Below are 461,373 nucleotides of genomic sequence, written 5' to 3'. Positions count from 1 at the left end.
AGGCAAAGAAGTTGAAGTAATCTCATTATTATTATGCAATCTTTCATCATTAGTGCCAAACACCGGATCTGCCAAAATTGCTAAGTATCTTTCTGCTGGTTTCCGGCCAAAAAGTTCATTTCTCAGAACCGCTAAAGCGGAAGCTGATGGGAGAGTTACGACTTCTCTGGTAATAATTAATGGTCGATATTCTTCATCACTGGATTGATAAGCGAGGGCGACAAAAGGGACAAAGTTTAAGACTCCATCAGGTACTATTAAAACCCTACTTTTATTAGTATAATTAGATAAGGGCGCGAGGAGGATTTGACCCAAATTTTTTCCAGCAGTTTCTGCTAAAGTTCGTCTAATTCTGAGATTCCCAAAAATAAAACTATCCCGAAACCTCTTGGTTTCGGCTTCTAAAACTTCTCGACCTGGCAGTTCATAACTACTAATAGAGTTATAAGTAACCGCCCAGAGAAAACTCCGTTTTTCACCAATAGAATAAGTCAACAATACACTTTCTTGGTCGATAACGCTTTCTTGAATTTCTGCTAAATTTAAGGGTTCGGGTTGAGTTAGGGCGGCATAGCGGGGACTGGTAGCGCGAATTTGACCTAAAATACTGCGGTATTTAATTAGTAGCTGTTCTAATTCATGATCAATAGCGGTTTTTTGAGAGTCTGTATGTTGTTGACTGAGTAGTTGAATGCGACGTTCTTCTGCAGCGGCTAATTGTTGCTGAATTTGTTGTTTTTCAGCTAGTATTTGCGGGTCAATACCTCCTTGAACTTCTCCGGAAATTTCGGCTAGTAAATCTAAAAGTGATCGCGCTTTTGCTCGTTCACTAACTGCTAAGGCTAAACCATCATATCCTTGTCCCGGATTTTGTTGATGGAAGTCCATTAACAAGTCAATATAAAACTCATAATATTCTTGTTTGGATGCAAAAAATGAGGTTCTTAAATCTTGGCTAACTACATTAGTCCGCAAGTCTTCTATAATCTCAATAGCGGCTTGAATAGCCATTAAAGAATCATCTTGATTACCATTACCCCTATGGGCGATCGCTATTCGATATAAAGATAGGGCTTCCCGAGAGCGATCGCCAATTTCTTGGCGTATAACTAAAGCCTGCTGATAAAATTCTAAAGCCCGGTCAAACTCTCCCAGTGCAGCAGAAACCACACCCATATTATTTAAAGTGCTTCCCAGTCCGCTACGGTTGCCAATTTCCTCCCATAAAGGTAAGGCTTGCTGATAAGACTGTTGTGCAGCATTCCAGTTTTCCAACCTAGTATAGGTAAAGCCAATATTATTAAGAGTAGTAGCCTCTCCGCGAAGATCGCCAATTTCCTGATATCGTGCTAAAGCCTGTTGAAAACTTTGTAAAGCCGGCTCGAAATCATCCTGAGACTCATGATATAACCCTATATTATTGAGGGTACTAGCTTCCCCATGGGCATGATTTAACTCTTGCCACAAACTAAGCGATCGCTTATAATAATCTAAACTAAGTTCAAAATTCCCCAAAGTATCATAAAGCAAACCCAAATTATTCAGACTACTAGCCAATCCTACCCTATTATTAGCCCGCTCGTGTAATTCTAAGGCTTGGGTGTAAACTTCCAGGGCTTCTTGAAACTTCCCTAAAGGTTCATATACCGCCCCCAAATTATTTAAAGCGTAGGCTTTCCCCCGGAGATCTCCCCTTGAGTATAAAAAATAATCGCCTGTTGATAGACTTCAACTGCTTTTTGATAATCCCCTAACTCATAATGAATTTTGCCAATTTGGTTGAGGCTATAGGCAGCATCCAAAATGCGATCGCTACTCTGATAATAACTCAAAGCCTCCTGATAAGCCTCTAAACTAGATCGCAAATCCCCCAAACTCTTATAAACTAATCCCAAACCCAGGAAAGTCTCAGCCGCCTGAGACCCTAAACCCAGTTGTTGATACAATATTAGGGCTTGGTTAAGCTCAACCAGGGCTTGTTGTAGAGATTCTGGAGATCCCTCTTGTACTAATTTTACCCCCGCAGCAAAAGCGGTATCAGCCTCTGTCAGACGTGGATCTGGGGTAGTAACCTCCTCACCTATGGCAACTAAAATCGGAGTAAATCCGACTAAAGCTAAGGAGACCACAGCAACTAAGGGGATAACCCGGCGGGTAAATTGCGTAAACTGAAGCGACAGCATAGATTTAATTAGGAAAATGGTAACAACAGGGACGAGTTGGCTAAAGCCCAACGGTGACAACTTTTTCAAGTATGCCTTCTTTCTGATACCGGGAATGACGGCGATCGCCATTACCATGATGGAATTAGGTATCTTCGGGGCTATTAAACCGGCGATCGCTAATACCTCCCCATTATCCCAGGTTGACCGGACCGCCACCCGCAGTTTGATGGTAGAGGAACTCCAGGGGAGAGTTACCATTAATGGTAGACCAGCCCAATTTGGCGATCGCTTAGGGGTGGGAGACGTGATCACAACCGGAAGACGTGCGATCGCTATTTTACGAGTAGATAGCAATATCGGTGTTTTGGAATTAGCAGAAAACACCACCCTGGAAATTAGAAGCCTATCAGGACAACCAGGACTCGACCCTAACCAAGAAACCGTTGTTTTTATTTCCGAAGGTCGGGTTAGGTCTTCCATCGCCCGTTTTGTTAGCGCCCCATTCCGTAATTCTACCGCTTCTCACCCCCCCCAGGAAATCGCCGCCCTAAACTGGGAAGGAATATTTAGCCAAGACTCCCAAAACTCTCAAGAGTCTGTGGAAGCCTCCCCTTTTCGAGTAGAAACCCCTGTAACTGTCGCTGGAGTTAGGGGAACTTCCTTTGGGGTCGATGTTGGACCAGATGGTAAAACGGGTATTAGCACCGTTGAAGGTATTGTCGGAACTTCCGCACAGGGACAAGAAACCCAAGTTAACAGACACAAATTTTCCGTAGTTAACCCTAACCTACCCCCCACTGTTGCTGATCTAACTCCACCTTTGTCTGATTTACAAGTGTTTCAGGTAACGCGACTTAGCCCTAGGAGAGCTAGAATTGTAGGACAAGTTGATCCGATGGATATAGTCTATATTGATAATCGGGCGATCGTCACGGATTCTGAAGGTAAATTCGATTTAATCGCCAACCTCCCCCCGTCTCGTCGCTTCCGCATTGTGGTCAGAGGTCCCTCCGTCCGAGAAAGAGAATATTCTGTGCCTGTTCCCTAAAATCTCCGTTAACATTTAACCCAGATAGACTATAGAGACAGGGTGAGCCCTTATGTGATAAATACCGCCAGTAAAGCCTAATTAACTTACCCTGTCGCCGAAAAGCGATCGCCGTTTCCGTCAGCTTTTTGCCAACTTTAACTGTCCGGGTTAAACAAATTTCTCCAGAAATTGTGAACTAAATTCAAACAACCCACGTCAATAGAGACAAATCAATTAATTTACACCCGAGGATAATGTAAACTATGTTCCACCAAAAACTCTACCGTTCTGCTACATCTATCTTCCTCACCCTCGGTTTAACTACTGGACTAGCAGCCCCTCTATTGCTGCATCAAACCGTAGCGCGCGCCCAACAATTACCGGGTTCTCTACAACGGGAAAGAATTTCCGCCGGAACAACTATCCCCGTGGAATACCCAGAAGCTGATAGAATCGTTCTCACCCCCACAGAAACGACAGCTCTGACTATGGTAGTCGCCCAAGATATCCGTACTAACCAAGGACGGGTTTGGATACCCGCAGGGGCGGAAATTGTTGGGGAATTGCGACCCGCTTCTGGTGGTTCTCAGTTTGTGGCTAATGAGGTGATTATCAGCAACAATCGCCGATATCGTCTTGATGCTAATTCTAACGTTGTCACCCGCACGGAAACCGTCCGTCGTGGTCCTTCTGCTGGTAATATCCTTAAAGGTGCTGCTGTGGGTGCGGCGGCGGCGGCGGCTTTGGCGGGGGTACTCGGAGATAAAGCGATCGCCACTGAGGAAGTTCTCGGCGGCGCGGGACTAGGGGCTCTGGCGGGAGTCTTCATTGGTCGCGGTCAGGTGGATGTCGTTGTGATTAACCCAGAACAAGATCTGACCCTGACAATGCGTTCAGATGTACTCTTCCGCTAAAGTAACCCACGAATAGTCAAAAAAACCCGGTTTCTCAACCTCAACCACCTACAACCTCAGAAACCGGGTTTCTAGTAGAATCTCTGCATCCTCATCTAAATCTTGCCAAGAAATCTGGTTTCTATTGTCATGTACCCCGCTCTAAAGAGACGGGGCTTGAATAAGCTCAAGCCATAGAGCAAGTTCAGGTTAAACACGAGGACTAGACTACGCCACAAGGCAAACTGAACGACTTAGCGCGTGGCAGCGCAACCAACACTAGAGACGCTTCTCTAATCCCTAGTCCCTTGAGTCGTCAGCGTCGAAGAGATGTACATTAACGGCTTACCGCCATGCAATCTGTACCAGTTGTCGATATAAATCAGCGTCCACTAATGCCCACGACCTTGAACCGAGCAATTCGGTGGAACAAGTCAGGCAAAGCAACCTTGTTCTGCAAGAAAGGCGTACTGTGTGCCCGTCTGAATGTAGAGCCATCATCACGATTCACTCAGCCTGTTGCAGTTGGGATTGATCCGGGTTCAAAGCGTGAAGGCTTTACGGTGAAGTCAAGAACGAGAACCTATCTCAATATCCAGGCTCATGCAGTGGATTGGGTCAAGAATGCCGTCGAAGCGAAGCGCAATGCTCGGAGAGCGCGAAGATACCGTAATACTCCTTGCCGGAAGAATTGCCAAAATCGTAAGCGAGGCGGAATCCCACCTAGCACGAAAGCGCGATGGCAATGGAAATTACGAATCTGTCACTGGCTCACCAAGTTATTCCCGGTTACTGCCTTTGTTGTCGAAGACATCAAAGCGCGGACGTTCAAGAACTGTGGCCAGTGGAATGTGTTATTCAGTCCGATTGAAGTGGGTAAGAAGTGGTTCTACTCAGAGCTAGAGCGAATTGCAATTCTTCACACTCTGAAGGGACACGAAACCGCAGAACTTCGGAATCAGTTAGGACTCAAGAAATCAAAGCAGAAGCTTTCAGATAAGTTTTCTGCTCACTGTGTTGATAGTTGGGTCTTAGCAAACTGGTACACCGAAGGGCACGAGCAACCCGATAACAACGAACTGATTGTAGTGATTCCGCTCCGATTTCACCGTAGACAGTTGCATCGATTTCAACCCAGTAAGGGCGGAACTCGTTCACCTTATGGTGGGACGATTTCAGAAGGGTTTAAGCGAGGTGGAATCGCCAAGCATCCCAAATATGGCATTGTCTACATCGGCGGTGCGTCGAAAGGGCGAGTGAGTCTACATTCTCTGGAAACAGGTAAGCGATTGTGCCCAAACGCGAAGCCTTCAGATATCAAGTTCTTGTCATTCAATTCATGGAGATTTCAATATGCTGCAAGCTAGTAGGCGGCTAAAGCCGCACGAGTCACTTTTCCTCCCAGGTCTGAAGACACTGGGTTTCCAAGCTCCTGGAGGTTTCTGATGAATGGCTCAGGGGTAGTGGGAGACCCAGCCATCGTATTAGGCTAAATTTGCTTGTAAATATTGGACGATCGCCCCTATTCGCCTCATTCAGTAGACTCTCTAAACGTTTCGATTCTTGAATTCCAATCTGTACCAGTTGGGTCAAGGTTTGGGGGTCTGGTTGACAATTTAGGCAGTTCATCGCTGGGCTTCCCACGGATTAACCTGCTCAATTCCACAATCCAAAAAGTCGCGGATATTGCGGGTCGCTAATGTTGCCCGATTGACTCGACAAATGGCTGCGATTTGTGCATCAAATTGTGAGATGGGGCGGCCGATTTGTTTGCGGTTCGCTGCTATTTGGGCATAAAGTTCAGCGGCTTTTTGTCGAAGGCTAAAATTCGCTCTGTTAAGTAATGTTCAAAGACGATCAATACTCCGTCGGGCAATTTCTGTCGTCGCTGTCCTTCGGGGAGAATTTGAATACCATACAAAATTTCGGCTTGGGTCATACTGGTTGTGTACAGTGATGCACCGTTTTGGCGGGTTAACCATTCGCGGATGACACCAGAACCCATGGGCTGAATGAGTTCTGAAATGATGTTAGTATCAAGAATGATTTTCATGGTTCGCCCAACAGGGTTTCGTCAACTCGGATCGCCTCCCGTGGTGCGATCGCCATTTCACCCGGTGCGATCGCCCTGAAGTGTCGATCAAAGACCGCAACCAGCCAATAGCCCTCGTTGGGAAAGTTAGCGGGTTGGAGTTCTGGGTCTGGTGGTGGGGGGGTTGAGTTGATGAATCCCTGACCACCAGAGTTCGTTGAGTGTCATATCTAGCTCCTGGGGTGCTGTATCTACTCTTTTACCTTCTGGAAACGCCAGAGGGCGATCGCCGATCATCAGGTTAAGGCTTTGAGCAAATCATCCCAGCCACCCTCTACCTCAGCCAAGCATGACCCAATGCCATAACCTTTGCCTCTTCACCCCAATTGGGTATCGAAGTTTACCATAATTAGTGGTTCTTGAACCCCTTAGCATTCTACAATTTGGTAAAATTTGCCCAGAACCTCGGTTTCTTAACTTTACAATGGAGTAGTTCATCATGGCGACTAAAGCCCTGTCACGGTATGTTAATCGCAACCCTGAGATTTGAGGCGGAGAACCTATTATCACAGGCACTCGGACATCAGTTCGCGCCATTGTGGGGCTATGGCGAATGGGCATTATGCCCGAAGAAATTCTCAGTCATTTGCCTCATTTGACTTGAGCACAAGTGTTTGATGCCTTGAGTTTTTATCTCGATAATCAAGGGGAAATTAATGATTACATCGAAAAAAACCGAGTACCTGATGAATTAGTCCATCCCTCTGTTAAGTCGGTGTTAAGTACATTATGACCTCTACGGCAACACTTTACACCGATGAGGATATGTCGGCTTTAGTTGCCACCCTTCTCAAAGCCCGGGGTTTGGATATCACTACGGTTCCCGAACAGGGGGCGATCGGCAGGACGGATAGCGAGCAACTGGAATTTGCCAGTGTGGGGGTCGGTGTATCCTGACTCATAATCCGGTTGATTTTGAGCAATTACATCTTCAGTATATGGCAGAGGGCAAGGAACATGGGGGCATTATTATAGTTCCTCAGAAAAATGCTTATGAAGTGGCACGGCGAGTTGGCATTTTAGTTTATACACTGACTGCAAGTGAGATTAAAAATCAATTGCTATACGCCTAAATCTTCACTGACCCCTCACCCAGATCCCAGCAACCCTCACAAACCGGGTTTCTAACAAAATCTCTGCTTCCTCACCGAAATCTAGCGCAGAAACCCGGTTTCTTGCTGCGATCGAGGTTTATTGCAAGTCGTCCTCTGTCATCCCAGCATCTTTAAGAATGCCTCTTAAGGTTCCAGTCGGTAAATCTCGATTGCTATGGACTGGAATTGAGAGAATAGCCGTAACCCCCTCTTTTGCATAAATATGATGGCTACCCGTGATTCTTTTTAGCTGCTAACCCTGCTGTTCAACAATTTTGCAGAGTGCTTTCCCAGAAATGGATTTCATAAAGACAGCTCAATGACTTGTTTTTCCGGGGTGACTTCTTGTTGTTCACTCGCCACTTCCAGCCAAAGAAAGAACCGCATCTGCAAGCATTTCTAACAACTCTTCATAACTCGATGCCCAGGTGTGACAACCGGGAAAGGCGGGGACTGAACCGCACCACAGATCATCTTCTTGCCAAATCATTGCTTTAATTTTCATCGTTTTTCTCTAATGGCTATTTGAACAAACAAAAACTCGCTTTCTCAACTTTCAGTTATTAAGAGGGTCAGGGCGCGTTCTATGGCTGACTCTTCTGTGCTACAAATTCCCTTGGCTAGGATGCGATCGCGCAAATTACGGATATCTGGTTGGGATAAAATCTGATAGGCTTTGCGTTCAGCATGGTTGGTTCTAAAACCGTTGTTAGGGTCATCACATCTTGATGAATATCATCAACGGATAGTAACTCGGCATTGGGTTCGGGAACTTGTTGAGTCATAGTTTACCTTCCGGTTTCAGATATGAATTTGCAGGCCCTACCGTTTACAGAGACTTAGGTTTAACCTCAAATTCCATCCGGGAACGGTAAAAACACACATCAAATTCCATAAAAAAGTTTGTCTGTCCTAGAATCAGAGATGTATCGAGGTTTTTTGTCCAAGCAAACACCAACTGAATCGGTGGAATATCGCCAATTTGAACCATTGCCGAAAAAGGTATCGCGGGTTGTTTTCCTAAATTACCAGTCAGTTGAATGATTGCCTTGTTGTCTTCCCAGACAGCCCCTAATTGTTCTCCCATATCATAAGGCATGACGTTTACCGTTGCACCACTATCAACTAATCCAAGGGCTTCAACGGTATAACCCTCTCGCCGAATAATTATGGGGATTCGCGGCAGGCTATCAAATTCGTTTTGGGATGACTCAGTGGTAGAGTAACGAAATCGCATGGTCATTAAGCCTCATCACTGGACTCTATGACCTGCATCAGAATCGCCCCCGCCCCAAAACTATTGTATGGGGTGGGTAAATTATAGGCTTTACCGGGTTCTAAAGGGGCAATTTTTTCTCGTGATTCCATTTCTTCAGCCAACAAGCGAATCAGTTTAATTTTGTCAAGGGGTGAAAGTTGCTTAATGGCTGGGAGTAGTTCTGTAAGTGTCATCATAAATTGAAAAAGGAGTGATTTTGACAGGGGGTTAGGTGGGACAGTTATGATTTTATCGCACGTTTCGGTCAGAACCAATCCTTCCCACCCATATCCCAGAAATCCGGTTTCTGCCATAACCTTTGCCTCCTCACCCCAATCGGGTTAAGCAACCCAGTTTCTCAACCTCTCAACCCCTCCAACCGCAGAAAATACACCCGCCCGGACTCATCCCCCGCCACCACCGTCACCCCATCCGGTGTAACGGCACAGGAAAGCATATGAGCATCCCCGATAAAGGTGGCTAATTGTTTACCTGTCGCTAAGTTCCACAGTTCCAGCATCTGATCGTTAGAAGCAACCTATAATGAATTTAATCCTAGTATTGAGCGAGATATTCTATGACGGCAAAACCGCTAGAAATCGAGGGGACTTGGGAAGAAATTGTCAGTTATTTCGATGCTTTAGCTGGAGGTCAGGTTCGGGTTGGGGAAGGGGCTATAATGGGCTGTGCGCTCTCTGGTGTTTTTATGAGTCAGCAACCCACCGACCCCCACAACCTGCATCTGCTTTCTACGCTGCGGAGGGAGTGGGTGTGGGAGGAGATTGAGGGGATTGATGAGCCGAGGCGGACGAAGGTGGATCTGATTGGTATTGACCCCACCTTTGATGTGGGGGCGAATTTTTCGATGAATGTGGCGATCGCCAAATCGGTTTATGAATGATGATTCCTCATCGAATCCTGAAATCCTCTTTGAAATCGTCCCCCCTCTTGGCTTCTGTGTTCGCACAACTGCCGAGTATTGGCAGTTTATTGTCACCGTTAAACATCCAATCATGAGCAACCGCTTGACCGACGTATAAAATACATTAAGCGACCCAGACGAAGTTCGTCTTAGTAACACTGATGCTCAGGTTTACCTATTCTACCGTAATGATGGTACAAAACGTTGGGTTTGTGCGGTGACTAGACGCTTAAATGGAGAAGGATTTTTAATTACAGCCTATCGAACCAGTGCTATTAAGGAAGGAGAGCAATTATGGCAGAAGTAAAAGTATTCTATGACCGCACCGGCAATACACTTGTTGTCTGGTTTGGTAATCCTCAAGATGAGGTGGAAGCGGAAGAAACGGGGGATGAGGTGATTTTAATGAAGGACCAACAGGGGCAAGTGATTGGGTTTGAAAAGCTCAACTTTTTACCGCATTCTGATAATCCCATACGCATTGCCTTTGAAACAGTAGCGCTCTAAGTTTGTGGTCATCGCTTTGGCAATGCTTACCCGATAGTGATTTGGACAGGGGGTGAGGTGGGACAGTTATGATTTTATCCCAGGTTTCCGTCAGAACCAACGCTTCCCACCCACATCCCAGAAATCCGGTGGCTGCCCTAACCTTTGCCTTCTCACCCAAACCTGATTAACAAAGCGATCGCATCTGGGGTTAGAATGGCTGCAGCTATTTTCATCCTTCCTCGCCATCAATCGCTCAACCATTCTTCTCGGTCTTGTCTGCCATGTAAAACTCGCCAGATTTCGACAATTTCTCCTCTGACCGGAGCCAAAATCCTGTAGCCATCTCAAGGGAAACCCCGCCAGTCTACCCATACATAATGGTAACTTTTTCCCAGATTGGGTATCAACTGCAATCATGCCATGGCTCCAGAATGCCTGGGCTAATAGCCGCTTCCATATCCTCTCAGGTTTTGGGTGAACCGTTATACTTCCAACACCGGGCTACTTCATTTAAAGTAGTAGGAGGAAAAGGCGGTTTGGGCTGAATTAAAATTCCTTTGCCTGTATCAGTCAAGATGATTTCTGTCCCCACGTCCAATCTATAGATTTTCCGCATTTCTGGTGGAATGATAATCTGTCCTGTTTCCGAGACTTTGGCAATTTCCATGAGTGAATCAGTTGATATATTTCGGTAATTCTAACAAAATTAGATAGTCCACAGTGATATTAACCCCTCAACCCCTCCAACCGCAGAAAATACATCCGACCCCCACTATCCCCCGCCACCACCGTCACCCCATCTGGTGCGATCGCACAGGACTTCATCGCACCACTTTCCCCGATAAAGGTGGCTAACACTTCCCCCGTCTCCAAATCCAAGAGTTTCAGGGTGTTATCCCAGGATGCCGAGACCGCTAGGAACCCGTCGGGGGCGATCGCTACTGCTTCTACCCCGTTATTCTGTCCTCCCATCGCTTCCCGTAGTGCGATCGCCATTTCACCCGGTGCGATCGCCCTTGATGCAGAGTTGCTAGAGTTGAGAAGCTACCATCAACCCTCAAATCTCTCAATTATCCCTAACCATAATGACCTTCCAACAATTTACGCGGCCAGAACTTGGCTCTGAAGAAGAGAGTTGACTGAGGCGGTTTGCTTGATTCTGTTTTGAGTGCCGGGTTCACCTTTGATGAAGTCACTAATAACACAAGTATCGAGGAGGTATTGCATTAGAGAATTTCGGGTTCTTCGCTGGCAACTTCGAGCCAACCTTGGACGGCATCTGCGAGCATGACTAACAATTCTTCATGACTGGATGCCCAGGTGTGGCAACCGGGAAGGGCGGGGACTGAACCACACCAAACATCTTTTTCTTGCCAAATGATTGCTTTGATTTTCATGGTGTTTGGGTTTTTGGGTCATTTGAACAAAATCAGATTTTGCTTTTTCATCTAGAACGGCATCAGGGTAACAGGTTAAAGGCTTGACAATGCTGAGGGCGAAAAATGCTGAAATCTCGACGATCTAAGGTAAGAACGGTTTGTAAGTTCAAGCGTTCAGCGATCGCCATGACACAAGCATCAACAAAATCAATCTGACTATCTTGATACATTTCCAAAATTTGGGCAACTCGTTGAGTATCGGGCCAAGTTAGGGAAATGACTTGAAAGCGGCTTTTGTCCAGCGATCGCAAAAATTGAACTACGGTAGGAATTCCCGCATCTCGCCCCAATAAATAAGCAATTTCGGTTAGTGCAGGTTGGGGAAGGGCAATGGTTGGGTGCTGTTGATAAATTGTGGCAACAGCAACGTGCTGGCGATCTTTGCGATTGAGCAAGGCAACTACAAATCCAGTATCAGCGATCGCCCCTATTTTTTCCATGATAAGCCCGAAGCAGATTGAATTTCTGCGGTGAGGATGGCTTCTGCTTCGGTAGAAAGTTCGGCACTACCGTCATAGAGACCTGTGAGAAAGGGGTCGGGGGGAGTGGGGGATGGGGAAAGGGGGTTAGGGGTTAAATTTGCTTGTAGATACTGAGCGATCGCCTCATCGAGCAGAGTTTCTAAACTTTTCTGTTCTTGGATGGCGACCTGTACCAGTTGGGTCAAGGTTTGGGGGTCTGGTTTCCAATTTAGGGTTATGTCTAGCATAGTTTGATGTTTTGAATAGCATTTTACCGAAAAAACTGGGTCTAAAGCCCCGCCCTTTAGGGCGGCTTTATCCTGCAATATGTTAGGATAATACCATGCTAATCAGAGAAGCCAAGCTATCAGGGAGTATTGAGCAGTTTGCCCGATTGGATGAGGCAATCCGCACTGCCCAATGTGTCCGCAACCGCTGTCTCCGTCATTGGATGGAACGGCGTGGTGTCTGCAAAAATGACCTGCAAAAGCTGTGCGCTGTTTTGGCAAAGGATCCTGAGCAACCTTGGATGGGATTGCTTAATTCCCAAGCTCGACAAGCCGCTGCTGAACGCGCTTGGCAATCTATCAACACCTTCTACCGCCGCTGCCGTCAAGGAGCCGCCAAGAAAGGCTATCCCAAGTTCAAGAAGCATTCCCGCTCAGTGGAATACAAAACCTCCGGCTGGAAACTTTCTCAAGACGGAATGATCATCACCTTCACCGACGGATTCAAAGCTGGCTCCTTTGGGCTGTGGATGAATGGTGAGGCTCGTTCTTTGGTGCTTAATTCCAAAATCAATCGGGTGAGAGTCATTCGTCGGGCTGATGGCTACTATGCCCAGTTTGCTTTGGAAGTGGAACGGCGAGAGGAGGGGGAGTATACCGGCTCTGTGGTGGGTCTGGATTTGGGGCTGAAATACTTCATCAAAGGCTCGGATGGGCAAGAGGTGGAATGTCCCAAGTTTTTGAGAAAGGGTGAGAAACGCCTTAAACGGGCACAACGTCGCCTGTCCAAACGATTCAGAAAGGGGGTTAAGCGGCAAAGCAAGAACTACCATAAACAACGTCAAAAGCTGGGTAAAGTACACCTCAAAATCCAACGCCAGCGTAAAGACTGGGCGATTAAGCAAGCCCGGTGCGTGGTCAAGTCTCACGACTTGGTGGCATATGAGGATTTGCAGGTGAGAAACTTGGTCAGGAATCATCATCTGGCTAAGTCAATTAGCGATGCTGGATGGAGTCAGTTCACAGATTGGCTAGACTACTATGGCAAAATCTGGAGCAAGGTTGTAGTGGCAGTAGAGCCGCGATTCACGAGCCAAGACTGTTCTCGTTGTGGGCATCGTAGCCCTAAATCTTTGTCCACTAGAACCCATGATTGTCCTCGCTGCGGATTGGAGATGTGTCGGGATGAGAATGCGGCGCTGAATATCCTCAAGCGAGGATTAGAGATGGTGGGAGCAGATTGGAACCGTACCCTAGGGCATAGGGGAACGGAGCTAGAAATAGTTGAAACGTCTGGGGACATGAACACCTCTGGATTGATGGGGCAACCTGTTGATTTAAGTGTTGTGGATGAGCCAGAAAGAACAGACCGTGAGGCTGTTTAGAATCCCCGTCCTTTAGGGCGGGGAGTATGTCAAAATATTGGGTTCAACTGCAATCATGCCATTGCTCCTGAATGCCTTGGCGAATAGCCGCTTCCATATCCTCTAAGGTTTTGGGTGAACCGTTATACTTCAAACACCCGGCTACTTCATTTAAAGTAGTAGGATGAAAAGGCGGTTTGGGCTGAATTAAAATCCCTTTGCCTGTATCAGTCAAGATGATTTCTGTCCCCACGTCCAAGCTATAGATTTTCGGCATTTCCGGTGGAATGATAATCTGTCCTGTTTCGGAGACTTTGGCAATTTCCATGAGTGAATCAGTTGATATATTTCGGTAATTCTAACAAAATTAGATAGTCCACAGTGATTTTAACCCCTCAACCCCTCTAACCGCAGAAAATGCACCCGCCCCACATTATCCCCCGCCACCACCGTCACGCCATCCGGTGCAACCGCACAGGAAAGCATCGCACCATCCCCGGTAAAGGTGGCTAACACATCCCCCGTCTCCAAATCCCACACTTCCAGTGTGTTATCCTTTGATGCTGAGACCGCTCGTTTGCCGTCGGGGGTAATGGCTACTGCTTTTACATGGTTACTATGCCCCGTGAAGGTAGCCAGTTCCGTCCCCCTCTCCAAATCCCACAGTTTCAGGGTGTTATCCCCCGATGCCGAGACGGCTCGTTTCCCGTCGGGGGTAATGGCTACTGAATTTACCGAGCTACTATGCCCGCTGAGGGTAGCCAGTTCCGTCCCCGTCTCCAAATCCCACAATTTCAGGGTGTTATCCCACGATGCCGAGACGGCTCGTTTCCCGTCGGGGGCGATCGCTACTGCATTTACATCGTTACTATGCCCTCTGAGGGTGGCCAGTTCCGTCCCCCTCTCCAAATCCCACAGTTTCAGGGTGTTATCCCTGGATGCAGAGACGGCTCGTTTCCCGTCGGGGGCGATCGCTACTGAATTTACCCAGAAACTATGCCCTCTGAGGGTAGCCAGTTCCGTCCCCGTCTCCAAATCCCACAATTTCAGGGTGTTATCCCCCGATGCCGAGACGGCTCGTTTCCCGTCGGGGGCGATCGCTACTGCCATTACCCCGCTACTATGCCCGGTGAGGGTAGCCAGTTCCGTCCCGGTCTCCAAATCCCACAGTTTCAGGGTGTTATCCAACGATGCCGAGACGGCTCGTTTCCCGTCGGGGGCGATCGCTACTGCATTTACATCGCTACTATGCCCGGTGAGGGTTGCCAGTTCCGTCCCCGTCTCCAAATCCCACAGTTTCAGGGTTTTATCCAAAGATGCCGAGACGGCTCGTTTCCCGTCGGGGGTAATGGCTACTGAATTTACCCAGAAACTATGCCCTCTGAGGGTAGCCAGTTCCGTCCCCGTCTCCAAATCCCACAGTTTCAGGGTTTCATCCGAGGATGCCGAGACGGCTCGTTTCCCGTCGGGGGCGATCGCTACTGCATTTACCCAGCTACTATGCCCGGTGAGGGTAGCCAGTTCCGTCCCCGTCTCCAAATCCCACAGTTTCAGGGTTTCATCCGAGGATGCCGAGACGGCTCGTTTCCCGTCGGGGGCGATCGCTACTGCATTTACCCCGCTACTATGCCCGGTGAGGGTAGCCAGTTCCGTCCCCGTCTCCAAATCCCACAGTTTCAGGGTGTTATCATGGGATGCCGAGACGGCTCGTTTCCCGTCGGGGGCGATCGCTACTGCATTTACCCAGCTACTATGCCCGGTGAGGGTAGCCAGTTCCGTCCCCGTCTCCAAATCCCACAGTTTCAGGGTGTTATAGGATGCCGAGACGGCTCGTTTCCCGTCGGGGGTAATGGCTACTGCTCTTACCCAGCTACTATGCCCGGTGAGGGTAGCCAGTTCCGTCCCCGTCTCCAAATCCCACAGTTTCAGGGTTTTATCATCCGATGCCGAGACGGCTCGTTTCCCGTCGGGGGTAATGGCTACTGCATTTACCCCGCTACTATGCCCGGTGAGGGTAGCCAGTTCCGTCCCCGTCTCCAAATCCCACAGTTTCAGGGTTTTATCCAAAGATGCCGAGACGGCTCGTTTCCCGTCGGGGGCGATCGCTACTGCATATACCGGGCTATTATGCCCGCTGAAGGTGCGAATCAGTGGCCCGCCGGGAGGGGTGAGGTTGGCAATGAGAGGACGAAACCAGGGCTTGTCCTGCCATTGCTCGGCTTGGGTGAGCAGTTGGGCGATGCGGGAAGATTCCGCCGTAGCCAGGGGGGAACGATTGACTTTTTGCCCTTGACGAGGGGCATATTTCGGCAAGTATAGCCCTACAATGGGGATTCTTTCCCAGAAATAACGATAGGGTTGGGGAGAACTTAGATCCTCCTGATTCCCAGTGGGTTGGGGAGAGTCAACAAATGACAACAACCGCCCCCATAACTGGCTAACCAACTGACTGCTATCCTGCTCCAACACATGAGCCGACAACCGCAACGCCCCTTCCACCCGCTTCAGCAGACTGTCCCGACTCTCCCCAACCGTCACCGCCTCAAAATCTGCCAACAACGCCCGACTATCCGTCGCCTCTAACTTCCCTTGTAACCAATCAAAATCCCATAACAACCGCCGAAACGCCTCCATTTCCCCCGCCTCTCGGAAATGATAAAGCCCCTGCTGATACAGATAAACCTCTGCCGCCACCTCCGCCCCCGTCCAGGGAAACTTGCCACCGCCATAACTCTGCAACCAGTCTCGATGCAACGTCGCCGGATTCTGCACCTGTTCCCGTAAATACTTCTGCGGCACGTCATGCAGCGACATCCACCGCGAGGGCGACTCCCCAGACACAAACACTAACCCCCGTTGCGCCAACTCCGTCAACCACTGCCGCAACCGATAGTCCGACATATCCCCCCGCCGTCCCCACAACTTGACTAACGCCGCCTCCGACACTTGCACATCCGCTGCCACAATCCCTAAGTCTAAATACGCCTGTCGCAAGGGTGCGGCTAACTGCTCCACACTGGTTTTGAGGACTTTATAGATACTGCCCTCGGAAGAGTCGAGATAGTGCAAATCCGCCGCATCCAACGCCGTCACCAAATCCGCCCAACTGTTGCCCATGCCCACTTGCGCCCCCGCCAACTTCAAGGCTAAGGGCAAATTCCGGCAATGTTTCCGCACCGCCTCGGCTTCCGGCGGTAACATCTCGACATGGACTCTCGCCCAATTCGCTAATAATTGTCGCGCTTGGGTATCATCCAGCATCCCCAACTCATAGCCATTCGCCCCCAAACCCGCAATTAACCGAGCATCCCGCGTCGTCAGCAACAGGCGACAGTCCGGCCCCAACACCTCCACAAATCGCTCGGCTTCGGGTTGTGTCCACACATCATCCAGCACCAATAAACAACGCTTCTCTCGCAACAGATTGGAGAGATAGGCATTCCACTGCGGTTCCCCTTCCTGATAGGCACTGGTTTCCCCCAAGGTGGTGGCAATGCGTTGATACAGGGCGATACAGTCCGGCTTAATCCCCACTGTCAGCCAGATAATCCCATCGGGAAACTGTCGCCGCACGTCGTTATCCCGCCCTAAGGCTGCCGCTAACACCGTTTTCCCTAAGCCGCCCATCCCCTGTAACCCGACTTTTTGCGCCTGTCCAGTCATCACCAGGGTTTGATGGTTGGGGGTCAAGAGTCGTTCTTTTAATGCCGCAATATCTTCAGGACGGGGGAGAAAATGAGGGGGGAGTTTAGGAACCGTATCCACAGCCCCTAAACCGTGCCAAGGGGTGGCGGGTGCGGCTTGGCTGGGGCGTTGTAATTGGGCAATGGCAGCCAATACCCGGCGCATATCCTCACGGGTCGCCAGTTGCGGTAAATAGTCCCGAATCTCGTCAATTTTCGCCAACGTCGCCCCATGCAGGTCAAATAACATCCCCACAAAGGCTTTCCCCCCGTTATTGGCATCATCTTTGAGGACTTGGCGCAAGTGTTTGTTAAAGTTGGTGGCTAATTCCGCCGCCAAGTCGGTGATGACATCTTGATAACTCTCCGGGGTATCCCCCAAAACCCCCTTCTCGCATCCCTGTTGGAATAACCAGGTGACGACCTCCCGCCATTCCGGTTCCGGTAGAACCTGATACTCGGTAAACTGCTCCGGTGGTTGGCAGAAAATCTGATATAATTGCTGTTCTTGGAGGGTTTCAAACAGGTTCAGGGTTTGGGCTTGTTCGGCCCATTCCACCCAATAACCCTCGATATTGTCGCCCAATTTATCTAAGGACTTCCGAATATCGGGATACTTGGGGCTGATTTTTTCCGTCAAGGCTTTGGCTACGGTGCGTCCGGCGGCTTTGGCGATATCTTCATTCCGCAGCACATCGCTACTCTGGCTGCGTAATCGGTCTATTAATGTGCCTAGGTTGTTAGCAATTAAGCCATAGGTAACATTAGTCCCCAGGGCTAAAACAGGTCCGCTTAATGCTCCGGTGACAATAGCACCCAACCCCAACAAAGCGGTTCCCCCCAATAGCGGACTATTCAAAAGAATCAACCTATTTAAATCCATGGTTATCCTGCCACGAATGCACTGACTACAACTGCCTTGATTGTCTACTTAAACCTGGGGGGTGGGCGGGGATTTTTCCGGTCTTGGTAACTGGGAATATCACCCCATTAAAATGACTGTATCAATGACATGAATCACCCCATTGTCTGCTTCAATATCCGGGTTGATAACTGTGGCATTTTTCACCTCAAATCCCTCGGTAAAATTCAGAGAAATAGGCGCACCTTCCACCGAAGTTAAATAATCCAGTTTTTCTAGGTCTGCCTTCAGGAACTTGCCAGCAGCCACATGATATGTTAAAATCCGCGCTAACTGGGGTGGGTTCTGCACTAAGGTCTGAACAGTTCCGGGGGGGAGTTTCGCAAAAGCATCATCATGGGGCGCAAAAACCGTAAAAGGACCGGGAGTTTTCAGGGTTTCCACTAATCCCGCTGCCTGTACGGCTGCCACCAAGGTGGTGAAACACCCGGCACTCACTGCTATATCTACAATATCCGCCATTTATCCTAATTTACCCAACTCGAAAATAACAATTTCCACTTAATCCTAGACTAAATTGGAGCTAAAATTCAGCTTGGCAACCACCAACGGGGGACGGGCGGATGCGGAAATGATAGGAAGTTTGATATAATGATATCATCGGACTACGGCTACTAGCCACCAGGTATACAATTTGCTACTGCAACCATAGTCAGTTCCTTGAATCCTACTAAAACCCGTTCTAGCCTTGGTATTTGGACTCAACGCTTTATCGCCTCGCTGTTTTTGGGGGGACAGGTTCTGCTGCACATCCTACAGGGGAAAATTCACCGCCGCAATACCCTAGAACAAATGGCGATCGTTGGTCCAGAATCGTTATTTATCGCCCTGCTGACGGCTAGTTTCGTGGGTATGGTGTTCACTATTCAAGTGGCACAGGAATTTATTACCCTGGGCGCAGGTCACTTGGTGGGAGGAGTTCTGGCTTTGTCTCTCAGCCGTGAACTTACCCCGGTTCTCACTTCTGTGATTATTGCGGGAAGGGTCTGTTCGGCTTTTGCTGCTGAATTGGGAACTATGCGAGTTACAGAACAAATTGATGCGCTTTATATGATGAAAACTGACCCGGTGGACTATCTGGTGATTCCCCGTGTCCTGGCTTGTTCTCTCATGCTTCCCCTACTGACCATCATTTGTCTGATTACGGGGTTAGCAGGTGGGTTACTCATAGCTACGAGTTTTTACAATATACCATCGGTGCTGTTCCTCGATTCGATTCGAGATTTAATGGGATTGTGGGATTTGATTAGCGCGGAAATTAAGTCCTTGGTCTTTGGGTGGGCGATCGCTGTGATTGGAACCAGTTGGGGTCTGACGACGACGGGAGGCGCTAAAGGAGTCGGACAATCAACTACAACTGCTGTAGTTACATCCCTGCTGGCTATCTTTATTCTCGATTTCTTTTTATCCTGGTTACTATTCAAAGTCACATTTTCCGCCATCTGAATACCCATGACCTTAGCCAGACCCGATCAACTAGATCAGAAATTTATGGAAAATGTCCGACAGAATACTCCATCCTTCTCACCAGGTGGGGATGAATACCCGACCAATCTATTAACGTCTGATCGGACAACAAAACCAAACTTAACTTTTTTTATCAAAATAGATAATCTATGCTATAATAAGTTCAAGGAATCAGGTATCAGGCATGGGTAATAAGGCATACCGTTTTCGGCTCTATCCGAACCCAGAACAAAAAGCATTTTTAGCTAAATGTTTTGGTTGTTCTAGATTTGTCTATAACCATTTTTTGCGCTTAACTACCGATGTCTATGCTGAGTGTAAAAAGAGTTTGAGATATAAAGAATGGTCTAAACTTCTAACTCATCTCAAAAAAGAATATGAATGGTTACAAGAAGTTAATTCCCAATCCTTACAGCAAACTTTGAAAGATTTAGAAACTGCTTATGTGAGATTTTTTAAAGGATTGTCGAAATTCCCTAAATTTAAGAAAAGGTCAAATAAGCAGTCTTTTCGAGTCCCTCAATATTTCTCAATCACTGAAGACGGCGAGCTGAAATTGCCGAAAATGACCCAGATTAAAATGGTGATTCATCGAGAAATTGAAGGGGAAATCAAAAGCGTCACAATTACTCAAACAGCATCAGGTCAATACTATGCTTGTATTGTTGCTGAATTAGAAATCCCTAAAGCTCCTTTAAATGGGGAAAAAATTGGCATGGACTTAGGGTTAAAAGATTTTGCCATTACGTCAAAAGCCGAAAAATTTGCTAATCCCCGTTATTTTGAGCGTTCATTAAGACGCTTGAAAATTAGACAAAGGAAGCTAAGTCGAAAAGTCAAAGGCTCTAATAATCGCAAAAAAGAGAGGATTAGGGTAGCGAAAATCAACGAAAAAGTAGCGAATCAACGATTAGATTACCAACATAAAATTAGTCTGAAACTAACGTGCGATAACCAAGCCATTAGTTGCGAAGACTTGAAAATCAAAGTCCTGGTAAAAAATCGCCAATTAGCCCAACAGATTAGTGATGTAGACTGGGGACAATTTTTAACGCTTTTGGAATATAAAGGGGAATTATACGGCTGTGAAATTTACCGGGTAGATAGATCATTTCCGATTTCTAAAAGATGTTATAATTGTGGATATATCAAGGAGGATTTGACCCCAAAAGATAGAGAATGGAATTGTCCTGAATGTCATACATTCCATGACAGTGATGTTAATGCTTGTCTAAACCTTTTGCAGTTTGCTGAGTTTCAAATAGGGCAGGAAGTGTCCGAATCTACGCCTAACCAGACAGTTGAAACACTGTGTATCAAGAGTTAAGTTCTTGAGGGTAGGAAGCCCCACCCTGCTACGTTGAGGGTGGGGTACTTCACAGCCATCATCACGTGCCTTCAGTTAAATTAGTAAAGAGGGTCTATATACGGTCTATTCTGGGTAGGGTTCAGGCGAAAAATTGCCTAACCGGAATTTCAACCCCTTGGTTGGATAACAGGATTCCTTGGGGTCAAGGGATGAATTGACCTACTATGGGGACTCTTTGGGGTGCAAAGCATGACTCAAGGGGTCGCGACGGCCAGGAAGACCAGCCAGAATAGATGGCAGTAACAATAGGCGGGTATCTACTTCCCCTCAGCCTAGGGACTGATAGGGTATCGGCTGATTGATATATGTTGGCCAGCTATGGGTATTCGGTTCCTTCAACCCTACTGGGTCTAAAAATCCCCTAAAATTAAGAAACTTATTTGCGTCTACTTTGGGTCCACCTCATTAAAAAGGAGTATTATACAAATGACCTCAACTTCTCCGGTTACCAACGAAATTAAGACAGAATCTCTGCTGAAACGCTATAATCCCAAGGCTCATAACCATTATAGATTTCAAGATTTTTTTAGCCTGGAATCGTCCACGGGTTCGATCACGGATTGGAATAACTCCCGCAATGTCCTAACTAGCGAAGATTTTATTATTGGTCTGGTAGAAGGATTGGAAGAAGAAGTTGGTCCGGCTTCATCAGTGATTATGTACACGATTGGACATCAGTGGGGACTAGAAGATGCGGAATTTTTCCAAAAATGGTTTGAGGAAGAATTTGGCCGTAGTATCCGCAAGTCTAACCTCATGTTCCTGTTGGAAACCTGGTGGTGGCCATTTACGGCCCAAGGTTGGGGACGATGGGAGGTGGATATGAGCGATCGCCAACATGGCTGCATTTTTATTAATCTATTTGACTCGGCTGTGGCTCGTAGTCTGGGAGATGTGGGAAAACCTGTCTGTCACATCTACGCTGGGCTATTTTCGGGATTTTTTAGCACGCTGGTTAAAAAACCCCTCAGTTGCATTGAACTGCAATGCTACTCCATGGGGGAAACTTACTGTAAATTTCTACTGGGCAACCCCGATCGCATTGATGCAGCAGCATTCTGGCTGAATGAAGGAGCAACAGCACGGGATATTCAACGGAAATTACAAGATGGAAACCGAAGATAATGACTGACCAACACAACCACTGGCTATCTATTTCTGTTCAAGAATTCTTTAATAATCTTAATTGGCAAGGAACTACCCAAAGTTCCCCCAGCCCCAATAGCACCCAGGGTGAAGACTTAGAAACCTTGAGCATTTCTGTGGCGGAATTTTTTAGTCGGTTTGTATGGGAAGGCAAACCAGAAGTCGGAGTATTCGCCAATAACTCATCGGTTTCTTCGGCCGACAATTCGCCAGAAACAGAAGATGATGTCACCATCGACGATCTGGTAAATTTGTTCTAAAACTATAAGTTAATTATCAGGGAAAATCTGACCACATAATCCAACTCCCACATCCATAATTCCAAGGTAAACCTTATGTCCTCAGATATTAATAGCTTGTTGACTCAAGCTGAAAATCGCTATCTTAAACCTGAAGAACTTCAGGAATTTAAGCGCCATACCTCAACTTTGGCTCAAAGACTCAAGGTCTATGAATTTTTACGCGATCGCGAAGGGGCCATTTTTGAACCGATTGTCGAACAATTACAAACGGCTTTCCCTGATGCACAACAGCCCCTTGTGGAAAAATCTCTACAACATTGGATTCTGATTATGCGTCATTGTGCAATGGCTATCTTGCTTGATGATAACGACTACCTAAAAAATAATGTATTAGACTGGCTCAGAGGCTTTGTCAAGACTCGCCAAAGTCAAACCATTGAAACCAAAATTCATGAACTTTTACTAGCCCGCCTTCAAGAAATGCTCTCTCCTAAAGCCATGATTTACCTGGAAGATAACCTCAATCTCGCTAAAGACACCTTACTGACTGACTCAGATTAGCTGATTTATGCCGATGATTGTCTATTGCTTAAACAAGGAGACCAACCATGATAGAAATTGATGATCTACTTAAACAAAATCAACTACCAGGCAACTACTTCGCATTTAATAGTTACGTTAGGGGGGATTTAGAACTCGGTTTATTGGAAAATCGGCGCGGCGATCGCATTTTAGCCCTACCGGATACCCTAGTCAGAGCCATTTATAAGGGCCTAGAACAAGAAACAGGTCAAGCAGCCCGTCTGGTACTATTTAACTGTGGTCGTTGGTGGGGTAAACACTTTTACGTCAGATTTTGCGAAGAAATCGCCGAATATTACCATCAGCCCCTCGGCAGTATGGAAATGATACAATTTACTCAGTGCTTACAACAATGTTGGAAAACTCACGGTTGGGGAACTTTAGATATAGATGGGTCTTATTATCAACAAGGATTTCTGTTGATTAAGACCACTAACTCCCCCTTTAGCAATGATGCTCCCGAATGGAAACGGCCGGTTTGCTACCTAGAGGCAGGGTTATTGAGCATCTTTTTTAGCCAGTTAACTGGCCGTGATTTGCATTGTATCCAAACGAGTTGTCAATCCCAGGGGGCAGATTATAACTGCTTTATTCTGGGATTGAGCGATCGCCTCAAGGGTGCAGAAGCAATGGTTGATGAAAATCAAGACCATGACACCATTATCCGGCAACTTTGCCAACAAAAGTCTGGATAACCTATGGGAGGTTAAACCAGATTGATTTTTGCCCTAACCTATGGATGCCACAGAACTTATCAGTCGATATGCAGAAGGAGAGAGAAACTTTAAAGGAATTAGCCTGCGTGGCATTATCCTCACCACCAGCAACCATCCCGAAAGTAGTAGTATCTCTACCATCGGCGTAGGAGCCTCACAGATCAATAACAGAGCACAACTGATTGGGGCTGATTTTAGTGAAGCCGATCTCAGCGGCGCTCATCTCAGTTTAGCAAATCTAAGTAAAGTCAACCTCAGTGGAGCTAACTTAACTGGGGCTAACCTCAGCGGGTCTAGTCTCAATGGAGCCAATCTACAAGGTGCAACTTTAAGTGGTGTCAACCTAGAATCGGCTCATCTAAATTGGGCTGATTTAACCGAGGCCATTTTTATCAAAACCAATTTGCACAAAGCTGATCTCAGTTCCGCTAATTTAACCAAAAGCAATTTACAAGCAGCTAACTTAGTTCGTGCCTATTTAATTAAAGCTAATTTATCTGAGGCGGACTTATCCCAAGCTGATCTAAGTTCAGCTAACCTCAAGGATGTTAACCTTAGCGCGGCTAATCTGACTGAGTGCAAAATGACTCGTGCTAACTTGATGGGTGCTAACTTGACGGAAGCTGATTTAACTAGAGCTAATCTTGGTCGTGCTAATTTGCGCGGTGCTAACCTGACAGATGCCTATCTCAACTCAGCATCCCTGGTAGAAGCTGATTTGCATCAAGCTAACCTAACTAGAGCCAACCTCAGTAGAGCCAATCTCAGCAAAACCTATTTGCGAGATATCTGTCTTAACGGCGCTCACCTGACTAAGGTTAACCTCAGTGGTGCTGATTTGGGGGGGGTGGACTTGAGCCAAAAATTATTAACTGGGATTAATCTAGCCGGAGCCTATTTGAGTGAAGCTACTTTGGTGGGTGCATTGTTAATGGAAGCTAATCTTAGTGCTGCTAACCTGAGTGGCGCTAACCTGCAAAGTGCTTGCTTGATTCATGCTGACTTACGCGGCGCTTATCTCGATCGCGTCGATTTGAGTGATGCGAACCTTACGGGAGCTAATTTAACTAAGGCTGACCTCCGAGAAGCTAATCTTCGCGCCGCTATTTTGGCGGGGGTTGAACTCAAAGGCGCTCAATTAGCCGGAGCTACCCTCCCTAATGGCAAAGTTTACAAACCATCCAAGAAATGAGGAACCCCTTTCTGGCTCCCTCTCCCCCAGGGAAATATAGCGGCGGGTTCCCCTGAAAATTACACCTGACCACCAGAAGATTAATAAACCCGCCCTCTGGGGTGAGGGGGGTCTCAAGTATCAGATTCTTTTAAGTGTCAACTTATTTAGCATCTGTAGTACGAGACATATATTCACCGACCTGGAATTGAGTTTCTTTGAGTTGATTAATAATGGAGCGGGTAATCAGTTTACCAGTTTCCACCACGACATCCCCCGTAATAGGATGCAGGAGTTCCTGTTCAGCGCGTCTGCCAATCAAAGACTCCACATCCTCAATAGCGTTAATATACATCCCGGAAGGTAGTTCAATTACAATACCTTCTCCGAGAACCTGCGCTTGACAAGCGAGGCGGGATGTTTTTTGAGCGGTAGTAATTACTTCTAGGGTTCTTTGTTCTCGTCGGTTAACTGGCGACAAACTCTCCATGCCATCTTTAATATAAACATGACAGGTGGCGCACATTCCACGACCGCCACATTCTTTCAAGACATGAAGCTCTTTAGACAGCAAAGCAGATAAAAGGTTAGAATTAGTTTTAACCTCCATCTCCTCAGCGATAGGTTCGAGGCGGATCACTTTAGCCATAATGATGTGGTTCAGTCCTTGATTGTAATTGGGTTAAAGTATAGCGCCCAGCGCTACTGTGTTAACAGTTGGCTGAGGGTTTAGGCGAGAGAGTATCGGGTGTCAGGTTTGAGGAAATTCTCTCCCTGTTGTCACCTAAACCCTGTTGGTTACTTTTGAGATAGGGACGCTTCGGGTTCTTGGACCCAAATTACATAGGCTTTGGGTACTTTAGTAATTACAGTATTTTCCCCCATGTTGCTCAATTTGGCTATAATCTCAAAGGTCTTGTCAGCGGTGGGTACAGCCCGAAAAAAACTATAATATTCCTGACCGAGAGAAATAGCAGGAACAGGTCGTTCCAGATCAGGGACATTAATATGGCAGGGTTGATATTGGCTCCTAGATTGTATGATTCTAGTAGGAGCGGGATAATTTAATTGGGAATTGGGTTGAGACTCAATTTTAGATGACATAGTAATCCTGTGAGCGAATGTGGTATATGAACAAATCCAAAAAGTGGGAGCTTACTGTATTAGCTTGGGCATTAAATACAAATTTGTCATATATCTATTTTAATTGGATTTGGGGGGACACTGGCTAAAGCTATGCAGCGTTCTAAATACAGAATTTTGGGATTGGTAGGACAAGGACAGTACGGGAAGGTTTATTGCGCGAGCGATCGCCAAAAAGGTAAATTGGTGGCACTCAAGGAATTGAGCCATGAGCGATCGCCAACCAATCAGTTCCTACAAGAACTTTGGTATATCATTAGTTTACAGCATCCTAACATTGCTGCCTGTCTGGGTTTGGAACATATCCAAAACGGGCGCTATCTAGTGATGGACTACTGTGAGGCGGGAACTTTGCGGGGTTTAATTGAAGGCGATCAAACTCTAGGACTCCTCGAAGGTCTACAGATTATAGTAGAGATACTCGAAGGCTTAGACTATGCTCATCAGCGGGGCATAATTCACTGTGATATTAAACCAGAGAATATACTCCTGACGATAGTTGCTGGTAAATGGCAGCCGAAACTATCTGATTTTGGCATTGCTCGTCGTCTACCCAGTCACCATGATATAGGTTCTTCGAGTCAAGCGCCAGGGGGTTCTCCGGCTTATATGGCCCCAGAAAGGTTTTATGGTATGTACTCGGCCCAATCTGATGTATATGCTATGGGGGTGGTATTGTATGAATTATTAGTAGGCGATCGCCCCTTTCATGGTTTATTTAGTGAACTCATGTGGGCACACATGAACCATCGAGTTGAACGGCCCACTTTTTTGCCGGAGTGCCTACAAAATATATTACAAAAATCCCTGGAAAAACTGCCAGCCCGCCGTTTTCCCAGCGCCGGCGCTATGGCGGAAAGTTTAAAGGCGGCTATGGCTGATCCATCTGTGCAAGAAATAGGCGATCGCTTAATTCCCTGGTATTTGCCATCACAGATGACCAGAACAGGGGAAGCGGCGGACTCCCTAGACCAGGACAGTAATGCGATCGACTCCCTGGAATTTTATGATCTCCCCTACAAATTAAACAACCCTCCCCCCTCTGATAGCCAACCCCTTCTGGCATCAAATCCGACCCATCTCTACAGTGCTACCGGTAGCAATGTGATCACCTGGTCTTACACAGAACAACACTCTCAATCCTTCACCCTATCAGAATCTGTAGTTAGTTTATATCCCATGTCCCACGGGTGTTATATTTTGACCAATAATTATCTCCATTGGTGGCATAATTCCAGTCCTCAGCCAGACTCTCAATCCCTCGGGTTTCTCCAAAAAATCTTTAAAGAAACAGACACAACCCTTAAATCAACTACCCTCGCTATATCCCAGGATTTAGTTAAATCTCGTTTGAATTCTTCCTTAGTAGGTCAAGCAGATCTACTTCCAGAATGCCAACGGGACTATTTAACCATCGCTGTACCTGGTCAACTGCGATTCTACTCCCTCACCAAAGGATTAACTAACCCCGACCATAGCACCGAAAATCAGGGTCACTCATCCATAAAACTCCTAAAAGTGATTTCCGTTTCCACACAAATACTGCCTCAATTAACCTTTATTGATGGGCGACATTTACTGGCTACTTGGTCAAACACTAAACCCTCATCACCGAAAACTATTTTTCAGATGTACAGTCGCCGAGGTGCGCGCATGGGAACTATAAAATTACCCATCAATGTTAACCAAGTATTCGCCACCCCTCATCCTTATACGATCCTGGCTTTATGTCAGCATCAACCATTAACCCTACTGCAAATCAATCTTAAACCTCTCAGTGTCATTCGTGTGGCTGTAGCATCTCCCCCGACAGCTTTATTTATGGCAGACTGGGGTTATGGTTGGACGATCGAACCTGGAAAAATGCAAATTTTTAATTGGTCAGGTCATCGTTTAGTTGAGTATAACTGTCCTGTCGCTACAGCCTTAGCACCTTGGAAACAAACTGGTTTAGCCTTAGTTACCTCAACAGGGGACTCTATTAAGGTAGTCGATAGTCTAGGTCTACCTGTGCAAGAATTATCGGAGGACATTTGATGTCTGATCTAATTATTTATGGTGGCGATAGTACCACGGCGAAAAATATGTCGATCGCCCAACAGTTAACTTTACTGAAAGTTGATGTTTCCCGTCTCAGAGATTTGGGTAAATGTCTGGGAACAGGCGCTTTAATTAACAGTCTGGAAAAGTTGGTAGAACTGATATTTAGTCTGCGATCGCTAGTTAATGATTCATCATCTGATGCTCTCCTACAGACTAATGCTGAGATTAACTCTGATTCCCTCTCTATCGCCAGTGAGCCACCTTTTTACCCCGAAGAACGTCTGATTCCCTACGTTACCGAGGAACTGGGGGATATTTGGAATCATTTTTTAGAAGGGCAAAAAACCACAGAAAAAAGTTACCCTAAGTCCGGCAATTTATCGGATCAGACTCCATCGGAAATTGTAACTCTCGGTGATTTACAAAGTCTATTATTGTGGCGCTTAGGCTGTAGTGCTGAAAATATTATGGCGCTGCTAACTGGAATTGAAGTGATGGTGACTTCCCCTCAAGGTCAAAGAAAACCGGGGGTTTTGCGACTGGTAGCTAGTTTAATCCTGAAAACTTCCCAGGGTGAATATGATTTAGACCTGGCTACGGGTGATAGTCCGAAATTTAATTTACATCATAATGCGATCGTGCAGTCTTTTGACTGTGAGTTATGTACTGTTCCTCGTTCAGCCAAGTCTCTGCTTGAGCAGGTTCAAAATATGATTAATCAGGAATTTGAGGCGCTGGATTTATGGAAATCACAATCAATTGCAGTTCTCGAACCTGGATATAATTGGGAACCCGGTCAACTCTTATTAGATTTCGGATTTGAGTTTTTAGTTAATTATCCCTCGATGCAGTGGAGTAACCATCAGGTTAATGAGGTGAATTATTATCCCGTTGAAGGTAGTTACGATTCGGGAGAACTGACCCCAGCCCTTTTGTTGGTAAGTCAACTTAAACTCACTGATATGATGATTTTGAGTCGTTATTTTCAAGACATAATTACTGAAAAAATAGCGGCTCCCCTGGTTAAATTCTGTTTAATGAATGAGAATTTTGCGGGGAGTGATGAACCCAGAAAATCATCGGTTTCTGAGAGTAAAAATCGCCCGGTTTCTTCCCCAAAACCTAAACTATCCCCAGATATATTTAATCGTTTTCTGATTCGCAAAGCCTGGGATTTGGTGGAAGCGATCGCCTCAGAATCTCAAGATAATCGCCAATCATCTCCTTATGGCTATGTGATGATTCCTCAAGTTAGCCTCAGTCAGTTGATCCAATCTCTGATGTGGCATACTGTCAGAGGTTCGGCGGCGATCGCTAGACTTATTGGTGGCATTACCGTCCGCGTTCTCGAACCGGGTAAACTATGGTATAAAGGAACCCTTAGATTAGTGGCGATTTTAAGTGCTGATTTCCCAGGGTATCATTGGGAAATTGATATCGCTACCCGTGAACCTCCCCGGTTGATAGGTACTATATTAGATGAAAGTGCCGTGATTGATTGGCAACCTGACGAGACTGGGGTTGACAATGGCGGCGCTCTAGTATCGGCGATCAATACTCCCAGTCCCCTACAATGCTTAGGTGGTCAAAGGTTTCAGCAAGTGGGTATCTGTAGCGACGCAATTATTACTCAACTGCGAGATGTGTCGCCGGAATTGGGGATATGGATCGATGGGGTAGAAATTGATTGGGAAGAACCCATGCTGACTGAATCAATTTGGCGATCGGGACTCGCACAATTGGTATTAGTTTGGGAGTGGGTTAAGTAGGCGCGGGTTCACGATGGGTATATCATAGTTACCCCGCCCACCACCATACACAAAAAATGCCTCCTAGGGGCTGTATTAGAGCCTATATCCTAGGATAAATCTGATTTTTGATAAAAAAGCTGTCGATGGGTAGGAGTGTCTCTAAATGTATGTATATGCCTTTATTAAGAGTCAATCAATTAGTTGGAAATCCCTTCAGGGAATCTATGAACCAGTAGTTTTGCTGGAGGCTGGGGCTTTGTCGGCGCTGGTGGAACCGAACCTACAGGCGGAAAATCTCTCGACTGACAATGAGGAAGAGTTGATGCGGGCGGTTTTGATTCATGATCGGATTGTGTGTCAGATATTTGAGGAAACTACAGTTTTACCTGTGCGATTTGGGACTTGTTTCGATTCCGAGGCGAGATTGTGCGAACATCTGACCACAGAGGGCGATCGCTATTTTCGGCAATTAGAAAAATTAACAGGTCGGGCTGAGTACCTACTGGAGGCTATCCCCCAACCATTCAACCAGGAGAAGCCATCTTCTGATACCACCGCGCCGCCAACTAAGGGACGGGACTATTTTTTGCAGAAAAAACGCCTACACCAGCAGCGCCTCAATTTTGAACAGCAACAGGAACAACAGTGGCAAGAATTTATAAATGCGATCGCCAGTAAATATCCCATAGTTCAGGGTAAAGCTACCGAGGACGCCGAACGCATTTATTTGCTGATTCCCCGCACTCAAGAACTAGCCCTAGTTGAGTGGGTCGCCCAACAGCAACAAAAAATAGACCTATGGGAGTTCAGTCTTGGAAATGCAGTTCCTGCGTACCATTTTCTTTAAAAAATGTACCCTCTACCCAGAACCCATTTGAGCGCGATAAATTATGAAACTGCCGAAAACTGCCCCTGATTTGCTACAATCTTCAAGGTTGTCTTGGTAAATATATAAGAGTATCCTTGAGTCAGTCCATCAATTTGCCCAGAGTAGATGAATTTTTAGAAGAACTTGCAGCCATTCAGCAAACCGGCTCCAAGCGCATTGCCTTACTCGGTTCCCGCCATATTCCCTTAACCCATCAGAATTTGATTGAGATGATGAGTTATGCCCTAGTATTGGGGGGAAACCATCTGATTACCTCCGGTGCAACCGGGACTAACTCAGCCGCCATTAGAGGGGCAATGCGGGCTGATCCTAATCTGTTAACGGTGATTCTGCCTCAGAGTCTCGAACGTCAGCCTCGCGAGTCGCGGTTACAGCTAGAACAGGTAATCCATTTGGTCGAAAATCCCTCTGGAGATACCTTATCTCTGGCCGAAGCTAGTTCATCCTGTAATCAGGAAATTATTTCCCGGTGTCAGCAGTTGATATGTTTTGCTTTTCATGACAGTGATACTTTGCTGAAGACCTGTGAAGAAGCCGAAAATCAGCGGAAGGTGATAACTTTGTTCTATTTGGATTGAAGCCAGAGGTTGCCAGTGGCACTTAGTTGGTGTAGATCTATTGGGGCAAGTTCTCAGAGATATAAACTATCTCATCCCTATATGCCTGATTTGATCTTAAATGCAAAAATCACACTGCTGTTACCGAAAAATTGGGTACAAAGACCCGTCCTTTAGCCTAGCTGGGGACGGCTTTTTATCAAAATTGTTGCATATTTGGATGTTTGGGGTTAGAATCCTTGTCCTAAGAAATCAGTAGAACATTACATAACAACGAAGACTTATGACTTCAACATCTTCTTTCGATATTGTCAGCGATTTCGACCGTCAAGAATTGGTCAATGCACTAGACCAAGCCAAACGAGAAATTATTAGTCGCTACGATTTGAAAGATACTAATACTACCCTAGAACTTGGTGATGAGATAATTGTTGTCAATACCGACAGCGAGTTTACTCTTGATGCGGTCCATACGATTATGCAAACTAAGGCGGCTAAACGTAATCTATCCCTCAAAATTTTTGATTATGGAAAGGTTGAGTCAGCTAGTGGAAACCGAGTCCGCCAAGAAATTACCCTGAAAAAAGGGATTAGCAAGGATGTGGCTAAACAGATTACCAAGATTATTAAAGATAATTTCAAAAAATCTCAGGCTTCTATCCAAGGTGATGCGGTGCGGGTTTCTAGTAAATCTAAAGATGATTTACAGGATATCATTAGATATCTCAAGCAAGAAGATTTCCCCGTAGCACTACAATTTACCAATTACAGATAGTTAATATCCTACCCGGCGATCGCACCCGATCGCCTACGGTAGGGTGCGTCAGAACCCGGCTATATAAATCCCCAGGAATAATGCTCGGCGCTACGCACCATGGAGGCTATATGAATCCCACAGAATAATTCTGATGCTATCAGTTCAATTATCGGTTATGGTGCCTCAGAAATTAATTATCCCGTGTTGATTTCAATTCTCGGAGTCTGACGCACCCTACTGATAGACCTTTCAATCAATTATCCGGTCTTGATTTCAATGGTGGTGCGATCGCCTACGGTAGGGTGCGTCAGAACCCGGCTATATAAATCCCCAGGAATAATGCTCGGCGCTACGCACCATGGAGGCTATATGAATCCCACAGAATAATTCTGATGCTATCAGTTCAATTATCGGTTATGGTGGCTCAGAAATTAATTATCCCGTGTTGATTTCAATTCTCCGAGTCTGACACACCCTACTGATGGTTACTTTATGGTTAAGTATTCAGCTATAGTAATTCGTTTGGGTATGACTGGCTATATACACTCGATAACTTTATGGCAATTGATGACAGGAACTTCACTGATTCCTGATATTATTTCTGAGAGAACTTGCACAATTGCTCCCCTTGTGTAAGAATGACTCATACTATATTGGTTATCAAGGTAAAACAGTATAATCAGTCAATCAGGATTGGTTATTGAGATAATTGTTGTATCATCTGAACCAAATATGCCAAAAGTAATTTCAATTCACTCCTACCGAGGCGGAACAGGTAAATCCAACTTTACCGCGAACCTGGCGACAACTGTAGCTTCCAAAGGCTACCGTGTGGGTGTAGTAGATACAGATGTTCCCTCACCGGGAATTCATAATTTATTTAGCCTAGAAACAGAACAAATTGATCAAACCCTGAATAACTACTTATGGGGTGAAAGTCAGATTGAAGATGCTGCTTATGATGTCAGTGAACATCTAGGATTAAGTGGAAATGGCAAACTATATCTAGTCCCTTCCAGTGTGAAAGCTGATGATATTGCTAGAATTTTAAAGAATGGCTATGATGTCAAACTGATGAATGACGGATTTCGTCGTTTAGTCAAATTGTTAGAATTGGATTATTTGTTTATCGACACTCACCCAGGTTTATCAAAGGAAACCTTTTTGTCGATCGCCATTTCCCATGTACTAATTCTAATTTTGCGTCCCGATAAGCAAGATTATCAGGGAACAGCAGTTACCATAGATGTGGCTAGACAGTTAAATGTTAGGAAAATGCTGCTGGCTATCAACAAAGCCCATAGTAAACTGAATTTAGACGCACTGAAACAAAAGGTAGAACAAACATACGGCGAAACTGTCGCGGGTGTGTTTCCCCTCTCGGAAGATTTACTACAATTGGCAAGTGAAGGGGTGTTTTGTGTGAAATATCCTGAACATCCCGTCAGCCAAGAATTTGCTAAAGTTGCCAATCAAATTATTGAGGGATAAAAATTATGTCTGATTTTGGAGATTTAAAATCTCTGGCTAGTTCCATTGCATCCGTGGTCTCACCTTTTCGTAACTATTTAAATGATTTGTACGAAAAATATCAGCCACTAAATGAGGGAAAAATCGCTGACTATATTCCTGAGTTAGCATTGGCAAAACCGGAATGGTTCGGGATTTGCGTAGTGACTCCAGAGGGTCAGATTTTTGAGGTCGGAAATTGTGATCAGTTGTTCACAATTCAATCTATTTCTAAACCGTTTGTATTTGGTTTGGCTTTGTCAGATTGTGGCCGGGAATATGTCAATAGTAAAGTGAGTGTAGAACCGAGTGGGGAAGCCTTTAACGCTATTGTTTTGGATGAGGTTACTAACCGACCCTATAATCCTATGGTAAATGCTGGGGCGATCGCCACCGCAGATTTAATCAAAGGTCAAAACAGCACCGATCGCCTGAAACGATTGCTAGAAATGTTCAAAGGCTACACGGGACGAGATCATGATATTAACGTCCCTGTTTTTCTCTCTGAGAAAGCCACGGGAAACCGAAATCGGGCTATGGCTTATTTGATGCTGAACTTTGGTATGGTCAGCGACAAAATTGATGAAACCTTAGACCTGTACTTTCAGCAATGTTCAATTCTCGTTAATGCTAAAGATTTAGCTATGATGGCTTGTACCTTGTCTAATGGGGGTATTAATCCAATCACTAAGCAACGGGCTGTTGATGAACATTATGTGCAGGATATAATTAGTGTGATGCTCACCTGTGGGATGTATGACGCATCAGGAGAATGGGCTTATCGGGTGGGAATACCTGCGAAAAGTGGCGTAGGCGGCGGTATTTTAGCCGTGGTACCAGGAAAGTTGGGGATTGGTATATTTTCGCCGCCTTTGGATCCTAAAGGTAATAGCATTCGAGGCGTTAAGGTGTGTGAAGACCTATCACAGGATTTTGGTTTACACCTGTTTAATGTAGCTAAAAGCGATCGCAATTTAGAAGAGTGGATTGCTGGTGGTGATGGTCTACATGACTTCTAACAAGTCTCCACTATCCACAGTGGCAGATGTTAGCCTAACATCCAGGTTAACCTAAGTCTTTTGTCTAAAATTTCTGGCACCCCAAACTATTTGGTTAACATCTTATATCCCCGCCCGCACTTTAGTCGGGGCTTTAATACTGTAGAAAAAAAAATTTTTTGACCCCCAGAAACTATCTGATTTAAACTGGCTATGAACCTCGCTAAAAACTCACCTGTTCGTCGATTTCGTCTCAGAACAACCCTACTGATTCCCTTTCTTTTGCAAATTGTGGGAGGGGTTGGTTTGGTAGGATGGATTGGTTATCGCAGTGGACAACAAGCTGTGAATAATGTAGCTACCCAATTACGCAGTGAACTGACCAATCGGATTACCGAAAAGTTATCCTCCTATACGGAGATTCCCAAAACTATTAATCGTTTCAATGCTAATGATTTTGCCCATGGTGATCTAAATGTCAGTAACACCTTTGGGGAACACAAATTCTGGCAGCAGATGCAGATTTATCCTAGCTTGAGCTATGTCTATTGTGGTGACGAAGATGGTAGTTTTTTTGGGGTAGGTAGACTTGACCAACAAGACCGTTCCAATGTAATTATGGTGTATAGCAATTTCTCGACTGACTTTATGCGCCAGGATTTTGCTTTTGATGAACAAGGAAATCGGACTGAACAAATTGGCACTCTTGAACAACCTTATGATCCACGCCAAAGACCTTGGTATAAAGCCGCTCAGGCTGAACGTAAGGCTGTGTGGAGTGAGATTTATCTTTCTTTCTCCACCCTATTACCTACCATAACAGCAAGTCTCCCGGTTTATAGTCTGACCAATGGTTCTCTGATCGGGGTTTGTGCAACTGACTTTTTTTTACCCCAAGAAGTGAGTGGGTTTTTGCGAAATTTGGAGATTGGTAAAACTGGGACGGCTTTTATTATGGAGCGTTCTGGTAAATTGGTGGCTACTTCTACGGGAGAACCTACTGTTGGAGATGATCGTGAACGATTGTTGGCGATCGCCAGTGAAAATGACGCAGTGCGCGCTACCGCTAATTATCTGAGCGATCGCTTTAATGATCTCAGCAATATTCAAACTGTTGAAAAATTAGATTTTCAGTTGCAGGGTGAGCGACAATATGTTCAAGTTGTGCCATTTCGAGATGTAAATTTGGATTGGTTAGTAGTTGTAACCATTCCCGAATCGGATTTTATGAGCGAAATTAATGCCAGTCGTCAAAAGTCGATTGGGTTAAGTTTCGGGGCGTTAATAATAGCGATCGCTGTCGGAATTTTCACCTCTCGCTGGGTGACTCGACCGATTTTGCGCGTTTCCCATGCGGCTGATGAATTAGCGCAAGGTGAACTAGATCAACAGGTAAAACCTAGCCCAATTATTGAAATCGATCGCTTGGCGAAGTCTTTTAATAGTATGGCACAACAACTGAAACAATCATTTTCTGCCCTCCGCCAAAGTGAAGCGACTAATCGCGCCATTGTTAATACTATTCCAGATTTAATGATTCGCGCTAAGGGGGATGGTAGTTATCTTGATGTGGTCGGTAGCGATCGGCTGGAGGGAGTAGATAGTAATGGCGAGCAATTTTTAACCTCTAATCGATTGCCAAAGGGAATCACTATCCAGGAGTATTTACCCGATAATAATGAACAATTAATGCAGAATATTCAACAAGCATTAAAAAGCGGAGAGTTACAAGTTTATGAACATCAAATAATCCGGGATGATAAGTCTGTGGATGAAGAGGTGCGAATTATGGTTTTGGCAGAAGATGAAGTTTTGATTATCGTGCGAGATATCACCGACCGCAAACAAGCAGAAGAAGCCTTGCGTATTGCTGAGGAAAACTACCGCAGCATTTTTGAAAATGCTTTAGAAGGGATTTTTCAATCGTCCCCTCAAGGAAAATTTATTAATGCTAATCCGGCTTTAGCCAAAATTTATGGCTATGATTCTCCTGAAGAAATGATGGCAAGTATTACCAACATTAGTGAGCAGCTTTATGTAGACCAGGAAAAAAGAACCGAGTTTAGATATTTGTTATCTAAACAAAATTCAGTCAAAGATTTTGAATATCGTTGTTACTGCAAGGATGGTAGTATTATCTGGATTCAAATTGATGCGCGTGTCGTGAATGATAACAATGGCAATGTGTTGTATTACGAAGGCATTGTTCAAGATATTACTGAACGGAAGCGCAAGGAGGAGCAACTAAAACGACAATTGGAAGAGTTGCAAATTGAAATTGATCATAAAAAACGTCAAAAAGAAGTGGCTAGTTTAACTGAGAGTAGTTATTTCCAGGAAGTTCAGCAGGAAATATCTAACGTTAACCTTGATGAATTCTGGAGTTGACAAAAAATTGATAATTATTAACTGTAGGGGCGGGTTCTGCTGTCAACTCTCAATTCCCAAGGACGATATTAATCAACCCGCCCCACCCCACCCGGTCATTAATTATTAATTATTAATTATTAATTGTAGGGGCGGGTTCTGCTGTCAATTCTCAATTCCCGACGGGGATATTACAGCTTGTTCACCAGTCGCTTAATACATTGCCCTCACCCTAAATCTGGATCCCAGAGAGGGAGAGGGACTTTGAGAGGTGATCAGATGATTTCTGAACAGGCTTTAATAAACCCGCCCTCCGGGTTCTGCTGTCAATTCTCAATTCCCGAGGACGATATTAATCAACCCGCCCGACCCCACCCGGTCATTAATTATTAATTATTAACTGTAGGGGCGGGTTCTGCTATTACCTCACCTACCCAGGACGATATTAATCAACCCGCCCGACCCCACCCGGTCATTAATTATTAATTATTAATTATTAATTTTCGGAGCGGGTTCTGCTAGTACCTCGCCATTAATAAACCCGCCCTCTGGGGAGGGGGGGGGAGAGGGGTCAAGATTTGGCTTGTATGTAAGCGATCGCCTCTCGCCAGATCAAAATCGGTTCCCCCTGTGGGGGTTGTAAACAGATACAGTTAGGATCTTGCCAGATGATTTTGCCCTCTAGCACAACTTTGGTGAGTAATTGAATCTCAACAGTGGGTTTATCCTTGATGTAGGTTTGTAACTTGCGGATGCTTGGTAAATCGGTATTAAACTCAGGCATAATCGATTAGTTATTACTAAAGCAGGAGATTGAGATATCAGTGATGGCAATTGAGTTTACAAAGTATCACGGTTTGGGCAATGATTTTATTCTGATTGATAACCGTCATCAGTCGGAGCCGATTTGTACACAGAGACAAGCTGTGCAAATGTGCGATCGCCATTTTGGTATTGGTGCTGATGGGGTAATCTTTGCGCTTCCCGGTGACGGGGCTAGTGACTACACCATGAGAATATTTAACTCTGATGGGTCAGAACCGGAAATGTGCGGGAATGGAATTCGCTGTCTGGCTAAGTTTATCACTGAGTTGGAAGGAAAAACTGGGACGGCGATCGCTTATAAAATTAATACCGCCGCCGGGGTCATCTGTCCCGAACTTTTAACCGATGGTCAGGTTAAAGTAGATATGGGATTACCACGGCTACTGGCTGCGGAAATTCCCACTACCCTATCTGAAAATAACCTCAAGGTGATCGATGTTCCCCTAGAGGTAGCAGGACAGTCTTGGTCTGTTACCTGCGTCAGTATGGGAAACCCCCACTGCATCACCTTTGTAGATGATGTAGCTAGTGTTCCATTAACCGAGATTGGACCCTTGTTTGAACATCATCCCGCTTTTCCTGAACGAACCAATACAGAATTTATTGAAGTAGTGCGACCAGATTATGTCAAAATGCGGGTTTGGGAAAGGGGCGCTGGTATAACTTTAGCCTGTGGAACCGGGGCTTGTGCTTCTGTGGTGGCGGGAGTGTTGACCCAAAGATGCGATCGCCAAGTAACTGTAGAACTTCCAGGGGGTTGTCTACAGATTGAATGGTCAGCTACAGACCAACGGTTATACATGACTGGACTAGCGCAAGCAGTTTTTCAAGGTCAGTTAACCTTTCCAATCAACAATAATCAATAATTAGGTAAACCAAGGACATTGCTATGGGTGGAGGCATTTATCTCATTCAGGATGATGATCAGCTTGTGGAAATGATGGAACAAGACTATGATTCTGAAGACCAACTTCAGGATCTCCTCGAATCTTATCCGAATTTACTGGCTGGGGATGAGATCGATCGCGCCACCCCTAGACGGTGGCTATTGATTTCCAGGGATGCTATAGTTCCCCCGGAGGAAGAAAGCGGCGGTCGCTGGTCTTTGGATCATTTGTTTATCGATCAGGATGCTATCCCTACTTTGGTCGATATTCGCCGTATCCGTAATACGGAAATGCGCCAAAAGGCGATCGGGCTTATGTTGGATTATGCGGCCCATGTTAGTTTTTACTGGCCCATTGAATCGACTATTGCTCAATTTGAGGCTAACTGTCGCGAACAAGGTCGCGATCCAGAACAGGTTTTTGAGGAGTTTCTTGGACCTGATGCTAAAGAAGAGCGTTTTTGGCAAAAAGTGAAAACTAATCTACAGGCTGGTAAAATTCGCCTGGTTTTTGTGGCTGATGAAATCTCCCCCTCTTTGCGTCGGGTGGTGGAGTTTCTCAATAAGCAAACTGATCCGGGGGAAGTCTGGGCGGTGGAAATTAAGCAATATGTCAGTCAGGACGGTTTAAGGACTTTAGTACCTCGCGTAATTGGTCAAACGGCGGAAGCACAACAGAAAAAATCTAGCGCTACTGGGGAACGCAGACGCTGGGATGAGGTGTCTTTTTTTGAGGAATTAAATATCCGCCGGGGAAATGATGAAGCACAACTAGCCCAGAAAATTCACGCTTGGGCGAAACAACAACAGCCGAAAATTGATATTCAATGGGGAACCGGGGATATCTATGGCGGGTTTACGGCTTGGTTTCACCAAAAGGGTAAAAAACCCCATAAGTTATTTAGTGTGGATATTTCGGGGCGTTTGGAAATTTCCTCTAATAAATATGCCTCTCAACCTCCTTTTGATTGTCAGGAAAAATGGGGGGAACTTCGCAATAAGTTTAGTTCTATTGGTTTATCTCTCCCGGTAGAACCGACTGAGTATCGATCGCTAACTTTGCGTCTGTCTACTCTCCAGGATGAAACGGCGCTACAACAGGTTATGGAAACTTTTGATTGGGTCATTAAGGAAATTAAGAAAGCCTGATATCTTTTTCGGATAATCACTAAAGAAGCCCGTTAGGTAACAACCAACGGGCAATTAGCGGGCAATTACAGGGCAACCACAGGCTGATATACCTTGTAAAAGATATTTCATGCCTTGGGGCGGAAATGATGCCCTTGGCGGGGCAATTAGGGGGCAATCACAGGGAAAAAGTACCCACTACTATGGTCTACATATCCAATTGTGGATATCTTCTGTTCTCCCGGTTTTTATTTCTTCGAGTTTCTGGAAAACTTGATTGGCTACTTTGCGATCGCTTACCGGAGGTAAAATCATGTCTTCCCCCTGATATCCAATGGTGGAAATATGGGCGATAGTTGCTGCTGTTCCCATACCAAAGGCTTCCGTGAGAGTTCCTTGATGGTAGGCTTGGACTATCTCATCAATGGCGATCGCCCTTTCTTCTACCGGAATACCCCAATCACGACATAAGGTTAACACACTATCGCGGGTAATTCCAGCTAAAATAGTTCCGGTTAATTTCGGGGTGACAACTACTCCATCAATCACAAATGCTAGGTTCATCGTGCCACATTCTTCGATATATCGGCGATGAATACCATCGAGCCAAATTACATTATCATAGCCTTTCTCTTTAGCTTCTCGGTCTGCTAGAAGGCTGGCGGCGTAGTTTCCGGCTACCTTAGCCGCACCGGTTCCCCCTTCAAAGGCTCTCACATATTTTTCCGTGACAATCAATTTAACTGGATGGGAATAATAAGCACCTACCGGACAGGAGATAATGATAAATTTATAGGAATCTGAGGGTTTTAATCCGACCGATTCATCAACAGCAAAGTAAATGGGTCTAATATATAAAACGCTGCCATTTTTATTAGGAATCCAATCAGCATCTAACTTGATTAACTCTTTCAATCCATCAATAAAAATCGATTCGGGAATAGCTGGCATACATAACCTTTCGGCGGATTGATTAATCCGTTTATAGTTGGCATCTGGTCGGAATAAGAGTGGCTCACCATTGGGGTTTTTATAGGCTTTCATACCTTCAAAAATCGCCTGTCCGTAGTGGAGAGCAGACGTGGCGGGTGATAGGTCTATCGGACCATAAGGGATAATTTGAACATCCTGCCAATTCCCCTGGCTATAGTTAGCCACTAACATATGATCACTGAAGATTTTTCCGAAAGGTATCGGTTCGGTTTCCAGTTCTTTAATACGGGATTTTTTGGTAGTCTCAATTCGTAAGTGCAGATGCGGATTGTTCATGATAATTTTCCGTAGGTGGCAAAGGATTAAAATGATGGATTTTATGGGGGGGAGGGAACAGTAGATAGCCGCTAGTTAGGAATTATCTGATTAACTAGGCTGTTTAACTGTTCCCAGTTCCCGAAAATCTGGTAATTTATCGCCTCAATTAAAAATTCTCTAGGCTAATTTAACTTGCCTTTGCCAAAGAATTTAGGCGGTTCCGAAAGTGTGTAGACCTCAGTTTCGGCGGCGATCGCCTCTCGTAGATGTCGGGGAAGTTGAAATACTCCTAACAGAGTAGTACCATCAAACATCCGCATACCGCCTACAGTATGCTGTTGGAGGATTTCATCTGTTTTCTCCGGTTGAGGATAGGGATCAATGGGGTGTTGCGAGGCGATCGCAAATCCCCAAGGAGCCCCATAGGTGGGGATAAAGCTAGTATAGGATTGAACATGGGGAAACACAGCGTTAACTGTATTGACAATGCGAACGTGAAGATTCAAATTTCCGGGAGCCACCGGGCCCGCTTGAATCACAAATATCCCATCATCAGCTAGGACGCGCTGGATCTTCTCAAAATACTCCTTCGTAAACAGTTTAAATGAGGGTCCTTCCTCAATGGGGTCTGATAGATCAGAAATAATCACATCCCATTTTTGGTCGGTGGTATCGAGAAACTCCAACGCATCCCCAACCACTAATTCCGTCCGGGGGTCTTCAAAAGCATTCTGGTGCATTTCTGGCAGATATTCGCGGCACGCCTCCACTACATCCCCATCAATATCAACCATTACCACCCGATCAACAGTTTTCCAGCGCAACACTTCCCGGATAGTCGCTCCCTCGCCGCCACCTAAGACTAAAACCTTCTCTGGTTTACCTTGAATGACCATCCCCGGATGGACTAGGGGTTCATGATACAGAAACTCATCCCCGGTGCAAGACTGCCATTTACCGTCCAGGACTAGGGCTTTGCCATAAGCCCCAGTTTCAACTATGTACATTTCCTGATAGGGGGTTTTTTTATGGGCCAGAACATCGATCACCCCGTGAGCATAAATATCCCAAGGTGTGATGTACTCTGTCATCCAAAAATCAGCCTGAACTTCACTGCCAGCCATAAAATATCCTCCCGGGTGTGATTTGACCAAAAGGGATTATATCCCAAATCCGCATAGCGATCGCTTTGATGTCATCCCCCTAATCAACCACTAAGAAAACACAAGACAGATATATATTTATGTTTTCCGTGGCAATATTCCTGCTCGACTCTGGCCTGAGTTAACTTATGATTGACTATCAGGAAAGTCTGGGATTACCCATTGAGGTGGTGCTGTGCGTTTTTTGCGGACGGCTTCTTCTGCGATATCTAGCATTTGATCTAAAGATGTATTTTCAATAAAACTCGATACAGAACTCACATATTCCCGGTGGGGGCATTGATCACCCAGAATACAACCATTTTTACAGGCTTCTGCACAATTGATGGTAGTTTCCACAATAGTTTCCTGATACATTTACGCGACATTTATCCGGCTATTGCCTCACAATGCGACGATAGCACTATTACCCGTTAAGGTAACAGAGGCGGTATCCCGCAAAGCTTTTAGAAAGATTCCCAAAGCACCGTTCCAGTCCCTGGGTAGAGTGAACCCACACTCCGGACATCGGAACACTTTTGAGCCACCTAGCTGGGAATGCACATGACCACAGTGAGTACAGGTTTTGCTGGTGTATTCTTCCGTCACATCTACAACTATGGTTCCAGTTATTTCCCCTTGATGTCTCAGGGTTAGTTTAAATCGATAATGCGCCCATGTCAGCATGGCGCGGGCAGTCTTGGATTTGATTTTCCGCTTGGCTTTGGCAACCATGTTGGAAGTCTCGAAGGTGGGCAGAAAAATTATACTGTAGTTGTGAGTCAAGTAGTGAGCAATTTGTTTGTGGGCTTCATCAACTAGATTGCGGATTTTGGTTCTCATTCGTTGAGCCGCTTGCCTCATCCGTCGCCTTCTTGAACGACAGGGTTCCTTGGCGATTCGGCTCATCAAATCATCCAAATGTTGACATAGCCTAGTAATGCGTCCTATATCCCCGGAGCCAAATTCCAGAAATCGAGAGCCATCAAACCCAGTTATGAAAGTTCGCACACCCGGGTCTAATGCAATTACGCCATTCGCTTCAGTTGGGGTAACGGCAACTGGTTCAGGGAAAATCGCCAACCATCGACCTTTGGTAAACACCAACTGAGTCCCTTGCCCGCAAGTTTTAGGGATAGCTTCGGAAACCATGAAAGTTAATCCTTTCGTTAGTCTTGGATACCAACTCCCTGAAGAGAAATTAGTATTATTGAACTTAATCCCTTGAGAGCTGTCACGACAACTTCTAAACCTTGCATCAGGACTGGCGGTCAAAGCCTGATAGGCATCAAAGATGGCATTTTGCCGAATGTGGCAGGGTGTTTCTTTGACCCATTCGGGTAAGTCACTCTGCATCACTTTATTGCGTAACTTTAACTTGCTTAGTCGTTTACCACTCCGGGATAATGCAATTGCTTGGTTGTAGCAATACCGACAAGCGGCCAACCATTTGCGCCAGACTTTATTTAGCTCGGGGCTGGGGTAAATCCGGATCTTCTTTGACCTGAGTTTGGTATTTTCGCAACCCATAGAGTCGGGAACTGAAGCAGTGGAGGATGGCGAGGATGTCCTCAACCATTTCTCGTTCTGGGCTGAGACTTGTCTGATTGAGAACCACGAGTTCACACCCGTTTTGTTCGCAGAGCCATCGAAACAAGTCAAATCCAAACCTTGCCAGTCGGTCTTTATGGGCAACGACAACCATGCGGACATCTCCTGACAAGACTTGTCCCAGCAAGGCCAGCATTTTCTTTCGCTTGAAGTTGAGCCCGCCTCCGATTTCTGAGACGACTTCTGCTTCGGGGTAGAGGTTGGACAGTGCGGCCACCTGTCGGTTGAGGTCGGACTGCTGGGCGCGGCTACTAACTCTGGCATAGATAACGACTTTGCGTTTGTCACTGCCTGATTTGGCAGTATATGACTCAACGTTGTATCGTCGTTGCCCAGCGGGGGTTCTGATGGTCTCGATTGAGCCATTTTCGTCCCATCTGCGGAGTGTTCTTTCATGGACTCCAAGGATTTGGGCCGCTTCCTTGGGTTTGACATATCTGGCAATAGGTTTATCCTCAACTATTCTCGCTTATTATACCGTATTGCCCTAAAATGTTAACCTAATTTGAGATTAAATCATGCTCTCTCAGGCGATCGCCTTCTTGTATTCCCCACCCTTGGGCATAATTATGTTTATCCTGTCGGCGATCGGTATCGGCGCTTTGGCTGTTTATCTCTTGGAACTTTGGGACCAAGATATGATCCTTAATTCCGGCAGTCTCTGGGCTTTGCTTGCCTGTCTACTCCTGAGTTTATGGATTAAATCCTTACTTCCCATACCTGGCATCGTGATCACTTTATCACGATTTTCCTTTATTGGCGTTCTCGTCGGCGTTTTCTGGAAAGGAAGACCTTATTTTCGTTAACCCCCACCCATTGACGTTTAGCATTTAATATTTTACTATCTAGTTAAGTATTCACATAATATCTAAATGCAACGGCTAAAGGAGAATCAATGCTATTTCGTCAGCTATTCGACCCGGAAACCAGCACTTATACCTATCTAATTGCTGATACTGTCACCAAGGAAGCAGCCTTAGTTGATCCGGTTCTTGAACAAGTCGATCGCGATCTGAAATTGCTGGAAGAATTGGAATTAAAGTTACGCTATTGTTTAGAAACCCATATTCACGCTGACCATATTACCGGGACGGGGAAACTACGCCAGCTTACCGAATGTCTGGGAATTGTACCTCAAAAGGCTAATGCAGCCTGTGCCGATCGCTACATTGGTGATGGAGAAGTCTTAGAATTAGGGGAGATTAAAATTGAGGCGATCGCTACTCCCGGACACACTGACAGCCATATCACTTATTTGGTAAATGGCGATCGTATTTTAACCGGAGATTCCCTATTAATCCGAGGTTGTGGACGTACTGATTTCCAAAGTGGCGACCCTGGACAACTTTATGATTGCATTGTTCAAAAACTCTTTACACTTCCCGAAAATACTCTAGTTTATCCTGGTCATGACTATCGAGGTCATACAGTTTCCACTATTCAAGAAGAAAAACTTTACAACCCCCGTTTAGCCGGAAAAAGCCGCCATAGTTTTATTGAATTAATGAATAGTCTCAATCTTCCCGACCCTAAAAAAATTATGGCCGCGGTTCCTGCTAATGAACGCTGCGGAAAAGTTCCCAGTCTTTCCTAAGTCTTTAAGCAAAATCAGAAACGGCGGGTTTATCCATCTTTCTGGGTTTCTAGTGATACACCAAAGCCGACTGGTTAGGAAGGGCGGGTTTATCTATCTTTCTAGTGATACACCAAAGCCGACTGGTTAGGAAGGGCGGGTTTATCTATCTTTCTGGTGATACACCAAAGCTGACTGGTTAGGAAGGGCGGGTTTATCTATCTTTCTGGTGATACACCAAAGCTGACTGGTTAGGAAGGGCGGGTTTATCTATCTTTCTGGTGATACACCAAAGCTGACTGGTTAGGAAGGGCGGGTTTATCTATCTTTCTGGTGATACACCAAAGCTGACTGGTTAGGAAGGGCGGGTTTATCTATCTTTCTGGTGATACACCAAAGCTGACTGGTTAGGAAGGGCGGGTTTATCTATCTTTCTGGTGATACATTAAAGCTGACTGTAGAACCCGCCCCTACAGAACCCGCGCCGATAATTAATAATTAATAATTAATAATTAATAATTAATAATTATTAATTGCGTAACCCACCCCAAATTTTTTTTTGATATTCCCTATTTCCTCATAGATTAATGATTATTTTGATTGTCGGACATCTCCTCGCTATTTGTATTGGTTTGAGTCTGGGTTTAATTGGGGGCGGAGGGTCAATTCTAGCCGTTCCGGTTCTCGTTTATATTATGGGAATAGGGACTAAAGAAGCGATCGCCATGAGTCTAGCCATTGTCGGTTCAGTCAGTTTGCTGGGGATGTTACCCCACTGGCGGCGTGGAAACGTGAATTTTAAGACTTTTGCTGTTTTTACCCCAACAGCCATGGTAGGGGCTTATTTTGGCGCTCGTTTAGCATCTTTTCCTGGGATTACCGATACCATTCAAATGGTCACTTTTGGGGCGATCGCCTTACTGGCTAGTATATTGATGATTTCCCGCAGTAATCATGTCCCCAAGGCGGTCAGTCCGTCTGTGGGTAAAGACAATTCTCGCTGGTGGTTGATTCCCCTGGGGGGATTAGGCGTAGGTGTAATTACCGGATTTGTCGGGGTTGGGGGTGGATTTGCGATCGTACCAGTATTGGTATTACTGGGGGGAATTCCGATTAAAGAGGCGATCGGTACCTCCTTATTAATTATCACATTTAACTCTATTGCTGGCATTATCGGCTATTTAGAACAGGTTCCCATCAATTGGTCTCTCACCTTTTCCATGACCATAGCTGCTAGTTTAGGGACTCTCGGCGGCGCTTATTTGAATCAGTTTATTGACGGTAAACGATTACAAAAATTCTTTGGTTTCTTTGTCTTAGGAATTGCGACCGTCGTTTTACTGCAACATTAAGCCATAAAATTGTACCCCTACCAGAGGGATTCTACCATCCCTGGTTAAGCATCTGGTAGGCGCTGGTGATGACCCTCTCCTACAGAGAGAGGGAGATTTTTGTCAAAGAGGAATTATCATTCCCTGAAAATACCTAGCTTTGATTGGGGATAGTAATATCAATCGAGGTAACTTTGACATCATCATTCAAGCTATTAAGGGGGGGGTCAATACTATTTTGATTACCCACCACTAAAATCACCAGCTTTTCCGGTTGGAGATACTCAGCCGCCACCCTCTGAACATCCTCAATGGTGGTTTCCTCAACTTGACGACGGTAGTTGAAGATAAAATCGGCGGGATAACCGAAGTATTCATAACGCATCAAACGAGAAAGGGTTTGGTCGCCGGAAGCGAAATTAAACACAAAAGAATTAAGGGTTGATTCCTTGGCGTAGTTCAATTCCTCCGTGGTAATGGGTTGGGTGCGTATGCGCTTAATTTCCGATTTCATAGCCTGAATTAATGGAACAGTCGTATCTGAACGAGTTTGACCCCCAGAAATAAATAAGCCGGGATAATCAAAATTAGGACTCCATACCCCATACACAGAATAGGCTAAACCTTGACGCGATCGCACTTCATTAAATAGCCTACCACCAAAGCCATTCATCACACCATTAAGAACCATTAGCGCCGGGTAATCAGGATTATTAGCCTTACCGCCTAAATGTCCCATCTGCACATAACTTTGAGTGAGTTGGGGTTGGTCAATCATAAATACCCCACCGAGATTAACCTGATTCACATCAGGAAGGGGAGGATTGATAGCCTGACCGCCAGATTTCCAATCTCCGAACTTTTCAGCAATTAGCGATCGCATTTCCGCTGAATCAAAATCTCCCACAATCCCCAATATCATATTTTGGGGGTGAAAATACTGTTGATGAAACTTGACTAAATCTGACCTAGAAATCTGTGCTAAATGTTCATATTCCACACTGCGAGCGTAGGGACTTGTCTCCCCATAAATTAGCTTTTGAAATTCCCGACTAGCTATGCGTTGAGGGTCATCATTTCGACGAGCGATCGCCCCTCGCATTTGATTTTTAGCCAACTCTAATTGTTGAGGGTCAAAAGCTGGTTCTCTAATCACTTCTGCAAATAAACTAAATACCGCATCCAAGTCCTCACTTAGGGTACTAAAACCCGCATTTCCCATAGTGTCACTAATTCCAGTTTCTACCGATGCGGCTTTGTGTTCCAGGATTTCATTTAACACTTGGGGGGGATGTTTTTGGGTTCCCCCAGCACGCATTAAACTCCCCGTTAAACTAGCTAATCCTACCTGATTATTGGGTTCAAAACGGCTGCCAGTTTTAAAGATAGCACTTCCCCTCACCAAAGGAAGTTCCCGGTCTTCCATTAAGTAAATAACCATGCCATTTTCTAGTTCATAGCGACTGTATTCGGGAAGTTCCAAAGTGCGGAGGGGAGGGAATTCTAGTTCCCGATAATGTTTGGGAACTCCGGCGACGGCGGGGGAATGCCAAACCACTGTCATGACCAGGGTTAGACAGGCGATCGCCATTAGTAATAACCTGGATTTTTTCAATTTCATAGAGGTTGTCAATTGCATATTATTAGGAAGTGGTACATTAATTTTGCGATAAAAGACGACCCACCGTGCGATTTTCCGGGCGGAAAGTAGCCTGGGCGACCCTTTGAATATCTTGGGGAGTGATAGCAGAAATGGCATCCAAAGTTTCAAATAAATGCCGCCAAGATCCCGTTTTCACCTCATAGTTAACTAAAGCAAAAGCCATCCCCATATTAGAATCAAGCGATCGCAATAAACTCGCCCGCGCCTGAGTTTTTACCCTTTCTAATTCCCGGGGAGAAACCAGTTCATTTTTGAGGCGGTCTATTTCCACTTGTAAAGCAGCCGCCACATCATCCACCGTATGATTAGGGGAAGTTAACGCATAAAACAACATCAAATTCTCATGTTTATTTCCCGGATAACTGCTAATTCCTTGGGCGGCGAGGGCTACCTGTTTTTGTTCTACCAAAGATTGATATAACCGGGAAGTGCGACCACTGCTAAGAATACTGGCGATCGCATCTATAACCACATGGTCTTGGTCACTGATAGCCGGGCGATGATACCCTTCTAAATACCAAGGTTGAGAACGTAGATATTTAGTGATTTCGCGAGTTTCAAGTTGTGGCGGTTCCTTCACATCAAGTTGTGGGGGATGAGGTCGAGATGGATAGCGACCAAAGTAGATTTCCGCCAGTTTTTTAACCTGTAATGGCTCTACATCTCCCACCACCGCTACAGTCAAATTACTCGGTACATAATAGGTATCAAAGAAATCCTGAACATTTGGGCGGGTCATCCTTTGCAAATCCTCTAAATAACCAATCACCGGACGACGATAGGGGTGTACTTGAAACGCCGTTTCAGCGAAAGCCTCCACCATTTGACCCACCGGAGAATTATCAGTCCGCAGTCTTCTTTCTTCAAGAATCACCTCTTTTTCCTTAAAGAATTCTCGGAATACAGGTTCTAAAAATCTCTCCGATTCCAGAGACATCCACAATTCTAACTTATTCGATGGTAGACTGTAGAAATATCTCGTTTCATCAGCAGAAGTAGTAGCATTCATTCCCACTCCCCCCGACTGTTCAACAATCCGCCCAAATTCATTTTGGTTAACATACTCAGACGCTTGTTTTTCCACCTTCACAAATTCCGCCGTCAGTTTAGCTAATTCCTCTGTATTACCCTGATTTTGGGCGACCAGGATACGGTCAAATAGTTGATCTAGTTTATCTAAAAGCGGTTTTTCCGCCCCATAATTACTCGTCCCAATCCGTTTAGTTCCCTTAAAAGCCAGATGTTCTAAATAATGGGCTACCCCCGTTTGTCCTTCCGGTTCATCAACACCCCCAACATCTGCATGAATTAAAAAAGAAACCACTGGCGCTTGATTTCTTTGTAAGACTATAAATTTCATTCCATTATCCAGGCGAAATTCACTCACTTTATCGATAACTCGATCTAAGTAAGGTTGGATAGATGGCGAATTGCTGGGAAGTTCATCAGCTTGGGTTGGCTGTCCAAAAGTAGTCACCCCCAGGACAATTGCTAACAGCAACAGCAGAAATTGTTTTAGCCAAGGGGGTAATCGTTTTTGATGGTGGTTATGTGAAGTCACGAACCAACTTAGATTCATAAAGATTTTTGAGTTTCTGGTTTAGATCATAGTTTCTATATTGACATACTCCCCCGTCAACTGCTATCCATGAAAAATACTATTCGTGAACTACAATGTCTCATCCACTCTTGACTCTGGCGAATTGCCTATCATACCATCAACTCAGGGTTTTGATAATTATCTCCCCCACAGCTTCAATTTATTTATGAACATCTTTAATCAATCTCCACCCCGAGAAGTTGACATACCTACTCGTATCCTGAAAGCGGCGACTAAACTTTTTGCGCGACGTGGCTATGAAGCAACTACTATCAAGGACTTGGCTGCTAAGGTGGGAGTGGCGGAGGGGACTATATTTCGCTACTTTCCTAATAAAAAGGCGATTTTGGTCGAGGTCGTGACTCAGGGATGGGTGGAGATTTTGACGGATTTACTCACAGAATTGAGTGAAGTCGCTAATTATCAAGGGATTTCACAAATTATGCGACATCGGATGATGGGTCTGCATAGTAACGCCGATTTACTGCGGGTTTGTTTCCTAGAAGCGCAGTTTCACCCGGAATTGAGCGATCGCATTCAGTCAGAAATTATTGCTAAAATGACAGACGTGGCTGAGGCTTTCTTTCAAACCGCTATCGAGAAGGGGGTTTATCGTCCCATGAATCCCCGTATCGTCGCCCAGGTATTTTTGGGGATGTTTGCTGTAGCTGGCTTCAGTTATCGCACTATTATTGACCCAGCCGCCTCCCCCAACGATATGCAGGAAATGGCCGAAGGACTCACTGATATTTTTCTCAATGGGATTATTAACCGAGAATCAACGGGCCATTAAAATCTCTGGGAAGGTCGAGCAAATTTTTTGGCGACAAGACTAGACTTATTTTTGAGAATCAGTTATAGTAGAATGATGTCACTGGGAGAGGTGGCTGAGTGGTCGAAAGCGGCAGATTGCTAATCTGTTGAGGGGTGTTCATCCTCTCCGAGGGTTCGAATCCCTCCCTCTCCGTTCACAATTAACCTTGTGGGGAAAAACCAACAAGGCGATGAGTCTGATACATTTACGCGACATTTATCCGGCTATTGCCTGACAATGCGACGATAGCACTATTACCCGTTAAGGTAACAGAGGCGGTATCCCGCAAAGCTTTTAGAAAGATTCCCAAAGCACCGTTCCAGTCCCTGGGTAGAGTGAACCCACACTCCGGACATCGGAACACTTTTGAGCCACCTAGCTGGGAATGCATGTGACCACAGTGAGTACAGGTTTTGCTGGTGTATTCTTCCGTCACATCTACAACTGTGGTTCCAGTTATTTCCCCTTGATGTCTCAGGGTTAGTTTGAATCGATAATGCGCCCATGTCAGCATGGCGCGGGCAGTCTTAGACCTGATTAGACGCTTCACCTTGGCAACCATATCGGAAGCCTCGAAGGTGGGCAGAAAAATTATGCTGTAGTCATTAGTCAAGTAATGAGCAATTTGCTTGTGGGCCTCATCCACTAAATTCCGGATTTTAGTTCTCATTCGTTGAGCCGCTTGCCTCATCCGTCGCCTCCTTGAACGACAGGGTTCCTTGGCGATTCGGCTCATCAAATCATCCAAATGTTGACATAACCGAGTAATGCGTCCTATATCCCCGGAGCCCAATTCCAGAAATCGTGAACCATCAAACCCAGTTATGAAAGTTCGCACACCCGGGTCTAATGCAATCACGCCAGTAGCGTCAGTTGGGGTAACGGCAACTGGTTCAGGGAAAATCGCCAACCATCGACCTTTGGTAAACACCAACTGAGTCCCTTGCCCGCAAGTTTTAGGGATGGGTTCGGAAACCATGAAAGTTAATCCTTTCGTGAGTCTTGGATACCAACTCCCTGAAGAGAAATTAGCATTGTTAAACTTGATGGCTTGAGAACTATCCCGACAGCTCCTAAACCTGGCGCCAGGACTGGCTGAAAAGGCGAGATAGGCATCAAAGATAGCATTCTGCCGAATATGGCAGGGTGTTTCTTTGACCCATTCGGGTAAGTCACTCTGCATCACTTTATTGCGTAACTTTAACTTGCTTAGTCGTTTACCACTCCGGGATAATGCAATTGCTTGGTTGTAGCAATACCGACAAGCGGCCAACCATTTGCGCCAGACTTTATTTAGCTCGGGGCTGGGGTAAATCCGGATCTTCTTTGACCTGAGTTTGGTATTTTCGCAACCCATAGAGTCGGGAACTGAAGCAGTGGAGGATGGCGAGGATGTCCTCAACCATTTCTGGTTCTGGACTGAGACTTGTCTGGTTGAGAACCATGAGTGAGCACCTGTTTTGCTCACAGAGCCATCGAAACAAGTCAAATCCCCATATTGCCAATCGGTCTGGGTGGGCAACGACAACCATGCGGACATCTCCTGACAAGACTTGTCCCAGTAAGGCCAGCATTTTCTTTCCCTTGAAGTTGAGCCCGCCTCGGATTTCTGAGACGACTTCTGCTTCGGGGTAGAGGTTGGACAGTGCGGCCACCTGTCGGTTGAGGTCGGACTGCTGGGCGTGGCTACTAACTCTGGCATAGATAACGACTTTGCGTTTGTCACTGCCTGATTTGGCAGCAGTATATCACTCAACGTTGTATCGTCGTTGCCCAGCGGGGGTTCTGATGGTCTCGATTGAGCCATTGTCGTCCCATCTGCGGAGTGTTCTTTCATGGACTCCAAGGATTTGGGCGGCTTCCTTGGGTTTGACATATCTGGCAATAGGTTTATCCTCAACCCTTCTCGCTTATTATACCCTATTGCCCTAAAATATTAACCGAATTTGAGATTAAATCATGCTCTCATTATGGGGCTATCTTCTTTAGTATAGCTGTTTTGATTCGGTTTATGGGGTGGTGAGTCTGCTTTCTGGTACGTTTAAGGATATGGTAGCTGTAGCCACCTGTATAGAGCAGGTTAACCAATAGGATTAGGGTTTGACCTAGGGGCGATCGCACTTGGAAAAATACTGTATAGCTTGCCCATAATACTAACAGCAATTCCATTAGGGACACTAGGGAGCCATAATGTCGGGGGTCCCAGTAGGAAATTGGGCTGATAAAACGGTAGTTACTGAGCGGGAAAAAATGGCGATGGGCATCATCGTTATGAACAGGCAAATCTAATAAGTTATGCCAAATTATACTTAGGCACAAAACTTGAGCTATCAACCATCCAAACTTAAAGGCGATCGCCCAGGCTAAAATCGCCAAGGGGATAGAATGAAAAATAGCCACAATCCTTTGTATATGCTGGGAGTTATAAGCCTCTGACCAGATTTGAGATTCTGGCATTTTGGCGATAAATTTTGCCCAACCGTAGAATACAAAGATGGGAATATCTGGTAAAATACCTCCTAAAACAATGAATAAATTAGCATCGGGTTGGCTGGGATTTGCCAATAAAGCCAGATTAATAATTGCGTGACTGGGGGTATTCATAACCAAAATTAATTTTAGGGAATCAGAGTCAGGCGACCATTTTGCACATAATCAAAAATGCGATTAATTTGATGGCGTTCTAAATCATTAATCTGAGTGTCTGACAAGATAATTGAGATTAATCCCAGATATTGGAGATAGGTCAGTTTCCCGGAAGTTAAGATTTGATTAATTAGTTGAGTAGGCGTTGTGGTTGAGTTTTGCTTATTATTCCAAGGCATAGTTTGGGCTTATTTACGGTTGAGTTAGGGATGGATAATTAATTTAGTCTGCCATTATCAATACTACCGGATTTTCCTGTCAATCATCAATTCCCACGATGCTTGTGGGTAAGGTTGGGGAGAGCCAATAAGTATAATTAACTATTGCTCATGGCTATGAAAGCGGCAAGTGAGAATGAAGTTGGAGTTTTGTAAAGTTATGTTAAGGTGTGTTGCAATACGTCACAAGTCTGAACAGAAACCTCCCCCTAGGCTGCAAGTTCGTGTTAGGATTTTGGCTTAGTAACTGACGAGATAAATTTTTGGGAGAAGACCTTTGACTCTACGGGTTGCTGTTGTCGGATCTGGTCCTGCGGGTTCATCCGCAGCCGAAACGCTAGTAAAAGCTGGAATTGAAACCTATTTATTCGAGCGCAAACTGGATAACGCCAAACCCTGTGGTGGTGCTATTCCTCTGTGTATGGTAAGTGAATTCGACCTGCCACCCGAAATCATTGATCGGCGGGTCAGAAAAATGAAAATGATTTCCCCCTCTAACCGTGAGGTGGATATCAATTTAGAAAATGAAAACGAATATATCGGAATGTGTCGTCGGGAGGTCCTCGACGGTTTCATGCGTGACCGTGCTGCTTCGTTGGGTGCTAACCTAATCAACGGTACTGTTCACAAATTAGAAATCCCCGCCAGCAGTGGCGAACCTTACACGATCCACTACAATGATCATTCTAGTGGTGATGCGGTAGGAACTGCCAAAACCCTGAAAGTAGATCTCGTCATTGGTGCTGATGGAGCTAACTCCCGTGTAGCCAAGGCTATTGACGCTGGGGATTATAATTATGCGATCGCCTTCCAAGAGCGGATTCGCATCCCGGCTGATAAAATGGCTTATTACGAAGATCGGGCGGAAATGTATGTAGGGAATGATGTTTCCCCGGACTTTTACGCTTGGGTGTTCCCGAAATATGATCACGTGGCGGTAGGAACCGGAACCATGAAGGTTAACCAAGCCATGATCAAAAAGCTGCAAGCTGGAATCCGTGCCCGCGCAGCCCATCGGATTGAAGGTGGTAAAATCATTAAAGTGGAAGCTCACCCAATTCCAGAACATCCCCGTCCTCGTCGGGTTGTGGGAAGGGTAGCCCTGGTGGGAGATGCAGCCGGAACCGTAACTAAGTCTTCTGGTGAAGGTATCTATTTTGCGGCTAAGTCTGGTCGTATGTGTGCTGAAACCATTGTGGAAACTTCCAACGCCGGTCAGCGTATCCCCACTGAAGATGATTTGAAACTGTATCTGAAACGCTGGGATAAACAGTATGGCATGACCTACCTAGTGTTGGATGTCCTGCAACGGGTATTCTACCGTTCTGATGCAAGTCGGGAAGCATTTGTAGAAATGTGTTCTGATCTCGATGTACAACGGATGACGTTTGACAGCTATCTGTATAAGACAGTTGTTCCGGCTAACCCGTTAGTACAAATGAAGATCACAGCCAAAACTCTGGGTAGTCTGCTACGCGGTCACGCCCTAGCGCCCTAACCTAGTTTAACCGAAAGTTACCGCCCCGCTCTCATCTCAAGAGACGGGGCTATCTTTTAGTTAAATATCTGACCAGCTATGGGCGGGTAAGGGGGGGTTATAAAGAATCTGTAATATAAAGGCGATCGCAGAACCCGCGGCTATTAGGTTATTGGTGAAAAATCAATGAAATCTAACAGGTGATGAGCTAATTGTAACTTAGTGCATCCGCTGATGTTCTGTTTTCTGCCATGGCGCGCGAGTAAGATAGCTTGGTTGGTGTCGCTACCAAAACCCGCCCCAGGTTGGTCAATGGGGTTAGCAACGATCGCATCTAAGTTTTTGCGCTGCAATTTTTCCCAAGCGGGGGCTAAAATATCTCCAGTTTGCGCCGCAAAGCCAACTAACTGCTGGTCGGGGCGTTTTTTTTGTGCCAATTGAGCGACAATATCGGGTACTGTTTCCAAGTCTAGTTGTTGAGGAAGCGATCGCTTAGGTAACTTTTCCGGGTGATAAGCCGTAGGTCGGACATCAGCGACCGCCGCCGCCATAATAGTCAGGTTGGCTGCGGGAAATAATGATAACATTGCCTCGGACATTTGCTGGGCGGTAGTCACACTAACTAAGGTAACCTCTGATAGAGTCTCCACCATCTCCAGATTATTCATGGGACCATGTACCATTGTCACCCGTGCGCCTCGGTGGACTGCCGCTTGAGCGATCGCTATTCCCATTTTACCAGTAGCGGGATTACCAATAAACCGCACGGGGTCTAAATGTTCGCGAGTTCCCCCGGCGGAAATCAGGACTTGTTTATTAGCGAGATCTCGATTTCCTTGGGTATGGAGTAGGGAATAAATATGGGCTAATATTTGTTGAGGTTCTGCCATACGTCCGGCTGCTGACACCTCAACTGATTGGCTGTCGGTATTATTAGGGGTATCGCAGGCGAGAATACCAGGAATGGGAGTAATGCTGTGAAAGCGACTATCTGTTAAAAGTAGTTGCCAATTTCGCGCCACCGCTGGCTGTTTCCACATTTCCCGGTTCATAGCTGGAACCAATAAAATCGGACAGGTGGAAGCCAAAACCGTATTAGTGAGCAAGTTATCCGCCATTCCCGTGGCTAGTTTACTGAGGGTATTGGCGGTTAGGGGTGCAATGACGAAAATATCAGCCCATTGTGCCAACTGAATATGAAGGGGGCGACCGTGGGTAGGCTGCCAAAAGTCGCGATCGCTATAACTGCGATCGCGCGATAAAGTAGCTAAAGTTAGGGGGGTAATAAATTGTTGAGCCGAGTCGGTGACGATGGTACGAACTTCCGCCCCCGTTTTTGCCAAAGTGGAAACCACCTCACAAATTTTGTAGGCGGCTATTCCACCAGTTACCCCAATTAAAATACGTCGCCGGTCGGACATAAAAGCTAATAGCTGTATTAGTGATATTTGGTAGGCGCAGAAACCGGGTTTCTCACTAACGAATTTTCCTAGAAACCCGGTTTCTATATACTCCCACCCTGGGGAAATTGTGGTTTTGGCGTATCCTAGAATTCTTTAGGCTTCGTCATAGGCTTCTAAATCCAATAAGTGAATATAAGGTTCAACCAATTCTGGACGCTGGAAAGCGATCGCTCTGAGTAAATGCCAATCCTGCAATCCCTCAAATGCGTTGCTGTAATTATCCACTTCCAAGCGGGAAGCTAACTGAGCCACATCATCTGCTGTCAATGCGGAAATCTTGGGCGAAGATTGAGTCAACATTTCCATCTCGCAATACCTGATACATTTACGCGACATTTTTCCGGTTGTTCCCGGACAATGCGACGATAGCACTATTACCCGTTAAGATAACAGAGGCGGTATCCCGCAAAGCTTTTAGAAAGATTCCAAAAGCACCGTTTCAGTCCCGTGGTAGAGTGAACCCGCACTCAGGACATCGGAACACTTTTGAGCCATCTAGCTGGGAATGGACATGACCACAGTGAGTACAGGTTTTGCTGGTGTATTCTTCGGTCACATCTACAACTGTGGTTCCAGTTATTTCCGCTTGATGTCTCAGGGTTAGTTTGAATTGATAATGCGCCCATGTCAGCATGGCGCGGGCAGTCTTAGACCTGATTAGACGCTTCACCTTGGCAACCATATTGGAAGTCTCGAAGGTGGGCCAAAAAATCCGGCTGTGTTATGGGATGGCCAGGGATGCGATCCAATCAACCAAGGGGTTGAAGTCCTCACCGGGTAGTTATTTCGCCCATTTCAGCTCTATTTCATACCCGAAGGTCTCGCACCATACTTGGTATTATACCGTATTGCCGTAAAATGTTAACCTAATTTGAGATTAAATCATGCTCTCTTTTATATTAAAGGGTTAATGGTTGTTAGGCAGGGTTTTGATCACAAAACTTTGTATTAACCCCAAAATATCGGGACAAATCTCGTGACCCATGTTGTACTCATGATATTCCACCGTTGCCCCTAATTTCAGGAAACTGTCCCGCGCCTGGTGAGCCGCTCCGAGGGGGACGACCATATCTTGTTTACCGTGAGCCATTAAAATCGGCGGTAGGGGGGTCTGTTGGGGTTCTGGTTTAAAGTGTAAGTAGCCACTGAGTACAATCAGACCAGCGAAACCCATTGTCCGTCCGACATCAAAAGTCATGGCTCCCCCCTGGGAAAAACCGCCTAAAATCGTGCGCTGTGGTGGTATTCCAGTAGTTTGGGCGATCGCGTTTAACCAATCAATTAGTTTTTCCCGGCTTTCCTCAATTCCCTCATATTCCTGAGTTTCTAAGGCGTACCAAGCGCGACCCCCCGGAACTTGTGGGTGAGGAAAGGGAGCTTCTGGGAACTCAAACCAATAATTCGGTAATCTCAACATGGGAGCCAAAAAGGTCAGATCCTCACAATTCGCACCCCAACCATGCAGGAATATGATTAAACCTTCGGGATTTTCCGGGTTTTCTGGTTTGACTGTATATGAGTGTAACGACATATTTAATTCTGACCTGTTGGTTTACTTATCGCTATCCTACATGACTTATAAAAAACACTCAAGCCATGGGGATATTTATCACTTAAATAATATCTGATATAGCCAGATATTTCCAGGCATAGCCGGGCGAGCTATATAGTCTACATCCATTGACAATTTAAAAAGTATGTGGTAAATTTCCAGGCAGTCCTAAATTACTGATAAAGATAGTGGCAGTTTAACCCCGAAGTGCCAAAATCTGGCATTGGTTGCTAATCATTGATTATCTCTACCATGATGATACACCTATTTTAATTGTCAATATGTCGAATACAGAAGTTATTACTACCGCCAAAGTCGAGTCAGCCGAAAATCAGATTAGGGAAAACCAAAAGCGGATTGACTACAATACCCTTGAATATCCCATTGAGGTATTAGTGGATAAATATTTAACTGGAATTGATGAGGACACCAACGAAATATTTATACCTGACTACCAAAGAGAAATGGCTTGGGATGAGCAGCATCAGTCCAAATTTATTGAATCGATTTTTCTGGGTCCTCCAATTCCCTATATTTTCGTCGCTGATGTTTCCAAAGAAGAAGATGATCAAGATTACTCACGGTTAGAAATTATAGATGGAACCCAGAGAATACGAACCTTAGCTAGATTTATCCATAATCAACTTAAACTTTGTGAACTCCAAAAGTTAACCGCATTAAACGGGTTTCATTTTCGATATTTGTCTCCATCTCGTCAGCGACGATTTCTTAGAAATACTATTCGATTAATTAAATTAACTGAAGATGCTGATGAAGAAGTCCGCCGAGATTTGTTTGAACGGATTAACTCAGGAAGCATTGAACTTAACCAAATGGAAAAACGAAGAGGGAGCCAGCCAGGATTATTTTTAAACTTGATAGAAGAGTTATCAAAGGAGCCAAAATTTATCAGCTTATGTGCTTTTTCGGAAGCATCTATCAAGAAACGTGATCCTCAAGAGTATGTTTTGAGATTCTTTGCTTTTTTAGAAAAATATGAAGATTTTTCGGGAAAGATTCATGATTTTTTAGACGACTACTTAAAGGAGAAAAATGAACAATTAAAGCAATCTCAAAATCCCACAGCAGAATTAGAGCGTATGCGCTATGAATTTATGTCAATGCTATCGGTAATAGAAACATACTTTCCTGAGAGTTTGCGAACAGGTAAACATAAAATTAGACCTATAACTCGCATCAAGTTTGAGTCTCTATGTGTAGGTTTGGCTTTGGCTTTGCGTGAACAAAAAGATTTAGTTCCCAAGTCTACAGACTTCTTGAAATCACAAGATTTTAATGAGTATACTAAAAGTGATGCTAGTAGTTCTGGTAATAAAGTTAGCCGTCGAATTGAGTATGTTCGTGACCAGGTTTTGGGTTAATCTATGGATAGTACATTATGGGCATATTTTAATAAATAGTCTGTAGAAGTTAGTCAATACTTTATGTTTCTTAAACGAATGTAGCAAAAAACCACGATGATAGACAATTATAAACTTTATCTTGGTGATATCAATGCCAGCATAATGATTCATAAATATGAACAAATTTATTTTAATACTGATATCGAAAAAACTCTCAAAGCCAATGGTTTTTTATTGCTATATAATTTGGTGGAGGGAACTATGAGGAGAGCCATTGAATATATATTTGATTACCTCGATACTCATCAAGTGAATTTTGATGTTTTGAGACGAGAGATGAAGATAGTGATATTAAAGAATATCCAAAAGCGATCGCCTGCAAAAATTATAGATAAAATTGATAAAATCTCTCTGGATATTATCATTGAAACTTGGAATAATGATGATGTTTTTTCGGGAAATATAGACGCTAAAAAAATAAAAGATGTAGCCCAAACTTATGGTTTTTCTAGTAAAGTATCCCCTCGAAGAACCCAAAATGGTGAGGATTTATTGTCTATAAAGAATCATAGAAATAATTTAGCACATGGTTTAAAATCCTTTAATGATATAGGCAGAGATACCACGGCTAAAGAACTTTTTATCATTAAGAATAGAGTGATAATTTATCTACGACAAATTATCATCAATATCGAAAATTATGTAGAAAATCAAGAGTATTTAAAAAACCCCGTAAATTAAGCCCAGGGTAAAATATCCTGCTATACTGTGTAAGATTTGACATCAGAGGAAGGGAATATGCTTTCTGATATTATTACCTAAAATCGCTTAAATATGGGTCTGGGGACTTTTGGTAAAGATGTGACCATTATCTGGGAACTACCACCATTACAGCTTACTGGTTTTAGCGCTTCTCCCCTGACGGAGGCGATCGCTCTTTTGGAGGGTGATGATTATATCATCAATGATGACCCAGAAGGGCGCATTTTGTTAGGAAACCAGGGTAATGATACTCTCATCGGTCATTCGGGTAATGATACCATCTATGGCGGTCAGGGTAATGATTTGATTATTGGTGGTTCTGGGAATAACATTTTATCAGGCGATCGCGGTTTAGACACCCTCACTGGTGGAGATGGAATTAATGAATTTATACTATCCCAGTCAAGTGCGGATCAGGATCTAATTACCGACTTTAAACCAGGTATTGATAAATTGCGCTTGTTTAGGGGAGCCACCTTTTCAGATTTAGACATTCAACAATCGGATTCATCCACTGTAATTGAGTTCAATGGTGAAACCTTAGTCACCCTCAATAATGTCTCGGCTAATTCTTTAACCATTGATGACTTTATCGAGGCTATGCACTTCGAGGAAATCTATATATTTGGTGATAGTTTATCCGATACCGGAAACGCTTTTATCGCCTCGGAAGGACAAGTTTTAGCAGGATTACCCTACTTTCAAGGTCGCGCCTCTAATGGGTTATTATGGGTAGATTATTTGGGGGATAAACTGAGTTTAAATCCCGTCAATTTTAGCGAACAATCTCCCTCAAATGAGGGGATTAATTTTGCCTTTTTTGGGGCTAATACTAGCGGTTTAAATACCACAGAACCGGGATTATTCCCGGGTTTGGAAAATCAATTACAGGCTTTTATTGCTCCTTTGTTAGCATCGGGTCAAACAGCTAATCCTAATGCCTTATATACCCTCTGGGTTGGCGCTAATGATTACTTAGCGGGACGACAGACTGATGGGACTATTCCGGTTAATAATTTAACTGAAGCTGTAACTTCTCTCTATCAGTTTGGGGCGCGGGATTTCCTGATGTTAAACTTACCACCATTAGGAGAATTACCAGTAGCGAGATTTAACCCCCTAGATCCCGTCGATCCAGTTAATTCTTTTGATGCGGAGGAACTGAACCGCCTCAGTGCAGAACATAATCAAGGTTTACGGGAAGCTGTAGACCAATTAAATCAAAACCTACCTGGTGCTAATGTGAGTTTATTTGATGTGGGTGGTTTATTTGAGGATGCGATCGCCAATCCTGAACAATTTGGATTAACCAACGTCACCGACAGTAGTATATCATTTATATTAGGAACCATTGCTGATAATCCAGAGCAGTATTTATTCTGGGATATCCTACACCCCACCACCACCACTCATCAAATTATCGCCAGTGATGTCTATGAGCAACTGCTGATAGATTATCAGTAACTTTCCGATTTCCGCCTCACCCTAACCTCTTGGTGATTTAGCGCCAGTATCCCTACCCCCTATATCTTGTTCAATTGCTTGACACTCCCCGGCGTGAACGCACGGGGATTCTTTGTTCTACGACACGACTTGCTGATGCAGGATTTCTCCAACAACAGTAGAGGACTTGTCTCCCAAAGCGTTGCTCGGCACACCGAAAGTTCCGGTATGCCCTACCGTACTCAATCCTCGACTCCGAATATTTCTAGCTGCGTTTTCATCTCTATCCATTGAGCAACCACACTTACAAACGTGCGCGGATTGTGGATAGTGTTTTCTTCACAATTGCACCGCAGTTAGAGCATTCTTGGCTAGTGTATTGCGGATTTACCGCAACCGTTACGTCTTTCAAACGCTTTAGCAAAGTATTCAAGCCCGACACGGAACTGATACCAAGAAGCGTCGTTGATAGACTTAGCTAAACAATGATTCTGCACCATATTTTTAATTCTCAAATCTTCGTAGGCTATCAAGTCGTTTGACTGAACTACGCACCTTGCCAACTTCACAGCATGGTCTTTACGTTGCCTACTTATTTGGAGATAGTGTTTACCTAGAATCTGTCTAGCTTTGCCTCTGTTTTTTGAACCTTTAACCTTCTTCGATACGCGACGGTGACTACGTTTTAAGGTACGTTCGCATTTTTTCAGGAATTTAGGATTTTCAACGGTGACTCCGTTTGAATCGGTGTAATACTCTTTCAGTCCAACGTCTAAGCCAATGGTATTGCCTGTCGGCGCTGTGTTTTCTTTCCTGTCAACGTTAATACAGAATTGAACGTACACACCATCAGCACGTTTCACCAGTCTTACCCGTTTGAGCTGGCTGACTTGGTAAAAGTGTAAATCGCGTGTACCCTTGATTTTGAGTTTACCAATTCCTTTTTTATCTGTGAAAGTTATTGATTTTCTGTCGTCTGCAAGTTTCCACCCGGTTGATTTATATTCAACTGAGCGACAATCTTTCTGAAACTTCGGATACTCCTTTTTACCTGGAATCTTCTTCTTGCAGTTTTCATAAAATCGAGAGATAGCTGACCAAGCTCTTTCAGCGCTGGCTTGTCTCGCTTGAGAATTGAGTTCGTCGGTAAATGGAAAAGTCGCTGCCAGCACCGCACAGTATTTGTTCAAATCGTACTTATTCTTTTGAGGATTATCCATCCAATAGCGCCAACAGCTATTGCGGACCAACTGTGCTGTACGAATTGCCTCAGCTACTGCAATGAACTGACTTGGTTTTCCGTAGGTTTTGAACTCAAAAACTAGCATGGGTTTACTTCCTATCTTATACTAACGCCATCAGCACAAAATATTCGATATTGCCACACAAATTTACAATTAAAGCCGTCCTAGAAGGACGGGGTTTTAGACCCAGTTTCTTGATAACAGACACCCCGTCAAACATAGGCGGGATAATTTGGGACTTTTTTGGGAAATGTGGAGAGTAAGTGCTGAAGTGGGGCCGAAATGTGAAACAATCAAATCAAGGCGATCGCAGTCCTTAGCAACCACGATCGCCCATGAAGTTGACATATCTAAACTGGAATACTCATGACTGTTGCTCAAGCCGTCTTCCCCATTGACTTGGGAGCCTACCAATACCTGAAACTTGACCCAGCCAATAGCACCCTAACCGACGAACAACGAAAGGCCCTGAAAGCTAATATTGAACTGGTCAGAGATGCGATCGTTTTCTTCACCGCCACTGGCGCAGCGCGCGGAGTTGGCGGACACACAGGGGGACCCTACGACACCGCCCCAGAAGTAATGATCCTTGATGCCTTATTTCGCGGTTCCCCCGATAAATTCGTCCCTATCTTCTTTGACGAAGCCGGACACCGGGTGGCTACCCAATATTTAATGTCCGTACTCGAAGGCTCTATGCCCGCCGAACAGCTCCTGAGCTATCGCGCCGCACATTCCAAACTACCCGGACACCCCGAATTAGGACTCACCCCCGGCGTAAAATTTAGCTCCGGTCGTCTCGGTCATATGTGGCCTTACGTCAACGGCGTAGCCATGGCTAACCCCAATAAAACCCTTTTCTGTCTGGGTTCCGATGGTTCTCAACAGGAAGGAAATGATGCTGAAGCCGCTCGTCTGGCTGTCTCCCAACAGCTTAACGTTAAACTGATTATTGATGATAACGATGTCACCATCGCCGGACACCCTTCTGATTATATTCCTGGCTACACAGTCGCCCAAACCCTTATCGGTCACGGTCTGAAAGTCCTAGAGGGAGATGGAGAAGATATTGATAGCCTCTATGGTCTGATCTGCCAAGCTATTAATACAGATGGTCCGGTCGCCGTGATTAACCGTCGGAAAATGTGTGTCGGAATTGAAGGTCTCGAAGGTTCCCCCCACGGTCATGATGTCATTTCAGTCAAGGGGGCGATCGCTTATTTGGAAGCCAAAGGTCGCACCGAAGCGGTTAAATATCTCCAAGGTATCCAAGCACCTAAACAAAACTACACCTTCATCGGTTCTAGTGAGGATCTCGGTTCCAACCGTAACGTCTTTGGGGATGCCGTCGTTTCCGTTCTCGCTACCATGACAGATAGCGATCGTCAAGAAAAAGTCCTTTGTGTCGATAGCGATTTAGAAGGCTCCTGTGGTCTACAAAAAATCCGCACCGCCTACCCAGAAATCTTTATCAAAGGCGGTATTATGGAGCGCGGTAACTTCTCCGCCGCCGCCGGGTTTGGTATGGAAAAAGGCAAACAGGGGATTTTCGGCACCTTTAGCGCCTTCTTAGAAATGTGCATTTCCGAAATCACTATGGCGCGCCTGAATTACTCCAACGTCCTCTGTCACTTCTCCCATAGCGGCATTGACGACATGGCTGATAATACCTGCCATTTCGGAATTAATAATATGTTCGCCGACAATGGCTTAGATGACGGTTACGAAACTCGTTTGTATTTCCCCGCCGACGCTAACCAGATGAAAGCCTGTGTCGAAGCCGTATTTTTTGACCCCGGACTCCGCTTTATCTTCTCTACCCGTTCCAAAGTTCCCTATATTCTCAACAGTGACGGAAATCATTTCTTTGGCCACGGCTACAAGTTCATCCCTGGTAAAGATGAGGTCATTCGCGAGGGTACTGCTGGTTATATTGTCAGCTTTGGCGATAGTTTGTACCGTTCCTTAGATGCTGTCGAGCGCCTCAAACAAGAAGGTATTGATGTCGGGTTAATTAATAAATCTACCCTCAATGTCGTTGATGAAGATATGTTAGCCAAAATCGGAAAGGCTCCCTTTGTCATGGTCGTCGAAGCCTTTAACCGTCGCACTGGACTCGGTAGCCGTTTTGGTTCCTGGTTGCTAGAAGGTGGCTATACTCCTAAATACGCCTATCTTGCTACTCACAAGGAAGGTTGTGGCGGTCTCTGGGAACAGTTCCCTCATCAGGGTATTGACCCCAACGGTATTATGACCAAGGTTAAGGAATTAGTCCGTTAGTCACCAAACAACCTTTTTTCTGGTTAAAAAATATAGGGCGGGTTGATCAAGTTGATCAACCCGCCTTCCTGTAGAGTCTATGCAGTAGAGAATCTGAACCTAACCGTTACTGCAATTCTACGCTTTATTTGCTTTCTTGCGAAGGTTGGAAGCAACCAAACCAGCACCAATACCGCCTAGACCGAAAATCATACCTGGTTCTGGTACAGCAGCACCAACCACTTTCCAGTCTGGTCCGTTATAAAATGAAGTACCCTCAGCACTTAAACGAATACCATGAATAGACGAAGAAAGTCCTAAATCAGCCAAGGAGACTCCCCGAGAACCGACTTGTTGAACAGAATTTCTGGTATTGGCAATTTCTAGTGTAGTAATTTCAAACTCGGCATCATACCAGTCCCCCCGTCCAATAGTAAAGGCATTACCCAACAACCTGTTGCCTTGTTGGTTGATCGCTTGAATTGTTAAAGCACTGTTCATGCCACGTTCCCAGAAAAACAGGTTATCAACCTTACTATCAAACCAAACATCGATCACGAAACTGCCGCGGTCCTCTCCATCGATAATGCTGGTAAGGCTATAATTTCCCAAAGATGTCACAATGTCTTCATTGGTGGGGTCTTCGACGGATATTCCTATGTTTGCTCGTGGTCCCATATCAGAACTAGCAGCACCTGTGTTACCACCTGTATACTCGTCGTTATGAATGATATTAGCGCGGTTGACAAGGGCAAAATCACTGAAAATATTGCCATCAACCTTAACATAATCCAGCAAGACATCCCCACCCGGATCGTAGGAATCCTGGTTTAATAAGTGGGTCTCGAAGTAAAATGCTTGAGCAGAACCTGCGAATCCTAGACCACCGGCTAGTACACCTAAAAATACTGATAGACTTAGTTTAGTGTTCATAATTTTTACCTCTGGTGTGATAATTTGACTAACTTAGATAACAACTTGGCTGGACTTCGTACTTTCGTACTATTAATGTTGTAGCATCATTTCCCTGGTGTGTCTAATGTAAAACACCTTTTTTACCAAAGATTTATAAATGTATGGCTTTTGTAAAGGTAGCTTTTTAGTTTTGTGACTATGGTCTTGAACGTATGTGTCACAAATCACAGCCTGTTGTGATCTGACACCTAGGGAAAGGTATAACCTGAAAATGGAGTTAACCGACTGCTAATTGCGGTGGTGAATGTTAAGGTCTAGTGATTTCAACTTGAATTTGTCCGCTAAAGTCAGGAATGGGGGGAGCGAGTTTAATTAACTGGATCTGAACCCGCTCAACCTGGGACTGTTCCAGGATAGCTTGAGCGATCGCCTCTGCTAGTCTTTCCACCAGAGCAAATTTAGCCGTTTTGACAATATGCTCAACTGTAGCAATGGTTCCCCGATAGTCCACCGTATCTGCGATCGTATCACTATGTCCGGCGATACGCAAATCAAACCACAAGCGCACATTAACTTCAAACCACTGACCTAATACCCTTTCCTCCTGGAGATATCCCGTATAACCATAACTGCGGATACCTTTAATTTCAATTGAGTCCATATTTTTAGCTAACCTTTTTGTCATTGTGATCTTAATTTTCACCCAAAGCGCCACCTATGGTAGAAATATAGGCCCATGACCCAGGAAATTAGCGTTGAGGTTCCTGGTATTTGGCGATCGGACCCCCTCCCGGCTACAGGGGATTGATTGCTAAGAGATGAAATTGTAGTTGGGTTGATCAATATTTGCGGAATATATGTTATAGTGGATTTCGTGTTAGGGCATGTAGCTCAGTGGATAGAGCATCAGATTCCGGTTCTGAGGGTCGGGGGTTCAAATCCCTCCATGCTCGTTTAAATTAAACCCTTATCCTAAGGGCGATTGCGGGAATTCACTTAACCCGATAGTCGTACCGTTACACTCTTAATACACTCTATCTAGTCTTAACATACGGGACAATTAGTGCATATCCCTTAGCAACAAAACTTAATTATTGACGGGTTAATCAATAAGCACAATTCAATTAATCTGTCAAACAGCCACATCACCCCCCTAACCAGACACGCGATAGGTTAACTCCCTTGTGATACCCGTCAATGGCAAGCCTATCGGTTCCTAACGTCACCATTGACTGCTATCACATCGGTCGTTTCCCCAAAGAATGTCTGTTCCGGTTAGGGGGGAGGATTGTTTCTCAAAATCAACCACCACAGCACTAAAGGATAATTCCCCAATCTATCAATGTACAAAGATAGTCGAGCTATTTTTCGTGGACTAGACCTATAGATAAACCTATGAGCGATCGCTGTAGTGATTGTCTATGGGGTCAAACCATGATTATTACTGGGGGGATTCTTGGGAGTGCGATCGCGAAACCTAAATCATCTCCTACCGGATCTAACCCGATACCCCTAAACAAATCTCTAATTGATGGCGATTGCTGAGATGTGAACCGATACCAACATAATCACCTTGCCTAAAAATCTTAGCCGTCTATTGGGGGTAATTTAGTTATGGGTATTATGTGGACATGATATGGTAGGCATTCATATTTTCTCACTCTCATTATGAGCTATCATTATGATACGGGATAGGCTAAATGATTTTTTTAACTTTTTTTTGACTTCTATCATAGTGAGCTATCATTATGAGTTCCCAAAAATATGCAGACACCCCCTACAGTCAGAAACCATAGGGGGTCATTTTAGAGTATTGGGTTATGGGTTAGGCGCTAGGGCTTACGCCAATCATCAGCATTAGGGGTATCTTTGCGGTTAGGATTCTGATGATTGTTGCTTGATTTACAGATGATTTTATCAAAAGAGCCTTTAATAAAATCAAGTAAAATTCGTAACACTTCGCTGTTATAGTCAAGCTTTGCCTCGATAATCTTATCTTCCCTAAGTATCGCATAAGTCGAAAATATAATTATAGTTATCAAAAAAGCTAGTTCGGCAATTATTATATTCATTGTGTTAATCTCCACAAATAAAGTGTGAACCATTTTATTCGTTCTAGGGGGTCAAATACCGCATAAAAGCTACTATATGGGGGTGATTCGATTATTTGATATTCATTGAGCCAAATAGTCTCACGTTTAACCATCATATTTTGTTTAACATCATTATATGCGTAAAATTTTAACCATCCCGCCATTTTCCAATAATTGGAAACCTGGTCGGCATCAAATAATATTCTAACAAATTTACTGCCCGATATATCTGGCAATCGCTTACTCCCGTGTGGGGTATCATCTTCTTTTATAAAATATTGGTTGTAAGTCAAAAACCATTTATTCTCTGATATATCGTAGTTATTAGGCATATTATTAAGTTATCCAGTCAGTAGGTTTAATAGTTTGAAGACTAGATTCTGTTATACGGGTTAATCCACTAACGTCTATTGATAGCGGACTCCAGGGAAAATAAATATTGATATCATCTTCACACGATAATAAATCCCAACTTACACCGTTATAACCACTATCTGTAAAGTGAGTTACTAGATATATTTCGTTATTAGGTTGGGACACATAACATCTTAATCCTGCTACAGACGGGCTAAATGTGTGGGCTTGATGATGTGTGGAAAACTGAATCGATATGGTGCCAACGGTTGATGTTCTATAAAACAATAAAATCGGAATAATACCTAAATAACCAAGATTAGCGACAACTATATCACCTTTTATCCAACCATAGGTATCGCTAGAATTAACTGTTATTTTGCAAACTTGGTTCCAGTCTGGTATGGTTGCAGAAGTATCAAAAAAACCACCAACATATTTCTTGATTTTAAAATTGCCAACCGGACTACTACTTCTGTCATTAAAAATAATATTTCTTGTGGTGATATCTCCATTAACGTCTAACTCTGTTTGTGGCGTTGTGTTTGCAATTCCTAGGCGAGAATCTCCAGTTAATACCATCATCGTTGTTCCGCCAGGTCCCGGATTAAACGTGTTGCTATGGTGAGTTCCACGCTTAAACCAAGCAAAATGCTGCCCCGCCCTACAGTAATATGTACTATTTTGTATACCTATCCCGTACAGGGGACTACTATCGCTAGTTGTATTCCATAGGGTTATCATTTGCCTCGTACTGCCAAGCATAAAACTAATATTATCTAAAAATACTTTATCACCGTGTATTGTTTGCTCTCCAGTCAAGTTAACTGTTCCCGGTAAGGTAGTGGGTTTGTCTGTAATATTATCCCATGATAAATCAGTTAATTTAATTAAATCAGTATTTGAGTCAATAACCGCTTGTATCCTTTCATTAGTTAAATAAAGATTAACCTCGCCCTCTGGTAAGTTATCGGTTGATTGCCCAAATTTACTAGAATAAATATTAAAGTTAGTCATAAATTAAGTCCTATTTAATAGGGGGAAATCCCCCCCATATCATTTAATCAACAGTTACAAACTCAACTACAGTTACCGAAATATCCGCGACAGATTCACTGATTGCCTGTAGTTCACTAGCGCCAATAGTGAGCATAACAGTATCGCCCGGCTTAACGGAAAATGCTGCATCAGCGATAGCGGTTCCTGTTGGGTCTAAAATTAGGTGAACGGGTACAGTAGACCGATTTTTGATAAATACATTACGTCCGTTTGTTGTGGCATTTACTGCTACTAATTCGGCAATTGTATTAGCCGTTAAACTAATGGAAGTTGTAGTAGGTGTGCCCGGTATTTTAGCCGTAATATTGAGAGTATCTAAATTTAGGACACTACTGTAAACTGAAAAGCTCATAATTGATTACCCGGTAAATAATTCCATTGTAGCTCGTTAGTAAGTGATTGTCTGTTCTAATCCAACAATCTGCGAAACGCTGCCTTCTGTTACCCCATAAATACTAGCGGTAGATTTTAACTCATCATCCCAAGCGGTATTGGGTGGTAGCCACAAGCATTGACTTGGTACGCAATTACTGATATGTCCGTGACTAAACCAGACCCCAACGTTACCTGCGTTCTGTAGGTGTAAGCGATATCTGTAAGTATTGGCGGCACGGATTAGGGTGGGTGTATTGCCTACTGAAATTCCAAAATTTTCGGGTTGAGTTAGTGATGGTGTTTTCGGCAATGTGTCTAGTTGATATTCTGCCATCCCAAAAATATTAATCGAATCATTGTTGTGTAATTGAGTCAGACATCTAGCTTTTAATACAGAGTGTGAGTCTATAGCTAATCCTTCTGTTTGATTGGTAATCAATTCAATCAATAGGTTTTCTGTGTGAATCCCCCCATAATAAGGAAGTTTTACGATACCCAGATTTCACCCGTTTTCTGTTGCTAAATTCCAGTAAAATATCTGTAAATCTACAGAACCTTGTAACACATCTTTTTTCTTCTCCCATCTTTGGTAATAACTATCTTCTGGGTAAATCTTAGGTACTTGTGACTGATTGATACTAGGGATATAACACCTAGCGTTCAAACTAGAGACATAAGCGTAAGCAGTAATATCATAACGAAATCTATCAGTTATCAAACCTTCTAAAATTGCGCCATTAAATAACTCTACAGCGTTATTCCAGTTACTAGCGTTAATTTCCGTGGCAATATTTTTAATTCCCCTCATGAATAGTCCTCAATTATCTTGTAATATTATATAATATTTCTAAGTTATTAATTAGTCTCATGTAGTTACTCGGTATGGTCAAAGACAGTATTAGGTCGGGTACGTCTCGAAATATTGGTAGGTCTGGTGGCGTAAGTTCAGGACCTGCTGGCAGTATAGGCGGTGAGTCATATATAAGATTAAATCCTGCTGAAGGAATGCCATATACAAGAGACGTACTTAGGGGGGGTGTTCTTGGATTGGCAGACCTGTGGGATCCAATTACTAGGGTACCGCCCGGAATTAAACCAGAAGACCGTAGCAGGTGGAAACGAGAAGATGACGAACAGCGAATAGATGAGGAATATCGGCGGCGTGATGTCAAAAAAGAGGCAACCGTTAAGGAACCGCCAAATAGAGATGAACCAAAGGGAGGCAAAAAACCTAAGGGAGGTAGTAGTGGAGGAGGCGGTAGTGGTCGCAGTTTTGGGGGTCCTAATTCAGGTGATAAAATAGATGATGATAAAGGAGGTGAGCCGCGCCGACCTAAGCCAGGTGATGATACTACCGTTCCAGACCCGCGTAATTACCCTGTTGACGATGATTGCGGTTGGCAAGTGATGCTATTTTGGAGGAAATTATCTAAATATCACCGTATCTGCAAATTCATTGATACAGGTGAAGTTTACAACGATAGAACTGAATTTTCTTCTTTCAGTATGAATAAAGTAAATGGCGATAATCCTGCTGATAGTTTTGTGATTGAAATGGATGGTGAGGTAAGTCAAATTATCATTGGGAGAGACGGCGAAACATCTAGCGGGAGTTATACAATGAGCAAAAAAGTCTCGCAATCACCTTTTTACTGGGAGCCTAATAATCGGTGGTATCTTGACTTTTTTACGCCCGAAAGGTGCTTTATAGTGAATGATGGTAATGGAAATACACACACATATTATCATAAAAAGTCATTATGGGGTTACGAACAGCAACTAATAGATATAATCTGGACAAAACGCCCATCAGAATTTTTAAAGGTAATAAACCTGTGGAAATCACCCTCTAGTGACAGACCTAAGAAAGATTATCTTGTGGCGTATTATTATCCATTATCTCGCAGAAATGGTGACTTTAGTTCCGTGAATGAAGATGGTTGGTTTCCTTTGACCCCAATGACGAGACCGCCAGCCACCTACTATCCAAGCCACAATAGGGAATGTACAATCACATATAACGACACATACGAATTATATACATATTCTGATTGTGGCGATTATCACACTCCATTATCAAACTTCGATACTATTGGGATGCCAGATATGAATGACGAATGTTGCGGAATGATTAGAAGGATTTATGAGTTTTTGGACCCTGAATCCTTTCCGGCTGAAATGCCAGAAAAAATAACAGTTAATGCAGATAATCCAGAAAACAGAATTAAGCGAATAAATACATTGCCAGAGTGGCTGATGTACAGGTTTGACATTGATGATGAGAGATGGGGTGAGTTTGAGGTTAAGGTGGAAATTGATGATGTAAACTTAATGACAAAAGAAGAAGAAAAAGCCGAAATCAAGTTACCTAATCTAGCCGAGTCAATTGCTGAGATATTTGGGATAGTAATGGAAATTGCTATCAGTCATCAGGTTACACAAAACGCTGTTTTAACAGCATTACACGAAGCAGGCTTAGCCCACGCGGCGGCATTTAAAGCAGGTAGGGAAGTGTCGGAGATAATTGACTATTTAGGCTTTGCTACTGAAGAAAAATATGAGACGCTTAAAACAGCATTTACTCCCGAGGCAGAATCCTTCGAGGAACTGTTAGAACCCAATTTGAGCAAAGTTAAGATTACAAATCAAAAGGATGCCAAGGAAACATTACAAACAACATTAAATCATATTAAAGAAATATTCGCTATTGTACGTGCTCAAGGTACTTTACAAGTTAACAGTAATGACCCAGCAAAGGATATATTGGCTGACTTAACGCGGTTATATGATTCAATGAAAAAACAAGACGATATTAGGGAACAGGAAACAAATAAAGTACAGGAATTACTAAAAAAAGACTTTCCTGATATCAAGATAGAAACTGAATTGATTGACGGCGATAATCCATTAAGAGGGGCTTTATAATGGTAGCTAGAAGTGCGAGAATGTTGAGAAGTACCCGTAGTTTGTCTAGTCGCCAAACCCGTAGCGGTATAGGTAGAAATGGCGTTAGACAGGTCAATCTATCCCGCAGAACATCTACTCAGGAAATGGGATGGTTTGGTAAATTATGGGCGAAAGTTACCGGTAAGGTCGCCGAATGGGGCAAAAGTTTTGGGGGTTGGTTATGGGAGGGGATTACTAAGTTTTTGTCCGCATTTAGTTTTGAGAATGTAGCACAATTTATTACTTCCAATTGGGATTCTTTCTGGAACTTTAACTTTAATATTTCTGATTCAGATATCGATAAAAATATCCTTAACATCAAAAGACAATTTATAAGCACTACTGCAGGTTTTTTAGGCAATATGGCTGGCAAGTTAGTCTGTGGAGTGTTACCGGTAGCGGGTCTCGCTTTTATTAATAAAGCGGCAGCTATGCACGTTGCCTTGAGCAAAGGTCCTGAGATGTTAATAGAAGTATCTACAGCATTTGGCTCATACTTAAAACAATCGTTTAATATGGCTATGAAAGCGATAGCATGGTCACTATTTAAACACGGTAGGCGGTTTGTTAAAATGTTGTGAACAGCAAGTCCAACAACACTAGCAAAGACTGTCACTGGAATGATTCCCGGCGGTAAATCAACAATTGAAAAATGGGGTAATGAAAAAGGTGAAGAATGGAGTTTTGGGAAACAAAGAAGGGAAGCTAGAGAGAAATTACCAGAAGAATACGATGGTAATATAAACACTATTTGGAATCAAGATAGTTCCGAAGAATTCTGGGATGAATTTAGCGATAGTTGCAAAGAATCTATCATCTTAGTTGCTCAAGGTTTAGATGAGTATATTGCACTGCAAAGAATAGAGGAAAATAGACAGCAACAATTAGTTAACGCTGTGGTAGAAAATGGTGGTGAGAGATTCAGAATCGTGTCATCCTTAAGGAATTTACAGGAAAATATCGCAACCACATTAGCCCAAACTGAAATACTAGGAAATAGAGATATAGGTCAATTTATGGGGTCGGGCGATTTCCAGGAAGTTAGCACATCAGCTAATCTTAAAATACAATTAACCTTTGTTTTATACAACTACGAAAAACCGCCATATTGGACTAAAGATAGGCGGTCAAAACTACAAAAAACTCAAATAGAGTTACCATCAGTTGACAGGAGTAAAATTACTTGGGATAGACTGCAAAAGATATTTACCCAACCTAGTAAATCAGCATTTACTAAAGGCAATATTAAAGTTACCTGTACTATGAGCAATGGTAGAAAATTCTCGTTTTTTGTTAACCAATCAAGTAAAAATGAAGCTGAAGCTTTGTGTAAAGAATTGGTTGATTTAACTAACGCTAAGATAGTTTATCCTATTACATTTGAGGAAAGGAAAGGCTTTGGTGGTAGGGAAAATGCGAAAAGAATCAAAGAAAGTAGAATGTATATCAGTGAGGTGAAAATACTTAACTGGGAGTTAATCGATAAATTTGAACAAGCGAAAATTGATTTAGGTGAAGGCAGCGTATTGGCAATGTATCAGGACCCCAGAAAAACAAAAGCCAAAATACCCCTACACTTTGAGAAAAAACCGACTTGGGTTGACGATGCTATCAGGAAAGCTACCAGAACGTCATTAGAACTGAAAACAGGAAACAAACCCCCAACATCAACCTAATTATCAGATTTTCGCTGTAATGTTGGTACTGGTAACGTGCTGTTGTGTTTGATGTATAAGAGGCTACATATATGTAGCGTTTCGCTCATTAAACACAAGCCACCCAATCAGCGAATATACTGCTATAGTCTAAGTATCGAATTGAGTAAAAATAAAACTATGGCTGCACCTAAAACGCTAAATGCTACCACAATGGAAAATCAACTACTTGAACTTATCGAGCAAACTCAACGTATGCAATCTATCGCAGCAAATAATCCCAATGGTGCAACCGTTATCACAAGCTACACGCGTAACATGGCTACAGGTCTTATCAGTGTCTCCATGTCAATCCCTAGTGATGATGTTTTAGACCCTACAGACGGTTCTATTGACGTGTCAGCGACCGAGTTATTTGTTGATTAATAGATATTGGGTAGGTGTTAATATCATCACTCTACCTACCCTAGTTTAGATAATTTAGAAAAAAGGAAACTAATATTATGCCTTTAGATGCTGCATACGCCGCCGCAGTCAAAGGATGGAAAGACGGTCTCGCCGCCGCGAAGACACCCCACCTAGGACCTAAGCTGGTAGTTGAAGTACCAGTTGATAAAACGTCAAAAATAGGTGTTGCATTCCCTTTGTTGTTGCTGTATGTGTTAGGTGGTAGTCAAGACAAATTAAAAGATGAACCTGCGAACGTTAAAAGCTTAACCATCTGGAAACCGCCAGGAACCGCTACAACACCGGTTGCCAATAGGCGTACACCCCTAAAAAGCGCTAGGGTAGTAGCCTATCGTCGCAGTGAATATAATCACTATTTCATTAAAGCCCCGTTAGACCCAGGTCATTGGTTAAAATATACGCCCAAAACCAAACCCAAAACGTTGCGTTATATCAGTGTTAAAGCTCCCCCTATAGTAGGGATAAACTCAATGCTGTATGTCTTAGCTCACTATTTCACTAAACAGCCAGCAGCACTTAAAACCCACAATAGTATGTTTGTCATACCAGACAAAGAAACATTCACTTTAGATAACCTAGGTGAATTAACCGCTGGCAAGAGTGAAGCTGCAAGTCAAGAAACAGGCGAAATTCCGGCAAGCGCGCCAGCGGGCAATCCCGGGGCTAAACAGAGCACGAAAAGCTAAATCGCCAAAAAGTAAACAGAGTGAACTAACCACTATTTTTTTAGATAGTGGCTTTTTATTTGAGTTGTCTGTGGCGATAATTTAAATATTGCACAATTATCGTATAAAGTCAATAATTGTTTTATCGTTTTTGATTATATATTTATTACTTATTCATAAGTATTGATTAATTCTAAAGCAATAATCATAAATAACAAAAAACATAAATAACAGTGATTTCAAACTCAACAACCCAATCGTATTTTTAAAAATTGATTTTGTCAATGAGTTTGAAATCACTGGCAAGATGCCTAAAAACAAAGATACATCACTAGACCAAAATACTGCCATTTATCAAGTTGATGCAAAAAATCAACTCTCACCTACTGAATACCTAATAATACTAAAAAGGTTCAGTAAATTTATCGGGTTTTTTGAGCAGGTAATACCATTTTTGCCATATCCCAAAACATCGCCTATCTGCACACTAAAAGAAAAGTTGCTGCTAGCTAAAACTACAGAAACAGCAAAACCTGAACTAGAGTTAACCTACTCAGAAATTGTTGTACTAAAAAATAGCATAAAAGCTATTTTGACCTTACTCAAGACTTGTGGTGTCAAAACACCGCGTAAGGCATCCGGTGCTATTGCTGATGACATCGTAGCCCTAGAAAATCATTTCTTCTACTTGTCTGATGGTGATAATGAGACGGTTATCAGTGAACCTGATGCTGTTGACCCGTTCTCAGATTGGCTTCACACTAACGCCTAATCAACTAACAAAAAAGGCTACCCGCGATAGGTAGCCTATACGCCAAACATTGAGGACTGTTACCATGATATCAAAGCACTGGAAAGAAGTGCAGCTAAATCTTAGGAATATCAAGATTGACCCGTTGATGTATATAGGGACATCCTTTGTTTCAAAGATTCCTAGTCGCACAGACAATAAAGGATTTTCCTATTCACTGACTCGCAGTCACGTTTGATAAAGAATTTCTGGCTTATTACATGGGGGAAATAATCAAAAAATTAATCCCATTACACCCAGACAAAATTGAGGAAATTCTCACTGAAGCACTCGAATATTATCGAGCGGAATGGAATATTTATCAAGCCGAATCTGGCGGCGACAGAGAGCCCGACAATGAAACTTATTTCGGAGATGTGAATGATGATGAATAAGTATCACGCTAAGGGTCAATACTACGACGGATATTACTTTGGATCAACACTAGAAGCCAAAGTGTATCATTTGCTTAAAAAATATGACGATAGGCTGTTAGTTCACCCGCAATTAACTTTAGTTAATGGCGAAAAACCTTGGCGACCAATTACTTGGAAACCTGACTTTTATAGTCCAGTGTTCAATCAATACGTCGAAGTAAAGGGAGCGCTAACAACCGAGTTCAAGTTCAAGATGCAGTTACTTAATTATCTCAATCCCGGAATGATTGATGATATCTGGTTTGTTACATGCAATCGGTCTTATCGCTGGCAAGGTATCTACTTAATGAACATTGATGAATTCCAGCGATATTTAAAAGCACAAGAGTTTGAGTTAACGGGAGAGTGTCAACCATGAGAAATCTACACTATAAAGGCATATTTAGCCTTGATGGTGAGTTGATACAAACTCACTACAACCCACACGAATTCGATAAAACCACAATCATTGTAGCTTATCAAATTCTCACACATATTGAGGAACATCGTCTCCCCGAGGTTAAGAATATTGCCTATCAGGTTATGGGTAGTTACAGACCCCGTGGTGACCGCCAAGGTTACGCAAAAATCAAACTTGTCAAACGAGCCCAAATAAATGAGGTAAATAAACAATCAAAATTAAAAGTTGAATTGTCTGGCAACCCGTTGTTTTGGTATGGGTGTCGTGAAATTGCCGCAAAAGTTGAGTTCAACGCTAGGGCTAAATTATCTAACTCTAGCGCGGCAAAACCAGAGACAACCCAAATGGATTTCGTAGACTTTGTAAACCAACAATTAATTGAGGAAGAATAGTCATGAGTATCGGTTATTACGGCAAAAAAGATGGTGACAAATTCGCATTCTGTAGCGCAGTTAAACCGGGAGAATCCGGTACATATTTGGAGGTTACGAGCGCCATGTTTGTTGTCAAACCTCCTCACCTATGGCTTATCGGTTATGGGCTGTCTGGTGAGTTTCAAAACTTCAATGATAGGGCTTGGAAGTTTGAGGAACAGTTGATAGCAGTACGCTTCTGTATTGCCGAATACTCTAGCGAGTATCAAGATAAAAAACGGGAATACAAGCCCACCCCAGTGGAATTAGCGTTACTTCACCTAGTCGAGAATGACGCTATGTTAACTGACGGTAAAATGATGTTTACAGGAACTGTAAATCTGGGGCAATCAGCTATCCGTCCGGCAGAACGATTACTTGAGGTAAAGGACGAGAAATCTACAGACCTTGGGTCAGCCAAAAATCATTATGATTTAGCGCGATTTATCCTCGAATACAGCACAGGGCTAGATACCTTTGAACCTACTGTTGCGGGTTACACTGTACAGGAAGCTATTGATTTTGTTGATTCAAAAGCTAACAAAAAAAATGGTAGCTTTACCACCAAAGCTAAGTACAAAACCTGGGAAGAACGAGTTGAGGGGACAGCAAAAATCCTTGACTGTGAGCCCGACTTTGACAGCCTCTACAGCAAGGTTAAAAAATTAGACCCTAACGTTTTAATGGCGTTACTTGAGCTCATGAAACTCAGTTAATCACAACAAAAATCCCCCCAATATTGGGGGGATGACTACCATACAGCAAGTCAACATATTGGGAGGTTATCATCATGTCTGACGACAATTATTTAGATTATAGACTAATACGTGATTCATTGGCAGATGAATTAGAAGAAATAATCGTTGATGGTGTATTGGGTGAGCAAATAGAGTCAATATGTAGGGCCTGTGCTATTCTACCCTACCCGGATATTCAGTTCCCAATTATTACTAGCTTTATTTGCTCACCCGTAACGCTAATGTCAACCGCAGGCTGTTTATTCCTTTGGGGTTCTAGTGGCACGGGGAAAAGCCAGATAGCTACTATTGCAGCCTCACTATATAACACCGATACAGTGTTGGCTAACAGTACATTTGCGTCACTGAGAAACAAAATCCAACAGGAAAGATATTATGACCCGTTACGGAGTGAGTTTGAACGTAATTTCTTATTAGTCTGGGAAGATATCACACCCAACTTATTGATTGAGAATGAGAAAATGTTATCTCTATTTAAAGTCTTAAATAGGAAAAGTAGTCGAATAACAATTAGTAGTCAAATACCCGGTCAAAACATGATTTTTAATGCATTTGCATTAAAGGTTATAAATTCAATACATCCAATCTGGACATTTTGGGAATTAAACGAATTAAAACGCCGTATGTTTCCTATATGGTTTAAAAAACGGCAATCAATGACAAGTGAGGAATATAAAGGAAACGGTTTTGAGTTAGCGGAACTCTCTGATATTGAAGACATAAGCCTTAGTAAAATATCATCTCGCTTAGAAATGTTCTGGAGAGATATAAATAATTGTACTAATTACGCCAAAACTAAACGGACGATGCAAAAAAGGAAACAAGACATAATTAATTACAGATTATCTATTGATGTAATCGCTACACATTCAATGATATATAAATCATCGATAAGTGATTCGATTAAAGCATTTAATCGATATTGGGAGTTAGCGGAAGATAAAATATTTACAGTATCTAGCGGTACAGAACAATTCTTAGATAGCTTTATTACTCAAAGTATTGAGAATAAAACTAAACAAAATGAGCAAGCGATAAAAGCAGGCTGTCCCGAATTAATCGAACCGGTAACAGATATTGACCCCAAGACACTAAAAATAGCCATAGAAACCGCTAAAAATGATGGTTACTTAGACTCACGGGTTACTGTAAATGAATTAACAAATCTAATGAAAAATAGAGGCTATAACATGATTAATGTTAACGACAAAAATGTATGGAAACAAATCACTTGATTTCCAGTTGGTTTATTAAACTAGGAGCATAAAAATGATGAAAGATATCACAAATCAGATGTTTGTAAAGTTTAAAACTATGGTAGATAGTTTAGTTTACAACAGCAACAAAGAGGAAGGTTTGGCAACATTAAAATCAATTTTAGACGATTGTGAAACAGAATTAGCTGTCACAGAACTCAAAAGACAATTACTGATTAAGCAGTTAAATTACACACAACATCTGATAAATAAAGTTCAGTAAATACCCGTCCGCAATGACGGTAAACTAAGGTAAAAAACGGCAACCAACTTTAGGAGTACAATCAATGAATATTGAGCCAAAAATGACTGACTCAAGGTTACTGCTATTTTTGACCACACTGATTGCTAACCATAAATCACAATTGGAATTAACCCTTAACTCTATTAACGGGTTGATGGTAGCGTTTGATGCTGGTCTAATTTCTGAGGACAAGCTGAACAGTTCATTGAAAGAAATCAACAAAACTACCTTGACTCAATCCAAAGCATTTTGTAGCGTACTGCGAGAATCACTGTATTGATGTTAAAACCTTAAACAATCCAAACGAGCGTATCAACGATTAACAGGAGTTTTAATCATGAATGAAGAACAGGCAAAAATGATGGTTATTGCGGAATTAGCGCGCGATATTTATATCCAGTTAATGTCACGGGATATTCCCTACAGCAACCAAGATACCAGAATCAAGTTAGCTGAAGTTGCACATAACGCTGCTGTTGATTTTATGACGGTACACCAACAATGGGTAGAGGCTAAGGAGGCAATTATTCAACCGGTGCCATTTATGCCCGACTTTACCGGTAATGGATACAGTAGTGATATTTTTATGGGAGGCGAATTCAATGCCTAGATTATTACCCGCAATTACCCTACATACTGGAAATTTCAGTAACTATCTACAGGGTCCTAATGGAATTTGCATTGAATTAGAAACTGTAGAATGGTTTGATTACCTGAGAAAAAACAAATCATTTTCGGTTGATTTGAATGGCAAACGATTTACAGCCTGCAAAAAAATATCAATCAATGGTTTTGCATACTGGAACCTGAAAGGTTGGGACGGTACGGTTAACCATCACATCTATATCGGAAAATCTGACCAAATGACAACCGAAAAAGTCCAACAGGCTGCAATGGCTATGTTTTATCGGTGTAATCCCGATAGCAAGCGTAAACCGCGATAGCCCACCTAACCCATAACCCAATACTCTAAAATGGCCCCCTATGGTTTCTGACTGTAGGGGTGTCTATGTATTTTACCGTATCACGCCTGATGTATCACGCCTGATAGAAGTTTACATGGATGCTCACCCTATCATGTCCACATAATACCCATAACTAAGCTACCCCTAGCAGGTGGTTTTATCTACAACCTACGGCTAAGGTTTTTGGGTAAGGTGATTATGTTGGTATCGGTTCACATCTCAGCAATCGCCATCAATTAGAAAATGGTTTAGGGGTATCGGGTTAGTTCCGGTAGACGATAGTTCAGATTTAGCGATCGCACTCCCAAGAATCCCCCCAGTAGTAATCATGGTTTGACCCCATAGACAATCACTACAGCGATCGCTCATAGGTTTATCTATAGGTCTAGTCCACGAAAAATAGCTCGACTATCTTTGTACATTGATAGATTGGGGAATTATCCTTTAGTGCTGTGGTGGTTGATTTTGAGAAACAATCCTCCCCCCTAACCGGAACAGACATTCTTTGGGGAAACGACCGATGTGATAGCAGTCAATGGTGACGTTAGGAACCGATAGGCTTGCCATTGACGGGTATCACAAGGGAGTTAACCTATCGCGTGTCCGGTTGGGGGGAGTGATGTGGCTATTTGACAGATTAATTAAGTTGTGCTTATTGATTAACCCGTCAATAATTAAGTTTTGTTGCTAGGGGATATGCGCTAATCGTCCCGTATGTTAAGACTAGATAGAGTGTATTAAGAGTGTAACGGTACGACTATCGGGTTAAGTGAATTCCCGCAATCGCCCTTAGGATAAGGGTTTAATTTAAACGAGCATGGAGGGATTTGAACCTGGTTTAAAGGCTATAACCCCTATTCTACCGTCACTCTAATGCACTCAATACCGATCGCACACTTAGGAGTTGGTGCAAAATGAAACCCCCTAGATATTTAACCTAGAGGGTATTGTATTGTGGGTTTATTAGGGAATTAATCGTCTAGCTGGTAAAGAGCTCTGATAATTGCTTTAACCTCTGGTAGGTCTGGATTGATGCCGATATTAGTTAAGACTTGTTTTCCCATCTCTAGCGGTAATGGCTGCTTTTGATGTTGTGTCAGGATACCTAACTCTGTGGCAAGGTTCCGGCGTTTTTTGTACTTGCTATCATTGATTGCCACACTGTGACCAAATGAACGGGCCCTGATTTCTTGTGGAATTCCATTCATCTCTCCCAGTTGGTTAGCTAGATGTCGGAAAGCATAGGCTTGAGTAAATCCCCAATTGTGACGTTTAAGCCATAGTCTGTGATTGTTGTTAAAACTGTTAGGGTGATTAGATGTTGTGATAGGTAAGCAGACGTTATGAATCCCTAGGCGGTTAATCAAAGCCTTGTCTTTTGACATTGGGACAGCCAACCTTTGGCCTGTTTTGGTGCTACTCCCAAAGTAAGTAAACTCACCAATCACTAACACTAACTCAATGTTGTTAGGGTCAGATATGGCTGGGAAAGTGATGCCGTCAATCTTGACTGCCTTGTTTAGGTTTTGGACCGCTGCTATCTCTGATGGTCTCAACCCTTATAAGGCGCACATTGCCGACACCCAACACCAACTATCACGCGCCTGATTCTCCATGATAGAAGGGTAATCAGTGTTGCGCTCCTTATCTAGTAGGCTTAGTAGGGTATCCAAGTCTATGCTTTGGGATTCAGTAAATACTGTTTGAGTAGGGCAAATCTTTTCTAATTTCTCCAGTGCTTTTTTACAGTCAGCACGTTCTGCTACCTGTTTTAGTCGGTAGTATCTATCTTTGAATATTTTATGACCTACCGGACTGCTATCATCTTGTAACGGGCTATATAACGCTTCTTTGATACCCTCCCAGCTAACGTAAGCGTCCCAGTCCGTAACTTTGTTAAAGACATCAAGAAAACAGTCCCGAAATGACCTAACATCATTGGCTATATCACGGGAGCGTTTCCGTTTGGTGTTACGATGCACTCCATTAAAATAATCATCCTCCATTTCTTTAAACACTTGACGGTAAGTGATTAAGTCGTTTTCCATGGGAACTTTGGATTCATCAAGGATAGTAGCCTTGTACCAGTCCAGCCATTCAGATACTGACTGAAATTGTCCGTCAAGAGATTTATGAACTAACCAGGCTTTGTCAACAGCCTTACGGATACCCTCAGAAGTGAACTGACAATTACATCCCCGTTGCTTACGTTCCCCAGTTTCCGGGTCAATGGTAATATCTAGCTGAATCGTCCCCCGGTTACGCTTAATCCTGACACCCTTGGGACATTGTTTGCGGGATAGGTTAAAAAACTCAAGAATGTCTTGAAAGCCTTGATATGTACCACTATGTGTACTGTTTGTACTTGCAGCTAAAGCAGTGGAGGAGGGCGAGGATGTCTTCAACCATTTCTGGTTCTGGACTGAGACTTGTCTCGTTGAGAACCATGAGTGAGCACCTGTTTTGCTCACAGAGCCATCGAAACAAGTCAAATCCCCATATTGCCAATCAGTCTTTGTGGGCAACGACAACCATGCCGACATCTCCTGACAAATGATGTCCCAGTAAGGCCAGCATTTTCTTTCCCTTGAAGTTGAGCCCGCCTCCGATTTCTGAGACGACTTCTGCTTCGGGGTAGAGGTTGGACAGTGCGGCCACCTGTCGGTTGAGGTCGGACTGCTGGGCGCGGCTACTAACTCTGGCATAGATAACGACTTTGCGTTTGTCACTGCCTGATTTGGCAGTATATCACTCAACGTTGTATCGTCGTTGCCCAGCGGGGGTTCTGATGGTCTCGATTGAGCCATTGTCGTCCCATCTGCGGAGTGTTCTTTCATGGACTCCAAGGATTTGGGCGGCTTCCTTGGGTTTGACATATCTGGCAATAGGTTTATCCTCAACTCTTCTCGCTTATTAGACCCTATTGCCCTAAAATATTAACCTAATTTGAGATTAAATCATGCTCTTCTATACAGGTGGCTACAGCTACCATATCCTTAAACGTACCAGAAAGCAGACTCACCACCCCATAAACCGAATCAAAACAGCTATACTGAAGAAGATAGCCCCATAATGAGAGCTTAAATTTTCCGATGAAAGCACAAGAGCTAATCCCCCTCAGCTTATTGATAATAACTGCGATCGCCCCCGTTTCCGCCCAAACCACCGAAACCACCGACAATAGCCGTGAGTCCCTCAGTTCAGTTAATCCTGTTGTAGTGGACCAACCAAAAGCGATCGCTCAAATTGACCAAGCCACATTGAGAAATGCTTGTGCTACCAAACGCTTTGACCTGCTACCAATTCCCTTTTCTGATGTATCCCCCGACCATTGGGCGTTTGAGGCCATCATGAACCTATACTACTGTATGTGCCCCTCTACCAAATTCTAACTTTCTGGTAAAATTGATCACATCCTGACATTTAAACTTTTGTATTAGCCCCTCATCCGTTAACATAGATAAGTAATTTGTTTAACAGAAACTGGTTATTGATTGTGCTAAAGACCCTTCGAGCCGACTTTCGCATTATCTTCGATCGCGACCCTGCCGCTCGGAACTGGCTAGAAGTCATGTTCTGCTACCCCGGTCTGCAAGCGTTGCTATTTCACCGTCTCGCTCACTGGTTGTACTGTATCGGTTTACCCCTAATTCCCCGTCTGATATCTCACCTGTCCCGATTTATTACAGGCATTGAAATCCACCCAGGGGCTACCATAGGTCAAGGTGTCTTCATCGATCATGGTATGGGTGTAGTCATTGGAGAAACAGCCATTGTCGGAGACTTCTGCTTAATTTACCAAGGCGTAACCCTCGGCGGTACAGGTAAAGAAAGCGGTAAACGTCACCCCACCCTAGGGGAAAATGTAGTCGTCGGAGCCGGAGCCAAAGTTCTCGGTAATCTCCAAATTGGTAATAATGTTCGCATTGGTGCGGGTTCCGTAGTCTTGCGGGATGTTCCCTCTAACTGCACAGTAGTAGGGGTTCCTGGTCGCATTGTTTACCGCTCCGGTGTCAAAGTTAACCCCCTTGAACATGGCAGTTTACCTGACTCAGAAGCCGTAGTCATTCGGACTCTGCTAGATCGCATTGAAACCCTAGAGCAGCAAATGGAATCCCTACAGCAAGAACGGGTGGCGTTGGTGGAAAAAGTCCCTGTAGGAGCAGGTTTCCGCACCTCTAACGGACAATATCAAACCTTAACTACCTCTGAAGGTACGCGCTCTAGCTGTCGGATTAAAAACAGAGCCATCCAAGAATTTTTAGACGGTTCTGGTATTTAAGGATTGACCGCCTTCCCTTTCCAAGTGCCATTACTTTGAGCATCATAAATTGTCCGATTCTGGGGCTCGCCGCGCAATTGTAAATGATCCACCCGCTCAGGTGTTAGCAGCAGCACCGAAAAATTGGGGGGTGGCTGTTGGGGAATGGGGTCGGGAGGGTCAAAATTAGCGTGGCCCGAGTCGCGCCGCTGTTGACCAGGATCCGGCCAGAAAAATTGACTTTTGGCTGCCTCTGATAACTCCTGCCAACTCTGATAACATAGATGCTCTGCGTACTCTACTATGGTTAACTGACCAGAGATGCGGAACTGTTCTCGGGTTTTCGGAAAATACCAGCAAGCCTCACCCCAAGGATTTTCGGCAATTTCTCTCACCTTTTGGCTGCGGGTGTCCGTCACAAATTTAAGGCGATCGCCCTTAGTCATAAACCCCCTAAATACTACCGTCCGATTAGCTGGTCGTCCGTCCAGGCGAACCGTCGCTAACTGTAAATAACGGGAATAGGAAAGGCTACGGTTTCGGTGCATAGCCGCCACCAACGCTAATCTCCAGACAGGAGTTTTTATGATTGCCATGTTTGATTTGAAACCCATTGCTCTATCTACCCCCCACAATGGTTATCACTGGGAAGGCGGCGATCGCCGTTTTTTTGAAGGCTGGTATTATCGGGTCACTCTCCCCGAACCCGGTCAAACTTTCGCCTTCATGTACTCCATTGAAGACCCCAGCGGCGGACAACCCCACAGCGGCGGTGCTGCCCAAATTTTAGGACCAGATGACCAGTACCTCTGTCGGACTTTCCCTGATGTCAATAAATTCTGGGCATCTACCGACACCCTAGCCCTGGGTCATTGGGGAGACACTGGCCTAAAATCTGCCCCCGGATATCTCGACTCTCAACTATTCGATCGCCATATTCATCAAGGATATCAGGGAACTGATACCCACCATCAAGGTCGCCTCAAAGATGGAACCCGTAACTGTAGTTGGGAATATACTATCACTCCTGTTTATGGGTGGGGACAACAACAGTCAACCGCTGGCTGGCTATCATTTCTGCCGATTTTTGAACCGGGATGGCAAATATTAATGGCTCACGGTTCGGCTACTGGCTGGATTGACTGGAATGGCACACTCTATCAGTTTACTAACGCCCCCGCTTACGGTGAGAAAAACTGGGGCGGCGCATTTCCTCGAAAGTGGTTTTGGGTTAACTGCAACTGTTTTGACCATATTCCTGATTTGGCTCTCACAGCAGGCGGCGGAAAGCGATCGGTATTGTGGTGGCTCGAATCCGTCGCTATGGTCGGTATTCACTATCGCGGTCAATTTTATGAGTTTGTCCCCTGGAATGCTCAAGTTCACTGGCAAATTGCACCCTGGGGAGATTGGCACATTCAAGCTGACAACGGACAGTTTCAAGTTTCCCTCCAGGCTACCACTACCTACCCCGGTACTCCTCTACGCGCCCCTACTCATCATGGCTTGCAATTCTGCTGTCGCGATACTATGAAAGGTGAAGTAACCCTACAACTCCGACAACAGGGACGCTTAATTCTGGAAGCCCATAGTTCCCTCTGTGGCCTGGAAACTGGAGGTGGTCCCTGGGATGAAACCTGGGTTCATTGATAGTTATGTTAAGTTTTGTAACAAAAAATTAAGCAATGTTAAAAAAAATCATTTTTTGGGGGAGGGGGTAGCTTTTTGGGTAGACTCATGCTACTATTATAAGATAATGGGAATATTGACAGTTTTTTTATTTTGGCAACTATCCAATTGTGTAAGAGTATGTCAATATAATACCAGAAATCCCCGGCTTTTGTCAACCCCTTGGGGCTAACTTGGCGGGCAAATTTTTTAAAATTGTCTAAAAAATCAACATATAAGCACAAGAATCTGTTACCATAGAGTAAATGACTGGGGCTGTGGCTCAGATGGATAGAGCAAGCGCCTCCTGAAGAATCGGGCACCATGTGGGGAAACCCCTTGTGTGAATGTGGTCAAACTCAAGGAAGCCTAAGTTTATGTGAACCATGAATAAGGTAATCTTGAGCCAAGCTCTAACTCCTACGGTTGGAGAAGGTGCAGAGACTGGTTTTGGGAGTTGGATTAAACGACTTCTTGAACATAACGGCCACCACCTAAGAGCATTCTATGAGTGCTTATGGTGAAGGGATAGTCCAGAGAGTGGGGAAACTCACACAAATCTGAAGCGCTAGGTCGCCGGTTCGAGTCCGGCCAGTCCCGTTGGAAATTAATCGCAGATGCTGATATGTAACTGCTGCGATCGCAGATAATAGTAGGTAGACCTAAAATTCTGGGGAGCAAGAATTTAATCCAAGATTTGCTTGACATCTTATGACAATAAGGTACAATACCCAAAAAGATTCGCAACTCAATAATGAGTATACGGTCAAACCCCAGACCATGCCAAATTTCCTTGACGACATACTCATCAAGTCGGATTCTTCATGGTAAAATCCAATCATGCCTTACAAAGCTTTCCGGACAAAACTAAAACTCAATGACCGTCAAGCCACCTTGATGGCCAAACACGCGGGGTATGCTCGATTTGTGTTCAATTGGGGATTACACTTATGGATGTCAGCTTATGAAGAGGGACTCAAGCCTAATATCAACTCCATCAAAAAGGTTTTTACGAATTATGTGAAACCTCAATATCCTTGGATGTCCGAATTGTCTTCTAGAGTTTATCAATATGCCTTCATTAATTTAGGCGACGCCTTTAAGCGCTTCTTCAAGGGAATAAGCAGTTATCCTAAATTTAAGAAGAAAGGCTACCATGATAGCTTTACCCTTGACAATTCCGGAAAGCCATTCAAGTTGTCAGGAACTCGCCATAAGCTGCCTTTTGTGGGCTGGGTTTCTACATTTGAGGCTCTACCACCCAATCTAGTTAAGAAAGTCACTATAACGCGCCAAGCAGGTGACTGGTATATGAGCTTTTTTGTAGAAACCACACCAGAAATCACACCGAAATTCCGAGAGAGAATCGGGGTAGACCTAGGAATTAACAATTTGGCGACTTGCTCCGATGGGACAAAATTCTCTAATCCCAAGGCTTATAAAGCAGCGACCAAAAAACTAGCCAGATTACAACGCCATTTAAGTCGCAAAGTCAAAGGCTCAAAAAATCGGGCTAAATGTCTCTTAAAAGTTCAAAAGCTACATCAAAGAGTAGCTAATATTCGCCGTGACACGATTCATAAAATAACTACTTTTTTGGCTAAAAACCACAGCCAAGTCGTCATTGAGGATTTGAATGTGTCAGGTATGCTGAAAAATCATTGTTTGGCTGGTTCTATCGCTGATGCTTCATTTTATGAGTTCCGTCGTCAACTAGGTTACAAGGCAGAACGTTATGGTTCAAAGTTGATTATTGCCGATAGATTTTATCCATCCAGTCAACTGTGTTCTAACTGTGGCCATCGTCAAAAAATGCCCCTAGTCCGTCGGACTTTTGAATGTCCAAACTGTGGCTTGAAGATTGATAGAGATTTGAACGCCAGTATAAATTTAGAAAAATCGCCTGGTTCAGACGATTACACTTGTGGACGGGGTGCTGCCGACAGTCCCGGACGAAGCCAGAAATAAACATCAATATCCGGCTATGTCCGGTTTTGTTTAAGTTTTATAGAGCATAAATTAAATGTCCCTAAACCTTGGACGATTCTTTCGAGCCTGTAACCCGCGATACACTCTGAATATATCGAAACCTGAAGATCGACAATACTATATTGATTTTTCAACAGTTCGGGGTTCTAATGTAATTCGGGAACTGAAACGGACGATCACCTTTTCTGACCATCAACCTACCTGTCAATTATTTACCGGACATATAGGCTGTGGAAAATCCACCGAATTATCACGATTAAAAACTGAGTTAGAAGCGGATAAATTCCATGTAGTTTACTTCGAGTCTTCCCAGGACTTAGATATGGCAGATGTCGATATTAGTGACATCTTACTGGCGATCGCTCGCCAAGTTTCCCAAAGTTTAGAAAATAGTGGTGTCTGTCTGCAACCCAAACGCTTTCAAGGCATTCTGAAAAGCGCCGCCAACCTCCTTAATACAGAAATTACCAGTTTTCGGAGCAATATTCCCGTCGTCGGTGATATTGGTGTTAGCCAAGACTCCGAGGGTTTTTCTCTGGCTTTTGGGATTGGTGAAATTACCGCCAAAGCCAAAGACTCAAGGGATGTGCGATCGCTATTAAGACAACACCTAGAACCCCGAGTTAATAACATTATTGAAGTCATTAACCAGGAATTAATCACCCCCGCTCAACAACAACTACAGCAACGGGGACAAGCCGGATTAGTCGTGATTATTGACAACCTAGATCGCATCGATAATAAAGCCAAATTCGGCATCCGTACCCAACCAGAATATTTATTTGTAGATAGGGGTGAACAACTCAATAAACTTCTGTGTCATGTCATCTATACAATTCCCCTAATTCTCACCTTTTCCAACGATAAAGAAGCCGTTAGCAACCGCTTTGGTTCCCCCGCCAAACTGCTACCAATGGTCAGAGTCAAAGAACGAGACGGTAGCGACTGCGAACCCGGAATTAATCTGCTCAGACAAATGGTATTAGCACGAGCATTTCCAGAATTAAACCAAACCGAACGCCTCCGTGAAATCCCTAAATTATTTGACTCTACCAGCACCCTCGATTATCTCTGTCAGATGAGTGGTGGTCATGTGCGAAACCTGCTAATTTTACTATTTAATTGTCTACAAAAAGACGATCCACCCTTCACCCGCACCATGATTGAACGGGTAATTAGCGAGAGACGCAACGAATTAGGAAAAGCCATCACCTCCGACGAGTGGGAACTTCTCCGCCAAGTTTCGCAGCAGAAAACCGTCCGAGGTGAGGAAGAATATCAAACTCTCCTCCGCAGTCTATTTGTCTTTGAATATTGCGATCATGATGGTAGTTGGTTTGACCTTAATCCCGTCTTAGAAGGCGCTAAGGATTTTTACAAAGATTAATTACCGCCCCCTCAGAAACCCGGTTTCTTTCCTGAGTTCCAAATACTGAGAAACCCGGTTTCTTTCCTGAATTTACCGCCAATCTCCTTGAATAGTAAACGCACCCCAATAATAGGGAGACTGCCATTGACCGGAATTCCACATCTCTAATTGTGCTTGTCTTAAAGCTATAATGGGCGGTTGATTATCATTCAACATCTGCTGATAAAACCTCGTCATTAACTGGGAAGTCGCCAAATCATTCACATTCCATAAACTCACCACCACTCGCCGCGCTCCTGCATACATAAAACCGCGAGTTAAACCCACTAATCCCTCTCCTTTCACTTGCCGACCTAAACCAGTCTGACAGGCGCTTAATACCACTAATTCGGCGGGTAAATTCAGGTTAAATATATCATTTAACCGCAAAAAGCCATTATCTGATTCTCCCTGGGGATTAAATAATGATAACACTAATCCTGATAATTCCGGGTTGACTGGATCAATTAACCCATGAGTGGCGAAGTGGATGATTTGATATTGCGATAAATTGGGGTGAGTCGCTAGGTAGCGGGAAGCCTCAAAATCCAAGGCTTTCATTCTTTCATTTTCCGGGAATAATTCCGCGATATTTTGGGCTTCATACCGAGTAAATTCTAAGCGGTTTAACTGGGGGGCTGTATCTCCTAAACCTAAACTTCTGGTCGCCCTAGCTAAGGCTAAATTATCTAAGCTGGGGGGGTGATTTTCGGAGGATATTTGAGAATTTAAGCGCGGGTCGTCGGATTCAAAAATCGGGTCAGCAATCACCGCAACAGCTTGAGCAGCCGTCGGTCGATTGGCTAATTGTTCTCGTTGATTAGCAATGAGAGTAGCTGAGGAAGCGGTGACGATTTCATGTTCGACTAATAGGGGGGTATCCGGTTGAGAAGGTATGGGTAAAGCGGCAAAGGGAATGAATTGTAAAATCCCATCTCCGACTATCAATAACCGTTGATTATTCAGTTGATTAACTACGGGAGCAATCAAGATTTCACTCAGGGCTAATCCCTGTGCTACGGTGGTGGTATTATCAAGGTTAATCGCTTCTCGATAGGGGGTAGCTACGGCTTCGATTTCGGTTGAGTTGGGCAGAATATAGCTGGTGATACTATCCTTAGTCACCGCCCAGAGAAAACTGCGTTCTTCTCCTAGGTAATATTGTAACAGCAAGGTATCATCATCAAGTACCTGTTGCTGCACTTGTTCTAAGTTGAGAGGTTGGGGATATTGCAGGTTAGCATAGTTGGGACTGACTACCCTAATTTGGGTTTGTAGTTGATTGAGTTGATTAATGAGAGATTGTGATTGAGTTTTCAGTGCATCGATTTGTGCTTGGGTAAATTGACCCTGGGTGAGTTCATGGCGTTGATGTTCTATGGCGTTGAATTGTTGTATTAGGCTTTGTTCCTGCTGCAAAAGTTGGGGGTCTACGCCTTCACGAATATTCGCACCAGCCTCGGCGAGAAGTTCCAAAAGGCGGCGGGCGCGAGAACGTTCGCTGGCGTGAAAAGCTAGGGCATCATATCCTTTTTGGGGGTTTTGTTGATGCAGTTCCATTAACAATTCAATATATAATTGATAACGGTCTTGAACGGTGGAGAAAAAGGTTTGGCGGAGTTCGCCGGGAGGGGCTAGGCTGCGGAGTTCTTCAGTTAAGTTAATCGCCTTTTCCATATTAACCAGGGCTTCGGTGAGTTCGCCTTGGGAACGTTGGAGAGAAGCCATATTGGTGAGGGTATTGGCTTCCCCCCCTCTATCCTCCACAGCCCTTGATAGGGGTAAAGCTTGGTTAAGGTAGTCTAGGGCTGTTTGTTTTTCTCCCAGGTCGGAGTACACACGGCCAATATTGTTGAGAGTAGCAGCTTCCCCCCCTCTATCCCCCACAGCCCTTCTTAGGGGTAAAGCTTGGTTGTAGTAGTCTAGGGCTGTTTGTTTTTCTCCCAGGGAGTGGTACACAGCGCCAATATTGTTGAGAGTAGTAGCTTCCCCCCCTCTATCCTCCACAGCCCTTCTTAGGGGTAAAGCTTGGTTGTAGTAGTCTAGGGCTGTTTGTTTTTCTCCCAGGGAGTCGTACACAAGGCCAATATTGTTGAGAGTAGTAGCTTCCCCCCCTCTATCCTCCACAGCCCGATACAGGGGTAAAGCTTGGTTGTAGTAGTCTAGGGCTGTTTGTTTTTCTCCCAGGGAGTCGTACACACCGCCAATATTGTTGAGAGTAGTAGCTTCCCCCCCTCTATCCTCCACAGCCCTTCTTAGGGGTAAAGCTTGGTTGTAGTAGTCTAGGGCTGTTTGTTTTTCTCCCAGGGAGTCGTACACACCGCCAATATTGTTGAGAGTAGTAGCTTCCCCCCCTCTATCCTCCACAGCCCTTCTTAGGGGTAAAGCTTGGTTGTAGTAGTCTAGGGCTGTTTGTTTTTCTCCCAGGGAGTCGTACACAAGGCCAATATTGTTGAGAGTAGCAGCTTCCCCCCGTCTATCCCCCACAGCCCTTAATAGGGGTAAAGCTTGGTTGTAGTAGTCTAGGGCTGTTTGTTTTTCTCCCAGGGAGTCGTACACAAGGCCAATATTGTTGAGAGTAGTAGCTTCCCCCCCTCTATCCCCCACAGCCCTTACTAGGGGTAAAGCTTGGTTGTAGTAGTCTAGGGCTGTTTGTTTTTCTCCCAGGGAGTCATACACAAGGCCAATATTGTTGAGAGTAGCAGCTTCCCCCCGTCTATCCCCCACAGCCCTTAATAGGGGTAAAGCTTGGTTGTAGTAGTCTAGGGCTGTTTGTTTTTCTCCCAGGGAGTCATACACAAGGCCAATATTGTTGAGAGTAGCAGCTTCCCCCCGTCTATCCCCCACAGCCCTTAATAGGGGTAAAGCTTGGTTGTAGTAGTCTAGGGCTGTTTGTTTTTCTCCCAGGGAGTCGTACACACCGCCAATATTGTTGAGAGTAGTAGCTTCCCCCCCTCTATCCCCCACAGCCCTTAATAGGGGTAAAGCTTGGTTGTAGTAGTCTAGGGCTGTTTGTTTTTCTCCTAATAAATCATTAATTCTCCCCATACCCAGCAGGGTGACGGCTTCATTTCCCTTATCCCCAGCAGCGCGATAGAGTTCGCGGGCGGCTTGCCACTTTTCTAGGGCTTCTCGTAATGATTCGGCGGTTCCTTGTTGAAATAGTTGTACTCCCTCATTTAACAATCTATCCGCTTCAGAATTACTGCTATTTTGGGCGATAATTATAGGCGTTGGCTGAGGGGATGATGCACTGGTTTTTAGCTGTGATGAGGTCGCCAAGACTGACTCCCCTAGCATCACGGATAATGTGGCTGTTATCAATCCGATTTCGATGAGTTGCTGTGGTTTAATCATGGGTTGATTCCTTTATTTTTGCAGATAATTTATGGGTAAGCAAAAGCTAAAAAATCTGGGTTTATTTTAGTCAGTCAATCCCCGCGATTTGAGCCATAATGTAGGGTTTCGTTCCTCAAGCAAACCTCCGAATAAAGCTGGGTGGCTGTATTAATTACCGCCAATCTCCTTGAATAGTAAACGCACCCCAATAATAGGGAGACTGCCATTGACCGGAATTCCACATCTCTAATTGTGCTTGTCTTAAAGCTATAATGGGCGGTTGATTCTCATTCAACATCTGCTGATAAAACCTCGTCATTAACTGGGAAGTCGCCAAATCATTCACATTCCATAAACTCACCACCACTCGCCGCGCTCCCGCATACATAAAACCGCGAGTTAAACCCACTAATCCCTCTCCCCTCACTTGCCGACCTAAACCAGTCTGACAGGCGCTTAATACCACTAATTCGGCGGGTAAATTCAGGTTAAATATATCATTTAACCGCACAAAGCCATTATCCGATTCTCCCTGGGGATTAAATAATGATAACACTAATCCTGATAATTCCGGGTTGACTGGATGAATTAACCCATGAGTCGCGAAGTGGATGATTTGATATTGCGATAAATTGGGGTGAGTCGCTAGGTAGCGGGAAGCCTCAAAATCTAAGGCTTTGATTCTTTCATTTTCCGGGAATAATTCCGCGATATTTTGGGCTTCCAATCGGCTATATTCTAAACGGTTTAACTGGGGGGCTGTATCTCCTAAACCTAAACTTCTGGTCGCCCTAGCTAAGGCTAAATTATCTAAGCTGGGAGGGTTATTTTCGGAGGATATTTGAGAATTTAAGCGCGGGTCGTTGGATTCAAAAATCGGGTCAGCAATCACCGCAACAGCTTTGGCAGCCGTCGGTCGATTGGCTAATTGTTCTCGTTGATTAGCAATGAGAGTAGCTGAGGAAGCGGTGACGATTTCATGTTCGACTAATAGGGGGGTATCGGGTTGAGAAGGTATGGGTAAAGCGGCAAAGGGAATGAATTGTAAAATCCCATCTCCGACTATCAATAACCGTTGATTATTCAGTTGATTAACTACGGGAGCAATCAAGATTTCACTCAGGGCTAATCCCTGTGCTACTGTGGTGGTATTATCAAGGTTAATCGCTTCTCGATAGGGGGTAGCTACGGCTTCGATTTCGGTGGAGTTGGGCAGAATATAGCTGGTGATACTATCCTTAGTCACCGCCCAGAGAAAACTGCGTTCTTCTCCTAGGTAATATTGTAACAGCAAGGTATCATCATCAAGTACCTGTTGCTGCACTTGTTCTAAGTTGAGAGGTTGGGGATATTGCAGGTTAGCATAGTTGGGACTGACTACCCTAATTTGGGTTTGTAGTTGATTGAGTTGATTAATGAGAGATTGGGATTGAGTTGTAAGTGCATCGATTTGTGCTTGGGTAAATTGACCCTGGGTGAGTTCATAGCGTTGATGTTCTATGGCGTTGAGTTGTTGTAGTAGGCTTTGTTCCTGCTGCAAAAGTTGGGGGTCTACGCCTTCACGAATATTCGCACCAGCCTCGGCGAGAAGTTCCAAAAGGCGGCGGGCGCGAGAACGTTCGCTGGCGTGAAAAGCCAGGGCATCATATCCTTTTTGGGGGTTTTGTTGATGCAGTTCCATTAACAATTCAATATATAATTGATAACGGTCTTGAACGGTGGAGAAAAAGGTTTGGCGGAGTTCGCCGGGAGGGGCTAGGCTGCGGAGTTCTTCAATTAAGTTAATCGCCTTTTCCATATTAACCAGGGCTTCGGTGAGTTCGCCTTGGGAACGTTGGAGAGAAGCCATATTGGTGAGGGTATAGGCTTCCCCAGAGCGATCGCCCACAGCCCTTGATAGGGGTAAAGCTTGGTTGTAGTAGTCTAGGGCTGTTTGTTTTTCTCCCAGGGAGTCGTACACAGCGCCAATATTGTTGAGAGTACCAGCTTCCACCCGTCTATCGCCCACAGCCCTGAATAGGGGTAAAGCTTGGTTGTAGTAGTCTAGGGCTGTTTGTTTTTCTCCCAGGTCGGAGTACACAAGGCCAATATTGTTGAGAGTAGTAGCTTCCCCCCCTCTATTCCCCACAGCCCTGAATAGGGGTAAAGCTTGGTTGTAGTAGTCTAGGGCTGTTTGTTTTTCTCCCAGGGAGTCGTACACAAGGCCAATATTGTTGAGAGTACCAGCTTCCCCCCCTCTATCGCCCACAGCCCTGAATAGGGGTAAAGCTTGGTTGTAGTAGTCTAGGGCTGTTTGTTTTTCTCCCAGGTCGGAGTACACAAGGCCAATATTGTTGAGAGTACCAGCTTCCCCCCCTCTATCGCCCACAGCCCTGAATAGGGGTAAAGCTTGGTTGTAGTAGTCTAGGGCTGTTTGTTTTTCTCCCAGGTCGGAGTACACACCGCCAATATTGTTGAGAGTAGTAGCTTCCCCCCCTCTATTCCCCACAGCCCTTGATAGGGGTAAAGCTTGGTTGTAGTAGTCTAGGGCTGTTTGTTTTTCTCCCAGGTCGGAGTACACAAGGCCAATATTGCTGAGAGTAGTAGCTTCCCCCCCTCTATCCTCCACAGCCCTTAATAGGGGTAAAGCTTGGTTGTAGTAGTCTAGGGCTGTTTGTTTTTCTCCCAGGGAGTAGTACACACGGCCAATATTGTTGAGAGTAGTAGCTTCCCCCCCTCTATTCCCCACAGCCCTGAATAGGGGTAAAGCTTGGTTGTAGTAGTCTAGGGCTGTTTGTTTTTCTCCCAGGGAGTCGTACACAAAGCCAATATTGTTGAGAGTTCTCGCTTCCCCCCCTCTATCCTCCACAGCCCGATACAGGGGTAAAGCTTGGTTAAGATAGTCTAGGGCTGTTTGTTTTTCTCCCAGGTCGGAGTACACAGCGCCAATATTGCTGAGAGTAGTAGCTTCCCCCTCTCTATCCCCCACAGCCCTTCTTAGGGGTAAAGCTTGGTTGTAGTAGTCTAGGGCTGTTTGTTTTTCTCCCAGGTCGGAGTACACAAGGCCAATATTGGTGAGGGTAGTAGCTTCCACCCGTCTATCTCCCACAGCCCTTAATAGGGGTAAAGCTTGGTTGTAGTAGTCTAGGGCTGTTTGTTTTTCTCCCAGGGAGTCGTACACAAAGCCAATATTGTTGAGAGTAGTAGCTTCCCCCCCTCTATCGCCCACAGCCCTGAATAGGGGTAAAGCTTGGTTGTAGTAGTCTAGGGCTGTTTGTTTTTCTCCCAGGGAGTCGTACACAAAGCCAATATTGTTGAGGGTAGTAGCTTCCATTCCTCTATCTCCCACAGCCCTTAATAGGGGTAAAGCTTGGTTGTAGTAGTCTAGGGCTGTTTGTTTTTCTCCCAGGTCGGAGTACACAAGGCCAATATTGCTGAGAGTAGTAGCTTCCCCCCCTCTATCCTCCACAGCCCTTAATAGGGGTAAAGCTTGGTTGTAGTAGTCTAGGGCTGTTTGTTTTTCTCCCAGGGAGTCGTACACACCGCCAATATTGTTGAGGGTAGTAGCTTCCATTCCTCTATCCCCCACAGCCCTGAATAGGGGTAAAGCTTGGTTGTAGTAGTCTAGGGCTGTTTGTTTTTCTCCTAATAAATCATTAATTCTCCCCATACCCAGCAGGGTGACGGCTTCATTTCCCTTATCCCCAGCAGCGCGATAGAGTTCGCGGGCGGCTTGCCACTTTTCTAGGGCTTCTCGTAATGATTCGGCGGTTCCTTGTTGAAATAGTATGAATCCCTCATTTAACAATCTATCCGCTTCAGAATTACCGCTATTTTGGGCGATAATTATAGGCGTTGTTTGAGGGGATGATGAACTGGTTTTTAGCTGTGATGAGGTCGCCAAGACTGACTCCCCTAGCATCACGGATAATGTGGCTGTTATCAATCCGATTTCGATGAGTTGCTGTGGTTTAATCATGGGTTGATTCCTTTATTTTTGCAGATAATTTATGGGTAAGCAAAAGCTAAAAAATCTGGGTTGATTTTAGTCAGTCAATCCCCGCGATTTGAGCCATAATGTAGGGTTTCGTTCCTCAAGCAAACCTCCGAATAAAGCTGGGTGAGGGCGAGAGAGGGATAATGGATAAATGAAAGTTATAAGTCTATTAACCTCCCTGATGCAATAGGGTTCCTACCGTTACTGGTTCCTGGATTTCGGCTTGGGCTACTATGCCATTCCGGTCAATTATTCGGACTTTTCCTGTACTATTTACCCCGGTTAAGATTGTGCCACTGCTGACATTTCGTAAATCAATCCCCCCTAACCATAATTGGGCGTTACTACCACTTACCTGGGTGACAACGGCTTGGGCGGGTGGGTTCGGATTATTGATAAAATAGGGAGTTTGGAGTTGATAACCACTACCTACTTTGACTTCATAACGGGGCTGTTGATAGAAGTTTTTGGGAATTTCGGGGATGATTTTGGTAAATAGCTGTTGTATATTACTATCCGAATTCCACATATAATAGGTTAATAAATAACTAAATAAGCCGCAGTCAAAACCATTAACATTCACTTCCCGCGCTAGTTGATGGGGGGCTGTGGCTGATAATACTACCCCTTTGGCAACTCCGGTGCGGTAGCCGTTAACAAATTCTTCTGGGGACATATTTAAGCGTGATAACCACTGCTGCTGATAGCTTCTTTCATAGTCGGAAACTAGGACGTTTTGACCACCATCACGAGACCGGACTCGCGCTTCTCTGGTGGCACCTCCGGCAAAACAACTGTCTAATACAACGGTGACGTTTTCGGTCTGTAAGGCGGACATTAATAAAAATAAGGTATGCCCCATAATGTCTTTGACGCTTCCTGGTGCGTTAGGATATCCAGGGGGTAAGTCGCCATCAATGGGAACAAAGGTGCCGTTTAGTTGTTCGGTACTTCCCACTTCTCGGAGAATGGGTTGGGGGTCAAAAATGCGAGAACCATGCCCAGAATAGTGATAAACTACGACATCTCCGGGTTTGGCTTGTTTGATTAAGTATTCTTCAAAGGCGGTTAAAATGCCGTCTCTGGTGGCTTGTTTGTCTTCTAATATGTAGATGTCTTGCGGGTGGAAACCAAAGCGGTGAATCAGTAATTCTCGCTGTAAATAGATGTCGTTGACACAGCCGATTAAGGGCTGTGTGGAATAGCTGTTAATTCCTACGAGTAAGGCGAGTTTGCGGGAGGTACTCTGGGCTAAGACTTGGCGATGGCGTTGGGTTTGTCGGTGAAATAAAACGGGGTCAATTCCTAGGGTGGCTAGGGCTGCACCTAAGAATTGCAGAAAGTGACGGCGACTGGAATTGCTCATGTTTTTACCTGGCAAATTTCTATAAAGTTCTATAAATACAGCCGGGAAATGGCACTAAACATTACCCTGCGCCTAAATCTGTATCTCCGGGGGGAGAAGGACGGGCGAAAGCAGATGCCATGATTACAGAAAGGGCTGTATCTACATGAGAGACCAAGATTATAATTCAACATCATAAATTATCGGTAAGTTATCGGAGTAAGGTGGTCTAACTGGTGGCGCGGAAATTATTATAACTGTTTGTATCCAGATATTTTGTCTCCAGATATAGCATTTTCCAGAATCCTGGGGTACAGCGGATTCAAGGAGAAGCGGCTGCGTTTCTACACCCCAAACCTCTCTCCCCAAAAGGACGAGGGGCTTTAGAATCTACTTGATGGCTTAATAAACTGCTATATAACTATGATCAATCATTACGAAAATTGCATATTTTGATGGTGGAGAGTCGATAATCAGGGGCTGGGGGTGGGTGGGGGGTATCGCCGGAGTTGTAAAATTCTCAATATGGCTTACAATTGATGGCAACTCACTAATTGAATGTTTGAACCCTAGATCATGACTAACCCGACTACTACGAATGAAACTACTAACCCAGAAACTCCGGTTTCGCCTGAAACTACTAACCCAGAAACTCGGGTTTCGACGACTGAAGGGCAACCGAGTTATGTTAAACTGGCAATGCGGAATATGGTTAGGAAAGGTTCAAAATCCCTATTTCACTTTTTCTTGACTACTATGGGTCTCATTGGCTTGCTGGTGGGTCTCGCCTATCTTACCCGTTAAAGATTAAATGCTGTTGGGGGGTGAGAAGGTGCAGTTAGAAGTTAATATTGAAGATAATTTCTGGTGGGGGAAAGAGGGAGAGTCTCTGCGCTTGGGGGAACTGGCGGAAAAGGCGATCGCACCAGAAACCTGGGAATCATGGTTTTATCAGTGGTTGCAACAACTTGATCCGTATTTACCCCCGGCTAAGGGATATGAACTTAGTCTGCGTTTGACGGACGATAGGGAAATACAGGAGTTTAACGCCCAATATAGGCAGTTAGACGAGGCTACTGATGTACTATCCTTCGCGGCGCTAGAAACCAGCCTTGTGATGCCAGCAGAACACCTCTCATTGCATCCCTGCTATCTTGGGGATATAATAATTTCAGTGGAAACAGCATTTAGACAGGCACAACAGGCAGGGCATAATCTTACAACCGAGTTAGCATGGTTGACCAGTCATGGCCTATTACACCTACTGGGGTGGGATCATCCCGACGATCGCAGTTTAACTCGAATGTTGGATCAACAAAAAGCCCTATTACAGAAGATTAACCTACAAATTGGTTCAGGTTACGTCTGGGAGTCGGAAGAAAATCTGAACTAAGCCGCGATTGTGCTACATTGCACCCAGAATTGATCAGAAATCCTGATATTCCTAGAGAATGCTGATTTAAGGATACCCAACCATGAAAGCTAAAAAAACCTGTGTTTCCGCACTTCCCACCCCATTAGGTCCTCGGTCTACCAACTACGCCTATATTCCCAACACCCCAGAGACGAAAACCGCTAACCACCGAGTATCTCAGTCTTGGGCGATCGCCAATAACCTATTGGTTAGCTTTAAATACGCCTGGAATGGTGTGGCTTACGCATTCAGGACGCAGCGCAACTTTCGCATTCATACAGCCATAGGGACTTTAGCGGTCAGTCTGGGTTTCTGGTTGCATCTTAGCTTTGTAGAAATTGCTATTATTGGTTTAACTATCAGCGCGGTCATGGCTTTGGAATTGTTGAACACAGCCATTGAGTCGGTAGTTGATTTAACGGTAGGAAAGTCGTATCATGAATTGGCACGCATTGCTAAGGACTGCGCGGCGGGGGCTGTGTTAATCTCGTCTTTGGCAGCTTTATTAGTGGCGGGAGTGCTGATTTTACCAGCTTTATTAACGGTGATGCAAGTGTGGCTGCAAGGAGTATAGACATTGATAATCGTCATTGATAACTATGATAGTTTCACCTATAACCTGGTGCAATATTTAGGAGAATTAGGGGTAGAAAATCCGGTAGGCGATCGCATAGAAGTTTACCGAAACGATGGCATCACCGTTGAAGAAATTAGACATAAAAAACCCGATGGTTTAGTCATTTCTCCCGGTCCCGGTCGCCCAGAAGATGCCGGAATTTCCCTAGCCATTATCCGAGAATTAGGTAAAACCTTACCGATTTTAGGGGTATGTCTCGGACATCAAAGCATCGGTCAAGCCTTCGGTGCGAAGATTATCTCAGCCCCAGAGTTGATGCACGGGAAAACCTCCCCCATTCATCATAATGGCAAGGGGGTATTTCACGATTTAGAGAATCCCTTTACCGCGACGCGCTATCATAGTTTAGTCATAGACCCCCAAACCTGTCCACCGGTGCTAGAAGTTACCGCCTGGGTGGATGATGGTACAATTATGGGAGTTCAACACCGCCATTATTCCCATATTCAGGGTGTGCAATTTCACCCGGAAAGCATCTTGACAACGGCTGGGAAAACCTTAATTAAGAACTTCCTAAATAGTTGTCGGTTAATGGCAGTAGAAAGCTAATTAATTAGCGGTAAATTTGCGGTAATATTTTGGTCATATAATTGCTATGAAACGGCGACAGTTTATCCACCTAGCTAAAACCAGTGCTATAGTTACCTTGGCCGCCGGATTTGGTGCGCGGTGGCAGGTTTCCCAAGCGCAGACACCCAGTGAATCTAACTTGACTATTCGCTGGCTTGGACATACGAGTTTTCTGTTTACTGGGGATGGTTTGCGGATACTGGTAAATCCGTTTCGACAAATTGGATGTACCGCCGGATTTGGTAGCCCTAAAATAGAGACTGACCTGGTGTTAATTAGCAGTCGGTTACTTGATGAAGGGTCGATTGATGGGTTTCCCAATAATCCGGCGCTATTACATGAACCGGGAGTTTATCAATTTCAAGGAACCCAAATTCAAGGTATTCGCACTATTAAAGACCGTGAAAGAGGTCGCAGGTTTGGTCAGAATGTCGCCTGGTTATGGACTCAGGGTGGTATCAGAATTCTGCACATGGGAGGGTTAGCCGGACCTATTAATATTGAAGAAAGGATTTTGATTGGTCGCCCCGACTTGTTGTTAATTCCTGTGGGTGGAGGTCCGAAGGCTTATACTCCCACGGAAGCGGCGGCGGTAATTGCTTCCCTCAACCCTAGATTAGTGATTCCCACCCACTATAAAACTCTGGCTGCAGACGTGAATAACTGCGATTTGGTTCCGGTTGATAATTTCCTTGATGTGATGACTAATGCAACTATTAGGAATGTTAATAGCGACACTTTAACGTTGACTCGCAGCCAGCTTAATGATGATGGTTTGACTATTGGGGTGATGAGCTATAATTTTAATAGTTCGGCATCAATTAATAATTAATAATTAATAATTAATAATTGTAGGGGCGGGTTCTGCTGCTAATTCTCATCCTCACGACTTGATTAATAAACCCGCCCGCCCTCACCAGAAAGGGGCTTCGGAATGTGGTTTATGGTTTGATAAACTTCTAGGCAGGTTGAGCGATCGCCAAGGATATGGGTATTCTATGAAAACACCAAATAATTTATATGAGGAGGATTTTTACCTCTGGACACAAATCACGGCTGAACAGTTAAAAGAAAATCAATTTACTCAAGTTGATGTCGCCAATTTGATTGAAGAGATTGAAAGTCTGGGAAGAAGTGAAAAACGGGAATTAAAAAGCCGTTTAATTGTGTTGTTAATGCACTTATTAAAATGGCACTATCAACCAACCAAACGCAGTGAGAGTTGGCGCAGCACCATTACAGAACAACGCATTTGTATTGAAGGTTTGTTAGAAGACAGTCCCAGCTTGAAACCTCTACTTACAGAAGTATTTAAAGATTGTTATCAAAAAGCACGTCTAAAAGCGTCGGATGAAACAGGGATTAAGTTAAATTTTTTGCCAAAGGAGTCACCCTTTAGTTTAGAGGAAACTTGGGAATCTAGCTATCTTCATGATGAAAGATAATACAGCCTATATTAATAATTGTCGGGGCGGGTTCTGCTGGCAATTCTCATCCTCACGACTTGATTAATCAACTCGCCCTACCTGACAGACTCTGGGGACGGACGTTAATAACTGCGATTTTGTTCCGGTTGATAATTTCGTTGATGTGATGACTAATGCAACGATTAGGAATGTTAATAGCGACACCTTAACGTTGACTTGCAACCAGCTTAATGATGATGGGTTGACTATGGCGGGTAATGGGCTATAATTATGATATTTCCGCTAATGGCGGAGATTTTTAGGGGAGGGTGTAGACGATTATCCCTGACCGGGGAAATAATTGTGGTAATTATGACTAGCATGGATTAATCAACTATCAGCTTCATTGGGGAGTGAAAAAATATGGCTATCTGTAGTGGTACGAATTATCTGGGTAAAATTGCTATATCTCTGGGTATGGGAATGATTCTCAGTATGTCGGTGGGAACTGGGAGGGCGATCGCCGAAAGTTCCCCAGAATTGCAGTTTAATTGGGAATCAGAAAATCTGGCGGAATTGGCCCAATTTCCAAGCGATCGCGTCAGACGGGCGGTTAATCAAGATGTGATGAATTTACTGCTAAATGATGGCCGTTTTAGTACCCTAGCCACGGTTTTAAGACTGACGGGATTAATGGATGTTCTCCGCCAAGAGGGTGTATTTACTATCTTAGCCCCCACAGATGAAGCCTTTTCTAAACTTCCCAGGACGGTTTTAGAAAACCTCCTCAAAGGTAATAATATCGAACAGTTAATTAGGATTATGAGGTATGATGGAGATGACAGTGATGCCATCACCTCGGAGGAGTTAATATATAGATATTTGGCAACTCAGGAAAATTTGTCGATTCCGGTGGAGGTGGGTTCGGAGACTATCACAGTTGAAGGGTCCCATAGTATGGATGCCGATATTCAGACAGAAAATGGCTTAATTCATGTCATTGAGCAATTAATTATTTTGACCAAATAATCGGCTCTGGTGTTACAATGGGGTGAGGCTGCATTGATGGTCAATAGAGGCCCTGAACTCTCAAGGAGATGATTTTGTGAACCAGGAACGACCAACCCTACAATTTAACTGGTCAGGAATTGGCAATTGGATCGTGGTTATAGGAATCATGGGTTTGTTAGCCTCAGTTGGTTTGGGCTGGCTAGTCAACTCGATTCTGATTCTGATTGGTCTGGCTGTCATCACCCCGATTATTTTAGTGTTTGGGGCGCGGTGGTGGCTAAACCGGAATTTGATTGAAGATTCCTGTCCGGTCTGTTCCCATGAGTTTATAGCCCTAAATCAGACTCAATGTCAATGTCCGAATTGTGGTGAGCCTATTCAAATTGAACAGGGACGTTTTACCCGTCTGACTCCACCGGGAACTATTGACGTTAAGGCGGTTGATGTTTCGTCACGAGTCCTAGAAGATTGACAATTAAAGGATGTTTGAAAGTGTCTGAAAATCAGGTAAATGTCTTGGTTACGGGAGGGGCTGGTTATATCGGTTCCCATGGGGTTTTGGCTTTGCAACGGGCGGGTTATAATCCGATAGTTCTTGATAATTTGGTTTACGGACATCAAGAATTGGTGGAAGATGTGCTGAAGGTGGAATTAATCCAGGGAGATACTAACGATCGCCTTTTATTGGATCAGCTATTTTCTAGCCGTAAAATTGACGCGGTGATGCACTTCGCCGCCTATGCTTATGTGGGAGAGTCGGTAACTAATCCTGAGAAATATTATCGTAATAATGTGGTGGGAACTCTCACCCTTTTGGGGGCGATGAACTCAGCGGGAATTGATAAATTTGTGTTTTCTTCTACCTGTGCGACCTACGGGGTTCCCCAAATTATTCCGATTCCTGAAAACCACCCCCAAAATCCCATTAGTCCCTATGGCGCGAGTAAGCTAATGGTTGAACGAATTTTGGCGGATTTTGACACGGCTTATAATTTGCGATCGGTCAGTTTTCGCTATTTTAATGCTGCTGGCGCTGACCCTGATGGATTACTGGGAGAAGACCACGACCCGGAAACTCATTTAATTCCCCTCACCCTATTTACAGCCCTAGGAAAACGAGATCATATCTCTATTTTTGGAACCGATTATCCGACTCCTGACGGTACTTGTATCCGCGATTATATCCATGTTAGTGATTTGGCAGATGCTCATGTTTTGGGGTTACAATATCTATTGTCGGGGGGGAAAACTGAGTTTTTTAACCTCGGAAATGGTAAGGGTTTCTCGGTTCAAGAAGTGATTGAAAGCGCTAGGGAAATCACGGGACGAGAGATTAAAACGGTAGAATGCGATCGCCGCCCCGGAGACCCCCCCAGTTTGGTGGGAACTAGCGAAAAAGCCCAGGAAATATTAGGCTGGAATCCTCAATATTCCCAAATTCACGATATCATTAGCCATGGCTGGCAGTGGCATCAAAAACGTCATGGCTAACCCTTGACATTTGGGAAAATTTGTGATATGAGATAGTCAGCAATACGATCGCCTGCCCCGGCTTCACCGAGACGGCGGCGACCATTAGTGGCAATAGTGGCTAGTTGTGGGGGGTCCTGTAGAAGCGATCGCACCACTCCTGCCACTGCTTGGGGATTTTCGGCAAGAATTAGTGACGGACCGAGTAGGCGACTTTGTGCCTCAGCAAAGGCTGGTGTAAATTGCGGACCTTTTCCGGGAATAGCGATCGCAGGTTTTCCCAGACCGACAAACTGTTCGGTAGCCGTCCCCGCCATAGCGATCGCCATATCGCCTAGGTGGAGACAATCATTAAACCCCTCATGGGTCAGCAGCATAGTCATTTCATCGCGCTGAAACAATTGTTGTTCCTTGCTGGTATGACCATCAACTGGAACCCACCCGGTCGCCTTCAGAACCGAACCGAAGGGGTCTAAATCTAAACTAGGTGCGATCGCAGCCAAACACCGGAGGGGTGATATTTTTAGCTGCGATACTGCTGCTAGAATTAACCGCCAATTCTCATAAGCCTCTGGACTACGAGAACCCGGCAATAAAGTCAAGTTTAACACACCCGGTGGCCACGGCGCAATAATTCCCCCAGGTTCCAAATTATCCATCATAGGATTACCCAAATCAACAGCCGGAATTGACCACCTTTGCAGAGTTTCCGTGGTCAGTCTATCGCGGGGAAACACCACCCGACAACGGGGATGAGTCATTAACCAACGTTCCCAGGGTAAATATACGGAACCTGACCACCCCTCCCATTTTTGCCACCAGGACTGGCGAGATAACTGTCCGTTTTCATCCCGCAAATAATATTCAGATTTCGCCGTCCCCACAAAAGCATATTCTGCACCACTTAACCAGGCTAAAAATAGGGGGACAATATCCCCCACCGCCAAAATAAATCCCCCCTCTTTCCCCCACTGGCGGACGGTCTGCACCTGGGAATATAATAACTGTAATAACCCCCTTTCAAATCTCCCAGGAGTTGGGAACTGTCCATATAAATAAATCCCCCAGAAGGCATTTTTTGGACTCTCCCAATAATCGGAATATCCGGTAATTGCTGGTAGGCTTTTCCTTCCCCTACTAAGGGTAAAGCCGCTAGGTTATTAACTGGTGTTCGCAGATGTTGCAGTATTCTAACAGCGATGATATCTTCCCCGTGACCATTACTTAAACACAATAGTTTCATATTCCTGAATGCTGCATCAATTATAAGTCTCCAATTATAAGTCTAAAATTTCCTGAATTTTGGCGTTGAGTTGTTTTAATTTAACGGGTTTGGCTACATAATCATTTGCGCCAGCTTCTAGGCATTTTTCGCGATCGCCTGTCATAGCCAAGGCGGTTAAGGCAATAATTGGCACTTGGGTCATGGTGGGGATTTGGCGGATACGGTTAATTGCTTCTAAGCCATCTATTCCCGGCATTTGAATATCCATCAGAATTAAATTAGGAGATTCTGATTGTGCTAAATCAATCGCCTGTTGACCGTCCTTAGCAATAATTAAACGGTAGCCTTTAGCACCCAAATAACTCGACAAACTCATGATATTAGCTTCGTTATCTTCAGCAATTAAAATCAGGGGAGAAACTTTAGCCACATCTTCAGTTGTCGTCAGGAACTCGGAGGTATTAGATGATATATGGGGGGTGTTAGTTCCGGTTAAGATATCATCACAAGGAATCTCAAAAATAAAGTTACTTCCTGACCCCACTTTACTAATCACATTAACAGTACCTCCGTGCATTTCTACAATGCGTTTAACTAGGGATAATCCTAAACCTGTTCCCTCATATTGACGATTGAGAGCGCTATCAATTTGAGTAAAGGGTTTAAACAGTTTTGATAAGTGTTCTTCATCAATACCAATTCCCGTATCAATCACAGCAAAACGGACTCGGTATTTATCGCTGTCTATCGGGGGTGGCTGTAACTTGACTTCCAGGCGGATTTTACCTCCGGCTGGAGTGAATTTAACCGCGTTATTGAGGAGGTTAATTAACACTTGACGTAGGCGGCGTTCATCAATATATAAGTCTGGTAAGGCTTGGGGAATTTCTACATTAATGGAAATCCCTTTTTTAAAGGCTTGCTGCTTAATAAAAGCTATACTAGATTGACACAGGGGGCGAATCGAAGTATAATTAAGGTCTAGTTTCATTTCCCCGGCTTCAATTTTAGCCAGATCTAAAATATCGTTAATTAATTCCAGGAGATGACTGGCGCTGCGTTCAATAGTTTGTAATGCTTGTTTTTGCCGATCGCCTAAAGTACCAAATACCTCTTCTTGCATACCCTCGGTCATTCCTAAAATAGCATTAAGGGGGGTGCGTAGTTCATGACTCATATTGGCGAGAAACTCATCTTTCAGACGGGTAGCGCGCATCAATTCCTGATTAGTCTGGCGCAGTTTGGCTTCGGTTTCTCGGCGATCGCTAATATCTCGACAGACACAAATTAACAGGTTATCTTCCGTTAGGGTCAGAGATAATTCTTCCGCAAAACTCGTCCCGTCTTGACGAGTGGCGATCGCTTCTCCAGTCCAGTAGCGATCGCGCATTAAAATCGGAAAAACCTCATTTTCAAAGCGTTGAATTTCTGTGGGAGAATAGATTTTTCTCCAACTATGACCGACTAAATCTTCAGGTTCAGAATAACCAAACATGACCAAATGAGCGTGATTTACATACTGATACAAATCATCCTGAACAATACCAATACCATCCCCCGCCGCTTCAATACTCGCCAACTGTTTAGCAATTTCCTGTTCAGCGGCCTTCTTCGCCTCTTCCGCCTCATTTCTTTTCCGGTGTAAACGATACCCTTCAATTAAATTGCCGCAGGTAACTAAAAATGCTTGTAAATAATCAATCATTTCCTCATGATAGCCACCTGGTTTATTGGCAATTCCCACTATTCCCACGAGAGTAGAACCGCTAAAAAATGGCAACCCCAAAAAACTATTTAAAGGCGGATGACCATTAGGAGTACCTCCCCGGCGTGGGTCACTGCTAGGACTGTTAGCTATAACAGGTTTCCCGGTCATAATTACCGCCCCAAATAAGGTATTCATATTATCAAATTCCATGCCTTCTTCATGGTTTTCTTGATAAAATTTCTCCGTGGCTTCATCCCAAGCCACATTACTTATGCTATGGGTTTTTAGATAAGGAACTCCCCGAATTTTTAGGAAAGTTTCTTCCATAGTCGCTTCCCCATTATCTCGGAACATTACCTCACCAATAAAGCCATATTCACTATCAGTTAAAGTCAGCAAGCTGCTCAGTAAACCCTCAAAAATAGTTAGGCGATTTTCCGATGTAATAAACTGGGATTGTGCGATAGTAATTGACTGTAGAAGGTTGTGATTTTTTTCTAAGGCTATTTGCGCCGATTTTAGGTCAGTAATATCAAATAAAGTTGAACGACTATAAAGATATTCACCTTGGGGATTATAAACGGCGCTAGAATTCAAGAGTACCGGGAAAACATGACCATTACTACTAATCATCTCCAGCAACATATCTTTGAGATATCCTTGCTGTTTAAATAACTCAAAATTACTCTCAAATATCTCTCGACTTTCCGGGGTGAGAAAATCTGCTAAACGTCTCCCAAGTAATTGTTCACGAGAGTATCCTAACCATTGCAGTTCCGTATCATTAACTTTGACATAGCGACCCTCAGCATCGAGGGAATGATAGCCACAGGGTGCTTTATTATATAGGTCTTCAATCTCATGGGAATAGTCTAATAGTCTAGCTTCCGCCTGTTTGCGAGCGGTGATATCAAAGCGAATAGCTAAATATTGAGAGACTTTTTTCTGGGAATTTAAAAAAGGGACAATGGTACTTTCAGTCCAGTAAATAGAACCATTTTTAGAGCGATTACAAATTTCTCCATGCCAAACTTTACCACTAGAAATAGTCCGCCATAAATTCGCGAAAAAACCAGGGGGATGGTATCTTGAGTTAACGATACGATGGGTTTTACCGATTAATTCTTCCGGGGAATAACCGGAAATTTCACAGAAGCGATTATTGACGTAGGTAATCACTCCACTCGCGTCAGTAACAGCTACGATCGCTGAATGGTCTATGGCTAACTTTAGATCGGATAACTCCCTTAGTAATTGTTGGCGGTCGGACTCGGCTTGTTTACTCTCGGTAATATCAACATTAGTACCGATCATCCTTTGAGGTTCTCCTTCGGGGTGGCGAATAATTAGAGCATTTGCTTTAATAAAAACTATAGAACCGTCAGGACGTACAATCCGAAATTCTGGATTAAATTCCCTTTCCCCTCGCAGACTTTCCTGTAAAATTGCCTGAGTTAATTCAGCGTCTTCTGGGTGTAGGGAGTTTTCCCAGAGTTCCACTGTCTGGGGACACTCTAAAGGTGAGACTCCATAAATTTTATACATCTGATCATCCCAGGTTAGATGATTCTGAGAAATATCCCAATCCCAAATTCCCATTTGGGCTGACTTAATCGCTAATTGTAGGCGATCGCTAAGGTGAGAAAGTTCCTGGGTTCGCTGTTTGACCGTCGCTTCTAAAGATTGATTAAGATCTTGTAATGCGGTTTCCGCTTTTTCCCGTTCACAAAGTGCCGCTTTCTGTTCGCTAATATCTGTAATAGTACCCACATAGCCATTTACTGTTTCTTCTACACTAAATTCCGGGACAATTTGACCAAACACCCACAACTGATTTTCCCCGGCTTCTAAACGATATTCTTCCTTAAATGGGTGATGATTTGCTTGAGTCTGTTTCCAGGCTTCATTAATGCGATCGCTATCTTCAGGATGCACAGAAATTTGCCAAGATAAACCAATTGTTTCCCCAGGAATACGTCCCGTCATCTGACAATATTCCTCATTGACATAGATACAATCACCCTCCTTATCCGTCCGAAAAACTCCCACCGGGATTAAATCTGTCAGAGTCGCATAACGTTCTTCTGTTTCTTGTAAACAGGTTTGAATTTGTTGGCGTTCCTGTAGTTCCCTTTGTAGGTCATCGTAGGCGATCGCTTGTTGAATAGCGATCGCTACCTGTAGCGCCAACTGTTGGACTATCTGGATTTCTTCTGATAACCACAGCCGCGTATTACTACATTGATGAATCGCAAATAAACCCCACAAACTCTTAGATTGGCTTTCCGGTTCATGGTTAGATAAAACAATTGGAACTACTAAATTTGCTCGGACTTCAAATTGTTTTAACAGAGATAAATGACATTCACTTAATCCCACCTGATCAATATCTGGTGCTACGAAAATCTTTCCGTCTTGATACATTGATGGGTTGTCCTGAAAACAGGTATCTTTAATATTTTTATCTAAGCAGGATGTATAGGGTGCGATTACTGATTCCGCTACGATATCACCGCTCAAATCTGGGTTAAATTGGTAGATTACTACCCGATCACAATTTAACAAAATGCGGACTTGTTTAACCGTTTCGTCCAGGATTTCCGGTAAATTTAACCAAGACCTAATGCGGGTGGTAATCTCAAATACCAGTTGTTCTCTATGGTGCGCCTGTTCTAGCTCTAAAGTCCGTTTTTTGACCTGTTCATCTAGTTGTTTCGCCTGAGTTTCTAAAATCCTAATTTTTTCTAATTCTAACTCCGATATACGACCCTCTAAAATCTCCGTCATTTTATACAGTTCCAGAGGATTTAGCACTTTGAGCATACTGGTTTGGGTCACTATCCCTAAGAGTTCACCATGGGAACCTGTGACTACAACTCGCCGGATATATTGGGATGACATCAACTCATGAATTCTCCACAGATTCTCATTTTTAGCGACCGAGAACACTGGGGTACTCATTAACTGTTTACTGCTATAGTTTTCTAGGTCTAAGCAGAAGGTATTAAACTTGACAATATCTCCCTCGGTCAGGATCCCGACCGGAACATTGACAGCCGTTGAATTGTTCACGAAATGGGTTTCTACCAAAACTACACAACTGACCCGGTATTGTGTCATTAAACAGGCAATTTCTAGCAGGTTACTCTCAGGACTAGCACAAATAACCTCTGTTGTCATTACCTCTTCTACCGTTCGTAATCTCAGCAGGTCTATGGGGTGGCTAATATAACGCAGAGTTTCATGGGTTATTAACCCTACTAGGCGATCGCTATCATCCACTAGCGGTAGGTGGCGGATTTGATTTTTCCTCAGCAAATCAATCACTTCAAAAAAGTTTCTCAATTCTGACTCCCTCCAGCTTAATACTGAGGCGGTCATGACTTCCCCTACTAATAACTGATCTAAGGGTCTTTTTCCTGTGCAGAGTCGGATGATATCTCGCTGAGTTAGAATACCTACTAATTGCTCCGATTCTACCACTAAGACGCAACTGGAACGCGCCTCTCCATAAACTTCCTCTAATAGAACACTGGCTTTTGATGATATACTACAACTGGCGCGACTTTCACTCATCAGCGCGATCGCTTCCCTCACCGTTGTTTCTACTGTTACTAATAACGGCTCTCTAATAATCGCGCTTTCTAATTCTGTCGAGGTATATGATGAGTTGCTTGCCATGGTTTTTCACCACAAAGCGTGGTATTGATACAACTGCTGCCTATTATCTACCTCTTAATTATAATTTAAATAACTGTTTCTGTCAACCAATTAACTTAATCTTGAGGTGGATCCCTTGCCAAAGTCGGTTAAATGTGATAAGGTAATCCGCCAGGGGTTAACTTGGGTTAATTATCAGCAAACATATATATTTTTTTAAGCTAAGAAAATGCGGGAACTATTTTTTGACTTTGAAGATTTCCAAACTCGCAACTTTGCACCCATTGGCACAATCGATGGGGTGATATTTTCCGCCAACGCCATAGCTTTGGTCAGTGTTGACGAAGGGGGAGAAGGCTTATTTAATGCCACCAGCACTTCCCCCCCTGGCACCACAGTTATCTCATATTCCGAAGCTATTATAAACACCGAAGATTCCGAAGATTCCGAAGATTCCGAAGATTCCGAAGAGATAGAAGTCAATGAATTAGTGACAGGCGATCGCATTACCATTGACCTCAGCAATTTATCACCATTAAGCATAGGAGGGGGTGACTTTTCCTTTTTCTACACCTCCCCAAATCGAGAACATACCGTCGAACTATTTGACCGAGAAGGCAATTCTCTAGGGACTGGCGTTTTATTTCCCACCCCAGGAGAAACATTTAACGAATTTCGGCGCTTTAGTACAACCCTCCCTCCGAACACCGGAATTATTGCCATTGGTTCCGAAGCCACAGAATTAGCCATAGACAATATTAGAATCTCCTATTTTACCACCCTCGTCGCTGACCCGATTATCACCTCAACCCCCAGCTTAGTTGTAGGTACAGAAAATAATGATTTTCTCCAAGCCGCAGAACCCAGATTAATTATCCCCCTCCCGCCAGATTTTATTAGCGATGAAAAAGCCATCACTAATATTGGTAATGTCAGTAACGGGAGTGCTACCATTCTCCCTGGGGGAGTCGGAGTAGAATTTATCCCCGATACAATCTCCGTTGGCGGTTCTGGTAGCTTTAATTATACATTGCGCGATCGCCATAACCAATTTGCGACCGCTACCGCAATCATTAATTTGCGACCAGTGACAGCCATGCAAGGGAGAGGCGGAAATGATACCCTAGTGGGAGACCAATTCGACCAAACCCTTGACGGGGGGACCGGAAACGACTCTATCTTAGGGGGAAGTGGTAACGATACCCTCTTAGGGGGTTCTGGTGATGATACCCTTTTGGGTCAAGGTGGAAACGACCGCCTACAAGCCGGGTCAGGTAATAACCTCCTTTATGGCGGCGCGGGTGACGATACCCTGTTGGGGGGTATTGGTAATGATTGCTTATTTGGCGGTTTAGGAGACGACCTCCTACAAGCCGGGTCAGGAGGTAATATCCTTGACGGTGGCGCGGGTAATGATACCCTGTTGGGAGGTATTGGTAATGATTCCCTATTTGGTGGCGAGGGGAATGATTGCTTATCTGGTGGCGGCGGGAATAATTGGCTAGAAGGTGGTGCAGGCGTAAACACCCTCACCGCTGGTACAGGAAATGATACCTTAGTCTACCTGTCCCCTAATGACAGAGGTACACAACCCGATCGCATATTAAACTTTACACCAAATAGCGATCGCCTAGTTTTGAAAAGCCAATCCCTAGAGGAAGGTGGTTTTGGTTTATCCGCTCTCAATACCGAGACCCAAACCCTCAACCCCGAACAGTTTACCACCAATCGAGAATCCCTACCCGAAAATACAGAAATCCCGATTCTGCTTTACGATACCATTACCGGACTTCTGGAATACGATATAGACGGCTTGGGAACCTCTCCACCTATAGCGATCGCCCAGTTACAATCAGAAGATGGCAGCATCCCCAATTTATCCCCCGATGATATTATCCTAGTTGATCCGGTTTCATTGACTCGCCCCGAAACCGTCAACATCATCGCCAGGGAAGTTCGCGCCGCCACTCCCCAGGAAATAGACGGAACCGACTCCGATGATACCATTTTTGCGATCGCGCCAGAACCCTTTAATCCCGTCGAAATTCCAGTTTTAGACAATGATAGTCCCGAGACAGGTTTATTTATCAGCAGCGTCAGCAACATCACAGGCGGGGACGTAGCCTTACTTAATAATAATACCATTGTCAGATTTACCCCCACATTGCCTGGGGGAACCCAAGCCAGCTTTACCTATACCGCCAGTGATGGCAACACCCAAGATAGTGCTAATGTATTTATCGATATTCTTCCCGTCACCCGTATTAACGGCTTAGGTGGAGATGATGTTCTGGTTGGAAGTTCAGGACCAGATCTCCTCTATGGCGGCGCGGGTAATGATTGCTTATTCGGAGAAACAGGCGATGATACCCTCGTCGGTGGTAGTGGTGCCGATACCCTTTCCGGTGGAGATGGTGATGATATACTCTATGGTGGTTCAGGACCAGATCTCCTCTATGGCGGCGCGGGTAATGATTGCTTATTCGGAGAAACAGGCGATGATACCCTCTTCGGTGGTAGTGGTGCCGATACCCTCAAAGGTGGTGGCGGCAATGATCTCCTGTATGGTGGTTCAGGACCAGATCTCCTCTATGGCGGCGCGGGTAATGATACCCTCTTCGGAGAAGCAGGCGATGATACCCTCTTCGGAGATAGTGATGATGATATCCTCAAAGGTGGTAGTGGTCAAGATGTACTCTTTGGCGGTTTGGGAAATGACCAGCTATATGGAGGGGCTGATAATGATATTCTCTATGGTGGACAGGGTGATGATTTCTTATCAGGAGATGATGGCGATGATACCCTGTTTGGAAATGCCGGAAATGATACCCTATTCGGAGGTGCTGGCAATGATGTTTTTGCCTATATTTCCCGCAGTCAAATCACCACCGGAACTGATTTTATTTGGGACTTTACCCCCGGAAGCGATCGCCTCCTATTTGACCGTGAGGAATTCGGCTTTATTCAAATAGGTACTACCCCGGAAAATATCCTGAGTCCTCAACAATTTGTGATCGTCGAAGCCGGAACTTATCAAGATAATCTCAGCCTCATAAATAGTCCCATTCTCGCCTATGAATTACAGACCGGAAACCTGCTCTATGACCCCGACGGTTCAGGAACACAACCCCCTGAAATTATTGCTAATTTACAAGGCAACCCTCCCCTATCTGTTAATGATATCATCTTGATTGGTACAGCCGGAGACGATACCCTAGATGATGGTGATGATGATGAACCTACAGATGAAGATACTAGAAATATCACCGCCTTCGCTTTAATTAATGGTACTCCCGGAAATGATGCGATCGCTGCTAACGATACCATCGATTTTGTTAGGGTTCCCGTCACCATTCCCGCTTCTGATAATGAACGCATAGCCGTGATAAATACCATCACCGATTTAATCGGCGGAAATGTGAATATCCTAGAAGGTGGTACAGCCGTCGAGTTTATTCCCACCCTCCCCGGCGGAAATATTGGCAGTTTTAGTTATGAAGCGATCGACTCCGAAGGAAATCTAATTAGAGTTCCCGTTAATGTTAATATTCTTACTGCCATTGATGGTAATGCAGGTGATGATACCCTCATTGGTTCTGATGGTGATGACTCCCTATTTGGTAATCTAGGTAATGATTGTTTAATTGGTGGTGCTGGGGATGATACCCTCGTCGGTGGTGAAGGAAGCGATACCTTTGCTTATCTATCTCTCAATCAAATTAATTTAGGAGTTGACCTAATTGTTGATTTTACCCCCGGAAGCGATCGCCTCCTATTTGACCGTGATCAATTCCGCTTCACTCAAATAGGTACTACCCCCCAAAATAGCCTCAGTCCTGAACAATTTATTTTCCTCGAAACCGGAGAATTGAATCCCGATAACCTCGGCACCATTAGCAGTCCCATTCTCGCCTATGAATTACAGACCGGAAACCTCATCTACGACCCCGACGCTTCAGGAACACAACCCCCTGTAACCGTCGCCACATTTATCGGTAATCCTCCATTATCTATTGATGATATATTGCTCATTGGAACCACCACAGAGACACTGACACCCACAGACTCTTTAATCGTTAACCCCGACTTTGCTACCACTCCCAGTCTCGTAATAGGTAGCCCCGGAAATGATACTATTTTCGCAGAGGATACCAACTTGAGGCGCATTGAAATTCCTGTATTAGACAATGATAGTCCCGTCGGTGGATTAACCATTAATAGCATCAGTAATGTCAGCGGCGGAGGAGAAGTTAATATTCTCCCAGGTAATACCTCCGTTGAGTTTATCCCCCTTGTCCCAGGACCATTCGGTGGCGAATTTACCTATACCGCACAAGACTCCCTAGGAAATACCGCCTCCGCTTTGGTTAGCGTTAGTATTGCAACAGTGGACACCATTGATGGTAATGCAGGCGATGATTTTCTCGCCGGTCACTTAGGTCCTATTGTTTTAATTGGCGGTCTTGGTAATGATACTCTTGTAGGTAGCGCCTTTGGTAATGACTTGCTATTGGGTAATGAGGGTAATGATTCTTTAGTGGGTGGTCCTGGTGATAATACTCTTATAGGTGGTCTTGGCGATGATACTCTCATCGGTGGTCCTGGTAATGATACCCTAGTCGGAGGGTCTGGCGCTAATACTCTGACAGGTTTGGGGGGAAATAATGTTTTCCTCTACTCCTCTACTAATGATGTCCTATTATCAGCCTCTGATTTGATTACCGATTTTGCCCCGGGTCGTGATACATTGCAGTTTACCGATGAGTTTATCTTGGCTGACCCCTTATTTGTGGTGACTGATACACTCACCGGAACTGACACCCTACTCGATACCCTACCCGCATCGCAATCTGTAATTATTTATGAACGACTAACCGGACAGTTAATCTATGATACCAATGCTGACGGACTCGGAGGCGGATCTATTATTGCTCAGTTTACCCCCGACGAAACTGGTGCTTTCCCCAATATCTCAAATACAGTCAGAGATGATTCCTCAATTCTGATTTTCTAAGACTATCCTATCCCCCTCTCCCAGAGGGTGGGTTTCCTCCCCACAGGTCAAGAAACCCGGTTTCTCGAAGAAACCGGGTTTCTCCCCAATTATTAATTAATTCTTTCTTAGCGACCAGAAGAGGGTAAAGACCGAAAAATACCTCTACCTGTCGGTATTCTGCCATTATCTGGAGTCACTATAGAACGACCATTACGGGGAGATGGACCCCCATTCAAGTCTCCCCTACTCCTGTTTACGTTGTTTTGTATGGTCTGTAGGGAGTCAGAACCGATGTTAATCATTTCTGCGCTATCACCATCACTACTCTCTAATGGGTTAGCAACACCCCCCAAAGCATCCCCAAGAAAAGTGTTGGTAAACCCAGGGTCTTGGGCTTCCTCAAAAAAAGGAGTCCTGATCCGCCCTTGAGCGATCGCATTTTCTGCTATAGTCCCTGTAGAGGCGATCGCGATCGCATCAGAACTTACCGCAGCCGTAATAGTCACCATTGGTAGGAGCCACAATAGTCTTGACAAATTAGCCATCATCTCAAATCGTCCTCAAATTATCAAATTAGTAGCTATGCCTTGAAATTAGATCCCAGACCTCCAATTTTCTGCTAAACTGATACATTTACGCGACATTTATCCGGCTATTGCCTGACAATGCGACGATAGCACTATTACCCGTTAAGGTAACAGAGGCGGTATCCCGCAAAGCTTTTAGAAAGATTCCAAAAGCACCGTTCCAGTCCCTGGCTAGAGTGAACCCCCACTCAGGACATCGGAACACTTTTGAGCCACCTAGCTGGGAATGCACATGACCACAGTGAGTACAGGTTTTGCTGGTGTATTCTTCCGTCACATCTACAACTGTTCAGTTATTTCCGCGCTTGATGTCTCAGGGTTAGTTTGAATCGATAATGCGCCCATGTCAGCATGGCTCGGGCAGTCTTAGACCTGATTAGACGCTTTACCTTGGCAACCATATTGGAAGTCTCGAAGGTGGGCAAAAAAATCAGGCTGTGTTATGGGATGGTCAGGGATGCGACCCAATCAACCAAGGGGTTGAAGTCCTCACCGGGTAGTCCCCACGCCCATTTCAGCTCTATTTCATACCCGAAGGTCTCGCACCATACTTGGTATTATACCGTATTGCCGTAAAATGTTAACCTAATTGGAGATTAAATCATGCTCCTAACTACAACTATGAAATCAACCTTGGTCAAAAAAGCCAGTTTCCTCATTGCCTTATTTTTTGTCAGCCTAATTGCTGTCATACAAATTCCAGCGATCGCACTTCCGCCAGCTTTCCGGACACCACCGACCCCCTCCGACTTACCCCTACTTCCCCCAGAAGTTTTTGATGAACCTCTACCCCTAGAGCCACCACAGCCTACCATTACACCTCCTCCCGCACCAGCCACCGAGGAAACCATTACACCTCCTCCCGCACCAGCTATCGAGGAAACCATTACACCCCCACCAGTTCCTGATATACCCCCACCAGTTCCTCAGCCGCCGATCGCACCTCCACCCATTCCCCAAATTCCCAAAACCGAAATTCGTGGCGTTTGGATGACCACCAATGATACAGATGTGTTAATGAATCAACCGAGACTCGAAGAAGCAGTCAGCAAACTCGCCCAATTCAATTTTAACACAATTTATCCAGTGGTTTGGAACTCTGGTTATGTCACCTATAAAAGTTCTGTAGTTAAAGAAGCCGGAATTCAGCCTTTTGTCCGCCGGGGTTTCCAAGGACAAGATATGCTGGCTGATATCATTGAACGCGCTCATCGTCATAACTTGTTAGTGCTTCCCTGGTTTGAGTTCGGTTTTATGGCTCCCCCTAGTTCCGAGTTGGCTTTAAAACATCCCAACTGGCTGACTCAACAGCGAGACGGAACTAAAACTTCCATAAGCGCCGCTGGGGAAGTCGTTTGGTTAAATCCCTTTCACCCGCAAGTCCAGAAGTTTATGACTGATTTAATTGTAGAGGTGGTTACCGACTACGATATTGATGGCGTACAGTTTGACGACCATACCAGTTTACCTAGTACATTTGGATATGACCCTTATACCATTTCTCTTTATCAAAGAGAGACTAATCGCACCCCACCTAGTAACCCCCAAGACCCCGCTTGGGTGCGTTGGCGTGCTCATAAAATCACCGCTTTTATGAGACAATTGCACCAAGCTATTAAAGCCCAAAAACCTCATAGCATTATTTCCGTTAGTCCGAATCCTTATCATATCGCCTATAACGGTCATTTACAAGATTGGGTTACTTGGGTTAGAGATGGTCTTGTTGATGAGTTGGTGGTGCAGGTTTATCGGGATGAATTGGACTTTTTTATTACTGAGTTAAACCGCCCGGAAATGAAAGCGGCACAAAACAAGATTTCTACCGGGGTTGGTATTCTCACCGGTTTGAGAACTAGACCAGTTCCTATCAATTTCATCCAGTCTAAGGTTCGTGCCGCGCGCGATCGCCAATTCGGTGTCGCTTTCTTTTTCTATGAAAGTCTCTGGGACCACGCCGCTGAACCCCTCGCCGAAAGACAGTATAGTTTCCAGTCTATGTTCCCTCAACCTGCTATTCGCGCTTCTATTCGCTAACCGACTTCAATTGTGGGTCAGTTTGGGGCTATGCACAAAATGTCGCTTTTGTCAAGAGGTCGATTTTTGGCCGTCCCTTACTTCCCCAAAACTCGTGATTCGTGAATGATATTCTTTAGCCAGAAAATATTTAGATGGGCGCTATAATAAGGGTTTCAGCGCCTTTTTTTGCGTATAGACACAGCAAGCCCTTGGGTGCGATTTATTCTATGATACCAGAACCCCTATTATTTCGTCAACCTTTTGCGAGCTATTTTCAATAAAAACTTATTAATTCTTAATGTCGTTCGGAACATCAAAATTATCTGGGTGGAAGTATTAGCAAAACTTAACTATTTGCGCCAATAATAGGGGGGAGGCGATCGCCTATAGGTGTCTGTGATGTGGTATAGATATTAAGGTTTGGTCAGTTAATGATATGAGACTGAATAAAATCGAGGATAGTAGTTAATCCTTGCTTTTCCTTGAGGTTAGTAAAGACAAAAGGTTTATTTCCGCGCATCTTTTTAGCATCTCGTTCCATGACGGTTAAATCCGCGCCGACAAAGGGAGCTAAGTCAATTTTATTAATCACCAATAAATCGGACTTAGTAATTCCGGGTCCTCCTTTGCGGGGAATTTTATCACCCGCCGCCACATCAATAACATAGAGAGTTAAATCGACCAATTCCGGGCTAAAAGTGGCAGCCAAATTATCGCCACCACTCTCTAAAAACACGACATCCAAATCAGGAAAAGTAGACTCCAACTCTTGAATAGCACTAAGATTAATCGAAGCATCTTCGCGGATAGCGGTATGGGGACAGCCTCCGGTTTCGACACCGATAATTCTATCAGTTTCTAAGGCTTGCGATCGCATCAAAAACTGAGCATCTTCTTGGGTGTAAATATCATTAGTAACCACAGCCATTTGAAAGCGATCGCGCATAGCTTTACAGAGTGCATCAAGTAAAGCCGTCTTACCCGACCCCACCGGACCTGCAATTCCCACTCGAAAAGGACTCATTAAATCCCCCTGATGATTATAGACAACTTAAAACTCGATACCCGGTTGAGCCTTAACCCCTTGTTCCCGGAAAGGATGCTTAACCAAAGTCATCTCGGTAACCAGATCCGCGCGTTCTATCAAACTAGGGGGAGCGCCACGACCGGTCAAAATCACATGGGAGTCGTGAGGTTTCTTTTCCAAACCCGCCAAAACGGTTTCTACGGTGAGATATCCCAACTTAATTGCGATGTTAATTTCATCTAAAAGTACCAACTTAATCTCGGGATTTTCAATTAAAGATAGACTAAGTTTCCAGGCTTCACTAACCCTTTGGATATCGCGATCGCGGTCTTGAGTTTCCCAGGTAAAACCTTCCCCCAAAGCATGAAACTGTAATTGTTCCGGCCAGAGACTGAAAACGGCTTTTTCTGCTGGTTCCCATGCGCCCTTAATGTACTGGACGATCGCCACCCGATAGCCATGACCAAGCGATCGTAAAACCATCCCCAAAGCCGCCGTAGTTTTACCCTTCCCATTGCCAGTATTGACAATAATCAAACCCTTTTCCACCTGTCTATCAGCTACCCGCTGGTCTTGAATTTCCTTGCGGCGCTGCATTTTTTGGCGGTGTTGTTCCGCCGTCAAACCCGTAGTTTCCATAGCGATCGCATCACTGAGTAGGACCTGATCAACTGTAGCATAGAGGCGGCTAAAGCTGCTATAGAGTATTGACAGGAAAACCCATAAATCCCCATGGTGAGATTGTATGTTATCAGCCCAAGCCGCAGAGGCAATTATCCTAGAACAAGTAGGACCACCCCACCAACAAGATATAGAACTGGTCAAATTATCCGAGGCTACCGGACGCATTCTCGCCGCCCCGATTACCAGTGAATTAGACTTTCCCCACTGGGATAACTCCGCCATGGATGGTTATGCCGTCCGTTATGCTGATGTCGCCCAAAGTAGCGCCGAAAATCCTGTAACTTTGGCAGTCATAGAAGAAATACCCGCCGGATATTGTCCCCAAAAAACTATCGCCCCCGGACAAGCGGCGCGCATTTTTACCGGAGCCTGTTTACCTGCTGGGGCTGATACAATTGTAATCCAAGAAGATACCCAACCCGATGGCGATCGCATCAAAATCCTAACCACCCCCCAACTGAGAGCCTTTGTGCGTCATCAGGGGTCCTATAGTCGCGCCGGAGACCCTCTACTACCTGCGGGAATTAGCTTAGGAGTTGCAGAAATCGCAGTTTTAGCCGCGGCCAAATGTGTGCAGGTCCCAGTTTATGCTAAACTCAAGGTAGCATTGATGTCAACCGGGAACGAATTAATCCCCCCAGAGCATCCCATAGCCCCAGGAAAGCTAGTAGACTCTAATCAGTATGCTTTAGCGAGTTGGGTGATGCAAATGGGCGCAGAACCCGTTATTTTAGGGATTATTCCTGATGAACCCGAAGCCATCAAAACAGCGATCGCCAAAGCCCTACTCAGCGCTGATATAGTATTATCAACTGGGGGAGTGTCCGTCGGGGATTATGATTATGTTGGTCAAATTCTGGCTGACCTTGGGGGAGAAATTCTGGTCAACTCAGTAGCCGTCAAACCCGGAAAACCCCTTACCTTCGCGACTTTTCCCCATTGTTTGTATTTTGGTTTACCCGGAAACCCGGTGTCAGCCTTAGTCACCTGCTGGCGGTTTGTCCAACCAGCCTTGAGAAAACGAAGCGGACTCACTTCTGAGTTTTGGGGACCAGAATGGTGGCGGGTGCGATCGCCAATGGAATTGCGATCGGGGGGTAAGCGAGAAACCTACCTTTGGGGAAATCTGCGATCGGTCAATGGCGAAACCCAATTTATCCTCGCCCCAGGAAGCCAAAATTCTGGAAACCTGATTAACCTCGCCCAAACCAACGCCCTCGCTATGCTTCCAGTCGGTCAGACCTGCATTCAGGCTGGGGAATTTGTCCAAATTCTCAAAGTCCGTTAAGATTTTGGATATATTTGGTTCCACAGGACTCCCGTTACATTCTAATGTAACGGGGAAATATCAACCACAATAGCTAATATATTGACTATAGTTTCCGCCGTCATTTGTGACCATTGGCAACCCTGCCATTATAACATTCCCGTGAACAATAATGCGCGTTCTAATTGTTGAAGACGATCCTATGATGCAACTAGGGTTAGAGCAAGTCTTATCAGACTGTCCAGATATTACCCTGGTTGGTATTGCTGAAGATGGTTATTTAGGCGTCGAAGCCGCTAAGGAGAAAAAACCTGATGTTGTGATTATGGATATCGGGTTACCTCGCCTTGATGGCATTGCAGCCACCAAACAGATTAAAGAAATCTTACCAGAAATCAGAGTCGTGATGCTCACCTCCCACACAGCAGAAACGGAGGTACTTGCTTCCCTTTCCAGTGGTGCTGATGCTTATTGTGTTAAGGGAGCTAGTGTTGATAGTTTGATTGTAGCAATACAGGCAGCCTATGAGGGAGCAACCTATCTAGATCCTCAAGTTGCTCGCTTGGTTATGGAACACCTCAAGCCACCCGTACCCCAAACTAACTTGGGTACCTTATCCCCCCGGGAGTTAGAAGTTCTCAAACTTATGGTGGAAGGTAAAAGCAACCCAGAAATTGCTGAGGCGCTTTATTTAAGTCCTAACACCATTAAAACCCATGTTCGGGGGATTATGAATAAATTAGCCGTTGATGACCGGGTAATGGTCGCTGTCGTCGCTTTGCGATCGGGTTTAGTATAATCAAAATCGCGACGAAAACGCCGCGACCTAATTTTAGACCTTCTTCAGGTATTGGGGGAATTATCCCCCAACCCTTGATTAATCGACAACCGGACCAGCGGCGGTTACTTCCTCTGGTACGTTCACATATTTGCTGAAGTTTTCCACAAACAATTTAGCCAAGTATTTCGCTTGTTTTTCATACTCTTGGGAGTCAGACCAGGTTTTCACCGGATCAAGAATTTCCGTCGGAACTCCTGGTACAGCATTAGGAACCCAAATCTTGAAGATCGGATGCTCATGGAATTCCACATTATCCAAGTCTCCATTCACCGCCGCCGACACCAAGGCGCGAGTGTATTTGATGGAAACACGACTGCCAACTCCGTACACACCACCAGACCAGCCAGTATTCACCAAATATACATTGGTTTCTGGGTGATCCGCAAGGCGTTTACCCAGCAAATTGGCATAAACCGCCGCTTCTAAGGGTAGGAAACACTTACCAAACCCAGCGGAGAAAGTCGCTTCCGGTTCTTTAATTCCCCGTTCAGTTCCCGCCACCTTGCTGGTGTAACCAGACATGAAGTGATACATCGCTTGTTCGCGGGTTAGTTTGGAGATGGGGGGGAGAACTCCGAAAGCATCTGCTGCCAAAAATAGAATGGTTTTGGGATGACTACCAATACTAGGAATAACTGCATTGGGAATGTAGTCAATGGGATAAGCCACCCGGGTATTTTCTGTTAAGCTACCATCATTGTAGTCGGGAATGCGAGTGTAGTGATCAAGCACTACATTTTCCATCATTGAACCAAACCGGATCGCATCCCAAATTTGTGGCTCATTTTCCCGAGATAAGGCGATCGTTTTGGCATAGCAACCACCTTCAAAGTTGAAGATACCATCTTCTGACCAGCCGTGTTCGTCATCCCCAATTAGATAGCGTTCCGGGTCAGCCGACAGGGTGGTTTTTCCGGTTCCTGATAGACCAAAAAATAACGCCGTATTACCAGCGTCATCCACATTAGCTGCACAGTGCATAGGTAGCACATCAGCTTTGGTCATAAAGTAATTCATTAGGGAGAAAACTGATTTTTTGATTTCTCCGGCGTACTTGGAACCACCAATAATTACTAGCCGTTTCGACAGGTTAAGTACGATAAAGGCTTCACTATTGATGCCATCATCTTCGGGATCAGCATGGAGTCCAGGAACTGCAATTACAGTAAAGTCAGGATTGTGGGTTTGCAGTTCTTCGTCTGTTGGACGAATAAACAGTTGATGAACAAACAGGTTTTGAGATGCCAGCTCGTTGATGATCCGCACACCAAAACGACGCTCGGTATCTGCTCCTACAAAACCATCAAAGATATATAAATCACGACCTTGGACGTAGGAACGTACCCGCCGAAATAGGCGATCGAAGTTGCCTTCGGAAATGGGGACGTTCATTTTACTCCAATGAATTTCGTCCTTATTATTCTCTTCTTGAACAATGAATTTATCGTGAGGAGAACGACCTGTATATTTACCGGTTTTTACGCAAAGGGAACCATTGGCTGCTAATACACCTTCACCCCTAGCTACTGCGTGTTCAATCAGAATAGCAACTGGTAGGTTGTGATAGACATGACCTAGGTTTTTTAAGCCTAGGTTTTCTAATCCATAGGTGGGATCACCCTGTAGAGGACGCTCGACATATTTTCCGGTTTTAGCTACTGGGAAGTCTTGTTCTTGGTCAGATAACCTTTTATTGATTAGGCTGGGAATTGAAACGTTTTGATAATCACTGCGATCAACTGTACTTACGTTATCCATAGTTTATAACCTCCAGTGGTTTTTAAGTGAAGTATTTACGGGCAACTATTTTGGGAGTGGCTGGGGAATATTAATAAGTAACCTACAACTTTAACCCCAATGCCTGTGGCTTTAATAACAAGCCCCTACACCGAACTCAGCCTGTCCTGTGAATATATAGATTATGTACACTCAGCTAGAAGCGTTATCCTCAATGGAAAGTTTGAGCTTGAAGTTCGGAAACCATATTTTTTGATTCTGGTGTTTATTCTCAATGCCCGCTCTCGTCTACATGAAGGTAGTTGTGCTTGGTAATGTTTTTGGTTTGATCTACCTCCACTTACAAATACTACACCGATCGCTTAACTTGTGAGGTTACATTTTTTTAAGCGCTAATTGTACTTTTATTGCATTTGTTTAAGTTATAATTCTGAATGCAGATTTTGCATCATAGAGCACCGAAATTGCCTCAATCATAGTTTATGTTCCCTAGCTTTGGGAAGAGGTAATTCTAAAGAAAAGATAAATTTCTGTGGCGATCGCTGCGGAGTGCAGGCAAAAATCATGACAGAATAAGGGAAACCTGAAGGTTTATAGTAAGAACAGAGATCATGTACGAAAAAATTACCCCCCCGATACAGGCGAGAAAATCACCTTCTCTGACGGAGAACCGATTGTTCCCGATAACCCAATTATTCCCTTCATTCGGGGCGACGGCACGGGTGTAGACCTCTGGCCAGCGACAGAACGAGTGATTGACGCAGCAGTGGCCAAAGCCTACGGCGGCCAACGCCAGATCAGTTGGTTTAAAATTTACGCTGGGGACGAAGCCTGCGAACAATACGGCACTTATCAATATTTACCGGAAGACACGCTGACGGCAATCCGAGAATATGGTGTCGCTATCAAAGGCCCCCTAACCACCCCCATAGGCGGCGGCATCAGATCCCTGAACGTGGCGCTACGGCAAATTAATGACCTATATACCTGCGTCCGTCCCTGTCGCTACTATCCTGGTACTCCCTCCCCCCATAAACACCCGGAACAACTCGATGTGATCATCTATCGGGAAAACACAGAAGACATATACTTAGGGATTGAATGGCGCGAGGGTACGGAAATCGCCCAAAAACTCATCGACACCCTCAACAATGAGCTAATTCCGGCTACCCCGGAACATGGCAAAAAACAGATCCGCCTAGACTCGGGTATCGGTATTAAACCGATCAGTAAAACTGGTTCCCAACGGCTAGTCCGTCGCGCCATTAAACACGCCCTGCGCCTCCCCAAAAATAAGCAAATGGTGACTCTGGTGCATAAGGGCAATATCATGAAATACACGGAGGGGGCTTTCCGAGACTGGGGTTATGAACTAGCAACTACGGAGTTTCGGGAAGAATGTATCACTGAACGAGAATCATGGATCCTCGGCAACAAAGAACATAAACCCGACATCTCCCTAGAAGATAACGCGCGCCAGGTAGAACCGGGTTTTGATGCGCTGACCCCAGAAAAACGCCAAGAAATCTGCGATGAGGTGAAGGGGGTTCTGGAGGCGCTATGGGAAAGTCACGGTAATGGTAAATGGAAAGATAAAATTATGGTCAACGATCGCATCGCTGACAGCATCTTCCAACAAATCCAAACCCGTCCTAGCGAATACTCTATCCTGGCTACCATGAACCTTAACGGAGACTACCTATCGGACGCAGCCGCCGCTATGGTAGGAGGGTTGGGTATGGGACCCGGTGCGAACATTGGTGACACCTGCGCGGTCTTTGAAGCTACCCACGGTACAGCACCTAAACACGCTGGACTCGATCGCGTTAACCCCGGTTCGTTAATCCTATCGGGAGTGATGATGTTAGAATACATGGGCTGGCAAGAAGCAGCAGACCTGATTAAAAAAGGTCTGGGGGCGGCGATTTCTAACCGTGAGGTAACTTATGATCTGGCCCGACTCATGGAACCCCCGGCTGAACCCCTCAAGTGTTCAGAATTCGCCGAAGCTATCATTCGCCACTTCTAACCTATAGCAATGGGCGATCGCCTATTAACCAGAAAATAGGCAACAAGCCATCTGCTAACATAAAATGGAAATCCCTCTACCCCTTCCCTGAGCTTGTCGCCGGGAGCAGAGGGTTGGGTAGAGGGTCAGATGATCACATAGATCTATTTTTTAGCCCCAATTTTTCCAATTTTTACTCTGAGCAGGATTCAAAGCTAATGGCCAGCAAAACCGAGACCTCCGAAAAGCAGAAAGCCCTAAATTCAGTCCTTAACCAAATCGAAAAGAGTTTTGGTAAGGGGTCTATTGTCCGCCTAGGAGACTCCGCCCGCATGAAGGTGGAAACTATCTCCAGTGGCGCACTCACCTTGGATTTAGCCCTAGGTGGTGGTTTGCCCAGGGGAAGGGTGATTGAAATTTATGGCCCCGAAAGTTCCGGTAAAACTACCCTAGCCCTCCATGCGATCGCGGAAATCCAAAAAACTGGCGGAATAGCAGCTTTTGTGGACGCTGAACACGCCCTCGATCCTACCTATGCAGCGGCGCTGGGAGTAGATATTGAAAACCTCCTAGTTTCCCAACCTGACACCGGGGAAATGGCTTTAGAAATAGTAGATCAATTGGTGCGATCGGTGGCGGTTGATATTGTAGTGGTAGACTCCGTAGCTGCTTTAGTTCCCCGTGCGGAAATTGAAGGGGATATGGGCGATTCTCACATGGGACTACAGGCGCGGTTAATGAGTCAAGCCCTGCGGAAAATTACCGGAAATATCGGTAAATCTGGCTGTACGGTCATTTTCCTGAATCAGTTACGCCAAAAAATTGGTATTGTCTACGGCAACCCAGAAACTACCACGGGGGGGAATGCGCTTAAATTCTACGCCTCGGTCCGTCTTGATATTCGCCGCACCCAAACTCTGAAAAAAGGCTCGGACGAGTATGGCATTCGCGCTAAAGTTAAAGTGGCTAAAAATAAGGTCGCGCCACCCTTCCGAATTGCTGAATTTGATATTATTTTTGGACAGGGGATCTCAACTATCGGTTGTTTGATTGACCTCGCAGAAGAAACGGGAGTGATTAAACGCAAGGGCTCCTGGTATAGCTACAACAACGAGAACATCGGTCAAGGACGCGATCGCACCATTACCTATATGGAGGAAAACCCAGAATTTACCAAAAAGATTGATGATGAAGTCCGTGCCGCTTTAGCCGGGGGTGCAGTTGTATCAGCCACCTCCGTTGTTAAACTCGATGATAATGATGTCGAAACAGATGATCATGATCTCGAAGACGTTGACGACAATACTGATGAAGAATAAATCATTGAGTTAAATCAAGTCCCCTTTCACCAGCGGGAAAAGGCACGTAATCGCCTCCCCTGCTGGAGTCTGGCACTCCTCACCCCTGTCTCCAACTATAATCAGGGGGAGGAGTTCATTAGTTCCTGAGAAAACTCAATAATTCCCGGTTAACCAGTTGCGGAACTTCCTGCTGCATCCAGTGTCCACAGTCGGCAACTAATTGTAGTCGAAAAGGTGCGGTAATTAACTTATCTAAACCCTCAACCAGTTTCTGGCTAAGAAATGAATCATCTTCTCCCCATAGTACCAATGTGGGTACATTGATTTGGGGCGGACGCATCCAACTGGAAAATAAACCGGCTGGTTGCAGAAGTTGACGATAGTAATTAATTGCCGATCGCAATACTCCCGGCTTCTCTAACGCCGCCTGATAAATTTCGGTTTCCTCCGCACTAAAAGCCCCCTTGCGGATGGCGTGTTCTCGCAGAAAACCACGGATAAACTCTTTCAAATTTTGCTGAATTAGCCATTCAGGAACCCCCGGAACTTGAAAAGCTAAGACAAACCAACTGCGACGAATTTGATCAAAATTACCCATAAGTTCCTGAACAAACCTATGGGGCGGCGGTGCGTTTAAAATAGCTAAACGGTTAACTGATTCTGGAAATTTTTGGGCTAAATTCCAGGCGATCGCACCCCCACAATCATGACCAACAATGTGGGCTTTTGCATATCCCAAGCGCTTAATTAACCCTCGGATATCTTGGCTGAGGGTATCGAGATCATAACCACTTTCCGGTTTATCTGAGTCATTGTAACCCCGCAAATCAGGGACAACTACTTTAAAATAACGAGAAAGCGCCGGAATTTGGTAACGCCAAGCATACCAAAACTCAGGAAAACCATGTAACAAAACAACTAATTCACCTTGTCCTTGGGTCACAGAATGAAGGTGAATGTTATTAGTTTCAACATATAGGTGTTCCCACCCAGACTCCAAACCTGCCATATCCTGCCACAATAACTTACCCCAAACCGCATCGATTCTCAGAGAACTAGCAGCAGCTTGGGATTGCCAAAGAGCTTGAACATCATGCTCCGTATATATCTAGGTTAGCATTTTAAGACCCGGTTGGATTGGTAATTATCCCTTATCCCTGATGAATGCTTTGGGGTACAGCCGCCGGTCCGAGTATATCATGTTTGACCAGACTCGCGAGTTCCTCTAATTGAGCGATCGCCTCTGCACCTTCCAACTTCATCAATTCGCGATCGTCGCGCATCTCCGTCCAGGTAATCCCATAATCCGACACCAAAAATCGGATCAGATGATTTTCACCCAGGCTGACCATAAATGACGCGCTGTTCATTTGGCCCCCACAAGTATAGCAGGAAGCCAGGTAGCCCCGTCGTTCTAGCACAATAGCTAGGGCTTTAAGATTCATCACCAAATCCTGAACGAATTTTCGATGTTGCTCCGCAAGTCTGATAAACATAGTTTTTCTCCTGTCACCACAATCTTTAGATTATTGTCAAAATTTAACATAATCTCAGGACTGGATGTCTCGATGTTGGTAAAGTATCACTTCTGCTAACCCAATTCATCATCAGCAGCGGTTGAATATTGGAGGTCAACCAGACCCCAAATCCACTGAAAACAACTTGAAAACAAAGCGATCGCTTTATTCCCAAATCCTTGATGGCATTAGGCTTAGAGATAGCCTTCTCAGATCTAGCATAGTGATTCGAGTTTTGCCATAGCTAAAACAAATCCTTATGATAAACATAACTAAATTTAACAAAACTCAATCTTTTTGAGCAGTCCTAGCCAGGGAACCTGTAAGGCTAATTAATCAATTAACCCTACAGGTTAAGATGATTAACTGATTCTAAGGGTGCAAATTACCCCAATTAGCTAATCAACCGTCCACCAACCCAAAGCCGGACCAACCAACCGAATAGTTAGCCAAAAAATCACTAAAAAGCTAATCCCAAACCAAGCCCCCTTAGTAGTCCATTGCATAAACTGTTCACTTTGGGTTTTAGTAATCGGTACCCAAGGCAAGATAGTTAAACTAAGCCAAGATGTCGCCATCCTAACTCGTCTTCAAAACCGGACGTGAAAGTTTCCCTTCATCCGGCTCCTCAATGTTACAGCTCCTGTCATTAGCACCTCAGCTATCATCACTGATAATTTCCACAATTGGCTGTACTCCCATAGCTGAAATTGCTATCCTCAGTAGAGGCTGCCCCTTTTCCTTTAACATACCTAAAGATATGTATCTGGGAATGTTTGAATAAGGCTATTTCCTCATGTCCTCGTACAGCAAAAGCCCAATTTCTGTTATCAATACTCTGCCAGTATTTTTTAGCCACCCATTTTTCGCTCTGATTGGGATGACGGCGATTTGCCCATCTTCTCAGCTTTCCGAATAGCAGGTAATCCAATTTATTCAACACTTCTTTAGAGACTACTGTTGAGTAATAGTTACTCCATCGGAGAATGATTCGATTCAATCTCCTGATTAGTGCCGCTTGAGGGGCAGCTTGATGAGCATCAATAACCTTCACCAGTAGTTGATAGTGTTCTTTGAATGCCTTTCGGGATGGCTTGATCATAGTCTTGAAACCCAGAGAGTTTCCCTTTCTGTCTTTTCCAGAGTGATATTTTCCGACTCGGTATTGTTGAATATGGAAACCGAGGAAGTCGAAACCCGCATCCTCCCCATCAAGAGTATGGGCTATCCTCGTTTGTTCTGGTTTTAATTCAAGACCCCATGGCTTTAACCACTCCCTGATTACCTGTTGGGAGTGATGGATGACAGCAGCATCTTGATGAAGTATAACCAACTTATCCGCGTATCTAATTAAACATAGTTTATGACGGTTAACTGGCTCTCTTCCAGATAGCTGATCCGCCATGTTCAGCAGATCTTCTTCCATTCCGTGGAGGGCAATATTTGCCAGTAATGGCTGGATTACACCTCCTGGGGAAGTGCCTTCCTTGGTCGGAAATAGGTGTTTTCCATCCATTACACCGGATTTGAGCCATGCTCGTATTTGTCGGCGTAATTTAGGGAATGTTCCTAATTTATCCAACAGGCGATCGCCATTAATGCGATCGCTCAAGCATTTAGTGATCTGGGTATCTAACACCCATTTAGGCTCTGACTCCAGATGATTGGATATTGCTTTTATGGCATCATGGCATGAGCGTCCTGGTCTAAATCCATAACAGTTAGATTCAAATTTGGCTTCCCATTCCGGTTCTAATGCTAGTCTCACCAAACCTTGACCCGCGCGACAAAATATAGTCTGTTCTCCATTCCGATTTGGAGCATTTACGACCGTTTCTGTCGAGTCTACTCTGTGGGTAGGCTTGGGTTTAGCACCTAGCGTCAGTTGTCCGACAAGGTTGATTCGTGCTTGTGAGCATAGGGATTTTACCCCGTCCACACCCGCCGTATTTTTACCTTGATTATCTTGAGTTACCGATCTAACCGCTAATACCTTTGCTGACCAGGACTTTAATAACAACTTTTGGAGATAGCGAACTGCTTTGAAATCACCACGCTTTGAGGCTTTATAGATTCGTTTTTGCAGGCGGAATAAGCGACGTTCAACCTTTTTCCAGTTGATGTCACCCCATTCCAGTCTTTCCGTAGTCTTTACACTCGTTTCAGATTTCATTTCCTGTTACTGGCAACTCTATATTCCGTAACATCGTGGAACTGTCAGCCTATTCTAGGCATTACCCTAGACCTTCGCTTCTGTCCCAATCCTGACCACATACAGCTTGCGGCTGGCTACCTACTCAGTTATCGACCAATACCTGAGAGCATATACATGGGTTACTTCGTTCCGAATTACCTTTGGTTGTACCTTTAGGACGATGCTTTACGCCGGGTTTATAGGGGGTGTATGTTGGTCTGTGAACAATCAGCCAACCCCATTTATCCTTAGCCTTTTGGCTCCAGCGTGTCAGCCTTTTCGCTGGTTTAAGGTGACGACGTTTTGATCACATCTTCAGATTTCCTTATCCATGGGTACTTGCTCGACAGAGTGCTAGTTTAGGCTACCAGCAGAGCCGCCTTTTCATCCCGCTTCACCAAGTCGCGATAGTCCGATCGCCTCAGTGGGGATGATGCTGTCACGTCTACACCAGACGGGAGGGACTTTCACCCTCAAGGTAATTCAGTTGTCAGGGAACAGGTTTTTCTGTTTTTATCTGTCCCCGCTGGTAATCCCCCAAACCTATAACCAGTAGGCTTTAGGCTGGTTTCTACCAAACGAATCGCACTATTCCTCCTTACCGTACTTTTCCCCCATCATCTCTTTGCGACGTTTAGCTTCACCCATAATTTTGGCGCTTCCAACAAATGTACTAACTATCCCCCACCATTCCTAACAGTTTAGGGAGGGGAGATAGTTGTCTATTTTAGCTCCAATTCTCAACCTTTGTCCCCTCAGACATCCCTGCTCCTCTGTCCATCGCAATAATCGGGTTATTGGTTGACCGATGATTTCCGTTGATAATCCGATCGCTCGACGTGGGGTTTCTGTTACTAAAGCGATCGCCTCAGCAGCAGAACAAATCCCCCACCTGACTAAATTTTCCGCTCCCCTCAACAGCGATAAAGTAGTTCCCGCCAAAGTTCCATCCTCTAGCCGAGCCACCCCCCCTGTCACCTCAATGCGCCGGTCATCCCACGGATAAACACCATCCGCCAATCCCAAAGGCGCTAAAGCATCACTAACCACAAAAATCTCACCCTTACTCCCCCGTAACAGTACCTCCAGCATGGTTGGACAAACATGATGTCCATCAGCGATCGCCCCACAAAATACCTCTGAGCGACATAAAGCCGCCCCCAATAGTCCTGGTTCCCGGTGATGTAGGGGAGGCATGGCATTAAAAGCATGAGTTACCATTGTCGCCCCCTGGTTAAATGCTTCATCAGCCACAGTTAAATTAGCCTGAGAGTGACCGAGACTGACGATAATGCCTAAACTCCTCAAATAGGGGATAACTGTCGCCGTGGGGTCTAATTCTGGCGCTAGAGTCATCACCTTAACCACCTTCCCATAATCCCCTAGAACCCGTTTGACATTATCTGTGGTTGGGGGTAATAGACAATTTTGAGGATGTGCGCCCCGTTTTTGCACATTCAGAAATGGTCCCTCAAGATGAACTCCTAAAATCTCCGCCGCCGAGTGCTTCCCGTCCTTCCCGTCTGGTTGAAATTCCCCTAGGGTAGCCAGCGATCGCCTAAATTTCTCTACGGTGGTTGTCACTATGGTAGGCAAAAATCCATCAACCCCCTGATGCCATAAATACTCACAAATACCTTGCAGTTGTTGATAATTCTCCCCCGTTAACTCCGGGAAAGCTAACCCTAACCCACCATTAATCTGTAAATCTATCCCCCCTAGGGAAATCCAATCTCCACCTACATCAACCACTGCGGCGGCGGGGTCTGGTTTCGTGGCGATCGCCTTAACTACACCATCACGAATTTGTAGGGTATGTAATCCAGGTTTACCTAGAATCTGACTGTTAATTAAATCTACTGACACATCATTAGGCGGGAGGCTTTCATTCATCATCTTACATAATCATTGATTTATAACTGGGTTAAACTAACTCTCGCTTGACCCAAATTTATCTCATTAAATAATCTGTTAATTCGGGATATCTAGTAAACTGGCGATCGACACTTGCTAATTGACCTTGATAAACTAACGCCGTTGCTATGATTATCCTATCAAAAGGGTCTTGATGAATCGCAGATAAATTCACCGCTTGACAAGCGACTTCCGCATTCAAAGGCATCAGACTAATACCTGTGGGCGTTAGGGCTTCATGTAGCCACTCATTTACTGGACAGGGTAACTCTAACCTTCCTTTTTTGTAAGCTACTGCGACTTCATAACAAGATACTGGGGAAATACCAACTTCGTCAGCAGCATAAATTTGGTCACACCAATGAGCCGGAAATCTTTCAAACTCTTGTGTAATCAGCCAAATCCATATATGGGTATCTAGGACAATCACTTTAGACATTCCCAGTCATCCTCATCTACAATTGGACTAATTATATCCCCAATGGTTTGGCCTTTTCCGGCAATTGAATCTGGCGGAAATCGCCGTTTCTTATTTCCCTCTCGATTAGATAGATCTGGCTCCGGTAATACAGTGATAATCACTCGCGCTTTGTTCAGGTCTGGCTGGTCTGATAACCATTTAAACTCACCGTTTTCGTAGATCGCTTCGTAACTTTTTAGCATGATTTACTGTTACCTCTCAATAATAGTGGATGATTCCGAGTCCATCTGCTGCTGGCTTGTAGTCCAACTAGACTGGCGCAATGTCAACCCTCGTATTTCGCCTCTCTCATATTAGGGGTCGAGAATGGAGTCGCCTCCATCCCCTCCCATTCAGAACCGTGCATGAAAGTTTCCCTTCACACGGCTCCTAGTCTGATTGCTCCATTGTTATAGGTACAGCGTCGGCATTGTCAAGTGCCGTCTTATCATCGTGACAGTGGCGGTGCAGTAGTTGAAGATTCTTGTACTCATCTCTACCTCCTTGGCTTCGGGGTACAATGTGGTCGATTTCAACTAAGTCTGATGGGGTGAAGTATTGCCCGCACCAGGCACACCTACCTTTCTGCTTTTTGAGTAGTTTGGCTACCCTTGTTGGCGTATCGATTGCCTGTCCTTTCCTGGTTGCCCAGTAAGTCCAATTTCCATCGTATGGTGTTGCGTCCGGGCGTACTAGGGTATGTCTGACAATTGGTGTCCAGTTGTGTTTATATAGATGTAACCCATCTTTGGTTTGGAACATCCAAGATTCCTGCCTTTCTTTCCCATTACTGAGTTTAACCGTTCCCGGTCTAAAGTATTTACTCAGCTTTTCATAACTTGCCTTTCCGCATCTTGAGACTGCCCATGCCCTTAACATTAACCAGATTTTATGGTCTAGTTTGTTGAAGGTCTCTGATGAGACAACTCCTGAGTAATAGTTTGACCATCCTCGAATTATCGGGTTTAGTCTGCTAATCAGAGCTGATTGAGGTGCTGTTTTATGTTGTTTAATTACACCTTTTATCACTTCTGTGTGGGCTTTAACTGCTTTCTTACTGGGTTTAATTTGGGTTTTGTGTCCGATTAATCGGCTTATTGCTCCCCCTGTCTTTCCAGATTTGTGTTTTCCTGCTGGGTATTGCCTGATGTTGAATCCTAGAAAGTCGAACCCTGGGTTCTCCATTTGGCCATTATACTCAATGGGATTGAGTGTGTGGCATATCCTGGTTTTTCCGGGTTTTATCTCTAGCCCAACAGGCTCTAGCCATTTGGAAATTGCAGTTTTGCACTGTTCGATGATTTCAAGTGATGGAGATATCACCACAAAATCATCGGCGTATCTTATTAAGGTTGCCTGAAAAGGTTTTCCTTTCTTGTTAGGATACATTTCTTCTATTAACCTAGCCATTCCATCCAGTGCAATGTTGGCTAGGAGCGGACTTATTACCCCTCCTTGTGGTGTCCCTATTTCTGTATCCTCAAATACGCCGTTATCCAGTACACCTGCTTTGAGCCATTGTTTAACGTCTCGCTTTAGGCGACTAGGACAATGAATTTTGGACAGTAGGTAATCATGGTTTATTCGGTCAAAGCACTTTGCTATATCAGCGTCCAGCACATAATATTCACCTTTGTTGATACTTTGGTAAATCCTGGCTATCGCATCGTGGGCTGACCTTCCCGGTCTAAACCCGTAACTCGTGCCTTCAAATCTTGACTCCCATTCGGGCTCAAGTGCCGACTTAACCAACGCTTGCCTTGCTCTATCTTGGATTGTGGGTATTCCCAGGGGGCGTTTTTCATCCCTTCCAGGTTTTGGAATCCACACCCGTCGCAGTGGTTTTGCTTTGAGGTTTCCCTTAATACTCTCAACAAGTTCCAACCTTTGTTTGGGAGAGATTATTCTAACCCCATCAACTCCAGCCGTCTTCTTGCCTTGATTGTCTTGGGTCATTCGCCGCACTGCCAAGAGCCTGGCATAATATGATTTCACCAGTAGACGTTGCAACCTTCTCGCCTTCGCGTGCTGTCCCGATTTAGCTGCTTGGTATATCCTCTTTTGGAGCTTAAAGACATATCGCTGAACCTTAGCCCAATTGATACTTCTCCATACATTCGTAGTCTTGGTAGGTCTCGGTTTACCGAATCCCTTACTTTCTCTCGATTTCGTCATATTGACTCCTACTCAGCTTTATCCTTGCAATCAAACCGTGACCCGTTGGCATATCCCTACCATTACAGTCGGGCGTTGGCTTCTGGTCACATCTCACCCCCTAATGGGCTTGCGCTTACACTTGTCACTACTGACTACCTCGACCAGATAATCAGAGCCCAATAGGGGTTAAAACGTTCCGTTTATATGGGCATTCCATCCTTAGATTTGTCCTATCCACCGGGGTACTTTTGAAGGTCTGTGAAGGTAGTATAATCAGTCTCCTTCCTTTCCCCTTGCTCTTTTGAACGCAGCGTATCAACCTATTTCGCTACTCAATGCTTACGATGGTTCAAGCCAGACATTCGGTTTCCCTAATCATAGATGGTTGGCAGTGGTCGCTTTCGGTAGTAGGTTCTACTTCACGCCTTCCGTTCCCCGCTTCATTCCTAGGGTTGTGAGACCTTAAACTGGGGGTGGCTATCGCCGTCACCCTCACCTCTGTATCGCATTTCCCTAATGTTAAGAGTTATTACGATTTACTACAGAGTATGTTGACCTTGAGTTCCCTGCCTTGATTTGGTATCAAATTGATACAAATCGTCGGGACATATAAACAGTTATGGGGATGGTCAGAAGCGAGCTTCTTGTATTCAACCAGGGGGCTGAAATCCCCATCAGGCAGTTATTTCGGGCATTTCAGCCTTATTTCATGCCTGAACGTCTCGCACGATTATAAACATTGTAGCTCAATTTGGGGGGACAATTCCTCAACAGACGTAGTTACTCCCAACTATCTCCACCCCTAATGCTATAATCCGGGTCTGTAGTTTCACTTCGTTATTAACAACTGCTATGGACTCAATCTCTCAGGACCCTAACTCCTCCCCTGCTCAAATTGGTATTATTATGGGCAGTGATTCTGACCTACCTACCATGTCAGCAGCGATCGCCGTATGTCAAGATTTTGGTATTAGTTGGGAAGTGGCGATCGTATCGGCACACCGTACCCCAGACCGGATGTTTGAGTATGCCAAAACTGCCCTAGGACGCGGATTAAAAGTTATTATAGCTGGTGCAGGCGGCGCGGCTCACTTACCCGGAATGGTTGCATCTCTCACCCCTTTACCTGTGATCGGGGTTCCCGTCCCCAGCCGTCACCTAATGGGACTAGATTCTCTCTATTCTATCGTTCAAATGCCAGCCGGTATTCCTGTGGCTACAGTGGCGATCGGAAACGCTAAAAATGCCGGTCTACTCGCTGTTCAGATTTTGGCTTCTCATCAACCTGAACTCATGGAAAAAGTCCAAGCCTATCGCCAAGATTTAACCGAATCTGTACTCGAAAAACAAACACTGCTTGCACAGTTTGGATATCAAGAATACCTTAAACAAATGTAGTGAGAAAAACTCCATTATTACACCAGTTTGTATATAACCATATTTGGCCCACAATCTATCAGTACCCCCCAGCAAATTGTCATAGATTTCTGTATCGCCTGATACAGAATCTTGATTAAGATAATGTTAACAAAGTAGATAAAAATCGTAGCTTAAAGTTATAGCCCTGGACTCGAAAGAATCTGATTATCCCTCGAAACTTCTCGTAGTTTATCCGTACTTTTTATGGTTAAATGGTAAGTCCACCTGTTAGCAAATGAACTCAGTTGAGTACAGATGTGGGAGTTTTGTCGGTTAACCCACACCTGTTCAAGTCCGGCTAGTTAACACCTACCTATTAAGTAAGGTAGGCATAAAGATTAAGCATCTCTCTAACCAGACGGCTATCATTTGCCGCCTCATTCTTTCCACATTAACGTAAATTGAACAACTCTAAGCAAATGTTGAAACGCCAAAAGTCGAGAACCAGAAGTTATCGGCAATTTGCTGAGGTAGTTGGATCTGCGCCTCAGCCTACTCCGTCAATTTTGCAGCCCAAAAGACCCAGATGGCTTTCTCCTAGCCTACTAGGGTGCATTCCTCTCACGGCCCTGATTATTATATTTTGGAGTTTAGCAGCAGTCGCCCAAGACGACGCACAACCCATAACTCCCGAATATGTGCAGGGTGTTTTAAATACCATTTGGATTGTGATTGCCAGTATTTTGGTAATCTTTATGAACGCTGGTTTCGGGATGTTAGAAACCGGATTTTGTCGTCATAAAAATGCCGTTAACATTCTCTCCAAAAACCTAATCGTATTTGCGATCGCTACACTAATTTACTGGTTCTTTGGATTCTCCGTCATGTTCGGAGGGGAAAACCCCTTTATTGGTGGTGGTGGCTTCTTCCTGACTGGAGATCCCAGCGTTTACGGACTTGACAAATTCCCCGAAGGATTACCCAAAGAAGTTTTCTTTCTGTTCCAGGTCGCCTTCGCAGAGTACCGCCGCCACCATTGTATCCGGCGCAGTAGCCGAACGGATCGAATTTGTCGCCTTCCTAATATTTAGCCTATTGCTAGTGGGAATCTCCTACCCCATTACCGGACACTGGGTCTGGACTGAAAACGGCTGGTTAGCAAGTATGGACTTCCATGATTTTGCCGGATCAAGCGTAGTTCACTCCGTGGGAGGATGGGCTGCCCTCATGGGGGCAGCATTCCTCGGACCCCGCATGGGCAAATACGGTCCATCTGGTGAACCTAGGGCGATTCCTGGTCATAACATGAGTATTGCTACCCTGGGATGTTTAATTCTGTGGATCGGCTGGTTTGGATTTAACCCCGGTTCCGAATTGGCTGCTAATGAGAATGTTCCCTATATCGCCCTCACCACGAACTTAGCAGCCTCTGCGGGGGGTGTATCTGCTACCCTCACCTCCTGGATTAAGGATGGTAAACCAGACCTATCCATGATTATCAACGGCATTCTCGCCGGTTTAGTGGGAATTACCGCCGGTTGTGATGCTGTACCCTTGTGGGCTGCAGTTGTAATTGGTGCGATCGCCGGAGTTATCGTCGTCTACTCAGTCGCCTTCTTCGATCGCATTCAGATTGACGACCCCGTAGGTGCTACCTCGGTTCACTTAGTTTGTGGAATTTGGGGAACCCTAGCCGTCGGTATCTTTGGCGGCGCTAATCTCGGCGTTCAAATCCTCGGTATCCTCTCTATCGGTGGATTTACAGTAGTCATGACGACTATTTTCTGGTTAGCCATCAAAGCCATGGTCGGTATCCGCGTCCATCCTGAACATGAATATGAAGGACTCGACATCGCCGAACATGGTATGGAAGCCTATAACGGATTCCTCAAAGAAGTAGGCCCAGCCAGTGTCGGAGGTATTGACCCCGGTATTCCTAGCCGCGAAGATGGAATTGGCAGAAGCTATTAAACTCTAATCTCATCTGCCATCTTATCTGCTTAAAAATCGTCTCCTAACTGGCACATAGCCCCTACAGGAGGCGATTTTTTCTTTCCACACATTGCTAGACATTGCTAGGGCGATCGCCCCATATATCCAGAGTCTGATGATGAGAGAATGCCAAACCTCCTCTTTTTCTAGGGAGGATGTAGCACAACAGCCGTTTTAAACTTCTACATCACAGAGTGGCCAATTGTAGAGGCGATTACTGTTGGTGTAAACCTGCGGCAGGTCGGCGAGTAGCGCGAACCCAGAATCTACCCTTCCCTAAAATCAAAGGTAGAGTGTCAACATAGAAGTAGACAACTTTAGGGCGTTTCTCAGATTCTCGTGTTGATTCCGTTAAAAACTATTCCAGCTTGGGTGATGTTATCCCTCATCGGTAACGGGATACTAACTCTGGTGATTGTCCTACTATTGCTAAGGGGACAATCATTATCCGACACTTCCCAAGCCCAAGCGCAACCCTCAGAAGAAAAACAAGTTGGTGCAGCAGTACAAACCCAACAGACCCATGAAGTTCAGCCTAACGGCGCTAACTCCTCATTTCAGCCACCATATCGCTTGACCTACGAAGATTCGGTAGAACAGCTAAAAGAAAAAGCACTTCTCGCGGCTCAGAATCGCCCCGATCGCCTAACCATTTTAGCCGGAGATTCATTAAGTTTATGGTTTCCCCCTGAACTATTACCCCCAGGGAGAACCTGGTTAAATCAAGGTATATCCGGGGAAACCTCCGCCGGATTACTACGACGACTCAAGGTGTTTGACCTGACCCAACCAGAAACTGTATTTATCATGATCGGTATCAATGACCTGTTACGGGGAATTGACGATCAAACGGTTTTAGCCAACTGGCGGGAAATTATTAGAGATGTGCAATGGGTTCATCCCAGCGCTCAAGTGGTCGTTCAGTCGATTTTACCCCACAGCGATCAAAATGCTAGTTGGGAAGGACGCGATCGCCTACTTAAAATTCCTAATCGTCGTATACGCCGACTTAATAGAGAATTAGAAGCGATCGCGATCGCCAATGGTGCTTATTTCCTAGACCTACATCCTCTATTCACCGACGAAAAAGGAAACCTGCGCCCGGAACTCAGCACCGATGGTCTACATCTCAATGATCGTGGCTATTTAGTCTGGAGTACCGGATTACAATTTTTTAGCCACAAAACACTAGGTTCCCCCTAAAGCGCTAAACTAAACCTCGGAGCATAAACTTCTTACCTACAGACCTACAGATGCGATCGCACAGTCCCCGGTTCTAAAACTCAACAGTTGAACAGATTTTGAAGATGAAGATCTCACTAACACAAACCATTACCACCCTAGCAGCAGCTACCTTCTCCATTATCACTGGATTTTCTGGTGCCAATGCAGTCCAATTTGGTCAACAGGAAGTTGATCAGGAGCGATTCGTAGCCATGGCTGTTCCCCGCGCCTTTGGTTACTCCCTAGTAGTCGTTGAACAAATTTCTGATTCCCGACCCTGTTGGAGTGAAAATGGCAGCCGTCCCGTTCAAGTTGAACCCCTACTTCTTAACTTCGACTTTAGCGGAATTTGTGGACGCGCCACCGACAGCAACGGCTATTCGGTTCGCATGGGAGGACAAGACCTCGCCCTCAGCCATAGTCTCACCGTCCAAGCTACTCCAGGAGAGATTTTACTGGTCGCTAACTCTCGCGCTGATGTCTACGCACCACCCATTATTATCGGTCGCAGCTTTGGTCGGTCTAGTGGCTTTACCAAAATCTTTTTAGAACCCGGTTGGCGCTTCACTAAACGAACCTACAACGATCGCACCCTCGGTCATATTTATTTCACCCACGACCACCTACCTCGCTGAAATCTACAATATTCTTCCCCCTGACTCAATATCCACCCGCCATGGGGCGATCGCCTGAAGATCTCACTAACCCCTATCAAATCAGATATGATCCCCTAAATCATAGAGATAATTACTGATATACTCGCCGATTACCGGATTTCATCAAGGTTAAAATTTATGTCTCAGGGGAGAAGCGATCGCCCATATAATTCCGTTATGCTATATCCTAGAGTACATGAGGAATAAAACATAATTCCTATCTGTCCATTCAGGAGGACAAAAAGATGAAGACTTTATCAACAGTCATGATTCTAGGGGCAGCCACAACCATAGTATCCCTAGGCTTCGCCTCTCCAATTCGAGCTGAAAATCCAGCAGACCTGAGACAACTACTAGAAACCAGATTTTGTCAAGGTTGCGATCTTAGAGGGGCTGATCTATCAGGAGCCCATCTTATTGGGGTAGACCTCCGAAATGCTAACCTGGAAAATGCTAACTTAGCTAATGCTAACCTCGAAGGTGCAGACCTTAAAGGGGCAAATCTAACTGGCGCTAATTTGAGCGGTGCATTTCTAAATCAAGCCGAATTGAATGACGCAGTTCTTGATTTAGCTGACCTCAGTGGCGCTAACCTGATTAAGGCTCGACTAACAGGAGCAACTTTCGCTGGGGCGAATTTACAACAAACCCAAATGTTGCCACCTATCATCGGAATTACCCCCCCAGTTGCTACCGGTTCCCTCGATGACCTGGGCGGCGATGACTTGAGTATTGGTCGCGACCCCTCTCGGTTGGCTATGCCTATTGGTGGTCCGGATTTGGATCAGGACTTTCAGTATACTCAAGAATACCTCGAATCATTATTCCAGCCGATTCAGATTAATCGCTATTCCCTTCCCCCCCTTGAAGGTTTCGCACCTGGCGACAATAACCCAGTTAACCTTAAAATACCCCAAATTCGGTTCTAGTTAATTCTTCTCATCAGGCGATCGCTTAATCACTTAATCAATCACTAGCGGAATTGTGTTAAGTTTTGTAACAAAATGTTAAGAAATGTTGCGAAAAATTTTTTCTGGGGGAGTTGCTTGCTTTTTGCCTGGGCTTGTGATACCATTTTAAATAATGGAAATATTTGCAATTTTTTTATAGTGAGTAATATTCCGATTATAAAAGAGTATGTCAATAACGTACCATGAGTTCCCGTAGCTGTCAACCCCCCCACGGTAATCTGGCCGAACATTTTTTTAAAAATTGAATAAAACATCAACTTTTTTGGGGATTGTATTGATTTGTATCAACAGGCCCAAACGATAGCGATCGGTGGGATAATAAACAGTCAATTTGGCTGTATAAAAGAAAACAACTGTTATCTCATGTCATCAGAAAACCATAGATTAAACCTTGTCCAACGTCCCCGTCGTCTACGTCGTACCGATGCGCTGCGGCGGATGGTGCAAGAAACGCAACTAACAGTTAACGACCTGATATATCCCCTATTCGTGATGGAAGGGGAAAATCAGAAAGTGGAAGTCCCCTCAATGCCGGAAAGCTACCGCTACACCCTAGACCTATTACTGAAAGAAGTAGCAGAAGCATCGGAATTAGGGATTCGGGCTATTGCGTTATTTCCCCTAGTAGCGGAAGAAAAAAAAGACAACGCGGGTACGGAAAGCTATAATCCGGAAGGACTGGTACAGCGGACAGTCCGGGCCATCAAACAAGCTGTTCCCGACATCATGATTATCACGGATGTAGCCCTAGACCCGTTTTCCAGCAAAGGTCATGATGGTATCGTCAGCGATAGCGGTGAAATCCTCAACGATGAAACGGTGGAAGTTCTAGTTAAACAATCGATATCCCACGCGGAAGCGGGAGCGGATATAGTAGCACCCTCGGACATGATGGATGGACGGATCGGCGCAATTCGTGAAGGACTCGATGCAGCGGGTTATACAAACGTTGGTATCCTGGCTTACTCGGCTAAATACGCTTCGGCTTACTATGGCCCCTTCCGGGATGCGTTAGACTCGGCTCCGAAATTTGGCGATAAGAAAACCTATCAAATGGATCCGGCTAATAGCCGCGAAGCGATCAAAGAAGTTATGTTAGATGTGCAAGAGGGAGCGGATATGGTGATGGTGAAACCAGCGCTGGCATATCTTGATATTATTTCGCAGGTTCGACAAGCTACAAATGTACCTGTGGCGGCCTATAATGTTAGTGGTGAGTATGCGATGATTCGCGCAGCCGGACGTATGGGCTGGATTGATGAGAAAAAGGTGATGCTAGAAACGCTCACCAGCATGAAACGAGCCGGGGCGGATCTGATTCTTACCTATTTCGCTAAGGAAGTTGCCCTAATCCTTCGCTAGACTTTTGGGGGGGGTCTCTGCTTGGACTGGTGAACCCTCCCCTCGATCGCGATCGCCATAAAGTCTACATCAACGAATAGGAAAATTTGCGTTAAAATACAAACTCGGCTTATTGACTTGTTGTATATTTATGCTCGTAGAATATCATGGCTTCACCTGTGACTCAACGGCCCCCTGCACTCGATCGCATTGTTCAACGCTTTAAACGCGCCTCCTCTAATAAGCTGCGTTACGAGCAACTACTGACTTTAGCTCAAAAATTGCCGGAATTTCCAGAGGAGCAAAAATTGCCAGAAAACAAGGTTCCTGGTTGTGTTTCTCAGGTTTATGTGACGGCGAGTTTAGACTCGAATGGCTGTATTCAATTTCAGGGTGATTCGGACTCTCAATTAACTAAAGGATTATTGGCTATGTTAATTAAGGGAATGAATGGGTTAACTATTGAACAAATTAGCCAATTAAAACCCGATTTTATTGAAGAAACTGGGCTACAGGCTAGTTTGACTCCCTCCCGTGCGAATGGGTTTTATAACATTTTTAAAACCCTACAAAAACAGGCTAGTGCTTGCGGGGAGTGAAGGGAGCATATTACAGGGATTTTGTCAAGTATATTAGGTCACAAAAACCGTGAAAACTACGAGGGAAAAACTAACCATAAACCGGGAAGTTCCTGTAATTGTAATTACCGGATTTTTGGGAAGTGGAAAAACTACCCTAGTTAATTATATTCTGAGTCACCGTAATGGTCGGAAAGTGGCGGTTTTTGTGAATGAATTTGGGGAGATTAGTATTGACGGTCAACTGCTTATCAACGTAGAAGATGATATGGTGCAGTTAAATAATGGTTGTATATGCTGTACCCTGAATGACCGCCTAGCAGATACAATTGTGGAGGTTTTACAACGAAATACGTCCATAGATTATCTACTGATTGAAACGACAGGAATAGCGGACCCGTTACCGATTATTATGACTTTTGCGGGGACGGAATTGCGAAAGTTGACTCGACTTGATGCTATTTTTACGCTGGTAGATGCTGATACGTTTTCGCCAGACCTATTGGCTAACAGTGAAGCTGCGCTTAACCAAATTGCTTGGGGTGATCTGATTTTGCTCAATAAAATCGATTTGGTATCCCCAGAAAAATACGATCGCATCCAAAAACAGATCCGCCAGCTTAAACCAGATGCTCGTATAATGACGAGCGAATACGGTGAGGTTCCCTTAGCGACTATTTGGGGAATAGAATATTCCCACCCAGACTTTAGGGAGCAACCAGACCATGATCACCATTCGGAACATCTAGCTAATGATGGATTTGTGGCTGTATCCTTTAGCAGCGATCGCCCTCTGAGTGTGGAAAAATTCCAGACCTTCTTAAGCGATCGCCTACCAACGAATGTATTTCGCGCCAAAGGATTTATCTGGTATCAAGGTAACAACTCCTCTCACCTATTCCAACTCAGCGGAAAACGCTATCAGCTTACGCCTAATTATCCTCGCGGCGAACCCCCAAATCAATTAGTATTTATCGGTCGAGACCTGAACCGCGAAACCCTCACCCAAGACCTACAACAATGTTTACACGAAATCCCTAACCATGAACCAAGACCAATTATGGATCGATAGCCTAAAATTTAATCCACAAGGTTTAATTCCAGCGATCGCCCAAGACCATAAAGACGGTACAGTATTAATGATGGCTTGGATGAATCGCCAATCGTTGCAACAAACCCTAACAACGGGTGAAGTTCACTATTGGAGTCGATCGCGATCGCAACTGTGGCACAAAGGAGCCACATCAGGACACATTCAAAAGCTCAAAGCCCTATACTACGATTGTGATGCTGATGTCCTCCTGCTCAAAATCGAGCAAATTGGGGACGTAGCCTGTCACACGGGGGCTAGATCCTGTTTCTTTAACGCCGTCCCTATCAAATCAGCCATCCTTAGCTAAACCCTAGCCAGCCTAAGCATTTACACTATTAAGACTCAACATGGTTCTAAAAATCTATAACACCCAAACCCGCCAAAAAGAAACCTTTACCACCCTAGAACCCGGAAAAGTCAAAATGTACTGCTGCGGGGTTACAGTTTATGACTATTGCCATTTGGGTCATGCACGATCCTACACGACCTGGGACGTGGTACGCCGCTATCTGGAATGGTCAGGATATGAAGTTAACTACGTCCAGAATTTTACCGACATTGACGACAAAATCCTTAACCGCGCTAAAGAACAAGAAAGCACTATGGAGGCGGTATCCCAACGCTTTATAGACGCTTACTTTGAAGACCTGCGGCGGCTAAATGTACGGGATGCTAAGGCTTATCCTAGGGTGACAGATCATATCAAGGAAATTCACCAACTTATTGAGCAACTCACGGCTACAGGACACGCTTATGCTGTCGATGGAGACGTTTATTACAGTGTCGGTCACTTCCCCGATTATGGTAAACTCTCCCGGCGACAACTCGAAGACCTACAAATGGGGGCTAGTGGTCGCGTAGCTGTGGCTGACCCGGAAACTCTCAAGAAAAAAAATCCGGCGGATTTTGCTCTCTGGAAAGCTGCTAAACCGGGAGAACCAGCCTGGGATTCTCCTTGGGGTCCCGGTCGTCCGGGGTGGCACATTGAATGTTCGGCTATGGTCCGACAACTACTGGGAGAAACTATTGATATTCACGGCGGCGGGGGTGATTTGGTGTTTCCTCACCATGAAAATGAAATCGCTCAGTCTGAGGCGGCGACTGGTAAAACTCTGGCTCGATATTGGATGCACAATGGTATGGTGACGGTCGGTGGGGAAAAAATGTCTAAGTCTTTGGGCAATTTTACGACGATTCGTGAATTGCTCGATCGCCCTGTAGACCCTATGGTGGTGCGCTTATTTATTCTACAGGGTCACTATCGTAAACCTCTCGATTTCACTGATGAGGCGATCGCCTCAGCTAAAAATGGCTGGGAAACCTTGAAAGATGGGTTATTATTTGCGGAACAATACGGCGCGCGCTTGGGGTGGTCTGCTGATTCATCTCCCAGTAAATACGACACGACAGAAGATGCACTCCAACGCTTCCGAGTGGCTATGGATGATGATTTTAATACTCCTGGAGGCTTGGCTGTGTTGTTTGAATTGGCTAAAGAGTTGCGCCGCCAAGGGAATTTATTGGCTCATGAAGGTAAGACTGATACCCCGAGCGATCGCATTTATGGGACCTGGAAAACTTTGGTGGAGTTAGCGGGAGTTTTCGGGTTGGAAGCTGTAACACAAGCACAACCACCAGCGGCGACTCAGGGAATTAGCGACGCTGAAATTGAGGATTTGGTTAAACAACGACAGTCGGCTAGAAAGGCTAAAAACTATGCGGAAGGCGATCGCATTCGTGACCAACTACAGGCTAATGGTGTGACGCTAATTGACCGTCCCGGCGGCGAAACCCTTTGGCGACGTTGAAAACACAGGGGAGTTGATTCTCCCCTCTGGTAAGTTAGGCTATTCAAACTTGGCGAATGGTGCGATCGTATCAATTATGGCGCTTACTTAGAAGAGTTGGCGATCGCTTTGAGATGCTGACAGCGGACTAATTCCATAAAACTCAATCCCCGGCGACCCTCAATTGTAGCCACAACTTCGATCGCCTCTGCTAAAGCGGCTGCTGCGATCGCTTCCTCATAACCCCGTCGCGTGGCTACCCTAATGGCGATATCATCAGCTTCTAACTCCATCTCAGAGCGTTGATTAGCCTGCCATACCCGACGCACACCTATAGAAGCTAATCCTCCAGCCAGGAGAACACCAACAGCATCCTGCTGCATAAATTGTACCCCAACTCCGACTATTCCCGCCACCACAATGCCTTGATTCCAGTCAGGTTTAAACCATTGCACATTAGTAACCCAACTAACAGTCCGCAACAACAATAAATCTCGCTGAGGTCTTGATAGCTGTTTCCACAAGTCAAAATTAATCAAAATGGGTCTAGTAGTTTTCCACGGAAGGGGAAATTCACATTGAATTACAGTAGACTGTCGAGGATTAGCAATTAGTCTAGCCATCATGCGACCGGAGGCTGGCATTAAATCTAATAGATGACGGATTTCTGTATCAGGATTCATAGTTAACAATTAATAATTAATAATTGATTATTATCACCCCCGTAGGGTGCGTCACAGGGATAACCTATCGGGTCAACGGCAAATTTTGTTCATCTGACGCACCACCGCACCACCCCCATATCGTGGTCAAGAAACGGTGGGGCGGGTTTATTAATATCCTGGTGGGGATGGAAAATTGACGGTGGAACCCGCCCCTACAATTAATTATCGGCGGTGGGGCGGGTTTGGTGGGGCGGGTTTATTAATATCCTGGTGGGGATGGAAAATTGACGGCGGAACCCGCCCCTACAATTAATAATTATCAATTAATTATTATCACCCTGGTAGGGTGCGTCACAGGGATAACCTATCGGGTCAACCGCACCAACCCATATCGTGGTCAAGAAACCGGGTTTCTGAAAGAAACGGTGGGGCGGGTTTATTAATATCCTGGTGGGGATGGAAAATTGACGGTGGAACCCGCCCCTACAATTAATAAGTATTAATTAATAATTATTAATTATTAATTACTTTTACAGGGGTTGTAGTGTGTCGGATAAAGCTGCAACTGCTCCCTCTATGTTGGGGGCTCCTGCTGCTGTGGCAGACACTAATAAAACTAGGATTTGATTACCAGCTTGACGAGCAAAAATTACTCCTGACATAGGCTGGCTTCTGGCTCCGATTTTTAAGGTTCCTGTCCAAGGCATTTGTACTTCCCCAGTCCCCAAAGTTTCAAAATTTCCGGGTCTAAAACCTTCCCCGCGCTCAAAGATTTCGATCGCAATTTGCGCGATCGCTAATTCGGGTAAAGTGCGATCGCTTTCGCGATATCTAGCTACCACTGTATAAGCCAAGTTACCATCTGGTGACTCAAACAGGGGAAAATTGCCCGCAAACCCGACATTAAAATCTTGAATAATCCCCACCTCAAAACGACCTTGGGGGTCCTTGAAGGCGCTACCACTTAGGGGTAATGCTTCCACAGAATTTGTCGGTTCCGGCGGCGGTGCGGGTTCTGGGGTGGCTTCTGGGGTGGCTTCTGGGGTAGCTTCTGGGGTGGGTGTCGGAGTGGGTGTCGGAGTGGTCTGTTGAGCGATCGCCGATTCTCCTGGTATGCTGGTAAATGGTAGGCGATCAATATTACCGAACACCAATAAAAGTAAAGCGGTGATGAGTCCCAAGCCTATAATTTTCAGGCGTTTTGGTTGCATAATTCCTCCTCAAAATAAGCCCGAATTAATCTAGTTAATTATTTTCCAAAAATAGCCGGATTTCCAAAGTCGAATAATCCCGCCATACAGCCGGTCATTAAAGTGGCTAAAGTACCTGCCCATAAGGCAGTAAAGCCTAAAGATGCGACTTCCGAACGTCGGCTAGGAATTAAGGAAGATAAACCACCGACGAAAATTCCATAGGAGGCAAAATGAGTAAATCCGCACAAAACATAGCTAACAATTAACATGGCGCGGTTGCTTATTTCGCCGTTAGCATTAAGTTGAGCGAGGGCTTGATAGGGGGGGATATTAGTTTCCAAAAGCCTTCTGCCAATTAACAGGGAAGACTGCCATAGTTCTTGCCATTCGAGGGAAACCCCAGTTAAAAAAGTCAGAGGTAAAAATAAGGCTCCCAAAATGTTTTGTAGGGTAATGACCTGAAATAGATTACCTATCCAACTAAGGAGGAAAAAATCACTTTCGGAAAATCCGGCCAAAGTCTCAAATACTAAATTAACTAACGCCACCATTCCCAAAATTGCAATCAAGGCGGCGGCTATTCCTACTGCCATTTTCACGCCATCTAAAGCACCACCGATTAAGCTATCCATAGGGTTAGGAAGGCTGGCTTTATCGGCTTTTGGTTCTTCGGGAACTTTCCCCATAGTTTGGGGTTGATCAGTTTCTGGAACGAGAATTTTGGCAATGACAAAACAGGCGGGAATTGTCATTAAAGAGGCAGAAACTAGGTGTCCGGTGATGTTGGGAAAAGTCGGTCTGAGAAATCCTGCATATAATGCTAAAACGGAGGAAGCGATCGACCCGAAACAACTGGCGAGAATGGCACAGAGTTCGCTGCGGGTCATGTCTAATAAATAGGGTTTTACCGCGATCGCAGATTCAATACCCACAAAAATATTAGCGGCACCGGATAGGGATTCAGCGCCACTAATTCCCATGGTTTTCTGAAAGATTTTGGCGAATATTTGTACAACAGGCTGAATGATATTCAGTCTATATAATAAGCTGACCAAACCTGCAAAGAAAATGACTTGGGGAAGGGCGCGAAATGCTAGAACATAAGCAAAACCGGGGTTAAGATTATCGGGACCAATGCGATCGCCCGGAACTGCGACAAAGGGAGTTCCCACAGCCCTAGCAATCCAACGTCCAGCGGGACCAGGACCAGCGCGAAAGTCTGGGTCAGCTACCAAAATTGATTGTGGTCCACCAAATAAGAATCGCGCCCCAGCTTCGGAAGCGTCCAAAATTGAGTTAAGCAGGGTGCTGAGTCCCTCGACTAATTGGCTACCTAAGACAAATACAATGAGTCCAATAACCATTTGTAAGCCTATTCCCCAAAAGATCACATTCCAGGGGATAACGCGCTTGTTTTCGGAACCTAACCAAGCAATAAAGCACAAACCAGCAATTCCCAGCAGGGAAATTAAATTCAGCAGTGGATTCATAAATCTTTCCCTAAGTGCGGAAACTGAATAATGGAGAAGCTGCACCCACAACCATAGCTTTGACTGATCCGGGGACGGATATAGACCTTTGAGCTAAGTCATCACCCGATGATAAATGGGTAGCTAAGGATTTTGGTTACTACGAATCTTGCACCAGATCCGGTTTAAATGCAAGCATACTTGAATTGGGTATGTTGCCATAGCCAAATACACTCTACAATAGGGCAAAAAGTCTGATTAAAATGGATGCTTTTCAGCTAACACCGCCTAACTGGACCAGTGATGCTGTTCACGCCTTTGAGTTTTGCTGTCCCCAATGTTCGGCCAGCAGTTTAGAAGCTCAACAGGTGTGGATTAATCGCCGATCGCCTGTATATGGGGATAATAACCGCCGCAAGTGGCAAGAATTTTATCACTGTCAATGTGGTTGTGCTTGGTGGGCTTGGAGTAGCGATCGCCCACCGTCCCCATTCAAGGCTAATATTGATTCTCCGACGGATTCTTAAATAGCAGTTACCAGGGCGCAATTAGCCAGCGCCCTAATCAAGCTGACGCGAAGATTTATGCTAATATCCTTATCTATCAATCTAGTCTTCCTTCCAGTCCTCACGACCTAAAAGGTCAATGACTCGATCTCTGAGCAAAAAATCATTTTGTTCTAATTCACACTCGACCCAATCCCACTCACGGGCTGGGATATACTGGCACATGGTGTAAATTGGTTGATGGCGATCGATTAATCCTTTTTCTACGAGGTTACGCGCCTCGTCTTGAATGACTTGAATGGAATATTTGACGGCACTAGGAATCACAGCTTGTACCATATCACAACCTCCTACCCAGTTAATTGGGTAAATAACTAAAACTCAACGGTATCCGGGACTACCCTATCGGTATTCCCTAAACATATTGTCTCGCAATATGTCTATTTTATCTCTATATCTTTACTATTTTTAACAGTAAGATTAAATTCAGGGAATCATCCATCATTATTTGGGGCGATCGCACTAGGGTTAGAGTCCTGGATTTTCCCCGATAATTTGGGGAACAGTAGCCCCGAATTTTGGCTATATTGTTCAAATTCTGGGTAGCGGGAGAGGGATTCATCTTTTTTGAGCATATTGGGCAGAAAAATAGCGATCGCAAAAAATCCCAGAATCAAAAACGGTAGCCAATGTTGTGCTAACATAGCAAAAGATAGGTAAATCAGAATTTCTCCCCCATAATTAGTATTACGAGAACGGGCAAAAAATCCCTCAGTAATTAATCCGGGTTTATATTTTAAGGTGTAGTATTTTTGAGCATCACTGCTGTAGTGCAAAAATACCCCGAACAGGTTAATAGAAATGGCGGCAGAAATTAATATAGGGGCTGGTTCTGAGTGACTACTAACTAATATAAATGGAGCCACCCAATATAAGATTAAAAACGTAAACACGCCCACTCCCTGCCACCAAGGAACTTGTTTTTCCCACTGTTTATCTGGATAAATACGGCTTTTTAGCAACCACAAAATCCCATAGGTTCCGTGGAGAGCGAGATAAACCCAGGGGCCGATAGTAAAGTTATTATATGCGACCATCAACCCCAGGACTACCAGGAAAGTCAAGAATTTATGGAGGTCGATCGCCTGTTTAATTTTCATGGTCAATCATCCCGCAAACTACGATAATTAACAGCTTAAATATTGGGCAGTTCTCCAAGTAAATTATTTACCGTGTTATTGATTAGAGCGATCGCCTGATTCCTGGGACAATTCCGACTGTTCATCGGTATCGACACCGGCGGATAAAACCGGAGTTGATGTCGCACCAATAGTATTAGGCAAATAAGGCCCTGAGCGTCCTTTATGGCGCATTTGTCGCATTAGGCTTGCCATTTCCAGGGCATTCATAGCATAATCCCAGCCCTTGTTGCTTTTAATTCCGGCGCGTTCCAAGGCCTGTTGCATAGAGTCAGTAGTTAAGATACCAAATATCACAGGTACGCCAGTTTGGAAGGCAGAAGCGGCAATTCCCTTAGACACTTCCGCCGCCACATAATCAAAATGGGGAGTGTGTCCACGAATGACCGCCCCCAGACAAATAATAGCATCATAGCGACCGCTGAGGGCTAATTGATTAGCAACCATGGGAATTTCAAAACTACCAGGAACCCAAATATAATCAACCTGAGTCCCGTGGGGATCAGGATTTACCCCATGTCGTTTTAAACAATCTTGACACCCTTCTAGTAGTTTAGTGGTAATCAAATCGTTAAACCGACCAATTACGATCGCCAACTTTACCGAGTCAAGCTGAGTAAAAGTACCTTCAAAAACCGTCATAATATAAGTAGTCTAAATTATCTATCGAGGATGTGAGGATAGAGGTTTGGGGCGGAAGATTTCCCCATTCCTCTCACCTCTTCTAAGTTGGTTGTCAATAGCCTAGGGGCTAAACAACCAAGTAGTTAAAAACTCCTACTAAAATCACCAGAACCGCCCACAGGCCAGAACCGATAAAAATGAGGGGCTTAGACTGACTCCAATTTTGAGGAGAAGCATAAGCCACAGGGACTGCGACAATCATGAGGAAGGACACAATCACCAAAGCCGCCAAAAGCACTTGAAACAGAAGTGTTAACATTTTTTTCTCCCAAGCAGAAAGGATAAGCGTAAGTACAAATAACGATAGATTAGCCGAGATCAGCCTTTTCGGCTCGTACTTTATATTTACGCTACCAGAAATTGCACCGTCTGAGAAACCCAGATTTTAGGAATTTTGTGTTGATTGTGCTTCTTGGGCGACTTGGGAAACTTCATCAGTAGCCAATTGTTGCAAAACCTCTTGAACTTCCTCACCCCCCAGGCGAGATAAGGCTTGGGCGATGCGGTGGCGGATCTGCCAATCTGGGTCTGATGCACGAGATATCAATAGGGGTATGGCTTGACGATCGCCCAATTCTCCCAAAGCGCTGATAGCAACGGTTTGGATCAATTCGTTACCATGAATCAGGCCATGTTGGAGGAGTTCAAGGCCGCGCGGATCTCCCAATTCTCCTAAAGCGGCAATAATGCTCAATTGCACCAACCATTCAGAGGTATTATGGTAAACCTGATGCAGGTCTTCAAAGGCTTCTGTGAGTTTCAAAGCCCCAATGGAATCGGCTGCGGCGGCTTGGACATCAGCTTCTGGGTCATTAAGCAGACAATCGCGCAACAGGGTTAAAGACCGATCGCGATCTTGGTGTCCGAGGCTGGCCATTTGGCTAACTGCTGCATATCGGACTCGGGTATCTCGGTCAGCGATCGCCGTTTGCAGGAGTTGAAAGCCGATATTTTTTTCGAGTTGACGGATTTGGTTAACTGCCCGTAAGCGATCGCCAAGATTTTCCGAACTCAGTTGTTGCACAATGGACTCTGGAGTAATAGTCATTTTGGTTAAACAGTTAAGCAGTTGCTGTCGGTTAAAGTCCGGGGCGACTCTCACCCTAGGGGGAGAACTAACCTTTAAGGACTATTCCCATCTTATTCGGCGATGAGAGAAAACTCACAACAACTGGGGAAACCGATGTGCTTTAGTCGTCATCAGTACCCATAGCCATGACTCGGATAATATCCCCACAGGTCAAAATACCGATTAATTTTTTTGATTCATCCAAAACTGGCAGCCGATGCACTTGCTTTTGGTTCATCAACCGGGCTGCTTCTGACAGAGAGCAATCTGGTTTAATGGTGATCATGGGTCCGTTACTCATCACGTCTCCCACGGTTTGACCTAGGGCTTTATGTAGTTCTTTTTCGTAGCGAGAGGGATTTTCCAGATAAATCACACTGTCGAGAATAGTGATGTAGGCTGGTGGGGTCACGCCACTTTGCTGCCAGATAATATCAGTTTCTGAGATAAAGCCCACCAATTTACCCGTGTTATCCATCACGGGAAGCCCTCCAATTCGGTTCTGGGCTAGTAGGGCGATCGCATCAGCCAGGGGCGCATCAGGACTAATCACAAGGGGATTAGGGGTCATTACATCGGCAACGGTTTTAGCCATGGTCTCTGCTTCCGGTTTCACTGTCGGTCTATAGTTCTCATCTTATCGAAAAATTGGCATACGATGACAGACTCCCGACACCCACCGGTTAGGATAGGTGCGGGCTTCTGCTTCTTTACAGGAGAATGACCGGCTACAGCGGTCGGGAGTCAAGGGGATATCCGAGTATCTGTGGGAATGACTAGCATGATGTTATGGCTGAGAATTTCCAAAGCGATCGCTTCTTCTCCCAGTGTGCGACCCATGCGATAAGAACCCCGCAGCATTGCCCCTAGGTGTTGCTCCAACACTGCAGCCGTCATGTAAGATTTTACCAAAACTATCGGTTCTCCCACCCAAGTTTTGGTGACCGGACTCCACCAATTGCCATGGGAAAACGTCGCGTTGTGGCCTCCGGCGGGTCGGGTCAGTTCTTCCAGCCAGCCTTTCGCCTGGGAATATTTCTTAGCCGGAATGTGCCAGCGGACGGCGTAGGGTAGGCGGTCTAGGCTGATAGCAGAGGTGAAGATCGCATTTTCTACCAGGGGATATAAGCCGTTTTGGGCGGTGTTGATATGGGGAATCACGTTGGGCAGAATGTTGGCTATATGTTCCATGATTGTGCCTGCAATTCGATAGTTATATTTGGGGAGAACCCCCCTAGATAACTAACTGGGAAATCGTGATTTTTTATGCAGGGGCAGGTTGCACCCTCAACCGCGATCGCCACCAACAAGCCCCAGGAGGCTCCTAGAGCCTTGCCATCCCTTGGGGGTAGGGGGGCTGGTGATTAATCTTCTGCTCCCCGCAATGACTCGAATAACCGCCGCAAAATCGATCGCAGTTCTTGGCGAGACTCATCTTCGGCATTTTCTCGCACTGCCAATTCTCGCCCTGACTCCGCTACAGATTGGGCGATTAACGCTTCTACTTCCTGGGCGGCGGACTCCACTTGTAGGGGTTCCATGGTTTCCAATAATAAGGCTCTTTCCAGTTGGGCGACAACTGCTTGGCGTGCTTCCGCAGACCATTCACCCAAACCCGACCAATAGGACTCTAATTCGGCAAATCGGGACGGGTCGGCGAGGGGTTCGGCGAGTTCCAATAAATCCAACAGTCGATCGCATTCTAACAGGTCTTCGCGATCGATACTCAATTCGGGATATTCTGTTTCTAGGGCGGGGGTAAATCCGACAATTTTTCCCCAGGTTTGGGGCGGGTTAATTTCTACTGCAATATAGGCTATGCGATCGCTTATTACGGCACCTTCGGGAATCTCCAAACTTTCCGCATTCGCTGGGAGGGGGATACATTCCACAATGCCCAAACTTTCCCCTTCTTCCCAGATTTCCAAATCCCCCCAATCGGTCAAAACCTGGGCGGCGATATTCCAGGCGCTACTGCTGCGGAAATCCGATTGATAATCGAACCTTTTTAGATATCGATGCACCACCCAAACAGCGATCGCTCTTTCGGCAATCTCTGGGAATTGGGAGGGTTAAATGTCACCGGAAACCCTTTGTAAATACTCGGTGATTTGCGGGGGTATCGGAATCAGTTGACCGAATAATTCTTGAGTGTTCATGATGCTTAAATAATCCTCTTGTTAACAGCTTGTTTCAGGGTAAATATCCCCATCATCTCAATCTAGTTCCTGAGATAGGCGATCGCCCATTTTTTTCAACAGGCGCTTGATTTTGGTATTCGCCCCGTTGACCGACCCAGACGGGATATTAAAATGTTCCGCCACCAATTTTAGGGTGTATTTTTCCCCGCGAGACACGCAATCATAAATGAACAATAAAGCATCTTGAACCGTAATCAGCGGCGGTGGGGTTTGGCGTACAAAAGAACTCCTTAACTCCCCCGTAGGGTCATTTTCAATTTCTCGGCGAATACGTTGTAACCGAGGAATATCTACCGACGGCTGCGGTTAATTTTAAATATTGTCAGGTGTTTCCGGATCTGGTGTGGGGGGATTATCATCGATTAACTGTCTGCGTTTTTTTAGGAGGTTTTTATACTCCCCTTTACAGCGAATATTCCAGAGAGTGAAGGGACTAGCAGCCTTGTCAATATCCGGGTCATAAACTTCGCCACCCCGGACATTTCCATGAATTTTGCGATCGATATAATCCCAAGCCGCCGCCGTCGCTTCAATATATATCAAATCATCGCGATATTGTGGCGGTTCTCCCTTCCACAAACAGTGTTCCGGTGCAGCTATCATCATCATTCGCATCGCCTCCCGTCGTAGGCGTTTACGTTCTTTCACCGATTAGGTTTTTAGCGATCGGCGCAAAATCTCTTTTACTTCCTTATCGGGACATTTAGAATCTCGTGTCATTGCCACATTTATCAACTCGGTAGACCTCCTGACATTATCCCACATTTCCCCCAGTGCGATCGCACTTTCCATAATCTTCTTAATCCCCCCAAAATTTCTCCTAATTAGGGGTTGACTTTTAGGAGAACTTGACATATCATAACATCATGGGAAAAGGTGGGCGCATATATATGCCTGTGGGGGATAACCCATCGGGTAAACGGCTAATTAAAAACCGGGGTTTGACCGCCGAAATCAAGAAACCCGGTTTCTCAGCAACCGTAGGGTGCGTCACCTGACGCACCGCATAGTCCTGTTGAAAACCCGGTTTATCAACCGTTGGCGGGGGCGGGTTTATTAATATCCTCGTTGGGAGGGAAAATTGACCGCAGAACCCGCCCCTACAATTAATAATTAATAATTATCACCCTCGTAGGGTGCGTCACCTGACGCACCGCATGGTCCTGTTGAAAAAACCGGGGTTTGACCGCCGAAATCAAGAAACCCGGTTTCTCAGCCGTGGGAGAGGGAAAATTGACCGTTGACGGCGGCGGGTTTGGGGGCGGGTTTATTAATATCCTCGTTGGGAGGGAAAATTGACCGCAGAACCCGCCCCTACAATTAATAATTAATAATTATCACCCTCGTAGGGTGCGTCATCTGACGCACCGCATAGCCAAGAATATCGGAGATAAACTCATGGAACCGGAATATCCGCTTTCCCAAATGAAAAGGAGACCCAATCCTTTTGCCGAACCCTTAAAAAAACAAGTCACTATTTCTCTGGGAATTGAGGTCATCGAATATTTTGAGAAGATGGATCAACAGGAAGGCTTGTCTGAAATGCCACCCCCTTATATACGTGGTCTTTGAGGTACAAGAGTTGCGGCGCAAACAGGGCTAAATATTCCCCGTCTTCCTGTAGTTGAATGACAATCGTGAAATTCTCGACTTGTTCGGACACGACACCGGTAATGATGCGATTTCGGTCGGTGTCGCTGTGGTAGTGCCATCGGCGGTTATCCAGAAAACCCGCCACCTGTGCTAAGGTTGTTGCCATCTTCCCAACTCCTCGGAGATTTGCTCTCTCCCGAATCTGCTAACACTGTTATATCGATTCTGGCACGGGTTTTTATGCAGGGTAAAGAGGGCGTTGACGGGTGCGGAAATTTGTGGGGATGGGGGCTTGACTTCGGGGGAAATTTGACGTAATATAACACCATGGGAAACTGTGCCGCCATATATATAAGCGATCGCTCTACATAATCGCCTCTACATAATCGCCAATGAGGGAAAGGTGCGTCGCCAGTCGCGGAAATTTTTGGGGATGGGGGCTTGACTTCCGGGTAAATTTGAGGTAATATAACACCATGGGAAACTGTGCCGCCATATATAGTCCGGGCGAGGCAAAAACCGGGCTAATGGTTGGTTTCTAGTTTTCGGTCAGGGAGTCATAGGGCGAGGTTTGTCGCAACTGGAAAAGTTTTCAGCGCGCCAGGCACAGATTCTCATAAAAGGGTTTTATTTTCACGGTAACTCTAAACTATGTATATGCAAAACCCGTCTATTTCCTCTTGGTCTTCAAGTTTACTGGCGAGTCTCACGGCTTGTACATTAGCACTGGCAACAGGTCCGGTGCGAGCGCAACAGGTGATGTATCAACCCATTTCCATCGTTCCGGGTGAGGTGGTAGAGGACATCCTCTCGGAAGGAGATATTCCCATAGGAGATGGAGGCTTTTTACGGGATTATCGCGTCCGTCTCCAAAACAATGAACAAGTGATGATTGAGCTGATGTCGGATGAATTTGATACTGTGGTGGTGTTGTTATCGGATGATGGTATAGCGATCGCAGAAAATGACGACGGCCCGGACGGGACAACCAACTCTCTCCTGTTTGCTCGCATTATGGAGGGAGGGGATTATATTGTGAGAGTTCGCGCCTTTGGGGAAAGAAGAGGCGGAAATTTTCGCCTAAAAGTGACTCGGTTAGTTCCGGCAGGATGAGGTTGAAACTCCCGGCTTCTAAGTAATTGATGATTACCTATTCCTCCCCCGTCGCGCTACAGGGCGATCGCCTCCTGGGATAGAATCGGGGAAGTATCGATATCAATCAATTTAACGGGAGAGTTATATATATGCAGATTTCGCCCCTAAGATTCTTGCACAAGAAATTACTACCGATGGCGATCGCCTTATGGTTGGGACTGGTTGGATATTTTGGGGGGGAAACCGTCGCGGTGGCTGCGCCTACCCATCCCAGCGTCCTAGGGAGTCTGTTTTCCTTCTCAGGAAAGCGACCCGATAACCTAGGAGTACACGACGGCTATCTTTCCGATTGTCCTGCTTCCCCTAACTGCGTTTCCACCCAAAGCCAGGACGGGGTTCACTATATCGAACCTTTCACCTATTCCACCTCTGGGGAGGAAGCATTCGCTCAAATCAAACAAGTGGTGGAGAGTATGGACAACGCCAAAATCGTGACGGCGGATGACCATTATCTTAATGCCGAATTTACCTCGGCGATTATGGGCTTTGTGGATGATGTAGAATTTTATTTGGATGATGAGGCGGGGGTGATTCAAGTGCGATCGGCATCCCGACTCGGAGAGTCAGATTTGGGAGTTAATCGCGATCGGATCGAAACCATCAGAAGCCTTTTGAACCCATAAAATCAAAATCAAACCAAAACCCCCAATCCGTTGAGGAAAGGGGGTTAATTGGTGGTTATGTGAGTAGTCCCAGATTACAGAGCGTTACCGCGAGGTAGAACTTCTTCGGGGAATACAAAGTTTTGGTGAGGTTGATCGGCTGGAGCCATCCAAGCGCGAATACCTTCGTTAAGTAGAATGTTCTTAGTATAGAAGGTTTCAAACTCAGGATCTTCTGCCGCGCGCAATTCTTGTGACACGAAGTCATAAGCACGCAGGTTCAAAGCTAGACCTACTACACCGATGGAACACATCCACAGCCCTGTTACAGGAACAAACAGCATGAAGAAGTGTAACCAGCGTTTGTTGGAAAAAGCAATACCGAAAATCTGAGACCAGAAGCGGTTAGCTGTCACCATGGAGTAGGTTTCTTCGGCTTGGGTGGGTTCAAAAGCACGGAAGGTGTTAGATCCTTCTCCGTCTTCAAACAGGGTGTTTTCTACTGTAGCACCGTGAATAGCACAGAGTAGCGCACCACCCAGGATGCCGGCAACTCCCATCATGTGGAAGGGGTTGAGCGTCCAGTTGTGGAATCCTTGGAAGAATAGGATAAACCGGAAGATGCCTGCTACACCAAAGCTGGGAGCAAAGAACCATCCAGATTGACCCAAGGGGTACATTAAGAATACGCTCACGAACACGGCAATAGGACCGGTGAAAGCGATCGCATTATAAGGACGAATGCCAACTAACCGGGCGATTTCTAACTGACGCAGGCAGAACCCAATCAGCGCGAAAGCTCCGTGTAGAGCTACAAAAGCCCATAAACCCCCTAATTGACACCAGCGGGTAAAGTCCCACTGAGCTTCGGGACCCCACAGGAACAGCAGGGAGTGACCCAGACTGTTGGCGGGGGTGCTGACGGCAGCGGTCAGGAAGTTGCAGCCTTCGAGGTAGGAACTGGCGAGTCCGTGAGTGTACCAAGAGGTAACAAAGGTAGTTCCGGTGAGCCATCCGCCGATAGATAGATAGGCACAGGGGAAAAGCAGGATACCAGACCATCCTACGAATACAAAGCGATCGCGCTTCAGCCAGTCATCGAGGACATCAAACCATCCTCTGGTGACTTGAGGGCGTTCGACTGCTATTGTCATAAACCCAAATCTCCGAATAAATTATGATTTCCAGTAAATCAGCCAACTGCACTCTATTTTAAAATCTAGCTTCCCGTTCTTAACAGAAAGTTAGGGATATGATCGATGCCGTTAACTTTTCTTTACCTATCTTAACAGTATAAACATAAATTCTCAGATTGGCAAGTTCCAGAATAAAATTAATGGCGAGGGTCCTAGTGTGGGTCAGCCCTAAGCCCCAGAAGTGATGCGATCGCCGGATATATTGGGATTTAAGGGCTGTGATGTTAACCAGACAGTGCCGATATCTGACATACTGATGAGAGTCGGTGTTAAACTTAACCTTTTTTTAAGACTTTTCTATGTTCACCATTGACATCATCGTTAAATATGTCCCGGTTCCCCTATCGGTACAAAGAAAGACCCAAGAGGACGCTATGGGGGTCTATAACCAGGTACTAGACATGATGCGTTCGGACCATCGGCAACTGTTGGAGTTAACCTGCGAGAAAATGACCGATAAAAAAGTAGCTGTCCTCAGCAGCGAAATTTCGGCTGTGCAGATTTCCGAAAAATCGGGGACCACAGCTACAGGTAGATCTCCGGGATTTGTAGCCTTAACAGAATGAGCCAATCTCCCCAACCCCAAACACCCCTACCGGCTATTGAAGTCAAAAACCTGAACTTTCAATGGTCGGGAGGTGCTAGAGTCCTGACTTCTTGTTCCCTAGCCGTCCCCGCTGGGGAATTTTGGATGTTACTTGGTACGAATGGCAGCGGGAAATCAACCCTGTTGCGGCTACTAGCTGGACTGCTGAAGTCCCAGTCCGGTGAGATTAACATTAAGGGACGGGTGGGGTTTGTCTTCCAAAATCCCGATCACCAATTGGTTATGCCTACTGTGGGGGCAGATGTGGCCTTTGGTTTGGTGGAAGATCGCCTCCCCCTAGTGGAAGTTAGGCGACGGGTTGAGGATGCTTTGGTGGCGGTGAAATTGCTGGAATTGCAGCGCCGCCCTATTTATGCCCTCAGCGGAGGACAAAAACAACGGATCGCGATCGCCGGTGCGATCGCTAGACATTGTGAAGTCCTACTTTTCGATGAACCCACCGCCCTACTAGACCCAGACAGTCAGCGAGACCTGGTTATTCAAGTTCGCCATTTAGTCAAAAATCGCGGCATTACCGCCCTCTGGGTGACACACCGCCTCGATGAACTTGACTACAGCGATGGTGCTTTTTTGTTGGAAAACGGCCGTGTGGTGGCTCAGGGAAACCCTGAACCCCTGAAACGGCGATTGATGCAAAATCATCAAACCTAGATTTTGGACCTTGATTTTTTCATCCTACCTAACGAAAAAAATGCCATTATTGAAACTAAGCAAAAATTGTCCACTGTTCAATATGAGCTTTGCAGTAATAAATCATGTCACGCCCTTTAACCAATGCCGTCCTGTTTGTAGACGGTTATAACATCATCGGAATCTGGCCCCGTTTACAACAAAAGCGCGACGGGGAAAGCATGGAGTCAGCCCGGCGACATCTGATCGAAACTCTGATTAACTACAGTGCTTTTGAAGGTCTCGATGCTCGCATTGTCTTCGATGCTCACTATCAGAATACTCCCGGTGTCAGTGAAAAGATCAGTCGTAATCTGTTGATTCACTATACAGGTTATGGTCAAACTGCTGACACTTATATAGAAAAAATGTGTGCCTCCCTGTGTCATAAGTTGCGACTATCACGGCGACGGTTGCTGGTGGCTACCTCAGACCGCGCACAACAGTTAACTGTGATGGGCTACGGTGCAGAATGGATGTCTGCAATGCAGTTATCCGAAGCGGTTGAGGCTTCTAATCGACAGCGCCAACGTCGCCACCAAACTCCTAAGCGATCGAGGAGTCGCTTTCTTGACAGTTCCCTAGATCCTGAGTCTCAAAGGCGTTTGGATCAGTTGCGGATGGGGCTAAAATAAATTTGAGCAAAATGCTTGACAAAATTTTACCACTGGGTTACTATAGTTAACTGTGGCTAAGACAACCACAACCCACTTTCCTCGGTAGCTCAGTGGTAGAGCGGTCGGCTGTTAACCGATTGGTCGTAGGTTCAGAATCCTACCCGGGGAGTTTTTGCCAAAAATACGGCATTAAATGCGATCGCCCGCCATAGCCTTAACCGGATATCCTGCCCAATTACTCGCCTGATTGGAGGTGCGTTCGGGGAGGGAGACATTTTTCGTTAGGTTGCTGTGGTAAAATGCGATCGCCCCATGGCCAAAATTATAGCAGCCAGAACCTTTCACTAAAGCATTATTATTTATGTTCGATGCCCTTTCTGAACGTTTAGAGTCCGCCTGGAAAAAACTCCGGGGTCAGGACAAAATTACAGAATCCAATATCCAGGAAGCTCTGAAAGAAGTTCGTCGCGCCCTATTGGAAGCCGACGTTAACCTGATGGTAGTTAAAGATTTTATCAAAGAGGTTGGCGTTCAAGCCCAGGGTTCGCAAGTAGTATCCGGCGTGAAACCCGGTCAACAGTTTATCAAAATTGTTCACGATGAGTTAGTGAAAGTCATGGGGGAAAGCAATGTTCCCCTGGCTGAAGCCCAACAACCACCAACCATCGTGTTAATGGCAGGTTTGCAGGGTACAGGTAAAACCACAGCTTCCGCTAAGTTAGCCTTGCACCTACAAAAAGAGAATCGCAGCAGCCTGTTAGTAGCTACGGACGTTTACCGACCAGCAGCTATTGACCAGTTAATGACTCTGGGGAAACAGATAAATGTTCCCGTATTCGAGTTAGGGAAAGATGCCGACCCGGTAGAAATTGCTCGCCAGGGTATTGAGTACGGCAAAGCCCAGGGTATTGATACAATTATCATTGATACGGCTGGTCGGTTACAAATTGACCAGAATATGATGGCGGAACTGGCTCAAATAAAGGAGACGGTTCAACCTCACGAGACCTTGTTAGTAGTTGATGCCATGACGGGTCAGGAAGCAGCTACCCTGACTCAGACCTTTAATGACCGAATTGGCATTACTGGTGCTATCCTCACTAAAATGGACGGGGATAGTCGCGGCGGCGCGGCTCTGTCAATTCGGCGAGTTTCCGGCGCTCCGATTAAGTTTGTCGGGGTCGGGGAAAAGGTAGAAGCCCTACAACCTTTTTACCCGGAACGTATGGCATCCAGAATTTTGGGTATGGGTGACATCCTCACATTGGTGGAAAAGGCTCAGGAAGAGTTTGATATCGCCGATGCTGAGAAGATGCAGGAGAAGATTTTAGAGGCTAAGTTTGACTTCACGGATTTTCTCAAGCAGACCCGGTTGATGAAAAATATGGGGTCTTTGGGGGGGTTGGTTAAACTCATTCCGGGGATGAATAAAATCTCTCAGGAGCAGTTGGACGCGGGGGAAAGCCAGCTTAAACGCTCGGAGGCTATGATTAATTCTATGACTATTGAGGAGCGGAAGAATCCTGAGTTGCTGTCAAATTCGCCCTCAAGACGTAAGCGGGTGGCTAAAGGGGCTGGATATGCGGAAAAGGATGTGATGCGTTTGGTGAGCGATTTTCAGCGGATGCGGAGCTTGATGCAACAAATGGGTAAGGGTCAGTTTCCGGGTATGGGAATGCCGGGTATGGGAATGCCGGGTATGGGAATGCCGGGTATGGCTGGCGGCAAGAAGAAGAAAAAGAAAGCCAAAAAGAAAAAGGGTTTCGGTCAGCTTTAACTGTGGGAGTTGACTTTTGTCGGGTTCTGGGAATGCTATAATACTAAGTTACCCCATTGAGAGGCGGATTTGCTGGTCAGTCTGTCCTAGACTGCTACAATAGCTTAAAATTCATAAGGAGAGTTGATTAAAACCAAATGATCAAACTGAGATTGAAACGTTACGGTAAGAAACGAGAAGCTAGTTATCGGATTGTGGCGATGGATAGTCTGTCGCGTCGTGAAGGTCGTCCTCTGGAAGAGTTGGGTTTTTATAACCCCAGAACGGATGAAACTAGATTGGATACCCCGGCTATTATTCGACGGCTGAAACAAGGGGCTCAACCTACTAGAACTGTGCGTAACATCCTGCAAAAAGCCAATGTATTTGAACAACTCAAGTCCGGAGTCATCGCTGAACCCAGTATCCCAGAACCTGTCAGCCAATCCTAATTATGGGGAGTTGGTACGATTCTTAATTAGCCCGTTTTTGGGGTCGCCAGAGGCGCTGCGGGTTGATTGTGAGCGATCGCCAGCTCACCGCAAAATTTGGGTGAGATTGGCTTTTGAGGCGGAAGATAAGGGCCGTGTTTATGGTCGTTCGGGACATAATATCCAGGCGATTCGTAATGTTATATCTGCGATCGCTAGAGTGGCGGGGGAATCGGTGTATTTAGATATTTACGAAGACAGTCCTACCCCAGGTCGTCCGCCTCGGGCTTCAGCAAACCGTCCGTCTCCGAAACGTACCAGCCGCCCAACTCGTCCATCTACCCCTAGGGGACCAATTCATAGAGACGGATAGTTTTCTGTTGCTAAGGAAAGCGACGCAAGGAACGCCTGTCTGTCGCTTTCCTGATTGATTGTCCTGTATTTGTCTGGTGTATAGATGATGTTTGGTCAGCACCCCCGGCTGAAGCACAGGGGCTTCGTGCCCCCCTTTCAGGTAGCTGACCAGCCTAAGCCTTAACTGGCTACGTTCAGAGCAAGAGTTAAAGTTCCTACCCTGGAATGCGTGCTAGTTCCAGGCCCTAGAACCGAATCGTTAAACATCTCTAAGGGGTTAAGGACGTGCGATTTGGATAGTACCGACTCTGAACATTGGCGAAGCAAACATTACCCCGCAAGGGAGTCGGAGCCAACCATAGCTCCATGGAGGGGCAACCATACCCCTCCACCCCGCAAGGGGGTGCTGGCGGCTAAAGCTGCTTGAGTCGGTTTTCCTCTCCGCGATAAATCACGGAGCTTCCAACCCTCCCAGGAGTTTTACGTGAATGACTGAGCGACTGACGATTCAGTTACCTACTATCGAAAGTGCGATCGCTTTAGGGGGTTATCAAGAAGATAATCTCAAAACCCTGTCTAAACAAACTGGAACTCAGATAGTTTTGCGGGGTCAAGATTTGCTGATTAGTGGTACGACTAAACAGGTGGAATTGTGCCGAGTTTTGATAGAATCCCTCAAACCTTTTTGGGAAAATGGTAAAACTATCACAGACCCCGATATTCTAACCGCACGTCATGCTATTAATACCCACCAAGAAGCTAATCTGCGGGAACTTCAGCAGGATGTTTTAGCGAGAACTCGCCGAGGTCAGGATATACGCGCTAAAACTTTCCGTCAGCGACAATATATCCAAGCTATCCGCACCCATGATTTAACTTTTTGCATTGGACCAGCGGGAACTGGTAAAACTTATCTAGCAGCAATTATCGCGCTTCAGGCGTTACTTTCTGACCAATACGAAAGGTTAATTCTTACCCGTCCAGCGGTGGAAGCGGGGGAACGTCTAGGCTTCCTTCCGGGAGATTTGCAGCAAAAGGTTAATCCCTATTTGCGACCTCTTTATGATGCGATTTATGAGTTGGTAGACCCAGAAAAAGCAGCTAATTTGATGGAAAGGGGAGTGATTGAAGTTGCGCCTATTGCTTATATGCGGGGACGCACTCTCAATAATTCCTTTATCATCCTTGATGAGGCGCAAAATACGACTCCCGGACAAATGAAAATGGTGCTGACTCGTTTAGGGTCGCGATCGCGCATGGTGGTAACGGGTGATATTACCCAGACGGATCTACCACTAAATCAATCTTCGGGGTTGACAGTTGCCCTCAAGATTCTGCAAAATATTGAAGGGATAGCTTTCTGTGAGTTTTCTCAGGCGGATGTGGTGCGGAATCCTCTGGTTCAGCGCATTGTCGCCGCCTATGAACGACATGAAAAATAAATGACTATTACTGGATAGGTAATAGCTGAGAATAACTATGGCTGATTTAAAAGAGTTGTTAGAGTCTTGCGAAAGTTTGGGAACTTTGCGCTTAATTGTGACCAGTAGTGCTGCAGTTCTGGAAGTTAAGGGGAAAATTCAAAAGCTATTTTATGCAGAACTTCCGAAAGGAATGTATGCTAATATGCACAGCGATTTGTTTGAATTCCACCTAAATATTGACCAAATTAAAGCGGTGAAATTTGAGACGGGAGAAGCGAAGCGCGGGAATTTTACTACCTATGCGATTCGGTTTTTAGATGCTGAAAATCAACCAGCTTTAAGTGCTTTTTTACAATGGGGAAAACCGGGAGAATATGAACCAGGACAGGTAGAAGCCTGGGAGGGTTTGCGCGCCCAATATGGCGACCACATACAATTCTAATTATCCGGGGTTGGTGGGGTGAAAGGAAGTGGAACCCAACATAGGTTGATGTGGGTGGGGTTAATCAACAAACGGTCTGGGTTCCTAGGGGTTTACCAGAGGCGGGATGACCATATAGCTGCGGTTATGGGTTAACTTCGTATTTGGCTAAGTCGGCTTTTACCTGTTCCAAAAATTGACGCGATCGCTCTAAATCCGCCCTAGCACGTTCCAGCTTTTCAGATGATATCACAGTTGGGGATTGGGAAACTTGAGCCGATTCAGGAGTTTGGAATCGCACCTGTCCGATAGTAACAATACTATCATCCCGCAAAATAGCCTGTACAGTGAGTTCATTTTCCCCAGAAAATTCCCCCAAATCAATAATTTCTTTAAAGCCACTAATACTGGCGCTTGGTGCGTCAGGGTAAACCCTGGCGACATCAGGACGAGAATCACTGACGGAAATAGTTTTAACAATCTTTTCCCCCTGTAGGATTTCCACAGCAATAGCGGGTAAAGTTTTACCCAATACCCAACCGGAAAATTCAATTTCCGCAGAGTTAAGTTTAGCTTCGGCTTGAGGTCTATCAATCTTAAAACCCAGCAGGGAATCACAGTCCTCTTTAGGGACTAAGACAACTTCCAGAATGTGAACTTCTTTGTTTTTAGCCATTAGTAAATAATTAATCAAAAATCAGAGTTGTCAGCATAGACCATTATATCATATCATATCCAATGTATGGTATTATGGCGATCGCTCCTGTTGCGCTTGCACCATCATTTTGACTATATCAGGCATTTTAACCTGAGCCTCCCATCCTAACTTATGTTTAGCCTTAGCGGGGGAGGCGCGACCGACAGCGATATCTGTAGGACGGTAGAGGCTTTGGTCAGTTTCGACACAATCTTCCCAGTTTAGACCGACACAATCAAAAGCGGTTTTGACAAAATCCTGAAGAGAGTAAGTTTCCCCGGTAGCGATCGCATAATCATCAGCTTGTGGCTGCTGAAGCATCAAATACATAGCCTCGACATACTCAGGAGCCCAACCCCAATCTCGCTGCACGGAGATTCTACCCAAATATAGTTTATCCTGATTTCCAGAGGCGATCGCACAGGCTCCATGAATAATTTTCTGAGTCACAAACCGGGGGGGTCTCAGGGGGGACTCATGGTTAAATAGTATTCCAGAACAAGCAAATAAACCATAGGCTTCGCGATAGTTAGCGACTTCCCAAAAGGCGGCGGACTTAGCGACCGCGTAGGGACTGCGAGGACGAAAGGGGGTATTTTCATCAGCAGGTTCGCCGTAGGTATCACCAAAACACTCACTAGACCCAGCATTATAGAGTTTAATAGGTGCGCCAGTAAATCGGATCGCTTCTAAGAGGTTGAGGGTTCCCCCAGCGATACTATCGAGGGTTTCCACAGGTTGGTCAAAGGATAGACCCACGGAACTCTGACCCGCCAAGTTATAGACTTCCTGTGGTTCAACCTGGGTCAAAACTTGAAGAACACTACGAAAGTCGGTGAGAGACATGGAATATAATTTCACTCGGTCATAAATTCCCAACCTTTTCAAGTTCCGAAATGATGACATCTGTGCATCACGGGAAGTACCATATACGGCATAGCCTTTATCTAACAGCAGTGAGGCTAAATAGGCTCCATCTTGTCCAGATATTCCACAAATTAGCGCTTTTTTCATATAGCAGGGTGGGTCAGACTACCAAATATAGATAATAACCGAATCATCATTATTCTAGTGCGTAGGGTGCGTCAGAGGGATAACATATCGGGTTAACGGCCAATTTGGTTCATCTGACGCACCACGGCACCACCCCCATATCGTGGTCAAGAAACCGGGTTTCTCAGGGGAAACGGTGGGGCGGGTTTACCAAAACCTGGGTGGGGAATTGATAATTGACGGCAAAACCCGCCCCTACAATTAATAATTAATAATTAATAATTAATAATTAATAATTATCACCCTGGTAGGGTGCGTCAGATGAACTGACGCACCACCCATATCGTGGTCAAGAAACCGGGTTTCTTTGAGAAACCGGGTTTCTCAGGGGAAACGGTGGGGCGGGTTTACCAAAACCTGGGTGGGGAATTGATAATTGACGGCAAAACCCGCCCCTACAATAGAAACGGTGGGGCGGGTTTACCAAAACCTGGGTGGGGAATTGATAATTGACGGCAAAACCCGCCCCTACAATAGAAACGGTGGGGCGGGTTTACCAAAACCTGGGTGGGGAATTGATAATTGACGGCAAAACCCGCCCCTACAATAGAAACGGTGGGGCGGGTTTACCAAAACCTGGGTGGGGAATTGATAATTGACGGCAAAACCCGCCCCTACAATTAATAATTAACAATTATCCATTATCAATTTAGCAAAGGAAAGCGCATCTAAGCGATCGCCTTTTAGAGAGGATAAGCGCACGAAATCATTAACCCAGTCTAGGATAGTTTGAGTGGTGAATTGGAAAGGAGAATATTTGAGAGACCCTTGGAGATGTTCAACCGCCGCGGCTGTGTCTCCGGTGGTGTAGGCGTGCCATGCTTGCCACGTTTGCGACCGATAGCGAAGCCTGTGGCTGAGGTTTTGTACCCCTTTTATCACCTCCTCACACTGGGCAAATTCATCGCTTATGGGGGCTGATATAGCCGGATGAAGGATGTTTATGGTTTCCCTAAGCATCCGTTCTTCCCGAAATAGTTGTTCGGCTCTCAGTTTACTCGCCTGTCCCATAGCTTGTCGGAGTTGAGGATTAACGGCCCATTCTTCGAGAGTGTGGGCGAGTTCCCGCGCCGTGGCGGCTGGGTCAACATTCGGGTTAGGTAACAGTTTTCCGGTTCCGCCTAAACCTTCAGGAATGCCACCGGCGGCGGAAGCGACAATAGGTAAACCCTTAGCCATAGCTTCCATAATGGCGAAGGAGGGGGCGGCTTCTGAATAGGAGGTTAACACAAAGATATCACAGGCATCTAGCCAGTCGGGAACATCCCAGCGTTGACCTAGGAAAATCACCTTTTCGGCTACCCCTAGCTGTTGTGCCATTTCCCTAAGTTCGGGTTCCACATCACGATCGCTACCCTTTCCGGTTCCCGCCCATACCAGATATAGTTTTGACCAAATCGGGGAATTTTTCAAGTGGGCGATCGCTTCTAGTTGATGACGGTGACCTTTAATTGGGGCGAGTCGGGCTGAAGTAAAGCACATTACTGCATCTTCGGGAAGGCTAATTTCCTGGCGCAACCGTTTTCGCGCTTCTGGGTCGGGGGGGTTAAAGTATTTTGGCGATCGGCCATAATAAACCACATTGCCTTTATTTTCAGGTAATTTAAAATCCTGATGGAGAATGTTTAAATGTTCCCGCGCCGCCACATTTACCACCCGCGCCAAACCATATTGATAGCGCACAGCTTCTCGATATGGGATATCATCACCCATGGAAAAATCTGCGTGTTCACTCATGGCTAAACCTAGGGCGATCGCATAGGGAATATTTTGTTCAATAGCCACCTGTTTAGCCGCAAAATGGGAATAGGGCCAGCCATCACTAAAGATAATAAAATCAGGCTTCAGTTGAGAATACAATTTTTCGTAATCTTGGCAATTTCTCAACACTCTAGCCAAATCTGAACTCGTACTGTAATCTAGCCAAAACTGTTGCACTCCCAAACTCCCCTCTTGTTCCACCAAAGGGCTAGTATGTTTTGGTCTAACTGCTGTGACTTTATAACCAATTTTAGCCAATTCACACATAATTAGATGATCATATTGTGCCAGTCCGCCAATACCCGGATCATCTGTATTGATTAAAATAATGTGTTGATTCATTAAAGCCGATTTCGATAAATTTAACTGTGATTTTTTGCGGAATCTTGAACCGCCGATAAATAATGTATAAATCTCTTGCCATTCTGGGCTCTTAATCAGTTGCTCAATTAATAACTTTTCTCCATACTCTTGTGAGATGTTCTGAAAGGCATTTGTCCAGTGTAGTAAAGTCTCCACCGGGGAAACATCACTATATTCTAAGGACTTCTGTAAACATTCTACCATGAATTTAGGGTAACCATCTCGATACATTCTCCATGCTAACCATATCCAGCGCTCATAGCGTTCTTTTCTTTCCAGTTGACGGATAGATATGGGTAATTCCGGGCGGCGAAAAAACTCATTCATTAAGGCTTCCGTATTGCGGATGACTTTTTCGCCTCCAGACATCAAATTAGAATCATGTTGGCGGTAGCAGGCGTGCATTTTTTTCAGCCAAACGGTGCGACACCCCATTAAAGATAACCGCAGGACAAAATCTAGGTCTTCTGTGGGGGGATGGCGATGATCAAATCCTCCCACTTTTTCCCACCATTCACGCCGCATAATTAAGGCGCTAGGACGGACACATTTATATAAAACCCAGGTTTCTAAGTTCAAGACTGGGGCATTTTCCCAGGGTGTAACTTTGGCTAATATTTGAGAATTTTGGTCAACCACCATCCAGCCACTTTGGATTAAATCAATGGAGGGATTTTTCTGGAAATGGGCAACTTGTTCGGCGAGTTTTTCGGGCAAAAAAAAGTCATCCCCATCTAAAAAAGCGAGAAATTCTCCCCGCGCTAAACTACAACCATAATTTCTGGCTTTGGCAGCCCCCTGGTTGGGTTGATAGTGATAGGAAATTACGTCTAAATATGGTTCGAGAACCTGCCGGGTGTTGTCGGTGGAACCGTCATCAATTACGATGATTTCATAGTCTGTATAGGTTTGTTCTAGGGCGCTTCGGACACACAGTTCAATATAGCGATCGCAATTATAAGCGGGAATAATTACACTAACTTTAGGGGTGGTTTTGGGGAGGGTTTCTAAGAGGAGTTGTTGCCATTCTGGTTGTTGTCTAAAGCTGTGGGTATCCATTAATTCACCGTAGCCAGTACAATAACCCATAAAGCGATGTATCCAGTCAGAAACGGTGATAGGAAGGGTGTAGGGGGTATAGGAAAGCGATCGCCTGATAAATTCTGCCATTTTGGTCGGATGACCAGTATAATAAAATCGCCAAGCCATCCAGGTTAATGATTCATAACGGGTCTGCCTCTCTAGTTGGCGGATAGAGTCGTCCAGGTCTGGTTGTTGGAAAAAGTTTTCTAGGACGGCATTAAAAGCCTCTAACTGTTTGGTAGGATCGGCAATAGACATGGCGCGATCGTGTTGGCGATAACCCACGGTCATCTGTTTTAACCAGGTAGCCTCACATCCCATTTTGGCTAGTCGCAGCACAAAGTCTACGTCGTCCGCACCGTCAAACCGCGAGTTAAAGCCTCCCGCCTTTTCCCACCACTCTCGCCGGAACATCATCGCACTGGGTAAAATGGGAGTATCAGTCAACCAAGTTTCTAGGGTGAGAGTTGGGACTTTATGCCAGGGTTCAATATTTGATTGGGGTGTACCGTCGGCACTAATAATTTGCCAACCACTGTTGACCAGTCCTACCCCAGGGTGAGAGTCGAAGCAGGCGACCTGGGCTGGCAATTTGTCCGGGAGGAAAATATCATCATGGTCTAATAGGGCAATTAATTCTCCCTTAGCGGCTGCTATACCCAGATTTCTGGCTGCTGCCATGCCACCATTAGTTTGGGATATACTGTGGATACGTGACCCGTAGGATTGGAGAATTTCTGGGGTGCTGTCGGTAGAGCCGTCATCGACTACAATAATTTCATAGTCCTGATAACTCTGGCTGAAAATGCTATTGATGGCTTCGGTAATGTAGCGATCGGCATTGTAAGCGGGAATGATGACACTGACTCTGGGTTGGCGAGTAGTTGCTGACATGATTGGTCCTTGATCAAAAAAACAGAAGTTGATGGTCTCTAAGGGATTGGGGTATGGTTAGACTCAGATTGACTTAATCTCAGTATCGCCAAAATGGAGGAAATAATAGCATGGCTAAAAAATACATTAAAGACCAAAAAGCTCTCAATACTACCCTGAAAAAGGATATTAAGTGGACTCCTACTAAAATCATTCTTGCGGCTTTGGGATTTCTGATTCCTTATGGGGGTTTTGTGTATTATAGTACATCAATTTCTATGATTTTTGCGGGGTTATTGATAGCTGGGCCAGTCATAGCTGGGGCTATTTATGGTTTCATATATTTTGTGAACCGGGATCTATTCTAAGTGCCTCATAATTTGGGTGTTTAGAGTTGATGGTGCTGGGTGAGGATGGCCTATACAACTAAGGCATAAAGTTGATCGAGTTTGGTTTAGCAATTAGTTATTTTTGAAAATGAGTTGATGTCTGTACCTAACCCGGAAGCAGAGGCTTTGAGTTTACACGAAAAGGCAGAAAACTATTTGGCTGAGGGAAAGCTGGAGAAGGCGATCGCTTTTTACCAAAAGGCAATCCAGCTAAACCCTCGTTTCTCCTGGTCTCACCATAAATTAGGGGATGCTTTCTCTCAACTGGAAAGGTGGGATGATGCTATGGTGGCTTACCAAAAGGCGATCGCTGTTAATTCCGGCTTTTTTTGGTCTTATAATAATTTAGGAAATACTCTGATTAAACAGGGTCATTGGTCGGCAGCTATTGAAGTATATCAAAAAGCAATTTCTCTTGATACTAATTTTCCCTGGTGTTATTATAATTTAGGTAATGCTTACAGTTCTATAGGTGAATGGGAAAAGTCTATTGATGCCTATTTAACAGCTTTTCAGCTTGATGATAATTTACCAGACCTTGATGAAAAGTTGGGTAATGCTTTGGCGGGATACTGTCAGGGAAATCTTGATAATATCATCGAACACTTAACTATTTTACCATCCTTTCAGGATATCACAATTTATAACAAGTTAGCCGACAATTTAGCCAGCAAAGATTATTGGTTAGCAGCCATTATATTATATCAAAAAGTGTTGGCTATTGAGCCAAAAAATCCAGAGATTTTACCCAAACTTAATCAGGCTTGGGAACGCCAACGGGAACTGGAACATCAGCTAAATATCCAAAATCAGATTGTTAAACAGCATCCTGATAGTTATGATGCTTATTATGGCTTAGGCAATGCTTTATTTAAGTTAGGAAAATGGCATCAGGCTATTGAGGCTTATTTACGGTCTATGGAATTAAAGCCGAATTTACCTCCTTGGTTATATAAGGACTTGTGGACATTGCTTAAAGCGGAAGGACGCTTAGGGGAAGTGGTGGATTTATATCAAAAAGCCATTATTAAAAATCCACAAACCTGCGAATTGTATATTAATTTAGGAGAAATTTTAGCCCAACAGGGAAACCTAGAAGCAGCGATAAATTGTAACCTTAAAGCCACAGATATTAAGTTTAATCAGCAGTTAATTAACCATGGAGTTCCCCCTAAATTTATCATTATTGGCACTCAAAAAGGGGGGACTACTTCCCTATATTATTATCTGGAAAAGCATCCACAAACGGCTTTATCTGTTATCAAAGAAATTGAGTTTTGGTCTCGGAAGTTTGACCGAGGTATAGACTGGTATTTGAGCCATTTTTGTACTATACCTAAAGCCGATAGGGTGATGACTGGGGAAGCGACACCTAGTTATTTGGACTGTCAGTCTGTAGCGGAACGTCTGTTTAACTGTTATCCTGACATGAAATTAATTGTAATGCTAAGAAATCCCATAGATAGGGCGATTTCTCATTACTATCATTGGGTTAATATTGGTTGGGAATCGCGAGATTTATCAACAGCGATCGCCTCAGAAATAAACCGATTTAAACAGGGTAATCGTCAGATTTGGGACTGTCCCCATAGTTATTTGGCACGTGGTATATATGTGGAATTTTTGAAACATTGGTTATCTATCTTCCCCAAAGATAATTTTCTGATTCTCAAAAGCGAGGATTTATATAATAGTCCAGACAATACTTTAAGGAGAGTACATCAGTTTTTGGGTTTAGCCGATTATTCATTAAAAACATATCCAAAATACAACTCTCGATTTTATCCTGATCTGGCTGAACTATGGCGCTATAAGTTGGGAGAATTTTACGAACCTTACAATCAAGCTTTAGAGGATTTTGTGGGTGTAAAATTTGACTGGAATAGCGGTTAATGGCTGAGTTTTAATCAATGTAAATAATTGGCAAGATTAGTATATAATTATAGTGAGTCTAGGGGTGAGTGAATAATATGGAGCGTGATTTTCAACTTCCGGGGGAATTAGTGAGTCTTCATCAACAGGCGATCGCCTATTTAGAAGAAGGGAAATTTGATGAGGCGATCGCTAACTGTCAACAAGTTATCCAACAGCAGCCAGAATGGGTTATGGCTTATAAAACTTTGGGGTTGGCTTTACAAAAAAGTAACCGCCTAGAAGCCGCAGAAAACGCCTATAAAAAAGCTATCAATCTCGACCCTAATTTGGTGGCTGCTTATGGAAATCTTGGCAGTCTTTACGCGCAACAGGAAAGGTGGGAAGAAGCGGAAGTAACCTTAAAGCAAGCCATCAGTATTGACCCTAATTTTCGAGGTTTATATCGCAATTTAGCCAGAGTTTTAACCAAGATAGGACGACCGGAAGAAGCTCAAAACTATTGGCAAAAGGGACTGAAATTAGATGCAATTTTAAAACAGCGAGGACAAGAGGAATTACAGATAGGAAATACCTTAGCTGAAGCCGGGAAATGGTCAGAGGCGGTGTCAGCATTTCAAAAGGCGATCGCTTACCATCATCAGTTATTTTTAGCGCACCATAAATTGGGGTTAGGTCTGATGCAATTAAATCAGCCAGCTGAGGCGGTGTCGGCTTTTGAGAAGGCGATCGCTATCCAACCAGATTTTAGTTGGTCTCATCACCATTTAGGAGAGGCTTTTCAGGTGTTAAATAAACCGGCTTTGGCGGTAGAGGCATTTCGGAAGGCGATCGCTATCAACCCAGATTTTTGTTGGTCTTATTATCAATTAGCCAAAGCTGCCACCCAACTCCAGCAGTGGGAAGATGTAGCAGATGCTTACCAAAAAGCCATTCAATTAAAGTCAGACTTTCTGGAGTTTTATTTAGGCTTATCTAAGGCATTATTTGAGTTAAAACGCTGGCTAGATTTGGTGAAATTATACCCCTTGATTTTATCACAACAGCCTGATTTTATCAAAAACTATTATTCCCTGGCAGAAACTTTAGTTGAGCAGGAATGTTGGGATGCTGCTTTAGTGATTTACGAGGCCATCATTGAACACAACCCAAGTTTTTTAGAATCGGCTAATAATCGAGTTAATTGGGGTAAAATTTTAGTCAGCCAAAAACGTTATGAACAGGCGATATCTCAGTATCAAATTCTAGTTAATCAAAATCCTGATTGCGAATGGTTTTATGGATTACTAGCAGATGCTTATTATCAAACTCAAGACTGGTTAACCGCCTTAGCCAATTATCAAAAAGCGATATCTATCAATAGTAATCAGGACTGTTTTTATTGCTGCTTGGGGAATTGCTTACACCAATTAGGTAATTTTGACCAAGCAATTGAGGCTTATAGAAAGGCTATTAGCATCAAAAATTTTCCTTGGTATTATGAAGCAATTATTAATGTATTGATGTCTCAGAAAAAGTGGGAAGAGGCGCTGGAAGTATGTTTTGAGTCACTGAAAAATGACCCAAACTCTTATCAATTTTACGACAAAATTAAGACAAACTTACTACACTTAGGAAGACATCAAGATGCTCACAGATGCAATCATTTACAATTACCTAATGATCTGCTTTCTAAATTCTGTAATTTACCAAGTCCAGACAAGTGGTTAGTCAATAGTAGAAGTTGTAGCAATGTTCAAACTATCGAGATATATCCATCGACTTCCGTGAATTTTAAACAGCCAAATACAGTTTCCAAGAGTTCTTTGGGTTTTAAAAGTTATCGAACTCAGCAACCATCCGGATCAGTGAAAATTTTTCCACAATCCAGAGGATTAAATACTGGTTTTTTGCATACAATAATAACAACCAATAATCAGGTTGTTAAAGATTTGTCTTCCGACAACTCAGGAATTGCTTTAGCTGCTCATAATTTACCAGAGACCATACACTTAGAAGGAAATATTGCTTTTGTATCTGCTTATTGTGGACAAAACTACTTTCATTGGATGGTCGAGGTAATACCTAGGTTACATCTGGTTTTAGCCAGCGGAGTACCCGTTGATAAAATTGTGGTTAATAAGTTTGGTCACAAATATGAGGATGAAACTTTAGCTATGTTTGACATTCCCGAACATCAAAAAATGTTTGGCTGTTTTCGTCACGTTCAAGCTGAGGTTTTGATAGTCCCATCTCGCACCTTGTCTACACCCAAATGGGCTTGTGATTTTGTCAAAGATTTAGTTTTAAAACATCCATTACTGGAAGAGGATAATCGATGCAATTACTCTAGTAAAATTTATATTAGTAGAGCTAATGCTTATATTCGCAAAGTTATCAATGAACAGGAGTTAATGGATATCCTCAAACCATTAGGTTTTGAAGTGGTCTATCTTGAAAATATGTCGGTGAAACAACAAGCATTGTGTTTACATCATGCGGAAGTGGTAATTTCTCCTCATGGTGCTGGGTTAACTAACTTAGTTTTCTGTGAGCCTGGAACTAAAGTAATTGAGTTATTTCCTCCCGCAAGCTCATTTCCCTGTTACTGGACTATGAGCGAAATTTGTCAATTAGATTATTATTACTTAGTGGGCGAATTTAATCCAGAATGCCCAAATACCATAGATGATGAGATAGATAGAAATCAAAATTTTTATATAGATATCAAGAGTTTATTAAAAACTATGGAAATTGCTGATATAATTTAATTAATTATTTGAGTGAAAAAATTGCCGATGAGTTTATCGATGAATACCCCAGACCGTGCCGTTATATACCAGAAACAAGCAATTGAACATCTCACAAAAGGTAAATTAGAGGAAGCGATCGCCTGCTGTAATTTCGCCTTAGAAATGCAGCCTGGTTATGCTGAAATATACATGATTTTAGGCAAAATTTATATTAAAAAGCAACTTTATAATGACGCAATTATTATCCTGAAAACTGCTATCAGACTGTCTCCCAATTTAACTGAAGCCTATTATAATTTAGGACAGGTATTTTTAACTTTGAATGATTGGAAAAATGCAGTCAATATATTTGAAAAATTGACTATAATTGATACAGCCAATAATGCCTGGAATTACTATCTATTAGGTGATGCTTTTATGGGATTACATAAATGGGAGCCGGCAGCCAATTCTTACAAAAAAGCGATTTTATTAAATAATCATAATGATTGGTTTTATCAAAAATTAGGGGATTCATTACGTCAACTAAATAGATTATCTGAAGCAATAAATGCTTATCAAAAAGCCATTGAAATCAAGCCTTGTCCTTGGTACTATGAAGGCATTGGTAATATTTTGATCAGCCAGCATCAATGGGATGAAGCTATTAGCATTTTTATTAAGTCTCTGGAAATTGACCCTGACTATTATCAGGCTTATGATAAAATAGGTATAATTTTTGAGAAATTAGGAAATATAAATTTTTCTAAACTATGCAGGATGGGATATAAAATTCCTCCTTCGGTAATGTTTCAATATAGCAAATTACAGCGAAATTATACCATTTCTGTTGATGATAATAGATTCAAAAAAAAACTTGTATACTCATCTCAAGTAGTCAATCTTTTACAACCCAAAACAACTGATAATGAAAGTTTAAATTATTTTGTGAATAAAAAAGTTAAATTTCCAGATGCTTTTGTTGCTCAAGTAAAAAATAGTACAGCTTGGGGAAGTAGTTGCACAAGTGCAATTATTACTGAAGACCAAAAAATTATTAATGATTTATCTACCGGAACTCCTGAAATTATTTTGACTTCCAATTATTTGCCTAAACCCATAAAAGTTTCTGGTAGAATTGCCATCTTATCTGTTCAGTATACTTACAACTATTTTCATTGGATGTTTGAAATTTTGGCTAGGTTAATGCTTTTGTTAGAAGCAGGTATTACCTTTGATAATTTGGATGGTATATTTATTTCAGGACATGGAAAAAAATATGAACAAGAAACTCTTGAATTGCTGAAAATTCCTATGGATAGAGTTATTGATAATTCAATTAATTATATTAAAGCTGATTGTCTCATTGTGCCTTCTGTAAGTCCACGTCCACTGATTACCAATGGATGGTCTTGTAAGATGTTAAAAAACTTGATATTAAATTCACAAAAATTTGAGGTTTTTAGTCAATCTATACAACCAATAAGTCGTATCTATATTACTCGAAACAAGTCCCAGTATAGGAAAATTTTAAACGAAGCTGAACTTATTTGTTTGTTGGAAAAATTTGGGTTTAAAGTGTTGACTTTAGAGGGTATGTCTGTCATAGAACAAGCAGCTTATTTTACAAAAGCAGAAATGGTCATATCTCCACATGGTGCCAGTTTGACAAATTTGGTTTTTTGTCTTCCAGGAACTAAAGTAATTGAAATATTTGCACCAGGTAGCATTATAGATTATTACTGGAAACTAAGTTCTATTTGTCATTTAGATTATTATTATTTAATCGCAAAAGCTCCAGAAGATCTGACCCCTACAGCAGCTCATGTACAAAATTTTAATGTTAATCTTGATTCAGTGTTGCAAACCTTAAAATTAGCTGGGATTTTTTAGAAATACCACCCAAATTTAGTAAATATGGTATAATGTGTAAACAAAAATATAACAGTATGGTGTGCTTGACTGATTTTTAAATCACTAATAAATAATATGGATGTACTAAAAAATATGGAATTGTTATCAGTTAACCCCTACCAACAAGCAATTGAACATCTCACCGAAGGTAAATTAGAGGAAGCGATCGCCTGCTGTAATTTCGCCTTGGAAAGGCAACCACATTGGGCAGATGGTTATAAAACTTTGGGACTAGCTTACCAGAAACAAGGTAACTTTGAGCAAGCCTTAATTGCCTATACAAAAGCATTAGAAATTAAACCAGATTTTGCTGAAGTTTACGGCAATTTGGGAAGTCTGTATGCCGAACATAAATTGTGGCAAGATGCAGTGCAAGCCTATGATGTCGCTTTGCGTCTTAATCCTGATTTGGTGGGGTTATATCGTAACCTGGCTCAATTATTAATTATGTTTGGAAAATATGAAGATGCTATCAGTTATTGTCAGCAAGCGATCGCTAAACAACCCGACTCATTTAAAGCCTATTATTTATTGGGAAATGCACTGAGTGGCTTAGAAAAATGGTCAGCAGCAGAAACGGCTTATCAGCGTGGTGCTGAACTTAATCCTCAATGCGATCGCATTCATGTAGACCTAGGGAATATGTTGGCTCAACAGGGAAATTGGCAACCCGCGATCACCGCCTATCAAACAGCTATTAAAATTAACCCCAAAAATGAACTCGCTTATCATAAATTAGGAAATTCTTGGTTTCGCTTACAGGAACCAGAAAAAGCGATTTCTGTTTATAAAAAAGCCATGGAAATTAACCCACTAACTCCTTGGTCTCATCTCCCATTAGGGCGATCTTTGTTAGAGGTTGGTAAAGTTCAAGAAGCGATCGCTATTTGTTTTCGAGCAGTTGAATTAAACCCAAACTCCTACTGGGCTCATGAAAATTTGGGGGATGCTTTAAGCAGAAACCGACGTTTTTCGGAAGCCATTCCTATATATTTACAAGCCTTACAAAAAGTTCCTGAAGACAAGCCGGGAGTTAGTAATAGTTTATATCGTCAATTGGGTTATGCGATCCGGGAACAGAGTCAAGCAGACGTAGATCAGGCTAGTCAGTGGTTATCGGAAATGATTAATCATCCACCGGATCACAATTGGCAAAATTTAGGTTTGAGCCAACCAAACCCGGAACCCTATTTACAATTAGGAGAAATGTTAGCTAAAAATTATCAGTTTGAAGGAGCGATCGCCTTTCATAAACTCGCCTGTGAATGTCAACCAAAGAACGCTGAAATCCTGGAAAAATATCAGAATATTTGTCAACAATACCAGGAGTTTGAGGAAAAAATTAGCACCCTACAACTTGCCACCCAGAAAGACTCTACCTCCCCTAAACCTTATACAGAACTGGGTAATTTATTATCTGAACATAACCGCCTAGATGAAGCTGCTAGTTATCACCGCACCGCCTTAAAACTGCGGGGATGGGATGTTAGCGAACAACGTAATTATCGATTTACCCGAGACTGGTTTAGTAGTAATATCCCCACCTGGGAAAACAATTTACATCATCTGGCGGGTATTCCCGACTTTCAAGCCTTAGAAGTTGGCAGTTTTCAGGGGATGTCAGCCTGTTGGCTGCTTGATTATATCCTGACTCATCCGACTGCAAAAATTACTTGTATTGACCCATATTTTCAACCGGAATTTAATAGCAATATTGCTCAAACTAATGCAGGCGATCGCGTGATTAAAATAGTCGGATATTCTCAAAATATTCTGAATTCTCTGGCGGCTGATTACTATGACCTAATTTATATTGATGGTTGTCATTTGGCGACGGTAGCCTTCCGAGATGCTTTGCTCTCATGGCGACTTTTAAAGGTGGGAGGAATGGCTATTTTTGATGATTATAATGTTTCCGAAGAAGATAACGATGAGCAAGAAGCTAAACGGGGAATTAATCTATTTTTAGAAAAGGTGAAAGATTGGGTGGATATTATAGATGAGGGGTATCAATTATTTTTAGTGAAAACCGGAGATGGTTTCCAGCCAGGTGAATTAGAAATGTTGTTATCAGAAATTTCCGGACCCAATCAAGCCTACTATTAATCTCACTGAATTATTTATGGTATCTCTACCTCCGAAATTGTTAGCATTACAACTTCACCAGCAAGCTATTATGTACATTAATAATCGCGACTGGGAGGCGGCGATAAGAGCTTGTGAAGAAGCCTTACAACTCTACCCTGATTTAGCGATCGCCTATAAAACTTTGGGGATAGCTTGGCAATGCCAAGGTCAATTATCCGAGGCAGAAAAATCCTATAAAAAAGCATTAAAAATTAACCCTAATTTTGCGGAAGTTTACTCAAATTTAGGTAGTTTATATGCCAAGCAAAGCCGGTGGAAACCTGCTATTACAGCCTATAAAAAAGCATTAAAAATTAACCCTAATTTAGCCGGAGCTTATCGAAATTTGGCGAAGGTATGGACTGAGTTAGAGGATACCGATAATTTTATTAAATGTCAATATAAAGCTCTGAAATTAGAACCAGAGAAAGGGAGTGCAGATGATTATATAAAGTTAGGAAATATGCTGCTCAAGTGCCGCGAATTCACTAAGGCGATCGCCTGTTATCGGCAAGCCATTAAATTATATCCTGATACCTCTGAAGCCTATCATAACTTAGGGGAAGTTTTGAAGGCATTAAAAAGACCGAAACAGGCAATTTTGTCTTATCAAAAAGCTCTGAAAGTTAATCCCCAGTCTACCATGACCTATCGTAGCTTAGAAAAAATCTTAATTGAGCATCACCAATGGGACGAACTCATTAAAGTTTATTATCAACATTTAACCGTAGATTATAATTGCTTTGAAACCTATCGCAATTTGGGTAAAATTTTACTGCAAAAAGGTCAAATTCAAGATGCTATGAATGCCTTTCTTAAAGCCATTGAAATTAAACCTGATTTTTCTTGGTCTTATTGGAACTTATGGAATATTTTAGCTGAATATGAACAGCTAGACCAAGCCCGGGAAATTTTAGTAGCAGCCATTGACCGTTTTTCTGATTCTGAACAAGTGAAATTGAATTTGGGGGAACTTCTCAGCCATCAAAACAAGTTCCCGGAGGCTATGGTAGCATATCGGGATGCTGCTGCCCAAAAAATGCGGCGATCACATCCTGAAATTATGGCGAAATCTGGAGATAAATCGTCTCCTATCCCACCTAATTTTATCATTATTGGCGCTCAAAAAGGTGGCACTACATCTCTGTATCGTTATTTAGAAGAACATCCTCAAATGGTAGGTTGTATCAAAAAAGAAACTCATTTTTGGACTCAGCATTTTGACCGAGGTTTAGACTGGTATCTCTCCCACTTTCCCCAGAGTATTTCAGAAGCTAATATCATCACCGGGGAAGCCACACCAAATTATTTAGAATACCCCCAAGTTCCTGAGCGTATATTTGCGGCATTTCCTGATATTAAATTAATTGTATTGCTGCGTAATCCCATCACGAGAGCCATATCTCAATATCATCATTGGGTCAGATTAATGCGGGAATATAGACCCTTAGAAACAGTCATGGAATCGGAGTTAAACCTAATCACAAGTAATTTAGAATCCGAGAGCAAACTAATTCAATATCCCGGATATCTCTGGCGAGGATTATATCTACCATTTCTGGAAAAATGGATGTCGATTTTCCCCAGGGAACAGTTTTTAATTATCCGCAGTGAAGATTTTTATCAAAATCCCTCCCAAGTTTTTAATCAGGTTTTGGATTTTTTGGGATTACCTAGCTATGAACTCTCTAATTATTGTTCCTATAACTCAGGACGTTATCCCCAAATTGAACCTTCAGTTTATAGCCAACTCCGAGATTATTTTTATCCTCATAATCAAAGATTACAGGATTTTTTAAATTTAGAGTTTGATTGGGATTAAATTAATGATTGGTCAAGGGTTGACATTTGGCGAATTTTGTGCTAGATATATTAGCCATCAGTCGATGTTTTAAGCATCCTGGAAGTTTGAAAAAGATTTAAATTAATAATGCCATCCTCCGAAGAAATACTAGCATTACAGCTATATCAGCAGGCCAACACATATCTAGCCCAACAGCAATTTTCTGAGGCGATCGCTTCCTGTAAAACTGCCTTAGAATATCATCCTAACTTGGCTCCAGCATACAAAATTATCGGCACTGTTGAACAGCTACAAGGGGAGTTTGATCAGGCGGAAGCATCCTATAAAAAAGCCTTAGAAATCGAGCCAGATTTTGCCGAAGTTTACGCGAATCTTGGCAGCCTTTTTGCTCAAAAAAATGATTGGCAATCTGCGATTAACTGCTATGAAAAGGCTATCGAAATTAAACCGGATTTTGGCGGTGTTTATCGCAACTTAGCCAAAGTCTTTGGGCAAATTAATCAGCAGGATAAAGCCAACTACTGTTGGTTAAAAGCTATCAATATTGACCCACAAAATGTTAACCTTCCTGAATATATGGAGGTTGCCAAAGCACTGGATAATCAGGGAAAATTTCCCCAAGCGATCGCCATTTATGCTAAGGCGATGGGAATTTACCCAAATGTGGCAGAAATTCACTATAATTTAGGGGAAACTTTCGTCAATTGTGAACAATGGGAATCAGCGATAAACGCCTATAAACAGGCTCTGGAAATGAACCCGGATTTGTATTATGTCTATAGTCGTTTGGGGGATGTTTTCACAGAACAGAAAAATTACCAGGATGCGATCGCCGCCTATCAAGAATGCCTTAAACTGAAGCCAGACATAGATTGGACACATTTTAAGCTGGGGGAAATCTGCCAAAAACAAGGAGATATAAAGCAAGCGATCGCCGCCTATCAAAAAGGCATAACTATCCAACCAAAATTAACATGGCCTTACTTAAAACTCTTAGAACTTTTGAACCACCTCGAATCATGGCAGGAAATTTTTAGTAACTATAAAGAACTCCTAAATAATCATCCAGATAACTCCGCGATAATTTACCAAAAACTAGCCGAGGTAGCCGTAAGATTCAATAAATGGAATCAGGCGATTAAAAATTACCAAAAAGCCCTAGAAATCGACCCAGAATGCTTTGATGCTTGTCTGCAATTAGCCCAGATATTTCTGCGCCAAGGAAAACCAATTAAGGCTATAGAAGCCTATATCAAAGCCGTAAATATTCGGCCTCATTTTTATTGGTCATATTGGAATCTGTGGAATTTATTATCCGAACACAATCAACTTGATGTCGTCATTGAAATCTATCGCCAGAAACTCCAAGACTTTGCCGATTTTCATGTAGTTTCTATGAACCTGGGAGAGGCTTTAAGTCGTCAAGGAAATATCCAAGAAGCCATCACCCATTATCGCAATGCCAGCCACAAAAAACTGTTAAAAAATCGCCCAGAAATTGCTAGTCAATATTGGGATGATCACCATCCCATGCACCCGAATTTTTTAATTATTGGCACTCAAAAAGGCGGCACTACTTCCCTGTACAACTATTTAAGTAAACATCCGCAAGTATTACCCTGCATCAAAAAAGAAGTTTACTTTTGGACTATGCTATTTTATCGAGGTTTAGACTGGTATCTTTCCCATTTTCCCCACCTAGCGACCTCAGCCGAATTTATCACGGGAGAAGCCACCCCTCACTATTTAGAAACCCCAGAAGTTCCCCGCCGCGTCTGGGAAGTATTTCCGCGCATGAAACTGATTGTATTATTGAGAAATCCGATAATCAGGAGTTTTTCACATTATTATCATTGGCAGAGATTAATGTGGGAAAAGAGGTCTTGGCAAGAGGCTTTTACCACGGAATTAGAAATCATGTCTAACCTGGACAATATCAAATTTAATTCTCCCAGCCTACAAGAGGAAAAGCAATACCTAGCCAGAGGCATATATATCGATTTTCTGGAAAATTGGATGTCAGTATTTCCCCGGGAGCAGTTTTTGATTATTCGTAGCGAAGACTTTTACGAACATCCCCAAGCCATTTTAAATCAGGTCTTAGAATTTTTAGAACTCTCCCCCCACCAACTCCATAAATATCACCCCTTCAACGCTGGAGAATATGAAGTCGATCGCCAAGATCCAGTTTTCCAGCAAATCCGGGAATTCTTCCAACCCCATAATCAGAAACTAGAGGAATTTTTAGGACGACAATTAAATTGGCATTGATAACCGTCCGAAAGCGCTATCCTTGAGGATAATATCAGCCCTATCCCAATTTCCTAAGCATAATGCGGTTGCAGCGCCAGTTTAATGGAAAAATCATCACCCTCGACACCAGAAACCCCATTGGGAGTGGTGGTGAGGGTCGCATCTACGTTGTTGCCAACGACCCCACCCTAGTAGCCAAAATCTACCATAACCCGACGGACGAAGACGCAGACAAACTAACCCTAATGTACAACGCCCCCCCTGCCAATTTAGACGTAATGCCGGGGATGACCTTAATCGCTTGGCCGATCGACCTGTTGCGGACTGTCGATAACCGCCCCCACATTGTTGGGTATCTAATGCCGCGAGTCACGGCGGCTGCACCCATCCACACATTTTACACCCCCAAAACCCGCCGGGAACAGAAACCCCTATTTAACTATCTCTACCTACACCGTACTGCGCGCAACCTAGCTGCCGCTTTTAACGACATTCACAGCGGAGGCTATGTAGTAGGAGATGTCAACGAATCCAATATTTTAGTCAGCGATACCGCCATTGTCACCCTAGTAGATACAGACTCCTTCCAAGTGCGCGACCCCTATACTGACCTGACGTTTCGCTGTCCGGTAGGAAAAGCGGAATTTACGCCGCCAGAATTGCAAAATCAGACTTTCCGAGATATCGATCGCACAGCAGAACACGATCGCTTTGGTTTAGCAGTGCTGATATTTCAACTACTAATGGAAGGAACACACCCCTTTTCTGGGGTATATCAAGGCAGTGGCGACCCCCCAGCCATAGAAGCGCGCATCAAAGCCGGTCATTTCGTCTATGGGAAAAAACCAGTCCCCTACCAACCGATGCCCTTAGCCCCCTCCTTCAAAACCCTTCACCCCAGCCTACAGGAACTATTTATCCGCTGTTTTGAAGACGGCCACAACTACCCCGAAAAACGCCCCCCAGCCATAGCTTGGACACAGGCGCTCAAACAAGCAGAATCCGACCTAAGCACCTGTACTAAGAATCGACAACACCGATACAGTAACCATCTCAAATCCTGTCCTTGGTGCGATCGCACCCGCCAACTAGGAGGACGCGATCCCTTTCCGTCCCGAGAAGCCGTGCGTTCCGGTCAACACCTAGAACCACTAAAAATCAAAAAGCGCCATCGTCTCACCCTCAACCCTAGAGTTACCCGTCCCCAACAACCATCGCGAGTCATCACCCCCACCACCAAAAGCCCCAGACGGGTCCTCAAACGTCCCCAACCTCCCGCCATTATCAGATCACCGCACACATGGTTAGCAATTTGGCATATTACCGAAGGCGCAATAGTTGGGGGTGTTTGGGGAGTTACCTGTTTATCAGCGATCGTCGCCATAATTTTCGCCCTCTTTGGACCCACCAGCGGCATACTCGGAGCCATGATCGTCGGTAGTATTTGGGGCTGTTTTTTCGGTGCCACCGCCGGGTTATTCATACCCGAACCCATTACCGGACCTAGCAAAATCCCCGTCATCATTGGTGGTCTATGTGGAACCTTCATCGCCGCCGCCATAGCTGGAGTGATTTTCGGCGCTTTAGAACAAGATGCCCTCATTGGTCAGGCGATTATGTGGGGCGCGTTTATGGGTATGGTGTGGGGTACCATCTGGAACCTCTTTAAACCCCCTCTATCGGTTCCCAAAGGCCGTGTACACGGTAAAAATGGCATGGTTCTAGGTGCTATATGGGGAGCCTTTTTGGGTACAGCCATCGGTAGTCTTTTAGGAGCGATCGCCGTCCTCGCCATGGAATTAGACCAGCCTGGTAACTCCACCCCAGAGATCATCTCTCGCATTTGTGTCACAGCCATTGTCGCCGCCGGATTGGGTGCGTTGGGGGGGATTCTATCTGGTGCTACCTTTGGCAGCATTGGCGGCGCACCACCCCTCCCCACTGCTATACGACTAGCCGGACGACGGGGAGCGTGGGTGGGTATGGTTTGGGGTAATTTCCTGGGAGTGATTACCGGCGCTTTTTTAGGAGCGATCGCATCTACCCTATTTCCTCAATTGCTGCAAACCAGCCCCCCAGACAACAGCATCCCCCTATTGTTAGGAGCCATTATCGTTTCCGCAGGGATTGGTTCAGCCTGGGGCATATTTTCCGGCATGATTTGGGGAGGACTCGGTAAATTTTGATCTCCGATTTTCCCGAGTAAGGATGCCAACCGCTATAACTCCGTGATAAAGTCATCCCAAAAGACTACCACCCTTATACAAACATATCTGAATGCACATTGCTTGGCTTGGAAAAAAATCACCATTTTGCGGTAACGTTACCTACTCTCGGGAAGTAACCAATATGCTGCTTGACCGGGGATATCAGGTTAGCTTTATCCATTTTGCCCAAGAAACCACCCACCCCGAACGTCGAGAACAGTGGCCGACAGAAAATGGACACTGGAAAATTCAAGCCCAAGATTTCCAGTTTAGTCGCGATTCTTTCGGTGACACTCAGAGGACTAAAGAAGTGCCACTTCCCTGTCTCTATAAGTCTCAGATCTATACCATCCCTACCCTCAAATCTAGTAAGGTACTGATGCGGTCTCTGCAAGCATTAAAGCCTGATCTGGTTCATGCCTCCTTAACCCTGTCTCCCCTTGATTTCCTCCTCCCAGAAATTTGCGAAGAATTAAACTTACCCTTAGTAGCCACCTTTCACCCCCCTTTCGATCGCAAACTCCGCAACCTCACTTCTGGGACTCAGCATCTGATGTACCAGATTTATGCTCCCTTCCTGGCTAATTATCACCGGGTAATTGTCTTTTCTCAAATTCAGAAAGATTTACTGGTTAAACTCGGAGTCGCTGAACACAAAGTAGCCATTATTCCTAATGGCGTGGATATCCAAAAATATTCTCCCGGAACCTCTCGCCTCAAATCTCAACTTCAAAGCGATCGGATTTTCGTCTATCAAGGACGCATCGCCACCGAAAAAAATATCGAAGCCATGTTAAAAGGCTGGAAAAAAGCCCGCATGGGTGAAAACTGCCGCCTATTATTAGTAGGAGATGGACCCTTAGCCCCTTATCTGCAAGGCTTGTATGGCTTAGAAGACGGCATAATTTGGGCAGGTTTTATCGGCGATGAAGATAAGCGCATCGAAATTTTACGCGGCTCCGATGTGTTTATTTTACCCTCCTTAGTCGAAGGACTATCCTTATCTCTACTGGAAGCTATGGCCTGTGGTGTCGCCTGCATAGCCACCGATGCTGGTGCTGATGGTGAAGTCTTAGAAAATGGCGCGGGTGTCGTCTTAAAAACCCAAGGCGTTAGCAGTCAACTACAAACCTTATTACCTGTGTTTAGAGACCACCCTGAAATGGCAACTGTTTTAGGTAAAAAAGCCCGAAATAGAGTCCTAGAAAAATATACTTTAGATGAGAATATCACCCATATAGAAAGGTTATATATTGACGTAGTACAAGATGCTAAAATAGCGGTTAAACTGCATTTAAATTAGTCAAAAGTTATCTATATAATTAACCGCTAATTAACTGTTAATAACTAAGAGGTTCAATGTCTATCCATACTCCAGTTTTAGGGATATCTGGAAAAAACTCTACCCTCAGTTTAGGTAAACAACTCAAGCGGTCATCCATCAAAACCCCCGCCCCTTGCAACGTCAAAGCATCTAAACAAGCACCAGCCAAATTATCAATATCAGAATTGGTCCGATGATTACCAAACAAACGGATAGTCACCGCCGCCCGTCTGAGGGGAAATTTATTTGTTAAATTCCGTTCTGATATCTGGCGATACAATTCAACTTCCGCCCGGTTCCGCCACTCCCGATATCGAGGAGGTAAATAAGTCCCATTACTGGTAACCCGGGGACGCGCCTTCGGAACTACAGCACCCTCAATTACAAAGCTAATCAATTCCGTCTTGGGTGGTATTTCCTCCTCTGGGGGAACCGGGGTAAATTCTACATCAATAGGGGTATCATAGTCCTTGACCTCCTCTATGGGGGGTTCTACTTCCTCTATGGGGGGTTCTACTTCCTTCTGGGCTTCTGATTCCAAAGGTTTGGGTTGTGGTGCATATTCCCCAATACAAGCCGCCTCGATGCCTATTTCCACCCCCAGAAATCCTGGCCAAGTGCGAGCAATCTGCATATAAGTGTCAGCACTTTGGGCAGAAATATCAATCGACTCTAGCCAACCTTCCCAGTCAGTCGAGGTCAATTTGGTTTGTGCTTGTAGCAATAAAACTCCCGCATGGTAAGCCGGAACTAACGCCGTCTGGGGACTTCCTAGACACCGCTGATGTTCGTAGCTAATGGCACGCGCCAGATTTTCTAATTCAGAAATTTTCGGTTTCAGTTCAGTTAACACAATAATCTCAAGTCCACCTCATTAGTTATCAATTTTCCTCTACTAGGGGGTTCTCAGTACCCCATACCCAGGTCAGTATCAGTAGTTTAACGGATTCACGCTACAGCTACCACGCCGAGCATTTCCTACCCCATATAAATAACAGGCTGTTTGGGAACTGTTAGTTCTAATCTAGCCTCCTGCATCTTACTTCAGCAGGATAATTGGCGGTCAAATTGTCGGTGTCAATTGACAGAAGAGGAAAACTCACCGCCATGATTACCATTTTGGTCTAATAAATGATGATAGCCTTGATGCCACAAAGTTTGCTGAGGAATGCCAATTTTAATCCCTTCACGGTCGAAGGCTTCTTTGACCCGACACCGAAACTCTCGACCGACTTCCCACTGTTTCACAGGTTGAGTAGTAATCCAAATGCGGACCAACATTCCCCGATGACTCACGGCATCAACCCCTAAAACTTGGGGTAATTCTAAAATCAAATTCCGCCAATGGGGTTCCTGTAGCATTTCTTCTCCGACTTGTTTCATAACCTCCATGGCTTTGCGGATATCGGAATCATAGGCTACCTCAATAGTAAAATTAACTCGCGACCAATTTTTGGTCATATTTTCTACAATGGAAATACTGCCATTAGGAATGGTGATTAAATTGCCATCAAGATTGCGAATTTGGGTGATATAAAGATTTATATACTCGACCAAACCACTTTTATCTTCTACGGCAATTACATCACCGACGGCATATTGGTCACTCCACAAAATTAAACAGCCATTTAAGACATCTTTAATGGTACTCTGAAAGATGTAAGTTAAGGCAAAACCAATGACACCGACCCCGGTTAATATTTCATTCATCTGAATATTAAAAACTGAACTGAGAATGGTATTAAGGGTCAACAAAATGCCAACAAAGTAACTGGTAAATGATGCCAAACCTTTCAGGGCTGCAATATATGTGATTTGTCGTGACAGAAATCTTTGCTGCGAATTGGGATATTTAAACAGAGATTGGTTAACCCATTCTTGCAAGGAATATTCAATAGACAAATGGCTGATTTTAATGGAGGCAATGACAATGAGATAATAAACCAATAAAGAGAGGGGAACTCCCCCTAGGGCTACACCTATGGCGCGGGTGGCTGGATAGTAATATAAAAGATAGGCTAATCCCCCTAACCAAATAAAAATTTGTCCCCACTGAGTTACCTGCCGGAGGAATTGAATAACTTGCTTTTGTTGATTAGGAGAAAGATTGGGTAAACGACTCCAAATCTGATTAAATCCCAATTTAAACCGGAATTTAGGCATGATTTCAGGGTCAGGCGTGGGGTCAGATTCAATAATATCTGTGGCTGGTTGAGATAAATTTTGGATGCGTTGATTTTCTCGGTCAATGATTTTCTGGACTTGCCATAATATCCAGCTACTCAGGATGATTATCCCCAAAAATAGGAGGGTAAAGGGAAGTTTGCGATTCCAGAAATACTGTTGAAAGGCGCGGCGTTCTGAGATGGAACGGTACAATTCTTGATAGATGGTATCTCGCCACTGTTTAGCGATCGCTTTTTTAGATTGTCCTTGATGAAGGGAGTCAAAATCAGTAATTGTGATGATCACCTGATCCTGTATTTGCGGTTGTTCAGGAGCATAAACGACAGTTTCATCATTGCGGATGCCTATTTCAATTTGGAGAGTGTCGGGATTTTCTACCGCCGCCACAATGGACATCAAAATTTTTTCAATGCGTTGAACTCTCTGCTGAACCCCAAAATCTTGAGGGTTATCTGGGGAGATAGTAGGCTGGGAAGTGACTTCAAGGATGCTGCGATTATCCAGGCTAACCGGGGCACAAAATAAGTTGGCACAGGCTCTAGTTCAGAATCCGAGGGTTACTGACTCTCGTGATATCCTGAAATGTGGGAAGGGGTGGCAATTGTGCGATCGCTGCAGTTCCCCAAGGGGCGAACATCCCCACGGCTAATAAACCGATCGCAAAACATTTAATTACTCGATGAAACCTATAAAATTTTCCTTTCATCATATAGCCGATAGCACCTCAAGAGAGTCAGGACAAGACAAAACTCTGATATTATAGCGCTTGCTAATTTTATGTTAAGCCCCTAAGCTGACAACAGGCTGAAAGGAATATCTCAAAAGGCATAGCTGATTAGTGGTCCTGGGGGTGGGCTGGCTGGTGATCTGGGGGTCTCCCAAACGCACCCATGATACATCCCCAGATTGATCGGTGTTGACAGACCGGGAATCTAGTAATCTTAGGCACGGTGGTATGTCAAAATGAAATATTGGTCGAGGAGCTGTGATTTTGCGATCGTCGGGTGTTCAAACTTCCCGATTAAGCCAAAACCTGCTAAACCCTAGCCAGTAGAGAATTTTAGACACTAGCCTTAAAAATCAACAGAGTTCTGACAATCCCAATGATTGAACGCTATACCTTACCCGAAATGGGTTCGCTGTGGACAGACAACTATAAGCTAAAAACGTGGCTACAGGTGGAAATTGCCGCCTGTGAAGCCCAAGCCGAACTCGGCTATATTCCAGAGTCAGCCGTGGAGGAAATTAAAGCCAAAGCCAATTTTGACCTAGCGCGCGTCCTAGAAATTGAAGCCCAAGTGCGCCATGATGTGATTGCCTTTCTCACCAATGTTAACGAATATGTTGGGGATGCTGGACGCTACATTCACCTTGGGTTAACCAGTTCCGACGTTTTAGACACAGCCCTAGCTTTGCAACTGGTAGCTAGTACGGATTTACTTCTCGAACAGGTAGAGACCCTAGCCCAAGCCATTCGCTATCAGGCGCAACAGCATCGAAATACCGTGATGATTGGTCGATCGCATGGTATTCACGCGGAACCCATCACCTTTGGCTTCAAACTAGCCGGATGGTTAGCCGAAGTCTGTCGCAACCGGGAACGTCTCATACGTCTGCGACAACAAATCGCTGTAGGTAAGATTTCCGGGGCGGTGGGAACCTATGCTAATGTTGATCCCAGGGTAGAGGCGATCGCCTGTCAAAAACTGGGACTGCAACCGGACACCGCCTCAACTCAGGTAATTTCCCGAGATATTCATGCTGAATATGTGCAAACCCTCGCCTTGCTGGCTGCTTCCATTGAGAGATTTGCCGTAGAAATCCGCAACCTGCAACGTACAGACGTTTTAGAAGTCGAGGAATTTTTCGCACGGGGTCAAAAAGGCTCATCTGCTATGCCTCACAAACGCAACCCTATCCGTAGCGAACGCCTTACCGGACTAGCGCGGGTGGTGCGTGGTCATGCGATCGCCGCCTTAGAAAATGTGGCCCTCTGGCATGAACGGGATATTTCCCATAGTTCTGTCGAACGCATGATTTTACCCGATGCCTCCATTATTACCCATTTCATGTTAGTAGAAATCACAGATTTGGTGAAAAATCTTCTGGTTTATCCTGACAACATGAAACGGAATATGAACCTCTATGGTGGCGTAGTCTTCAGCCAGCGCGTCTTACTTACCCTTGTCGAAAAAGGCATGAGTCGGGAGGACGCTTATCGCATTGTTCAATCCTGCGCTCATCAGGCTTGGAATACTCCCGACGGGGATTTTCATCAATTAATTACCCAAGACTCTGCTATCCAGTCTTACCTATCCCCAGAGGAAATTGAATCCTGTTTTCAGGCTGAACATCACCTTAAACATTTAGATGAAATCTATCAAAGATTAAGCATCTAAATTTCAGGAAAATTCAGGGAATTTACTCTCAGTATCCATAGTCAATACTTGGTTAATAATTCCCTGATTTAACATTAAATTTAATTGAACCTACTCAACCCTTGACAACAGGTAGATATTATGGTAAGAAAAACTGCATTAATTATCATTACATTTTTCCTAGTATTTTGGTCATGTAACTTGTGGGCAGAACCAGCTTACAGCCAGCCTTTAATCGCTCAAACACCTCCCCCTAATCTCATCACAGATTATAGTCAAGTTTCATCAGCTAATCGACTGATAGATATTCAATCTGTCAATCGCAATATTCGCTTAGATATTCGCTATGCAACCCCCAATAATTTTGTCAACCGAACCCTTTACCCCGTGTCTCGATGCCTCCTCCGTCGTCCCTTCGCCCAGAGACTTTCCGATGTACAAAAAGACCTAGAAACCATGGGATTAGGGTTAATGGTTTATGATTGTTATCGCCCTTGGTCTGTGACTTGGCAAATGTGGCAAATTCTCCCAGATTCCCGTTATGTAGGTAATCCGGCGCGGGGTTCCCGTCACAATCGCGGCGCGGCGGTTGATTTGACTCTAGTAGATTTGAGAACTGGTCAACCTCTGGAAATGCCTACAGATTACGATGATTTTACTGAGAAAGCCTGGAGAGATTACACAGGCAATGAACCCCAAGTCCGTCGCAATAGCAACTTATTAGAGTTGAAAATGAAACAATATGGCTTTGAACCATTAATGACTGAATGGTGGCATTTTGATGCTCAAGGCTGGGAAAGGTATGGTTTACTTAATATCAGTCTTGACCGAGTACCTTAGAGAAAAAACTACCCCTGATAGTTCAGGGGTATGTTGCTAATTATCGGGAAGTGAGACTATCAGGAATGTGGAGTTTATATAGTCTTAATAGACCCAAAACAATTAAGATTTGCAGGCTCCAGTGTGCAAAGGCGAAACCCCATATAAAACAAACAATTCCGGTTAATCCTGCCAAAACAAAGGGGATATCTTCGGATGTTTGCAGATACACCAAAAGAGAGCCAAATGTTAATATAAGTAGTGCTAGATACACTGATGGCATAATTTCGACCTCCTGGGGGTTACAGGGTTTGGGCTACAACATCAAGCCTAATGGGAAAATATGAAGATTCCGTGAAGAACCGGAAACTGTTTACAAAATTTGATTTTTCGGCAGTGGGGTAGAGTTCCCTAGCATCGGGTCAGCGACCGGAGTATTTCATTATTATATATAGATGTAGTCGTGTGATGAGAACTGAACCGATGACTGCTCTGCCTTTGTCACCTGAACCGGAAAGCGATCGCCTTCACAAAATGCTGCACCATATTCCTGGTGTCATTTATGAACTTTGGCAGCACCCTGATGGTCACCTTTCCTTCCCCTACGCCAGTGAAAAACTGTGGGATATCTACGGAATTTCAGCCCCCAGAGTCCGAGATGATGCCAGCCCGATTTTTGCCGCTATCCACCCGGAAGACCGCCGGGAGGTACTCCAATCCCTTCAGGAGTCGGCTGCCCATCTCTCTGCTTGGCATAGTACCCACCGCGTCCTTCACCCTGATGGTTACTGTATCTGGGCGATCGCTCATGGCACTCCAGAGCCACAACCTGATGGTAGCACCAAATGGTATGGTCATCTGCAAAATATTACCAACCTCAAAAATGCCCAGGGCTATATTACCGAGTTAACCCAAACCCAAAAGTTACTCAAAGCCAGTGAAGACAAATTACGCCGCATCATTGAAAACCTCAATGACATGGTATTTATTGCTACTGCTGATGGTCGGTTAAGTTTTCTCAGCCCCATGTTTGCCACCGTCATGGGTTATCCCTTGAGTGAGTTAACCAACCAACCCTTCCATAAGGTTATTCATCCTGATGATGTGCATATATGTGCCAAAGGCTTACAAGCCGCCTTAGCTGGGGAAAAGGTGACCGAATTAGAGTATCGGGTTTTACATCAAGACGGAAACTATTATTGGCATTCCGCTAATTTATCTCAATTCCAGGAAGAGGAAGGGGAAATATGTTGTTTAGGTGTAGCCAGTTATATTCACCCTCGCAAACAAGCCGAACTCGCCCTCGCCGAAAGTCAACTGCGGTTAGAACTTGCCATAGAATCCTCAAATATCGGGCTGTGGGATTGGAATTTACAGACCAATGAAGTCGTGTTTAACGAACAGTGGAGATCTCTGTTAGGCTTTGAACAGCATGAGATTGACAATGATGTGAAAGAGTGGGAAAGCCGAGTTTACCCGCCAGACTTACCACGGGTTTACCATGATATTAATCAACACCTACAAAAGCAAACCTCCTTTTATAAAAATGAACATCGCCTGCGCTGTAAAGATGGAAATTATAAATGGGTGGCAACTAAAGGGCGGGTGGTGACATGGGATGAACAAGGGAACCCGGTGCGGTTTATTGGCACTTACACCGATATTAGCGAACAGCAAGCTGCACTGCGTGAACGCAAACAAGCCGAAATCGCCCTTATTCAACTGAGTAACCAACTCAAAAAAGCCCAAGAAGTTGCCCGCTTGGGTCACTGGTCCTTTGACTTAGCTACCCAGAAAATCACTTGGTCAGAAGAAATCTTTAGCATCTTTGGTCGTTCCCTAGACCAACAAGAACCGACCTTTGAGGAATTGCTGCTGCAACTTTACCCAAGCGATCGCAACCTTTTGTTACAGCGAATGACCGAGGCTGAACAAGGAATTCCCCAAAACTTTGACTTTAGCATTGTGCGGAAAGATGGTGCCGTGCGCTATGTCAATTGCCGAATTGAATTAGAAACTCAGGGAGACCAATTGGTGCGACTATTCGGCGTGGTTATGGATATCACAGAACGCCGGGTCGCCGAACTCGAACTCGAACGCTTCTTTACCATTTCCCTCGATTTACTCTGTATTGCTGACCTCCGGGGAAATTTCCGCCGCCTCTCTCAAGCCTGGGAAGATATCTTAGGTTATTCCCTGTCCGAGTTAAAGGATAAAGCCTTCTTAGATTTTGTTCATCCTGAAGACCTCAACTCCACCCAAGTCGCCCTAGCGGATTTAACTGCTGGCTGTAGCGTTCAGAGATTTACGAACCGCTATCGGACTAAAACAGGTGACTATCGCTATATTGAATGGATGTCAATTCCTCAAGGGGAGTTTATTTATGCAGCCGCTAGGGATATTACGGAACGGGTGAAAGTCCAGACGCAACTGCAAGCCTTCCTGACTCGCGCCCAACTCTTGAATCATCTCAGCAGTGAAATTCGCCAATCCCTAGATTTAAACCAGATTTTACAGACAGCAGTTCAGGCTGTTTTTACTCACCTCAAAGTTGATGTTTGTATCTTTGGTTGGTATCACGCTGATGGAGTTTCTCCCTATTGGGAAATGGTGCAAGAACAGCGCAAACTGGGAGTTAATGGAGGTTTAGGCACTTATTGCATGACTAAAGTTCCCCTGCGGTTTCAGCGTCTGGCTGCGAACCAAGGTTATAGGTTGAACGTGCAAAATTTAGAGCCTGTTTATGATGACGACCTCGTGGAAATCTGCGTATCTATGGGGATTAATCTTTATCTGATGTTACCCATTCATACTCCTGGGAAAATCGGGGGCTTGGAGATGGGTAGAATTGATGCTAGTCACGATTGGCAGCCTGATGAAATTGAGTTATTGGAAAGTTTGGGAACGCAAATTGCGATCGCCATTCAACAAGCCGACCTCTATCAAACCTCCCAAACCAAAAGCCAGCAACTCCAACAGGCTTATCGGGAATTACAACAAACCCAACTCCAACTCACTCAAGCCGAGAAAATGTCAAGTTTAGGTCAATTAGTAGCCGGAATTGCTCATGAGATTAATAATCCCGTGAGTTTTATTTATGGCAATCTCGAGTTTATTTCTGAATATACAGATAGTTTATTAGAAATAATTAAACTCTATCAAGACACCTATACTCAAACCACTCCCGAAATTATCGAGTTAGTCACAGACAGAGATTTAGACTTTATTCTTGAGGATTTACCCAACACAATTAATTCCATGAAAACCGGAGCATCCCGGATTCAAGCGATTGTTAAATCTCTGCGAACCTTTTCGCGTTTAGATGAAGCTGACCTCAAAGCTGTAGACCTCCATGAAAATATTGAAAGCACCCTGATGATTCTCCAAAATCAGTTAAATGGTAGGGGGGGGAATCCCGAAATTACCGTCATTAAAAATTATGGTAATTTACCTAATTTTGAATGTTATATTGGTCTGCTAAATCAGGTGTTAATGAATTTACTCATGAATGGTATTCAAGCCATCGAAGAAAAACGAAAAAATCAAGCACATTTAAACTATAAGGGCGTAATAAATATCACTACAAAATTAGCAGAAAATCAGGCGGTCCGTATTTCCATACAGGATAATGGTATAGGGATGAGTAATGAGGTAAAAACCAAGATTTTCGAGCCTTTTTTTACCACCAAACCTGTCGGAAAAGGCACGGGGATGGGGTTATCTATCAGTTATCAAATTATCACCCAAGAGCATCAAGGAGAGTTTTATTTTGATTCAAAATTAGGGGAGGGAACTACCTTTACTATTCGATTACCCCGTTTAAAAGAATCTCCCAAAACTTGAGATTTTATCCAGATTATACCTAATCATCAATGAAGATTAATCAACATTTAACTTAAACCCTGACCACCAACTCCAAAATCCCTGCTGATGATGATTCACAATAGTATGAAACCGCTAACATCAACTCAACCAAGTTGTCAGATAAAAGGGTGTTTATAATCCCCAAATATCAAGAATTAAAATAGTACAAATAGGAACCGCAAACATGACTTTTCCTCCCCCTTTTACCCCTTCACCAGACAGCACACGCCTCCAACAAATACTCTGTCATATTCCTGGTGGCATTTATGAACTTTGGCAGCACCCTGATGGTAACTTTTCCATCCCCTACGCCAGCCAAAAACTATGGTATATCTACCGAATTGCAGGGGCTGAACTCCCAGAGGATGCTAATGGGATGTTTGCCGCTATCCACCCGGAAGACCGCCCAGTGGTGCTTAAATCGCTTCAGGAGTCCGCCACCCATCTCTCGCCTTGGGATAACACCCACCGCGTCTGTAATGCTGATGGTGAGTGCATCTGGGTGGTCAGTCAAGGCATACCTGAGCGACAGTTAGATGGTAGCACAAAATGGTATGGTTTGCTCCAAAATATTACCCGCCTGAAAAATGCCCAACAGCACAGTGAAAACAAATTACTTCGCCTCATTGAAAACCTGAATGATATGGTTTTTATCATTACTCCCGATGGCAGTTTTGGTTTTATGAGTCCAATGGTGACAACGGTTATGGGTTATACCATGACGGAGTTAAAAAGTCAACCATTTTCCCGGTTTGTTCATCCCGAAGATTTGCATATCTGTGTCAATGGTTTTCAAGCGTCTTTGACTGGGGAAAGGGTACAGGGATTAGAGTATCGGGTTTTGCATAAAGACGGAAACTATTATTGGCATTCGGCTAATTTGTCCGGGTTTAAGGAGGATGAAAACTCAGAATTTCACTGTTTAGGCATTGCCAGTTATATTCACCCCCGAAAACAAGCAGAACTCGCCTTAGCCGACAGTAAAATCCAGCTACAACTTGCCTTGGAATCATCTAATACAGGGCTGTGGGATTGGAATCTTAAAACCAATCAAGTAGTATTTAATAAACAGTGGAAAACAATGTTAGGCTATGATGAACATGAAATACAGGATACAGTGAAACAGTGGGAAATCTTAGTTCATCCGGAGGATTTAACAGAGGCGTATCATCATATTGAACAACACTTACAAAATTCCACCAACATTTATAAAAATGAACATCGCTTGCGTTGTAAAGATGGCTCTTATAAATGGATTTTAGACCAAGGGCGTGTGGTGGAATGGGATAGAGAAGGGAACCCAATCCGGTTTATTGGTACTCACACGGATATTAGCGAGATTAAACAAGGAGAAATCGCTCTAATTGCACTGAGCAACCAACTCAAGAAAGCCCAAGAAGTTGCTCACTTGGGTTATTGGTCTTATGACTTAGCCACCCAGAAAATTACCTGGTCAGAAGAAGTTTTTTGCATCTTTAACCGCCACCCGGACGAAGGGGAACCAACCCTGGAGGAATTGTTCGAGCAAATTCACCCAGGCGATCGCAATTTTTGGTTAGAAAGAATTGCTGCTGCTGAACAAGGAAACCCACAAACCTTTGATTTTAGTATTTTGTGGGCTGATGGTACTATCCGCTACCTCAGTAACTGGATTGAATTAGAATTCCAAGGGGAACAAGTAGTGCGAGAGTTTGGCGTAGTCATGGATATTACGGACCGACGGGTAGCGGAACTCGAATATCAAGCCTCCCTCGTGAAACGCCAAGAATTGGAACAGGCTTATCACGAATTAAAACAAGCCCAAGTGAAACTTATTCAAGCGGAAAAAATGTCTAGTTTAGGTCAATTAGTGGCGGGAATTGCTCATGAAATCAACAATCCCGTGAGTTTTATTTACGGCAACCTAGACCCTCTCATGGAATATAATAACAGTTTATTAGAAATAATTAAACTTTACCAAAATACCTATCAGCAGCCGACCCCGGAAATTATCGAATTAATAGATGAGGTGGATTTAGACTTCCTCAGTGAGGATTTACCGAAAATGATTAATTCCATGAAAACTGGGGCTGACCGGATTAAAAATATTGTCAAATCCCTGCGGACTTTTTCCCGTTTAGATGAGGCTGACCTGAAGGAGGTAGACCTCCATGAAAATATTGATAGTACCTTGATGATTTTACAAAATCAGTTAAATGGTCGAGACGGCAACCCAGAAATTACGGTGATTAAAAACTATGGTAGTGTCGAAAATTTGGAATGCTATATTGGTTTATTAAATCAGGTATTTATGAATTTAATCATGAATGGTATTCAAGCCATAAAAGAGAAACAAGAACAGCAGGTTAATTCCCTTTATCAAGGGGTGGTAAATATCACGACATCAGAGGATGATGATGGGGTGACTATTTCAGTACGGGATAATGGTATCGGGATGACTATGGAAGTAAAAGCCAAGATTTTCGATCCCTTTTTTACCACCAAACCCGTCGGTTATGGGACGGGAATGGGATTACCTACCAGCCATCAAATTGTTACTAAATATCATCAAGGTGAGTTTTATTTTGATTCACAACTAGGGGAGGGAACTACTTTTACGATTCGATTACCACGCTTAAAACCCTCCCCAACTGATATTTGAACTACCTCAGATGGTCGGTCAAGCCAATTGGCTGGCTATCAACAACTGCTCAGGGGTTGTACCTTGTACAGCAGCTTAATTTTACAGTTTTCTCGACATAATAATAGATGCAATATACACAATTGTTGACAAAACTGTAATTAATAATACAAAGTTTGATTTTTTTGATTTTGAAAAAGTGGGGTTATGCTTAAAAAGCGATCGCCCGATTTCCCAGAGAGAAGACACCTAAAGGGGAAACCATCAAGGAGGCGATCGCCAATGATCGATTCCCCCTCAGCAAAGGTGGCGCGCGCCCCTGGTAAACCGCTCCGGGAACGGGGTTCTTTTTCTTTCTGTGCATAAGGAGCGATCGTGATGGTCAGAAGTCGAGGGTACTTTAGGATAGCTCAAAGGATTAATAGCATCAACCCAAAAAATAAAATGATATAGTAGGTATTACTCGATTCCACATCCTGTTAGTATTCACACAGTATATGACCAGCAACTCGTTTTTTGAGGAACAAAAAGAACAGTCCTTGATCAAAGCCAGAATTGTTGAAAAATATTTCTGGGTTTGGGCCAAAGTCATTATTCCTACTGTAAAAAAATACTCTCCAGAACCCAAAATTGCTTATATTGATCTTTTTGCGGGGACCGGACGATATAAAAATGGCTCAAAATCAACCCCCGTGAAAGTGCTGGAAACGGCTATCTCAGATCCAGAGCTGCGAAGTATGTTAGTATCGATTTTTAACGATGTCGATGCCACCCATGTCAAATCTCTGGAACAAGCGATAAGTGAGATTCCAGGCATAGAGTGTTTAAAGTACCCTCCCCAAATATTAAATCATGAAGTTGGAGATAATATAGTTAAAGCCTTCCCAGAACGCCGAGGAGTTCCCAGCTTATTTTTTGTAGATCCTTGGGGCTACAAAGGTTTATCCCTTCAACTCATTAATTCAGTGGTCAAAGATTGGGGTTGTGATTGTATCTTTTTCTTCAACTATAACCGGATCAATATGGGATTGAGCAATGATGCCGTTAAAGAGCATATTAATGCGCTATTTGGAGAAGTAAGGGCAGATATAGTCCGCCAGAAATTGGAACCACTTAGTCCACAAGAACGTGAGTTAACTATTGTAGAAGCAATTTGTGAAGCCTTAAAAGAGATGGGGGGTCAGTATGTTCTTCCCTTCAGATTTAGAAATGAAAGAGGCAATCGCACTAGCCATCATCTGATCTTTGTAAGCAAGCATATCAAAGGCTATGAAATCATCAAAGAAATAATGGCTAAAGAGAGTTCTGAGCAGACGCAGGGCGTGCCATCTTTTGAGTACAATGCTGCGACTCTACAACAACCGTTCTTGTTCGAGCTTACTCGTCCTCTTGATGAACTGGAAGCGATGTTGCTAGATACGTTTTCAGGTAAAACCATGACAATGCAAGAGATTTACCAACAGCATCATGTAGGGAAACCGTATATTAAAAAGAACTACAAAACTGCCCTTAGTAATCTTGAATCTCAGGGCAAAATTATGGCATATCCACCTGCTAATAAACGGCGAAAAAAACAGGGAGAAATCACATTTGCTGATGGGGTCAGGGTAGTATTTTCATCTAAGCAATAAGCTCTAACTGGTTCCTCCCCTTAGTTCCCTTAATTGGAGAAGTTCCCCATTTGTCAATATGCTGATTCCATACATCTGGTATTTCATCCCAGATTTGATTATTAAGTAATCTACCGCCGGCTTTTGGTGTTCTTCCTCCAACTTGTTTAAAGAAAAATGCCACCCCGGCATTTTGGCACTGGTCGCGGATATCCTCTGCCCATTTAATTTGCATTGGTCGATGTTTGTGACCAGATTCACCACCTACAATAACCCAATGAATATCAGTCAAATTGAGTTGGAGTTCCCCTAAAAGTGGTTCGCACGATATAAAGCGTACAGATACAGGAACTCGGCGAAGATATTCAAGACGCTCAACGTAGTTTTGATTCTCAACTGATACCCCTAACCAGACATTCTGTGGAAAATCCAACTGAGAAGATAAATCATCTAAACGTTGATGGCGCTTGGTCAGAATTTGATATATATGCCAAGGAGTTTGATTAATAACAGAGAAAACTTCTCGGATGAATTCTAAGGGAACATCCTCATGGAAAAGATCACTCATTGAGTTAACGAAAATTCGGCTGGGAGTGCGCCAACTCAATGGTTGTTGCAACCTCTCTGGATGCAATGTTAAGGCAAAACCGTTCGGGAAGTTCTTGTGAAAACGCTGCGTTATAGCTTCAGCATAACAATGAAGACACCCTGGGCTAACCTTGTCACACCCAGTTGTCGGATTCCAAGTTTTATCAGTCCACTCAATACCCGTATGGGTGCTAGACATATTTCAACTCCGCCAGCTACATCTGTGCCAGACGCTAACCTGCCTGGAACAAAGTGTTTTTCAGCACTATAGCATTTTGAGGATGAACTTGCCACTATACACACTTAACCCATGAAACTCTCTCGGAGAGTATCAAACCTTGGGAGGCGATCGCCTTAATGCAATACTTGTCCCTCAACCCAATACTTGCCCATTGCTCAGGCGATCGAGTAAAATGATAATCGTTCTCACGATGGGGTTAATATGCTCAGTCAAATCAACCGTCCCACCTCTGAGGAAAACCATTCCCAAAGAGATGGAGAAAAGCTGCGGCGAATTCGCCACACCTGCGCTCACATCCTAGCAATGGCGGTACAAAAACTATTTCCCGAAACCAAAGTCGCCATTGGTCCCACCACCGACACGGGGTTTTACTATGACTTTGACCGGAAAGAACCGTTCACCCCGGAAGACTTAGGGCAAATAACTAAGGAGATGAAACGCATCATTAAAGGTAACTTGCCGGTAATTAGGGAAGAAGTCAACCGAGAACAAATTAGGGCAGAAATAGAGAAATTAAATGAACCATTAAAGTTAGAAATTCTGGATAGTATTCCCGAAACAGAAACCATTACTCGCTATTTTATCGGTAGCCCAGATATGGGGCGGACGAATCATCCCGAAGTCGAACCGTCTCTGATTTCACCGGTGGTTATTCCCACCCAGGAATTTTGGTGGGATTTATGTGCAGGACCTCACCTGAATTCTACGGGCGAAATTAATCCAGATGCTTTGGCTTTAGAAAGTGTAGCCGGGGCTTACTGGCGAGGAGATGAAACCCTACCGCAACTACAACGAATTTATGGGACGGCTTGGGAAACTCCAGAAGAACTAGAATATTATCAGCAGCAGAAAGAGGAAGCGAAAAAACGCGACCACCGCAAGTTAGGACAGGAGTTAGATTTATTTAGCATCCAAGAAGATGCCGGAGGCGGTTTAGTCTTTTGGCATCCTAAAGGCTCAAGAATACGCCTATTAATTGAGGACTATTGGCGACAAGCCCATCTGCAAGATGGTTATGAGTTGTTGTACAGTCCCCACATTGCTAATTTGGAACTGTGGAAAACTTCGGGTCACTATGATTTTTACCGAGAAAATATGTTTGACCAGATAGAGATTGAGAATCAATCCTATCAATTAAAGCCGATGAATTGCCCCTTTCATGTATTAACTTATCAAAGTCATTTGCACTCTTATCGAGAGTTGCCAATTCGCTGGGCAGAGTTAGGCACGGTTTATCGGTATGAACGCTCTGGGGTATTACATGGATTGATGCGAGTGCGCGGGTTTACTCAAGATGATGCCCATATTTTTTGTTTGCCTGAACAGGTGGCAGATGAAATTTTAGGGGTGTTAAATTTGACGGAAAAGATTTTATCGGATTTTGGCTTTAGTAAATATGAGGTGAATCTTTCTACTCGTCCGAGTAAATCGGTGGGGAATGATGCAGTGTGGCAATTAGCAACGGATGCTTTGATTGCTGCTCTGAATACTAAAGGCTGGGATTATGTGACTGATGAGGGTGGCGGGGCTTTTTATGGACCTAAAATAGATATTAAAATTCAGGATGCGATCGGTCGATTGTGGCAATGTTCGACGATTCAAGTGGATTTTAATTTGCCAGAACGATTTAATATGGAATATGTGGCGGCGGATGGTTCTCGGCAACGTCCGATTATGATTCATCGGGCAATTTTTGGATCTTTGGAGCGGTTTTTTGGGATTTTAATTGAGAATTATGCGGGAGATTTTCCCCTGTGGTTGGCTCCGGTTCAGGTGAGAGTATTGGCGGTGAGCGATCGCTTTCGAGATTATGCCCAATCAATTGCCCAAAGTTTAAGACAGCAGAATATCCGCGCGGAAGTCGATAATACTGGGGAGCGTTTAGGCAAACAAATTCGCAACTCTGAACTCGATAAAATTCCGATTACAGTGGTGATTGGTCAGCGGGAGTTAGATAATCAGTCTTTGAGTGTGAGAACTCGCTCCTTAGGAGATCTGGGAACGATGACTCTGCCCCAGTTGACGGAGGAAATATTGAAGGCGATCGCTGAAAAATCCCCAAGTTATTAATCTAATAGTTTGAGAGCATGATTTAATCTCAAATTAGGTTAACATTTGACGGCAATACGGTACAATACCAAGTATGGTGCGAGACCTTCGGGTATGAAATAGAGCTGAAATGGGCGAAATAACTACCCGGTGAGGACTTCAACCCCTTGGTTGATTGGGTCGCATCCCTGACCATCCCATAACACAGCCGGATTTTTTGGCCCACCTTCGAGACTTCCAATATGGTTGCCAAGGTGAAGCGTCTAATCAGGTCTAAGACTGCCCGCGCCATGCTGACATGGGCGCATTATCGATTCAAACTAACCCTGAGACATCAAGCGCGGAAATAACTGAACAGTTGTAGATGTGACCGAAGAATACACCAGCAAAACCTGTACTCACTGTGGTCATGTTCATTCCCAGCTAGGTGGCTCAAAAGTGTTCCGATGTCCTGAGTGCGGGTTCACTCTACCACGGGACTGGAACGGTGCTTTTGGAATCTTTCTAAAAGCTTTGCGGGATACCGCCTCTGTTACCTTAACGGGTAATAGTGCTATCGTCGCATTGTCCGGGAACAACCGGAAAAATGCCGCGTAAATGTATCAGTCAGGGGAATAGTCAGATACCTGGGGAGATTTCTTCAACAGGGAATTGGCGATGACAACCAAATTCTCTGTTGAGGTCAAAAACTGACTAGAAACCAATAATTTTATCGGCTGCTAAAATCAAACTAGGGATATCCTCGTTCTCCTTTGCTAATTGAGCGCCAGTCCGTAAATTAGCAGCGGTGATTCCGGCGGCTTCGGCACAAGCAGGACAAACCATTACCTTGCCTCCGGCGGCGACAAAATCATCATACATTTGGGCTAAAGTCATCGGACTACTACCCCAGCGCAAGTCTAAGGGTTGATTTCTAGAGGCAATTCTCACCCCCTCCAAAGTCAAAACCAGCGTCACCTGAGCGCCCCGTTTTTGGAGGTTTGTGCCTAATTTCAAAGCCATGAAAGCCGCATGAAGGTCATCAGTGCCATGAGTCAGGTGCATAATAATATTTTGCCCATCACCCCTGGTTTGGGATTGTCCGACTTGGGTCTGATGTTGAGCCGAGGCGGTGCGGGAAAGGTTGACCGACGGCTCTGCCAACACTCCCAAAAGGCTAAGTGCGGCGATCGCTAAACCCAGATGCGTTTTTCTCATAAAACCTTCCTAACAATGCCATGGGAGCAGTCCTAGAAGCCAGCCATATGCTGGCACTAGGAGTTGATCAGGATTTTAGCAGAATTGGCGGCGGCTCCAATCAAGAGAACGGTGTTGACTTTTCCCCTTAATTAACATTTGAAGATAGAGACTTCAAATCTTGATTATTTTGGTAACGCTTCACTGGTTTGAGTCGATACAGCCATCTCCTCAACCGGTGCAGCAGCGCGAACAGCCCGAAACATCCCAAATCGGCACAAACCCGCCCCAAAAGCTAACCGCATTAACAGGAATGTGGGGACTTCTCGCAAGGATTTAATCAATCCCGTCACCCCAAAGCGGATAATCCCCTCTGGACGGATTATCCCCTGCCAAATGGAATCTAGCCAAGAGGGTAGAGTTTCGGCAGTCCAGTCGGCGGTGGTGACTTCACCAGATACCAACCCGGTCGCCGCGAGTTCTTCCGCAAAGCCTTCGATACTCGCAAAGGCGGGATGGGACCATTGATCCAAAAGTTGCCGCATGACTGGCTTTTCCCAGAAGTTCAAAGGCTGTTGGCGCGAGTCTCGTTGATTCCAGTCCGCCACAACCAGCACCCCACCGGGTTTTAACACCCGCATCATCTCCCGCGCATATTGGGCTTTATCGGGCATATGGGGTCCGGCTTCAATAGACCAAACCACATCAAAACTGGCATCGGGGAAAGATAATGCCAAGGCATCATCTACCTGAAACCGCGCATTGAGGTCGGTTGGGGTGAGTTCCTGGGCGCGTTTGACTTGCCCTGGAGAGATAGTAATACCTGTGACGGCAAAGCCATAATCTCGCGCTAGAATGCGACTACTGCCACCGATACCACAACCGACATCTAAAACTGTTGTGCCGCTCCGAAGGCCGTCTAATCCCCCCCAACGGACCATTTCATGCACAAAGTCTTCTTTAGCTTTCAGGAAGTCTTTGGGTTGTGGCGGTGAACCATAGTGACCGAGGTGGATATGTTCCCCCCAGTAAAATTCCAGGATGCCGTCATTAGTCCAATCATCATAGGAGTTGGCAACAGAATCGGCGGATTGATATTTGCGAGGGGAAAGCAGGTAAAGTGCTAATCCTACCACAATTGCCAATACCAGCAGACTAATGGTGATTAAAAAAAGGTTGAACATGGTATAATTGTGTTATGATTTAGGATGGCGTGAACTAAAGCAACTCGGTTTCTGGGTTAAGGTTGGCGCACTCGATAAGTGCTATGACCATCTAAGCATTGTGTCTCACTTTTGTAAATGACTCGATCGCATTAATTGGATTTTGTGAATTATTAACCATAGTTTTCCGGGTTTCAAGATTAGCTTGAAAGTTGGCAATCAGTCGAGAAAAATCATCGGGTTCCCAAAGGGTACAAATAAATCGGATTAATTTAGTCATTCAGCTAGTCTGGAATGAGAAACCTCTGGAGTTTTGTGGGCGGGGTAATAAATTATGGTCTTTCATCTCTTTTAGAGAGCGATCGCCTCGATATTCTCCCCGGTGCAACCAATCACCCGCCTGCCAACTCATAACTATCAGCCAACCTCAACGCCCTGTATTTTAATCCCAACCGGGTAAAATAAAAGTCGGGTTATCCCATACAAACTTGGTTGCGACCTTGAGACTTCGCTTGATAGAGTGCGAGGTCTGCTTGTTTCAATAAATCATCTAAGCATCGCAAATCTTTGGTCAATTCTGAGAGACCAAAAGAAGCCGTTATCTTAAAATCAGATGGGATATCAGGATGGTTAAAGTACAGTTGGGAAATACTCACCCGCAGACGCTCTGCCATGTCTAGGGCTTGTGAAATTTCGCTTCTGGGTAACAAAACCATAAATTCTTCCCCACCATATCGGAACGCTAAATCATTGACTCTCAACAATTTATTTGTGAGTTTCGCGACTTTTTGGAGGACATAATCACCAGCTAAATGTCCGAACTGATCATTGACTTTTTTAAAATGGTCTATGTCTATCAACATTATAGAGAGTGGGAAGCCCATTTGCTGGTGGTAGGCTATCTCTTGTTCTAGCCTAGAATTTAAAAAGCGGCGATTTAATAGCCCGGTCAATTCGTCAACGGTTGCTAACTGCTCAAGTTTTTTGTTGGCTACCAGTAGCTCCCTATAGGTTTCCATGAAGTCGAGTACCGGAAAGCAGAGGGTCTGGGCATTGACGCAGGGGATGGTCAGAAACAGCAGTAAACCCATCATGTGAAAGTTGCTTATTGTATCATCGGTACTCGGAGAAAGGCAGAAATTTAGGAGGATTAATGTTCTGGCAATCAGAACTATAAACAGCATCAGATCAAGCCAAAGCATGATCCTAATAATTGTATTTCTACGCACCGGTTCTCGGAGGACAATTAATCCTGGAATCAGGTAAAGAATTGCATTTAGGGCTGATGTGTATATTCCAGGTATCCACTTATGGTGCATAATCGAGATGAGAAAAATCAGGCTAAAAACAAGTACACTGAGCGCAATAATTAGATATAATTTGTGGATTTTACGATTGATAGATTTGTCTAAAAAAATTAAAATAGAATGGGTTAGACAAATGGGCATTAAGGCTAGAAATATATTAGATAATGGCAGTGTATATACATTGACTCCATAGCTAAACCTCAAAAACAATAACAGACATCCCAAAGCGAATGAAAAGCATCCATAAGCCATCCACTTGAGAAAATCGTGATTCCTAACCTTAAAAAAAGCAATTAAGAATACACCGTTAGCGGTAAAGTTCAAGGCGGTAGTCAAAACCAGGGTTTGTAAGTGCATTGATGGTAATGAAACTATTCAACTTTGGTGATTAATATCGCTGGGTTCATCAATGATATGATGGCGTTATTGAACCACAATTACTATTGTACTATCACTCAGATAAAATTTTCAGTAAGTTAATATGGTGGTGAAAATATTGTGGGGGCAAAAAAATTTTTGCCCATACCAGGTGGGAGGGAAATTGGGTTAAGTCCAGCCCAGAATTTGGGCAACCTCTTCAGCCAAAGAAAGAGGTTCAAAGGGTTTAGCAATTACACCACTGACACCGAGACTATCAAACTTTTGGCGATCGCTAGATTGAATTTTCGCCGTCAGCAAAATCACAGGAATATCTTTCGTTTGCTGATTCGCTTGTAGTTTTTGAAAAGTAGCAAAACCATCTAACTCCGGCATCATGACATCAAGCATAATCGCGTCTGGCTGTTCGTTTTCGGCGGTTTCTATCCCTTCCATGCCACAACAGGCAGTAATTACATTCCATCCACCGATCATTTCCAAACTCAGTTGGGCAATTTCTCGGATGTCATCCTCATCATCAATTAATAGAATTCGCTTAGTTGTCATCTGTTTTCCTTTACTATTTCTGATTTTGATACCGCTTCGCATCAATATTAGGAGTCAATGGGTAGGCTGACAAAAAATGTACTTCCATCGCCAAAAATACTTTCCGCCCAAATTTTACCGCCATGCTGTTGGACAATGCTGCGACAGATAGCCAGTCCCAATCCAGTCCCCCCATTTTGTCGAGAGTCCGACGCATCCACCTGTTGAAAACGACCAAAGATAGTCTCAATTTTATCTGGTGGAATACCACGACCGCGATCGCGCACCGAAATCAAAACATCATTTTCCTGTGGTTTAGCGGTAAAATCAATCCGCTTGTTAGCGCCAGAAAAGCGAATGGAATTACTCAACAAATTGGTGAGCATCTGAATAATCCGATCACGATCAACCATTACTTTAAATTCCAGAGGAATCACGCAGAGATCCACCCCGGCTTTCTCAGCCACGGGTAACATTTCATCAGCAGCTTGTATCATCAAATCTGCCAGATTGACCCAATCTTTGTGCATGGGAAGCTGACCCGAGTGCATTCTCTCCAGGTCAAGGATATCGTTAACTAAACGCATGAGGCGATCGCAATTAAACATTGCGATATCTAACATCCGTTGGCTTTTTTCCGGACTAGAGGCTAATAAGCCGCTAGATAATAGCCCCAAAGAACCACGAATAGAAGTCAGGGGAGTACGCAGTTCATGGCTAACGACAGAAATAAACTCATCCTTCATCTTTTCCATCGCTTGCCTTTCCGTAATATCCTTAAATGTGATCACAGCGCCAATAATCGCCCCTTCTTGTCGCATGGGGGTACTGACATACTCCACGGGTAAAATTGTCCCGTCCTTGCGCCAGAATACCCCATCTGTAACATGGCGAACCTTCCCATCTTCTAGGGTAGCAAAAATTGGCGAAAGCTGGAGGCTATCTGGGTGGGGTTCCCCTGGGGTCTGGGAACGACAATGGCCTTTAGTAATCTGCCGTAAATCGCTCATGATTAGTTCTCTAATATCATATCCAGTCATGCGCGCCCCAGCCGGATTAATAAAGGTGATTTTACCATCTTGGTTGAGACCGCAAATTCCTTCCCCCGCAGAATCAAGAATTAACTCATTTTGGTGGCGCAGTTGCTCCAAGGTACACTCAATTCTTTTACGATAACTAATATCCCTGGCAATCATTGAAATGCCTGTAATTTGACCTAAAGCATCTTTAATAGGGGAAATCGTTAGAGAAACATCAATATTTGCACCATCTTGGCGGACGTGGATGGTTTCATAATGATCAATACCGCCTTCCGCTGTAATGCTAGTTAAAATGCGAGGCATTTCATTGGGTCTTTCTGGTAAAGCTAACATCGAAATCGGAGAGCCAATGGCTTGGGAAGCACTATAGCCATAGATTTGCTTGGCTCCTTCATTCCAACTGACAATTATACCATCTAAGGTATTACCAATAATCGCATCTTCCGAAGATTCTACCATCGATGCTAAACGAATATAATCGGCTTCTGCCTGTTTTTTTTCGGTAATATCTCGACCCAAAATTACTAACCCTTTCCGGACTCCCGTGGCTGTAAAAAGTGGCACTTTCATCACATCATAAATTCTCAGACTGCCATCATTTTGACGGATGTTTTCTTCTTCTTGATGGACTTTCTGTAACTGCCAAGCCTTTTCGTCTTTGCACTGAGAATGTAAAAGTATTTCTTGATAACAAGATAAATTATTCACTTGTTTAAGTATCTCAAATATTTCGGCATCAGTTTTACCACGATAATCAATCTTATTTAATTGCAACAGGTCTAAAACTGCTTGATTTGCCTCTAGCCATCTCCCTTGGCTATCTTTAAAACAAACCAGATCAGGAATAGCATTAATTAGCGTTTGCAATAGTTCGGAACTGGCTCGTAATGCTTCCTCAACCCGCAGGCGATCGGCAATTTCTTGCTTCAGTTGTCGATTAGCTGATTTGAGTGACTGGATAAGTTTCGTTTTTTTCGGAGTTTTTTTTCTCGCCATTGGATTTTAAAAACCTCATGGAGCATATAAATGAGATGAAATAAAATGACTTTATTTTATGTAGAATTAGGTGATACAATAGCTAGAATATCTAGCGGGTTTAGTTATGGGCAAAATCGGTTTTGGTGGCTAGGTTCTGAGTTCTTTTTAGTCTATTAACAATGCGAGTAGCAAGTTCCGATCCGGTGAAAGGTTTGGTTAAATAATCATCGGCTCCTGCTTGAAAAACTTGCTCGCGAATTTGGCGATCGGTTTGGGCGGTGACAAACAGAACTGGGAGACCTCGCCAACGAGGATCATTGCGGACAATTTGGCATAATTCAATGCCATTAAGATGCGGCATTTCTATATCTAAAACTAACAAGTCAGGGTGGCTTGATTCCAGGGTTTTCCAAAATTGGCGAGGGTCGTCTAGGGTTATGGTTTGAATACCCCAAGGTTGCAGTAACCCTTGGATTGCTGCTAACATTTGGGGGTCATCATCGACAATCATCACCCTGGTATTGATGGCATAATACTGACGGAAAACATCCCTGACTACTGCGATCGCCCTTTCTATGGTGACAGGTTTTTCTAAAAATGCACTACCACCTAGCCGCACTACTTCTACCCGCTTGCTGATATCTCCTTGGGTGGTGAATACTACCGTCGGTATGGGGGGCTTTTGTTGGGTCAGGTCAACTAATAGCTGACGGAAAGGATAGCGATCAAAGTTCAGTAGCACTACTTGGGGAGAGGGGAGGAGTTGAAGCATATTTTTTTCCCTACCGCTGGGAGTGCGATCGCATATTTGGCGTATTGTCGCCTCTTCCGTGATAATTTCCGCTTGGATCTGATGACGACTCGCTTCTATAATTAAGTTTTGGATAAATGGCTCGTCCGTATCAATGATTAGTAGCCGGGGAGAGTCGATTTGCTGTTGGTCAGAGGTACAATTGTTGGGGCGATCGGTTTCGACTATTTGACGCAGGCGATCAATTAGAATAGATAGAGATGGTAGGTGTTCACTAATTAGGGAGGTGTCAAGTTGCAGGATCAGCTCGATTTCACGAGCCACAGTTGACCCTTCCCTCCGTCCGAACGTTCCCAGTGATCCCGCTAGTTTGTGCGCTTCCTGTCGCGCCTGTTGTTGCATTAACAGATTGATCTGTCCATCATTGGCCGCGCCGATCGCTTTTTCAATCGTGATTATCCGATCATCTAGGGTCTCTCTAAATCTTTCCCAAACTTTTTGGATCGATTGATTCAGTTGGAATTGGCGATCGCTATCGGTTTCTGAGTTAACCCTCGCTGTCGCTGAATGGGGTTTCTCCAAATTCTGATTTAGCCGATATCCTAACCCATAGACAGTTTCGATAAACTCAGCACCCGCACCAGCCGCTTTCAGTTTTTGTCGTAATCCCTTAATATGAGCGCGGACCGTATTAGCAGAAGGCGGATCATCAAAAGTCCACAACTTATCTAGGATTTTATCAATACTGAAAGTCCGTTGACGGTTCCCCATCAATAGTTCTAGTAACCCATATTCTTTCGGGGTGAGTTTCAGCGGTTTTCCGTTATAACTAACATCGCAGGTGCTAGTATCCAAAACCATTTTTTCATAGGTTAATACTGATGATGTCGCCTCGCTACTACGACGCAGCAAAGCACGGATACGAGCCGATAATTCCGCAATATCTAACGGTTTCACCATGTAGTCATCGGCTCCCGCGTCTAAGCCTTTAACTTTGTCCTGTTGATTATTGCGCGCCGTTAATAGCAGTATCGGAACTTGGAAATTATGCGATCGTAATTGATGACATAAACTAATACCATCCAGCAATGGTAGTTCTATATCCAGTAAAACCAGATCATAACTGCTGCTTTGGATATATTCCCATCCCTGCTGTCCATCATTGACGACATCTACCTGATATTTCTGGCTCGTCAGCATGGCGACCAGAGCATCTGCTAGGTGTAAATCGTCCTCAACCAGAAGAATACGCATTGATGCACTTAAACTTGGAATTGTTGAGGACAGATGGATTTAGGAAATGTCTGTTTATCCCCCAACTCCGAGAGCAAAACTCAACTCTCTTTCTGGAGAAACAGCCGAGTAAATTACCCATTTTCCTGAGCAACTCCCCGATCCCCATTTAGTTATTATCGTTCCTCAACAATAAATTATAGGGTAAATTCTGCCCAAAAAACTGCCTCTGGACAATTAACCTCCAGCCTCTGGCTAATTAGGGAGTTCCACCACCGCTACTGGTGAGAACCCCCTAAACCTGAAACTAACAGTGACAGTTATTACATAACTGATTCAACTTCCGCAATTTCCGGGATTCTTTCCCGCAGACGGCGTTCAATCCCCATTTTCAGCGTCATCGTCGAACTGGGACAGGAACCGCAGGCTCCTTGAAGCCGTAGCCGGACAATAGGACCGTCAAGTTCTACAACTTCCACGTTTCCACCGTCAGCCATCAAATAGGGACGTAGTTCATCCAGGACGGTTTCCACATTTTCTGGAGTCAGTGCTAAAGTAGTCATGATTTATCGGATCTGTTGTGCGATGTATTGAACAATTATGATCTTACCCCCATTTTAGCTAGTTCGGCTACTTCGTCTTCCTCAACCCAAATCTCTACGCGCCAGAATCATCCCTTTCTCCTAGGCTCAATTGATTTTGACCATAGGAGTTCTCAAAAGTTTGATGTTGGCGCTGAGTCACCACATCCCTTAATTGGGTATCAACGCTTTGGTGGACTTCTTCAGAGTTAGCTCTGGGGTAATCTGAATTTAGCCAGTATAGCCATGTTGATAGGCTTGGCGAAACGGCGATCGCCAGCAATCGCAACTCTCAAAACCTAGATATTACCTATTATAATCTATTGACCGTAAATTTACCATAATTTTAGGAAAATTACCGATTTTAAATTATAATAATCTCGGCGCTATGGATATAAATTCTGTGTATACATACCCTAGATCTGATTTTTGGGCTACCATACCCACAGCCTTTTATTCTGATTATTCATTTAAAGATAGACCCCTGGGGGATTTCATCAATATATTATTCCCCATCATTCCCCCTTTTGCTACCAAACCTATGGCTATCTACTCACTCTAAATAATAGTCTCAAGTATTAATCAAAGTTATCACCCATGTCTGCACGTCCTATTTATCTTGATTGTCATGCTACTACCCCGGTAGATAAGCGCGTTTTAGAAGTGATGATTCCCTACTTTACCGAACACTTTGGCAACCCCGCCAGTGTCAATCATCTCTATGGTTGGGAAACCGAAGCCGCCGTCAAACAAGCGCGACAAATTATCGCTGATGCCATTAATGCTACCCCCACCGAAATAATTTTTACCAGCGGCGCAACCGAAGCCAATAATTTAGCCATTAAAGGAGTAGCAGAAGCCTATTTTAGCCAGGGTCGTCATCTAATTACTGTGGCTACAGAACACCATGCAGTCCTCGACCCCTACGATTACTTACAAAGCCTAGGATTTGAGGTAACTTTACTCGGCGTTAAACCCGATGGCTTAATTGATTTAACCGAACTAGAAGAGGCTTTGAGACCCGATACAATTCTAGTTTCAGTCATGGCTGCTAATAACGAAATCGGGGTATTGCAACCCCTAGCAGCCATCGGGAAAATCTGTCGCGATCGCCAAATATTATTTCATACAGACGCGGCGCAAGCCTTGGGTAAAATACCATTAGATGTCGAAGAAATGAACATTGATTTAATGTCCTTAACTGCCCACAAAATCTATGGACCCAAAGGCATTGGTTGTCTGTATGTGCGTCGTCGCCAACCCCGCGTCAAAATCGCCCCGCAAATTCACGGCGGCGGACAAGAAAGGGGCATCCGTTCAGGAACCCTTTACACCCCTCAAATTGTCGGATTTGGTGCAGCAGTAAAACTAGCTTTAAGCGAAATGGCAACCGAAGCCAAACGGTTAACCCAATTACGCGATCGCCTTTGGAATCAACTGTCAACCCTCGACAATATCCGTCTGAATGGTCATCCTACCCAACGCTTACCCGGAAACCTAAATGTCAGTATTGACGGGGTAGATGGTCAAGCATTACTATTAGCATTACAGCCAACAATGGCAGTATCATCAGGTTCCGCCTGTACCTCAACCCGCATTGAACCTTCCCACGTTTTAAAAGCCTTGGGAGTCCCCGAAAATCTAGCTTATGCCTCCCTGAGATTTGGGATAGGAAGGTTTAATACAGAAGCCGAAATTGACCAGGTAGCACAGGAGGCGATCGCCACCATTAAAGTGCTAAGAAGAGTTGTATCTACCCGATAAATAATTAATGGCAAAACCTGAATATTTAATGATTATTTTTACCCTGATTTGTAGTCTCCTATCTTTAGGGATGGGTATGTTAACCAACTCCATAAACTATCAGATAGCCCCCCTCCCTCCCGACTACGATCGCCTTGCCGATTTAATCAGCTTTGGTGCTTGGCAAAAAGCCGAACGTCAGACCTATCGAATGATGTTGTTAATTCTGGGCAAAAAAAATCAGGAACTCACCCCCAAAGATATCGCCAAGTTTCCCTGTCACGAATTAAGCCAAATTGACCAAACCTGGCACCAAGCCAGCCAGGGGGAATTCAGTTTAACCAGACAACATCAAATCTGGCAAAAATTTCAGCAGTTAGACCCAGATACCCCCTTAACCTTTGCCTCTGTTAATTCATTCATCAAAAAATCCCACATTTGTCGGGATAGTCAGCCCCCAAACTCCCCGGCTATCCGTTGTAATGAACAACTCAACCTAGCCATATTTTCCCGCCTGCAAAAATGCCAAATTTCTCCCCCTTCTCCGACCCTATTAGAAACCAAAATTTGACCAGTCCCTCTCTGAGGAAGTCCGAGTCAGAAGTAGACCAGGTGAGTCAACATCAAAAAATCCCCCAGCGCCACCACCACAAACCCTAGTGGTAGCCCATGGCAGATCAACGTTACAATTCTTTACCAAACTTGGGCTAACTCCTCATGCCAGAGATATCCCCAGACGATCGCATAATGGTAAGCTACTAAATGGCTCAATCAATTATTCCTTCACTTAGTAAGTAACATTAATTACCCATGACCGACTCGACCCAAACCCCTTATCTGTTGCGCGCTGCGCGTGGTGAAGCCTTAGACCGTCCCCCCGTGTGGATGATGCGGCAGGCGGGTCGCTATATGAAAGCATATCGCGATCTGCGGGAACAATATCCCTCCTTCCGCGATCGCTCTGAAAAAACAGATATCGCCGTGGAAATTTCCCTACAACCCTTCCGCGCCTTCGCGCCAGACGGAGTGATCCTATTTTCAGATATCCTGACTCCCTTACCCGGTATAGGCATTGATTTCGACATCGTGGAAAGCAAAGGTCCGATCATTGATCCGCCTATCCGCACTCAGTCTCAAATTGACCAACTACATCCTATCGAACCAGAAGCCTCCCTGCCATTTATTCGGGAAATTCTCCAAACTCTGCGCCGCGAAGTTGCCAACAAAGCAGCCGTGTTAGGATTTGTAGGCGCACCTTGGACCCTAGCAGCTTATGCCATCGAAGGCAAAAGTTCTAAGGATTACACTATTATCAAAAGTATGGCATTCAGTGAACCTGCCATGCTACACCAATTTTTGGGTAAACTGGCTTCTGCGATCGCCACTTACGCCTGTTACCAGATTGACTCCGGGGCCCAGGTTGTGCAAATGTTTGATTCTTGGGCGGGTCAATTAAGCCCCCAGGACTTTGAAACTTTTGCTTTACCCTATCAACAGCAAGTCGTTAAACAGGTCAAAGCTAAACATCCTGATACCCCTCTGATTCTCTATATTAACGGCAGTGCCGGAATTTTAGAAAGAATGGGTAAATCTGGAGTTGATCTGATCAGCGTTGACTGGACCGTGGATATGGCTGAAGCTAGAAATCGCATCGGTCACCATTTGGGAGTACAAGGAAATATTGATCCTTGTGTTTTATTTGGATCTAAAGAAACTATCCGCGATCGCATTTTGGAAACTATCCGCAAAGCCGGAAACCAAGGTCATATTCTTAACCTCGGTCATGGAGTTTTACAGAAGACCCCAGAGGAAAATGTTGCCTATTTCTTTGAAACTGCCAAACAAGCAGATCAACTATTGGCAACTCATGTCTAACTGTCACATCTTATTGACTCTCAGAAAATGGGTTTCTTATACGGTTTTCGGTATCCATCAATATACCTTCCCAAAAACTGGTTTTTAAGAATCGTCAATAGTCAACAGTTACTTGCAGAGGGGGTGTTTCCCCTGGTCGGAACAATTAATTAATCATTAATCATTGATTCCCCCCTGCCTCTTCTCTTCTCTCTCCCTCTCTTAGCCTGTCTCCTCTGTTGTCCGCCTGCCTCTTGTTTTGTTATGACCAAAAGAGTTTTCATCACTGGTGCTAGTGGCTGCATTGGTCACTATATCGCCGAAAGTTTAATTAATCACACTAATTATGAACTGTACTTTTTTGTTCGTAATCCAGACAAGCTAGGCTTTGATTATCAAAAACGACCAGATATTCACATTTTATTAGGTGATTTGCGAGAGATTGATAAATTCTCCGACTTATTAAAAACCATTGATATCGCCATTTTGGCAGCCACATCATGGGGCGGAAAACCTGAAGTCTTTGATGTTAATATAACCAGTACCCACCACTTACTCAAATCCCTCGATCATCAACGCTGTCAGCAAGTCATTTATTTCTCTACCGCCAGTGTCCTTGACCGCCAAAATCAACTCATCCCCGAAGCTGGAGAAATTGGCACCGATTATATTAGCTCAAAATATCATTGTTTGCAGCAGATTTCCCAAAACTATCCTGATTTTCCCCCCTTGCGGGTTCTCTTCCCTACCCTGGTTTTGGGGGGAGATACAGATAAACCCTATTCCCATCTTTCCTCTGGTCTACCACAGGTGGTAAGCTGGATTAATCTGATTCGCTGGTTTAAGGCTGATGCGAGTTTTCATTTTGTCCACGCCGCCGATATTGCTACAGTTGTCCAATATTTAGTTAATCATCCCCCACAGTCTCCACAACCTGAATGGCTGGTTTTAGGAAACCCACCCTTGACATTAAATCAGGCGATCGCCGAAACTTGTGCCTACTATCACAAATCTATCTATTTCTCCATTTCTCTCTCTCTGTGGTTGGCTAATTTTTTCATCATTGTATTTCGCGTACAAATGGCTGACTGGGACCGCTTTTGTTTGAATTACCGCCATTTTACTTACCAAAACCCTGTTAGTCCCTCTACCTTCGGCGAAATTACCCGCTTTCCTACCCTAACCCATATCCTCGCAGAGTTTGCACCTACTACTTCGTCTTCTTCTTCTTCCTCTGCTCTATAAAACTTAAACAAAACCGGACATAGCCGGATATTGATGTTTATTTCTGGCTTCGTCCGGGACTGTCGGCAGCACCCCGTCCACAAGTGTAATCGTCGGAACCAGGCGATTTTTCTAAATTTCTACTGGCGTTCAAATCTCTATCAATCTTCAGGCCACAGTTTGGACATTCAAAAGTCCGACGGACTAGGGGCATTTTTTGACGATAACCGCAATTAGAACACAGTTGACTGGATGGATAAAATCTATCGGCAATAATCAACTTTGAACCATAACGTTCTGCCTTGTAACCTAGTTGCCGACGGAACTCATAAAATGAAGCATCAGCGATAGAACCCGCCAAACCATGATTTTTCAGCATACCTGACACATTCAAATCTTCAATGACGACTTGGCTGTGGTTCTTAGCCAAGAAAGTAGTTATTTTATGAATCGTGTCCCGCCGAATGTTTGCTACTCTTTGATGTAGCTTTTGAACTTTTAATAGACATTTGGCCCAATTTTTCGAGCCTTTGACTTTGCGACTTAAATGACGTTGTAATCGAGCTAGTTTTTGGGTGGCTGCTTTATAAGCCTTGGGATTAGAGAATTGGGTCCCATCGGAGCAAGTCGCCAAATTGTTAATTCCTAGGTCAACCCCGATTCTCTCTCGATATTTCGGTGTGATTTCTGGTGTGATTTCTACGAAAAAGCTCATATACCAGTCACCTGCTTGGCGCGTTATAGTGACTTTCTTAACCCAACTTTCGGGTAGAGCCTCAAATGTAGAAACCCAGCCCACAAAAGGCAGCTTATGGCGAGTTCCTGACAGATTGAATGGCTTTCCGGAATTGTCAAGGGTAAAGCTATCATGGTGGCCTTTCTTCTTAAATTTAGGATAACTGCTTATTCCCTTGAAGAAGCGCTTAAAGGCATCCCCTAGATTAATGAAGGCATATTGATAAACTTTAGAAGACAATTCGGACATCCAAGGATATTGAGGTTTCACATAATTCGTAAAAACCTTTTTAATGGAGTTGATATTAGGCTTGAGTCCCTCTTCATAAGCTGACCTCCATAAGTGTAATCCCCAATTAAACACGAACCGAGCATACCCCGCGTGTTTGGCCATCAAGGTGGCTTGACGGTCATTGAGTTTTAGTTTGGTTCGGAAAGCTTTGTAAGGGTTATGGTCGAAAGGGAAGTCGCCTTCCCCAACTCCAATTCAAAACCGTGCTTGATACTTTCACATCACACGGCTCCTGATGTGGATACCCCTTTTGACATCGGGAACAGGGTAACGACTCCCTGCTTTTGTGATTTCAACTTTTGGAGCTAAATACAACATCGTAGTGTTTAAACTCGCTTTCGTCGTAAACACTCCTAATTGTCGCAGTCTCTATATCCACACCGTGACTAGTGGGCATATCCTAACCATTACAGTTAGGCATTGGCTTTCAGTCACATCCTTTCCCCTTAAAGGTATACGCTTACACTTTCACTACTCCGCAGGTACATCCTGCCACTTGAGAGCCTAAAAGGGGTTTAAACGTTCCGTTTATACGGGCATTCCATCTTTAGATTTGTCCTCTCCACCGGGGTACTTTTAAAAGTCTGTGTAGGTGATGTCATGATTACCCTACTTTTCCCCTTGCTCTTTTGAACGCAGCGTATCAACCTGTTTCGCTGCTAAATCATTACGATGGTTCAAGCCGGACATTCGGTTTCCCTAATCATGGATGGTTGGCAGTGGTCGCATTTGGTAGTAGGTTCTACTTCACGCCTTCCGTTCCCCGCTTCAATCCTGGGGTTATGATTCCCAAAACTGGGGGTGGCTATCGCCGTTACTCTCAACGCAATTGTTAAGGAATCATTAATATTTCCAGTTGGGCGTTTTGACCTTGAGTTCCCTGCCTTGTTTTGTATATTTCTATACCAAACGTTGGGACATATAAACAGTTATGGGATGGTCAGGGTACGAGTCCCTTATATTTCACCAAGGGGTGAAAGTCCCACTAGGAGGTTATTTCAGGCATTGCAGCCTTATTTGACTCCTAAACGTCTCGCACCATGATTGGATTTTACCATGAAGAATCCGACTTGATGAGTATGTCGTCAAGGAAATTTGGCATGGTCTGGGGTTTGACCGTATACTCATTATTGAGTTGCGAATCTTTGGGGTTATTGTACCTTATTGTCCTAAGATGTCAAGCAAATCTTGGATTAAATTCTGGCTCCCTCTCCCTAGTCCCCTTTTTTTGTTGATTTTTTATTCAACCCACCTCCCGCCGCGCCCAGGGGGTTGACAGGACGGGGGAAAACTGCTACGATGAAAGTGGCAAGTTAAATAATGGAAATATTCACTTAAATAAAAAAATTGCAAATATATCCATTATTTAATAATAGCACAAGATACTCAACTAAGCAACCCCCTCCCATCCCCCTATCGGCGGGGGCGATAATTTTGTTACAAAACTTAATATAAGCAAAGATTATGAAAACCTTTCCGAGAGAGATTGGGAATAAATCTCAAAATGAGTCACCAAAAGCGATCGTGCATTTAGAAGGAGTGAGCAAAGTTTATGGAATGGGAGACATAGAAGTTAAAGCCTTAAATGGTGTGAGCCTGACGGTAGAACCAGGAGAATACTGCTCAATTATGGGAGCGTCCGGTTCAGGAAAATCCACAGCCATGAACATTATCGGCTGTTTAGATCGTCCTAGTTCAGGTTCTTATCAATTAGACGGGGTAGGTGTCGCCCAAATGAATGAAGGGGAACTAGCCAAAATTCGGAACCTAAAAATTGGTTTTGTGTTTCAGCAATTCCACCTTCTGGCACAAATGACAGCCCTCGATAATGTGATGTTACCAATGCTCTACGCGGGAATTTCCGCCAAGGAAAGGCGAGAACGAGCCACAGAGGCCCTAATTAGGGTAGGTTTAGAAAATCGTATGCACAACAAACCCAACCAACTATCTGGGGGACAACAGCAAAGGGTGGCGATCGCCCGCGCCATTGTCAACCGTCCAGTATTATTACTAGCAGACGAACCGACAGGAGCTTTAGACTCCAAAACCACCCAGGAAGTCATGGATATTTTCACCGAAATGAATAACAGCGGCATGACTGTAGTTATGGTAACTCACGAACCCGATGTAGCCCGCCAAACCAAAAGGGTAGTTTGGTTTAAAGATGGTCAGGTGATTCATTCCCACCTGAAACCCGAAGATTTGCATCATGCCATTTAAACAAAAAGGGCGACCCATTCGGCTACCTGCAAATCAGGATATACAAAAATCAATCAATTATCTGCAGTTTCTTGTACCCAACAGCCAGACCCTCAGCAGCACCAGGCGTAGAACTCCGCAACCTCTTCCCGGGTTTGGGTAGAAGGATTTACGGGTGGGAGTGCGGAAAATTTGGTCAAATCATGTAGATTGTCTTAGGAATCGTGGTAAATTATGGACGGCTTCAATATGGATCTCTATTGGTACTTTCTGCCTAATAAACATATAGGAGCCACAGTAAACTAACTCAGGCGCAATAGAGTCGAGGGGATGACTCCTGAGACTCTTAGCCGGAGTCAACTGTTAAAACCTATGTAAATAGACTCCATTAACTGAATCACGAAACCAAAACCTATGCAAAATCCCTCTTTGCGCGAAACCCCAAGCCATGAACCCGCTGATGTGATTCCATCTAAACAGCAGGTTTCCCTGTTAGACTGGCTAACCCAGACTGGGCGCTTGATTCCGCGAGACACTGTTCAGGAACCTGTGAATAGTTACAGGCCCGACGAAGAAGAAATATCAGAACTCATCGTTGATGATGCTTCTTATGTTGATGAGGATAGCGATGATGAAATCGACGAAGACTAAGGAACAGTGCCACTAATCGGAGTAGCGATTGAGTGCGGGTCTCGACTGAGGAAGATTGATCAATGGGGACTCATAAGTTACCCTAGTGCAAATTGTATTTGCCTACAAAGTTTTTGGTGTTGAGGATTGATTGAAAAACCTGTGGATAGTAAATTTGCTAACTCCAAGTCCCTACAACTATCAGGATCGTATTTATTACTGTTCCTTTGTTTAGGATTGAGCGCTTTCGCCATTGGCTTGGATATGACAGTAAGCCACCTATGGCCTACTAATATTTCCTTGTTCGTACCGTTTACCATTTGCGCCTTGGTCGTGGCGGCGACCGGACAGTGGATGATCCCCATCCTAACCCGGATTAAAGCGGGACAGTTTATTCGGGAAGACGGTCCGCAAGCCCACCTCAAGAAAGCGGGAACCCCAACCATGGGAGGGATTTTCTTTATTCCCGTCGGTATTGCGATCGCACTAGCCGGCTCAGGATTTGATGCTAATGTGATGGCAATTTGTGCGCTCACCGCTGCCTTTGGTTTAGTGGGGTTCATAGATGACTGGCAAATCTTGAGACGAAAATCTAATAAAGGTATCTCTGCTAAGATGAAATTGGCGCTGCAAGTGTTGTTTGCAGTGCTATTCTGTATCTGGTTAGCCTACAATCAGGCCTCGGTAGCATCTAACATCGCTTTACCCTTTGGCTTAACTCTATCCCTAGGGGTGTTATTCTGGCCCTTCGCTACATTCGTTCAGGTGGCGGAAAGTAATGCCACTAACTTAACTGATGGGGTTGATGGTTTAATGGGAGGATTAGGAGCGATCGCCTTTTTGGGAATGGCCGCATATCTCGCCCCCACTTACCCAGAAATTGCCCTATTTTGTGCCTGTATGTCCGGCGCTTGTGTAGGATTTGTTTCCCACAACCGCAACCCTGCTAAAGTATTTATGGGAGACACAGGAGCCTTAGCTTTAGGGGGAGCCTTAGCTGGGGTGGCTTTGATTACTAATACCCTCTGGGTGTTATTAATTATCAGTTTGATTTTCTTAATCGAAACCCTGTCTGTCATTGCCCAAGTGACCTACTACAAGGCGACTAAAGATGCCAACGGAGTTGGTAAACGTCTGTTTAAAATGGCTCCAATTCACCATCACCTCGAACTTTCTGGCTGGTCAGAAACTCAAGTTGTAGGCTGTTTCTACTGTGTACAAGGCTTACTAATTTGGGTGGTTTTTCTGATAGCTGGTTAGGGATTTTTTGGTGTGGTTAACAAGTTCAATTTGAACTGCCTATTATGCCATATATTTCTGTTGTCATCCCTATCTATAACGGCGAAGCTGATTTGCCAGATTTGATTGATTGTTTGCGATCGCAAATTTACCCAACTAATCAGGTTGAGTATCTGCTAGTAGACAATAACAGCAGCGATCGCACTGGGGAAATTTTGCAAACAGCTACCCAAGATCCAACCCTGCCCTTGCGACCCCTGACGGAAAATCAAATCCAAAGTTCCTACGCCGCCCGAAATCGTGGTATCCGCGCCGCCAGAGGCGAAATTATCGCCTTTACCGACGCTGACTGTCGCCCAGAACCGGAATGGTTAAAAAACCTGGTACAACCATTTGGAGATGATCAAATCGGCATAGTAGCAGGGGAAATTATCGCTTTACCCGGAAACACTCTCCTAGAAAAACACGCCAGCCGCCAAGATACCCTTTCCCAAAAACACACCCTCGCACACCCTTTTTATCCCTACGGTCAAACCGCTAATTTAGCCGTGCGACGAGACGCATTCCAAAAAACGGGGTTATTTCGTCCCTATCTCACCACCGGGGGAGATGCTGATTTGTGTTGGCGCATTCAACAGCAAACCAGCTACAAGTTAGCCTTTATGGAAAAAGCACAGGTTAAACATCGCCACCGCAGCACCCTAAAAGGATTACAAAGTCAGTGGCGACGCTATGGAGAATCCAACCGCTATCTTCACCAAATCCACGGCGTGGATTTAATGCCTCAAATGCAGCCTAAAGACTACATATATAGCCTGGGGCGGTGGATAGTCAAAGAATTGCCCATCAATGGCGCTAAGGCGATTATAGGTCGCGGTGAGTGGGTTGATGTGGTGGGGACTCCCATAGGTCTACTTAATGCTAGATGGCGATCGCAGGGTCAGCAACAAGCAAGTCTTCCTGAACAAGCCAAACAGATTGATCAGCTTTAATCACATAAAACCGTCAAGTGTCGCGGAGGTTTTTTACGATGAACGTCACCCTTATGCCCCCCCCTTCCAATCAAACACTTACCCGCGTTGGTGTCATTGGCGGCGGACAATTAGCTTGGATGATGGCTAGTGCGGCTAAGAATTTGGGGGTGTCTCTGGTGGTCCAAACTCCCCATAATAGTGATCCGGCTGTGGCGATCGCCGCCGATACGGTTTTAGGAAATATTGCTGATGCGATCGCTACTCAGGAGTTAGCTAAACGCTGCGATGTCATTACTTTTGAGAATGAGTTTATTGATCTTGATGCCCTCCGGGTATTGGCAGAAGCCGGGGTCTGTTTCCGCCCCCGTCTGGAGGCTTTAGCACCCCTATTAGATAAATTTGAGCAATTATCTCAATTACAAGGTTTAGGCTTGCCTGTGCCTCGTTTTGAGGCGCTAACAAGGGCTGAAGGGGATCTTAACCCTCAGATTACACAAGGTTTGGGTTATCCGGTAGTTCTCAAAGCTAGACGGCATGGTTATGATGGCCAGGGAACCTTTATCATTCCTGATGCTGCTACCTTGAAGGCTACCTGGGCGAAGTTTGATTATCCCCCCATGCTACTACAGGAGTTTATCCCCTTTGAACGGGAATTGGCAGCGATCGCCGCCCGGTCAGTCACCGGAGATGTCGCTATTTATCCCATTGTGGAAACTATCCAACATGATCAGGTTTGTCATCGGGTGATCGCCCCCGCTAAGATTAGCACCCATTTACAGGATCAAATTAATCGATTAGCCCATACCCTTCTCCATGGTTTAGACGTGGTGGGGCTATTTGGTATTGAGTTTTTCCTGACCGCTTCTGGGGAGGTTTTGGTGAATGAAATCGCCCCCCGCACCCATAATTCCGGTCACTTTAGCCTTGATGCTTGTCATACCTCCCAATTTGAACAACATTTGCGGGCGGTCTCTGGTTTACCTTTGGGAAATCCTGACCTTAAATGTGGCGGCGCGGTGATGGTGAATTTGTTGGGGTTTGAGTTGGCGGAAAATGACTATTTAGCTAAACGGGAACAACTCGCCGCTATTCCTCAAGCTAAAGTTCACTGGTATGGGAAAATTCAGTCCCGTCCCGGTCGCAAACTGGGTCATGTCACCGTGTTAATTGATACTGAAGACCCCCATACTTTACATGAGGAAGCACAGGCGATCGCTCAACAGATAGAATCTATTTGGTATGGTGATCAACTTCCCTACTGCCATCAGTAATCATACTCATTTGACTGATTGTTACCCCCCCAAAAAAAATAGCTGTCCTTACCTGTGAGGACAGCCTAATTTATCTAATTTATAGGTATATACTCTTAGTATTTAATGCTCTAAGATTCTGCACTCTCCCCTGACTGAGATGATTGTAAATTATCAGGATCGACATAGTAGCAAACGGAATCTAAGCAAATTAACGCCCAGCCCGACTCTTCAATGTTTTTTAACTTGTAAGCACCCTGCTGCACAAAAAAGCCTTTATGATTGCGGGTATCAGCCTTAACGTAAACCTGGTTATCATTGCCCATAGTTATTTCTACTCCTTGTGTTATCAAATTGGTCTGCTAACTTCAAATAAGATTGTTAATGTGTGAAGTTCCCAAATCTTATCATTTATTTCCCCGATTGTTGGTTAAATAATATTATTTTTTGTAAAGGAGTTTAAAGAGCTACCTAGTAGGAATATTTACTCAGTCGCCCTATTCAACTGGAATTTACTTGAATTGCCGTGAACAGACCCGATAATTTCAGGTCTATTACTAGATATGCTATATGTTAGCATATCATCAAATTAGTATTGCTAAAGTTCTAGCAGCCATTGTTTAACCCTAAGTAAACTTTTCCATTCAGGTTTGCGAGTCAATCCATCGTCCAAATTTTTTTTGACTTCCTCTAGCCACTCCGAATCAGCCATAATCATCTGTTGAGCCATTTCTACATGGGGACGAACCCCGGGTTTTTGTAAATCCAACATCGATACGGCTAAATTTACCCTAGCTTGGGGGTCGTGGGGATTTAATTTAACTGCTAACTTGGCGGCTTTATAAGCCGCAGAAGGTTTATCAGCAAGGAGGTATAACCAAGCTAGGCTAGTCCAGGCGTTACTATTTTTAGGAGAGCGATCGCACACTTCACGAAACACGGGGATTAAGGTATCCATAGCTTCCCCAGCTTGATAACGCTCAAATCCTTCCTTAAACAGTTCTTCAGTAGTTTTCATCCTTAGATAGCAAGTATTACAGACAACAAAGCGATCGCCATTGTCTAACTACAATCTGCGATCGCCTTTAATCATACCTGATGTAGTCCGTCAAAAATCAAGTAGCAAAGGACTTACCACAGCCACAGGTTTGACTAGCATTAGGATTAGTAAATTGGAACCCACCCCCAATCAAAGCGTTGCTGTAGTCAAGGACCATACCATAAATATACAGCAAACTCTTGGGATCACAAACAACCTGAAAACCATTATGGTCGAAGACCTCATCGGTATCCTGGATGCTATCGGGTTCAATAAAATCCATCATGTAGGACATACCAGAACATCCCCCCTGACGGACACCCACCCGTAAACAGAGGTCTCTACCCTGCTTCTCGCGCAGGAAAAGCACCTGCTGAACAGCAGCATCAGTCATCTGAATTCCTTGGGTTGGGGTTTTAGACTCAGTTGCTTGTGTCATTGGCTTTCCTAACTGATACATTTACGCGACATTTTTCCGGTTGTTCCTGGACAATGCGACGATAGCACTATTACCCGTTAAGGTAACAGAGGCGGTATCCCGCAAAGCTTTTAGAAAGATTCCAAAAGCACCGTTCCAGTCCCGTGGTAGAGTGAACCCGCACTCAGGACATCGGAACACTTTTGAGCCACCTAGCTGGGAATGAACATGACCACAGTGAGTACAGGTTTTGCTGGTGTATTCTTCGGTCACATCTACAACTGTTCAGTTATTTCCGCGCTTGATGTCTCAGGGTTAGTTTGAATCGATAATGCGCCCATGTCAGCATGGCGCGGGCAGTCTTAGACCTGATTAGACGCTTCACCTTGGCAACCATATTGGAAGTCTCGAAGGTGGGCCAAAAAATCCGGCTGTGTTATGGGATGGTCAGGGATGCGACCCAATCAACCAAGGGGTTGAAGTCCTCACCGGGTAGTTATTTCGCCCATTTCAGCTCTATTTCATACCCGAAGGTCTCGCACAATACTTGGTATTGTAGCGCATCGCCCTAATTGGTTCAACTAATCTGCGATTAAATTAAGCTCCTTGATTTTTATGATTTTCGCCAAGCGTGAACTAGAGATCGAGATAGGTCTGACGACTGGCTCGGACTATTGAGAACCGTTACCTGCTATCCTTAGCATGGCAGAATGGGAGAGTGTTAAGATCACGGTCTAGGAGATCCTGGCTAGGGGCGGAAACCCAGTCCTACAGCCAGATCTAATCTGGGCGCGATCGCATTTACCCGAATTTGGTATTTTGTCATACAATCTAAATTAGGGGCTACAGCCGGGACAAACAACCTGGTACTATAAACGGAGCGGGTCCTTTCCTGGTTCTGAGAATTGTGTAAAATCCTAATCTGGTAGCACTACTCGATATTATAAATTATCTAAATGACATTTCTCAATCGTTCAACCCTTCGTCGTTTACAAAAACTACCCTCCATTCCTAGCGTGTGGGAGGGCGATCGCCGTCCCATGTCTCACGAGTCTCGACCTAGTTTGGAAACAGATATAGAGGCTGATAATGACTGCATCATTTGGGTTGACGGTTCTCAGGGAATGGTACGGTCAATGGATATGGTATCGGCTAATATTGGCCCAGAAGCGATCGTCCGAACTTTACTCAGGGCGATGGAACATCCCCAAAGCCCTACCCCAGCAGCCCGCCCTCACAAAATTGTGGTCAAAGATCGCGAAATTCAGTTTTTCCTGCGCGGTGTCCTACAAGAACTCGATATAGTTATAGACTATGTACCAGATTTACCACTAATTGATGAGATATTTAGGGGACTCCAAGAAGTAGCCGAAAGTCGCCCTCCTCAACTCCCCGAACCCTTTGTAGATCCCCTGCTCAAAAAAGCCGAGCAAATTTGGAAAGATGCACCTTGGGATAAATTAGGGGAACATCAAATTATTTCTATAGAAATCAATCACTTAGACGTAGGAACTCTCTACATTTCTACACTGGGTAAGTTAGGGATGGATTATGGGGTGCTAATGTACCGTTCCCTAGAATCTTTAAAAAGGTTTCGAGAAAGAGTTATTGCTGACCGACCTTTTGATAACCTAGAAGAAGCATTTTTAACTCAAGATTGTCTGTTTGTCACCTTTGAGCCTTTGTCAGAAGAAGATGACGAGGAGGACGTAATCTGGGAAACTTTATCAGCATCGCAGATTGAACCTAACTTTGGTAATTTACACCCCTTAGAAGGTTTGCGATCGGTCATCTACGAAGAAGAAGCCACGGTGATGATGGTAGCCTTGGAAGCACTGCACCGATTCTTACGAGATTTTCGCTATAAATTAAGTGAGGATTCATTTCCTAAGCTGTCTAAACGCTATCGCATATCTTGTTCTGTACCTGATACATCTGAAACTAAAATGATTTCGGTGAAGGTGGAAACTTTACCAGAGGTGGCTGATGAACTTCTGGAAATGGTGGAAGCAGCGGAAGATGACGAGGAGGAGTTTGATTCCCCTACCTTACGAGATGATTTGATCCCACCTAAATCATTTTTGAGTTTAGGTGTAATTCCTTGGGAAACGGTGGATTACTTGCGAAACAATACGGAGTTCTACCAGCCTTCTGATGTGGATATTCCTCAGAAAGGGGATGGTTTACCTGTGATTTTGATTCAAACGTCTAAGCCGAAGGCGAAAACACTAATTCAAAATTTGGAGGATGCTGGAGGATTAGCGGGAATATGTTTTAACTCAGGGAAAGATCCCATGGAGGGTCGCAGTTATGACCTGGGAATTTTGAAGACGGAAAATGGTGAATTGCATTTGTTTGGGGAATTTATGGAAGATGACCCGACTCATCAGCGGGCTAGGAAAAATTGGGAAAAACGCTGTAGCCAAACTCAGGGTTGGTGTGGTTTAATTATTGCTATGGGGTTGACGGGCGCTTCTCGTGGTCAGCCCGGTTTTAAGGACATGATGGCATTGGTTGAATTGCGCTCTGTTTCTCCTGATGAGTTGGGATTGGGACCTTTGGAACTCATTACCCCCACCATGTAACTAACTTGAAACTACAACCTAGGTTATGTCTGAACTACCCCCCCTAAATACTGATACGATTTGGGCGATTCTCAATGAGGAAATAGAGGACAGCACTGTTAATCAACTGGTGTGGTATTATCTCGGTTATCGCTATGATGAACAAAGCGATCGCTGGGATGTAACTCAGGTTGATACACAGTGGCGAGAAACATATCGAGAACCCCCGGACTTTATCGAAAGCCGTCCGGCTACTGTTCAACTCACCCGGTCGATACCTAAAGAAAATAAACAACTCCTGAAAGAGGAACTAGGCTTTAAAGGCTACACTATTGGAAACTTTGGACCGAGACAAACCCGGCGCGCTACTATGGCTAACTGGTTACTCTGCTCTATAAAACTTAAACAAAACCGGACATAGCCGGATCTTGATGTTTATTTCTGGCTTCGTCCGGGACTGTCGGCAGCACCCCGTCCACAAGTGTAATCGTCTGAACCAGGCGATTTTTCTAAATTTATACTGGCGTTCAAATCTCTATCAATCTTCAGGCCACAGTTTGGACATTCAAAAGTCCGACGGACTAGGGGCATTTTTTGACGATAACCGCAATTAGAACACAGTTGACTGGATGGATAAAATCTATCGGCAATAATCAACTTTGAACCATAACGTTCTGCCTTGTAACCTAGTTGCCGACGGAACTCATAAAATGAAGCATCAGCGATAGAACCCGCCAAACCATGATTTTTCAGCATTCCAGACACATTCAAATCTTCAATGACTACTTGGCTGTGGTTTTTAGCCAAAAAAGTAGTTATTTTATGAATGGTGTCCCGCCGAATGTTTGCTACTCTTTGATGTAGCTTTTGAACTTTTAAGAGACATTTGGCCCAATTTTTCGAGCCTTTGACTTTGCGACTTAAATGACGTTGTAATCTGGCTAGTTTTTGGGTGGCTGCTTTATAAGCCTTGGGATTAGAGAATTGGGTCCCATCGGAGCAAGTCGCCAAATTGTTAATTCCTAGGTCTACCCCGATTCTCTCTCGATATTTCGGTGTAATTTCTGGCGTGATTTCTACGAAAAAGCTCATATACCAGTCACCTGCTTGGCGCGTTATAGTGACTTTCTTAACCCAACTTTCGGGTAGAGCCTCAAATGTAGAAACCCAGCCCACAAAAGGCAGCTTATGGCGAGTTCCTGACAACTTGAATGGCTTTCCCGAATTGTCAAGGGTAAAGCTATCATGGTAGCCTTTCTTCTTAAATTTAGGATAACTGCTTATTCCCTTGAAGAAGCGCTTAAAGGCATCCCCTAGATTAATGAAGGCATATTGATAAACTTTAGAAGACAATTCGGACATCCAAGGATATTGAGGTTTCACATAATTAGTAAAAACCTTTTTAATGGAGTTTATATTAGGCTTGAGTCCCTCTTCATAAGCTGACATCCATAAGTGTAATCCCCAATTAAACACGAACCGAGCATAACCCGCGTGTTTGGCCATCAAGGTGCGATGACGGTCATTGAGTTTGAGTTTTGTCCGGAAAGCTTTGTAAGGGTTATGGTCGAAAGGGAAGTCGCCTTCCCCAACTCCAATTCAAAACCGTGCTTGATACTTTCACATCACACGGCTCCTGATGTGGATACCCCTTTTGACATCGGGAACAGGGTAACGACTCCCTGCTTTTGTGATTTCAACTTTTGGAGCTAAATACAACATCGTAGTGTTTAAACTCGCTTTCGTCGTAAACACTCCTAATTGTCGCAGTCTCTATATCCACACCGTGACTAGTGGGCATATCCTAACCATTACAGTTAGGCATTGGCTTTCAGTCACATCCTTTCCCCTTAAAGGTATACGCTTACACTTTCACTACTCCGCAGGTACATCCTGCCACTTGAGAGCCTAAAAGGGGTTTAAACGTTCCGTTTATACGGGCATTCCATCTTTAGATTTGTCCTCTCCACCGGGGTACTTTTAAAAGTCTGTGTAGGTGATGTCATGATTACCCTACTTTTCCCCTTGCTCTTTTGAACGCAGCGTATCAACCTGTTTCGCTGCTAAATCATTACGATGGTTCAAGCCGGACATTCGGTTTCCCTAATCATGGATGGTTGGCAGTGGTCGCATTTGGTAGTAGGTTCTACTTCACGCCTTCCGTTCCCCGCTTCAATCCTGGGGTTATGATTCCCAAAACTGGGGGTGGCTATCGCCGTTACTCTCAACGCAATTGTTAAGGAATCATTAATATTTCCAGTTGGGCGTTTTGACCTTGAGTTCCCTGCCTTGTTTTGTATATTTCTATACCAAACGTTGGGACATATAAACAGTTATGGGATGGTCAGGGTACGAGTCCCTTATATTTCACCAAGGGGTGAAAGTCCCACTAGGAGGTTATTTCAGGCATTGCAGCCTTATTTGACTCCTAAACGTCTCGCACCATGATTGGATTTTACCATGAAGAATCCGACTTGATGAGTATGTCGTCAGGGAAATTTGGCATGGTCTGGGGTTTGACCGTATACTCATTATTGAGTTGCGAATCTTTTGGGGTATTGTACCTTATTGTCCTAAGATGTCAAGCAAATCTTGGATTAAATTCTGGCTCCTATATGAAAACTACCCAAGCTAATAATACAGATATTGAAAAATTGAGGTAAGGATTTCGTGACTAAAACTGCATTTTTGGGGCTTGGCGTGATGGGTGGCTATATGGCTGCTAACCTCGCTCAAGGTGGTTATGATGTGAAAGGATGGAATCGTACTCCCTCGCGTCCTGGTGTAGCGATCGCCTCTGATGCAGGTGCTACAATCGTCCATAGCATAGAAGAAGCTGTGACCGAAGCTGAGGTGATCTGTACCTGTGTGGGAGATGTTCCCGACGTGGAAGAAGTCATCCTTGGTCCCCTTGGGGTGATTCAGTTTGCTAAACCGGGCGCGATCATTATAGACTTTAGCACCATTGGCTCGGCGGCGGTTCATTCGATCGCTTCGGCGATCGCATCCCATAAAATGCAGTTTTTAGATGCACCTATTTCCGGGGGAGATATTGGCGCGAAAAATGGTACTCTAACTATTATGGTGGGTGGCGATCGCCATAGCTTTGACACCTGCCTACCCTTGTTAGAAACAATGGGTAAAAATATCCGCTATTGTGGTCCTAGTGGTAGCGGTCAAGCTGTCAAACTCTGTAATCAGGTACTATGTTCCCTCAACATGATTGGACTATGTGAGGCGATGTTACTAGCGGAACATCAGGGTATTGACCCTCAACTAATTGTGGAGGTATGCAGCACCGGAGCCGCTGGGTCTTGGGCTTTGTCTAACCTAGGGGAAAAGGTAGCTAACAATGATTTCGCTCCGGGTTTTATGATTCGCCACATGGTTAAGGATTTGCGATTAGTTCAAGAGGCTATTTCCAGGGAGTTACCAGGGGTAAAATTAGCCGATACCCTGTTTAAAATAGTTCAGAATTTGGATGAAGGTTTAGGCTCTACTCAAGGAACCCAAGCCATGATTAGAGCTTATCAGAAGCCGGACAATTAATAATTAATAATTAATAATTAATAATTATCCATTTCGGAGACCGCCGCTACTAGAGATAAAGCCACCATGGGGGCTGTGACCGATCGCAAAATTCGGCTTCCCAGAGACACCGGCTGAAATCGCCTATTAATAGCCTCCTCAACCTCTGGTGTTGTCCATCCCCCTTCGGGTCCAATAGCTAAAAGCAGGGAATTGTAGACATAACCCTTTCCTTGTCCCGTTCTCGCAGCCAACAAACAATTCAACAGGTGGGGAAAATCTCCCCTAGCCACACAAATATATTTATCTACCTCTTCTCCCTGGTCTGACAAAGTTTCCCAAGCCTGCTGTATCGATAGTGGATCAGTAATTTCCGGGAGGATCTGACGTTCTGACTGTTCCGCCGCCTCTGTAGCAATACGTCGCCAGCGGGCTAGTTTTTGAGGGCTAGGGACAACCACAGTGCGGGCGCTGATAATGGGAACCAAACGAGACACTCCCAACTCCGTAGTACAGCGCACAATCTCCTCAAAGCCACTTCCTTTAGGCATAGACACCCATAAAGTCACAGGTATGGGTAACTCATTGTTAATCCTTATCGGTTCAACTACAGTGGCATTTTGCCCGCCTTTCCAGATAGCCAGCCACCAACCCCCCCGACCATCAAGAATAATAAAGCGATCGCCTGGTTGTAGGCGCAAAACCCGACCCAAATAATGCTGTTGTCCAGCAGTCAGGTCTACTTGTTGGTCGTGGAATTGTTCAGAAGCGATCGCGATCCGTTGAAGTTCCCTCATGAAATTCTGTTAACAAAATGACCCCACCCGACTTTTGGTAGGGTGGGGATTACTTAATCTGCCATTAAAGGCAATTAGGACTCAGCTCGCACCTTAGCTAGGTACTCCTCAATCGCCTGGGTAGCAATTTCCACAATTGGTTTGCTTTGGCGTTTGGACTCATCTTTTAGTTGACTATAGATGTCATGACGCACACTAACCCGATGTCGAATTTTGCTAGGATCGACCGGAGCTTGGGGCGCGGGAGCCTCATTAGAGGGTGTTTCTACGGAAGTCGGGACAGGGATTTCTTTCGTCTCAATGTTCATCGAGGAATCTACTTGGTAATTGGATACAAAAGTGCGGATGGAGTCTAAACCAACACGATGGCAAAAATCGCCAAAACTCTCGGACGGTTGCCGATTCTGTTTAAAGCCAACAAAAATCGGCTCCAGAACTGCTTCTAGGTCACATAGAGCCAGCCGTTCCATAAAAGGTTCAGCTAGTCGCGTTTGGTTAGGAGAGCCTCCCAGCCAAACCTGGTAGGTGTCGGGAGCGCTACCGACAAACCCCAGTTCCGCCATGTAGGGTCTGGCACATCCATTGGGACATCCTGTCATCCTAACGACAAAATGCTCCTGTTCCAGCCCTACCTTGTCCAACAATACCCGAATCCGGTCCAGGATACTAGGGATTGCACGTTCAGATTCTGTAATTGCTAATCCACAAGTCGGGAAAGCTGGACAGGCCATGGCATAGCGGACCAGAGGATCAATTTCTGTTTCTGGCAAAACCCCATGTTCTTTCAGAAGGCGATCGATTGTCTTTTGGTGTTTGGGCGAAATCTGATACAGGATAATGTTATGGTTGCCTGTAATTAACATTGGCAACTCAAACTTTTGGTTAATTTGCTGTAAAGCCGCCTTCAGCCGGAAACTCCCGTCATCTTTCACCCGACCATTTTCTACCGAGATACCCAGAAATAAGTTACCGTCGCCCTGTTCATGCCATCCCAGGTAATCTTGATATTTCCAGGGAGGCAGGGGTTTAAAAGGTTTTAGGGGTTTGCCAAAATAATCCTCAACCTGAGCGCGGAATTTGTCAACTCCCCAATCCTCAATTAAATATTTCATCCGCGCGTGGCGGCGGTTAGTGCGATCGCCATAATCCCGCTGGGTTGCTACGATCGCCTTCACCAAATCATAAATATCAGCGCGATCGACATAGCCAATTTCATCAGCTATACGGGGGAAGGTTTCTTCCTTGCGGTGAGTTCTACCCATACCGCCGCCTGCTAGGACGTTAAAGCCCTCCAATTCTCCCGCCGCATTAGTTATGACCACCAAACCCACATCTTGGGTATAAATATCAACAGAGTTATCTCCGGGGACTGTTACCGCACACTTAAACTTACGGGGCATATAATGCTTGCCATAGATCGGCTCTTCCCCCTCATGGAAAATTGTGCCATTACCATTGCGATCGCGCGCCGCTTTGACTTCCGGGTTTTCCTCCGCACTAACTATTTTTTCCCCATCGAGCCAAATTTCATAATAAGCCCCAGTCTGAGGAGTCAGCAGATCCGCAATATAATTCGCGTAGGTTTTCGCATACTCATACTCAGGGCGATCGCAATAGGGGGCTGGAGGAGCCATCACATTCCGGTTCAAGTCTCCACAAGCACCCAGAGTCGAGCCCATGCTTTTGATAATGCTAGAGAGAACCGTTTTCAGGTTCTTTTTGAGAATCCCATGGAGTTGGAACCCTTGGCGGGTAGTTGTCCGCAGTGTCCCATTCCCGTATTCATCCGCTAGATGATCCAGAGTCTGATAAAGTTCAGGGGGGATAAATCCGCCTGGGCTGCGGGTTCGCAACATAAACTGATAATCTTTCTCTTGTCCCGGAACCCGATGATCTCGGTTATCCTGTTGGTAGGAGCCATGAAACTTGAGAATCTGAACCGCATCCTCTGTCAAATAGTTGCGATCGTTCAGCAGTTCAGTTGCTAAAGGCTCCCGCAGTTGATTACTGCGCTCTTTGATAGCTTCAAGTTTAGAGAGCTTTTCCGCTGATTTGGTAAATGTAGGGCTTGTCATAGTAAGGTGAAGTGCCAGTCAAAACAAAAAAACATCGAGGCTGAACCTGACTTAGCATAAATTCCAAGCCACACCCACTGGTTCTCGATATCCTAGCAAAATGATCGTACCATGATTATGCTAGAGATTGTCCTGCTGATGTTTAGATTTGGTAAAAATTTTTTATGGCAGATTCTTTAATGTACCAGGAAGATCACTTTGTCGTCTTGGAGTCTAACCAACCCGAGCAACTTATGACTGTCGCTGAACTTACAGACAAGTTACAGGCTATTCTAGCCCAACTACAAGATGATCTCCCCCGTGAGCTCCAAAAGTTTCCCACACCCTCCCACCAAGCCGAATATCTCATCAATACCTGCTGTGATCTTGATTTGGGACCCGGAAAATATCTACAGTGGTATGCAGTACGTTTAGAAAAAGGCAATCCCGAATAGGTAGCATAGACACCAGTTCCCCAAAGCTATGGGATTTAACCCCAAATTTGCCTATTGATTAGCCCTCAATTAGCTTTCCGTATCAGCAATCATGATTAAATCCACGCAATCAGTTTCTGGTTGAGTCACCTGTACCCGCAAATTCGGACCAAAAAATTGAGCAATTTTGCTTTGTTTCTCTTCCCACACCGATAGAGGCACAAAAGGCGAGTAAAATTCTAAAATGAGCGCATAACTGCCATCAACCACCCCTTCCCGCAAGGCTTGTAGTTGTGGGTGTTCCTCATCATTCCCTCCTAGCTTCAGGCGTTCGATCGCATCAATCAGGTGAGCAGATTGGCCATAACGATAGCGGGTCACATCTGATCGCACTTGATTTTGAGTCGGGGTCGCCTGTTGTTCCCGCTTGCTGAGGACTTCTGGCGTTGTCGGTTCAGAAAATGGTATCGGTTTAATTTCTGCCGCTTTCAGAGCTAGTCCCCCCAATAATAGGGGAATCCCATAAAAAAACCCCGCTAGGTTCAGGGTAGCATAGTCAGCAAAATAGGCGACAAACCCCACCACAGTAATTAACCCACCCAGCACTAAACCCACTTGAGCCAGAGAAATTTTACGCAACATCAGATTAACTAATTATCAATTTTTGTCATCAATCAATACTTTACCAAAAAATTGCCCGTCAACCCCAATCATTTACAGTCCCCCAGTCCGGTTTTTTTTTCACATCACCAGAACACAAAACTTGAGTTTGATGCTAAAATCATCGAAAATCTAACTAGGTGACAAGAGGATAATCCATGGATTCACAGAAGATCCGAGAGGGAGTTGCCTTAATTGAGAGCAAACGGGAGGCTCTACTCAAGTTATTGGAAAAACCCAATTTAGGGCCTTTGCGAATTGATGTAAATCAGGCTCTCGAAGAAATGGACGAGTTGCTAGAAGACTTCAAACGCACATTTCCTGAATCCGAAAATAATTAAGTTTCTGGTCATCGGTTAGGGTTTTATCCCTCCTCTCAATGCCAGCTATTATATATATTTTCTGGGGCGGGGCGGAGTTAAATCAGATGTTTTTGAGGCAGAGCATTGTTTAATATTCTCCCCGAAAAAGCATTATAAATTAATGGCTACAGCCCCGCCCCTCCCTGCATTTTCAACTTTTACGCTGCCATTTGACTACTATCTACGCAGCTGAATAGGCATCACCAAATAGGTCATTTTTAAACCTCCCAAAGGATTGATAATTACCGGGGTGCTTGCCGCGTTCAATTGTATCTGAATTTCCGAACTATTCAACACCTTTAACCCATCCATTAAGTATTTAACATTAAAGGCAAGTTCCTTGGGTTCTTCACCAGAAATCTGAGCAGGCATTGACTCCAAAGCATTCCCGACATCAGCAGCTTCTACAGATAGGGAAATTTGTTGATTAACCTCATCAATGATACATTTAACAATATCATTTTTTTGGCTGGCTAAAACCCCAATCCGCTCCAAAGCCGCCAAAAGTGTCCGCCGTTCAACATTCACCTGGCTTAAAAACTTATTAGGTATTAACTGTTCATAAGCCGGATAAGCACCCTCCAACTTACGAGAATTCAAACGACGAGTCCCCAATTCAAAAACCACTTGGGTATCATCAAAACCTAAAGTCACCATGGGGGGGGTTGTTGCTTCTTCCTCTGTGGGGGTATTATGTCGCCCTGAGTTAGCGCTGACAATCATGCGTTCCACCTCCCGCAGGGCGCGTGCTGGGATAGTTATTTCCAGGTCTTCTGGTTCTTGGCTATTGGGGTCTCGGACATTTTCCACCTTGACCACCGCGAGTCTATGACCGTCGGTGGAAGCAAAACAAAGGGTATCTTTTCCCACCTTGAGATTAACACCAGCTAGGACTTGCTTAGTTTCATCAGGACTGGTAGCGAAGAGAGTTCCCTTTAAGCCTTCCAATAAACTATCAGCCGCTAGTTGAATGCTATGTTCACCTTGTACCGAGGGTAAGTCGGGATACTCCTCAGCCACCATTCCCCGGACTTGATAGCGTCCTGAACTGGAAGTTAGGGTAACTACAGCCTCGGTCTCTTCATCATCGACCTGAATATCGCCCCCAGGTAAACGGGAGACAATATCATTGAGCAATTTAGCAGGTAAGGTCAAAACTCCCCCCTGCTGAACCTGAGCCGGAAAACTGGTGTTAATTCCCATACTCAAGTCAAAGGCGGTTAAACTCAATTGTTGAGTGTCCGCATCAGCTTTCACCAAAATGTTAGACAAAATCGGGTGACTGGGACGGGATGGAATGGCTCTGGAAACTAAGGATAGATTAGAACTGAGTTGTTCCTGTTCTACAATTAACCGCATTTCAGGTATTTAGCAAGGGGACTGAAGCTAACATTATATCGCGCTATGGGGACGTGGCGATCGCCTAAGTTCTGAAACTAAGTTTTGAGCCTAAGTTCTGAAACTAAGTTTTGAGCCTAAGTTTTGAGCCTAAGTTTTGAGCCTAAGTTTTGAGCCTAAGTTCTGAAACTAAGTTTTGAGGCTAAGTTTTGAGGCTAAGTTTTGAGGCTAAGTTTTGAGGCTAAGTTTTGAGGCTAAGTTTTGAGGCTAATTGTTTAGGGGGGTGGCGAGCAACTGTGGAAATTGTGGAAATTGTGTTTAAATTTGACTTTGGTTAAGGGTTCCATCCTGTCAGCATCTGTGGAAAAACTGTGGAAAATCCATCAAATCGATAGGGATTTGGTCTGGTTCAATCCCCTGTCAACCTTAGTATTTGGGAATAATAGGCAAGTTATCCACAACATTTTCCACAGGGTATGAGTTCAGGTTGAAGATAGGTAAATCGAGAAAAAAGTGCTTTAACGCCAATCGACCCCCCCACATGAGGGAAGCGACAGGCTGGGGAACCACCCCTGGCGGCTAGAAACAGCATAAAAGCCATTGAATAAGACCCCGGGGCGACACCCACCGAAACCGCCTATAAATTGGCATCAGGATTCAGTCCTGCTTCTCGCAGCAATTGTTCTAAACGTTGGTTACGTTGCCGCTCCTGTTCCAATTGTTCAGTAGCCGCTTGTTTGGCTTGCCGTTCCTGTTCCAATTGTTCAGTCACATCTTCCAATTGTTCAGTCATAGTTGTTAACTGCTGTTGGACTTCCAGATAATCGGCAAAGGGTTGACCATCGGGACGATACAACACCAAATTATCCGAGGAAAGGTCAAAGCGAATGCCCAAACGAGGGGAAACCCAACTATTGATGGGTTCAATGATATCTAACCCAGCCTCAGAACGTAACCATCCCGTTAGTTTATTCTTTTGAGGGTCATAGATATAGTATTCCTCCACCCCGTAGCGGTCATAAAATAATAATTTGCGGCTCATTTCCTTTTCAGTGTTGTTCGGAGAAAGAATTTCAAAGACGACTTGCGGGGCAATATTATTCTCTTGCCACTGTTGATAAGAACCTCTATCTCCTTTGGGAACACCAAAAGCCACCATTACATCTGGGGCTTGACATAATTTATTATTTCCCTGTACTGGATACCACAATAAATCCCCGGCGATAAACACATTCGGCTCTTGGGCAAATAACCAGGCTAGATTATGGTAAATGACAGTAATCCAGCGAAATTGAAGGGTATTATCGGCCATAGGTTGTCCATCACTTTCGGGATAAATGATTTCGGTATCGGTTGGGAGGGGGAGTTGTGTCGCCATAGTTGTTGTTGAGTTTACAGCTAATGCTGTCGATTTTAGCTTACCTTAACGCTAATCCGGTGCTAGTAGAGGGTCAAGATGCCTAGGGTAGAGTCACTGATTAAGGTTTGAATATGTGCTGCGTGAGTTCGCAGGATTGCTTCAATGTCTGTGGTAGAGCAGTTGCCTCGACGAATCCAAATTATTTTTGGGGGAAAGCCCATTAATGTGAGGAGTTCGTTGTAGTCGCTGTCTTTGGTGACGATGATGAATTTATGGTGCTTGGCATAATCCCAAACCTCACGATCGCCTGATTTCTCGAGTCCGATTTGGTAAACGTGGGTTGATTCGGGAAACAAGTCAGCAAGTCTTTGTATTAGCCGAGGTGAAAGATTGTGGTCAAATAGCAGATTCATGCTTGCACCAGTAGGGTTTGTTGTTCCCGATTGGCGGCGTAGCTGAGGCAAGCCAAGATATCCTCTTGGGTGAGGTAGGGAAAGTCGTCTAAAATTTCTTGGTAGGTCATGCCAGAGGCTAAATAGGACAGCACATCATAAACGGTGATCCGCATACCGCGAATGCAGGGTTTGCCACTGCGTTGGCTCGGTTCTAGGGTGATTCGTTCTCTGTAGTCCATTGGCTGTTGCTCCTTTTTCAGTTGGGGCTTGCTCAATTCTGATTCATCGTTCAGTCATATTTTGATTATACTGGCTATATTTTGAAGGGCGACAATCATTGACCGGACAAACTCTCCCCCTCTCGGAAATTGCCTATTAATCAATAACAATACCTAAGACACTTTCCACACGAGGAGAAACCGATCGCCACCAAAAACAATAACTCGCAGACACTCTCGACGGGGGGTGATATCGGAAATGTCCGTAAGATTGTGGTGCTGCTCCCTATTAATTAGATGGGGATTGGCTCATTAATAAGAATTGTAAAAAATTGGGGTTTTTGTGGTCGGTGGGGGGGTACACTGGAAGTTATTTGAGTGGGATGGACTCGCCCGGTGACGTAAGGGCAGCACCAGAATAACGATCGCTTATTGGTACTATGGGGGAATGGCGATCGCATGATCAGGAAGCCAAGATGACTAATCAACGTTTGCTCGGAATTGAGGATATTAGGGGTCTCACTGGACCGGAGAAAATCGCTGATTTATTCAGGCGGTTGGGTTACAATACCTGCCGCGAGGAATTTGACCCGGAAGATGTGGGTCTGAGCGATCGCCATGGTGAGGCGGTTGAAAAGGCTTACTTAATCGCACAACAGGATAACGGCGACCCGGATTTGAAGGTGCTGCTTTTTCAACTACGCCCGGAAGAATGGCAGGAAGATAGCACCGCGAGTAGCCGCCTGAAGGCGATCGCTAACCAGTTAGGACAACAAAGCACGGAATTTCTGTTGATGGCTACCACCGATTATAACCAATTGATGTTGGTTAACCCTCGTAAAGCCTTCGATGACAACAAGAACATCAAGCGTCACATTCGCAAACTACTCATCGATCGCACTAACCCCACCGCGTTCGATCGCGATCGCCTGGAAGCCCTGGCTGTTAACGGTAAACCCCCCTCCCAATTGTACCACGCTCACTGCGAAGCCTTCAAAGAAGCAGAAACTATTTTTGCTAAAACTTATTCTGTTATTTACAAGAGATTCAATGAATATCGAAATCAATTAATTAAACGAGTAGATCTAGGCAAGTGTTTTGGGGAATTAATAAGTTGTGCTTATTGTCAAAAATTGGAAACGCCTAAAATTATAGATCCTGATATTGCATCTTATAGTCAATTAGATTTTCATAAAAATAACAGTTGTTTATTCAATAAATTATATTGCATTTTTACTTACTTGCATTTTATTTTACCTATTTTAAATAATCAAGTTTTGATTGATGCACAAATTAGTTATTTAATGGGATGAGGATTGGTCAAATTTATGGATAAATATTTATCACAATTTCCCATCTTATCAGCTTCAAAGGTAGACAAAAAAGCTATGGAATTTATAGTTAATAAATACCGAGACACCAAAGGAGTCGAAGTAGAGGATTGGGAAGCAAAAATAGATGATATGGTAGCTCATATATATGGGCTGACTGCTGAAAAAATTAAAATTTAGGGGAGTAGTAATCAAAAAAAAACGGCAAATTTTTCATGTCATTTTTTATGTTTTTATCAGGGGAAGGTTATGGTTTATCGGCATATACATATAGAAGATTTAAAAAATATTAATGATGCTTTATCGGTAGCCGTGATATTTGAATTATTGGGTTACGATGCCTGTTGCGATGTGATTGACGTGAGTGACCTAGAGTTATCGCCTACCAATACCGAAGCGATAAAAACAGCGTATCTAATTGCCAATCAGGAAAAGGGAGCGCTACAGGTATTTTTGTTGGAGTTAGAACCGAAAAGCTGGAGTTATAATGTAGAAGTAATGCCTCGGCTGATAGCGATCGCTAAAAGTTTATGCCAACGTTATACCGATATATTGATTGTTGCTACAGTGAACTATCAAAAATTAATGTTGGTCAGTCCATTCCAAACATTTGACCAACAATTTAACGTTAAGTGGAGCATTGCTAAGATGCTCATCAACCTCAAAGACCCTAGCTTTTATGACTTGAATCAATTGGAGAAGATGGCTGCCCATAGCCTCAACCCTCGGCAACTTTATCGGGTACAACACCAAACCTTGAAACAGGTGAGGAAAGAAAAACAGCAACTCATCAGTCAAGATTTAGTGCAATGCTACCTCAGAGAAATTGGCCGGATTCCATTACTTAAAAGACAGGACGAGATATTCTTAGCTCAAAAGGTGCAACGATGGCTTGAGTTAGAACAAGATAAGAAGTCCTTAGATTCCCGCCTGCACCGAGAACCTACAGACCTAGAGTGGGCAAATACTACGGGGTTGTCGTTATCCCAATTACATGATGCTATCTCAAAGGGACGATATGCTCAACACACTTTAGTTTGTAGTAACCTCAGATTGGTGGTATCCATTGCCAAGAATTACCAACATCGTGGCCTAGAGTTATTAGATTTAATTCAGCATGGCAATTTTGGATTGATTAGGGCTACCGAAAAGTTTGACCCGACAAAGGACTATAAATTCTCAACCTATGCAACGTGGTGGATTCGGCAAGCCATCACCCGTGGTATTTGCAATGAATCTAGAATAATTCGAGTACCTGTTCACGTCTATGATAGTTTGAACAAAATCAAAAAAGCAACCAGTCAGCTCACCCTTAAACTTGAGCGTACCCCCAGTTTAGAAGAGATTGCGGTTGAGTTAAAGATGAGTGCGGAGAAAGTTGAGGATTTACGCGGAATCAACCAATTAAGCCGACCAAGGTCATTGGATGCTCTGCTAACCGATAACTTCAGTCTAGCTGATTTAGTCCACGGTACCGATGACCCGTCCCAATGCTTAGAAGAGCAATGGATGCGTGACGAAATTCAGCAAGTCTTGTCTACTTTAAAACAACGATATCAGGAAGTGTTAACCCTTCGATTTGGCTTAGATGGTCAGGGAGAACGGACTTTACAAGAAATTGGTGATTCCTGTGGATTGACACGAGAAAGAATCCGTCAAATTGAGCAGCGAGCCCTAAAACAATTGCAATTAACCTATGGAATAAGAAACCGCAGGAAATTAACCGATGGAATAAGAAACCGCAAATGTACTGAGTATAGGCTAATTGATTTGGAGAAAAAGAAAATCATTCCATCACAATTGTCTAAGAATCCTAGTAACTCAAAAATTGATACAGGTATGGAGCCACAAAAATCACAGGTTTCGCAACTTTTTGGCAATCCTGACATAGATCCACTTGCTAAGTTCCAAGAACGCAACGCTTACCGTCAATGCTATGCCAATGATGACTCATTGTTAATTGAACACCTGTTGAACCTAATCAAAAATAAGCCCGAACTCAAACCTAAAGATATCATCTACATAGTTTGGGATATAAGTATCAATCAAACTGACCTGTATGCCATTGCCCACAATCAACTAGAGCAATGGGGAATTTTGCAAAAGATGTTCACCTAACTATCCTTAATTGCTAAATACTATGACATTACCCGACTACATCGACAACTCCCAACACACCCTCGAAACCATCCTCAAACAACTAATTGAGGACGAGAACCAATACATCCTCGACCTGGCCACGGGCTTTTTCCGGATTGAGGCGTGGGTGGATTTGGAAGAAGCAATGAACCATCTGAAATCGCTGCGGTTGCTGATTGGTCGCGACCCGGCTATCCGACCAGCGGAGAGCGATCGCATTGACCTGGTTAAATATTTCCAAGAAGAAACCCGACGACAACTGGAACAGCGGGAATATAACCTTAAATACAAGCAGGAAATAGACCGGGCGATCGCCTACTTCCAGCAAGACCATATCCAGATGCGATTGTTTGGATCTGTGGGTGACAAGTCTCAATTTCTGCACGCCAAGGCCTACATATTTGACAGATACAGCATCGTTGGTTCGAGCAACTTCACACCATCAGGGCTGAAAGGTAACTCTGAACTGAACGTGGTCAACAAAATCGAGGCGATCGCCCGCGACCTGCGAGAAAGGTGGTTTGAGAAGTTTTGGGATGACCCCAGCGTTGACCTAGACTACAAAAGCAAATTCATCGACGCTCTCAACGCCTCTAAGTTTGGCAGCAAGGCTTACACGCCCTATCAGGTTTTCCTCAAGGCACTGTACGAACTGTTTAAGGAAGAGTCGGTTTTGGGGGAAGGCGATCGCACCTCGGTGGAACTGGCTAGTTTTCAGCAGGAAGGATTTGCTAGGGCAGTGCGACTGATTAACAAGCACGGTGGCTGCATGGTTGCCGATTCGGTCGGATTAGGAAAAACCTACATCGGTTTGCGGGTGCTTGACCATTACTTAATTGAAGAACGCAGACCGGGGAAAGTCCCTCGCGCCATGGTGCTATGTCCGGCTCAGTTGCGTGATTTGGTTTGGAATAAAAAACTGGACGAGTTCGGCATTAAAGCGGATGTCATTTCTCACGAAGAAATCAGCCGCAATGAGTTTGATATTCGTAGTTACAGCAACTACGATATCATAGTGGTTGACGAATCCCATAATTTCCGTAACTCTGCCACCAACCGCTATCGCACCCTCCAAAAGTTGATGAATAGTGGCAAGCGTAGTAAAAAACTCGTCTTGCTCACCGCGACTCCTATTAACAATAGTGTGTTCGACCTGTACCATCAAATTCTGTTGCTCGGTCGCGGCCAAAATACTTATTATCGGACTGACGGCATTAGCAACCTTCAAACTTATTTTAAAGCATTATCCAAAGGTCAAATAGAAATTACTAATCTCTTATTTGAGACAATGGTGCGACGGTCGAGGCAGGATGTGATTCGGCGGCAGCAGGCAGGTGAAGAGATTCGGATTGGGGGTAAACTCATTCATTTCCCAGCACGGAAGTTGGAGAATTTTACCTATAATTTTGAAGCCAGCTTTTCTGGAATGTATCTTAAAATTGCCAATTGCATTGATGAGTTAAACTTAGCCCCCTACAACATCAAGGCCTTCAAAAAGCGCAAAGTGAGACAAGAGGAAAACGAGGTACAGCGGAACAAGGCACTGGTGGCGTTACAAAAAGCGCTTTACCTCAAGCGGTTAGAAAGTGGGCTAGTTGCTTTTAGCAATAGTGTGACAAGGCAGGCTAAATTCCAAGATAAATTTTATCAGATTCTTACCAAAGAAGGTAAGCTACTCGATAGCAGGAACTTCCGCAAACTGCTTCTAGCAATTGAAGATGAGGAGGAATCCCAATCCGCTACAGAAATTATTAATTATCTGGAAGCAGTTGATGCCAAGCAATATAATCTGAATACTTTGGAACAGCAAATTCAGGCAGATTTGAGGATGTTAGACTATATCCTCCAAATGCTTGAGACTATTAAAAACAGTGTGGAAACGGGAGTTGACTATGATCGCAAACTGGTCGCGTTCAAGCAATTGCTGCTGGAGAGCCTGAAAGGGAAAAAAATCTTAGTGTTTAGCTACTTTAAGGATACGGCGGAACACTTACACAAAGAGCTAATTGATGATTCAGAGTGGTTGAGGCAGATGGCAGTTAGCGGACGCGCGCCAGCTATCGAACTCATTACTGGATCAACACCCTCAAAGCAGCGTAAGGAGAAGGTCAGCCGATTTGCACCGAAAGCGAACCATGATGAAACTCAGGAAAATTTAGAACGCCTGCTGAACAACCCAATTGATATCCTTATCTGTACAGACGTACTTTCTGAAGGTCAAAACCTGCAAGATGCTGGAGTGCTGGTGAACTATGATTTGCACTGGAATCCGGTGCGAATGATTCAGAGAGCCGGACGGATTGACAGACTCGGCACTGATTATGAACAACTCTATATCTACAACTGCTTCCCCGAAGAAGGGTTAGAGGAACTGTTGGGTTTGGTGAAGCGGTTGCAGGATCGGATTGCAACCATTGACCGAGAAGTTGGACTCGATGCTAGTGTACTCGGTGAAGCTATCTCTGATAAATCGCTAGAGGAATTATTTAGACTGAAACGAGCCAGCACTGATGCAGAAAAGCAAGCAATTTTAGAAGAATTAGAACAAGCCTCTGATTTAATCTCGCTAGATGAAATGCGCTTGCCCTTACTCGAATATATCCAGCGCAAAACTGCTGAAGAAGTAGAGGATATTCCTTTGGGCATTCACAGCACCCGTTATTTTAACATTCCTAAGTCTGAATTTGCCGAAGGTGGCATTTTTCTAGCATTTAAGACTGAAGATAACCATTACTGGCATTTTTATCCACGCATCAACAATGAAATTTGTACTGATGATAATGCTGCTATCACGGATAAACGCCAGATATTTAACTGGATTAAATGCCAGGAATCAGACTTCCCGCAACCTGAAAAACAACCCCCAACACCATTCAACCGAACAATTTTTCCGGTGCTGGAAAGTGCGATCAATAATCTAATGATGATGTTTCAAAAACAACAGTCGGGGGCGAAAATTAAGCCAGCACTCACTAAGGTTATGAAAAATGTTTTAGAAATACTGATTCAGCGGCACGAATTATTCCCAGAATCCCCCATGCCAAGTTCAGATATAAGTGAGCGAATAATATCGGTTATTGAAACCAATAATCTCAGCGCGTTTGAACGAGATATTCGACGAATATGGGATAGATTTAAAAAGTCCACAAATTTGTTTGAGTTGGTGAATGAACTAGATGATTTCTTCGTAGACAATGAATTATATGCAGAAACGGAAGTAGATCCAAGACTAAAAAATTTCCAAATCATCCAACAAGAAGACATTAAACTCGTTTGTTATGAATGGTTTTACCCTAAGAATTGTTGATTTATCAGACGTAGAGCATTCCTCGGTCAGGTGATATCTTGACTATAAGAAGCAATCACCCTCCCCCGGAAAGTTTAACTGGTTACAGTAAAGAGCTAGTATTAATCCCCAATTCGCGAAATTACAGCGAAGGATTTACAACTGATTTGCTACGAGTGGTTTTATCCGACTTAAACTCTGTTTCCCCAAACCGGGTCAGCTAAAATTGTTCACTGGAAGGGGAAAGGCTTATAATAGGGGACGACTGTACAAATAATTACCCAAGTAAGTGATTTTATCAAAATGTCTATTGACCTCCAGCGAATTCGGATAGAGCGTCTCTTTGACGCTTATAATTTAGATGTACCCATTCAAGACAATACTTTAATCCTAGTTGGTGAAAACGGCTCTGGGAAAAGTACACTAATTAATTTATTATACTACACATTAACGACTCAGTGGGATCGCCTAAGCCAGCTTCCCTTTCATTCCTGTATTGTCACAATTGGCAATCAAGATTATACCATCAAAAGAGAGGATTTACCCACTACTCAAAATCAAAAAAGATTGTCGTTGATTAGGTACTATCAAAAAAGGCTATCTTCCCAAGAATTTGACAGTCTTATCAATGAATTAGCCGACCATGACTCAGAATACTGGTTGTCAAAAAACAGATTCCTAGAATTAAGGCATAAATTCCCTGGAATTTCCCTGATGGCATTGCGAGAGTTAGCTAGAGTTAGTCCAAGATTGGCATCTTTAGATGAAAATGAAGTAGACCAGGTTATAGATATACTAGCTAAAGCTGTACAGTCTAACGAGAGAGAACAAGTCTTGTTTTTGCCAACTTATCGCCGAATTGAAAAAGAACTAAGCGATGTTTTTCCTGATATAGACTTGAATGATGTGTTGCCTTTTTCTAAAACTAAGAGTTATCGGAAAAAGCTACAGTCTGGATATGTTGAACTTGTTGAATTTGGTATGGAAGATGTAATGCAAGCATTTGACTCGACTTTATCAGACTTGGATCAAAATTTCCGCACTGCACTTAATCGGCTGACTGGAAGTTACTTAGGGGACATTATTCGTAATAACTATAAAAATGTTGAGCCATCTCAACTGTCTACGGATAAATTTAGGGAAACAATTAAGGTGATGCTTCCTCGGATTGGGGATATTCTTTCAGAAGGCGATCGCCAAAAACTGGGACAGTTACTTGAAGATGTAAAAACTAACCAGGTTTTATTAGAAGAACAACGGGTGACTGCTTATTTTTTGACTCGTTTGGTCGAAATTCATAAAAGTCAACAGGAAAAAGAACAGCCAATTAGAAACCTCGTTGATTTGGTCAATCAGTATCTCAGCAACAAAACCTTAGAATTTAACTCCAGTGAATTTAAGTTAGTTTTTAAGCGAAAAAATAAAGACATGACAGAAGTTCCGATTGCGGGTTTATCTTCTGGGGAAAAGCAAATTATCTCCTTATTTACTCATATATTTTTAAGTGACTGTGATCAGTATTTCCTGGTAATTGATGAGCCGGAATTATCTATATCTGTACCTTGGCAACGCCGTTTTCTTCAAGACTTGAAAGATACCCAAAAATGTGCGGGTTTAATTGCCGTAACTCATTCTCCTTTTGTGTTTGAAAATTCACTAGCGGAATATGCACATTCTATCAGTGAGTTTATCGAGGAGATTTAAAAATGTCATCTTTTTTGGATGCTTTGAAGGCTGCACCGAAATCATCCCAAGCTAAATTAAATACATTTCTCCTAAGTTTTCAACCCCAGGGAAAGGCGATCGCCATTTTTCTGGAGGGACGCGACGATCCTTCCTTCATTCGAGTCAACGTTCAACGATTTGCTGAACAGAAGGGTTTATCGGTCGAAACCATTATCTTAGGGAATAAAAAAGAAGTTTTGAATGCTTATGATTATCTAGAGAAACGATTTCCCAACCACCCCAAAATCATGTTTTTTGTGGATAAAGATCATGATGACCTCATCGGTGAAAATCGGGGGACAAAAACTGAGCAAGGCTTATTCGTAACCCAATACTACTCTCTTGAAAATTATCTAGTGTCAGAAACAGCCATTGCGGCGATATTAACTGATTTTTGGGGCTGGGATTCATCCAACAAAGCTATTGCGATCGCCTGCCAAAAATTTGATCAATTCCAACAGGATTATCCTCAAGTTTTTTTGCCATTGATGGCGTGGCTTTTAGCTACTCGTCGATTAGGAGAAAAACCCATTAGGGTCGAGAATGGAGTCGCCTCCATTCCCTCCCATTCAGAACCGTGCGTGAAAGTTTCCCTTCACACGGCTCCTAGTCTGACTGTTCCATTGTTAAGGATACGGCTTTGGCGTTGTTTAACGCCGTTTTATCATCGTGACAGTGGCGGTGTAGTAGTTGAAGATTCTTATATTCATCCTTTCCACCTTGGCTTCGAGGTATAATGTGGTCAACTTCAACTAAATCCGATGGTGCGAAATACTGTCCACACCAGGTACACCTCCCCTTTTGCTTCTTGAGTAGTTTGGCTACTCTAATTGGCGTATCAATTGCTTGTCCTTTCCTGGTTGCCCAGTAAGTCCAATTTCCGTCGTATGGTGTTGCTTCCGGGCGTATTAGGGTATGTCTGACAATTGGAGTCCATTTATGTTTCCATAATTGAATTCCATCCTTAGTCTTGAATAACCAAGTTTCATGTCTTTCTTTTCCGTTGCTAAGTTTAACCGTTTCTTTGTGGAAGTAGTTTCTTAGCTTTTCGTAACTTGCCTTTCCGCATCTTGATGATGTCCATGCCCGTAACATTAACCAAGTTATGTGGTCTAGTTTAACGAAGGTCTCAGATGAGACGACTCCTGAATAATAGTTTGACCATCCCCTTATGATTGGGTTTAATCTGCTAATCAGGGCTGATTGAGGTGCTGTTTTATGTTGTTTAATTACACCTTTTATCACTTCTGTATGGGCTTTAATTGCCTTTTTGTTGGGTTTGATATGAGTTTTGAGTCCCAACATTTTGTGAGGGTTTTTATTAAATAGGAAGCCTCCTTTTCTTCTTCCCCCACTTTTTCCAGATTTATATTTTCCTACTGGATATTGCCTGATATTGAATCCTAGAAAGTCAAATCCTGGTTCTTCTGTTTTGCCGTTATACTCAATAGGATTGAGCGTATGGCAGATTCGAGTCTTTTCAGGTTTTATTTCTAGTCCTACAGGTTTTAGCCATTCGGAAATGGCAATTTTGCACTGTTCAATGATTCTTAGGTCTTTGGATATGACCACAAAATCATCGGCGTATCTTATGAGGTTTACCTGAAAGGTTGTTCCTTTATTTGGATACATTGTCTTTATGAACCTAACCATCCCATCCAGTGCGATGTTGGCTAGGAGTGGACTTATTACCCCTCCTTGAGGTGTCCCTGCTTCTGTATCCTCGAATACACCGTTATCTAGCACGCCTGCTTTGAGCCATGATTTCAGGTCTCTTTTTAGACTGCTTGGACAATGAATTTTGGACAGAAGGTAATCATGGTTTATTCGGTCAAAACATTTCGCTATATCTGCATCCAGAACGTAATAACCTCCTTTGTTGATACTCTGAAAGATTCTGGATATTGCATCATGGGCAGACCTTCCAGGTCGAAACCCGTAGCTTGTGCTTTCAAATCTCGATTCCCATTCCGGTTCGAGTGCCGACTTAACCAAGGCTTGCCTCGCTCTATCTTGGATTGTGGGTATTCCCAGGGGGCGTTTTTCATCCCTTCCAGGTTTTGGAATCCACACCCGTCGCAGTGGTTTTGCTTTAAGGTTTCTTTTAATATTCTCAACAAGTTCAAACCTTTGCCTTGGTGAGATTGTTCTCATTCCATCGACACCGGCTGTTTTCTTGCCTTGATTATCTTGGGTCACTCGCCGCACTGCTAAGAGTCGGGCATAATATGATTTCACCAATAGACGTTGCAACCTTCTTGCCTTTGCATCCTGTCCCGATTTAGCTGCTTGAAATATCCTCTTTTGGAGCTTGAAAACTTTTCTCTGAACTTTCGCCCAGGGAATTTGTTTCCATACATTCGTAGTCTTGATTAGCTTTGATTTCTCAAAACCTTTCTTTAAACTCGCATTCGCCATAGTAACTCCTACTAGACTCTATTCTTTACAATCAAACCGTGACCCGTTAGCATATCCCTACCATTACAGTTGGGCGTTGGCTTTTGGTCACATCTCACCCCCTAATAGGCTTGCGCTTACACTTTCACTACTGATTATCTCGACCAGATACTCAGAGCCTAGAAGGGGTTAAAACGTTCCGTTTATATGGGCATTCCATCTTTAGACTTGTCCTGTCCACCGGGGTACTTTAAAGGTCTGTGTAGGTGTTGATGTAATTACCCTACTTTTCCCCTTATTCTTTTGAACGCAGCGTGTCAACCTATTTCGCTACTTATTAATGACGATGGTTCAAGTCGGAGCATTCAAATTTCCTTAGTCATGGATGGTTGGCAGTGGTCATATTATTGGGACTAGGTTTCCCTCATGCCTTCCGTTCCCCGCTTCAATCCCAGGATTGTGAATCCTAAAATTGGGGGTGGCTATCGCCGTTACTCTCAACGCAATTGTTAAGGAATCATTAAGATTTCCGGTTTTGCGTTTTGACCTTGAGTTCCCTGCCTTGTTTGGTATATTTTTATACCAAACGTAGGGACATATAAACAGTTATGGGATGGTCAGGATACGAGTTCCTTATATTCCACCAAGGGGTGAAAGTCCCACTAGGAGGTTATTTCAGGCATTACAGCCTTATTTGACTCCTAAACGTCTCGCACAACATCAATAATATACAAATTTCCATCCTGACTATCGATATCAATTATAAAATGATGCTAAACTGTGAACCTGACATCTATACTTACTTAGGGATAGTCTGTCATGTCAATATCCAGCCAGATCCGATGACAATTGACTCTACTATCAGAGAACTGGAAGCCTTACCGACAAAAGTTTGGTTGCGGGGAAAACAAGAACTCTGGTGTTTAATACGGTTCTTGAGTAGACTGGAAGAAGAGGTAAAAACCGGACAAATTAAGCTAAAAATTAGATCGCAGATCAATATCAACAATATCGTTGAATTGCTGTCCCCCCGTCTCCCCTGTCCTTCAGACTTGAGAGATTACCTAGACAATAGACTCGGTAGTTTATAGATGACCCCCCACAGCCTGTTATAGGTCAGACTTGAGAGCGATCGCACTCCCCTAGATGTCCAGAAATGCCGCCACTGTTAATGACTGTTTAAATTAATACGATCGCTTAACTGTTGTAGAATCTGATGGAGTTCCGGATCGCGATCGCGACGTTTGGCAATCTTTTCGCAGCCATACATAACCGTTGTATGATCTTTCCCTCCAAACACTTCCCCAATCTTAGGTAAACTCAGATCCGTATGCTGTCGCATCAAATACATCCCCACCTGACGTGCTAAACTAATTTCGCGACGGCGAGAATTGCCTTTTAAATCCTCTACCGATACCTTAAACTTGTCCGCCACCGCTTGGATGACTATTTCTGGGGATGACTCGGACTTGGGTTCTGTCGGGGTTAAAACCGCCGCAATATTCTCCACATTCATGGGAAGACTGGAAATAGAAATATAAGCCACCGCGCGAATTAAGGCTCCTTCCAACTCCCGAATATTCGAGGTGTAGTTAGTCGCAATATACTCAATCACCGCTGGGGGGAGTCGCATATTTTCATATTCAGCCTTTTTCTGAAGAATAGCCATCCGCGTTTCTAAATCAGGAGGTTGAATATCCGCTACTAACCCCATGGAAAACCGAGAACATAGGCGATCTTGCAATCCCGAAATTTTCGACGGGGGGCGATCGGAGGCTAAGACAATTTGTTTCCCCGCCTCATGGAGAGTGTTAAAAGTATGAAAAAACTCTTCCTGGGTGTACTCCTTCCCCTCAATAAACTGGATATCATCAACTAATAACACATCAGCGGCTCGGTAATGGTCCCGGAAACTCTGCATACTGTCGCGGCGGATCGCGGCAATTAAATCATTGGTAAACTTTTCTGTAGATACATAAAAAACACGAGCATAAGGATTAATTTCTAAGCGGTAATGACCGATCGCCTGCATTAAATGAGTTTTTCCCAAACCTACCCCACCACAGAGAAACAGCGGGTTAAATTCACGTCCGGGAGACTCAGCTACAGCCAGAGATGCAGCATGAGCCAAGCGACTCCCCGACCCCACCACAAACCGGGAAAACATATATTTAGAATTAAGGTTAGGCGGTTTATGCACGCTAGAGACTACTTCCCCTGGGGTATCTAACCCACTCGATGACACCCTAGGACTGTGATCATTGGTTGTCATTAATTCTCCGGTTCCGGTGGTGATACAAATTTCTAGGCGATCGCCCATAATATCCTGGACGACATCCGCGATGATTTCCCGGTAGTGTTTTTGTAACCAATTACAGGTGAAGGGGTTAGCGGTGCGAATTACTAGACAATGGTTTTCTAGGCTAGTGGCGATCGCTGTCTTAATCCAGGTATTATATGTCGGTTCCCCAAGCTGTAGCTGGAGACGTTCCAAGACTCGATTCCATAACTGTTCAAGAGAAATATCCACGGCTTACCAAAATTAAAGATTTGCTCCCGCGATTCTGCCAGAGCCGGCAAGAATCATGTTAAATTGGGACAAAGTGCCTGATCATGACGGGAAGTTGGTATCAGATGCTAACCCCGGACAGCCCCCTACTAAATTATATTTGAGTCATTATGACTGATACCACTGGAAAAGGCTTTTGGAAACACCCTGTTATCTATTTTCTGTTTTTGCTGATTGGCGGAACTGGAGCATTAATCGGCGATCGCTGGCTACAGAACAAATTAGGCGACCCTGGTAATCCTAACGAGACAGCCTCTCAGGTCAGTTCCCCAGATAGCGCCACTCTCGGTAGCACAGAAACTAGACCCCAACCTAGACTTAACGCCCCTAATTGGCTGACTCACCCCTTTAATCCCTCTTCTGATCAAGCCTCTAACTTTATTGTAGAAGCAGTCGATAAGGTGGGTCCGGCGGTGGTGAGAATTAATGCTTCTCGGCGGGTCAGTCGCGATCGTTTCGATGATTCTCTCCCTAGGGACTTCTTTAATCCTCCTAGGGGTATGCGTCCCCCTGGCGATCGCCTTGAGGAAGGGACTGGCTCCGGCTTTATTTTATCTCCTGATGGTCACATTCTCACCAATAGTCATGTCGTCGAAGGTACCGATACCGTCCAGGTTATATTAAAAGATGGTCGCCGCTATGATGGTCAGGTGTTGGGTACTGATTCGGTCACAGATGTAGCCGTGATTAAAATTGACGCGACCAATTTACCCACTGTCACTATCGGAAATTCTGAACAACTCTCCCCCGGAGAATGGGCGATCGCCATTGGAAACCCCCTCGGACTTGATAACTCCGTAACCGTCGGAATTATTAGCGCTACAGGACGTTCTAGCACTGATGTCGGTGTTCCTGATAAGCGTATAGGATTCATCCAAACTGATGCTGCTATTAACCCTGGTAATTCTGGCGGTCCCCTGCTGAATGCTAAGGGAGAGGTCATTGGGATGAATACAGCCATCATCAGCGGCGCTCAGGGCTTGGGATTTGCGATCCCCATTAATCATGCTCAACAAATTGCTCAACAGCTAATCGCTTCCGGTCGCGCTGAACACGCCTATTTGGGAATTGAAATGGTCACCCTCACCGAGAGATTTCGCCAAGAACTCCAAAATAGCCAAGGTTTGCCATTTGCTATTCCTGACACTGATGGGGTATTAATTGTTAATGTCGTATCTGGTTCCCCGGCTGACATAGCAGGACTGCAACCGGGAGATGTGATTCTGAATCTTGACCAACAAACTATTACAACCTCTGAAAGAGTACAGCAAATTGTACAAAGTAAGGCAGTTGGTAGTATACTAGAAATTGAGGTGAATCGCAACGGAAGTTCACAGATATTGCAAGTGAAAACTGGGAATTTGCCATCTCAAACAACTGGCTAAACGGTTCTACCTCGGTTTGTGAATTTTGGAGGCATTGCTATGGGAGATATACTCGCGGTTACTCAGTTGGGCGACCCGGTGCTGCGTGACCATGCTCAACCTGTTGCTAATATCTGGGAAGCGCGTATTCAGTCTCTGATTGATGATTTAATGGCAACGGTGATTGAAAAAAATGGCGTGGGTATCGCTGCGCCACAGGTGGGATATAGCGATCGTATCTTAGTCATCGCTTCCCGTCCTAGTATCCGCTATCCAGCAGCGCCCGAAATGGAACCCACCGCTATGATTAACCCCAAAATTATCGGTAAATCTGAGGAAATGGTGGCTGACTGGGAAGGCTGTTTAAGTGTTCCGGGAATTCGGGGAATTGTTAACCGTTATCAGGCGATCGAAGTTGAATATACCAGCCGTGATGGTCATCTTCAACACCAAGAACTAACTGGGTTTGTCGCTCGTATTTTTCAGCATGAGTATGACCACTTAGAAGGGATCATATTTTTGGATAGGGTAGCTGACTCCCATAGCATGATGACAGAAGACGAATATCAGAAACGCATTGTTTTTCAAAGCTAAATTGAGTTGAAGGAGAACCTAAGATGTCAGTCAATATCAAAAAAGGTGAGCGGATTAATCTTTCCAAAGAGTCCCCCGGACTGCAACAGGTGGGAATGGGTTTAGGATGGGATATCAATGCTACTGATACCGGGGTGGATTTTGATTTAGATGCTTCCGTGTTTATGTTAGCCAGCAATGGGAAAATCCCCCAAGATGAATACTTTGTATTCTACAATAATTTGAAGTCCCCTGATAGCGCGGTTAGACATTTAGGAGATAATCGCACTGGGTCGGGAAGTGGTGATGATGAGGTGGTGGAAATTGATCTAAATCTGGTTAATTCTGCGATCGAAGAATTGATTTTTGTCGTCACAATTCACGAAGCAGACCAACGGCGACAAAATTTCGGTCAAGTCCGCAATTCCTATATCCGTATTTATGACCAGCAAACTAATACCGAGATTGCTAAATATGACCTAGAAGAAGACTTTTCTCGGGAAACCGCCGTCGAATTTGGTCGGTTATATAAGAAAGGTGGCGAATGGCGATTTCATGCAGTTGGACAGGGATATAATGAGGGATTACAAAGTTTCGTAGATAAGTACGTTTAAAGTACCTTTGGCGTTGACTTAATCTCATTCCCAAAGTGAGAAATTGGCAGTCACAATTAACTAATTAGCAACCGGATTTCTGGATTAATTCTGATGAAATATGAACAATATTCAAGCAGGATAAAAATTCTGGGAGAAGTAGTTAACTAAGCCATTAACTATCAGATAAATGATAGAAATCCGATTGCTGACTGATTGTTATGATGCAAAATTTGGAGATTTTACCATGAGTATTAACCTGAAAAAAGGACAGAGTATTGTTCTTGATAAAAGTCAATATGACCTATCTAATGTGATGATGGGTTTAGGATGGGATGTAGTAGAATCTAAGGGGTTTTTCGGTAATTTACTGGGAGTCAATGCCGATTTTGACTTGGATGCTTATGCTATCTTACTCTCCAATAGTGGCAAAATCGGCAATTATAAAGATGATGTGATTTATTATGGTCATTTAAAGTCTAGTGATGGCACAGTTTATCATTCTGGAGACAACTTAACTGGGGAGGGAGAAGGGGATGATGAGTGTATTTTTCTGCGTTTAAATTCTATCTCCGATAGGTACAGCCACATTATTCTTGGGGTAAGTATTTACCAAGCTAAAACTCGCCAACAGCATTTTGGTCAGGTAGAAAATGCTTTTGTCAGAGTGGTAGATGCTAAAGGTAAAGAAATGGCTTTATATAACCTCTCAGCAGACCCTTCATACGACCAAAAAATTTCTATGTTGATGGGGGAACTTTACCGAGACAATGGTAAATGGAAATTTACGGCTTTGGGTACTCCCCTCAATCAAGATTTAAGTGGGGTTGTTAAAAAGTTTATGTAAGGGGGTAAATTCTAACTCAAGCGGAGTTTTTCCCAGCAACGATTTAAATAAATTCTAGCCACCATATCGTTAGGATTTTGAGATAAACAATCGTGAAATCCCTGTTTAGCTTCTAAGGTATGGTTGAGATAATAAAGGAATAGGGAACGCTCAAATAATACCTTAGTTGCTAACTTTTTAGCGTGTAATTCTGGGGGGTCAGCATCAAAAAACTCGTAAACTGTTACCGCATCAGTTTTCCCCTTCACCTTCACTCGGTCAATAATTCTAAAGGCGTATTGATTAGGGTCATCTAATCCCATCAAGGTTTGGTGGGTAATTAGCAAAGACACGCTATAATTTTTGGTGAGACTCTCAATGCGAGCCGCTAAATTAACCGCATCTCCAATAACGGTACTATCCATGCGGTTGCGACCACCAACAGTTCCCAGCATGAGGGTTCCTGTATGAATACCTACCCCAATGCGGATAGGTCGCCTTCCGGGTCTACTACGGGTCAAATTATACTCACTTAATTGTTTTAACATAGCAATTCCCGCCTGAACAGCGTGGTCGGGTTTTTCGCCAAATAAAGCCATAATTCCATCGCCAATATATTTATCAATGAAACCATAATTATCGACAATTTCTGGTTCCATACGGCTTAAAAAAGCATTGATAAACTTAAAACTATCCTCGGGTGTCATACCTTCAGATAAACTGGTAAAGTCTCGGATATCAGAAAATAAAATTGACATTTCTTTCTGGACAGCAGTTCCTAGTTGAACTTCGACTAGACTTTCATAACCTAAGCAGGAAAGAAACTGATGGGGTACAAACCGACCCGCAGCGTCTGTCATTTCAAATTCTGCATCTAAGGCTTTATCTAAATTCCGATTTAATTCGGAGAGTTCATTTAATAACTCTAATCGCTCTTTTTCGGCGATTTTGCGTGAGGTAATATCTTCCAATAGTCCCTCATAGTAAAGTAAATCGCCGGACTGGTTTCGGACGGCTCGCGCGGTTTCAGAAATCCAGATTTTTGTACCATCTTTGCGATAAAACTGACATTCAAAGTTGGAGACTTCCCCCTGTTCTCTGATTAATCTTTCAAAAGTTATGCGATCGTCGGGATTGACATATATTTGCTGGGAAATATCCTCACAAATGTTGATGATATCCTCTGGGGAATTATAGCCTAATATCCTAGCCATGGCGGGATTTGCTCGGATAAATTTGCCATCGGGGGTACTCTGAAATAAACCATCTAAGGCATTTTCAAAAATACTGCGATATCTTTCCTCAGCTTCTCGGAGAGCAATTTCTCGTTGCTGTTGCTCGGTAATATCTTGAAAGGCAATAATGGCATAGACTAAATCACCTTCTTGGTCATAATAAGGAGTTACCCAACTTTCAATAGGGACTAATTTATCGCCTTGATTAATTTCCAGAAAATTGGCGATCGCCTTTTTTTCTTGATGGATATCAACAGCATTGGAACTGTCTGGATAACCATCTAAAAATGGCTGTAGCATAGGCAAAAAATCATCACAAATATCCCCTAATTTTAGCTTTTTATTCAGCAAATTTTTGGCTTGTTGATTGATATATTGTAACTTCCCCACACTATCAACTACCGCCACACCCACTGGCATTCCTTCTAAAAATTGGGTCATGCGTCGCTCCCCTTCCCGCATTTTCGAGTAAAGTCGAGCATTACCAATAGAAATAGCAGCTTGAGAAAATAAAACATTGAGAATTTGTAGTCTTTCTGAGGTAAAAGCGCCGTAAATCAAATTGTTTTCTAAATATAAAACACCCACCAAGTCGCCGCGATGATGAATCGGCATACACAGTAGAGATAATAGTTGATTATCTTGTAAATATTCATCCTCTGGCTTGATAAAATCACGGCTAACATTATCAAAAATGACAGGTTTTTCCGTAGACATGACCAACTCGATAATCCCCTGAGATAATTGTTGGGTCATGGTGACAGGAATAGACTCTAACACTGATATAACTTGAATTTTACCCGGAGTCTTTTTGGTGGAATTAGATGTAGATATCATATCACAAATGGCGACCCCTTCTATAGCCAAATTGGATAGGCGATCGCCTAAAATAATACAACACTTTTGCGCGCCAGCAGTCTCTAATAGCACCTGCATTAACTTAGATAATAGCTGCTTTAAATCGATTTCTCCAGATAAGGCTTGGGAAGCTCTAATGGTAGTAGATAAATCCAAAACATCCGAGCCTGTACTACTAGAAATAATAGTTTCTGTGGCTCCCAAATACTCTGACTTATGGCGAGATAAAATGGGTCTTAATAGTGAAAAATAACTGGATTCTAGCAGTTTAATCTTAGCGGATGCTTGCCAATTGGCATAACCATAATAGGCATCAATTAAATAAGTGCGCGCAATTTTGTTCCTTTCCCAGTCTAAATAAAACAGTGCTGCTCGTTCATTAGCTACCGCCAACTCGCGGTGATGACCATGTTTTTGAGCTAATTCTATGGCGCGGTCATAGGCTTCGATCGCCTCAATACGGTTTCCTAAAACTCGATATTTTTCAGCTTCCACTAACTCCCATAAATGCCTAAAATTTTGCGGCGCGGACACACAAAAAGATTGAATAATATCCTGATTCTTCCTAAGGGTTTCCCCCACTTCTAGCGGTGGGGGATGAATGGCTAATTGAATTAAGGAATCATAGGCATAAAATAGCGCTTTGGACACCACACAAATGACGTTATTCACATGATTTCTGGCTAACTGTGCATACTCCCAACCCCTAGGAAAGTCTCTCAAAATATAAGCCACCATTAAGCGATCGAGATAATCATTAAAGGTTAATATCTCTGGTGATGAGTTCCCTAACCAGTCTTCTAAAGTCAAAGTACCCTTGAGGGTGTTAATGGCTTCCGTAGGAGTCAAAGAACCATTATCAACCCCAGTTAAATAAGCCAAGCGGGGTAACTGTTCAGCAGGTAGAGAAGAACGCCAATTAGCTAGGGACTCGCGCCGAGGTCTAATCCCTTGATTAACCCATTGTAACACCTTGGACTTTAAGGGAATAAAATCTAACTTATCCAGCCATTTTAAGGCTAATTTACCATAAGCATATCCCCTATCTAAATCTCCTGATTCGGTCAAGATTAAACCGGTGGCGGCGTAGGCTACAGCTAGGCGATCGCTTATTCCCAACTCCACTGATAAGTTGACTAATTCAAAGCCAATAAGCTGCGACATTTGGGGGTAATAACGGCGACTAGCCTCCCAAATTAATGACAGTAGATGTACCGCCGCGCGCCGGGTATGATTAGCTGGAGAATTAGGGGATAATTCACTGGGATAATTATCAGGTTCTAAATGAGATAGACTCAGGAATTTAACCCGCGACTGCTGTAATATATCCCCCCGGGGAACCAGGGGAATTTCTACCCCCAGTTGTTGACATAAATTCAGGGTATTAATAATCGGTGTCTGGGATTGATTTTGATCAAGGTCTACCAATATTTTTAATTCCCAGGCTTGTACTTGATCAGCAAAAGTTTGAGCTTCCGCCAAAATGCGATCGCACCATTGGCTCATCTGTTCCTCATTACCAACCAGATAAGCCACCCGTGCGGCTTGGGTATAAAGTGCTAAAGTCAGTTCATATTGTCTTGTCCATCCCTCCACACCAATTAAACCGATACCCACCATCAAATATCCGATCGCATGAGGGTAATTTTGCTGATCTACAGCCAAAAATCCAGCGGTTAAATTCAGTTCTGCTAATCTATCCCTTTCCCACTGTTCCCCCATCAATTCTACACCCAAATTCAACTGATTGACTACCAGAAAATGTAATATTTTTTCCTGAGAATCAGAGGGTTGTGCGGTTAGATATGGGTAAAGCCGTCTTCCCAATTCCAGATGGATAGCAGGTCGTTGGTGAGGGAGAATTTGGTGATAAGCAGCCACGCGGATACTAGGGTTAACAAAACCATAGCAGTTGGCGGTTACTAACTCAATTAAATTAACAGCGATCGCCTCAGTCAAAAGCGCTCCCATTTGAGCTTGTGAGACCTGAGAAGCCCTGAATAAAATATCCCAGGCGAATTCATCCCCCAAACAAGCCGCCTGTTGTAGTAGCCTTTGAGTCAAGGGATTTAACCGTTGTAATTTTTGGTCAACCTCCGGCTGCATTTGATGGTCTAAAGATAGGTTTTCTGTCAGTTCTACTGACCGAAATTTTATCAAATTATCCGGATAATTTGAATAGGGAACACCCAGCTTAATCGATGTCTGTTGGTTGTCGATTTCCCATTGTGTTTTCGCCTCTACCAAATCCATATAGATACCCCAAGCAGTTTGATATCTATCTTCAGGATTTTTAGCCATTAATTTCATAATTATATCGCTAATAATTAACGGAATTTCTGGCTTAATGACATGGGGAGGCTGAGGTTTTTTGGCAATATGGGCGTGAATAAACGACATGGGGTTATTATATTTAAAAGGTAATTTTCCCGTTAATAACTGATAGAAAGTTACCCCCAGAGAATAAAAATCTGTCCGGTGATCAACCCCTCGATTAATGCGTCCCGTTTGTTCTGGCGCAATATAAGCCGGAGTCCCTTCTAAGCCTTTATTCTGATGGTGTAAAATTACCTGATCTGAGAGTCTCACAGAAATGCTAAAGTCAATCAACTGAATAGCTAAAGTAATTGGCTCAATCAGCAAATTTTGAGGCTTAATATCCCGGTGGATAATTTGGCGACGGTGTAGACCTTCAATAATTTGAACAATAGCCGTGGCGACGGTCAAAAATTTGGGTACATCAAGGGGATACTCATAGATATATTCAGCCAAAGATATCAACCCATCATCAGCCATAATTAAGGCTAACCCATTACCATAGGGTTGCAGAGTTAATATATTAACAATTCCTGGTAATCCTTTGAGGTACTCGGCGATAGTATATTGGTGGCGAAATTTCTCCAATTCATTGGCGGTAGGATAGCGATCGTGTAATAATTTAATTACCACAGGTTGGCGATCGCCACCACTCAAAGCACGATAAACAGCCGTACTCGAGCCATTGTAGATGAGATCGAGAATTTCATACCCTGGTATTTGGACTGTTGGTTTGGAGGCTTCCATCTGATTTAGGCTCACCTTCCGACTGGTAAAGTTAGTTACCATCTCAACCTGCGAATTAGCCTTTAAATTCATGCTGCTATCTTTCCCGTTTTCCCCGTTAAGCTGTTCCCTCTTTCCTTTTCCCGAACTTGATTAACAACTATTCACAGTTGTTCACTTTTCACCCTGAATTAGTAAACCGAGAAATCGGCAAAGACCACCCCAAATCAGCAACAATAGCCGCCACTTTGAGGTAATGGGAAAAGCTCGAAAGTTGACCAGAAAAGCACTTACAGGTTTAGGCGGATCATCTCGGAATTTCACTATTGGGCATAATAGCCTTTTTGAGATAAGTTATCATCAGCCCAGTTTCCGTAAAATCAGCACCCACGAGATTAACTCTCTTGAGATTAGCATGACTCCAATTAGCTCCTCCAAGTTGACACCCCTTTAGGATAGCGTGACTTAAATCAAGCCGTGTTAGGTCTGTTGTCTTGGCTTTTGGTAAATCAGCAGCTTTGAGATTAGTATTATATAACCTGGTTTGGTGTAGATTTGTCTGTTCTAGGGAAGCATAGCCTAAAACTAGCCCCCACTAAACCCGACTTATACCAGGGGGCCCCTTATCGATTCCCATTGATTGGCGATCGCCCCCATAATTCGCTAATATGGCGTAGGGTGCATCAACCGCAAGGCGCAACAAAAATGTTACCATGAAGCCCAGATTGGCGATCGCATTCCTCTAACCAGCCAAAGCGCGTTTTCAAGTAGCCCTTAGTTATCACCCCCTTTAAGTTTCATGGCTTTGGATCATTTAATGTTATTTTTGTCACTAAGTTTAACTGGGTCAGGATTAGTTGCCGCTAGTCCTAGCCAGAGTTTAACCGTAGCGCAACAGCTTAGGGAAACTGCTGGGATGATCTCCCCATCTCCCTTCCTAGCCGCTACAACTTCTGAAAGTCTGCTTTTAGCACAGGAAAACCCCAACAGCAATGGCAACAATCAGGTACAATCCCCTTCTGGTTTCCCAAAAGCCCTGATTCTTTTAGGAGTTGGTGGAGTAGTTGTCACCGGTGGCGCAGTATTTATTCTAATTCGGCTTCTGGCTACCCCCGACTTAGACGAAGAGTCCCAGGAAACTCAACAGACTACCCAACCACAACCCGCGCCCGAAATTTCCCCCACCTCCCCTCAGACCTTAATACAGTTTCCAGCCATAGAAGCGCCCCCCGAAGCAGACCCCCCCATTTCCGAGAATGGTTTGATTAATCTTCCCCCTACCCCCGTTACCGAATCTACTACAGAAGCGCCCCCCGAAGCAGACCCCCCCATTTCCGAGAATGGTTTAATTAATCTTCCCCCTACCCCCGTCACCGAATCTACTACAGAAGCGCCGCCTCCCCCTTCAGTCCCCACTGAACCCACCTTAGTACCCGAGAGTCCCCAGCCTGTCAAAATCGATCGCATTGAGGAACTAATTTTACAACTACAGTATCCTAACCCCAATCATCGCAGCAAAGCCATTTGGGAGTTAGCCCAACAGGGGGACTCCAGAGCGATCGAACCTCTGGTAAACTTGCTATTTACATCAGACTCCAAGCAGCGTAGCAAAATATTGGCAGCCTTAGCAGAAATTAGCACCCGCTGTATCAAGCCCATGAGTAGGGCCCTCGTTTTTTCCTTGCAGGATGAAAACCCAGAGGTACGACAAAATGCCATTCGGGACCTAACCCGAATTTATGATTTAATGTATCAAACTAGCCAGATTCTCCAAAGAGCAATGGATGATCCCGAACCCGATGTCAGGGAGACCGCACAATGGGCCGCCGATAAACTCAGTCGGATGCGTCCTTTACCTATCTCTAGGAATCATCTCGATAATCAATAATTGATTGAGTGGGATTACATAGGCCTTAGCTTTTCCGGTTAGCGTGATTATTATTTACTATCTACTATCTACTATCTACTATCTACTATCTACTATCTACTATCTACTACCTATCCCCTCCGACCCTAGCAATCACTAGACTAATTGTTCCCCATCAATCTTCGTGCAATTCAAAGGCATAGAAATGATAAACTTAGTTCCTTCTCCTAGTTCGGAAATACATTCTATTTTTCCCCCATGTTTTTCTACCACAATTTGATGAGATATAGCCAAACCTAATCCCGTACCTTTTCCCACAGGTTTAGTAGTAAAAAATGGGTTAAATATTTGTTGTCTGACTGACTCCGGGATTCCGGGGCCGTTGTCGGAAATCTCCACAACAACCATATCCATATTTTCCTCATATTCAGCCAATTCTAACCGGGTGCTAATCTTGATTTCCCTAGGTGCGGGTTGATTTTCCAAAGCATCGATCGCATTTGAGATTAAATTCATGAACACCTGATTAATCTGGGAAGCATGGCATTCTACCCGAGGCAGTTGCCCATAATTACGGATAATATGTGTCTCCCCTTGTGCCGCTTTTGCCTTCAGGCGATTTTGTAAAATCAGCAAAGTGCTTTCAATTCCCTCATGCAAATCAACCGCCTTCATTTTCGCCTCATCTAGTCGCGAAAAATTGCGTAGGGACGTAACAATTTCCTGAATGCGATGGGTTCCCAACTTCATTGATTCCAAAGCCTTGGGTAAGTCATCTAGCAGAAAATCCACATCAATATCAGCCACAGCCTCTTTAAGTTCTGGCAGTGGCTCAGGGTAATATTTATGGTACATACACAGCATATATTGAATATCCTTAATACAGGTATCCAAATACATTAAGTTCCCATGAATGAAAGCCAGAGGATTATTAATCTCATGAGCCACTCCCGCCACCATTTGACCCAAACTCGATAGCTTTTCAGCTTGAATTAGTTGGGTTTGGGTGCGTTGTAGTTTGTCTAACGCTTTTTCCAGTTGAGCCGCTTTTTGTTTTTCCAATTGCTGTTCAACTAATAAAGCCGCCTCTATAGCCTTGCGATTCGTAATGTCGCGCACGATCGCCAAAACCACATCATCCCCACTTTTAACATAGCGAGCCTCATAGGTGCGCCATCCTTCCTCAAAAGGCAGCATATATTCCCCAGACTGAGACTGTCCGCTAGTTAAAGTTAATTCTAAATAGTGGCGTGTCCACCAGGCCAGGTCCTCCGAAAAGACTTGCTCAACCGTTTTTCCCAGAACTTCTTTAGATTCTGTCACCCGATCATCCTTAGACGGGAAATAGTCAAGAAACACCCCATCTCGGTTCAGACGAAACATTAAATCGGGGATCGCTTCAATCAGGCTGCGATTTCTCACCTCACTTTGTCGTAAGGCTTCCTCCATCTTTTTGCGATCGCTAATATCAGTTTCAATCGCAATAAACTTAGTCAGATCCCCCTGGTGGTTAAAAATCGGAGTAATGCTAATAGACAGCCAGTAGGGACTCCCATGGCGTTTATAGTTAATCAACTCCCCACGATAGGGCTTGTGTTCCTTCAGACAGGCGCGAATTTGGCCTATAGTTTCCGTATCACTCAAAGGTCCCTGGAGAAAAGACCCTGGCGTTAGACCTTTCACCTCTTCCAGAGTGTAGCCTGTAATCCAAGTAAACGCCTCATTAACCCATTCAATCTTCCCATGGCGATCGCAGATAATCACCGCATTATCAGTTTGACTCGCCACCCAGGAAAGTTGGGTCAGTTCCAACTCAATTTCCTTGCGTTCCGTAATATCCTGGGTAACTACCCAATACTTCTCTGGGGTAGCACCTGTTTTCATCAAAGGTACAATAGTCGTTTCCAGCCAAACCTCTCGTCCCGTCAAAGTACAGTTTTGCAGTTCACCGCGCCAGACACCGCCAGATCTAACCACAGACCAGACCTTCTCTTCCCAAAAATCCGCATTATAGCAGCTAGAATTTAGCAACGGATGCAGTTTACCGATTAACTGTTCTGCACCGTAACCGAAAACCTCAATAAATCCCTCGTTAATTTCCACAAGTGTGCCATTTTCGTCTACCCATGCTCCTGGGGTGGTCCGGTTGACCACCTGACGAAGATCCCAAAGTTCCTGTTGACTTTCATGTAATTGTTGTTTGGTTTTGGTCAAATCAGCCACTGCTCTCTGATAAGCTGCTACCAAAGGTTCGGGGAACAGGAGCCCTAAAAGTTCTGCGCTCATAATTAATTCTCCCAATAGTCGATTTCAGTTAGCTAGGAAATTCACCACAGTTTCTGTAACCTAGCCACCTCAAGCAATATGAATGTTAGGATTGACCTTTCCAGGGCATCCTTTTTCTAGCGGTTTGATTAGCCTTTCAATTTCTTGAGCAAACCGCTGCCATTCTCGTAGAGTTTCCGTAGCCGAAAGCATGATCCTGCCTTGGTTCAGGAATTGTTCCATTTTCTGCGAATCAACAGCCTTAGAGAATAAATATCCCTGGCACAGTTGGCATCCCCAGGCCTGCAATACAGCCATTTGTTCCGGAGTTTCCACACCCTCTGCAATCACCTCTAGTCCCAGGGTATGGGCTAAATTGACAATGGCATAAGCAATTTTTAGTTTATCCTGAGATTCATCGATCCCCTCAATGAAAGAGCGATCAATCTTCAGCGTATGAATCGGAAAGTGATATAGGCGACTGAGCGAAGAATACCCAGTTCCAAAGTCATCAATACATAATTTGATCCCCAATTCGCTAAGTTCTCTCATTTGGGGAACCACTACCTCTGCATATTCAGCAATAGTGCTTTCCGTTAATTCCAGTTTTAACCTAGAGGGATCACAGCCAGTTTCTGCCAAAATTGTCTGAACCTTATTAACTAATTCCGGGTTAGTTAATTGATACGTCGATAGGTTCACACTCATAAATGGCTGTTTTCCCTGGGGAAACATTAACTGCCAACGGTGCAATGTTTCGCACGCTTCCCGTAGCACCCACTCTCCAATCGGTTGGATCAGTCCAGTTTCTTCCGCAATGGGGATAAATTGACTAGGAGACACCCAGCCTCGCTTGGGATGTTCCCAACGTATTAAAGCCTCGCAGCCTATAATCTCTAGGGTCTCTAAGGAAATAATCGGTTGATAGTGTAGTTGCAATTCCTGACGTTCAATGGCATGACGCAGATCATTTTCAAGCTGCATACGATCCCAAGCCTGGCGGTGCATCGTAGGGTTAAATATTACATGACAGGCTTTTCCTTTCCTTTTCGCTTGCGATAACGCTGTGTCTGCATCTCGGAGAATTTCTTTCCCGCTGCTATAGCTGACATTACTGATCGCAATACCAATGCTAACAGTGCTAAAGACTTCCTGTTCCCCTAAAATAATAGGTTGTTGTAGATAATATTGGATGTTCTGTGCCGTCTGGGAGATTTGGGTTAAATTGTTGAGGTCATCAAACAAAATAGCAAATTCATCTCCCCCCAGACGCGCTACAGTATGCCAAGGTGGGATGCACTCCCTTAATCGTTCTCCTACCCCCTCTAATAGGCGATCCCCAACTTGATGACCGAGACTGTCATTAATTATTTTGAACCGATCTATATCTAAAAGTAGTACCACAAATTGGTATTCGGGATCTTCTTTTGCCCGTTCTACTACTTCGTCCAGTTCCCTCATAAAGTAGGATCTATTATATAAATCAGTTAACCCGTCGTGGTTTGATTTATATATGAGTAATCTAGCTTCCTCACGTCTCCGTCGTTTTTTGTCAGCGTCTAAAACTGGCCGTTTACTTTTGACAATTTCCGTGTTTCTTGATGGCTCGCACTGCCATCTACAAGACAATTCACCTTGGTTATCAGAGGGATTTAGGGAGGCTCCACAGGGTAGCTGTTGGTCTTCTGAAACATCCTTAAATCTATTGAAAAGGGTGTTATTGTCATCATGAGAGCCTTCACGAATAGTTTTGGTAATTTGCATAAGACTTGGGTTTTTACTGAAAAATTCATCGGCTGTATACCCGGTGTTACCTGTAAATAGCGGGTTAACAAATGTTATTCTGGGTACGACTGGCTGGAAATTATAAATGGCAATACTTAGAAAATCCTGAGCATTTATAGCTACTGCACTTAATGCTTGCCATGCTCTTCCCATTGGCTCAACTTGCCGATTTACCCCTACACACAGCAAATTACTTGATGGGATAGAGACTGCTGGGGAATTTTGCCAGTTTCCCCAGTTATTTGGAGGGTGTGAAAAATTGTTGCTGTCCATTTTAATTGCCTCATGGGATGGACATTGGTACTTTCCCAGAAATCTCAGAAAGACCAATTAGTTTGTACAGGTTGAATCATCTCTAGCGATCGCCATATAACCAGACCCTTATACTGAATATACAGACAATGTATAAGAAATTTGCCAAGATGCCTAAGATTTCCATTCTAAATTTACAAAAATTGACTTAACAGACCCTATTTGTGAAGATATGACTAAAGTGAACACCGAAAACCTTAGACTCTTATTCCCAGAATAGCAGTTATAGTTCACAAACCCTAACTGCAAATATTAAAAAAATGTTTAATTCAATACTTGGCTAGGGAACTTACGCTATCTATTCTGATTCATAAGTTAACAAAAGATTGTATAGCAGTTAACCATTAATTAAATCTTGAGAAAAAATGAAACTTACTTCCCTAGTCAAATATTTACAAAAGGTTAAATTCACTTTCTTGGGTTAGGATCTTAAACAGTGAGATTCCCACCATACATAAGTCTAGGAAATATTATATCGGGATATGAGACCCAAATAAATGTATCTATTAATACAAAAGGCCAAAAATGAGCAAAAATTGGAGACCACGAAGGGAGGAGGTAGACAGTCCACAGTTGACAGTAGACAGTAGACAGTGATCTTTCCTCCCCTATTTATAAGGTACTGCGGTTTTGTCGGTTCAATATAGCTTAAATGGGTCTGTCAGGGCTATAATGGTTAACTGTGGGTTAAGAATCAGAGTCTACTAAAGGACGCAAAAGGGTCAAGTGAAAATCTTGGCGGACTACAGGATTTAGATATCGACGCTGTAGCTGAGTCCAGCGCCGCCATGATTCATAGCGCTTTTGGCTCATCTGATTTGAGAGGGTGGGTAGACTTTTCTTGAGATCTGAACGTAGGATAGCCACTAAAACCGCTTCGAGTACCATGGTATCTTGAATATCACCTAGACATTCTTGCAGATCTTTCATATCCTGGAGATAGGCTTGATAGGTAGACCCGTAAAAGTCAGTAAATAGGGCCATGAGGTAACGGACTCGTTTGGCTTGCTTGCGTAAACTGTGTAAGACATCCCCATGAGTGGTCAGGAGTTTTTCAAGTTTTTTCTTGGTAATGGTTTTTTTAGGGGTAGTTTCCTGGGAACTGTTTTCTGTGGACTCGGACTCGGTTTCTAGTTTTTCAATACCAAACAACCAACCTTGATGTAATAATAGCTGACTGACTTGCGGGAGTAATAAATCTGGTAATACTTCCAGAATGGGGAGCTTTTCTATGGGGGTATAAACGGGAAAATCTAGCCAGTTTTGCAGGTCTTGTTTAAGGTGTTGATATTTTTTGTTCTCCAAAGTAGCCTGAACTTTTTTAAAGGCTTTACCCCGTTGCTTAACTAGGCGAATTAATACCTTGTCTAATGTGGGTTTTTCGGCTTCGGTTAAGGTGGGATAGTATTGATTATTCAAGGCTTCGATCATGACATCAATATCTCGGAGTTCTCCCAGACGACGTGCGATTTTCCCTATGTTGTCATCGCTGGCGGCTTTGGGTAAATCTAAAACGGGTGCAAAACCAGTGACAGCCGATCGCAGTCTTCTCATTCCTACCCGCATTTGATGTAATTCTTCTGGATCTTGATCTTGTAACACGGCGGCTTCATGGCTGAGGACTTTATCAAGATATTTCTGAATCCCTAAACTGGCCCAGTTCCCCAGGGTGTTGGTTTCAGGTGAGGTATCAATAGTCATTTTTTCTCTGTCAAACTAAAATTTTGAGATACTCTTCACTATAACAACTAATAGAATCATTTGTGTAGATGATATCCCCATTTCCCCGGTGATGCTAGGGAGGTGTTGACCAGGTTTCTGAGAATAGGAATAAATAGCTTTGGGTGACTGAAACTGCGATAAATTATGTTGAGATGGGCGGCGCAAAATTTAACCTTTTCTTAACCCAATTTATCGCTAATTATGCTGTGTTAAATCCATCGATAGCATTGGGGGTTGTGATGAGGTGCAGCCCCAGGAAAATCAAAGGCGATGATGGAAGGTTTGATGCTATTATTGAATGGAGTAATTAAGGCGATCGCCTTCAGATCTACACTAATTCCGGCGGGTGGGAAGTCCGAGGATATTATTTATTGGCATTTCTCCAGGTAGTATTGAGCCACTGTATCGCTGGGGTCTTCACTCAGAACCGCTTGAAAGCATTTTAACGCTTCTTTAATGTTACCATTTCTCCAGCAACGAGTACCGCGCTCGAACACCGGACGGGTGAGAATTTTCTTTTGGGAAATCTCATAGATTTGACTAGCTAAAACCTCATAAATTTCCAAGGGTTGTTTTTTCCCTCTGGGGGTGACACAATCAATCCAGCGAATTTGGAAAGATTCGTTATTTTCCGGGGATTGTGTCATTAATTCAGCGGTATCAATAGCGGATTTACTGGCAATAATTTGACAGCCATAAATTTTAGTCAACCCTTCTAATCGGGAGGCGGTATTAACCACATTACCGATAACGGTAGAATCCATGCGGCTATCTGACCCCAAAGTGCCAATCATACCAATTCCGGTATCAATGCCAATGCCAATTCTGATAGGTTTTTTGATACTAAAAAGATGGCGATCGCGATTAAATTGGCGTAAACTATCCTTCATCAGCAAAGCCGAATTTAAGGCATCAATAGCATGGGAATTGGTGCGGTCAAAAACTGCCATAATTGCATCACCCAAATATTTATCAATAAAGCCATTATGGGAGGATATACAATGACTCATCTGGTTAAAAAAGGCATTTAACCACTCAAAGGTTTCTCTAGCTTGTTGAGATTCAGCGATCGAAGTAAAACCGCGAATATCACAAAACAAGACAGTCAAGTGTTCTTCCGTGACATTTCCTAGTTGAATAGATCCGACTCCCTGGGGAGCAATGCGCCTTAAAAATTGTTGAGGTACAAATAGCTGAAATTTATCTGATAAATTTTCATTAATCTGCCAAGCCGCCGAAAACTGGCGTTGATTTTGTTCCTGAAATTCCTGCTTTAACTTGAGTTTAGCGGTATTATTACGCATTTTATGTAATCTGATAATATTATTTATTTTAGCCAATAAAAGTCTGGTATTAACAGGCTTGGTAATATAATCATCTCCCATTTTTTCTAAACCTTTTAAGCGGGATTCCTCATCATCTAAGGCTGTCAAAAAAATGATAGGAGTAGTTTGCAAAATGTCATGTTCTCGGAGGCGATCGCAAACTTCAAACCCATTCATATCCGGCATCATAATATCCAAAAGCACCAAATCTGGCGGGTTATTTGTAGCTAGTTCAATCGCCCTAGGTCCCGATTCTGCTAAGGTAGTGTCATAACCTTCCGCCATCAATAAATCTTCTAATAAAACCAGGTTAGCGGGTTCATCATCAACCAAAAGGATATGTAATTTAGTTTCAGACATAGGTAAAAAAAGGTGGGGGTAACTGTTTAATACAGAGTAAATTCACAAAATTGACTGATAGATGTGCCAACATGGCTGTATAAACATTGATAATTGTATCTTTCAGTAGATGCCCCTACCAACCCGTATTAAAATGAGTCATTAGGTAGCTATACCCACTTAGGGATGTTGTCCTAAGACTCCAGGAAGTTTTTGACAGTTGCCAATACCTCGTCAACATCAAGGGGTTTACTCAAATAACCATCAGCCCCAGCAGCCAGACAGCGTTCACGATCGCCCGACATAACCATAGCCGTAACTGCGACCACTGGAATGACTTTCCATAAACTGCTTTGCTTGAGTCGGCGTATCAGTTCAAACCCATCAACTTCCGGTAGTTGAATATCCATTAAAATCACATCAGGCAGCAGTTCCGGTTTTGCCATAGTCGAGTTAATCATATCCAACATTGTATTACCATCAGCAATCAACTCAACCTGATACCCTTCCAATTCCAACACTTCAGTAATTAATAACTGATTAAAAGGCTGGTCTTCCACCACCAAAATCCGAGGGCAGTCTACCTTATGTAACTTAGGGGTTTCCGGTTCTGGTGTAATTACCTCCTGCCTTTCCGGTTCAGGATTATAACTTTTGGCTAATTCCCGTCGCATCTCAGTTAGAGGTAGCCATACCCGGAAGCGACTGCCTTGATTAACCTGAGACTGCAAAGATACCGTGCCGCCGTGCAATTCTGCCAAACGCTTAGTTAGAACCAATCCCAATCCCGTACCTTCATGGCGACGAGTTAGGGAAGAATCTATCTGTTGGAAAGGCTGAAATAATAAATGCCATCTGTCCTGGGGAATGCCAATACCAGAGTCCTGTACTTCCAAACATAAATAAGGGGTACTGTCATTAATGGGAGAACAGTCAGGGCGATAATCTCCTTCTATCTGAGAGCCATAAGCTAGGTGTCCGCTTAGTCGCACTTTACCACCTTCTGGGGTAAATTTAATGGCATTGGAGAGCAAATTAATCACAATTTGTCTGACCCGTCGCTTATCTAACAAAACTTGGGTGATGCGGTAGTCTGATTCTAAAGACAGGGCTAGACATTTTTTATCAGCCCGAGGTTGAATCATTTTCAGACACTCGCTACAGAGTTCGTGGATGTCAACGGATTCCAGGTTTAACTCCGTTTTGCCGGATTCTATTTTGGATAGATCCAGAATGTCGTTGATCAACTGCAACAAGTGCCAACCACTTTTTTCGATAAATTGGACTTGGTTAAGCTGGCGAGAGTTGAGAGTTCCAGAGTTTTGGCGTTTGAGTAAATCCGCAAAGCCTAAAACGCTGTTAAGGGGGGTGCGTAATTCGTGAGACATGGAGGCTAAAAATTCGGATTTGAGTTGAGAGGCGCGTTCTAATTTTTCGTTGGTTTGACGCAAGCGCTCTTGGGATTGGGCGCGTTCTATGGCGGTTCCGAGGGTTCGACAGGCGGCAAATAACATATCTAATTGGGGATATTCCTGCATTTTGGTGAGATCCCGTGATTCGAGGGTCAACACGCCGATGATTTCTCCGTTGGTAGCGGGAATGGGAAAAATTCCTAGTTGACCAATTCCGGGATGGCGGAAGGGGGAGAAGGCTTTGGGGTGGTTGGCGTAGTCTTTGACAAATCTCGGTTCACCTGTTCTAACTACATCCCACAGTAGACCCTCGCCGTAGGGAATTCCTTGGCTTAATAGGGCTTTCATTTCGGCGACGGCGGGTTCTCCATAGGTGGCTACAAACTGACCGGAAATTTGGTTTCCTAGCATCCCGGTGATGCGATTCTCTCCTTCTCCTAAAATTACTTTGACATCCCCAAAGGCTGCGTTGGTGGTGTGTACTAGATAGTTGAGCGCAAATTGGGCGATGTTATCGAGGTTATCGGAGTCTTGGAGGCGTTCGTTTAGTCCCAACAAAAATCTTAGTCGTCGCACTTCGGTATTGAGGCTCAGTTGGGTGTTGCGATGGTCTGTGATGTCTCTAAAGGTGAGTAAACGTCCCCCTGATGCTGTGGTCTGGCTGTGGACTTCGAGATATATGTGATTATGTTGTTGGATGCAAAATGAGATTTCGCCTCTCACACAGTCGCGCAGGGTTTGTCTCAGGTGTTCCCAGTCTGGCTTTGACCACAGTTTTTTGGAGGTGATTTCAGCACAAATGTGATCTAGGGATGGTTGGGCGGCGAGTTGGTCAACAGAAATTCCCCAAATGGCGGCGAGTTGGGGATTGAATAGGATTAGGCGATCGCTACTGTCAAATAGGGCGATCGCCTGATCAATCTGGTTTAAAATCAATATCTGCTCGTCTTTTAACTGCTGTATATCCATTCTCGGCCCTGAAAAAGTCCCAATTTCGGGTTAACTCACACCTACTTTATAAAACTTAACAGAAAATTGAACGGGTTAACGGTCCCCCGGAGAAGAGGGAACCAATCAGCAGCTAAACCACCCCAGGGGGCTGTCAAAAGGAATCGGCGGCTAGAGGCGCGATGAATATGCTTAGAATTACATTGAGGCCCAATGTCCGCGCCCTAATGTCTCGGTCTGACAAAAAAAGCCCCAGCCAGCCTTGTGGCTACCCATAGAAGCCGGTTTGACTTCCGCCCCCTGGGTGCATTGCTTCACCAGAAATCGAAACGGAGGCTATTGATATCTCCCCGGTGACTTGGCTTTGGGGGGCGGGGAGCATTTCTCCACGGAAGTCTAGGATACTTACCAATAACAAATAAGCGATCGCTAAAATAATCGAAATGGCTCCGGTAATATAAGCAACTACTTTAGAACGTTCCATTCTCAATCAATTACAAGTTTCCACCATCCCACCCAGTATATACTAGACCATCAACAATTGAACATCACATTAACCATCATGTCGGGGCGGGTTCTGCTGTCAATCCTTAATTCCCACAGAAAAGATGGCTAAACCAGCCCTATAGCCACAGTAGGGGCGACCAACTTTTCAATGCTACCACATGATCAACTACCCTCCCCAAACCTCTCACAGAGTTCGGGAGAGCCAGATTTAGAGGGTTTCATTATCCATCAATTACCTAGGTATTAGCGGTTATAACGGTCATCGCGATTATAACGATCATGGCGATTATAGCGGTCACCGCGATTATAGCGGTCTTGGCGATCGCGCATTTTTTCAAAGTTGTCGCGATAGCGCTTTTCCCATTCCTTTTTCTCGCGACTGAGGGTGCGTTCTAATTCCTGGTGAGCTTCTCGAATCACCTGTTCTTTTTGGCTTTGAGACAAACGCTGATTATGGGGTTTGTTCATCTCATCTCGCATTTCCGATTCTAGCTGCTCATGTCGCCGTCGGCTATAGTCTTCAAAATCCTTCTCAAACTGTCGCCGCCAATCATCATTATTCCGATTAGCGATCGCGAATCCCGTTTGTCCTATGGTAGCTTGTGCCGTAGAATTAGCATAGGAAATCGTAGAGTTAGCTGGAAGTTGTAATCCTCCCGCGAGTATAAATGTTGTCAGAACCAAAATACCTTTCATTGCTCAATTCTCCATAATTGAAGATTAATTGACACCCCCATAGTTCCATTATGATTGGTTCTATACCGGGTGTGCGTGAACCCCCATGGCAAATGATTACCGCTTCAGACTAACGAAAATCCGGATTCATTTACCCATACATAATAGTAGCATTTTGTCAATAGGATTGACCAAGTTTATAGTCGATATTGGTGATCATAAAGTTCCCAGGGAGGACCCTAAGTAGTATAACTTAGGTAGAGCGCCAATATTAAGTCACAGCAGAGGGTAAAATAGGAGATTGAATCAAACTGAATCGATTTAATTCAATCTGTAGTTAACCATTAGAGGTTCCCTTGACTCATCATCAAGATGCTATCGCGCCCCACGGTGGAAAGCTAATTAATCGCATGGCTAGTCCCGAACAACGGGCCGAACTCCTAGAAAAAGCCGATACTCTCCCCAGAGTAAAACTTGACGAGCGATCGCAGTCCGATTTAGAACTAATTGCGATCGGTGGTTTCAGTCCCCTAACCGGGTTTATGGAACAGGAGGACTATACCAATGTCGTCCATAATATGCGACTGAGTAACGGACTACCCTGGTCTGTTCCCATCACCCTATCCGTCACCGAAGAGGAAGCGGCGCATTTGTCCGAAGGCAGCCTAATTCGTCTGGACTCACCACAGGGTAAATTTGTAGGAGTTCTGGAACTTACCCAAAAATACACCTACGATAAAGAACAGGAAGCCATCCACGTCTATCGCACTAATGATAACAAACATCCGGGAGTCAAGGTAGTTTATGAGCAAGGTCCCGTAAATCTCGCCGGTCCTGTGTGGTTACTCCAACGAGAAGCGCACCCTTTGTTTCCCAACTACCAAATTGACCCCGCTGATAGTCGTTCACTCTTCCGAGAAAGGGAATGGAAAACCATTGTCGGATTTCAGACTCGCAACCCTATTCACCGCGCCCACGAGTATATTCAAAAATGCGCCCTAGAAACTGTTGATGGTCTATTTCTCCATCCTCTGGTTGGCGCTACTAAGTCTGATGATATTCCGGCTGATGTGCGGATGCGTTGTTATGAAATCTTGATGGAACGCTACTATCCTAAAAATCGGGTAATTTTAGCGATTAATCCGGCTGCTATGCGTTATGCTGGACCGAGAGAAGCCATTTTTCACGCTATGGTCCGCAAAAACTACGGCTGTACCCATTTTATTGTCGGGCGTGATCATGCTGGTGTGGGGGACTATTATGGAACCTATGATGCCCAGCATATCTTTGATGAGTTTGAGCCAGCAGAATTGGGTATTACTCCCATGAAGTTTGAACACGCTTTCTATTGCACATTGACTAAGGGTATGGCTACCAGTAAAACTAGCCCCAGTACCCCAGAACAACGGATTCACTTATCGGGAACCAAGGTTCGGGAAATGCTGCGACGGGGAGAATTGCCACCCCCAGAGTTTTCTCGTCCAGAAGTGGCGGCGGAACTAATTAAGGCTATGAGGGTTCCCTCAGAAGCATAATTTCACCAAACTCCCCCTATCCCGGTCTCTGGGAGGGGGGAGTAGAAAATTCTCGACAATGGCAGAGGACGCGCTAGGATAAAAATATAGTGCGAGGGTTCAACCGAATTTAATCGGTGGGAAAGTCCCCAGGCTATTGTACAACTATCTCAGCCGCAGGTTCTCAGCTCTCTGGTTATGAACACAAAAAACATTCACCTCCCGGTGTCTGGTAAATTATCACTTTGTTGGGTGCGATATTATCTAGTTATAGGAGTGAGACACAACGACTATCAGGAGGGTAATTAGTGGCAGCTTTTGTTTTTCCATATCAGGTGTCGAATTTTCATAAAAAAAATTATCCTATTTTAGAGAATAATATTGATGATAATAAAAGTTAATTTGCGGCATTTAATCCTATTACAAAAAAACCGCGTGACTAGATTTAGAGAATTTGGTCAGCCTTGATTGATTTAAGTTTCAGGGATAGATGGATTAGGAATAATAGATCATGGCATTAAAGCGACGGCAATTTCTAAACAGATCGGGTATGCTACTGGCAGGGTTGGGACTAAGTGAGGTGGCTTGGTGGCAACTAGGCGATCGCTACCAGCAGGCTTTAGCACAACCCAACCATCGGAAACTGGCTCTGCTAGTGGGTATAAATCAATATCCGAAAGTCTCCCAACGTCATATACAACCCCTATCGGGATGTGTCACGGATGTAGAATTACAGCGGGAACTTTTAATCGGTAGATTTGGGTTTAACCCCTCAGATATCCTCGCCCTTACTGATAAGGAAGCGACGGGGGAAAATATCGAAACTAGCTTTATAGAACATCTAATTAACCAAGCTAAACCAGGGGATTTGGTAGTTTTTCATTATAGCGGCTATGGCAGCCATGTAGCTGGTACTAATCCCAACCCTGAGCTACCTAATATTAAACACTCCCTAATTCCCGTTGATGTCACCCCAGACCATAATGGGGAACCAATTAACGATATTATGGAGGATACCCTGTGGTTATTACTGCGATCGCTGAGGACTCAACAAGTAGTCACAATTCTGGATACCAGTTATGTTTATCCTGGTTATTCTCAACAGGGAGTCCTGAGAATCCGGACAGCCGCCAGTCCCAATTCTAGCCAAATTAGCGATCGCACCATTACCCGACAACAAGAATTACTACAGCGCCGCCAAATTGACCCCAAAGAACTAGAACAGCGTCGCCTCGGAGAACTTCCCGGTATAGTGTTAGCAGCCAGCACACCCACCCAAATGGCTACAGAAACCACTTGGTCTGAACTCAGCGCCGGATTATTTACCTATAGCCTAACCCAAACTCTCTGGAATGCCACAGCCACCTCAGACTTGAAAGAAAGTCTAGGTCGTGTAGCCGGAGTCGTAGAACGTATCACCGGACCCAACCAGCAACCCCAGCTTCACCGTCAAGCTATCCAGGCTGATGGTGATGAATTACCGACGATTAATCTACCACTAACATCACCCCCAGTCGATGGAATTGTTACTGCGGTGACGGGGGATGGTAAAAGTACCGAATTGTTACTGGCTGGCTTACCTGGCTGTGTACTGGCATCGGGAGAAATTAACTCCCTATTTACCATCGTACCAAAAACTGAGAGTACAGAAGCTAAAGCCCTGCCAAAACTTCAAATTCGCGGATTTAACTCATTGCACGCTACCGCTGAGGTGAGAATATTAGAAGTTGGTGGTATCAAGTCACCTGCCGTTGAATCTGGCCAATTTATTAAAGAGACTATTCGGGTTTTACCTCGCCACATTGACTTAAAAATTGGTCTTGACCCTAAACTCGATCGCATTGAAAGGGTCGATGCGACCAGTGCTTTGTCTAGTGTTGCTGATGTCTCTATCACCAGCAACGACCAACCCATGGATTATCTACTGAGTCGCGTTCGGGATACTACTATTGCTCAAAATTCGACTGCTCCCCTGAATTCATTATTCCAAGGGCATTATGGTCTATTTTCCCCCGGTCAAGTGGTGCTTCCTGATACGGCCGGAGAAGGAGGAGAAGCCGTAAAAGTCGCCGTACAGCGATTAGTTCCCCAATTGAAAACTCGATTAGCCGCTAAGTTGCTGCGTCTGACCGAAAATGAACGTTCCGACTTACTCAAAGCCAAAGTTACCCTGGCTATGTTAACTCCCCAGTCAAGGGCGATCGCTAAACGAGAAACCCCTGATTTATCCCATCAGGGAACCGAACAACTCATCCTAAATGCCTCGAATCATAGTAATTCTACCCCAGGGTTAGCGCACCGTTCCGAAACTTTTGGTATACCGACTATACCAAAGGAAAGTCGCATTCAGATGCAATTGCAGAATAATGGTGAACTCCCCCTATATTTCATCATGTTTTTGTTCGACAGTCGTGGTCAAACATACGTTTATGATGCTACTAGACCTCCCATAGTTGAGACTGAAGACAGTTCTATGATTTTACCCCAGGTTTTACGGGTAGAGGCTGGTAAAACCATGAGTATCCCCCCAGCTAATGTTAATGGCGGAACTAGCAACACCGAAACCCTAGGAGAACTGGTGCGGGGTCCGGCTGGATTGATTGAAACCTATCTAATTATTAGTCATTTCCCTTTTACTCAGACTTTACCAGCTATTAGTCGTGGTTTAAAGCCAACTTCCATAAGTTCACCAAATGGGCTGCAATTGCTATCTAATCCTTTGGAAGTTTCCCGCGCTGTCTTGGAAGATTTGGCAAAAGCTAGTAAACTAGGAGTTGAACGTTCCGGGATTTCTACTGATAATCTCGCACTAGATGTTAATGCTTGGGGAACCTTTAACTTTGTCTGTCGAGTTGTGTAAAACTTGTCAGGAGTTGAGAAACTTAATAGTAGACAGTTATTTCTGTTTTCTATCCGGTTTCCTATCTTGTTAGTCAGGGTTAGAGAGTTTCTGATAGCATCAGTAGGAGATGTTCATGAAAATTTTAATTGTTGAGGATGATAGAAATGCAATTATTCCTCTGATTGACGAGTTAAAAGCCTATCACTATATTGTTGACTTGGCGGTTGATGGTCATACCGGATTGGAACTCGCTTTAGAATGGAATTATGATTTAATTATCCTTGACTGGATGCTTCCCGGAATCAATGGACCAGCAATTTGTCGTCAATTGCGCGAGCAAGGTTTTCTCAAACCGATTTTGCTTTTAACTGTACGCAATCTTAATGAGGATATCATTACCGGATTAGATGCTGGCGCTGATGATTTTGTTTCTAAACCTTGCAGTCCGTCTCAGCTTTTGGCGAGAATTAGGGCTTTATTAAGAAGGCAAAGTTTACCACAATCAGCATTACAATTGACCTGGGAAAACTTGCAGGTAAATGAAACTTCTGCACAGGTTTGTTATGATCAAAAGCCCGTTGATATTAAGCCCAAAGCCTATAATTTACTTTTGCTATTTCTCAAAAATCCACAGCGGATTTTTAGCCGTCAGGATATTATCGACCAACTCTGGTCTTTTGATAATGAACCTAGCGAATATGCGGTCACTAATTTAATTAAAGACCTGCGCCGAACCCTGAAAGATGCGGGGATGATGAGAGATATTATCGCCACTGTCTATGGCTTGGGATATCGCTTAAATCCCCCCCCAGAAACGGAAGATTATTCGGGGGAATATCTGGATAATTCAACATCCTTAATGCCGAAATCCACCCATAATCTTGAGGAAGTTTTGGCTAAATATCAAAATTCTTTTGGCGAAGAGGTAAGTTTTTTAGAAAACCTGTTTTTAATTAATTATTCGGATGATTCTATCTCGGAAATTTCCCAAAAAAAGGCTCAGGAAATTGCTCATAATTTGGCAGGAAGTTTGGGTTCTTTTGGCTATCAACGAGGTTCGGAATTAGCCCGTGATATCGAAAACTGCTTGAGAAATGATGATGGCTTATGTTTTATACATAAAAATATCAGTATAATTCAAGACAAAATCCGGGAATTATGTAATGAAATTAACCAGTCTCCTCAACCGATATATTGCCACATTTGTGCTTCATCTAATCAAATTTTGCTGATTGATGCTGATCGAAGTTTAGCGGAACAATTACAAGGTCAAGCTGGCGCTTGGAACTTAAATATAGAAGCGGTTTCCACTTTGACTAATGCTAGACAGTGGCTGACCAAAACTCTCCCTGATGCGATTTTATTAGACCCCCATTTGTCAGAGGAAGATTTGACAGGATTTGATTTCCTCAAGAACATCGGACAACGTTTCCCGGAAATTCCTATTTTGATTTTTACTTATGAGGATAACCTGTCGGAACGTATTATGTCAGCGCGTTTGGGGGCTAGACGATTTTTGCACAAACCAATAACGCCTCAATATATTTTTGAAGCGATCGCCCAAGTTCTCCCCAAACCCCCTAGCCGAGATTCTCGGATTCTGATTGTAGAAGATGATCCTATCTGTTTGCAAGTTTTGCGAAATATCCTCAAACCCTGGGGATTTGATATGATTTGCTTGAGAGAACCTAACCAATTTTGGCAAGTCCTAACCCAAACTCTCCCGGATTTATTAATTTTAGACGTACAAATGCCTACCTATACGGGTTTGGATTTGTGTCAGGTCGTCCGACAAGACCCGGCTTGGGAAGAGTTACCAATTTTGGTGGTCACTGGACATCAAAGTTCTGATATGATCCAAAGGGTTTTTGAAGCTGGCGCAGATGATTTTATTACTAAGCCAATTATTGGCCCGGAATTAGTCACCCGCGTTATGGCTCGTATTGAGCGATCGCAACTGAGAAGAAAAGTTAAACAGATCCGAAAACAGACTCTGAGATAGTCTAGGTAAGTTATCCATCATAGCCGCAGCTACTGACCCAGATTTTCATAAAAAAACCCAGCCCCCCATTTCCAACCCGCTAGGGGCTAGATATTTAGGTCTCCTACTTACCGAGAAAGGGTATGAACCCTTGAGGGCTTTTGGTTTCCTAAACTATAGGTACCAGTTCTATATGGGTGGACTGGGCTGCATATCAGGGTCTATGTAGCATAGTACCAGCAAAATATAAGAAACTTATAAGATGATATCCAAAATTTTGTAAAGTCCACACCCTTACCTGATTATGGCCAACCTTTCCCACATCACAGTTCTGTCTGTTTATCGATTTCAGGTAGCATCTTCTGATACCGCCTGACTTTTTTGGCGGTCTGGGAGGGTGACGACTTTGGCTGTGGTGAGTTGTAAATACGCCTAAGTTGTTGAGGTGGGAGGCGGCGGGGAGTAGTTGGGAGTGGGTGAATTTGAGCGATCGCACCATTTCAACCTAGTTAAACACATCCCCTATTGCTTTTCAGATTATCTGTGGGGTGATTATCTGTAGGCTGAGGTTGGGTTTCCCAAGCTAGAATAACTTAGGGTCAGCGCCACCAAAAATTACTAAAATTCAGGAATCTAGGGAGCCGGGATTGGAGTTTACCATTAGCCGTCAAGCGGAGGGCTTCGCAGCTCATTAGTATGGTTGAACTTAAAAATATCATGCCAAGTGTAATGGTTAATGGTATCAGGTCTTACCGGATGCCAACATCACTGGTGTAATATGGCAAGAATATCTTGGCTTCCGAGTGTGAACCTTTCAGCCAACTACCAATCCGAAACACGACTCGCCAAACGAAAATAACCGCAACCGCTTTGATCATGAATTACCTAACTTGGAATGAAAAAATCGCAGAATATTTCTTTAACCCAGAAAAAGCCAACCGTAGGGTCTACTTGTATGTCACCAAAGACTTGATTGAGGAAATCGGAAATCCTGATGGTATTGATGATTTTATTAAAGCCATTAAAAGCAATGATATGGGGACCAGAAATGGCAATATTTGCACCAACGCAAAACGAACCTGGGAATACTGGAAATACAAAGAGGGAGGACGAGGATATCCTCGATATCTGGCTTATTTGGCACTTTTTGCATTGACAGCTAGTAAGCCAGAAGAAAAGTTCGATCCGATTTCCTACTATCCAGATTTGTATGATTTGCTCGGTGAAAAAAATATAACAGTCGGCCCTATCCAGGATTTCAAGATATGCGGGAACTTTGGGACGACTTGGAGCAATGGTCTCAAACAGAAAAATGTGGTGAATGGGGACTATTTTATAGTCAAAGTATAGGTGGAAATGTTCATATCGGTTATCCCTTATCTCAGACGCTTTTAACCGAACCAGAACTGAAAGTATTACCCGCAATTTTTGATAAAGCTCAATTAGATCCCACGTCTCCTGGTTCTGAGGAAGAGATAAGACTGTTGATAATTCAACATGGAAATCGGCTTTTGCGAAGACGGACACTCACATCCTTAAAATCTCATTCAAGCAGTAACAATTTCCGTCAAGAACTGATCGCAAGAATCATAGATGAGTTGCGGAACTGGGATGGAACAGCAGAAATTATATCAGCAAATGGCCATCAGCAGATTTTGGGTCACTTAGTTTTATGTTGCCAACTCGATGAGGTTGCAGAAAATGTAAGAATTACTCTACGTTGCCAAACCAAACATGAATTTCCGGAAGATGACCTGTTGTTGCATTTCGAGAATAATCCAGATGGTGATTTTTCTTGTTATGAACACGATCAGAACTGGTCATCTATTATTTCCGACTCCAATGGAAAATCATTTGACGCTTCTCGGGTTGATTGGAGTCAGGGCTTACGGATGCGATCGCTAGATAAGCAATGGTCTTTTAAGCTGCCTGCATCTCCCATCCGCATTTTCGTGACGGGAAGCAGGCTGGGGCTGCCGGGTCTGGTAGAAGTGCGACAATTGACAAAAGGAACTCCCTTTTATTTGGGAGTCCATCAAAGTTGCCGTGAACAAATTGAGCAGTGGGGATCATCGGGATGTAAGGACTTTAAAAAAGTACGGATAACCAAAGGCTTACCTCAGAACTGGCATTTTTATAAAGTGGCAGAGGCTTGCAATGATGATTGGGTGAAAGATCGATATCCCATACTAGCCTTTCCCAACAATATTCAGCTAAATTTTGCCGGAGGAATCCGACTTGATAAGGGTAATCAATTTTTTGATTTTGCCGTGCCTCAAGTTTGGTTAGATGGTGTTGATGATACGGTGCAAGTGTATTGCCAAAATCGCCTTTTAATTCGCGATCGCCAAACCGGACTTTATACGTTACCCACCGAGCTACTCTCCGAAGATAAAACAACTGTTGAAGCTCGTGAAGAGGAAAGGGTAATCAGACGGATATCGCTATCTTTAATCAAAAATTTTACCTGGAAAGACGTTCGGGAACAGCAACAGTTTGATCGCTTTGGTCAACTGCAGCATCCCACTAAGGATTCGGGAAATCAAGGGGCGATTATCACCGCCACAGAAGATTTGCCACCATGGGAATCTCATCCCTCCATTAAACCTCAATCATCAATTCGGAAGACTGCAAATATTTTTTGGATTGGCAAAGAATCGGGTCAAATTAAAAACTCCAAATATCCACCGTCTGATTGGTCTCCTGTCTGGACTATCTACGTCGGTGATAAGTACCATGAAGCCCAATTTTGCGGAGTCAATATAGCGACCTCTCAGCCCATAGAATCACAGGATCCCGATCCACGAGATTTAGTCCAATGGCAAAAAATGCTGTGGCGCGATCGCAAACAAATTTTACTGGTCGAACGACATTCTGATATTCGCTCTTTATGGAAACAGTATCAAAAAACTGCCAAACGACTAAAAATCCAAGCTAAGGCGCAGGAAACATCGCGCTCATCCCCGGTTAACAATGCCAGTGGCGATCGCTTATTGTATGTGGTATCTGCCAAACAGAAAATGGCTTGGGGGTCTTCTTTTAAAGATGTCTTTTCTAACCTTTACCAACTCACTGAAAATCTGAAACAACCAGGACAATTGGAAGCTGCGGAACAGCAATTCAAAACAACTCGATGGGAAACAGTTCGCGCTCTCGATGCGCTTGGACATTGTAATTTTGAATTTGGGGATAATAGTAGTTGGGTCTATGTGGCTCCTCCTGCGTTGGTGCGATTACCATTACCTGGGATTCCTCAAGCCATATTAACAGGAGCGCGATCGCCCCAAACTATTGAGGAAATTTATCAGATTTGTCAGTCTATTGGCAATCATATCAAGCTAGAGGTGACAGACCAAACCAGCAAGTTATCATTAGTGCCACAACGCATTGCAATTCAAGCTCGTGAAATTATGGAACTAAAGGCGATCGCCGACTCTCTTGGCATCACCTTCAGCGAGACTCCCCTCCCTTGGTCGTTGCTGCATTTTTCGGGTTCCCTCGATGATTACCTGGCGACCCTCGAATGGTCTGACGCACCCGAGTTAAACTGGGAGCGCGAAACCTTCGATCCGGCTTACTGTGGTTTTGATCCGAGCCCAAATAGCGATCGCTATGTCCGTCTGTGTAAATACAAAAATCCTGTAAGAAAAATTTACACTTATCATTTGTGGAAAGAGGTAAAATCTACAGAAATAGATCAGTGCTGGGGACGCTACGCCGTTTTGAAGGCATTGGGGTTGAATGTTTTGGTCTATGACCCGCAACGATGGATCGTGGCGGTTCCTATGGGGGCGACTCTACCGCGCCTCATCGAACGGAGTTTGACTCTCTGCTCTGGATATGTAGCAGAAAATATAAAAAACTTAAAACTCGACAATCTTCAAACGAAAAAGTTTAAATTATTCCGAGATATCCCACCCCAAATCGCCGAAATGATTGCACAAAAATTGAGCCAGCAGTTGTCTATTCAAAATCTGAAGGTTTAGTTGGAATCACATCTAACCGAAAAGCCACCAAAATTCACCCAGTTAATGATGAGGTAAACACCCATGCACGATCCCATTGGAGCTTTCGATAAAATCCGCGATAACTTCTTACTCTACATTAAAACCGCGTTCGGTACTAAGTTTCCTGAAATCGAACAGGAGCGAGAAAGGCTTCTGGGGGAACCTGGTGTATTTTATCAGGAACCCTGGCTAGAGCCACTGCCTCAATACCAGCGTTCTGGTCAGACGATCCATCAGCTACACTTAGAAGACGTTCCAGGCTTAGACGAGACGACCTTAGCAGAATTTAAACAACTAGCAGGTTGTGGACTGGTTGGCGATTATCAACTCTACAGCCACCAAGTTGAAATGCTCCGCAGAGCTTTACAAGGACAAAACGCTGTGGTTACAGCGGGGACGGGTTCCGGGAAAACTGAATCTTTTCTTTTGCCCTTATTTGCTTACCTTGTCCGAGAGTCAAGAAACTGGGACGCTCCCAATTCAGAACCTCCTCATCTCAATGACTGGTGGAAAAATGAAGATTGGCAAAATCAATGCAATCCAAAAGTCACCAAACGACAGCGAATGCAGCGTTCTTATCGCGTTCCTCAAAGAAGCCATGAAACCCGCGATGCAGCAGTACGGGCGTTGATTTTATATCCCATGAATGCCCTGGTGGAGGACCAGCTTACTCGACTTCGCCGCGCCCTCGATTCCGAATCGGCTAGAGAATGGCTCAAACAACATAGAAATGGCAATCGGATTTACTTTGGCAGATACAACGGCGTTACGCCAGTACCGGGACATGAACTCAAGGAAAAGGGCAACCCAAACAAAGACAAAATCGACAAGCTGGTAGATGAAATGAAGCAGCTCGAGTTATCTGCGAAGGCTGCAGATGAACACGATCGCGAAACGGGCAACGGTGAAGTTCGCTTCTTTTTTCCTCGATTAGATGGGGCAGAAATGCGCTGCCGTTGGGATATGCAAGACGAGCCGCCTGACATCCTGATTACCAACTACAGTATGCTCAGTATCATGCTGATGCGGGATGTAGATAAAGATATATTCGAGAAAACTAAAGAATGGTTAAAAAAGGATGACAGCGTTTTTCATTTAATCGTTGATGAGTTGCACCTTTACCGGGGAACGTCTGGGACGGAAGTTGCCTATTTGCTGCGTTTGCTGCTACAACGCTTAGGACTTCATCCCGGACACCCCAAACTGAGAATTTTAGCTTCTAGCGCCTCTCTGGAACCCAACGATCCAGAAAGTTTAGAATTCCTATCGCAATTTTTTGGCACTGAATGGCATTCCGAACAAATCATCCCCGGAAGTCTGGAAGAAATTCCAACCATCGAAGGGGACTATCTTCTTTGTCCCGAACCTTTTATCGCTTTAGCTGAATCTTCCAAGAGCAACAATATAGATAACACTATTGAAGAAGAAATACGTCAATTCCCTGAATACGAACAGTGCCGCTCAATTATAGAATCTGAGAGTACCTCTGTCCGAGCGAGAATGCTTCATGGCTGCACCAAGTCAGAACAAACCCGCGCTGTTTCTATAGATTGCTTTGCTCAAGGTATTTTCGGCAACCATTTAGACCCACAGATGCGGCGACAAGCGGCAAGAGGTTTGCTGATGGCGCGAGGTCTATATAATGGCTCAATATCTTTGCCATCTTTCAGACTGCACTGGTTTTTCAGAAATATCGAGGGATTGTGGGCTTGCGTTAAGCCAAATTATGATTGTCATGAAAATGAATGCAGCGAAAATCGACCGATTGGCAGACTTTATGTCGAAAATCCACCCATTCTCTGCGATCGATATCGAGTCTTAGAGCTACTCCGATGCGAACAATGTGGCACTGTATTCTTGGGTGGAAATCGTTTGACTTTACCAAATAATGAGGGTTGGGAACTTTTACCAACAGAACCAGATATCGAAGGCATCCCAGACCGCCAAGCAGCCAAGCTTGTGGAGCGCCGAACCTACCCAGAATATGCAGTTTTTTGGCCTTCAAGAGATATCGATAAAGATGTTAAGTCATGGAAGCAGCCATCAAAACAAAGTGGCAGTAAACAGAAAGAAGAAGCTTCCTGGGACCAAGCATCTCTGGATACTCGCAGCGGTCGAGTGCTTCTTGGAGAACCGGACTCCGATACACCTGAAGAATGGATTCAGGGTTATGTCTTTCACCTGCGAAAAGCCTTACCAGACAAACAGGCAGCAATAAGTGCATTACCCTCTATTTGTCCGAGTTGCGGTGCAGATCATACAAAACGAAAATATCGCAAATCACCGATTAGAGGATTCCGCACTGGCTTTTCCAAAGTTAGCCAATTGCTTTCTAAAGAATTGTTTTATCAGTTGCCTGACACGGAAGAATCCCGCAAACTGGTGGTATTTTCTGATAGTCGTGAAGATGCCGCTTCTATCTCTAATGGCATTGAAAGAGCCCACTACGATGACTTGGTTCGCGAGGCAATCTTTGATGAACTCGGACAATTAGCTATTGGTGAATCACAACTTTTGGAAGACTTACAAAAATATAAAAAACCAATCCGTCCTGAAGCAATTCAATTTGCCCAGCGAAACCCCACTTCGATTAAAAACTTACAGTTGCAGATTGGACGAGTTAATAGGTCTTTGCAAAACGTAGTGGGACTGGATGAACTTGAATTACAAGAGCTGCAAAAAAAACAAGACAAAGCCAAAGAAATATTACAGAATATTAAGCAAAGAGGTGACACGCGAACAGTTCCTATTCGAGTTTTATTTGAAGGAGAAAATCAAGCCCCTGGGCTGCTGATTGAACGATTGGCAAGCTTAGGTGTAAATCCGGCTGGTAATGATGTACTTTATCAGGATTATTCCTACGAGGATCGGTGGAATCATTGGACACAATTGTTTGACTTGAACAGTGAAAATCCAGGATGGAAATCGGATTTATCCCCTCAAGCACAGGAAAGGCGTGAAAATACCCTTCGTCCTAAAGTCCAATCAGAGGTTTGCGATCCACTTTTTGGTCGTCTTTACTTTGGGATTGAAGCGGCTGGGTTAGGCTACGTTCGGCTTAATTTACCCTCAGCAACCATAAAAAATTTGGCGAATAAATGCGGTGTTGCCCCAGAAGTTTTTCAGAATATATGTGATGGATGTCTGCGGGTCATGGGAGACTTGTATCGTTATCAAGGCGCACCATATGGAAGCACAGAATGCAGTCAGTGGCAGGATGCTCGATCTAAATTGAAAAATTACGTTAAGAAATGTGCTCGTCAAAATAAACTTTCAGAACAGAAAGTATTTCAAACTTTATGGTCGGCGATTTGTACAGAAGGTCAACACCGTTACTTAATCCTCAACCCTCGGCATTTATGGGTGCGCGTTGCGGTTTCTGATGACCCAGTATGGCAATGCCAATCCTGTGGACGCCCACATCTTCACCATGCAGGGGGAATCTGTACGAATTGCCAGAAAGAATTGCCCACCGAACCTAATCAAACTTGTGCCGACTTGCACGCACGAAATTATTATGCGACAGAAGCAGTGAATAAGCGTAAACCCATTCGACTGCACTGCGAGGAATTGACGGGACAAACTGACAATCAGGCGGAAAGACAGCGACATTTTCGTAACATTGTGGTCAATATTGGCGAACAAGAACGAGAGTTTATTCCGGTTGTGGACACGATCGATATTTTGAGCGTCACCACAACAATGGAAGTTGGCATCGACATCGGCAGCTTAATGGCTGTAGTCATGGCAAATATGCCGCCAATGCGCTTTAATTACCAACAACGAGCGGGTCGTGCGGGTCGTCGCGGTCAGGCTTTTGCGATTGTTGTCACCCTCTGTCGCGGTCGCAGTCACGATGAGTTTTATTACCAGTATCCCGAAAGAATCACAGGGGATCCGCCTCCGGTTCCCTTTTTGTCGATGTCTCAGGTTGAAATTATCCGTCGTCTCCTGGCTAAAGAATGCCTGCGACGCGCCTTTCTCTCCGCTGGTGTTCGGTGGTGGGAAGCGCCAACACCTCCAGACAGTCATGGAGAATTTGGCACAACAGAAGATTGGCTGAGTCAAAAAAATCGCCAAGAATCAGTCCGCGAATGGCTAGAGACTTCACCGGAAGTAGCTGATATTGTCCATGATTTGGCAGTCCGCGTTGAAAATATCGATCCAGTGCAGTTAGAAAATTACGCGCGTGAAGAACTCTTTCAACAGATTGACAGTTGCGCCAATAATCGCGAATTAGCCGGGGAAGGATTAGCCGAACGTCTTGCTGAGGCTGGAATTATGCCGATGTATGGGATGCCCTCAAGAGTGCGTAACTTGTACCACGGTGCGAACGGACGTAGCAAGATGACTTACAGCATCGATCGCGACTTGGATTTAGCCATTACAGAATTTGCCCCCGGTTCTCAGAAAACTAAAGATAAACGAATTTATACTGCGATCGGCTTTACTGCGCCTTTGCTGTGGAAAAAGAGTCTCGTTCCCGCTTCGGATGAACCACTTTCTCAGCGTCAGTGGATGTTGAGATGTACTCGCTGTCAATATACGGAAACGTCTCATCAACAACTTGAATATGCAGAATGCCCGATTTGTGGGGCAACCGCAGAACAAGAAGACAAAAAAGGAATCCGCATTTTCCAATGGGCTGTGCCGTTGGCTTTTCGTACCAGTTTCAACCGAGGTTCAGACGCTAAAGACGGAGATGACCTGAGATTAACAGGTGCCGGAAGTGTTGCCGAATCACGGCCTCAAGAGTTTAAGCAAATAACTAATACAAATACGTTAACTGCATTTGCAAACTCAGGTCGTGTTTTCCGTATTAATGATAATGCAGGTTATTTATTTAAAGGAGCAATCGGAACTGCTTCTCTGTCCGGCAAGAATCTAAGGGAATTACCCTATCAATGGATAGATGCTCGTTTCCAGCAAGCGAATGACGAAGGAGTGCAATTTAAACGCCAAGTAGAAGAGGAGTCGATCGCAATTGTCGCCCCAAAAACTACTGGGGTTTTACGAATTAAACCCGCTGCTGTTCCGTCTGGTTTATGTCTCGATCCTCTGGCATCCGGTTCTGGGGTGAAAGCTGCTTTCTACTCAGCCGCTTTCATCGTTCGTGCGGTGACAGCAGAAGAATTAGATATCGATCCCGAAGAACTGGATATCAGTGGTTTGCGACGGGTGACATTAGAAACTACTGGGGAGAAGATTGGAGAACTCGTAATTAGCGATCGCCTTCCCAATGGTTCCGGCTTTACTTACTGGCTTGCTAATCACTGGCAAGAAATCCTCGCTCAAATAGTCAATGCTGACCCAAATGCCAACACCTTTGCTGGTTCTCTGATATCTTCAGAACATCGTCATAATTGTGACTCGTCCTGTTATGACTGCTTGCGGCAATACCGTAATATGAACTACCACGGCTTGCTCGATTGGCGATTAGGATTGTCCTTGCTGCGAATTCTAGCTGACGAGAATTTTCCTTGTGGCTTAAACGGCAAATTTTCGACTCCAGACTTAGAAAATTGGCAAGACCAAGCTACAAAATTGCGAGATAGTTTTAGTTCATCCTTTGGCAGTTTTTCCCCTAAATTGTTCGGTACTTTACCTGGCTTTAATTTGGGTTCTAAGAGCTTAGTAATCATTCATCCATTGTGGAATGTTAACAATCCGATGAATATCTTGAAAGAAGCGGTTGACTCTATCGAAGAAGATCGGGAGATTAAATATTTGGATACCTTCAATCTTTTACGCCGTCCTAGCTGGTGTTATCAATCGCTGAACGGAGATTGAAATAACTCTTGTTGGGAGTTGATAAATTTGAGCGATCGCACCATTTAAACCTACCATTTAGGAGCGATCGCACCATTTAAACCTACCATTTAGGAGCGATCGCACCATTTAAACCTACCATTTAGGAGCGATCGCACCATTTAAACCTACGATTTAGGAGCGATCGCACCATTTAAACCTACCATTTAGGAGCGATCGCCTTATTTAAAGCTAGTTCAGGAACTTGATCAACTCCTGTAATTTCGACCACGCCGCGCCACTTTGGAGGATATCCAGCGCCAGGCTATAGCCTTGGTGATGTTCCTGGAGTGGAACTACTCCAGCCACCTGTAAAGCTAGGGAACTATTGAGCGCCACAGCATCTTCTTGGGGGGTCGTTCCTTTCCCTTGTAGCACCTGGGTTAAAATTTCCATATTGTCGGCAAGTTCTCCCCCCTTCAGGGCGCTAATAGGGGCGGCGTTGATGCCTAAATCTTCTGGGTTCAGGAGCGATCGCATTACCTTACCCTCAGATAGAATAGCTAAATCCGTACCATCCGCTAAACCCGCCTCGTCTAAACCCTCCCGTCCATGGAGGACAATAGCCCTTTCTATGTTAAGATGTCCTAGGGCTTGGGCGATCGCATCCAAAACACTCGGATCAAACACCCCAATAACTTGCCCTACCGGACGCAGAGGATTAACCAAAGGTCCCAAAAGATTAAATACCGTCCGCACCTTCAGAGTTCGACGTAAGGGCGCTACCGCCTTCATAGCCGGATGCCAACCCGGTGCAAATAGGAAAGTAATCCCCACCTGTTCAACCGCCGCCCTCACCTTTTCTAGGGGCGCTCCTAAATTCACTCCTAACCCCTCTAATACGTCTGCAGAGCCAACTTTACTCGAAGCCGAACGATTCCCATGTTTAGCTACCGGAACCCCGGCGGCGGCGCACACAAACGCCACAGCAGTAGAAATATTAAACGTCGATGCCCCATCTCCCCCGGTTCCACAGGTATCGATTAGGGAAAATTTAGATTTCAAACCATCTGCGCTGGGGGTGGGTAAATTTCCTGATTGGGACTGCGCTTGTAATACTTTCGCCATTCCCGCCAATTCTTCCCCAGATACTCCTTTGGTTTGCAGAGCCACTAAAATCGCCCCGGATAAGACAGGGGGGATAGACTCACTCAGCCATCCTTCCATTAACATTGAGGCTTGGTCGGTGGAAAGGGACTGATGATCTAGGAGTTGTTGGAGAAGTTGCGGCCAGATATCAGCATCAGGGGCAGAATGAGTCATGGTAAAGGCAATTAATTGAGATTATCTAGGTTGGGCATTCTGATTTTATCCTAGGTCAGATCAGGCGATCGCGCAACCTCCCAGATTAGCTATAGGTGGGAAGTTGATTATCCGGGTCGGTTGAGTCCCCCCCTCGCCGATAGTTAAGATTTGTTAAGTTGCCTTGACACAGTAACCAGGTTATGTTAGCCCTTAAAAAACCTCAGCCCCATCAAACTTCTTAACATTCTGAACTTTAGCGGATTCTCCACAGGTGCGAGGTGTAGGGAACATTTTACCGGGATTAGCCAAACCCTTAGAATTAAAAACCGATCGCACCCATTGCATAGTTTCCAAATCCTGTTCATTAAACATCTGATTCATATAACACTTTTTATCTTCCCCAATACCGTGTTCCCCGGACAAACTCCCCCCCACATCAACACAGATTTTCAAAATTTCGCCGCCAATTTCTTCGACGGTTTCTAACGCACCTTCCACCGAATTATCATAGAGAATCAAAGGATGTAAATTCCCATCTCCCGCATGAAAGACATTGGCAATGCGATAGCCATACTTTTCGCTCAAAGCGGCAATTTCTTTCAATACATAAGCCATCTGAGTCCGAGGAATCACCCCATCTTGGACATAATAATCTGGGCTAATATGACCCGCCGCCGCAAATGCCGCCTTCCGACCCTTCCACATTTTCAAGCGTTTTTCGGGTTCATTGGCGGTAGTAATATTCCGCGCGCCATTTTGTTTACAAATCTCTGCCACCCGCTGTTTATTGCGGTCTACTTCCACCTGCAAACCATCTAATTCCACCAATAAAATCGCCCCAGCATCTCGGGGATATAATCCGGTATTAACGACATCTTCCACGGCATTAATACTGAGATTATCCATAATTTCCATACCACCAGGAATAATCCCCGCCCCGATAATATCAGAGACGGATTGTCCGGCTTCTTCAATGGTAGCAAAGTCTGCCAACAGGACACAAATGGATTCGGGGGCTTTAAGAATTCTGAGGGTGATTTCGGTAGCCACGCCTAGGGTCCCTTCTGACCCCACAAATAAACCGGTCAGGTCATATCCTGGCATTTCGGGAATTGAACCGCCTATATCGACGATAGACCCGTCAGGGGTAACGATTTTTAAGCCGAGGACGTGGTTAGTGGTGACTCCATATTTCAAGCAGTGAACACCACCGGAATTTTCAGCGACATTACCACCAATGGAACAGATAATCTGGCTGGAGGGGTCGGGGGCGTAGTAAAATCCTGAACCGCTGACGGTTTGAGTTACCCAGTTATTAATCACGCCAGGTTGTACGACGACCTGCTGGTTTTCCAGGTCTACTTTCAGAATTTGGCGCATTAAGGCGGTGACAATCATCACGCAATCAGTTACGGGTAATGCACCTCCTGATAGTCCAGTTCCCGCCCCTCGCGCTACCCAGGGTATATTATGGCGATCGCATATTTTCACTGCTGCTGCGACTTCTTCTGTAGTGCGGGGAAGGACCACCAAAGCGGGACGTTGGCGATAACTGGTTAGTCCATCACATTCATAAACTAGGAGTTCTTCCCGTCGCTGAACCACCCCCCGCTTACCTACGACGGCGGCAAATTCTTTGATTATCGGTTTCCAGTTCCGGCTGACGGTGGGGCTTGACATAAGTGAATGTCTTTAGCTGCTATCGCTATGAGGTTATACATCATCCTTATAGCCATAACATAATTCGATATTTCTGTCAATCACGACCAACCCCTACAATTAATAATTAATAATTATCGCAGAGGTCAAGAAACCCGGTTTCTCAGCCGACACCCTGGGGCGGGTTTATTCATATCCTCCTGGGGAATAACCAATTTACAGCAGAACCCGCCCCTACAATTATCAATGCTGAGGGCGGGTTTATTAATATGGTGCTGGGGAATTGAAAATTTACAGCCCAGACGCGATCCTACAATTATCAATTATCAGTTATGACTGCTAAACTCTTTTTGTAGTCAGAGATTGACTGATAGTTGTTATTCTCATCATACAAATGGCAGTGGTCAACAACTTGCTTCATTAAACCCCAGGAAAAATCACACTCAGGATAGAGATATTCACCCCAATTTTCCTGTAAGCTGGCGTAGGCTTTACGGAGGTTATACCAGGGAATTGCGGTGGTGACGTGGTGGGGAACATGAACGTTGATATCGTGACAGAGAAACTCAACCCAGCGGGGATAATTGCAGTGAACAGTCCCTGATAGTTGGGATTCGGCTTCGTGCCATTGTTCGGGTTCTCTAAAGGGAATGTCGGCGATGGTGTGATGAAGTAGGGTAAAGGTACTCATCCAGAAGTGGAAGACTAACCAAGGAATGACCCAAAACTTGACAAATCCCCACACTCCGATGGTTAAAATCATAGTCGGAAATGCGATCGCCGCCGCGCCGATGACCAACAGAGAGGAAAACTTAACCTGTTGGCGCTGCTTACCTTCAAATTTTGTCCAGTCAAAGTGAATGCTTGCCCAGTGTAGAATGGAACCAATCCACCAGGCGCGACCTCGGAAAAGGTCATAAGTCACCTGCATGAATTTACCAGCGTTTTGGTATTCTTCTTTACGCCAGGGTTGCCAAGCATTATCTAACTCCATTCTGTTAGTGTATTTATGGTGTTGGTTGTGACCAATACGCCAACTGTGAAAGGGATATATAATCGGCAGAAACAGGATATGACCTACCCAATCATTTACCCAAACATTCCGAGAAAATGAGCGGTGTCCGCAGTCATGTCCGATCACAAAAAATCCGGTGAGGGCGGTCCCTGTAAATACCCACAACACCGGAAGGAGAAACCAGGGAGCGATCGCTATTCCTAGCCATCCTAAACCCACCATGACAACGTTAATGATTACTGTCATCCAAGCTTTGTATCGGTCCTGGACAAACACATCACTAGGAAGGGTGTTAATAATATCTCTCAAGCGCAAATCCGAGGGAACTGCGGAGGGGCGTGACGATGAATCTTCAGACTTTACAATTGATAGGGTCATAGATGAATTTTAAGGGAAAACCAAGCCACCATTACTGGTGCCTGGCTTCTGAATGAATGTGCTTTTTTAACTGCTAAGGTAGCCGACAACTTTCCCAACCTACAGTAATGGTATCTCAGCCAATTAACCCGCCTAAGCGGTCTTTTTTGATGGAGTTACCTGACCCTGAGATTGAGAGCAATCCTCAACCAAGACTGGCTGATTCCAAATAGTTGAATCAACCCCTCAGACGGTTAAGTGTAGTCTGATCATTTATAGCATACCGTCTGCGATCGCGATCGCTAATTTCTGATTGCTGATTATTGGCCCCCTGGCGGGATTGGGCCTAATTTTTCGGGTCGGTGGGACTAAGCGATCGCATTTGCTTGATAGTTTGTAATTCTAGCAGCAGAGTGTCCACCTCAGCTTGAAGATGCAAAAACTTCACTTGCTGATCAACACTATATATGGATGGCATCTTGTCTATTTGGCCGGAAGCTGAAGACAACGGCAAGGATGACAGATTTTGTGGACGCGATAAAGTCGATGAAGGAGTTGGCATCAGTAATTAGTTGGATTTATAAACTTAACTGGCACATCAACAAATCTTAACTATATTTTCACTCCATGTTAAACTTTTTTTAAGAAAAACATCATCGCCCCCCAAGGCAAGTGGCTGGATGTTTAAATCAGGAGTAAACTGAGTTAAGGGTCAGCACCCCCGGCTGAAGCACAGGGGCTTCGTGCCCCCCTTTCAGGTAGCTGACCAGCCTAAGCCTTAACTGGCTACGTTCAGAGCAAGAGTTAAAGTTCCTACCCTGGAATGCGTGCTAGTTCCAGGCTCTAGAACCGAATCGTTAAACATCTCTAAGGGGTTAAGGACGTGCGATTTGGATAGTACCGACTCTGAACATTGGCGAAGCAAACATTACCCCGCAAGGGAGTCGGAGCCAACCATAGCTCCATGGAGGGGCAACCATACCCCTCCACCCCGCAAGGGGGTGCTGGCGGCTAAAGCCGCTTGAGTCGGTTTTCCTCTCCGTGATCAATCAGGGAGCTTCCAACCCTCCCAGGAGTTTTACGTGACAGGCGCGAAACCGTTTTCACCTGAGTAAGACTCAAGGGCTGATTAACCCATTAGCCCCAAGTTATATAGCACGGCAACCTTGAAAAGTCAAGTAAATTGAGCCCAAAACAACAAACTGTAACATTGAAATGACCCTGACTTTGCCCGCAACTGAAAGAAAACTCAATATCTGGCCCGGTCTGATTGAAGCATACCGGGACTATCTACCTGTTACCTCAGCCACCCCCGTTGTCACCCTGCAAGAAGGTAATACCCCCCTAATTCCAGTCCCCACCATTGCCGCCGAAATCGGAAAACAGGTGCAGGTATATGTGAAATATGACGGATTGAACCCCACTGGGTCATTTAAAGACCGGGGGATGACTATGGCTATATCCAAAGCCAAAGAAGAGGGAGCCAAAGCCGTCATTTGTGCCAGTACAGGTAACACCTCAGCATCAGCGGCAGCCTATGCGCGTCGTGCCGGATTAAAAGCATTTGTCCTGATTCCATTGGGTTATGTAGCCCTGGGGAAACTAGCCCAAGCTCTCCTTTATGGTGCGGAAGTCTTAGCTATCGAAGGAAACTTTGACGAAGCCCTAACCATTGTGCGGGAGGTTTCCCGCCAATATCCTGTCACCCTAGTTAACTCGGTGAACCCCTATCGCTTGGAAGGACAAAAAACCGCCGCCTTTGAAGTGGTAGACGCTTTAGGTGATGCACCCGATTGGTTGTGTATCCCTGTGGGAAATGCCGGAAATATCACCGCCTACTGGATGGGATTTTGTCAGTATCATTCAGAAGGAAAATGCGATCGCCTCCCTAGGATGATGGGATTTCAAGCAGCCGGAGCCGCCCCCATAGTTAATGGTCACCCAGTCACCCATCCCGAAACTATCGCCACCGCCATTCGTATCGGCAACCCCGCCAGTTGGGATATGGCTATAGCAGCCCAATCAGCCAGCCAAGGCAGTTTTAGCGCCGTTACTGACGAAGAAATCCTCAACGCCTATCGCCTTATAGCCTCCCAAGAAGGCATCTTCTGTGAACCCGCCAGCGCCTCCTCCGTAGCTGGACTCCTGAAAGTCAAAGACCAAGTACCAGCAGGAGCCACTGTAGTTTGTGTCTTAACAGGTAATGGGTTAAAAGACCCCGACGTGGCTATCAAACACAGTAATAACCCCACTAAAGAGGGTATTGCTGCTAATTTGGACGCAGTAGCTAAAGCTATGGGATTTTAGCCAATGGGAGGGGGTTGCTCAACTCCAGTGCCACCCCCCCCTCCTGTAGCCGTACTGTAGCGCCGAGTTTCCCATACCGGAGGGTTAACTATTGGAGTTAGCCGCATTTTGAGCCTTGGTGAGCAGGTCCATGGTGTCCCCTAAAGCGGTAGTGAGACTGTTGCGGGTTTCTAGGTGATCGGCTTTCTCTTTCTCTAGGGCTGCCGTTATTTGGTAGACCTGTTCCCTAGCGCGATCGCGTTCTAGGGTAATCTGGATAATCTTATTTTTCAATTCCTCCACGGTTTCTAAGCCCTCAACCTCCCGCTCGGTTTGTACTCGCGTCAGAATCTCGTTTTTAGCAACCCCAAACTTATTCTGTAGTTGTTCAAGTTCTCGGCGCAGTTGAGCGATCGCATCTTGATGGCGGCGCACCTCTTCTCGGCGCTGCTGGGCTTCGGTATTATAACGCTCTCGCCACTGGTCGGCACTGGCTAAAGCCTGATCGCGATCGGATCGCAGTTGTCCTAACTGCTCTTGCAATCGCTTAATTTCATCCAACCATTGTCTAATATCCTGATTCATAACTCAACCTAAAAATCCATAAGCAACCGGAAACATTGAATCCCTGGGGAAGTTTAAACCATCAGTAACACCCTGTCTCTGTGTTAAACCTTCCACAACAGGTCATACTATAAAGTAGCCCTGGTTAAATTTCCCCCAACCCGCAAAATGCTACTCGCATTGCCCTGCCAATTTTTATATCACCTAAATAGGGCAATATTGCACTGTCGGTTCAAGCTGCCAAGTTTCAACCAGATAATAGACTGTGCTGCTGAAATGGTAGTTAACCTGTTATTAATCATCCTACACCGGCTATGGAAGCTGCTGTTAACCCTGCTACAGGGATTGAAAACCCTATGGATACTCAACCGTAAAGCATGGTATCTGGGGTTTGAGTGGGTAGCAGCCAAAACCGCCGATCTGCTGATTATCCTTTTCAAATGCCTATGGTGGCTAGGTCGTCAAATCAAAAAGCGCGTGGTGGATTTTGTTCTATTCTTTACCTACCTCAATTGGCAGACTATTCATAGTTTAGGAGTTCGTACTGTTCAACAACGGTTATACGGTTTGTCTGCCGAAATGGCTTATCACTCTACCTTAGCACTGGTTCCCGCTCTTTTTGCTCTGTTAGCCGCTATTAGTGCCAATCCATCTATACAATCAACCCTATTGGAAATGGCGAATTTGTTAGGGGAAGTCGTACCAGAACAAGTGCAAAAATTGATTGGGGCAACTATGAGCCAATCGGGAAGAAGTCTTAGCCCTAGACTATTTTCGTTTAGTTTTATTATTTCTATTTGGCTGTTTTCTGGGGTGATTAGTTCCGCTATGGAAGCCTTAAATAGGATTCATCAAGTGCCACCAGATAAAATTAGACCTTTTTGGAAGTCAAAATTAATTGCGATCGCTTTGACTTTGGGTACATTATTGCTGTTGATTATGGCATCAGGGGCGGTCTTTATTAGTGATTTTTTGGTCGAAATTCTTGCCCGCAAAAGTTGCATCTTAGAAACAGTGGGTAACTGTCCCCTCGATAAAATTGATATGTGTTTAGCTCAAGAACCTGTCCAAGATTGTTTGCTTCAATCAACATTATTGGATACTTGGAATCGTCTACAGTGGCCAATTACCCTCGGCATTGTCTCCACTAACTTTGCTCTGATATATCGCTATGGCCCTAGTTACCGAAAGCCTAAAACTCCCTTAATTCCTGGCTCAATTATGGCCGCGATTTTTTGGGCTTTAATCTCTAATTTATTTCGCTGGTATGTTTACCAGTCTGAGTATTATAATGTTCTCTATGGTGCGATCGGCACTTTTATTGTTCTCCTGTTATGGTTAAATATTAGTTCCCTAGTAGTGCTTCTGGGGGCGCAATTAAATTCCACAGTAGGAGATGAAATTCGTCGTAGAAAAACACAATAGGATAGTAAAGGATAGTAACTGATGAGTTGGTTTAATAAAAATGCGGTATTAGTCCCTATCGATTTCTCTGAACTTTCTTTTGCTGCTTTATCCCCAGCGCGAGAGTTGGTCCCCGATATATCGCAACTCCACATTCTCCATATTTTGCCTAAATTACACCCCGCAGAACCTGGCTCTATGTGGCAATCAGTTAGTCCTCAGTCTCGACAACAACACGCAGAAGACGCTTTGAACAATGAGTTGATTAAAAGAGGATTTGATGGCGCAAAGGTCACGGTTTTAATTGGTACACCTAGCCATGAAATTGTCGATTATGCTAAAGCTCAAAACATAGAGTTAATTGTTATGCCTACCCACGGCTATACTGGCGTTAAACGGGTGTTAATGGGGTCGGTCGCAGAACAAGTCGCTAGGTTGGCTGAATGTGCCGTCTTATTACTTCATGAAACCTAATACCATATCTACCACCCCTCGGTAATGCTGCGCTAGGGCTGCCATGGTGCGTCATCCCCAAATTATCGGGTTGGGATTCATATAGCCTGGGTATGACGCACCCTACGGGGAATTTAGCTTAACGGTAATTGGGAGTTTGAATATTCCTTAACCGTGCTTCGGGGCGTTTAAATCGATCCATTTGCGCCTCAAAAAAGGCTCTGTTGGCTTCTAAGTGGCGGGGGTTGGGGTCATCAAGGGGATATAGTAAAGCAGTCCTTAGAGCCTGAATAACGGCTGATGTGACGCAATACATGGAACGCTGAAAAGTGTTAGCCAACTGAATCAACATATCATCCTCACCTCGGCAATATTTCTGGTAATAATCCACCAAGTAGGGGGGTAAGAAGTGATACATATCCTGCATTAATAAAGTCGGTGGTATTCCAGCGGTACCAACTGGGAAAATATCGGCGTAAAGAATACCATAATGAAAATCTTTCTGGTCATCAGGAACTTCTTTAGCTTGGGCGTTGTAGGACTTGGTACCCCGGAAAGGTGCGGTGCGATAAAAAACGGCTTCTACATAGGGTAAGGCAGCTTCATAGAGCCACATAAAACCCTTGGATTTGGGGACGATTTCATAACATTCGCCATCAATATAAACATGATGATAAATAGGGCGACCTGCGATCGCAAAAATGCCATTAACCAGGAAATTCATCGCCTCGGGTACGGTGGTCATTGTCCCCTCATCATAGCGATCGCTCATTTCAAAAAACACGGGAGCCATAACTTCCCAAAATAGCCCTAAATTGCTATAATAGGATAGTTGCCTGACCTGTTCTAAGAACATATCGGGGAACAGTTTATATAAACCCAGCATGACCGGATTTTTGCGGAAATAAGCGCGGATAGCGCGGTCAGCATTGGCTTTATATTCGTCTGTGTCTAAATAACTGTCAAATCTGCCGCCCATTTCTCGATGCCAAAACATGGCTTGCATACAGGCTTCGGCGAACTCCATATTAACGCGATCGTGCCATAAATGATGGAGGAGTTTGGGCATTTTTCGGGTTTCCCCTTTCTGCATAAATGCCAATAATTCCGGGTGAGCGATCGCTTCTCCGCGCCAAATCCTTAAATCGGCATCATCCCCGGCATAATGGTTATGCAGGTCTAAATATTCCCGGGGTAAAAAGTATTTAAAAAACGGCAACGGATTTAGGAACACCCGTTCAGCAATATACAACAAATCGCGCCAATAGAAATCCATAGGGACGGCATAAGCCTTATAAATGCCGATAATTTGCATCAAATTTTCGGGTGTATCGGGTAGCATAGCGCCTCCCGCCTCTAAGCGATGAATAATCTCCGCAAACTCATGTTGAGAGGGCGGTAATTTAGTGGGGGTTTTTTCTGCTTGCATGAAACTGGTTGTCATAATCAACAGTAATTAAGTGAACTGCGGGGAAAACATCATAAACTCGAAGGATTTTCGGGTTGAATAGCTACCTGTTGCACGGGATGAATACTTAACTCGATCGCCATTTGTTTGGCTGTAGGTTCACACCAGCGTAATAACCAACTAGGTTGCACGCCTAGGAACAGAATTAACAGGGCTAAAATCAAAGCTGGCGCTTGTTCAGAAAAGGCAACTTGGGGATAATAGGCTAAATCATTGTCTAGCTTACCAAAACAAGTGCGGTTAAGCAAAATGACAAAATAAACAGCGGTTAAACCAGAGGCAATAATACAGAGTAAACTCTGAATGGGGAAGACGGCAAAAGTTCCTTGAAAAACCAGAAATTCTGCCACAAATCCCACTAACCCAGGAATACCCGCACTCGCCATTCCTGCCATAATTAATAAGGCGCTGGTGAGAGGTAGACCACGAAGGGGGTTCATTAAGCCATTTAAGAGTTTTAAATCCCTAGTTCCCACTTTGACTTCAACTATGCCAACTAAGTGGAATAGAATAGCTAAAATCAACCCATGGGCGACCATTTGGGAAATAGCGCCAATCAGACTAACTTCAGTTCCCGCAGCCATAGCGACAATAATATAACCCATGTGACCGATGGAACTATAGGCAACCATGCGCTTGATATCTTGTTGGGAAATAGCGGTTAAAGCCCCATACATGACGCTAAAGACGGCGACAATGGATAATCCGGGGGCGATGATTTGCCAGGTTTCTGGGAATAGTTGTAAGCCAAATCTAATTAATCCATAGGTTCCCAGTTTTGCTAATAGACCTCCCAGTAAAATGGTGACGGGGGCGGAAGATTCTACATAAGCATCAGGTAGCCAGGTATGGAGGGGGACTAGAGGGATTTTAATCCCAAATCCAATTAGGAGAATGATCATCAAAACCAGTTGGCTAATTGATGATAAATTCTGAGTATTAATGGCACTAAAATCAAAACTTCCTGACCCACTTAACCAAGCTATCCCTAGGAAACCTGCCAAAATTAAAATTCCTGAGATGGCGGTATAAATGAGGAACTTCATCGCTGCATAGCCGCGTTTTTCGCCGCCCCAAATGCTAATTAATAGATAAATGGGGATGAGTTCCAATTCATAAAACAGCACAAACAGCAGGAGATTTTGGGAGAGAAAAGCACCAGCGATCGCCGCATTTACTAACAAAATCATGGAGTAGTAAAGACGGGGGCGATTCATGTCGGGGCGACTACTGGCGATCGCCATAGGGGTCAAAATGGCGCTTAACCCTACCAGAGGTAAAGATAAGCCATCCATTGCCAAACTATAGGATAACCCTAATTGGGGAATCCAGGGCAGATATTCTTCCCACTGAAAACCGGGATTATCTAGGTCGAAATCTAGGGTTAATTTCAGGGTCAACAGCCCGGTTACTGCCATGAAAGCTAGGGCGATCGAGCGAATCCGTTGGGGGGTAAAGGAAGAGGGTAGCAAGCCGATTAACAGGCTACCAACTAGGGGAATTGCAATTAACAAACTAAGCATGATTGAGCATTTTTGAGGGAGTTAGAACAAACCAAGAGATAACAAACTTAACAGGAGAGTAATGCCTATCACAATAGTGAGGGCATAAAATTGAGTTTGTCCCGAAACGTTATATTTAAGGCTTTGTCCACTAAAGACTGTGGCTAGACCGACTAAATTCACGAAGCCATCGACAATAAATCTATCTATCCAATCAATAATTTTGGAGATGAGGGCGACAGCGGAAATGATGGTCAATCGATACAGTTTAGCGGTATAGAAATCGTAGGCGAAAAAGTCCTGAACTGATGGAGACCATAATTTAACGGGTTTCTCAATGCCGTTAAATACATAAATCCAGGTAGCTAGTCCACCACCGATCGCACTAGAAGCCACGAGTAATGTGGCTATAGTTAGGTTAATATTTTCCCAACTGGGTAGGACTCCCCAAGCCTTCAACAACAGGGGAATATGTAGACACAAACCCATTAAAACGGTCATCGGTAGCACTAAAGCCCAGAGTCCCTCCGGTGATCTAATAGTCATCTGTTTAGGAGGTCCCGCAAAAATCAAGCCCAACTCACGGGTGAGACTAAAAGCAGTTAAAGCGTTGATTACCAATAGGGTAATGGCGATCGCCGGTTGACTTATCCACAGATTTTGTGTCAACTCCAACATCGTCCAAAAGCCACCAAAAGGAGGCACGGCGACCAAAGCGATAATCCCGACAATAAAACAAATACCCGAAATGGGGCGGCGCGACCACAGCCCCCCATATTGAGTCAAATCTTGGGTAATATTATTGAGGATAATTCCGCCGCTGGTCATGACTAATAATGCCATAGCCATGGAGTAAGTCAACAGGAGTAATAACGCCGCCTGAGTTTGTCCGTTGGCTACAGCAATAAAAGTTATCCCCATATAGGAACTAACCGAATAGGAAACCGCCCGTTTGACATCAATTTGAGCAATAGCGATCGCACTTGCACCCACAGCCGTAGCCAAACCGATAAACACTGCTACAGACACCGCCACCGGAGACAGGGAAATCACCGGAAACACCCTAATTAATACCCAAGCGCCGCAACAGACAACCACCGCATTCCGTAGGATGGTACTAGGAAGGGGACCTTCCATAGCTTCATCAAGCCATAAATGCAGAGGAAACTGGGCGCACTTACCCAAAGGACCCGCCAACAAAGCCAACCCTAACAGAGTCGCAACAGTAGGGTTAACCGTTGCAGTTTCCGCCCATGTTGCTAATTCCGAAAAATTCCAAGTTCCCGCGAGGGGATACAGGGAAACCACCCCCATCAACAGGAATAAATCCCCCACCCGTTTAGTCAGAAAAGCATCTCGCGCCCCAGTTACCACTAGGGACTGATTAAACCAGAAGCCCACCAATAGATAAGTCCCCAGAGTGAGAATTTCCAAAATGATATAACTGAAAAACAGGGAATTGCACAACACCAGGGCGGCGAGTCCGGCTTCAAATAATGCCATCAGCGAATAAAACCTCGCCCAACCCCAATCCATTTCCAGATAGCCGACAGCGTAAATTTGGGCTAGGAAATTCAGCCCAGTAATTACCAAAGTAGCGCCGATAGTTGTGACTGAGACTTCTAAGGGAATCGAAAAATCCAGATCCGCCACCTGTAGCCAGGGAATAACCATCTCATAGCCAGGTTGACCCCACATTCCGCCCAAGGCGATTAAGCCATGTACAAAAGCCATCAGGGTCATCAGGATATTTATATATCCTGCGGGTCTCGGTCCGGTTTTGCGGATAATTCCCGGAGACCAGGGAATTGATAGTAGCGTCCCCAAAAAGGGATAGCAGGGAATCCACCAAATGTTTTGCAGGAAAAATTCAGTCATAACTGAAAGATTGGGATAAATTGCTAAAATCCGTTCTCCACTATAAGGGAGATTTTATCTTCTCTTTAGATTTGCTATAGATTATAGTCTATGATGTGTAGGTCAATTATCATCTGCTTCAGAAATTTGCAATCAATATGCTAATCTCAGCTTATCAATAAGGCTATAAACGGCTGATAGCTAGGTTTTGACGGGTTTTTCATGATTGAAGATTTGATGTCCCATCCCTCGGTTACAGTGACGGTTAAACTATTCGCGGCTTTTCAGGAAGCCTATGGAGTCCCTGAGTTGGTCTTGCAACTGGCACCCGAAACTCCTGTATCTCATATCCTTGATGTAGCGATTAGTGAACATCCCCAATTGCAACAATGGCGGGATTTAACCCGGTTTGGGGTTAACCTGGAGTTTGTCAATCCAGACACCTACCTAAAAGACGGAGATGAGGTGGTTTTAATTCCTCCCGTCAGTGGTGGCTGCTAAGAGTTACGTCCAGTCTCTCGATAAATGACGATAAAATCTCGGAAGCGGTGGCTATTCCTACGCCGTAGCAAGACCGCCGCCGCCAAGGAATTACTGGTAAATGTCCCTTGGGGGCGTTTAGGTTAAAGATTAGTTCATCATAATATTTCCAACTACCCTCTCGCCATCCAATGCGATCGCAAAATTTACTATAATCTGATTCTACAGTTTCCCAGATTTGCTGTTGAATTGTTAACCCAAACAATCCACTACTATAATAATCCCATAAATAATCAATTGTCCGTAAATCGGTGAGGGGAAAATTATCAATATCTTCGACATTTAACCATCCCATTTGTTCCCTTCCGGTCAGATATAAGATAATCTGCCAAGTATACTCATCAGCAGTTTTCCACTCTCCGGATGCCAATAATTCCATTAATCCTGTATAGTCCATACCCACCTCAGACATGGGGGGATTTTCGGCTTGATTATCTTCTAACCAGATCCGCATTTTTGACAGGGTTTCTGTCACCTGTTCAGGATTAATGGTTTCGATATGATAGAGAACCCAATCTAGTTGATTTCTCAGATTCTCTCGCTCAATTTTCGCTGCTGTCAGTTCCGACTCAATGGCATTTATTCTGGGTAACAAATCCGCTACCGTCACCCGCTTTTTCTTGCGTTTTTCCTGCAAACTATCTAGGTTTTTCCATGTTTCTCTCGCCCAACCTAGTTGTTCGGGATGAATTTCGGTTAACTCTAAATTCCAGTTACAAACCTCACAATTTCTCGGAATTTTTTGCAAATATTTATATCCACAAACCGGACATATAAACATATTATAATTTCCGGGATTTAATTATCCATTATCCATGGTCAATTATCAGATTCCCCCCCCTATCTCTCTGGGGAGACATAGGGGGGAAAAGAGATTAGCTTTTCGCGTAAACGGAACCCGGATTACGCCAGGAAACCTTGGGTAGAATTTCATTTTTATCTACCCGATGTTTGTATTTAATGGCGAAATTCAGCAAAGAATCCAAGAGTGAATCCGAGAGATAATGAGGCTGCAAACCGAGGTCTAACAGATTAGTGTTTTTAGCGTTGAAATAATGGTCTTCCAATTCAACCCGAGGATTTTCGATATTCTGAATCTCCACATCTAACCCCAGGGTCACACCTGCCTTTTTAACCATCATCGCCAGGTCGCCAACGCTAAACATTTCGGTAAATTGGTTAAACACGCGGAAATGACCAGGTTCAGCGGGATTAGCGATCGCCAACTCAACACATCGCACGGTATCGCGGATATCCAGGAAAGCCCTAGTTTGTCCTCCCTTACCATAAACCGTCAGGGGGTGATTAATGGCAGCCTGAATACAGAAACGATTTAAAGCAGTCCCAAAAATCCCATCATAATCCAGACGGTTGATCAACAACTCATCCATTCCCGTCTCTTCGGTGAGAACCCCATAAACCACACCCTGGTTTAAATCGGTAGCCCTCAGACCCCAGATTTTACAAGCAAAGTGGATATTATGGCTGTCATGAACCTTAGAAAGGTGATAGAAACTTCCGGGCTGTTTCGGATACGGGACAGTATCCTTACGGCCATTATGCTCAATGGTAATATAGCCCTCTTCGATATCAATATTGGGTGTACCATATTCACCCATAGTCCCCAACTTGACCAAATGTGCATCAGGGAATTCTTCCCGCATAGCATACAGGATATTCAAATTCCCCATTACATTATTGCTTTGGGTGAGAACTGCGTGTTCACGATCTATCATTGAAAAGGGAGCCGATCGCTGTTCACCAAAATGAACAATAGAATCTGGCTGAAACTCCCGCAAGCTATTGATCAGAAAACTATAGTTATTGATATCGCCCATAAACAGGTCAATAGACTTACCCGTTAAATCACGCCAGCGCTGAATCCTTTGTTGAATAGGGGCTATGGGTGTCAAGGTCTCAATACCTAGCTGTTGATCCCAGTGTCGCCGCACCAAGTTATCCAGAATACCCACTTCATACCCACGGTTGGAAAGATACAGCGCCGTCGCCCAACCGCAGTAGCCGTCACCACCAGTAACCAGAACTCTCATAAACTTTCAGTGAAATTTTGTATTTGTTGATACTTAGGTTAATTTATCAGCAATTGGTCCCCCTATAAACCATTATTGCCCTAACTTCACCTCATCAGCAAAACTCGCCCAGCGCACAAACTCAAAAGGTCCAGCTACCGCGCCCCAGATATGCTCATCGGTTTCTGGGTCCATACCACGATCATGGCTAATAAAGCGATCGCCGTCTATCTCAAAACTACTATCCAAATAAGTCAGTTTCCCCTTCCGTTCTACCATACAGCTTTTCCCGGGTTCCACGACTCCCTTAAATCCCTTTCCCGTCCAGTGGGTGATAAAAGTACAGCCGCACCGTTTGTTCAGTTGTTCCGGCTTTAAGGCTTTCAGGCGCGAGACTTCCCTAGAAGCCCCAAAAAACTCCTCTTGACCATCAATCTCATAATTCTCGATTTCGATATGATCATCTACAGCGATTAATTTCAGCACCCGCACCCGGTAAGGCTGTTTCAGGTTAATATCATAGGCCTGTTCCAGATACAAACTCAACCCATTGAGAAGTTCCCACGGTAATGGACGCATACAGACCCGAATATGAGCGAAAAATGGCGGATTTTCAAAGGCTTGGGGTTGGTTGCTGAAGTCCGCAGCCAACCAACGCCCTAGGGTCAGAATATCTGTAGCGTGTGTCATAATAGCGCCAATAAATATGATTTCCTAACAATTTTTTCTCGATTCTGTAGGATACAACAATTGGGTACACAGTTCTAGGCGGCACCAAGCTGGCTCACCATGGGGGCGCAGTAGCACCCCCAACGCCAATGATTGACTAAATTGCCCATCATCGATTCAAAGTCCCTCTCCCTCTCTGGGATCCAGATTTAGGGTGAGGGCAATGTATTAAGCGACTGGTCAACAAGCTCTATCCCTTAATTCCGGTCAGGCGAAAAATCAATAAACCGGGAGGGTTATCTTTAATGACGACTAAACTCTGTCCACCGTCAGGAAGCCGGGGTCCCAAAGTCATACCAGTAACTTGGGCATTAACTCCTAATTCTGGGAGGTTTAAAAGCAGTTGTTTTCGCAAGGGTTGAACTTTGGTTAATTTACCCCGTAAACTGGCAATGCGGGAGGTATCTGTTGCGTCTCCACTAAAAACTTGATAAATTCCGGCCCGATACCACTTGCCGATCGCTCTAAACTCAGAAATGAACCTCCCCGGTTTAGAGCCACCAGTCCGACTAACTCCCTTCCCTGGGCATCTTCATCAAAATTATACAGATTTTCCGACACTAAAAACGAAGCGCGATCGGCTATCACATAATGCAATATTCGCACTTTTCCCGCACCGCTATCTATATCCTGCTTTAGTGGTGCGTATGGTGCGACAAACAACCTAAATGGGTCCATCCCACCCGCACTAAAACCATCAGGCGCTATGGCTAGAGATTTTATGCCTAACTCGGGTTGTAAGCCTTGGGGGGGTTTGGTGTCATCCTCATTCAATACATAGCTGGGAGGTAGTGGGACGGTATTTTTGAGGTCGCCCGTTTCTAGGTCATATTCCCCAATGTGGGAGTTATCTGTGGCGATAAACAGCGACTTGCGCGGGGAAAAGGCTATGCTGCGCGCTTCCATAGGGCGATCGCTTAATTTGATGCTCTCCTCTATCGTAATTTTGCCAGGAACTGGCGACTTGTTACCGCCAGCAAACTCCCACCCTAAAGTATATAATTCTGTCGGGTCGCTTTCGCCTTCGGACTCTCCTAGGCCATAGAAGCGAATACCACTGTCGGTGGGTTCACCATATCCGGTAATCTCATAGGTCAAATCTGACAGCCTTTGAGACTCTGGTAGTTCGTACTCACCCACAAACTCTAGGGATAAATCTAAGAACATCCGGTTCGCGGCTGATACCTGTGGCAGGCTACATGATGTCAGCAATATCGCCACAGATAGCGTGATTACAGCCATAACGGTTCGTATAGCCACGGGGATAGACAATCTACCATGTTCTACCCTGAATTTATCAGAATTTTCTAAATGTGTCAAGATTAAATCACTCCTAGCCACTAATTCCTAATATGAAGTTAACAGATTTTCCCGATTTTATCTATCCTTAGAATCTCTGATCATCTCTCAATTATTACTCCCCCATCCTCAGATAATTCTGATTTCTCTATCACTCACATAAAGTTATAGGCAGACAGATTTTACCCTTGACAAATTGGGGGAGTTGACCTATACTTGTATTGTGGGAAAATGTGGCGGCATATATATGCTAATTTCTACATAATAGCCAGCCTGGAGAGCGATCGCTTCTGGCGGAAATTTGCTCTGTCTCTCAGGGCTACAAGGTTAGACACAGCCACACAAACACTCAACGATTAAACATGAAATTAACTAGGGTTTTGGGCTTGACAAACTCGGCGACTTGACCTATACTTGTATCATGGGGAAATGTGGCGGCATATATATGGTGATTTTAACTATACCGACCATAACAAGCGATCGCGCCTTTTGTACTCTGACGATTATGCAGCCAAGCCCACATTTGGTCACCATAGGAAAAATGCCACCATTCATGTAAGTGTTGTAGGAACCCAGTCCGGGTCATGACCTGCTTTAAGATTTGTCGATTTCGATGATATTCTAGTTCAGTAGGATCGGAACTTTCGGCAAAATAATCTGGTTGAGACCGAGGAGAAATCTCATCAATATCAGAACCCATATTAAGCACGCTGACCGTCACGATATCAAATAAAGTAACATCGACAGCAGCCCCAGTGCTATGGGGGGGAGGGGTAGCAGGGTCATGGCTAGGAATAGCCCAAAATTTATAAACTTCCTCCCACAATTGTTGTCGCTGTTGTTCGGATAGCAATTGTAGGGTTAATCCTGTGGCTTTAAGTTGTTGTTGAAAAGCATGATCAACCATAAACTGTTGTACTTCAATGGGTCGATAAGCATCAAAAACCAAAATCCGCAAATGGGGATATTCAGCTTGTAAATATTGATTAGCGGTAATTAAGCGATCGCCGACATTATCTCGTAGGTAATAGGGTGAACTAACGGGAGACAGTTGATAGGGCGCACCCAATTTTTGATAGGGGTGAGGAGACTCAAAAATAAACACTTCTGGGGGAATGGGAATCAACAATTCCCCACAATCTTGAATCGGAATTTTTTGATAAGGTTTGTCAGTAGATGTCATAGACTAATTTACCAAAAAAACTCAGCCCCCCATATACCATGTAATTTTATTAAGGGTAGTTGCTAAGGCTTCCCTAACCAGTATAGGCAGTCGGAAAGCGATCGCCACTCAAAAATCAAGAGTGATTTTCGTTTATGGGTGGACTGAGAACAAATCAGGGTCTGGGATTAAGTATAGCAGCATTTGGAAATTTTTGATCATCTTGTTGAACAAAAAATCCCACTCTCCCCAACTCCTATGATTAAGGGGACGAAGGGGGGATAGATACGAATTGGGTGAAACTATCCTCAGACAAGTAATTGACGGCGGGTCTGGTGTTAATTTAGCAGGTATGCGCGATCAAAAAAACTCAGCCCCCCCATATACCCTATCTATGTAAACAGCATCAACCCTCGGAGAGAGTTTCTGAGTTGTGATAGGGGTAAGTGGCTAACACCTTCGTAACCAGCATAGCTAGTGGGAAAGCGATCGCCACGGAAAAATCAAGAGTGATTTTCGTTTATGGGTGGACTGAGAATCAATCAGGGTCCGGAATTAACTATAGCAATGAAATATAAGAAACTTATAAGACGACGGGTGAGTTAGCCAAATTTATCTCAGCAGGTATGCGCGATCAAAAAAACTCAGCCCCCCCATATACCCTATCTATGTAAACAGCATCAACCCTCGGAGAGAGTTTCTGAGTCGTGATAGGGTTAAGTGGCTAACACCTCCTTAACCAGCATAGCCAGTCGGAAAGCGATCGCCACGGAAAAATCAAGAGTGATTTTCGTTATGGGTGGACTGAGAAAAAATAAGGGTCCGGGATTAAAGATAGCAATGAAATATAAGAAACTTATAAACTTAAAGAAAAAAATTTGTAAAGTCGCTATGGCCCCAATCTCAAAAGCACTACTATCACAATTATAGGTATATTTTCTTACACTGATAGCAGATTATGACTTCCACCGATATCAATTTTCCGGTTCGGCTTTTAGTGATTGCAGGCGAGTCTCCGAGTCGTGGGGAACTGGTTAACCTATTAACTATCAATAATTATCAAGTTCAGGTTATTGGTGATGGATATGAAGGTCTGGGGGTAGCGAAACATATTCCACCTGACCTAATTCTTTTAGATGTGAAATTACCGGATACTGATGGATATGCGATCGCCAAACAATTACAAGCGCACACGGTAACCGCCAACATTCCCATTATTCTACTAGCTGAGTCTACAACCATATTTCGGGAAGTTCGCCGGTTGAACTTGCGAGTAGCAGATGTTCTGATTTATCCCTTAGATTTGGAAGAAGCACAAGGTCGCATTGAAATGCAACTGCTATCCTCCCACAGAGGGGATGATTTCACCCATAAGTCAGGAATTACACAGCAATTACAATCGGTGAATCATCAATTAAAAACACTGATTGATAATTCTCCCCTGGGAACTATTATTTGGGATCGAAAATTTCGGGTTATCCAATGGTCTAAGCAAGCGGAAGAGATATTTGGTTGGTCTGAGTTGGAAGTATTGGGTAAGTCGATGAATGAATGGAAATTAATCTTTGAGGAAGATAGCGATCGCGTTAATCGAGAAACTCAGAAAATTTTTGCTAATCAAGAAAAAAGGAGGATTTGCATAAATCGTAATTACCGCAAAGATGGCTCAGTTATTTATTGTGAGTGGTACAATTCCAATCTTTACGATGAATCAGGAAAACTGAATATGTTGCTGTCTTGGGTTCAAGATATTAGCGATCGCCAAAAGACGGAAGCGGCTTTAATAAAAAGCGAGGCTAAATTTCGGACTATCATTGAAACCACCATGGAAGGAGTTTGGATGATTGACGGTGACAATATTACCACTTTTGTCAATCAGCAAATGGCAGATATGCTGGGTTATACCCAAGAAGAAATCACTCAATCTTCCCTATTTAAGTTTGTGGATGAACAGGATTATCCAATAGTCGAAAATTATCTCCAACGTCGTCGTGAAGGTATTGCGGAACAACATGAGTTTAGATGGAAGCGGAAAAACGGAGATATTCTCTGGACTATACTATCAACCCATCCTATATTTGATGATAATGAATATGCTGGATGTTGTGCAATGGTCACAGATATTACTTATCGTAAAGAAGCTGAAATCGCGTTAATAGAGAGTGAAAAACGCTTTCAAGAAATTGTCTCTACTATCAGTCAGTTTTTCTTTGTAAAATGCGCCAATTCAGGACAATATATTTATGTAAGTCCAGCCTATGAAAAAATCTGGGGACGCACCTGTGAGAGTCTCTATGAAAATCCTGATTCTTGGTTAGATACCATCCACCGAGAAGACCGGGAGCCAGTAATTAATTCTCTGCGAACACAGCATAAAAATAATTTAATTAAGCGAGAATATCGCATTATTAGAAATGATGGCGTGATTAGGTGGATTTATGCAGAAGTAAACATTGTTTTTAATCCCGATGGTTCTCCCCTGCGTTATGTAGGTTTTGCGGAAGATATTAGCGATCGCAAACAAGCTGAACTAGCCTTAGCAGAAAGCGAAGAACTCCTACGCCTAGCGGTAAACCATGCTCCTGATGTCTTTGTAATTTATGACAGCGATCGCCGTTTAAAATTCGTTAACCAACGAGCATTAGAACGAACAGGTTGGTCAGAAGAAACATTTATGGGTCGCCGAGATGAAGAACTATTTCCCCCAGAGATAACTTCCCACTATTTACCCTTACTAGAAAAAACGATCCAAACCCTAACTATACAAATTGGGGAAGCTACTATTACACTTCCAAATCAACCCCCAAAAACCGTGATTATCAAATATTTACCATTGTTAGACCAACAGGGTAAACTTAGCCAAATTTTAGGTTTGACCTTTGATATCACCTACTATAAACAAGCCGAACAAAAACTCAGAGATAGCGAGGAACGCTTCCGCACTGCTTTTGAAGATGCAGCGATCGGTATGGCATTGTTATCCCCCCAAGGAAACTGGTTAAAAGTTAATCGCTCTATGTGTGAAATGTTAGGCTATCAGGAATCAGAACTACTCCAACTTAAATGTAAAGATGTCACCCACCCAGAAGATTATGAGCAGGAGGTAAAAACGGTTCAAAAATTGCTCGATGGTCAAGTTCAATATTACTATGTAGAAAAACGTTACCTTCATAAGCAAGGATATGTGATTTGGGTATTGTTAAGTATGTCCGTAGTGCGAAATATTGACGGGTTTCCTCTCTATTTTATTGCTCAAGCTCAAAATATCAGTGAACGGCGAGCTGTAGAACAGATGAAAAATGAGTTTATTTCTGTAGTTAGCCATGAACTGAGAACCCCGCTTACCGCTATTCAAGGTTCTTTAGGACTATTATCTTCTGGCTTGTATGATCACAAACCCCAGGAGTTTCATAAATTTATTCAAATTGCTTTATTAGAGACAGAAAGACTCGTGCGACTGGTGAATGATATTCTTGATATTGAACGGTTAAACTCCGGTCAGGTTGAATTTCAAATGGAGGCTTGTTCCGCTCAGGACTTGATGACACAAGTGGTTAATAGTTTACAAGCGATCGCTCATCAAGACTCCATTACCCTCGAAATTTTACCCACTTCCGTTCAACTCTGGGCGGAACGAGATGCTATGCTACAAACTCTGACTAATTTGGTCGGTAATGCTATTAAGTTTTCCCCTCCCCATACCACCGTCACTCTCTCAGCTTATCCACAGGATGATATGGTGCTTTTTCAAGTCCGCGACCAGGGACGTGGCATTCCTCCCGAACAACTAGAAACTATCTTTAGTCGCTTTCACCAAGTCGATGCCTCCGACTCTCGCCAAAAGGGTGGGACTGGCTTAGGTTTATCTATCTGTCAAAGTATTATTCAGCAACACGGCGGCAAAATTTGGGTCGAAAGTCAATTGGCTAAAGGCAGCACTTTTTATTTCACTATTCCTAGGGTTATAAATACCAACCACACTGACCATTAAACTTGTTTTTAAAAACTCAATTTCCCCATTTAACAGTCATGATGCACAAAATGTGATTTTTGTCAACCCCCCGATTTTTGGCCGTCCATTTTTTCGGCAAAATTGGTGTCTCGGGATTAGCCATTTTCCGCCCACTGACATTTAAACTGACGACATAATCAGGGTTTTAGCCTCATTTTTGCTATACGCACACAAACAGCGCTCATTTTTGATTTTTTCCACCCTACCACAACCCCCATTCTCTCGTCAAATTTGTGGGAAATATTCTCAATAAAAATGTAATAAATATTTACATTTTTTTAAATATTAAAATCATTTTGCCAGATAAATAAGTATAGCTTAACTAAAGTTCCATCAGGGACAGACAACAGAATTGACAGGTAAAAATTGTCAATTATCTATATAACTTTCTGTATTCATAGACAGGAAAAATGCTTGTCGATTTTAATTTAATAAGCCAGAGTAGTTTTATCTTGTTTACACGGTAAATTGTGACCTATGTCAAAACCCCAAATTTTAGTAATTGATGATGAAGAACGTATCCGGGAAATTGTCCGGGTTTGTCTGACCGATCTAGGAGGTTGGGATGTAATTACAGCCAACTCGGGTCAAGAGGGGTTACAGAAAGCCAAAACGGAACATCCTGATGCGATTTTGTTAGATGTATCGATGCCAGATCTCGATGGTTTCGAGTTGGTCAGGCAACTGCAACAAACACCAAGCTGTCGAGAAATTCCGGTAATTCTGCTGACAGCCAAAGTGCTAAAACAAGATCGCGATCGCTTTGAACAAATGGACATCGCCGGAGTGATTACCAAACCATTCAACCCCTTGACCTTAGCCCAACAAGTCAGGGACCTGTTAGCGACCAATTCTGATTAATCAGCCATTGAAACTAACAGGAACCTCTGGGAAATATTTAACAGCGTCAGACACAAAAAACCAGCCAAAAACGATTAAAATATCAATATAGCTGGCAGTTACACATTGAGGAGTAAATATGGGCATCTCAACCCCAAAACCTATGTTCAATCACCTATTTAAGTGGCCACTCAATCTCACCATTATTGTAGCTATAACTTACCCTTATGCCACCTTAGCCGAAAGCCTCTCCCCGGTCTTACCTGTAAATTTTCCAGAGGTTCCCAACACCATTCCATCACTACCAGAACGTCCCCAACCAGAACCCGAACTTCCCCCCCAGTTACCTACACCTGATCAGTTATTTCCTTCCCCTTTACCGACACCAGAAAATATCGAAGAAACTCCAGATGTATCTATTACTATTATTGTCGAACAATTCAGCTTTGAAGGAAACACAGCTTTTAGTAATCAACAACTAGCAGAAGTTACGCAATCTTTTCTAAACCGTCCGATTACGTTTGCGGAACTTTTGCAAGCACGTTCGGCGATTACCAATCTTTATATCAGCGAAGGTTACATCACTTCTGGCGCTTTTATCCCCCCCCAGGAACTGCAACAGGGAACGGTAAATATCCAAATTTTAGAAGGCGAAGTAACTGATATTAACGTCAGCGGTACAGGACGACTAAACCCCAATTATGTGCGTAGTCGTCTAGCTGTGGCTACGGCGAAACCCCTAAATCAAAATCGTCTACTTGAGGCGTTACAACTATTACAATTAAACCCCATAATTGATACTATACAAGCGGAATTGTCTACGGGGACTCGTCCTGGTCAGAGTATCTTAGACGTAGAATTTACGACGGCTAAAACCTTCGATATTAATTTATTTGCTAATAACTACCGCCCCCCCAGTGTTAGCACGTTTCAACGAGGCATTGAACTGACAGAGGCGAATCTTCTCGGACAAGGAGATGGTTTAGGGATATACTATAGTAATACGGATGGCAGTAATGTAGTAGATATATTCTATGATTTTCCGATTAATGCCCGCAACGGTACGGTCGGATTTTACTTTAATTATACGGATAGTAATATTGTAGAACGACCTTTTAATGAACTGGATATTGAAGCCAAAAGCACGACCTTTGAATTGCGATATCGCCAACCTATTATTCAGACACCTACAGAAGAGTTTGCTTTGGGTGTTAGTTTCGCCCGTCGCCAAAGCGAGACATCTATTTTAGGCATAGGTTTTCCCTTAGCTAGAGGTGCGGACTCGGATGGTCAAACCCGCCTGTCAATTTTGCGCTTATCTCAGGAATATACGAGGCGAGGAACTCAACAGGTTTTGGCGGCGCGATCGCAATTTAGTATAGGCTTAAATCTGTTGAACTCAACGATTAATGATGACGGCCCTGATAGCCAATATCTAGCATGGCGAGGTCAAGCCCAGTGGCTGCGATTATTAGCCCCAAATACCCCCGTATTATTGCGATCGGATATCCAATTATCTACACAGGAATTAGTACCCCTAGAACAAGTAGGATTAGGGGGATTAGACAATCTTCGGGGATACCGTCAGGATGCCTTATTGCGCGACAATTTTATATTTGCTTCGGCGGAGTTACGCTATCCCATTCTCCGAGTAGATAACAATAAGGGAATTTTACAAGTTACCCCCTTTGTCGATTTCGGTACAGCCTGGAGTAGCAACGCTGACGAATTGCAATTATCTGCGGAAACTTTAATCTCTTTAGGCTTAGGCTTGCGTTGGCAGTATGGTGATAATTTCCGCGCCCGGTTTGATTGGGGAATTCCCCTGATAGAACTTAGTTCCAATAAACGAACTCTCCAAGAACATGGGTTATATTTTTCGGTGGAATGGAGTCCGTTTAGGTAAATATTTCCTAGTTCATAGCCTCATCAACGGGGGTTTTTAAAAACTTTTGGTAGCAGTTACCAATTACTAAAGCCACCCGGTGCTGAGGTTTACGAGAGAATCTTAAAAAAATCTTTGATATCTGTTAAATCCTAAAGCGATCGCCTATAATAATACACAGGAGCTAAATAGATCGCGCATATCCACCCCATCGAGTTAACCTCCGGGCTATAACTCGATTCTATTCCCCAGTCATGAAAACCCTGCTTAAATGGCTAGTAGTTGGTTGTTTGGAACTCATCCTTTGCTTTTGGATTTTAGGAACTTCCGCCAACTTAGTTAGTTCCCCCAGTAACCTGAAAGTCTGGTTAGGAGTTTTTGGCTACTTCACTGGATTAGTAATAATTCCCGGCGTATCGGTTTCTCATGTTACCCGCAAAATTCATCGCGCCAAAGTCGAACAAAAACAGCTACAAGCCACATTTCCCGAAGATGAAACATCTTGGTTAAAACTGTTAGACTCCCAGAGGTAATTATGATGATGAAAACCGCGCAAATTCCCAATTTACTAGGGTTAACAGGATGCGCCATTTTAGTAAGTATGAGTATCTCTTCCTGTGGCGTAATTCCGGGAACCACTGTTAAACGCATTCCCCCTGGGTATGTAGGACTGAAAGTGCAAATGTACGGAAGCAATCGCGGTGTACAGAATGCCACTATTAGCACCGGAAAAGTATGGTATAATGCTTACAGCGAGGAAATTATAATTTTTCCCGATCACGTTCAATATTACATTCTCACCTCCGCGAGAGATGAAGGTTCACCTATCGATGAAAGCATCTCTTTCGGAGTTGGGGGAACTAGCGTCAATGCAGATATTTCTCTATCCTACTTTTTCAATACCAATGAAATCAAGGATTTCTACGGTAAATATCTGAAAGACCCTGATGAGTTTAAAGCGACTTTAGTCCGCAGTGAACTCCGCAACTGCTTTAACCAAGAAGCAGCCGGATTAAGACCGGAAGATATTGTCGGAACTAAACAGCGAGAACTATTGACCTCGGTTCAAAACTGCTTAAACCAAAAATTTGTCGGCGTGGGGGTGGAATTTGATTCGATTGGGTTTGTCAGTAAGCCCCGTTTTGATAGCGCCATTGAAGCGCAAATGACCGCCCGTTTTCAAGCTGAACAACAGGTGATCGCCGCTCAAGCACAACTACAAGTCGCCCAAGCGGAAGCAGAACGTCAACTAGCGAAAGCCCAAGCGGACGCAGAAGCAGCCAGAATTGGTGCATCCACAGTCAACCCCATGACTATCAGACTCAGGGAATTAGAACTTCAGGAAAAGATGATTCAGAAATGGAACGGTGTACTTCCCCTATACCAAGGGGGTGTCGCCCCATTTCCCAGCTTTGACCCTAAACCGGCGACTTCTGCTAATAATTAATCATGAATGATTAAGAAGTCCTGGGTTGTAACTTCCTGAGAAGTGGTGGTTGATGCTGTCCCAAACCATCTGTCAGTACATAACTGGTGGCTAATAATAACAGCCATAGCCCCGGATAACGAGGTTCTAACCAGGGTTGAAGGCGACGCGCGAGGGGGGGAACCCAACTAAATAGCCAACTGATGAACGCCAACCAGGTGAAGGTAAAATAACTAATCATCCAGCGGATAACTTCCCCAGTATTGACAAAATCTAAAATCCAAATCAGCAACTGGGGGTTGGTGCGCGCGGCTTTCAAAGCCAGACGGTTAAAGGTCCACCAGTCTGTCCTATCCTTAATAAATGTATTAGCCACTTCTTCGGGTTCTGTAGCCAAAAGCCCAAAAAAAGTATTCAAAATGGAGTTGATTCTTTGAGGAGGAAGATAACGGCCGGTGGGAACCATCATTCCCTTAGAAAACAACCAAGTAACGGCGATATTGCTTTGGTAGGCGCGAATTTTATTCAGGTAGTATTTGGTTAGTAAATCATGCTTGAGTGCGGTATTTAATAAATCGGTTAAACGGGATAAATTCCGCACCAAAGAACCAAAACCTGTAAACACTAAAGGAGACTGAAGACAAGCAGCATCTCCAATAGCAATTAAACGGTCATAGGCGACAGTGCGATCGCTTCCTCCCAGACTGAAATAACCGGGAATATAGCCAAAAGTCGCCTTTTTCCACACCAAATTATCCAGATTACAACGACGATATTCTGGTAAAATGCTAAAGAAATCCTCGTACATTTCCAACAGAGAACCGGGGTTAATCTGATTAACCTGATGATAGTGAAACAGATAAATAGTCAACTCATCACCTTCGCCGGGGAACAACTCCCAAATCAATTGGCGACCCTTGGAAATATCCCCATGACTGTGGAGAACATCCCCATAATTAGAATCCCAAACTCCAGGTTCAAACCCACCATTAATCACAGCCCCGACGGTAGGACAAACACTATCAAAAGTGCGATCGCCATTAAGTTGCCAAGCAATAGGGGAAGCGGTCCCCATAGCATCAACCAATAACCTTCCCGTAGCTATGCGTTCGGAATTAGTAGTCAAATCAGTAGCGGTAACCTTAACGCGATCGCCCCCAATATCCGCCCGAATAAACTCCGTTTCATCCCAAATCTCTCCCCCCGCCTGTCGCAGTTTTTCACCAGACAAATACAGCAATTTATCCGTATTTATCGCTACATTCAACACCCGAGGAGTATGCAAAACTTCCCCCTTAGCAATGGGGGGATTATTAGCATCAAAAAACTTGTGGAAACCGTCCTTATACTCCCTAGCGATAAAACTCTCTACTTCCGCCCCGGTGAACAATCCCAGGTCAATTAAACTCTGTAATTCACTCCGAGAAATATTCCATTCCCGGTTCATCCGACCAAAGGGGAGACGTTCCATCAATAGCACCCGATACCCTAAACGTGCCATTACCGCCGCATGAATGACCCCTAAAGCCCCACCAACATAAATTAGGTCATAACTAGGCAACTCGCCATCAGAGTCGGTTCTCGCCTCAGTAAAAATGACCTGTTTAGGAGTTTGTGGATTTCTCACCCCCTCCCGCCAGCGTTTTTCCCACCAGTACACCCGTTTTAAGTCATATTCCCCATTAGGGATTTTCTGAAAATATTTGACCGTTTGGGGATAATAGGCAGCCAAAGCCTCAAAAATCGACTCCTTCGACAAATCAATGGCTGGAGGTTCAGGATACTGATAGGGAAACTCCTGTCTTAACCCAGTTTCCAGGCTGTTGAGTGCCTGTTTTTCTTGAGAACTTCCCACAGTCCCCACCCGAAAAACCTTGAGATAGGTTGTGCGTTGGACTGACCAAGTAAACACCGACAATTCCCCAGACCCCTGTTGGGGAAATTTCAGGCGAAACCCGTCTGGGGTGATCATTTTCTCGCCCACCCCCGGATTAAACGTTTGCTGCAACCAGGTACAAACGCTGTGTGTATCGGGGTTAGGAATTTCCAGATATAGAATCTCTTTCATGTCCATGTCAATTTCTTTGGTACCTGAGTTGAGGCTTACCGCTTCACTTTTAACGAAATTTGATCGCTCTATTACACTAAGCATAGGGGAAACTGCGCCAGCAGTAACTATCCAGAGGGCGGTAGAACAGGTAACAATGATCTGTTATGCCACCATAACCAGATATAGCAGACTCTCAGTACCCTGGTCTATAACAGGGGAACTTCTAACCATAAGGAAATTCTCAATAATGACAGAAAACTTGAATATCTCGGAAATTATCAGCCAACAGCGACAATTTTTTGCCACCGGACAGACTAAACAGGTAGACTTCCGACTCTCGCAACTGCGACGACTCCAACAGGCGATCGCCGATTTTGAACAACCTATCCTAGAAGCAGTCAAAGCTGACTTAGGCCGTCCTGAGTTAGAAGGGTTGTTTGAACTGTCCACCCTCGGAGAAATTAAATATGCTCTCAAAAATCTAAAGTCCTGGGTCAAACCTCGCCGGGTCAAGACCCACCCCACCGCCTTTCCTGCTTCTAGCTATATCTATCCTGAACCTTTGGGAGTTGTCTTAATTATCGGACCTTGGAATTATCCGTTTCAATTGGTCATTTCTCCCCTAGTTGGTGCGATCGCTGCCGGGAATTGTGCTATCCTCAAACCCTCTGAACTAGCTGTTCACACTTCCCAAGTCGTAGCTGATCTGATTAGCAAAACTTTTTCACCTAACTATATTGCCACTGTTCAAGGGGGGGTAGAAGTTAGCCAACAACTATTAGATGAGCCCTTCGACCATATCTTTTTTACCGGAGGGAAGCGTATCGGTAAAATTGTCATGACCGCCGCCGCCAAACATCTGACTCCCGTTACCTTAGAATTGGGTGGCAAAAGTCCCTGTATTGTCGATGCTGATACTCAGTTAGATTATACCGCCAAAAGAATAGTTTGGGGGAAGTTTATTAATGCTGGTCAAACTTGTATAGCTCCCGATTATTTATTGGTAGACCGCCGCATTAAATCGGACTTAATTACAGCTATGATTGGCTGTATTGAGAGTTTTTATGGCTCCGAACCGCAGCAAAGTCCCGACTATGGGAGGATTATTAATCACTATCATTTTCATCGGTTAACTGAGTTAATACATGATGGTAAGATTGTCGCTGGTGGGAAATTTGATGAAAGCGATCGCTATATTTCTCCCACCCTAATTGATGAGGTTTCCTGGGAAGACCCCATCATGCAAGACGAAATCTTTGGGCCGATTTTACCTATCTTGACATATAATGATTTAGGAGATGCGATTAGTCAAATTAACGCCAGACCCAAACCTCTCGCACTTTACCTATTTTCGCGTAGTAAACAGTCACAACAGCGCGTTCTTCAAGAAACCTCATCCGGGGGTATTTGTTTCAATGAAACCATTATGCAAGTTGGGGGTCAATCTTTGCCTTTTGGAGGCGTAGGAGAAAGCGGTATCGGTAAATATCACGGTCAAGCAACCTTTGACACTTTTTGCCATTACAAAAGCCTTTTAAAGCAATCTCTGCTTTTCGATATTCCCCTGCGATACGCACCCTATAAACCCAAATTTAACCTGATGAGATTTTCCATCAAAAATAGTTGATCTGTTATCTGCAATATGGTCGATTTATCTGATTAATAAATTTACCATCATTGCCCATAACTAAAAACGGCTTTTTCTCAACTCTGTTGCCTATACAGGGAATCATACAAACCGAGTCAAAGCCTTTTATTGGGTGCGTCAGTTGTGAATGTTGTGGTTAACAATGCCATTGAGCTACTGGTGCTGACGCACCCTACCGAATCCTCAAAATTAGCTGCCAGTTTTAGCCTGAATCGGTGGTAATTGACCATTAACGCTAGGATACCAACTGGGCTCAGGTTTAAGAACATCCAAATTCAATCGATAACCAATATTACGAACCGTTTGAATTAAACTAGGCTGTCGAGGGTCAGTTTCCATCTTTTTCCGTAATGATAGAACATGAGTATCAATCGTGCGGGGATTATCAATATAATCTGGCCAAGCGCGCCGTAAAAGTTCCGAACGACTGAGAGGTTCCCCATCATTCTGAGCCAAAACATAAAGAAGACTATACTCTTGGGGAGTCAGTTCTATCAGTTGACCCTGAAGATAAACCCGACGCTGTACCAAATCAATTTTCAAATCCCCATAATCTAAACTGGTAGGAGGAGCCACATTGCGGGTGCGACGCATAAGTGCTTCAGCTCTCGCCAAAAACTCCTGCATTCCAAAAGGTTTAGTTAGGTAATCATCAGCTCCGGCTCTCAAACCACGGACAATATCAGATTCCGTATTCCGAGCCGAAAGCATCAGGATTAAAGACTGTCGTTGCTGTAGTAGCCACTGGCAGAATTCTAGACTATTGCCGCCTGGTAATTCGGCATCAAGAACTACTAAACTAGGCTGAGTAGCGTAAAACACCTCTCTAGCATGATGAAAGTCCGCAGATTGACACACCGAATAACCAACGTGCTGAAGATGCCAACCTAACAGCGATCGCAGGTGCGGATTTCCCTCAATAATTGAAATATAAGCAGATCCCACTGGTGCCAGCTTCCTTTATCAATAATTGAACACAGGTTAACAGAGTCTAAATCATCATTTTGTAACTCCTGCTACCCTTGCGATCGGCAATCCACCCTATATCTGTGATCAGAATTAGGTTAATATAAAAATAACCAGAGGGAGAGAGGCATCAACCTTAAAGCGGCCATCAGCCCACAACCCCCGTAATTTTCAGGGGTGCATTATGATCACAATGAGGGGAATGAGTAAGAAGTTGAAACAATTGCCATCAGTCCAGGGAAACCTATAACTAGAGGTCCAAGTCTTTTCAATCATAGTCCGATTCAGCTAGAATGCCAGAAATCCATATCGGTGAGGTGTATAAAACTGAATCAAGGTAGAGACTAATCCCTTAACCATACCCCCAACATATAGATTATAACTTGAGGTTTCCACCATGTTACAGAATGCTCAGACCATCCGGCACTACCAAAAAATCACCGATTCCCTCGTCGAAATGTGGAATCGAGGCTATCGTTATGATGAGCTTAGAATGTTTGTAGATGGCTACATTGCCGCCCTGAGAAATACAAACGCCCTCGAACCTTATCAAATTCACCGCCTAGAGGAAGAAACCTTTAGGTACATCAACGACCCGTCTAACTTTGAAATGACTCCCCTACCGCAACCAGAAGTAGACTACTACTAGATATTGTTACCAAACCCAGCCACTCGAAGGCTGGGTCTGGGAGTTAATTAGTAAGTCCGACTATGATGCCAGAGCCACCTCTAGCATCTCTTGTAGTTCGCCCTTCTGATATAGCTCAATCATCACATCGGAACCGCCGACAAATTCGCCATCAATGTAAACTTGGGGAATAGTCGGCCAGTTTGAATATTCCTTAATTCCCTGGCGAATTTCCCCATCTTCCAAAATATCCAGGGTTTCAAAGGGAACCCCTAAACTATTGAGAATTTGTACCACGTTATTGGAAAAACCGCACATGGGCATCAACTTGGTACCCTTCATAAACACAAAAACCTTGTGCTGGTTAATCAGGTTTTCAATTCTGGCTTCTACTTCAGGATTCATAGTGATTATTCAATTCAGTTCTTGACAACTTAGATCAACAAATTAAGCAGCCTGGTTGACTTTTGACCACTCTTGGGGGGTATAAGTTTTCAGGGCCAGGGCATGAATGGCCTCTGTTGCCATAGCTTGCTTAACAGCTTTATAAACCATCTGATGTTGTTTCACCAGGGTTTTGCCCTCAAACAGAGGCGAAACCACTACAGCCTGTAAATGGTCGCCGCCGCCGAGGTCTTCAACTTTAACAACAGCATCAGGCAACTCAGACTTAATCATTGCCTCAACTTGGGAAAGGGTGATCATGGGATTCCTATTAAACGACTATGTATGATTGTAGATGAATTATTGAGCATTGGAAGTGGTCGCCGGGTTAGAAGAAGCACTACCCCTGGCGGGACTGCTGACAAATCCTAATTCAAGTAATTGTTGATATGCTTTTTGGCCCAAATCCCGGGTTGGGGCTTGAGAACGAATAATTTGCACCAGCAGGGGAACCGCTAACTCTGGTTGGTTCTGGGCGCGATGGACTAAAGCCAATTGATAAGTGGCTGTATCCCTCATTTGAGCGGTATCTCTGGCTTCACTGCGATGTTGGTCGGCAATGCGGTTGTCAACCCCTGAGAAACTGCTGGCTAACTGTTGATGAAAATTGGAAAGCTGATTGAAAATTTGCCGCGCCTCCTGGAGTTTCCTCGCCGCCTGGGCGTAATTCTCGTTACTAATGGCTTCCCCGGCTTCGGCTAACAAGCGCTCCCCCCCTTGAACACTTAAAAAACTACTATCAAGGCTCAATGGGCGCATATCTTGAGGATTCATAGGTACTGGAGTCGGACTTAAATCTCGAGGAAATTCAGAGCCGGACCCTTCACCTGTGGGCTCATCATACACAGAAGGATCTTGAGCCATAACCGTTGTAGCACTGCCTGAGACGGTGAAAACAGTTAAGACCGATGCCAACATACTCAGACAAAGTTGCGGATAGCGGACTATGAAACGGGACAGCATCATGCGATCGCGAAATGAAAGGTTATTTATGTTTACGGATCTTATCATTTTCTGGCCAAATTGTGGGAGTTGAGCAAAACTGTTGTAAATCCTGACCAGCCAAGGGTTATAGTCTTTATAGGATGACCATCCATCCACCCCAGCTTGATTCGGTCAACCATTAACATCGGACTTAATCTATTGAGCCAATAATAGTGAGCATTTTTGAGGATTATAACAAAATGACATCAGCTAACCCCTACGAGATTAACGCTCAACAATATCAGGGCATAGGTGTTCCCGAAGAAAGTCTTGGCAGCATTCTACAACGGGGAGGTGAGGAACTGGCAATTACTAAAGTTCCTGGGCGGTTTACGGTTCGCCTGGTTTCCACACCCCCAGTAGGCGGTGCTGGAGTCAGCCCCCTACCGGGTCAGGCTGATGGACTCACGCCAAAACAACCAGTCACGGATAGTGGCCCTCAGTTTACCCCGGTTGTATCTGAGGCAGAAAACTTGGAAAATTTGCCTATCCACATTGAGGAAACTTCCTCAGTACCACCAGAACTCCAAGAGGTTAAGGTAAAAGACACAGAACTAGATCAGGCGATGGAACTGGCTCGTCAGTCAGATCGGGTGGCTTTTGCGAGTCATGTCTATCAGGCTGATAATAATCCGGGAATGGTTATGTATCTGACCAATCAAATCACCATTCAGTTCAGCGAAGATGTTGAGGAGTCCAACCGCAATGCGATCGCCAACAGCCAAGGTTTGAGACTATTAAAATCCGTCTATGGTGTTCCCAACACCTTTGTTTATGAAGTCATCCGCCAAGCTAAAGAAAATCCGATTAAAATTGCTAACCGCCTGACCTGGAACCCAGAAGTTCTAGTAGCAGAACCGAATATTGTGGTCAAAAGCCAAAAGTATTATCGACCTAGTGATCCTCTCTACCCGCGTCAGTGGTATCTCCATAATACCGGAGGTGCTGACGTAGCTACTGATGCTCATATCTCGGTAGAACCAGCTTGGGATATTACCCGAGGAACCAGATCTATAGTAGTTGCTATTACCGATGATGCGATCGACCTCAATCACCCGGATTTTCAGGGTATAGGAAAAATTGTCGCCCCCATTGACCTGAAAGGCCAAAATCGTCTCCCCTCACCACAATCTCCTTCAGATAACCACGGAACCGCCTGCGCCGGATTAGCGATCGCCGAAGAAAATGGCAAAGGTATCGTCGGAGTTGCGCCAGGTTGTGCCTTAATGCCCATTCGCACCACTGGATATCTCGATGATGAATCAGTCGAAAGGATTTTTGATTGGGCTATCAATAACCGAGCCTCTGTCATCTCCTGTAGTTGGGGGGCGAGTGCCGTTTATTTCCCCTTGTCCATACGACAGCGAGCAGTAATTACCAAAGCCGCCACCGTAGGGCGCAACGGTCGAGGCTGCGTCGTATTATTTGCGGCCGGAAACGCCAATCGCCCCATCAACGGAACCATTAATGAAAGTGGCTGGCCTAATAATGTCATATCAGGCCGAGTCAGATGGTTATCTGGATTTGCGGTTCATCCTGATGTAATTTCCGTATCCGCCTGTACCAGTCTTAATAAAAAAGCCGCCTACAGCAATTGGGGAACCGGAATCACCGTCTGTGCCCCCAGTAACAATGCCCCCCCCGGAATGTGGCTCCAAGAAACTGGCTATATTGGAACCCCTCCAGCGATTAGAACCGCTCTGCGTGGTTTAGGAGTTTTTACCAGCGATCGCGTAGGTGCAGCCGGCTATGATCAGGGTGACTTTACATCCCATTTTGGAGGAACTTCCGCCGCCACTCCTCTCGTGGCTGGAGTAGCCGCTCTGGTCTTATCTGTTAATCCTGATCTCAGTGCTAGGGAAGTGCGCCGCATCATTGAACAAACCGCCGATAAGATTGTAGACCCTGATGCTGATCCTCAGTTGGCTATCAGCATGGGAACCTATGATGGTAATGGATATTCCCAATGGTTTGGCTACGGTCGAGTTAATGCTGAAAAAGCCGTCAAAATGGCTCAAAGTCAACGAGTAAGCCGCCAACAGGTGCAAAGGCGGGTGGAGCAATCTAATAACCGCGTCTTAAATATCCCTGATAATAACCCCCAGGGGGTGACTAGCACTATTTCTGTTGCTAATACTAGCCCGATTTTAGATATCCAGGTGACTGTCGATATCGAGCATCAATTTTTGGGTGATTTGGAAGTGCGGTTAATTGCTCCACACGGGGAGGAGGTTCTACTCCAGGGTCGCACTTTGGGAGGCAATAAGGTTTTGAAAACTACCTATAATCTCCAGACGACTCCCTACATGAGAGAGTTACTAAATCACTCACCACAGGGGACTTGGCGGTTAGTTGTCGCGGATTTAGCGCCCCATCACACTGGTAAATTGAACGGGTGGAAATTGGATTTAGGTTTGTAATATCTGACACCCTCCGGCCACCGACCCTAGTGAATCGGTGGCTGCTTCCCAGAATCAATCCTGAGATGAGAGTTACGTCCTGCTAACTCCACATACCAATTCTTTGGGTTTGTCGTCGAATATGGGCTGGCAAAACTTCAGGAGTATCGCCGCCGCCCATCATGCCATAGTCAACAGATGGGATAGCGTTCGCGCTGGTAACATTATCACTGACAAACTCTAAACAGATTTGAAACCGACCCTTTTCCCAGGGGCCGCCGGGGGTAAGTAGTTCGCACTCAATGCCTTCCCCAAACAGATTTTCCTCTTCCAACTTAGACTGCATCATAGTCAGAAATTCGCTGACCTTGAAGGTGCATTGAAACATGAGGGTACTCGAACCGGTATGGAGTACGTCGTTATCATCCAAAATACGAGTTAGGTTGTTCATGAAATTTCCTTTTTAGTGAATTTGGGATCAGGGCGGTAATCAGGTCTTAGCCCTTGTTTCCACCCTGTAGAATATGTACGGGCGGGTTCTCAAAAGTCTGGGGAAAATAGAGATGATTACAGAACTGGCCCCTTGTGCCGCACTATTTGTTAGAAGAACCAACCATAGGAGTGGAGACCCTTGCCTAATAGGTTAACTCCTAAGTAGCACACCCAAACCACCAAAAATCCTACAGAAGCTAGAATGGCGGGTTTCCTGCCTTGCCATCCTCGGGTAATGCGGGCGTGGAGATAGGCGGCGAAAACTAACCAGGTGATTAAAGCCCAGGTTTCTTTGGGGTCCCAACTCCAGTAAGAACCCCAAGCCTCATTAGCCCAAACTGCACCAGCAATAATGCCAATGGTGAGTAGGGGAAAACCTAAACCGATGATCCGATAGCTGATGTTATCAATGGTTTCTACTAGGCTGAGACGTTGGGGTGATAGGGTGGCGGTGCTGGTTGGTTGGCCTGTTGAGGGGGTAACTAACTCGAGAAGGGCGGTAGAACCTTGACCGTTGGTAGCAGCGGCAAATTCTGAAGGTTTGGAGGTCGATAGCAGAGCATTAGGGGAAGTGGTAATGGTTTGTACTTCCAGAAGGGATGATTTATGATTCCGGGAAATTCTGGTTCCCAGGGAACTGCCACTAAGTTGGACGGCTTGGCCGCGAGTTAGAATTAAAAAGGCGATCGCCAATAGGGAACCTACCATCAGGGTGGCATAACTGATCATCATGACGCTAACGTGCATCATTAACCAGTTGGACTTGAGGGCTGGGACTAAAGGTTCTGATAGTTGCATGGGGGCGGGTAGCTTGAGGGCTGCAAAGGCGGCGATCGCCATAGCTACCGGGGCTGTTACCACACCGACCAAACGGCTACCACTCATGTTTTCCGCCACTAAGTGCATGGCGGTAATCCCCCAAGCCAGGAAAAATAGGGACTCGTAGAGGTTACTAATGGGAAAATATCCGGCTTCCATCCATCTAGCCCCTAATAGGGCTGCTATGGACAGGTTGGCGATCGCCATACCAGCCGTTCCTAAGCCCTGCAAGGTGGGTATTTGAGGAAATGCAGCCCCTACCCAGTAAATCAACATTGTGATTAGCAGAATGGCAAATGAAATGTTATCTAACTGATTCTGGAGTACCACCAGATCCATGTTATGTTCTCCTGTCAAATTTTTTCGATCACTTTTTCGATCCTACCGATTTTTGCAGCATTTTGACTATTTACGAACCAACAGCAATTAAATAACCTGCCACCACACCCGGTCAGAGATACCCTGTAATGGGTTTATGTTCGACCATAACCTGATTTTTTCAGAAATCTCGGTTACGATGCAAAAATCCACCATCATCTGATTTTTGATAGGACTGTTTTTCGGAGGACCAGCACAAAGTGAATGCAGCCGAACAAGCTAATAATCTCGAAGTTGCCAGCAAAATTGCTTCTGTCGTTAATCTATTTAAAGCACAGTTTCCCGATGTGCGGGTAGACCTCAAGCCCTGGATGAATGACCCAGAGACTAGGGAATTAGTTGACCCAGACTCCATCGACATTGGTTTTAACTTTCCCGGTAGAAGTCGGTTGATGCAAAGTCGCTGTATTTTGATTCAGATCCGACTGTATGATGATCCTTATGAGACTAGACTTAGGGCGATCGGAGTCGAAGCCGCTGGATATGATCACCGTGGACAACAGTGGAAAGTCTCCACCGTAGACAATTGGCAATTTTGGGGTGAGTGTCAACCTGCCGATGAGGGAGCCGATAAGTTAAAATTATTCTGTAGGCAAATCTTCGAGTTGTTCAATGGAGCCAATTCCGGGGCGGCTTGATGGCTGGATGTACTCAGTTGATCCATAACTCAACCGAGTATACTGAGAGATAGGAGGTAGTGCTATCGCTGAATATAAGGCGATCGCAAGTAAGCAATCACCAAATTCGTAGCCATGACTGACAATACTCACGTTGATGATGATGAAGGCGGCTTAGACTTGGGGCGGCTGTTGGGCGCTGTTCGTCGGAAACTTTTACTGATTAGTGGAGTGACAATTGTGGTAGCTGGGGCGGCTGCCTACAAGGCTATTACTGATACACCCATCTATCAAGCTGAGTTGGAAATATTAACTCAGCCAGTGGCTATTTCTACTCAAGTAATTTCCTCTGCTAATCCCCAAACTCTTAGTAATCGAGAAGAAATCGTAGCTGTGACCCTGGACGCAGTACAACTTAAACTACTGACTAGCCCCAGGGTTATTGTTCCGATTGTAGAGGAACTTCAGTCTCAATATCCGGGTATTACTTATAAATTTATTGCTAGTAATCTCAGAATAAGACCTACTCCTGAAAATATTTTAATAGTTGGATATCAGCACCCTAATAAAGATTTAGTTAAGTCGGTTTTAGATTTGGTTTCACAGGCATTTTTGAACTTCAGTTTAGAAACCAGACAACAAGATATTCTCAAAGGTATTGAGTTTGTGGGTGAGCAAATACCACAATTACAACAAAGAGTTGATAATCAGCAAGAAAGACTACAGACTCTCCGCCAAACCAATAATCTGTTAAACCCGGAAACTGAGGGGAGTAAACTCTCAACTCAGGTGACAGCAATTGAACAACAACTTTTAGAAAATCAGCTGCAACTGGGTCAAGCTAAAGCCTTGTATGCGAACCTACAAAGGGAACTCGCTAATCAATCCCCGGAATATGCGATCGCTTCTGTACTGATGGAAAGTCCCCGTTATCAAGAAATTATGAATCAACTGCGGGCTATAGATAATCAGATAGCTAAGGATTCGGTTCTTTATTTAGAAGAAAGTCCAGAAATCAGCATTCTGCAAGAACAACGGGAAAGTTTATTGCCACTTTTACAAAGAGAATCCGACCGAGTTAGTCAAGAGTGGGCTAGTAAAATTCAAGACCTAGAAGAACGAAATCTAATTCTGCAAGATACTATAGACAGGATTAATGCCGAAGTTAAACAGCTTTCGGTAGTGAGTCGAGAATATACGGATATTCAGCGAGAGTTATTGATTGCTACGGATAACTTAAATCAGTTTTTGGCGAAACGGGAGGCTTTTAAAATTGATATGGCTCAAAGGGATGCTCCCTGGGAGTTATTAACTCCTCCGGGTGAACCCAAACCTTCTTCTTTAAGTCTGAAGAAAAATTTAGTTTTAGGAACTGCTTTGGGTTTCCTGTTAGGATTAGGTTTGGCACTATTAGTAGACCAACTTAGCAATGTGATTTACACGGTTAAGGAGGTTAAGGAGGCGACTAAGTTACCGATGTTGGGAGTGATTCCGTTTGACCGCCATTTGAAGTCTACAGTTTCACAGAATCTTAATACCGATGGTGATTCACTAGAAAATATTGAAGAATTGGGTTTGGGAGTTAGCCAGGGTCATCAGCAACAAGGAAATATAATGTCGGCGTTTTATGAGTCATTTAGAAGCCTTTATACTAGCATTCGGCTGTTGAGTCCTGATCATCAAATTCGGTCTATGGTGATTAGTTCTTCTGTATCTGGGGAAGGTAAATCTACAACTGCTATTTATCTGGCTTTGGCGGCGGCTGAACAAGGTAGAAAGGTGCTGTTGGTGGATAGTGACTTGCGATGTCCGACTCTGCATCAGCAGTTGGGATTGATTAATATGCAGGGATTGACTGATTTGATTTCTAGTGATTCACTAGATATAGATATAGAGCGTGTAATTCAGCCATATTTTTTAGAGAGTAATCTGTTTATTTTAACATCAGGTTCAACTCCCCCTGACCCGATTCGGATTTTATCATCTCATAGGATGATTAATTTAATCCGAAAACTTGAGCAGGATTTTGATTTGGTGATTTATGATGCACCGCCTATGTTAGGATTAGCAGATGCTAACTTGCTGGCTTCGGAAACTAATGGTATGGTGTTAGTAGCAAGTTTGGGTCGAATTAATCGTTCGGTTCTGGAAAATGCGATCGCTCAATTGAAAGAACACCCGAACATGAGCGCCCCCATTTTAGGAGTAGTTGCGAACCGTTCTCCTGAAGTTCCTCTGAGTTCTTATAGTTATAGTTTCAGTAATCCTCAATTCCGGCAAAATCCCCGAAATTGGACTCCTCAAAAGGTGAATAGTTCATCATCAATTGTAGGAACAGTTCCGAGAAAAAATGCCAGAAAATCATAGCAAGTGTAGAGACAAGGGAGGCTTGTCTCTATGGGTGGGGTACGGATGGGGGGGGATTGGCTTTAATTAACTAACGGGCTGGTTTTGTTGATTAGGAAGCATCAGACTCCCGCAAGCGTTCCAACTCTTCCCTTAACTTAGCAATTTGAGAGGTGAGATTTTGGATTTCGGTGATTTCATTGGTTTGGGGGCTAGATACTTCAGACTCTGTGGAATCTGTAGGAGTAGTTATGTTTGAACTATCGACTTCACTGGACTGGGTGGATTCTGATTGAGAAAGGAGTGTATCGACAAAGCTGCGGGCTTCCTCTTCGGTGATAGCGCCTTTTTCCGCCCATTCTTGGGCGAGTTCATTTAACTGTGACTGGATAGTTTCCAGGTTGGCTTCCCGCTTTTGAGGGTCTTGGAGAATTTCAATCAGTGAGGATGTTGCGCCTAGGGTGACACGAAATCCTTGGTGTAGCATTTGGGTTAGGTTATCGACATTCATAAGTAGCAGAAAACTCGTCACGACAAGGAAGGAGTGGCTAATTCAGGGGAATTAGGATATATTCTAGCATTTGACTTTAGTCTGGGGGGACTTACGCCAAAACTGGAGTTAATAGCGCGAATTTAGCCAACCTGTTCGAGGTATTGTTGCACATCATTAAGGATTTGGGTTAATTCAGCCTCCGTGGTAAGTTTAATGCGATCGTCGCGGAGGGTAATCAAGACTTTAGCAGCAAAGAGACTTGGCCAGATGTTGGGATTACAGAAGACTTCCAGAAAGACATCTCCGGTATACTGGTATTCCATCGACTTCTGGGGGGTGGGTCTACCTCCAGCAGCGGTAGATTGAGCAGCCACTGCTATTAGCTTGGTTAACTCATTTAGGGCTGTTTGTAAGTTGGTGGCGGCGCACGGGGTGAAGCGCAAGGCTACTGAGCCCTGTATTAAATTGAGAGTTAGAGGAGCAGCAGACATGGTTTTAATGGTATAAGGATGATTACCTTAACAATTGTACCGATTAGCGATCGCCTCTTAATTATCGGATGTCGAGGTTTGGGGGGGGATTGATGTTTACCGGAAAGTTTGGAGAGCGAATTTGAGGAAAATAGCAGGGTATCATCATGAGTGTGGATCACCGTTGTGAAGTGCGCCGGGTTCTGATTATCACCTTGGCTTTGAATTTATTGGTGATGGGGATTAAGGCTGCTGTAGGAGTTCTCACTGGGTCTTTGAGTTTGTTGGCTGATGCTCTGCATAGTGTGACGGATGGGGCGAATAATGTGCTAGGATTGGTTGCTAATCATTTTGCTTCCCCAGATCCCGATCGCGAACATCCCTACGGACACCAAAAATTTGATGCGGTGGGTGCTTTGGGAATTGCCGCTTTTTTGGGAATTGCCTGTTTTGAAATCCTCACCCGTGCTGTGGAACGTCTGCTAGACAGTGAAAATGACCCCGTGATCGTCTCTGTTGAGCATTTATGGATTTTGTTGGTGGTCTTGGGTATTAATATTTTTGTGGCTTATTATGAGCGGCGGGTGGGTAAGCGTTTAGGAAGTGCTTTGCTGGTCGCAGATGCTAAACATACCATGAGTGATGTTTGGATCACAATTATGGTGATCGCCGGATTAATTGGGGTGTGGCGGGGTAATGCTTGGGGTTTACCACAATTACAATTTTTGGATGTGGTGTTAGCGTTTCCGGTGGCTATTTTGGTGTTTCGCAGCGGGTGGGAGGTGATTAGCGATAATTTACCTTGGTTGGTGGATAGAATGGCGATCGCACCTGAACAAATTAAGCTGATTGCTATGTCTGTTCCCGGTGTCGTTAATTGTCATGCGATCGCCTCTCGCGGTATGATAGGACGGCAGGTTTTTATCGAAATGCACATGGTTGTCCGGGCTAAGGATGTAGAAACAGCTTTAAAATTTCATCTAAGTTCAAAGATTGATGAATTTGCAGAGATATTTTAGCTAGTAGCCGTTCTCTTTGCAATTGCTCATGGAGTTGCGCCGTGCGTTCTTGCACCTGTTTTTCTAGTTTGATATTACGACTTCTCAGCAGTTCCATTTTCTCCGCTTGCAGTTGATATACAGACTGCTGTAGCTGTCTAATCACCCGATACATCTCCGTAGGATCGAGCATTCGTAACAGACTCATTTGGGTGATAATTCCCTGCAATTGTCCTTGGTCATTACTAACCAATAAACGCTGGAGTTGTCTGGCTTGCATTTCCTGATGAGCCAGCCATAATGAATCTTGAACTTTTAAGGAAAATTGCGGAATCCCCATAATAGTTTCTGCTCTAGTTTCCGCTAAATTTAGGTTAACAAATTGCGCTAAAACTATATCCTCAGCCGTGACAATACCTACAGGTTCTAATTTATGGGTAGTTAATTGATTATGAATAACAACGCAACCAATTGGATGAGTTGCCATCATTTGCGCTAAGGTTAATACCGAGGTGTTTACCGATGCCGTCAAAACCTCCGTAATTAGCTCATCAGCGACCCGTCTAGTTCTCAATATATTAGAAGGTTGCAAGACTTGACGAATTCGCTCTGGGGTGACTACTCCCACTAAATGACCTTGACTATTCAAAACTGGTAGATGCAAAATTTGATGTTGTCGAAACATAGACAACGCCGTAAATATATCCTGATCTTCCGACTCCGTTAGTTGACATATTGGAATTGACATAACCTCCCCAATTCTGATGTGATCCAGGGTGGCTTCTTCGGGATTATCTAAAATTCCCGTAGCAATTAGTTGTAATAAATCACGGGGCGTAAAAATCCCTAATAACGTTGATTGTTCTGGTGGTTGAGCCACAATTTCTGTACCTATGGGCGTGGGTTTATCAACCACTAATATACAGTTGGCTCGTATACCCGTAGGCTGGATTAATGTTCTAGAATCAGATCTGTCTGGTTCTAGTCTGAGATCCTGGGGAAAGGGACAGTGATTTTGCAATTGGCTTATCAATGCGATCGCCTCTGCTACAGACGTATCGGGCGTGACTGTGACCGGATAGCGGTCTACCGCTTGTTCAAGGGCTGAGGAGTAATGGGGCGCAGGGTAAAGCATAACTGATACAATTGCACCGACGATTATTCATTATCGACTATTTCATCGGCAATTGCCTGCTAATTTCTGGTTTGGCTGTCCCCTGTCCGATCCGTGAATTTTATCTATAATGGGGAAAATTCCCAATGTAAAGTTTTAATAAGTTGCTCTCATGAGTGTAATTATTCCCCTAGACCAAATTTCCAGTAAGTTAGACAGCGATAATACCCGCGATCGGATGTTAGCTTTAGCTTCCTTGCGCCAGGTATCCCCAGAGCAAGCTGTTCCCCTAATTAAGAAGGTTCTCTTTGATAAAAGCCTACAAATTCGGTCAATGGCTGTTTTCGCCCTAGGGATTAAACAAACTGACGAATGTTATCCGATTCTGGTAAAATTATTAGAAACCGACCCCGACTATGGCATTCGCGCTGATGCGGCCGGGGCTTTGGGGTATTTGGGGGACTCTAGGGCTGTTGAACCCCTCATGCGGGCTTTTTATGAGGATACCGACTGGCTAGTGCGTTTTAGTGCTGCTGTCTCTCTCGGCAATTTGAAGGATATCCGCGCCCGTGACGTTTTGATGTCTGCCCTTGATAGTGATATGGTGATTTTGCAACAGGCGGCGATCGCTGCTTTGGGTGAAATTCGCGACCTCGAAGCCATAGACCATATCCTCAAGTTTGCTCAGTCCGATGATTGGTTAATTCGCCAGCGTCTCGCCGAGGCTCTGGGAAATTTACCTAGCCCTAAGAGCTTATCCGCCCTTAAATATTTGGCTAAAGACAGCCATCATCAAGTCGCTGAAGCCGCTATGATTTCCCTTGACCGCCTCGCAGAGTCATTATAAACCCTCACAACTGGGTTTCTTTCACCCTGAAACCCAGTTTCTTTATTGTCGCTCTGTTGAATAAAAAATCAAGCAAGAAGCCATATCAGCCCCACAAGATTATGATAAGCGATCGCACTTGATTTGTCAACCGGTGCGGCTGGTGCGGCCGGTGTCATGTTGAATAAAAAATCAAGCAAGAAGCCATATCAGCCCCACAAGATTATGATAAGCGATCGCACTTGATTTGTCAACCGGTGCGGCTGGTGCGGCCGGTGTCATGTTGAATAAAAAATCAAACAAAGGATATCCGCCCAAATCTGATCCTGTCAACCCCTCAGCTAAAATTAGTCGATGGTAGCCGATTAAATCTGAACCGTGTTATTTTGTTATGATTAAGCCTACTCAGCCAGAGCAAACCGTCCCCGGCTGAGGGAAACCTAATCATGAAAGAATTTCTGAAATATACCCTAGCCAGTGTAGTTGGCAATTTACTGGGACTGTTCCTAGTGATCACATTTGGCATGGGGGGAATCGCGTTTTTAGTAGTAGTTAGTGCTTCGAGGGGTACACAAACCACCCTCAGAGATAAATCAGTATTGGTGCTAGACCTGTCTGTGGGTATAGCGGACACGGCACCGCCGCCAACACCATCGATCGCCATAGGACAGACCCTGAGAGACGATCGGTCTAGGTTCTTGCCATTGCGGGTAGTGCTAGAAACGATTGAGCGGGCGAGTAAGGATGATAAAATCGTGGGGCTGTACCTGGAAGGCGGTAGTGGTACAACTCCCACAGGGTTTGGGAATTTAAAGGAAGTCCGTCGGGCTTTGGAAGGGTTTAAAGAGAGCGGTAAAACTATTATTGCTTATGATACTGACTGGACCGAGCGTGAATATTACCTAGGTTCAGTAGCGGATGAAATCATTATCCACCCCATGGGGACCGTCGAGATGAGCGGGTTTAGTTCTCAAACCGTGTTTTTAGCGGGAGCGTTGGAACGGTTTGGGATTGGGGTACAGGTGACGCGGGTTGGTCAATATAAGTCTGCTGTTGAACCTTTTTTGCGCCAAGAGATGAGCCCAGAAAATAGACAGCAAATGCAGCAGTTATTGGGAGATTTGTGGGGTGAGTTTACGGGGGCGATCGCATCTAGTCGCAGTCTGACTACAGCACAGTTGCAGCAAATTGTGAATCAGGATGGATTTTTAATGGCTGCAGATGCGAAGGATCGCGAAATGGTTGATCAGATCGCCCATAGAGATGAGGTGGCGGCTAAACTGCGTGAATTGACCGGAGAAAAGGAAGAGGGAAGACAACCTTTTCGACGGGTGGGGATACAGGAATATTCCAGAACTCCTCAAGTTAAGGGAAGTTGGGCTGGTAATCCCAACAGTCGCAATATCATTGCTGTAGTCTATGCTGATGGTGAAATTGTCGATGGTCGCGGCGGGATTGGTCAAGTAGGCGGCGATCGCTTTAGCGAAGAGTTACGCCGGCTACGGGATAATGATCGGGTCAAAGGAATTGTCCTGCGGGTGAATAGTCCCGGTGGTAGCGCTACCGCTTCTGAGGTAATCGCACGGGAAGTACAATTGACCAGAGAGGAAAAACCGATTATAGTTTCTATGGGCAATGCCGCCGCTTCCGGTGGTTATTGGATTGCTATGGGTAGCGATCGCATTTTGGCTGAACCCACGACAGTCACTGGTTCAATTGGTGTATTTGGACTGCTGTTCAATGCTCAGGATATTGCTAACCAGAATGGAATTACCTGGGATGGTGTGAAAACCGGACCCTTTGCTGATCTTAATTCTATCTCCCGTCCCAAAACAGACCAGGAACTAGAGAAGGTTCAGCAGATGGTTGATCTGATTTATCAGCGGTTTGTCTCTTCCGTCGCGCAATTGAGAGATTTACCACAAGAGGAGGTTTTGGAAATGTCTCAGGGTCGGGTTTGGTCGGGGGTACAAGCTGAAGCCTTGGGGTTGGTTGATCAGTTGGGGGGTTTACAAGATGCGATCGCTGCTGTAGCCGAAAAAGCCGAACTTGGTGATGATTGGAAACTCGCCGAATATCCCAGAATTCCTAGTTTTGAGGAACGTTTGCTAGAAAGCCTGCGAACCGAAGCCACTCCAGCAGACCCTTTGACTAGGGAACTGCTCAAAGTCTATCATGAGTTCTCCGTGCTTAGGCATCTCAATGATCCTAGGGGAATATATACCAGGTTACCGTTTAACTTGCAGATTGATTAGATCCAAAGCACTGAGCCACAATATGCTCACCAAATCTTAAATTTTTCTAAAAAAGTAATAATACCTATTCCCAAATGATCAGTTAGGGTGCTAGACTGTAGTCAATGGAGAATTAAGTATCGGTTGTAGTATTTTTGTTTCAAGTATCAACGAGTTTTTCACGTTTTATGCTGGCAAGTTTCTCTCCGAGAACCTCACTCCCTACGAAACTCTGGTTTTGGAGATAATTTATGTCGATTTACGTTGGTAACCTGTCCTATGAGGTTACAGAAGAAGATCTAACTGCTGTATTCGCAGAGTATGGAGCAGTTAAGCGGGTTAAACTACCTACAGACCGTGAAACCGGACGTATGCGTGGTTTTGGCTTCGTGGAAATGGACACAGAAGCTGAGGAACAGTCAGCCATTGATGCTCTTGATGGTGCTGAGTGGTGCGGTCGTGATCTGAGAGTCAATAAAGCCAAGCCTCGCGAAAATAGCGGATCTTTTGGTGGCGGTCGTCGTGGTGGCGGTGGTTACTCTCGTCGGTCCTAGGATTCCCACTTTTCTATCAGTCTTACAGCTTATTTAGCAATTTCGCGTTTCAGCTTAATAATTGTTAATGGTTGTTGCTGAATTACTAAACTAAGTTAATTAAAACCCCTCATTGTTGTAGGGGTCTTTTTTTGTGTCCCTAGACCCGTCAATAGCCATGAGAATATGAAAAAATATACATCTCAGACCCGATTGTGGCTTTTCCTCAGCATGAGTTTAGCCACCCTATACGGTATTTTATCACTAAAACAAGCCTTTGCGGAACCCAATTTAGTCCATAATGACGCAAGACAGCACATTTTTTGGATGTTGCGGTTTATTGACCCCGACCTGTTTCCCAATGATTTAATAGCCGATTATTTTCAATCTGTAGCTCCCCGGGGATATACTCTAGTGTATAAACTGGGTATCATCTTAGGAATAAACCCCTTTGACTTAGCGAAAATTATTCCGCCAATTTTAGGATTATTTGTTACTTATTATTTTTTCAAGTTATGTCTGGAAATTTTGCCAATTCCAGTCACGGGATTTATAGGCTGTTTAATCATCAATCAAGCCTTATGGTTAAAGGACGATTTAGCATCAGGAACACCCAGAGCATTTATTAACCCGCTTTTTATCGCCTTTTTATACTATCTAGTGAAACATTCTCGGCTGGGGGTTGGTGTCACAGTAGCAGCTATTGGCTTATTTTATCCTCAATATGTTTTCATTGCTGCTATCATGCTGATATTGAGAGTTATTCATTGGGAAAATGGCAGATTTAAGCCAAGCAAAAATCACCTAAATTATCAAATTTTAGCAGGGGGTTTATTGGTGGCTTTGATAGTATTACTTCCATATATGATCACCTCCTCAGAATTTGGTCCGACCATTACTCGCGCGGAAGCTATGAATTCTCCCGAATTTTTCGAGGGGGGAAGAAGTAGGTTTTTTCACGATAATTTTATGGATATTTGGTTCACGGGAAGACGTAGCGGAATGTTTCACAGTTCCTTATTTACCCCCGCGACTCAATGTGTGGCTTTACTACTGCCATTTTTACTAATATTTCGGAGACAGTTTCCCCTCTGGAAATATATTACACCACAGGTTTGGGTATTATTGCAATTGTTAATATCATCGGTTTTGATGTTTTTTGCATCCCATGCACTTTTGTTTAAGCTACACCTTCCAGGTCGATATACAGAGTTAAGTTTTCGGATTATTATTGCGGTTTTAACGGCTATATCTCTGAGTTTAATATTGGATACACTTCTGAGAGTTTTTAGGAATAACCATAGCTATAGGGTTTATCGATGGTTGGCGGGAACTATCATGAGTGTAATAGTGGCAATTCTCCTATTATATCCGGCTTTTGTGCCTTATTTTCCATTGGTTAGATATGAGAAAGGTAGAATGACAGAAGTTTATGATTTCTGCCAACAGCAAGGGAAAGATATTGTGATAGCTTCTCTGTCAGCAGAGGCTGATCAACTGCCAACTTTTGCTCAAAGAACTGTTTTGATGGCGCGAGAATATGCTATCCCTTATCACTTGGGTTATTACCATCAAATTTTGGCGAGAACTTTGGATATGATTAATGCTCACTATACGGATGATTTGGCAAAACTTCAGAATTTTATTAGTCAATATAATGTGGATTTTTGGCTGATTGATCCGGCAGCTTTCACGCCTGAATATATTAGAAATAATCATTGGATGTTGATTTTTTCTGAAGGTCAAAAAGCCTTGGATTTACTGGAGAAGGATTCGGCGATCGCTTTATATGAACAGGTTAATATATGTACGGTTTTTGAGCAGCCTAATTGGTGGATTATTGATGCAAAATGTATTTTAAATAACCCAGAGTGAGGAGTTAGTATTTTTGGCGTTTTGGCGAGGTTTGAGATAAAGAAAGGCAGGATGATAGCCTGCCTTTTGGGGTGAGTGATATTTACTCAGAACCCAAATCTTGAGTAATTTGCTCGCAGTTAAAGTTCTCTAAACTTTCGGGTGGTATCTCCCATTGAGTTGAGGCATTTTGGCGCATGATAGATACGAGATTATCAGCTTGTTCAGCAGTCAAAAAACCCTCTTGTCTGGCTGTTTCTGCGGTGATACATATACCTAAGAAAACCCCGGCTGCGGCACCACCAACACCGCCGATCGCTGTACCTCCGACAAAGCCAATACCACCACTAAATAAGGCAGTAGCAACGGCAATTAAGACGACATGAATAGTTTTCATGATCAGTCCTCACTAACAATCATCAAAATTTAGCAATATTCCCACCAAATATCAATCAATATTATATGGACATCCAGACGATGATGGCTGAAAGTTGAGTAAATGAGCAGGGGAGGATTTATAATTCTTGGGTAAGATAGCGCTAGACCTGTTGTAGACTGCAATAGGGAAACCGGGAGTGGGAATGAGTGTTGAACAGTTGTTGAAGTTGGCACAGGATAATTTAAGCAAGGGAAACCAAGATCGGGCTTTTGCTATTTGTCGGGAAATCATCAGCCAACAGCCTAATTGTGCCATTGCTTACCAACTGCTAGGCAATATTCATGAAGACCATGGCCAATTAATGGCGGCTATGTCGGCTTATACAAAAGCTTTTGAACTTGCACCTAACCAAGCTATTAGCTATGCTTACCTAGCCCAAATATATCGGAATATGGGCTGGTTTGATGAAGCTATTTCATTTTACCAACAGGCGATCGACCTATCTCCTAATTGGGCAGATTTACACTATCATTTGGGGAAGGCTTTACATTGGCAGGGTAATATTGAAGGGGCTATTGGCTGTTACGAAAAGGCGATCGCCTTAAACCCTAAGCTAGGTCAGGCTTATTTGGATATGGGGCTGCGGTTAAATGAAAGGGGGGACATTAACACAGCGATTAAAGTTTTACAACAAGGCGGAATTAACTGCCCTAATTTTCAGGAAATTTTCAACACCCTGGGATATTTGCAATTACAGCAAAATCAGATAGATGAGGCGATCGCCATCTTTCAAGAATCCCTAAATATTGACCCGACAGAGCCATTAGTATATAATAACTTAGGCTGGGCTTTGGCTTGCCAAGGAAAGCTGAGTGAAGCGATCGCCGCCTACCAGAAGGCAATTAGCCTGAAACCCGATTTAGCTATTGCTTACAGTAACTTGGGTAAGTTGTGGCAGCAAAAAAATAACCACAGACAAGCGATAAGTTATTTCCAGAAAGCGATCGCCATAGAACCGGATAATATCATGTTCTATAGCGATTGTGGTAGTTCTTGCTTAATCATAGGTTGGCTATCTCAAGCCATGGCTTGTTTTCAGAAAGCGATCGCCATTGACCCTAAATTTGTGCAGGGTTATATCCAACGTTTTAATCAGGATGTTATCCTAGAAATAGGTTCAGATGAACTACTACAGGCACAAATAGCCTGCGCCCAGTTTTTGGAAGCTCTGCAAAAATCCGATTTAGAATTGGGGAACTCTGAGAACTCCCAGGAGTCTGATCATAATGTAACGGAGGTTCCGGATGCAGTTTATAATTACCTAGAGGCTACCTATCGCCATTTGGGTAATACCCTAAATCAATATGGGGAGTGGGATGCAGCAATTAGGTATTATCAACGAGCATTAAGGATTAAACCTCACCAAATACAAACTTACCTGGATTTAGCATCCTGTCTAGCTAAACAGGGAAGGTTGCAGGCGGCAATAACAGTTTGCCATACTGCCGGGGTGATTGAATACTCCCCAGGAGTCTATTGGCTTTTGGGGAGTTTACTTGAGGCGCAGGGACGGTGGGAATTGGCGATCGCTTATTATTCAAAGGTTTTAGAAAACCAGGAAACAGCAGAGAATTTGACTACTGTTTCGCAGGAGTGGCGGGATACCGGAACTATATCAACCGGAGAAATTCCCCGACCACAACAGCCACCCCAAGGAGTTTATCAGAAAACCCAGGCATGGCTACAGGCGAATAATATAGACACCAGCCACTATATCCCCATTCCAACGGTAGCACAACAGCCTCCCTCAGCAGAGTTAGATAATGTAGGGGGCAGAGAGTGCGGCGGTTTAGATTGTAGCCCTTGTCGAGAGCGAATTTTTGCGGGATTTGAGGTGAGCAATTTAGGTTATGGTATTCAGAGGCGAGTGGCAGATGCGAAGACTGTAGAGGTCCCCTTTGAAACGTTTGTGGCAAGTATTCCCCAGGGACGATGTTGGATTGTTCCCCAAGAAAATCACTGGAAAGTCTGTCGGGCGATCGCTACCATAACACCGGATAATCAACTGTTAGCCGACCTATCACGGGAATATCCCGCCCCCCTTCCGGGTTGTACTAACTATAATCCCGAAAAACATTGGATTTTTCGCCAAACTAAACTTTGTCCCCCCCAATATATTGATGGGACGGTGGCGGTATTATCAGGACTTTCGGGACATATCTATTTTCACTGGATGGTTGATATACTGCCACGGTGGGAATTAATGCGACGGGTGGGGGTAGACTTTAATCAGATAGATGGGTTTGTGGTCAATAGTGCTAGGCTACCTTTTCAGCGGGAAACTTTGCGGCGCTTGGGTATTGCGGAATCGAAAATTATCGAAAGCGATCGCTACCCCCATATTCAGGCGCGACAGTTGCTAGTCCCCTCCTTTGCTTCTCCGACGGGATGGTTGCAACCTTGGGGGCTGGACTTCCTGCGAGGAACTTTTCTCCCCCTGGCGACAGGTGATAATCATGATTACCCTAATCGTATCTATGTGAGTCGCGCCCAGGCTAGACATCGACGGGTTCTGAATGAAGAACAGGTGATGGCGCAGCTGAGTCGGTTGGGGTTTGTGCGGGTGCTACCAGAGAAACTATCGTTTTCTCAGCAGGTGGCTTTATTCTCACGGGCGGAAATAGTTATAGGTCCCCATGGGAGTGGTTTAACCAATTTGGTTTTCTGTCAGCCAGGAGTGAGAGTGGTTGAGTTGATGTCCCCCCATTATGACCGCCATTACTATTGGGTGATATCTCAGGCTTTGGGATTGGAACATTACTCCCTGACGGGAGATGGGTTTTCCTGTTACCCTTTGCGATCGCTAATGTACCAAAATCCCTTAACTGAGGATATCTGGGTAAATCTGACCGGGTTGGAGAAGATTTTAGAGAAGTTGGAAATTAGATCAAAAAAAATTTTGTGATCCAATGACCATCAACGAGTACAATTGAACCTTGGGAATTAAAAAATGAGTCCGTCCGAACTGAGCCAAACCATGCAAGCTAAAGAGATCCTTCAAAAAAGTGTCCAGTTCCTGCAACAACAAGCAGAAGCATATCTTCAACAAGGACAGGTTGATGATGCTCGTAAGGCTTGTGAACAATTATTGAAGATTCAACCTACCTCGGCGGTGGGATTGAAAATCCTGGGAGATGTGTCCTTGCGAGGGGGAGATCTCGAAGGTGCCAAGCAAAATTATACCAAGGCTCTGGAACTACAACCGAACTGGGCTGAGGTTTATGCCAATTTGGGTAGCCTCTATGCGCGATCGCAACAATGGGAACAGGCGCAGGCGGCTTATCAAAAGGCGATCTCGATTAAACCAGAATTCGCTGGGGCTTATCGGAATTTGGCTAAGGTCTGGACTCAGCTTAATCGCCCCTTAGATGCTATCCGAACTCAATATAAAGCCTACACCCTGGAACCTCACACTGTCAGCGCTCAAGAACATCTGGCTTTGGGTGATGGTCTGATGCAGCAGGGTATGGCCGCGGAAGCACAAGCCTGTTATCAAAATGCTATTAATCTTAATCCTAATTTGGCAGCCGCTTATCAAAACCTGGGGGAAGCCCTGAAACAACAGGGTAAATTGCAGGAGGCTGCTACCTATTTCCGTAAGGCTATTGAGTTGAATAACCCAAGTCCAGCAGTTTCTAACCCGGTGGATACTTTGGCGGCGGCTGTGTCAACTCCTCAAGATACTTTATCGGCCGCAACTGCGGCGGCGCAAGTTCCTCAGACAGATGTTTTGGTGGTGGGTCAATCTCCACAAGTTCCTATTGAGAAGGGAATGGGGGTTCCTATTAGTCGCCCGGTTAACCCGGAAACGGTTTTACAAGAGGCTAAGGCATTCTGCGCTATGAAAAAATGGGAACAGGCGGTTTCGGCTTGTCAGAAAGCATTGCGACTTGACCCGAATTTGGCGGAAGCATATAAAATTCAGGGGAATGCTTTGCAAGTGTTGGGGGAAATGGAGGCGGCGGTGCGCTCCTACCATAAGGCTCTGGAAGTTAAGCCCCAATTCCCGGAGGTTCATGCGAATTTGGGTAGCTTGTACGCCCAGGAAGATCGCCTGGAAAAAGCGGTTACCTTTTATCAACAGGCGATCGCTCAAAATCCTAATTTTGCCGGGGTCTATCGCAATTTGGCTAAGGTTCTCGAACGTCTGGGACGAGAGGGTGAAGCCTCTATATGTCTGGAAAAAGCCTATACTTTGGAACCGAATAAGGCTACCCCGGAAGATCATGTGCGTCTGGGAAATACTCGCCTCGCTCAGGGTAAGCTGGATCAGGCTTATGAGAGTTATCAGCGGGCTTTGGAGTTGAATAAACAACTGGCTCCGGCTTATTATGGTATCGGTAAGGTGAAGGCTTATGGACAGGCTTGGTCAGAGGCGGAGGCGGCTTACCGTCAGGCTATTGAATTAGACCCGAAATCAGGAGTTTTTTACCAGGGTTTGGCTGAGTGTTTGGCCGGGAAACAAGACTTTGATGGGGCGATCGCTCTCTATGGTCAGCTATTACAGCTTAATCCTAATTGGGCGGCGGGATACTACCAAATTGGGGAACTTCGCAACCAACAATGGAATTTGTCAGAGGCGGAGGCGGCTTATCGTAAAGCCCTGGAATTAGACAAAAATCTGGCGGCTGCCTATTATGGGTTGGGTCGGGTATTGCTGCGACAAGAACGTTGGGCTGATGTGGTCCCGGTTCTGCGTCAAGCAATGGCTTTGGATGCTTCTGGGGCTGATTTTGAGCTGTGTAAGGGTTTCGCTGATGCTCTGGTACAGACGGGACAGCTAGATGAGGCGATCGCTTTCTATCAAAAAGCTACCGATTTGGCGGCGGATAATGCTGAGGTTTGGCAAAAGTTGGGAGACCTATGGCGCGATAAACAAGCGTTTGATCAGGCTATTGAGGCTTATCAAAAGGCTAATCAGTTAGACGCTAATTTGTTCTGGTCTCACAATGGTTTGGCTGATGTACTGTTTAAGTTGGAACGCTGGTCGGAAGCGGTTGAGGCTTATCAAAAGGCGATCGCGATTAAGTCGGATTATTCCTGGTCCTACAACAGTTTGGCGGAGGCTCTGGTTAAGTTGGAACGCTGGTCGGAGGCGACTACGGCTTACCGAGAGGCGGCGCGCTTGAATCCAGAGTTCCCCTGGTCTAGTTATAATTTGGGAGAGGTTTCGGTTAGACTTCAAAATTGGGAAGAGGCGGTTAAGGGATATCGCGCCGCCATGGCTGTACAGTCGGATTTACCTGGGATTCAACAAAAACTGGCTGATGCACTGCGAGAACGCGCTAAAGGCGATTTAGATGAGGCTCTGGGATGTTATCTTCAGGTGATGGAACAGGAACCAGATAATGTGGATACCTATCATAAGGCGATCGAGATTAAGCCTGATGATTCGGAACTCTATGTTAAGTTGGCTGATACTCTGGCTCGACAAACTCAGTTGGATGGGGCGATCGTTTTTTACCAAATGGCTCAAGACCTCGACCCTGACAATAGCGCGATCGCTTCTCGCCTACAACAGGTGATTGAAAAAAAAAATGAGGGGGTAGACCTATTTATTCCTCAAGAAACTTTCCGGGAAACTCCGATTCTTCCGACTCAGAAAAAATCCCATCCGTCTGAGCCACCGATTCTTCCAACTCAGAAAAAATCCCGTCCGTCTGAGCAACGGTTTCCCATTGACCAAGAAAGTTATGAACAGTGGCTCCGAGAAAATTTGCCCCGACCCGCTGACTTACGGCAAATGTCTCAGGCGGTTAATTATCTCGGATATAAGCCGCTAATTAGCGTGATTATGCCGGTATATAATACCCCGGAAAAGTTCCTGAAAAAGGCGATCGAATCAGTTACCTCTCAGGTTTATCCGAACTGGGAACTGTGTATCGCTGATGATAATTCCAGCGAACCTTGGATTAAACCTCTGCTGGAAGAATATGCCAGAAAAGATAACCGGATTAAAGTCGCTTTTCGGACAGAAAATGGTCACATCTGTGCGGCATCTAATTCGGCTTTGGAATTGGCGATCGGAGAATATATAGCACTCTTAGATCATGATGATGTCATTACCCCAGAAGCACTCTATGAGGTCGCACTCGTACTTAATGAAAATCCTGATGCTGATATGATTTATTCCGATGAGGATAAATTAGACCAGTACGGTCAACGGGTGTTCCCATACTTTAAACCTGATTGGTGTCCTGACTCATTTTTAGCACGGATGTATACCTGCCATTTAGGAGTATATCGCCGGGAACTGGTTAATCAAGTCAGTAACTTCCGAATTGGTTACGAAGGTAGTCAAGACTATGATTTGGTCTTGCGCGTTACTGAGAAAACTAATAATATTTTCCATATCCCCAAAATTCTCTACAGTTGGCGACAGCATAGCGGCTCCACCGCCTACGACCCCAACAGTAAACTCTACGCCTATATAGCAGCAGAAAAAGCCTTAAATGAGTCCTTTGCTCGTTGCGGGGAAAAGGCGCAAATTGTTTCCGATCATGAGAATTTCCCCGGTCAATACACTGTTCGCTATCACATCGAAGAACACAAACTTGTCAGTATTATTATCCCCACTCGCAACCTGGGAACTACTCTCAATCATTGCTTACAGTCAATTTTTGAAAAAAGCACTTATCCTAACTATGAAGTCGTCGTCATTGACAATGGCAGTGATGAACAAGAAACCTTCGATATTATCAACGCCTGGAAACAAAAAGAACCCCAACGCTTTAGCTGTTACGAGTTCGATGTACCGTTTAATTACCCCCAAATTAATAACTATGGCGTAACTAAAGCTAGGGGAGATTATTTACTGTTTCTAAATAATGACACCGAAGTATTGACCCCCGATTGGATAGAAGCCATGGTAGAACAGGCTCAACGTTCCTCTATTGGTGCTGTCGGTACTTTGTTACTCTACCCCGATGATACCATTCAACACGCTGGCGTTGTCCTGGGAATTGGCGGCGTAGCAGGTCACAGCCATAAGGGTTATCAGGCTCATCATTTGGGTTATTATAACCAACTGGTAACGGTTAATAATTACTCCGCCGTGACCGGAGCCTGTTTGATGTGTCGGCGAGAGACATTTGAGGAAGTCGGGGGGTTAGATGAAGAGTTGGAAGTTGCATTTAATGATGTGGATTTTTGCTTAAAGTTGGTCAGCCGAGGATATCGGAATATTTATCTACCCCATGTGGTTTTATATCACTATGAGTCTAAGAGTCGCGGTTATGAGGATACGCCGGAAAAAGAAGCTCGGTTTAAACGAGAATCTAAAATCATGAAGCAGCGGTGGAGAGATGTACTCAAGAATGACCCCTGTTATAACCCTAACCTGAGTCGCATACGACAAGATTATGGTATTCGTCTGAGTAATGATGAAAATCAAGTGGTGGCGATATCAATGTCTGAGGATAAGGAGGCGCTTTTAGGATGTGCGATCGATTTACCCAAGCTACACCATCCTTTCAATGAAGAAAATATGCTGATTCAGGGATGGGTGATTGGTAAGCACTCTCCGGCTAAACTAATCAAGTTTATCTGTGGCGATCGTGTCCTTGGCGAATCCAAAATGAACCAGGAACGTGGTGATGTCGCCAAAGTATTTCCAGATGTCCCCCATGCTATTGATAGTGGCTTCGTCAAAACCCTTGATGTCAGTGAAACACCCAGTGAAGTAGAAATTTTGATTCTGGCTACTATGGAAGACGGGAATGAGATTCCTTTGTCAACATTACACCTGCGACATGGTAGCTCAGACGATTAGATTAACACCCATGGAAGAAGGGACTCAACCTTCTTCCGTACACCTTTGTAAATTACCAGAGCCGCAACAATTACATCATCTCTTCCAGTCGTCTCTCAAAAATTGACTGAGCTTTAAAGTATAAGTCTAAGTCCTTCTCATTCTTGCTTTCTATCAATTTCAAGGATTCAGAATCCAACTCGTACTGCTCATCAACTTTTTTTTGGGGGTTATAATTTATTTGGACATCCTTAATACCAAGGTTTGTCAGTTTATTAAATAGTTTAATAGAATCACTATAGCGCTCAGTAATTCCTACAAAAAATAGATCGTCAATTTCTATCCCCTCAAGGGCTTTAGATTGTTGATTAGAAAAATGGGGATTGCTGAAAAATTCCTCCATAGATTTATCATACCCATAATGTCTACGAAAATGCTCGTAGTTAGATATAGATCGCTGAATTGGGTGTCGCAAGAAAGTAGCAAATTTTGTCGTGTCGTTTACAATTGGCTGATACTTAGCCATCTCAAAATGACCATATACAGCTTCAAAGCCCTCCGATTTAAATGATTTCACAAAAGATGTTAAGTCACCTTTATCTATCGTCTCATGTACCAATGGGGAAGTTTTTGGGTCAGCCCCATACTCAAAAATACACTTGAGTTTTTTTTCGATTTGAGACCTAAAAGAAGTCCCAGCCGTTTTAGGGATATGAATAAATAAAAATGTATTATTTGGTAATTTTTCAGAGAATTCGGTCATAATTTCAATCTCTAAGTTTTTCCCAGCTAATTTACTATATTTGATTGACTGTAATGCAGTATCTAACCCATCTATTGATATTTGTCTTAGGGTAGCATACCACAGTATAACTGCCTTAACCAAGATAGTCTATCAACTTCAACAGCCCAGACATTGATAGTTACCAACTGGTCTGTTGGGTGGTGTTTCATCCTCTTTTTCCTTGGTGTTTCACATAATTCTCAATAATCTCCTGAGAGATGGTCTCCGATGTCGAAACTAGGTAGGAACGAGTCCATATTGATGGTAGCACCAGCAAATGTTCAAACTCTTTACGGAGGTGACGGGCTGTATAGGCTTTGATTCGATGGATAATCTGATGCGGGGCTAGGGTCGGCGGACAATCCAAAAATGCGTGGACATAGTTAGGCTGTATATCCAGAGTCAGGATTTCGACCTCCAAATCTGGACACACTTCTTCCATTAACTCCCTAAGTCTAATCGCTACCATCCCCTTGAGTACCTTACGTTTGCGCCTAGAACTCCAAACAAAGTGGTAGTTAATCAGAGATTTTGTTGTTAGATTGTGTCTATAGACTTGACACATAGACAAAAAGTTGTTATAGTAAAGTCAGTTAGAACAATAATCTGGCTGTTCCCACCTAATCATAGGAGTTTTTGGGTATGAAAACAAATGAACTGGTCCAGCGCGTCGCCGAAGAAGCCAAAATTCCCAAGAAAAGAGTTAGAGCGATTTTGGACTTGGCTTTTAGTGCTATCTCTCAGGAAATTGAGAGTGGTCAGCCAGTTGTCGTCAGAGGTTTAGGGAAATTTACCCCCAAAGAGCAACCAGCAAGAACCAAAACCAACCCAGAAACTGGTGAAACCACTGAAGTCCCAGCACGTACAGTCGTTAACTTCCGAGTTATTAAACCCTCTAAGGATACAGAAGAGGCAGATTCAGAATAACAACATTTGATTAACTATTAACAGAGATAACCTGTTATTACAGAACTTTAGGGGCGTATATAATACGCCCTACTGCTTTCATTTTGGGAGCGACTCTACAAATTATAACCATCTCCGTTTGTCTGCCCACCTTATTAACCTCTGATCTCATTTAAGTTCTCTCTCCACTTGAGCAGATCTTTTTCTATTTGAGCAAATGAAGGTTGAGACGGAGCCTGAGAAGTCAACTCTAAATCTAATTCTGGTTTGTACCCAAATATCTCAAAATCAGCGCGGTAAAGATTAGCAACATCCCGAACTAACTCCTCAGAGTAGAAATATTTATAATGTGGAAATAATTGTTCTTCAGTCCACCTGAACTTGGTTTGATGGCACTCCTGTTGAAATCCGTGATCTCTTGGTCTTTTATGAAACTCTAAGGATTTGCTAATTTGTTCAAGTGGAGCCGGACTAAGACCTAAAGTTTTTTCGATGTCTGCAAAATCATTAAATAAGTTCTCAACTTTGAGAAGATGGGGTTTGATAATACCCATCTCAATTAAAGGATGAGCTTGCAGCTGATGGTGAATATTGCAATTTCTAATATCCAGTGATTTTAAATACTGTACAAACTCATCAAAACAAAAACTATTTTTACGGCTTATATTTCTTCCTAAAAATCTCGAGATTTTGGGATCATCATATCCAGTTTTAATAGCATGAATGTAGCTACTAACTGCTCGATAGAAAGGGTTTCTAACTAAACATAAAATATGGGAATTTAAAATTTCTTTTGTGGATCTGATCTGTTTTTTGTATTTACGATCTTGGGTAAAAACCTTGGCTCTATACCTATGAGGATGACGATGGTAGGATTCTACATCTTGATATAGTCCTGCATGGTAAAAAAACCACTTTACACCAAAGCTACAAGCACTTTTAGCGCAGAAAATTAAAGTTAAATTCAGTGATTTATTGTATAGAGGTTTTGGCTGATGACGAAGCCATATTTGACGAATTTCATGGGGAGATAGATTTTGGTCAAAATTAACATAAGTCACTGATTTTTGGGATTCCCTACTTCCTGATTTACTGGTTCCCAGTATTTCTCCCGTATCTTTCAAAGCTAACTGTATTTGGTCTCCATTTTGTAAATTATAGGGAGATAAATCAAAACAAAAATTCACCCGTAGATTATCACTATTTCTCTGGAAACGTTTAGGTTTAATCTGCTCAGAAGTCAACTTTTGACCATTAATTAAGACAACGATATCAGAAGGGTCACAACCTCCTTGGTCAGGTAATATCCAGCCTCTGACAATTCCCTGGCTTTCTAAATTATTCCAGTTTACAGAACTTTTCATTTATGGGCTTACCTCAATTCATTTAGGAACTCTATAAATTATAACAATCTCCGTTGGGCTTGAAACTTTATTAACCTCTGATTTTATTTAAGTCATCTCTCCACTTGAGCAGATCTTTTTCTATTTGAGCAAATAAAGGTTGAGACGGAGCCTGAGAAGTCAACTCTAAATCTAATTCTGGCTTGTACCCAAATATCTCAAAATCAGCGCGGTAAATATTAGCAATATCCCGAACTAACTCATCAGAGTAGAAATATTTGTAATGTGGAAATAATTGTTGTTTAGTCCATCTGAACTTGGTTTGATGACACTCCTGTTCAAATCCGTGATCTCTTGGTCTTTTATGAAACTCTAAGGATTTGCTAATTTGTTCAAGTGGAGCCGGACTAAGACCTAAAGTTTTTTCGATGTTTGCAAAATCATTAAATAAGTTCTCAACTTTGAGAAGATGGGGTTTGATGATACCCATCTCAATTAAAGGATGAGCTTGCAACTGATGATGAATATTACAATTTCTAATATCTAGTGATTTTAAATATTGTACAAACTCATCAAAACAAAAACTATTTTTACGGCTTATTTTTCTTCCTAAAAATTTTGATATCTCGGGATTATCATATCCTGTTTTAATGGCGTGAAGGTAGCTACTGACAGCACGAGAAAAAGGATCTCTAACTAAACATACTATATTTGAATGGATAATTTTATGGGTGGATCTGAGCTGTTTTCTGTATTTAGGATTTGCCATAAAAACCTCGGCTTTATACATATGAGGCTGAGGATGATAAGATTCCACCTCTTGGTAAAGTCCAGCATGATAAAAAAACCACTTCAGAGCAAAGCTACAAGCACTTTTAGCGCAGAAAATTAAAGTTAAATTCAGCGATTCATTGTATAGAGGTTTTGGCTGATGATTAAACAAGATTTCACCAACTTCATGGGGAGATACCTTTTGGTGAAAATTGACATAAGTCACTGATTTGTTTGATTCCATACTTTCTGATAATCTTCTATCAAACAGTTGAACACCTGCTTTGTATAACTCTAGATCGAGATCATTATTTTCAACAACCACATCTAATGTTGATTTAGGTAAATTTTGTATAAAGTTTTCAATTTTAGGGTTTTTGTTGAGATTGAGTGATGGTACGGAAGTTTGAGAAATACGATTAAAAAATTCAACAGACTCATTATATTTCTCTGTGATTCCCAAAAAATATAAGTTTTCCAGAGCTATATCTTTTAATACTCTCGATTGTAAATTAGGTCGTTGTTTTACAAATGTTTCAACAGTACCGGAATAACCATAATGATCATACATATGAAAATAATTAGATAAACACCGCCGAATAGGTTCTCTCAGAAATGTAACTAATTTGAGACGATTACCAAAAATAGAGCAATAATGCTTTATACCACGTTGATTAGCGTCTCCTATATGTCCTCCTATGACTTTTATTTTTTTCTCATCAACATAGTCTTTAAGCCTTAATGGACTAGCCGATTCCCCGTAAATTGAAGATTTAATTATTGGACTTGTGACTGGAGATTTAATGCCATAATCATAGATAACTTGAGAAGGATTAAATTGTTGTTCTAATCCGATTCTAAAAGATGTACCAGCCGTTTTTGGAATATGAATAAACAAATATATATTATCATCATCTGATTGGGGACTGGCAGCCACAAATTTACTGGTTCCGAGTATTTCTCCCGTATCTTTCCAAGCCAACTGTATTTTATCTCCATTTTTTAAATTATATTGAGATAAATCAAAGCAAAAATTAACCTTTAAAGTGTCACTATTATTATGGAAATTTTTTGGCTTAATCTGCTCAGAAGTCAATTTTTGACCATTAATCAATACGACGATATCAGAAGGATCACAACCTCCTTTTCCAGTTGATATCCAGCCTCTGACAATTCTTTTACTTTCTAAATTATTCCAGTTTACAGAACTTTTCATCGATTAACTGACCTCAAATTTTTGTCCTTATTCAAGCTAAGTTTAAAGACAACATCTTGCTCCTATTAGCCTACTTGTATAGACTTAAAAAAACAAGTTGATGCTTGCATATTTGATAAATTTTAGTTATAGGAATAATATATGCTACGGAAACATAACTTTCCTAATTGGCTCTAAGTGACGGGTTTCGGATTTGACAGGTTGCTGACTAGAACGGGTTTATTAGCCATGACCAATTTCATCAGTTTTTGCCACTCCGGTAACTTGGTTAGCGACTCAGAATTAAACGGGATGCTTTTCTCCGATGAGAATTGCTCAAAACTTCTTAGCCAATCTAAAATCGTCTCTGAGGGAGAGTCGTTTCGGAATTTCCAAGATTGTCTCAAACTTACAACCATGTCATCATAGTTCCCCATTGTATATGAAGACCATGCCTTCCATACTAAAAATCTGTACTCTACTTGTTTTGTCGTCTCCCCAGTCGGGTTTAAAGATCGCTCTAAACGGAACCTAACCAGTTCTTCCTCTATTTTTAACTGTTGGTCTTGCGACCGTTGTAACTCCTCTTGAGTTTGCTGTAGTTGATGTTGAGATGATTCTAACTCCTGTTCCGTCGCCTGCAATTTTGCCTGATACTGAGCGATCGCTTTTTCCATCTCATCTTCCTGTGTACTCGCCGCCGCCAAAAGTTTTTCGTACTCCTCAATTTTCTGTTCCCATTGGGTTTTCTCCTCTTGAGTTTGCTGTAGTTGATGTTGAGATGATTCTAACTCCTGTTCCGTCGCCTGCAATTTTGCCTGATACTGAGCGATCGCTTTTTCCATCTCATCTTCCTGTGTACTCGCCGCCGCCAAAAGTTTTTCGTACTCCTCAATTTCCTGTTCCCATTGGGTTTTCTCCTCTTGAGTTTGCTGTAGTTGATGTTGAGATGATTCTAACTCCTGTTCCGTCGCCTGCAATTTTGCCTGATACTGAGCGATCGCTTTTTCCATCTCATCTTCCTGTTCAATTAATTCTCCCCAAAGTCCTTCCCACTCTTCCAGTTGATTTTTATACTGGGTTTGTTGTTGTTGACTTTCAGCTAAATACAATTGACAGGTCTCCAAGTTACCTTGAGTTTGATGTAATTGTACCAGAGTTCGCTGATGATTTTTCTCAACCTGGTTAAGTTTAACCAAAGACTGACTCAATTGGATCTCAGTTTTCTCCAGTTGTGGCTCAAGTCGTTCTAATTCTGCTAGATACTGATGTTGTTGAAACTCCGAATATTCTAGTTTACCTTGGGTATCATGAAGTTGAGCAATAGTTCGGATTTGGGTTTTGTTAGCTTGCTCCAGTTGTAGTCTTAATTGACTAAACATCATCTCAGTTTTCATCAGCCGAGACTCAGACTCATTCAGTTGAGACTGTAGTTGATTTTGGTTAGCTAAAATTTCCCGGTTTTGTTGCTCCGCCTGTTCTAGTTCTTCCTGCGTATGGTGTAGTTGGGATTGATATTTCATCACGTCCCATTGAGTTTGACTCAACTGTGATTTGGCTTGTTCTAGTTCTTCCTGAACTTGACTAAACTGCGACTCCAACTGCGATCGCACTTGATTTAATTCGGTATTCTTTTGAGTTAGTTGATTGTGAGACTCCTGTAAAATTGACTCAGTTTTTTGCAGTTGACTGTGAGTTTTTTCTAGAACCCCTTCCGTTTTTTCCAACTGAGATTTTAACTGTTCTACAATCGACTCTGTTTCCTGTAGCTGAGACCTAGTTTCTTCCAATTCATCGCGAGTTGGGTTTAACTGAGACAGAGTTTCTTCAAGTTTAGCTTGAGTCCCTTCTAACTCAACCCTAAGAGACTTATTTTCGGCGGCGGACAGTCGATAATTCGCCCAATCTCTAAAAGCCCAAGCCATATAGGGAGAAGACTTAATCTGATTATTCCATGATAAATCTGGAGTTTGATTAGGATGCCATCCCCGACTCTCTAGTTCCTGATACATTTCTATGGCTTCAGGAAAGTAATAATCGATTAAGCTGGGACGTTGACCATCTTCTGATATATTGGTTTGCATTAGGGAATCATCATAAACCGCCGGAGAAGGATTAGTTAGATTTATCCCGAATTTCTGATTAATTTCCGCTACATATTTATCTTGATATTTGACAATTGTTTCTATATTGGCTAATAAACATTTATCACCATATTTATTATAAAAATCTAAGACTTTCTGATTATAAAATATCCAATATTTAACTGCTAGTTCGGGTTGATTTCTAAAAATTTCATCTCCTCGGCGGTACAGAGAATCTATCACATCCCACGGAGAACGGTAAATCAACAGAAACTTAGCATCAGGTAATAACTGCGCCCAAAAATCTAAAAATAGTGTCGTCCGAGGTTCTTTCCATCCCCAAATATGACTCAGAGAATTTTTTTCAACAATTGCATTTGCTTTGTCGATAAACTCGTCTGGAACATCTAGGTTGTCTTGTAATGTCCAACCATCTATATTAACACCTTGCGATCGCAATAAATCTAGGTGAAATTCAAAAAAATCAATATTCTCAAAGTAGCCTTTGGGGTTAAACTCAGTTCCCTGCATTAGCCGACGACCAACGTGCAACCCAGCACTTTGCAATAATGAAGCGGTCAAGGATGTACCTGAACGGTGCATTCCTGTCATAATTAAAACCTGGGATTCGCTCTTTTTATCTGGCATGGTATAAATGTCGGTTTATCTTTAGTTTATAAGTGAATGGCAAATATAGCGTTTATTAAGGTTCATAACTGACTAGCTACTAACCCTGACAGCCTCGCCCGCCAGTCGGTGGGAGTTTACCATAAATCCTCCAGATGGTTCAGGATTTCCATAAATGCTGTCCGTTCTTTGATTAAACCATGTTCAGCGACCGTTTGAAAGGCTGCTTTTTTGACCAGAGACTTCCGCACCTCAGAAAAGGCGATCGCCTCTTTGACCGCTTCTAGCAGCCCTTCCAGAGCATACTTGGGTCGCAGACAATTGTAACCGGGAAAACAGAAACACCGATTCCCTATACAATCTGGACAGATGGTAAGAGTCCCCATAGCCATGGCTTCTAGGGCGGGAAGGTAAAATCCCTCTCCCTCTTCGCGGTTAGGCAGGAGTATCGTAATTTTAGCACGGTTGAGGTACTGTAGATAATCTCTTCTGGGAATTAGGGATGTCAGCAGTTGCACCCCATAGCCCATTGCTGCTAACCTTGGTGGTAACTTGGGAGCATAAACACTGATCCATTCACCTGACGTGATTCGGCGAAATAGGTTCCCACCTCTGGGTATTAAGTCCCACTATACTACTCACCAATATTCAACATTCAACTTTATTTAAAATCATCTACGATTTTCTTGAGTTTGTGTTGATAATCTGTCAGACTGCTTCGCAGAGATTCTAACTTAGGCAAATTACTCACATCTACAGTTTGAGGTATAGTTGCCGAAGTGGCAGTTGAGGAAGGAAGATTAGAATTGATCAGTCTACTTTTTAAGTCGGGAAACAAACTGTAAATCTCGGAGGTCCGGCTTTCTGCTTTCCAGAGAATACACAAAAAGTCTAGATATCCTTGTTTAGTTTGATAAACTTCTGCTTTGGCAAAATTCACCAGATTATATTTAATTAACTCAGATATCACATCATAGAAATGTACATCCGTGAAAATATTGCAATGGGTATCAATATATGACTCTTTAGATTTTGCTGCCGTCGAGATTAGTTGTTTGACATCTCTGGGGATTCGAGAAAGTGACTGGCTGTTGGTTTTTCCAGACCACACATCACCAAGATTTAAGGGTCTATTGTAATAGTTAGAATTAAATACATGACGAAAAGACGGTCTTTCTAAGTTATTAAAGTTGTTCTCTAATATCTCACCCAGGCTGGTTAGGGGTTTAAGGACATCGAAAGTATAACGCTTATCAGGGATGACGAAAAAAGCAAAACCAGTATTATTTAATAAATCGGAAATCTGATTCAGAAAACCAATCATGTTGGGTGTATGTTCCAAAACATGAGAACCAATTATATAATCATGTTTCTTGGGAATATCACTCAGATTGATTTGTGACAAATTGTATGTTACATCAACCACAAAATTGGCACTATGACCAGGAGTATCCCTGGCGAGTTTCTTTAACTCTTGTGTTGTCCTATAGTCAGCATAGCTGATGTCTCCTTGACCTGGTGTGAAAAATGGGCGATCAAATGCTCCTATTTCTAGCCCTGTAGTAGTTTTGACATCTATAAGATTAGTCAATACACTTTTATAATACAAAAAGCGATGATGTTCCCGAGGATTTTTCGGGGGTGAATTAGTCTGATTAGGTTTTGGCTGGTTTGGTTTCACGGGTAAAGCAGATGGTTGGGGAGATTGCTGCATGGTATAAATGTAGGTTTATCTTTAGTTTATAAGTGAATGGCAAATATAGCGTTTATTAAGGTCTATAACTGACTAGCTACTAACCCGGGCAGCCTAGCCCGCCAGTCGGTGGGAGTTTACCATAAATCCTCCAGATGGTTCAGGATTTCCATAAATGCTGTCCGTTCTTTGATTAAACCATGTTCAGCGACCGTTTGAAAGGCTGCTTTTTTGACCAGAGACTTCCGCACCTCAGAAAAGGCGATCGCCTCTTTGACCGCTTCTAGCAGCCCTTCCAGAGCATACTTGGGTCGCAGACAATTGTAACCGGGAAAACAGAAACACCGATTCCCTATACAATCTGGACAGATGGTAAGAGTCCCCATAGCCATGGCTTCTAGGGCGGGAAGGTAAAATCCCTCTCCCTCTTCGCGGTTAGGCAGGAGTATCGTAATTTTAGCACGGTTGAGGTACTGTAGATAATCTCTTCTGGGAATTAGGGATGTTAGCAGTTGCACCCCATAGCCCATTGCTGCTAACCTTTGTTGTAACTGTTCGCCTAGTTCCGGTTGTTTAAGGGCCGAAATCAGGATTTCGATATCCCGTTGGGGGTCGGGTCGGGGTTGGGGGAAACTACTGGTATCTAAGCCATTGGGGATAATAAACAGGGGTCCATTGACTCGACGTGATTCTGCCAGATAGGTTCCCACTTCTGGGCTAACACAAATGCGGATCGCTTTATGGTTGAGAAACTGATAGCGGGGATTATCTGGGTAGGCGTGCCGGATGTGCTGAATTAGATTAATAATTGGTATGGGGGAGTTGTGGCGCTGGCTGGCTGATAAAAATTCCCAGTCCATACCGTCCATAAAGATAATGTCGGGATCTGATAGCGGTTTAGATAAAATTAGTTGTTTGTCAATATTGAACCACGGGTTATTAGCATCGATCGCACTTTCGGGAGAAAAATAAATCTGGGGTAGGTAGTCCGGGGAATCGAGAATATGATTAAAATAATCCCAGACTTTTAAATGACCTCCGGTTAGTCCCCGATAATCTCGATAAAATAAAATAGATTTTCGCTGTGGTAAGCTAGGTGGTATAATTGCCGGGGATGGACTACCCTGGGCGGGTAACTGTTCCATCTGGTGGGAGATTTGTTCTAGCCACGACTGCGATCGCTCTAACTCCGAGTCGATTTGTTCTAATTTTTGGCGGTCAAATTCCATAAATTATGTACAATTGGGAGGGATGGCTCCATTGAGTAATGGGATGGGAACATCCAGTTAAACTGTGGGTCAGTCTCTAGGGCGGGTCATAACCAACAAATATCAATCATCTGTTCTTCCATATCAAAATATAGTCAAAAATCCTAACATGAGCGTCAGTTATTTCGACACAGCCAATCAACTCCTAAGAAAAGGTCAGTTAGACGAGGCGATCGCATCCTATAATCAGGCGATCGCAGAAAGTCCTAAATCAGCTTGGTATTATCATAACTTGGGAGAAGCCCTCAGCCAACAGGGTAAAATCGACGAAGCTATTGCAGCCTACCGTCAAGCTACGGAACTTAACCCTAATTCTGCCTGGTCTTATGATAATCTGGGAACCCTCCTAAATCAACAGGGTAACTTACCAGAAGCCGTTAGTTGTTTCCGCCAGGCTATTGAACTTGACCCAGATTTCTGGCAATTTTACCACAATTTAGCCCTAGTGCTGCTCAAAGAAGGTCGCCTAGAGGAGGCCGTTTCCCTATGGCAAAAAGCCATTGAGTTAACAGCCGATGATGCCGAACTATACCACAGCTTGGGTAAAGCCTACCACCAACAACAGCAATATTCAGAAGCAGTTACAGCCTATCGTCAGGGGTTAGAATTAAACCCTTATTGGTCTGACTGTTATATGAGTTTGGGTCAAACTTTGGAGGCTTTGGGAGAAACCGAAGAAGCGATCGCCTCCTATCGTCGAGCCTACGAACTTAATCCCAATTTATCAGAACCCCTGCCCAAATTGCAAACAGTCCTGGAGTCCCAAGGACGTTGGGAGGAATTAGCCACCCTATACCGTCGCTGTTGTATTGTTGATCCTAACTCAGCCACCAGTCATAAATACCTGGGAACAGCTTTAGCCAATAGTGGAAAGCTATCGGAAGCGGCGGAGAGTTATCAGAAAGCCTTGGAGTTAGACCCGAATTTGGTAGAAATTCTGCAACCCCTAGGACAGGTTTTAACCCAATTAAATCAATGGGAAGCCGCCGTTGATATATTCCGAAAAGCCACCCAAGTCGATCCTAACTCTGCTTCATTCTACCATCAGTTAGGGCAGGCTTTAACCAAATGCGATCGCCTATCAGAAGCACTCGCCGCCTATCAAAAGGCTTCCGAACTCCATCCCACTTCCACCCCAGTCCTGTTTGATTTAGGTCAGGCTTTGACTAAACTTTACCATTGGTCAGAGGCGATCGCCACCTATCAAAAAGCCTTATATCTTAATCCCCCCAACCAGGCTGAAATTCAAACTCATCTACAGGAAGTTCAGGACAAGCAGCGCCACCTAGACGAGGAAATCGCCGCCTATAGCGAAAGCCATGAGTTTCATCCCAATTCTAGCGAATCCTACGAAAAATTTGCACAGTTTCTCAGAAGCAAGGGAAAAATCGAAGATGCGATCATAGGATTTCACCAAGCCTGTATTCTCAATCCCCAGTCAGCCGTAGCCCATCATCAACTAGGTTATACCCTAGCTCGTGGTCAACGCTGGGATGAGGCAATTATAGCTTATCAGAAGGCAGGCGAACTTAATCCCTACTCTCCCCATGTACAATATCACCTGGGACAAGCCTTGGTTGAGGAAGGACGCTTAGAAGAAGCGATCGCTCATTTCAAACAGTCCATCACCATTGACCCAGAATTTGAAGAGGGTTATGATGCTCTCAAGCAGGCGATCGCAAAAAAAAAAGGTAGCCTCTAAAACCGATCCGATTTCTCATTATCGGCATTTACTCCAAGCCAGTCCCAACAACCCTGATCTACATCAGGAGTTGGGACAGCTTTTGCATAGCCAGGGTCAAACCCAATTAGCGATCGCTCATTATCAAAAAGCCATAGACCTTCAGCCAGGACCTGTTCACCTGTGGTTTTATCGCAATTTAGGAGAAGCCATGGTGACTGATGAACATTCCAGGCGACCTTAGCCAGAGTTTCCCATGCAGCCAACCTACACCACCCATAGTCACTGGATGCGACAGGCCTTAAAACTAGGCGCAGCAGCAGGAGAAGCCGGAGAAGTCCCCGTCGGTGCAGTCATTGTCAATCAACAGGGAAAACTGATTGCCCAGGGGGAAAATCGCCGGGAACGCGATCGAGACCCCACCGCCCATGCTGAGATTATAGCATTACGGCAAGCCAGTCAGGTATTAGGAGATTGGCATTTAGACACCTGCACCCTGTATGTCACCCTAGAACCCTGTCCCATGTGTGCAGGAGCCATTATTCAAGCTAGGATAGGTTTATTGGTCTATGGTGCCGACGACCCCAAAACTGGCAGCATTCGCACCGTTTTCAATCTTCCAGACAGTCCCGCCTCCTATCATCGTCTCCCTGTCCTAGGGGGTATTCTCGAATCATCCTGTCGCCAACAACTGCAATCCTGGTTTGCTCAACATCGCGCTAATATGTAACCATTGAGACAATCTAATAACTGTCATCCTCTGCCATGACAGAGGGGGTTAAAGGATTTACCTTAGACTTATAGAGTTTAGAAATCCCAAATTATTGTCATGGTAACAGTTCAATCGATTAAACCCTGGTCTAATTCATCTCCTTCTAGCCAGACTAAATCCTCTGGTGTCGCGCATTGGTTAACTTCTATTGTTTATCCCCTGGGACGCTATGGGGTTCTTCCCTTCTATTTTAAAAAGATTACCGTCACCGGACAGGAGAATTTACCCAAAGATGGTCCGGTGATTTTAGCACCTACCCATAGATCTCGTTGGGATGCTTTTATTGTACCATTTGCAACAGGTCCTTATGTCACTGGACGAGATTCGCGGTTTATGGTAACTGCTGATGAAATGCAAGGACTTCAAGGGTGGTTTATTCGCCAAATCGGAGGGTTTGCGGTTAATCAAAAACATCCAGCGATCGCCACTTTGCGATATGGCGTTGATTTACTGCGCCAGGGAGAAATGTTAGTGATTTTTCCAGAAGCAGGCATTTTTAGGGATCACCAAATTCACCCTCTCAAAGCCGGATTAGGTCGTTTGGCAATTCAGGCTGAATCCCACTATCCTAATTTAGGGGTTAAGATTGTGCCTATATCTATCCATTATAGCCCCAATATTCCCCATTGGCGCTCTGAAGTTAACGTCACAATTGGGAAACCCCTAGAAGTCAACAAATATGCCACAGGTCCCGCAAAAAAAGAATCTCTCAGGTTGATGTCAGACTTAAATCAGGCTTTAATCGAGATTGATAGTTTGTAGTATATATGAATAATTTACCTCAATTTAACTCCGGTCAAATTGTAGCTATTGATGCTGAAAATACCTCTCTTTATGCCGAGGTAATTCAAGTCGTTATCCTGCGCCAAGTCTGTTGGGTGCGTCCCTTAATGCTCGTGGAATTGACCACAGAAAATCAGCCCCTTTGCTATGATTTGCGAGACAGTGCTGATTTGATTTGGCCCTGGGAGTTATTTAGGGTAGCTTTGGATACAGAAGTAATACCTTTTTTAGTCGCATTAAATCCCCCAGAGCAAAAGCCGGAAATGTTACCCCGAAACCATCAACGGTTTCGAGAGTTTATTTCCCAAATTTGGCTCAATCATTCCCAGGTTTTTCGGGGAGTTAGATAAAGATTCCCTTTCCCCTTGACAAATCCTAGGGATTGACTTATACTTATATCATGGGAAAATGTGGCGGCATATATATGGCTTTCCGGGAAGGAACCGAAGACCTCCACCACCAGATTAATCTAGTAGTTGTATATTTAACTCCTCCAACGTCTCCGAATTTTCATCAATAGTAATAGTATTAGGTTGCACCTGCGACCTACCGTTAACCTTGAGCTGATAAGTTCCGGGTCGCAATTGTTCCAGATAATAAACTCCCGCCGCATTAGTAATTGATAAACTCGCCGAACGTCCATCACTATCAAAAGCCTCAACTCGCGCACCTAAAATCGGTTCTCCCAGCGTATTGGTAACTACTCCAGCAATGGTATAAGAAGCAGCCAGAGGAATGAGAATAGGTGTATAACTCCCCTCCGCCACCTGTACAGCAAAAGCCGTTTCTAGGGGTTGAAAATCTGGGGGAAAACCTGCCGGGTCTAAGTCTACACGATACATTCCGGGGTTAAGATGTACGAGAAAACGACCATGATGCCAAATCATTTGTGTAGGTCTAACCAATTCATTATCGATAATCAGAAACTCCGAACTATCCGCATATATTTCCTCACTCGAATCTAGTTTACCGTTATTATTTAGGTCATAAAAAGGTTGAATTAATAACCCTCCCTGTTGACGCATACGGTCAATGCGTCTGTGACCCGGACTAATTCCCTGTTGTAGTCCTAAACTGGAAACTAATTGCAGACTAAAACGGTTTTGGTCAGAAGTTAAAGATACACCTTCATAGCGCGCCTGTAATAATACCCCTGGTATAATAGTCGTTCCTAATGTACTATATAATCCATGTCCTTGGGAACCGACACCATAGCCTAATTCAACCTGCCAAAGTAACTCACCAAAAGCAGTTCTAACCGGAGACCTATAACTCCAATAAGCCGTTAATAAATTATCCCCAGGTCGGGAACTTCTGGGAGAATTGACAGTATCATAATTAAGGAATATAGAATTATTAGCGTCCCAACGATAGGATAATTGGGAATTAGTGCGACTATCCCTAGAGGCGGAATTAGCATAGCCGAGAGGAATATTAAAACCTCTCTGAAATAGGTAAAAGTTGCCGAAACGTTGGTTAAGATGCCAATTTATAGTTTCATCTGTATCAACACTGACACGGATATTAGTAGAAAAATTGCGCCTACCCCAAAAATATTGCAGACCCAAACTCGAAGACCTATCCAAATCCCCACTCCCAAATAATGTCAATCCCCGCCAAAGTCTCCAATTGAGACTATACCAAGTTCTATCAAAGTCACTATTGAAAGTTGCATAAAATTGTCGAGAATCCCAAACCACATCGGCATTAATATTAGCATCATCCCCCACAAAGCCAGAAATACCTACTCGCAAAGGTGTTCCTTTAGGCTGATAAAAAACTTCCGCTAAACCACGGGTAGATGAATCATAAACGCCACCTAAACCGACTGTTAAATCTTCAGTTATCCCCCAACGCTGAGAAACTCCGGCATTAAATTCGTTGAGTTCTCCCCAAAAATCATGACCGGGATTAAAACGACGCTGCCACCCCCCAGAAATTACTAATGCTGATGCTCCTTGAGGCAGTTGTTCTGGTAAAATGGTAAACCTAGCTTCTTCTATGATGGGTTCACTAATTAGAGAACCGCCAGGGTAAAGTAAAACATAGTAATTTCTGCCAACCTCTCTACCTACAGGAACATTATCAAAACGGTAAAAGCCAGAATTATCGACAAACTGTTCTGCTATGACTTCCCCACGATAACGACTCGATACCAGTTGTGCTAAAGTTCCTGGTTCAGCATTACCTGTTATGGTGGGGGTGACTTGTTCTGGTTGCAAACGTTGGCGAGGGTTGGCGGCACCACTACCCAATAATGAACTAGGAGAATATCCCCGCCTTTGAATAGTAGTAAATCCCCAAAAGTCACCTGTAGTCCTTTGGTCTCGCCAAAATCGCCGTTGAGAACCTAAAAAATAATCGCTAGATTCAGTTTGGCGGATGATTTGAAATTCGGATAATCGCCAGGTTTCGCTGTCGGTTATGTCTCCCTGATTAAGGGTGAGAAACCAACTACTATCTAAAACTGTTCCGACGGCGGATAGGCGACCTGTGTTGTTCAGGTCAAAACCTTGGTTTTTGGTAAGATTAACCCGCTGTTCTATCATACCAATGTTAAAGTTGGGGGGGGAAATTTCTGGCAATCCTTCTAAAATTACTGGGGGTCTTTCCCGGCTGGTTCTTCTCCCCCTTCTGACTTCGGGGACATCAAAAATAATTGCATATTCCCGAAAACTAAATTCTGATTCAATATCAAATAAGTCTTGAATATCTTGCACAGAAAGGACTAACCCTAATTCGGGGTCGTTGCGAATTTCATCGAGGTTAAGGCGGACAATTTTAAAAGGCGATCGCAATTCGACTTCATTATCTGATATAACTGTAGATGTAAACTGTAGAACCTGCAAAACTTCATCATAAGGAATTAGCCAATCCCCAAAATTTATCACCTCATTATCCGTTACTGACCCGCGCACAAATACCCCAGTTTTAACATTGCGCCGACCAGCATTTAAGCCAATAATAAAAATCGTGAATTCCGGTGATTCTGGGGTAATTTCCTCTGTGATATCTGGGAAACTCCCAGCAGATTGTATCCACAAATTTTCAACAGCCATCAGGGTCAATAACTGCAAACCATAAAATAAACACTTATAAATATTTGGCATAACTCAGTGTTAAAACTGCCTTGCTTACCGTCAGATTATGGCAGTATTTTCCTGATAATATACTCCATTAATCACGATATTAAGGAACGGTAAATGTTACGCTGAATGGGATTTTGTTATTCCGGTTTACTCCCCAACCCAAATTCCCAGAAAGTTGATAATCTCCCGGTTCAAGGGGTTGATTAGAATTGATATTAACCAAACGTTCTTTTTCCGCAATCACGGTAGTATCTACACCACGACCACTCTGGATTTCTTGATTTCCTTGAGAAATTACCCATTCTGGTTGCACAATCACACTGGCTTGTCCACTATTACGAACCAATAACTGTAAACGATTCGACTCGGGATTATAGCGAACATTAACAATATCTAAATCGTGAGAAATATCTCCCTTGCGAACATAGACTGCTACCCCAATTTGAGGAACAATAGTCGTCCTTAATACAAAATTTCCGGTTTCATCTGTTTGTTCCTCAATGATGGCTTCTAAATTTTCGGTAATTAGCATTGCTCGATATTCTCCATCAGGTAAACTCGGCGGGACACGAGCAATAAACCGAATGCGGCGCTGGTCTCTACCAGGGACTTCTAATTCGCGAGGGGAAAACTGTAGATAGGGGGTCAAATCGTTATCACTTGATTCTAAAAATTGAAATCCCTGTTCAGCATCGTAGGTAAAGGGAAGGCTAAAAATTCTGGCTCGAAAATTTTGATCACCAACGTTAGAAACGGCGATGGTTCCCTGTGCTTGACCTCGGTTGATTTCGGTTTCTATTACCATGGGAGAAACCCGCACGTCGGCTGTGGCTGCACCAGGCAATAATAACAAACTTGATAGCAAAATTTTGCTAAAATAGGATAAAATGCGCGACATCTCAGTAGATTATGATGGTTAATTTCTGTGATGATTAGCAGGTCTACTATTGCTTAATCAGGAATTGCGGTCACTGTAATAGTGTATTTGTAGGTTCCGGCAGGCATAATCTCACCGTCATGGCTTACTTCCAGAGAAATCTGGAAATCCTGAGTAGTTCCGCCATTAATTTGGGTAATAGCAGTTGTAGCACTATCTCCCTGCCAGTGTAGCTGATTATTAATCAAAGCGCGTAAATTAATGGGTTGAAATTCACGGGGTGCTTCATCTTGTCTGACATTGGTTATACTTAACTTAGCGTCAGTGTTACATAAAACTTCTACTTCAGCAGGCTCATCAGTTACCAATTGAGCGAGATTTACATCATTGAGTTTTAATGTACCATTCCTAGTAGTAAAAAATTCACAGGATTTCTCAACATCAGTAGTAACCTCAACTGTGGTTTCTGAACCTGTGGCTAAGACTTGCACGGGAAATGTCACAACGCCGACAATACCGAGAGTTATGACTACCCATAAAGGACGTAATATCATATTTTTGGCGTTCCTAAACCAGTTTTTTGGCTTTGCTTTGACTAGATAGGTAAATCAACTTTGGGGTTTGGGATTGACTGCCAAATCAGCAATTAGGAAAACAACCACCAGGGAGAATTAGAGTTTTTAGGCTCAATTCTCCCTGACATAAAAGTTACCTATATTGGCTGTCAATCAGCCTATCCTAATTTTAGCTCTAGTTAGGGGTAGCGGTGATAGTCACACGATAACGATATAATCCATTAGGTACTGGCTCAAACCCTTCATTATCGCCAACAATCATGGCAATTTGTAAAGTCAAGTCTTCAGCATTAGGAATCTCTAACTCTTCAGTTTCGTTAGGCCACCAATCAAAGTTCTCTCCGGTACCAGAAGTTGTATACTGCCCATCTGGACGATAAACTACAGCATGAGCAATATTACCATTAAAGGCGGCGGGTGCTGCTAGCTGAACAGGTTGAGCCACGCTTACAGTTCCACCAACGTTACAATTGATGGTTACTGTCCCTGCTGTACCTAAATTGCCCGCATTAGTACCTCTAGAGGCTTCTAGCCACCATTGAGTTGCATTATCATCATCTTTAGCCAAAATACCATTTTGCAGGTCGCTAAACACGCAAACTGTACCTATAATACCCTCAAATTCTGCATCTATAGTAACTGGATCTGCTATGACTTGTGGCGCAAAAGCCATAGAAGCGAGAATTGCTAGACCACTAGCAACAGTTAAGTTATGTAATTTCATATTGATAGACTCCTGGTTAATTGGTGAGATGGGGTTTGGTTTATTGAGGCATTAGTAGAGGGCTGTTTCTCTAACCAATCATTATATCAAGCAAATGTTGCTTTGTGCAGGGCAAAAGTCTATAAATCCCTTTGCTGGCAAGGGTTTTAGCTTTTTTTTCATCCAACGCCCTTTTTACGGTTGCACTTGACTATCTGGGAAAACTAGGATGTTAACTGGGTTAAAGAAAAGAAGGCAGATTAGACGATCGCCAGCCTAGAACATTCTCTATTGATGGGATGTGTGGCAAAATCAGGGTCAGAATTAGGGATGTTGGGGATTCTGAATCAAAAAGCCCGTCTTAGTTAACTTCCCCGCAACCGAGACTCCCGTAACACGAGGATAGGCGAGGGATGAAGCACTTTTCAAGCATTCCCAAACTATCCCTAGTGGTAGGGGTAGTTTAGGAGTGCTTTTGACTAGACCCTGAAGCAAGCTAACAATGTTATTGAAAGCTCTAACTATTGGCGATATAGCGATATAAATATCGCGTCTTTAACTAAGATATCATACTTTTTCTCATTTTTATATCCGATTTGTGCAACTTTTTCAAGGTTGAGGGATATTCCCCGAAGCAACGATAGAATTGTTCGGAAAATCTGCCCATGTGGGAGAAGCCGTGGGCGCTGGCGATCGCATAAATGGTGCTTGGGTCTGCACTACGTCCGCAAAGTTGTTCCCGGACGGCGTTCAGTTTGCGGGCGCGAATATATTGCTGTACCCCTACGCCGGTAATTTCTTTGAAGGCGTATTGCATGGCTCTGGGGGAAATGCCAAGCTGTTGACATAACTCCTCATTGGTGAAGTTTTTGGCTAAATTACTGTCGATCATGGCCTGGACTGTGGCAAAGATCCAATACCGTCGAGTGGGTTTGAAAATTTGGCGATCGCCACGCTGTTCAAAGGTATGGTCTAATAATTCCCGAAACTGACACAAAAATTTTTCTCGCAACAGTGCGGCTTCCTGGGGAGTCAAAAGACCTCGATGATACAGACATTCAGCGGTAGGAAACCACTGCTGCATAAATCTGGTGAAGTTGGCAAACCTAATGGGGTGGACGGTCAAAACTGCTTGATTCGGGTCCTGGCTATTTTCCCAAAATTTCTCTGGTAATAGGTCCAGGTTGGCTAGGAGTTCATCATTAAAACAAATATATAAACCATGCCAACCGGGGGGAAAACCTGATGTATATTCGATCTGGCTGCGATGAACGGCGATCGTATTACCAATGGGGTCTGTATAGCCCATCCAAGACAATATGGGATGATGGGGATACAAGCCGAGGGCAAAATGGGTTTCTCCTTCGGGAATTACATGGCGATCGCTAAACAGATTTTCCGTGAAGAAATGCGCTATTTCTATCCCCGGAAAAGCTACTTCTCGATGTTCGATGCGAAATACTCCTTCTCCTAAATGAAACCCCTCTATCCAGGTGGGTAATACTTCACTCTGAGAGTCTAGCGCCAAGGCTCGGCGAACGTTGTACTCAGCACACATGGGGTTATACAGATCTATACGGTTGACCATAATCGGGTTCAATATATGGGGATTAGTTGTAACACCCAATAATTGATGATACAACGGTTAAATGTGCCTTCATCCTACCAAAATTTCTGCCGGATAATTCTATCTTTCCTCTTGACAAACTCCCATGATTTGACATATACTAGAAGCATGGGAAAATGTGCGGGCATATATATCAGTTTTTTAGTTATCCTTGATATATTCGGGCATTCTCCTGGAACTATCTGTAATTGGGGCAGTTTCTGAGACTCCTTCCACCACCTTTAGGGGGACTGGGGGGGTTTCGGCTACTTCCTCACCTCCCCAGGAGAATATTATAGCGTTTCTCATCTCCTAAGGTACGGCCCTCACCCCAAACCCCTCTCCCAGAAAGAGAGAGGGGCTTGGAAACGTACCTCATGAGTCCGGGAACTGCTATAATCAACCTTCCCTCTGTCGAGAGGGTTTTGGGTGGTGTAACTAAGGAGTGATTTTACTGATAAGTTATCCCCGCATTTCGCATTCTGTCTATGGCTTCTTGAATGCGGCTTTCTTTGTTAGTTAAAGCAATGCGGATAAAACCTTCTCCCGCCGCGCCATAACCGTTACCAGGGGGGACAATCACGCCGCATTTCTCTAATAGCAATTTGGCAAATTCTGTGGAAGTGTAATTGCTGGGAACCGGGACCCAAATATATAATGTGGCTTTGGGGGGTTCAATTTTCCAACCGAGAGAACGCAATCCTGAAATGACTAAATCGCGGCGATGTTGATAAATATCATTCAGCTTTTGACGGTCTGACTCTGGGGTTAAATAAGCAGCGATCGCGGCTTTTTGAATAGCTTTAAATACACCAGAATCCACATTAGTTTTAACTTGGCTTAATCCCTTAATCCCGATTTGATTACCGACGACAAACCCAATGCGCCACCCGGTCATATTATAGGATTTAGACAGGCTATGAAACTCAATAGCAATATCTTTGGCACCGGGAACCTCTAGGACACTGGGCGCTCGATAACCTTCATAACAAACCTCGGAATAGGCGTTATCATGGCATAGTAGAATGTCGAACTTTTGACAAAAATCTACCATGGTGCTAAAGTCTTGTAAGGTGGCGATCGCCCCGGTGGGATTGTTCGGGTAGTTTACCCAAAATAATTTAGCCCGCCTAGCTATCTCCTCTGGAATTGCTTGTAAATCGGGTAAAAAGCCATTTTCCGGCTGTAGGGGAACATAGTAAGGCTCTCCCCCGGCGAAGAGGGTAGAAGTGCGATACACTGGATACCCAGGATCGGGGATTAAGACAATATCCCCAGCTTCCACAAAAGCTAAGGCTGTGTTGTGGATAGCTTCCTTAGAACCCACAGAGGAGATGATCTCGGTTTCTGGGTTTAAGCCATTCACCCCAAAGCGACGAGACATCCAAGCGATCGCCGCCTCCCGGTATTCTATCATACCCCGATAGGGCGGATAGTTGTGGTTGGAGGGGTCTTCAATGGCATCGTGCATAGCCACCCTGATATGATCCAAAGTGGGCTGGTCAGGATCACCCACTCCAATATTAATTATATCTACCCCTTGAGCAACCAGTTCTATGCGTCTCCGGTCAATTTCAGCAAACAGGTAGGGGGGGATTTTTTCTAAACGTTTAGCAAACTGCATTATCACTCACAGGGGGTTGGTTCATTAGGTATAAGCCAGAAAATTATACCAGAAAACTCTTACAACCCAGCCATGAACAGCAGTAAATGAACGGCGATGTCAACCCTGTTATCGCCTCAATTACAGGCTTTTTAGTTAAATTATTGCCAAAAGAAAATCGGCAGCAACAACAACTCTAAATTAAATGCAACAGTTTCGGGTTCAAGGTGACCCAGGTTGATTAACTGTGTTAGGTTCCGAACCTAGGGACTAGGTACTAAGCGAATACGTCCGGCATCCATTTCGTCCATCAGTAATTCTAAGGCTTCATAATCCACATCGGAAATATAACCCAGTCGAGTCAGTTCATAGTTAATCCCGTTTTCGATTTCGGGGGTGAGACATCTAAAGTAAAGTGCTTTAGATACCAGTTGTCGAATTCCATTGGTGGCTGACATGAGTAGTCAAGTAACTCAACTTATGTTAATTCTCCAACCAATAAACAGTCTGGCTGGTGATTTATATCTCCTAAATATGTGATCTAAATCACCCAGCCTGGCCCTTGGGGGTTGGTGATAGCAGAAATTAAGATGCTGCTATATTATGAGACAATCAAACAGTTTTTATCTGTGTTGTTTTATACACTTCTTATGGTCTCATGACAAGTTCAGCGCCTAGGAATAAGTTAACAAAAACTTAATCTTTGTGCCACCGGTAATATAGCACCTGCCCCATCAAATATGGCCAGCCACCCCAAACATAGAAAATATCGACGATATTTTAATTCAAAAAATCTGGATATCTATCAACTAATTATCAGCCCCAAAACCCAGGAAATAGGCAGCCAGGAAGTCCTGTAGTGAATCAGGAAAATTTAATTTACCAGAATTGCACCGATGATGTATAATGGTGGTATATGCGTCATTTCTCAGCCCAACATCATCAAAACGTATAAGTAAAGATTGCCGATTAAGAATCAGAAGAGGTAGAAAGTGGCAGTTTCAGTCAAAGAATTAATCACACCAGAAATCAACCAACCAGCGCGATATTTAGGTAATGAATTAGGGGCGAAACACAAACCCTGGGAATCAGCGGCAGTGCGCTGGTCTCTCACGTATCCAGAAATCTATGAGGTAGGAGCCTCGAACCTGGGGCATATAATCCTCTATAATATCATCAATACGCAGCCCCGACAATTATGCGATCGCGCCTATTTACCGGCGGCGGATCTGATCACAAAACTGCGAGAGACGCAAACCCCGTTATTTGCGGTAGAGTCCCGCCGTCCTCTGAGGGAATTTGACATTCTGGGGTTTAGCCTCAGCTACGAACTAGGGGCCACGAACATTCTAGAAATGCTGGATCTTGCCCAAATTCCCCTAACCTGGAAACAAAGGCAGAATCGGGATGGACAAACCCCCCTAGGAGAAATACCGCTAATCTTCGCGGGAGGTCAAACGGCGACATCGAACCCGGAACCCTACGCGGACTTTTTCGATTTTATCGCCCTAGGGGACGGAGAGGAACTCCTCCCGGAAATAGGTTTAGTGATAGAAGAAGGGAAAGCGGCAGGGTTAACCCGGGAACAACTGCTGTTAGACCTAGCCCAAGTGCCAGGGGTATACGTTCCCCAATTCTATGATATGGCAGGGGATGGGTCAATCCATCCCAACCATCCAGAAGTCCCCACAACGATTCTCCGCCGGGTGGCAGCCCCGATGCCTGCCTATTCGATTACAATGGTTCCATTGGTGCAAACAGTTCACGATCGCCTAGCGATAGAAGTGAGACGAGGCTGCACCCGTGGCTGTCGTTTCTGTCAACCGGGAATGTTAACCCGTCCGGCTAGAGACGTGGAACCGGAAGCGGTGGTAGAGGCGATCGCCAAAGGGATGAAAGCAACGGGATATAATGAATTTTCCCTATTATCCCTAAGCTGTTCAGACTACCTATCATTACCCGCAGTGGGAATGGAAATCAAAAACCGTCTGCGTGACAGTAACGTATCCCTATCCCTACCCAGTCAACGAGTCGATCGCTTTGACGAAAACATTGCCAACATCATTGGCGGGACCCGCACCAGTAGCCTGACCTTTGCACCAGAAGCAGGGACCCAAAGAATGCGGGATGTCATCAATAAGGGACTAACCAATGAGGAATTGTTACGAGGAGTAAAAACCGCCTACGAACAAGGTTGGGATAAAATCAAACTATACTTTATGATCGGCTTGCCGGGAGAAACGGATACTGATGTCCTGGGTATCGCCGAAACCGTCCGCTGGTTGCAGCGCCAATGTCAGGGACACCGCCGCCGACCCCTCAGCATTAACCTGACCATTTCTAATTTTACCCCCAAACCCCATACACCCTTTCAGTGGCACAGCGTATCAACTACAGAATTTCAACGCAAACAGCAATTGCTAAAAGCTGAATTTCACCGCCTCAAAGGGGTTAAAGCCAACTTTACCGACGTGCGGATCTCGGCTATGGAAGACTTTATCGGTAGAGGCGATCGCCGACTAGGGCCAGTAGTCCAACGAGCTTGGGAACTAGGGGCCGGAATGGATGCCTGGTGGGAAAGCCTAGATCGTGCCTTCGCCGCCTGGACCCAAGCCATAGAGGAGTCGGGGTTAGGCTGGAAATATCGGCAAGTAGAAGCGGGGGAATGGAACCTCATGGAAAACGCGATCGCCGAGGACAGCCAGGACCACAGCCACCGTGAACAACTACTAGACCAACCTCTACCTTGGGACCATATCAACACCGGAATAGACAAAAACTGGCTGAAACAAGACCTACAAAAGGCGATCGAAGCGGCCACAGTTCCCGACTGTTCCTTCGCCGCCTGTTCCCATTGTGGGGTATGTGGTCCAGAATTAGGCCATAACCTAGTATTTACACCCCCACCCATTCCCGAATTTGTCGGTCATTTTGTCCCGCCTTCCCAACGAGTCCAACGGGTGCGAGTCTGGTTTGGCAAATTGGGAGACATGGCATTAGTCGGACATCTTGACCTGATGAAAGTGTTTGATCGGGCTGTCAGACGCGCAGAATTGCCCATATCCTTCACGGGAGGCTATCATCCAGGCCCCCGTATATCCCCCGCCAATGCACTGCCTTTAGGGACCACTAGCACCGGGGAAATCGCGGATTTTGACCTGGCGGAGACTATGGAACTACAAACCTTTCAACAGGAACTATCCGCCTCTCTCCCCGACAACTTACCCATTTATCGGGTCGCAGAAGTGGACGTTAACTCGCCGGCGATCGCCGAAACCATAGAACACGCTACCTATATCATCCATTTACAAGCCACAGATGAGACTATTACCCCGAATCATTGGGCAAGTTGGGTGCAGGCTGTACTCAACAGTTCAGAAATCTTGTGGGAAAAAACTACCAAATCGGGTAGAATCAGAATTATTAACCTGCGTGAGCAGTTATTACAACTAGAGGCGATCGCGAAAGAAACAGTCAAAATTCCACTATGGGAATTAGACCAACCACCCCAAAACGCTACCCTATTGCGTTATTTGGGAACCTGTCGCAATGATGGAACTCAAGTGCGACCTGAACAAGTGGTTTATATGCTAGAACAAGTTAGCGGCCAGGAATTGCAACTAATTTCCATCCACCGAGAACATCTAGCGCTACGCGCCGAGGTTACAGGTGCGGCTGATTTGGGGTATAATGATCTAATCTGTACAAAACCTGATTAACCCTAAGACCTAAGCCTAATTTAGGCGATCGGGTTGAGGGTTATAACCAAGGTAGAGTCAGGCTTGGCCTGTTTCAAGTGGTAAGCGTTGGATATAAGCGCCCAGATTTATCCATCTTCCTCCTTCCTCTATGATCACTCCTGCTAACCCTGTCGGGTTAACCGTGAGGGGGCTCTGGTGGAATGATGCCGAATCGCCCGCTACAGTTCTGGAATCAGACTTAAAATCATTATTGCAGGACTTGGGTTGGGCTGACGGAAGATGATCACCAAAATTGGTTCGTGAAAATCGGACAAGAAAACAGGTAGGGGCGGGTATGTCAGACCACGCCGCTGCGGGAAAAAAGTAGGCGGGTGCTAGCGCCGCCATGAGAAACACAAGCAAAAAAACCCAGTTTCTTAGGAAGACCTTTTTTGAAAACCTGTAGGGGGGGTGCGCGAGGTACCCCGCACGGGATATGCTTTCGGGGAAACCAGCCCGGTAGGGTGGACCGCATCCCGATAATTGGCATAAACACGAAAAGCTTTCTGATGTGACGCACCAACCGAAGCAGGCTTTGTGCTGCGGGACACGCGACGGGGGAAACACCAGCCAACCTGTCGCGGTAGGGGCGGGTGCTATATCCGCCATTAGAAAAACCAGGCAACTTTCTGCACCCGCCCCCAGGATGTTATATCCGCCATTAGAAAAACCAGGCAACTTTCTGCACCCGCCCCCAGGATGTTATATCCGCCATTAGAAAAACCGGCCAACTTTCTGCACCCGCCCCCAGGATGCTATATCCGCCATTAGAGAAACCAGCCAACTTTCTGCACCCGCCCCCAGGGTGCTAGGTCTGCCTTATGAAAAACCGGCCAACTTTCTGCACCCGCCCCCAGGATGCTATATCCGCCATTAGAGAAACCAGCCAACTTTCTGCACCCGCCCCCAGGGTGCTAGGTCTGCCTTATGAAAAACCGGCCAACTTTCTGCACCCGCCCTACGCCAAACAACGAACTCACCCGCCTTTGTGTCACCGAAGACACAGGTTTCGATAAATGGTGATATGAATAAGACCAAAATTTCCCGCCGGGAGCAAAGTCTGCTGACAAGGGCTGCTAGTGTGAGTCCATTCGCCCCGCGCACACAGATGGTTATTGGGCACACGGCACGCTCTCTCATCGCTCTAGCCACCACAATATCAAGCTCACGCAGAGCCGCCTACTCGGTCAAGTGTTGCAAAGTTTTGAGGAAATTAAATGTCCAAGCAAATTATTATTGCAGAGCAGCATAGGATCGCTGCAGTTTTTTCTGAAGACGAGATTCAAGAACTTGTGGTGGCAACCGGAAACCAACAAGTTAGTGATATTTATTTAGGAATTGTTGAAAATGTCCTGCCCGGAATAGACGCGGCTTTTGTCAATATTGGCGACCCCGAACGCAACGGGTTTATTCATGTTTCCGATTTGGGACCGCTAAGATTAAAGCGATCGTCCGGTTCCATTACCGAACTATTGATGCCTCAACAAAAGGTTCTAGTCCAAGTGATGAAAGAACCCACCGGCACCAAAGGACCAAGATTAACAGGCAATATTACCCTACCAGGACGCTATCTCGTCTTAATGCCATTTGGCCGAGGTGTAAATCTGTCTCGCCGTATCCGCCTTGAGACAGAACGCAATCGCCTTAGAGCCTTGGCTATTTTAATTAAACCCTCTGGTATGGGTTTATTAGTCCGAACTGAAGCCGAAGGTATGGCAGAAGATGCCATTTTGGAAGATTTAGAAGCCTTACAAAAACAGTGGGAAGAAATCCAACAAGAGGCTACCTCTACCCGACCTCCCGCACTGCTGAATCGAGATAATGATTTTATTCAACGGGTGCTAAGAGATATGTATAGCACCGAAGTTAATCGCATTGTTGTAGATTCCGCTGATGGCATTAAACGAGTTAAACAGCATTTAGTCAATTGGAGTGTTGGTAAAACTCCTCAAGGAGTCTTGATTGACCACCACCGAGAACGTATCCCTATCCTTGAATATTTCCGGGTTAATGCTGCTATTCGAGAAGCACTACGCCCCAGAGTAGATTTGCCCTCTGGAGGATACATTATCATTGAACCAACAGAAGCCTTGACTGTTATTGATGTTAACTCCGGTTCCTTTACCCGCTCGGCAACTTCTAGGGAAACTGTCCTCTGGACTAACTGTGAAGCGGCTACCGAAATCGCCCGTCAACTGCGCCTACGCAATATCGCTGGGGTGATTATTGTTGACTTTATTGATATGGACTCCCGCCGAGATCAGCTACAAGTCCTTGAACACTTTAATAAGGTCTTGAAAGCAGATAAGTCTAGACCACAAATTGCTCAATTGTCTGAGTTGGGTTTGGTCGAGTTGACCAGAAAACGCCAAGGACAAAATATTTATGAGTTGTTTGGCCGCAGTTGTCCCACTTGTAACGGCTTGGGACATCTGATTCACCTCCCCGGAGAAGAACGCATAGGTACGGCTGAAGCCTCTGAACGATTCATGGTTGGCCCGAAAGCATTATCTAATGCCCCTGGTTTTGATACGGGAACTCGCACAGCAGCCGTAGACAACACTCGCCGAGTTCAGCCTGTCTCTTCTGCATCGTCCGCCTACCCTGGTACGCGCGATGATTCGGAAATGGTTGCGGATGTAACTGATACAGCAGGTAATTTCCCAGAGTTGGAGTTGCTTAATCATCCCAGTTATCAAGACATTGGCGGTAGTAGCAATATCCGCCGCCGCCGCCGCCGCCGTATTGGTGATCTTGAACCTTTAGTTCGCGAGGAAGAAGGAAATCGTTCTAACCTCCGCGTTAACTCCGCCAATACCTACAATGACACGACTAGGACGGAAGCTAATACCGATGTTCTCTTGAACGATCGCCAAGAACTTACTGAACGATTTCCTAAGTCGGTTAAGTCTGATTCTATCAAGGCTATCCCAGAACCTCCAGAAGTGGTGGCGGTGGAAATGACCGGGGATGAACAAGATGTTTATGCCCTCATGGGGATTTCTCCCTTGGTACTCTCTAATCAGTCAGTGAAAAATGCTAGAAATGCGATCGTAACAGTTCGTTTACCAGGTGATGCGCCTTTACCTCTGGCTACTATTTTGGAGGAGGAAACTGACACCACCCTCTCGTCTGCCTCGACTATCCCAATTCCTAATGTCGCACCTGTCCCTCCCACTGAAAATCTCCAGACTGAAGATGACCAAAACCTGGTTTCTGATGATGTAGAAGATACCACTGACGATTCTCAAGAGTCCCCAGAAATGACAGCATCTGGTGAACTGCACGACGAGGGTCCCGATTTCACAGAAACCAGCGAACTACCAGATCCTAATGATGAACTCGAAGATTCTGATTATATTTATGTCTCGGAAGATTCCGATAACTTGGAACTAGAGCCATCCGCTGAAAATACACCCGTTATTCGCCGCCGCCGTCGCCGTTCTTCGGCGGTCTCTGAGTGAGTATCCCTCGATTACCTATCAACTCCCTCCCCCTGTTTATTCAGGGGGAAAATTACCCCTTTGAACAACTGTCCTGGACTGCTGTGGCTGGTATAGATGAGGTGGGAAGAGGTGCTTGGTTTGGCCCGGTGGTGGCGGCGGCTGTACAACTGTCAGAAACAACTATCTTAGAACTGGCTGCGGCTGGGGTTAAAGATAGTAAAAAATTGACCCACAACGATCGCCTCAGTTTATCTACTTTAATTAGATCTAAGGCGATCGCTTGTCAAATTGGTTGGGCTTCGGCACGGGAAATAGACCGCCTAAATATTTTACAAGCTACCCAACTCGCTATGCGGCGATCGGTTCTTAAATTGCACCCGCCACCACAATTTTGTTTGGTTGATGGGAACAGACTTATCCCCAATCTGTCTATCCCTCAACAGGCGATCGTTAAAGGGGATAGCCATTGTATTGTCATCGCCGCCTCTAGTATTGTCGCTAAGGTATGGCGTGATGAACTTATGACCCGCTTAGATCGCACTTACCCACAATATGGTTTCGCTCAACACAAGGGATACGGCACTAAACAACATAAACAAGCCTTACAATCTTATGGTCCTTGTTTTCACCATCGTTTCTCCTTTGCTCCCGTCCGTCAATATTTCGAGTCGGGGGCGGGTTAACTCAGTGACGCACCCACCCGCCTGCCCCGCAGTCCCTAGTTTCCGGGTTGGCCATGCCATCATACAAATCTCACGCACCCTACAACCCCCTACCGTTAAGGCGGGGGCGGGTTAACTAAGTGGGCTGGTGAGAATCATGACTGACTGCGGAACTCCCCCCGACAACCACTTGACTATTGGGTTGGGTGGCAATTTCTTGCTCCTGTACCTCACAAGTCCATCGCTCATAGTCCGATAATAAATTGTGCATTAATCGCTGTTTTATCGTTAATAAAACGCTTTTAAGCAAACCGTTTCCAGTGGCTTCAATTATCGGTTTAGGAGTTAGCGACAACGGGTAGGGGACCTCCACCTGTACCTCAAGATCCGCTTGACCCATCAGATAGGTGATACCATTGATTTTGTACGGCGCTAATCTGCCATATAGGTTCAGCGAAAACCTCTGGTTAATGTATTCAATACCCCGAATTTCACAACCCCGCGATCGCAACCTTACCGTTCCATTCGCCAAAGCTGATACTTTCATATCTACTGTCGGTTGAATGGTCAGCATCATAAATGACAGGGGACGCATTTTTAAGCGAAAGCAGTCCGCCTCCAATCTCTGTAGCCTATTTGGATCAACTAAGGCGTTCACCAAACGTTGGGGCTGACGTAAATAGTGCTGGATCGGAATACTTTGCTCACCTACCGCAATTTCCACCGATTGGGAAGCTGTAAATCTATTAAGCATGGGAGACGGTATAAATCAACACTTGTTAACCTATATTAACAAAAATTAACTTTTTTTAATGTGACTGCCATCACCCCAAGTCCTCAAGTAGTCTTAGATTATTCTTAGATTATTCTTAGATTGGGGTTTTGGTGTTTAGTCTTTCCATCATAACCATCATATTGATGAGAACCTTGTAAAGAATTACAACAACCTCAATTCCGGGGAGTTCATTTATCCCTACCCCACTGGTCCTAAGTAAGCCAAGTTCAACTAGATAGACCGCCTTCGACCCCTGTTCACACTCCCCCAAACCTCACACCATACCAACCTAAATTTAATTGATTAGTGGTTAAAATGACTGTCTCTATTGCTCATTTGGGCCCCCCAGGTACTTATGCTGAGGCGGCGACTCTGGTTTATGCCGACTATCTAACCCAAACTACAGGACATAGACCTTTACTATGTCCTTATCCTAGTATCACCCAAACTCTACAAGCCGTCGCTAACGGTGATGTCGCTCTCGGAGTCGTTCCCGTCGAAAATTCTATTGAGGGTAGTGTTACTATTACCCTTGATGCTATCTGGAAACTAGATATAATTCGGATTCAACAGGGTCTGGTTTTGCCTATTTCCCACGCTTTATTATCTAACGCTCAGGAATTAGCAGACATTAAAACTGTCTACTCACACCCACAAGCCTTGGCTCAGTGTCAGGGATGGCTCGAAAAATTTCTCCCTAATGTTCAGGCTATCCCTACTAATTCCACTACAGAAGCACTCCAATATTTGCAGGAAACTACTACCGCTGCGATCGCATCTGGACGCGCTGCTGAACTTTATCAGTTACCTATTTTGGCTCATCCAATTAATGATTATCCTGACAATTGTACCCGATTCTGGGTCGTCAGTTTACAGCCTTGGCCTGGGGGTAATTATACTTCCTTAGCTTTTAGTGTTCCCGCTAATGTTCCTGGTGCTTTGGTTAAACCATTACAGATTTTTGCCCAACGCAATATTAATCTAAGTCGCATTGAGTCCCGTCCTACTAAGCGATCGCTTGGCGATTATTTGTTCTTTATTGATATTGAGGCTAACACTGATCATCAATCCGTGCGATCGGCTTTGCAAGAACTCAAAACTCACACCGAAACTCTCAAAATTTTTGGCAGTTATAGCATTCTTAACCATCAACCACAATCCCCATGTTGATTTTTTTTTCAACAAAAATTAATTGCGCCGCCCGTGGAGGGGTTGACAGGTGGCGGGAAATTATGGTAAGCTGGGAGGTAATTCCTGATAATGGGAGGCTTGACCAAAATAATTTTTAAGCACAGATTCCCATTATATAAATATGCTACCCCAACTCGCTCACTAAGTCAAGCCCCTTTTCCTGGTGAGGCTGGGCGCGAGGAGTGTTGATTTTTTTTTCAACATTTAATCTGGATAAATAAGCCCAGGCGCAGAATATTAACGAAAAAATCCCGCCGCCGTAGAGACAAGGGCTGCCTTGTCTCATGAGGCAGGCTTGGTCTGTTAACTACTGCCCTAATTTAGGGCATCCTTTAACACAGTTCTAGCAGCTAAATGATTGCGAGTTGAAGTCAGAATTTCAGCTTCCCTTTCCAAACGAGCTACAGTATCCTGCATTTCTAAAAGCATCTGTTGTTCCGATGCCACCCCATAGAGGTTACTAGCAACCCAGTAGGATAACTCTGTGGGTAAATCAGGAATATCATCGGGTAATTCGATGGGCTGATCCATTAACTTACTGGAAAGATGAACCACATCTCGCAGTAAATTAGCCACATCCTTAGCCAAAGGTCTAAGATCGGTAGTTGGTGGCTCATCTTCGATCCATTCCACCAAACCAACCAGATAAGGCTTTTCCCGGACAGCTTCGAGGACGCGAAATCGTTGTTGTCCCAAGGTCACAATTTTCATGCGATCATCAGGTAAACGCTGATACTGAATGACCTCAGCACAGCAGCCTACCGAAGCCACTTGTCCTTGAGTAGGATCGAACATCAACACCCCAAAGCGACGATCGCCATCTAGGATAGTGTTCATCATAATTCGATAACGGAACTCGAAAATATGTAAAGGTAGGGGTCGATGTGGAAACAGAACCACTTCCGGTAGCGGAAACAGGGGAAGTTCTCGAACAGCAAGAGAGGAAGATGATGCCATTGTCCCTTAGTACAGTGTGCGCTTCTTTCTTTATACTTTAGCCGATTTCGGACGACCCCTGTTTCGATCACCGAATATATTGAAGAGCGATCGCCCCTAGTGACCCTACAATTTCACCTCAATATCCACCCCTGCGGGTAAATCGAGTTTCATGAGAGCATCAATTGTTTTTGAGGAAGGTTGATAAATATCAATAATGCGGCGGTGAGTCCGGGTTTCAAAATGTTCTCGTGAATCCTTATCAACGTGGGGAGAACGTAGGACACAGTAAATACGTCTTTTAGTCGGTAAAGGAATCGGGCCGAGGGCCGTAGCTCCGGTGCGGTTAGCCGTATCGACGATCTTCTCGCAGGAGGTATCAAGTAAACGGCGATCGAAGGCTTTAAGACGGATGCGAATTTTTTGCTGCTGAATGGTAGCCATGGTCTAATTGTTTAGTTTTCGAGGTTCAGTTGAATTAAATAAGCAAGGTTAGAGAGAGCAGAAAAGTGTCCTCAACTCGGAGCACTTTCCTGCCACTTAATTGATCAGTTCAGAATCTAGCGATCGGATTCTAGTTCTAAGCCAGAATCTTAGCAACTACACCGGCACCAACAGTACGACCACCCTCACGGATAGCGAAACGCATCCCTTGCTCAATAGCGATCGGGCAGATCAGTTGTACAGTCATATTAATCCGGTCACCAGGGATAACCATTTCTGGAGTGCTGCCATCATCAGCAGTAAACTCATCAATAGTCCCGGTTACATCAGTAGTCCGTACATAGAACTGAGGACGATAACCTTTAAAGAAAGGAGTGTGCCGTCCGCCTTCTTCTTTCTTGAGGATATAAACTTCCGCCTCAAACTTAGTGTGAGGAGTAATTGATCCGGGTTTAGCAATTACCATACCCCGTTGAACATCATTTTTCTGAATACCCCGCAGGAGTAGACCGACGTTATCTCCTGCCATCCCTTCCTCAAGAGTTTTCTGGAACATTTCCGCCCCAGTTACAGTAGTGGTGCGGGTATCCTTAATTCCAATCAGTTCAACAGTTTCACCCACCTTGACTTTACCGCGTTCGATCCGGCCTGTAGATACCGTACCCCGACCAGTAATCGAGAAAACATCTTCCACAGCCATCAAGAAAGGCTTATCGATAGCGCGCTCAGGAGTGGGGATATAAGCATCCACTTCATCCATCAGAGCATGAATCTTGTCAACCCAATCATTCTCACCGCGAGCAGTTTTCGGGTTTTCAGTCAAAAAGTCCAATGCTTTCAAAGCAGAACCAGAAACAATGGGAATATCATCACCGGGGAAATCGTATGAACTTAGCAGTTCGCGAACTTCCAATTCCACCAGTTCCAGTAGTTCCTCATCATCTACCATATCGGCTTTGTTCAGGAAAACCACGATACTAGGAACCCCTACCTGTTTCGCCAGCAGGATATGTTCACGGGTTTGAGGCATAGGACCATCAGCCGCTGAAACCACCAGAATTGCACCATCCATTTGGGCAGCACCAGTGATCATATTTTTCACATAGTCAGCGTGTCCCGGACAGTCAACGTGAGCATAGTGGCGTTGTTCAGTTTCATACTCAACGTGAGCGGTATTGATGGTAATACCCCGCTGCTTTTCTTCAGGAGCCGCATCAATGTCATCATACTTACGAGCTTTAGCTCCACCAGAGGCAGCTAATGTCATGGTAATAGCAGCAGTCAGCGTTGTTTTACCGTGGTCAACGTGACCGATCGTACCAATGTTAACGTGAGGTTTGTTCCGTTCAAATTTTGCGCGTGCCATATTATTGTTTCGTTTGTTCTTCTAGTAATCAATGATCAAGTTGGAGATCGGATAGTTGGTGCGCGCGCCGGTGGAGCGGGGAAGAAAACCACCACCATCGCGATCGCGCAACCATCCTAATCTCTAGTTACCTTTGCTCTTCGCAATGATAGTTTCTGCCACACTCCGAGGCACCTCTTCATAATGGCTAAACTCCATCGAGAAGACCCCCCGGCCTTGAGTTTTCGAGCGGATATCCGTAGCATAGCCAAACATAGTCGCCAGAGGAACCTTAGCCACTACCTTGGCAATGGATTGTGTCTGATCAGTTTCCTGACCCTCAATTTGACCACGGCGGGAGTTTAGATCCCCGATGACATTCCCAATGAAATCCTCGGGAACTTCCACCTCAACCTTCATCATCGGCTCCAACAGCACAGGTGAGGCTTTGGTGACACCATTTTTAATCGCCATGGAACCGGCAATCTTAAAGGCCATTTCCGAGGAATCAACGTCATGGTAGGAACCATCCACCAGGGTGGCTTTGACATCGATGAGCGGATAACCAGCAATCACACCGGATTCGCAGGCTTCCTTCATCCCCTGTTCCGCCGGATTAATATATTCCCTGGGAACAGAACCCCCAACAATCTTGGAGACAAATTCAAATCCACTTCCCGGCTCACCCGGTTCCAATTCGATCACAACGTGGCCATACTGACCCTTACCACCACTCTGTCGGATGAACTTTCCTTCCGTGCGAACTGACTTACGGATAGTTTCACGGTAAGCCACCTGGGGAGCACCAATGTTAGCTTCCACCTTAAACTCTCGTAACATCCGGTCTACCAGAATTTCCAGGTGTAGTTCACCCATTCCAGCAATTACCGTTTGGTTAGTCTCCGAGTCAATTGATACCCGGAAAGTCGGATCTTCCTCAGATAACGATTGCAAAGCCTTGGAGAGTTTCTCCATATCCTGTTTGGTTTTGGGTTCGACCGCCACCGAAATCACCGGCTCTGGGATATATAAAGATTCGAGGATAATCGGGTTAGCTTCATCACAGATTGTATCCCCAGTCAGGGTATCCTTGAGACCTAAAGCAGCTCCCAAGTCCCCCGCTCGGAGTTCTTCTACCTCAATGCGTTCATCAGACTTGAGAACGATCAAGCGAGAAATCCGCTCTTTCTTGTTCTTAGTGGCATTGTAGATGTAACTTCCTTTCTGGAGAACACCGGAATAGACCCGCACAAAAGTTAAACGTCCATAAGGATCAGCCATCACTTTGAACGCTAAAGCTGATAGCGGTGCATCATCATCCGCATAGCGAACCTCCTCTTCACCGTCGGGTAATATCCCTTTGATGGGAGGCACTTCTGTGGGAGCCGGAAGATAGTCTACCACAGCATCCAGAAGCCTTTGAACCCCTCGGTTTTTGAAAGAAGAACCACAAATTACCGGAACAATCAAACCTTTAATTGTCCCCTGACGTAAGCTATGACGAATTTCTTCTTCTGTGAGAGCTTCCCCACCTTCCAAATGCTCGAGATATTTCTCCATCAAAGCCTCATCCGTTTCGGCTACAGCTTCTAGGAGTTTTTCCCGATACTCGGCCACCACATCTTGGACTTCCTCTGGAATCTCATCACTGATTTGGATATCAGTTCCCAGGTCATTGGTGTATAGATAAGTCTTCATCGCGACTATATCTACCAAGCCGTGAAAGTCACTCTCACGACCTACGGGAACCTGGATCGGTACTGCATTAGCTCGCAAGCGATCGCGGATTTGACCATAGACCTTAAAAAAGTCCGCCCCGGTGCGATCCATTTTATTAATGAATGCAATTCGGGGAACCTGATAGCGTTCAGCCTGCCGCCAAACCGTTTCTGACTGAGGCTGTACGCCACCGACAGAACAGAAAACTGCAATCACCCCATCAAGAACCCGCATAGACCGTTCTACTTCAATGGTGAAGTCAACGTGACCAGGAGTATCAATGATGTTAATGCGATGATCTAGCCAACTGGTACTAATGGCGGCAGCCGTGATGGTAATACCACGCTCCCGCTCTTGAGCCATCCAGTCCGTTACAGCAGTTCCTTCATGAACCTCGCCCATTTTGTGAACCACACCCGAATAGAATAGAATCCTCTCCGTAGTGGTTGTCTTGCCCGCATCGATATGGGCTGCGATGCCGATATTACGTACTCTCTCAAGCGGGATGGTACGTGCCACAGCTACCTCCTTTTTTAAACCTTTATTAAGATTTTATACGTTTCTGGAACTGACTGCTAATCCAATATTCTAATACCGATAATGGGCGAAGGCTTTGTTGGCTTCTGCCATCCGGTGCGTTTCTTCCCGCTTCCGAACTGCACTCCCGGTTTCATTGGCTGCATCCATCAGTTCTGATGCTAGTCTACTAGCCATCGATCGCCCTGAACGAGTCCTCGAAAAGTGAATCAACCAGCGCAAAGCTAAGGTGGTTCCCCTTTCGGAACGCACTTCCATGGGAACTTGATAAGTCGCTCCTCCCACCCGGCGAGCCTTAACTTCTACCAAAGGAGTCGCATTTCTCACGGCTTTTTCAAACAGTTCTAGCGGATCAGAGCCTGTCCGTTCCTCAATGGTCGCCAAAGCATCATAAACAATGTTGTGAGCCACAGATTTTTTGCCGTGTCTCATGATGCGACGCACCATCATGCTCACTAAGCGACTGTTATACCTAGAATCAGGAGGAACCGGACGTTTTTGAACAACTCTACGACGAGACATACTAATTTTCCTTCAACACAATCTCAAGTTCATGCCGGGCCAGCAATACTTACAATAACCCATGTCAACCAGACCCGCCCCTAAAATTAGGCTGCCAAAATTTGGGTTAATTCATACTCCGGTCCTAAGCCTTCGGGCGTTTGGCTCCGTATTTAGAACGACCATTACGACGATCTTTGACCCCGGCTGTGTCCAATGTCCCACGAATTATGTGATATCGAACGCCTGGTAAGTCTTTCACCCGACCGCCTCTAATCATTACCACAGAGTGTTCTTGTAAGTTATGACCAATACCCGGTATATATGCTGTCACTTCAAATCCTGAAGTCAGGCGCACCCTTGCTACTTTGCGAAGTGCTGAATTCGGTTTTTTAGGTGTTGTAGTATAAACACGAGTACAAACCCCACGACGTTGCGGACAACTTTTCAGGGCTGGAGACTTGGTTTTTTTATCAGTCTTTTCTCGTGCAGAACGAATTAGTTGCTGTATAGTGGGCATGAGTTACGACATAATCTATGAATTCGTCAATTTTAGGGGTTGCGGTATCTCCACTGAAATAGCCCTCCCCGATTTGGGGATGGGATTTTCCTTTCTATCTATAAGTTAGATTCTGATACCCAAAACTTTATTTTAAACGATCTAACTGCTTTTGGCAAACTTTTTTTGGAAATACGGAAGCGAATCGGACGCAACTCCCTAATATCAGGACTTGCGGACAAAAGAGTGACCACAACTACAGGTCTTGGCTGCATTAGGATTATCGAACCGGAAGCCTCCCCCCATGAGATCCTCTGAATAGTCTAGGGTCAATCCCTCCAGGTAGGGAGCGCTGTGGCTATCAATCACTATCTTAATCGAACCACACTGATAAACACCATCGTTGGTTGTGGCTGATGCTTCCAAACTGAAGGTATAAACCCAATCACAACACCCCCCAGACTTAACTCCTAGTCGAAACAATAGGTTGGAGTCATTCTTCCTAGACTGTTGGCGTAAAACTTCATTAGTGGCAGATTGGGTTAGATGAATCATACTTCAGAGATAACCGATAACTGAGGCTCGACCATAAGCACCCTTGATTTTTGGTCAAGCCGTAATTATACAGCTACAGGAGACAACTACACAAATACATTAAGTCAATTCAGGCAATCAACACTGATAGAATGAGGAATTCCTGGAGGTTAGCGGCTGCGGGAGTAGTCATCCTGAAAACGAACAATGTCATCTTCCCCTAAATACTCTCCATTCTGAACCTCAATCAAAACCAGAGGTATCACGCCGGGATTTTCCAGGCGGTGGGTTGTACATTGAGGCACATAAGTCGATTGATTAGAAAATAGTACCTCTTCACGATCGCCACAGGTAACTTTAGCAGTACCGGAAACCACAATCCAGTGTTCACTGCGATGATGGTGCATTTGTAAGCTAAGGCGATGGCCTGGGTTTACCTCAATGCGTTTAATTTTGTAGCCAGGTCCTTCTTCTAATACGGTAAAAGAACCCCAAGGCCGCAACTCAGTGGCTGAAGGCAATTGGGGAATGGTGGTGGTGAGTGGGGGTGCAACTTGAGGATTTTCTTTGATGGCTACCATAGCAATCTGTCCTTGAAACATTTAGGATAAATTTGGCACTAGCTCAGGGTTTTAGATGCTCGAGGTTCGAGCCTGTACATTGAGCCTTGATTCCTACAAACCACCATAGCAAACAGATTAGGGAAGATGTCACCCGGTTTGCCTCAGAATGCGGTGATAGCTACCAAATTTTATCAAAACTTTACGGTAGCCACCCATAGCTTTACATACAAGTCATAGTTTTTAAGGGGATAAGAACACACCCAGGGCATTGTGAATAGGGGCGGCGGTTTGAGGAGGGCGATCGAGTAGATACCCACCTAAATAGAGACCAGTGGAACTACCACCGTCCAAATTGAGAGCATCAGTAGCCCCCAACTGTTTCATTAACTCTGCTAATTCAGCCAGAGAGGGTCCAGGACCACCAAGACGAGGATGGACTACGACTAATAAAAGCGATACTCCTGGGGAGTCGCTGCCCGATCGCCCTCTGGTGTTAGTTTTCAGACCGACGGCACTGCGGATAGCCCTTTGAGTATTAAAAGCATCACTAAAGTTTTCGGCCCTAGCATCTAGGACTACTTGGTTGCCCCGGAGTAACAGAGGACCAGCCCCCAGAATATGGGGATATTCAGCAAAATCGGGCGGATTAGTTTCATCAACCAGTTGCACGGGTAGGGGTTGGTGTTCTGTCTGGGTGCTAGGGGGACAAACCAACCCGATACACTGGGTTTGATCTATGCCGAGGGCTAAAGCTATTTCGGGTTCATTTCGCAGAATTAGTAAATAGCCATCGTCGGGAATAGGGACGGCGGAAAAGTTAATGGAGTCGAGGACTTGGTAACTAATAATGGTTTCGCCTTGAACAGTGATAGCAATTTCTCTGGGAGTAAAAGGGCTATAGGTGCTTCCCCAGTCAGAAGTATAGCGAGATAGTCCCCGTTGAATAAAGGCACTATTGAGGCGCGCGAGGGGGATAGGTTCACGACGGTCGGGGAACAAGGTTTGTGAAAGTTCGAGGCGCGCGATCAAAAATTGGTTTTGGTCTGTCCAAGCGATCGCCCCCCGGTTGAGAATCGGGCCAGAGAGCCAGCGATTTTGATGTCTGATGGCTCCCAGGGGATATTGATTATTGCGATTGAAAAATCCGCCATTGATGGCAGCGGCGGCTCTGGTGCTACTAGCGACATGAACCAAGGGACTGACACCGGAGCGAGATCCTTGTCGGCTAAGAATCGGTTGTAGGGAAATTCCCTGGTTATTTAAGTCTATTTCTAACCAAACGACTGGGAACCTAGCCGACTCGCGGCCAGTAGAGTTTGAGGGTGGGGGTGTAAATAGCCTCTGGTGGCTATTAAGATCGATATATTTTTGTTGCCAGCGCAGTCCCTCAGCCCAAACGATATTGCGATCGCGCCAAAAATCGGGGCGAATTTCGATGTTAATTTCCGGTAGCACGGCACTAGAGGTGATCACAGGCTGCCACCCGGTGGGAGTGCTGAAAATCAGGCGAGTCTGCTGGTTCTGGGAATCTACCCATAACCCCATTAAATTTGTCCAGAGATCTGATGAACTCTCGGAGGGGGTGAGAGATTGGATATTATTACCAGGTAAAATTACGGAACCGAGTAGCTGGCGCGAGCCGCTACTATTGGAGAGGTGAGGCGATGTAGCCTCCAAGGGAATTGACCACCATACCAAAGGCGGTAATTCCTGGGGTGGTGGGGGTGAAGGTTGCCTATCCCCTTCATCTTCTAAGTTGGTTACCTCTGTTGGCTCAGGTTCTGGTTCTGGTTGTGGGGACGGTGGTTTAAGTAACTCTTGCAGAGGGGGGGGAAGATCAGATATATCGAGGTTTTGGGGAGATATGCTGCGCCCGATGATACTAGGAGTTTGCCAAGATGCTGGGTTGGTGAGTCTAACGACAAAACGGCGACAGAAATTTTCCGAGTTGCGTCCTGGCGGGTTGACGAGTGTTGTGGTGGGGAGGTCAGATAATTCTTGAACCCGTCCGGCGGTTCTGTCACCAGTCGTTTCCCCCAAAGAAGCTAGGGCGACTGTGTAAGGGGGGATGCCGAAATCAGCCCCGCTCAACACCGGATCCGAGGGGCGGGTGTGGGGAGTTGGCTGATTTTTCCCGTGGGATATGTTGCACCCGCCCCTACAAGCACCCGCCACGGGAAGACAGATATTATCTTCAATGAAATCAGCCTGCACTGATTCAATAGTGCTAGGGGGGGTGACAATTTCGAGACGGTTTCCCTGGATCTGAATTTGCCAATTTTCCCTGGCTGCCAGTTCGCTAATATCTAGGTATCGGTAGCCAGATTGATATTGTGTAGGCACGTTATGGGAAAATGCAAACCAACTAATGGGCTGTTGTTGGTGGTTATCGGTATCAAGGAGTTCGACTCCCATGGAGTGCATTAAGCCCAAATCGCTAATACCAATAGCAAGGCGGTCTGGTATGCGAGAATCTTGCCACTCTAGCCAATTAACTGGCAAATTTTTTCCGTTGATGGCAATCTCGGTTCCTGATTGAATAGGTTTTGATACAATGGTATACCCCAGCCGCTAATGCCACACCCCCGCCGACCCCCCCAGTGGGAGTGCTAAGGGCGGGAGAGGACAACAACCAGAAAAAAGCAGCCAAATTTACAGAAAATCGGGATGAGTTAAACATGAAATCAAAATGTAATCAGATTTAAACTTTTGGGAGTCAAGACCAAAAATCGCGTGTATCCTAGGTAATTATGAGCTATAGCTTGGAATAGGGTACAGGCGGGTTCACAAACAATGGGCGTGGAAATAGAGTCGCGCGTAAGAACCCGCCCCTCGATGCGAAAATTTCGGAGTAAATCAACACGGAGTGCGTCACAATAACGCTTTTGGTTGGTGTTTCTCGTAGCCGGTCGGATGTGACGCACCCTGCGAATCTTGGCTACATAATAATACCTAAGGGCATTTCACGGACAACGGACACCAGACAGCAATTTCCCTAGCAAAACCCATTGATCGAGACATGGATAGAAAAGAAACCAATTTCAACCCCCATCAACCCCCTACCCTGAAAGTTCGCCGGTTATCTAACCAGGGAAATAGCCTGGGTACACCCTACGCGGGTCCTCGGTGGCTGGTGGAAGAAAGAGATGCTTGTGGCGTTGGGTTCATTGCAGACCTAAACGGAAAAGCCAACCATAGCATAATTGAGAAAGCCTTAAAAGCCCTAGGCTGTCTGGAACACAGGGGAGGATGTAGTGCCGATTACGACTCTGGGGACGGAGCCGGAGTGATGACTACTATTCCCTGGAAAATACTGCAAGCGGAAGGATATGGGGTCAGTCCAGAGGGTGACTATGGAGTAGGAATGATATTTCTACCCCAGGCGGGTTCTTCAGGGAATGGTTCCCCCAATCAGGAGGTTGCGGAAGCGGACGGTAAACAACAGTTAGCCCGCGATACGATCGCCAAAGTTCTGGAGTCGGAAAACCTGAACCTGATAGGTTGGCGAGTGGTTCCGGTGCGCCCGGAAGTCCTCGGACCAATGGCGGCAGCTAACCAACCCTGCATTGAACAGCTTATTGTTAGCTCAAAAAAAGGTCTGGTGGGAGACGACCTAGAACGTCAATTATATCTAGCACGCCGCCAGTGTGGGGTAGCCCTAGAAAAAGAGGGCTTAGTCTGGGGACAGGATATCTACATTTGCTCCTGGTCTTGTCGGACTATTGTTTACAAGGGTATGGTGCGATCGGCGGTGTTGGGTGAGTTTTACCGTGATTTACAAAATCCCGACTATGAAAGTCAATTTGCGGTGTATCATAGGCGCTTCAGCACTAATACTATGCCACGCTGGCCTCTCGCTCAACCGATGCGGTTACTGGGGCATAACGGGGAAATTAACACGCTTCTGGGTAACATTAACTGGATGCGTGCGCGGGAAGGTATCCTCTCTCATCCGGTTTGGGGCGATCGCCTTTGGGACCTGAAACCCTTTGTGGATGCCAATAACAGCGATTCGGCTAACCTCGACAACGTGATGGAACTCCTGGTGCGGACAGGACGGGAACCTTCGGAGTCTTTGATGATTATGGTTCCAGAAGCCTACCAAAATCAGCCGCTGCTGAAAGACTATCCAGAAATTACGGACTTCTACGAATTCCACAGCGGAGTACAAGAACCCTGGGATGGTCCGGCTTTGCTAGTATTTAGCGATGGTAAACAGGTGGGAGCCTGCTTAGACCGCAATGGACTCAGACCCGCTCGCTACTGCATCACCAAAGGGGGTTTGATTATTGTCGGCTCGGAAGCGGGAGTAGTACAAGTTGACGAGTCGGAAATTCTGGAAAAAGGTCGCCTGGGACCCGGACAAACTATCGCGGTGAACTTGGAGGAGTCGGAAATCCTCAAAAACTGGGATATTAAACGGAAAGTGGCGGCGAAATGCAACTATGGGGAATGGCTGCGAAAATACCGCTACGATTTGGAGCCTCAACCTTTTGTGGGGACAGAAAATCCTCTTCTTCCTGACCTGGCTATCCAAAAAGCCTTTGGTTACGGTTCGGAAGATGTGGAAATGGTGATTGCGGATATGGCGAGTTTGGGGAAAGAACCGACTTTCTGTATGGGAGATGATATCCCCCTGGCGGTGATTTCGGAACAACCTCACCTGCTATATGACTATTTTAAACAGCGCTTTGCTCAGGTGACTAACCCGGCTATTGACCCCCTACGGGAGCGCATTGTCATGTCCCTACAAATGCGCTTGGGAGAACGCGGAAACCTCCTAGACCCTAAACCGGAAGATGCGCGGATGCTAAAAATATCATCCCCAGTCCTCAATGAGGCGGAACTGCAAAAACTGGCGGACTCTGGTTTAAAGGCGGTCACTCTGTCTACTCTGTATCCGGTGGCAACGGGACCGGACGGGTTGCGGTTGGCGGTGGAGGCTCTGTGCGAAAAAGCGATCGCCGCAGTGGCTCAGGGGGCGAAAATCTTGATTCTCAGCGATCGCAACTCGGAGAGCCAATCGCCTTTGAATGGGGAAAATACCTATATCCCTCCTCTGTTGGCTGTGGGGGCTGTCCATCACCATCTGATTGAGTCGGGAGACCGCTTGAAATGCTCGTTGGTGGTGAACACTGCCCAATGTTGGAGTACCCATCATTTTGCCTGTTTAATCGGCTATGGTGCGTCTGCTGTCTGCCCCTATTTGGCTTTGGCGACGGTGCGACAGTGGTGGTCGGAACCCAAAACTCAGATGGCGATGGAAAAAGGGAAAATGCCACCTTTGAGCATGGTTCAGGCTCAGGAAAACTATCGCGCGGCGGTGGAAGGGGGACTGTTAAAGATTCTCTCGAAAATGGGGATTTCTCTACTGTCTTCTTACCAAGGAGCCCAAATTTTTGAGGCGATCGGTATCGGGGAAGACCTGTTGAATTTGGGCTTCAAGGGGACGACTTCTCGGATTGGAGGGTTGACTGTGGCGGAGTTGGCTATGGAGGTCAGCCAGTTTCACGCTAAGGCTTTCCCGGAAATGCAAGGCAAAAAGCTGGAAAACTACGGCTTTGTGAATTATTTTAAACGGGGAGAATATCACGGCAATAGCCCGGAATTGGCGAAGTTACTGCATCAGGCGGTACGCGGTGAGGGTGCAGACCATTACACGACTTACCAGGCTTACCTGAAAGACAGCCCAGTGGCGGCGCTGCGAGATTTACTGGATTTCCAAAGCGATCGCTCTCCCATCTCTATTGATGAGGTAGAACCGATTACCGATATTGTCAAGCGCTTCTGTACTGGGGGAATGTCTTTGGGGGCGCTGTCGCCAGAGGCTCACGAAACTTTGGCGATCGCCATGAACCGTCTAGGCGGCAAGTCAAATTCTGGGGAAGGTGGCGAAGACCCCGCCCGGTTTAAGCCTTTATCTGATGTCGGGGATGATGGCATTTCTCCCAGTCGCCCATATTTGCGAGGCTTAAAAAATGGGGATAGTTGCTCCTCGGCGATTAAACAGGTGGCTTCTGGTCGCTTTGGGGTAACACCAGAGTATCTGATGAATGCCCAGTCCATCGAGATTAAAGTCGCTCAAGGGGCGAAACCCGGTGAGGGGGGACAGTTACCCGGCAAGAAAGTTAGCCCCTATATCGCCATGTTGCGACGGTCTAAACCTGGTGTCACGCTTATCTCTCCGCCGCCTCATCATGATATCTACTCCATCGAGGATTTGGCACAGTTGATTTTTGACTTGCATCAGATTAATCCTAATGCTCAGGTGTCGGTGAAACTGGTAGCCGAAATTGGTATTGGTACTATTGCGGCTGGGGTGGCTAAGGCTAATGCGGACTATATCCAGATTTCGGGTCATGATGGCGGCACCGGAGCCTCGCCTTTGTCTTCCATTAAACACGCCGGAACACCCTGGGAGTTGGGTTTAACGGAGGTGCATCGGGTACTGATGGAAAATAAATTGCGCGATCGTGTTCGCCTACGGGTTGATGGTGGTCTCAAGTCCGGCTGGGATGTGGTCATGGGCGCTCTCATGGGAGCCGAAGAGTTTGGCTTTGGTACGATCGCCATGATTTCCGAAGGCTGTATCATGGCTCGGATTTGTCACACCAATGGTTGTCCGGTGGGGGTCACTACTCAGCGGGAGGAGTTGCGTAAACGCTTCCCAGGAACTCCTGACCATGTGGTTAATTTCTTCCATTTTGTCGCATCAGAGGTGCGGGAGTTGTTGGCTATGCTGGGTTACCGTTCCCTCACTGATTTGATGGGGCGATCGGACCTCCTAAAAATGCGCGATTTACCTCTGGCGAAAACCAAAGGATTGGATTTAGGGGTGTTGATGCAGCCTCCCGTCGCTCCGGGTAATGATTGGTTGAATCATGAACCTGTACACAGCAATGGTCCCGTGTTGGATGACAGGCTTTTGGCTGATCAAGAAATCTCTGATGCCATTTCCCATCAGTACAAGGTTGCCAAAACTGTGGATATTGTCAATACCGATCGCACTGTGGGCGCTCGCATTGCTGGGAAAATTGCCTCTATGTACGGCAATAGTGGCTTCTCTGGGGAAATTGCCCTCACCTTTAATGGTTCAGCAGGTCAGAGTTTTGGCGCGTTTAACCTACCCGGCATGATTTTAACCCTCAATGGCGAGGCTAATGATTATGTGGGTAAGGGTATGCACGGCGGCGAGTTGATTGTTAAGCCCAGTGATGACTCGACTCTGGACTCTGGGGAAAATGTGATTATTGGCAATACTTGTCTATATGGAGCCACCGGAGGCACTCTGTTCGCACGGGGACAAGCGGGTGAGCGTTTCGCTGTTCGTAATTCTATGGGACAAGCAGTTATTGAAGGCGCAGGCGACCATTGCTGCGAGTATATGACTGGTGGTGTGGTTGTGGTCCTCGGTAAGGTCGGCCGTAACGTCGGGGCTGGAATGACTGGCGGTATTGCTTATTTCCTTGACCTGGATGGATCTTTCCCCGATTGTGTGAATGGGGAAATTGTCCGCATTCAACGGGTAGCGACCAGTCAAGGTGAGGCTCAGTTGCGGGGATTGATTCAAGACCATAGCGATCGCACTGGTAGCAAGGTGGCAGCTTCGATTTTGGCTAATTGGTCTGAGTTCCTACCTAAATTCTGGCAAGTGGTTCCCCCTTCTGAGGAAAATACGCCGGAGGTTTCCTCGGCAGCTAGTAATCAAAAGGTTGCGGTGTAGGGCAGGTGCGACACGGTTCGGCTGTGCCTTAAAAAGCGATCGTCTGGGGGCGGGTTCCGGTAGTTGACGGGTTTTTCCGCTGGCTGATCTAGCACCCGCCCCTACCAGCTTTTTCTGTTGGGTTTCACCCAACAGAAGGTGAGAGATGGTGTTTTTGGGTTGAGACCTGCAACGGAACCTCCCGCGTGGGTCGCACCCTACGACTACGGGAAAGAGGCGGGTAGGGGGGAAAGCTTTGTAGGTTGGGTGAAACCCAACAGAAGGCTTTGTAGGTTAGGTGAAACCCAACAGCAGGTGAGAGATGGTGTTTTTGGGTTGAGACCTGCAACGGAACCTCCCGCGTGGGTCGCACCCTACGACTACGGGAAAGAGGCGGGTAGGGGGGAAAGATTTAATACTACTGCGGAAAAGGCGATCGCCCTGGGGAGTCGTTGGGCGATCGCGCAGCCTGGGGGAAGCCAGGATCGCATTAAGTGAAGTCTTTATGAATTTCGTCAATGGCTTCCTGAAGAGCATTTGAATGAATCCAACCGACAAAACCACCAAAAATCATATTGCCACTTTTGTCTGCAATGAATACATGATCGACACCTACAGGATTTTTCCAGGTTTTCACCACTGAACCATCACCAAGTTTAAATCTTGGTATGGCACGATTGAAATCTCGATGGTGTGCTGGAGTCATTCCTGGCACTTCGTTCAAAATGTTTATAACTCGCTTCAAGATATTGGATGTTGATCTTTGACTCTCAGTTTTCTGTCTAGCATTCTGTGAACTATCTTCAGGAGTTCGATACTCATTGTGTTCGCAATAATCTTTGAGAATTTCATATGACTCATTAATCCGCTGTAACTGTAGATGAGCACGTTGCTGTAAATTGGAATTGCTATCAAACCGATCTGGATGCCAAATCTGAACAAGTTCCTTATAAGAGGCTTTAATTTCTTCTAAGGAAGCGCCTGGCTCCAGCTCAAGAACCGCTAAGTGTTTATGAAGATCTTGGTTATTCATATTTCCTGATAAGTCTCTCGCGAATTTACTTCCCATGCCATTCCTCACTGATAAGCAGGCTTTGTAGGTTGGGTTTCACCCAACAGAAGGCTTTGTAGGTTAGGTGAAACCCAACAGCAGGTGAGAGATGGTGTTTTTGGGTTGAGACCTGCAACGGAACCTCCCGCGTGGGTCGCACCCTACGACTACGGGAAAGAGGCGGGTAGGGGGGAAAGATTTAATACTACTGCGGAAAAGGCGATCGCCCTCGGAAGCAGCCAGTATCGCCTCTTTTCCCAAACCTTTAGCCATCATCCCTTATGTTACTTTGTAGGTATCCTTCATAGGACTTTCACCAATCCTATAAACGGGAATCGACGCTAACTTTATTTTACCCGTCCCCAATTTTAGTGTCGATTATTCCAGTATATAACGTATAAAATAGCCAACACCTGTAAGGGAATTAAGGCAAGATTACCGCGTATCCATACCGGAAACGAAAAACTGGAAAAAGCTATAAAGTACAGGAGGCTGATTCCTGTCAATCCAGTTAATAAAATCGCCTTTCTCTTAATCAACATTTTTGATAAAGTGCCGGAAATATAATCAGAAAAAATCAGTAATATTCAGATTATACTGATTTTTGAATTTTACCAGTCTATAGACGTTAAAACCATCCTTTTTTATTGAGCATATAAGTCTGCAAAAACTCTTCATCACTTTTAGTCAAATAAATAATTCCTTCTATCAAACCAATTACCCCTACAACTACTGCTGCTACTCCACAAGTAAACAGGGTTGACAACAGCATAATTAACCCCTCTGTATTATACCCTAAAACGAACTTGTGAATCCCCAATCCACCCAAAAGAATTCCCAAAACTCCAGCAGCAACTTTCTTACTATTGGCTTCCTGTAATGTAGGTTCTGACATCTATGTTAACCCCTAACTCATTTTCTTTTAGACTAGCCCCAATTGGGATCATCTCAGGAAAATTATAGAATTAATTTATATTTGTTTAATTTTTGTTTACATTAAGCAATTATTTGTGACATTACCCAGGTTAGATGAAAGCCTGGTTTAGGGTGAGTTCCCCGGTTGTGAAGAAAACAGCCAAGCGAATCCCATGATAACCGAATAAGACGATCATAAACCATCCTAGCAACCCGATCTTATGCTTGAATAACCAATCATGCAAGGAACTAGACAAATAACGACGGGTTAAAATTTCAATACATAAATGAATAGTGAGCAATAAAAAACCCACAAAAATGCCGATTCCCAATCCATGATAGGAGAGAGATTCTCTGAGGTTTCCCCTAGCAATTTCTACAAAAGCACGAGTCATCCCACAGCTAGGACAAGGAATACCCGTCGCTGATAAAATCAGGCATTTCCACCCAAAACTAGCAGAAGTATGTCCTAATAAATAAGCACCGACAAGGGGAGAAGAGACACAAGACAAGCTAAAATAGCGCCATTGTAAGGCTTGAGTAGATAATTTTTGGGAAGATAACTGAAATCGCATTATACTTCAGACCTGAGCAAACCCAAAACTGCCGATCAGAGAATGTCCTGACATACTGATCAAAGTATATCATAGTGCTAGTCTTTTGATGAGGTTGGCGATTGTACAGATGTGAAGGTGGCAAAAGATGAGAATAATTACATCAACCAATCATCGCTACGACTAAACTTTGTCGCTTGGGTTTCACCCAAAAGCAGGCTTTGTAGGCTTTGTCGCTTGGGTTTCACCCAACAGCAGGCTTTGTAGGTTAGGTGAAACCCAACAGCAGGGTTTGTCGCTTGGGTTTCACCCAACAGCAGCTTTGTAGGTTGGGTGAAACCCAACAGAAGGTGAGAGATGGTGTTTTTGGGTTGGGACACCCAACAGAATTTTCCGCGTGGGTCGCAACCCCTAGTTAGTTGGTTTTCCCGATAGTTGTTGGCGCACCCTACAGCGCCCACACGGACAGAGGTAAGCCCCGACCAAACCGACCACCCTGAACAGAGCCCACAAACACGGGGACTGAGACAACCCACCAGCACCCACAGGGACGAACAGTGATAACCCCGCCGCCAAACGCCTCGGAAGACACGGCACGCCCGAAGGAGACAGCGGCGCGACGAGAGGAAAACCAGACCACACCAACCCAGCGAGAGAAGGACCGGGAAGAAGGACGCACGCCCACGAAGGAAGCACCAGCCCCGGAAGCCCATAAAACAACGGACCCAGGAGAAGGAGCCAAACCAGAAACAGAAGCGGGAGAAGTCCCCCAATACCAAGACACGGACACAGAAGCGAGAAGCTCCATAAACAATAACCAAACGCAATCAATAATTAATGAGGTGGGTATGGGTGAGTGAAAGATTTTCAAGGGATGATTAGGCTTCTTTGAAAAATCGGATAATTTCTCTCACGTTATTGAGAATTTTACCATCTTCTGTAATTTGCGCGATCGCCTTTTCGGCTGTACGCGAAAGGCGCTCATGTTCCGATTGGTTGGTGGCTTTGAGAGTTTGCATATCGGCGGCTAAACGGGTGATTTCATTTTGACAAAAAGCTAATTTTTGGTTTTGTTGGGATGCCCAAGAATTGGATTTATTCGGGTCGAGACTTTTCTTGGTGACCTCTAATAAAGCCTCCAAAACTTCTACTCTATTTCTCAATTCTACTACATCCTCGCGGGGATAAGAAAACTCCCGACGTACCATTGATAAACGGGTTACTAAGTATTGATAACCTCGGAGAGAGGGACGTAAAATGGTTAGTAATAATGCGGCTACAGAGCCGATATATCCCACTACACTAATTCCCGCCCATGATAACGATAAAAGCACGATCGCACTAGCTATATGTAAGGCGATCGCCACCCACAAAGAACGACTGACTAATTTATGCACATAAGAACGCTGACTGGGTTCAATCCGAATCCCTTTTTTGTCGGACTCCGCCGCCTCGGCGAGAACTTCCTTAGCATCAAAGTGTATATTCCAAGGAACAGTTACTATTAACAATAGCCACCAAAAGGTAATGCCACCGATAATCCAATCCACAAAACTACCACTGGGAATATTTAGCCACTGAAGTATGGAAAAAGTCAGCAATAAAAGCAAAACAAATCCAGCGGTAAAAAAACCGAAATTAAATGGTAACTTCATACTTAAAAGCCCTCAAGTCCAAAATTTTCACACTGCGGGACATTCCCCAAGACCAGGTAGAGTATAATCTCTCAGGGGTGGTAATCATTATTATGCAGAAGGTGTTAACCTATATGGCGATCGCTGTGACAGTCTGACAACCGGCTAATGGTACTATTGAATCAGAGAATCAGAGACTTTACGCAGTATATGTGACTAGGTGTACAGTAGAGAGAAACCATGACCAAATTCACGGGAAAAGTGTATTTAGTAGGGGCGGGATTAGGAAATGTAGCTTATTTGACTGTCAAAGCCTATCAGTTAGTGAAGCAGGCTGAAGTCCTAGTTTATGATGCCCTAGTTGACCAGTCAATTTTACCCATAATTTCGCCCCATTGTCTGAAAGTATATGTGGGAAAGCGGGGTAGCCAAGTCACCACCCCCCAAACCGAAATTAATCGTTTATTAGTCAAATATTGTCAACAGGGAAAACTGGTGGTGCGACTCAAGGGCGGCGATCCATTTATCTTTGGTCGCGCTAGTACGGAAATTCAAGCCTTAATTGCTGCTAAGTGTGAATTTGAGGTGGTTCCAGGTATTTCCTCAGCATTGGCCGCCCCCCTACTGGCTGGTATTCCTGTCACCGATACAGTCATGAGTCGGTGTTTTGCAGTCATGACAGCCCATGAACCGGAAGCCCTAAATTGGGCGAGTTTATCGGAACTGGAAACTTTAGTTATTCTCATGGCGGCGCGAAATTTACCTGTGATTGTACACCAACTTAGACAACATGGGCGATCGCCTGAAACTCCCATAGCTATTATTAAAAATGGCGGTCGCTTTAATCAAAAGGTAATCGTTGGCACGTTAAATGATATTGTAGATAAAACATCACGAGAATCTTTATCTCCCAGTGTCATAGTTGTGGGGAATGTGGTGCAACTGCAAACCTATCTACAGCCTCGCCAAAACCACTCAATAATTATGCTGAGTCCATTACTTAATCACACCATTTTAGTCACCCGTTCCTCGGAACAATCCAACGAGTTTCGCAGTTTGCTGGAACAAAAAGGGGCTGAAGTCCTAGAAATGCCTACGCTAATTATCACGCCTCCTTCTACTTGGGAACCCCTGGATAAAGCGATCGCTTTTTATGATACATCAAAGCCTTTTGACTGGCTATTACTCACTTCTGCCAACGCTGTCTCATTCTTTTGTGAAAGACTCATGGCTAGTGGGAAAGATACCCGCATTTTAGCCAATACAAAAATTGCTGTTGTCGGCAAAAAAACCGCCATGGTATTGCGAAAATGGGGACTAAATCCTGATTTTATCCCCCCGGATTTTATCGCTGATTCCCTAGTGGAAAACTTCCCCGAATCAGTCAGCGGAAAACGTCTATTATTCCCCAGAGTGGAAACAGGAGGGCGGGAGATATTAGTGAAAGAATTAACCCAAGCAGGGGCGGAAGTAGTAGAAGTTCCCGCCTATGAGTCCGCTTGTCCAGATACCATCGATCCTAATATTCAATTAGCTTTAGAAAATGGTACAATTGATATTGCCACCTTTACCAGTTCCAAGACTGTCAAAAATTTCTGTAAACTCCTAGAAGGCTTTGCGGGTGATTCCTGGCGAGATTTACTCACCGGAGTAGCGATCGCCTCTATAGGTCCCCAGACCTCCCAGACCTGCCAAACTCTCCTAGGAAAGGTCGATATTGAAGCCCAAGAATATACCCTAGAAGGACTCACTCAGGCTATCATAGATAAAACCTAGCCAGGAAGTCCGAGGCTGTAGCGGAACCCGATAAAACTAGAATTTAACCCTTTGTTTCCCGTAACTACCCCGAACAAACTTGATGGAGTTTACGTCAGATTACCATAGACTAACTAATTAAATTTTAGGGATATAACCATGTTCAACTTGGGTCTTTCTCGCTTTGATTCCCTGACAACCATTTTAACCGGAATGGCAACAACTGCCGCCCTGGTCATAACTTGTCAAGTCGCCCTAGCTGCTAAAAGCGCCCAGCAAGTCGCAGAAATCGCCGCACCCATTACAGTTCAAATTAATAGCGCCCTCGGAGACGGTTCTGGGGTAATTATTGCTAGACAAGATAATATATATACAGTGCTGACCGTTAATCATGTAGTACAAGCAACTGATGTCGCCTACAGTATCCGCACCCATGATGGTCAAAGTCACCCGGTCACCAGTGTTACTAGGCTACAGACTACTAAGGATGAACCCGATTTAGCAGTAGTAAGATTTGAAAGTACCCAGGAATACCCGATCGCCACTTTAGCCGATTCCGAACAGGTAGTGATTGGGGTTCAGATTTATGTCTATGCTTATCCCGCTACTGGGGGGTTAACCGGCGCGGCACGGGAACCAGAACTCTCCCCTGGATTGGTCACCAGTCGCCCCAAAAATCGCCCAGAAGGCTATAATTTGCGGTATCAGGCTGTTACTTGGAGTGGTATGAGTGGGGGTCCAGTATTTGATTCTCAAGGCCGTGTGGTGGGTTTACACGGTCAAGGTGAGTTTGGATTTGCTCAAACTCGTTCTGGAGATGTTACCCCCATTAAAACAGGGTTTAATGCTGCCGTTCCCATTAATTTGTTTCTGGAACAGCTATCACAAGCTCAGTTAAGTCCTAATGATTTACAAATCGATTCGGACACGCTAGAAGCCTCTCCTGTGTCGTTGGATACTCCCCAAAATGCGGAAACCTACTACTTTCGCGGATTGAGTTGGTTGGATCGCGGTTATGCGTGGGAGGCGATCGCTGATTTTAACCGAGCCTTAGAATTGAATCCTAATTCCCCAGAAACCTATTTTAATTTGGGATTAGCGCGGACACTATTGGTGCTTAATGAACCTACCCGTGGCCCCAATCCCGTTCTTGATTATACTAGGGCGATCGAGCTTAATCCCGGTTTTGCTGATGCCTATTATAATCGTGCCCTCAGTCATATCCGTCGTCAAGAATTTGAGGAAGCCTTAGCTGACTTTCGCCAAGCCGCAGAACTTTATCAACAACTGGGACGTTCAGATTCTCATCAGGATGCCTTACAGCGTATCCGCGAACTTGAGGAAATGGCACAATAACAGTTGAGGCTTTAGGGTGTAAAGTGTGTTTGGGGTGTACAAAAAGCAGCTATCCTGACCTAAAACAAGGGAAACAGAGATGATGGCCCCTAATCCTCAGCACACTTTTTAATTTTCCCCCGTTTCTTGATTGACTAATGACCCAACCAGTTATTCTCTGTGTCGATGATGAACCTATGATTTTGGACACTCTGAGGCGACTGCTTCGGAGAACATTGGGCGGAAAATATCGGTTTGAATGTGCTGGGAGTGGCAGTGAAGGCATTAAATTAGCCCAAGAATTGATTGAAGCTGGGGAAGAATTGGCGGTAGTCATTTCTGATTATATGATGCCGGGTTTGCGGGGAGATGAGGTGTTAAAAGCCATTCATCATTTATCCCCCAATACTATGAATATTATGCTGACAGGTCATGCTGATATTGATGGGGTATTTAATGCTATTCAATATGCTAAACTTTATCGCTATATTTCTAAGCCTTGGGAAAATGAAGATTTGACTTTAACCATTACTGAAGCGATTAACAGTTTCCAGCAACAAAAACAACTCACTGACCAAAATTTTCAGCTTCAGGAAATGAACCGCGCCTTAGAATTACTCACCCAAGACCAAGCCAATTTGATTGAGTCTTTGGGTAAGACTGAACGCAAATATCGCAGTATCTTTGAAAATGCTCTGGAAGGGATTTTTCAAATTTCCCCTGATGGAAAGTTTATTAATGCTAATCCCACTTTGGCTAAGATTTATGGCTATGAGTCCCCCAAGGAACTCATGTCCTCTATAACTGATGTCCAAAAACAGTTATATGTTCAACCAAATCGTTGGGATGAATTATTAGAAACTTTGCATCAGCGCCACGAAATATCTAAGTTTGAATCTCAGGTTTATAATCGTGATGGTGAGATTATTTGGATTTCTGAAAGTGCCAGAATTGTTAATGATGAAAATGGTGATATTCTCTATTATCAAGGGTTTGTTGAAGATATCACGGAACGCAAACGCGCTGAAGCAGAATTAGAACGTTTTACCTCGGAATTATTTGAACTCAACCAGTCCTTTTTCCGCTTTGTTCCTCACCAATTTCTACAATATCTCGGTAAAGATAGTATTGTTGATGTTCAACTGGGGGATAATGTTCAACGGGAAATGTCGGTTTTATTTGCTGATATTCGCGATTTTACTAGCCTCTCGGAACAAATGACCCCAGAGGATAATTTTAAGTTTATTAATGCTTATTTATCCCATGTAGAACCGGCGATCGCCGAATATCGAGGCTTTGTTGATAAGTACATTGGTGATGAAATTATGGCCCTCTTTAGCCAGAGCGCCGATGATGCTCTGCGAGCCGGAATTAGAATGCTTGACCTACTCGCAGAATACAACAAAACTCGACGGCGTACCGACCCCACCAAACCTACCTATCGTCCTCCTATTGAAATTGGTATTGGTATTAATACCGGAAAATTGATGTTGGGAACTGTGGGGGGAAAATCTCGCATGGATGGTACTGTAATTGGTGATGCGGTTAATCTGGCTTCCCGTTTGGAAGGATTAACTAAAAATTATGGGGTGTCTCTGTTAATCTCTCACTATACCTTTGTCCGACTTAACCATATTAATGAATATGGTATCCGCCTTATTGATCATGTTCAGGTTAAGGGTAAATTAGAAATGGTTTCTGTGTTTGAGGTCTTTGATGCTGACCCCCCCGACTTGCGCGCCGGAAAACAAGCCACAAAAACTATGTTTGAGCGAGGATTATTACACTATTATTTAGGCGAGATTTCTGAGGCGATCGCACTTTTTGAATCCTGTTTAGAACGGAACCCCGAAGATAAGGTCGCTCAGATTTATTTAACCCGCTGTAAGGGTGATATTTAGCTGGCGAAACTAATTAACTCACCCCTTGACTCGGGTTAGGTAATCTGCTACAATTACCTCACTTTTTAGCCCAACCCGGTGCTTTTATGGCTGATTGTAAGATAAAAGCGGCTAGGTTATCAATTTCTGCATCGTCAAGCCAATTTTCGGGAATTTCCCGACACCAGTAGTTAGTATCACTACCATCATAGCTGACAGGATGCCTCATATAAGCCACTAAATCTTTGATGGTATCCCTCGGAGGGGTGGCTCCCTTCAGGTCTTCCAGAGACAGGGAAACCGTCGGATAGGGAATAGTTACACCACCAGCGTGACAGTTCAAACAACTATCCGTAAACAAGACTTTTCCCGCTGATAGATCCTCCACCGAAAAGGTCTGGGTTCCACCTTGGCGATCGCTCTGTATTTCCACAGGTTGATCAGTCAGATATCTTAACACATAGGGGTCAACATTTTGAGCTTGAACCGGGAAACTAAAAATCAGCCATCCTACTATATTGGTGATAAATAAGAGCAGTAGAGAGCGCAAAAAACTGTTACGAAACATGGAAATTTGACGTATTTAATATCAGCAGTTAAATCGGAGACTTTAGATTTTAGCTCCGCTGATTATCCTAGATAATTCGCGGACTTTAGTGGTTACAATTTCAGAGTAGTTAGTAACCCTTCTTAGTAGCCACCAAAAACCAAAACCTAAAGTCAGAAACTTAGTTAGGTGAATCTTTCAGGCGGAAAGATTAACGGAGGTATTTACCACCACCCCACTGTTCACCGCGAACCTTGGGTTGTAAGAGAATGTAAGCGGCTACATTATAGAGATCATCTTCTGATAGGTTTCTCATCTTGGGAAAAATGTCTGCACTTTTCAGGCTAGGATGCAGTTCGTATATCTCGATGAAGCCATCATAGGTGGTGGGATTTTTGACATAATCAACCAGAGCCGCAATGTTATCGCGGGGGGGAGTAGCCAAAGCCAGGGCTTCAGGACTCAAGTTAACATCAGGGTTGGTTTTAGTCACACCCAGCGCATGACACTGAGCGCAGGCGGCGTTAAATACCTGTTGGCCTTTTTTGATTTCTTTGAGACTCAAGACAGCAGTATCGCCTTGAGCATTGATGGGAAGGGTTCTCAATTCTTCAGTCAATTCCAAAGCGTTTGCATTACCCACCCACATTTGAAAGGTGAAGAATACAGTGGCAACAGCCAACCAAATGTACCTTTTTAGCATGGTTCTCCTTAACTTTTAGATGATTATAGAACGTACCAAAGCAACAACTCAATCGGCAATATTGAGCAGTTGTGATCCTGGTTTTTAGCGATTCTGTCTCAGAAGTCTTATCTCAATAGTCCTGTGTTAAATGATCTTTGTCAATCGTTGGATCTACGATTCTGAATCACTTGTGGCCTCAATGGCGGAGAGAATTGCTTTGACATCCTCAACTATACGGGTTTGGGGATGTTGGTAGGCAATTACTAGGCGATCGCCAAGTTTAAGCACCTGTGCGATCGCCAAATGGTAGTCGCAGGCCATTTCAGCCCTAGACAAATCCGCAAAAACCGATGACAATTAGTCAAAACCGACATCACCCACCAATTATATGCAGTAGTGGGTACTATCCAATCACTGATTTAGAGATTATCGATGCTGTTGGGTTTCCTCAGAATGATGGACATGGCTGCGGGAGTTAGAGTCGGACAATTTTACAAAGGGTCTTCCGGTAGGCTGTGGTGGTCGGTGCAGTTTAATCAATTGGGTGAGGGTTTTTTTGAGCTGAGTGCGAGGGACGATCGCATCAATAAACCCATGAGCCATCAGATATTCAGAAGTTTGAAAATCATCAGGTAGTTTTTCTCGCAAGGTTTGCTCAATTACCCGACGACCCGCAAAACCAATAGTTGCCTGGGGTTCAGCTAGAATTAGATCACCGAGCATGGCAAAACTAGCCGTCACCCCTCCAGTAGTAGGATTGGTTAGTACAGGGATATACAAAAGTTTATTCTCTCGATGTCGTTCCAAAGCCGCCGAGATTTTCGCCATTTGCATGAGGCTTAACATTCCTTCCTGCATTCTAGCCCCTCCGGAAGCACAGATAATCACTACCGGGTATTGATGCTCAGTCCCATATTCAATCATCCGGGTGAGTTTTTCTCCCACCACCGACCCCATACTACCCCCCATAAATCGAAAATCCATCACCCCAAGGGCGATCGATTCCCCATTTAATAAACCCGTCCCCGTTTGTACAGCATCAATTTGACCTGTTTTCTCCCGGTATTCTCGCAGACGATCGCTGTAGGGTTTGCGATCGCGGAAATTCAGCGGATCTACTGAACACAGATTAGCAGCAATGGGCTGCCAGGTATTTTCATCAATCAGTTGTTTAATGCGATCGTCACTGTAAACCCTCATGTGATGGTCACATTGCAGACACACCATAAGATTCGCCTGTAAGTCTTTGGTGTAGGTTAATGCACCGCATTTTTCACATTTGACCCACAAACCATCGGCAATTTCTCGCTCTTGGCGATCGGGACTAATGGGAACTGATTTTTGTCGATTTGCAAACCAGTCAAATAGAGACATTAATTAAAATACGTTCTGATGTTTGATTGAGGAAATGATTTATTGAGCCTCCTCTGGCTCCTCGTCCACCGGACTAAGCAGCAGTAGTGCTGTCCACAAATGTTCCGATGGTACTTGCAATTTAGCCGGACCCCCCACCCCCATATATGACCCAACTCCTAGGCTAATTACCCGTGCTGGAATATCATGGGAGGCGAGGACCTGTTGCATTAACTCGGCTTCCCAGCGCATAGCAGTGGTTTTTAGTGTAATCCAAGACACGATCATTATATATCTCTAGGATAGGCACAAAGCCCGATGCACTTTACCTCAGATAACTGGGAAAAATAACTCCATATACATAGATACTATTATCTCACCCCACAGGGCAGTTATACCAGCGGCGATCGCTAAAAAAGGACCAAATGGCATGGGTTGGCGGCGGTCTAATATGCCCACAGCCATGGCTCCTGCGCCGATAAAGGCTCCTAAACCACAGGCGATGAAACTTGCGACCAATAGCATCTTCCACCCCAACCAAGCCCCCATAAGAGCCGCTAATTTAGCATCTCCCGCCCCCATAGCGGTCTGTCCAAAAGCCATGGACCCCAAAAAGGCGATCGCTTCAAATAACCATAATCCTAGCACCGCCCCCAAAACACCCACCATTAACTGGTCTATCACCCCAGCCGTTTTTAATCCCAGTAACCCTTGAAAGCACAACCCCACCACTAAACCTGACTGGGTGAGAGGGTTAGGAAGGGTTAAGGTATCTATATCAATTAGAGATAACGCCACCAACCAAGCTAATAGCGCCCACAAGCCAAACAGTTGTACTATAGTCCCTGGCATGATGGTTACATATACCAGCAAGAACAATACACCCATTAACCCTTCTACTAGAGGGTAGCGCATAGATATCGGTGCATGGCAATGGCCACATTTCCCCCGCAACCACAACCACCCGAAAACTGGGATATTTTCACTTAAACCCAAACGGGTATGACAATGGGGACATCGTGAGGGAGGATACCACACCGACAGACCAGCGGGGACTCGATACACAATGACATTTAAAAAGCTACCTATGGAAGCGCCTAGGGCAAATATAATCAAGTAAGCTGGTAGATCAACTAAAATCTCCATATTGGACTCTCACCTTTCACGGGGGTTTCACACGCGGTTCCTACCCTGGGCTAAAATAACTCTAATTCTATCTGGTCAAAGGGGATAAAACATTCTCCCGGAAGCAAAACAGGTTTGGGGGAGAAAAGCAGTAAACTTCGATAGCTGCGGAGATGAATGGCTACACCGGACGGACGGCGCATTCGTTTGGCGTGTACTTCTGAATAAGCATGATACACCCGTCGGGCTATCCTCAGTAGTTGGGGATCTTGTATCCGCGACTCTTGGTTAAGGGGTAAGTCCGGGTTTTTCGGCGGGGTTAACGGGTTTTTTAACTCTGAGTTTGAGGTATAAACCACAAAGACAATTCCCCAAGGGTTAATTAACACACCTGTTTAGATGCTACACTAAAAGCTACCACAACAACTCAAGAATTTCGGTAAATTGCCCTACAACATACTAAAACTATGCCAGATAGACCCAATCTTCTCGCCTTGGACTTTGATGGTGTTCTCTGTGATGGCTTGCTGGAGTATTTTCAGACGGCTTGGCGTACATATCTCGAAGTTTGGTCGCCTCCTGAGTCTACCCCACCGGATGATTTACCCCCTAGATTCTACTGCACTAGACCTGTGATTGAAACGGGTTGGGAAATGCCTCTTTTGATCAGGGCTTTGGTTTTGGGGTGGACTGAATCTGAGATTCTCAGCGATTGGCATAGTATATCACGTCAACTGCTGGAACAAGAACATTTGTCACCGGAAGTTCTTGGCCCTCGACTTGATCAAATTCGCGATGAGTGGATCGCCACAGACCTACCAGGGTGGTTGGCTTTACATGGCTTTTATCCGGGGGTATGCGATCGCCTTCGGGTTATTCTTGAGCAGGACATGATAGAATTACGCATAATTACTACTAAGGAAGAACGATTTGTGCGATCGCTTCTCGGACAACAGGGAATTATTCTCGGTCCGGGTATGATTTTTGGGAAAGGACACAAACAGCCTAAGCACCAAACTCTACGGGATCTCATGACTCTTTCTGATCCTAGTCCGGTGATCTGGTTCGTTGAAGACAGAATGAAAACTTTGTTGTCTGTACAAGCTCAAACAGACCTACAACAGGTTAAACTGTTTTTGGCTGACTGGGGCTACAATACCCCCATAGAGCGACGTTTGGTGGCTGAATATCCCCCTATCTGTTTATTGTCTTTGTCTCAATTTTCTCGGGATTTTGAGGCGTGGAGTTGATCAACGGGAAACCATCACTAAAATTTTCCGGTTATGGCTGACTTATTGATGGTTATATAAAAGTCTATAATAAGGCGATCGCTCAGATATTTAGCATTTGGCAAATCCGGGAATATGTCTCATGATGATTAACACCTACTTCCTAATTATACCCTATATGGCAGCCTACAGTAACTAGATGTTGGTCGCGTTATCGGGAAAGTTTGAAATCAACTTACTTAGTATATTTTGGTATCTATGAAACTTAACTTACACCAAATTTTTCAAGATCATAAAGTTACGCCTCGTGGTATTATATATGTGGGAGCAGGAGAAGGGCGATCGCTCAAACGTTTTGCCAAGTTTCCCAATGCTCAAATATTGCTAATAGAAGCGAATCCCGTCACCTGTGAACGGTTGAAAATGGCTGTAGGCGATCGACCCAATATTCAGACAGTTCATGTGGCGATCGCTGACCAAAATAGTACCGCCACTCTCCACGTTACCAACATCGAGTCTAACAGTTCTATTTTGTCACTAACAGAATACAAAAAACTGTATCCCAACCTCACCGAAACTCAGCAAATACCCGTTGAAACCCGCACAATTGACAGCATTTTAACGGAACTGAATCTGCTTCCAGAAGACTATAATATACTATGTTTAGACATCCAAGGAGCCGAACTTCTCGCCTTAACAGGAGCCTCCGAAATCCTCCAAAATCTTGATGCTATTTACAGCACTACCAGCCAAAATCAACTATTTGAACGTGGCGCAACTTTTGAGCAACTTAACGCCTTTCTCAATGAACATTATTTCACCCCCGTAGCGCAAGCCACTCCCTATCATCCCTCTCGGTATGAAGTGGTTTATATTCACAACAACCTAATCAATACCTCAGTAATTCCTTCCGAAATCGCCCAAAATCTTCGCCTCCAACCTCCCACAGTACCCAAACCAACCGAACTTAAAATAACTCTATCTCGCCTCCAAGAATTAGAATCAGAACAAGAACTTTTAAAATATCAACTACAACAACATCAAAAAGACCTGGAGAAGTCTCAATCTGATTTTCAGCAGAAGCAGAAGGAGTTGGAAAACTCTCAGTCTCAACTACAGCAGACTCGGAAAGACCTGGAAAAGTCTCAATCTGATTATCAGCAAAAGCAGAAGGAGTTGGAAAACTCTCAGTCTCAACTACAGCAGACTCAGCTTGAATTAAAAAATCTGCACTCACAACTCGAACAAAGTCAGGAAGAGTTAGAAGAGTCCAAGGGGATAAGAGACCAAATCTTAGCTGATTTAGAGAAATCCTATTCTCAATTCAAACAGAGTCAGAAAGACTTAGAAAACTCCCAGTCTCAATTAGAACAAACTCAGACTGAGTTACAACAGTCTCAATATCAACGAGACCAAATCCTATCAGAATTAGAACAATACCATACGCGACTACAGCAGACTCGGAAAGACCTGGAAAAGTCTCAATCTGATTTTCAGCAGAAGCAGAAGGAGTTGGAAAACTCTCAGTCTCAACTACAGCAGACTCAGAAAGACCTGGAAAAGTCTCAATCTGATTATCAGCAAAAGCAGAAGGAGTTGGAAAACTCTCAGTCTCAACTACAGCAGACTCGGAAAGACCTGGAAAAGTCTCAATCTGATTATCAGCAAAAGCAGAAGGAGTTGGAAAACTCTCAGTCTCAACTACAGCAGACTCAGAAAGACCTGGAAAAGTCTCAATCTGATTTTCAGCAGAAGCAGAAGGAGTTGGAAAACTCTCAGTCTCAACTACAGCAGACTCAGAAAGACCTGGAAAAGTCTCAATCTGATTATCAGCAGAAGCAGAAGGAGTTGGAAAACTCTCAGTCTCAACTACAGCAGACTCGGAAAGACCTGGAAAAGTCTCAATCTGATTTTCAGCAGAAGCAGAAGGAGTTGGAAAACTCTCAGTCTCAACTACAGCAGACTCGGAAAGACCTGGAAAAGTCTCAATCTGATTTTCAGCAAAAGCAGAAGGAGTTGGAAAACTCTCAGTCTCAACTACAGCAGACTCAGAAAGACCTGGAAAAGTCTCAATCTGATTTTCAGCAGAAGCAGAAGGAGTTGGAAAACTCTCAGTCTCAACTACAGCAGACTCAGAAAGACCTGGAAAAGTCTCAATCTGATTTTCAGCAGAAGCAGAAGGAGTTGGAAAACTCTCAGTCTCAACTACAGCAGACTCAGAAAGACCTGGAAAAGTCTCAATCTGATTTTCAGCAGAAGCAGAAGGAGTTGGAAAACTCTCAGTCTGAAAGGAAGAAACTGGAAACCAAAGTTAAGGAAGTTCAAGACCAGCTTAAAAATGCACAGAATAAACAGACGGAAACTCAACAGGAACTCGATAAGTCTCGCTCGGAGTTACATGATACCAGGGAAGAACTGGAAATGGCTAACTTCCAATTAGATGAAGTACAGGTGGAACTTGAACAGGCTACATTTGAGTTACATAAAATTAAGGAAGAGTTAGAGGGTTCGCAGTCTCAACTACAGCAACAGCAGAAAGAATTGGAAGAGTCGCAGTCTCAACTACAGCAACAGCAGAAAGAATTGGAAGAGTCGAGGTCGGAAATTCAAAAACTGCGGGAACAGATACAACAGATACAGCATATACAACAGTATCAAAATATGTCGCCACCAGGACAGCCAGTACAACAGTATCAACCTGCTGTAGCACAGTCTGGGAATACATATAATGCTGCTCTTGTCAAGATGTTTGCTAAAATTATTGCTGAAACTATGCCAGACTAACATCTAAATTACCATATAAAAGGTGGGGTGGATGCGTGTTACCTAACCCACCTACTATCTCACCCAACTCTCCCAGGTGTTGACCGCTAAATTAGACGAACAGAGGATTTGTAGTATCAGTTAATTTCTATGGGAACTAAAAAAGGTCGTGTCTGGATTTTTGATAATATTCAACCTACTGTTAAGGTGACTATTTTTGCGGTTCCTAAAGCCTTTGTGGGAAGTGTGGGAATGATTCAAGATAATGCGATTACCAGTTGGACTAAACTGGTTCCGAGACCGGAAATTATCTTATTTGGTGATGAGACAGGAACCGCAGAAGTGGCTAGTAAATTGAAGGTGAGACATATTCGGAATATCCAAGTTAACGAATATGGAACCCCTCTGCTGAATGATATTTTTAGCCAAGTACATCATCACGCTTCCCACGATATTTTAACATATATTAACTCGGATATTATCCTAACTAGCGATTTTCTCGGGAATGTTCAACAGGTGATTGCTAATTACTCTAGGTTTCTGATGGTGGGACGACGTTGGAATTTGGATATTGAAGAACCTGTGAATTTTGATAACCCTAACTGGGAACAACAGCTACATCATCAAATTCATACAGCGGGAATATTTAGCGGTATCGGTGCGTTAGATTACTTTGTATTTCCTAAACCTCTGTTTAATCAACTTCCGGCTTTTGCTATTGGTCGTCCGGGTTGGGATAATTGGATGGTGGGAGAAGGATTAAAACAAGGATATCGGGTAATTAACGGGAGTCAAACTATTACGATTGTTCACCAAAATCATGACTACGGACATCTTCGGGGAAACCGCATCGAAGCGTTTCACGGACGGGAAGCAAAGCAAAATCAAGCTCTTTTACAAGGACATTTCGCGGGGAATACTGCTGATGCTACTGATTATTTAATCCCGGCGACGGTGGCTAATTCTCCCCAAATTAGTATTATTGTTTGTAGCGATAATCAGGGTATCAGTTTACCCAAAACTCTTGATAGTATCCTTAATCAAAATATCGATGGTTGCGAGATTATTGTGATTGATAACGGTTCGACGGACAACACCCCGGAAGTCCTAGAAGGTTATGGAAAATCTTTGCAATATGTTGGTCAATGTGGCGAGGGAATTGTGGCTGCTAGAAACCGAGGCTTAGATATTGCTAGGGGAGAATTTATCCTGTTTTTAGATGGGGGTTCTACTTTACTACCTCATAGTTTATCAGACCTGATAGATGCTTTTGATAATCGTGCGGGTTCACTGGAAATGGTATTCTCTGGTTGGGAAATTTGGGAGGAAAATCAGCTAATTTCGGAAGTTCAGCCTTACAATAATCTCGCGCCAATTTTGCAGGGTCGCGACGGTTTACATGGTGTCCATATCTGGATGTTAACAGACTTGTGGCGATTGGTGGAAACTGGTGCGATTTTATTCCGCAATTCCTGGGTTAAACGCTGGGGAGGGTTTGAATCTGGTCTATCTCCCCATGCTGCTACTATAGATTTATTGCTAAATTTAGCATCCCATGGCGCTGCGGGAATTTGTCTACAAAGAAAGACTATAACAGTCGAGGCTGATTATAACTTGAAACGATATGCGATCGCTATCCTTTCCTCTGACTGTAATCAACTTATTCAAAATTACTTTTCTCGTCCTACCCTACGAAATTGGATGCGTCCCCTAGAAACCCTCTGTCGCTATCAAGTCCTGGTTTGGTTAGCTGCTTTAAGCTATCACACCCAAGACAAACACCAGATGATTCAATTTCTCAGACAGTCCCGCAATTATAGTCCCTATCCTGCTCAACAAACTATCAATAATTGGTATCAAAGTTTGACCCAAATTTCCCGCGCATATAATTATCCCCCCTTTCAACTCTCCCCAGATGACCTGAAATGTTGACGAAAAAATCAAATGTTAAGAAATGTTAAAAATTTCGCTTTTTGGGGGTAGGGGCTTGACTTTTGGGGTGCTTGACAGTATACTCGTATTATAATGGAAATACGTGCATTTTTTAAAAATTAGATTATATTGCAATTATTTAACTTGATACTAATATCGTAGCAAAATTTCGGCTCCCTGTCAACCCCTGCGGCGGGGCGGATTTGGATATTGACGAAAAAATCAAAAAAGGGTGCGTCAGAGCAATTAATTAATGATTTCCTGATGGGGAAATGGGGAAACTGACCCACCAAAGTTGTGGCTAAGAAAATCCCGCCTCAATTAATGTTAAGAAATGTTAAAAATTTCGCTTTTTGGGGGTAGGGGCTTGACTTTTGGGGTGCTTGACAGTATACTCGTATTATAATGGGAATATTTGCAATTTTTAAGAATTAGATTATATTTCCATTATCTAACTTGATACTAATATCGTAGCAAAATTTCGGCTCCCTGTCAACCCCTGCGGCGGGGCGGATTTTGATATTGACGAAAAAATCAAAAATGCGATCGGGTGCGTCAGAGCAATTAATTAATGATTTCCCGATGGGGGAAACTGACGCACCAAAGTTGTGGCTAAGAAAATCCCGCCTCAATTAAGGAGGGAGGGAATTGCTCAACTAAGCGCCACCGCGCAACTTTTCGAGAACGGTGCGATCTTGGAGAGTGGAAGTATCCCCAGAAATCTCCTGGCCGGAAGCAAGCGATCGCAATAAACGTCGCATAATTTTACCGGAACGAGTCTTAGGCAAATCATCAGAAAAGCGAATTTCTCCGGGACGAGCCAAAGCGCCAATTTCATTAACAACGTGCTGCTTCAACTCTTTTTCCAAGGCTTCATCAGGTTGGCGATCGCCTTCGAGAGTAACAAAAGCCACAATTTCCTCACCCTTAACCTCATCAGGACGGCCAACCACAGCCGCCTCAGCGACAGCGGGATGAGAAACCAAAGCGGACTCAACCTCCATAGTCCCCAAGCGATGACCGGAAACATTAATCACATCATCAACGCGGCCCATCACCCAGAAATAGCCATCCTCATCTTTATGAGCGCCATCACCAGCGAAGTAGACATAATCGCCATTTTTAGGTCGTAAATACTCCCAATAAGTACGACGGAAGCGATCGGGGTCGCCATAAACAGTCCGCATCATACCCGGCCAGGGGTGACGCACCACCAAATACCCCCCAGAATTATTAGTAACAGGTTCGCCTTCGGTATCAACCACATCAGCAAGAATTCCAGGGAAAGGCAAAGTAGCGGAACCCGGCTTAGTAGGAGTCGCACCAGGAAGAGGAGTAATCATAAAACCCCCGGTTTCGGTTTGCCACCAAGTATCAACAATGGGACATTTTCCATCACCGATGACGCGGTTATACCAAATCCAGGCTTCTGGGTTAATGGGTTCTCCGACGGTCCCCAAAATCCGCAAGGAAGACAAATCACGAGCATTAGGGTGTCTTTCACCCATTTTCATCAAAGCTCGAATAGCAGTAGGAGCAGTATAGAAAATAGTGACCCCATACTTTTCTACCACATCCCACAGACAACCGGGATTAGAAGCACGGGGAGCCCCTTCATACATCAAAGTTGTGGCCCCATTGGACAAGGGCCCATAGACAATATAACTATGGCCAGTAATCCAACCCACATCAGCGGTACACCAGTAAACATCAGTATCCTGTAAATCAAAAGCCCACTGATTAGTAATGTGACTGTAAAGATTATAGCCACCAGTAGTGTGTACAACTCCCTTGGGTTTACCAGTAGTCCCGCTAGTGTAAAGGATAAACAGCATATCCTCACTATCCATTTCTTCGGCGGGACATTGCCCGGAAGCATTTTGTTGCAAGTCATGCCACCAGTGGTCCCGTCCCGGTTCCATCTGGATTTTTTGCTGAGTGCGCTGTACGACCAAAACGTTATCAACACTAGGCGCACCAGCTTGTAAAGCCTTATCTACCTGTTCTTTTAGGGGTACGATCGCATCTTTGCGCCAACCACCATCAGCAGTAATCACCAATTTAGCTTGGGCATCTTCCAGGCGGTCTTTTAAAGCCTCGGCACTAAAACCGCCAAAAATGACGGTATGGGGTGCGCCAATTCTGGCACAAGCCAACATAGCGATCGCCGCCTCTGGTATCATGGGCATATAAATCCCAACGCGATCGCCTTTTTTGACTCCCAACTGTTTAATCACGTTAGCCATTTGGCAAACTTCCCGATGTAGTTGGGAATAAGTCAGGGTGCGAGAGTCTCCCGGTTCGCCTTCCCAAATTAAAGCGGCTTTATTTTTGCGCCAGGTAGTCAAATGGCGATCGAGGCAATTATAGGAAATATTAATTTTGCCCCCCACAAACCACTTAGCAAAAGGTGGCTGCCAGTCCAGCACCTGATCCCATTTTTTAAACCAGTGCAACTCATTTTCGGCTAATTCTGCCCAAAAGGCTTCCGGGTTAGCTTTGGCTTTCTCGTAGAGTTCCCGGTACTCTTCCATGCTCTTAATCCGGGCCTGTTTGGAGAAGTCCTCGGACGGATGAAATAACCGTTTCTCGTGTAAAATTGATTCGATTGTCGGTTGTGACATGGTGTTATGGTAACTTTAATTACAAAGTGAAGCCATTATAACCATTTTAGGCCTAGATTAAACTCTAAGAATCTTTACTTTTTTTGAGCAGACTGCTAACTAGCTAACTCCTCCCCATGTCGAACCGATTAAAATCAGTTGTCAACTTCTAAGTAACTATGCCTGCTCAACTAATTATCCGTCCTGCTACTGTTGATGATGTTCCGGTCATTTGGGCTTTAATTAAGGCTTTGGCTGAATATGAAAAACTCTCCCACCAAGTCACTGGAGATCTGGAAACCTTGAAACAGCATCTATTTGGCGATCGGCCAATGGCTGAGGTCATTATCGCTGAATGGGAGCAAAAAACCGTAGGCTTTGCTCTGTTTTTTCATAACTTTTCCACGTTCTTGACTCAACCCGGCATTCATTTAGAAGACCTATTTGTTATGCCTGAATATCGAGGTTTAGGCATTGGGAAAGCCTTGATCCAACAGGTCGCTCAAGTAGCCCTAGAACGTGGGTGTGGGCGCTTAGAGTGGACTGTCCTCGACTGGAATCAATCGGCGATCGCATTTTACCAACATATAGGAGCCACAATACTACCTGAATGGCGCATTTGTCGAGTAGTGGACTATCAACGCTTACTGCAACAATAACAATGAGATTTGTAAATTTATTGTTAAGTTTTGTAACAAAAAAAATTTGCCGATGGGAAGCTGTGGGGGTTGCTTTTCCGGTCGGCTTGTGGTATCATTTTAGATAATGGGAATAGTTGCAATTTTATTTAACAAGGCAAGATTTGCATTATAAAATCATATATCAAAATAATACCATGATATTTCGGAGGTTGTCAACCCCCTATCTTTTGGTAATTAATATCATGGTTCTTGATAGAGAGGAATAGTAAAAGTCACAGTTGATCCTAAGCCTTCCCCCAAACTGTAAAACTTAACCTTACCTCCCATGGCTTGAACCAGCTTTTGAGAAATAACTAAACCGAGTCCCGTCCCCCCATATTGCTTAGTGTAACCACTATCAACCTGAGAAAAAGCCTGGAATAATCTATCTTGCTTTTCAATGGGAACACCAATACCAGTATCCACAACTCTAAACTCCACAAATCCCGGAAATTGTTGATTTTGAATCATCACATTTTTCCGAATAATTCCTATGCTAATATTAATGCCGCCTTTGTGAGTAAATTTAATCGCATTACCCACCAAATTTAGAATCACTTGTAAGATGCGCTGATAGTTGCCATAAACAATAATTTGACTATTGACAGCTTCTGGTTGAATAGTAAATTTCAAATTTTTTTGTTCAACTTGAGGTCGAATAAAATGTTCGATTTCTCCGATAACTTCATCAACTTTGACCAAGGCGAGTTCAATATCCATTTTACCCGCTTCAATTTTAGCAATATCTAAAACATCATTAATTAAATTCAGGAGATGAATAGCTGCTTGATGTGCTTGTTCGATAAATTCCCGTTCTTCCTCTGGGTCATCAGCCATACCATCTAAGACTAACTGAAGGAAGCCGATCATACCGTTAAGGGGAGTTCGGAGTTCGTGGGAAGTATTGGCGAGGAACTCACTTTTGAGACGAGAAAGAGCGATCGCTTCTAGTCTAGCTTCTTCTAACTCCTGATAAAGAGTAGCATGGGCGATCGCGGTTCCCACATGAGTAGCCAACTCCCGGACAAAATCTATTTCCGCCGCCGTCCACTGGCGAGTGCGATCGCATTGATGAAGGGAAATCAAAGAATTAGGCTGATCTTGATAAGCAGTAGCAACAACCATCAACGAATGACGTTGATAGGGGTCATTTTCAGGGGAACTGCGCTCAATGATAATCGGTTCTAAAGTGGCTAAGGCTTGAGCCCAACCCAATTCCGACTCACTCGATAGATTTAAACCCAACATCATGGGGATATCTTCTTGGCGGTACTCAGCCACCACTTGGATAGACTTATCAGAGGTGCTGCGATAGGGACAGATAATGCAGCGACTGACACCAAGAACCTGACCCAAGCTGTTAACAGTTTGTTGCCAAATCTCTTTTAAGTCCAGAGTGCGGCGAATTTTTTGAGTAATTTGGCCGAGAATAGTTTGATAAATTTGAGAAGTGGGGGGAACGCTGCGGCAAAGGGTTCCGGCAATTTGAACCAGCATTTTTTGCTGGATATCAAAATTAGATGGTAAGGCGCGGTAGGCAATCAGTTCTTGATTAGGGTTAAGATTCAGTTGAGAATTTTCCAGTAGTCGCCCCATCACCAGAACATGAGTAGCAGTGCCGTTAGATTTTAATATGGGACTGACAATCAGTTCTAGGGGAAAATAGTATTCTTCATAACAAAATGGATAACTGAAGCGCTCTGGTATTAAGCTGGTGATCACCCGGTGGATTCTTTCTTGATAGGGTCCGAGTACCAGAGGCTTAAATGTATCTGCCATATTAGTTCCCGTGATTTTGTCCACAGGAAGGGGATGGCGATCGCATTGTCGCCAAGAAAATAGTAGATACTCCCCCGATTGATTCTGAATAAAAACTAGATCGGCATCCAAACCGGGTAAAAGGTTCCCAAAGCCTGATAATGGTAGCTGAGAACTGTTATCAGATACATTTAACCCGGAAAAATCTTGCATTAGCCGGAAGTTTCTGAGTATTGCAAAATCTGGAATAATTTAATTATCCCAGATGTGGATCTATCTTTCTATCTGCTAGAAACAGAATCTTGAAAGAGCTATTTATATCACGCACAAATCACCCGCTTCAGTCAAGGCTTAAACACCACCTTGCCCATCCATTCTACCCTAAAACGGGTACAATGTCAACTGACACATTGAACCCGCAGAAATCTGGCGATCGCACCGTGGTTTACAAGGCTTTCCGCCCCCAACTCAATGACCATCAAGCCACCTTGATGGTCAAACACGCCGGCTATGCTAGATTTTTGATGAGGCTTTCCCCACCTGCCTGCGGACCTGCCTGCGGTGAGGTAGACCGAGTGCGTCGCTGTTTTTGTTCAATCATTCCACTCGCCCCGGGGTGGCACGGGAGGGTTACGTTGTAGACTCAAAGCCAAATCATCTTCTGGGCGTTCTCCCCGCAACCATTGTCGGAGAGCGGTTTCAATCACCTTACTCGGATCATTGGTCAAGTGCTTGACCTGATCTAATAATTCCGAATCAATATGGATAGAAACCTCTACTTTGCTTGGTACACTAGAGGTCGAAGAAGTATTTAGATTCATGGCGCAAACATCCTAATTCAGAAAACCCAATACCTCCGGGGTTTATCCCGGAGGCTCAACTCAAGACTGAGTATGATTTAGGGACTTTATTCTATTGTACGATCTCAATCTCACCTGTTGCCCATCCGGTTAAGGTCGGGGAAAATTGGAAGCGGGAGTAAAACCAGTTTGAGGTTTCCCTACAGAGGCACGACTCATAAAGTCCCGCCATACCGGAGCAGCGACAGTTCCTCCAGTTACTCCCCTAGCCAGTCGAGTGAAGTCATCATTACCAACCCAAACCGCTGTCGATAAATGGGGAGTATAACCCACAAACCAGACATCGCGTTCGGAGGATGTAGTCCCAGTTTTCCCGGCTGCTGGTCGTCCTAGTCGGGCGCTGGTGGCAGTACCACTGGTAATTACCCCTTGCAACACATCATTTAGGGAGGCAACAGCCCACTGATTCAGAACTAAGCGAGGTGATGGGGTATTGTCAAGCAAGATATTTCCCTGGCTATCAGTGACTTGTACAATAAAAGTGGGGTCAGAATGCCAACCGTCATTAGCAAAAGTAGCAAAAGATGCAGCCATTTCCATAGGGGTGAGATCCACAGCTCCTAGTGGTAAGGAAATGACCGGCTCCATAGGGCTAGTAATTCCCAGGAGGCGACAAACCTCGATTACCTGATTGAGTCCTACAGATTGACCCAGCTTGACGGCTGGAATATTCAGGGAACTCTCTAAAGCTGATCTAATGGTAACAGCGCCGGAGAAGCCACCGCCATAGTTCTGGGGTGAATAATACCCAGACCCGTCGCGATAGCTAACAGGGGTATCTTGAACAATGGTACTAGGAGCGTATCTACCGGTAGCGAAGGCGGCATAGTAAACAAATGGCTTAAAGGCTGATCCAGGTTGCCGTTGAGCCTGAATAGCTCGGTTGAACTGGCTTTTATTATAATCAGACCCTCCCACCATGGCTTTGACAAAATGGGTAGTGGGGTCTACGGCGGCTAATGCGATTTGACCGTTATTGCGATCGCGATATACTCCTCGATAATAAAGGCGATCGTGCCATTCCCTCACCGTTCTTTCTGCCATGCGCTGGAAGTTCAAATCAATGGTCGTTTGAACCCGCATTCCCCCTTTCAGGACGGCATCACGACCAAACTCCCTAGTTAGCTCCTGAACCACCGCTTCGGTCACGTATGGCAATTCACTGGTTCTAAATGAGGTGATCCTACCCACTAATAGGGGTTCTTTTCTAGCTTCCGCCGCCTCTTCTGGAGTAATCCAATTTAGCTCTACCATGCGGTTAAGCACTTGAGCCTGTCGTTGTTTAGCTAGTTGATAATTAGCAAAGGGGCTATAGTCTTCTGGTGCGGAAATTAAACCAGCAATCATGGCGGCTTCAGATAATTTCAGCTCTGATGCCGGTTTGTTAAAATAGCTTTGGGAGGCTGTTTCAATCCCATAAAGGTTATGACCCCAGTAAACCTGATTTAGGTATAATTCTAGGATTTCATCTTTGTCTAAAATTTGTTCGAGGCGAATTGCCATGACCGCCTCAGCGGCTTTTCGGCTAATGGTTCTACTGGGGGATAAAAACAGGTTTTTCACCAACTGCATGGTTATGGTTGAACCACCCTCTACGGTTTTCCCCCTTTCCAGGTTAGCAAGCATAGCTCGCACTATCGCGGTGGGATATATACCCCGATGATAATAAAAATGGCTATCTTCAATAGCTAATACTGCCCGTTTGGCGTGGGGGGATATTTCATCAAGAGAAACTACTTCTCGGTTGGCTTCGTCGTGAAGGCTGGCTAAGTGTCTACCCTGAATATCGTAGATGTGGGTGGTTTCGGTGGGAATATAGTTTTGTAATACCCTTACGTCTGGTAAGTTACGGAAACTAACGGCTAGACCCACCAGCCCTCCTGCCACCACGGAACTGGCTAACATGGTTGTACCCAATATGGTTCCGGCGGTAACTTTGCTTACTGACTGGATGAAGTCAAATAAGCCTGACGGTGGCGACTCAAGCCTTTGTCTACCTCGGACTGTTACGTTTGTTAATGACACGCTGATTCCACTCCTTCCAGAAAACAAAGCTACAGGGTTTTAAACTTGATAATTAGCTTAGACCAGTTTTTCTCCTGTTAGCTCAAATCATAGAATATAGCATTGAGTATCTCATGTTAGCCCAATTGCTCAAAATTGACACTCAGCTAACCAGTAGGCGCGATGGTTCCTGGTTTTGGGCTATTTCGGCGATCGCCAAAATTATAGACGGTTTCCAGTTTTTCTGATGAAACCGGAAACTTCTGGAGTTTTTGTTGAACTTTGGTTATCCTGGTGTGAGCGGCGCGATATTATGTTATGGGGTCAAAACGCAAAATTACTAATTGGTTAGAACGTAACTGGGTAACTCCGGCTTATGCTGGTTGGCTGTTAGGGTTTCTGACGGTTTTTTTCTTTGGGGCTGCTACTAATACTATGGCAGGGTGGCTGTATGTGATTAGTGGTATGGGGTTGGCTTTGTTATTGGCCGCGGCAATTCTGCCAGGGCGGAGTCTTCGTCCCCTTCAGGTTCGCCGCTACCCTATTACTCCGGTCAGTGTGGGCTCGCGCCTGACTTTTGAACTGGAAATCGAAAACCAGTCGAAAAAATCTTGTCCCCTATTTCAAATTTACGATCGCCTCCCCACAGAGTTGGGAGATGCTTCGGAGTCTATTGATGTCATTGGACCCGGACAAGTTTATCACTGGAAATATTCCCGTATTACTAAACGCCGGGGGATTTACCATTGGTCTGGGGTGAGACTGCGATCGGCTTCTCCCCTGGGGTTATTTTGGTGTAGTCGCGATCGCCAAGTTCCTGCTACAGCTATTGTTTATCCCACCGTATTGCCTTTAACTGCTTGTCCTATTGTTGATAGCATTGAAGTAGACCAAGGTCCAGAGATTTACTCTTGCTTTCGCCTTGATCAAGCCACAGAAGGCATTACTCGCACTTTACGCCCTTATCGTATCGGCGACCCTACTAGACTGATTCATTGGCGTTCTAGTGCTCGCTATGGGGATCTACGAGTCCGAGAATTGGAGGTCGCTATTGGGGGTCAGGAAGTAGTTATTTGTCTTGATAGTGCATTTTCTTGGGACCATGCCGATTTTGAAACCGCCGTTTCTGTGGCTGCTTCTCTTTATTTCTACGCCCGTCGCGCTCAACTTAATGTACGGCTATGGACTGCCTCCGACGGACTGGTGGAAGGCAATTGGGGCGTTCTCTCCGTTTTGGCTGGGGTGATGGCGGGTCAATCTAATAGCACCATTGACCGCCCTGATGTTCCACTGATTTGGATTACTCAAAATTCTGACAGTATCATGAGCCTTTCCCCTCAGAGTCGTTGGCTACTTTGGCCACCGCCTACCCCACACAATCATGGCGCGCGCTCCGATGCGATCGCTCCCTGTCCGGGTATAAGGATTAATCCCGCTGAACCTCTGGTTCCACAATTGCACGCCCAAAAAAATTGACTTTGACAAGCCGCAGTGCTGGTTTAGTAAGTGGGCTGATGGAAATCATGGCTGACTGCGGAACCCCCTCCTACATGGGGATTACAGCGCCGTATTCTCAAGATCTAGCAACACCAACTACACCAAGATACTGGGGTTTACCTCCCGCAGGGTAGGAGTCATTCTCTCCCCGTAGCCCGCAGTTGGATCCATATTGGCAGTATTCTGGAAACGCGCACCATAGCACCAAATTTTCCCGTAAATATACCAGAGTGATGGGCTAGATCTCGAAAACGCCAAAACACCACTCCCGTGGAGAGGTTAGCTGAGGGGGGAGACCGTCAAAAACCAAAGTTAGCCTGACTAGATTTGTTGTAGTGACCGTTGATGGTATATGATGAGAATATTGTAAAGTTTTATGTAGGCTCCCTCATAAATTTGTCCCGTTCAAGACAAATCGAGGAGCCTAGATAGTTAAGAGAGGAGAAAACACAATGGCTTTTGAACTTCCCAGTTTACCTTTTGCTCAGGATGCACTAGAGTCTAGCAAAATGTCCGCTAATACTCTATCCTACCATCATGGTAAGCACCATGCAGCTTATGTGAGCAAGCTAAATGCTGCTATTGAAGGTACAGACATGGCTAATATGTCCCTCGAAGAGATCATCAAAGCCACTTACAATGATCCTTCTAAGTCTGGTATCTTTAATAACGCTGCCCAAGTCTGGAATCACAGTTTCTTCTGGAAGTGCCTCAAGCCCAATGGTGGTGGTCAACCTACAGGAGCTTTGGCTGACAAGATTAAAGCAGATTTCGGTAGCTTTGACGCATTCATTCAAGAATTTAAGAACGCAGCGGCTACCCAGTTCGGTAGTGGTTGGGCTTGGCTAGTCCTGGATAATGGCACATTGAAAGTTACCAAGACTGCTAATGCTGTTAACCCCATGGTTGAGGGTAAAACTCCCCTGCTAACTCTCGATGTTTGGGAACACGCCTACTATCTGGACTTCCAAAATGCGCGGCCAGGTTTCATCGATAACTTTATCGAAAATCTGGTGAACTGGGACTTTGTAGCTGAAAATCTCGCGTCTGCCAGCTAATATCTTTGATATTACTTTCAGCCAACCCAGCTAACCTGCTCTAGCTTAATCTGTCCCCCCTCAAAGACAATATTGGGGGGCGGTCAGTTGAGAGGGGCGGGTAATTTTTGATGATTTATCAGTGACTCAGGCGCACTGACACGAAAAAAAAGCCAGTAATCGGACTTGAACCGGACATATAGCCTATAACCCCTATTCTACCGTCACTCAGACATTACTCAAAACCACAATAGAGTAATAAGTGAGTAAAAAATGAGTAATGCTGCTAACACCCCTACAGTAGGGGGAAAGGGTAATTATGACGAGAGTTACGATAGATTTCTGAAAGCCTATCAAGACTTTAAGGGAGAATGCCCCAAGGGAGTGACTCTCAAACTGCAGAAGTCTGGGACCAGGTACAATCTGCTATTGCAGTTTAAGCAACCACCTACCGGGAAACGGCTACCCAAGACAGCCAATCTTGAGTGTACGCCCCAAGGTGTGATAGACGGAGTTAAAAAAGCTAAGTTAGTGGCAGAAGCTCTGGGAACTATTGGTAGTGCTAGTGAATTTTGGGATTGGTATGATGCGACTATCCTAGGAAAGAATCAGATTGAAGATAACCTGATAACCTACCGGGAGATATTCCAACAACTAGAGGATGAGTATTTCGCTGGATACAACCGCAATACGAGAAGGAAGCGCTCTCGCGATATAGTTAGTGACCTATCGTCATATCACCAGAGCAAGGGATTGTATCTTGACCAGTTCCCTAATTGGGATGATTACCCTAACTGGGAGAGTTTTAAAGCTATGCTGTACACTCCCTTACAGAACGGAGAAGAGTTGATAGGGTCTAAAACATTCAAAGAACGTTACTACATCCTGAAAGCTATCGCCAAAAAATCCCCCAATAAAGACCACCTACTAAAACAACTAGAGCCTATCAACCCCAAACAAACACGATTTACAGTTAAACAGCGAATAGGCATTGATGCCTTCAAAGGTTGGTGGTATAGCGCCAAACAGGAAGCCTACACCATTAAAAACCATACGGTAAGTAAAGCGCGTCATGCCTGGCTGTGGGTTACTGGTATGGCAGTAATGTATGGGTTAAGACCTACTGAGATAGCAGCCGCTATTAATTTAACCAAACCCTACACAACAGAAGATGGCTACACCATCAAAGCACTATCAGACCCCGATAATCAAGATAATTATCTAGTCTTGGGTGATTATGCCTACTTTACTGACGGAGAAGGTCGGAAAGTAAGTATTAAGACTGGGGGACGGGTTATAGCACCAATTCCTAGCCCCGAGATGTTTAATTTTCTGGAATTAAAGCGACCACTACTGCCAGAGTACACACCCAAGGATGGCAGTCATCCTAGGACCGTAGCTGCAGGTTTTGGCGCTACCTTTGGTAAAAACATTAAAGCTATGGGGTGTCCAGTAACCCAGAAATATGCCTTCCGTAGGCTGTACAACCTGTTGGGTGAAAAATATGGAGTGCCCATAGAATTACGCGCTAGGATGATGGGTCATAGCACGATTGTCAATGAGAGTAAATACAAAACAGATGGGATTGACGCTACTCTAGAAGTCTTAAAAGGGGTAACTAAACTACCCGTACCCTTAGATGTAGCTGTAGAAAGGTTAACTACTCTGGGGGTTGATACTGATAGCCCCGAGGCTCAATTATTTCTTAGGGTAATCTATCAGATAGATTAATCTACTCGTTACAATCTCATAAGTTAACACCCCTAGATTAAACCCCTAGGGGTTATTTTATGGCTACAAATTGATAGATCCTATTGTGGTTTTGAGTAATGTCTGAGTGACGGTAGAATAGGGGTTATAGGCTATATGTCCGGTTCAAGTCCGATTACTGGCTTTTTACTTAAGCCCCTATCCTAACTGCGATTATCGGGATTTACTCAACCCGATAGTCGTATCCAATTACTCAAATATTACTCACAATCCATTCCTAGCACAGGAAAATAATTCTGTCAACAGGATGATTACTCAGTCAACAAGCACAACTTAATTAATCTGTCAAATAGCCACATCTCCCCCCAACCAGACAAGCGATAGGTTAACTCCCTTACGATACCCGTCAAGGGTATCCCTATCGGTTCGTACCTCACCCTTGACTGCTATCGCGTCGGTCGTTTCCCCAAGATGTCTGTTCCGGTTGGGGGGAGGATTGTTTCTCAAAATCAAGACGATAGCCGTAGTAGATAATCCCTCAATCTATCTTTGTACATTGATAGTTAGGTTATTTTTCGTGGACTAGACCTATAGATAAACCTATGAGCGATAGCCGTAGTGATTGTCTATGGGGTCAAACCATGATTACTACTGGGGAGATTCTTGGGAGTGCGATCGCTAAATCAGAATCATCTCCTTAGAACTGACTCAATACCCCTAAGCCATTTTCTGATTGATGATGACTGCCACGATGTGAACCGATACCAACATAATCACCTTACCCAAAAACCTTAGCCGTCTATTGTAGGTAATTTAGTTATGGGTATTATGTGGACATGATAGGGTGAGCATTCATATAATTCGACAGGAGTCTCCTAACAGGAGTCTCCCACTGAAAAATACATAGACACCCCCTACAGCTAGAAACCATAGGGGGATTATTTTAGGTTATTGGGTTATGGGTTAGGTAGGCTACTAGGGCTTCCGCTTGCTATCGGGATTACACCGATAAAACATAGCCATTGCAGCCTGTTCGATTTTTGCGTTTGTCATTTGGTCAGATTTTCCGATATAGATATGGTAGTTGACCGTACCGTCCCAACCTTTCAGGTTCCAGTATGCAAAACCATTGATTGATATTTTTTTGCAGGCTGTAAATCGTTTGCCATTTAACTCAACCGAAAATGATTTATGTTTTCTCAGATAATCAAACCATTCCGGGGATTCTAGCTCAATACAGACTCCATTAGGACCCTGCAGATAGTTACTGAAGCTTCCAGTATGTAGGGTGATTACGGGTAACAACTTAGGCACCGAAGTCGCCTCCCATAAAAATATCACTACTGTACCCGTTGCCGGTAAAATCGGGCATAAATGGCACCGGTTGAATAATCGCTTCATGAGATGATACCCATTGTTGATGTACCGCCATAAAATCAACAGCAGCGTTATGCGCAACTTCAGCTAACTTGATTCTGGTATCTTGATTGCTGTAGGGAATATCCCGTGACATTAACTGGATATAAATATCACGCGCTAATTCCGCAATGACCATCATTTTTGCATGCTCTTCATTCATGATTGAAACTCCTATTAATCGTTAATACGTTCGTTTGGATTGTTTAAGGTTTTAACGTCAATACAGTGATTCTGTAGTGTACTGCAAAATGCTTTGGACTGAATTAGGGTAGTTTTGTTGATTTCTTTTAATGAATTGTTCAGCTTATCCTCAGAAATTAGACCAGCATCAAACGCTACCATTAACCCGTTAATATAGTTAAGAGTTAACTCCAATTGTGATTTATGGTTAGCAATCAGCGTAGTCAAAAATCGCAGTAGCCTTGAATCTGTCATCCTTGGGTCAATATTCATTGATTGTACTCCTAAAGTTGGTTGCTGTTTTTTGCCGTAGTTTAGCGTCATTGCGGACGGGTATTTACTGGACTTTATCCATCAGGTGTTTTGTGTAATTCAATTGTTTAATCAGTAATTGCCTTTTGAGTTCTGTAGCAGCTAATTCTGTTTCACAATCGTCTAAAATTGATTTTAACGTTGCCAAACCTTCCTCCCTGTTGCTGTTGTAAACTAAACTATCTACCATAGTTTTAAACTTTACAAACATCTGGTTAGTGATATCTTGCATCATTTTTGTTCTCCTAAATTAATAAACTAACTGGAAATCAAGTTATTTGTTTCCATACATTTTTACCGTTAACATTAATCATGCTATATCCCCTATTTTTCATTAGATTTGTTAATTCATTTACAGCAACCCGTGAATCCAAATAACCATCATTTTTAGCGGTTTCTATGGCTATTTTTAGTGTCTTGGGGTCAATATCTGTTACCGGTTCGATTAATTCGGGACAGCCTGCTTTTATCGCTTGCTCATTTTGTTTAGTTTTATTCTCGATACTTTGAGCGATAAAGCTATCTAAGAATTGTTCTGTACCGCTAGATACTGTAAATATTTTATTTTCCGCTAATTCCCAATATCGATTAAATACTTTAATCGAATCACTTATCGATGATTCGTATATCATTGAGTGTGTAGCGATTACATCAATAGATAATCTGTAATTGATTATGCCTTGTTTCTTTTTTTGTATCGTTCGTTTAGTTTTGGCATAATTAGTACAATTATTCATATCCCTCCAAAACATTTCCAAGCGAGATGATATTTTACCAAGGTTTATATCTTCAATATCAGAGAGTTCCACCAACTCAAGACCGTTTCCCTTGTATTCCTCACTTGTCATTGATTGCCGTTTTTTAAACCATATAGGAAACATACGACGTTTCAATTCATTTAATTCCCAAAATGTCCAAACTGGATGTATTGAATTTATAACCTTTAATGCAAATGCATTGAAAATCATGTTTTGACCGGGAGTTTGACTACTAATTGTTATTCTGCTATTTTTCCTATTCAAGACTTTAAATAGAGATAACATATTTTCGTTTTCAATCAATAGGTTGGGTGTGATATCTTCCCAGACTAATAAGAAATTACGTTCAAACTCACTCCGCAATGGGTCATAATATCTTTCCTGTTGGATTTTGTTTCTCAATGATGCGAAGGTACTGTTAGCTAACACTGTATCGGTGTTATATAGTGAGGCTGCAATGGTAGCTATTTGGCTTTTCCCTGTACCACTAGAACCCCAAAGGAATAAACAGCCTGCGGTTGACATTAGCGTTACGGGTGAGCAAATAAAGCTAGTAATAATTGGAAACTGAATATCTGGATACGGCAGAATAGCGCAGGCTCTACATATTGACTCTATTTGCTCACCCAATACACCATCAACGATTATTTCCTCTAGTTCGTCTGCCAATGAGTCGCGTATCAGTCTATAATCTAAATAATTGTCATCGGGCATGGTAGTAATCTCCTAGTATGTTGGCTTGCTGTATGGTAGTTATCCCCCCAATATTGGGGGGATTTTTGTTGTGATTAGCTGAGTTTCATCAATTCAAGTAACGCCATCAAAACGTTGGGGTCTAATTTTTTAACCTTGCTGTAGAGACTGTCAAAGTCGGGTTCACAATCAAGAATTTTTGCTGTCCCCTCAACTCGCTCTTCCCAGGTTTTGTACTTGGCTTTACCACCAAAGCTACCATTTTTTTTGTTAGTTTTTGAATCAACAAAATCAATAGCTTCCTGTACAGTGTAACCCGCAACGGTAGGATTAAATGTGTCTAATCCCATGGTGTATTCTAGGATAAACGCCGCTAAATCATGTTTATTTTTAGTTGATTCAAAATCACTAGAATTCTCTTTGTTTATCTCAAGCAAACGTTCCGCTATCCGGACAGATGATTGTCCTAGGTTTATAGTCCCTGTGAACATCATTTTCCCGTTGGTTAGCATAGCGTCACTCTCGACTAAATGCAGTAACGCCAATTCTACCGGAGTAGGTTTGTATTCCCGTTTTTTGTCTTGATATTCGCTAGAATATTCAGCAATGCAGAATCGTACCGCTACCAACTGTTCCTCAAACTTCCAAGACCTATCATTGAAGTTCTGAAAGTCACCAGTCAACCCATAACCAAAAAGCCATAGGTGGGGAGGTTTGACAACAAACATGGCGCTTGTAACCTCCAAATATGTACCAGATTCTCCTGGTTTAACTGCGCTACAGAACGCGAATTTGTCACCATCTTTTTTGCCGTAATAACCGATACTCATGACTATTCTTCCTCAATTAATTGTTGGTTTACAAAGTCTACGAAATCCATTTGGGTTGTCTCTGGTTTTGCCGCGCTAGAGTTAGATAATTTAGCCCTAGCGTTGAACTCAACTTTTGCGGCAATTTCACGACACCCATACCAAAATAATGGGTTGCCAGACAATTCAACCTTTAACTTAGATTGTTTGTCTGTTTCATTTGTTTGGGTTCGTTGGACAAGTTTGATTTTTGCGTAACCTTGATAATCACCACGAGGTCTGTAGCTACCCATAACCTGATAGGCAATATTCTTAACCTCGGGAAGACGATGCTCTTCAATATGCGTGAGAATTTGATACGCTACAAGAATTGTGGTTTTATCGAATTCGTGTGGGTTGTAGTGAGTTTGTATCAACTCACCATCAAGGCTAAATATGCCTTTATAGTGTAGATTTCTCATGGTTGACACTCTCCCGTTAATTCAAACTCTTGTGCTTTTAAATGTCGCTGGAATTCATCAATGTTCATTAAGTAGATACCTTGCCAGCGATAAGACCGATTGCGTGTAACAAACCAGATATCATCAATCATTCCGGGGTTGAGATAATTAAGTAATTGCATCTTGAACTTGAACTCGGGTGTTAGTACTCCCTTTACCTCAATGTATTGATTGAACACTGGACTATAAAAGTCAGGTTTCCAAGTAATTGGTCGCCAGGGTTTCTCACCATTAACTAAAGTTAATTGCGGGTGAACTAACAACCTATCGTCATATTTTTTAAGCGAGTGATACACTTTGATTTCTAATGTTGACCCAAAGTAATATCCATCGTAGTATTGACCCTTAGCGTGATACTTATTAATCATCATTCACATCTCCAAAATAAGTTTCATTGTCGGGCTCTCTGTCACCGCCAGATTCAGCTTGATAAATATTCCATTCCGCTCGATAATATTCGAGTGCTGTAGTGAAAATTTCCTCAATTTTATCTGGATGCAAAGGGATTAATTTTTTAATCACTTCCCCCATGTAATAAGCCAGAAATTCTTTATCAAACGTGACTGCAGTTAACACCCAATCAATGCTTTTATCTCCTTTATAATTATGAACTTTCACTACAGACGATGTCCCTATATACATTAACGGGTTAATCTTGATATTCCTAAGATTTAATCTCACTTCTTTCCAGTGCTTTGATATCATGGTAACAGTCCTCAATGTTTGGTGTATAGGCTACCCGCGATAGGTAGCCTTTTTTGTTGGTTAATTAGGTGTTAGTGTGAAGCCAATCTGAGAACGGGTCAACAGCGTCAGGTTCACTACTAACCGTCTCGTTATCGCCATCAGACAAGTAGAAGAAATGATTTTCTAGTGCTGTGATGTCATCAGAAATAGCGCCAGAAACTTTACGCGGCATTTTGACACCACAAGTCTTGAGTAAGGTCAAAATAGCTTTTATGCTATTTTTTAGTACAACAATTTCTGAGTAGGTTAACTCTAGTTCAGGTTTTGCTGTTTCTGTAGTTTTGGCTAACAGTAACTTCTCCTTTAGTGTGCAGATAGGTGATGTTTTGGGATATGGCAAAAATGGTGTTACCTGCTCAAAAAACCCGATAAATTTACTGAACCTTTTTAGTATTATTAGGTATTCAGTAGGTGAGAGTTGATTGTTTGTCTCAACTTGATAAATGGCAGTATTTTGGTCTGGTGATGTATCTTTGTTTTTAGGCATCTGTCAGTAATTTCAAACTCATTGACAAAATCAATTTTTAAAAATACGATTAGGTTGTTGAGTTTGAAATTACTGTTATTTATGTTTTTTGTTATTTATGATTATTGTTTTAGGATTAATCAATACTTATGAATAAGTAATAAATATATAAGCAAAAACGATAAAACAATTATTGACTTTATATAATAATTGTGCAATATTTAAATTATCGCCACAGACAACTCAAATAAAAAACCACTATCTAAAAAAATAGTGGTTAGTTTACTGTGTTTACTTTTTAGAGGTTTAGGCTTTTGAACTATTCTTGCCGCCAGGTGATGACGGAGGTGCACTAGCGGGGATGTCACCTTGTGTTTGATTTGCGGCTTCACTTCTCCCGACGGTTAATTCGCCCAAATTAGCTAGGGCAAAGCCTTCTTTGTCGGGAATTCTGAACATACTATTATGGGTTCTGATTGATGCTGGCTTAATAGTCCAATAGTGAGCAAATACATATAATAAGCCACTAACAGAAACAATAGAAGGTGCTTTGATACTTATAAATCTTAGTATCTTTTCACCTACCCGCGTTTGAGTATATTTACGCCAATAACCAGGGTCTAACGGAGCCTCGATAAAGAATCGAGTGTATTCAGCTTTTTTGTATGCCCTAACTCGAGTCCCTCTTATGATATTGCGTCTATTGGTTTGGGGTGTAGATGTGCCACTAATGGGAGGTTTCCAAATAGTCAAGTCTCTGACTTCTGACGGTTCGTTGGTTAATGCACCCGAACTCAATGTATGGAGTAGAAGAAATGGCATTGGTACACCTATTTTGGAAGTCGCATCTACCGGAACTTCAACTATTAAACTGCGCCCCAAATGTGCACCTTTGGCTGTCGCTCTTTTGGCTTCCCAGGATTCTTTGTATTTATTGAATGTTTCACTTAAAGACATAGTGTTAGTTTCCTTTTTTTTAATTGCCTAAATTAGGGTAGGTAGAATGATGGTATTAACACCTACCCAATATCTATTAATCAACAAATAACTCAGTCGCTACTACGTCAATAGAACCGTCTGTAGGGTCTAAAACATCATCACTAGGGATTGACATAGAGACGCTGATGAGACCGGTAGCCATGTTGCGAGTGTAGCTTGTGATAACGGTTGCGCCATTAGGGTTATTTGCTAAGAGAGATTGCATACGTTGAGTTTGCTCAACAAGTTCTAACAGTTGATTTTCCATCGTGGTAGCATTTAGCGTTTTAGGTGCAGCCATAGTTTTATTTTTACTCAATTCGATATTTAGACTATAGCAGTATATTCGCCGATTATGGTGGTTTCGATTTACTCAACAGAAGCTACATATATGTAGCAGCTTTTAAGTTAAACACAACAGCACGTTACCAATACCAACATTACGCCCATAAGTCTACCGAGTAAGTCTAAGTATGTGGGTAATGGCTACCATCCCAGGCAATATCAACTACCAACAATCATCAGATAATTAGGTTGACGTTGGGGGTTTGTTTCCTGTTTTCAGTTCTAATGACGTTCTAGTGGCTTTCTTTATAGCATCGTCAACCCAGGTTGGTTTTTTCTCAAAGTGTAGGGGTATTTTGGCTTTTGTTTTTCTGGGGTCCTGATACATTGCCAATACGCTGCCTTCACCTAAATCAATTTTCGCTTGTTCAAATTTATCGATTAACTCCCAGTTAAGTATTTTCACCTCACTGATATACATTCTACTTTCTTTGATTCTTTTCGCATTTTCCCTACCACCAAAGCCTTTCCTTTCCTCAAATGTAATAGGATAAACTATCTTAGCGTTAGTTAAATCAACCAATTCTTTACACAAAGCTTCAGCTTCATTTTTACTTGATTGGTTAACAAAAAACGAGAATTTTCTACCATTGCTCATAGTACAGGTAACTTTAATATTGCCTTTAGTAAATGCTGATTTACTAGGTTGGGTAAATATCTTTTGCAGTCTATCCCAAGTAATTTTACTCCTGTCAACTGATGGTAACTCTATTTGAGTTTTTTGTAGTTTTGACCGCCTATCTTTAGTCCAATATGGCGGTTTTTCGTAGTTGTATAAAACAAAGGTTAATTGTATTTTAAGATTAGCTGATGTGCTAACTTCCTGGAAATCGCCCGACCCCATAAATTGACCTATATCTCTATTTCCTAGTATTTCAGTTTGGGCTAATGTGGTTGCGATATTTTCCTGTAAATTCCTTAAGGATGACACGATTCTGAATCTCTCACCACCATTTTCTACCACAGCGTTAACTAATTGTTGCTGTCTATTTTCCTCTATTCTTTGCAGTGCAATATACTCATCTAAACCTTGAGCAACTAAGATGATAGATTCTTTGCAACTATCGCTAAATTCATCCCAGAATTCTTCGGAACTATCTTGATTCCAAATAGTGTTTATATTACCATCGTATTCTTCTGGTAATTTCTCTCTAGCTTCCCTTCTTTGTTTCCCAAAACTCCATTCTTCACCTTTTTCATTACCCCATTTTTCAATTGTTGATTTACCGCCGGGAATCATTCCAGTGACAGTCTTTGCTAGTGTTGTTGGACTTGCTGTTCAAAACATTTTAACAAACCGCCTACCGTGTTTAAATAGTGACCATGCTATCGCTTTCATAGCCATATTAAACGATTGTTTTAAGTATGAGCCAAATGCTGTAGATACTTCTATTAACATCTCAGGACCTTTGCTCAAGGCAACGTGCATAGCTGCCGCTTTATTAATAAAAGCGAGACCCGCTACCGGTAACACTCCACAGACTAACTTGCCAGCCATATTGCCTAAAAAACCTGCAGTAGTGCTTATAAATTGTCTTTTGATGTTAAGGATATTTTTATCGATATCTGAATCAGAAATATTCCAGTTAAAATTCCAGAAAGAATCCCAGTTAGAAGTGATAAATTGTGCTACTTTCTCAAAACTAAATGCGGACAAAAACTTAGTAATCCCCTCCCATAACCAACCCCCAAAACTTTTGCCCCATTCAACTACTTTACCCGTAATTTTTGCCCATAATTTACCAAACCATCCCATTTCCTGAGTAGATGTTCTGCGGGATAGATTGACCTGTCTAACGCCATTTCTACCTATACCGCTACGGGTTTGGCGACTAGACAAACTACGGGTACTTCTCAACATTCTCGCACTTCTAGCTACCATTATAAAGCCCCTCTTAATGGATTATCGCCGTCAATCAATTCAGTTTCTATCTTGATATCAGGAAAGTCTTTTTTCAGTAATTCCTGTACTTTTTTTGTTTCCTGTTCCCTAATATCGTCTTGTTTTTTCATTGAATCATATAACCGCGTTAAATCGGCTAATATATCCTTTGCTGGGTCATTACTGTTAACCTGTAAAGTACCTTGGGCGCGTACAATAGCGAATATTTCTTTAATCTGGTTTAATGTTGTTTGCAGTGTTTCTTTTGCATCCTTTTGATTTGTAATCTTAACTTTGCTTTCATTAGGTTCTAACAACTCTTCAAAAGATTCTGCCTCGGGGGTAAATGCTGTTTTAAGTGTCTCGTATTTTTCCTCAGTAGCAAATCCCAAATAGTCGATTATCTCCGACACTTCCCTACCCGCTTTAAACGCTGCGGCGTGAGCTAAACCCGCCTCGTGTAATGCTGTTAAAACGGCGTTTTGTGTAACCTGATGGCTAATAGCAATTTCCATTACCATTCCGAATATTTCGGCAATTGACTCGGCTAGATTAGGTAACTTGATTTCGGCTTTCTCCTCTTCTTTTGTCATTAAGTTTACATCATCAATTTCCACCTTAACCTCAAACTCACCCCACCTCTCATCATCAATGTCAAACCTGTACATCAGCCATTCTGGTAATGTATTTATTTGCTTAATTCTGTTTTCTGGGTTATCTGCATTAACTGTTATTTTTTCTGGCATTTCAGCCGGAAAGGATTCAGGGTCCAAAAACTCATAAATCCTTCTAATCATTCCGCAACATTCTTCATTCATGTCTGGTATCCAAATCTTTCTTTTTTTAGCTTTAGGAGTTGTATTAGTTTCGGGGAAATACCATTGAATATCTCCACACTCATTACTAAACCATTTCCATTCCCACCCCCACCTATCTACTATATTAACAATAGTGAAAACTTCTCCCTCCCACTTATGATTTTTAGGGTATAGGTATATCTCTGTTGTTTCCCTGGAAAATGATGGTGGCACCCATAGCCAGTAATTATCATTAGGTCTATATAAAATACCGCGATGGTCTATATAGGTATATCTTCGATTAGGTCGAATGACACCCGTCCATGTTTCTATTGTCTCTAATAATTGTTTAGGATGGCTTGTTACAAATATTGCGCGAGCGTTTCTTCTAGGGAAAATCCTATCATATGAGGGAGGGTGTGAATTATCGTCTGATGTCATGCCCCCCCAGTAGGCAAAAGGAACATCGCTAGACGCACCGGGTACCCATGAGAATGGGTCCGAATATCGAATACCATTGTTAACATCAAAAAAATCGCCAACAGTAGTCTTCTTTACGATTAAATAATCTACCCCGTCTGCTCGTGATACATCTTCCGTCTTAATTGTGATACGTTCATAATTTTTCTCCGGCTCCCTAGGATATTTAACGGTTATTTTATAATAATTATGATGTAAAATAACTAAACAACCGTTACAATTTTCAGGTAATGAATCAGAACCTTTACTACCTTTTTTACCTCTCCCGGTTTCTGGGTCAGGTTCATCGTCTATAACAATCCATTTGCCACCATCATCATCATCATCATCGGCATCGTCGTCGTCGATATCATCGTCGATATCTCTTCCCTCTTCATCGTCTATTTTATCACCTGAATTAGGACCCCCAAAACTGCGACCACTACCACCTCTTCCGCTAATACCTCCCTTAGGTTTTTTACCTCCCTTTGGTTCATCTCTATTTGGCGGTTCTTTGACGGTTGCCTCTTTTTTGACATCACGTCGCCGATATTCCTCATCTATTCGGCGCTGTTCGTCTTCTCGTTTCCACCTGCCACGGTCTTCTGGATTAATTCCGCGTGGTACCCTAGTAATTGGATCCCACGGGTCTGCCAATCCAAGAACACCCCCCCTAAGTACGTCTCTTGTGTATGGCATTCCCTCAGCAGGATTTAATCTTATATATGACTCTCCACCTACACTACCAGCAAGTCCTGAACTTACGCCACCAGACCTACCAATATTTCGAGATGTACCCGACCTAATACTGTCTTTGACCATACCGAGTAACTACATGAGACTAATTAATAACTTAGAAATATTATATAATACTACAAGATAATTGAGGATTATTCATGAGAGGGATTAAAAATATTGCCACAGAGATTAACGCTAGTAATTGGAATAACGCTGTAGAGTTATTTAATGGCGCAATTTTAGAAGGTTTGATAACTGATAGATTTCGTTATGATGTTACTGCTTACGCCTATGTTTCTAGTTTAAATGCTAGGTGTTATATCCCTAGTATTAATCAATCACAAATACCTAAAATTTATCCAGAGGATAGTTATTATCAAAGATGGGAAAAGAAAAAAGATGTGTTACAAGGTTCTATAGACTTACAGATATTTTATTGGAACCTAGCCACAGAAAACGGGTTAAATCTAGGTATCGTAAAACTCCCTTATTATGGGGGAATCCATACCGAAAATTTATTAATCGAATTGATTACCAATCAAACAGAGGGATTAGCTATAGATTCACATTCCGTGTTAAAGGCTAGATGTCTAAATCAATTGCACAATAATGATTCGATTAATATTTTTGGAATGGCAGAATATCAGCTAGATACATTACCGAAAACACCATCACTAACTCAACCCGAAAATTTTGGGATTTCAGTAGGCAATACACCCACCCTAATTCGTGCTACTAATACTTACAGATATCGCTTACACCTACAGAACGCAGGTAGTGTTGGGGTTTGGTTTAGTCACGGACACATCAGCAATTGTGTACCCGGTCAATGCTTATGGCTACCACCTAATACAGCTTGGGATGATGAGTTAAAATCTACCGCTAGTATTTATGGGGTAACAGAAGGCAGTGTTTCGCAGATTGTTGGATTAGAACAGACAATCACTTACTAACCGGCTACAATGGAATTATTTACCGGGTAATCAATTATGAGCTTTTCAGTTTACAGTAGTGTCCTAAATTTAGATACTCTCAATATTACGGCTAAAATACCGGGCACACCCACTACAACTTCTATTAGTTTAACGGCTAATACAATTGCCGAGTTGGTAGCAGTAAATGCTACAACAAACGGACGTAATGTATTTATCAAAAATCGGTCTGCTGTACCCGTTCACCTAATTTTAGACCCAACAGGAACCGCTATCGCTGATGCAGCATTTTCCGTTAAGCCGGGCGATACTGTTATGCTCACTATTGGCGCTAGTGAACTACAGGCAATCAGTGAATCTGTCGCGGATATTTCGGTAACTGTAGTTGAGTTTGTAACTGTTGATTAAATGATATGGGGGGGATTTCCCCCTATTAAATAGGACTTAATTTATGACTAACTTTAATATTTATTCTAGTAAATTTGGGCAATCAACCGATAACTTACCAGAGGGCGAGGTTAATCTTTATTTAACTAATGAAAGGATACAAGCGGTTATTGACTCAAATACTGATTTAATTAAATTAACTGATTTATCATGGGATAATATTACAGACAAACCCACTACCTTACCGGAAACAGTTAATTTGACCGGAGAGCAAACAATACACGGTGATAAAGTATTTTTAGATAATATTAGGTTTGGTAGCGTCACGAGGCAAATGATAACCCTATGGGGGACTACTGTCGCTGGTGGTCCCCTGTACGGGATAGGTATACAAAATAGTACATATTATTGTAGGACGGGGCAGCATTTTGCTTGGTTTAAGCGCGGAATTCACCATGACAGCACGTTTGCATCGGGACTTGGCGGAACAACGATGATGGTATTAACTGGAGATTCCCGCCTAGGAATTGCAAACACAACACCACAAACAGAGTTAGACGTTAATGGAGATATCACCACAAAAAATATTATTTTTAATGACAGAAGCAGTAGTCCGGTTGGCAATTTTAAAATCAAAAAATATGTTGGTGGTTTTTTTGATGCTTCCGCAACTATATCCGGTTGGAATCAAGTCTGTAAAGTAACGGTTAATTCTGACGATACCTATGGTTGGATAAAAGGCGATATAGTTGTCGCATCTCATAGCGAGTTAGGTATTATTCCAGTTTTATTGTTTTATAGAACATCAACCGTTGGCACCATATCGATTCAGTTTTCCACACATCATCAAGCCCACACATTTAGTCCGTCTGTAGCAGGATTACGCTGTTATATTTCTCAATCTAATAACGAAATATATCTAGTAACTCACTTTACAGATAGTGGGTATAACGGTGTAAGTTGGGATTTATTATCGTGTGAGGATGATATCAATATTTATTTTTCCTGGAATCCATTGTCAATAGATGTTGATGAATTAACCCATATAACAGAATCTGGTCTGCAAACTATTAGACCTACTCATTGGATAACCTAATAATATGCCTAATAACTACGATATATCAGAAAATAAATGGTTTTTAACTTACAACCAGTATTTTATAAAAGAAGATGATACCCCACATGGGAGTAAACGATTGCCAGATATATCGGGTAGCAAATTTGTTAGAATATTATTTGACGCTGACCAAGTTTCCACCTATTGGAAAATGGCGGGTTGGTTAAAATTTTACGCATATAATGATGTCAAACAGAATATGATGGTTAAACGTGAGACTATTTGGCTTAATGAATATCAAATAATTGAATCACCCCCATATAGCAGTTTTTATGCGGTATTTGACCCACTAGAACGGATAAAATGGTTCACTCTTTATTTTTGGATATTAACACAATGAATATAATAATCGCTGAATTAGCTTTATTGATAACTATAATTATATTTTCGACTTATGCGATACTTAGGGAAGATAAGGTTATCGAGTCAAAACTTGACTATAACAGTGAGGTGTTGCGAATTTTACTTGATTTTATTAGGGGTTCTTTTGATAAAATCATCTGTAAATCAAGTAACAATCATCAGAATCCTAACCACAAAGATACCCCTAATGCTGATGATTGGCGTAAGCCCTAGTACCTAACCCATAACCCAATATCCTAAAATAACACCCCTATGGTTTTTGACTGTAGGGGTATCTGCATATTTTTCGGTAGTAGACTACCACAGTAGACTACCACTGATTTATATGAATGCTCACCCTATCATGTCCACATAATACCCATAACTAAATTACCTACAATAGACAGCTAATATTTTTGGGCAAGGTGATTATGTTGGTATCGGTTCACATCTCAGCAATCACCATCAATTAGAAAATGGTTTAGGGGTATTGAGTCAGTTCCAGGGAGATGTCAACCCAGATTTAGCGATCGCACTCCCAAGAATCTCCCCAGTAGTAATCATGGTTTGACCCCATAGACAATCACTACGGCTATCGCTCATAGGTTTATCTATAGGTCTAGTCCACGAAAAATAACCTAACTATCAATGTACAAAGATAGATTGAGGGATTATCTACTACGGCTATCGTCTTGATTTTGAGAAACAATCCTCCCCCCAACCGGAACAGACATCTTGGGGAAACGACCGACGCGATAGCAGTCAAGGGTGAGGTACGAACCGATAGGGATACCCTTGACGGGTATCGTAAGGGAGTTAACCTATCGCTTGTCTGGTTGGGGGGAGATGTGGCTATTTGACAGATTAATTAAGTTGTGCTTGTTGACTGAGTAATCATCCTGTTGACAGAATTATTTTCCTGTGCTAGGAATGGATTGTGAGTAATATTTGAGTAATTGGATACGACTATCGGGTTGAGTAAATCCCGATAATCGCAGTTAGGATAGGGGCTTAAGTAAAAAGCCAGTAATCGGACTTGAACCGATGACCGTCCGCTTACAAGGCGGATGCTCTACCACTGAGCTATACTGGCTTGAGGTCTAGCTGGGATGATAATTGGAACCACCCAACCGACCCACAGTTTCTTAGTATATCATAGTTTTCTAAATTTGTTCCAAATAATTTAATAAATCTGCCATGTCTTGAGGATTGGGCTGAAACTGAGGCATGGGAGGGGTTTTGCCACTAACGACCTGTTGAATAATACTAATCTGTGATTTTCGTTGGGAAACGTCCTTTAGGTTGGGACCGATTTGATGGTCAACTTGGCTAACATGACATCCCGCACAGTTCATCTCAAAAATAGCGTGTCCTCGGGTTGGGTCTCCGGTTAGTGACAACACTTTTTGAATGTAGGGATCTGAAGTGGGCACGGAATTGACTCCCCAGACCCAGAGGAGAATAACCACCATCAGCCCTACGGCAACCAAAGCCACTCGCTGGATGATCTCGGTTATATTAGTGTTGACAATATGGTTATCCAAAGCTACACGAATACACGAATCTACAAAAAACTTTACTTGTTCACCCTACAGCTTAATACTTTCTCCGGGTGAGGGCAAGTGGCGATCGCTCAAGGTGGAATTTATCGGTGGAATCTGTCCAAGAATATGCGATATTAATCCAAGGATATCAAAACTTAACATCAAGGAGTTTCAACGTGATTGAACCATTACTTTCGGGGATTGTCTTAGGCTTAATCCTGGTTACATTAGCGGGACTATTCTTGGCCGCCTATCAACAGTACAAGCGCGGAAATCAACTCAATATTGACTAAAGCCCCAAGTATTGACTCTTAGCAGGGACAAGGCTGGCCTGGTCTCTGGGCTGCCTTGTGTCTGAGGTTTCCAGTAGCGATCGCGATTTTTTGATGATAATTGCCGAGAGTCCAATCAGTCCAATCCGGCCACAAAAAGGGCGCGACTCAAGAGCCACGCCCGCCAGTCAAATGGTTAAGTTGATGTCCTAGTAGGTTTCAACGTGCCAACGGTGCTTTTTCTTGAGTTGCTTCTGATAATCAGACCAGTCAACATCAAACTTACCTGCTGCGGCCGACATTCCCTCATCAATGCCGCCTTCCATACCTTTGAGACCGCAAATATAAGTATGGGTGTTGGGTTTTTGGATCAATTCCCATAACTGATCGGCATTTTCCTTAATCCGATCCTGGATATACATTTTGCCACCTTCTGGGTTTTGTTGTTCCCGACTAATGGCATAGGTAAGGCGGAAGTTTTCCGGGAACTGTTGCTGCAATTCTTCAAGTTCCTGTTGATAGAGGATGTTGGGGCTGTAAGGAATGCCAAAGAACAGCCAAGCCAAGCCTTTGAACTTGTAATCTTCGTGCTGTTCCTTAAACATCCGCCACAGGAAGGCGCGGAAAGGCGCAATTCCCGTACCCGTTGCCATCATAATGATAGTGGCATCCTCATCATCTGGGAGCAGCATTTCTTTACCGACCGGGCCAGTAATAGCCACATCGGCCCCAGCTTCCAGGTTGCACAGATAAGTTGAGCAAACTCCGTAGACGGTTTCCCCAGTTTCTGGCTGTTTATATTCCAACTGACGAACACATAGGGAAACTGTTTTATCATCTACATGGTCGCCATGACGGGTAGAGGCGATCGAATACAGCCTGAGTTTATGGGGTTTGCCATTGTCGTCAGTTCCTGGCGGAATAATACCAATACTCTGACCTTCGAGATAGCGTAAGTCGCCGCCACTGATATCAAAAATCAAATGGCGAACAGTCCCGGTTCCACCTTCCCTAACTAACTCTTCGTTAGACAGGCATTTGCCGATATATGGATTTTTGGGCTTGTAAATGTTAACAGGAATATCTGTTTTGGCTTTCGCTTGAGTCATAGTAGGGGTTTGGGTTCCAGATGATTGGCTCTGTTGTCCATTTTCTGGTGCCGCTTGAGTCCGAACCGGAGGGGTTTCGCCAGCAGGGTAGATATTGACAATCTTGGCCCCCATTTTAGATAGGCGACGCATCTCCTGGTTCATGCGTTCGTAGGGAACGGTGAGGTAGACTGTGCCACTGCGACGAATGGGATAGTTAAAGTTGTCAGTGTTCTGTCCCTGACGCATCCCTTCGACTTCAAAGACAAAGATACGGCCCGCCGCTCCTGTCCTCATAGCAACACCAGTTCCAGTTGGACTGTACATTCGTTATTTCTCCCTTAACAATACTGAGCTGTTCACCCAAAAACTGTGACAGATTGATCAGTTTCGGCGATTTTTAAAGCAAAATTGCTAAATTGTTCAGACCAATTACTCCCACACTCCTAGCCAGAGGTGGAGTTTATATTCCCGAATCTGTCACACTCCTAGCCATTTTATCAAAAAATGGGGTACAAAGCCCCGTTGTTTAAGGTAGCGGAGGATGGCTTTTGATCAAAGTTGTTGCCTATTTTTTACTTGTATGGTATAATCGCGATTTGAGAAATTGGTGGTCGTCCGGAAACAGGATTTGCGGTTCATTTTCACGGGTGCTCTTCGGGTTCATCGAGATGTTCGGATACATCCCGATAAAGGTTGAAAATATGATGGTCTTTGAGACCATAGACTACATTGCGTCCCCTTTTCTGATAACTGACAAAGCGCATGGTGCGAAGGATTCTCAGTTGGTGAGATACGGCGGATTCGGTCATGTCAACGGCGGCGGCTAGGTCTCGCACACGCATTTCTTTCAGGGCTAGTGCTGATAAGATACGCCAGCGGTTGGGGTCTCCTAGGGTACTAAAAAATTCTGCCATCCGTTGGGCTTTTTCCATGCTCAAAATTTTCTCTGGGGCGGGGGGCTGGTGGTCGTGGTGATGGGGATTGCTATCAAGGGTGTTAGACATATTGTGATGTGGGGGGTTTGACTGTGGGGGATTAATCTCAATTCTAAAGAAATTATTAAACTTCCAGATACATATATCTGAAAGTCTGTTCAGATGTTATAGTAGTTACTATGAAAGCTTGTTCAAGCATAAATCTATTATATCTTGAGGAGAGGTTCTGATGACCACGGTAACTCAAATGAAATGCGCCTGCGAGTCGTGTCTGTGTATTGTGGATACGACAAAAGCGATCGCCAAAAATGGCCAATATTACTGTAGCGAAGCCTGTGCTAATGGCCATCCTAATGGGGATGGTTGCGGTCATAAGGGTTGCAATTGTCACCACTGATGAATTAATTTGGGGGGTAGCAGCAGAGTTTATCGATTGGGGATAATCTGCTGCTATTTTTTTGGGGAATTTAGCCGATCGCTTTGCTGACTTGAGTTGGGTTACACTTGGTTTCACCCAACCTACCAAGTCTCTGGTTGGGTTACACTTGGTTTCACCCAACCTACCAAGTCTCTGGTTGGGTTACACTTGGTTTCACCCAACCTACCAAGTCTCTGGTTGGGTTACACTTGGTTTCACCCAACCTACCAAGTCTCTGGTTGGGTTACACTTGGTTTCACCCAACCTACAAAGTCTTTAGTTGGGTTACACTTGGTTTCACCCAACCTACAAAATCAGAGTGATCATGAAGTTGAGGAAGAGTTTTGGGGAAGTTTTAGGGGTATTTCAATAACAAACTCGCTTCCCACAGACTCTTGGGAAACACAACGTAGGGTTCCGCGGTGTTTTTCGACGATAATTTGATAGCTGGTGGATAGTCCTAAACCTGTTCCTGATCCGACTGGTTTGGTGGTGTAGAAAGGGTCAAAGACTTTGGAGATGATTTCCGGACTGATACCAATACCGTTATCAGCAATGCGAATTTGGACAGTTTTTTGCTCGGTTAGCATAGTGCTGATCCAAATCATACCTGGTTCTTTGATAATTTGTTCCAGGGTCTGTTTTTTGTAGCGATCGCAAATAGCATCAATAGCATTATTAATTAGGTTGAGAAACACCTGATTAAGCTGTCCAGCACAACATTCAATCTGGGGAATATCTCCATATTGTTTATGGACTTGAATCGCGGGATGTAATGGTTTTTCTTTCAGACGATTATCAAGAATCATCAAGGTACTGTCGAGGTTTTCATGTAGGTTAATATATTTAACTTCCGATTCATCCAGTCTAGCAAAAGTTCGCAGGGATTTAATAATATCTCGAATCCGATCTGCTCCCAAAGTCATTGATTTAAATAGACGCGGCAAATCTTCTATTAAAAATTCCAAATCAATAGTTTCTATTTCTTCGGTGATTTCCGGGTTTGCTTGGGGGCAATGCTTTTGATATAGTTCAATTAGTCCTAATAAATCTCTGGTATATTCTTTAGCATGGGTAATATTGCCGTAAATAAAGCTGACTGGGTTGTTGATTTCATGAGCCAAACCTGCTACCATTTGCCCTAGGCTAGACATTTTTTCGGATTGCACTAATTGAACTTGTGCTTGTTGAAGCTGGTTTAATGTAGCTTCTAGGGTTTCAGTTTGCGCCTGTGCTACTCTGGCGGCTTCCTGGGTGGCGGCGTAGAGTTCTGCTTGGTTCAGAGCAATAACTAATTGATTAGCGATCGCTTCTAATAGCGCGACTTCTGAATGAGTCCAATTATGGATATCCTGACAATGTGCTAGGACTAAAGCTCCTTTAGTGTCTTGTTGTGTCTGAATGGGTAAAATCAAAACAGAACGGCATTCTAACACCAAAAAGAAATTGCGAATAGTGGGAGTCGGACAGATGGCGATATCATCAATTCGCATCATTTCTCCTGCCAATATATATTTACTCACAGGACGCAAAGCATCGCCGGGGTAAAGTTCAGAAATACTGCTCAGGGAGTCAATTTTGGCTTCTTTACGAACTTCCCATTCGGGGGTCTCTAAGTCGCTTCTATACCAGACAAAATAGGTGCGGTCTATATCCAATACACGCCTAATTTCAGCGACAGCAGTTGCCAAAATAGTATCTGTATCTAGGGAGTTACGAATCAACCCAGACAAACAATTTTCGAGTGCTTCTCTTTCGGCTAGTTCTCGCAGTTGTGCTTCGGAAATTCTTAAATTTTCCTCAGTTTTTTTAAGGCTGCTAATATCAAAAGCTGTGCCAATAATTCGGTTAACTCTTCCCGAATCGTCTATAATAGGATTAAGAGTAGTGAGGGAGAAAATTTGATTTTGACCAAAATTCAAATATTCCTCATACTGTAATGATGACTTTTTCAGCCAACAAGTTTCATAGTGACTGCGGATAGCTTTAGCATATTCATATAAAAACATATCTTCGGGTTTTTTACCGATAATATCCCTAGATTTGATGCCAGTAATTTTTTCGGAGGCGGGGTTCCATCCCACAAACTGAAAGTCTCCATCTAGGGTAACATCAACGACAAAAATTGCTTGTTCAATGCCATCATAAATGCTAGAGAGGAACTGCTCACGATCGCGCAAAATTTGCTCAGAGTTTTTGCGATCGGTAATATCCATAGCAATTTCAAATAGGCGCAGTACCTGTCCGACTTGGTTACGAACCGCCTCCCCGCGACCTTGAATATAACGAATGCCATCAGGTCTAACAATACGGTGGTCAATTTCGTAGGATTTTCCGGTAGCTAAAGCTCTCTCAACTTGGTTTAGCCAATTATCGCGATCTTCAGGATGAATAAGTTTTAGTAATTCCTCAAAGGTTAAACAATCTTGGTCTTTGACCAAACCCAAAATCTGCAAAAATTCATCAGAACAAGTAATTTTTTGAGTAACAACATCATATTCCCAATTACCTACATGAGCAATACGCTGGGCCATTTCCAGGTTTTCAGCTACTCGCAAGGCTTCAGTTTCTTTCTGTTTACGTTGAGTAATATCTCGGTTACTCACCCGTTTTCCCTGATACTGTCCGGCTGCATCATAGATAGGCTGATAGTTATGACCAATCCAACGCACTTGTTGATCGCGGGTGATAATACGAAAATCTATTTCCTGGTTATTACGATCGCAGACATTTTCATATAAATAGGGAATTATGCGATCGCTATCTTCAGGATGAATAATTTTTGCCAATAGGCTAGGGTCTTGCATAAACTCTTTAACAGAGTAGCCAGTTATGCGTTCACAGGAGGGAGAAACATATACAATTTCCTGTTGAGGATTAATCCAATATTCCCAATCATAGGTAAAATCGATAATCCTTCGGAACTTATCTTCAACAGCCTTTAAATTATCGGCGATCGCTTTTTGTTCAGTAATATCTCGACCTACTCCATAAATAGACCCCGACTCGAACACAGGCACAAAAGTCCAGGACCACCATTTAGAGGAGCCATCTTTAGATAAAAGTCGATTTTCAAACTGACGAGTTTTGCCATAATGTATAGCATTAAACTCATAAAAAGTTATGGTCTGGTCTGGCTCATATACCAAACTCATAAAAGAACTATCTATCAGTTCATTAAAATCATAGCCCAAGCTAATTTGCCAGGCGGAATTAAGAAACTGAAAGTTACCTTCCAGGTTCAGAATTACCACCAGGTCAACCGTATGGTTAAATAGGCGATCTATTTGGGTTCGATGATGCCACCATTCAGCTAAACGTTTTTGTAGAGAAGCCAGTAACCTGTGCTGTCTGAAATTGAAAAGATGAGTAAATTTCGAGGTAATAATAGCTGGCAATTTTGCGGGATTATTACCATCATGATAGTCCGCAGCCATTTCCGTATCAAAAATAAAGCCATTCAAGACAATATCGTGATTAGGTTTTCTCTCGGGCTTGGCACTGGCATATAGCCATTTAATTTGGCCGTCTTGTGTGGTATATTGCCAATGTCTAGACCAAGCTTTTAAACTGGCTGCACAATCATAAATAGACTTATAAAAATTTTGGCGATCGCCCTTTTTTTTTAATCCAAAAATGTTGTCCGAATTGATGCAAAAATCATCTAATTCTACCCCATAAATATCTCTAAAATTGCCAATAATATAGGTATATTTTTCACTCCCATCAGCAGACAATAGATATTGATAAAATACCCCAGAAATCCCTGCCATTAATTCTTGAAGTTGTTGGCATTCATTAATCGGATTTAGATGTTTACCTGTCAACTCAGATTGTACAGATGGTTCTGGGGTCATTTTCAGTGCACCTCTCTACTCAATCATACCAAGGCTTTAAGGGCGCGTTGAACACCTGATGCAACCTTTAAATAGGCAACAGGTAAAAGTCAAAACTTTTCACCCTATAACCCATTTTCCGCGCACTTTGCTATCTCATATCATAAGCCATATTATTATCAAACAATAATAAGTTTTTAAACAGCACGCGGCCAGGAGTATCCCCTGGGCAAAATATTGGCAGAGGGAGAGGGTCTGTCGAACCCACCCCCTAGATCATGATGTCAATTAACGTCGCCGTCTTCCAGAGGAACCGGAACGGCTGGGACTTCTACTACCACTACCAAAACTGGGTGTACGTTGTCTTTGGGGACGAGCCTGCTGAGACTGACGCAAATTGCTAGTTCCCGCGCCAGAACCGGTTGAGCGATTAACATTGGGGTTAGTTTGGCGAGTAGTAGAACTAGGGGAAGAACTGCGAGCGGTTCCAGTAGTGCGGAAGGTTTGCCGATTTCTAACGGCGGCGGGAGGTTCATTGTACCTAGTGCGATATTGGGTGACCGCCTGGTTGTAGGTGTTACCAGAACCGCCATAGCCAACTAATGAACTACCGGACTGATAGACGGGGGGAACATAGTAACGGGGGGAAAATAGGCTAGTGGCGATCGCACTACCCACAAAGGAAGCCGCAAAAGGAGTCCAGAAATTAGACTCTCGGCGCACCACCACCGTTTGAGTCTGACCCGTTTGAGGATCGGTGCGGGTTTCAGTCACATTGTGGACATACTCAATCTGGAAATCTTCCGTCAGGTAAAAAACTGGCTGATTATTTTCGATCAACAGATGACTTTTTTCACCAGCCTTAATTTGTTCGTCCGTCAGACGCGCCATTTGCAACTCAGAGGTCTGAAATACTGGCGGTCTGGCGTTCAGTAACATTAAGCGATACTCTCCAGTAGCATCATCATATTGCGCTTGTTGAACGGGATATTTGCCATCAGCGAGTCGGTTAGCCGCCGATGCTGAACTGCGGACTGTTTGTTGAGTGGTGGTCTGTGAGGAAGACCCACAAGCCACGGTTGTCCAACAGAGCGCAAATACCATTAAAACCGTGATTAATTTTTTGGGTAACATAATTTTAGCTAAAGTTAACTTAGGAAATTTCTCTGCACCGTTTATAGGGGTACGAGTTCGGGAAAGTTTTGTAAAAGCTGGTCTTCCGTGAGTACATCACCCAACCGCGCCGGGGAAAAGTGAATTTGAATGGCGCGTAAACTCCCTTGGTAGTGGAGGTTAATGATGCTTTTCAGTCCAGCTTCCATGGCTTCAAAATTGGCTAGGTCAGTTTCGAGGTCAGGAACTTCCCCCTCACAAGCTATTGTAACTATTACAACCAAGTTATAGGTGATAGGTAGGGACAGGGGTTCGTCTGGATCGATTTCTTCTTGGTTCAAGTCCGGTTGACTGAGATACCTTTGGGCGGAGTCGGTGAATAACTCGTTCACATAGTCCCCGGCTTCTTCTTCATCCCAGATCACGTCTCCTTCATTACCAGCGGACTGCCAATAGGTATTGTACTGGAGAAGGCTTTGACAGACTTCTACGAGTCCCTCTCCCATGATTTCCAGATCTCCATCGTGGTCTATGGCTTCGCGGGTGACTTGGTTAAGAACACCTAGTAATGGCGCAACTTCAGCGCCGCCTAGGTGTAGGAATAGCCGACAGACGACAAAGCGGGTCTTACCCATCATTTTATTAAAGCGATCGCCTAAGCTGGCCATAATTGACTCCTCATTGGATTACTGCAAACAGATCAGTTATGTTTTTAGGATATCGCGATCTTTTGTCTATCCTGGAACCTCTTGGGACAAAAATTATGAGTCATTCTTCCTCCTTTGAGTCATCTTCTGCTAGTCCTACTATTCCCAAAATGAAGTTTTCCACCAAGTTAGCTTTTGGGGTGGGAGACCTGGGGACGGCGATGACTGCTAATATTTTCGCTTTTTTCCTGTTGTTTTTTCTGACCACTGTCGCGGGACTACCAGCAGGAATGGCCGCCAGTGTACCCATGGTGGGTAAAATTTGGGATGCGGTTAACGACCCAATTATCGGGGTTTTAAGCGATCGCACTAAGCACCCATGGGGACGGCGCTATCCCTGGATGATTTTTGCTGCGGTTCCCTTTGGCATATTTTTCTTTTTAATGTGGATCGTACCTAGTACCAATACCCAGACTCTGTTTTGGTATTATGTAATTATTGCGATCGGCTTTCATACCGCTTACACCGCAGTTAATCTCCCCTATGCCACCCTCACCCCCGAATTAACTCGCGACTACAACGAACGTACTAGCCTCAATGGGTTTCGCTTTTCTTTTTCTCTTGGTGGTAGCATCCTGTCTCTAGTTTTAGCTTTTGTGATTTTTGATGCTATTGAAGACCCAGCTACCAGATATATGGTTTTGGGTTTACTCTGTACTATTATAGCAGTCCCACCCATATTTTTATGTGTTTGGGGAACTCGCGATCGCGTCGCCCAGGTACAGGCGGCCATGGGAGAAGTTGATGAACCTACATCTTTACCCCTCTCGGAACAGGTCAAAATTGCTTTTAGTACCCGTCCTTTTTTGTTTGTCATCGGCATTTATTTATGTTCTTGGTTGGCGGTACAACTGACGGCTGCAATTCTCCAATATTTTGTAGTCTATTGTATGGAACTTCCCGAAGTCTATTTTACTCAAGTGGCGATCGTCGTTCAGGGAACCGCTTTATTAACCTTATTTATGTGGAGTAAAATTAGTGAAAAATACGGCAGAAGAATTGTATATATCAGCGGCATGGGATTTTGGATAATTGCTCAATTATCTTTATTTTTTCTACAGCCAGGACAGTTGTTTCTGATGTATTTTCTCTGTTTTATTGCCGGATTGGGAGTATCTACCGCTTATCTGATTCCCTGGTCTATGATTACGGATGTTATTGATTATGATGAACTAAAAACCGGACAGCGCCGCGAGGGAATTTTCTATTCTTTTATGGTTCTCCTGCAAAAAATTGGTTTGGCTTTGGGTATTTTTATGGTAGGTAAAACTTTGGATTGGGCGGGTTTTATTGAATCCGTAGCTGGTCAACCTATACCAACTCAACCCGAATCAGTATTATTGGCAATTCGATTGGCGATCGGACCTCTACCTATGATCTTATCTATCGTGGGAATTATCCTTACCTATTTTTATCCAATTACCCGAGAATATCATCAAGAAATCTTACTGAAATTATATCAGTCTAATATTAATGAATAATTAATAATGAATAATTAATAATGAATAATTAATAATTGTAGGGGCGGGTTCTACTGCTTCCTAGGCTCCCAACCAGAAGAGGAAGAAACCCGCCCTCTGGGGTTCTACTGCTTCCTAGGCTCCCAACCAGAAGAGGAAGAAACCCGCCCTCTGGGGTTCTACTGCTTCCTAGGCTCCCAACCAGAAGAGGAAGAAACCCGCCCTCTGGGGTTCTACTGCTTCCTAGGCTCCCAACCAGAAGAGGAAGAAACCCGCCCTCTGGGGTTCTACTGCTTCCTAGGCTCCCAACCAGAAGAGGAAGAAACCCGCCCTCTGGGGAGAGGGAGGGGGAGAATGATTTAGGGTGAGGGTAATGTTTAGTGCGATTTCCCGGCTGTATCAAATGATGTATTATGACCCTAATCTTTGGGGTGTATTTGAGATTACAATAATCTATTTTTCAGTCGTCTGATAATTTGCAAATCTTGTAAATGTGGAGTTACTCCTATTTCAGTTGATACAGGTTCCCTGTATTGTAGACAGTCTATGACAATCAAAGCCATGACAATGAAAAAAGCATGACCGAGATACTCTATCATGGTATTTGAGGCCAATTGACGAGGGCAATTCGGGGAAGGCGAGGCCATATCCCCTGTGGTGGTTTCTTCTGTGGGTAGAAGAGTCCGGGATATAACAATGTTCTCAGAATTGTGAACAGGTGGGGTCAAATCAGTGCTAGACATAGGTTATTAATTAATGTGGTACTAACCTGCTTATCATCACTCTGGAAAATTCAAATTCCGGTTGAGAAAATCTTAATTTTTCGGGGAGGTGTCCCGGTGAAATAAAAGTACCCCGTCGCGACTATATCCCAATTGAAACTCTGGGATATTTTGAAGTTTGACGATGAGACCGTCCACAAGTTCCTGTGAACTATTCCAGCCTGGGTAAGTAGAGTTGAGTAAGACCCACTCAAACTGGGTGAGGTCCAAACTTTCCGCCCCTTGGGTAGCCAACATCAAAATCTGGCGGTGGGTCAGGTGGGGGGCGATATGGTCTGCAGTTAAGACGCTTCCGGGACTGTTGACGAGGGCGACAGCTTCCCGCGAGGGGGAAACGGTGTCAAAATGTTGGAGATATCGCGACCAAAAATAACCGTATTTAGCTAAAGCCAAGAAAGCTACTAGAGACCATAACATAATATGGCGGGGGTTTCGTAGCCAATGGGAGTTACTCCCTAGGGCGGAAATTACGGCTAGTAACAAAAATGGCAGTATGGGGACAGAATAATGCTGGGTGAGGTTTTTTTGTTGGAGACTACTGCTAAGGAGGTTAAGGGCTAAAATTGGTAATGCGCCGATGATGGGGGTTAAATGGCGGGGTGAGAGTCCCCACAGCAGGGGAAGTATCAATAGCAAGAGATATTCTAGGTTGGCTAATGTGAAGAGTTGTCGCGCCACCAGTCGGGGTTTTAAGAAGAGGTTTTTGGCAATTTCTGTGACTGAGTTACCTAATTCACCATATCGCGCGACGGCTTCGGGTTGACCGCCGCTGAAGTGGGGGATGATGATACCTGTGGCGATTATAAACCATGTCAGCCCTAAAATTATGGCGATCGCACCACATCTACGTCTGTTTTCAAATAGGAATAACCAAACTCCCATAGCCGCCACGGTTAGGGACAGGACGGCTTTACAGCCCAAAATTACCAAGACCACTAGGGAAAACCACAGGACTTGTTTCGCCCTGGCTTGATAAACGGCGACCAATAACAGGGGAAGCGCGATAACTTCTGGGTGAAAGTCGAATAAGTTGACGTTGAAAATCAGGGGATATAGCAAATAAACTATCGCCATTAAGTTAGCTTGGGTTGGCTTTAAACCCGCCTGTAAAGCCAGCCATTGGGTTGGTATCGCCCCGACTGATAGGGCTATGGCTTGGACTGCAAACAGCCAGTGTACATCGGGATATAGCTTGTAAAGCAGCGCTATGGGGTATAAAATCCAAGCTGCATGGTCGCCGAGTATGTGGATACCCCGAAAGGTGACAAAGGGTTTCTCGCCTTGGCTAATTAGATAAATGCCATTATCGAAAATTCCTAAATCGAAGGCGTTGGACTGAAATAGGGCGTGTCGCCAACTGCTACCAAAAAATAGGACTAAGCTAGTTACGAAAATGATTAGGGGTAAGGAATAGGTCGGAAATAGGGCTTTTCTCATTCGTCCTCGCTGGAAAATGTTGATTAAAATTGTACATTTTCCACAGGGTACACCGATTTCTGAGTTGGGCTGTTAAATTAAGGGGTTGTAGATCAGATTCTGGGAGTTAGACGGGTTGAAGTTAACTGGAAATATGGGAAAAACTTTGATGATGTGGGGTCGTCATCCTAAGTCGGGGTGGATTTTATCTATGGCTGGGTTAGTGGCGATCGCCATTATGGCTTTTCTGTGGCATCTTGGTAGTGTGGGTTTGGTGGATGAAACGGAACCTTTATTTGCTGAAGCCGCCCGTCAGATGAAAATCTCCGGTAATTGGATTACTCCCTATTTTAATCAGGAAACTCGCTTTGATAAACCGCCTTTGATTTATTGGTTAATTGCCCTGGCTTATTATATGGTGGGGGTGAATGAGTGGGCGGTAAGATTACCTTCTGCTATCTCAGCGATCGCTTTAATGGTAGGCTGTTTTTTGACTCTACAACAATTCGGAACTACTACCCACCCACATCTCAAATTTTCCCAGATTAAGCCTTCTGCTTGGATAGCTACTGCCTTAGTGGCTTGGAATTTACAAACTCTCATCTGGGCGCGTCAGGGAGTTTCTGATATGTTATTAAGTGGCTGTATGGGTTTGAGTCTCTTTAGCTTTTTTTGGGGATATGCCACCACTAAAGAACCGGCTCATAATCCCGCTATTAAATTGATGGATAAACTCAGAAATTGTTGTCACTGGCAATTTCCGAATAAATGGTATTTAGGATTCTATATTTGCACAGGATTAGCCGTATTAGCTAAAGGTCCTGTAGGTATTGTTATCCCCGGCTTAATTGTGGTGGTTTTTCTGGCTTATGTAAATCGCCTGTGGTCAGTTTTGCCAGAAATGGGAGTGATTTGGGGTGGGATTATTTTCGGATTAATTACTGTCCCTTGGTATATTTTGGTAATTATTGAAAATGGTCAAGACTATATAAATTCGTTTTTTGGTTATCATAATGTCCAGAGATTTACCAGTGTTGTTAATGGTCATAGTGCGCCGTGGTATTTCTATTTTATCGTGGTTTTAATCGGGTTTTTACCCTGGTCTATTTATTTACCCATAGCCATATATCGGCTGGGATTTTGGCGGCGTAATCAATGGATTAATCAACCCAGAAATCAGCAATTGGGTTTATTTGCTTGGGTGTGGTTTGCCTGTATTTTTGTATTCTTTACTATCGCCGTTACTAAAATTCCTAGTTATGTGCTGCCTTTGATGCCTGCGGCGGCGATTTTAATCGGGATTTTTTGGGGAGAAGAATTTGCCAAAACTGGAAATTATATTAATCGTAAAAATCGCTGTTTTTTCAATACAGCATTAGTCAATATACTGTTTTTAGTGGTTTTAGCGATCGCCATTATTTACAGCCCCCAATTTATCGGACCCGACCCAGCCGTTGAAGATTTAGCATCAGTAGTTAATAACTCTGGCTTACCGATAAAAGGTGGTATAATCTGGACAGCTACCGCTGTTTTAATTGCTTGGTTAATACGCGATAAACGTCAGTGGCGACTAATTATTGCAGCCAACCTCATCGGGTTTATTTTATTCTTTAATATGGTGTTTATACCCGGCTTATTTTTGGTCGATGAATACCGACAAATACCTCTAAAAAATATCGCCCAAAACTTGGCAACTTTCCAACAACCCCAAGAAGAGTTATGGATGATTGGATTTGCTAAACCTACCGTAGTATTCTATTCTCAGCAACCCGTCCATTTTTTCAGAATCAACGACTTTTTGAGGGCGGAAGGTGAACCCCTCTTGCATATCCTTGATGTCCTACAAAACACCTCAGAATCCCCCACAGCCCTCGTAGTTAGTCGCGCCAAGGATTTAGCCAGAATTGGACTACAACCGGGAGATTATCCGATTTTAATAGAACAGGGAAATTATCAACTGGTTCGCATTTCCAAGCAAATTTTATTATATCGTGTTATTCACCATGAATAATTAATAGCCCAGAAATCATGTAGGGGCGGGTTCTGCTGTTAATGACATCAAAGGGCGATCAGATGAATAAACCCGCCCCACCCGATAATTAATAATTAATAATTAATAATTAACTCGCCCCACCCGATAATTAATAATTAATAATTAATAATTAACCCGCCCCACCCGATAATTAATAATTAATAATTAACCCGCCCTATTTATGGGGTTCTGCCGTTAATGACATCAGAGGGGGATAATATGAATAAATCCGCCCTCTGGGGAGAAGAGGATTAGGCAAAAGTTGAATTGCCAAAATCCGGGGGTATATCCTGAATACGTCCAGGACCGATCGCCTGTATAGCCTCTTTTAAAACCACATCTCCAGTATATAAAGCACGGCCAACAATGACATCAGTTACCCCCAAGGGTTCTAATCCCAATAACCCTAATAAATCAGTAATGCTACTGACACCGCCGGAGGCAATAATAGGGATTGAGACGATTTCCGCAACTTCCCGCAATGCCGCTTTATTGGGACCCTGTAAAGTCCCATCCCGGTGAATATCAGTGTAAATAATGGTAGCCACGCCCAACTGTGCCATTTGGTGGGCTAGGTCTGTGGCTTTGACCTCAGAAGTTTCCAGCCAGCCCCTAGTCGCCACTTTACCATCACGGGCATCAATTCCCACAGCAATTCGTCCGGGAAACTCAGCGCATAACTCAGCTACCAATTGGGGATTTTCCACGGCTACGGTCCCCAAAATTGCCCTTTCTACCCCTAAATCAAATAGGGCGGCGACAGTATCACGACTACGCAACCCGCCGCCGACTTGAATCGGGACTTTGACAGCTTTGGCGATCGCCCCAATAGCCGCGTGGTTAGTAGGTTGTCCAGTTTTCGCCCCATCAAGATCAACTAAATGCAGACGAGTAGCGCCCTGGGACACCCATTCCTGGGCGACAGCCACAGGATCTTCATTAAAAGTCTCGGCTTGGGTGTAGTCTCCCTGATACAAGCGGACGCAGCGCCCTTCTAATAGGTCTATGGCGGGTATTACATTCATTGGCGATTGATAAATTGGAACAAGGTTAATAGCTTTGAAACTCCCGCCGTTAATCGCTAAAGCCATCTAACGGGGGATTCTTGCTTCTTTCAGACTGCCTCTTAACTATACCACTCAATTACTCTTGAAACCTCGGTAAGACCGACTCCACAAGCATTTTAAACTAGGTTTCTTCTCCCGGCTATGTTGTACCCTCACCCTAGTATCTAGGCGGTATTGTTTCCTCTAGTTACTGGTCAAAATTCACCTCTTTGTTAAGGCGATCGCTTCTAACGGGAGTCATATAACTGCGTCAGACTCCTGGCTATTTATGCGGTTTCTGGGTCTTTCTCTTCCATAACCTCCGATAAAAGGGTTGATAGTTGAGTATTCAGACGGCCGGATCTGACAAATTCCGCATAGGTTTCCGCCTCAATATCAACTAATTCTTCCTGAAGTAATTCTATGGTCAACTCTTGCAGTTTGGGTTCTTGTGATAGTAACTGCTGAGTTTTGGTCGTGATAGCTTCTAATTTAGATTTAATCAATTGGGCTTGATGTTGATAAGCATCAGGGTCTAATTCCTGCTTAACAACCGATTGGGAGAGGTGGTTTTGTACTCGGTTTAGGGCTACACGACGGGCTACTAATTCCAGATATTCTTCACGCAAGGGTTGGTCGCTGAGGAGTCCTAACCACTTTAACAAAGGCTGGGTAGTTAAACCCTGAAATAGTAGACTAAATAAAACCACCCCGAAGACTGTCGCGATCAGATTTTCCCGTTCAGGTATAGCTACGGGAACACTCAAGACTAGGGCGATAGAAACGGAACCTCGTAAGCCTCCCCACCACAGCATAGTTTGATTTTGTAGGTCTATTTCTGATTTGGCTAATGTGTTACTGATGGCGGTTAAAGTAAATGTGGATATTACCCTAGTTAGCATCATGGCTAGGACG

At 44.2% G+C, this 461,373-nt stretch carries 406 protein-coding genes, 4 tRNA genes and 16 pseudogenes (2 of these 426 only partly in view); 200 read left to right on the top strand and 226 right to left on the bottom strand.

Annotated elements, in window-relative coordinates:
* Both NLZ44_RS08715 and NLZ44_RS08710 read right to left on the bottom strand, forming a co-directional pair.
* Positions 1-1,656, bottom strand: the 5' portion of a protein-coding gene (locus tag NLZ44_RS08715; protein WP_493752520.1) for a CHAT domain-containing protein. The gene continues 621 nt to the left of window position 1, outside the view; 1,656 of the gene's 2,277 nt are visible here — the first part of the coding sequence; it begins with the start codon at positions 1,654-1,656; the stop codon falls past the left edge of the window.
* Positions 1,657-1,661: 5 nt separating this feature from the next.
* On the bottom strand, positions 1,662-2,183 hold the full coding sequence (locus tag NLZ44_RS08710; protein WP_493752519.1) for a tetratricopeptide repeat protein: 522 nt from the start codon (positions 2,181-2,183) through the stop codon (positions 1,662-1,664).
* A gap of 16 nt (positions 2,184-2,199) precedes the next feature.
* On the opposite strand from NLZ44_RS08710, the gene NLZ44_RS08705 reads away from it, so the two are divergent.
* The 3 genes from NLZ44_RS08705 (at position 2,200) to NLZ44_RS08695 (ending at position 5,455) form a co-directional block, all read left to right on the top strand.
* Positions 2,200-3,213: a FecR family protein gene (locus NLZ44_RS08705; protein ID WP_493752518.1), complete on the top strand. Its 1,014-nt coding sequence runs from the start codon at positions 2,200-2,202 to the stop codon at positions 3,211-3,213.
* A 245-nt stretch (positions 3,214-3,458) separates the two neighbouring features.
* Complete coding sequence (locus tag NLZ44_RS08700) at positions 3,459-4,109, top strand: hypothetical protein (protein WP_006621217.1); 651 nt, start codon at positions 3,459-3,461, stop codon at positions 4,107-4,109.
* Between the two features lie 332 nt (positions 4,110-4,441).
* Entirely contained in the window at positions 4,442-5,455 is a 1,014-nt protein-coding gene (locus tag NLZ44_RS08695; protein WP_493752517.1) for an RRXRR domain-containing protein, read from the top strand.
* A 416-nt stretch (positions 5,456-5,871) separates the two neighbouring features.
* On the opposite strand, the gene NLZ44_RS08690 is transcribed toward NLZ44_RS08695, so the two are convergent.
* Positions 5,872-6,141 (bottom strand): PIN domain-containing protein, encoded by a 270-nt coding sequence (locus NLZ44_RS08690; RefSeq protein WP_493752516.1) that lies wholly within the window; start codon positions 6,139-6,141, stop codon positions 5,872-5,874.
* A gap of 577 nt (positions 6,142-6,718) precedes the next feature.
* On the opposite strand from NLZ44_RS08690, the gene NLZ44_RS08685 reads away from it, so the two are divergent.
* Both NLZ44_RS08685 and NLZ44_RS08680 read left to right on the top strand, forming a co-directional pair.
* Complete coding sequence (locus NLZ44_RS08685; RefSeq protein WP_493752968.1) at positions 6,719-6,784, top strand: hypothetical protein; 66 nt, start codon at positions 6,719-6,721, stop codon at positions 6,782-6,784.
* A 125-nt stretch (positions 6,785-6,909) separates the two neighbouring features.
* Complete coding sequence (locus NLZ44_RS08680; RefSeq protein ID WP_493752515.1) at positions 6,910-7,077, top strand: DUF5615 family PIN-like protein; 168 nt, start codon at positions 6,910-6,912, stop codon at positions 7,075-7,077.
* 294 nt (positions 7,078-7,371) lie between these two features.
* On the opposite strand, the gene NLZ44_RS08675 is transcribed toward NLZ44_RS08680, so the two are convergent.
* The 6 genes from NLZ44_RS08675 to NLZ44_RS08650 form a co-directional block, all read right to left on the bottom strand.
* A complete protein-coding gene (locus tag NLZ44_RS08675; RefSeq protein ID WP_493752967.1) occupies positions 7,372-7,470 on the bottom strand; it encodes a type II toxin-antitoxin system HicA family toxin in 99 nt (32 codons plus the stop codon).
* Between the two features lie 156 nt (positions 7,471-7,626).
* Positions 7,627-7,779 (bottom strand): type II toxin-antitoxin system HicB family antitoxin, encoded by a 153-nt coding sequence (locus NLZ44_RS08670; protein ID WP_493752514.1) that lies wholly within the window; start codon positions 7,777-7,779, stop codon positions 7,627-7,629.
* A 115-nt stretch (positions 7,780-7,894) separates the two neighbouring features.
* Positions 7,895-8,059, bottom strand: coding sequence for a hypothetical protein (locus NLZ44_RS08665; RefSeq protein WP_493752513.1), 165 nt, complete (start codon positions 8,057-8,059; stop codon positions 7,895-7,897).
* A gap of 44 nt (positions 8,060-8,103) precedes the next feature.
* Positions 8,104-8,511, bottom strand: coding sequence for a hypothetical protein (locus NLZ44_RS08660; protein ID WP_493752512.1), 408 nt, complete (start codon positions 8,509-8,511; stop codon positions 8,104-8,106).
* 5 nt (positions 8,512-8,516) lie between these two features.
* Complete coding sequence (locus NLZ44_RS08655) at positions 8,517-8,846, bottom strand: hypothetical protein (protein WP_493752511.1); 330 nt, start codon at positions 8,844-8,846, stop codon at positions 8,517-8,519.
* Between the two features lie 44 nt (positions 8,847-8,890).
* On the bottom strand, positions 8,891-9,052 hold the full coding sequence (locus tag NLZ44_RS08650) for a hypothetical protein (protein WP_493752510.1): 162 nt from the start codon (positions 9,050-9,052) through the stop codon (positions 8,891-8,893).
* Positions 9,053-9,109: 57 nt separating this feature from the next.
* Here NLZ44_RS08650 and NLZ44_RS08645 point away from each other — a divergent pair, with 57 nt between their 5' ends.
* Complete coding sequence (locus NLZ44_RS08645; RefSeq protein ID WP_493752509.1) at positions 9,110-9,433, top strand: hypothetical protein; 324 nt, start codon at positions 9,110-9,112, stop codon at positions 9,431-9,433.
* Positions 9,434-9,748: 315 nt separating this feature from the next.
* The gene (locus NLZ44_RS08640; RefSeq protein WP_493752508.1) at positions 9,749-9,961 is read left to right on the top strand and encodes a DUF2283 domain-containing protein; all 213 of its coding nucleotides are present in this window, start codon (positions 9,749-9,751) and stop codon (positions 9,959-9,961) included.
* A gap of 90 nt (positions 9,962-10,051) precedes the next feature.
* On the opposite strand, the gene NLZ44_RS08635 is transcribed toward NLZ44_RS08640, so the two are convergent.
* The 6 genes from NLZ44_RS08635 to NLZ44_RS08610 all read right to left on the bottom strand — a co-directional run bounded on the left by NLZ44_RS08635 (position 10,052) and on the right by NLZ44_RS08610 (position 12,091).
* The gene (locus NLZ44_RS08635) at positions 10,052-10,360 is read right to left on the bottom strand and encodes a hypothetical protein (protein ID WP_493752507.1); all 309 of its coding nucleotides are present in this window, start codon (positions 10,358-10,360) and stop codon (positions 10,052-10,054) included.
* A 46-nt stretch (positions 10,361-10,406) separates the two neighbouring features.
* The gene (locus NLZ44_RS08630) at positions 10,407-10,610 is read right to left on the bottom strand and encodes an AbrB/MazE/SpoVT family DNA-binding domain-containing protein (RefSeq protein ID WP_006621160.1); all 204 of its coding nucleotides are present in this window, start codon (positions 10,608-10,610) and stop codon (positions 10,407-10,409) included.
* Between the two features lie 59 nt (positions 10,611-10,669).
* Positions 10,670-10,939, bottom strand: a complete 270-nt coding sequence (locus NLZ44_RS08625; RefSeq protein WP_493752506.1) for a WD40 repeat domain-containing protein — start codon at positions 10,937-10,939, stop codon at positions 10,670-10,672.
* 230 nt (positions 10,940-11,169) lie between these two features.
* Positions 11,170-11,340 (bottom strand): type II toxin-antitoxin system HicB family antitoxin, encoded by a 171-nt coding sequence (locus NLZ44_RS08620; RefSeq protein WP_493752505.1) that lies wholly within the window; start codon positions 11,338-11,340, stop codon positions 11,170-11,172.
* A gap of 62 nt (positions 11,341-11,402) precedes the next feature.
* Complete coding sequence (locus tag NLZ44_RS08615) at positions 11,403-11,822, bottom strand: type II toxin-antitoxin system VapC family toxin (protein ID WP_170189513.1); 420 nt, start codon at positions 11,820-11,822, stop codon at positions 11,403-11,405.
* On the bottom strand, positions 11,810-12,091 hold the full coding sequence (locus tag NLZ44_RS08610) for a hypothetical protein (protein ID WP_006621136.1): 282 nt from the start codon (positions 12,089-12,091) through the stop codon (positions 11,810-11,812). The genes NLZ44_RS08615 and NLZ44_RS08610 overlap by 13 nt, the downstream gene beginning before the upstream one ends.
* A 95-nt stretch (positions 12,092-12,186) precedes the next feature.
* On the opposite strand from NLZ44_RS08610, the gene NLZ44_RS08605 reads away from it, so the two are divergent.
* Positions 12,187-13,455 (top strand): RNA-guided endonuclease InsQ/TnpB family protein, encoded by a 1,269-nt coding sequence (locus NLZ44_RS08605; protein WP_493752504.1) that lies wholly within the window; start codon positions 12,187-12,189, stop codon positions 13,453-13,455.
* Positions 13,456-13,498: 43 nt separating this feature from the next.
* Here the strand turns inward: NLZ44_RS08605 and NLZ44_RS08600 are convergent, their stop codons facing one another.
* The 3 genes from NLZ44_RS08600 to NLZ44_RS08590 form a co-directional block, all read right to left on the bottom strand.
* Positions 13,499-13,762, bottom strand: coding sequence for an AbrB/MazE/SpoVT family DNA-binding domain-containing protein (locus NLZ44_RS08600; protein WP_493752503.1), 264 nt, complete (start codon positions 13,760-13,762; stop codon positions 13,499-13,501).
* 59 nt (positions 13,763-13,821) lie between these two features.
* Positions 13,822-18,000, bottom strand: coding sequence for an NB-ARC domain-containing protein (locus tag NLZ44_RS08595; protein WP_493752502.1), 4,179 nt, complete (start codon positions 17,998-18,000; stop codon positions 13,822-13,824).
* 99 nt (positions 18,001-18,099) lie between these two features.
* Positions 18,100-18,501, bottom strand: a complete 402-nt coding sequence (locus NLZ44_RS08590; RefSeq protein ID WP_006621124.1) for a fasciclin domain-containing protein — start codon at positions 18,499-18,501, stop codon at positions 18,100-18,102.
* Positions 18,502-18,699: 198 nt separating this feature from the next.
* On the opposite strand from NLZ44_RS08590, the gene NLZ44_RS08585 reads away from it, so the two are divergent.
* The 7 genes from NLZ44_RS08585 (at position 18,700) to NLZ44_RS08555 (ending at position 24,753) form a co-directional block, all read left to right on the top strand.
* Positions 18,700-19,485 carry an MlaE family lipid ABC transporter permease subunit gene (locus NLZ44_RS08585; protein ID WP_111893630.1) on the top strand — a complete coding sequence of 262 codons (786 nt, stop codon included), beginning with the start codon at positions 18,700-18,702 and terminating at the stop codon, positions 19,483-19,485.
* Positions 19,486-19,690: 205 nt separating this feature from the next.
* On the top strand, positions 19,691-20,833 hold the full coding sequence (locus NLZ44_RS08580) for an RNA-guided endonuclease TnpB family protein (protein ID WP_493752501.1): 1,143 nt from the start codon (positions 19,691-19,693) through the stop codon (positions 20,831-20,833).
* A 468-nt stretch (positions 20,834-21,301) separates the two neighbouring features.
* Entirely contained in the window at positions 21,302-22,000 is a 699-nt protein-coding gene (locus NLZ44_RS08575; RefSeq protein WP_493752500.1) for a V4R domain-containing protein, read from the top strand.
* A complete protein-coding gene (locus NLZ44_RS08570; protein WP_493752499.1) occupies positions 22,000-22,281 on the top strand; it encodes a hypothetical protein in 282 nt (93 codons plus the stop codon). Before NLZ44_RS08575 ends, NLZ44_RS08570 begins: the two co-directional genes overlap by 1 nt.
* A gap of 75 nt (positions 22,282-22,356) precedes the next feature.
* Positions 22,357-22,824 carry a globin family protein gene (locus NLZ44_RS08565; protein WP_493752498.1) on the top strand — a complete coding sequence of 156 codons (468 nt, stop codon included), beginning with the start codon at positions 22,357-22,359 and terminating at the stop codon, positions 22,822-22,824.
* A gap of 47 nt (positions 22,825-22,871) precedes the next feature.
* Complete coding sequence (locus NLZ44_RS08560; protein ID WP_493752497.1) at positions 22,872-23,540, top strand: V4R domain-containing protein; 669 nt, start codon at positions 22,872-22,874, stop codon at positions 23,538-23,540.
* A 40-nt stretch (positions 23,541-23,580) separates the two neighbouring features.
* Positions 23,581-24,753 carry a pentapeptide repeat-containing protein gene (locus tag NLZ44_RS08555; protein ID WP_493752496.1) on the top strand — a complete coding sequence of 391 codons (1,173 nt, stop codon included), beginning with the start codon at positions 23,581-23,583 and terminating at the stop codon, positions 24,751-24,753.
* 142 nt (positions 24,754-24,895) lie between these two features.
* Here the strand turns inward: NLZ44_RS08555 and NLZ44_RS08550 are convergent, their stop codons facing one another.
* Together NLZ44_RS08550 and NLZ44_RS08545 are read right to left on the bottom strand one after the other, a co-directional pair.
* Complete coding sequence (locus tag NLZ44_RS08550; protein ID WP_493752495.1) at positions 24,896-25,381, bottom strand: 2Fe-2S iron-sulfur cluster-binding protein; 486 nt, start codon at positions 25,379-25,381, stop codon at positions 24,896-24,898.
* A gap of 149 nt (positions 25,382-25,530) precedes the next feature.
* A complete protein-coding gene (locus NLZ44_RS08545; RefSeq protein WP_493752494.1) occupies positions 25,531-25,836 on the bottom strand; it encodes a hypothetical protein in 306 nt (101 codons plus the stop codon).
* Between the two features lie 132 nt (positions 25,837-25,968).
* Between NLZ44_RS08545 and NLZ44_RS08540 the strand changes: the two genes are divergently transcribed.
* From NLZ44_RS08540 to NLZ44_RS08505, 8 genes are all read left to right on the top strand, one after another.
* A complete protein-coding gene (locus NLZ44_RS08540) occupies positions 25,969-27,912 on the top strand; it encodes a serine/threonine-protein kinase (RefSeq protein ID WP_493752493.1) in 1,944 nt (647 codons plus the stop codon).
* Positions 27,912-29,687: a hypothetical protein gene (locus tag NLZ44_RS08535; protein WP_493752492.1), complete on the top strand. Its 1,776-nt coding sequence runs from the start codon at positions 27,912-27,914 to the stop codon at positions 29,685-29,687. The genes NLZ44_RS08540 and NLZ44_RS08535 overlap by 1 nt, the downstream gene beginning before the upstream one ends.
* 145 nt (positions 29,688-29,832) lie before the next feature.
* Complete coding sequence (locus NLZ44_RS08530; RefSeq protein ID WP_493752491.1) at positions 29,833-30,516, top strand: GvpL/GvpF family gas vesicle protein; 684 nt, start codon at positions 29,833-29,835, stop codon at positions 30,514-30,516.
* A gap of 116 nt (positions 30,517-30,632) precedes the next feature.
* A complete protein-coding gene (locus NLZ44_RS08525) occupies positions 30,633-31,136 on the top strand; it encodes a DNA recombination-mediator protein A (protein WP_493752490.1) in 504 nt (167 codons plus the stop codon).
* A gap of 262 nt (positions 31,137-31,398) precedes the next feature.
* A complete protein-coding gene (locus tag NLZ44_RS08520) occupies positions 31,399-31,890 on the top strand; it encodes a YajQ family cyclic di-GMP-binding protein (RefSeq protein WP_493752489.1) in 492 nt (163 codons plus the stop codon).
* Between the two features lie 714 nt (positions 31,891-32,604).
* Positions 32,605-33,363 carry a MinD/ParA family ATP-binding protein gene (locus NLZ44_RS08515; protein WP_493752488.1) on the top strand — a complete coding sequence of 253 codons (759 nt, stop codon included), beginning with the start codon at positions 32,605-32,607 and terminating at the stop codon, positions 33,361-33,363.
* Between the two features lie 5 nt (positions 33,364-33,368).
* Complete coding sequence (gene glsA, locus NLZ44_RS08510; protein ID WP_493752487.1) at positions 33,369-34,400, top strand: glutaminase A; 1,032 nt, start codon at positions 33,369-33,371, stop codon at positions 34,398-34,400.
* A 192-nt stretch (positions 34,401-34,592) separates the two neighbouring features.
* Positions 34,593-36,767 (top strand): PAS domain S-box protein, encoded by a 2,175-nt coding sequence (locus NLZ44_RS08505; protein ID WP_493752486.1) that lies wholly within the window; start codon positions 34,593-34,595, stop codon positions 36,765-36,767.
* Between the two features lie 550 nt (positions 36,768-37,317).
* Here the strand turns inward: NLZ44_RS08505 and NLZ44_RS08500 are convergent.
* Positions 37,318-37,530: an Hfq-related RNA-binding protein gene (locus NLZ44_RS08500; protein WP_111893066.1), complete on the bottom strand. Its 213-nt coding sequence runs from the start codon at positions 37,528-37,530 to the stop codon at positions 37,318-37,320.
* A gap of 43 nt (positions 37,531-37,573) precedes the next feature.
* Between NLZ44_RS08500 and dapF the strand changes: the two genes are divergently transcribed.
* On the top strand, positions 37,574-38,437 hold the full coding sequence (dapF, locus tag NLZ44_RS08495) for a diaminopimelate epimerase (RefSeq protein WP_111893064.1): 864 nt from the start codon (positions 37,574-37,576) through the stop codon (positions 38,435-38,437).
* A 23-nt stretch (positions 38,438-38,460) separates the two neighbouring features.
* Positions 38,461-39,606 (top strand): hypothetical protein, encoded by a 1,146-nt coding sequence (locus NLZ44_RS08490; RefSeq protein ID WP_493752485.1) that lies wholly within the window; start codon positions 38,461-38,463, stop codon positions 39,604-39,606.
* Between the two features lie 180 nt (positions 39,607-39,786).
* Here the strand turns inward: NLZ44_RS08490 and NLZ44_RS08485 are convergent, their stop codons facing one another.
* From NLZ44_RS08485 to NLZ44_RS08465, 5 genes are all read right to left on the bottom strand, one after another.
* Positions 39,787-40,854, bottom strand: coding sequence for a branched-chain amino acid aminotransferase (locus NLZ44_RS08485; RefSeq protein WP_493752484.1), 1,068 nt, complete (start codon positions 40,852-40,854; stop codon positions 39,787-39,789).
* 164 nt (positions 40,855-41,018) lie between these two features.
* Positions 41,019-41,960, bottom strand: coding sequence for a polyamine aminopropyltransferase (gene speE / locus NLZ44_RS08480; RefSeq protein ID WP_493752483.1), 942 nt, complete (start codon positions 41,958-41,960; stop codon positions 41,019-41,021).
* A gap of 165 nt (positions 41,961-42,125) precedes the next feature.
* The gene (locus tag NLZ44_RS08475) at positions 42,126-42,356 is read right to left on the bottom strand and encodes a hypothetical protein (RefSeq protein WP_493752482.1); all 231 of its coding nucleotides are present in this window, start codon (positions 42,354-42,356) and stop codon (positions 42,126-42,128) included.
* A 27-nt stretch (positions 42,357-42,383) separates the two neighbouring features.
* Positions 42,384-43,508 carry an RNA-guided endonuclease InsQ/TnpB family protein gene (locus NLZ44_RS08470; protein WP_493752481.1) on the bottom strand — a complete coding sequence of 375 codons (1,125 nt, stop codon included), beginning with the start codon at positions 43,506-43,508 and terminating at the stop codon, positions 42,384-42,386.
* Positions 43,441-44,034, bottom strand: a complete 594-nt coding sequence (locus tag NLZ44_RS08465; protein ID WP_493752966.1) for an IS607 family transposase — start codon at positions 44,032-44,034, stop codon at positions 43,441-43,443. The genes NLZ44_RS08470 and NLZ44_RS08465 overlap by 68 nt, the downstream gene beginning before the upstream one ends.
* Positions 44,035-44,107: 73 nt before the next feature.
* Here NLZ44_RS08465 and NLZ44_RS08460 point away from each other — a divergent pair, with 73 nt between their 5' ends.
* The 3 genes from NLZ44_RS08460 (at position 44,108) to NLZ44_RS08450 (ending at position 46,514) form a co-directional block, all read left to right on the top strand.
* Complete coding sequence (locus tag NLZ44_RS08460) at positions 44,108-44,395, top strand: hypothetical protein (RefSeq protein ID WP_493752480.1); 288 nt, start codon at positions 44,108-44,110, stop codon at positions 44,393-44,395.
* 89 nt (positions 44,396-44,484) lie between these two features.
* Entirely contained in the window at positions 44,485-45,183 is a 699-nt protein-coding gene (locus NLZ44_RS08455; protein ID WP_493752479.1) for an MBL fold metallo-hydrolase, read from the top strand.
* 566 nt (positions 45,184-45,749) lie between these two features.
* Positions 45,750-46,514 (top strand): sulfite exporter TauE/SafE family protein, encoded by a 765-nt coding sequence (locus NLZ44_RS08450; protein WP_493752478.1) that lies wholly within the window; start codon positions 45,750-45,752, stop codon positions 46,512-46,514.
* A gap of 133 nt (positions 46,515-46,647) precedes the next feature.
* Here the strand turns inward: NLZ44_RS08450 and NLZ44_RS08445 are convergent, their stop codons facing one another.
* On the bottom strand, positions 46,648-48,132 hold the full coding sequence (locus NLZ44_RS08445) for a M16 family metallopeptidase (protein WP_493752477.1): 1,485 nt from the start codon (positions 48,130-48,132) through the stop codon (positions 46,648-46,650).
* Positions 48,133-48,151: 19 nt separating this feature from the next.
* Entirely contained in the window at positions 48,152-49,735 is a 1,584-nt protein-coding gene (locus NLZ44_RS08440; protein WP_493752476.1) for a M16 family metallopeptidase, read from the bottom strand.
* A gap of 187 nt (positions 49,736-49,922) precedes the next feature.
* Between NLZ44_RS08440 and NLZ44_RS08435 the strand changes: the two genes are divergently transcribed.
* Together NLZ44_RS08435 and NLZ44_RS08430 are read left to right on the top strand one after the other, a co-directional pair.
* Positions 49,923-50,549 carry a TetR/AcrR family transcriptional regulator gene (locus tag NLZ44_RS08435; RefSeq protein WP_006669869.1) on the top strand — a complete coding sequence of 209 codons (627 nt, stop codon included), beginning with the start codon at positions 49,923-49,925 and terminating at the stop codon, positions 50,547-50,549.
* A gap of 84 nt (positions 50,550-50,633) precedes the next feature.
* A tRNA-Ser gene (locus NLZ44_RS08430) sits at positions 50,634-50,723 on the top strand.
* 52 nt (positions 50,724-50,775) lie between these two features.
* Here NLZ44_RS08430 and NLZ44_RS08425 read toward each other — a convergent pair.
* From NLZ44_RS08425 to NLZ44_RS08410, 4 genes and pseudogenes are all read right to left on the bottom strand, one after another.
* A complete protein-coding gene (locus tag NLZ44_RS08425) occupies positions 50,776-51,927 on the bottom strand; it encodes an RNA-guided endonuclease InsQ/TnpB family protein (RefSeq protein WP_493752475.1) in 1,152 nt (383 codons plus the stop codon).
* Positions 51,860-52,456, bottom strand: a pseudogene (locus tag NLZ44_RS08420) (IS607 family transposase). Before NLZ44_RS08420 ends, NLZ44_RS08425 begins: the two are co-directional and overlap by 68 nt.
* Positions 52,457-52,538: 82 nt before the next feature.
* Positions 52,539-53,174 carry a hypothetical protein gene (locus tag NLZ44_RS08415; RefSeq protein WP_493752474.1) on the bottom strand — a complete coding sequence of 212 codons (636 nt, stop codon included), beginning with the start codon at positions 53,172-53,174 and terminating at the stop codon, positions 52,539-52,541.
* A 14-nt stretch (positions 53,175-53,188) separates the two neighbouring features.
* Positions 53,189-53,395 (bottom strand): hypothetical protein, encoded by a 207-nt coding sequence (locus NLZ44_RS08410; protein ID WP_493752473.1) that lies wholly within the window; start codon positions 53,393-53,395, stop codon positions 53,189-53,191.
* 316 nt (positions 53,396-53,711) lie between these two features.
* Here NLZ44_RS08410 and chlP point away from each other — a divergent pair, with 316 nt between their 5' ends.
* The gene (gene chlP / locus NLZ44_RS08405) at positions 53,712-54,932 is read left to right on the top strand and encodes a geranylgeranyl reductase (protein ID WP_006616671.1); all 1,221 of its coding nucleotides are present in this window, start codon (positions 53,712-53,714) and stop codon (positions 54,930-54,932) included.
* 143 nt (positions 54,933-55,075) lie between these two features.
* On the opposite strand, the gene coaBC is transcribed toward chlP, so the two are convergent.
* The 4 genes and pseudogenes from coaBC to NLZ44_RS08385 form a co-directional block, all read right to left on the bottom strand.
* The gene (gene coaBC, locus NLZ44_RS08400; RefSeq protein WP_048894952.1) at positions 55,076-56,332 is read right to left on the bottom strand and encodes a bifunctional phosphopantothenoylcysteine decarboxylase/phosphopantothenate--cysteine ligase CoaBC; all 1,257 of its coding nucleotides are present in this window, start codon (positions 56,330-56,332) and stop codon (positions 55,076-55,078) included.
* A 135-nt stretch (positions 56,333-56,467) separates the two neighbouring features.
* Complete coding sequence (isiD, locus tag NLZ44_RS08395) at positions 56,468-56,680, bottom strand: protein IsiD (RefSeq protein ID WP_006617626.1); 213 nt, start codon at positions 56,678-56,680, stop codon at positions 56,468-56,470.
* 19 nt (positions 56,681-56,699) lie between these two features.
* Positions 56,700-57,095, bottom strand: a pseudogene (locus tag NLZ44_RS08390) (zinc ribbon domain-containing protein); the annotation flags it as partial.
* Between the two features lie 186 nt (positions 57,096-57,281).
* Positions 57,282-57,905 (bottom strand): alpha/beta hydrolase, encoded by a 624-nt coding sequence (locus tag NLZ44_RS08385; protein WP_493752472.1) that lies wholly within the window; start codon positions 57,903-57,905, stop codon positions 57,282-57,284.
* A 302-nt stretch (positions 57,906-58,207) separates the two neighbouring features.
* Here NLZ44_RS08385 and NLZ44_RS08380 point away from each other — a divergent pair, with 302 nt between their 5' ends.
* From NLZ44_RS08380 to NLZ44_RS08370, 3 genes are all read left to right on the top strand, one after another.
* A complete protein-coding gene (locus tag NLZ44_RS08380; RefSeq protein ID WP_493752471.1) occupies positions 58,208-59,308 on the top strand; it encodes a DUF262 domain-containing protein in 1,101 nt (366 codons plus the stop codon).
* A gap of 96 nt (positions 59,309-59,404) precedes the next feature.
* The gene (locus NLZ44_RS08375) at positions 59,405-60,031 is read left to right on the top strand and encodes an MAE_28990/MAE_18760 family HEPN-like nuclease (RefSeq protein ID WP_493752470.1); all 627 of its coding nucleotides are present in this window, start codon (positions 59,405-59,407) and stop codon (positions 60,029-60,031) included.
* A gap of 93 nt (positions 60,032-60,124) precedes the next feature.
* On the top strand, positions 60,125-61,516 hold the full coding sequence (locus tag NLZ44_RS08370; RefSeq protein ID WP_493752469.1) for an SGNH/GDSL hydrolase family protein: 1,392 nt from the start codon (positions 60,125-60,127) through the stop codon (positions 61,514-61,516).
* 117 nt (positions 61,517-61,633) lie between these two features.
* On the opposite strand, the pseudogene NLZ44_RS08365 reads toward NLZ44_RS08370, so the two are convergent.
* Together NLZ44_RS08365 and NLZ44_RS08360 are read right to left on the bottom strand one after the other, a co-directional pair.
* Positions 61,634-62,823 (bottom strand): annotated as a pseudogene (locus NLZ44_RS08365) (RNA-guided endonuclease InsQ/TnpB family protein).
* Positions 62,824-62,919: 96 nt separating this feature from the next.
* Positions 62,920-63,087, bottom strand: a complete 168-nt coding sequence (locus NLZ44_RS08360) for a hypothetical protein (RefSeq protein WP_006621079.1) — start codon at positions 63,085-63,087, stop codon at positions 62,920-62,922.
* Between the two features lie 18 nt (positions 63,088-63,105).
* Here NLZ44_RS08360 and NLZ44_RS08355 point away from each other — a divergent pair, with 18 nt between their 5' ends.
* Entirely contained in the window at positions 63,106-65,019 is a 1,914-nt protein-coding gene (locus NLZ44_RS08355; RefSeq protein ID WP_493752468.1) for a thiamine pyrophosphate-binding protein, read from the top strand.
* Between the two features lie 117 nt (positions 65,020-65,136).
* Here the strand turns inward: NLZ44_RS08355 and NLZ44_RS08350 are convergent, their stop codons facing one another.
* Together NLZ44_RS08350 and folB are read right to left on the bottom strand one after the other, a co-directional pair.
* Positions 65,137-65,931, bottom strand: a complete 795-nt coding sequence (locus tag NLZ44_RS08350) for an exosortase-dependent surface protein XDP2 (RefSeq protein ID WP_493752467.1) — start codon at positions 65,929-65,931, stop codon at positions 65,137-65,139.
* A gap of 289 nt (positions 65,932-66,220) precedes the next feature.
* Entirely contained in the window at positions 66,221-66,574 is a 354-nt protein-coding gene (gene folB, locus NLZ44_RS08345; RefSeq protein WP_493752466.1) for a dihydroneopterin aldolase, read from the bottom strand.
* Positions 66,575-66,793: 219 nt separating this feature from the next.
* On the opposite strand from folB, the gene NLZ44_RS08340 reads away from it, so the two are divergent.
* From NLZ44_RS08340 to NLZ44_RS08330, 3 genes are all read left to right on the top strand, one after another.
* Positions 66,794-66,866 (top strand) — tRNA-Arg (locus tag NLZ44_RS08340).
* A gap of 244 nt (positions 66,867-67,110) precedes the next feature.
* The gene (locus tag NLZ44_RS08335; RefSeq protein WP_493752446.1) at positions 67,111-67,233 is read left to right on the top strand and encodes a hypothetical protein; all 123 of its coding nucleotides are present in this window, start codon (positions 67,111-67,113) and stop codon (positions 67,231-67,233) included.
* A 75-nt stretch (positions 67,234-67,308) separates the two neighbouring features.
* Positions 67,309-67,458, top strand: a complete 150-nt coding sequence (locus NLZ44_RS08330; protein ID WP_493752465.1) for a hypothetical protein — start codon at positions 67,309-67,311, stop codon at positions 67,456-67,458.
* A gap of 287 nt (positions 67,459-67,745) precedes the next feature.
* On the opposite strand, the gene NLZ44_RS08325 is transcribed toward NLZ44_RS08330, so the two are convergent.
* From NLZ44_RS08325 to NLZ44_RS08300, 6 genes are all read right to left on the bottom strand, one after another.
* Positions 67,746-67,985 (bottom strand): hypothetical protein, encoded by a 240-nt coding sequence (locus NLZ44_RS08325; protein ID WP_493752464.1) that lies wholly within the window; start codon positions 67,983-67,985, stop codon positions 67,746-67,748.
* Complete coding sequence (locus NLZ44_RS08320; RefSeq protein WP_493752463.1) at positions 67,982-68,338, bottom strand: hypothetical protein; 357 nt, start codon at positions 68,336-68,338, stop codon at positions 67,982-67,984. Before NLZ44_RS08320 ends, NLZ44_RS08325 begins: the two co-directional genes overlap by 4 nt.
* 4 nt (positions 68,339-68,342) lie before the next feature.
* Positions 68,343-69,377, bottom strand: coding sequence for a hypothetical protein (locus NLZ44_RS08315; protein WP_493752462.1), 1,035 nt, complete (start codon positions 69,375-69,377; stop codon positions 68,343-68,345).
* A gap of 43 nt (positions 69,378-69,420) precedes the next feature.
* Positions 69,421-69,771 (bottom strand): hypothetical protein, encoded by a 351-nt coding sequence (locus NLZ44_RS08310; RefSeq protein ID WP_493752461.1) that lies wholly within the window; start codon positions 69,769-69,771, stop codon positions 69,421-69,423.
* Between the two features lie 36 nt (positions 69,772-69,807).
* Positions 69,808-70,233 (bottom strand): hypothetical protein, encoded by a 426-nt coding sequence (locus tag NLZ44_RS08305; protein ID WP_493752460.1) that lies wholly within the window; start codon positions 70,231-70,233, stop codon positions 69,808-69,810.
* Positions 70,234-70,296: 63 nt separating this feature from the next.
* Entirely contained in the window at positions 70,297-70,602 is a 306-nt protein-coding gene (locus tag NLZ44_RS08300; RefSeq protein WP_493752459.1) for a hypothetical protein, read from the bottom strand.
* A 74-nt stretch (positions 70,603-70,676) separates the two neighbouring features.
* Between NLZ44_RS08300 and NLZ44_RS08295 the strand changes: the two genes are divergently transcribed.
* The 15 genes and pseudogenes from NLZ44_RS08295 to NLZ44_RS08225 all read left to right on the top strand — a co-directional run bounded on the left by NLZ44_RS08295 (position 70,677) and on the right by NLZ44_RS08225 (position 80,770).
* Positions 70,677-72,719 carry a hypothetical protein gene (locus NLZ44_RS08295; protein ID WP_493752458.1) on the top strand — a complete coding sequence of 681 codons (2,043 nt, stop codon included), beginning with the start codon at positions 70,677-70,679 and terminating at the stop codon, positions 72,717-72,719.
* Between the two features lie 41 nt (positions 72,720-72,760).
* The gene (locus NLZ44_RS08290) at positions 72,761-73,321 is read left to right on the top strand and encodes a hypothetical protein (protein WP_493752457.1); all 561 of its coding nucleotides are present in this window, start codon (positions 72,761-72,763) and stop codon (positions 73,319-73,321) included.
* A gap of 39 nt (positions 73,322-73,360) precedes the next feature.
* Entirely contained in the window at positions 73,361-74,416 is a 1,056-nt protein-coding gene (locus NLZ44_RS08285; RefSeq protein ID WP_493752456.1) for a hypothetical protein, read from the top strand.
* Between the two features lie 159 nt (positions 74,417-74,575).
* The gene (locus NLZ44_RS08280) at positions 74,576-74,821 is read left to right on the top strand and encodes a hypothetical protein (protein ID WP_493752455.1); all 246 of its coding nucleotides are present in this window, start codon (positions 74,576-74,578) and stop codon (positions 74,819-74,821) included.
* 77 nt (positions 74,822-74,898) lie between these two features.
* Positions 74,899-75,549, top strand: coding sequence for a hypothetical protein (locus NLZ44_RS08275; protein WP_493752454.1), 651 nt, complete (start codon positions 74,899-74,901; stop codon positions 75,547-75,549).
* A gap of 286 nt (positions 75,550-75,835) precedes the next feature.
* Positions 75,836-76,300, top strand: coding sequence for a hypothetical protein (locus NLZ44_RS08270; protein ID WP_493751348.1), 465 nt, complete (start codon positions 75,836-75,838; stop codon positions 76,298-76,300).
* 64 nt (positions 76,301-76,364) lie between these two features.
* Positions 76,365-76,713 (top strand): annotated as a pseudogene (locus NLZ44_RS08265) (hypothetical protein).
* A complete protein-coding gene (locus tag NLZ44_RS08260) occupies positions 76,700-77,113 on the top strand; it encodes a DUF1064 domain-containing protein (RefSeq protein WP_493751350.1) in 414 nt (137 codons plus the stop codon). Before NLZ44_RS08265 ends, NLZ44_RS08260 begins: the two are co-directional and overlap by 14 nt.
* Positions 77,110-77,547, top strand: a complete 438-nt coding sequence (locus NLZ44_RS08255) for a hypothetical protein (protein WP_493751351.1) — start codon at positions 77,110-77,112, stop codon at positions 77,545-77,547. The genes NLZ44_RS08260 and NLZ44_RS08255 overlap by 4 nt, the downstream gene beginning before the upstream one ends.
* A 2-nt stretch (positions 77,548-77,549) precedes the next feature.
* Positions 77,550-78,284 (top strand): hypothetical protein, encoded by a 735-nt coding sequence (locus NLZ44_RS08250; RefSeq protein WP_493752453.1) that lies wholly within the window; start codon positions 77,550-77,552, stop codon positions 78,282-78,284.
* Between the two features lie 74 nt (positions 78,285-78,358).
* Entirely contained in the window at positions 78,359-79,561 is a 1,203-nt protein-coding gene (locus tag NLZ44_RS08245) for a hypothetical protein (protein WP_493752452.1), read from the top strand.
* Positions 79,562-79,595: 34 nt separating this feature from the next.
* Positions 79,596-79,805: a hypothetical protein gene (locus NLZ44_RS08240; RefSeq protein ID WP_493752451.1), complete on the top strand. Its 210-nt coding sequence runs from the start codon at positions 79,596-79,598 to the stop codon at positions 79,803-79,805.
* 64 nt (positions 79,806-79,869) lie between these two features.
* Positions 79,870-80,106, top strand: a complete 237-nt coding sequence (locus tag NLZ44_RS08235) for a hypothetical protein (protein ID WP_493752450.1) — start codon at positions 79,870-79,872, stop codon at positions 80,104-80,106.
* 57 nt (positions 80,107-80,163) lie between these two features.
* Positions 80,164-80,436, top strand: a complete 273-nt coding sequence (locus tag NLZ44_RS08230; protein ID WP_493752449.1) for a hypothetical protein — start codon at positions 80,164-80,166, stop codon at positions 80,434-80,436.
* A complete protein-coding gene (locus tag NLZ44_RS08225; protein WP_493752448.1) occupies positions 80,429-80,770 on the top strand; it encodes a hypothetical protein in 342 nt (113 codons plus the stop codon). The genes NLZ44_RS08230 and NLZ44_RS08225 overlap by 8 nt, the downstream gene beginning before the upstream one ends.
* A gap of 240 nt (positions 80,771-81,010) precedes the next feature.
* Here the strand turns inward: NLZ44_RS08225 and NLZ44_RS08220 are convergent, their stop codons facing one another.
* From NLZ44_RS08220 to NLZ44_RS08205, 4 genes and pseudogenes are all read right to left on the bottom strand, one after another.
* Positions 81,011-81,160 carry a hypothetical protein gene (locus tag NLZ44_RS08220; RefSeq protein WP_493752447.1) on the bottom strand — a complete coding sequence of 50 codons (150 nt, stop codon included), beginning with the start codon at positions 81,158-81,160 and terminating at the stop codon, positions 81,011-81,013.
* 75 nt (positions 81,161-81,235) lie between these two features.
* Positions 81,236-81,358 (bottom strand): hypothetical protein, encoded by a 123-nt coding sequence (locus NLZ44_RS08215; RefSeq protein WP_493752446.1) that lies wholly within the window; start codon positions 81,356-81,358, stop codon positions 81,236-81,238.
* A gap of 404 nt (positions 81,359-81,762) precedes the next feature.
* Positions 81,763-83,262 (bottom strand): annotated as a pseudogene (locus NLZ44_RS08210) (site-specific integrase).
* Positions 83,156-83,677 (bottom strand): annotated as a pseudogene (locus tag NLZ44_RS08205) (IS607 family transposase); the annotation flags it as partial. The pseudogenes NLZ44_RS08205 and NLZ44_RS08210, both read right to left, overlap by 107 nt.
* A 206-nt stretch (positions 83,678-83,883) precedes the next feature.
* Between NLZ44_RS08205 and NLZ44_RS08200 the strand changes: the two are divergent.
* Together NLZ44_RS08200 and cysE are read left to right on the top strand one after the other, a co-directional pair.
* Positions 83,884-84,183 carry a hypothetical protein gene (locus tag NLZ44_RS08200; RefSeq protein ID WP_006621068.1) on the top strand — a complete coding sequence of 100 codons (300 nt, stop codon included), beginning with the start codon at positions 83,884-83,886 and terminating at the stop codon, positions 84,181-84,183.
* 104 nt (positions 84,184-84,287) lie between these two features.
* Positions 84,288-85,073 carry a serine O-acetyltransferase gene (gene cysE / locus NLZ44_RS08195; RefSeq protein ID WP_493752445.1) on the top strand — a complete coding sequence of 262 codons (786 nt, stop codon included), beginning with the start codon at positions 84,288-84,290 and terminating at the stop codon, positions 85,071-85,073.
* Here the strand turns inward: cysE and NLZ44_RS08190 are convergent.
* Positions 85,070-85,639: an Npun_F5749 family FMN-dependent PPOX-type flavoprotein gene (locus NLZ44_RS08190; protein WP_493752965.1), complete on the bottom strand. Its 570-nt coding sequence runs from the start codon at positions 85,637-85,639 to the stop codon at positions 85,070-85,072. The genes cysE and NLZ44_RS08190 overlap by 4 nt on opposite strands.
* Here NLZ44_RS08190 and NLZ44_RS08185 point away from each other — a divergent pair.
* A complete protein-coding gene (locus tag NLZ44_RS08185; RefSeq protein WP_493752444.1) occupies positions 85,638-86,702 on the top strand; it encodes a tocopherol cyclase family protein in 1,065 nt (354 codons plus the stop codon). The genes NLZ44_RS08190 and NLZ44_RS08185 overlap by 2 nt on opposite strands.
* Before the next feature lie 480 nt (positions 86,703-87,182).
* On the opposite strand, the gene NLZ44_RS08180 is transcribed toward NLZ44_RS08185, so the two are convergent.
* Complete coding sequence (locus NLZ44_RS08180; protein ID WP_493752443.1) at positions 87,183-87,428, bottom strand: hypothetical protein; 246 nt, start codon at positions 87,426-87,428, stop codon at positions 87,183-87,185.
* 132 nt (positions 87,429-87,560) lie between these two features.
* On the opposite strand from NLZ44_RS08180, the gene NLZ44_RS08175 reads away from it, so the two are divergent.
* Both NLZ44_RS08175 and NLZ44_RS08170 read left to right on the top strand, forming a co-directional pair.
* Positions 87,561-88,688 (top strand): RNA-guided endonuclease InsQ/TnpB family protein, encoded by a 1,128-nt coding sequence (locus tag NLZ44_RS08175; protein ID WP_493752442.1) that lies wholly within the window; start codon positions 87,561-87,563, stop codon positions 88,686-88,688.
* 55 nt (positions 88,689-88,743) lie between these two features.
* Positions 88,744-90,096: an ATP-binding protein gene (locus NLZ44_RS08170; RefSeq protein WP_493752441.1), complete on the top strand. Its 1,353-nt coding sequence runs from the start codon at positions 88,744-88,746 to the stop codon at positions 90,094-90,096.
* Between the two features lie 72 nt (positions 90,097-90,168).
* Here the strand turns inward: NLZ44_RS08170 and NLZ44_RS08165 are convergent, their stop codons facing one another.
* From NLZ44_RS08165 to NLZ44_RS08155, 3 genes are all read right to left on the bottom strand, one after another.
* Positions 90,169-93,474: a CHAT domain-containing tetratricopeptide repeat protein gene (locus NLZ44_RS08165; RefSeq protein WP_493752440.1), complete on the bottom strand. Its 3,306-nt coding sequence runs from the start codon at positions 93,472-93,474 to the stop codon at positions 90,169-90,171.
* Between the two features lie 154 nt (positions 93,475-93,628).
* Complete coding sequence (locus NLZ44_RS08160) at positions 93,629-97,414, bottom strand: CHAT domain-containing protein (protein WP_493752439.1); 3,786 nt, start codon at positions 97,412-97,414, stop codon at positions 93,629-93,631.
* Positions 97,415-97,601: 187 nt separating this feature from the next.
* Positions 97,602-98,798 (bottom strand): caspase family protein, encoded by a 1,197-nt coding sequence (locus NLZ44_RS08155; protein WP_493752438.1) that lies wholly within the window; start codon positions 98,796-98,798, stop codon positions 97,602-97,604.
* A 555-nt stretch (positions 98,799-99,353) separates the two neighbouring features.
* On the opposite strand from NLZ44_RS08155, the gene NLZ44_RS08150 reads away from it, so the two are divergent.
* From NLZ44_RS08150 to galE, 9 genes are all read left to right on the top strand, one after another.
* Positions 99,354-99,581: a DUF3285 domain-containing protein gene (locus tag NLZ44_RS08150; protein ID WP_493752437.1), complete on the top strand. Its 228-nt coding sequence runs from the start codon at positions 99,354-99,356 to the stop codon at positions 99,579-99,581.
* Between the two features lie 7 nt (positions 99,582-99,588).
* A complete protein-coding gene (gene ybeY / locus NLZ44_RS08145) occupies positions 99,589-100,170 on the top strand; it encodes an rRNA maturation RNase YbeY (RefSeq protein ID WP_493752436.1) in 582 nt (193 codons plus the stop codon).
* An 82-nt stretch (positions 100,171-100,252) separates the two neighbouring features.
* Positions 100,253-100,765 carry a diacylglycerol kinase family protein gene (locus NLZ44_RS08140; protein ID WP_493752435.1) on the top strand — a complete coding sequence of 171 codons (513 nt, stop codon included), beginning with the start codon at positions 100,253-100,255 and terminating at the stop codon, positions 100,763-100,765.
* A gap of 3 nt (positions 100,766-100,768) precedes the next feature.
* A complete protein-coding gene (locus tag NLZ44_RS08135) occupies positions 100,769-101,377 on the top strand; it encodes an anthranilate synthase component II (protein ID WP_493752434.1) in 609 nt (202 codons plus the stop codon).
* A gap of 46 nt (positions 101,378-101,423) precedes the next feature.
* Positions 101,424-102,230: an MBL fold metallo-hydrolase gene (locus NLZ44_RS08130; protein ID WP_046321040.1), complete on the top strand. Its 807-nt coding sequence runs from the start codon at positions 101,424-101,426 to the stop codon at positions 102,228-102,230.
* A gap of 58 nt (positions 102,231-102,288) precedes the next feature.
* Positions 102,289-102,843 (top strand): DUF29 domain-containing protein, encoded by a 555-nt coding sequence (locus NLZ44_RS08125; protein ID WP_493752433.1) that lies wholly within the window; start codon positions 102,289-102,291, stop codon positions 102,841-102,843.
* A 384-nt stretch (positions 102,844-103,227) separates the two neighbouring features.
* Positions 103,228-103,833, top strand: a complete 606-nt coding sequence (locus tag NLZ44_RS08120) for a fasciclin domain-containing protein (protein ID WP_493752432.1) — start codon at positions 103,228-103,230, stop codon at positions 103,831-103,833.
* Positions 103,834-103,909: 76 nt separating this feature from the next.
* Entirely contained in the window at positions 103,910-104,287 is a 378-nt protein-coding gene (locus tag NLZ44_RS08115; protein WP_006616978.1) for a V-type ATP synthase subunit I domain-containing protein, read from the top strand.
* A gap of 20 nt (positions 104,288-104,307) precedes the next feature.
* Complete coding sequence (galE, locus tag NLZ44_RS08110; RefSeq protein WP_006616977.1) at positions 104,308-105,306, top strand: UDP-glucose 4-epimerase GalE; 999 nt, start codon at positions 104,308-104,310, stop codon at positions 105,304-105,306.
* Here galE and NLZ44_RS08105 read toward each other — a convergent pair.
* Both NLZ44_RS08105 and NLZ44_RS08100 read right to left on the bottom strand, forming a co-directional pair.
* Positions 105,303-106,528: pseudogene (locus tag NLZ44_RS08105) on the bottom strand (lipid-A-disaccharide synthase-related protein). The gene galE and the pseudogene NLZ44_RS08105 overlap by 4 nt on opposite strands.
* 34 nt (positions 106,529-106,562) lie before the next feature.
* Positions 106,563-111,899 (bottom strand): PAS domain S-box protein, encoded by a 5,337-nt coding sequence (locus NLZ44_RS08100; protein ID WP_493752431.1) that lies wholly within the window; start codon positions 111,897-111,899, stop codon positions 106,563-106,565.
* Positions 111,900-112,107: 208 nt separating this feature from the next.
* Here NLZ44_RS08100 and NLZ44_RS08095 point away from each other — a divergent pair, with 208 nt between their 5' ends.
* Positions 112,108-116,892, top strand: coding sequence for a M10 family metallopeptidase C-terminal domain-containing protein (locus NLZ44_RS08095; protein WP_493752430.1), 4,785 nt, complete (start codon positions 112,108-112,110; stop codon positions 116,890-116,892).
* A 107-nt stretch (positions 116,893-116,999) separates the two neighbouring features.
* On the opposite strand, the gene NLZ44_RS08090 is transcribed toward NLZ44_RS08095, so the two are convergent.
* Both NLZ44_RS08090 and NLZ44_RS08085 read right to left on the bottom strand, forming a co-directional pair.
* On the bottom strand, positions 117,000-117,422 hold the full coding sequence (locus tag NLZ44_RS08090; RefSeq protein WP_493752429.1) for a hypothetical protein: 423 nt from the start codon (positions 117,420-117,422) through the stop codon (positions 117,000-117,002).
* An 85-nt stretch (positions 117,423-117,507) separates the two neighbouring features.
* Positions 117,508-117,901, bottom strand: a pseudogene (locus tag NLZ44_RS08085) (zinc ribbon domain-containing protein); the annotation flags it as partial.
* A gap of 163 nt (positions 117,902-118,064) precedes the next feature.
* On the opposite strand from NLZ44_RS08085, the gene NLZ44_RS08080 reads away from it, so the two are divergent.
* Positions 118,065-119,495 carry a family 10 glycosylhydrolase gene (locus tag NLZ44_RS08080; protein ID WP_493752428.1) on the top strand — a complete coding sequence of 477 codons (1,431 nt, stop codon included), beginning with the start codon at positions 118,065-118,067 and terminating at the stop codon, positions 119,493-119,495.
* 406 nt (positions 119,496-119,901) lie between these two features.
* On the opposite strand, the gene ureG is transcribed toward NLZ44_RS08080, so the two are convergent.
* Together ureG and cobO are read right to left on the bottom strand one after the other, a co-directional pair.
* Positions 119,902-120,501 carry an urease accessory protein UreG gene (gene ureG / locus NLZ44_RS08075; RefSeq protein ID WP_315688811.1) on the bottom strand — a complete coding sequence of 200 codons (600 nt, stop codon included), beginning with the start codon at positions 120,499-120,501 and terminating at the stop codon, positions 119,902-119,904.
* A 27-nt stretch (positions 120,502-120,528) separates the two neighbouring features.
* The gene (gene cobO / locus NLZ44_RS08070; RefSeq protein ID WP_111894163.1) at positions 120,529-121,143 is read right to left on the bottom strand and encodes a cob(I)yrinic acid a,c-diamide adenosyltransferase; all 615 of its coding nucleotides are present in this window, start codon (positions 121,141-121,143) and stop codon (positions 120,529-120,531) included.
* Positions 121,144-121,249: 106 nt separating this feature from the next.
* Between cobO and NLZ44_RS08065 the strand changes: the two genes are divergently transcribed.
* Both NLZ44_RS08065 and NLZ44_RS08060 read left to right on the top strand, forming a co-directional pair.
* Entirely contained in the window at positions 121,250-122,476 is a 1,227-nt protein-coding gene (locus tag NLZ44_RS08065) for a molybdopterin molybdotransferase MoeA (RefSeq protein WP_493752427.1), read from the top strand.
* 151 nt (positions 122,477-122,627) lie between these two features.
* Positions 122,628-123,254 (top strand): response regulator transcription factor, encoded by a 627-nt coding sequence (locus NLZ44_RS08060; protein ID WP_493752426.1) that lies wholly within the window; start codon positions 122,628-122,630, stop codon positions 123,252-123,254.
* Positions 123,255-123,332: 78 nt separating this feature from the next.
* Here NLZ44_RS08060 and pckA read toward each other — a convergent pair whose 3' ends face one another.
* A complete protein-coding gene (pckA, locus tag NLZ44_RS08055; protein WP_111893664.1) occupies positions 123,333-125,054 on the bottom strand; it encodes a phosphoenolpyruvate carboxykinase (ATP) in 1,722 nt (573 codons plus the stop codon).
* Between the two features lie 590 nt (positions 125,055-125,644).
* Between pckA and NLZ44_RS08050 the strand changes: the two are divergent.
* A pseudogene (locus tag NLZ44_RS08050) lies at positions 125,645-127,062 on the top strand (NADP-dependent isocitrate dehydrogenase).
* A 197-nt stretch (positions 127,063-127,259) separates the two neighbouring features.
* Entirely contained in the window at positions 127,260-128,360 is a 1,101-nt protein-coding gene (recA, locus tag NLZ44_RS08045) for a recombinase RecA (protein ID WP_493752425.1), read from the top strand.
* Between the two features lie 118 nt (positions 128,361-128,478).
* Here the strand turns inward: recA and NLZ44_RS08040 are convergent, their stop codons facing one another.
* The 9 genes from NLZ44_RS08040 to ltrA (NLZ44_RS08000) form a co-directional block, all read right to left on the bottom strand.
* The gene (locus NLZ44_RS08040) at positions 128,479-129,351 is read right to left on the bottom strand and encodes an alpha/beta fold hydrolase (RefSeq protein ID WP_493752424.1); all 873 of its coding nucleotides are present in this window, start codon (positions 129,349-129,351) and stop codon (positions 128,479-128,481) included.
* Positions 129,352-129,493: 142 nt separating this feature from the next.
* Positions 129,494-129,838, bottom strand: a complete 345-nt coding sequence (locus NLZ44_RS08035) for a DUF1815 family protein (RefSeq protein ID WP_493752423.1) — start codon at positions 129,836-129,838, stop codon at positions 129,494-129,496.
* Between the two features lie 419 nt (positions 129,839-130,257).
* Positions 130,258-130,437, bottom strand: a complete 180-nt coding sequence (locus tag NLZ44_RS08030; RefSeq protein ID WP_006670312.1) for a DUF2839 domain-containing protein — start codon at positions 130,435-130,437, stop codon at positions 130,258-130,260.
* Positions 130,438-130,526: 89 nt separating this feature from the next.
* Positions 130,527-132,032 (bottom strand): reverse transcriptase N-terminal domain-containing protein, encoded by a 1,506-nt coding sequence (locus NLZ44_RS08025; protein ID WP_493752422.1) that lies wholly within the window; start codon positions 132,030-132,032, stop codon positions 130,527-130,529.
* A 609-nt stretch (positions 132,033-132,641) separates the two neighbouring features.
* Complete coding sequence (locus tag NLZ44_RS08020; protein WP_368664009.1) at positions 132,642-132,701, bottom strand: DUF2839 family protein; 60 nt, start codon at positions 132,699-132,701, stop codon at positions 132,642-132,644.
* Between the two features lie 45 nt (positions 132,702-132,746).
* The gene (nagA, locus tag NLZ44_RS08015; protein WP_493752421.1) at positions 132,747-133,949 is read right to left on the bottom strand and encodes an N-acetylglucosamine-6-phosphate deacetylase; all 1,203 of its coding nucleotides are present in this window, start codon (positions 133,947-133,949) and stop codon (positions 132,747-132,749) included.
* Positions 133,950-134,004: 55 nt separating this feature from the next.
* A complete protein-coding gene (locus NLZ44_RS08010; protein ID WP_315639779.1) occupies positions 134,005-134,406 on the bottom strand; it encodes a type II toxin-antitoxin system VapC family toxin in 402 nt (133 codons plus the stop codon).
* A complete protein-coding gene (locus tag NLZ44_RS08005; RefSeq protein WP_006621027.1) occupies positions 134,394-134,630 on the bottom strand; it encodes a hypothetical protein in 237 nt (78 codons plus the stop codon). The genes NLZ44_RS08010 and NLZ44_RS08005 overlap by 13 nt, the downstream gene beginning before the upstream one ends.
* A 187-nt stretch (positions 134,631-134,817) precedes the next feature.
* On the bottom strand, positions 134,818-136,602 hold the full coding sequence (gene ltrA, locus NLZ44_RS08000) for a group II intron reverse transcriptase/maturase (RefSeq protein WP_493752420.1): 1,785 nt from the start codon (positions 136,600-136,602) through the stop codon (positions 134,818-134,820).
* An 834-nt stretch (positions 136,603-137,436) separates the two neighbouring features.
* On the opposite strand from ltrA (NLZ44_RS08000), the gene purE reads away from it, so the two are divergent.
* From purE to cysS, 10 genes and pseudogenes are all read left to right on the top strand, one after another.
* Entirely contained in the window at positions 137,437-137,982 is a 546-nt protein-coding gene (purE, locus tag NLZ44_RS07995; protein ID WP_315639777.1) for a 5-(carboxyamino)imidazole ribonucleotide mutase, read from the top strand.
* 440 nt (positions 137,983-138,422) lie between these two features.
* Positions 138,423-139,914: pseudogene (locus NLZ44_RS07990) on the top strand (ammonium transporter).
* 360 nt (positions 139,915-140,274) lie between these two features.
* Positions 140,275-141,138 (top strand): SGNH/GDSL hydrolase family protein, encoded by an 864-nt coding sequence (locus NLZ44_RS07985; protein WP_493752419.1) that lies wholly within the window; start codon positions 140,275-140,277, stop codon positions 141,136-141,138.
* Between the two features lie 104 nt (positions 141,139-141,242).
* Positions 141,243-141,794, top strand: coding sequence for a DUF3747 domain-containing protein (locus NLZ44_RS07980; protein WP_006621023.1), 552 nt, complete (start codon positions 141,243-141,245; stop codon positions 141,792-141,794).
* 266 nt (positions 141,795-142,060) lie between these two features.
* On the top strand, positions 142,061-142,744 hold the full coding sequence (locus NLZ44_RS07975; protein WP_315639773.1) for a pentapeptide repeat-containing protein: 684 nt from the start codon (positions 142,061-142,063) through the stop codon (positions 142,742-142,744).
* A 405-nt stretch (positions 142,745-143,149) separates the two neighbouring features.
* A complete protein-coding gene (gene hemB / locus NLZ44_RS07970; protein ID WP_006621019.1) occupies positions 143,150-144,148 on the top strand; it encodes a porphobilinogen synthase in 999 nt (332 codons plus the stop codon).
* Between the two features lie 146 nt (positions 144,149-144,294).
* A complete protein-coding gene (locus NLZ44_RS07965; protein WP_006621018.1) occupies positions 144,295-144,726 on the top strand; it encodes a SufE family protein in 432 nt (143 codons plus the stop codon).
* 49 nt (positions 144,727-144,775) lie between these two features.
* Complete coding sequence (locus tag NLZ44_RS07960; RefSeq protein ID WP_493752418.1) at positions 144,776-145,777, top strand: CobW family GTP-binding protein; 1,002 nt, start codon at positions 144,776-144,778, stop codon at positions 145,775-145,777.
* The gene (hisI, locus tag NLZ44_RS07955; RefSeq protein WP_006621016.1) at positions 145,749-146,105 is read left to right on the top strand and encodes a phosphoribosyl-AMP cyclohydrolase; all 357 of its coding nucleotides are present in this window, start codon (positions 145,749-145,751) and stop codon (positions 146,103-146,105) included. Before NLZ44_RS07960 ends, hisI begins: the two co-directional genes overlap by 29 nt.
* A gap of 40 nt (positions 146,106-146,145) precedes the next feature.
* Positions 146,146-147,606: a cysteine--tRNA ligase gene (gene cysS / locus NLZ44_RS07950; protein WP_493752417.1), complete on the top strand. Its 1,461-nt coding sequence runs from the start codon at positions 146,146-146,148 to the stop codon at positions 147,604-147,606.
* A gap of 83 nt (positions 147,607-147,689) precedes the next feature.
* Here the strand turns inward: cysS and NLZ44_RS07945 are convergent, their stop codons facing one another.
* Complete coding sequence (locus NLZ44_RS07945) at positions 147,690-148,268, bottom strand: DUF3318 domain-containing protein (RefSeq protein WP_493752416.1); 579 nt, start codon at positions 148,266-148,268, stop codon at positions 147,690-147,692.
* A 266-nt stretch (positions 148,269-148,534) separates the two neighbouring features.
* Here NLZ44_RS07945 and NLZ44_RS07940 point away from each other — a divergent pair, with 266 nt between their 5' ends.
* On the top strand, positions 148,535-148,693 hold the full coding sequence (locus tag NLZ44_RS07940; RefSeq protein WP_493752415.1) for a hypothetical protein: 159 nt from the start codon (positions 148,535-148,537) through the stop codon (positions 148,691-148,693).
* 87 nt (positions 148,694-148,780) lie between these two features.
* Here NLZ44_RS07940 and NLZ44_RS07935 read toward each other — a convergent pair whose 3' ends face one another.
* Positions 148,781-149,461, bottom strand: coding sequence for a hypothetical protein (locus NLZ44_RS07935; RefSeq protein WP_493752414.1), 681 nt, complete (start codon positions 149,459-149,461; stop codon positions 148,781-148,783).
* Between the two features lie 38 nt (positions 149,462-149,499).
* On the bottom strand, positions 149,500-150,933 hold the full coding sequence (locus NLZ44_RS07930; protein ID WP_493752413.1) for a NupC/NupG family nucleoside CNT transporter: 1,434 nt from the start codon (positions 150,931-150,933) through the stop codon (positions 149,500-149,502).
* Between the two features lie 242 nt (positions 150,934-151,175).
* Here NLZ44_RS07930 and NLZ44_RS07925 point away from each other — a divergent pair, with 242 nt between their 5' ends.
* Positions 151,176-151,439, top strand: coding sequence for a hypothetical protein (locus NLZ44_RS07925; RefSeq protein WP_006621010.1), 264 nt, complete (start codon positions 151,176-151,178; stop codon positions 151,437-151,439).
* Between the two features lie 81 nt (positions 151,440-151,520).
* Here NLZ44_RS07925 and NLZ44_RS07920 read toward each other — a convergent pair whose 3' ends face one another.
* From NLZ44_RS07920 to NLZ44_RS07865, 12 genes are all read right to left on the bottom strand, one after another.
* Positions 151,521-151,757, bottom strand: coding sequence for a DUF4327 family protein (locus NLZ44_RS07920; protein ID WP_006621009.1), 237 nt, complete (start codon positions 151,755-151,757; stop codon positions 151,521-151,523).
* A 155-nt stretch (positions 151,758-151,912) separates the two neighbouring features.
* The gene (locus NLZ44_RS07915) at positions 151,913-152,578 is read right to left on the bottom strand and encodes a DUF1295 domain-containing protein (RefSeq protein ID WP_493752412.1); all 666 of its coding nucleotides are present in this window, start codon (positions 152,576-152,578) and stop codon (positions 151,913-151,915) included.
* Positions 152,579-152,653: 75 nt separating this feature from the next.
* Entirely contained in the window at positions 152,654-153,259 is a 606-nt protein-coding gene (ribH, locus tag NLZ44_RS07910; RefSeq protein WP_493752411.1) for a 6,7-dimethyl-8-ribityllumazine synthase, read from the bottom strand.
* A 109-nt stretch (positions 153,260-153,368) separates the two neighbouring features.
* Positions 153,369-153,560 (bottom strand): photosystem II reaction center protein PsbZ, encoded by a 192-nt coding sequence (psbZ, locus tag NLZ44_RS07905; RefSeq protein WP_006617715.1) that lies wholly within the window; start codon positions 153,558-153,560, stop codon positions 153,369-153,371.
* 126 nt (positions 153,561-153,686) lie between these two features.
* Positions 153,687-154,349, bottom strand: coding sequence for a phycobilisome degradation protein NblB (gene nblB, locus NLZ44_RS07900; protein WP_493752410.1), 663 nt, complete (start codon positions 154,347-154,349; stop codon positions 153,687-153,689).
* A 142-nt stretch (positions 154,350-154,491) separates the two neighbouring features.
* Positions 154,492-154,965, bottom strand: a complete 474-nt coding sequence (locus tag NLZ44_RS07895) for a CBS domain-containing protein (protein WP_315640476.1) — start codon at positions 154,963-154,965, stop codon at positions 154,492-154,494.
* A gap of 149 nt (positions 154,966-155,114) precedes the next feature.
* Positions 155,115-155,561, bottom strand: coding sequence for a hypothetical protein (locus NLZ44_RS07890; protein WP_111892756.1), 447 nt, complete (start codon positions 155,559-155,561; stop codon positions 155,115-155,117).
* Positions 155,562-155,734: 173 nt separating this feature from the next.
* Positions 155,735-156,394: a DUF1822 family protein gene (locus NLZ44_RS07885; protein ID WP_493752409.1), complete on the bottom strand. Its 660-nt coding sequence runs from the start codon at positions 156,392-156,394 to the stop codon at positions 155,735-155,737.
* 192 nt (positions 156,395-156,586) lie between these two features.
* Positions 156,587-156,745, bottom strand: coding sequence for a hypothetical protein (locus NLZ44_RS07880; protein WP_493752408.1), 159 nt, complete (start codon positions 156,743-156,745; stop codon positions 156,587-156,589).
* Between the two features lie 138 nt (positions 156,746-156,883).
* Positions 156,884-157,219, bottom strand: a complete 336-nt coding sequence (locus tag NLZ44_RS07875) for a hypothetical protein (protein WP_493752407.1) — start codon at positions 157,217-157,219, stop codon at positions 156,884-156,886.
* A gap of 3 nt (positions 157,220-157,222) precedes the next feature.
* On the bottom strand, positions 157,223-157,426 hold the full coding sequence (locus NLZ44_RS07870) for a hypothetical protein (protein ID WP_493752406.1): 204 nt from the start codon (positions 157,424-157,426) through the stop codon (positions 157,223-157,225).
* A gap of 640 nt (positions 157,427-158,066) precedes the next feature.
* Complete coding sequence (locus NLZ44_RS07865) at positions 158,067-158,330, bottom strand: hypothetical protein (protein WP_493752405.1); 264 nt, start codon at positions 158,328-158,330, stop codon at positions 158,067-158,069.
* A gap of 485 nt (positions 158,331-158,815) precedes the next feature.
* Here NLZ44_RS07865 and NLZ44_RS07860 point away from each other — a divergent pair, with 485 nt between their 5' ends.
* Together NLZ44_RS07860 and NLZ44_RS07855 are read left to right on the top strand one after the other, a co-directional pair.
* On the top strand, positions 158,816-159,277 hold the full coding sequence (locus NLZ44_RS07860; protein ID WP_493752404.1) for a peptidase: 462 nt from the start codon (positions 158,816-158,818) through the stop codon (positions 159,275-159,277).
* A 131-nt stretch (positions 159,278-159,408) separates the two neighbouring features.
* A complete protein-coding gene (locus NLZ44_RS07855) occupies positions 159,409-159,942 on the top strand; it encodes a DUF1499 domain-containing protein (protein WP_006670297.1) in 534 nt (177 codons plus the stop codon).
* A gap of 74 nt (positions 159,943-160,016) precedes the next feature.
* Here the strand turns inward: NLZ44_RS07855 and psbD are convergent, their stop codons facing one another.
* Positions 160,017-161,075, bottom strand: a complete 1,059-nt coding sequence (psbD, locus tag NLZ44_RS07850; RefSeq protein WP_006617906.1) for a photosystem II D2 protein (photosystem q(a) protein) — start codon at positions 161,073-161,075, stop codon at positions 160,017-160,019.
* A 341-nt stretch (positions 161,076-161,416) separates the two neighbouring features.
* Here psbD and NLZ44_RS07845 point away from each other — a divergent pair, with 341 nt between their 5' ends.
* From NLZ44_RS07845 to NLZ44_RS07830, 4 genes are all read left to right on the top strand, one after another.
* Complete coding sequence (locus NLZ44_RS07845; protein WP_369299394.1) at positions 161,417-161,683, top strand: UPF0367 protein family; 267 nt, start codon at positions 161,417-161,419, stop codon at positions 161,681-161,683.
* Positions 161,680-162,375, top strand: coding sequence for an energy-coupling factor ABC transporter ATP-binding protein (locus tag NLZ44_RS07840; protein ID WP_493752403.1), 696 nt, complete (start codon positions 161,680-161,682; stop codon positions 162,373-162,375). Before NLZ44_RS07845 ends, NLZ44_RS07840 begins: the two co-directional genes overlap by 4 nt.
* A gap of 104 nt (positions 162,376-162,479) precedes the next feature.
* Complete coding sequence (locus NLZ44_RS07835; protein ID WP_006620990.1) at positions 162,480-163,028, top strand: NYN domain-containing protein; 549 nt, start codon at positions 162,480-162,482, stop codon at positions 163,026-163,028.
* A 78-nt stretch (positions 163,029-163,106) separates the two neighbouring features.
* Positions 163,107-163,179, top strand: a tRNA-Asn gene (locus tag NLZ44_RS07830).
* A gap of 20 nt (positions 163,180-163,199) precedes the next feature.
* Here NLZ44_RS07830 and NLZ44_RS07825 read toward each other — a convergent pair.
* Positions 163,200-163,355, bottom strand: coding sequence for a hypothetical protein (locus tag NLZ44_RS07825; RefSeq protein WP_006620989.1), 156 nt, complete (start codon positions 163,353-163,355; stop codon positions 163,200-163,202).
* A 16-nt stretch (positions 163,356-163,371) separates the two neighbouring features.
* On the opposite strand from NLZ44_RS07825, the gene ffh reads away from it, so the two are divergent.
* From ffh to NLZ44_RS07810, 3 genes are all read left to right on the top strand, one after another.
* A complete protein-coding gene (gene ffh, locus NLZ44_RS07820; protein WP_006620988.1) occupies positions 163,372-164,787 on the top strand; it encodes a signal recognition particle protein in 1,416 nt (471 codons plus the stop codon).
* A gap of 137 nt (positions 164,788-164,924) precedes the next feature.
* The gene (rpsP, locus tag NLZ44_RS07815; RefSeq protein ID WP_008055729.1) at positions 164,925-165,218 is read left to right on the top strand and encodes a 30S ribosomal protein S16; all 294 of its coding nucleotides are present in this window, start codon (positions 164,925-164,927) and stop codon (positions 165,216-165,218) included.
* 10 nt (positions 165,219-165,228) lie between these two features.
* Complete coding sequence (locus tag NLZ44_RS07810; RefSeq protein ID WP_493752402.1) at positions 165,229-165,570, top strand: KH domain-containing protein; 342 nt, start codon at positions 165,229-165,231, stop codon at positions 165,568-165,570.
* Positions 165,571-165,881: 311 nt separating this feature from the next.
* On the opposite strand, the pseudogene NLZ44_RS07805 reads toward NLZ44_RS07810, so the two are convergent.
* A pseudogene (locus NLZ44_RS07805) lies at positions 165,882-166,063 on the bottom strand (hypothetical protein).
* Between NLZ44_RS07805 and NLZ44_RS07800 the strand changes: the two are divergent.
* Positions 166,040-166,993, top strand: a complete 954-nt coding sequence (locus tag NLZ44_RS07800) for a PhoH family protein (RefSeq protein WP_006620985.1) — start codon at positions 166,040-166,042, stop codon at positions 166,991-166,993. The pseudogene NLZ44_RS07805 and the gene NLZ44_RS07800 sit on opposite strands and share 24 nt — an antisense overlap.
* Before the next feature lie 37 nt (positions 166,994-167,030).
* Positions 167,031-167,417 (top strand): ChuX/HutX family heme-like substrate-binding protein, encoded by a 387-nt coding sequence (locus NLZ44_RS07795; RefSeq protein WP_006620984.1) that lies wholly within the window; start codon positions 167,031-167,033, stop codon positions 167,415-167,417.
* Between the two features lie 124 nt (positions 167,418-167,541).
* On the opposite strand, the gene NLZ44_RS07790 is transcribed toward NLZ44_RS07795, so the two are convergent.
* From NLZ44_RS07790 to NLZ44_RS07780, 3 genes are all read right to left on the bottom strand, one after another.
* Positions 167,542-168,072, bottom strand: coding sequence for a sulfotransferase (locus NLZ44_RS07790; protein ID WP_493752401.1), 531 nt, complete (start codon positions 168,070-168,072; stop codon positions 167,542-167,544).
* 72 nt (positions 168,073-168,144) lie between these two features.
* The gene (locus NLZ44_RS07785) at positions 168,145-169,107 is read right to left on the bottom strand and encodes a GDP-mannose 4,6-dehydratase (protein WP_493752400.1); all 963 of its coding nucleotides are present in this window, start codon (positions 169,105-169,107) and stop codon (positions 168,145-168,147) included.
* 666 nt (positions 169,108-169,773) lie between these two features.
* Entirely contained in the window at positions 169,774-173,247 is a 3,474-nt protein-coding gene (locus NLZ44_RS07780) for a glycosyltransferase (RefSeq protein WP_493752399.1), read from the bottom strand.
* Between the two features lie 110 nt (positions 173,248-173,357).
* Here NLZ44_RS07780 and NLZ44_RS07775 point away from each other — a divergent pair, with 110 nt between their 5' ends.
* From NLZ44_RS07775 to NLZ44_RS07735, 9 genes are all read left to right on the top strand, one after another.
* Positions 173,358-173,594, top strand: coding sequence for a hypothetical protein (locus tag NLZ44_RS07775; RefSeq protein ID WP_493752398.1), 237 nt, complete (start codon positions 173,358-173,360; stop codon positions 173,592-173,594).
* A gap of 117 nt (positions 173,595-173,711) precedes the next feature.
* Positions 173,712-175,508: a tetratricopeptide repeat protein gene (locus tag NLZ44_RS07770; protein ID WP_493752397.1), complete on the top strand. Its 1,797-nt coding sequence runs from the start codon at positions 173,712-173,714 to the stop codon at positions 175,506-175,508.
* 77 nt (positions 175,509-175,585) lie between these two features.
* Positions 175,586-178,237 (top strand): tetratricopeptide repeat protein, encoded by a 2,652-nt coding sequence (locus NLZ44_RS07765; protein WP_493752396.1) that lies wholly within the window; start codon positions 175,586-175,588, stop codon positions 178,235-178,237.
* A gap of 39 nt (positions 178,238-178,276) precedes the next feature.
* Positions 178,277-180,091 carry a tetratricopeptide repeat protein gene (locus NLZ44_RS07760; RefSeq protein ID WP_493752395.1) on the top strand — a complete coding sequence of 605 codons (1,815 nt, stop codon included), beginning with the start codon at positions 178,277-178,279 and terminating at the stop codon, positions 180,089-180,091.
* A gap of 96 nt (positions 180,092-180,187) precedes the next feature.
* Positions 180,188-182,218, top strand: coding sequence for a tetratricopeptide repeat protein (locus NLZ44_RS07755; protein WP_493752394.1), 2,031 nt, complete (start codon positions 180,188-180,190; stop codon positions 182,216-182,218).
* A gap of 16 nt (positions 182,219-182,234) precedes the next feature.
* A complete protein-coding gene (locus NLZ44_RS07750) occupies positions 182,235-184,061 on the top strand; it encodes a tetratricopeptide repeat-containing sulfotransferase family protein (protein ID WP_493752393.1) in 1,827 nt (608 codons plus the stop codon).
* 108 nt (positions 184,062-184,169) lie between these two features.
* Complete coding sequence (locus NLZ44_RS07745) at positions 184,170-186,314, top strand: tetratricopeptide repeat-containing sulfotransferase family protein (RefSeq protein ID WP_493752392.1); 2,145 nt, start codon at positions 184,170-184,172, stop codon at positions 186,312-186,314.
* Between the two features lie 62 nt (positions 186,315-186,376).
* A complete protein-coding gene (locus NLZ44_RS07740) occupies positions 186,377-188,482 on the top strand; it encodes a DNA-binding protein (protein WP_493752391.1) in 2,106 nt (701 codons plus the stop codon).
* Between the two features lie 91 nt (positions 188,483-188,573).
* Positions 188,574-189,806, top strand: coding sequence for a glycosyltransferase family 4 protein (locus NLZ44_RS07735; RefSeq protein WP_493752390.1), 1,233 nt, complete (start codon positions 188,574-188,576; stop codon positions 189,804-189,806).
* 37 nt (positions 189,807-189,843) lie between these two features.
* On the opposite strand, the gene NLZ44_RS07730 is transcribed toward NLZ44_RS07735, so the two are convergent.
* The 3 genes from NLZ44_RS07730 to NLZ44_RS07720 form a co-directional block, all read right to left on the bottom strand.
* Positions 189,844-190,680: a RusA family crossover junction endodeoxyribonuclease gene (locus NLZ44_RS07730; RefSeq protein ID WP_008049189.1), complete on the bottom strand. Its 837-nt coding sequence runs from the start codon at positions 190,678-190,680 to the stop codon at positions 189,844-189,846.
* A 224-nt stretch (positions 190,681-190,904) separates the two neighbouring features.
* Complete coding sequence (locus NLZ44_RS07725) at positions 190,905-192,476, bottom strand: mechanosensitive ion channel family protein (RefSeq protein ID WP_493752964.1); 1,572 nt, start codon at positions 192,474-192,476, stop codon at positions 190,905-190,907.
* A 76-nt stretch (positions 192,477-192,552) separates the two neighbouring features.
* Positions 192,553-192,723, bottom strand: coding sequence for a hypothetical protein (locus tag NLZ44_RS07720; RefSeq protein WP_493752389.1), 171 nt, complete (start codon positions 192,721-192,723; stop codon positions 192,553-192,555).
* 394 nt (positions 192,724-193,117) lie between these two features.
* Between NLZ44_RS07720 and purB the strand changes: the two genes are divergently transcribed.
* Positions 193,118-194,413: an adenylosuccinate lyase gene (gene purB, locus NLZ44_RS07715; RefSeq protein WP_493752388.1), complete on the top strand. Its 1,296-nt coding sequence runs from the start codon at positions 193,118-193,120 to the stop codon at positions 194,411-194,413.
* 120 nt (positions 194,414-194,533) lie between these two features.
* Complete coding sequence (locus NLZ44_RS07710) at positions 194,534-195,232, top strand: M15 family metallopeptidase (protein ID WP_493752387.1); 699 nt, start codon at positions 194,534-194,536, stop codon at positions 195,230-195,232.
* A gap of 40 nt (positions 195,233-195,272) precedes the next feature.
* Here NLZ44_RS07710 and NLZ44_RS07705 read toward each other — a convergent pair whose 3' ends face one another.
* Entirely contained in the window at positions 195,273-195,494 is a 222-nt protein-coding gene (locus NLZ44_RS07705) for a hypothetical protein (protein WP_493752386.1), read from the bottom strand.
* Between the two features lie 200 nt (positions 195,495-195,694).
* On the opposite strand from NLZ44_RS07705, the gene NLZ44_RS07700 reads away from it, so the two are divergent.
* Together NLZ44_RS07700 and NLZ44_RS07695 are read left to right on the top strand one after the other, a co-directional pair.
* The gene (locus NLZ44_RS07700; RefSeq protein WP_493752385.1) at positions 195,695-199,054 is read left to right on the top strand and encodes a PAS domain-containing sensor histidine kinase; all 3,360 of its coding nucleotides are present in this window, start codon (positions 195,695-195,697) and stop codon (positions 199,052-199,054) included.
* A gap of 205 nt (positions 199,055-199,259) precedes the next feature.
* On the top strand, positions 199,260-201,716 hold the full coding sequence (locus NLZ44_RS07695) for a PAS domain-containing protein (protein WP_493752384.1): 2,457 nt from the start codon (positions 199,260-199,262) through the stop codon (positions 201,714-201,716).
* A 190-nt stretch (positions 201,717-201,906) separates the two neighbouring features.
* Here the strand turns inward: NLZ44_RS07695 and NLZ44_RS07690 are convergent, their stop codons facing one another.
* On the bottom strand, positions 201,907-202,059 hold the full coding sequence (locus tag NLZ44_RS07690; protein ID WP_493752383.1) for a hypothetical protein: 153 nt from the start codon (positions 202,057-202,059) through the stop codon (positions 201,907-201,909).
* A 133-nt stretch (positions 202,060-202,192) separates the two neighbouring features.
* On the opposite strand from NLZ44_RS07690, the gene NLZ44_RS07685 reads away from it, so the two are divergent.
* A complete protein-coding gene (locus NLZ44_RS07685) occupies positions 202,193-203,326 on the top strand; it encodes a three-Cys-motif partner protein TcmP (protein WP_493752382.1) in 1,134 nt (377 codons plus the stop codon).
* Here the strand turns inward: NLZ44_RS07685 and NLZ44_RS07680 are convergent.
* Entirely contained in the window at positions 203,316-204,092 is a 777-nt protein-coding gene (locus tag NLZ44_RS07680) for a DUF5131 family protein (protein ID WP_493752381.1), read from the bottom strand. The two genes, NLZ44_RS07685 and NLZ44_RS07680, sit on opposite strands and share 11 nt — an antisense overlap.
* A gap of 243 nt (positions 204,093-204,335) precedes the next feature.
* Between NLZ44_RS07680 and thrS the strand changes: the two genes are divergently transcribed.
* Positions 204,336-206,204 carry a threonine--tRNA ligase gene (thrS, locus tag NLZ44_RS07675; protein WP_493752380.1) on the top strand — a complete coding sequence of 623 codons (1,869 nt, stop codon included), beginning with the start codon at positions 204,336-204,338 and terminating at the stop codon, positions 206,202-206,204.
* Between the two features lie 182 nt (positions 206,205-206,386).
* Positions 206,387-206,780 (top strand): annotated as a pseudogene (locus NLZ44_RS07670) (zinc ribbon domain-containing protein); the annotation flags it as partial.
* A gap of 96 nt (positions 206,781-206,876) precedes the next feature.
* On the opposite strand, the gene NLZ44_RS07665 reads toward NLZ44_RS07670, so the two are convergent.
* The 10 genes from NLZ44_RS07665 to NLZ44_RS07620 all read right to left on the bottom strand — a co-directional run bounded on the left by NLZ44_RS07665 (position 206,877) and on the right by NLZ44_RS07620 (position 215,604).
* Positions 206,877-207,380 (bottom strand): DsrE family protein, encoded by a 504-nt coding sequence (locus NLZ44_RS07665; RefSeq protein ID WP_187758674.1) that lies wholly within the window; start codon positions 207,378-207,380, stop codon positions 206,877-206,879.
* Between the two features lie 164 nt (positions 207,381-207,544).
* Complete coding sequence (locus NLZ44_RS07660; RefSeq protein WP_493752379.1) at positions 207,545-208,543, bottom strand: methyltransferase domain-containing protein; 999 nt, start codon at positions 208,541-208,543, stop codon at positions 207,545-207,547.
* Between the two features lie 91 nt (positions 208,544-208,634).
* The gene (locus tag NLZ44_RS07655) at positions 208,635-208,802 is read right to left on the bottom strand and encodes a hypothetical protein (RefSeq protein WP_493752378.1); all 168 of its coding nucleotides are present in this window, start codon (positions 208,800-208,802) and stop codon (positions 208,635-208,637) included.
* Positions 208,803-208,934: a hypothetical protein gene (locus tag NLZ44_RS07650; RefSeq protein WP_493752377.1), complete on the bottom strand. Its 132-nt coding sequence runs from the start codon at positions 208,932-208,934 to the stop codon at positions 208,803-208,805. It lies immediately after the preceding gene.
* Positions 208,935-208,995: 61 nt separating this feature from the next.
* Positions 208,996-210,186 carry a GGDEF domain-containing protein gene (locus NLZ44_RS07645; RefSeq protein WP_493752376.1) on the bottom strand — a complete coding sequence of 397 codons (1,191 nt, stop codon included), beginning with the start codon at positions 210,184-210,186 and terminating at the stop codon, positions 208,996-208,998.
* A gap of 189 nt (positions 210,187-210,375) precedes the next feature.
* A complete protein-coding gene (locus NLZ44_RS07640; RefSeq protein ID WP_048895290.1) occupies positions 210,376-210,753 on the bottom strand; it encodes a response regulator in 378 nt (125 codons plus the stop codon).
* Positions 210,754-210,800: 47 nt separating this feature from the next.
* On the bottom strand, positions 210,801-212,768 hold the full coding sequence (locus tag NLZ44_RS07635; RefSeq protein WP_493752375.1) for a PAS domain S-box protein: 1,968 nt from the start codon (positions 212,766-212,768) through the stop codon (positions 210,801-210,803).
* Positions 212,769-212,868: 100 nt separating this feature from the next.
* Entirely contained in the window at positions 212,869-214,755 is a 1,887-nt protein-coding gene (locus tag NLZ44_RS07630; RefSeq protein ID WP_493752374.1) for a response regulator, read from the bottom strand.
* 302 nt (positions 214,756-215,057) lie between these two features.
* Positions 215,058-215,297: a NifU family protein gene (locus NLZ44_RS07625; protein WP_006623085.1), complete on the bottom strand. Its 240-nt coding sequence runs from the start codon at positions 215,295-215,297 to the stop codon at positions 215,058-215,060.
* Positions 215,298-215,391: 94 nt separating this feature from the next.
* On the bottom strand, positions 215,392-215,604 hold the full coding sequence (locus NLZ44_RS07620; RefSeq protein ID WP_493752373.1) for a DUF3386 family protein: 213 nt from the start codon (positions 215,602-215,604) through the stop codon (positions 215,392-215,394).
* Between the two features lie 308 nt (positions 215,605-215,912).
* Between NLZ44_RS07620 and NLZ44_RS07615 the strand changes: the two genes are divergently transcribed.
* The 4 genes from NLZ44_RS07615 (at position 215,913) to NLZ44_RS07600 (ending at position 220,157) form a co-directional block, all read left to right on the top strand.
* Positions 215,913-217,079 carry an IscS subfamily cysteine desulfurase gene (locus tag NLZ44_RS07615; protein WP_493752372.1) on the top strand — a complete coding sequence of 389 codons (1,167 nt, stop codon included), beginning with the start codon at positions 215,913-215,915 and terminating at the stop codon, positions 217,077-217,079.
* A gap of 7 nt (positions 217,080-217,086) precedes the next feature.
* Complete coding sequence (locus tag NLZ44_RS07610) at positions 217,087-217,629, top strand: GUN4 domain-containing protein (protein WP_493752371.1); 543 nt, start codon at positions 217,087-217,089, stop codon at positions 217,627-217,629.
* Positions 217,630-217,868: 239 nt separating this feature from the next.
* Entirely contained in the window at positions 217,869-218,933 is a 1,065-nt protein-coding gene (gene hemE / locus NLZ44_RS07605) for a uroporphyrinogen decarboxylase (protein WP_111890848.1), read from the top strand.
* A gap of 243 nt (positions 218,934-219,176) precedes the next feature.
* The gene (locus NLZ44_RS07600; RefSeq protein ID WP_493752370.1) at positions 219,177-220,157 is read left to right on the top strand and encodes an NAD-dependent epimerase/dehydratase family protein; all 981 of its coding nucleotides are present in this window, start codon (positions 219,177-219,179) and stop codon (positions 220,155-220,157) included.
* Positions 220,158-220,194: 37 nt separating this feature from the next.
* On the opposite strand, the gene NLZ44_RS07595 is transcribed toward NLZ44_RS07600, so the two are convergent.
* Positions 220,195-221,265, bottom strand: a complete 1,071-nt coding sequence (locus tag NLZ44_RS07595) for an RNA-guided endonuclease InsQ/TnpB family protein (protein WP_493752369.1) — start codon at positions 221,263-221,265, stop codon at positions 220,195-220,197.
* A gap of 1,362 nt (positions 221,266-222,627) precedes the next feature.
* On the opposite strand from NLZ44_RS07595, the gene NLZ44_RS07590 reads away from it, so the two are divergent.
* From NLZ44_RS07590 to NLZ44_RS07570, 5 genes are all read left to right on the top strand, one after another.
* A complete protein-coding gene (locus NLZ44_RS07590; protein ID WP_006623077.1) occupies positions 222,628-223,383 on the top strand; it encodes an ABC transporter ATP-binding protein in 756 nt (251 codons plus the stop codon).
* A 393-nt stretch (positions 223,384-223,776) separates the two neighbouring features.
* A complete protein-coding gene (locus NLZ44_RS07585) occupies positions 223,777-224,013 on the top strand; it encodes a DUF3134 domain-containing protein (RefSeq protein WP_493752368.1) in 237 nt (78 codons plus the stop codon).
* 141 nt (positions 224,014-224,154) lie between these two features.
* Positions 224,155-225,252: a phospho-N-acetylmuramoyl-pentapeptide-transferase gene (gene mraY, locus NLZ44_RS07580; RefSeq protein WP_493752367.1), complete on the top strand. Its 1,098-nt coding sequence runs from the start codon at positions 224,155-224,157 to the stop codon at positions 225,250-225,252.
* 44 nt (positions 225,253-225,296) lie between these two features.
* A complete protein-coding gene (locus tag NLZ44_RS07575; protein WP_493752366.1) occupies positions 225,297-226,223 on the top strand; it encodes a glycosyltransferase family 2 protein in 927 nt (308 codons plus the stop codon).
* 38 nt (positions 226,224-226,261) lie between these two features.
* A complete protein-coding gene (locus NLZ44_RS07570; protein WP_493752365.1) occupies positions 226,262-227,476 on the top strand; it encodes a 5-(carboxyamino)imidazole ribonucleotide synthase in 1,215 nt (404 codons plus the stop codon).
* Between the two features lie 110 nt (positions 227,477-227,586).
* On the opposite strand, the gene NLZ44_RS07565 is transcribed toward NLZ44_RS07570, so the two are convergent.
* The 4 genes and pseudogenes from NLZ44_RS07565 to NLZ44_RS07550 all read right to left on the bottom strand — a co-directional run.
* Positions 227,587-227,781 (bottom strand): hypothetical protein, encoded by a 195-nt coding sequence (locus NLZ44_RS07565; protein WP_493752364.1) that lies wholly within the window; start codon positions 227,779-227,781, stop codon positions 227,587-227,589.
* Between the two features lie 272 nt (positions 227,782-228,053).
* Complete coding sequence (locus tag NLZ44_RS07560; RefSeq protein WP_006623072.1) at positions 228,054-228,473, bottom strand: tetratricopeptide repeat protein; 420 nt, start codon at positions 228,471-228,473, stop codon at positions 228,054-228,056.
* A gap of 97 nt (positions 228,474-228,570) precedes the next feature.
* Positions 228,571-228,933, bottom strand: a complete 363-nt coding sequence (locus NLZ44_RS07555; RefSeq protein WP_111891075.1) for a HesB/IscA family protein — start codon at positions 228,931-228,933, stop codon at positions 228,571-228,573.
* A 21-nt stretch (positions 228,934-228,954) separates the two neighbouring features.
* Positions 228,955-229,348, bottom strand: a pseudogene (locus tag NLZ44_RS07550) (zinc ribbon domain-containing protein); the annotation flags it as partial.
* 520 nt (positions 229,349-229,868) lie between these two features.
* On the opposite strand from NLZ44_RS07550, the gene NLZ44_RS07545 reads away from it, so the two are divergent.
* Entirely contained in the window at positions 229,869-231,497 is a 1,629-nt protein-coding gene (locus NLZ44_RS07545; protein WP_493752363.1) for a DUF6930 domain-containing protein, read from the top strand.
* Positions 231,498-231,522: 25 nt separating this feature from the next.
* Positions 231,523-231,897, top strand: a complete 375-nt coding sequence (locus tag NLZ44_RS07540; protein WP_493752362.1) for a DUF1823 family protein — start codon at positions 231,523-231,525, stop codon at positions 231,895-231,897.
* Positions 231,898-231,911: 14 nt separating this feature from the next.
* Here the strand turns inward: NLZ44_RS07540 and NLZ44_RS07535 are convergent, their stop codons facing one another.
* Positions 231,912-232,982 carry an RNA-guided endonuclease InsQ/TnpB family protein gene (locus NLZ44_RS07535; RefSeq protein ID WP_493752361.1) on the bottom strand — a complete coding sequence of 357 codons (1,071 nt, stop codon included), beginning with the start codon at positions 232,980-232,982 and terminating at the stop codon, positions 231,912-231,914.
* A gap of 1,164 nt (positions 232,983-234,146) precedes the next feature.
* On the opposite strand from NLZ44_RS07535, the gene NLZ44_RS07530 reads away from it, so the two are divergent.
* Positions 234,147-235,025 (top strand): NAD(P)-dependent oxidoreductase, encoded by an 879-nt coding sequence (locus tag NLZ44_RS07530; protein ID WP_493752360.1) that lies wholly within the window; start codon positions 234,147-234,149, stop codon positions 235,023-235,025.
* 17 nt (positions 235,026-235,042) lie between these two features.
* Here the strand turns inward: NLZ44_RS07530 and NLZ44_RS07525 are convergent, their stop codons facing one another.
* Both NLZ44_RS07525 and sir read right to left on the bottom strand, forming a co-directional pair.
* Positions 235,043-235,801 (bottom strand): 16S rRNA (uracil(1498)-N(3))-methyltransferase, encoded by a 759-nt coding sequence (locus NLZ44_RS07525; RefSeq protein WP_046318675.1) that lies wholly within the window; start codon positions 235,799-235,801, stop codon positions 235,043-235,045.
* A 74-nt stretch (positions 235,802-235,875) separates the two neighbouring features.
* Entirely contained in the window at positions 235,876-237,876 is a 2,001-nt protein-coding gene (sir, locus tag NLZ44_RS07520; protein ID WP_493752359.1) for a sulfite reductase, ferredoxin dependent, read from the bottom strand.
* Between the two features lie 164 nt (positions 237,877-238,040).
* On the opposite strand from sir, the gene NLZ44_RS07515 reads away from it, so the two are divergent.
* Positions 238,041-238,310, top strand: a complete 270-nt coding sequence (locus NLZ44_RS07515; protein ID WP_111891511.1) for a CRR7 family NDH-1 assembly protein — start codon at positions 238,041-238,043, stop codon at positions 238,308-238,310.
* Between the two features lie 69 nt (positions 238,311-238,379).
* Here NLZ44_RS07515 and NLZ44_RS07510 read toward each other — a convergent pair whose 3' ends face one another.
* On the bottom strand, positions 238,380-238,931 hold the full coding sequence (locus tag NLZ44_RS07510; protein ID WP_006623057.1) for a DUF2854 domain-containing protein: 552 nt from the start codon (positions 238,929-238,931) through the stop codon (positions 238,380-238,382).
* Positions 238,932-239,107: 176 nt separating this feature from the next.
* On the opposite strand from NLZ44_RS07510, the gene NLZ44_RS07505 reads away from it, so the two are divergent.
* Entirely contained in the window at positions 239,108-239,290 is a 183-nt protein-coding gene (locus NLZ44_RS07505) for a hypothetical protein (RefSeq protein WP_493752358.1), read from the top strand.
* A 198-nt stretch (positions 239,291-239,488) separates the two neighbouring features.
* Here NLZ44_RS07505 and dnaN read toward each other — a convergent pair whose 3' ends face one another.
* From dnaN to NLZ44_RS07485, 4 genes are all read right to left on the bottom strand, one after another.
* On the bottom strand, positions 239,489-240,670 hold the full coding sequence (gene dnaN / locus NLZ44_RS07500; RefSeq protein ID WP_493752357.1) for a DNA polymerase III subunit beta: 1,182 nt from the start codon (positions 240,668-240,670) through the stop codon (positions 239,489-239,491).
* Between the two features lie 616 nt (positions 240,671-241,286).
* Positions 241,287-242,027 (bottom strand): Uma2 family endonuclease, encoded by a 741-nt coding sequence (locus tag NLZ44_RS07495; protein WP_493752356.1) that lies wholly within the window; start codon positions 242,025-242,027, stop codon positions 241,287-241,289.
* 62 nt (positions 242,028-242,089) lie between these two features.
* Positions 242,090-242,422 carry a DUF5615 family PIN-like protein gene (locus NLZ44_RS07490; protein ID WP_108614647.1) on the bottom strand — a complete coding sequence of 111 codons (333 nt, stop codon included), beginning with the start codon at positions 242,420-242,422 and terminating at the stop codon, positions 242,090-242,092.
* Positions 242,419-242,643, bottom strand: a complete 225-nt coding sequence (locus NLZ44_RS07485; protein ID WP_006668326.1) for a DUF433 domain-containing protein — start codon at positions 242,641-242,643, stop codon at positions 242,419-242,421. The genes NLZ44_RS07490 and NLZ44_RS07485 overlap by 4 nt, the downstream gene beginning before the upstream one ends.
* 455 nt (positions 242,644-243,098) lie before the next feature.
* Here NLZ44_RS07485 and NLZ44_RS07480 point away from each other — a divergent pair, with 455 nt between their 5' ends.
* The 6 genes and pseudogenes from NLZ44_RS07480 to NLZ44_RS07455 form a co-directional block, all read left to right on the top strand.
* Positions 243,099-243,935, top strand: a complete 837-nt coding sequence (locus tag NLZ44_RS07480) for a hypothetical protein (protein WP_493752355.1) — start codon at positions 243,099-243,101, stop codon at positions 243,933-243,935.
* A 15-nt stretch (positions 243,936-243,950) separates the two neighbouring features.
* Entirely contained in the window at positions 243,951-244,133 is a 183-nt protein-coding gene (locus tag NLZ44_RS07475) for a hypothetical protein (RefSeq protein ID WP_368663575.1), read from the top strand.
* 69 nt (positions 244,134-244,202) lie between these two features.
* A complete protein-coding gene (locus NLZ44_RS07470; RefSeq protein ID WP_493752354.1) occupies positions 244,203-246,071 on the top strand; it encodes a sigma-70 family RNA polymerase sigma factor in 1,869 nt (622 codons plus the stop codon).
* A gap of 22 nt (positions 246,072-246,093) precedes the next feature.
* Positions 246,094-249,399 (top strand): helicase-related protein, encoded by a 3,306-nt coding sequence (locus NLZ44_RS07465; RefSeq protein ID WP_493752353.1) that lies wholly within the window; start codon positions 246,094-246,096, stop codon positions 249,397-249,399.
* A gap of 282 nt (positions 249,400-249,681) precedes the next feature.
* Positions 249,682-251,082: an AAA family ATPase gene (locus tag NLZ44_RS07460; RefSeq protein WP_493752352.1), complete on the top strand. Its 1,401-nt coding sequence runs from the start codon at positions 249,682-249,684 to the stop codon at positions 251,080-251,082.
* 2 nt (positions 251,083-251,084) lie between these two features.
* Positions 251,085-251,561: pseudogene (locus NLZ44_RS07455) on the top strand (DUF4435 domain-containing protein); the annotation flags it as partial.
* A gap of 148 nt (positions 251,562-251,709) precedes the next feature.
* Here the strand turns inward: NLZ44_RS07455 and ltrA (NLZ44_RS07450) are convergent.
* Entirely contained in the window at positions 251,710-253,521 is a 1,812-nt protein-coding gene (ltrA, locus tag NLZ44_RS07450) for a group II intron reverse transcriptase/maturase (RefSeq protein WP_493750963.1), read from the bottom strand.
* 746 nt (positions 253,522-254,267) lie between these two features.
* Here ltrA (NLZ44_RS07450) and NLZ44_RS07445 point away from each other — a divergent pair.
* The gene (locus NLZ44_RS07445) at positions 254,268-254,591 is read left to right on the top strand and encodes a hypothetical protein (RefSeq protein ID WP_493752351.1); all 324 of its coding nucleotides are present in this window, start codon (positions 254,268-254,270) and stop codon (positions 254,589-254,591) included.
* Between the two features lie 77 nt (positions 254,592-254,668).
* Here NLZ44_RS07445 and dnaA read toward each other — a convergent pair whose 3' ends face one another.
* On the bottom strand, positions 254,669-256,030 hold the full coding sequence (gene dnaA, locus NLZ44_RS07440; RefSeq protein WP_493752350.1) for a chromosomal replication initiator protein DnaA: 1,362 nt from the start codon (positions 256,028-256,030) through the stop codon (positions 254,669-254,671).
* A 149-nt stretch (positions 256,031-256,179) separates the two neighbouring features.
* Between dnaA and NLZ44_RS07435 the strand changes: the two genes are divergently transcribed.
* From NLZ44_RS07435 to NLZ44_RS07420, 4 genes are all read left to right on the top strand, one after another.
* Positions 256,180-257,454: an HhoA/HhoB/HtrA family serine endopeptidase gene (locus NLZ44_RS07435; RefSeq protein WP_493752349.1), complete on the top strand. Its 1,275-nt coding sequence runs from the start codon at positions 256,180-256,182 to the stop codon at positions 257,452-257,454.
* Positions 257,455-257,493: 39 nt separating this feature from the next.
* Positions 257,494-258,027: a peptide deformylase gene (gene def / locus NLZ44_RS07430; RefSeq protein ID WP_493752348.1), complete on the top strand. Its 534-nt coding sequence runs from the start codon at positions 257,494-257,496 to the stop codon at positions 258,025-258,027.
* Positions 258,028-258,050: 23 nt separating this feature from the next.
* A complete protein-coding gene (locus tag NLZ44_RS07425; RefSeq protein ID WP_493752347.1) occupies positions 258,051-258,620 on the top strand; it encodes a TerD family protein in 570 nt (189 codons plus the stop codon).
* A gap of 226 nt (positions 258,621-258,846) precedes the next feature.
* Positions 258,847-259,446 carry a TerD family protein gene (locus NLZ44_RS07420; protein ID WP_035760030.1) on the top strand — a complete coding sequence of 200 codons (600 nt, stop codon included), beginning with the start codon at positions 258,847-258,849 and terminating at the stop codon, positions 259,444-259,446.
* An 11-nt stretch (positions 259,447-259,457) separates the two neighbouring features.
* Here NLZ44_RS07420 and NLZ44_RS07415 read toward each other — a convergent pair whose 3' ends face one another.
* Together NLZ44_RS07415 and NLZ44_RS07410 are read right to left on the bottom strand one after the other, a co-directional pair.
* Positions 259,458-264,653, bottom strand: coding sequence for a protein kinase domain-containing protein (locus NLZ44_RS07415; protein ID WP_493752346.1), 5,196 nt, complete (start codon positions 264,651-264,653; stop codon positions 259,458-259,460).
* 214 nt (positions 264,654-264,867) lie between these two features.
* Entirely contained in the window at positions 264,868-265,017 is a 150-nt protein-coding gene (locus NLZ44_RS07410) for a pentapeptide repeat-containing protein (RefSeq protein ID WP_493752963.1), read from the bottom strand.
* 342 nt (positions 265,018-265,359) lie between these two features.
* On the opposite strand from NLZ44_RS07410, the gene NLZ44_RS07405 reads away from it, so the two are divergent.
* Positions 265,360-266,448 carry a HEAT repeat domain-containing protein gene (locus tag NLZ44_RS07405; protein ID WP_493752345.1) on the top strand — a complete coding sequence of 363 codons (1,089 nt, stop codon included), beginning with the start codon at positions 265,360-265,362 and terminating at the stop codon, positions 266,446-266,448.
* Positions 266,449-266,583: 135 nt separating this feature from the next.
* On the opposite strand, the gene NLZ44_RS07400 is transcribed toward NLZ44_RS07405, so the two are convergent.
* The 7 genes from NLZ44_RS07400 to NLZ44_RS07370 form a co-directional block, all read right to left on the bottom strand.
* A complete protein-coding gene (locus NLZ44_RS07400; protein ID WP_493752344.1) occupies positions 266,584-268,713 on the bottom strand; it encodes a PAS domain-containing sensor histidine kinase in 2,130 nt (709 codons plus the stop codon).
* Between the two features lie 69 nt (positions 268,714-268,782).
* On the bottom strand, positions 268,783-270,750 hold the full coding sequence (locus NLZ44_RS07395; protein WP_493752343.1) for a putative bifunctional diguanylate cyclase/phosphodiesterase: 1,968 nt from the start codon (positions 270,748-270,750) through the stop codon (positions 268,783-268,785).
* 726 nt (positions 270,751-271,476) lie between these two features.
* The gene (locus NLZ44_RS07390) at positions 271,477-272,490 is read right to left on the bottom strand and encodes a CHAD domain-containing protein (protein WP_493752342.1); all 1,014 of its coding nucleotides are present in this window, start codon (positions 272,488-272,490) and stop codon (positions 271,477-271,479) included.
* Positions 272,491-272,879: 389 nt separating this feature from the next.
* Complete coding sequence (locus NLZ44_RS07385; RefSeq protein ID WP_493752341.1) at positions 272,880-274,196, bottom strand: response regulator; 1,317 nt, start codon at positions 274,194-274,196, stop codon at positions 272,880-272,882.
* A 173-nt stretch (positions 274,197-274,369) separates the two neighbouring features.
* Entirely contained in the window at positions 274,370-276,556 is a 2,187-nt protein-coding gene (locus NLZ44_RS07380; protein WP_493752340.1) for an ATP-binding protein, read from the bottom strand.
* A 247-nt stretch (positions 276,557-276,803) separates the two neighbouring features.
* Positions 276,804-277,019: a hypothetical protein gene (locus tag NLZ44_RS07375; RefSeq protein WP_006668313.1), complete on the bottom strand. Its 216-nt coding sequence runs from the start codon at positions 277,017-277,019 to the stop codon at positions 276,804-276,806.
* A gap of 266 nt (positions 277,020-277,285) precedes the next feature.
* Positions 277,286-277,738, bottom strand: a complete 453-nt coding sequence (locus NLZ44_RS07370; protein WP_493752339.1) for a hypothetical protein — start codon at positions 277,736-277,738, stop codon at positions 277,286-277,288.
* 335 nt (positions 277,739-278,073) lie between these two features.
* Between NLZ44_RS07370 and sat the strand changes: the two genes are divergently transcribed.
* The 6 genes from sat to NLZ44_RS07340 all read left to right on the top strand — a co-directional run bounded on the left by sat (position 278,074) and on the right by NLZ44_RS07340 (position 293,851).
* On the top strand, positions 278,074-279,252 hold the full coding sequence (gene sat, locus NLZ44_RS07365; protein WP_493752338.1) for a sulfate adenylyltransferase: 1,179 nt from the start codon (positions 278,074-278,076) through the stop codon (positions 279,250-279,252).
* Positions 279,253-279,742: 490 nt separating this feature from the next.
* Positions 279,743-282,091: a caspase family protein gene (locus NLZ44_RS07360; RefSeq protein ID WP_493752337.1), complete on the top strand. Its 2,349-nt coding sequence runs from the start codon at positions 279,743-279,745 to the stop codon at positions 282,089-282,091.
* Between the two features lie 115 nt (positions 282,092-282,206).
* On the top strand, positions 282,207-284,075 hold the full coding sequence (locus tag NLZ44_RS07355) for a response regulator (protein WP_493752336.1): 1,869 nt from the start codon (positions 282,207-282,209) through the stop codon (positions 284,073-284,075).
* 855 nt (positions 284,076-284,930) lie between these two features.
* Complete coding sequence (locus NLZ44_RS07350) at positions 284,931-285,404, top strand: hypothetical protein (RefSeq protein ID WP_493752335.1); 474 nt, start codon at positions 284,931-284,933, stop codon at positions 285,402-285,404.
* On the top strand, positions 285,320-288,040 hold the full coding sequence (locus tag NLZ44_RS07345; protein WP_493752334.1) for a hypothetical protein: 2,721 nt from the start codon (positions 285,320-285,322) through the stop codon (positions 288,038-288,040). The genes NLZ44_RS07350 and NLZ44_RS07345 overlap by 85 nt, the downstream gene beginning before the upstream one ends.
* Positions 288,041-288,103: 63 nt before the next feature.
* The gene (locus tag NLZ44_RS07340) at positions 288,104-293,851 is read left to right on the top strand and encodes a DEAD/DEAH box helicase (RefSeq protein ID WP_493752333.1); all 5,748 of its coding nucleotides are present in this window, start codon (positions 288,104-288,106) and stop codon (positions 293,849-293,851) included.
* 210 nt (positions 293,852-294,061) lie between these two features.
* Here NLZ44_RS07340 and trpD read toward each other — a convergent pair whose 3' ends face one another.
* The 4 genes from trpD to NLZ44_RS07320 form a co-directional block, all read right to left on the bottom strand.
* Complete coding sequence (gene trpD, locus NLZ44_RS07335; protein WP_493752332.1) at positions 294,062-295,132, bottom strand: anthranilate phosphoribosyltransferase; 1,071 nt, start codon at positions 295,130-295,132, stop codon at positions 294,062-294,064.
* A gap of 192 nt (positions 295,133-295,324) precedes the next feature.
* Positions 295,325-296,794, bottom strand: a complete 1,470-nt coding sequence (gene glcD, locus NLZ44_RS07330; RefSeq protein WP_493752331.1) for a glycolate oxidase subunit GlcD — start codon at positions 296,792-296,794, stop codon at positions 295,325-295,327.
* Between the two features lie 298 nt (positions 296,795-297,092).
* A complete protein-coding gene (locus tag NLZ44_RS07325) occupies positions 297,093-298,166 on the bottom strand; it encodes a fatty acid desaturase (protein ID WP_493752330.1) in 1,074 nt (357 codons plus the stop codon).
* Between the two features lie 325 nt (positions 298,167-298,491).
* On the bottom strand, positions 298,492-298,623 hold the full coding sequence (locus NLZ44_RS07320) for a hypothetical protein (protein ID WP_493752329.1): 132 nt from the start codon (positions 298,621-298,623) through the stop codon (positions 298,492-298,494).
* Positions 298,624-299,360: 737 nt separating this feature from the next.
* Between NLZ44_RS07320 and thrC the strand changes: the two genes are divergently transcribed.
* The gene (gene thrC / locus NLZ44_RS07315; RefSeq protein ID WP_046318724.1) at positions 299,361-300,452 is read left to right on the top strand and encodes a threonine synthase; all 1,092 of its coding nucleotides are present in this window, start codon (positions 299,361-299,363) and stop codon (positions 300,450-300,452) included.
* An 84-nt stretch (positions 300,453-300,536) separates the two neighbouring features.
* Here the strand turns inward: thrC and NLZ44_RS07310 are convergent, their stop codons facing one another.
* Positions 300,537-301,016, bottom strand: a complete 480-nt coding sequence (locus tag NLZ44_RS07310; RefSeq protein WP_493752328.1) for a hypothetical protein — start codon at positions 301,014-301,016, stop codon at positions 300,537-300,539.
* A 255-nt stretch (positions 301,017-301,271) separates the two neighbouring features.
* Between NLZ44_RS07310 and NLZ44_RS07305 the strand changes: the two genes are divergently transcribed.
* Positions 301,272-302,420: a YihY/virulence factor BrkB family protein gene (locus NLZ44_RS07305; RefSeq protein WP_493752327.1), complete on the top strand. Its 1,149-nt coding sequence runs from the start codon at positions 301,272-301,274 to the stop codon at positions 302,418-302,420.
* 21 nt (positions 302,421-302,441) lie between these two features.
* The gene (locus NLZ44_RS07300) at positions 302,442-302,873 is read left to right on the top strand and encodes a universal stress protein (protein ID WP_493752326.1); all 432 of its coding nucleotides are present in this window, start codon (positions 302,442-302,444) and stop codon (positions 302,871-302,873) included.
* 118 nt (positions 302,874-302,991) lie between these two features.
* On the opposite strand, the gene NLZ44_RS07295 is transcribed toward NLZ44_RS07300, so the two are convergent.
* Genes NLZ44_RS07295 through NLZ44_RS07285 form a run of 3 tightly spaced genes read right to left on the bottom strand, consistent with a single transcriptional unit; the run spans position 302,992 to position 307,700 of the window.
* Entirely contained in the window at positions 302,992-304,296 is a 1,305-nt protein-coding gene (locus tag NLZ44_RS07295) for a CO2 hydration protein (protein ID WP_493752325.1), read from the bottom strand.
* A gap of 35 nt (positions 304,297-304,331) precedes the next feature.
* Positions 304,332-305,843: an NADH-quinone oxidoreductase subunit M gene (locus NLZ44_RS07290; protein ID WP_493752324.1), complete on the bottom strand. Its 1,512-nt coding sequence runs from the start codon at positions 305,841-305,843 to the stop codon at positions 304,332-304,334.
* A gap of 21 nt (positions 305,844-305,864) precedes the next feature.
* The gene (locus NLZ44_RS07285) at positions 305,865-307,700 is read right to left on the bottom strand and encodes an NAD(P)H-quinone oxidoreductase subunit F (RefSeq protein ID WP_493752323.1); all 1,836 of its coding nucleotides are present in this window, start codon (positions 307,698-307,700) and stop codon (positions 305,865-305,867) included.
* A 201-nt stretch (positions 307,701-307,901) separates the two neighbouring features.
* On the opposite strand from NLZ44_RS07285, the gene NLZ44_RS07280 reads away from it, so the two are divergent.
* The gene (locus NLZ44_RS07280; RefSeq protein WP_111894381.1) at positions 307,902-308,180 is read left to right on the top strand and encodes a MoaD/ThiS family protein; all 279 of its coding nucleotides are present in this window, start codon (positions 307,902-307,904) and stop codon (positions 308,178-308,180) included.
* Here the strand turns inward: NLZ44_RS07280 and NLZ44_RS07275 are convergent.
* The 4 genes and pseudogenes from NLZ44_RS07275 to NLZ44_RS07260 form a co-directional block, all read right to left on the bottom strand.
* Positions 308,164-309,000, bottom strand: coding sequence for a GUN4 domain-containing protein (locus NLZ44_RS07275; RefSeq protein ID WP_493752322.1), 837 nt, complete (start codon positions 308,998-309,000; stop codon positions 308,164-308,166). The two genes, NLZ44_RS07280 and NLZ44_RS07275, sit on opposite strands and share 17 nt — an antisense overlap.
* Positions 309,001-309,094: 94 nt before the next feature.
* Positions 309,095-310,270 carry an NAD-dependent epimerase/dehydratase family protein gene (locus NLZ44_RS07270; RefSeq protein WP_008055845.1) on the bottom strand — a complete coding sequence of 392 codons (1,176 nt, stop codon included), beginning with the start codon at positions 310,268-310,270 and terminating at the stop codon, positions 309,095-309,097.
* Between the two features lie 72 nt (positions 310,271-310,342).
* Positions 310,343-310,939, bottom strand: coding sequence for a chromophore lyase CpcT/CpeT (locus NLZ44_RS07265; protein ID WP_111891097.1), 597 nt, complete (start codon positions 310,937-310,939; stop codon positions 310,343-310,345).
* A gap of 229 nt (positions 310,940-311,168) precedes the next feature.
* Positions 311,169-312,145, bottom strand: a pseudogene (locus NLZ44_RS07260) (esterase-like activity of phytase family protein).
* Between the two features lie 363 nt (positions 312,146-312,508).
* Between NLZ44_RS07260 and NLZ44_RS07255 the strand changes: the two are divergent.
* A complete protein-coding gene (locus tag NLZ44_RS07255; RefSeq protein WP_493752321.1) occupies positions 312,509-312,637 on the top strand; it encodes a hypothetical protein in 129 nt (42 codons plus the stop codon).
* Between the two features lie 94 nt (positions 312,638-312,731).
* Here NLZ44_RS07255 and NLZ44_RS07250 read toward each other — a convergent pair whose 3' ends face one another.
* Entirely contained in the window at positions 312,732-313,460 is a 729-nt protein-coding gene (locus tag NLZ44_RS07250; RefSeq protein ID WP_493752320.1) for a M15 family metallopeptidase, read from the bottom strand.
* A gap of 937 nt (positions 313,461-314,397) precedes the next feature.
* On the opposite strand from NLZ44_RS07250, the gene NLZ44_RS07245 reads away from it, so the two are divergent.
* The 5 genes from NLZ44_RS07245 (at position 314,398) to NLZ44_RS07225 (ending at position 321,623) form a co-directional block, all read left to right on the top strand.
* Positions 314,398-317,430 carry a PAS domain S-box protein gene (locus NLZ44_RS07245; RefSeq protein WP_493752319.1) on the top strand — a complete coding sequence of 1,011 codons (3,033 nt, stop codon included), beginning with the start codon at positions 314,398-314,400 and terminating at the stop codon, positions 317,428-317,430.
* 498 nt (positions 317,431-317,928) lie between these two features.
* On the top strand, positions 317,929-318,312 hold the full coding sequence (locus NLZ44_RS07240) for a response regulator (protein ID WP_493752318.1): 384 nt from the start codon (positions 317,929-317,931) through the stop codon (positions 318,310-318,312).
* A gap of 118 nt (positions 318,313-318,430) precedes the next feature.
* Entirely contained in the window at positions 318,431-320,197 is a 1,767-nt protein-coding gene (locus NLZ44_RS07235) for a ShlB/FhaC/HecB family hemolysin secretion/activation protein (protein WP_493752317.1), read from the top strand.
* 233 nt (positions 320,198-320,430) lie between these two features.
* Complete coding sequence (locus NLZ44_RS07230; RefSeq protein WP_008055924.1) at positions 320,431-320,709, top strand: hypothetical protein; 279 nt, start codon at positions 320,431-320,433, stop codon at positions 320,707-320,709.
* Positions 320,710-320,711: 2 nt separating this feature from the next.
* A complete protein-coding gene (locus tag NLZ44_RS07225) occupies positions 320,712-321,623 on the top strand; it encodes an SPFH domain-containing protein (protein ID WP_493752316.1) in 912 nt (303 codons plus the stop codon).
* Between the two features lie 10 nt (positions 321,624-321,633).
* Here NLZ44_RS07225 and NLZ44_RS07220 read toward each other — a convergent pair whose 3' ends face one another.
* Entirely contained in the window at positions 321,634-323,670 is a 2,037-nt protein-coding gene (locus NLZ44_RS07220; protein ID WP_493752315.1) for an NAD(P)/FAD-dependent oxidoreductase, read from the bottom strand.
* A gap of 229 nt (positions 323,671-323,899) precedes the next feature.
* Between NLZ44_RS07220 and NLZ44_RS07215 the strand changes: the two genes are divergently transcribed.
* Complete coding sequence (locus NLZ44_RS07215) at positions 323,900-325,279, top strand: aldehyde dehydrogenase (RefSeq protein ID WP_493752314.1); 1,380 nt, start codon at positions 323,900-323,902, stop codon at positions 325,277-325,279.
* A 210-nt stretch (positions 325,280-325,489) separates the two neighbouring features.
* Here the strand turns inward: NLZ44_RS07215 and NLZ44_RS07210 are convergent, their stop codons facing one another.
* On the bottom strand, positions 325,490-326,245 hold the full coding sequence (locus NLZ44_RS07210; RefSeq protein ID WP_315670985.1) for a response regulator transcription factor: 756 nt from the start codon (positions 326,243-326,245) through the stop codon (positions 325,490-325,492).
* 418 nt (positions 326,246-326,663) lie between these two features.
* On the opposite strand from NLZ44_RS07210, the gene NLZ44_RS07205 reads away from it, so the two are divergent.
* On the top strand, positions 326,664-326,915 hold the full coding sequence (locus tag NLZ44_RS07205) for a DUF6761 family protein (protein WP_006620287.1): 252 nt from the start codon (positions 326,664-326,666) through the stop codon (positions 326,913-326,915).
* Positions 326,916-326,975: 60 nt separating this feature from the next.
* Here the strand turns inward: NLZ44_RS07205 and grxD are convergent, their stop codons facing one another.
* Genes grxD through NLZ44_RS07190 form a run of 3 tightly spaced genes read right to left on the bottom strand, consistent with a single transcriptional unit; the run spans position 326,976 to position 328,304 of the window.
* Positions 326,976-327,299 (bottom strand): Grx4 family monothiol glutaredoxin, encoded by a 324-nt coding sequence (gene grxD / locus NLZ44_RS07200; protein WP_493752313.1) that lies wholly within the window; start codon positions 327,297-327,299, stop codon positions 326,976-326,978.
* A gap of 42 nt (positions 327,300-327,341) precedes the next feature.
* A complete protein-coding gene (locus NLZ44_RS07195) occupies positions 327,342-327,599 on the bottom strand; it encodes a BolA family protein (protein ID WP_006622964.1) in 258 nt (85 codons plus the stop codon).
* Positions 327,600-327,638: 39 nt separating this feature from the next.
* Positions 327,639-328,304, bottom strand: a complete 666-nt coding sequence (locus tag NLZ44_RS07190; protein WP_493752962.1) for a hypothetical protein — start codon at positions 328,302-328,304, stop codon at positions 327,639-327,641.
* A 218-nt stretch (positions 328,305-328,522) separates the two neighbouring features.
* On the opposite strand from NLZ44_RS07190, the gene NLZ44_RS07185 reads away from it, so the two are divergent.
* Entirely contained in the window at positions 328,523-330,742 is a 2,220-nt protein-coding gene (locus tag NLZ44_RS07185; protein WP_493752312.1) for a S8 family serine peptidase, read from the top strand.
* 82 nt (positions 330,743-330,824) lie between these two features.
* On the opposite strand, the gene NLZ44_RS07180 is transcribed toward NLZ44_RS07185, so the two are convergent.
* Both NLZ44_RS07180 and ccsB read right to left on the bottom strand, forming a co-directional pair.
* A complete protein-coding gene (locus NLZ44_RS07180; protein WP_315638549.1) occupies positions 330,825-331,172 on the bottom strand; it encodes a KGK family protein in 348 nt (115 codons plus the stop codon).
* Between the two features lie 149 nt (positions 331,173-331,321).
* Positions 331,322-332,371, bottom strand: a complete 1,050-nt coding sequence (gene ccsB / locus NLZ44_RS07175) for a c-type cytochrome biogenesis protein CcsB (protein WP_315638550.1) — start codon at positions 332,369-332,371, stop codon at positions 331,322-331,324.
* A gap of 239 nt (positions 332,372-332,610) precedes the next feature.
* On the opposite strand from ccsB, the gene NLZ44_RS07170 reads away from it, so the two are divergent.
* Together NLZ44_RS07170 and NLZ44_RS07165 are read left to right on the top strand one after the other, a co-directional pair.
* Positions 332,611-333,048, top strand: coding sequence for a Tery_1686 family protein (locus NLZ44_RS07170; RefSeq protein WP_006622953.1), 438 nt, complete (start codon positions 332,611-332,613; stop codon positions 333,046-333,048).
* Between the two features lie 114 nt (positions 333,049-333,162).
* Positions 333,163-335,394 carry a GumC family protein gene (locus NLZ44_RS07165; RefSeq protein WP_493752311.1) on the top strand — a complete coding sequence of 744 codons (2,232 nt, stop codon included), beginning with the start codon at positions 333,163-333,165 and terminating at the stop codon, positions 335,392-335,394.
* A gap of 91 nt (positions 335,395-335,485) precedes the next feature.
* Here the strand turns inward: NLZ44_RS07165 and NLZ44_RS07160 are convergent, their stop codons facing one another.
* Positions 335,486-335,884, bottom strand: coding sequence for a hypothetical protein (locus NLZ44_RS07160; protein ID WP_006622950.1), 399 nt, complete (start codon positions 335,882-335,884; stop codon positions 335,486-335,488).
* Positions 335,885-336,006: 122 nt separating this feature from the next.
* Entirely contained in the window at positions 336,007-336,357 is a 351-nt protein-coding gene (locus tag NLZ44_RS07155; protein WP_493752310.1) for a hypothetical protein, read from the bottom strand.
* A 146-nt stretch (positions 336,358-336,503) separates the two neighbouring features.
* Here NLZ44_RS07155 and cdf31 point away from each other — a divergent pair, with 146 nt between their 5' ends.
* Positions 336,504-337,355, top strand: coding sequence for a CDF family zinc efflux transporter Cdf31 (gene cdf31, locus NLZ44_RS07150; protein WP_493752309.1), 852 nt, complete (start codon positions 336,504-336,506; stop codon positions 337,353-337,355).
* Here the strand turns inward: cdf31 and NLZ44_RS07145 are convergent.
* A complete protein-coding gene (locus NLZ44_RS07145; RefSeq protein WP_493752308.1) occupies positions 337,285-338,469 on the bottom strand; it encodes a CBS domain-containing protein in 1,185 nt (394 codons plus the stop codon). The genes cdf31 and NLZ44_RS07145 overlap by 71 nt on opposite strands.
* Before the next feature lie 151 nt (positions 338,470-338,620).
* On the opposite strand from NLZ44_RS07145, the gene NLZ44_RS07140 reads away from it, so the two are divergent.
* The 4 genes from NLZ44_RS07140 (at position 338,621) to NLZ44_RS07125 (ending at position 343,916) form a co-directional block, all read left to right on the top strand.
* Complete coding sequence (locus tag NLZ44_RS07140) at positions 338,621-339,295, top strand: HEAT repeat domain-containing protein (protein ID WP_493752307.1); 675 nt, start codon at positions 338,621-338,623, stop codon at positions 339,293-339,295.
* A gap of 425 nt (positions 339,296-339,720) precedes the next feature.
* The gene (gene sppA, locus NLZ44_RS07135) at positions 339,721-341,529 is read left to right on the top strand and encodes a signal peptide peptidase SppA (RefSeq protein WP_315639416.1); all 1,809 of its coding nucleotides are present in this window, start codon (positions 339,721-339,723) and stop codon (positions 341,527-341,529) included.
* A gap of 230 nt (positions 341,530-341,759) precedes the next feature.
* A complete protein-coding gene (gene rbp, locus NLZ44_RS07130; protein WP_006623949.1) occupies positions 341,760-342,062 on the top strand; it encodes an RNA-binding regulator in 303 nt (100 codons plus the stop codon).
* A 165-nt stretch (positions 342,063-342,227) separates the two neighbouring features.
* Positions 342,228-343,916: a hypothetical protein gene (locus tag NLZ44_RS07125; protein WP_493752306.1), complete on the top strand. Its 1,689-nt coding sequence runs from the start codon at positions 342,228-342,230 to the stop codon at positions 343,914-343,916.
* Positions 343,917-343,998: 82 nt separating this feature from the next.
* Here the strand turns inward: NLZ44_RS07125 and NLZ44_RS07120 are convergent, their stop codons facing one another.
* Complete coding sequence (locus NLZ44_RS07120) at positions 343,999-344,292, bottom strand: hypothetical protein (RefSeq protein ID WP_008053459.1); 294 nt, start codon at positions 344,290-344,292, stop codon at positions 343,999-344,001.
* A gap of 184 nt (positions 344,293-344,476) precedes the next feature.
* On the opposite strand from NLZ44_RS07120, the gene NLZ44_RS07115 reads away from it, so the two are divergent.
* Positions 344,477-347,239 carry a tetratricopeptide repeat protein gene (locus NLZ44_RS07115; protein ID WP_493752305.1) on the top strand — a complete coding sequence of 921 codons (2,763 nt, stop codon included), beginning with the start codon at positions 344,477-344,479 and terminating at the stop codon, positions 347,237-347,239.
* A 45-nt stretch (positions 347,240-347,284) separates the two neighbouring features.
* A complete protein-coding gene (locus NLZ44_RS07110) occupies positions 347,285-352,105 on the top strand; it encodes a tetratricopeptide repeat protein (RefSeq protein WP_493752304.1) in 4,821 nt (1,606 codons plus the stop codon).
* A 70-nt stretch (positions 352,106-352,175) separates the two neighbouring features.
* Here the strand turns inward: NLZ44_RS07110 and NLZ44_RS07105 are convergent, their stop codons facing one another.
* Positions 352,176-352,970 carry a sulfotransferase family 2 domain-containing protein gene (locus tag NLZ44_RS07105; RefSeq protein WP_318286163.1) on the bottom strand — a complete coding sequence of 265 codons (795 nt, stop codon included), beginning with the start codon at positions 352,968-352,970 and terminating at the stop codon, positions 352,176-352,178.
* Positions 352,971-353,034: 64 nt separating this feature from the next.
* Positions 353,035-353,433, bottom strand: a complete 399-nt coding sequence (gene tnpA, locus NLZ44_RS07100) for an IS200/IS605 family transposase (protein ID WP_035759243.1) — start codon at positions 353,431-353,433, stop codon at positions 353,035-353,037.
* 77 nt (positions 353,434-353,510) lie between these two features.
* Between tnpA and NLZ44_RS07095 the strand changes: the two genes are divergently transcribed.
* Entirely contained in the window at positions 353,511-353,795 is a 285-nt protein-coding gene (locus tag NLZ44_RS07095) for an HU family DNA-binding protein (protein ID WP_439516869.1), read from the top strand.
* 134 nt (positions 353,796-353,929) lie between these two features.
* Here the strand turns inward: NLZ44_RS07095 and NLZ44_RS07090 are convergent, their stop codons facing one another.
* From NLZ44_RS07090 to NLZ44_RS07065, 6 genes are all read right to left on the bottom strand, one after another.
* Positions 353,930-355,138 carry a sulfotransferase family 2 domain-containing protein gene (locus NLZ44_RS07090; RefSeq protein ID WP_493752303.1) on the bottom strand — a complete coding sequence of 403 codons (1,209 nt, stop codon included), beginning with the start codon at positions 355,136-355,138 and terminating at the stop codon, positions 353,930-353,932.
* Positions 355,139-355,208: 70 nt separating this feature from the next.
* A complete protein-coding gene (locus tag NLZ44_RS07085; protein ID WP_493752302.1) occupies positions 355,209-357,104 on the bottom strand; it encodes a sulfotransferase family 2 domain-containing protein in 1,896 nt (631 codons plus the stop codon).
* 173 nt (positions 357,105-357,277) lie between these two features.
* Entirely contained in the window at positions 357,278-359,815 is a 2,538-nt protein-coding gene (locus NLZ44_RS07080) for a sulfotransferase family protein (protein WP_493752301.1), read from the bottom strand.
* 116 nt (positions 359,816-359,931) lie between these two features.
* Complete coding sequence (locus NLZ44_RS07075; RefSeq protein WP_315686158.1) at positions 359,932-360,324, bottom strand: glycosyltransferase; 393 nt, start codon at positions 360,322-360,324, stop codon at positions 359,932-359,934.
* A 131-nt stretch (positions 360,325-360,455) separates the two neighbouring features.
* Positions 360,456-361,508, bottom strand: coding sequence for a methyltransferase domain-containing protein (locus NLZ44_RS07070; protein ID WP_315686156.1), 1,053 nt, complete (start codon positions 361,506-361,508; stop codon positions 360,456-360,458).
* Positions 361,509-361,624: 116 nt separating this feature from the next.
* Positions 361,625-362,716 carry a glycosyltransferase gene (locus NLZ44_RS07065; protein WP_315686154.1) on the bottom strand — a complete coding sequence of 364 codons (1,092 nt, stop codon included), beginning with the start codon at positions 362,714-362,716 and terminating at the stop codon, positions 361,625-361,627.
* 148 nt (positions 362,717-362,864) lie between these two features.
* On the opposite strand from NLZ44_RS07065, the gene NLZ44_RS07060 reads away from it, so the two are divergent.
* The 5 genes from NLZ44_RS07060 (at position 362,865) to NLZ44_RS07040 (ending at position 366,341) form a co-directional block, all read left to right on the top strand.
* On the top strand, positions 362,865-364,457 hold the full coding sequence (locus NLZ44_RS07060) for a tetratricopeptide repeat protein (RefSeq protein WP_315686153.1): 1,593 nt from the start codon (positions 362,865-362,867) through the stop codon (positions 364,455-364,457).
* Positions 364,411-364,680, top strand: coding sequence for a tetratricopeptide repeat protein (locus NLZ44_RS07055; protein ID WP_228116386.1), 270 nt, complete (start codon positions 364,411-364,413; stop codon positions 364,678-364,680). The genes NLZ44_RS07060 and NLZ44_RS07055 overlap by 47 nt, the downstream gene beginning before the upstream one ends.
* Before the next feature lie 12 nt (positions 364,681-364,692).
* Positions 364,693-365,166: a tRNA adenosine(34) deaminase TadA gene (tadA, locus tag NLZ44_RS07050; protein WP_006623933.1), complete on the top strand. Its 474-nt coding sequence runs from the start codon at positions 364,693-364,695 to the stop codon at positions 365,164-365,166.
* Positions 365,167-365,265: 99 nt separating this feature from the next.
* Complete coding sequence (locus NLZ44_RS07045; protein ID WP_315686151.1) at positions 365,266-365,970, top strand: lysophospholipid acyltransferase family protein; 705 nt, start codon at positions 365,266-365,268, stop codon at positions 365,968-365,970.
* Positions 365,971-365,975: 5 nt separating this feature from the next.
* Positions 365,976-366,341, top strand: coding sequence for a hypothetical protein (locus NLZ44_RS07040; protein WP_111894665.1), 366 nt, complete (start codon positions 365,976-365,978; stop codon positions 366,339-366,341).
* A 114-nt stretch (positions 366,342-366,455) separates the two neighbouring features.
* Here NLZ44_RS07040 and NLZ44_RS07035 read toward each other — a convergent pair whose 3' ends face one another.
* The 8 genes from NLZ44_RS07035 to NLZ44_RS07000 all read right to left on the bottom strand — a co-directional run bounded on the left by NLZ44_RS07035 (position 366,456) and on the right by NLZ44_RS07000 (position 374,902).
* Entirely contained in the window at positions 366,456-369,101 is a 2,646-nt protein-coding gene (locus tag NLZ44_RS07035; protein ID WP_493752300.1) for a carboxypeptidase-like regulatory domain-containing protein, read from the bottom strand.
* A gap of 79 nt (positions 369,102-369,180) precedes the next feature.
* Positions 369,181-369,978 carry a fimbrial biogenesis chaperone gene (locus NLZ44_RS07030; RefSeq protein ID WP_493752299.1) on the bottom strand — a complete coding sequence of 266 codons (798 nt, stop codon included), beginning with the start codon at positions 369,976-369,978 and terminating at the stop codon, positions 369,181-369,183.
* 53 nt (positions 369,979-370,031) lie between these two features.
* A complete protein-coding gene (locus NLZ44_RS07025) occupies positions 370,032-370,511 on the bottom strand; it encodes a hypothetical protein (protein WP_493752298.1) in 480 nt (159 codons plus the stop codon).
* 196 nt (positions 370,512-370,707) lie between these two features.
* Positions 370,708-371,256: a hypothetical protein gene (locus NLZ44_RS07020; protein ID WP_493752297.1), complete on the bottom strand. Its 549-nt coding sequence runs from the start codon at positions 371,254-371,256 to the stop codon at positions 370,708-370,710.
* Positions 371,257-371,794: 538 nt separating this feature from the next.
* Positions 371,795-372,823, bottom strand: coding sequence for an AraC family transcriptional regulator (locus NLZ44_RS07015; protein ID WP_493752296.1), 1,029 nt, complete (start codon positions 372,821-372,823; stop codon positions 371,795-371,797).
* Positions 372,824-373,003: 180 nt separating this feature from the next.
* The gene (locus NLZ44_RS07010; protein ID WP_493752295.1) at positions 373,004-373,150 is read right to left on the bottom strand and encodes a hypothetical protein; all 147 of its coding nucleotides are present in this window, start codon (positions 373,148-373,150) and stop codon (positions 373,004-373,006) included.
* Positions 373,151-373,292: 142 nt separating this feature from the next.
* Positions 373,293-374,465: an LL-diaminopimelate aminotransferase gene (locus tag NLZ44_RS07005; RefSeq protein WP_493752294.1), complete on the bottom strand. Its 1,173-nt coding sequence runs from the start codon at positions 374,463-374,465 to the stop codon at positions 373,293-373,295.
* A gap of 242 nt (positions 374,466-374,707) precedes the next feature.
* A complete protein-coding gene (locus NLZ44_RS07000) occupies positions 374,708-374,902 on the bottom strand; it encodes a hypothetical protein (protein ID WP_493752293.1) in 195 nt (64 codons plus the stop codon).
* 534 nt (positions 374,903-375,436) lie between these two features.
* Between NLZ44_RS07000 and NLZ44_RS06995 the strand changes: the two genes are divergently transcribed.
* From NLZ44_RS06995 to NLZ44_RS06985, 3 genes are all read left to right on the top strand, one after another.
* Positions 375,437-378,163 (top strand): TIGR03960 family B12-binding radical SAM protein, encoded by a 2,727-nt coding sequence (locus NLZ44_RS06995; RefSeq protein WP_493752292.1) that lies wholly within the window; start codon positions 375,437-375,439, stop codon positions 378,161-378,163.
* A gap of 1,238 nt (positions 378,164-379,401) precedes the next feature.
* Positions 379,402-381,648, top strand: coding sequence for a ribonuclease E (gene rne / locus NLZ44_RS06990; RefSeq protein ID WP_493752291.1), 2,247 nt, complete (start codon positions 379,402-379,404; stop codon positions 381,646-381,648).
* Positions 381,645-382,313, top strand: a complete 669-nt coding sequence (locus NLZ44_RS06985) for a ribonuclease HII (protein WP_493752290.1) — start codon at positions 381,645-381,647, stop codon at positions 382,311-382,313. The genes rne and NLZ44_RS06985 overlap by 4 nt, the downstream gene beginning before the upstream one ends.
* A 115-nt stretch (positions 382,314-382,428) precedes the next feature.
* Here NLZ44_RS06985 and NLZ44_RS06980 read toward each other — a convergent pair whose 3' ends face one another.
* Positions 382,429-383,046 carry a DUF1997 domain-containing protein gene (locus tag NLZ44_RS06980; protein WP_493752289.1) on the bottom strand — a complete coding sequence of 206 codons (618 nt, stop codon included), beginning with the start codon at positions 383,044-383,046 and terminating at the stop codon, positions 382,429-382,431.
* Positions 383,047-383,382: 336 nt separating this feature from the next.
* Between NLZ44_RS06980 and pheA the strand changes: the two genes are divergently transcribed.
* Positions 383,383-384,237, top strand: a complete 855-nt coding sequence (gene pheA / locus NLZ44_RS06975) for a prephenate dehydratase (protein WP_493752288.1) — start codon at positions 383,383-383,385, stop codon at positions 384,235-384,237.
* 336 nt (positions 384,238-384,573) lie between these two features.
* Here the strand turns inward: pheA and NLZ44_RS06970 are convergent, their stop codons facing one another.
* The 9 genes from NLZ44_RS06970 to NLZ44_RS06930 all read right to left on the bottom strand — a co-directional run bounded on the left by NLZ44_RS06970 (position 384,574) and on the right by NLZ44_RS06930 (position 393,838).
* Positions 384,574-385,215 (bottom strand): LON peptidase substrate-binding domain-containing protein, encoded by a 642-nt coding sequence (locus NLZ44_RS06970; RefSeq protein ID WP_493752287.1) that lies wholly within the window; start codon positions 385,213-385,215, stop codon positions 384,574-384,576.
* Between the two features lie 105 nt (positions 385,216-385,320).
* A complete protein-coding gene (rpsJ, locus tag NLZ44_RS06965; RefSeq protein ID WP_006619096.1) occupies positions 385,321-385,638 on the bottom strand; it encodes a 30S ribosomal protein S10 in 318 nt (105 codons plus the stop codon).
* Between the two features lie 136 nt (positions 385,639-385,774).
* Entirely contained in the window at positions 385,775-387,004 is a 1,230-nt protein-coding gene (gene tuf / locus NLZ44_RS06960; RefSeq protein ID WP_493752286.1) for an elongation factor Tu, read from the bottom strand.
* A 123-nt stretch (positions 387,005-387,127) separates the two neighbouring features.
* Positions 387,128-389,221 carry an elongation factor G gene (gene fusA / locus NLZ44_RS06955; RefSeq protein WP_493752285.1) on the bottom strand — a complete coding sequence of 698 codons (2,094 nt, stop codon included), beginning with the start codon at positions 389,219-389,221 and terminating at the stop codon, positions 387,128-387,130.
* A 69-nt stretch (positions 389,222-389,290) separates the two neighbouring features.
* Positions 389,291-389,761, bottom strand: a complete 471-nt coding sequence (gene rpsG / locus NLZ44_RS06950; RefSeq protein ID WP_006623904.1) for a 30S ribosomal protein S7 — start codon at positions 389,759-389,761, stop codon at positions 389,291-389,293.
* 124 nt (positions 389,762-389,885) lie between these two features.
* Complete coding sequence (gene rpsL / locus NLZ44_RS06945; RefSeq protein ID WP_006619092.1) at positions 389,886-390,260, bottom strand: 30S ribosomal protein S12; 375 nt, start codon at positions 390,258-390,260, stop codon at positions 389,886-389,888.
* A gap of 204 nt (positions 390,261-390,464) precedes the next feature.
* Positions 390,465-390,794: a HesB/IscA family protein gene (locus NLZ44_RS06940; RefSeq protein ID WP_493752284.1), complete on the bottom strand. Its 330-nt coding sequence runs from the start codon at positions 390,792-390,794 to the stop codon at positions 390,465-390,467.
* A 149-nt stretch (positions 390,795-390,943) separates the two neighbouring features.
* Positions 390,944-391,354, bottom strand: coding sequence for a phosphomannose isomerase type II C-terminal cupin domain (locus NLZ44_RS06935; protein WP_111891928.1), 411 nt, complete (start codon positions 391,352-391,354; stop codon positions 390,944-390,946).
* A gap of 222 nt (positions 391,355-391,576) precedes the next feature.
* Complete coding sequence (locus NLZ44_RS06930; RefSeq protein WP_493752283.1) at positions 391,577-393,838, bottom strand: phosphodiester glycosidase family protein; 2,262 nt, start codon at positions 393,836-393,838, stop codon at positions 391,577-391,579.
* 517 nt (positions 393,839-394,355) lie between these two features.
* Between NLZ44_RS06930 and gltB the strand changes: the two genes are divergently transcribed.
* On the top strand, positions 394,356-399,059 hold the full coding sequence (gene gltB, locus NLZ44_RS06925; protein ID WP_493752282.1) for a glutamate synthase large subunit: 4,704 nt from the start codon (positions 394,356-394,358) through the stop codon (positions 399,057-399,059).
* A 159-nt stretch (positions 399,060-399,218) separates the two neighbouring features.
* Positions 399,219-399,536, top strand: a complete 318-nt coding sequence (locus tag NLZ44_RS06920; protein WP_493752281.1) for a hypothetical protein — start codon at positions 399,219-399,221, stop codon at positions 399,534-399,536.
* Here NLZ44_RS06920 and NLZ44_RS06915 read toward each other — a convergent pair.
* The gene (locus NLZ44_RS06915; RefSeq protein ID WP_008053559.1) at positions 399,529-400,071 is read right to left on the bottom strand and encodes a J domain-containing protein; all 543 of its coding nucleotides are present in this window, start codon (positions 400,069-400,071) and stop codon (positions 399,529-399,531) included. The genes NLZ44_RS06920 and NLZ44_RS06915 overlap by 8 nt on opposite strands.
* Positions 400,072-400,212: 141 nt before the next feature.
* Between NLZ44_RS06915 and NLZ44_RS06910 the strand changes: the two genes are divergently transcribed.
* Entirely contained in the window at positions 400,213-400,434 is a 222-nt protein-coding gene (locus tag NLZ44_RS06910) for a hypothetical protein (RefSeq protein WP_162198548.1), read from the top strand.
* A 23-nt stretch (positions 400,435-400,457) separates the two neighbouring features.
* On the opposite strand, the gene NLZ44_RS06905 is transcribed toward NLZ44_RS06910, so the two are convergent.
* From NLZ44_RS06905 to NLZ44_RS06880, 6 genes are all read right to left on the bottom strand, one after another.
* Positions 400,458-400,631 carry a hypothetical protein gene (locus NLZ44_RS06905; RefSeq protein WP_493752280.1) on the bottom strand — a complete coding sequence of 58 codons (174 nt, stop codon included), beginning with the start codon at positions 400,629-400,631 and terminating at the stop codon, positions 400,458-400,460.
* An 86-nt stretch (positions 400,632-400,717) separates the two neighbouring features.
* The gene (locus NLZ44_RS06900; RefSeq protein ID WP_008053560.1) at positions 400,718-400,984 is read right to left on the bottom strand and encodes a TM2 domain-containing protein; all 267 of its coding nucleotides are present in this window, start codon (positions 400,982-400,984) and stop codon (positions 400,718-400,720) included.
* Between the two features lie 130 nt (positions 400,985-401,114).
* Positions 401,115-401,579 (bottom strand): DUF2752 domain-containing protein, encoded by a 465-nt coding sequence (locus tag NLZ44_RS06895; RefSeq protein WP_008053561.1) that lies wholly within the window; start codon positions 401,577-401,579, stop codon positions 401,115-401,117.
* Between the two features lie 137 nt (positions 401,580-401,716).
* A complete protein-coding gene (locus NLZ44_RS06890; RefSeq protein ID WP_493752279.1) occupies positions 401,717-401,938 on the bottom strand; it encodes a hypothetical protein in 222 nt (73 codons plus the stop codon).
* Between the two features lie 68 nt (positions 401,939-402,006).
* Positions 402,007-402,366, bottom strand: coding sequence for a hypothetical protein (locus NLZ44_RS06885; protein ID WP_493752278.1), 360 nt, complete (start codon positions 402,364-402,366; stop codon positions 402,007-402,009).
* A gap of 70 nt (positions 402,367-402,436) precedes the next feature.
* A complete protein-coding gene (locus NLZ44_RS06880; protein ID WP_493752277.1) occupies positions 402,437-403,213 on the bottom strand; it encodes a hypothetical protein in 777 nt (258 codons plus the stop codon).
* On the opposite strand from NLZ44_RS06880, the gene NLZ44_RS06875 reads away from it, so the two are divergent.
* The 4 genes from NLZ44_RS06875 to NLZ44_RS06860 all read left to right on the top strand — a co-directional run bounded on the left by NLZ44_RS06875 (position 403,201) and on the right by NLZ44_RS06860 (position 408,183).
* Positions 403,201-403,350 (top strand): hypothetical protein, encoded by a 150-nt coding sequence (locus NLZ44_RS06875; protein ID WP_006623890.1) that lies wholly within the window; start codon positions 403,201-403,203, stop codon positions 403,348-403,350. The two genes, NLZ44_RS06880 and NLZ44_RS06875, sit on opposite strands and share 13 nt — an antisense overlap.
* An 82-nt stretch (positions 403,351-403,432) precedes the next feature.
* Positions 403,433-404,968, top strand: coding sequence for a uroporphyrinogen-III C-methyltransferase (cobA, locus tag NLZ44_RS06870; protein ID WP_493752276.1), 1,536 nt, complete (start codon positions 403,433-403,435; stop codon positions 404,966-404,968).
* 138 nt (positions 404,969-405,106) lie between these two features.
* Positions 405,107-406,303, top strand: coding sequence for a S1 family peptidase (locus NLZ44_RS06865; RefSeq protein ID WP_006623888.1), 1,197 nt, complete (start codon positions 405,107-405,109; stop codon positions 406,301-406,303).
* A 137-nt stretch (positions 406,304-406,440) separates the two neighbouring features.
* A complete protein-coding gene (locus NLZ44_RS06860; RefSeq protein ID WP_493752275.1) occupies positions 406,441-408,183 on the top strand; it encodes a PAS domain S-box protein in 1,743 nt (580 codons plus the stop codon).
* 58 nt (positions 408,184-408,241) lie between these two features.
* On the opposite strand, the gene psbV2 is transcribed toward NLZ44_RS06860, so the two are convergent.
* The 7 genes from psbV2 to NLZ44_RS06825 all read right to left on the bottom strand — a co-directional run bounded on the left by psbV2 (position 408,242) and on the right by NLZ44_RS06825 (position 412,261).
* The gene (gene psbV2 / locus NLZ44_RS06855) at positions 408,242-408,730 is read right to left on the bottom strand and encodes a photosystem II cytochrome PsbV2 (protein WP_006623885.1); all 489 of its coding nucleotides are present in this window, start codon (positions 408,728-408,730) and stop codon (positions 408,242-408,244) included.
* A gap of 190 nt (positions 408,731-408,920) precedes the next feature.
* Entirely contained in the window at positions 408,921-409,412 is a 492-nt protein-coding gene (gene psbV / locus NLZ44_RS06850; protein ID WP_006623884.1) for a photosystem II cytochrome c-550, read from the bottom strand.
* Positions 409,413-409,565: 153 nt separating this feature from the next.
* Positions 409,566-409,715, bottom strand: a complete 150-nt coding sequence (locus NLZ44_RS06845) for a hypothetical protein (RefSeq protein WP_006669797.1) — start codon at positions 409,713-409,715, stop codon at positions 409,566-409,568.
* A 105-nt stretch (positions 409,716-409,820) separates the two neighbouring features.
* The gene (gene accD, locus NLZ44_RS06840) at positions 409,821-410,768 is read right to left on the bottom strand and encodes an acetyl-CoA carboxylase, carboxyltransferase subunit beta (protein ID WP_006623881.1); all 948 of its coding nucleotides are present in this window, start codon (positions 410,766-410,768) and stop codon (positions 409,821-409,823) included.
* A 39-nt stretch (positions 410,769-410,807) separates the two neighbouring features.
* The gene (locus NLZ44_RS06835) at positions 410,808-411,035 is read right to left on the bottom strand and encodes a hypothetical protein (protein WP_006669798.1); all 228 of its coding nucleotides are present in this window, start codon (positions 411,033-411,035) and stop codon (positions 410,808-410,810) included.
* Between the two features lie 42 nt (positions 411,036-411,077).
* On the bottom strand, positions 411,078-411,893 hold the full coding sequence (locus NLZ44_RS06830; protein ID WP_315640709.1) for a prepilin peptidase: 816 nt from the start codon (positions 411,891-411,893) through the stop codon (positions 411,078-411,080).
* A gap of 50 nt (positions 411,894-411,943) precedes the next feature.
* The gene (locus tag NLZ44_RS06825; protein WP_006623878.1) at positions 411,944-412,261 is read right to left on the bottom strand and encodes a hypothetical protein; all 318 of its coding nucleotides are present in this window, start codon (positions 412,259-412,261) and stop codon (positions 411,944-411,946) included.
* A 78-nt stretch (positions 412,262-412,339) separates the two neighbouring features.
* Here NLZ44_RS06825 and NLZ44_RS06820 point away from each other — a divergent pair, with 78 nt between their 5' ends.
* From NLZ44_RS06820 to NLZ44_RS06810, 3 genes are all read left to right on the top strand, one after another.
* A complete protein-coding gene (locus NLZ44_RS06820) occupies positions 412,340-413,122 on the top strand; it encodes an HAD family hydrolase (RefSeq protein ID WP_315646853.1) in 783 nt (260 codons plus the stop codon).
* Positions 413,123-413,359: 237 nt separating this feature from the next.
* On the top strand, positions 413,360-415,885 hold the full coding sequence (locus NLZ44_RS06815) for an FkbM family methyltransferase (RefSeq protein WP_493752274.1): 2,526 nt from the start codon (positions 413,360-413,362) through the stop codon (positions 415,883-415,885).
* A gap of 129 nt (positions 415,886-416,014) precedes the next feature.
* Positions 416,015-417,796 (top strand): glycosyltransferase family 2 protein, encoded by a 1,782-nt coding sequence (locus tag NLZ44_RS06810; protein ID WP_493752273.1) that lies wholly within the window; start codon positions 416,015-416,017, stop codon positions 417,794-417,796.
* Positions 417,797-418,452: 656 nt separating this feature from the next.
* On the opposite strand, the gene acs is transcribed toward NLZ44_RS06810, so the two are convergent.
* Positions 418,453-420,420: an acetate--CoA ligase gene (acs, locus tag NLZ44_RS06805; protein ID WP_493752272.1), complete on the bottom strand. Its 1,968-nt coding sequence runs from the start codon at positions 420,418-420,420 to the stop codon at positions 418,453-418,455.
* Positions 420,421-420,578: 158 nt separating this feature from the next.
* Between acs and NLZ44_RS06800 the strand changes: the two genes are divergently transcribed.
* A complete protein-coding gene (locus tag NLZ44_RS06800; RefSeq protein WP_493752271.1) occupies positions 420,579-421,058 on the top strand; it encodes a GNAT family N-acetyltransferase in 480 nt (159 codons plus the stop codon).
* 222 nt (positions 421,059-421,280) lie between these two features.
* Here the strand turns inward: NLZ44_RS06800 and NLZ44_RS06795 are convergent, their stop codons facing one another.
* On the bottom strand, positions 421,281-423,050 hold the full coding sequence (locus tag NLZ44_RS06795) for a GAF domain-containing sensor histidine kinase (RefSeq protein ID WP_493752270.1): 1,770 nt from the start codon (positions 423,048-423,050) through the stop codon (positions 421,281-421,283).
* Between the two features lie 227 nt (positions 423,051-423,277).
* Here NLZ44_RS06795 and NLZ44_RS06790 point away from each other — a divergent pair.
* Positions 423,278-423,361: pseudogene (locus NLZ44_RS06790) on the top strand (RNA-guided endonuclease InsQ/TnpB family protein); the annotation flags it as partial.
* A 69-nt stretch (positions 423,362-423,430) separates the two neighbouring features.
* Here NLZ44_RS06790 and NLZ44_RS06785 read toward each other — a convergent pair.
* Positions 423,431-423,658, bottom strand: coding sequence for a type II toxin-antitoxin system CcdA family antitoxin (locus tag NLZ44_RS06785; RefSeq protein ID WP_006617421.1), 228 nt, complete (start codon positions 423,656-423,658; stop codon positions 423,431-423,433).
* Between the two features lie 129 nt (positions 423,659-423,787).
* Positions 423,788-425,722 carry a transglycosylase domain-containing protein gene (locus NLZ44_RS06780; protein ID WP_493752269.1) on the bottom strand — a complete coding sequence of 645 codons (1,935 nt, stop codon included), beginning with the start codon at positions 425,720-425,722 and terminating at the stop codon, positions 423,788-423,790.
* A gap of 297 nt (positions 425,723-426,019) precedes the next feature.
* Here NLZ44_RS06780 and NLZ44_RS06775 point away from each other — a divergent pair, with 297 nt between their 5' ends.
* From NLZ44_RS06775 to NLZ44_RS06765, 3 genes are all read left to right on the top strand, one after another.
* Positions 426,020-427,177, top strand: coding sequence for a DUF58 domain-containing protein (locus NLZ44_RS06775; protein WP_493752268.1), 1,158 nt, complete (start codon positions 426,020-426,022; stop codon positions 427,175-427,177).
* 473 nt (positions 427,178-427,650) lie between these two features.
* Positions 427,651-428,256, top strand: coding sequence for a superoxide dismutase (locus NLZ44_RS06770; RefSeq protein WP_317270287.1), 606 nt, complete (start codon positions 427,651-427,653; stop codon positions 428,254-428,256).
* Between the two features lie 252 nt (positions 428,257-428,508).
* Positions 428,509-429,966: a site-specific integrase gene (locus tag NLZ44_RS06765; protein ID WP_493752267.1), complete on the top strand. Its 1,458-nt coding sequence runs from the start codon at positions 428,509-428,511 to the stop codon at positions 429,964-429,966.
* Between the two features lie 954 nt (positions 429,967-430,920).
* Here NLZ44_RS06765 and NLZ44_RS06760 read toward each other — a convergent pair.
* The 15 genes from NLZ44_RS06760 to NLZ44_RS06690 form a co-directional block, all read right to left on the bottom strand.
* Positions 430,921-431,259 carry a hypothetical protein gene (locus tag NLZ44_RS06760; protein ID WP_493752266.1) on the bottom strand — a complete coding sequence of 113 codons (339 nt, stop codon included), beginning with the start codon at positions 431,257-431,259 and terminating at the stop codon, positions 430,921-430,923.
* Complete coding sequence (locus NLZ44_RS06755; RefSeq protein WP_493752265.1) at positions 431,252-431,524, bottom strand: hypothetical protein; 273 nt, start codon at positions 431,522-431,524, stop codon at positions 431,252-431,254. Before NLZ44_RS06755 ends, NLZ44_RS06760 begins: the two co-directional genes overlap by 8 nt.
* A gap of 14 nt (positions 431,525-431,538) precedes the next feature.
* On the bottom strand, positions 431,539-431,868 hold the full coding sequence (locus tag NLZ44_RS06750; RefSeq protein WP_493752264.1) for a hypothetical protein: 330 nt from the start codon (positions 431,866-431,868) through the stop codon (positions 431,539-431,541).
* A gap of 13 nt (positions 431,869-431,881) precedes the next feature.
* Positions 431,882-432,091: a hypothetical protein gene (locus tag NLZ44_RS06745; protein WP_493752263.1), complete on the bottom strand. Its 210-nt coding sequence runs from the start codon at positions 432,089-432,091 to the stop codon at positions 431,882-431,884.
* A 34-nt stretch (positions 432,092-432,125) separates the two neighbouring features.
* Positions 432,126-433,328 (bottom strand): hypothetical protein, encoded by a 1,203-nt coding sequence (locus NLZ44_RS06740; RefSeq protein WP_493752262.1) that lies wholly within the window; start codon positions 433,326-433,328, stop codon positions 432,126-432,128.
* A 74-nt stretch (positions 433,329-433,402) separates the two neighbouring features.
* A complete protein-coding gene (locus NLZ44_RS06735; protein WP_493752261.1) occupies positions 433,403-434,137 on the bottom strand; it encodes a hypothetical protein in 735 nt (244 codons plus the stop codon).
* A 2-nt stretch (positions 434,138-434,139) separates the two neighbouring features.
* On the bottom strand, positions 434,140-434,577 hold the full coding sequence (locus tag NLZ44_RS06730) for a hypothetical protein (protein WP_493752260.1): 438 nt from the start codon (positions 434,575-434,577) through the stop codon (positions 434,140-434,142).
* The gene (locus NLZ44_RS06725; RefSeq protein ID WP_493752259.1) at positions 434,574-434,987 is read right to left on the bottom strand and encodes a DUF1064 domain-containing protein; all 414 of its coding nucleotides are present in this window, start codon (positions 434,985-434,987) and stop codon (positions 434,574-434,576) included. Before NLZ44_RS06725 ends, NLZ44_RS06730 begins: the two co-directional genes overlap by 4 nt.
* Positions 434,977-435,321, bottom strand: coding sequence for a hypothetical protein (locus NLZ44_RS06720; protein WP_493752258.1), 345 nt, complete (start codon positions 435,319-435,321; stop codon positions 434,977-434,979). The genes NLZ44_RS06725 and NLZ44_RS06720 overlap by 11 nt, the downstream gene beginning before the upstream one ends.
* 64 nt (positions 435,322-435,385) lie before the next feature.
* Positions 435,386-435,850, bottom strand: a complete 465-nt coding sequence (locus NLZ44_RS06715) for a hypothetical protein (protein WP_493752257.1) — start codon at positions 435,848-435,850, stop codon at positions 435,386-435,388.
* Between the two features lie 285 nt (positions 435,851-436,135).
* Positions 436,136-436,786, bottom strand: coding sequence for a hypothetical protein (locus NLZ44_RS06710; RefSeq protein ID WP_493752256.1), 651 nt, complete (start codon positions 436,784-436,786; stop codon positions 436,136-436,138).
* A gap of 76 nt (positions 436,787-436,862) precedes the next feature.
* Positions 436,863-437,108 carry a hypothetical protein gene (locus tag NLZ44_RS06705; RefSeq protein WP_493752255.1) on the bottom strand — a complete coding sequence of 82 codons (246 nt, stop codon included), beginning with the start codon at positions 437,106-437,108 and terminating at the stop codon, positions 436,863-436,865.
* 228 nt (positions 437,109-437,336) lie between these two features.
* Positions 437,337-438,392: a hypothetical protein gene (locus tag NLZ44_RS06700; protein ID WP_493752254.1), complete on the bottom strand. Its 1,056-nt coding sequence runs from the start codon at positions 438,390-438,392 to the stop codon at positions 437,337-437,339.
* Between the two features lie 39 nt (positions 438,393-438,431).
* Positions 438,432-438,992 (bottom strand): hypothetical protein, encoded by a 561-nt coding sequence (locus tag NLZ44_RS06695; RefSeq protein ID WP_493752253.1) that lies wholly within the window; start codon positions 438,990-438,992, stop codon positions 438,432-438,434.
* A 41-nt stretch (positions 438,993-439,033) separates the two neighbouring features.
* Complete coding sequence (locus NLZ44_RS06690) at positions 439,034-441,112, bottom strand: hypothetical protein (protein ID WP_493752252.1); 2,079 nt, start codon at positions 441,110-441,112, stop codon at positions 439,034-439,036.
* A 74-nt stretch (positions 441,113-441,186) separates the two neighbouring features.
* On the opposite strand from NLZ44_RS06690, the gene NLZ44_RS06685 reads away from it, so the two are divergent.
* The 5 genes from NLZ44_RS06685 to NLZ44_RS06665 are packed head-to-tail and all read left to right on the top strand — an operon-like array spanning position 441,187 to position 444,040.
* The gene (locus tag NLZ44_RS06685) at positions 441,187-441,981 is read left to right on the top strand and encodes a hypothetical protein (RefSeq protein WP_493752251.1); all 795 of its coding nucleotides are present in this window, start codon (positions 441,187-441,189) and stop codon (positions 441,979-441,981) included.
* A gap of 36 nt (positions 441,982-442,017) precedes the next feature.
* A complete protein-coding gene (locus NLZ44_RS06680) occupies positions 442,018-442,368 on the top strand; it encodes a hypothetical protein (protein WP_493752250.1) in 351 nt (116 codons plus the stop codon).
* Between the two features lie 43 nt (positions 442,369-442,411).
* The gene (locus NLZ44_RS06675; protein ID WP_493752249.1) at positions 442,412-443,443 is read left to right on the top strand and encodes a hypothetical protein; all 1,032 of its coding nucleotides are present in this window, start codon (positions 442,412-442,414) and stop codon (positions 443,441-443,443) included.
* A 4-nt stretch (positions 443,444-443,447) separates the two neighbouring features.
* Positions 443,448-443,804, top strand: a complete 357-nt coding sequence (locus NLZ44_RS06670) for a hypothetical protein (protein ID WP_493752248.1) — start codon at positions 443,448-443,450, stop codon at positions 443,802-443,804.
* Positions 443,801-444,040 (top strand): hypothetical protein, encoded by a 240-nt coding sequence (locus tag NLZ44_RS06665; protein WP_493752247.1) that lies wholly within the window; start codon positions 443,801-443,803, stop codon positions 444,038-444,040. Before NLZ44_RS06670 ends, NLZ44_RS06665 begins: the two co-directional genes overlap by 4 nt.
* Positions 444,041-444,827: 787 nt before the next feature.
* Here the strand turns inward: NLZ44_RS06665 and NLZ44_RS06660 are convergent.
* A tRNA-Thr gene (locus NLZ44_RS06660) sits at positions 444,828-444,899 on the bottom strand.
* 70 nt (positions 444,900-444,969) lie between these two features.
* Entirely contained in the window at positions 444,970-445,239 is a 270-nt protein-coding gene (locus tag NLZ44_RS06655; RefSeq protein WP_493752246.1) for a c-type cytochrome, read from the bottom strand.
* Between the two features lie 287 nt (positions 445,240-445,526).
* Between NLZ44_RS06655 and petG the strand changes: the two genes are divergently transcribed.
* Positions 445,527-445,643, top strand: a complete 117-nt coding sequence (gene petG / locus NLZ44_RS06650) for a cytochrome b6-f complex subunit V (RefSeq protein ID WP_493752961.1) — start codon at positions 445,527-445,529, stop codon at positions 445,641-445,643.
* A gap of 188 nt (positions 445,644-445,831) precedes the next feature.
* On the opposite strand, the gene cpcD/petH is transcribed toward petG, so the two are convergent.
* Positions 445,832-447,037 (bottom strand): bifunctional rod-capping linker CpcD/ferredoxin--NADP reductase PetH, encoded by a 1,206-nt coding sequence (gene cpcD/petH / locus NLZ44_RS06645; protein WP_493752245.1) that lies wholly within the window; start codon positions 447,035-447,037, stop codon positions 445,832-445,834.
* A 317-nt stretch (positions 447,038-447,354) separates the two neighbouring features.
* A complete protein-coding gene (locus NLZ44_RS06640; RefSeq protein ID WP_493752244.1) occupies positions 447,355-447,717 on the bottom strand; it encodes an ArsR/SmtB family transcription factor in 363 nt (120 codons plus the stop codon).
* 160 nt (positions 447,718-447,877) lie between these two features.
* On the opposite strand from NLZ44_RS06640, the gene NLZ44_RS06635 reads away from it, so the two are divergent.
* The gene (locus NLZ44_RS06635) at positions 447,878-448,045 is read left to right on the top strand and encodes a metallothionein (protein WP_006616223.1); all 168 of its coding nucleotides are present in this window, start codon (positions 447,878-447,880) and stop codon (positions 448,043-448,045) included.
* 344 nt (positions 448,046-448,389) lie between these two features.
* On the opposite strand, the gene NLZ44_RS06630 is transcribed toward NLZ44_RS06635, so the two are convergent.
* The 3 genes from NLZ44_RS06630 to NLZ44_RS06620 form a co-directional block, all read right to left on the bottom strand.
* Complete coding sequence (locus NLZ44_RS06630; RefSeq protein WP_493752243.1) at positions 448,390-451,923, bottom strand: PAS domain-containing sensor histidine kinase; 3,534 nt, start codon at positions 451,921-451,923, stop codon at positions 448,390-448,392.
* Between the two features lie 267 nt (positions 451,924-452,190).
* Positions 452,191-453,036, bottom strand: a complete 846-nt coding sequence (locus tag NLZ44_RS06625) for a hypothetical protein (protein ID WP_493752242.1) — start codon at positions 453,034-453,036, stop codon at positions 452,191-452,193.
* Positions 453,037-453,077: 41 nt separating this feature from the next.
* Positions 453,078-453,683, bottom strand: coding sequence for a DUF1517 domain-containing protein (locus tag NLZ44_RS06620; protein ID WP_111893902.1), 606 nt, complete (start codon positions 453,681-453,683; stop codon positions 453,078-453,080).
* 95 nt (positions 453,684-453,778) lie between these two features.
* Here NLZ44_RS06620 and NLZ44_RS06615 point away from each other — a divergent pair, with 95 nt between their 5' ends.
* Positions 453,779-455,203 carry an MFS transporter gene (locus NLZ44_RS06615; RefSeq protein WP_046320798.1) on the top strand — a complete coding sequence of 475 codons (1,425 nt, stop codon included), beginning with the start codon at positions 453,779-453,781 and terminating at the stop codon, positions 455,201-455,203.
* 422 nt (positions 455,204-455,625) lie between these two features.
* Here the strand turns inward: NLZ44_RS06615 and NLZ44_RS06610 are convergent, their stop codons facing one another.
* Together NLZ44_RS06610 and NLZ44_RS06605 are read right to left on the bottom strand one after the other, a co-directional pair.
* On the bottom strand, positions 455,626-455,925 hold the full coding sequence (locus tag NLZ44_RS06610; protein WP_493752241.1) for a hypothetical protein: 300 nt from the start codon (positions 455,923-455,925) through the stop codon (positions 455,626-455,628).
* A 72-nt stretch (positions 455,926-455,997) separates the two neighbouring features.
* Positions 455,998-457,401, bottom strand: coding sequence for a DUF2079 domain-containing protein (locus NLZ44_RS06605; RefSeq protein WP_493752240.1), 1,404 nt, complete (start codon positions 457,399-457,401; stop codon positions 455,998-456,000).
* 133 nt (positions 457,402-457,534) lie between these two features.
* On the opposite strand from NLZ44_RS06605, the gene NLZ44_RS06600 reads away from it, so the two are divergent.
* Complete coding sequence (locus tag NLZ44_RS06600; protein WP_493752239.1) at positions 457,535-459,391, top strand: ArnT family glycosyltransferase; 1,857 nt, start codon at positions 457,535-457,537, stop codon at positions 459,389-459,391.
* 272 nt (positions 459,392-459,663) lie between these two features.
* On the opposite strand, the gene hisA is transcribed toward NLZ44_RS06600, so the two are convergent.
* Together hisA and NLZ44_RS06590 are read right to left on the bottom strand one after the other, a co-directional pair.
* Positions 459,664-460,437, bottom strand: a complete 774-nt coding sequence (gene hisA / locus NLZ44_RS06595) for a 1-(5-phosphoribosyl)-5-[(5-phosphoribosylamino)methylideneamino]imidazole-4-carboxamide isomerase (protein ID WP_174447167.1) — start codon at positions 460,435-460,437, stop codon at positions 459,664-459,666.
* 308 nt (positions 460,438-460,745) lie between these two features.
* Positions 460,746-461,373, bottom strand: partial view of a cation:proton antiporter gene (locus tag NLZ44_RS06590; RefSeq protein WP_046320787.1) — the 3' portion only. Its footprint extends 947 nt past the window's final position; the window shows 628 of its 1,575 coding nt (coding positions 948-1,575); its start codon lies beyond the right edge, outside the window; the stop codon is at positions 460,746-460,748.

The organism is Arthrospira sp. PCC 9901, assembly GCF_059013425.1.
The sequence above is the reverse complement of the archived record's forward strand: the minus strand, read 5'-3'. Positions and strand labels throughout refer to the sequence as shown.

Excerpts from the sequence above, each read along its gene's own strand:
- NLZ44_RS08710 (WP_493752519.1), bottom strand. The coding sequence starts at position 2,183 with ATGCTGTCGCTTCAGTTTACGCAATTTACCCGCCGGGTTATCCCCTTA.
- cobO (WP_111894163.1), bottom strand. The coding sequence starts at position 121,143 with ATGGAAACTACGGGTTTGACGGCGGAACAACACCGCCAAAAAATGCAG.
- NLZ44_RS07005 (WP_493752294.1), bottom strand. The coding sequence starts at position 374,465 with ATGCAGTTTGCTAAACGTTTAGAAAAAATCCCCCCCTACCTGTTTGCT.
- ribH (WP_493752411.1), bottom strand. The coding sequence starts at position 153,259 with ATGACGGTTTTTGAAGGTACTTTTACTCAGCTTGACTCGGTAAAGTTG.
- NLZ44_RS08450 (WP_493752478.1), top strand. The coding sequence starts at position 45,750 with ATGATTATTTTGATTGTCGGACATCTCCTCGCTATTTGTATTGGTTTG.
- acs (WP_493752272.1), bottom strand. The coding sequence starts at position 420,420 with ATGTCACAACCGACAATCGAATCAATTTTACACGAGAAACGGTTATTT.
- NLZ44_RS07980 (WP_006621023.1), top strand. The coding sequence starts at position 141,243 with ATGAAGATCTCACTAACACAAACCATTACCACCCTAGCAGCAGCTACC.
- NLZ44_RS08575 (WP_493752500.1), top strand. The coding sequence starts at position 21,302 with ATGACCTCAACTTCTCCGGTTACCAACGAAATTAAGACAGAATCTCTG.
- NLZ44_RS07760 (WP_493752395.1), top strand. The coding sequence starts at position 178,277 with ATGAATACCCCAGACCGTGCCGTTATATACCAGAAACAAGCAATTGAA.
- NLZ44_RS06635 (WP_006616223.1), top strand. The coding sequence starts at position 447,878 with ATGACCACGGTAACTCAAATGAAATGCGCCTGCGAGTCGTGTCTGTGT.
- NLZ44_RS07220 (WP_493752315.1), bottom strand. The coding sequence starts at position 323,670 with ATGAAAGAGATTCTATATCTGGAAATTCCTAACCCCGATACACACAGC.
- NLZ44_RS06785 (WP_006617421.1), bottom strand. The coding sequence starts at position 423,658 with ATGAATCTAAATACTTCTTCGACCTCTAGTGTACCAAGCAAAGTAGAG.
- NLZ44_RS08540 (WP_493752493.1), top strand. The coding sequence starts at position 25,969 with ATGCAGCGTTCTAAATACAGAATTTTGGGATTGGTAGGACAAGGACAG.
- NLZ44_RS08220 (WP_493752447.1), bottom strand. The coding sequence starts at position 81,160 with ATGAGCGATCGCTGTAGTGATTGTCTATGGGGTCAAACCATGATTACT.
- NLZ44_RS08445 (WP_493752477.1), bottom strand. The coding sequence starts at position 48,132 with ATGCAATTGACAACCTCTATGAAATTGAAAAAATCCAGGTTATTACTA.
- NLZ44_RS07305 (WP_493752327.1), top strand. The coding sequence starts at position 301,272 with ATGGTAGTTAACCTGTTATTAATCATCCTACACCGGCTATGGAAGCTG.
- NLZ44_RS06800 (WP_493752271.1), top strand. The coding sequence starts at position 420,579 with ATGCCTGCTCAACTAATTATCCGTCCTGCTACTGTTGATGATGTTCCG.
- NLZ44_RS08700 (WP_006621217.1), top strand. The coding sequence starts at position 3,459 with ATGTTCCACCAAAAACTCTACCGTTCTGCTACATCTATCTTCCTCACC.
- NLZ44_RS07685 (WP_493752382.1), top strand. The coding sequence starts at position 202,193 with ATGACCAGCAACTCGTTTTTTGAGGAACAAAAAGAACAGTCCTTGATC.
- NLZ44_RS08280 (WP_493752455.1), top strand. The coding sequence starts at position 74,576 with ATGGCTGCACCTAAAACGCTAAATGCTACCACAATGGAAAATCAACTA.
- NLZ44_RS07720 (WP_493752389.1), bottom strand. The coding sequence starts at position 192,723 with ATGATGAAAGGAAAATTTTATAGGTTTCATCGAGTAATTAAATGTTTT.
- psbZ (WP_006617715.1), bottom strand. The coding sequence starts at position 153,560 with ATGTTAACACTTCTGTTTCAAGTGCTTTTGGCGGCTTTGGTGATTGTG.
- NLZ44_RS07075 (WP_315686158.1), bottom strand. The coding sequence starts at position 360,324 with ATGGGCTATGGGGTGCAACTGCTGACATCCCTAATTCCCAGAAGAGAT.
- NLZ44_RS06815 (WP_493752274.1), top strand. The coding sequence starts at position 413,360 with ATGAAACTTAACTTACACCAAATTTTTCAAGATCATAAAGTTACGCCT.
- NLZ44_RS06765 (WP_493752267.1), top strand. The coding sequence starts at position 428,509 with ATGAGTAATGCTGCTAACACCCCTACAGTAGGGGGAAAGGGTAATTAT.
- NLZ44_RS08150 (WP_493752437.1), top strand. The coding sequence starts at position 99,354 with ATGACTAACCCGACTACTACGAATGAAACTACTAACCCAGAAACTCCG.
- NLZ44_RS06810 (WP_493752273.1), top strand. The coding sequence starts at position 416,015 with ATGGGAACTAAAAAAGGTCGTGTCTGGATTTTTGATAATATTCAACCT.
- NLZ44_RS07080 (WP_493752301.1), bottom strand. The coding sequence starts at position 359,815 with ATGCCAGATAAAAAGAGCGAATCCCAGGTTTTAATTATGACAGGAATG.
- NLZ44_RS07865 (WP_493752405.1), bottom strand. The coding sequence starts at position 158,330 with ATGGCAACAACCTTAGCACAGGTGGCGGGTTTTCTGGATAACCGCCGA.
- NLZ44_RS07870 (WP_493752406.1), bottom strand. The coding sequence starts at position 157,426 with ATGTCAAGTTCTCCTAAAAGTCAACCCCTAATTAGGAGAAATTTTGGG.
- NLZ44_RS08470 (WP_493752481.1), bottom strand. The coding sequence starts at position 43,508 with ATGGGTTGCGAAAATACCAAACTCAGGTCAAAGAAGATCCGGATTTAC.
- hisA (WP_174447167.1), bottom strand. The coding sequence starts at position 460,437 with ATGAATGTAATACCCGCCATAGACCTATTAGAAGGGCGCTGCGTCCGC.
- NLZ44_RS07505 (WP_493752358.1), top strand. The coding sequence starts at position 239,108 with ATGGATTCACAGAAGATCCGAGAGGGAGTTGCCTTAATTGAGAGCAAA.
- NLZ44_RS08605 (WP_493752504.1), top strand. The coding sequence starts at position 12,187 with ATGCTAATCAGAGAAGCCAAGCTATCAGGGAGTATTGAGCAGTTTGCC.
- NLZ44_RS06915 (WP_008053559.1), bottom strand. The coding sequence starts at position 400,071 with ATGAATAACCAAGATCTTCATAAACACTTAGCGGTTCTTGAGCTGGAG.
- NLZ44_RS08600 (WP_493752503.1), bottom strand. The coding sequence starts at position 13,762 with ATGGAAATTGCCAAAGTCTCCGAAACAGGACAGATTATCATTCCACCG.
- NLZ44_RS08060 (WP_493752426.1), top strand. The coding sequence starts at position 122,628 with ATGCGCGTTCTAATTGTTGAAGACGATCCTATGATGCAACTAGGGTTA.
- NLZ44_RS07600 (WP_493752370.1), top strand. The coding sequence starts at position 219,177 with ATGACCAAAAGAGTTTTCATCACTGGTGCTAGTGGCTGCATTGGTCAC.
- NLZ44_RS08260 (WP_493751350.1), top strand. The coding sequence starts at position 76,700 with ATGATGATGAATAAGTATCACGCTAAGGGTCAATACTACGACGGATAT.
- NLZ44_RS08565 (WP_493752498.1), top strand. The coding sequence starts at position 22,357 with ATGTCCTCAGATATTAATAGCTTGTTGACTCAAGCTGAAAATCGCTAT.
- NLZ44_RS08560 (WP_493752497.1), top strand. The coding sequence starts at position 22,872 with ATGATAGAAATTGATGATCTACTTAAACAAAATCAACTACCAGGCAAC.
- NLZ44_RS07655 (WP_493752378.1), bottom strand. The coding sequence starts at position 208,802 with ATGACTAAATTAATCCGATTTATTTGTACCCTTTGGGAACCCGATGAT.
- NLZ44_RS07120 (WP_008053459.1), bottom strand. The coding sequence starts at position 344,292 with ATGAAAACTATTCATGTCGTCTTAATTGCCGTTGCTACTGCCTTATTT.
- NLZ44_RS07390 (WP_493752342.1), bottom strand. The coding sequence starts at position 272,490 with ATGACTATTGATACCTCACCTGAAACCAACACCCTGGGGAACTGGGCC.
- thrS (WP_493752380.1), top strand. The coding sequence starts at position 204,336 with ATGCTCAGTCAAATCAACCGTCCCACCTCTGAGGAAAACCATTCCCAA.
- NLZ44_RS08705 (WP_493752518.1), top strand. The coding sequence starts at position 2,200 with ATGGTAACAACAGGGACGAGTTGGCTAAAGCCCAACGGTGACAACTTT.
- NLZ44_RS08475 (WP_493752482.1), bottom strand. The coding sequence starts at position 42,356 with ATGTATCAGGAAACTATTGTGGAAACTACCATCAATTGTGCAGAAGCC.
- NLZ44_RS07915 (WP_493752412.1), bottom strand. The coding sequence starts at position 152,578 with ATGAAAATTAAACAGGCGATCGACCTCCATAAATTCTTGACTTTCCTG.
- NLZ44_RS07275 (WP_493752322.1), bottom strand. The coding sequence starts at position 309,000 with ATGTTTATATGTCCGGTTTGTGGATATAAATATTTGCAAAAAATTCCG.
- psbD (WP_006617906.1), bottom strand. The coding sequence starts at position 161,075 with ATGACAATAGCAGTCGAACGCCCTCAAGTCACCAGAGGATGGTTTGAT.
- NLZ44_RS08315 (WP_493752462.1), bottom strand. The coding sequence starts at position 69,377 with ATGACTAACTTTAATATTTATTCTAGTAAATTTGGGCAATCAACCGAT.
- NLZ44_RS08440 (WP_493752476.1), bottom strand. The coding sequence starts at position 49,735 with ATGAATCTAAGTTGGTTCGTGACTTCACATAACCACCATCAAAAACGA.
- NLZ44_RS08595 (WP_493752502.1), bottom strand. The coding sequence starts at position 18,000 with ATGGATTTAAATAGGTTGATTCTTTTGAATAGTCCGCTATTGGGGGGA.
- NLZ44_RS07145 (WP_493752308.1), bottom strand. The coding sequence starts at position 338,469 with ATGCTTTACCCTGCGCCCCATTACTCCTCAGCCCTTGAACAAGCGGTA.
- NLZ44_RS07835 (WP_006620990.1), top strand. The coding sequence starts at position 162,480 with ATGTCACGCCCTTTAACCAATGCCGTCCTGTTTGTAGACGGTTATAAC.
- NLZ44_RS08670 (WP_493752514.1), bottom strand. The coding sequence starts at position 7,779 with ATGAAAATTAAAGCAATGATTTGGCAAGAAGATGATCTGTGGTGCGGT.
- NLZ44_RS08215 (WP_493752446.1), bottom strand. The coding sequence starts at position 81,358 with ATGGCAAGCCTATCGGTTCCTAACGTCACCATTGACTGCTATCACATC.
- NLZ44_RS07435 (WP_493752349.1), top strand. The coding sequence starts at position 256,180 with ATGACTGATACCACTGGAAAAGGCTTTTGGAAACACCCTGTTATCTAT.
- NLZ44_RS07925 (WP_006621010.1), top strand. The coding sequence starts at position 151,176 with ATGGATGCTTTTCAGCTAACACCGCCTAACTGGACCAGTGATGCTGTT.
- gltB (WP_493752282.1), top strand. The coding sequence starts at position 394,356 with ATGGATAGAAAAGAAACCAATTTCAACCCCCATCAACCCCCTACCCTG.
- NLZ44_RS07155 (WP_493752310.1), bottom strand. The coding sequence starts at position 336,357 with ATGTCTGCTGCTCCTCTAACTCTCAATTTAATACAGGGCTCAGTAGCC.
- NLZ44_RS08620 (WP_493752505.1), bottom strand. The coding sequence starts at position 11,340 with ATGAAAATCAAAGCAATCATTTGGCAAGAAAAAGATGTTTGGTGTGGT.
- NLZ44_RS06970 (WP_493752287.1), bottom strand. The coding sequence starts at position 385,215 with ATGGCATCATCTTCCTCTCTTGCTGTTCGAGAACTTCCCCTGTTTCCG.
- NLZ44_RS08635 (WP_493752507.1), bottom strand. The coding sequence starts at position 10,360 with ATGATTGCAGTTGATACCCAATCTGGGAAAAAGTTACCATTATGTATG.
- NLZ44_RS08330 (WP_493752465.1), top strand. The coding sequence starts at position 67,309 with ATGAGCGATCGCTGTAGTGATTGTCTATGGGGTCAAACCATGATTATT.
- NLZ44_RS07935 (WP_493752414.1), bottom strand. The coding sequence starts at position 149,461 with ATGCAACCAAAACGCCTGAAAATTATAGGCTTGGGACTCATCACCGCT.
- NLZ44_RS06935 (WP_111891928.1), bottom strand. The coding sequence starts at position 391,354 with ATGGTAGCCATCAAAGAAAATCCTCAAGTTGCACCCCCACTCACCACC.
- NLZ44_RS06665 (WP_493752247.1), top strand. The coding sequence starts at position 443,801 with ATGAATATAATAATCGCTGAATTAGCTTTATTGATAACTATAATTATA.
- NLZ44_RS08695 (WP_493752517.1), top strand. The coding sequence starts at position 4,442 with ATGCAATCTGTACCAGTTGTCGATATAAATCAGCGTCCACTAATGCCC.
- NLZ44_RS07350 (WP_493752335.1), top strand. The coding sequence starts at position 284,931 with ATGAATTACCTAACTTGGAATGAAAAAATCGCAGAATATTTCTTTAAC.
- NLZ44_RS07115 (WP_493752305.1), top strand. The coding sequence starts at position 344,477 with ATGAGTGTTGAACAGTTGTTGAAGTTGGCACAGGATAATTTAAGCAAG.
- hisI (WP_006621016.1), top strand. The coding sequence starts at position 145,749 with ATGAACCAAGACCAATTATGGATCGATAGCCTAAAATTTAATCCACAA.
- NLZ44_RS07020 (WP_493752297.1), bottom strand. The coding sequence starts at position 371,256 with ATGAAATTACATAACTTAACTGTTGCTAGTGGTCTAGCAATTCTCGCT.
- NLZ44_RS07250 (WP_493752320.1), bottom strand. The coding sequence starts at position 313,460 with ATGACATCTACTGACAAACCTTATCAAAAAATTCCGATTCAAGATTGT.
- glsA (WP_493752487.1), top strand. The coding sequence starts at position 33,369 with ATGTCTGATTTTGGAGATTTAAAATCTCTGGCTAGTTCCATTGCATCC.
- NLZ44_RS08625 (WP_493752506.1), bottom strand. The coding sequence starts at position 10,939 with ATGGCGATCGCACTACGGGAAGCGATGGGAGGACAGAATAACGGGGTA.
- NLZ44_RS08180 (WP_493752443.1), bottom strand. The coding sequence starts at position 87,428 with ATGTCAAGCAAATCTTGGATTAAATTCTTGCTCCCCAGAATTTTAGGT.
- NLZ44_RS07615 (WP_493752372.1), top strand. The coding sequence starts at position 215,913 with ATGTCTGCACGTCCTATTTATCTTGATTGTCATGCTACTACCCCGGTA.
- NLZ44_RS07735 (WP_493752390.1), top strand. The coding sequence starts at position 188,574 with ATGCACATTGCTTGGCTTGGAAAAAAATCACCATTTTGCGGTAACGTT.
- sir (WP_493752359.1), bottom strand. The coding sequence starts at position 237,876 with ATGACAAGCCCTACATTTACCAAATCAGCGGAAAAGCTCTCTAAACTT.
- NLZ44_RS08025 (WP_493752422.1), bottom strand. The coding sequence starts at position 132,032 with ATGAAATCTGAAACGAGTGTAAAGACTACGGAAAGACTGGAATGGGGT.
- NLZ44_RS07445 (WP_493752351.1), top strand. The coding sequence starts at position 254,268 with ATGATGCTAAACTGTGAACCTGACATCTATACTTACTTAGGGATAGTC.
- NLZ44_RS08300 (WP_493752459.1), bottom strand. The coding sequence starts at position 70,602 with ATGAGGGGAATTAAAAATATTGCCACGGAAATTAACGCTAGTAACTGG.
- NLZ44_RS07060 (WP_315686153.1), top strand. The coding sequence starts at position 362,865 with ATGAGCGTCAGTTATTTCGACACAGCCAATCAACTCCTAAGAAAAGGT.
- NLZ44_RS07845 (WP_369299394.1), top strand. The coding sequence starts at position 161,417 with ATGTTCACCATTGACATCATCGTTAAATATGTCCCGGTTCCCCTATCG.
- NLZ44_RS06980 (WP_493752289.1), bottom strand. The coding sequence starts at position 383,046 with ATGCTTAATAGATTTACAGCTTCCCAATCGGTGGAAATTGCGGTAGGT.
- NLZ44_RS08140 (WP_493752435.1), top strand. The coding sequence starts at position 100,253 with ATGAAAGCTAAAAAAACCTGTGTTTCCGCACTTCCCACCCCATTAGGT.
- NLZ44_RS07690 (WP_493752383.1), bottom strand. The coding sequence starts at position 202,059 with ATGCACAGAAAGAAAAAGAACCCCGTTCCCGGAGCGGTTTACCAGGGG.
- NLZ44_RS08175 (WP_493752442.1), top strand. The coding sequence starts at position 87,561 with ATGCCTTACAAAGCTTTCCGGACAAAACTAAAACTCAATGACCGTCAA.
- NLZ44_RS08490 (WP_493752485.1), top strand. The coding sequence starts at position 38,461 with ATGGGTGGAGGCATTTATCTCATTCAGGATGATGATCAGCTTGTGGAA.
- NLZ44_RS06600 (WP_493752239.1), top strand. The coding sequence starts at position 457,535 with ATGGGAAAAACTTTGATGATGTGGGGTCGTCATCCTAAGTCGGGGTGG.
- NLZ44_RS08090 (WP_493752429.1), bottom strand. The coding sequence starts at position 117,422 with ATGATGGCTAATTTGTCAAGACTATTGTGGCTCCTACCAATGGTGACT.
- NLZ44_RS07545 (WP_493752363.1), top strand. The coding sequence starts at position 229,869 with ATGACATTTCTCAATCGTTCAACCCTTCGTCGTTTACAAAAACTACCC.
- NLZ44_RS07610 (WP_493752371.1), top strand. The coding sequence starts at position 217,087 with ATGGCAAAACCTGAATATTTAATGATTATTTTTACCCTGATTTGTAGT.
- NLZ44_RS07475 (WP_368663575.1), top strand. The coding sequence starts at position 243,951 with ATGGATAAATATTTATCACAATTTCCCATCTTATCAGCTTCAAAGGTA.
- NLZ44_RS06875 (WP_006623890.1), top strand. The coding sequence starts at position 403,201 with ATGGTAACTTCATACTTAAAAGCCCTCAAGTCCAAAATTTTCACACTG.
- NLZ44_RS08100 (WP_493752431.1), bottom strand. The coding sequence starts at position 111,899 with ATGGCAAGCAACTCATCATATACCTCGACAGAATTAGAAAGCGCGATT.
- NLZ44_RS06745 (WP_493752263.1), bottom strand. The coding sequence starts at position 432,091 with ATGATGCAAGATATCACTAACCAGATGTTTGTAAAGTTTAAAACTATG.
- NLZ44_RS08425 (WP_493752475.1), bottom strand. The coding sequence starts at position 51,927 with ATGGGTTGCGAAAATACCAAACTCAGGTCAAAGAAGATCCGGATTTAC.
- NLZ44_RS07230 (WP_008055924.1), top strand. The coding sequence starts at position 320,431 with ATGAAAACCCTGCTTAAATGGCTAGTAGTTGGTTGTTTGGAACTCATC.
- NLZ44_RS08005 (WP_006621027.1), bottom strand. The coding sequence starts at position 134,630 with ATGCTAAAAAGTTACGAAGCGATCTACGAAAACGGTGAGTTTAAATGG.
- NLZ44_RS07485 (WP_006668326.1), bottom strand. The coding sequence starts at position 242,643 with ATGGACTACAGAGAACGAATCACCCTAGAACCGAGCCAACGCAGTGGC.
- NLZ44_RS06725 (WP_493752259.1), bottom strand. The coding sequence starts at position 434,987 with ATGATGATTAATAAGTATCACGCTAAGGGTCAATACTACGATGGATAT.
- cysS (WP_493752417.1), top strand. The coding sequence starts at position 146,146 with ATGGTTCTAAAAATCTATAACACCCAAACCCGCCAAAAAGAAACCTTT.
- NLZ44_RS08095 (WP_493752430.1), top strand. The coding sequence starts at position 112,108 with ATGCGGGAACTATTTTTTGACTTTGAAGATTTCCAAACTCGCAACTTT.
- NLZ44_RS07555 (WP_111891075.1), bottom strand. The coding sequence starts at position 228,933 with ATGACACAAGCAACTGAGTCTAAAACCCCAACCCAAGGAATTCAGATG.
- NLZ44_RS06940 (WP_493752284.1), bottom strand. The coding sequence starts at position 390,794 with ATGATTCATCTAACCCAATCTGCCACTAATGAAGTTTTACGCCAACAG.
- NLZ44_RS07635 (WP_493752375.1), bottom strand. The coding sequence starts at position 212,768 with ATGGCGAGAAAAAAAACTCCGAAAAAAACGAAACTTATCCAGTCACTC.
- NLZ44_RS07975 (WP_315639773.1), top strand. The coding sequence starts at position 142,061 with ATGAAGACTTTATCAACAGTCATGATTCTAGGGGCAGCCACAACCATA.
- NLZ44_RS08410 (WP_493752473.1), bottom strand. The coding sequence starts at position 53,395 with ATGCCTTGGAATAATAAGCAAAACTCAACCACAACGCCTACTCAACTA.
- NLZ44_RS08645 (WP_493752509.1), top strand. The coding sequence starts at position 9,110 with ATGACGGCAAAACCGCTAGAAATCGAGGGGACTTGGGAAGAAATTGTC.
- NLZ44_RS07380 (WP_493752340.1), bottom strand. The coding sequence starts at position 276,556 with ATGGATATACAGCAGTTAAAAGACGAGCAGATATTGATTTTAAACCAG.
- dnaN (WP_493752357.1), bottom strand. The coding sequence starts at position 240,670 with ATGCGGTTAATTGTAGAACAGGAACAACTCAGTTCTAATCTATCCTTA.
- NLZ44_RS08295 (WP_493752458.1), top strand. The coding sequence starts at position 70,677 with ATGGTCAAAGACAGTATTAGGTCGGGTACGTCTCGAAATATTGGTAGG.
- NLZ44_RS08370 (WP_493752469.1), top strand. The coding sequence starts at position 60,125 with ATGGGTCTGGGGACTTTTGGTAAAGATGTGACCATTATCTGGGAACTA.
- NLZ44_RS07225 (WP_493752316.1), top strand. The coding sequence starts at position 320,712 with ATGATGATGAAAACCGCGCAAATTCCCAATTTACTAGGGTTAACAGGA.
- NLZ44_RS07110 (WP_493752304.1), top strand. The coding sequence starts at position 347,285 with ATGAGTCCGTCCGAACTGAGCCAAACCATGCAAGCTAAAGAGATCCTT.
- NLZ44_RS07480 (WP_493752355.1), top strand. The coding sequence starts at position 243,099 with ATGACTAATCAACGTTTGCTCGGAATTGAGGATATTAGGGGTCTCACT.
- NLZ44_RS07680 (WP_493752381.1), bottom strand. The coding sequence starts at position 204,092 with ATGTCTAGCACCCATACGGGTATTGAGTGGACTGATAAAACTTGGAAT.
- speE (WP_493752483.1), bottom strand. The coding sequence starts at position 41,960 with ATGGCTGGCAGTGAAGTTCAGGCTGATTTTTGGATGACAGAGTACATC.
- NLZ44_RS08505 (WP_493752486.1), top strand. The coding sequence starts at position 34,593 with ATGAACCTCGCTAAAAACTCACCTGTTCGTCGATTTCGTCTCAGAACA.
- NLZ44_RS07665 (WP_187758674.1), bottom strand. The coding sequence starts at position 207,380 with ATGAGAAAAACGCATCTGGGTTTAGCGATCGCCGCACTTAGCCTTTTG.
- NLZ44_RS07650 (WP_493752377.1), bottom strand. The coding sequence starts at position 208,934 with ATGAGTTGGCAGGCGGGTGATTGGTTGCACCGGGGAGAATATCGAGGC.
- NLZ44_RS06900 (WP_008053560.1), bottom strand. The coding sequence starts at position 400,984 with ATGTCAGAACCTACATTACAGGAAGCCAATAGTAAGAAAGTTGCTGCT.
- cobA (WP_493752276.1), top strand. The coding sequence starts at position 403,433 with ATGACCAAATTCACGGGAAAAGTGTATTTAGTAGGGGCGGGATTAGGA.
- NLZ44_RS07490 (WP_108614647.1), bottom strand. The coding sequence starts at position 242,422 with ATGAATCTGCTATTTGACCACAATCTTTCACCTCGGCTAATACAAAGA.
- NLZ44_RS06775 (WP_493752268.1), top strand. The coding sequence starts at position 426,020 with ATGGGGTCAAAACGCAAAATTACTAATTGGTTAGAACGTAACTGGGTA.
- NLZ44_RS07125 (WP_493752306.1), top strand. The coding sequence starts at position 342,228 with ATGAAAAAATATACATCTCAGACCCGATTGTGGCTTTTCCTCAGCATG.
- isiD (WP_006617626.1), bottom strand. The coding sequence starts at position 56,680 with ATGGAAATGTTGACTCAATCTTCGCCCAAGATTTCCGCATTGACAGCA.
- NLZ44_RS07425 (WP_493752347.1), top strand. The coding sequence starts at position 258,051 with ATGTCAGTCAATATCAAAAAAGGTGAGCGGATTAATCTTTCCAAAGAG.
- ybeY (WP_493752436.1), top strand. The coding sequence starts at position 99,589 with ATGCTGTTGGGGGGTGAGAAGGTGCAGTTAGAAGTTAATATTGAAGAT.
- NLZ44_RS08690 (WP_493752516.1), bottom strand. The coding sequence starts at position 6,141 with ATGAAAATCATTCTTGATACTAACATCATTTCAGAACTCATTCAGCCC.
- nagA (WP_493752421.1), bottom strand. The coding sequence starts at position 133,949 with ATGATGAATGAAAGCCTCCCGCCTAATGATGTGTCAGTAGATTTAATT.
- NLZ44_RS06755 (WP_493752265.1), bottom strand. The coding sequence starts at position 431,524 with ATGAATGAAGAGCATGCAAAAATGATGGTCATTGCGGAATTAGCGCGT.
- NLZ44_RS07525 (WP_046318675.1), bottom strand. The coding sequence starts at position 235,801 with ATGAGGGAACTTCAACGGATCGCGATCGCTTCTGAACAATTCCACGAC.
- NLZ44_RS08380 (WP_493752471.1), top strand. The coding sequence starts at position 58,208 with ATGTCGAATACAGAAGTTATTACTACCGCCAAAGTCGAGTCAGCCGAA.
- hemB (WP_006621019.1), top strand. The coding sequence starts at position 143,150 with ATGTCATCAGAAAACCATAGATTAAACCTTGTCCAACGTCCCCGTCGT.
- NLZ44_RS08320 (WP_493752463.1), bottom strand. The coding sequence starts at position 68,338 with ATGCCTAATAACTACGATATATCAGAGAATAAATGGTTTTTGACTTAC.
- NLZ44_RS08570 (WP_493752499.1), top strand. The coding sequence starts at position 22,000 with ATGACTGACCAACACAACCACTGGCTATCTATTTCTGTTCAAGAATTC.
- NLZ44_RS07585 (WP_493752368.1), top strand. The coding sequence starts at position 223,777 with ATGCAAAATCCCTCTTTGCGCGAAACCCCAAGCCATGAACCCGCTGAT.
- NLZ44_RS07855 (WP_006670297.1), top strand. The coding sequence starts at position 159,409 with ATGCAGATTTCGCCCCTAAGATTCTTGCACAAGAAATTACTACCGATG.
- NLZ44_RS07710 (WP_493752387.1), top strand. The coding sequence starts at position 194,534 with ATGGTAAGAAAAACTGCATTAATTATCATTACATTTTTCCTAGTATTT.
- NLZ44_RS07790 (WP_493752401.1), bottom strand. The coding sequence starts at position 168,072 with ATGGCTAAAAACAAAGAAGTTCACATTCTGGAAGTTGTCTTAGTCCCT.
- ureG (WP_315688811.1), bottom strand. The coding sequence starts at position 120,501 with ATGAGTCCTTTTCGAGTGGGAATTGCAGGTCCGGTGGGGTCGGGTAAG.
- NLZ44_RS08040 (WP_493752424.1), bottom strand. The coding sequence starts at position 129,351 with ATGGCAGGTTTGGAGTCTGGGTGGGAACACCTATATGTTGAAACTAAT.
- NLZ44_RS07965 (WP_006621018.1), top strand. The coding sequence starts at position 144,295 with ATGGCTTCACCTGTGACTCAACGGCCCCCTGCACTCGATCGCATTGTT.
- NLZ44_RS06845 (WP_006669797.1), bottom strand. The coding sequence starts at position 409,715 with ATGGCCTGCGACTACCATTTGGCGATCGCACAGGTGCTTAAACTTGGC.
- pheA (WP_493752288.1), top strand. The coding sequence starts at position 383,383 with ATGACTGTCTCTATTGCTCATTTGGGCCCCCCAGGTACTTATGCTGAG.
- NLZ44_RS07625 (WP_006623085.1), bottom strand. The coding sequence starts at position 215,297 with ATGACTACTTTAGCACTGACTCCAGAAAATGTGGAAACCGTCCTGGAT.
- NLZ44_RS08455 (WP_493752479.1), top strand. The coding sequence starts at position 44,485 with ATGCTATTTCGTCAGCTATTCGACCCGGAAACCAGCACTTATACCTAT.
- NLZ44_RS07645 (WP_493752376.1), bottom strand. The coding sequence starts at position 210,186 with ATGCACTTACAAACCCTGGTTTTGACTACCGCCTTGAACTTTACCGCT.
- NLZ44_RS07630 (WP_493752374.1), bottom strand. The coding sequence starts at position 214,755 with ATGCGTATTCTTCTGGTTGAGGACGATTTACACCTAGCAGATGCTCTG.
- NLZ44_RS08270 (WP_493751348.1), top strand. The coding sequence starts at position 75,836 with ATGCCTAAAAACAAAGATACATCACTAGACCAAAATACTGCCATTTAT.
- NLZ44_RS08360 (WP_006621079.1), bottom strand. The coding sequence starts at position 63,087 with ATGTCAACTTCATGGGCGATCGTGGTTGCTAAGGACTGCGATCGCCTT.
- NLZ44_RS07370 (WP_493752339.1), bottom strand. The coding sequence starts at position 277,738 with ATGAAAGGTATTTTGGTTCTGACAACATTTATACTCGCGGGAGGATTA.
- NLZ44_RS08415 (WP_493752474.1), bottom strand. The coding sequence starts at position 53,174 with ATGAATACCCCCAGTCACGCAATTATTAATCTGGCTTTATTGGCAAAT.
- rpsJ (WP_006619096.1), bottom strand. The coding sequence starts at position 385,638 with ATGGCTACCATTCAGCAGCAAAAAATTCGCATCCGTCTTAAAGCCTTC.
- NLZ44_RS08580 (WP_493752501.1), top strand. The coding sequence starts at position 19,691 with ATGGGTAATAAGGCATACCGTTTTCGGCTCTATCCGAACCCAGAACAA.
- NLZ44_RS07320 (WP_493752329.1), bottom strand. The coding sequence starts at position 298,623 with ATGCCATCCATATATAGTGTTGATCAGCAAGTGAAGTTTTTGCATCTT.
- NLZ44_RS08335 (WP_493752446.1), top strand. The coding sequence starts at position 67,111 with ATGGCAAGCCTATCGGTTCCTAACGTCACCATTGACTGCTATCACATC.
- NLZ44_RS07740 (WP_493752391.1), top strand. The coding sequence starts at position 186,377 with ATGCGGTTGCAGCGCCAGTTTAATGGAAAAATCATCACCCTCGACACC.
- cpcD/petH (WP_493752245.1), bottom strand. The coding sequence starts at position 447,037 with ATGTACAGTCCAACTGGAACTGGTGTTGCTATGAGGACAGGAGCGGCG.
- glcD (WP_493752331.1), bottom strand. The coding sequence starts at position 296,794 with ATGTCAAGCCCCACCGTCAGCCGGAACTGGAAACCGATAATCAAAGAA.
- purB (WP_493752388.1), top strand. The coding sequence starts at position 193,118 with ATGATTGAACGCTATACCTTACCCGAAATGGGTTCGCTGTGGACAGAC.
- NLZ44_RS07345 (WP_493752334.1), top strand. The coding sequence starts at position 285,320 with ATGCGGGAACTTTGGGACGACTTGGAGCAATGGTCTCAAACAGAAAAA.
- NLZ44_RS07325 (WP_493752330.1), bottom strand. The coding sequence starts at position 298,166 with ATGACCCTATCAATTGTAAAGTCTGAAGATTCATCGTCACGCCCCTCC.
- NLZ44_RS07540 (WP_493752362.1), top strand. The coding sequence starts at position 231,523 with ATGTCTGAACTACCCCCCCTAAATACTGATACGATTTGGGCGATTCTC.
- tuf (WP_493752286.1), bottom strand. The coding sequence starts at position 387,004 with ATGGCACGCGCAAAATTTGAACGGAACAAACCTCACGTTAACATTGGT.
- NLZ44_RS07160 (WP_006622950.1), bottom strand. The coding sequence starts at position 335,884 with ATGAATGTCGATAACCTAACCCAAATGCTACACCAAGGATTTCGTGTC.
- NLZ44_RS08200 (WP_006621068.1), top strand. The coding sequence starts at position 83,884 with ATGAAAGCACAAGAGCTAATCCCCCTCAGCTTATTGATAATAACTGCG.
- NLZ44_RS08355 (WP_493752468.1), top strand. The coding sequence starts at position 63,106 with ATGACTGTTGCTCAAGCCGTCTTCCCCATTGACTTGGGAGCCTACCAA.
- NLZ44_RS06820 (WP_315646853.1), top strand. The coding sequence starts at position 412,340 with ATGCCAGATAGACCCAATCTTCTCGCCTTGGACTTTGATGGTGTTCTC.
- NLZ44_RS06860 (WP_493752275.1), top strand. The coding sequence starts at position 406,441 with ATGACCCAACCAGTTATTCTCTGTGTCGATGATGAACCTATGATTTTG.
- NLZ44_RS06740 (WP_493752262.1), bottom strand. The coding sequence starts at position 433,328 with ATGCCCGATGACAATTATTTAGATTATAGACTGATACGCGACTCATTG.
- NLZ44_RS08590 (WP_006621124.1), bottom strand. The coding sequence starts at position 18,501 with ATGGCGGATATTGTAGATATAGCAGTGAGTGCCGGGTGTTTCACCACC.
- NLZ44_RS08520 (WP_493752489.1), top strand. The coding sequence starts at position 31,399 with ATGACTTCAACATCTTCTTTCGATATTGTCAGCGATTTCGACCGTCAA.
- NLZ44_RS07000 (WP_493752293.1), bottom strand. The coding sequence starts at position 374,902 with ATGTCAGCCACCAATGGAATTCGACAACTGGTATCTAAAGCACTTTAC.
- NLZ44_RS07035 (WP_493752300.1), bottom strand. The coding sequence starts at position 369,101 with ATGCCAAATATTTATAAGTGTTTATTTTATGGTTTGCAGTTATTGACC.
- NLZ44_RS07945 (WP_493752416.1), bottom strand. The coding sequence starts at position 148,268 with ATGAATCCTGATACAGAAATCCGTCATCTATTAGATTTAATGCCAGCC.
- nblB (WP_493752410.1), bottom strand. The coding sequence starts at position 154,349 with ATGACTATTACTCCAGAGTCCATTGTGCAACAACTGAGTTCGGAAAAT.
- NLZ44_RS08650 (WP_493752510.1), bottom strand. The coding sequence starts at position 9,052 with ATGCTGGAACTGTGGAACTTAGCGACAGGTAAACAATTAGCCACCTTT.
- NLZ44_RS07570 (WP_493752365.1), top strand. The coding sequence starts at position 226,262 with ATGAACGTCACCCTTATGCCCCCCCCTTCCAATCAAACACTTACCCGC.
- NLZ44_RS07420 (WP_035760030.1), top strand. The coding sequence starts at position 258,847 with ATGAGTATTAACCTGAAAAAAGGACAGAGTATTGTTCTTGATAAAAGT.
- NLZ44_RS06735 (WP_493752261.1), bottom strand. The coding sequence starts at position 434,137 with ATGAGTATCGGTTATTACGGCAAAAAAGATGGTGACAAATTCGCGTTC.
- NLZ44_RS06690 (WP_493752252.1), bottom strand. The coding sequence starts at position 441,112 with ATGGTCAAAGACAGTATTAGGTCGGGTACATCTCGAAATATTGGTAGG.
- ltrA (WP_493752420.1), bottom strand. The coding sequence starts at position 136,602 with ATGACGAAATCGAGAGAAAGTAAGGGATTCGGTAAACCGAGACCTACC.
- NLZ44_RS06700 (WP_493752254.1), bottom strand. The coding sequence starts at position 438,392 with ATGATTCCCGGCGGTAAATCAACAATTGAAAAATGGGGTAATGAAAAA.
- NLZ44_RS07195 (WP_006622964.1), bottom strand. The coding sequence starts at position 327,599 with ATGATCACCCTTTCCCAAGTTGAGGCAATGATTAAGTCTGAGTTGCCT.
- NLZ44_RS08080 (WP_493752428.1), top strand. The coding sequence starts at position 118,065 with ATGCTCCTAACTACAACTATGAAATCAACCTTGGTCAAAAAAGCCAGT.
- NLZ44_RS08285 (WP_493752456.1), top strand. The coding sequence starts at position 73,361 with ATGATTCCCGGCGGTAAATCAACAATTGAAAAATGGGGTAATGAAAAA.
- NLZ44_RS06795 (WP_493752270.1), bottom strand. The coding sequence starts at position 423,050 with ATGCAAGATTTTTCCGGGTTAAATGTATCTGATAACAGTTCTCAGCTA.
- psbV (WP_006623884.1), bottom strand. The coding sequence starts at position 409,412 with ATGCTAAAAAGGTACATTTGGTTGGCTGTTGCCACTGTATTCTTCACC.
- NLZ44_RS07190 (WP_493752962.1), bottom strand. The coding sequence starts at position 328,304 with ATGATGCTGTCCCGTTTCATAGTCCGCTATCCGCAACTTTGTCTGAGT.
- NLZ44_RS06905 (WP_493752280.1), bottom strand. The coding sequence starts at position 400,631 with ATGTTGATTAAGAGAAAGGCGATTTTATTAACTGGATTGACAGGAATC.
- NLZ44_RS07840 (WP_493752403.1), top strand. The coding sequence starts at position 161,680 with ATGAGCCAATCTCCCCAACCCCAAACACCCCTACCGGCTATTGAAGTC.
- NLZ44_RS07185 (WP_493752312.1), top strand. The coding sequence starts at position 328,523 with ATGACATCAGCTAACCCCTACGAGATTAACGCTCAACAATATCAGGGC.
- NLZ44_RS07895 (WP_315640476.1), bottom strand. The coding sequence starts at position 154,965 with ATGGCTAAAACCGTTGCCGATGTAATGACCCCTAATCCCCTTGTGATT.
- NLZ44_RS08660 (WP_493752512.1), bottom strand. The coding sequence starts at position 8,511 with ATGCGATTTCGTTACTCTACCACTGAGTCATCCCAAAACGAATTTGAT.
- NLZ44_RS07360 (WP_493752337.1), top strand. The coding sequence starts at position 279,743 with ATGGCATTAAAGCGACGGCAATTTCTAAACAGATCGGGTATGCTACTG.
- rpsG (WP_006623904.1), bottom strand. The coding sequence starts at position 389,761 with ATGTCTCGTCGTAGAGTTGTTCAAAAACGTCCGGTTCCTCCTGATTCT.
- NLZ44_RS06620 (WP_111893902.1), bottom strand. The coding sequence starts at position 453,683 with ATGGCCAGCTTAGGCGATCGCTTTAATAAAATGATGGGTAAGACCCGC.
- NLZ44_RS07755 (WP_493752394.1), top strand. The coding sequence starts at position 180,188 with ATGGATGTACTAAAAAATATGGAATTGTTATCAGTTAACCCCTACCAA.
- NLZ44_RS07400 (WP_493752344.1), bottom strand. The coding sequence starts at position 268,713 with ATGAGCGCAGAACTTTTAGGGCTCCTGTTCCCCGAACCTTTGGTAGCA.
- NLZ44_RS08230 (WP_493752449.1), top strand. The coding sequence starts at position 80,164 with ATGAATGAAGAACAGGCAAAAATGATGGTTATTGCGGAATTAGCGCGC.
- NLZ44_RS06640 (WP_493752244.1), bottom strand. The coding sequence starts at position 447,717 with ATGTCTAACACCCTTGATAGCAATCCCCATCACCACGACCACCAGCCC.
- NLZ44_RS08545 (WP_493752494.1), bottom strand. The coding sequence starts at position 25,836 with ATGTCATCTAAAATTGAGTCTCAACCCAATTCCCAATTAAATTATCCC.
- purE (WP_315639777.1), top strand. The coding sequence starts at position 137,437 with ATGGACTCAATCTCTCAGGACCCTAACTCCTCCCCTGCTCAAATTGGT.
- NLZ44_RS07180 (WP_315638549.1), bottom strand. The coding sequence starts at position 331,172 with ATGAACAACCTAACTCGTATTTTGGATGATAACGACGTACTCCATACC.
- NLZ44_RS07240 (WP_493752318.1), top strand. The coding sequence starts at position 317,929 with ATGTCAAAACCCCAAATTTTAGTAATTGATGATGAAGAACGTATCCGG.
- NLZ44_RS08010 (WP_315639779.1), bottom strand. The coding sequence starts at position 134,406 with ATGTCTAAAGTGATTGTCCTAGATACCCATATATGGATTTGGCTGATT.
- NLZ44_RS08435 (WP_006669869.1), top strand. The coding sequence starts at position 49,923 with ATGAACATCTTTAATCAATCTCCACCCCGAGAAGTTGACATACCTACT.
- NLZ44_RS07700 (WP_493752385.1), top strand. The coding sequence starts at position 195,695 with ATGACTGCTCTGCCTTTGTCACCTGAACCGGAAAGCGATCGCCTTCAC.
- NLZ44_RS06705 (WP_493752255.1), bottom strand. The coding sequence starts at position 437,108 with ATGGCTGCACCTAAAACGCTAAATGCTACCACGATGGAAAATCAACTG.
- NLZ44_RS06675 (WP_493752249.1), top strand. The coding sequence starts at position 442,412 with ATGACTAACTTTAATATTTATTCTAGTAAATTTGGGCAATCAACCGAT.
- ccsB (WP_315638550.1), bottom strand. The coding sequence starts at position 332,371 with ATGGATCTGGTGGTACTCCAGAATCAGTTAGATAACATTTCATTTGCC.
- NLZ44_RS07660 (WP_493752379.1), bottom strand. The coding sequence starts at position 208,543 with ATGTTCAACCTTTTTTTAATCACCATTAGTCTGCTGGTATTGGCAATT.
- NLZ44_RS07415 (WP_493752346.1), bottom strand. The coding sequence starts at position 264,653 with ATGAATTTAAAGGCTAATTCGCAGGTTGAGATGGTAACTAACTTTACC.
- NLZ44_RS07560 (WP_006623072.1), bottom strand. The coding sequence starts at position 228,473 with ATGAAAACTACTGAAGAACTGTTTAAGGAAGGATTTGAGCGTTATCAA.
- NLZ44_RS07575 (WP_493752366.1), top strand. The coding sequence starts at position 225,297 with ATGCCATATATTTCTGTTGTCATCCCTATCTATAACGGCGAAGCTGAT.
- ffh (WP_006620988.1), top strand. The coding sequence starts at position 163,372 with ATGTTCGATGCCCTTTCTGAACGTTTAGAGTCCGCCTGGAAAAAACTC.
- NLZ44_RS06670 (WP_493752248.1), top strand. The coding sequence starts at position 443,448 with ATGCCTAATAACTACGATATATCAGAAAATAAATGGTTTTTAACTTAC.
- NLZ44_RS07340 (WP_493752333.1), top strand. The coding sequence starts at position 288,104 with ATGCACGATCCCATTGGAGCTTTCGATAAAATCCGCGATAACTTCTTA.
- recA (WP_493752425.1), top strand. The coding sequence starts at position 127,260 with ATGGCCAGCAAAACCGAGACCTCCGAAAAGCAGAAAGCCCTAAATTCA.
- NLZ44_RS06750 (WP_493752264.1), bottom strand. The coding sequence starts at position 431,868 with ATGACGCTAAACTACGGCAAAAAACAGCAACCAACTTTAGGAGTACAA.
- NLZ44_RS07595 (WP_493752369.1), bottom strand. The coding sequence starts at position 221,265 with ATGGCCAAACACGCGGGGTATGCTCGGTTCGTGTTTAATTGGGGATTA.
- NLZ44_RS08160 (WP_493752439.1), bottom strand. The coding sequence starts at position 97,414 with ATGATTAAACCACAGCAACTCATCGAAATCGGATTGATAACAGCCACA.
- NLZ44_RS08250 (WP_493752453.1), top strand. The coding sequence starts at position 77,550 with ATGAGTATCGGTTATTACGGCAAAAAAGATGGTGACAAATTCGCATTC.
- NLZ44_RS08325 (WP_493752464.1), bottom strand. The coding sequence starts at position 67,985 with ATGAATATAATAATTGCCGAACTAGCTTTTTTGATAACTATAATTATA.
- NLZ44_RS08500 (WP_111893066.1), bottom strand. The coding sequence starts at position 37,530 with ATGCCTGAGTTTAATACCGATTTACCAAGCATCCGCAAGTTACAAACC.
- NLZ44_RS08065 (WP_493752427.1), top strand. The coding sequence starts at position 121,250 with ATGTTATCAGCCCAAGCCGCAGAGGCAATTATCCTAGAACAAGTAGGA.
- NLZ44_RS08245 (WP_493752452.1), top strand. The coding sequence starts at position 78,359 with ATGTCTGACGACAATTATTTAGATTATAGACTAATACGTGATTCATTG.
- NLZ44_RS07085 (WP_493752302.1), bottom strand. The coding sequence starts at position 357,104 with ATGAAAAGTTCTGTAAACTGGAATAATTTAGAAAGTAAAAGAATTGTC.
- NLZ44_RS07590 (WP_006623077.1), top strand. The coding sequence starts at position 222,628 with ATGAAAACCTTTCCGAGAGAGATTGGGAATAAATCTCAAAATGAGTCA.
- NLZ44_RS07265 (WP_111891097.1), bottom strand. The coding sequence starts at position 310,939 with ATGACACACGCTACAGATATTCTGACCCTAGGGCGTTGGTTGGCTGCG.
- NLZ44_RS06625 (WP_493752242.1), bottom strand. The coding sequence starts at position 453,036 with ATGTTACCCAAAAAATTAATCACGGTTTTAATGGTATTTGCGCTCTGT.
- NLZ44_RS07095 (WP_439516869.1), top strand. The coding sequence starts at position 353,511 with ATGAAAACAAATGAACTGGTCCAGCGCGTCGCCGAAGAAGCCAAAATT.
- NLZ44_RS08155 (WP_493752438.1), bottom strand. The coding sequence starts at position 98,798 with ATGAGCAATTCCAGTCGCCGTCACTTTCTGCAATTCTTAGGTGCAGCC.
- NLZ44_RS07800 (WP_006620985.1), top strand. The coding sequence starts at position 166,040 with ATGACTGAGCGACTGACGATTCAGTTACCTACTATCGAAAGTGCGATC.
- NLZ44_RS07775 (WP_493752398.1), top strand. The coding sequence starts at position 173,358 with ATGGCTAAAAAATACATTAAAGACCAAAAAGCTCTCAATACTACCCTG.
- NLZ44_RS08665 (WP_493752513.1), bottom strand. The coding sequence starts at position 8,059 with ATGACTCAACAAGTTCCCGAACCCAATGCCGAGTTACTATCCGTTGAT.
- tadA (WP_006623933.1), top strand. The coding sequence starts at position 364,693 with ATGCAGCCAACCTACACCACCCATAGTCACTGGATGCGACAGGCCTTA.
- NLZ44_RS08655 (WP_493752511.1), bottom strand. The coding sequence starts at position 8,846 with ATGGCAGAAACCGGATTTCTGGGATATGGGTGGGAAGGATTGGTTCTG.
- NLZ44_RS07290 (WP_493752324.1), bottom strand. The coding sequence starts at position 305,843 with ATGCTTAGTTTGTTAATTGCAATTCCCCTAGTTGGTAGCCTGTTAATC.
- ltrA (WP_493750963.1), bottom strand. The coding sequence starts at position 253,521 with ATGGCGAATGCGAGTTTAAAGAAAGGTTTTGAGAAATCAAAGCTAATC.
- NLZ44_RS08630 (WP_006621160.1), bottom strand. The coding sequence starts at position 10,610 with ATGGAAATTGCCAAAGTCTCGGAAACAGGACAGATTATCATTCCACCA.
- NLZ44_RS06880 (WP_493752277.1), bottom strand. The coding sequence starts at position 403,213 with ATGAAGTTACCATTTAATTTCGGTTTTTTTACCGCTGGATTTGTTTTG.
- NLZ44_RS08130 (WP_046321040.1), top strand. The coding sequence starts at position 101,424 with ATGAAACGGCGACAGTTTATCCACCTAGCTAAAACCAGTGCTATAGTT.
- NLZ44_RS07235 (WP_493752317.1), top strand. The coding sequence starts at position 318,431 with ATGGGCATCTCAACCCCAAAACCTATGTTCAATCACCTATTTAAGTGG.
- NLZ44_RS07930 (WP_493752413.1), bottom strand. The coding sequence starts at position 150,933 with ATGAATCCACTGCTGAATTTAATTTCCCTGCTGGGAATTGCTGGTTTG.
- NLZ44_RS08615 (WP_170189513.1), bottom strand. The coding sequence starts at position 11,822 with ATGGAAAAAATAGGGGCGATCGCTGATACTGGATTTGTAGTTGCCTTG.
- NLZ44_RS06610 (WP_493752241.1), bottom strand. The coding sequence starts at position 455,925 with ATGTCTAGCACTGATTTGACCCCACCTGTTCACAATTCTGAGAACATT.
- NLZ44_RS07310 (WP_493752328.1), bottom strand. The coding sequence starts at position 301,016 with ATGAATCAGGATATTAGACAATGGTTGGATGAAATTAAGCGATTGCAA.
- NLZ44_RS07255 (WP_493752321.1), top strand. The coding sequence starts at position 312,509 with ATGTGGCGGCATATATATGCTAATTTCTACATAATAGCCAGCCTGGAG.
- NLZ44_RS07780 (WP_493752399.1), bottom strand. The coding sequence starts at position 173,247 with ATGTCAGCAACTACTCGCCAACCCAGAGTCAGTGTCATCATTCCCGCT.
- NLZ44_RS06895 (WP_008053561.1), bottom strand. The coding sequence starts at position 401,579 with ATGCGATTTCAGTTATCTTCCCAAAAATTATCTACTCAAGCCTTACAA.
- NLZ44_RS08550 (WP_493752495.1), bottom strand. The coding sequence starts at position 25,381 with ATGGCTAAAGTGATCCGCCTCGAACCTATCGCTGAGGAGATGGAGGTT.
- NLZ44_RS07765 (WP_493752396.1), top strand. The coding sequence starts at position 175,586 with ATGGAGCGTGATTTTCAACTTCCGGGGGAATTAGTGAGTCTTCATCAA.
- NLZ44_RS07640 (WP_048895290.1), bottom strand. The coding sequence starts at position 210,753 with ATGACAACTAAGCGAATTCTATTAATTGATGATGAGGATGACATCCGA.
- NLZ44_RS08515 (WP_493752488.1), top strand. The coding sequence starts at position 32,605 with ATGCCAAAAGTAATTTCAATTCACTCCTACCGAGGCGGAACAGGTAAA.
- NLZ44_RS08310 (WP_493752461.1), bottom strand. The coding sequence starts at position 69,771 with ATGAGCTTTTCAGTTTACAGTAGTGTCCTAAATTTAGATACTCTCAAT.
- NLZ44_RS08485 (WP_493752484.1), bottom strand. The coding sequence starts at position 40,854 with ATGAACAATCCGCATCTGCACTTACGAATTGAGACTACCAAAAAATCC.
- NLZ44_RS07300 (WP_493752326.1), top strand. The coding sequence starts at position 302,442 with ATGAGTTGGTTTAATAAAAATGCGGTATTAGTCCCTATCGATTTCTCT.
- cdf31 (WP_493752309.1), top strand. The coding sequence starts at position 336,504 with ATGAGTGTGGATCACCGTTGTGAAGTGCGCCGGGTTCTGATTATCACC.
- NLZ44_RS07465 (WP_493752353.1), top strand. The coding sequence starts at position 246,094 with ATGACATTACCCGACTACATCGACAACTCCCAACACACCCTCGAAACC.
- NLZ44_RS06615 (WP_046320798.1), top strand. The coding sequence starts at position 453,779 with ATGAGTCATTCTTCCTCCTTTGAGTCATCTTCTGCTAGTCCTACTATT.
- NLZ44_RS07215 (WP_493752314.1), top strand. The coding sequence starts at position 323,900 with ATGACAGAAAACTTGAATATCTCGGAAATTATCAGCCAACAGCGACAA.
- trpD (WP_493752332.1), bottom strand. The coding sequence starts at position 295,132 with ATGACTCATTCTGCCCCTGATGCTGATATCTGGCCGCAACTTCTCCAA.
- NLZ44_RS07355 (WP_493752336.1), top strand. The coding sequence starts at position 282,207 with ATGAAAATTTTAATTGTTGAGGATGATAGAAATGCAATTATTCCTCTG.
- NLZ44_RS06720 (WP_493752258.1), bottom strand. The coding sequence starts at position 435,321 with ATGATATCAAAGCACTGGAAAGAAGTGAGATTAAATCTTAGGAATATC.
- NLZ44_RS08350 (WP_493752467.1), bottom strand. The coding sequence starts at position 65,931 with ATGAACACTAAACTAAGTCTATCAGTATTTTTAGGTGTACTAGCCGGT.
- NLZ44_RS07090 (WP_493752303.1), bottom strand. The coding sequence starts at position 355,138 with ATGAAAAGTTCTGTAAACTGGAATAATTTAGAAAGCCAGGGAATTGTC.
- NLZ44_RS08535 (WP_493752492.1), top strand. The coding sequence starts at position 27,912 with ATGTCTGATCTAATTATTTATGGTGGCGATAGTACCACGGCGAAAAAT.
- NLZ44_RS07770 (WP_493752397.1), top strand. The coding sequence starts at position 173,712 with ATGTCTGTACCTAACCCGGAAGCAGAGGCTTTGAGTTTACACGAAAAG.
- rbp (WP_006623949.1), top strand. The coding sequence starts at position 341,760 with ATGTCGATTTACGTTGGTAACCTGTCCTATGAGGTTACAGAAGAAGAT.
- dapF (WP_111893064.1), top strand. The coding sequence starts at position 37,574 with ATGGCAATTGAGTTTACAAAGTATCACGGTTTGGGCAATGATTTTATT.
- def (WP_493752348.1), top strand. The coding sequence starts at position 257,494 with ATGGGAGATATACTCGCGGTTACTCAGTTGGGCGACCCGGTGCTGCGT.
- NLZ44_RS07165 (WP_493752311.1), top strand. The coding sequence starts at position 333,163 with ATGACTGACAATACTCACGTTGATGATGATGAAGGCGGCTTAGACTTG.
- NLZ44_RS07535 (WP_493752361.1), bottom strand. The coding sequence starts at position 232,982 with ATGGCCAAACACGCGGGTTATGCTCGGTTCGTGTTTAATTGGGGATTA.
- rne (WP_493752291.1), top strand. The coding sequence starts at position 379,402 with ATGTCCAAGCAAATTATTATTGCAGAGCAGCATAGGATCGCTGCAGTT.
- NLZ44_RS07395 (WP_493752343.1), bottom strand. The coding sequence starts at position 270,750 with ATGGACAGCAACAATTTTTCACACCCTCCAAATAACTGGGGAAACTGG.
- NLZ44_RS07015 (WP_493752296.1), bottom strand. The coding sequence starts at position 372,823 with ATGGTCAACCGTATAGATCTGTATAACCCCATGTGTGCTGAGTACAAC.
- NLZ44_RS07245 (WP_493752319.1), top strand. The coding sequence starts at position 314,398 with ATGACTTCCACCGATATCAATTTTCCGGTTCGGCTTTTAGTGATTGCA.
- tnpA (WP_035759243.1), bottom strand. The coding sequence starts at position 353,433 with ATGTGTCAAGTCTATAGACACAATCTAACAACAAAATCTCTGATTAAC.
- rpsL (WP_006619092.1), bottom strand. The coding sequence starts at position 390,260 with ATGCCCACTATACAGCAACTAATTCGTTCTGCACGAGAAAAGACTGAT.
- thrC (WP_046318724.1), top strand. The coding sequence starts at position 299,361 with ATGACCCTGACTTTGCCCGCAACTGAAAGAAAACTCAATATCTGGCCC.
- NLZ44_RS07270 (WP_008055845.1), bottom strand. The coding sequence starts at position 310,270 with ATGAGAGTTCTGGTTACTGGTGGTGACGGCTACTGCGGTTGGGCGACG.
- NLZ44_RS08610 (WP_006621136.1), bottom strand. The coding sequence starts at position 12,091 with ATGCTAGACATAACCCTAAATTGGAAACCAGACCCCCAAACCTTGACC.
- rpsP (WP_008055729.1), top strand. The coding sequence starts at position 164,925 with ATGATCAAACTGAGATTGAAACGTTACGGTAAGAAACGAGAAGCTAGT.
- NLZ44_RS07285 (WP_493752323.1), bottom strand. The coding sequence starts at position 307,700 with ATGACTGAATTTTTCCTGCAAAACATTTGGTGGATTCCCTGCTATCCC.
- NLZ44_RS08680 (WP_493752515.1), top strand. The coding sequence starts at position 6,910 with ATGACCTCTACGGCAACACTTTACACCGATGAGGATATGTCGGCTTTA.
- NLZ44_RS07795 (WP_006620984.1), top strand. The coding sequence starts at position 167,031 with ATGGCTGATTTAAAAGAGTTGTTAGAGTCTTGCGAAAGTTTGGGAACT.
- NLZ44_RS07890 (WP_111892756.1), bottom strand. The coding sequence starts at position 155,561 with ATGGAACATATAGCCAACATTCTGCCCAACGTGATTCCCCATATCAAC.
- NLZ44_RS08030 (WP_006670312.1), bottom strand. The coding sequence starts at position 130,437 with ATGGCGACATCTTGGCTTAGTTTAACTATCTTGCCTTGGGTACCGATT.
- NLZ44_RS07785 (WP_493752400.1), bottom strand. The coding sequence starts at position 169,107 with ATGAAAAAAGCGCTAATTTGTGGAATATCTGGACAAGATGGAGCCTAT.
- NLZ44_RS07510 (WP_006623057.1), bottom strand. The coding sequence starts at position 238,931 with ATGTTGCGTAAAATTTCTCTGGCTCAAGTGGGTTTAGTGCTGGGTGGG.
- NLZ44_RS07010 (WP_493752295.1), bottom strand. The coding sequence starts at position 373,150 with ATGAGAAACGCTATAATATTCTCCTGGGGAGGTGAGGAAGTAGCCGAA.
- NLZ44_RS06835 (WP_006669798.1), bottom strand. The coding sequence starts at position 411,035 with ATGATCGTGTCTTGGATTACACTAAAAACCACTGCTATGCGCTGGGAA.
- NLZ44_RS08385 (WP_493752472.1), bottom strand. The coding sequence starts at position 57,905 with ATGTCGTTACACTCATATACAGTCAAACCAGAAAACCCGGAAAATCCC.
- NLZ44_RS08375 (WP_493752470.1), top strand. The coding sequence starts at position 59,405 with ATGATAGACAATTATAAACTTTATCTTGGTGATATCAATGCCAGCATA.
- NLZ44_RS06685 (WP_493752251.1), top strand. The coding sequence starts at position 441,187 with ATGAGAGGGATTAAAAATATTGCCACAGAGATTAACGCTAGTAATTGG.
- NLZ44_RS06865 (WP_006623888.1), top strand. The coding sequence starts at position 405,107 with ATGTTCAACTTGGGTCTTTCTCGCTTTGATTCCCTGACAACCATTTTA.
- NLZ44_RS07055 (WP_228116386.1), top strand. The coding sequence starts at position 364,411 with ATGATGCTCTCAAGCAGGCGATCGCAAAAAAAAAAGGTAGCCTCTAAA.
- NLZ44_RS08255 (WP_493751351.1), top strand. The coding sequence starts at position 77,110 with ATGAGAAATCTACACTATAAAGGCATATTTAGCCTTGATGGTGAGTTG.
- NLZ44_RS07495 (WP_493752356.1), bottom strand. The coding sequence starts at position 242,027 with ATGGCGACACAACTCCCCCTCCCAACCGATACCGAAATCATTTATCCC.
- NLZ44_RS07705 (WP_493752386.1), bottom strand. The coding sequence starts at position 195,494 with ATGCCATCAGTGTATCTAGCACTACTTATATTAACATTTGGCTCTCTT.
- sppA (WP_315639416.1), top strand. The coding sequence starts at position 339,721 with ATGAAAGAATTTCTGAAATATACCCTAGCCAGTGTAGTTGGCAATTTA.
- NLZ44_RS07040 (WP_111894665.1), top strand. The coding sequence starts at position 365,976 with ATGAATAATTTACCTCAATTTAACTCCGGTCAAATTGTAGCTATTGAT.
- grxD (WP_493752313.1), bottom strand. The coding sequence starts at position 327,299 with ATGAATCCTGAAGTAGAAGCCAGAATTGAAAACCTGATTAACCAGCAC.
- NLZ44_RS07025 (WP_493752298.1), bottom strand. The coding sequence starts at position 370,511 with ATGATATTACGTCCTTTATGGGTAGTCATAACTCTCGGTATTGTCGGC.
- NLZ44_RS07030 (WP_493752299.1), bottom strand. The coding sequence starts at position 369,978 with ATGTCGCGCATTTTATCCTATTTTAGCAAAATTTTGCTATCAAGTTTG.
- NLZ44_RS07460 (WP_493752352.1), top strand. The coding sequence starts at position 249,682 with ATGTCTATTGACCTCCAGCGAATTCGGATAGAGCGTCTCTTTGACGCT.
- NLZ44_RS07695 (WP_493752384.1), top strand. The coding sequence starts at position 199,260 with ATGACTTTTCCTCCCCCTTTTACCCCTTCACCAGACAGCACACGCCTC.
- folB (WP_493752466.1), bottom strand. The coding sequence starts at position 66,574 with ATGGACTCAATTGAAATTAAAGGTATCCGCAGTTATGGTTATACGGGA.
- NLZ44_RS08035 (WP_493752423.1), bottom strand. The coding sequence starts at position 129,838 with ATGTTTATCAGACTTGCGGAGCAACATCGAAAATTCGTTCAGGATTTG.
- NLZ44_RS08640 (WP_493752508.1), top strand. The coding sequence starts at position 9,749 with ATGGCAGAAGTAAAAGTATTCTATGACCGCACCGGCAATACACTTGTT.
- NLZ44_RS08460 (WP_493752480.1), top strand. The coding sequence starts at position 44,108 with ATGCTCTCTCAGGCGATCGCCTTCTTGTATTCCCCACCCTTGGGCATA.
- NLZ44_RS06885 (WP_493752278.1), bottom strand. The coding sequence starts at position 402,366 with ATGGAGCTTCTCGCTTCTGTGTCCGTGTCTTGGTATTGGGGGACTTCT.
- hemE (WP_111890848.1), top strand. The coding sequence starts at position 217,869 with ATGACCGACTCGACCCAAACCCCTTATCTGTTGCGCGCTGCGCGTGGT.
- NLZ44_RS08240 (WP_493752451.1), top strand. The coding sequence starts at position 79,596 with ATGATGAAAGATATCACAAATCAGATGTTTGTAAAGTTTAAAACTATG.
- NLZ44_RS06680 (WP_493752250.1), top strand. The coding sequence starts at position 442,018 with ATGAGCTTTTCAGTTTACAGTAGTGTCCTAAATTTAGATACTCTCAAT.
- NLZ44_RS08235 (WP_493752450.1), top strand. The coding sequence starts at position 79,870 with ATGAATATTGAGCCAAAAATGACTGACTCAAGGTTACTGCTATTTTTG.
- NLZ44_RS07920 (WP_006621009.1), bottom strand. The coding sequence starts at position 151,757 with ATGGTACAAGCTGTGATTCCTAGTGCCGTCAAATATTCCATTCAAGTC.
- pckA (WP_111893664.1), bottom strand. The coding sequence starts at position 125,054 with ATGGATAACGTAAGTACAGTTGATCGCAGTGATTATCAAAACGTTTCA.
- NLZ44_RS08120 (WP_493752432.1), top strand. The coding sequence starts at position 103,228 with ATGGCTATCTGTAGTGGTACGAATTATCTGGGTAAAATTGCTATATCT.
- NLZ44_RS06830 (WP_315640709.1), bottom strand. The coding sequence starts at position 411,893 with ATGGAGATTTTAGTTGATCTACCAGCTTACTTGATTATATTTGCCCTA.
- NLZ44_RS06715 (WP_493752257.1), bottom strand. The coding sequence starts at position 435,850 with ATGCCTAAAAACAAAGATACATCACCAGACCAAAATACTGCCATTTAT.
- NLZ44_RS06710 (WP_493752256.1), bottom strand. The coding sequence starts at position 436,786 with ATGTCTTTAAGTGAAACATTCAATAAATACAAAGAATCCTGGGAAGCC.
- NLZ44_RS07140 (WP_493752307.1), top strand. The coding sequence starts at position 338,621 with ATGAGTGTAATTATTCCCCTAGACCAAATTTCCAGTAAGTTAGACAGC.
- NLZ44_RS06770 (WP_317270287.1), top strand. The coding sequence starts at position 427,651 with ATGGCTTTTGAACTTCCCAGTTTACCTTTTGCTCAGGATGCACTAGAG.
- NLZ44_RS07065 (WP_315686154.1), bottom strand. The coding sequence starts at position 362,716 with ATGGAATTTGACCGCCAAAAATTAGAACAAATCGACTCGGAGTTAGAG.
- NLZ44_RS08530 (WP_493752491.1), top strand. The coding sequence starts at position 29,833 with ATGTATGTATATGCCTTTATTAAGAGTCAATCAATTAGTTGGAAATCC.
- NLZ44_RS08225 (WP_493752448.1), top strand. The coding sequence starts at position 80,429 with ATGCCTAGATTATTACCCGCAATTACCCTACATACTGGAAATTTCAGT.
- NLZ44_RS08275 (WP_493752454.1), top strand. The coding sequence starts at position 74,899 with ATGCCTTTAGATGCTGCATACGCCGCCGCAGTCAAAGGATGGAAAGAC.
- NLZ44_RS06605 (WP_493752240.1), bottom strand. The coding sequence starts at position 457,401 with ATGAGAAAAGCCCTATTTCCGACCTATTCCTTACCCCTAATCATTTTC.
- NLZ44_RS07565 (WP_493752364.1), bottom strand. The coding sequence starts at position 227,781 with ATGGGCAATGATAACCAGGTTTACGTTAAGGCTGATACCCGCAATCAT.
- NLZ44_RS07405 (WP_493752345.1), top strand. The coding sequence starts at position 265,360 with ATGGCTTTGGATCATTTAATGTTATTTTTGTCACTAAGTTTAACTGGG.
- NLZ44_RS06630 (WP_493752243.1), bottom strand. The coding sequence starts at position 451,923 with ATGACCCCAGAACCATCTGTACAATCTGAGTTGACAGGTAAACATCTA.
- NLZ44_RS08165 (WP_493752440.1), bottom strand. The coding sequence starts at position 93,474 with ATGATTAAACCACAGCAACTCATCGAAATCGGATTGATAACAGCCACA.
- NLZ44_RS07470 (WP_493752354.1), top strand. The coding sequence starts at position 244,203 with ATGGTTTATCGGCATATACATATAGAAGATTTAAAAAATATTAATGAT.
- NLZ44_RS07375 (WP_006668313.1), bottom strand. The coding sequence starts at position 277,019 with ATGGAACGTTCTAAAGTAGTTGCTTATATTACCGGAGCCATTTCGATT.
- NLZ44_RS07860 (WP_493752404.1), top strand. The coding sequence starts at position 158,816 with ATGTATATGCAAAACCCGTCTATTTCCTCTTGGTCTTCAAGTTTACTG.
- NLZ44_RS08555 (WP_493752496.1), top strand. The coding sequence starts at position 23,581 with ATGGATGCCACAGAACTTATCAGTCGATATGCAGAAGGAGAGAGAAAC.
- NLZ44_RS07295 (WP_493752325.1), bottom strand. The coding sequence starts at position 304,296 with ATGACAACCAGTTTCATGCAAGCAGAAAAAACCCCCACTAAATTACCG.
- NLZ44_RS07045 (WP_315686151.1), top strand. The coding sequence starts at position 365,266 with ATGGTAACAGTTCAATCGATTAAACCCTGGTCTAATTCATCTCCTTCT.
- accD (WP_006623881.1), bottom strand. The coding sequence starts at position 410,768 with ATGTCTCTATTTGACTGGTTTGCAAATCGACAAAAATCAGTTCCCATT.
- coaBC (WP_048894952.1), bottom strand. The coding sequence starts at position 56,332 with ATGTCCGACCGGCGACGTATTTTAATTGGGGTAACTGGTGGAATAGCC.
- NLZ44_RS07515 (WP_111891511.1), top strand. The coding sequence starts at position 238,041 with ATGGCAGATTCTTTAATGTACCAGGAAGATCACTTTGTCGTCTTGGAG.
- NLZ44_RS08170 (WP_493752441.1), top strand. The coding sequence starts at position 88,744 with ATGTCCCTAAACCTTGGACGATTCTTTCGAGCCTGTAACCCGCGATAC.
- NLZ44_RS07070 (WP_315686156.1), bottom strand. The coding sequence starts at position 361,508 with ATGCAGCAATCTCCCCAACCATCTGCTTTACCCGTGAAACCAAACCAG.
- NLZ44_RS07280 (WP_111894381.1), top strand. The coding sequence starts at position 307,902 with ATGATTGAAGATTTGATGTCCCATCCCTCGGTTACAGTGACGGTTAAA.
- NLZ44_RS08185 (WP_493752444.1), top strand. The coding sequence starts at position 85,638 with ATGATTGCCATGTTTGATTTGAAACCCATTGCTCTATCTACCCCCCAC.
- NLZ44_RS07750 (WP_493752393.1), top strand. The coding sequence starts at position 182,235 with ATGGTATCTCTACCTCCGAAATTGTTAGCATTACAACTTCACCAGCAA.
- NLZ44_RS07205 (WP_006620287.1), top strand. The coding sequence starts at position 326,664 with ATGTTACAGAATGCTCAGACCATCCGGCACTACCAAAAAATCACCGAT.
- NLZ44_RS06730 (WP_493752260.1), bottom strand. The coding sequence starts at position 434,577 with ATGAGAAATCTACACTATAAAGGCATATTTAGCCTTGATGGTGAGTTG.
- NLZ44_RS07385 (WP_493752341.1), bottom strand. The coding sequence starts at position 274,196 with ATGTCTGAAACTAAATTACATATCCTTTTGGTTGATGATGAACCCGCT.
- psbV2 (WP_006623885.1), bottom strand. The coding sequence starts at position 408,730 with ATGTTTCGTAACAGTTTTTTGCGCTCTCTACTGCTCTTATTTATCACC.
- NLZ44_RS07745 (WP_493752392.1), top strand. The coding sequence starts at position 184,170 with ATGCCATCCTCCGAAGAAATACTAGCATTACAGCTATATCAGCAGGCC.